General features: G+C 45.4%; 428 protein-coding genes, 9 tRNA genes, 6 rRNA genes, 4 pseudogenes and 6 riboswitches (2 of these 453 running past the window's edge). Of the genes and pseudogenes, 118 read left to right on the top strand and 329 right to left on the bottom strand.

The window, feature by feature from the left end; all coding sequences use genetic code 11:
* The 34 genes from AC2EXB_RS04960 to AC2EXB_RS04795 all read right to left on the bottom strand — a co-directional run.
* On the bottom strand, nt 1-878 hold the 5' portion of the coding sequence (locus AC2EXB_RS04960) for a DUF3048 domain-containing protein (RefSeq protein ID WP_483603979.1). Its footprint begins 175 nt before the window's first position; the window shows 878 of its 1,053 coding nt (coding positions 1-878); the start codon lies at nt 876-878; its stop codon lies off the left edge, out of view.
* 7 nt (nt 879-885) lie between these two features.
* Nucleotides 886-2,616, bottom strand: coding sequence for an adenine deaminase C-terminal domain-containing protein (locus tag AC2EXB_RS04955; protein ID WP_483603978.1), 1,731 nt, complete (start codon nt 2,614-2,616; stop codon nt 886-888).
* A gap of 140 nt (nt 2,617-2,756) precedes the next feature.
* Nucleotides 2,757-3,347 (bottom strand): N-acetyltransferase, encoded by a 591-nt coding sequence (locus tag AC2EXB_RS04950; RefSeq protein WP_235198572.1) that lies wholly within the window; start codon nt 3,345-3,347, stop codon nt 2,757-2,759.
* A gap of 204 nt (nt 3,348-3,551) precedes the next feature.
* Entirely contained in the window at nt 3,552-4,808 is a 1,257-nt protein-coding gene (gene purD / locus AC2EXB_RS04945; RefSeq protein ID WP_483603977.1) for a phosphoribosylamine--glycine ligase, read from the bottom strand.
* Between the two features lie 16 nt (nt 4,809-4,824).
* On the bottom strand, nt 4,825-6,360 hold the full coding sequence (purH, locus tag AC2EXB_RS04940; RefSeq protein WP_483603976.1) for a bifunctional phosphoribosylaminoimidazolecarboxamide formyltransferase/IMP cyclohydrolase: 1,536 nt from the start codon (nt 6,358-6,360) through the stop codon (nt 4,825-4,827).
* 33 nt (nt 6,361-6,393) lie between these two features.
* On the bottom strand, nt 6,394-6,966 hold the full coding sequence (purN, locus tag AC2EXB_RS04935; RefSeq protein WP_483603975.1) for a phosphoribosylglycinamide formyltransferase: 573 nt from the start codon (nt 6,964-6,966) through the stop codon (nt 6,394-6,396).
* Nucleotides 6,956-8,017: a phosphoribosylformylglycinamidine cyclo-ligase gene (gene purM, locus AC2EXB_RS04930; RefSeq protein WP_483603974.1), complete on the bottom strand. Its 1,062-nt coding sequence runs from the start codon at nt 8,015-8,017 to the stop codon at nt 6,956-6,958. Before purM ends, purN begins: the two co-directional genes overlap by 11 nt.
* Nucleotides 8,018-8,029: 12 nt before the next feature.
* Nucleotides 8,030-9,451, bottom strand: a complete 1,422-nt coding sequence (purF, locus tag AC2EXB_RS04925; protein WP_251480154.1) for an amidophosphoribosyltransferase — start codon at nt 9,449-9,451, stop codon at nt 8,030-8,032.
* On the bottom strand, nt 9,427-11,655 hold the full coding sequence (gene purL / locus AC2EXB_RS04920) for a phosphoribosylformylglycinamidine synthase subunit PurL (RefSeq protein WP_483603973.1): 2,229 nt from the start codon (nt 11,653-11,655) through the stop codon (nt 9,427-9,429). Before purL ends, purF begins: the two co-directional genes overlap by 25 nt.
* Complete coding sequence (gene purQ, locus AC2EXB_RS04915) at nt 11,639-12,322, bottom strand: phosphoribosylformylglycinamidine synthase subunit PurQ (RefSeq protein WP_483603972.1); 684 nt, start codon at nt 12,320-12,322, stop codon at nt 11,639-11,641. The genes purL and purQ overlap by 17 nt, the downstream gene beginning before the upstream one ends.
* Nucleotides 12,319-12,573 carry a phosphoribosylformylglycinamidine synthase subunit PurS gene (gene purS / locus AC2EXB_RS04910; RefSeq protein ID WP_235198566.1) on the bottom strand — a complete coding sequence of 85 codons (255 nt, stop codon included), beginning with the start codon at nt 12,571-12,573 and terminating at the stop codon, nt 12,319-12,321. The genes purQ and purS overlap by 4 nt, the downstream gene beginning before the upstream one ends.
* Nucleotides 12,570-13,286 (bottom strand): phosphoribosylaminoimidazolesuccinocarboxamide synthase, encoded by a 717-nt coding sequence (purC, locus tag AC2EXB_RS04905; protein ID WP_235198565.1) that lies wholly within the window; start codon nt 13,284-13,286, stop codon nt 12,570-12,572. Before purC ends, purS begins: the two co-directional genes overlap by 4 nt.
* Nucleotides 13,287-13,301: 15 nt before the next feature.
* Nucleotides 13,302-14,597 (bottom strand): adenylosuccinate lyase, encoded by a 1,296-nt coding sequence (gene purB / locus AC2EXB_RS04900; protein WP_483603971.1) that lies wholly within the window; start codon nt 14,595-14,597, stop codon nt 13,302-13,304.
* Between the two features lie 16 nt (nt 14,598-14,613).
* Complete coding sequence (purK, locus tag AC2EXB_RS04895) at nt 14,614-15,738, bottom strand: 5-(carboxyamino)imidazole ribonucleotide synthase (RefSeq protein WP_483603970.1); 1,125 nt, start codon at nt 15,736-15,738, stop codon at nt 14,614-14,616.
* The gene (gene purE / locus AC2EXB_RS04890; protein ID WP_483603969.1) at nt 15,735-16,223 is read right to left on the bottom strand and encodes a 5-(carboxyamino)imidazole ribonucleotide mutase; all 489 of its coding nucleotides are present in this window, start codon (nt 16,221-16,223) and stop codon (nt 15,735-15,737) included. The genes purK and purE overlap by 4 nt, the downstream gene beginning before the upstream one ends.
* A 137-nt stretch (nt 16,224-16,360) precedes the next feature.
* Nucleotides 16,361-16,460: riboswitch (purine riboswitch) on the bottom strand.
* A gap of 85 nt (nt 16,461-16,545) precedes the next feature.
* Entirely contained in the window at nt 16,546-16,734 is a 189-nt protein-coding gene (locus AC2EXB_RS04885; RefSeq protein WP_483603968.1) for an NETI motif-containing protein, read from the bottom strand.
* Nucleotides 16,731-17,306 carry a DUF2179 domain-containing protein gene (locus AC2EXB_RS04880; RefSeq protein WP_397443514.1) on the bottom strand — a complete coding sequence of 192 codons (576 nt, stop codon included), beginning with the start codon at nt 17,304-17,306 and terminating at the stop codon, nt 16,731-16,733. The genes AC2EXB_RS04885 and AC2EXB_RS04880 overlap by 4 nt, the downstream gene beginning before the upstream one ends.
* Before the next feature lie 298 nt (nt 17,307-17,604).
* Nucleotides 17,605-17,720 (bottom strand): 5S ribosomal RNA (gene rrf / locus AC2EXB_RS04875).
* Between the two features lie 81 nt (nt 17,721-17,801).
* Nucleotides 17,802-20,736 (bottom strand): 23S ribosomal RNA (locus tag AC2EXB_RS04870).
* Between the two features lie 206 nt (nt 20,737-20,942).
* Nucleotides 20,943-22,492: ribosomal RNA gene (locus AC2EXB_RS04865) — 16S ribosomal RNA — on the bottom strand.
* The 16S, 23S and 5S rRNA genes sit together here, the layout of an rRNA operon.
* Before the next feature lie 669 nt (nt 22,493-23,161).
* Nucleotides 23,162-24,496 carry an NCS2 family permease gene (locus AC2EXB_RS04860; protein ID WP_235198563.1) on the bottom strand — a complete coding sequence of 445 codons (1,335 nt, stop codon included), beginning with the start codon at nt 24,494-24,496 and terminating at the stop codon, nt 23,162-23,164.
* A gap of 110 nt (nt 24,497-24,606) precedes the next feature.
* Nucleotides 24,607-24,708: riboswitch (purine riboswitch) on the bottom strand.
* Nucleotides 24,709-24,823: 115 nt separating this feature from the next.
* The gene (guaA, locus tag AC2EXB_RS04855; protein WP_483604719.1) at nt 24,824-26,362 is read right to left on the bottom strand and encodes a glutamine-hydrolyzing GMP synthase; all 1,539 of its coding nucleotides are present in this window, start codon (nt 26,360-26,362) and stop codon (nt 24,824-24,826) included.
* Nucleotides 26,363-26,489: 127 nt separating this feature from the next.
* A riboswitch (purine riboswitch) is annotated at nt 26,490-26,591 on the bottom strand.
* Between the two features lie 32 nt (nt 26,592-26,623).
* A complete protein-coding gene (locus AC2EXB_RS04850) occupies nt 26,624-28,816 on the bottom strand; it encodes a DUF4129 domain-containing transglutaminase family protein (protein WP_483603967.1) in 2,193 nt (730 codons plus the stop codon).
* The gene (locus AC2EXB_RS04845) at nt 28,813-30,027 is read right to left on the bottom strand and encodes a DUF58 domain-containing protein (RefSeq protein ID WP_483603966.1); all 1,215 of its coding nucleotides are present in this window, start codon (nt 30,025-30,027) and stop codon (nt 28,813-28,815) included. The genes AC2EXB_RS04850 and AC2EXB_RS04845 overlap by 4 nt, the downstream gene beginning before the upstream one ends.
* Nucleotides 30,024-30,974, bottom strand: coding sequence for an AAA family ATPase (locus AC2EXB_RS04840; protein ID WP_483603965.1), 951 nt, complete (start codon nt 30,972-30,974; stop codon nt 30,024-30,026). The genes AC2EXB_RS04845 and AC2EXB_RS04840 overlap by 4 nt, the downstream gene beginning before the upstream one ends.
* Before the next feature lie 160 nt (nt 30,975-31,134).
* Nucleotides 31,135-31,962 (bottom strand): ammonia-dependent NAD(+) synthetase, encoded by an 828-nt coding sequence (nadE, locus tag AC2EXB_RS04835; protein WP_235198559.1) that lies wholly within the window; start codon nt 31,960-31,962, stop codon nt 31,135-31,137.
* A 12-nt stretch (nt 31,963-31,974) separates the two neighbouring features.
* Complete coding sequence (locus AC2EXB_RS04830; protein ID WP_483603964.1) at nt 31,975-33,444, bottom strand: nicotinate phosphoribosyltransferase; 1,470 nt, start codon at nt 33,442-33,444, stop codon at nt 31,975-31,977.
* Nucleotides 33,445-33,885: 441 nt separating this feature from the next.
* Nucleotides 33,886-35,613: a dihydroxy-acid dehydratase gene (gene ilvD, locus AC2EXB_RS04825; protein WP_483603963.1), complete on the bottom strand. Its 1,728-nt coding sequence runs from the start codon at nt 35,611-35,613 to the stop codon at nt 33,886-33,888.
* Between the two features lie 152 nt (nt 35,614-35,765).
* Nucleotides 35,766-38,912: an EAL domain-containing protein gene (locus tag AC2EXB_RS04820; RefSeq protein ID WP_483603962.1), complete on the bottom strand. Its 3,147-nt coding sequence runs from the start codon at nt 38,910-38,912 to the stop codon at nt 35,766-35,768.
* A gap of 165 nt (nt 38,913-39,077) precedes the next feature.
* Nucleotides 39,078-39,236 (bottom strand): hypothetical protein, encoded by a 159-nt coding sequence (locus tag AC2EXB_RS04815; RefSeq protein WP_483603961.1) that lies wholly within the window; start codon nt 39,234-39,236, stop codon nt 39,078-39,080.
* Nucleotides 39,236-40,471 (bottom strand): helix-turn-helix domain-containing protein, encoded by a 1,236-nt coding sequence (locus tag AC2EXB_RS04810; RefSeq protein WP_483603960.1) that lies wholly within the window; start codon nt 40,469-40,471, stop codon nt 39,236-39,238. Before AC2EXB_RS04810 ends, AC2EXB_RS04815 begins: the two co-directional genes overlap by 1 nt.
* Before the next feature lie 91 nt (nt 40,472-40,562).
* Nucleotides 40,563-41,825, bottom strand: a complete 1,263-nt coding sequence (locus tag AC2EXB_RS04805) for a S8 family peptidase (RefSeq protein ID WP_483603959.1) — start codon at nt 41,823-41,825, stop codon at nt 40,563-40,565.
* Between the two features lie 264 nt (nt 41,826-42,089).
* A complete protein-coding gene (locus AC2EXB_RS04800; protein WP_483603958.1) occupies nt 42,090-43,709 on the bottom strand; it encodes a glycoside hydrolase family 13 protein in 1,620 nt (539 codons plus the stop codon).
* Between the two features lie 28 nt (nt 43,710-43,737).
* Nucleotides 43,738-44,700 (bottom strand): aldo/keto reductase, encoded by a 963-nt coding sequence (locus tag AC2EXB_RS04795; RefSeq protein ID WP_483603957.1) that lies wholly within the window; start codon nt 44,698-44,700, stop codon nt 43,738-43,740.
* Between the two features lie 180 nt (nt 44,701-44,880).
* On the opposite strand from AC2EXB_RS04795, the gene AC2EXB_RS04790 reads away from it, so the two are divergent.
* Nucleotides 44,881-45,804 (top strand): PhzF family phenazine biosynthesis protein, encoded by a 924-nt coding sequence (locus AC2EXB_RS04790; RefSeq protein ID WP_483603956.1) that lies wholly within the window; start codon nt 44,881-44,883, stop codon nt 45,802-45,804.
* 50 nt (nt 45,805-45,854) lie between these two features.
* Here AC2EXB_RS04790 and AC2EXB_RS04785 read toward each other — a convergent pair whose 3' ends face one another.
* The 3 genes from AC2EXB_RS04785 to AC2EXB_RS04775 all read right to left on the bottom strand — a co-directional run bounded on the left by AC2EXB_RS04785 (nt 45,855) and on the right by AC2EXB_RS04775 (nt 47,995).
* Nucleotides 45,855-46,310, bottom strand: a complete 456-nt coding sequence (locus tag AC2EXB_RS04785) for a HEAT repeat domain-containing protein (protein ID WP_397443513.1) — start codon at nt 46,308-46,310, stop codon at nt 45,855-45,857.
* Nucleotides 46,311-46,421: 111 nt separating this feature from the next.
* Nucleotides 46,422-46,655: a hypothetical protein gene (locus AC2EXB_RS04780; protein ID WP_483603955.1), complete on the bottom strand. Its 234-nt coding sequence runs from the start codon at nt 46,653-46,655 to the stop codon at nt 46,422-46,424.
* A 107-nt stretch (nt 46,656-46,762) separates the two neighbouring features.
* Entirely contained in the window at nt 46,763-47,995 is a 1,233-nt protein-coding gene (locus tag AC2EXB_RS04775; protein WP_483603954.1) for a cysteine desulfurase-like protein, read from the bottom strand.
* A gap of 213 nt (nt 47,996-48,208) precedes the next feature.
* On the opposite strand from AC2EXB_RS04775, the gene AC2EXB_RS04770 reads away from it, so the two are divergent.
* Nucleotides 48,209-48,409 (top strand): spore coat protein, encoded by a 201-nt coding sequence (locus AC2EXB_RS04770; protein WP_483603953.1) that lies wholly within the window; start codon nt 48,209-48,211, stop codon nt 48,407-48,409.
* Nucleotides 48,410-48,599: 190 nt separating this feature from the next.
* Nucleotides 48,600-48,863: a spore coat protein gene (locus AC2EXB_RS04765; protein WP_483604718.1), complete on the top strand. Its 264-nt coding sequence runs from the start codon at nt 48,600-48,602 to the stop codon at nt 48,861-48,863.
* A gap of 51 nt (nt 48,864-48,914) precedes the next feature.
* Here the strand turns inward: AC2EXB_RS04765 and AC2EXB_RS04760 are convergent, their stop codons facing one another.
* The 15 genes from AC2EXB_RS04760 to AC2EXB_RS04690 form a co-directional block, all read right to left on the bottom strand.
* On the bottom strand, nt 48,915-49,847 hold the full coding sequence (locus AC2EXB_RS04760) for an aldo/keto reductase (RefSeq protein ID WP_483603952.1): 933 nt from the start codon (nt 49,845-49,847) through the stop codon (nt 48,915-48,917).
* Between the two features lie 26 nt (nt 49,848-49,873).
* The gene (locus tag AC2EXB_RS04755; protein ID WP_483603951.1) at nt 49,874-50,536 is read right to left on the bottom strand and encodes a ribonuclease H family protein; all 663 of its coding nucleotides are present in this window, start codon (nt 50,534-50,536) and stop codon (nt 49,874-49,876) included.
* A gap of 86 nt (nt 50,537-50,622) precedes the next feature.
* Nucleotides 50,623-51,555: an ROK family protein gene (locus AC2EXB_RS04750; protein ID WP_483603950.1), complete on the bottom strand. Its 933-nt coding sequence runs from the start codon at nt 51,553-51,555 to the stop codon at nt 50,623-50,625.
* 114 nt (nt 51,556-51,669) lie between these two features.
* Nucleotides 51,670-52,005, bottom strand: a complete 336-nt coding sequence (locus tag AC2EXB_RS04745; protein WP_483603949.1) for a hypothetical protein — start codon at nt 52,003-52,005, stop codon at nt 51,670-51,672.
* Nucleotides 52,006-52,101: 96 nt separating this feature from the next.
* On the bottom strand, nt 52,102-52,809 hold the full coding sequence (locus AC2EXB_RS04740; protein ID WP_483603948.1) for a helix-turn-helix domain-containing protein: 708 nt from the start codon (nt 52,807-52,809) through the stop codon (nt 52,102-52,104).
* Between the two features lie 392 nt (nt 52,810-53,201).
* Nucleotides 53,202-55,478, bottom strand: a complete 2,277-nt coding sequence (locus AC2EXB_RS04735; RefSeq protein ID WP_483603947.1) for a glycoside hydrolase family 65 protein — start codon at nt 55,476-55,478, stop codon at nt 53,202-53,204.
* Between the two features lie 59 nt (nt 55,479-55,537).
* Entirely contained in the window at nt 55,538-56,221 is a 684-nt protein-coding gene (gene pgmB / locus AC2EXB_RS04730; RefSeq protein WP_483603946.1) for a beta-phosphoglucomutase, read from the bottom strand.
* A 44-nt stretch (nt 56,222-56,265) separates the two neighbouring features.
* Nucleotides 56,266-57,324 carry a LacI family DNA-binding transcriptional regulator gene (locus tag AC2EXB_RS04725; protein ID WP_483603945.1) on the bottom strand — a complete coding sequence of 353 codons (1,059 nt, stop codon included), beginning with the start codon at nt 57,322-57,324 and terminating at the stop codon, nt 56,266-56,268.
* Between the two features lie 15 nt (nt 57,325-57,339).
* Nucleotides 57,340-58,065 (bottom strand): YesL family protein, encoded by a 726-nt coding sequence (locus AC2EXB_RS04720; RefSeq protein WP_483603944.1) that lies wholly within the window; start codon nt 58,063-58,065, stop codon nt 57,340-57,342.
* A 23-nt stretch (nt 58,066-58,088) separates the two neighbouring features.
* Nucleotides 58,089-58,925, bottom strand: a complete 837-nt coding sequence (locus AC2EXB_RS04715; RefSeq protein WP_483603943.1) for a carbohydrate ABC transporter permease — start codon at nt 58,923-58,925, stop codon at nt 58,089-58,091.
* A complete protein-coding gene (locus AC2EXB_RS04710) occupies nt 58,925-59,800 on the bottom strand; it encodes a carbohydrate ABC transporter permease (protein WP_235198537.1) in 876 nt (291 codons plus the stop codon). Before AC2EXB_RS04710 ends, AC2EXB_RS04715 begins: the two co-directional genes overlap by 1 nt.
* Before the next feature lie 93 nt (nt 59,801-59,893).
* Nucleotides 59,894-61,147, bottom strand: coding sequence for a sugar ABC transporter substrate-binding protein (locus tag AC2EXB_RS04705; RefSeq protein WP_483603942.1), 1,254 nt, complete (start codon nt 61,145-61,147; stop codon nt 59,894-59,896).
* A gap of 64 nt (nt 61,148-61,211) precedes the next feature.
* Nucleotides 61,212-63,590, bottom strand: coding sequence for a glycoside hydrolase family 65 protein (locus AC2EXB_RS04700; protein WP_483603941.1), 2,379 nt, complete (start codon nt 63,588-63,590; stop codon nt 61,212-61,214).
* 255 nt (nt 63,591-63,845) lie between these two features.
* A complete protein-coding gene (locus tag AC2EXB_RS04695) occupies nt 63,846-64,025 on the bottom strand; it encodes a glycine zipper domain-containing protein (RefSeq protein ID WP_235198534.1) in 180 nt (59 codons plus the stop codon).
* Nucleotides 64,026-64,221: 196 nt separating this feature from the next.
* Nucleotides 64,222-65,289, bottom strand: a complete 1,068-nt coding sequence (locus AC2EXB_RS04690) for an S-layer homology domain-containing protein (RefSeq protein WP_483603940.1) — start codon at nt 65,287-65,289, stop codon at nt 64,222-64,224.
* Nucleotides 65,290-65,613: 324 nt separating this feature from the next.
* Between AC2EXB_RS04690 and AC2EXB_RS04685 the strand changes: the two genes are divergently transcribed.
* The 3 genes from AC2EXB_RS04685 to AC2EXB_RS04675 all read left to right on the top strand — a co-directional run bounded on the left by AC2EXB_RS04685 (nt 65,614) and on the right by AC2EXB_RS04675 (nt 68,038).
* A complete protein-coding gene (locus tag AC2EXB_RS04685; protein WP_483603939.1) occupies nt 65,614-66,438 on the top strand; it encodes an STAS domain-containing protein in 825 nt (274 codons plus the stop codon).
* A gap of 284 nt (nt 66,439-66,722) precedes the next feature.
* Entirely contained in the window at nt 66,723-67,067 is a 345-nt protein-coding gene (locus AC2EXB_RS04680) for a hypothetical protein (RefSeq protein ID WP_483603938.1), read from the top strand.
* A gap of 98 nt (nt 67,068-67,165) precedes the next feature.
* Entirely contained in the window at nt 67,166-68,038 is an 873-nt protein-coding gene (locus AC2EXB_RS04675; protein WP_483603937.1) for a GNAT family N-acetyltransferase, read from the top strand.
* Here AC2EXB_RS04675 and AC2EXB_RS04670 read toward each other — a convergent pair.
* The 5 genes from AC2EXB_RS04670 to AC2EXB_RS04650 form a co-directional block, all read right to left on the bottom strand.
* Entirely contained in the window at nt 68,033-69,091 is a 1,059-nt protein-coding gene (locus tag AC2EXB_RS04670) for a Gfo/Idh/MocA family protein (protein ID WP_483603936.1), read from the bottom strand. The genes AC2EXB_RS04675 and AC2EXB_RS04670 overlap by 6 nt on opposite strands.
* Nucleotides 69,092-69,102: 11 nt before the next feature.
* The gene (locus AC2EXB_RS04665) at nt 69,103-70,077 is read right to left on the bottom strand and encodes an ABC transporter permease (protein ID WP_235198528.1); all 975 of its coding nucleotides are present in this window, start codon (nt 70,075-70,077) and stop codon (nt 69,103-69,105) included.
* Complete coding sequence (locus AC2EXB_RS04660; protein ID WP_483603935.1) at nt 70,070-71,584, bottom strand: sugar ABC transporter ATP-binding protein; 1,515 nt, start codon at nt 71,582-71,584, stop codon at nt 70,070-70,072. The genes AC2EXB_RS04665 and AC2EXB_RS04660 overlap by 8 nt, the downstream gene beginning before the upstream one ends.
* Before the next feature lie 79 nt (nt 71,585-71,663).
* Nucleotides 71,664-72,662, bottom strand: a complete 999-nt coding sequence (locus AC2EXB_RS04655) for a substrate-binding domain-containing protein (protein ID WP_483603934.1) — start codon at nt 72,660-72,662, stop codon at nt 71,664-71,666.
* Nucleotides 72,663-72,762: 100 nt separating this feature from the next.
* Entirely contained in the window at nt 72,763-73,752 is a 990-nt protein-coding gene (locus AC2EXB_RS04650; protein WP_235198525.1) for a LacI family DNA-binding transcriptional regulator, read from the bottom strand.
* A gap of 195 nt (nt 73,753-73,947) precedes the next feature.
* Between AC2EXB_RS04650 and AC2EXB_RS04645 the strand changes: the two genes are divergently transcribed.
* Nucleotides 73,948-74,916, top strand: a complete 969-nt coding sequence (locus tag AC2EXB_RS04645) for a sugar phosphate isomerase/epimerase family protein (protein ID WP_483603933.1) — start codon at nt 73,948-73,950, stop codon at nt 74,914-74,916.
* Nucleotides 74,917-74,993: 77 nt separating this feature from the next.
* Here the strand turns inward: AC2EXB_RS04645 and AC2EXB_RS04640 are convergent, their stop codons facing one another.
* Nucleotides 74,994-75,794 carry an SDR family NAD(P)-dependent oxidoreductase gene (locus AC2EXB_RS04640; RefSeq protein WP_483603932.1) on the bottom strand — a complete coding sequence of 267 codons (801 nt, stop codon included), beginning with the start codon at nt 75,792-75,794 and terminating at the stop codon, nt 74,994-74,996.
* A 293-nt stretch (nt 75,795-76,087) separates the two neighbouring features.
* Nucleotides 76,088-76,948: a PPK2 family polyphosphate kinase gene (locus AC2EXB_RS04635; protein ID WP_483603931.1), complete on the bottom strand. Its 861-nt coding sequence runs from the start codon at nt 76,946-76,948 to the stop codon at nt 76,088-76,090.
* A 181-nt stretch (nt 76,949-77,129) separates the two neighbouring features.
* Between AC2EXB_RS04635 and AC2EXB_RS04630 the strand changes: the two genes are divergently transcribed.
* Both AC2EXB_RS04630 and ald read left to right on the top strand, forming a co-directional pair.
* Nucleotides 77,130-78,380, top strand: a complete 1,251-nt coding sequence (locus tag AC2EXB_RS04630) for a PucR family transcriptional regulator (RefSeq protein ID WP_483603930.1) — start codon at nt 77,130-77,132, stop codon at nt 78,378-78,380.
* Nucleotides 78,381-78,491: 111 nt separating this feature from the next.
* Nucleotides 78,492-79,622 (top strand): alanine dehydrogenase, encoded by a 1,131-nt coding sequence (gene ald / locus AC2EXB_RS04625; protein WP_483603929.1) that lies wholly within the window; start codon nt 78,492-78,494, stop codon nt 79,620-79,622.
* A gap of 63 nt (nt 79,623-79,685) precedes the next feature.
* Here ald and xylF read toward each other — a convergent pair whose 3' ends face one another.
* The 8 genes from xylF to AC2EXB_RS04585 all read right to left on the bottom strand — a co-directional run bounded on the left by xylF (nt 79,686) and on the right by AC2EXB_RS04585 (nt 89,476).
* Complete coding sequence (gene xylF, locus AC2EXB_RS04620) at nt 79,686-80,774, bottom strand: D-xylose ABC transporter substrate-binding protein (RefSeq protein ID WP_483603928.1); 1,089 nt, start codon at nt 80,772-80,774, stop codon at nt 79,686-79,688.
* An 18-nt stretch (nt 80,775-80,792) separates the two neighbouring features.
* Nucleotides 80,793-82,352 carry a response regulator gene (locus AC2EXB_RS04615; RefSeq protein ID WP_483603927.1) on the bottom strand — a complete coding sequence of 520 codons (1,560 nt, stop codon included), beginning with the start codon at nt 82,350-82,352 and terminating at the stop codon, nt 80,793-80,795.
* Nucleotides 82,345-83,793 carry a sensor histidine kinase gene (locus AC2EXB_RS04610; RefSeq protein WP_235198518.1) on the bottom strand — a complete coding sequence of 483 codons (1,449 nt, stop codon included), beginning with the start codon at nt 83,791-83,793 and terminating at the stop codon, nt 82,345-82,347. Before AC2EXB_RS04610 ends, AC2EXB_RS04615 begins: the two co-directional genes overlap by 8 nt.
* Nucleotides 83,790-84,767, bottom strand: coding sequence for a sugar ABC transporter substrate-binding protein (locus tag AC2EXB_RS04605; protein WP_483603926.1), 978 nt, complete (start codon nt 84,765-84,767; stop codon nt 83,790-83,792). Before AC2EXB_RS04605 ends, AC2EXB_RS04610 begins: the two co-directional genes overlap by 4 nt.
* 137 nt (nt 84,768-84,904) lie before the next feature.
* Nucleotides 84,905-86,080, bottom strand: a complete 1,176-nt coding sequence (locus tag AC2EXB_RS04600; protein WP_235198516.1) for a sugar ABC transporter permease — start codon at nt 86,078-86,080, stop codon at nt 84,905-84,907.
* Nucleotides 86,081-86,092: 12 nt separating this feature from the next.
* The gene (locus AC2EXB_RS04595; RefSeq protein ID WP_235198515.1) at nt 86,093-87,613 is read right to left on the bottom strand and encodes a sugar ABC transporter ATP-binding protein; all 1,521 of its coding nucleotides are present in this window, start codon (nt 87,611-87,613) and stop codon (nt 86,093-86,095) included.
* 88 nt (nt 87,614-87,701) lie between these two features.
* The gene (locus AC2EXB_RS04590; protein ID WP_235198514.1) at nt 87,702-88,835 is read right to left on the bottom strand and encodes a sugar ABC transporter substrate-binding protein; all 1,134 of its coding nucleotides are present in this window, start codon (nt 88,833-88,835) and stop codon (nt 87,702-87,704) included.
* A 194-nt stretch (nt 88,836-89,029) separates the two neighbouring features.
* The gene (locus AC2EXB_RS04585; protein ID WP_235198513.1) at nt 89,030-89,476 is read right to left on the bottom strand and encodes a putative immunity protein; all 447 of its coding nucleotides are present in this window, start codon (nt 89,474-89,476) and stop codon (nt 89,030-89,032) included.
* A gap of 238 nt (nt 89,477-89,714) precedes the next feature.
* Here AC2EXB_RS04585 and AC2EXB_RS04580 point away from each other — a divergent pair, with 238 nt between their 5' ends.
* From AC2EXB_RS04580 to AC2EXB_RS04560, 5 genes are all read left to right on the top strand, one after another.
* Complete coding sequence (locus tag AC2EXB_RS04580) at nt 89,715-91,547, top strand: LTA synthase family protein (RefSeq protein WP_483603925.1); 1,833 nt, start codon at nt 89,715-89,717, stop codon at nt 91,545-91,547.
* A gap of 211 nt (nt 91,548-91,758) precedes the next feature.
* Nucleotides 91,759-92,679 (top strand): DMT family transporter, encoded by a 921-nt coding sequence (locus AC2EXB_RS04575; protein ID WP_483603924.1) that lies wholly within the window; start codon nt 91,759-91,761, stop codon nt 92,677-92,679.
* Nucleotides 92,680-92,930: 251 nt separating this feature from the next.
* The gene (locus tag AC2EXB_RS04570; protein WP_483603923.1) at nt 92,931-93,308 is read left to right on the top strand and encodes a group-specific protein; all 378 of its coding nucleotides are present in this window, start codon (nt 92,931-92,933) and stop codon (nt 93,306-93,308) included.
* Nucleotides 93,309-93,318: 10 nt separating this feature from the next.
* Complete coding sequence (locus tag AC2EXB_RS04565; protein ID WP_052654622.1) at nt 93,319-93,837, top strand: RNA polymerase sigma factor; 519 nt, start codon at nt 93,319-93,321, stop codon at nt 93,835-93,837.
* Nucleotides 93,815-94,060 carry a hypothetical protein gene (locus AC2EXB_RS04560; protein WP_246809916.1) on the top strand — a complete coding sequence of 82 codons (246 nt, stop codon included), beginning with the start codon at nt 93,815-93,817 and terminating at the stop codon, nt 94,058-94,060. Before AC2EXB_RS04565 ends, AC2EXB_RS04560 begins: the two co-directional genes overlap by 23 nt.
* A 78-nt stretch (nt 94,061-94,138) precedes the next feature.
* Here AC2EXB_RS04560 and AC2EXB_RS04555 read toward each other — a convergent pair whose 3' ends face one another.
* The gene (locus AC2EXB_RS04555) at nt 94,139-95,260 is read right to left on the bottom strand and encodes an NADH-dependent flavin oxidoreductase (RefSeq protein ID WP_483603922.1); all 1,122 of its coding nucleotides are present in this window, start codon (nt 95,258-95,260) and stop codon (nt 94,139-94,141) included.
* Nucleotides 95,261-95,640: 380 nt separating this feature from the next.
* On the opposite strand from AC2EXB_RS04555, the gene AC2EXB_RS04550 reads away from it, so the two are divergent.
* The gene (locus AC2EXB_RS04550; RefSeq protein ID WP_483603921.1) at nt 95,641-96,165 is read left to right on the top strand and encodes a TlpA family protein disulfide reductase; all 525 of its coding nucleotides are present in this window, start codon (nt 95,641-95,643) and stop codon (nt 96,163-96,165) included.
* A 17-nt stretch (nt 96,166-96,182) separates the two neighbouring features.
* Nucleotides 96,183-97,301 carry a peptide-methionine (R)-S-oxide reductase MsrB gene (gene msrB, locus AC2EXB_RS04545; protein WP_483603920.1) on the top strand — a complete coding sequence of 373 codons (1,119 nt, stop codon included), beginning with the start codon at nt 96,183-96,185 and terminating at the stop codon, nt 97,299-97,301.
* 51 nt (nt 97,302-97,352) lie between these two features.
* Here the strand turns inward: msrB and AC2EXB_RS04540 are convergent, their stop codons facing one another.
* From AC2EXB_RS04540 to AC2EXB_RS04505, 8 genes are all read right to left on the bottom strand, one after another.
* Nucleotides 97,353-99,329, bottom strand: a complete 1,977-nt coding sequence (locus AC2EXB_RS04540; protein ID WP_483603919.1) for an FtsX-like permease family protein — start codon at nt 99,327-99,329, stop codon at nt 97,353-97,355.
* The gene (locus AC2EXB_RS04535; protein WP_235198502.1) at nt 99,322-100,089 is read right to left on the bottom strand and encodes an ABC transporter ATP-binding protein; all 768 of its coding nucleotides are present in this window, start codon (nt 100,087-100,089) and stop codon (nt 99,322-99,324) included. The genes AC2EXB_RS04540 and AC2EXB_RS04535 overlap by 8 nt, the downstream gene beginning before the upstream one ends.
* 245 nt (nt 100,090-100,334) lie before the next feature.
* The gene (locus AC2EXB_RS04530; RefSeq protein WP_483603918.1) at nt 100,335-101,351 is read right to left on the bottom strand and encodes a sensor histidine kinase; all 1,017 of its coding nucleotides are present in this window, start codon (nt 101,349-101,351) and stop codon (nt 100,335-100,337) included.
* Nucleotides 101,344-102,033, bottom strand: a complete 690-nt coding sequence (locus AC2EXB_RS04525; protein WP_483603917.1) for a response regulator — start codon at nt 102,031-102,033, stop codon at nt 101,344-101,346. The genes AC2EXB_RS04530 and AC2EXB_RS04525 overlap by 8 nt, the downstream gene beginning before the upstream one ends.
* A 109-nt stretch (nt 102,034-102,142) precedes the next feature.
* Nucleotides 102,143-102,703: an MEDS domain-containing protein gene (locus AC2EXB_RS04520; protein ID WP_483603916.1), complete on the bottom strand. Its 561-nt coding sequence runs from the start codon at nt 102,701-102,703 to the stop codon at nt 102,143-102,145.
* 153 nt (nt 102,704-102,856) lie between these two features.
* Nucleotides 102,857-103,492 (bottom strand): CPBP family intramembrane glutamic endopeptidase, encoded by a 636-nt coding sequence (locus AC2EXB_RS04515; RefSeq protein ID WP_483603915.1) that lies wholly within the window; start codon nt 103,490-103,492, stop codon nt 102,857-102,859.
* On the bottom strand, nt 103,489-104,280 hold the full coding sequence (locus AC2EXB_RS04510; RefSeq protein ID WP_483603914.1) for an alpha/beta fold hydrolase: 792 nt from the start codon (nt 104,278-104,280) through the stop codon (nt 103,489-103,491). The genes AC2EXB_RS04515 and AC2EXB_RS04510 overlap by 4 nt, the downstream gene beginning before the upstream one ends.
* Nucleotides 104,281-104,427: 147 nt before the next feature.
* Nucleotides 104,428-105,327: a 3-hydroxyacyl-CoA dehydrogenase gene (locus AC2EXB_RS04505; RefSeq protein WP_483603913.1), complete on the bottom strand. Its 900-nt coding sequence runs from the start codon at nt 105,325-105,327 to the stop codon at nt 104,428-104,430.
* Between the two features lie 199 nt (nt 105,328-105,526).
* Between AC2EXB_RS04505 and AC2EXB_RS04500 the strand changes: the two genes are divergently transcribed.
* Nucleotides 105,527-106,432, top strand: coding sequence for an oxidoreductase (locus tag AC2EXB_RS04500; RefSeq protein ID WP_483603912.1), 906 nt, complete (start codon nt 105,527-105,529; stop codon nt 106,430-106,432).
* A gap of 144 nt (nt 106,433-106,576) precedes the next feature.
* Nucleotides 106,577-107,740 carry a hypothetical protein gene (locus AC2EXB_RS04495; protein ID WP_483603911.1) on the top strand — a complete coding sequence of 388 codons (1,164 nt, stop codon included), beginning with the start codon at nt 106,577-106,579 and terminating at the stop codon, nt 107,738-107,740.
* A 249-nt stretch (nt 107,741-107,989) separates the two neighbouring features.
* On the opposite strand, the gene AC2EXB_RS04490 is transcribed toward AC2EXB_RS04495, so the two are convergent.
* Both AC2EXB_RS04490 and xylE read right to left on the bottom strand, forming a co-directional pair.
* Nucleotides 107,990-108,493 (bottom strand): VOC family protein, encoded by a 504-nt coding sequence (locus AC2EXB_RS04490; protein ID WP_251479343.1) that lies wholly within the window; start codon nt 108,491-108,493, stop codon nt 107,990-107,992.
* 180 nt (nt 108,494-108,673) lie between these two features.
* Nucleotides 108,674-110,110 (bottom strand): D-xylose transporter XylE, encoded by a 1,437-nt coding sequence (gene xylE / locus AC2EXB_RS04485; RefSeq protein WP_483603910.1) that lies wholly within the window; start codon nt 110,108-110,110, stop codon nt 108,674-108,676.
* A 316-nt stretch (nt 110,111-110,426) separates the two neighbouring features.
* Between xylE and AC2EXB_RS04480 the strand changes: the two genes are divergently transcribed.
* Nucleotides 110,427-111,317, top strand: coding sequence for a fructose bisphosphate aldolase (locus AC2EXB_RS04480; protein WP_235198488.1), 891 nt, complete (start codon nt 110,427-110,429; stop codon nt 111,315-111,317).
* A 54-nt stretch (nt 111,318-111,371) separates the two neighbouring features.
* Here AC2EXB_RS04480 and AC2EXB_RS04475 read toward each other — a convergent pair whose 3' ends face one another.
* Nucleotides 111,372-112,559: an aminotransferase-like domain-containing protein gene (locus AC2EXB_RS04475; protein WP_483603909.1), complete on the bottom strand. Its 1,188-nt coding sequence runs from the start codon at nt 112,557-112,559 to the stop codon at nt 111,372-111,374.
* 143 nt (nt 112,560-112,702) lie between these two features.
* Between AC2EXB_RS04475 and AC2EXB_RS04470 the strand changes: the two genes are divergently transcribed.
* The gene (locus AC2EXB_RS04470; RefSeq protein WP_483603908.1) at nt 112,703-114,091 is read left to right on the top strand and encodes a bifunctional metallophosphatase/5'-nucleotidase; all 1,389 of its coding nucleotides are present in this window, start codon (nt 112,703-112,705) and stop codon (nt 114,089-114,091) included.
* 45 nt (nt 114,092-114,136) lie between these two features.
* On the opposite strand, the gene AC2EXB_RS04465 is transcribed toward AC2EXB_RS04470, so the two are convergent.
* Complete coding sequence (locus AC2EXB_RS04465; protein WP_483603907.1) at nt 114,137-114,868, bottom strand: ABC transporter permease; 732 nt, start codon at nt 114,866-114,868, stop codon at nt 114,137-114,139.
* Nucleotides 114,865-115,593, bottom strand: coding sequence for an ABC transporter ATP-binding protein (locus AC2EXB_RS04460; protein ID WP_483603906.1), 729 nt, complete (start codon nt 115,591-115,593; stop codon nt 114,865-114,867). Before AC2EXB_RS04460 ends, AC2EXB_RS04465 begins: the two co-directional genes overlap by 4 nt.
* Before the next feature lie 144 nt (nt 115,594-115,737).
* On the opposite strand from AC2EXB_RS04460, the gene AC2EXB_RS04455 reads away from it, so the two are divergent.
* Nucleotides 115,738-116,640: an oxidoreductase gene (locus AC2EXB_RS04455; protein WP_483603905.1), complete on the top strand. Its 903-nt coding sequence runs from the start codon at nt 115,738-115,740 to the stop codon at nt 116,638-116,640.
* Between the two features lie 41 nt (nt 116,641-116,681).
* Here the strand turns inward: AC2EXB_RS04455 and AC2EXB_RS04450 are convergent, their stop codons facing one another.
* Entirely contained in the window at nt 116,682-117,281 is a 600-nt protein-coding gene (locus AC2EXB_RS04450; protein ID WP_483603904.1) for a YdcF family protein, read from the bottom strand.
* A 423-nt stretch (nt 117,282-117,704) separates the two neighbouring features.
* Here AC2EXB_RS04450 and AC2EXB_RS04445 point away from each other — a divergent pair, with 423 nt between their 5' ends.
* On the top strand, nt 117,705-118,169 hold the full coding sequence (locus AC2EXB_RS04445) for a BsuPI-related putative proteinase inhibitor (protein WP_483603903.1): 465 nt from the start codon (nt 117,705-117,707) through the stop codon (nt 118,167-118,169).
* A 52-nt stretch (nt 118,170-118,221) separates the two neighbouring features.
* On the opposite strand, the gene AC2EXB_RS04440 is transcribed toward AC2EXB_RS04445, so the two are convergent.
* Nucleotides 118,222-119,097 carry an AraC family transcriptional regulator gene (locus AC2EXB_RS04440; RefSeq protein ID WP_483603902.1) on the bottom strand — a complete coding sequence of 292 codons (876 nt, stop codon included), beginning with the start codon at nt 119,095-119,097 and terminating at the stop codon, nt 118,222-118,224.
* A gap of 233 nt (nt 119,098-119,330) precedes the next feature.
* Between AC2EXB_RS04440 and AC2EXB_RS04435 the strand changes: the two genes are divergently transcribed.
* The gene (locus AC2EXB_RS04435) at nt 119,331-119,768 is read left to right on the top strand and encodes a VOC family protein (protein ID WP_483603901.1); all 438 of its coding nucleotides are present in this window, start codon (nt 119,331-119,333) and stop codon (nt 119,766-119,768) included.
* A 54-nt stretch (nt 119,769-119,822) separates the two neighbouring features.
* Here AC2EXB_RS04435 and AC2EXB_RS04430 read toward each other — a convergent pair whose 3' ends face one another.
* Both AC2EXB_RS04430 and AC2EXB_RS04425 read right to left on the bottom strand, forming a co-directional pair.
* Entirely contained in the window at nt 119,823-121,184 is a 1,362-nt protein-coding gene (locus AC2EXB_RS04430) for a VWA domain-containing protein (protein WP_483603900.1), read from the bottom strand.
* Nucleotides 121,185-121,381: 197 nt separating this feature from the next.
* Entirely contained in the window at nt 121,382-122,275 is an 894-nt protein-coding gene (locus tag AC2EXB_RS04425) for a macrolide 2'-phosphotransferase (protein WP_483603899.1), read from the bottom strand.
* A gap of 184 nt (nt 122,276-122,459) precedes the next feature.
* Here AC2EXB_RS04425 and AC2EXB_RS04420 point away from each other — a divergent pair, with 184 nt between their 5' ends.
* Nucleotides 122,460-123,155, top strand: a complete 696-nt coding sequence (locus AC2EXB_RS04420; RefSeq protein ID WP_483603898.1) for an SDR family NAD(P)-dependent oxidoreductase — start codon at nt 122,460-122,462, stop codon at nt 123,153-123,155.
* Between the two features lie 101 nt (nt 123,156-123,256).
* Here the strand turns inward: AC2EXB_RS04420 and AC2EXB_RS04415 are convergent, their stop codons facing one another.
* Nucleotides 123,257-123,817, bottom strand: a complete 561-nt coding sequence (locus tag AC2EXB_RS04415) for a DUF488 domain-containing protein (RefSeq protein ID WP_483603897.1) — start codon at nt 123,815-123,817, stop codon at nt 123,257-123,259.
* 160 nt (nt 123,818-123,977) lie between these two features.
* Here AC2EXB_RS04415 and mug point away from each other — a divergent pair, with 160 nt between their 5' ends.
* Nucleotides 123,978-124,484: a G/U mismatch-specific DNA glycosylase gene (mug, locus tag AC2EXB_RS04410; RefSeq protein WP_483603896.1), complete on the top strand. Its 507-nt coding sequence runs from the start codon at nt 123,978-123,980 to the stop codon at nt 124,482-124,484.
* Between the two features lie 175 nt (nt 124,485-124,659).
* Here the strand turns inward: mug and AC2EXB_RS04405 are convergent, their stop codons facing one another.
* The 3 genes from AC2EXB_RS04405 to AC2EXB_RS04395 all read right to left on the bottom strand — a co-directional run bounded on the left by AC2EXB_RS04405 (nt 124,660) and on the right by AC2EXB_RS04395 (nt 127,477).
* Nucleotides 124,660-125,208, bottom strand: coding sequence for a DUF1697 domain-containing protein (locus tag AC2EXB_RS04405; RefSeq protein ID WP_235198466.1), 549 nt, complete (start codon nt 125,206-125,208; stop codon nt 124,660-124,662).
* Nucleotides 125,209-125,228: 20 nt separating this feature from the next.
* A complete protein-coding gene (locus tag AC2EXB_RS04400) occupies nt 125,229-126,191 on the bottom strand; it encodes an Abi family protein (RefSeq protein ID WP_483603895.1) in 963 nt (320 codons plus the stop codon).
* 86 nt (nt 126,192-126,277) lie between these two features.
* Nucleotides 126,278-127,477, bottom strand: coding sequence for a Bcr/CflA family efflux MFS transporter (locus AC2EXB_RS04395; RefSeq protein WP_483603894.1), 1,200 nt, complete (start codon nt 127,475-127,477; stop codon nt 126,278-126,280).
* Between the two features lie 385 nt (nt 127,478-127,862).
* On the opposite strand from AC2EXB_RS04395, the gene AC2EXB_RS04390 reads away from it, so the two are divergent.
* Nucleotides 127,863-128,369, top strand: a complete 507-nt coding sequence (locus AC2EXB_RS04390; protein ID WP_483603893.1) for a DUF2798 domain-containing protein — start codon at nt 127,863-127,865, stop codon at nt 128,367-128,369.
* An 84-nt stretch (nt 128,370-128,453) separates the two neighbouring features.
* On the opposite strand, the gene AC2EXB_RS04385 is transcribed toward AC2EXB_RS04390, so the two are convergent.
* The 5 genes from AC2EXB_RS04385 to AC2EXB_RS04365 form a co-directional block, all read right to left on the bottom strand.
* Nucleotides 128,454-130,028 carry a glycosyltransferase family 2 protein gene (locus AC2EXB_RS04385; RefSeq protein ID WP_483603892.1) on the bottom strand — a complete coding sequence of 525 codons (1,575 nt, stop codon included), beginning with the start codon at nt 130,026-130,028 and terminating at the stop codon, nt 128,454-128,456.
* 24 nt (nt 130,029-130,052) lie between these two features.
* Entirely contained in the window at nt 130,053-130,790 is a 738-nt protein-coding gene (locus tag AC2EXB_RS04380) for a glycoside hydrolase family 16 protein (protein ID WP_483603891.1), read from the bottom strand.
* A gap of 386 nt (nt 130,791-131,176) precedes the next feature.
* Nucleotides 131,177-132,559 carry an NADP-specific glutamate dehydrogenase gene (gene gdhA, locus AC2EXB_RS04375; RefSeq protein ID WP_483603890.1) on the bottom strand — a complete coding sequence of 461 codons (1,383 nt, stop codon included), beginning with the start codon at nt 132,557-132,559 and terminating at the stop codon, nt 131,177-131,179.
* 219 nt (nt 132,560-132,778) lie between these two features.
* Nucleotides 132,779-132,997: a hypothetical protein gene (locus tag AC2EXB_RS04370; protein ID WP_483603889.1), complete on the bottom strand. Its 219-nt coding sequence runs from the start codon at nt 132,995-132,997 to the stop codon at nt 132,779-132,781.
* 214 nt (nt 132,998-133,211) lie between these two features.
* Nucleotides 133,212-133,709, bottom strand: coding sequence for a pyridoxamine 5'-phosphate oxidase family protein (locus tag AC2EXB_RS04365; RefSeq protein ID WP_483603888.1), 498 nt, complete (start codon nt 133,707-133,709; stop codon nt 133,212-133,214).
* Between the two features lie 180 nt (nt 133,710-133,889).
* Here AC2EXB_RS04365 and AC2EXB_RS04360 point away from each other — a divergent pair, with 180 nt between their 5' ends.
* Entirely contained in the window at nt 133,890-135,254 is a 1,365-nt protein-coding gene (locus AC2EXB_RS04360) for a YjiH family protein (RefSeq protein WP_483603887.1), read from the top strand.
* Nucleotides 135,255-135,612: 358 nt separating this feature from the next.
* On the opposite strand, the gene AC2EXB_RS04355 is transcribed toward AC2EXB_RS04360, so the two are convergent.
* The 11 genes from AC2EXB_RS04355 to AC2EXB_RS04305 form a co-directional block, all read right to left on the bottom strand.
* A complete protein-coding gene (locus tag AC2EXB_RS04355; protein WP_483603886.1) occupies nt 135,613-136,470 on the bottom strand; it encodes a YitT family protein in 858 nt (285 codons plus the stop codon).
* A gap of 179 nt (nt 136,471-136,649) precedes the next feature.
* On the bottom strand, nt 136,650-137,438 hold the full coding sequence (locus tag AC2EXB_RS04350; protein WP_483603885.1) for a class I SAM-dependent methyltransferase: 789 nt from the start codon (nt 137,436-137,438) through the stop codon (nt 136,650-136,652).
* 75 nt (nt 137,439-137,513) lie between these two features.
* Entirely contained in the window at nt 137,514-138,473 is a 960-nt protein-coding gene (locus tag AC2EXB_RS04345) for an SPFH domain-containing protein (protein WP_483603884.1), read from the bottom strand.
* A 32-nt stretch (nt 138,474-138,505) separates the two neighbouring features.
* Nucleotides 138,506-139,291, bottom strand: a complete 786-nt coding sequence (locus AC2EXB_RS04340) for a TPM domain-containing protein (protein ID WP_483603883.1) — start codon at nt 139,289-139,291, stop codon at nt 138,506-138,508.
* Nucleotides 139,285-140,313 carry a TFIIB-type zinc ribbon-containing protein gene (locus AC2EXB_RS04335; protein ID WP_483604716.1) on the bottom strand — a complete coding sequence of 343 codons (1,029 nt, stop codon included), beginning with the start codon at nt 140,311-140,313 and terminating at the stop codon, nt 139,285-139,287. Before AC2EXB_RS04335 ends, AC2EXB_RS04340 begins: the two co-directional genes overlap by 7 nt.
* A 47-nt stretch (nt 140,314-140,360) precedes the next feature.
* Complete coding sequence (locus tag AC2EXB_RS04330; protein WP_483603882.1) at nt 140,361-141,077, bottom strand: PspA/IM30 family protein; 717 nt, start codon at nt 141,075-141,077, stop codon at nt 140,361-140,363.
* Nucleotides 141,078-141,276: 199 nt separating this feature from the next.
* Nucleotides 141,277-142,767, bottom strand: coding sequence for a glycine betaine uptake BCCT transporter (locus AC2EXB_RS04325; RefSeq protein WP_483603881.1), 1,491 nt, complete (start codon nt 142,765-142,767; stop codon nt 141,277-141,279).
* Nucleotides 142,768-142,947: 180 nt separating this feature from the next.
* Entirely contained in the window at nt 142,948-143,334 is a 387-nt protein-coding gene (locus tag AC2EXB_RS04320; protein ID WP_483603880.1) for a VOC family protein, read from the bottom strand.
* A 153-nt stretch (nt 143,335-143,487) separates the two neighbouring features.
* On the bottom strand, nt 143,488-143,706 hold the full coding sequence (locus AC2EXB_RS04315) for a hypothetical protein (protein ID WP_235198427.1): 219 nt from the start codon (nt 143,704-143,706) through the stop codon (nt 143,488-143,490).
* A gap of 80 nt (nt 143,707-143,786) precedes the next feature.
* On the bottom strand, nt 143,787-144,689 hold the full coding sequence (gene rbsK, locus AC2EXB_RS04310) for a ribokinase (RefSeq protein ID WP_483603879.1): 903 nt from the start codon (nt 144,687-144,689) through the stop codon (nt 143,787-143,789).
* A gap of 350 nt (nt 144,690-145,039) precedes the next feature.
* A complete protein-coding gene (locus AC2EXB_RS04305; protein ID WP_483603878.1) occupies nt 145,040-145,630 on the bottom strand; it encodes a hypothetical protein in 591 nt (196 codons plus the stop codon).
* A 219-nt stretch (nt 145,631-145,849) separates the two neighbouring features.
* Here AC2EXB_RS04305 and AC2EXB_RS04300 point away from each other — a divergent pair, with 219 nt between their 5' ends.
* Nucleotides 145,850-146,581, top strand: coding sequence for a ZIP family metal transporter (locus AC2EXB_RS04300; protein WP_483603877.1), 732 nt, complete (start codon nt 145,850-145,852; stop codon nt 146,579-146,581).
* A 119-nt stretch (nt 146,582-146,700) separates the two neighbouring features.
* Here the strand turns inward: AC2EXB_RS04300 and ltaS are convergent, their stop codons facing one another.
* From ltaS to AC2EXB_RS04285, 3 genes are all read right to left on the bottom strand, one after another.
* Nucleotides 146,701-148,653 (bottom strand): lipoteichoic acid synthase, encoded by a 1,953-nt coding sequence (gene ltaS, locus AC2EXB_RS04295; protein WP_483603876.1) that lies wholly within the window; start codon nt 148,651-148,653, stop codon nt 146,701-146,703.
* Between the two features lie 256 nt (nt 148,654-148,909).
* Nucleotides 148,910-149,992 carry a DUF4179 domain-containing protein gene (locus AC2EXB_RS04290; protein WP_483603875.1) on the bottom strand — a complete coding sequence of 361 codons (1,083 nt, stop codon included), beginning with the start codon at nt 149,990-149,992 and terminating at the stop codon, nt 148,910-148,912.
* Nucleotides 149,967-150,536, bottom strand: a complete 570-nt coding sequence (locus AC2EXB_RS04285; protein ID WP_483603874.1) for a sigma-70 family RNA polymerase sigma factor — start codon at nt 150,534-150,536, stop codon at nt 149,967-149,969. Before AC2EXB_RS04285 ends, AC2EXB_RS04290 begins: the two co-directional genes overlap by 26 nt.
* A 196-nt stretch (nt 150,537-150,732) precedes the next feature.
* Between AC2EXB_RS04285 and AC2EXB_RS04280 the strand changes: the two genes are divergently transcribed.
* Both AC2EXB_RS04280 and AC2EXB_RS04275 read left to right on the top strand, forming a co-directional pair.
* Nucleotides 150,733-151,221 carry a hypothetical protein gene (locus tag AC2EXB_RS04280; RefSeq protein WP_483603873.1) on the top strand — a complete coding sequence of 163 codons (489 nt, stop codon included), beginning with the start codon at nt 150,733-150,735 and terminating at the stop codon, nt 151,219-151,221.
* 68 nt (nt 151,222-151,289) lie between these two features.
* Nucleotides 151,290-151,424 carry a hypothetical protein gene (locus AC2EXB_RS04275; protein ID WP_483603872.1) on the top strand — a complete coding sequence of 45 codons (135 nt, stop codon included), beginning with the start codon at nt 151,290-151,292 and terminating at the stop codon, nt 151,422-151,424.
* A 47-nt stretch (nt 151,425-151,471) separates the two neighbouring features.
* On the opposite strand, the gene AC2EXB_RS04270 is transcribed toward AC2EXB_RS04275, so the two are convergent.
* Both AC2EXB_RS04270 and AC2EXB_RS04265 read right to left on the bottom strand, forming a co-directional pair.
* Nucleotides 151,472-151,966 carry a GNAT family N-acetyltransferase gene (locus AC2EXB_RS04270; protein WP_483603871.1) on the bottom strand — a complete coding sequence of 165 codons (495 nt, stop codon included), beginning with the start codon at nt 151,964-151,966 and terminating at the stop codon, nt 151,472-151,474.
* A 140-nt stretch (nt 151,967-152,106) separates the two neighbouring features.
* Nucleotides 152,107-152,727 carry a class F sortase gene (locus AC2EXB_RS04265; protein ID WP_483603870.1) on the bottom strand — a complete coding sequence of 207 codons (621 nt, stop codon included), beginning with the start codon at nt 152,725-152,727 and terminating at the stop codon, nt 152,107-152,109.
* 147 nt (nt 152,728-152,874) lie between these two features.
* Between AC2EXB_RS04265 and AC2EXB_RS04260 the strand changes: the two genes are divergently transcribed.
* Complete coding sequence (locus tag AC2EXB_RS04260) at nt 152,875-153,903, top strand: NADP-dependent oxidoreductase (protein WP_483603869.1); 1,029 nt, start codon at nt 152,875-152,877, stop codon at nt 153,901-153,903.
* Between the two features lie 241 nt (nt 153,904-154,144).
* On the opposite strand, the gene AC2EXB_RS04255 is transcribed toward AC2EXB_RS04260, so the two are convergent.
* From AC2EXB_RS04255 to AC2EXB_RS04235, 5 genes are all read right to left on the bottom strand, one after another.
* Nucleotides 154,145-154,897, bottom strand: a complete 753-nt coding sequence (locus AC2EXB_RS04255; RefSeq protein WP_483603868.1) for a hypothetical protein — start codon at nt 154,895-154,897, stop codon at nt 154,145-154,147.
* A gap of 4 nt (nt 154,898-154,901) precedes the next feature.
* A complete protein-coding gene (locus AC2EXB_RS04250) occupies nt 154,902-158,672 on the bottom strand; it encodes a DEAD/DEAH box helicase (protein WP_483603867.1) in 3,771 nt (1,256 codons plus the stop codon).
* Between the two features lie 307 nt (nt 158,673-158,979).
* A complete protein-coding gene (locus tag AC2EXB_RS04245) occupies nt 158,980-159,333 on the bottom strand; it encodes a helix-turn-helix domain-containing protein (protein WP_483603866.1) in 354 nt (117 codons plus the stop codon).
* A gap of 34 nt (nt 159,334-159,367) precedes the next feature.
* Complete coding sequence (locus AC2EXB_RS04240; RefSeq protein ID WP_483603865.1) at nt 159,368-160,366, bottom strand: hypothetical protein; 999 nt, start codon at nt 160,364-160,366, stop codon at nt 159,368-159,370.
* Nucleotides 160,367-160,587: 221 nt separating this feature from the next.
* Nucleotides 160,588-161,523: an NADP-dependent oxidoreductase gene (locus tag AC2EXB_RS04235; protein ID WP_483603864.1), complete on the bottom strand. Its 936-nt coding sequence runs from the start codon at nt 161,521-161,523 to the stop codon at nt 160,588-160,590.
* Between the two features lie 159 nt (nt 161,524-161,682).
* Here AC2EXB_RS04235 and AC2EXB_RS04230 point away from each other — a divergent pair, with 159 nt between their 5' ends.
* The 3 genes from AC2EXB_RS04230 to AC2EXB_RS04220 are packed head-to-tail and all read left to right on the top strand — an operon-like array spanning nt 161,683 to nt 163,650.
* Nucleotides 161,683-162,057, top strand: coding sequence for a GntR family transcriptional regulator (locus AC2EXB_RS04230; RefSeq protein WP_246809857.1), 375 nt, complete (start codon nt 161,683-161,685; stop codon nt 162,055-162,057).
* The gene (locus tag AC2EXB_RS04225) at nt 162,057-162,929 is read left to right on the top strand and encodes an ATP-binding cassette domain-containing protein (protein WP_483604715.1); all 873 of its coding nucleotides are present in this window, start codon (nt 162,057-162,059) and stop codon (nt 162,927-162,929) included. The genes AC2EXB_RS04230 and AC2EXB_RS04225 overlap by 1 nt, the downstream gene beginning before the upstream one ends.
* 1 nt (nt 162,930) lies before the next feature.
* Complete coding sequence (locus AC2EXB_RS04220; protein ID WP_483603863.1) at nt 162,931-163,650, top strand: hypothetical protein; 720 nt, start codon at nt 162,931-162,933, stop codon at nt 163,648-163,650.
* 61 nt (nt 163,651-163,711) lie between these two features.
* On the opposite strand, the gene AC2EXB_RS04215 is transcribed toward AC2EXB_RS04220, so the two are convergent.
* Entirely contained in the window at nt 163,712-164,731 is a 1,020-nt protein-coding gene (locus tag AC2EXB_RS04215; protein WP_483603862.1) for an NAD-dependent epimerase/dehydratase family protein, read from the bottom strand.
* A gap of 178 nt (nt 164,732-164,909) precedes the next feature.
* Here AC2EXB_RS04215 and AC2EXB_RS04210 point away from each other — a divergent pair, with 178 nt between their 5' ends.
* From AC2EXB_RS04210 to AC2EXB_RS04195, 4 genes are all read left to right on the top strand, one after another.
* Nucleotides 164,910-165,467 (top strand): DUF4256 domain-containing protein, encoded by a 558-nt coding sequence (locus AC2EXB_RS04210; RefSeq protein WP_483603861.1) that lies wholly within the window; start codon nt 164,910-164,912, stop codon nt 165,465-165,467.
* A gap of 99 nt (nt 165,468-165,566) precedes the next feature.
* Nucleotides 165,567-165,675: riboswitch (SAM riboswitch) on the top strand.
* Between the two features lie 130 nt (nt 165,676-165,805).
* Complete coding sequence (locus tag AC2EXB_RS04205) at nt 165,806-166,654, top strand: transporter substrate-binding domain-containing protein (protein WP_235198405.1); 849 nt, start codon at nt 165,806-165,808, stop codon at nt 166,652-166,654.
* 60 nt (nt 166,655-166,714) lie between these two features.
* Nucleotides 166,715-167,398: an amino acid ABC transporter permease gene (locus AC2EXB_RS04200; protein WP_235198404.1), complete on the top strand. Its 684-nt coding sequence runs from the start codon at nt 166,715-166,717 to the stop codon at nt 167,396-167,398.
* 15 nt (nt 167,399-167,413) lie between these two features.
* Nucleotides 167,414-168,163: an amino acid ABC transporter ATP-binding protein gene (locus AC2EXB_RS04195; RefSeq protein WP_235198403.1), complete on the top strand. Its 750-nt coding sequence runs from the start codon at nt 167,414-167,416 to the stop codon at nt 168,161-168,163.
* A 49-nt stretch (nt 168,164-168,212) separates the two neighbouring features.
* On the opposite strand, the gene AC2EXB_RS04190 is transcribed toward AC2EXB_RS04195, so the two are convergent.
* Nucleotides 168,213-168,644: a hypothetical protein gene (locus AC2EXB_RS04190; protein ID WP_483603860.1), complete on the bottom strand. Its 432-nt coding sequence runs from the start codon at nt 168,642-168,644 to the stop codon at nt 168,213-168,215.
* A 124-nt stretch (nt 168,645-168,768) separates the two neighbouring features.
* Nucleotides 168,769-169,990 (bottom strand): annotated as a pseudogene (nhaC, locus tag AC2EXB_RS04185) (Na+/H+ antiporter NhaC); the annotation flags it as partial.
* Between the two features lie 233 nt (nt 169,991-170,223).
* Between nhaC and AC2EXB_RS04180 the strand changes: the two are divergent.
* Together AC2EXB_RS04180 and AC2EXB_RS04175 are read left to right on the top strand one after the other, a co-directional pair.
* Entirely contained in the window at nt 170,224-170,997 is a 774-nt protein-coding gene (locus tag AC2EXB_RS04180; protein WP_483603859.1) for an ABC transporter ATP-binding protein, read from the top strand.
* Nucleotides 170,994-172,826 (top strand): FtsX-like permease family protein, encoded by a 1,833-nt coding sequence (locus AC2EXB_RS04175; RefSeq protein WP_483603858.1) that lies wholly within the window; start codon nt 170,994-170,996, stop codon nt 172,824-172,826. The genes AC2EXB_RS04180 and AC2EXB_RS04175 overlap by 4 nt, the downstream gene beginning before the upstream one ends.
* Before the next feature lie 49 nt (nt 172,827-172,875).
* Here AC2EXB_RS04175 and AC2EXB_RS04170 read toward each other — a convergent pair whose 3' ends face one another.
* Genes AC2EXB_RS04170 through AC2EXB_RS04160 form a run of 3 tightly spaced genes read right to left on the bottom strand, consistent with a single transcriptional unit; the run spans nt 172,876 to nt 174,522 of the window.
* Nucleotides 172,876-173,397, bottom strand: coding sequence for a YcxB family protein (locus tag AC2EXB_RS04170; RefSeq protein WP_483603857.1), 522 nt, complete (start codon nt 173,395-173,397; stop codon nt 172,876-172,878).
* Between the two features lie 21 nt (nt 173,398-173,418).
* On the bottom strand, nt 173,419-173,871 hold the full coding sequence (locus AC2EXB_RS04165; RefSeq protein ID WP_483603856.1) for a GNAT family N-acetyltransferase: 453 nt from the start codon (nt 173,869-173,871) through the stop codon (nt 173,419-173,421).
* Between the two features lie 54 nt (nt 173,872-173,925).
* On the bottom strand, nt 173,926-174,522 hold the full coding sequence (locus tag AC2EXB_RS04160; protein ID WP_483603855.1) for a TetR/AcrR family transcriptional regulator: 597 nt from the start codon (nt 174,520-174,522) through the stop codon (nt 173,926-173,928).
* Nucleotides 174,523-174,679: 157 nt separating this feature from the next.
* On the opposite strand from AC2EXB_RS04160, the gene AC2EXB_RS04155 reads away from it, so the two are divergent.
* Both AC2EXB_RS04155 and AC2EXB_RS04150 read left to right on the top strand, forming a co-directional pair.
* Nucleotides 174,680-175,462, top strand: coding sequence for a glucose 1-dehydrogenase (locus AC2EXB_RS04155; protein WP_483603854.1), 783 nt, complete (start codon nt 174,680-174,682; stop codon nt 175,460-175,462).
* Between the two features lie 466 nt (nt 175,463-175,928).
* Nucleotides 175,929-176,723, top strand: coding sequence for an SDR family NAD(P)-dependent oxidoreductase (locus AC2EXB_RS04150; RefSeq protein ID WP_483603853.1), 795 nt, complete (start codon nt 175,929-175,931; stop codon nt 176,721-176,723).
* Nucleotides 176,724-176,982: 259 nt separating this feature from the next.
* Here the strand turns inward: AC2EXB_RS04150 and AC2EXB_RS04145 are convergent, their stop codons facing one another.
* Complete coding sequence (locus AC2EXB_RS04145) at nt 176,983-177,900, bottom strand: hypothetical protein (protein ID WP_483603852.1); 918 nt, start codon at nt 177,898-177,900, stop codon at nt 176,983-176,985.
* A gap of 207 nt (nt 177,901-178,107) precedes the next feature.
* Here AC2EXB_RS04145 and AC2EXB_RS04140 point away from each other — a divergent pair, with 207 nt between their 5' ends.
* Complete coding sequence (locus AC2EXB_RS04140) at nt 178,108-179,004, top strand: sulfurtransferase (protein ID WP_483603851.1); 897 nt, start codon at nt 178,108-178,110, stop codon at nt 179,002-179,004.
* A gap of 50 nt (nt 179,005-179,054) precedes the next feature.
* Here AC2EXB_RS04140 and AC2EXB_RS04135 read toward each other — a convergent pair whose 3' ends face one another.
* The 4 genes from AC2EXB_RS04135 to AC2EXB_RS04120 all read right to left on the bottom strand — a co-directional run bounded on the left by AC2EXB_RS04135 (nt 179,055) and on the right by AC2EXB_RS04120 (nt 184,699).
* Nucleotides 179,055-180,548, bottom strand: coding sequence for a phytoene desaturase family protein (locus AC2EXB_RS04135; protein ID WP_483603850.1), 1,494 nt, complete (start codon nt 180,546-180,548; stop codon nt 179,055-179,057).
* 204 nt (nt 180,549-180,752) lie between these two features.
* Complete coding sequence (locus AC2EXB_RS04130) at nt 180,753-181,949, bottom strand: M14 family zinc carboxypeptidase (protein WP_483603849.1); 1,197 nt, start codon at nt 181,947-181,949, stop codon at nt 180,753-180,755.
* A 256-nt stretch (nt 181,950-182,205) separates the two neighbouring features.
* Nucleotides 182,206-183,555, bottom strand: coding sequence for a GntP family permease (locus AC2EXB_RS04125; protein ID WP_483603848.1), 1,350 nt, complete (start codon nt 183,553-183,555; stop codon nt 182,206-182,208).
* A 13-nt stretch (nt 183,556-183,568) separates the two neighbouring features.
* A complete protein-coding gene (locus AC2EXB_RS04120; protein WP_483603847.1) occupies nt 183,569-184,699 on the bottom strand; it encodes a glycerate kinase in 1,131 nt (376 codons plus the stop codon).
* A gap of 133 nt (nt 184,700-184,832) precedes the next feature.
* Here AC2EXB_RS04120 and AC2EXB_RS04115 point away from each other — a divergent pair, with 133 nt between their 5' ends.
* Nucleotides 184,833-185,912 carry a CdaR family transcriptional regulator gene (locus tag AC2EXB_RS04115; RefSeq protein WP_483603846.1) on the top strand — a complete coding sequence of 360 codons (1,080 nt, stop codon included), beginning with the start codon at nt 184,833-184,835 and terminating at the stop codon, nt 185,910-185,912.
* A 40-nt stretch (nt 185,913-185,952) separates the two neighbouring features.
* Here AC2EXB_RS04115 and AC2EXB_RS04110 read toward each other — a convergent pair whose 3' ends face one another.
* The gene (locus AC2EXB_RS04110; protein WP_483603845.1) at nt 185,953-186,924 is read right to left on the bottom strand and encodes an alpha/beta hydrolase; all 972 of its coding nucleotides are present in this window, start codon (nt 186,922-186,924) and stop codon (nt 185,953-185,955) included.
* Between the two features lie 198 nt (nt 186,925-187,122).
* Between AC2EXB_RS04110 and AC2EXB_RS04105 the strand changes: the two genes are divergently transcribed.
* Nucleotides 187,123-187,461 carry a PadR family transcriptional regulator gene (locus AC2EXB_RS04105; RefSeq protein ID WP_483603844.1) on the top strand — a complete coding sequence of 113 codons (339 nt, stop codon included), beginning with the start codon at nt 187,123-187,125 and terminating at the stop codon, nt 187,459-187,461.
* Nucleotides 187,439-187,954 carry a DUF2812 domain-containing protein gene (locus AC2EXB_RS04100; RefSeq protein ID WP_483603843.1) on the top strand — a complete coding sequence of 172 codons (516 nt, stop codon included), beginning with the start codon at nt 187,439-187,441 and terminating at the stop codon, nt 187,952-187,954. The genes AC2EXB_RS04105 and AC2EXB_RS04100 overlap by 23 nt, the downstream gene beginning before the upstream one ends.
* An 85-nt stretch (nt 187,955-188,039) precedes the next feature.
* On the opposite strand, the gene AC2EXB_RS04095 is transcribed toward AC2EXB_RS04100, so the two are convergent.
* The gene (locus AC2EXB_RS04095; protein ID WP_483603842.1) at nt 188,040-188,294 is read right to left on the bottom strand and encodes a hypothetical protein; all 255 of its coding nucleotides are present in this window, start codon (nt 188,292-188,294) and stop codon (nt 188,040-188,042) included.
* 122 nt (nt 188,295-188,416) lie between these two features.
* On the bottom strand, nt 188,417-189,196 hold the full coding sequence (gene nadX, locus AC2EXB_RS04090; RefSeq protein WP_483603841.1) for an aspartate dehydrogenase: 780 nt from the start codon (nt 189,194-189,196) through the stop codon (nt 188,417-188,419).
* Nucleotides 189,197-189,417: 221 nt separating this feature from the next.
* On the opposite strand from nadX, the gene aldA reads away from it, so the two are divergent.
* The 4 genes from aldA (at nt 189,418) to AC2EXB_RS04070 (ending at nt 195,003) form a co-directional block, all read left to right on the top strand.
* On the top strand, nt 189,418-190,869 hold the full coding sequence (aldA, locus tag AC2EXB_RS04085; protein WP_483603840.1) for an aldehyde dehydrogenase: 1,452 nt from the start codon (nt 189,418-189,420) through the stop codon (nt 190,867-190,869).
* Between the two features lie 186 nt (nt 190,870-191,055).
* A complete protein-coding gene (locus AC2EXB_RS04080; protein WP_483603839.1) occupies nt 191,056-192,291 on the top strand; it encodes a dicarboxylate/amino acid:cation symporter in 1,236 nt (411 codons plus the stop codon).
* 134 nt (nt 192,292-192,425) lie between these two features.
* Complete coding sequence (gene ade / locus AC2EXB_RS04075) at nt 192,426-194,153, top strand: adenine deaminase (protein WP_483603838.1); 1,728 nt, start codon at nt 192,426-192,428, stop codon at nt 194,151-194,153.
* Nucleotides 194,154-194,286: 133 nt separating this feature from the next.
* The gene (locus AC2EXB_RS04070; RefSeq protein WP_483603837.1) at nt 194,287-195,003 is read left to right on the top strand and encodes a 3-ketoacyl-ACP reductase; all 717 of its coding nucleotides are present in this window, start codon (nt 194,287-194,289) and stop codon (nt 195,001-195,003) included.
* Between the two features lie 60 nt (nt 195,004-195,063).
* Here the strand turns inward: AC2EXB_RS04070 and AC2EXB_RS04065 are convergent, their stop codons facing one another.
* Nucleotides 195,064-195,489 (bottom strand): OsmC family protein, encoded by a 426-nt coding sequence (locus AC2EXB_RS04065; protein WP_483603836.1) that lies wholly within the window; start codon nt 195,487-195,489, stop codon nt 195,064-195,066.
* A 185-nt stretch (nt 195,490-195,674) separates the two neighbouring features.
* Here AC2EXB_RS04065 and AC2EXB_RS04060 point away from each other — a divergent pair, with 185 nt between their 5' ends.
* Nucleotides 195,675-196,421, top strand: a complete 747-nt coding sequence (locus tag AC2EXB_RS04060; RefSeq protein WP_483603835.1) for a GDSL-type esterase/lipase family protein — start codon at nt 195,675-195,677, stop codon at nt 196,419-196,421.
* 111 nt (nt 196,422-196,532) lie between these two features.
* On the opposite strand, the gene AC2EXB_RS04055 is transcribed toward AC2EXB_RS04060, so the two are convergent.
* Nucleotides 196,533-197,609 (bottom strand): alpha/beta fold hydrolase, encoded by a 1,077-nt coding sequence (locus AC2EXB_RS04055; protein WP_483603834.1) that lies wholly within the window; start codon nt 197,607-197,609, stop codon nt 196,533-196,535.
* 256 nt (nt 197,610-197,865) lie between these two features.
* On the opposite strand from AC2EXB_RS04055, the gene AC2EXB_RS04050 reads away from it, so the two are divergent.
* Nucleotides 197,866-198,741: a YitT family protein gene (locus tag AC2EXB_RS04050; protein WP_483603833.1), complete on the top strand. Its 876-nt coding sequence runs from the start codon at nt 197,866-197,868 to the stop codon at nt 198,739-198,741.
* 51 nt (nt 198,742-198,792) lie between these two features.
* Here the strand turns inward: AC2EXB_RS04050 and AC2EXB_RS04045 are convergent, their stop codons facing one another.
* A complete protein-coding gene (locus AC2EXB_RS04045) occupies nt 198,793-199,200 on the bottom strand; it encodes an Ltp family lipoprotein (RefSeq protein WP_483603832.1) in 408 nt (135 codons plus the stop codon).
* 202 nt (nt 199,201-199,402) lie between these two features.
* A riboswitch (SAM riboswitch) is annotated at nt 199,403-199,503 on the top strand.
* Nucleotides 199,504-199,619: 116 nt separating this feature from the next.
* On the opposite strand from AC2EXB_RS04045, the gene AC2EXB_RS04040 reads away from it, so the two are divergent.
* Nucleotides 199,620-200,747 carry a 5-methyltetrahydropteroyltriglutamate--homocysteine S-methyltransferase gene (locus AC2EXB_RS04040; protein WP_483603831.1) on the top strand — a complete coding sequence of 376 codons (1,128 nt, stop codon included), beginning with the start codon at nt 199,620-199,622 and terminating at the stop codon, nt 200,745-200,747.
* A gap of 59 nt (nt 200,748-200,806) precedes the next feature.
* On the opposite strand, the gene AC2EXB_RS04035 is transcribed toward AC2EXB_RS04040, so the two are convergent.
* The 10 genes from AC2EXB_RS04035 to AC2EXB_RS03990 all read right to left on the bottom strand — a co-directional run bounded on the left by AC2EXB_RS04035 (nt 200,807) and on the right by AC2EXB_RS03990 (nt 210,036).
* Nucleotides 200,807-201,943, bottom strand: coding sequence for an NADH-dependent flavin oxidoreductase (locus AC2EXB_RS04035; protein ID WP_483603830.1), 1,137 nt, complete (start codon nt 201,941-201,943; stop codon nt 200,807-200,809).
* Between the two features lie 165 nt (nt 201,944-202,108).
* The gene (locus AC2EXB_RS04030) at nt 202,109-203,092 is read right to left on the bottom strand and encodes an aldo/keto reductase (protein WP_483603829.1); all 984 of its coding nucleotides are present in this window, start codon (nt 203,090-203,092) and stop codon (nt 202,109-202,111) included.
* Nucleotides 203,093-203,386: 294 nt separating this feature from the next.
* Nucleotides 203,387-203,590, bottom strand: coding sequence for a hypothetical protein (locus AC2EXB_RS04025; protein ID WP_483603828.1), 204 nt, complete (start codon nt 203,588-203,590; stop codon nt 203,387-203,389).
* A gap of 47 nt (nt 203,591-203,637) precedes the next feature.
* Complete coding sequence (locus tag AC2EXB_RS04020; RefSeq protein WP_483603827.1) at nt 203,638-203,919, bottom strand: hypothetical protein; 282 nt, start codon at nt 203,917-203,919, stop codon at nt 203,638-203,640.
* 86 nt (nt 203,920-204,005) lie between these two features.
* On the bottom strand, nt 204,006-204,992 hold the full coding sequence (locus AC2EXB_RS04015) for a YhdH/YhfP family quinone oxidoreductase (protein WP_483603826.1): 987 nt from the start codon (nt 204,990-204,992) through the stop codon (nt 204,006-204,008).
* Nucleotides 204,993-205,100: 108 nt separating this feature from the next.
* Nucleotides 205,101-205,610, bottom strand: a complete 510-nt coding sequence (locus AC2EXB_RS04010) for a YfiT family bacillithiol transferase (protein WP_483603825.1) — start codon at nt 205,608-205,610, stop codon at nt 205,101-205,103.
* Nucleotides 205,611-205,700: 90 nt separating this feature from the next.
* Nucleotides 205,701-206,369 carry a vWA domain-containing protein gene (locus AC2EXB_RS04005; RefSeq protein ID WP_483604713.1) on the bottom strand — a complete coding sequence of 223 codons (669 nt, stop codon included), beginning with the start codon at nt 206,367-206,369 and terminating at the stop codon, nt 205,701-205,703.
* Between the two features lie 182 nt (nt 206,370-206,551).
* A complete protein-coding gene (locus tag AC2EXB_RS04000; protein ID WP_483603824.1) occupies nt 206,552-207,676 on the bottom strand; it encodes a M20 family metallopeptidase in 1,125 nt (374 codons plus the stop codon).
* Between the two features lie 25 nt (nt 207,677-207,701).
* Entirely contained in the window at nt 207,702-209,093 is a 1,392-nt protein-coding gene (locus AC2EXB_RS03995; protein WP_052652767.1) for a YfcC family protein, read from the bottom strand.
* A gap of 277 nt (nt 209,094-209,370) precedes the next feature.
* Nucleotides 209,371-210,036 (bottom strand): GNAT family N-acetyltransferase, encoded by a 666-nt coding sequence (locus AC2EXB_RS03990; protein WP_483603823.1) that lies wholly within the window; start codon nt 210,034-210,036, stop codon nt 209,371-209,373.
* Between the two features lie 135 nt (nt 210,037-210,171).
* On the opposite strand from AC2EXB_RS03990, the gene AC2EXB_RS03985 reads away from it, so the two are divergent.
* Both AC2EXB_RS03985 and AC2EXB_RS03980 read left to right on the top strand, forming a co-directional pair.
* Nucleotides 210,172-210,816: a peptidoglycan-binding domain-containing protein gene (locus tag AC2EXB_RS03985; RefSeq protein ID WP_483603821.1), complete on the top strand. Its 645-nt coding sequence runs from the start codon at nt 210,172-210,174 to the stop codon at nt 210,814-210,816.
* A gap of 173 nt (nt 210,817-210,989) precedes the next feature.
* A pseudogene (locus AC2EXB_RS03980) lies at nt 210,990-211,955 on the top strand (ISL3 family transposase); the annotation flags it as partial.
* A 54-nt stretch (nt 211,956-212,009) separates the two neighbouring features.
* Here AC2EXB_RS03980 and AC2EXB_RS03975 read toward each other — a convergent pair.
* A pseudogene (locus AC2EXB_RS03975) lies at nt 212,010-212,255 on the bottom strand (ISL3 family transposase); the annotation flags it as partial.
* Nucleotides 212,256-212,835: 580 nt separating this feature from the next.
* On the opposite strand from AC2EXB_RS03975, the gene AC2EXB_RS03970 reads away from it, so the two are divergent.
* Nucleotides 212,836-214,368 carry a tetratricopeptide repeat protein gene (locus AC2EXB_RS03970; protein ID WP_483603819.1) on the top strand — a complete coding sequence of 511 codons (1,533 nt, stop codon included), beginning with the start codon at nt 212,836-212,838 and terminating at the stop codon, nt 214,366-214,368.
* Between the two features lie 244 nt (nt 214,369-214,612).
* Here the strand turns inward: AC2EXB_RS03970 and AC2EXB_RS03965 are convergent, their stop codons facing one another.
* The 4 genes from AC2EXB_RS03965 to AC2EXB_RS03950 form a co-directional block, all read right to left on the bottom strand.
* Entirely contained in the window at nt 214,613-215,110 is a 498-nt protein-coding gene (locus tag AC2EXB_RS03965) for a DUF4188 domain-containing protein (protein ID WP_483603817.1), read from the bottom strand.
* Nucleotides 215,111-215,113: 3 nt separating this feature from the next.
* Nucleotides 215,114-215,665 (bottom strand): PadR family transcriptional regulator, encoded by a 552-nt coding sequence (locus AC2EXB_RS03960; RefSeq protein WP_483603815.1) that lies wholly within the window; start codon nt 215,663-215,665, stop codon nt 215,114-215,116.
* Between the two features lie 130 nt (nt 215,666-215,795).
* The gene (locus tag AC2EXB_RS03955) at nt 215,796-217,463 is read right to left on the bottom strand and encodes a hypothetical protein (RefSeq protein ID WP_483603813.1); all 1,668 of its coding nucleotides are present in this window, start codon (nt 217,461-217,463) and stop codon (nt 215,796-215,798) included.
* Nucleotides 217,456-218,256 (bottom strand): ABC transporter ATP-binding protein, encoded by an 801-nt coding sequence (locus tag AC2EXB_RS03950; RefSeq protein ID WP_483603811.1) that lies wholly within the window; start codon nt 218,254-218,256, stop codon nt 217,456-217,458. Before AC2EXB_RS03950 ends, AC2EXB_RS03955 begins: the two co-directional genes overlap by 8 nt.
* Before the next feature lie 181 nt (nt 218,257-218,437).
* Here AC2EXB_RS03950 and AC2EXB_RS03945 point away from each other — a divergent pair, with 181 nt between their 5' ends.
* The 3 genes from AC2EXB_RS03945 (at nt 218,438) to AC2EXB_RS03935 (ending at nt 221,959) form a co-directional block, all read left to right on the top strand.
* Nucleotides 218,438-219,481 carry an aromatic acid exporter family protein gene (locus tag AC2EXB_RS03945; RefSeq protein ID WP_483603809.1) on the top strand — a complete coding sequence of 348 codons (1,044 nt, stop codon included), beginning with the start codon at nt 218,438-218,440 and terminating at the stop codon, nt 219,479-219,481.
* 130 nt (nt 219,482-219,611) lie between these two features.
* Nucleotides 219,612-220,823: an EAL domain-containing protein gene (locus AC2EXB_RS03940; protein WP_483603807.1), complete on the top strand. Its 1,212-nt coding sequence runs from the start codon at nt 219,612-219,614 to the stop codon at nt 220,821-220,823.
* Nucleotides 220,824-220,966: 143 nt separating this feature from the next.
* On the top strand, nt 220,967-221,959 hold the full coding sequence (locus AC2EXB_RS03935) for an MsnO8 family LLM class oxidoreductase (protein ID WP_483603805.1): 993 nt from the start codon (nt 220,967-220,969) through the stop codon (nt 221,957-221,959).
* 44 nt (nt 221,960-222,003) lie between these two features.
* Here AC2EXB_RS03935 and AC2EXB_RS03930 read toward each other — a convergent pair whose 3' ends face one another.
* Nucleotides 222,004-222,354 (bottom strand): hypothetical protein, encoded by a 351-nt coding sequence (locus AC2EXB_RS03930; RefSeq protein ID WP_483603804.1) that lies wholly within the window; start codon nt 222,352-222,354, stop codon nt 222,004-222,006.
* Between the two features lie 260 nt (nt 222,355-222,614).
* Here AC2EXB_RS03930 and AC2EXB_RS03925 point away from each other — a divergent pair, with 260 nt between their 5' ends.
* A complete protein-coding gene (locus AC2EXB_RS03925; protein ID WP_483603802.1) occupies nt 222,615-222,797 on the top strand; it encodes a hypothetical protein in 183 nt (60 codons plus the stop codon).
* A 1-nt stretch (nt 222,798) separates the two neighbouring features.
* Complete coding sequence (locus tag AC2EXB_RS03920; protein WP_483603800.1) at nt 222,799-223,479, top strand: lysostaphin resistance A-like protein; 681 nt, start codon at nt 222,799-222,801, stop codon at nt 223,477-223,479.
* On the opposite strand, the gene AC2EXB_RS03915 is transcribed toward AC2EXB_RS03920, so the two are convergent.
* From AC2EXB_RS03915 to AC2EXB_RS03905, 3 genes are all read right to left on the bottom strand, one after another.
* On the bottom strand, nt 223,471-224,142 hold the full coding sequence (locus AC2EXB_RS03915) for a Type 1 glutamine amidotransferase-like domain-containing protein (protein ID WP_483603798.1): 672 nt from the start codon (nt 224,140-224,142) through the stop codon (nt 223,471-223,473). The two genes, AC2EXB_RS03920 and AC2EXB_RS03915, sit on opposite strands and share 9 nt — an antisense overlap.
* A gap of 36 nt (nt 224,143-224,178) precedes the next feature.
* Complete coding sequence (locus AC2EXB_RS03910) at nt 224,179-224,850, bottom strand: 5'-methylthioadenosine/S-adenosylhomocysteine nucleosidase family protein (RefSeq protein WP_483603796.1); 672 nt, start codon at nt 224,848-224,850, stop codon at nt 224,179-224,181.
* A gap of 67 nt (nt 224,851-224,917) precedes the next feature.
* Complete coding sequence (locus AC2EXB_RS03905; RefSeq protein WP_483603794.1) at nt 224,918-226,576, bottom strand: SWIM zinc finger family protein; 1,659 nt, start codon at nt 226,574-226,576, stop codon at nt 224,918-224,920.
* A 179-nt stretch (nt 226,577-226,755) separates the two neighbouring features.
* On the opposite strand from AC2EXB_RS03905, the gene AC2EXB_RS03900 reads away from it, so the two are divergent.
* The 4 genes from AC2EXB_RS03900 to AC2EXB_RS03885 all read left to right on the top strand — a co-directional run bounded on the left by AC2EXB_RS03900 (nt 226,756) and on the right by AC2EXB_RS03885 (nt 229,481).
* Nucleotides 226,756-227,769: an STAS domain-containing protein gene (locus tag AC2EXB_RS03900; protein ID WP_483603792.1), complete on the top strand. Its 1,014-nt coding sequence runs from the start codon at nt 226,756-226,758 to the stop codon at nt 227,767-227,769.
* 156 nt (nt 227,770-227,925) lie between these two features.
* On the top strand, nt 227,926-228,111 hold the full coding sequence (locus tag AC2EXB_RS03895; protein ID WP_483603790.1) for an antitoxin VbhA family protein: 186 nt from the start codon (nt 227,926-227,928) through the stop codon (nt 228,109-228,111).
* Between the two features lie 4 nt (nt 228,112-228,115).
* The gene (locus tag AC2EXB_RS03890; protein WP_483603788.1) at nt 228,116-228,844 is read left to right on the top strand and encodes a Fic/DOC family protein; all 729 of its coding nucleotides are present in this window, start codon (nt 228,116-228,118) and stop codon (nt 228,842-228,844) included.
* A gap of 181 nt (nt 228,845-229,025) precedes the next feature.
* A complete protein-coding gene (locus tag AC2EXB_RS03885) occupies nt 229,026-229,481 on the top strand; it encodes a hypothetical protein (protein ID WP_483603786.1) in 456 nt (151 codons plus the stop codon).
* Nucleotides 229,482-229,586: 105 nt separating this feature from the next.
* Here the strand turns inward: AC2EXB_RS03885 and AC2EXB_RS03880 are convergent, their stop codons facing one another.
* From AC2EXB_RS03880 to AC2EXB_RS03860, 5 genes are all read right to left on the bottom strand, one after another.
* Complete coding sequence (locus tag AC2EXB_RS03880) at nt 229,587-231,857, bottom strand: ATP-binding cassette domain-containing protein (protein WP_483603784.1); 2,271 nt, start codon at nt 231,855-231,857, stop codon at nt 229,587-229,589.
* Nucleotides 231,858-232,155: 298 nt separating this feature from the next.
* Entirely contained in the window at nt 232,156-232,749 is a 594-nt protein-coding gene (locus AC2EXB_RS03875) for a DUF4230 domain-containing protein (protein ID WP_483603782.1), read from the bottom strand.
* A 187-nt stretch (nt 232,750-232,936) separates the two neighbouring features.
* On the bottom strand, nt 232,937-233,560 hold the full coding sequence (locus AC2EXB_RS03870) for an EcsC family protein (protein ID WP_235198326.1): 624 nt from the start codon (nt 233,558-233,560) through the stop codon (nt 232,937-232,939).
* Between the two features lie 345 nt (nt 233,561-233,905).
* Nucleotides 233,906-234,748 carry an aldo/keto reductase gene (locus AC2EXB_RS03865; protein ID WP_483603780.1) on the bottom strand — a complete coding sequence of 281 codons (843 nt, stop codon included), beginning with the start codon at nt 234,746-234,748 and terminating at the stop codon, nt 233,906-233,908.
* Between the two features lie 220 nt (nt 234,749-234,968).
* Nucleotides 234,969-235,865, bottom strand: coding sequence for a LysR family transcriptional regulator (locus tag AC2EXB_RS03860; protein ID WP_483603778.1), 897 nt, complete (start codon nt 235,863-235,865; stop codon nt 234,969-234,971).
* A gap of 129 nt (nt 235,866-235,994) precedes the next feature.
* On the opposite strand from AC2EXB_RS03860, the gene AC2EXB_RS03855 reads away from it, so the two are divergent.
* The gene (locus AC2EXB_RS03855) at nt 235,995-237,260 is read left to right on the top strand and encodes a dicarboxylate/amino acid:cation symporter (protein ID WP_052652815.1); all 1,266 of its coding nucleotides are present in this window, start codon (nt 235,995-235,997) and stop codon (nt 237,258-237,260) included.
* Nucleotides 237,261-237,287: 27 nt separating this feature from the next.
* Complete coding sequence (locus tag AC2EXB_RS03850; RefSeq protein WP_483603776.1) at nt 237,288-238,577, top strand: aminotransferase class V-fold PLP-dependent enzyme; 1,290 nt, start codon at nt 237,288-237,290, stop codon at nt 238,575-238,577.
* Between the two features lie 110 nt (nt 238,578-238,687).
* Here the strand turns inward: AC2EXB_RS03850 and AC2EXB_RS03845 are convergent, their stop codons facing one another.
* Nucleotides 238,688-240,166 (bottom strand): phytoene desaturase family protein, encoded by a 1,479-nt coding sequence (locus AC2EXB_RS03845; protein WP_483603774.1) that lies wholly within the window; start codon nt 240,164-240,166, stop codon nt 238,688-238,690.
* 228 nt (nt 240,167-240,394) lie between these two features.
* Complete coding sequence (locus tag AC2EXB_RS03840; protein ID WP_483603772.1) at nt 240,395-241,093, bottom strand: DUF4085 family protein; 699 nt, start codon at nt 241,091-241,093, stop codon at nt 240,395-240,397.
* Nucleotides 241,094-241,272: 179 nt separating this feature from the next.
* Here AC2EXB_RS03840 and AC2EXB_RS03835 point away from each other — a divergent pair, with 179 nt between their 5' ends.
* The gene (locus AC2EXB_RS03835) at nt 241,273-241,962 is read left to right on the top strand and encodes a GIY-YIG nuclease family protein (RefSeq protein ID WP_483603770.1); all 690 of its coding nucleotides are present in this window, start codon (nt 241,273-241,275) and stop codon (nt 241,960-241,962) included.
* Nucleotides 241,963-242,626: 664 nt separating this feature from the next.
* Here AC2EXB_RS03835 and AC2EXB_RS03830 read toward each other — a convergent pair.
* From AC2EXB_RS03830 to AC2EXB_RS03810, 5 genes are all read right to left on the bottom strand, one after another.
* The gene (locus AC2EXB_RS03830; protein WP_483603768.1) at nt 242,627-243,970 is read right to left on the bottom strand and encodes a PQQ-dependent sugar dehydrogenase; all 1,344 of its coding nucleotides are present in this window, start codon (nt 243,968-243,970) and stop codon (nt 242,627-242,629) included.
* A gap of 468 nt (nt 243,971-244,438) precedes the next feature.
* On the bottom strand, nt 244,439-246,565 hold the full coding sequence (locus AC2EXB_RS03825) for a KAP family P-loop NTPase fold protein (protein WP_483603766.1): 2,127 nt from the start codon (nt 246,563-246,565) through the stop codon (nt 244,439-244,441).
* Nucleotides 246,566-248,099: 1,534 nt separating this feature from the next.
* Nucleotides 248,100-248,531, bottom strand: a complete 432-nt coding sequence (locus tag AC2EXB_RS03820) for a hypothetical protein (RefSeq protein WP_483603764.1) — start codon at nt 248,529-248,531, stop codon at nt 248,100-248,102.
* A gap of 83 nt (nt 248,532-248,614) precedes the next feature.
* Nucleotides 248,615-249,796, bottom strand: a complete 1,182-nt coding sequence (locus tag AC2EXB_RS03815; protein ID WP_483603762.1) for a DUF3800 domain-containing protein — start codon at nt 249,794-249,796, stop codon at nt 248,615-248,617.
* A gap of 111 nt (nt 249,797-249,907) precedes the next feature.
* Nucleotides 249,908-251,524, bottom strand: coding sequence for a DUF2075 domain-containing protein (locus AC2EXB_RS03810; RefSeq protein WP_483603760.1), 1,617 nt, complete (start codon nt 251,522-251,524; stop codon nt 249,908-249,910).
* A gap of 275 nt (nt 251,525-251,799) precedes the next feature.
* On the opposite strand from AC2EXB_RS03810, the gene AC2EXB_RS03805 reads away from it, so the two are divergent.
* The gene (locus AC2EXB_RS03805) at nt 251,800-252,165 is read left to right on the top strand and encodes a PH domain-containing protein (protein WP_483603758.1); all 366 of its coding nucleotides are present in this window, start codon (nt 251,800-251,802) and stop codon (nt 252,163-252,165) included.
* 183 nt (nt 252,166-252,348) lie between these two features.
* Here the strand turns inward: AC2EXB_RS03805 and AC2EXB_RS03800 are convergent, their stop codons facing one another.
* The 3 genes from AC2EXB_RS03800 to AC2EXB_RS03790 form a co-directional block, all read right to left on the bottom strand.
* Nucleotides 252,349-252,603, bottom strand: a complete 255-nt coding sequence (locus AC2EXB_RS03800; protein ID WP_483603756.1) for a Txe/YoeB family addiction module toxin — start codon at nt 252,601-252,603, stop codon at nt 252,349-252,351.
* Nucleotides 252,596-252,871, bottom strand: a complete 276-nt coding sequence (locus AC2EXB_RS03795) for a type II toxin-antitoxin system Phd/YefM family antitoxin (protein WP_052652850.1) — start codon at nt 252,869-252,871, stop codon at nt 252,596-252,598. Before AC2EXB_RS03795 ends, AC2EXB_RS03800 begins: the two co-directional genes overlap by 8 nt.
* A gap of 179 nt (nt 252,872-253,050) precedes the next feature.
* Nucleotides 253,051-253,947, bottom strand: coding sequence for a LysR family transcriptional regulator (locus AC2EXB_RS03790; protein WP_483603753.1), 897 nt, complete (start codon nt 253,945-253,947; stop codon nt 253,051-253,053).
* A gap of 132 nt (nt 253,948-254,079) precedes the next feature.
* On the opposite strand from AC2EXB_RS03790, the gene hutG (AC2EXB_RS03785) reads away from it, so the two are divergent.
* Together hutG (AC2EXB_RS03785) and gltS are read left to right on the top strand one after the other, a co-directional pair.
* Nucleotides 254,080-255,066 (top strand): formimidoylglutamase, encoded by a 987-nt coding sequence (gene hutG / locus AC2EXB_RS03785; protein WP_483603751.1) that lies wholly within the window; start codon nt 254,080-254,082, stop codon nt 255,064-255,066.
* Complete coding sequence (gltS, locus tag AC2EXB_RS03780) at nt 255,050-256,255, top strand: sodium/glutamate symporter (RefSeq protein WP_483603749.1); 1,206 nt, start codon at nt 255,050-255,052, stop codon at nt 256,253-256,255. The genes hutG (AC2EXB_RS03785) and gltS overlap by 17 nt, the downstream gene beginning before the upstream one ends.
* A 49-nt stretch (nt 256,256-256,304) precedes the next feature.
* On the opposite strand, the gene AC2EXB_RS03775 is transcribed toward gltS, so the two are convergent.
* The 5 genes from AC2EXB_RS03775 to AC2EXB_RS03755 all read right to left on the bottom strand — a co-directional run bounded on the left by AC2EXB_RS03775 (nt 256,305) and on the right by AC2EXB_RS03755 (nt 260,398).
* Complete coding sequence (locus AC2EXB_RS03775) at nt 256,305-256,784, bottom strand: DinB family protein (RefSeq protein WP_483603747.1); 480 nt, start codon at nt 256,782-256,784, stop codon at nt 256,305-256,307.
* A gap of 39 nt (nt 256,785-256,823) precedes the next feature.
* Nucleotides 256,824-257,678: an RCC1 domain-containing protein gene (locus AC2EXB_RS03770; RefSeq protein WP_483604712.1), complete on the bottom strand. Its 855-nt coding sequence runs from the start codon at nt 257,676-257,678 to the stop codon at nt 256,824-256,826.
* 2 nt (nt 257,679-257,680) lie between these two features.
* A complete protein-coding gene (locus AC2EXB_RS03765) occupies nt 257,681-258,232 on the bottom strand; it encodes a hypothetical protein (protein WP_483603745.1) in 552 nt (183 codons plus the stop codon).
* 76 nt (nt 258,233-258,308) lie between these two features.
* Complete coding sequence (locus tag AC2EXB_RS03760; RefSeq protein ID WP_483603743.1) at nt 258,309-259,199, bottom strand: PucR family transcriptional regulator; 891 nt, start codon at nt 259,197-259,199, stop codon at nt 258,309-258,311.
* A gap of 44 nt (nt 259,200-259,243) precedes the next feature.
* A complete protein-coding gene (locus tag AC2EXB_RS03755) occupies nt 259,244-260,398 on the bottom strand; it encodes an ROK family protein (RefSeq protein WP_483603741.1) in 1,155 nt (384 codons plus the stop codon).
* A 126-nt stretch (nt 260,399-260,524) separates the two neighbouring features.
* On the opposite strand from AC2EXB_RS03755, the gene AC2EXB_RS03750 reads away from it, so the two are divergent.
* From AC2EXB_RS03750 to AC2EXB_RS03735, 4 genes are all read left to right on the top strand, one after another.
* A complete protein-coding gene (locus AC2EXB_RS03750) occupies nt 260,525-261,703 on the top strand; it encodes a galactokinase (protein WP_483603739.1) in 1,179 nt (392 codons plus the stop codon).
* Nucleotides 261,704-261,705: 2 nt separating this feature from the next.
* A complete protein-coding gene (galE, locus tag AC2EXB_RS03745; protein WP_483603737.1) occupies nt 261,706-262,701 on the top strand; it encodes a UDP-glucose 4-epimerase GalE in 996 nt (331 codons plus the stop codon).
* A 2-nt stretch (nt 262,702-262,703) separates the two neighbouring features.
* Complete coding sequence (locus AC2EXB_RS03740) at nt 262,704-264,182, top strand: UDP-glucose--hexose-1-phosphate uridylyltransferase (protein WP_483603735.1); 1,479 nt, start codon at nt 262,704-262,706, stop codon at nt 264,180-264,182.
* Nucleotides 264,183-264,327: 145 nt separating this feature from the next.
* Nucleotides 264,328-265,425: an ABC transporter ATP-binding protein gene (locus AC2EXB_RS03735; RefSeq protein WP_235198307.1), complete on the top strand. Its 1,098-nt coding sequence runs from the start codon at nt 264,328-264,330 to the stop codon at nt 265,423-265,425.
* Between the two features lie 742 nt (nt 265,426-266,167).
* On the opposite strand, the gene AC2EXB_RS03730 is transcribed toward AC2EXB_RS03735, so the two are convergent.
* The 8 genes from AC2EXB_RS03730 to AC2EXB_RS03695 form a co-directional block, all read right to left on the bottom strand.
* Nucleotides 266,168-268,198 carry a beta-galactosidase gene (locus AC2EXB_RS03730; RefSeq protein ID WP_483603733.1) on the bottom strand — a complete coding sequence of 677 codons (2,031 nt, stop codon included), beginning with the start codon at nt 268,196-268,198 and terminating at the stop codon, nt 266,168-266,170.
* A 30-nt stretch (nt 268,199-268,228) separates the two neighbouring features.
* A complete protein-coding gene (locus AC2EXB_RS03725; protein ID WP_483603731.1) occupies nt 268,229-269,953 on the bottom strand; it encodes a glycoside hydrolase family 35 protein in 1,725 nt (574 codons plus the stop codon).
* Nucleotides 269,954-269,979: 26 nt separating this feature from the next.
* On the bottom strand, nt 269,980-272,190 hold the full coding sequence (locus AC2EXB_RS03720) for an alpha-galactosidase (protein ID WP_483603729.1): 2,211 nt from the start codon (nt 272,188-272,190) through the stop codon (nt 269,980-269,982).
* A 138-nt stretch (nt 272,191-272,328) separates the two neighbouring features.
* The gene (locus AC2EXB_RS03715; protein WP_483603727.1) at nt 272,329-273,156 is read right to left on the bottom strand and encodes a carbohydrate ABC transporter permease; all 828 of its coding nucleotides are present in this window, start codon (nt 273,154-273,156) and stop codon (nt 272,329-272,331) included.
* Nucleotides 273,153-274,100: a carbohydrate ABC transporter permease gene (locus AC2EXB_RS03710; RefSeq protein WP_483603725.1), complete on the bottom strand. Its 948-nt coding sequence runs from the start codon at nt 274,098-274,100 to the stop codon at nt 273,153-273,155. Before AC2EXB_RS03710 ends, AC2EXB_RS03715 begins: the two co-directional genes overlap by 4 nt.
* A gap of 112 nt (nt 274,101-274,212) precedes the next feature.
* Entirely contained in the window at nt 274,213-275,505 is a 1,293-nt protein-coding gene (locus tag AC2EXB_RS03705; protein ID WP_483603723.1) for an ABC transporter substrate-binding protein, read from the bottom strand.
* A 148-nt stretch (nt 275,506-275,653) separates the two neighbouring features.
* Nucleotides 275,654-277,462: a sensor histidine kinase gene (locus tag AC2EXB_RS03700; RefSeq protein ID WP_483603721.1), complete on the bottom strand. Its 1,809-nt coding sequence runs from the start codon at nt 277,460-277,462 to the stop codon at nt 275,654-275,656.
* Nucleotides 277,422-278,984: a response regulator transcription factor gene (locus AC2EXB_RS03695; protein ID WP_483603719.1), complete on the bottom strand. Its 1,563-nt coding sequence runs from the start codon at nt 278,982-278,984 to the stop codon at nt 277,422-277,424. Before AC2EXB_RS03695 ends, AC2EXB_RS03700 begins: the two co-directional genes overlap by 41 nt.
* A gap of 290 nt (nt 278,985-279,274) precedes the next feature.
* Here AC2EXB_RS03695 and AC2EXB_RS03690 point away from each other — a divergent pair, with 290 nt between their 5' ends.
* Nucleotides 279,275-279,616, top strand: coding sequence for a hypothetical protein (locus AC2EXB_RS03690; protein ID WP_483603717.1), 342 nt, complete (start codon nt 279,275-279,277; stop codon nt 279,614-279,616).
* Nucleotides 279,617-279,681: 65 nt separating this feature from the next.
* Complete coding sequence (locus AC2EXB_RS03685; protein ID WP_235198297.1) at nt 279,682-279,942, top strand: hypothetical protein; 261 nt, start codon at nt 279,682-279,684, stop codon at nt 279,940-279,942.
* Nucleotides 279,943-280,007: 65 nt separating this feature from the next.
* Here AC2EXB_RS03685 and AC2EXB_RS03680 read toward each other — a convergent pair whose 3' ends face one another.
* The 3 genes from AC2EXB_RS03680 to AC2EXB_RS03670 form a co-directional block, all read right to left on the bottom strand.
* Nucleotides 280,008-280,958, bottom strand: coding sequence for a cation diffusion facilitator family transporter (locus AC2EXB_RS03680; protein WP_483603715.1), 951 nt, complete (start codon nt 280,956-280,958; stop codon nt 280,008-280,010).
* Nucleotides 280,959-280,993: 35 nt separating this feature from the next.
* Nucleotides 280,994-281,323, bottom strand: coding sequence for an ArsR/SmtB family transcription factor (locus AC2EXB_RS03675; RefSeq protein ID WP_483603713.1), 330 nt, complete (start codon nt 281,321-281,323; stop codon nt 280,994-280,996).
* A gap of 637 nt (nt 281,324-281,960) precedes the next feature.
* A complete protein-coding gene (locus tag AC2EXB_RS03670; protein ID WP_483603711.1) occupies nt 281,961-282,563 on the bottom strand; it encodes a type 1 glutamine amidotransferase family protein in 603 nt (200 codons plus the stop codon).
* A gap of 259 nt (nt 282,564-282,822) precedes the next feature.
* Here AC2EXB_RS03670 and AC2EXB_RS03665 point away from each other — a divergent pair, with 259 nt between their 5' ends.
* The 5 genes from AC2EXB_RS03665 (at nt 282,823) to hutG (AC2EXB_RS03645) (ending at nt 288,472) form a co-directional block, all read left to right on the top strand.
* Nucleotides 282,823-284,871: an MMPL family transporter gene (locus AC2EXB_RS03665; RefSeq protein ID WP_483603709.1), complete on the top strand. Its 2,049-nt coding sequence runs from the start codon at nt 282,823-282,825 to the stop codon at nt 284,869-284,871.
* Between the two features lie 66 nt (nt 284,872-284,937).
* Nucleotides 284,938-285,609, top strand: a complete 672-nt coding sequence (locus AC2EXB_RS03660) for a response regulator transcription factor (protein WP_235198294.1) — start codon at nt 284,938-284,940, stop codon at nt 285,607-285,609.
* Nucleotides 285,606-286,991: a sensor histidine kinase gene (locus tag AC2EXB_RS03655; protein ID WP_483603706.1), complete on the top strand. Its 1,386-nt coding sequence runs from the start codon at nt 285,606-285,608 to the stop codon at nt 286,989-286,991. The genes AC2EXB_RS03660 and AC2EXB_RS03655 overlap by 4 nt, the downstream gene beginning before the upstream one ends.
* A 15-nt stretch (nt 286,992-287,006) precedes the next feature.
* On the top strand, nt 287,007-287,396 hold the full coding sequence (locus AC2EXB_RS03650) for a hypothetical protein (protein WP_235198291.1): 390 nt from the start codon (nt 287,007-287,009) through the stop codon (nt 287,394-287,396).
* A 137-nt stretch (nt 287,397-287,533) separates the two neighbouring features.
* Entirely contained in the window at nt 287,534-288,472 is a 939-nt protein-coding gene (gene hutG, locus AC2EXB_RS03645; RefSeq protein WP_483603704.1) for a formimidoylglutamase, read from the top strand.
* A 488-nt stretch (nt 288,473-288,960) separates the two neighbouring features.
* Here hutG (AC2EXB_RS03645) and AC2EXB_RS03640 read toward each other — a convergent pair whose 3' ends face one another.
* The 12 genes from AC2EXB_RS03640 to AC2EXB_RS03585 form a co-directional block, all read right to left on the bottom strand.
* Complete coding sequence (locus tag AC2EXB_RS03640; protein WP_483603702.1) at nt 288,961-290,820, bottom strand: ABC transporter ATP-binding protein; 1,860 nt, start codon at nt 290,818-290,820, stop codon at nt 288,961-288,963.
* Entirely contained in the window at nt 290,817-292,541 is a 1,725-nt protein-coding gene (locus tag AC2EXB_RS03635) for an ABC transporter ATP-binding protein (protein WP_483603700.1), read from the bottom strand. Before AC2EXB_RS03635 ends, AC2EXB_RS03640 begins: the two co-directional genes overlap by 4 nt.
* Complete coding sequence (locus AC2EXB_RS03630; RefSeq protein ID WP_235198287.1) at nt 292,535-293,014, bottom strand: MarR family winged helix-turn-helix transcriptional regulator; 480 nt, start codon at nt 293,012-293,014, stop codon at nt 292,535-292,537. Before AC2EXB_RS03630 ends, AC2EXB_RS03635 begins: the two co-directional genes overlap by 7 nt.
* A 457-nt stretch (nt 293,015-293,471) precedes the next feature.
* Nucleotides 293,472-294,695 carry an ISL3 family transposase gene (locus tag AC2EXB_RS03625; RefSeq protein ID WP_483601356.1) on the bottom strand — a complete coding sequence of 408 codons (1,224 nt, stop codon included), beginning with the start codon at nt 294,693-294,695 and terminating at the stop codon, nt 293,472-293,474.
* Between the two features lie 157 nt (nt 294,696-294,852).
* Nucleotides 294,853-296,880: a penicillin-binding transpeptidase domain-containing protein gene (locus AC2EXB_RS03620; RefSeq protein ID WP_483603697.1), complete on the bottom strand. Its 2,028-nt coding sequence runs from the start codon at nt 296,878-296,880 to the stop codon at nt 294,853-294,855.
* Between the two features lie 98 nt (nt 296,881-296,978).
* Nucleotides 296,979-298,598, bottom strand: a complete 1,620-nt coding sequence (locus AC2EXB_RS03615) for a glycoside hydrolase family 13 protein (RefSeq protein WP_483603695.1) — start codon at nt 298,596-298,598, stop codon at nt 296,979-296,981.
* Nucleotides 298,599-298,611: 13 nt separating this feature from the next.
* The gene (locus tag AC2EXB_RS03610) at nt 298,612-299,631 is read right to left on the bottom strand and encodes a LacI family DNA-binding transcriptional regulator (RefSeq protein ID WP_483603693.1); all 1,020 of its coding nucleotides are present in this window, start codon (nt 299,629-299,631) and stop codon (nt 298,612-298,614) included.
* A 12-nt stretch (nt 299,632-299,643) separates the two neighbouring features.
* Nucleotides 299,644-300,459, bottom strand: coding sequence for a carbohydrate ABC transporter permease (locus tag AC2EXB_RS03605; protein WP_251479050.1), 816 nt, complete (start codon nt 300,457-300,459; stop codon nt 299,644-299,646).
* Entirely contained in the window at nt 300,459-301,319 is an 861-nt protein-coding gene (locus AC2EXB_RS03600; RefSeq protein ID WP_483603691.1) for a carbohydrate ABC transporter permease, read from the bottom strand. The genes AC2EXB_RS03605 and AC2EXB_RS03600 overlap by 1 nt, the downstream gene beginning before the upstream one ends.
* A gap of 105 nt (nt 301,320-301,424) precedes the next feature.
* A complete protein-coding gene (locus AC2EXB_RS03595; RefSeq protein WP_483603689.1) occupies nt 301,425-302,723 on the bottom strand; it encodes an ABC transporter substrate-binding protein in 1,299 nt (432 codons plus the stop codon).
* A gap of 172 nt (nt 302,724-302,895) precedes the next feature.
* The gene (locus AC2EXB_RS03590; protein WP_483603687.1) at nt 302,896-303,771 is read right to left on the bottom strand and encodes an ROK family protein; all 876 of its coding nucleotides are present in this window, start codon (nt 303,769-303,771) and stop codon (nt 302,896-302,898) included.
* A gap of 34 nt (nt 303,772-303,805) precedes the next feature.
* On the bottom strand, nt 303,806-305,425 hold the full coding sequence (locus AC2EXB_RS03585; RefSeq protein WP_483603685.1) for a glycoside hydrolase family 13 protein: 1,620 nt from the start codon (nt 305,423-305,425) through the stop codon (nt 303,806-303,808).
* Between the two features lie 230 nt (nt 305,426-305,655).
* Here AC2EXB_RS03585 and AC2EXB_RS03580 point away from each other — a divergent pair, with 230 nt between their 5' ends.
* Complete coding sequence (locus tag AC2EXB_RS03580) at nt 305,656-306,240, top strand: biotin transporter BioY (RefSeq protein WP_483603683.1); 585 nt, start codon at nt 305,656-305,658, stop codon at nt 306,238-306,240.
* Nucleotides 306,241-306,411: 171 nt separating this feature from the next.
* Here AC2EXB_RS03580 and AC2EXB_RS03575 read toward each other — a convergent pair whose 3' ends face one another.
* Both AC2EXB_RS03575 and AC2EXB_RS03570 read right to left on the bottom strand, forming a co-directional pair.
* Complete coding sequence (locus AC2EXB_RS03575) at nt 306,412-307,887, bottom strand: protein adenylyltransferase SelO (RefSeq protein ID WP_483603681.1); 1,476 nt, start codon at nt 307,885-307,887, stop codon at nt 306,412-306,414.
* Nucleotides 307,888-307,980: 93 nt separating this feature from the next.
* Nucleotides 307,981-308,757, bottom strand: a complete 777-nt coding sequence (locus tag AC2EXB_RS03570) for an alpha/beta fold hydrolase (protein WP_483603679.1) — start codon at nt 308,755-308,757, stop codon at nt 307,981-307,983.
* Nucleotides 308,758-308,869: 112 nt separating this feature from the next.
* On the opposite strand from AC2EXB_RS03570, the gene AC2EXB_RS03565 reads away from it, so the two are divergent.
* Together AC2EXB_RS03565 and AC2EXB_RS03560 are read left to right on the top strand one after the other, a co-directional pair.
* Nucleotides 308,870-309,673 (top strand): DUF817 domain-containing protein, encoded by an 804-nt coding sequence (locus AC2EXB_RS03565; protein ID WP_483603677.1) that lies wholly within the window; start codon nt 308,870-308,872, stop codon nt 309,671-309,673.
* A 72-nt stretch (nt 309,674-309,745) separates the two neighbouring features.
* Nucleotides 309,746-310,201 (top strand): N-acetyltransferase family protein, encoded by a 456-nt coding sequence (locus AC2EXB_RS03560; protein ID WP_483603675.1) that lies wholly within the window; start codon nt 309,746-309,748, stop codon nt 310,199-310,201.
* Between the two features lie 103 nt (nt 310,202-310,304).
* Here the strand turns inward: AC2EXB_RS03560 and AC2EXB_RS03555 are convergent, their stop codons facing one another.
* The 5 genes from AC2EXB_RS03555 to AC2EXB_RS03535 form a co-directional block, all read right to left on the bottom strand.
* Nucleotides 310,305-311,222, bottom strand: a complete 918-nt coding sequence (locus AC2EXB_RS03555) for a TIGR01777 family oxidoreductase (RefSeq protein WP_483603673.1) — start codon at nt 311,220-311,222, stop codon at nt 310,305-310,307.
* A gap of 77 nt (nt 311,223-311,299) precedes the next feature.
* Nucleotides 311,300-311,746, bottom strand: a complete 447-nt coding sequence (locus AC2EXB_RS03550; protein ID WP_483603671.1) for a DUF4385 domain-containing protein — start codon at nt 311,744-311,746, stop codon at nt 311,300-311,302.
* A gap of 157 nt (nt 311,747-311,903) precedes the next feature.
* Entirely contained in the window at nt 311,904-314,675 is a 2,772-nt protein-coding gene (locus AC2EXB_RS03545) for a sensor domain-containing phosphodiesterase (RefSeq protein ID WP_483603670.1), read from the bottom strand.
* Between the two features lie 213 nt (nt 314,676-314,888).
* Nucleotides 314,889-315,374, bottom strand: a complete 486-nt coding sequence (locus AC2EXB_RS03540; protein WP_483603668.1) for a hypothetical protein — start codon at nt 315,372-315,374, stop codon at nt 314,889-314,891.
* Complete coding sequence (locus AC2EXB_RS03535; protein ID WP_483603666.1) at nt 315,343-315,666, bottom strand: class I SAM-dependent methyltransferase; 324 nt, start codon at nt 315,664-315,666, stop codon at nt 315,343-315,345. The genes AC2EXB_RS03540 and AC2EXB_RS03535 overlap by 32 nt, the downstream gene beginning before the upstream one ends.
* Before the next feature lie 96 nt (nt 315,667-315,762).
* On the opposite strand from AC2EXB_RS03535, the gene AC2EXB_RS03530 reads away from it, so the two are divergent.
* The 4 genes from AC2EXB_RS03530 (at nt 315,763) to AC2EXB_RS03515 (ending at nt 319,562) form a co-directional block, all read left to right on the top strand.
* Nucleotides 315,763-316,335, top strand: coding sequence for a helix-turn-helix domain-containing protein (locus AC2EXB_RS03530; RefSeq protein WP_279577110.1), 573 nt, complete (start codon nt 315,763-315,765; stop codon nt 316,333-316,335).
* 185 nt (nt 316,336-316,520) lie between these two features.
* Nucleotides 316,521-317,786, top strand: coding sequence for a hydroxymethylglutaryl-CoA reductase, degradative (locus AC2EXB_RS03525; RefSeq protein WP_246809714.1), 1,266 nt, complete (start codon nt 316,521-316,523; stop codon nt 317,784-317,786).
* Between the two features lies 1 nt (nt 317,787).
* Nucleotides 317,788-318,210: a hypothetical protein gene (locus AC2EXB_RS03520; protein WP_246809713.1), complete on the top strand. Its 423-nt coding sequence runs from the start codon at nt 317,788-317,790 to the stop codon at nt 318,208-318,210.
* Nucleotides 318,207-319,562: a tripartite tricarboxylate transporter permease gene (locus AC2EXB_RS03515; RefSeq protein ID WP_235198270.1), complete on the top strand. Its 1,356-nt coding sequence runs from the start codon at nt 318,207-318,209 to the stop codon at nt 319,560-319,562. Before AC2EXB_RS03520 ends, AC2EXB_RS03515 begins: the two co-directional genes overlap by 4 nt.
* Nucleotides 319,563-319,619: 57 nt before the next feature.
* Here AC2EXB_RS03515 and AC2EXB_RS03510 read toward each other — a convergent pair whose 3' ends face one another.
* The 3 genes from AC2EXB_RS03510 to AC2EXB_RS03500 form a co-directional block, all read right to left on the bottom strand.
* Entirely contained in the window at nt 319,620-320,648 is a 1,029-nt protein-coding gene (locus AC2EXB_RS03510; protein WP_483603663.1) for an ABC transporter permease, read from the bottom strand.
* Entirely contained in the window at nt 320,645-321,370 is a 726-nt protein-coding gene (locus tag AC2EXB_RS03505; RefSeq protein WP_483603661.1) for an ABC transporter ATP-binding protein, read from the bottom strand. The genes AC2EXB_RS03510 and AC2EXB_RS03505 overlap by 4 nt, the downstream gene beginning before the upstream one ends.
* A gap of 121 nt (nt 321,371-321,491) precedes the next feature.
* The gene (locus AC2EXB_RS03500; protein WP_483603659.1) at nt 321,492-322,037 is read right to left on the bottom strand and encodes a GNAT family N-acetyltransferase; all 546 of its coding nucleotides are present in this window, start codon (nt 322,035-322,037) and stop codon (nt 321,492-321,494) included.
* 271 nt (nt 322,038-322,308) lie between these two features.
* Between AC2EXB_RS03500 and AC2EXB_RS03495 the strand changes: the two genes are divergently transcribed.
* Nucleotides 322,309-322,635 (top strand): four-helix bundle copper-binding protein, encoded by a 327-nt coding sequence (locus AC2EXB_RS03495; protein ID WP_251479084.1) that lies wholly within the window; start codon nt 322,309-322,311, stop codon nt 322,633-322,635.
* 47 nt (nt 322,636-322,682) lie between these two features.
* On the opposite strand, the gene AC2EXB_RS03490 is transcribed toward AC2EXB_RS03495, so the two are convergent.
* The 12 genes from AC2EXB_RS03490 to nagE all read right to left on the bottom strand — a co-directional run bounded on the left by AC2EXB_RS03490 (nt 322,683) and on the right by nagE (nt 334,561).
* Nucleotides 322,683-323,417, bottom strand: coding sequence for an SIS domain-containing protein (locus tag AC2EXB_RS03490; protein WP_483603657.1), 735 nt, complete (start codon nt 323,415-323,417; stop codon nt 322,683-322,685).
* A 33-nt stretch (nt 323,418-323,450) separates the two neighbouring features.
* Nucleotides 323,451-324,185, bottom strand: a complete 735-nt coding sequence (locus tag AC2EXB_RS03485; RefSeq protein WP_483603656.1) for a creatininase family protein — start codon at nt 324,183-324,185, stop codon at nt 323,451-323,453.
* Between the two features lie 13 nt (nt 324,186-324,198).
* A complete protein-coding gene (locus AC2EXB_RS03480) occupies nt 324,199-325,191 on the bottom strand; it encodes a phosphotriesterase family protein (protein ID WP_483603654.1) in 993 nt (330 codons plus the stop codon).
* Nucleotides 325,192-325,225: 34 nt separating this feature from the next.
* The gene (locus AC2EXB_RS03475) at nt 325,226-326,521 is read right to left on the bottom strand and encodes a PTS ascorbate transporter subunit IIC (RefSeq protein WP_483603652.1); all 1,296 of its coding nucleotides are present in this window, start codon (nt 326,519-326,521) and stop codon (nt 325,226-325,228) included.
* A 46-nt stretch (nt 326,522-326,567) separates the two neighbouring features.
* Nucleotides 326,568-326,837 carry a PTS sugar transporter subunit IIB gene (locus AC2EXB_RS03470; protein WP_235198259.1) on the bottom strand — a complete coding sequence of 90 codons (270 nt, stop codon included), beginning with the start codon at nt 326,835-326,837 and terminating at the stop codon, nt 326,568-326,570.
* Nucleotide 326,838: 1 nt separating this feature from the next.
* Nucleotides 326,839-327,276, bottom strand: a complete 438-nt coding sequence (locus AC2EXB_RS03465; RefSeq protein ID WP_483603651.1) for a PTS sugar transporter subunit IIA — start codon at nt 327,274-327,276, stop codon at nt 326,839-326,841.
* Nucleotides 327,277-327,309: 33 nt separating this feature from the next.
* Entirely contained in the window at nt 327,310-329,424 is a 2,115-nt protein-coding gene (locus AC2EXB_RS03460; protein WP_483603649.1) for a BglG family transcription antiterminator, read from the bottom strand.
* A gap of 248 nt (nt 329,425-329,672) precedes the next feature.
* The gene (locus AC2EXB_RS03455) at nt 329,673-329,939 is read right to left on the bottom strand and encodes a phosphocarrier protein HPr (protein WP_483603647.1); all 267 of its coding nucleotides are present in this window, start codon (nt 329,937-329,939) and stop codon (nt 329,673-329,675) included.
* 15 nt (nt 329,940-329,954) lie between these two features.
* The gene (locus AC2EXB_RS03450) at nt 329,955-330,674 is read right to left on the bottom strand and encodes a GntR family transcriptional regulator (RefSeq protein WP_483604711.1); all 720 of its coding nucleotides are present in this window, start codon (nt 330,672-330,674) and stop codon (nt 329,955-329,957) included.
* 5 nt (nt 330,675-330,679) lie between these two features.
* Nucleotides 330,680-331,420, bottom strand: a complete 741-nt coding sequence (nagB, locus tag AC2EXB_RS03445; protein ID WP_483603645.1) for a glucosamine-6-phosphate deaminase — start codon at nt 331,418-331,420, stop codon at nt 330,680-330,682.
* Nucleotides 331,420-332,586 carry an N-acetylglucosamine-6-phosphate deacetylase gene (gene nagA / locus AC2EXB_RS03440; RefSeq protein WP_483603643.1) on the bottom strand — a complete coding sequence of 389 codons (1,167 nt, stop codon included), beginning with the start codon at nt 332,584-332,586 and terminating at the stop codon, nt 331,420-331,422. Before nagA ends, nagB begins: the two co-directional genes overlap by 1 nt.
* Nucleotides 332,587-332,653: 67 nt before the next feature.
* Entirely contained in the window at nt 332,654-334,561 is a 1,908-nt protein-coding gene (nagE, locus tag AC2EXB_RS03435) for an N-acetylglucosamine-specific PTS transporter subunit IIBC (protein WP_483603642.1), read from the bottom strand.
* Nucleotides 334,562-334,800: 239 nt separating this feature from the next.
* Here nagE and AC2EXB_RS03430 point away from each other — a divergent pair, with 239 nt between their 5' ends.
* Complete coding sequence (locus tag AC2EXB_RS03430) at nt 334,801-336,129, top strand: TrkH family potassium uptake protein (protein ID WP_483603641.1); 1,329 nt, start codon at nt 334,801-334,803, stop codon at nt 336,127-336,129.
* A gap of 69 nt (nt 336,130-336,198) precedes the next feature.
* On the opposite strand, the gene AC2EXB_RS03425 is transcribed toward AC2EXB_RS03430, so the two are convergent.
* The 5 genes from AC2EXB_RS03425 to AC2EXB_RS03405 are packed head-to-tail and all read right to left on the bottom strand — an operon-like array spanning nt 336,199 to nt 340,733.
* Nucleotides 336,199-337,203, bottom strand: coding sequence for a LacI family DNA-binding transcriptional regulator (locus tag AC2EXB_RS03425; RefSeq protein ID WP_483603639.1), 1,005 nt, complete (start codon nt 337,201-337,203; stop codon nt 336,199-336,201).
* Nucleotides 337,204-337,210: 7 nt separating this feature from the next.
* A complete protein-coding gene (locus AC2EXB_RS03420) occupies nt 337,211-338,047 on the bottom strand; it encodes an SDR family oxidoreductase (protein WP_235198252.1) in 837 nt (278 codons plus the stop codon).
* Nucleotides 338,044-339,120, bottom strand: a complete 1,077-nt coding sequence (gene uxuA / locus AC2EXB_RS03415; RefSeq protein ID WP_483603638.1) for a mannonate dehydratase — start codon at nt 339,118-339,120, stop codon at nt 338,044-338,046. Before uxuA ends, AC2EXB_RS03420 begins: the two co-directional genes overlap by 4 nt.
* A gap of 15 nt (nt 339,121-339,135) precedes the next feature.
* On the bottom strand, nt 339,136-339,756 hold the full coding sequence (locus tag AC2EXB_RS03410) for a bifunctional 2-keto-4-hydroxyglutarate aldolase/2-keto-3-deoxy-6-phosphogluconate aldolase (RefSeq protein WP_483603636.1): 621 nt from the start codon (nt 339,754-339,756) through the stop codon (nt 339,136-339,138).
* A gap of 20 nt (nt 339,757-339,776) precedes the next feature.
* Entirely contained in the window at nt 339,777-340,733 is a 957-nt protein-coding gene (locus tag AC2EXB_RS03405) for a sugar kinase (protein WP_483603635.1), read from the bottom strand.
* Nucleotides 340,734-340,990: 257 nt separating this feature from the next.
* Here AC2EXB_RS03405 and AC2EXB_RS03400 point away from each other — a divergent pair, with 257 nt between their 5' ends.
* From AC2EXB_RS03400 to AC2EXB_RS03390, 3 genes are all read left to right on the top strand, one after another.
* Nucleotides 340,991-341,473, top strand: a complete 483-nt coding sequence (locus tag AC2EXB_RS03400) for a universal stress protein (RefSeq protein WP_235198248.1) — start codon at nt 340,991-340,993, stop codon at nt 341,471-341,473.
* 95 nt (nt 341,474-341,568) lie between these two features.
* Nucleotides 341,569-342,027: a universal stress protein gene (locus AC2EXB_RS03395; protein WP_235198247.1), complete on the top strand. Its 459-nt coding sequence runs from the start codon at nt 341,569-341,571 to the stop codon at nt 342,025-342,027.
* 160 nt (nt 342,028-342,187) lie between these two features.
* Nucleotides 342,188-344,056 carry a heavy metal translocating P-type ATPase gene (locus tag AC2EXB_RS03390; RefSeq protein WP_483603634.1) on the top strand — a complete coding sequence of 623 codons (1,869 nt, stop codon included), beginning with the start codon at nt 342,188-342,190 and terminating at the stop codon, nt 344,054-344,056.
* Between the two features lie 105 nt (nt 344,057-344,161).
* Here AC2EXB_RS03390 and AC2EXB_RS03385 read toward each other — a convergent pair whose 3' ends face one another.
* The 9 genes from AC2EXB_RS03385 to xylA form a co-directional block, all read right to left on the bottom strand.
* Nucleotides 344,162-344,905, bottom strand: coding sequence for an SDR family NAD(P)-dependent oxidoreductase (locus AC2EXB_RS03385; RefSeq protein WP_483603632.1), 744 nt, complete (start codon nt 344,903-344,905; stop codon nt 344,162-344,164).
* Between the two features lie 117 nt (nt 344,906-345,022).
* A complete protein-coding gene (locus AC2EXB_RS03380; RefSeq protein ID WP_483604710.1) occupies nt 345,023-346,495 on the bottom strand; it encodes an aldehyde dehydrogenase family protein in 1,473 nt (490 codons plus the stop codon).
* A 223-nt stretch (nt 346,496-346,718) separates the two neighbouring features.
* The gene (locus tag AC2EXB_RS03375) at nt 346,719-346,844 is read right to left on the bottom strand and encodes a hypothetical protein (RefSeq protein WP_260107723.1); all 126 of its coding nucleotides are present in this window, start codon (nt 346,842-346,844) and stop codon (nt 346,719-346,721) included.
* Nucleotides 346,845-346,931: 87 nt separating this feature from the next.
* A complete protein-coding gene (locus AC2EXB_RS03370) occupies nt 346,932-347,918 on the bottom strand; it encodes an LLM class flavin-dependent oxidoreductase (RefSeq protein ID WP_483603631.1) in 987 nt (328 codons plus the stop codon).
* Between the two features lie 72 nt (nt 347,919-347,990).
* Nucleotides 347,991-348,965: a Gfo/Idh/MocA family protein gene (locus tag AC2EXB_RS03365; protein WP_483603629.1), complete on the bottom strand. Its 975-nt coding sequence runs from the start codon at nt 348,963-348,965 to the stop codon at nt 347,991-347,993.
* Between the two features lie 112 nt (nt 348,966-349,077).
* Nucleotides 349,078-350,175, bottom strand: a complete 1,098-nt coding sequence (locus tag AC2EXB_RS03360) for an ABC transporter ATP-binding protein (protein ID WP_483603628.1) — start codon at nt 350,173-350,175, stop codon at nt 349,078-349,080.
* 60 nt (nt 350,176-350,235) lie between these two features.
* Complete coding sequence (locus AC2EXB_RS03355; protein ID WP_483603626.1) at nt 350,236-351,219, bottom strand: aldo/keto reductase; 984 nt, start codon at nt 351,217-351,219, stop codon at nt 350,236-350,238.
* 80 nt (nt 351,220-351,299) lie between these two features.
* Entirely contained in the window at nt 351,300-352,799 is a 1,500-nt protein-coding gene (gene xylB, locus AC2EXB_RS03350; protein WP_483603624.1) for a xylulokinase, read from the bottom strand.
* 33 nt (nt 352,800-352,832) lie between these two features.
* On the bottom strand, nt 352,833-354,155 hold the full coding sequence (gene xylA, locus AC2EXB_RS03345; protein ID WP_483603622.1) for a xylose isomerase: 1,323 nt from the start codon (nt 354,153-354,155) through the stop codon (nt 352,833-352,835).
* A gap of 309 nt (nt 354,156-354,464) precedes the next feature.
* Here xylA and AC2EXB_RS03340 point away from each other — a divergent pair, with 309 nt between their 5' ends.
* A complete protein-coding gene (locus tag AC2EXB_RS03340) occupies nt 354,465-355,094 on the top strand; it encodes a YesL family protein (RefSeq protein WP_483603620.1) in 630 nt (209 codons plus the stop codon).
* Nucleotides 355,095-355,295: 201 nt separating this feature from the next.
* Here the strand turns inward: AC2EXB_RS03340 and AC2EXB_RS03335 are convergent, their stop codons facing one another.
* From AC2EXB_RS03335 to AC2EXB_RS03325, 3 genes are all read right to left on the bottom strand, one after another.
* Nucleotides 355,296-356,117, bottom strand: coding sequence for a carbohydrate ABC transporter permease (locus AC2EXB_RS03335; protein ID WP_483603619.1), 822 nt, complete (start codon nt 356,115-356,117; stop codon nt 355,296-355,298).
* 15 nt (nt 356,118-356,132) lie between these two features.
* Complete coding sequence (locus tag AC2EXB_RS03330; protein WP_483603617.1) at nt 356,133-357,011, bottom strand: carbohydrate ABC transporter permease; 879 nt, start codon at nt 357,009-357,011, stop codon at nt 356,133-356,135.
* 102 nt (nt 357,012-357,113) lie between these two features.
* Nucleotides 357,114-358,412: an extracellular solute-binding protein gene (locus tag AC2EXB_RS03325; protein WP_235198241.1), complete on the bottom strand. Its 1,299-nt coding sequence runs from the start codon at nt 358,410-358,412 to the stop codon at nt 357,114-357,116.
* Nucleotides 358,413-358,591: 179 nt separating this feature from the next.
* Between AC2EXB_RS03325 and AC2EXB_RS03320 the strand changes: the two genes are divergently transcribed.
* Entirely contained in the window at nt 358,592-359,800 is a 1,209-nt protein-coding gene (locus AC2EXB_RS03320) for an ROK family protein (RefSeq protein ID WP_483603616.1), read from the top strand.
* 204 nt (nt 359,801-360,004) lie between these two features.
* Nucleotides 360,005-361,624 (top strand): glycoside hydrolase family 43 protein, encoded by a 1,620-nt coding sequence (locus AC2EXB_RS03315; RefSeq protein WP_483603615.1) that lies wholly within the window; start codon nt 360,005-360,007, stop codon nt 361,622-361,624.
* A gap of 139 nt (nt 361,625-361,763) precedes the next feature.
* Here the strand turns inward: AC2EXB_RS03315 and AC2EXB_RS03310 are convergent.
* A pseudogene (locus AC2EXB_RS03310) lies at nt 361,764-361,937 on the bottom strand (vitamin B12 dependent-methionine synthase activation domain-containing protein); the annotation flags it as partial.
* Nucleotides 361,938-362,124: 187 nt separating this feature from the next.
* Nucleotides 362,125-362,229, bottom strand: a riboswitch (SAM riboswitch).
* Between the two features lie 188 nt (nt 362,230-362,417).
* On the opposite strand from AC2EXB_RS03310, the gene AC2EXB_RS03305 reads away from it, so the two are divergent.
* On the top strand, nt 362,418-362,843 hold the full coding sequence (locus AC2EXB_RS03305; RefSeq protein ID WP_483603614.1) for a hypothetical protein: 426 nt from the start codon (nt 362,418-362,420) through the stop codon (nt 362,841-362,843).
* A gap of 179 nt (nt 362,844-363,022) precedes the next feature.
* Here AC2EXB_RS03305 and AC2EXB_RS03300 read toward each other — a convergent pair whose 3' ends face one another.
* The 12 genes from AC2EXB_RS03300 to AC2EXB_RS03245 form a co-directional block, all read right to left on the bottom strand.
* Nucleotides 363,023-363,541 (bottom strand): YehS family protein, encoded by a 519-nt coding sequence (locus AC2EXB_RS03300; protein WP_483603612.1) that lies wholly within the window; start codon nt 363,539-363,541, stop codon nt 363,023-363,025.
* Between the two features lie 331 nt (nt 363,542-363,872).
* Nucleotides 363,873-364,649: a sulfite exporter TauE/SafE family protein gene (locus AC2EXB_RS03295; protein ID WP_235198235.1), complete on the bottom strand. Its 777-nt coding sequence runs from the start codon at nt 364,647-364,649 to the stop codon at nt 363,873-363,875.
* Between the two features lie 55 nt (nt 364,650-364,704).
* The gene (locus AC2EXB_RS03290; protein WP_483603611.1) at nt 364,705-364,932 is read right to left on the bottom strand and encodes a sulfurtransferase TusA family protein; all 228 of its coding nucleotides are present in this window, start codon (nt 364,930-364,932) and stop codon (nt 364,705-364,707) included.
* Nucleotides 364,933-364,980: 48 nt separating this feature from the next.
* The gene (locus AC2EXB_RS03285; RefSeq protein WP_483603610.1) at nt 364,981-366,108 is read right to left on the bottom strand and encodes an MBL fold metallo-hydrolase; all 1,128 of its coding nucleotides are present in this window, start codon (nt 366,106-366,108) and stop codon (nt 364,981-364,983) included.
* Between the two features lie 69 nt (nt 366,109-366,177).
* Nucleotides 366,178-366,747, bottom strand: coding sequence for a rhodanese-like domain-containing protein (locus AC2EXB_RS03280; RefSeq protein WP_483603609.1), 570 nt, complete (start codon nt 366,745-366,747; stop codon nt 366,178-366,180).
* A 48-nt stretch (nt 366,748-366,795) separates the two neighbouring features.
* Entirely contained in the window at nt 366,796-367,092 is a 297-nt protein-coding gene (locus tag AC2EXB_RS03275; protein ID WP_235198232.1) for a rhodanese-like domain-containing protein, read from the bottom strand.
* A 12-nt stretch (nt 367,093-367,104) separates the two neighbouring features.
* A complete protein-coding gene (locus AC2EXB_RS03270; protein ID WP_483603608.1) occupies nt 367,105-367,476 on the bottom strand; it encodes a rhodanese-like domain-containing protein in 372 nt (123 codons plus the stop codon).
* A 16-nt stretch (nt 367,477-367,492) separates the two neighbouring features.
* Nucleotides 367,493-367,972 (bottom strand): DsrE/DsrF/DrsH-like family protein, encoded by a 480-nt coding sequence (locus AC2EXB_RS03265; RefSeq protein WP_483603607.1) that lies wholly within the window; start codon nt 367,970-367,972, stop codon nt 367,493-367,495.
* Between the two features lie 143 nt (nt 367,973-368,115).
* The gene (locus tag AC2EXB_RS03260; protein ID WP_235198229.1) at nt 368,116-368,376 is read right to left on the bottom strand and encodes a metal-sensitive transcriptional regulator; all 261 of its coding nucleotides are present in this window, start codon (nt 368,374-368,376) and stop codon (nt 368,116-368,118) included.
* 82 nt (nt 368,377-368,458) lie between these two features.
* Complete coding sequence (locus AC2EXB_RS03255; RefSeq protein ID WP_246809674.1) at nt 368,459-368,842, bottom strand: DUF302 domain-containing protein; 384 nt, start codon at nt 368,840-368,842, stop codon at nt 368,459-368,461.
* A 174-nt stretch (nt 368,843-369,016) separates the two neighbouring features.
* Entirely contained in the window at nt 369,017-369,232 is a 216-nt protein-coding gene (locus tag AC2EXB_RS03250; protein WP_235198227.1) for a hypothetical protein, read from the bottom strand.
* Between the two features lie 139 nt (nt 369,233-369,371).
* Nucleotides 369,372-369,707, bottom strand: a complete 336-nt coding sequence (locus AC2EXB_RS03245; protein WP_483603606.1) for a hypothetical protein — start codon at nt 369,705-369,707, stop codon at nt 369,372-369,374.
* Nucleotides 369,708-369,908: 201 nt separating this feature from the next.
* Here AC2EXB_RS03245 and AC2EXB_RS03240 point away from each other — a divergent pair, with 201 nt between their 5' ends.
* Complete coding sequence (locus AC2EXB_RS03240; protein WP_483603604.1) at nt 369,909-370,496, top strand: TetR/AcrR family transcriptional regulator; 588 nt, start codon at nt 369,909-369,911, stop codon at nt 370,494-370,496.
* A 46-nt stretch (nt 370,497-370,542) separates the two neighbouring features.
* Here the strand turns inward: AC2EXB_RS03240 and AC2EXB_RS03235 are convergent, their stop codons facing one another.
* The 6 genes from AC2EXB_RS03235 to groES form a co-directional block, all read right to left on the bottom strand.
* Nucleotides 370,543-371,310, bottom strand: coding sequence for an aquaporin (locus tag AC2EXB_RS03235; RefSeq protein ID WP_483603603.1), 768 nt, complete (start codon nt 371,308-371,310; stop codon nt 370,543-370,545).
* Between the two features lie 203 nt (nt 371,311-371,513).
* Entirely contained in the window at nt 371,514-372,359 is an 846-nt protein-coding gene (locus AC2EXB_RS03230; RefSeq protein ID WP_483603601.1) for a DegV family protein, read from the bottom strand.
* Nucleotides 372,360-372,579: 220 nt separating this feature from the next.
* On the bottom strand, nt 372,580-373,554 hold the full coding sequence (locus AC2EXB_RS03225; protein WP_483603600.1) for a tRNA dihydrouridine synthase: 975 nt from the start codon (nt 373,552-373,554) through the stop codon (nt 372,580-372,582).
* 212 nt (nt 373,555-373,766) lie between these two features.
* The gene (locus AC2EXB_RS03220; RefSeq protein WP_483603599.1) at nt 373,767-374,705 is read right to left on the bottom strand and encodes a GAF domain-containing protein; all 939 of its coding nucleotides are present in this window, start codon (nt 374,703-374,705) and stop codon (nt 373,767-373,769) included.
* A gap of 171 nt (nt 374,706-374,876) precedes the next feature.
* The gene (gene groL, locus AC2EXB_RS03215; protein WP_235198202.1) at nt 374,877-376,508 is read right to left on the bottom strand and encodes a chaperonin GroEL; all 1,632 of its coding nucleotides are present in this window, start codon (nt 376,506-376,508) and stop codon (nt 374,877-374,879) included.
* A gap of 35 nt (nt 376,509-376,543) precedes the next feature.
* Nucleotides 376,544-376,828, bottom strand: a complete 285-nt coding sequence (gene groES, locus AC2EXB_RS03210) for a co-chaperone GroES (protein WP_052653086.1) — start codon at nt 376,826-376,828, stop codon at nt 376,544-376,546.
* Nucleotides 376,829-377,022: 194 nt separating this feature from the next.
* Between groES and AC2EXB_RS03205 the strand changes: the two genes are divergently transcribed.
* Nucleotides 377,023-377,820 (top strand): lysostaphin resistance A-like protein, encoded by a 798-nt coding sequence (locus AC2EXB_RS03205; protein WP_483603598.1) that lies wholly within the window; start codon nt 377,023-377,025, stop codon nt 377,818-377,820.
* 100 nt (nt 377,821-377,920) lie between these two features.
* On the opposite strand, the gene tatC is transcribed toward AC2EXB_RS03205, so the two are convergent.
* The 3 genes from tatC to AC2EXB_RS03190 form a co-directional block, all read right to left on the bottom strand.
* Nucleotides 377,921-378,688, bottom strand: a complete 768-nt coding sequence (gene tatC / locus AC2EXB_RS03200; protein ID WP_235198200.1) for a twin-arginine translocase subunit TatC — start codon at nt 378,686-378,688, stop codon at nt 377,921-377,923.
* A gap of 12 nt (nt 378,689-378,700) precedes the next feature.
* Complete coding sequence (tatA, locus tag AC2EXB_RS03195) at nt 378,701-378,895, bottom strand: twin-arginine translocase TatA/TatE family subunit (protein WP_052653090.1); 195 nt, start codon at nt 378,893-378,895, stop codon at nt 378,701-378,703.
* Between the two features lie 91 nt (nt 378,896-378,986).
* Complete coding sequence (locus tag AC2EXB_RS03190; protein ID WP_235198198.1) at nt 378,987-379,619, bottom strand: redox-sensing transcriptional repressor Rex; 633 nt, start codon at nt 379,617-379,619, stop codon at nt 378,987-378,989.
* A 128-nt stretch (nt 379,620-379,747) separates the two neighbouring features.
* Here AC2EXB_RS03190 and AC2EXB_RS03185 point away from each other — a divergent pair, with 128 nt between their 5' ends.
* Nucleotides 379,748-381,688: an ABC-F family ATP-binding cassette domain-containing protein gene (locus AC2EXB_RS03185; protein WP_483603596.1), complete on the top strand. Its 1,941-nt coding sequence runs from the start codon at nt 379,748-379,750 to the stop codon at nt 381,686-381,688.
* A 357-nt stretch (nt 381,689-382,045) separates the two neighbouring features.
* On the opposite strand, the gene tsaD is transcribed toward AC2EXB_RS03185, so the two are convergent.
* From tsaD to acpS, 30 genes are all read right to left on the bottom strand, one after another.
* A complete protein-coding gene (gene tsaD, locus AC2EXB_RS03180) occupies nt 382,046-383,065 on the bottom strand; it encodes a tRNA (adenosine(37)-N6)-threonylcarbamoyltransferase complex transferase subunit TsaD (protein ID WP_235198197.1) in 1,020 nt (339 codons plus the stop codon).
* The gene (gene rimI, locus AC2EXB_RS03175; RefSeq protein ID WP_235198196.1) at nt 383,058-383,513 is read right to left on the bottom strand and encodes a ribosomal protein S18-alanine N-acetyltransferase; all 456 of its coding nucleotides are present in this window, start codon (nt 383,511-383,513) and stop codon (nt 383,058-383,060) included. The genes tsaD and rimI overlap by 8 nt, the downstream gene beginning before the upstream one ends.
* The gene (gene tsaB / locus AC2EXB_RS03170; RefSeq protein ID WP_483603593.1) at nt 383,510-384,205 is read right to left on the bottom strand and encodes a tRNA (adenosine(37)-N6)-threonylcarbamoyltransferase complex dimerization subunit type 1 TsaB; all 696 of its coding nucleotides are present in this window, start codon (nt 384,203-384,205) and stop codon (nt 383,510-383,512) included. The genes rimI and tsaB overlap by 4 nt, the downstream gene beginning before the upstream one ends.
* Nucleotides 384,202-384,654 (bottom strand): tRNA (adenosine(37)-N6)-threonylcarbamoyltransferase complex ATPase subunit type 1 TsaE, encoded by a 453-nt coding sequence (tsaE, locus tag AC2EXB_RS03165; protein WP_235198194.1) that lies wholly within the window; start codon nt 384,652-384,654, stop codon nt 384,202-384,204. The genes tsaB and tsaE overlap by 4 nt, the downstream gene beginning before the upstream one ends.
* Nucleotides 384,655-384,791: 137 nt before the next feature.
* Nucleotides 384,792-384,864, bottom strand: a tRNA-Asp gene (locus AC2EXB_RS03160).
* A 12-nt stretch (nt 384,865-384,876) separates the two neighbouring features.
* Nucleotides 384,877-384,992 (bottom strand): 5S ribosomal RNA (gene rrf / locus AC2EXB_RS03155).
* A gap of 81 nt (nt 384,993-385,073) precedes the next feature.
* Nucleotides 385,074-388,008: ribosomal RNA gene (locus AC2EXB_RS03150) — 23S ribosomal RNA — on the bottom strand.
* A gap of 206 nt (nt 388,009-388,214) precedes the next feature.
* Nucleotides 388,215-389,764, bottom strand: a 16S ribosomal RNA gene (locus AC2EXB_RS03145).
* A gap of 241 nt (nt 389,765-390,005) precedes the next feature.
* A tRNA-Gly gene (locus AC2EXB_RS03140) sits at nt 390,006-390,079 on the bottom strand.
* Between the two features lie 31 nt (nt 390,080-390,110).
* Nucleotides 390,111-390,187, bottom strand: a tRNA-Arg gene (locus AC2EXB_RS03135).
* A 9-nt stretch (nt 390,188-390,196) separates the two neighbouring features.
* Nucleotides 390,197-390,282: transfer RNA gene (locus tag AC2EXB_RS03130), tRNA-Leu, on the bottom strand.
* A 120-nt stretch (nt 390,283-390,402) separates the two neighbouring features.
* Nucleotides 390,403-390,477: transfer RNA gene (locus AC2EXB_RS03125), tRNA-Gln, on the bottom strand.
* 6 nt (nt 390,478-390,483) lie between these two features.
* A tRNA-Asp gene (locus AC2EXB_RS03120) sits at nt 390,484-390,559 on the bottom strand.
* A gap of 3 nt (nt 390,560-390,562) precedes the next feature.
* Nucleotides 390,563-390,639 (bottom strand) — tRNA-Met (locus tag AC2EXB_RS03115).
* Nucleotides 390,640-390,738: 99 nt separating this feature from the next.
* A tRNA-Glu gene (locus AC2EXB_RS03110) sits at nt 390,739-390,813 on the bottom strand.
* A gap of 4 nt (nt 390,814-390,817) precedes the next feature.
* A tRNA-Asn gene (locus AC2EXB_RS03105) sits at nt 390,818-390,892 on the bottom strand.
* Between the two features lie 92 nt (nt 390,893-390,984).
* The gene (locus tag AC2EXB_RS03100) at nt 390,985-391,437 is read right to left on the bottom strand and encodes a SprT family protein (RefSeq protein WP_483603592.1); all 453 of its coding nucleotides are present in this window, start codon (nt 391,435-391,437) and stop codon (nt 390,985-390,987) included.
* A gap of 88 nt (nt 391,438-391,525) precedes the next feature.
* Nucleotides 391,526-393,691 (bottom strand): Tex family protein, encoded by a 2,166-nt coding sequence (locus tag AC2EXB_RS03095; protein WP_483603590.1) that lies wholly within the window; start codon nt 393,689-393,691, stop codon nt 391,526-391,528.
* Nucleotides 393,692-393,801: 110 nt separating this feature from the next.
* Nucleotides 393,802-394,401 carry a PP2C family serine/threonine-protein phosphatase gene (locus AC2EXB_RS03090; RefSeq protein ID WP_235198192.1) on the bottom strand — a complete coding sequence of 200 codons (600 nt, stop codon included), beginning with the start codon at nt 394,399-394,401 and terminating at the stop codon, nt 393,802-393,804.
* Nucleotides 394,401-395,183 (bottom strand): RNA polymerase sigma factor SigB, encoded by a 783-nt coding sequence (gene sigB / locus AC2EXB_RS03085; protein ID WP_052653111.1) that lies wholly within the window; start codon nt 395,181-395,183, stop codon nt 394,401-394,403. Before sigB ends, AC2EXB_RS03090 begins: the two co-directional genes overlap by 1 nt.
* On the bottom strand, nt 395,161-395,631 hold the full coding sequence (rsbW, locus tag AC2EXB_RS03080; RefSeq protein WP_235198191.1) for an anti-sigma B factor RsbW: 471 nt from the start codon (nt 395,629-395,631) through the stop codon (nt 395,161-395,163). Before rsbW ends, sigB begins: the two co-directional genes overlap by 23 nt.
* A gap of 1 nt (nt 395,632) precedes the next feature.
* Nucleotides 395,633-395,962 (bottom strand): anti-sigma factor antagonist, encoded by a 330-nt coding sequence (locus tag AC2EXB_RS03075; protein ID WP_235198190.1) that lies wholly within the window; start codon nt 395,960-395,962, stop codon nt 395,633-395,635.
* A 93-nt stretch (nt 395,963-396,055) separates the two neighbouring features.
* Nucleotides 396,056-397,057 carry a SpoIIE family protein phosphatase gene (locus AC2EXB_RS03070; protein WP_483603587.1) on the bottom strand — a complete coding sequence of 334 codons (1,002 nt, stop codon included), beginning with the start codon at nt 397,055-397,057 and terminating at the stop codon, nt 396,056-396,058.
* Between the two features lie 12 nt (nt 397,058-397,069).
* Nucleotides 397,070-397,471 (bottom strand): anti-sigma regulatory factor, encoded by a 402-nt coding sequence (locus tag AC2EXB_RS03065; protein ID WP_235198189.1) that lies wholly within the window; start codon nt 397,469-397,471, stop codon nt 397,070-397,072.
* Nucleotides 397,472-397,473: 2 nt separating this feature from the next.
* A complete protein-coding gene (locus AC2EXB_RS03060; protein WP_036807366.1) occupies nt 397,474-397,836 on the bottom strand; it encodes an STAS domain-containing protein in 363 nt (120 codons plus the stop codon).
* Nucleotides 397,833-398,663, bottom strand: coding sequence for an RsbT co-antagonist protein RsbRA (locus AC2EXB_RS03055; protein WP_235198188.1), 831 nt, complete (start codon nt 398,661-398,663; stop codon nt 397,833-397,835). Before AC2EXB_RS03055 ends, AC2EXB_RS03060 begins: the two co-directional genes overlap by 4 nt.
* Before the next feature lie 193 nt (nt 398,664-398,856).
* On the bottom strand, nt 398,857-399,207 hold the full coding sequence (locus tag AC2EXB_RS03050; RefSeq protein ID WP_052653123.1) for a type II toxin-antitoxin system PemK/MazF family toxin: 351 nt from the start codon (nt 399,205-399,207) through the stop codon (nt 398,857-398,859).
* A 4-nt stretch (nt 399,208-399,211) separates the two neighbouring features.
* A complete protein-coding gene (locus AC2EXB_RS03045) occupies nt 399,212-399,496 on the bottom strand; it encodes a transcriptional regulator (RefSeq protein WP_110925660.1) in 285 nt (94 codons plus the stop codon).
* A gap of 96 nt (nt 399,497-399,592) precedes the next feature.
* Nucleotides 399,593-400,693 (bottom strand): alanine racemase, encoded by a 1,101-nt coding sequence (gene alr / locus AC2EXB_RS03040; RefSeq protein WP_483603584.1) that lies wholly within the window; start codon nt 400,691-400,693, stop codon nt 399,593-399,595.
* An 18-nt stretch (nt 400,694-400,711) separates the two neighbouring features.
* The gene (acpS, locus tag AC2EXB_RS03035) at nt 400,712-401,062 is read right to left on the bottom strand and encodes a holo-ACP synthase (protein WP_483603583.1); all 351 of its coding nucleotides are present in this window, start codon (nt 401,060-401,062) and stop codon (nt 400,712-400,714) included.
* Between the two features lie 66 nt (nt 401,063-401,128).
* Here acpS and AC2EXB_RS03030 point away from each other — a divergent pair, with 66 nt between their 5' ends.
* Nucleotides 401,129-401,737 carry a rhomboid family intramembrane serine protease gene (locus AC2EXB_RS03030; RefSeq protein ID WP_483603581.1) on the top strand — a complete coding sequence of 203 codons (609 nt, stop codon included), beginning with the start codon at nt 401,129-401,131 and terminating at the stop codon, nt 401,735-401,737.
* A 2-nt stretch (nt 401,738-401,739) separates the two neighbouring features.
* On the opposite strand, the gene AC2EXB_RS03025 is transcribed toward AC2EXB_RS03030, so the two are convergent.
* The 9 genes from AC2EXB_RS03025 to AC2EXB_RS02985 all read right to left on the bottom strand — a co-directional run bounded on the left by AC2EXB_RS03025 (nt 401,740) and on the right by AC2EXB_RS02985 (nt 410,608).
* Entirely contained in the window at nt 401,740-403,299 is a 1,560-nt protein-coding gene (locus AC2EXB_RS03025) for a PH domain-containing protein (protein WP_483603579.1), read from the bottom strand.
* Nucleotides 403,292-403,771: a PH domain-containing protein gene (locus AC2EXB_RS03020; protein ID WP_235198185.1), complete on the bottom strand. Its 480-nt coding sequence runs from the start codon at nt 403,769-403,771 to the stop codon at nt 403,292-403,294. Before AC2EXB_RS03020 ends, AC2EXB_RS03025 begins: the two co-directional genes overlap by 8 nt.
* Before the next feature lie 148 nt (nt 403,772-403,919).
* A complete protein-coding gene (gene cshA, locus AC2EXB_RS03015; RefSeq protein ID WP_251477254.1) occupies nt 403,920-405,428 on the bottom strand; it encodes a degradosome RNA helicase CshA in 1,509 nt (502 codons plus the stop codon).
* Between the two features lie 334 nt (nt 405,429-405,762).
* Nucleotides 405,763-406,461, bottom strand: coding sequence for an alpha/beta hydrolase (locus AC2EXB_RS03010; RefSeq protein ID WP_235198184.1), 699 nt, complete (start codon nt 406,459-406,461; stop codon nt 405,763-405,765).
* 74 nt (nt 406,462-406,535) lie between these two features.
* On the bottom strand, nt 406,536-407,894 hold the full coding sequence (locus AC2EXB_RS03005) for a UDP-N-acetylmuramoyl-tripeptide--D-alanyl-D-alanine ligase (protein WP_483603576.1): 1,359 nt from the start codon (nt 407,892-407,894) through the stop codon (nt 406,536-406,538).
* A 13-nt stretch (nt 407,895-407,907) separates the two neighbouring features.
* Nucleotides 407,908-408,978: a D-alanine--D-alanine ligase gene (locus AC2EXB_RS03000; protein ID WP_483603574.1), complete on the bottom strand. Its 1,071-nt coding sequence runs from the start codon at nt 408,976-408,978 to the stop codon at nt 407,908-407,910.
* Between the two features lie 116 nt (nt 408,979-409,094).
* On the bottom strand, nt 409,095-409,412 hold the full coding sequence (locus AC2EXB_RS02995; RefSeq protein ID WP_483603573.1) for a DMT family transporter: 318 nt from the start codon (nt 409,410-409,412) through the stop codon (nt 409,095-409,097).
* Entirely contained in the window at nt 409,412-409,759 is a 348-nt protein-coding gene (locus AC2EXB_RS02990) for a DMT family transporter (RefSeq protein WP_235199250.1), read from the bottom strand. The genes AC2EXB_RS02995 and AC2EXB_RS02990 overlap by 1 nt, the downstream gene beginning before the upstream one ends.
* A gap of 78 nt (nt 409,760-409,837) precedes the next feature.
* Nucleotides 409,838-410,608, bottom strand: coding sequence for a hypothetical protein (locus tag AC2EXB_RS02985; protein WP_483603571.1), 771 nt, complete (start codon nt 410,606-410,608; stop codon nt 409,838-409,840).
* Between the two features lie 161 nt (nt 410,609-410,769).
* On the opposite strand from AC2EXB_RS02985, the gene AC2EXB_RS02980 reads away from it, so the two are divergent.
* On the top strand, nt 410,770-411,957 hold the full coding sequence (locus tag AC2EXB_RS02980; RefSeq protein ID WP_483603570.1) for an FtsW/RodA/SpoVE family cell cycle protein: 1,188 nt from the start codon (nt 410,770-410,772) through the stop codon (nt 411,955-411,957).
* 54 nt (nt 411,958-412,011) lie between these two features.
* Here AC2EXB_RS02980 and AC2EXB_RS02975 read toward each other — a convergent pair whose 3' ends face one another.
* Nucleotides 412,012-412,143, bottom strand: a complete 132-nt coding sequence (locus AC2EXB_RS02975) for an Lmo0850 family protein (protein WP_251477275.1) — start codon at nt 412,141-412,143, stop codon at nt 412,012-412,014.
* 312 nt (nt 412,144-412,455) lie between these two features.
* Here AC2EXB_RS02975 and AC2EXB_RS02970 point away from each other — a divergent pair, with 312 nt between their 5' ends.
* The gene (locus AC2EXB_RS02970; protein WP_483603568.1) at nt 412,456-413,616 is read left to right on the top strand and encodes an MFS transporter; all 1,161 of its coding nucleotides are present in this window, start codon (nt 412,456-412,458) and stop codon (nt 413,614-413,616) included.
* Nucleotides 413,617-413,750: 134 nt separating this feature from the next.
* Here AC2EXB_RS02970 and AC2EXB_RS02965 read toward each other — a convergent pair whose 3' ends face one another.
* Complete coding sequence (locus tag AC2EXB_RS02965; protein ID WP_251477280.1) at nt 413,751-414,608, bottom strand: SDR family oxidoreductase; 858 nt, start codon at nt 414,606-414,608, stop codon at nt 413,751-413,753.
* Nucleotides 414,609-414,734: 126 nt separating this feature from the next.
* Nucleotides 414,735-416,024, bottom strand: a complete 1,290-nt coding sequence (locus tag AC2EXB_RS02960) for an MFS transporter (RefSeq protein WP_483603567.1) — start codon at nt 416,022-416,024, stop codon at nt 414,735-414,737.
* 119 nt (nt 416,025-416,143) lie between these two features.
* On the opposite strand from AC2EXB_RS02960, the gene AC2EXB_RS02955 reads away from it, so the two are divergent.
* Nucleotides 416,144-417,361 carry a helix-turn-helix domain-containing protein gene (locus AC2EXB_RS02955; RefSeq protein ID WP_483603566.1) on the top strand — a complete coding sequence of 406 codons (1,218 nt, stop codon included), beginning with the start codon at nt 416,144-416,146 and terminating at the stop codon, nt 417,359-417,361.
* Nucleotides 417,362-417,401: 40 nt separating this feature from the next.
* On the opposite strand, the gene AC2EXB_RS02950 is transcribed toward AC2EXB_RS02955, so the two are convergent.
* Nucleotides 417,402-418,937 (bottom strand): GNAT family N-acetyltransferase, encoded by a 1,536-nt coding sequence (locus tag AC2EXB_RS02950; RefSeq protein WP_483603565.1) that lies wholly within the window; start codon nt 418,935-418,937, stop codon nt 417,402-417,404.
* Nucleotides 418,938-418,951: 14 nt separating this feature from the next.
* Complete coding sequence (locus AC2EXB_RS02945) at nt 418,952-420,070, bottom strand: NAD(P)/FAD-dependent oxidoreductase (RefSeq protein WP_483603563.1); 1,119 nt, start codon at nt 420,068-420,070, stop codon at nt 418,952-418,954.
* Between the two features lie 151 nt (nt 420,071-420,221).
* Here AC2EXB_RS02945 and AC2EXB_RS02940 point away from each other — a divergent pair, with 151 nt between their 5' ends.
* From AC2EXB_RS02940 to cls, 5 genes are all read left to right on the top strand, one after another.
* Entirely contained in the window at nt 420,222-421,073 is an 852-nt protein-coding gene (locus AC2EXB_RS02940) for an MBL fold metallo-hydrolase (RefSeq protein ID WP_483603562.1), read from the top strand.
* A 176-nt stretch (nt 421,074-421,249) separates the two neighbouring features.
* Nucleotides 421,250-422,512 carry a glycosyltransferase gene (locus AC2EXB_RS02935; protein WP_235198174.1) on the top strand — a complete coding sequence of 421 codons (1,263 nt, stop codon included), beginning with the start codon at nt 421,250-421,252 and terminating at the stop codon, nt 422,510-422,512.
* Nucleotides 422,457-423,176, top strand: coding sequence for an HAD-IIB family hydrolase (locus tag AC2EXB_RS02930; protein ID WP_483603560.1), 720 nt, complete (start codon nt 422,457-422,459; stop codon nt 423,174-423,176). The genes AC2EXB_RS02935 and AC2EXB_RS02930 overlap by 56 nt, the downstream gene beginning before the upstream one ends.
* A gap of 187 nt (nt 423,177-423,363) precedes the next feature.
* A complete protein-coding gene (locus tag AC2EXB_RS02925; RefSeq protein WP_235198172.1) occupies nt 423,364-424,194 on the top strand; it encodes a squalene/phytoene synthase family protein in 831 nt (276 codons plus the stop codon).
* Between the two features lie 153 nt (nt 424,195-424,347).
* Nucleotides 424,348-425,802, top strand: a complete 1,455-nt coding sequence (gene cls, locus AC2EXB_RS02920; protein ID WP_483603558.1) for a cardiolipin synthase — start codon at nt 424,348-424,350, stop codon at nt 425,800-425,802.
* Between the two features lie 62 nt (nt 425,803-425,864).
* Here the strand turns inward: cls and AC2EXB_RS02915 are convergent, their stop codons facing one another.
* Both AC2EXB_RS02915 and AC2EXB_RS02910 read right to left on the bottom strand, forming a co-directional pair.
* Nucleotides 425,865-427,088 carry an ISL3 family transposase gene (locus AC2EXB_RS02915; RefSeq protein WP_483602296.1) on the bottom strand — a complete coding sequence of 408 codons (1,224 nt, stop codon included), beginning with the start codon at nt 427,086-427,088 and terminating at the stop codon, nt 425,865-425,867.
* A gap of 167 nt (nt 427,089-427,255) precedes the next feature.
* Complete coding sequence (locus AC2EXB_RS02910) at nt 427,256-428,206, bottom strand: M15 family metallopeptidase (protein WP_483603556.1); 951 nt, start codon at nt 428,204-428,206, stop codon at nt 427,256-427,258.
* Nucleotides 428,207-428,329: 123 nt separating this feature from the next.
* On the opposite strand from AC2EXB_RS02910, the gene AC2EXB_RS02905 reads away from it, so the two are divergent.
* The gene (locus AC2EXB_RS02905) at nt 428,330-429,481 is read left to right on the top strand and encodes a 3-phenylpropionate MFS transporter (RefSeq protein ID WP_483603554.1); all 1,152 of its coding nucleotides are present in this window, start codon (nt 428,330-428,332) and stop codon (nt 429,479-429,481) included.
* A 224-nt stretch (nt 429,482-429,705) separates the two neighbouring features.
* Here the strand turns inward: AC2EXB_RS02905 and AC2EXB_RS02900 are convergent, their stop codons facing one another.
* From AC2EXB_RS02900 to AC2EXB_RS02885, 4 genes are all read right to left on the bottom strand, one after another.
* Complete coding sequence (locus tag AC2EXB_RS02900) at nt 429,706-429,951, bottom strand: hypothetical protein (RefSeq protein WP_235198169.1); 246 nt, start codon at nt 429,949-429,951, stop codon at nt 429,706-429,708.
* Between the two features lie 52 nt (nt 429,952-430,003).
* Entirely contained in the window at nt 430,004-430,786 is a 783-nt protein-coding gene (gene yidC / locus AC2EXB_RS02895) for a membrane protein insertase YidC (protein WP_235198168.1), read from the bottom strand.
* 160 nt (nt 430,787-430,946) lie between these two features.
* On the bottom strand, nt 430,947-431,732 hold the full coding sequence (locus AC2EXB_RS02890; protein WP_052653177.1) for a helix-turn-helix domain-containing protein: 786 nt from the start codon (nt 431,730-431,732) through the stop codon (nt 430,947-430,949).
* 294 nt (nt 431,733-432,026) lie between these two features.
* Entirely contained in the window at nt 432,027-432,920 is an 894-nt protein-coding gene (locus tag AC2EXB_RS02885) for a diacylglycerol/lipid kinase family protein (RefSeq protein ID WP_483603553.1), read from the bottom strand.
* A 101-nt stretch (nt 432,921-433,021) separates the two neighbouring features.
* On the opposite strand from AC2EXB_RS02885, the gene AC2EXB_RS02880 reads away from it, so the two are divergent.
* Nucleotides 433,022-434,170: an MFS transporter gene (locus AC2EXB_RS02880; RefSeq protein WP_483603551.1), complete on the top strand. Its 1,149-nt coding sequence runs from the start codon at nt 433,022-433,024 to the stop codon at nt 434,168-434,170.
* Between the two features lie 25 nt (nt 434,171-434,195).
* Here the strand turns inward: AC2EXB_RS02880 and AC2EXB_RS02875 are convergent, their stop codons facing one another.
* Together AC2EXB_RS02875 and AC2EXB_RS02870 are read right to left on the bottom strand one after the other, a co-directional pair.
* The gene (locus AC2EXB_RS02875) at nt 434,196-434,561 is read right to left on the bottom strand and encodes a hypothetical protein (protein WP_235198165.1); all 366 of its coding nucleotides are present in this window, start codon (nt 434,559-434,561) and stop codon (nt 434,196-434,198) included.
* A gap of 78 nt (nt 434,562-434,639) precedes the next feature.
* Entirely contained in the window at nt 434,640-435,092 is a 453-nt protein-coding gene (locus AC2EXB_RS02870) for a GNAT family N-acetyltransferase (RefSeq protein WP_483603549.1), read from the bottom strand.
* A gap of 96 nt (nt 435,093-435,188) precedes the next feature.
* Here AC2EXB_RS02870 and AC2EXB_RS02865 point away from each other — a divergent pair, with 96 nt between their 5' ends.
* The gene (locus AC2EXB_RS02865) at nt 435,189-435,680 is read left to right on the top strand and encodes a GNAT family N-acetyltransferase (protein ID WP_235198163.1); all 492 of its coding nucleotides are present in this window, start codon (nt 435,189-435,191) and stop codon (nt 435,678-435,680) included.
* Nucleotides 435,681-435,699: 19 nt separating this feature from the next.
* On the opposite strand, the gene AC2EXB_RS02860 is transcribed toward AC2EXB_RS02865, so the two are convergent.
* The 6 genes from AC2EXB_RS02860 to mntR form a co-directional block, all read right to left on the bottom strand.
* Nucleotides 435,700-436,329: a DUF4064 domain-containing protein gene (locus tag AC2EXB_RS02860; protein WP_483603547.1), complete on the bottom strand. Its 630-nt coding sequence runs from the start codon at nt 436,327-436,329 to the stop codon at nt 435,700-435,702.
* 331 nt (nt 436,330-436,660) lie between these two features.
* Nucleotides 436,661-436,942, bottom strand: a complete 282-nt coding sequence (locus AC2EXB_RS02855) for a GNAT family N-acetyltransferase (RefSeq protein ID WP_251477340.1) — start codon at nt 436,940-436,942, stop codon at nt 436,661-436,663.
* A 16-nt stretch (nt 436,943-436,958) separates the two neighbouring features.
* Nucleotides 436,959-437,927, bottom strand: a complete 969-nt coding sequence (locus AC2EXB_RS02850; protein WP_483603544.1) for a ring-cleaving dioxygenase — start codon at nt 437,925-437,927, stop codon at nt 436,959-436,961.
* A gap of 132 nt (nt 437,928-438,059) precedes the next feature.
* Complete coding sequence (locus AC2EXB_RS02845; protein ID WP_483603543.1) at nt 438,060-438,947, bottom strand: DUF1002 domain-containing protein; 888 nt, start codon at nt 438,945-438,947, stop codon at nt 438,060-438,062.
* Nucleotides 438,948-439,000: 53 nt separating this feature from the next.
* Nucleotides 439,001-439,861 carry a CvfB family protein gene (locus tag AC2EXB_RS02840; protein ID WP_235198158.1) on the bottom strand — a complete coding sequence of 287 codons (861 nt, stop codon included), beginning with the start codon at nt 439,859-439,861 and terminating at the stop codon, nt 439,001-439,003.
* A gap of 23 nt (nt 439,862-439,884) precedes the next feature.
* Nucleotides 439,885-440,307 carry a transcriptional regulator MntR gene (gene mntR / locus AC2EXB_RS02835; protein ID WP_235198157.1) on the bottom strand — a complete coding sequence of 141 codons (423 nt, stop codon included), beginning with the start codon at nt 440,305-440,307 and terminating at the stop codon, nt 439,885-439,887.
* Between the two features lie 162 nt (nt 440,308-440,469).
* Here mntR and AC2EXB_RS02830 point away from each other — a divergent pair, with 162 nt between their 5' ends.
* The gene (locus AC2EXB_RS02830) at nt 440,470-440,625 is read left to right on the top strand and encodes a lmo0937 family membrane protein (protein WP_235198156.1); all 156 of its coding nucleotides are present in this window, start codon (nt 440,470-440,472) and stop codon (nt 440,623-440,625) included.
* Between the two features lie 45 nt (nt 440,626-440,670).
* On the opposite strand, the gene AC2EXB_RS02825 is transcribed toward AC2EXB_RS02830, so the two are convergent.
* From AC2EXB_RS02825 to AC2EXB_RS02815, 3 genes are read right to left on the bottom strand one after another with little or no spacing between them, the layout of a single operon-like run.
* Nucleotides 440,671-441,792, bottom strand: coding sequence for a GNAT family N-acetyltransferase (locus AC2EXB_RS02825; RefSeq protein ID WP_235198155.1), 1,122 nt, complete (start codon nt 441,790-441,792; stop codon nt 440,671-440,673).
* A 21-nt stretch (nt 441,793-441,813) separates the two neighbouring features.
* A complete protein-coding gene (locus AC2EXB_RS02820; protein WP_483603540.1) occupies nt 441,814-443,883 on the bottom strand; it encodes a heavy metal translocating P-type ATPase in 2,070 nt (689 codons plus the stop codon).
* A complete protein-coding gene (locus AC2EXB_RS02815; RefSeq protein ID WP_235198154.1) occupies nt 443,861-444,232 on the bottom strand; it encodes an ArsR/SmtB family transcription factor in 372 nt (123 codons plus the stop codon). Before AC2EXB_RS02815 ends, AC2EXB_RS02820 begins: the two co-directional genes overlap by 23 nt.
* A gap of 172 nt (nt 444,233-444,404) precedes the next feature.
* Here AC2EXB_RS02815 and AC2EXB_RS02810 point away from each other — a divergent pair, with 172 nt between their 5' ends.
* Complete coding sequence (locus AC2EXB_RS02810) at nt 444,405-445,868, top strand: SulP family inorganic anion transporter (protein WP_483604709.1); 1,464 nt, start codon at nt 444,405-444,407, stop codon at nt 445,866-445,868.
* A gap of 13 nt (nt 445,869-445,881) precedes the next feature.
* Nucleotides 445,882-446,301 (top strand): universal stress protein, encoded by a 420-nt coding sequence (locus tag AC2EXB_RS02805; RefSeq protein ID WP_483603539.1) that lies wholly within the window; start codon nt 445,882-445,884, stop codon nt 446,299-446,301.
* A 41-nt stretch (nt 446,302-446,342) separates the two neighbouring features.
* On the opposite strand, the gene AC2EXB_RS02800 is transcribed toward AC2EXB_RS02805, so the two are convergent.
* The 4 genes from AC2EXB_RS02800 to murB all read right to left on the bottom strand — a co-directional run bounded on the left by AC2EXB_RS02800 (nt 446,343) and on the right by murB (nt 450,499).
* A complete protein-coding gene (locus tag AC2EXB_RS02800) occupies nt 446,343-446,672 on the bottom strand; it encodes a fluoride efflux transporter FluC (protein ID WP_483603537.1) in 330 nt (109 codons plus the stop codon).
* Nucleotides 446,669-447,022, bottom strand: coding sequence for a fluoride efflux transporter FluC (locus tag AC2EXB_RS02795; RefSeq protein ID WP_483603535.1), 354 nt, complete (start codon nt 447,020-447,022; stop codon nt 446,669-446,671). The genes AC2EXB_RS02800 and AC2EXB_RS02795 overlap by 4 nt, the downstream gene beginning before the upstream one ends.
* Before the next feature lie 35 nt (nt 447,023-447,057).
* A complete protein-coding gene (locus AC2EXB_RS02790) occupies nt 447,058-449,415 on the bottom strand; it encodes a penicillin acylase family protein (protein ID WP_483603533.1) in 2,358 nt (785 codons plus the stop codon).
* 166 nt (nt 449,416-449,581) lie between these two features.
* On the bottom strand, nt 449,582-450,499 hold the full coding sequence (gene murB, locus AC2EXB_RS02785) for a UDP-N-acetylmuramate dehydrogenase (protein ID WP_483603531.1): 918 nt from the start codon (nt 450,497-450,499) through the stop codon (nt 449,582-449,584).
* A 251-nt stretch (nt 450,500-450,750) separates the two neighbouring features.
* Between murB and AC2EXB_RS02780 the strand changes: the two genes are divergently transcribed.
* Entirely contained in the window at nt 450,751-451,272 is a 522-nt protein-coding gene (locus tag AC2EXB_RS02780) for a YceI family protein (protein ID WP_235198149.1), read from the top strand.
* Between the two features lie 231 nt (nt 451,273-451,503).
* On the opposite strand, the gene AC2EXB_RS02775 is transcribed toward AC2EXB_RS02780, so the two are convergent.
* From AC2EXB_RS02775 to AC2EXB_RS02765, 3 genes are all read right to left on the bottom strand, one after another.
* Nucleotides 451,504-453,051, bottom strand: coding sequence for an FAD-dependent oxidoreductase (locus AC2EXB_RS02775; RefSeq protein ID WP_483603529.1), 1,548 nt, complete (start codon nt 453,049-453,051; stop codon nt 451,504-451,506).
* A 115-nt stretch (nt 453,052-453,166) separates the two neighbouring features.
* Nucleotides 453,167-453,880 carry a DsbA family oxidoreductase gene (locus AC2EXB_RS02770; RefSeq protein WP_483603527.1) on the bottom strand — a complete coding sequence of 238 codons (714 nt, stop codon included), beginning with the start codon at nt 453,878-453,880 and terminating at the stop codon, nt 453,167-453,169.
* A 125-nt stretch (nt 453,881-454,005) separates the two neighbouring features.
* Entirely contained in the window at nt 454,006-454,932 is a 927-nt protein-coding gene (locus AC2EXB_RS02765; RefSeq protein WP_483603525.1) for a manganese-dependent inorganic pyrophosphatase, read from the bottom strand.
* A 329-nt stretch (nt 454,933-455,261) separates the two neighbouring features.
* Here AC2EXB_RS02765 and AC2EXB_RS02760 point away from each other — a divergent pair, with 329 nt between their 5' ends.
* Nucleotides 455,262-456,065: a GNAT family N-acetyltransferase gene (locus AC2EXB_RS02760; RefSeq protein WP_235198145.1), complete on the top strand. Its 804-nt coding sequence runs from the start codon at nt 455,262-455,264 to the stop codon at nt 456,063-456,065.
* 31 nt (nt 456,066-456,096) lie between these two features.
* Here AC2EXB_RS02760 and AC2EXB_RS02755 read toward each other — a convergent pair whose 3' ends face one another.
* From AC2EXB_RS02755 to trpB, 6 genes are all read right to left on the bottom strand, one after another.
* Nucleotides 456,097-457,392 (bottom strand): arsenic transporter, encoded by a 1,296-nt coding sequence (locus tag AC2EXB_RS02755; protein ID WP_483603523.1) that lies wholly within the window; start codon nt 457,390-457,392, stop codon nt 456,097-456,099.
* A 15-nt stretch (nt 457,393-457,407) separates the two neighbouring features.
* Entirely contained in the window at nt 457,408-457,737 is a 330-nt protein-coding gene (locus AC2EXB_RS02750) for an ArsR/SmtB family transcription factor (protein WP_235198144.1), read from the bottom strand.
* 150 nt (nt 457,738-457,887) lie between these two features.
* The gene (locus tag AC2EXB_RS02745) at nt 457,888-458,409 is read right to left on the bottom strand and encodes a type 1 glutamine amidotransferase domain-containing protein (protein ID WP_311195612.1); all 522 of its coding nucleotides are present in this window, start codon (nt 458,407-458,409) and stop codon (nt 457,888-457,890) included.
* Between the two features lie 71 nt (nt 458,410-458,480).
* A complete protein-coding gene (locus tag AC2EXB_RS02740) occupies nt 458,481-459,071 on the bottom strand; it encodes a DNA-3-methyladenine glycosylase (protein ID WP_251477394.1) in 591 nt (196 codons plus the stop codon).
* A 22-nt stretch (nt 459,072-459,093) separates the two neighbouring features.
* Nucleotides 459,094-459,864 (bottom strand): tryptophan synthase subunit alpha, encoded by a 771-nt coding sequence (gene trpA / locus AC2EXB_RS02735; protein ID WP_235198142.1) that lies wholly within the window; start codon nt 459,862-459,864, stop codon nt 459,094-459,096.
* Nucleotides 459,861-461,373, bottom strand: the 3' portion of a protein-coding gene (gene trpB, locus AC2EXB_RS02730; protein WP_483603522.1) for a tryptophan synthase subunit beta. Its footprint extends 284 nt past the window's final position; 1,513 of the gene's 1,797 nt are visible here — the last part of the coding sequence; the start codon falls outside the window, past its right edge; it ends in the stop codon at nt 459,861-459,863. Before trpB ends, trpA begins: the two co-directional genes overlap by 4 nt.

Raw genomic sequence — 461,373 nt, 5'->3', positions numbered from 1 at the left:
CCACCGCTTTCCAGATCAATCGCCAACCGTCCCTTTTCGTCAATCACGTCATGAGCAGTTTCAAAAAATACAACATTGGCGATCTCCATGATTTCAAGCGACTCTTTATCGCCTGTTAAAACCCCGCCAGAAGATCGGCTGTATTTGTGGGTCGTTTCATCATATGTATAGACATTTTGAAACATGGGATCTGAACCGTACGCGACTTCTATTAAAGAAGCCTGTTCCATCAGTTTAGCACTTTCAGAGTTTTCATAGAAATGATATGCTGACTCCCCGCCAAAAGAAGGTTCGGCATCCACCATCTCCATTCCTGTTTTTATATTATCAAAACTGATATAGGAATTATGCGGCGCTATCCGGTCAGTTGAACGCTGAAACAAGCTGCCATCATAAGCCATGCCATTGATGTGATCGACAACTCCTCTGTCCAACAGCATTTTCGCATCCGGGCTGTAGCCATGCGCTACGAAAAAAGCATCGTAATTTGCTGCTAACTGAACAAAATAATCTCGCGCACTGCGAATCGGCCCGATTTGGTTCGGGATGTCACTTTGATAGAGCGCGAGAAATCTCGTAACATTTCCTTCCGCCAACAATTCAAAAACCATATCCGCTTGTGTCAGCCCTGTTTGTGGCCGTGCATGCGGATGGTTGTTAATAACTGCCATGACAGGCCGCTGGTTCAATTCCTGTTCCCTTTCCATCCCTGTAAACGGAGCGGTAGTCTCTCCTGGTTCTTCGTCAGGCATTTCTGGTTCTAGTATTGCTTCCGGCTCAGCCGGCTCTTCTTTTTTCTCGCTCATTATCCAAAAGACAGCAGCTGCCGCTGCCGCCCAAAGCAAGATGATCCATATAAGCCATGACTTTTTTTTCATTGTCTGTTTACCTCATAAACGCTGGAAATAAGATTTTTTTATTCATCACATCGTAAATCCCTCTTTGGGTGATGCGGACGTAAGGCAAATGGGTCGCCTGTAGGAATAGTAGCGTGTAGACGGCATCTCCTTTTGTATAGCCGCGGTCTTTCAGCGCTTTCTTCAACGCCATTTCTTGGGGAATCAATTCTTCCATCGGCAGCTCTGACATCACCCCGCCGATCGGTAGCGGAAGCAAGCAAACGGTTTCTCCTTCTTCAACAAGAACAATCCCGCCTTTCAAACGCTTCAGTTCATCGAAAGCGCGCCACATGTCTTTTCGGCTCTTGCCGATCAGAATGATATCTCCTGTATTGGAATAGGACGAAGCAAATCCACTGACGCCGGTTGCAAAACCTTTAATCAATGTGTTTACGCGCCATTTTCCATGTTTGTCGAGAAGCATCAGAAAGCTTTCTTCATGATCTTGCGAAAGCGTTCCATCATGCGTATCGACACTCACTGAATAAGGTTTTGTAATCACATCATTGATCATTTCAATCCCGAATGGCATCGAAAATTGGAAGTCATCTTCTGTTAAGTCAAAGTCGAGTTCCAAGTCCGGCATCACGGACCAATCGATTTTCGGCAAGTCAAAGACTTTCTTGCCGTCCCGTTTTAGCCAAACCCCTTTTGAAATCACACCGGATGGCACAGGGTCCTCCAGCGAATCCAAAATGTTCAAGTTGGCAAAACGCCCAGTCGCAATCAAACCGTGCAAACTTGTCACATTGTAATACCGGGCTACATTATAAGACGCCATCATGTACGCATCAATTGCCGGCACTCCCGCTTCTAAAGCGATTTTGATGCAAAGGTCCATCACGCCGTTCAAATGGAAGCCGGGAGTTGAACCATCCGTCGTCATCATTAATTTATCAAAGACATTCAGCTCTTTTTCTACAATGCCTTTCAACAATTCCGGCAAATCCGGCCGGATGGAGGAATGGCGAAGCGTGACGCCATAACCGTGGAGGAGGCGCATTTCCACTTCTTCCACAGTCATCGCTTCATGGTCTCCGTCTGCCCCTAGCAAACGCATGCGCGCAAGGGTTTTCTCGGAAGCACCTGGGAAATGCCCTTCAATTTTTTTCAAGCTCATTTTCGCTTTTTGAATCCAGTACAGCATTTGATCGTCGCCAGCCAAAAGCTTCGGCCATCCGGTCAATTCGCCGCCTAGCCAGACGTCGGTCCGCTCCAGCCACTCTCCGACTGATTTTGAAGTGAACAACCGGTCTTCTTCGCTCAGCTCCGTCTGCGAGTCAAATCTCGTCCACCAATAAAAGTTAAAAGGCAGCCCTGCCATTTCATCCAATAATGAAAACGCTTTCTCATTTTCCAATGATAAAAACAAAGTCAAGTTGTCGGATAGGAACGTGGTAGTTCCGCCTTGAGCTGCATAATCCGCAAATGTTTGGGGGTTATAGAGCTGATAAGGGTGGACATGGGGTTCAATATAACCCGGCACGATATACTTCCCTTCCATCTCAATCACTTCTGTGGACGCATCGACTTTCGCCATATCCGGTCCTGCATAAACGATGCGATCCCCTTTTATCCATATATTTCCGGTCATCCATTTTTTGAAAATGCCATGCAAATAAGTAGCATTGACCAATAAGAGATCCGGTGCTAATTCTTTATCGATAATCTTAAGTTGTTGTCTGATTTCAGTATTTCTCCATAATGGGTTTCCCATATCCGGCACCTTCCTCCTCTATCTCTATGCATAATATCGTAGCATAATAATGCATGAAAATACAGAGAGGACCGGATAATACTAGAACATTCTGACCATAATCAGACACAAAAAATCCACGCCGGGAGCGTGGATTTTACTTATTTTGCAGTTGTTGAATTGAAGGGATCCAAGACATTCTCTTTTTCATCTTTCTTGAATGACAGGACCTTTGAAGTCGGTTCGTACGATTCGCCGTAAAAATGCTCGTCTTTATACGTATGGATGTCCTCATACATTTTCTTCATCGCCTCGAAAATTTCTTCTTCCGATTCGTTGTTCGGCGCCCAGTAAAGGATTTCCATCGAATTCTCTTCACCAGTCGCTAGCGAACGGCGGCAATAGCCGATGGATGCAGCGTGTTGAAAACCTTCTCTAGCATAAAAGCGCAAGCGTTTTTCAGTATCCGTGTCTTCGTAGTTTACAGGTTCCACTTCAAGGATGATCGGCTTATTCTTGTCTTTCAGCATTTGCAAAGTTTTCTTCCCTAAGCCCATGCCGCGCGATTCTTTAGAAACGAATAAATAATCGACAAACGAGAAAGTCGGGAACTCTGCGTACATCAAGACATGGTATGGTCCTTCGTCTTTATAATAGACACTGCCTTTTTCTTTCAGCAACGTATCCATATGCTCTTTTGATTTCATTTCTTCTACTGGGAAATACTGATTTAGTTTTTCATACCAATTCATAGTTTGTGCTCCTTTCAAATTTGGGTGCCCTGCTGATTTTGTTTCTGGAGTCTTGCTAACTAGTTCGTTATGGAGTGTGATTAAGAGGTAAAAGTGGGCAGTTGAAAATCCTCAACTCAATTTTTAATACCCCAAGGGCGGGGAATTAAACAAAAAATGACACATCTCCGATACGAATTTGTGTCATTTGTAAGTTTAACATATTCAATTTTGCATTGCACGCCATCCGATGTCTGTCCGGTAGAAGTAGCCAAGCCATTCGAGCTTGTCCAATTCCTCATAGACTTTTTCCTGTGCAGCTAATAGCGACTCGCCTTTAGCTGAAACTAGCAGGACACGCCCGCCGTTGCCGACAAAACCTTTATGGGTTTCCCGCGTCCCGGCATGCACCACTTCAACACCTTGAAGCTCCTCAAAGCTTGGCAATAGAATGCCTTTTTCGATTTCACCAGGGTATCCGTCAGCAGCAATGACAACGCCAAGCATGGCCTGGCCGTCCCATTCCAGATCAAATTTCCGGCCGTCTAAAATTGCATCCATGAAGGCGCCGAAATCAGATTTCATCTTCGGAAGGACCACTTGCGTTTCAGGATCTCCAAAACGCGCATTGAATTCGATGACTTTCGGACCTTCTTCCGTCAAGATGACGCCGGCATATAAAATGCCGTTGAACGATGTTCCTTCTGCTGCCATTGCACCGATCACCGGATCGACAATGGTGCCAAATGTCTCTTCTATAACAGCTTCAGAAATTTGGGGTACCGGTGAGTAGGCACCCATTCCGCCCGTATTCGGACCTCTATCGCCGTCAAAAGCACGTTTATGGTCTTGGGAAATCGGCATCGGATAGATTTCGCCATCCTGGACAAACGACATGAACGAAAACTCTTCGCCAGCAAGAAACTCTTCGATTACGACGCGGGAACCCGATTCGCCGAACTTTTGGCCTTCGAGCATATCTTTCACGGCAGCGATGGCTTCTTCTTCAGAAGTGGCTACGACGACGCCTTTCCCTGCCGCAAGCCCGTCCGCTTTAATGACAATCGGAGCTCCTGTCGTTCGAATGAATTCAATTGCAGGCTGAACTTCCGTGAACGTTTCATATGCAGCTGTCGGAATGCCGTATTTTTTCATTAATTCCTTGGCAAACGCTTTGCTGCCTTCGATTTTCGCAGCTTCTTTTGACGGTCCGAAAATACGCAGCCCGCGGTCTTTGAAAAAGTCGACGATTCCAGCAGCTAACGGCTGTTCCGGTCCGACAAACGTAAAATCGATGTTCTTCGCTGCCGCAAAATCTGCCAATGCTGCGAAGTCCATTTCGTCCATTCCTACTAATTCTGCATCCGTGCGCATCCCATCATTTCCGGGTGCGGCATAAACTTGTTCGACAGATGCCGAACGAGAAAACTGGCGAACAATGGCGTGTTCTCTTCCGCCTCTTCCGATGACTAAAACGTTCATCTGATCACCCCCTGGCTTAGTGTTTGAAATGGCGAACGCCGGTAAAGATCATCGCAATGCCATATTCATTCGCTTTATCAATTGAATCCTGGTCTTTTTTCGAACCGCCTGGTTGAATAATTGCTTTAATGCCTGCTTTTGCAGCAGCTTCTACCGTATCGGCCATCGGGAAGAAGGCATCCGAAGCCATAACTGCCCCTTGCGCTTTTTCTCCTGCCTGTTCCAAAGCGATTTTCGCAGAGCCTACCCGGTTCATTTGGCCGGCTCCAATGCCTAAAGTCATAGCGGAGTTGCAGACGACAATCGCATTGGATTTTACATGTTTGACAACGCTCCAGCCAAGCTTCAGCGCTTCTAATTCTTCAGCAGTTGGTTCCCGGTCCGTCGCCACTGAAATTTCCGCCTCATCATAGCCGAAAGCATCCGGTTGCTGGACCAAAAGTCCACCCTCCACTGTCACAGTATTCCATTTGTCTTGTTTTGTACGGCTAAAAGGAATCGTCAACAAACGGATGTTTTTCTTCTGCGTCAATAATTCAATCGCCCCTTCCGAGAAAGATGGCGCTATGATGATTTCTAGGAAAATTCCGGCTAATTGTTGAGCCGTTTCCGCATCCACTTCCTGGTTCAACGCAACGATGCCGCCAAAAATGGAAGTTGAATCGGCTTCATAAGCTTTATTGAACGCCTCGGAAATCGTTTCACCTGTTCCAACACCGCAAGGGTTCATATGTTTGACTGCTACGGCAGCGGATTTCGTGAATTCCTTGATGATTTGAAGTGCCGCATTGGCATCTTGGATATTGTTGTAAGATAATTCCTTGCCATGCAATTGATCGGCATGGGCAATTGAAAAATCCGAGCCTAGCGGGCTGCGGTAAAATGCCGCTTTTTGATGCGGATTTTCTCCATAGCGGAGCGGCTGCTGCAATTCATATGTAAGCGTCAGCTGATCCGGATATTCCTCACCTGTCAATTCTGTTAAATAATTGGAGATATACGAATCATATGCAGCTGTGTGGCGGAAAACTTTAGCAGCTAAGCGCCGTCTCGTTTCTGAAGTTGTCTCATTTCCGTTTTGCAACTCGCTAGCCACAATCGCGTAGTCTTCAGAATCAACAATAACCGTCAAATAAGCATGGTTTTTCGCTGCAGAACGTAGCATTGTCGGGCCGCCGATATCGATATTTTCAATCGCATCATCAACCGCTACGCCTGGCTTTGAAATCGTTTCACGGAATGGGTATAAATTAACGCATACAATATCAATTGGGGATATGCCGTTTTCAGCCATTTCATGTTGATGCGTGGCATCGTCATGTTTAGCCAAAAGACCGCCGTGGATTAATGGATGCAAGGTTTTGACGCGTCCGCCCAGAATTTCGGGGAATTTAGTAATTTCATCAACTGCTGTAATCGCCACGCCATTTTCTTCTAAAAAGCGTTTTGTTCCGCCTGTCGATAGGATTTCATAATCCATTTTTTCCAGTTCCTGCGCAAACTCCAGGATCCCTGATTTATCCGATACACTTAGCAAAGCTCTTTTTTTCACGATACGTCCTCCTATAAATACTGCAGATGGGTGTTACTGATTGAATAATTGCTGCAATGTTGCAGGATATAACTGGTGTTCAATTTCATGGATTTCTTTTTCGATCGCTTCGCGTGTACGTCCGTCAACAGAAAACGATTGCTGGGCAATGATTTTGCCGGTGTCCATTCCCGCATCGACGTAGTGGACAGTCACACCAGCGAATTCAGCACCTGATGCAAGCGTTTGGCCGATGGCATCTTTCCCGGGAAAAGCGGGCAGCACTGAAGGATGGATATTAATGATGCGATTTTCATAAGCCGCAAGCAGAACCGGTCCAATCAATCTCATATATCCTGCCAATACAATCCATTCTACACTTAAACTCTGGAGCTTTTCCTTTAACATCTCTTCATATAACTGTTTTGAATCGTATTGAGACGGGATAAATGCAAAAGATGCCACTCCAAGCTTTTCGGCGCGTTCTACGACAAAAGCAGTCGGGCGGTCAGTCACAACCAATGCCAATTCCGCCTGCAGCTCGCCTTTTTGAATCGCATCGGCAATCGCTTGAAAATTAGAGCCGTTTCCAGAAGCGAAAACGGCAATCTTTGGTTTATTGTTCATCGAGGGTTCCATCCTGTTCCCCTATAAATTGCACGCCGGACTTGCCGGAAACTTGGCCAATGATGTATGCCTGTTCACCGCTTGCTAGGGCTGATGCCAGAACTTGCTCAGCATCTTTTGCTGCAACAGCCAGTACAAAACCGATGCCTGCATTGAAAACAGAGAACAAATCGCGGTCAGTCAGTGAACCTTTTTCCTGAAGCATGTCGAAAATGCGGAGAACCGGCCAACTGCCGAGTTCAATCTCAGCACCTAAGCTTTCAGGCATCATGCGCGGCAAGTTTTCAATAAACCCTCCGCCGGTTACGTGCGCCATCCCATGAATTTCAACATCGTTCGCGATGGCTGCAACCGTTTTCGCATAAATTTTTGTCGGTGTCAGCAATTCATTGCCAAGCGGCCCTAAATCTTCAAAACCCTCGATAATTTGATCCAGCTGATAATGATGCTGATCAAAGACGATATTGCGTACGAGCGAATAGCCGTTTGAATGGATCCCGCTCGAAGCTAACCCGATCAACACATCTCCCTGCTGGATTTTTTCGCCTGTAACGATCTTGGATTTCTCCGCTGCCCCTACTGCAAATCCGGCGATGTCGTATTCATCTGCTTCATAAAGTCCCGGCATCTCGGCTGTTTCGCCGCCAATCAATGCAGCGCCTGCCTGTACACAGCCATCCGCTACCCCTTTGACAATTTGCTCAATCTTTTCAGGAACCGCTTTTCCAACGGCAATATAGTCGAGGAAAAATAACGGTTCCGCCCCTTGTGCAACGATGTCATTGACACACATCGCCACACAGTCGATGCCGATCGTATCGTGGCGGTCTGCCATGAATGCCAGCTTCAATTTTGTTCCGACTCCATCCGTTCCAGACACAAGAACCGGTTCTTTCAAGTTCAGCTCAGACAAATCGAACATGCCGCCAAAACCGCCGAATGCACCGAGCATCCCTTTACGCGCTGTACGCTCCACATGGGATTTCATTCGATTGACTGCTTCATAGCCTGCCTCGATATTTACGCCTGCCTGTTCATATGCTTTTGACATGCCGGTTCCCCCTTATTTCACTTTCTCTTTTTCATGCGGAAGCACTGTATCCGGGAAAATGTTTGTCGGATACTCCCCTGTAAAGCACGCTAAGCAATGGCCGCATTTTGCTCCAGGGTCGGTACGTCCAATATTTTGCACCATTCCGTCCACTGACAAGAATGTGAGTGAGTCTGCGCCAATGATTTCCCGCATTTCTTCTATTGTATTGTTTGCTGCGATCAACTCACCCGAAGTGGAAATGTCGATGCCGTAAAAACAAGGGCTTTTGATCGGCGGTGAACTGATGACCACATGCACTTCCGTCGCTCCCGCATCTTTCAGCAAGTTCACAATTCTCCGCGAAGTCGTTCCACGCACGATCGAATCATCCACCATGATGACGCGTTTGCCTTTCACGACTTGGCGCACTGGCGACAGCTTCATTTTGACCCCTTGCTCGCGCAAGTCTTGAGAAGGCTGGATAAATGTCCGGCCGACATAGCGGTTCTTGATCAAACCAAGCTCATATGGAATGCCGCTTTCTTCCGAGAATCCGATGGCAGCGGAAATGCTCGAATCCGGAACACCGGTTACGACATCTGCATCAATCTGAACTTCTTTTGCCAACTGTTTGCCGAGGCGCTTTCTCGCTGCATGCACATTGATGCCATCGATATCTGAATCCGGTCGTGAGAAATAAACATATTCCATCGTACAAATAGACCGTTCCTGGGGATAAGCAAAACGTTCAGCCCGCAAGCCGTCATCTGTAATGACCAAAAATTCCCCCGGCTCCACCGAACGGACAAATTCCGCACCGATGATATCAAACGCACAAGTTTCAGAAGCCACTACCCAAGCGTTGCCCAGCTTCCCAAGAGAAAGCGGACGCAAACCGTTCGGATCAAGTGCGACATACATCGCCTCTTCCTTTAAAATCACACAGGCAAATGCTCCCTTTAATAGAGATAATGCATTTTTAGCTTGCTCTTCAAATGTCGCATAGCCGCTGCGTTTAATGAGATGCGCCAGCACTTCGGTATCAGAAGTGGTTTGGAAGATGCTGCCTTGGCGTTCCAAATGGCTTTTTAGTTCTGTCGCATTGACTAAGTTGCCATTATGGGAAATAGCTAAGCTGCCGGTAGTCGAGTTGAAGAGCAGCGGCTGGACGTTTTCAATCCCGCTGCCCCCAGCTGTTGCATAGCGGACATGGGCAATCGCCCCTGTCCCGGCAATGCCTTCAATCTTCTCTGGCGTAAACACTTCACTGACCATGCCTTCGCCTTTTAGCGCTTTTAAGTAGTTTTTATCTGTTGAGACAATCCCTGCGCCTTCTTGGCCGCGATGCTGCAAAGCATGCAGCCCGTAATACGATAGCTGCGCTGCATTCGGATGGCCCCATATTCCAAAGACGCCGCATTCTTCATTTAAGCTTCTGATTTCAGCAAGCATGGGATAGCTCCTTTCCAAGCTGTGCGAAGGGCTTCGACTGAATCTTGGATCCAAATGGTGCCGTCTTCGCTTTTGATCGTCAATGTCCCGGTATCTGTGACTGTTCCGATTCGCTTGGCATCTGCAACCACTTGTTCGAACGCTTGTGCCTTGTCCGGAGAAACGGTCAAAACAAAGCGCGATTGCGATTCGCTGAATAAAGCCGTAGTGGCTGAACCTGAAAGCGAAGCTTCAATTCCGAGTCCCTTGCTGAACGCTTTCTCCGCCAGTGCGACCGCAACGCCGCCTTCTGCTACGTCATGGGCAGATGCAACGAAGCCGCCTTTGATAGCTTCTAAAATCTGCTGTTGCCGCTGTGCTTCAACCTTCAAATCGATTGCCGGCGCTTTGCCGAAAATCCGGCCTTCTACCATTTTTTGAAGTTCACTCCCGCCGAATTCCGTCAAGCTTTCGCCGATCAAGTAAACGAAGTCTCCTGCACGCTTCGCATCTTGAGTCGTGACATGCGACAGGTCTTCCACTAAACCGACCAAACCGATGGTCGGCGTCGGATAAATTGCCGTGCCATTTGTTTCATTGTATAAAGAAACGTTCCCGCCAATAACCGGTGCATCAAGAATGGTGCAAGCTTCAGACATGCCATCTGCCGCTTTTTCCAGCTGCCAGAAGATTTCCGGCTTTTCAGGATTCCCGAAGTTCAGGCAGTCCGTGATAGCCAGCGGTTTTGCACCTGAAACGACTACGTTCCGTGCAGCTTCCGCGACCGCAATTTTGCCGCCGGTTTCCGGATCCAAATAGATATAGCGGGAGTTGCAATCCGTTGTCATCGCCAAGCCTTTATTCGTTCCGCGAACACGGATAACCGCTGCATCCGATCCTGGGCTGACGACTGTACTTGTCCGGACTTGATGGTCGTATTGATCGTAGACCCATTCTTTTGAAGCGATTGTCGGCTGCTGCAATAGCGCCTTCAATGTTTCGCTGTAGTTTTCCACTTTCGGTTCTGCGTTGTCCATTTGCTGATACTCTTTAAAGTAAGTAGGCACACTTGATGGTTTATGGTAAACAGGCGCATCTTCCGCCAAGGCATCAACCGGCACTTCTGCTACAACTTCCCCTTTATGCACTAAACGCAAAGTCGAATCGTCCGTTACGGTACCAACCGTAACTGCATCCAATCCGTATTTCTCAAACAATTCCACAATCTCAGGTTCACGGCCTTTTTTCACGACAATCAGCATGCGTTCCTGCGATTCCGACAGCATCATTTCATAAGCCGTCATTCCCGTTTCGCGCTGCGGCACATGGTCAAGATCCATTTCAATGCCGGATCCCGCTTTTGAAGCCATTTCAGCCGACGAAGAAGTAAGGCCAGCTGCGCCCATGTCTTGAATGCCGACAAGTGCATCGGATTTCACGAGTTCCAGGCATGCTTCAAGCAAGAGTTTTTCCATAAATGGATCCCCCACTTGCACAGCTGGGCGGTTATCGCCCGACGATTCCGTCAATTCTTCCGAAGCAAAAGTTGCACCGTGGATCCCGTCGCGCCCAGTTTTTGCTCCCACATACATCACCGGGTTGCCAATGCCTGACGCTACGCCTTTTTGGATGTCTTCATGATTGATCAAGCCTACACACATCGCGTTCACAAGCGGATTGCCGTCATAAGAATCATCGAACTGGACTTCTCCGCCGACAGTCGGAATGCCGATGCAATTGCCATATCCTGCGATTCCAGCGACTACTTCTTCAAACAAGTATTTAACGCGCGGCGTTGTCAATTCACCGAAACGAAGCGAATTCAACATTGCAATCGGGCGCGCTCCCATTGAAAAGACGTCACGGATGATGCCGCCCACTCCTGTTGCCGCTCCTTGATACGGTTCAATTGCTGAAGGGTGGTTATGGGATTCCATTTTAAAGACCACTGCCTGGCCGTCTCCGATATCCACAATCCCGGCGCCTTCGCCCGGCCCTTGAAGTACACGCGGCGCTTTTGTCGGAAATTTTGCCAAAACCGGTTTTGAATTTTTATACGAACAATGTTCTGACCACATGACCGAAAACAAACCGGTTTCTGTGTAATTCGGCGTTCTTCCTAAAATCTTCTCCACCATGGCAAATTCTGAATCGGATAATCCCATTTGCTGATAGATTTTCTGTTCTTTGATCTGCTCAGTATTTGGCTCAAGCATGACTGACATTTGCTTCCCTCCACTGTTTCACAATTGATTTAAATAGGGTCAAGCCGTCGCTGCCGCCGATCAAATCGGATACAGCACGTTCCGGATGCGGCATCATGCCAAGGACATTCCCGCGTTCATTGACAATCCCTGCGATGTTGTTCCGGCTGCCGTTAAAATCGTCTGCATAGGAAAAGACGATTTGATTGTTCTTTTTCAACTGCTCGTATGTTGCATCGTCGCAATAATAATTTCCTTCGCCGTGAGCGATCGGAATTTGGATTTCCTGGCCTTCTGCGTATTCGTTCGTGAACAGCGTGTTGGCATTCTCCACTTTCAAACCGACTGTCTTGCACATGAATTTCAAGTTTTTATTGCGGAGCAAAACGCCTGGAAGCAAGCCCGCCTCCGTCAAAATCTGGAATCCGTTGCAAATGCCGAGAACCGGCTTGCCGGCTTCAACCGCTTTTTTCACTTCATCCATCACTGCTGATGACTGCGCAATGGCACCGCAGCGCAAGTAATCGCCATACGAAAACCCGCCTGGCAATAAAATCCCGTCATAACCGCTTAAATCTGTTGAATCATGCCATACATACTCTGCTTCTTCACCCAGTTCATCCTTGACCGCATGGTACATGTCCAAATCACAATTGGACCCAGGAAATACGATTACTGCGAATTTCATTGCGAGACAGCCTCCTCAATTTCGAAACGGTAATCTTCAATTACCGTATTCGTCAATAACTTCTGGCACATTTCATTTACTAACGCATCAACATCCTGTGCGTCATCCGAGATCATCAATTCCAAGTATTTGCCGATCCGGACGTCTTCAACTTCCGCGTAGCCCATTTTATGAAGAGATCCCATTACTGCAGACCCTTGCGGATCCAATACGCTTTCGCGCAATGTGACGTAGATTTTTACCTTTTTCATGAATGTTGTCCTCCCAGTTTAGCTAAAATGAGTTCATACGCTTCCGTTAAATTGCCCAGATCCCGGCGAAATACATCTTTATCAAGTTTTTGTTTCGTTTTGGCATCCCACAAACGGCATGTATCCGGTGAAATTTCATCTGCCAACAAAATACGGCCGTCTTGGCCACGGCCAAATTCGATTTTAAAGTCCACTAAATCTACGCCGACTTCTTTAAAGAAGCCGATTAAGATTTCATTGACCGCTAGCGCTTTTTCCCGCAATTCCTGAACTTCATCAGTTGTTGCGAGTTCCAGCATTTCAATATGGTCTTCTGTCATAATCGGATCGCCAAGCTCATCATCTTTGTAATAAAATTCGACGATCGGCTTTTTCAAAACGGTTCCTTCTTCTAAACCGAAGCGCTTCGCCATGCTGCCGGCAACGATATTCCGTGTCACCACTTCGACCGGAATGATCGCCACTTGCCGCACGAGCTGCTCATGGTCAGACAATTGTTTAACAAAATGCGAAGCAATGCCCGCCTTCTGCAATCTTTCGAAAATCAATGATGTGATTTTATTGTTCAACATGCCTTTACCGGCAATCTCCGCTTTCTTTTCCCCATTAAAAGCTGTTGCTGAATCTTTGTATTCCACCCATAAAATAGCTTGTTCGTCCGTTGCATATAAGCGTTTTGCCTTGCCTTCATACAATAGCTGACCTTTTTCCATGTGAGAAGCCTCCGTTTAGTTTAATCCAAGCCGGTTGAAAATCATGTCCACTTGCTGTAAGTGATGGTTATAGTCAAAGCAATCGTCCAATTCTTCTTTAGACAATTGAGATGTAATCGTTTCATTCGCTTCCACGATTTTGCGGAAATGCGTCTGGTTTTCCCACGCTTCCATCGCACAAGGCTGAACCGTGTCATAAGCCGCTTCACGAGCCATGCCTTTATCGATCAACGCCAACAGCACCCGCTGCGAATAAATTAAGCCAAGCGTTGAATCCATATTGCGCTTCATATTGTCCGGGAATACCGTCAAATTCTTCACGATATTCGAGAAGCGGTTCAACATATAGTTCAGTGCAATCGTTGCATCCGGTAAAATCACACGCTCTGCTGACGAATGGGAAATATCGCGTTCATGCCAAAGTGAGACGTTTTCGTAAGAAGTGACCATATAGCCGCGGATTAAGCGCGCAAGGCCCGTCATGTTTTCTGAACCGATCGGATTGCGTTTATGCGGCATCGCTGAAGATCCTTTTTGCCCTTTCGCGAAAAATTCTTCCACTTCACGCGTTTCCGATTTTTGAAGGCCGCGAATTTCTGTCGCGAACTTCTCAATAGACGTTGCAATCAAAGCCAGTGTGCTCATATACTGCGCATGGCGGTCGCGCTGCAAAGTCTGTGTTGAAATCGGAGAAGCGGCTAAGCCCAATTGTTTGCAGACATACTCTTCAACAAACGGATCAATATTGGCATAAGTTCCGACTGCACCTGACATTTTACCTGTTTCGATCGTCTTCGCTGCTGCTTCAAAGCGTTCTAAATTGCGTTTCATTTCCTCATGCCACAATGCCAGTTTCAAACCGAAAGTTGTCGGTTCTGCATGCACACCGTGCGTACGGCCCATCATAACGGTCATTTTATGTTCTTTGGCTTTATTTGCTAAAACCTCAATGAAATTTGTCAAATCTTTACGGATGATCGTATTTGCCTGTTTGATCAAATAAGATAGGGCTGTATCAACTACATCTGTAGAAGTCAGTCCGTAATGCACCCATTTGCGTTCTTCGCCCAAAGTTTCAGACACGGCACGCGTAAATGCGACAACATCGTGGCGCGTCTCTTCTTCAATCTCCAAAATCCGATCTACTGAAAACGAAGCGTTCTGGCGGATTTTCACGACATCTTCTTTTGGAATATCCCCGATTTCAGCCCATGCTTCACAAGCTAAAATCTCCACTTCCAGCCAAGCGTTGTAGCGGTTTTCGTCTGTCCAAATTGCGCCCATTTCGGGTCTTGTGTAACGTGCGATCATAAACAATTTCCTCCAATTATTCCGGCCAAATACCGGATTCGTTGATTTCCTTTAAAGTCCCTTTCAGGTCTTCCGTTAATATTGTAACATGGCCCATTTTGCGCTTATGCTTCGCTTCATCTTTGCCGTATAGATGCACTGACCAGTTGGGATACTGCGAAATCTTAGAAGTCAAAGGTGCGACATGCTCGCCAAGAATATTCACCATAATGGTATCTGCCCATAATTTCGGTTCTCTGAGCGGCCAACCACAAATGGCCCGGATATGCTGATGGAACTGTGAGATATTCGTGCCTTCAATGGAGTAATGGCCAGAATTATGAGGGCGCGGCGCCAGCTCGTTCACAAGAATGTCTCCATTCTCCAAAACAAACATTTCAACCGCGAGAGTGCCAATCATCCCCAGATGGCTCGCGATTTTATTCGCAGCATCTTTGGCCTGTTCGATCGTTGCATCCGCGACAGGAGCTGGCACAATCGTTTGGTGAAGAATATGGTCTTTATGGATATTCTCCCCGATTGGCAAAATTTCCATTGCCCCATGGACATTCCGCTGAATAATCACGGAAATCTCTTTCGTAAAATCGATAAAGGATTCGGCCACACAATCCCCGTTCTGGAACAACGGCTCAGCCAATGGCAATTCCTCTTTTGAATGGATGGTTTGCTGCCCTTTGCCGTCATATCCACCCTTCGCCGTTTTTACCACAAACGGAAAAGTAAGGCCAGCGCTTTTCTCTTCTAATTCGCTGTATGTGGAGGCAGTGATATAATCAGCAATCGGAACACCCGCCTCAGAAATCGCTTGTTTTTCAAATATGCGATTTTGCGTTATCCGGATCAATTCCGATCCTTGGGGAACATAAGCGATTTCACTCAACTTTTCCAAGCCCGCCACATCTATGTTTTCGAACTCGTAGGTGATCACGTCACTTGCTTCGGCTAATTCTTCAAGCGCGTGCAAATCATTATAAGGGGCTACGATTTGAATATCCGCAATTTGCCCAGTCGGAGAATCCATGGCCGGATCTAAGACCGCAATTTTAAACCCTGCTTCTTTGGCAGCCATGGCCATCATACGTCCAAGCTGTCCACCGCCGATGATGCCGATTGTTTGCCCTGGAAGAATAATTTTAGTCATTTTAAATCACCTGTGCTTTTCAAGACTTCTTCATGGGTCCGTTTTCTTCTATCTTCTAACGCTTCTGCCGCTGCTGTATCAGTAGTTCCAAGGATTTGTGCAGCTAGTAAGCCTGCATTTACAGCTCCTGCTTTTCCGATCGCTACTGTTGCTACCGGAACGCCCCCTGGCATTTGTACAATGGATAGAAGAGAATCCAAACCATTTAAAGCTTTCGATTGAACAGGAACGCCAATAACCGGTAAAGTCGTTTTTGCTGCAACCATTCCCGGCAAGTGAGCCGCTCCGCCAGCTCCAGCGATAATTACATGCAGCCCTCTTTCTCTTGCCTGTTCTGCATAGCTAAACATTAAATCAGGAGTACGGTGAGCCGAAATCACTTGTTTTTCATAGCTTATGTTGAGTTCATCCAAAATATCACATGTATGTTTCATTGTTTCCCAATCGCTTGAACTTCCCATAATGACGCCAATCCGTGGATTCATCACAATACCTCTCCTTTAAAACAAATAAAAGCCCTTAAATAAACTGCTCACATAACGTGAAAAGCAGTTTACTTAAGGACTTTCTTATTAGACGATTTATAAATGATGCCATAAATAAGCACATTTTCGCCAAGTATCCATAAGTTGCTTTCCCGCATAGTCCAGACATTCCGGTGTCTTGGTAGAAACGCAGAAGCCAATCCTTCTGCATATATGGGGTATCCACAATCATCATAACAAGAGACAACTGAGGAGTCAACGATAAAGTCGAACAATTAAACACCTTACTTCTTAATCGTTCGTCTTTATAACAAATATTTACTTATTCATTTAATTTCATGCCTTTAAACTTCACTATTTGGCGTATAGGAACAGGCTTACCATCAATTTCTTCAAACAACGGCTCATCTTTTCGACCAACGGCCGCATAGCCTTCTTGCTTCATTCGTTCTAAGCAGGCATCCATTGTTTCGTTTTCGCCCACTTCAAACCAGATTGTTTTCTTACTCATTTAAATAATTTTCCTCTCTTTACTTGTTTCACCCAGAATCCGCCATGGATCGTTTTAGGCTCATACGCAATGATAAATGCTTTTGGATCCAATTCTTTAATAGTAGCGTATAACTGGAGTTCCATTTTCCGTGGTGTCAGGATTTGCATAGAGTGGCGTCCACCTTCCATGCCATTCGCTACCCAATCCGTTACTCCATAGCCTTTCTCCCGCAATTTCTTAGGAAGAAGTGGATCTTCATCACTTGTAATAACATTTACAGTAATATAACCCAATGCCATTTTCTCTTCAATTTTGGATCCGACAATGACACCCGAACCATAACCAATCGCATAGGCTATCAAATTTTGAATTTGATCTAAATTATCCAATACTAATCCTAAACCTACTATATAAATAACCGTCTCCACCATGCTTACAGCTGCCGCTAAATACCGGTACCCCTTTAGCGTCATAATCATTCGGATGGTAAAGAACGAAACATAGACGATATTGATGGAAAAAATAATCAAGACCATTAACCACGGATTAATATCCACTTTTTGCACCCTTTCTTTCCTATAAAGATTCATGTTTCATACTAGTAGAGTTAGTAAGCAATTGCAAGGAACATTAGATAAATTTACTATGATGAACAAGAAATTCTCATAAAAACCAACATCTAAAAATAGCATGGTCCCGTTAGTAGAAAACCTGTAAATACTTAATGTTTAATAGCTAAGTTAAATCATATTAAAATCGGATAAATTTAATGACGGGCTCTTAAAGTTACGATCACGCTTTAACTCTATTCAGAGAATAGAAGATAAGAAATAAATAGGAAAAACTATAAAAAAAGCCGTTACCGGCTACGGTAACGACTTTCCACATGCCCAGCGACGTCCTACTCTCACAGGGGGAGACCCCCAACTACCATCGGCGCAAAAGAGCTTAACTTCCGTGTTCGGGATGGGAACGGGTGTGGCCTCTTTGCCATCATCACTGGACTATTTTTTTCAGAGTGACTTGTTCACTCAAAACTGGATATTCGACATTGAATACAGGAAACGCGCGCTTCAGAAAGCAATTTGGTTAAGTCCTCGATCGATTAGTATTCGTCAGCTGCACGTGTCGCCACGCTTCCACCTCGAACCTATCTACCTCATCGTCTTTGAGGGATCTTACTTGCTTGCGCAATGGGAAATCTCATCTTGAGGGGGGCTTCGTGCTTAGATGCTTTCAGCACTTATCCCGGCCACACATAGCTACCCAGCGATGCCCTTGGCAGAACAACTGGTACACCAGCGGTGTGTCCATCCCGGTCCTCTCGTACTAAGGACAGCTCCTCTCAAATTTCCTGCGCCCGCGACGGATAGGGACCGAACTGTCTCACGACGTTCTGAACCCAGCTCGCGTACCGCTTTAATGGGCGAACAGCCCAACCCTTGGGACCGACTACAGCCCCAGGATGCGATGAGCCGACATCGAGGTGCCAAACCTCCCCGTCGATGTGGACTCTTGGGGGAGATAAGCCTGTTATCCCCGGGGTAGCTTTTATCCGTTGAGCGATGGCCCTTCCATGCGGAACCACCGGATCACTAAGCCCGTCTTTCGACCCTGCTCGACCTGTACGTCTCGCAGTCAAGCTCCCTTGTGCCTTTACACTCTGCGAATGATTTCCAACCATTCTGAGGGAACCTTTGGGCGCCTCCGTTACTCTTTAGGAGGCGACCGCCCCAGTCAAACTGCCCGCCTGACACTGTCTCCCACCCCGATCAGGGGTGTGGGTTAGAATTTCAATACAACCAGGGTAGTATCCCACCGACGCCTCCTCCGAAGCTGGCGCTCCGGGCTCAAAGGCTCCTACCTATCCTGTACAAGTTGCACCAAAATTCAATATCAGGCTACAGTAAAGCTCCACGGGGTCTTTCCGTCCTGTCGCGGGTAACCTGCATCTTCACAGGTACTATAATTTCACCGAGTCTCTCGTTGAGACAGTGCCCAGATCGTTACGCCTTTCGTGCGGGTCGGAACTTACCCGACAAGGAATTTCGCTACCTTAGGACCGTTATAGTTACGGCCGCCGTTTACTGGGGCTTCAGTTCGCACCTTCGCTTGCGCTAAGCACTCCCCTTAACCTTCCAGCACCGGGCAGGCGTCAGCCCCTATACGTCACCTTACGGTTTTGCAGAGACCTGTGTTTTTGCTAAACAGTCGCCTGGGCCTATTCACTGCGGCTCTCTCGGGCTGTAACACCCTACCAGAGCACCCCTTCTCCCGAAGTTACGGGGTCATTTTGCCGAGTTCCTTAACGAGAGTTCACTCGCTCACCTTAGAATTCTCTTCTCGCCTACCTGTGTCGGTTTGCGGTACGGGCACCTCCCGCCTCGCTAGAGGCTTTTCTTGGCAGTGTGAAATCAGGGACTCGAGGATGAATCCTCTTGCCGTCACAGCTTAACGTATCAGGAATGGGATTTGCCTCATTCCACGCCTCACTGCTTGGACGCGCACAACCAACGGCGCGCTCACCTTATCCTTCTGCGTCCCCCCATTGCTCAAACGGCGGGGAGGTGGTACAGGAATATCAACCTGTTGTCCATCGTCTACGCCTATCGGCCTCGACTTAGGTCCCGACTGACCCTGAGCGGACGAGCCTTCCTCAGGAAACCTTAGGCATTCGGTGGACGGGATTCTCACCCGTCTTTCGTTACTCATACCGGCATTCTCACTTCTAAGCGCTCCACCAGTCCTTCCGGTCTGACTTCAACGCCCTTAGAACGCTCTCCTACCACGGACCTCAGATGAGGTCCATCCACAGCTTCGGTAATCCGTTTAGCCCCGGTACATTTTCGGCGCAGTGTCACTCGACCAGTGAGCTATTACGCACTCTTTAAATGATGGCTGCTTCTAAGCCAACATCCTGGTTGTCTAAGCAACGCCACATCCTTTTCCACTTAACGGATATTTGGGGACCTTAGCTGGTGGTCTGGGCTGTTTCCCTCTTGACTACGGATCTTATCACTCGCAGTCTGACTCCCAATCATAAATCACTGGCATTCGGAGTTTGTCTGAATTCGGTAACCCGGGATGGGCCCCTAGTCCAAACAGTGCTCTACCTCCAGGATTCTAAACGATTGAGGCTAGCCCTAAAGCTATTTCGGAGAGAACCAGCTATCTCCAGGTTCGATTGGAATTTCTCCGCTACCCACACCTCATCCCCGCACTTTTCAACGTGCGTGGGTTCGGGCCTCCAGTAAGTGTTACCTTACCTTCACCCTGGACATGGGTAGATCACCTGGTTTCGGGTCTACAACTGCATACTCATTCGCCCTATTCAGACTCGCTTTCGCTGCGGCTCCGCCTTCTCAGCTTAACCTTGCATGCAATCGTAACTCGCCGGTTCATTCTACAAAAGGCACGCCATCACCCATTAACGGGCTTTGACTACTTGTAGGCACACGGTTTCAGGATCTGTTTCACTCCCCTTCCGGGGTGCTTTTCACCTTTCCCTCACGGTACTGGTTCACTATCGGTCACTAGGGAGTATTTAGCCTTGGGAGATGGTCCTCCCGGATTCCGACGGAATTTCACGTGTTCCGCCGTACTCAGGATCCACTCGGGAGATCCGAACCTTTCAGCTACAGGGCTGTTACCTTGTCTCGCGGACCGTTCCAGGTCGCTTCGCTTAAATTCGAATTTTGTAACTCCACAATGAGTGTCCTACAACCCCAAGAGGCAAGCCTCTTGGTTTGGGCTGTTCCCGTTTCGCTCGCCGCTACTCAGGGAATCGCATTTGCTTTCTCTTCCTCCAGGTACTTAGATGTTTCAGTTCCCTGGGTCTGCCTTCTCATGTGCTATGTATTCACACATGGATACCGCCCCATTAAAGGCGGTGGGTTCCCCCATTCGGAAATCTCCGGATCATCGCTCACTTACAGCTCCCCGAAGCATATCGGTGTTAGTGCCGTCCTTCTTCGGCTCCTAGTGCCAAGGCATTCACCGTGCGCCCTTTCTAACTTAACCAAGCGGTTTGTTAAAAAGTGGATCCCAATTGGGATCGTGCTTGCATGAATTGCTTGTTTTCATTTGTTTCAATGTCGTTTTATCCAGTTTTCAAAGAACAAGTTTGAAGTCACAAAACAGGCTCACGCCTGAAGGGTGAACCTTCAAAACTGAACGCAAAACGTCAACACAAGATCCGGAGATCTTGTTTCCGAATAAATCCTTAGAAAGGAGGTGATCCAGCCGCACCTTCCGATACGGCTACCTTGTTACGACTTCACCCCAATCATCTGTCCCACCTTCGGCGGCTGGCTCCACTAGGGTTACCCCACCGACTTCGGGTGTTACAAACTCTCGTGGTGTGACGGGCGGTGTGTACAAGGCCCGGGAACGTATTCACCGTGGCATGCTGATCCACGATTACTAGCGATTCCGGCTTCATGCAGGCGAGTTGCAGCCTGCAATCCGAACTGAGAACGGTTTTCTGGGATTGGCTCCCCCTCGCGGGTTGGCTGCCCTTTGTACCGTCCATTGTAGCACGTGTGTAGCCCAGGTCATAAGGGGCATGATGATTTGACGTCATCCCCACCTTCCTCCGGTTTGTCACCGGCAGTCACCTTAGAGTGCCCAACTGAATGCTGGCAACTAAGATCAAGGGTTGCGCTCGTTGCGGGACTTAACCCAACATCTCACGACACGAGCTGACGACAACCATGCACCACCTGTCACCGCTGTCCCCGAAGGGAAAGCCTTGTCTCCAAGGCGGGCAGCGGGATGTCAAGACCTGGTAAGGTTCTTCGCGTTGCTTCGAATTAAACCACATGCTCCACCGCTTGTGCGGGCCCCCGTCAATTCCTTTGAGTTTCAGCCTTGCGGCCGTACTCCCCAGGCGGAGTGCTTAATGCGTTAGCTGCAGCACTAAGGGGCGGAAACCCCCTAACACTTAGCACTCATCGTTTACGGCGTGGACTACCAGGGTATCTAATCCTGTTTGCTCCCCACGCTTTCGCGCCTCAGCGTCAGTTACAGACCAGAAAGTCGCCTTCGCCACTGGTGTTCCTCCACATCTCTACGCATTTCACCGCTACACGTGGAATTCCACTTTCCTCTTCTGCACTCAAGTTCCCCAGTTTCCAATGACCCTCCACGGTTGAGCCGTGGGCTTTCACATCAGACTTAAGGAACCGCCTGCGCGCGCTTTACGCCCAATAATTCCGGACAACGCTTGCCACCTACGTATTACCGCGGCTGCTGGCACGTAGTTAGCCGTGGCTTTCTGGTGAGGTACCGTCAAGGTACCAATAGTTAGTTGGTACGTGTTCTTCCCTCACAACAGAGTTTTACGATCCGAAAACCTTCGTCACTCACGCGGCGTTGCTCCGTCAGACTTGCGTCCATTGCGGAAGATTCCCTACTGCTGCCTCCCGTAGGAGTCTGGGCCGTGTCTCAGTCCCAGTGTGGCCGGTCACCCTCTCAGGTCGGCTACGCATCGTGGCCTTGGTGGGCCGTTACCCCACCAACTAGCTAATGCGCCGCGGGCCCATCCTGCAGTGACAGCCGAAACCGTCTTTCCGTGAAGCCTCAGGTGAGGCTTCAAACTATTCGGTATTAGCACCGGTTTCCCGGAGTTATCCCGATCTGCAGGGCAGGTTGCCCACGTGTTACTCACCCGTCCGCCGCTAAACGCTTGGAGCAAGCTCCAAGTGTTCCGCTCGACTTGCATGTATTAGGCACGCCGCCAGCGTTCGTCCTGAGCCAGGATCAAACTCTCCATTATAGAGTAGTATTGATTGCTCAATGCTGGCGCATCGCCGTCTCCGAAAAGACGCGCGATTCGCTTTGATCTGGCAAAGCCTGATCAGTAAGTTGTGGCGCGGGACCCGGAGGTCCGTTGCCGATATTGTTGACGTTTTGCTGTTCAGTTTTCAAGGTTCATGTTGTCACTACTTTTTTCTCAGCAACTTTAATAGTATAGCTCAATTCAATTTCGAAGTCAACAGTTTTATAAAATGTATAATTCCATTTCAATCAAGTTGTTTTGAGGACGCTTATTAATATACCAAGGCTGATTGTTTTTGTCAACAAACTTTGGGTAACCGACAAAAAAATAATAAATCGATTACTTTTCTTATTATAACAGAAAATTCTATAAATAAAAATTACAAAAATGTTACAAAAATGAATGGGATATTCCCCTTTACATAGAATCTTTTAACGTATCCTTATGCTTATCTTCCTGCGCTTTATTCTCTTTATGTAACTTCACTTCCATTTCCGCCTTCATCTTATAAATCTTCAGTGCGAAGAGACGTTCAATTGTAGTTGACCCGGCTCCTATTGAAATGAATCTCTTCTATAGTAATAACTAATTCTGCTTTTCTACTTCTCTTGAACAACTTCCTTCTATAATAATAAAAACCCGCCGATTGAATTCGGCGGGTTGAGTTTAAGCCAGGAAAATGAAGTAAAGAATAAAGATAACGAACAACCCATACATAATCGGATGGATCTGTTTGGCTTTTCCTGCAAAAATCATTGTGATCGGGTAGAAGATAAATCCAATTGCAATTCCTGTGGCAATGCTATAGCCGAGAGGCATGGAAATCATCGTCAAAAATGCCGGCACCGCAATTTCAAATCTTGTCCAATCGATTTTACCTAAAGCTGAAACCATTAAAACCCCTACGATAATTAAAGCAGGAGCCGTTACAGCACTCGTAATAACTTCTAAGAGGGGATAGAATAAAATCGAAATTAAAAACAACACCCCTGTCACTACAGCAGAAAATCCTGAACGGCCTCCTGCAGCAACACCGGAAGTCGATTCGATATATGAAGTGGTCGTGGAAGTTCCAAAAATAGCGCCGCTTACTGTCGCTACCGCATCTGCCATTAAAGCTTTACCTGCACGAGGCAATTTATTATCTTTCATTAATCCTGCTTGGTTGGCAACTGCCACTAGCGTTCCGGCTGTATCGAAAAAGTCAACAAACAAGAAAGTAAGAACAATTACCAGGAATTGAACTGTCATCAATGAACCTGGATCATTGAAAATCGGTTCCAATGCGACTCCGAACGTCGGCGCCATACTTGGAATTTCTCCAATAATCGCACTTGGCAATTCCACGATGCTGAAAATCATCCCGATTACAGCTGCAATTAACATTCCGAAAAATATTCCGCCGTTAATGCCGCGTACCATGAAGATGACTGTGATTACTAGACCGAAGATGGCCAACAAAGTTGAAGGCTGTGTTAAATCGCCTAATCCGACCAAAGTATCCGGATTGCCGACAATAATTCCGGCATTTTGAAACCCGATAAATGTAATGTAAAGCCCGATTCCTGCGCCCACTGCATATTTCAATTCAGCAGGTATTGCATTGATAATCATTTCACGCAAACCAGAAAGGGATAGAACAATAAAGATGAGTCCAGAAAATAAAACACCGGTTAAAGCTGTTTGCCACGGAATTCCATAAGTCAGAATAACTGTATAGGCAAAAAATGCATTTAAGCCCATACCCGGTGCTAGAGCGATTGGGTAACGTGCTAAAATTCCCATCATAAAGCAGCCAACTGCTGCAGCAAGTGCCGTCGCCATAAATACAGACCCATAATCCATATACATTTCTTCAGGAAGATCAGGTACCGAACTTAATGTGAGCGTTAATGGGTTGACCACCAAAATATATGCCATTGCCAAGAAAGTGGTCAATCCGCCAATTATTTCTTTGCGGTAATTTGTCCCCAGTTCATCAAATTGAAAATAACTCTTCATCATTTTTCCTCCGCTTGTCGCCGCGATAATGCAAAAAAACACATACAGCAACTTGCCGTATGTGTTCGATTTATCTTTTTAAGCGTAAAACTTCCTTAAAAAGGTCCCTTACAGTTAAAGGACAAAATCGTAGTCGAGTCATTTACGGTAACTCGGTAGAAACTTTCGGGCCATATCCCCGACATTATACGACAACGTTATTTAATTACTTTTGTAATATATCATGATTGAACGTTCAAAACAATACCAAACACGAACATTTAATAAGAATAGATAAGTATAGTTCGTAAAAAACCGAAATGCCTACTGGCACTCCGGTTTTTGTTTTTATTCCCACTCAATAGTTGCTGGTGGCTTAGAGGTAATGTCATAGAGAACGCGGTTGATATGCGAAACTTCGTTGACTAGGCGGACACTGATTTTCTCAAGTACATCCCAAGGGATGCGTGCCCAGTCTGAAGTCATGCCGTCAATTGACGTTACCGCACGGATGCCGATTGCGTAATCATACGTACGGGCATCACCCATAACGCCTACGCTGCGGATATCCGGAAGCACCGTAAAGTATTGCCAAACGTCGCGGTCAAGGCCAGCCTTGCTGATTTCATCGCGTAAAATCCAATCAGATTCACGGACGATTTCCAGCTTTTCTTCAGTGACTGCTCCCATGATCCGAATTCCAAGACCAGGTCCTGGGAAAGGTTGGCGCCATACGATTTCGTCAGGCATGCCAAGTTCCGTCCCTAGAACACGGACTTCGTCTTTGAACAATGTGTTCAATGGTTCGATCAATTTAAACTGCATATCTTCTGGCAGCCCACCCACGTTGTGATGGGATTTGATCGTCTGGGCAGTTGTTGTGCCGCTTTCGATAATATCGGTATAGAGTGTGCCTTGAGCTAGGAAATCCATGCCTTCAAGTTTTGAAGCTTCGTCATCGAATACATAGATGAATTCATTGCCAATGATTTTGCGTTTTTTCTCAGGATCTGTAACGCCTTCGAGCTTTTTCATGAAACGGTCGCGCGCATCGATTTTGATGACGTTCATATTAAAGCCGTCAGCGAAAGTTTTCATGACACTTTCTGCCTCTCCTTTACGCAGCAAACCATGGTCAACAAACATACAAGTCAACTGATCGCCAATCGCTTTATGGATCAGAACTGCTACTACAGATGAATCGACGCCGCCGCTCAGTGCACAAAGAACTTTTTTGTCCCCTACTTCTTCGCGGATTTTTTCGATTTCCAATTCGATGTAGTTTTCCATCGACCAGTCAGCTGCCATCCCGCAAACACCGAAGACGAATTGACGCAGCAATTCATTGCCATATACAGAGTGGCGAACTTCCGGGTGGAATTGTACGCCGTAGAATTTACGTGATTCGTCTGCCATCGAAGCGATTGGGCAGCTTGCACTAGTACCGATAACTTCAAACCCTGGAGGCGCAGCAGTTACCAAGTCGCCATGGCTCATCCATACAATTTGCTCTTCCGGCAAACCTTCGAAGACTTTGCTTTCCTTGATCAATTTAAGTTCGGCTTTGCCATATTCACGGTTTTGCGCTTTTTCGACTTTTCCGTCCAATTTCAATGCCATTAATTGCATACCATAGCAAATTCCTAAAATCGGAAGACCCATTTCAAAAATCGCTTCATCAATTGAAAAAGCATTCTTATCGTAAACTGAATTCGGTCCACCTGAGAAAATGATGCCTGTAGCATTCATTTCTTTGATTTCTTCAGCTGTAATTGTATGCGGATGCAACTCGCTGTAAACGCCAATTTCACGAATACGCCGTGTAATCAATTGGTTGTACTGGCTTCCAAAATCCAAAACCACTATTTTCTTTTGCTCTTTCAACATCGGACTTGCTGGCACACTCTTCACCTCTTCTATTCTTTTCAGAGCCTCAAAATGACAAAAGAACGCGAAAATGGACTCCTCGCGTTCTTTTGCTCTACATCAAAAAGGCGAATGCACATGTCTGAAAGCATGCGTCATCCACCTTCATAGTCAAGTCATTTCCGGAGACTTGGTAGAGACATCCGATCCATATCACCGGACATATATGAGGGCACTTGTAAATTATAATTTTCTCAATTGTACAAGCTAGCGCCCCCAAAATCAACCGCTTGTGCGATTGATTAAATTTTCCCAACTTTCTTTTAGCTCGTTCCAGTCAACGGATTCTGGATTTCCGCCGTAAACAGCTTGCTCATAAGCACGCGTTAAACGCGTCATATCACTTGTACCGAAAAATGAATCGATATAGGAAGCATAGGATTTTAAGGTCTGGCCTTCCCTTCTCTTAATTCCATATAATTCCAATTGTTTCAACAAACGCAAATATGCTTTTTCAAACGTTGATGCGCTTTCACCGCGATTGCGGTAATAAGGGATCAACACTTTCGGGAGCCATTTTTGGCGAATCTTATAGAGGATACCCGCTAAAACTAGAAGTCCGCCAAGAGCCCATAAAATTTTCGCCTTATTTTCATCCCAGATATCAGAAGCGCGATCCCAAAAGTCCGGACCATTAGCTTCTTCTCCTGCTCCTGCAGTGCTGTCATCCTCTTCTTCAATCGGATTTGGACGTTCAGGCTGTTCGCGTTCAACTGGATCCGAAGCATCCACCTCAACATCGAATTCAACTTCAGAAGAACCTGTAAATCCGATAGTCGGTTCAAAGAGCATCCAGCCTACTCCCGGCATATAAGCTTCCACCCAGGAATGGGCATTGTTATTAGTGATTTGATAGATGTCTCGCGTCCCTTCCGTTTCCAGCAATTCACCTTCGTTAAATCCTTTTACCCATCTTGCAGGAATATCAAGAGAGCGTAAAAGCACTACCATGGAAGTTGAAAAGTTATCGCAATAACCCCTCTGTGTCTCAAATAGGAATTGGTCTACATAGTCCTGGCCATCTTCAGGGACCGGGATATCCTGTTGGCTGTATTCAAAGCTTCCATTGGAAAAATACCGCTCAACTGCTCTGGTTTTATCGTACACAGTCGTTGAAGTTGAAGTGATTTCAAGAGCCAAATCCCGGACTCGCTGCGGCAATTCATCCGGCAATTGCAAAAAGCGATCAAATGCAGCTGGCAATTCCGCCAGTTTCTCTGGTGCCGTGGCCCGGAGCGCCGTTAAACTGAAGGTGGGCTCGCTATAGCTGATTTCATAAACTTGAGGTTCAAAGACATTGCCTTGCTGGAATGTTTCGATCCGCTGATCTGCTGCATCGTATTGATAATTTGGGGCAGCGTCCATTAAAATCGATTCAGTTCCATATGGATATAAAACGAAAGGGAAGTCTTGATCCATCGAAATTAAAGCCGTATCCTCTTCTTCCGCTTCTCCTGGGATAAAATCCGTTTTAATGAATTCCCCATTTTCATAAACTGCGACCTCTCCAACATTTTCAGTCAATTCCCATCCTTTCGACGTATAAATGTCTTTGGATTCGACTTTCCAATATTGGCCGTCATCCACCTCTGCTGTAAATACAGGTGAGCTGTCGGCGATGAATGATCCACCTAACTGGGAATCGTCTACTCCATAGCCGATCCGGCCAACAGAATTACCGCCAGTCCCACTGCCGGCCTGATTTGAAAATGACGTAATATACGGAACGGGATCCGGCCAAACCGGACCGGATTTCGGCAAGTACAAGGCAACAGCTGTCGTTCCAGCAATCGCTAAAAATAACGGAATGACAGAAGCGGCAATCTTATCGCCGCTCAATTCAATATGATGCCGTTCGGTCCATCTCGCTAAATGCAGCAAACCGGCAAGCAGCAAGCCGATGACCATGATGCGGATAATGGCTGTATTTCCTGTATACGGGCTGAACGTATCCAATATCGCGATGAACAGGACCGTTAAAAAATAAAACAGGAAAATGCTTAAGCGGAAGCTGACCCAATAATGGATCAAGTAAACTGCCATCCACAGCAGCGCAAAGAACAGGACCGTCCGGAAGATATCGGTAGTCTGTGCCCAGTTCTGTGAAAATAAGGCTTCCATATTCACTTGCAGGTCCACCCAGACAAAAACCATTGCATCTTTCGAAAAGAAGAACGAATCCGTGTAGACATGGACAATAAACCAAAGAATATAAAGCAATTTAACAGGCCCGGATATTATCCACGGCACTTTAAACAATGCCATTAACAGACCTAATACAATAAACACCAGAAACAGCGTTTTATGTCCCGTCGATGTCAATGTCATTACTGGAGTCAGCCATTCTGCAAGAAGAAAAAAGACCAGCACATATAAACAAGCCATAAACCAAGTGTTTTTACGAATGGCGCTCATTTTTCGCTCCCTCCTGTAAATACGGAAGTAAAGTTTTCTGGACTTAACCGTTTGACGAGAAATCCTTTTGATCTCGCATATTGGTAAGTCATTTCATCTTCTGATGTGAACTTCTCGCCTTTTACAGCCACCACCAAAAACATGCAGGTATTCAGCTGTTTGACATTGCGCTGAATTGTTTTTACCATTTCCATCGTTAACTGGCTTGTTACGTACAGCAGACTGGATGCATGGATTTCCTGCAATTCCCGGTTCACCGCTTGCTCAACAGGAATTTCAAGATCCGGCTGAACTTTTGCCAAATGATACATCACCCGCTGCAGCTGCTCTTCGGTTTGGATAACCGGGAAATAGTTTTTCGTTTCTCCTATAGATAGGTAAGCCAAACTTGAATTGGCTCCAATAATTGATTTGATGATAGAAGCGATCAATTCTACTTGGATTTCAAATTTATCTGAAGGCGCACGGTCATCCATTAAAAACAGGTCCTGCGACTGGCGGTCTTCAAACTCTTTCGTCCGCATCGTCTGCGTCCGGGCAAAAGATTTCCAATGAATCCAGGAGACCCGGTCCCCCGGATGATAATCCCTGATCCCGGTCGCCATCGTCGTATCCTTCACTAGCGTAAAAGGAGCTGCCATGCTTCCGTGATCGTATTTAGCCTCCATTGGCCGGTAAGCGAGTTCCACAGTATTTGGATACACAAGCACTTTCTGCTGCAACGGCAGGAGCCGGGTTTTCCTGACCCAGCCAAAAAAATCGGCGATCTCGACTTGAATGCCTTCCAATACGTGTTCACCACGCGGCATATCTGAAATTTCATACGACCATGAATACGATTTCCTAAAACCAGGCACAAGCATTTTCTGATAGCTTCCATCTGCCCGATCTTTCAATAAAGGTGAATCGGTCTTCTCAGACATGACCATATAGAGTAAAGGAAAGCGGAATTTTCTTTGGACATGGATCGTCGCTGAGAAGTTTCCGCCTTTCCTGATTTGAGCCGTATGGATTTCTCTCGAAAGCTGGATATCCTGGATCGGATAAAAGCTCATCAATAAGGAATACAATAAGAACGGCAATGTCATATAAAAAATGAACCAGCTGACAAAACCGCCTTGGAACATCGCAAACGAAAAAGTGAAAATCAGGATCAGAATAATGAAAAGCAATCTTCCCCATAAATTCACGAAGCCCGGCAAGCGCTTCATTGGCCAACAAGCCTTTGCACAGGCACTCTGGTTTTCGCTAATATCCGGTCGGTAATTTCTTCGGCAGTAATGCCGTCGTACCGTGCTTCAGAGCGGAGCATGATGCGATGGCCAAAAACAGATTTCGCTAAATATTGCACATCGTCTGGAGTCACGTAATTTCTCCCCTTCAGCATGGCATAAGCTTGGGAAGCTTTCATCAACGCAATCGAACCTCGCGGGCTTACCCCTAAATAGACATAAGGATCAATACGGGTCTGGCGCGAAAGATCCACAATATAGCTTTTAATCGAATCTTCCACTTTGATTTTTTTCGCTTCTTCTTGAAGTTGCAATAATTCTTCCAATGAAATGACGGCTTCAAGTTCGTCTATCGGCACCGATAATTGCGAGCGGCTCAACACTTCCACTTCTTCTTTCGAACTTGGGTAGCCCATTTTCACTTTCAGCAAAAAGCGGTCAAGCTGAGCTTCCGGCAACGGATAGGTTCCTTCGTATTCAATCGGGTTTTGAGTCGCCATGACGAAAAAGGGTTTGGGAATTGTCATCGTAACACCATCAATTGTGACAGAAGCTTCTTCCATCGCTTCCAGCAAAGAGGATTGTGTCTTCGGAGAAGTTCGGTTAATCTCATCCGCAAGAACAATATTGCCCATAATCGGCCCTGGCCGGAAATGGAACTCCATATCTTTCGGATTATAAATGGAAACACCGATTACATCTGAAGGCAGAAGGTCCGGTGTAAATTGAATTCGTTTAAAATCGGCGCCGACTGATTTAGCAAGCGCTCTTACCAACATGGTTTTTCCGACTCCTGGGACATCTTCTAACAGGACATGTCCGTGTGAAAGTATAGCAACGATGCTGAGTTCGGCAATATTCCGTTTACCGATTATTACTTTTTCTATGTTATCAATGACTACATTTAATCGATCTTTAGCATCCATGCTCATTGCCCCCAATGTATAATAAACAAAATTTAAAATTATCTAAAACTTATCATAAGCATAACGAATTTATAGGAAATTCTCAACTCTGCTTCCTCTCACTCAGGTCTTTTTCCGCAAATAAAAACAGAGCCTTTTAACAGGCTCTGTTCATTTCGGTTTATTTCCAGAAATCGTCGAATACTGTAATCGGCAAATGGCGCTTATGTTGCGTGCGAAGGTAGTAGCCTTCCAGTTTTTCACGCGCATCTTCCGGAATCTTTTTGCCTTCCAAATAATCATCAATCATCTCATAAGTGAGGCCAAGAGCCACTTCATCCGGTATAGCCGGTTTGTCTTCTTCCAAATCCGCAGTCGGAATTTTCGTGTACAAATGCTCAGGAGCATCCAGCTCTTTTAATAACGCACGGCCTTGGCGCTTATTCAAACGGAATAATGGCGTCACGTCCGCCGCCCCGTCCCCGAACTTCGTATAGAACCCAGTTATCGCTTCTGCTGCATGATCGGTTCCAAGAACAACCGCATTTTGCATAGCTGCCACTGAAAATTGCACTTTCATTCGCTCGCGGGCTTTTTCATTGCCTTTAGCAAAATCCGTCAGGAGGATGCCGGCATCCTCCAATGCTTTTCTACTGGCATCTACTGCCGCTTTAATATTCACTGTGTATACTTTTGTCGGTTTGATAAAATCGATCGCATCTTTTGCATCGTGTTCATCAAATTGTTCGCCGTACGGAAGACGGACCGCATAAAAGCCATATTTTTCTTCTCCGCTTTCAGCGTTCAATTCATCTACAGCCATTTGGGCCAATTTGCCGGCTAACGTCGAGTCTTGCCCTCCAGAAATGCCGAGTACATATCCCTTCAAAAATGGATGCTTCACCAAGTATTCTTTCAGAAAAGCAATGGTCCGGCTAATTTCTTCTTTCGGATCAATGCTTGGCTGAACTTTAAGTTCTTCAATTATCGTTTGCTGTAATGTCGACATTTGAAATCCCCCTTATTTGCTGGTCATTTGTTGGATAGAGTCTTTTACTTCTTGGATATTGCGTATTTTATTGTCCCAACACTTCTGGCTGAGGTCGACCGGATATTCTTCCGGATTCAACGAACGCTTGTATTCATCCCATAATAAATCCATATTGCGTGTTGCATACGCCTGGATTTCTTCTAATGGAGGATTTTTGTAAATAAGTTCTCCGTCTTTGATGACTTGTTGATGGATATTGATGGCATCAAAATTGCTGATAAATTTGGATACATACGTATGGACAGGATGGAACATCTTCAAATGATCTTCAGCAGCCGGATTTTCATCCTGCATCGTGATGTAATCCCCTTCTGATTTACCATTTTCCCTATCAATAATGCGATAAACGTTTTTGAGGCCTGGAGTTGTCACTTTTTCGGCGTTGCCGGAAATTTTAATGGTGTCTTCCATCTCACCATGATCGTTTTCAATCGCGACCAATTTGTAGACAGCTCCAAGAGCCGGCTGGTCGTATGCCGTAATCAGCTTGGTCCCGATTCCCCATGCATCCACCCGCGCACCTTGCGCTTTTAAGTTAAGGATCGTATATTCATCCAGGTCATTAGACACGACAATTTGAGTATCCGTAAAACCTGCTTCGTCTAGCATCTTCCGGGCTTCTTTCGACAAGAAAGCAATATCTCCACTATCCAGTCGGATGCCTTGGAAATTAATCTTATCGCCCAATTCTTTTGCTACGCGGATAGCTGTCGGAAGGCCCGATTTCAATGTATCGTATGTGTCGACCAAGAAAACACAGTCTTTATGCCGTTTTGCGTAAGAGTGGAAGGCTTCGTATTCATCTTTATAAGCTTGAACAAGAGAGTGCGCATGTGTACCGGCTACAGGAATGCCGAACATTTTCCCTGCACGGACATTGCTCGTGGCTTCAAGGCCGCCGATATAGGCAGCCCGCGTTCCCCATACAGCCGCATCCATCTCTTGTGCACGTCTTGTTCCAAACTCCATGACCCGCTCATCTTTGACAATTTGCTTAATGCGGCTCGCTTTTGTCGCAATCAAAGTTTGATAGTTTACAATATTTAACAGAGCTGTTTCAATCAGTTGAGCTTCAACTAAAGGCGCTTCGATGCGAAGAAGCGGTTCGTTTTGGAAGACCAATTCCCCTTCTACTACGGAATAGATGTCTCCTGTAAACCGGACTGTCTTCAAATAAGCCAAGAAATCGTCTCCATAGCCGACCTCTTCTTTTAAATAGGCAAGGTCGCTGTCTGTAAAACGGAATTCTTTCAAATAATCAAGAATACGCTCTAACCCAGCAAAGATCGCGTAGCCATTGCCGAAAGGCAGCTTCCGGAAAAACAATTCAAATACCGCTTTCCGTTCATGCATGCCATCTGCCCAATAAGCTTCGGACATATTGATTTGGTATAAATCTGTATGTAGCGTTAAACTGTCATCTGAATATTTTCTTTCCATTTGAATCTCCTTCTTCCGCAAGTCATTAGTTTCAAGTTAATTTCTATAATTATACCCTAATAGACTCATTTCAAATAAGAAAAACACAAATAATCGATTTAATTGACATTAGCCATAGCCTATGAGACACTTAATCAGTTAACAGCGAGGTAACTGAAAAATTTTGATAATCTGGCATTCTACAGTAATGTTTTTGATAATACTTATTCACACTGGCGCGATTTAAGGATCGCAAGGACGTAAAAGAAGGTAGGGTTTACGTTGCTTAAGTTAGAAAGCCACCAGTGGAACAATGACCGCGGCACAGAAAGTTAATCCTTTCAATGGAAATGATTCCCCGTTTATCGGGTTGAAAAATTGAAATCAAATATTAGTTAATGTTACCTTAAAAAATCAAAGGGATGTCCTCTAACGAGGACATCCCTTTTCCAATGCTTGCATTTACTTGTTTTTGCCGGCTGACTCCAGTACATACGAATCTTCCTGGCGGTTTAAATAATCCGTCACTGCGCCTCGTGAAGAACACGAAACATTGTGCGCATATTTTCCAAGAACGCCTTTTTTATAGAGCGGCGGTGCTACCCATGCTTTGCGGCGCGCTTCCAGCTCTTCGTCTGACACAGCCATGGTAATCTCCTGCTTGATGGAGTCGACTGTCACGATATCCCCTTCTTTCAACAACGCAATCGGTCCACCCACTTGGGCTTCTGGCGCAATATGCCCAACGACCAATCCGTGCGTTCCTCCAGAAAAGCGTCCGTCCGTCAATAAAGCAACCGATTCATCCATGCCTTTTCCGACAAGAATAGCGGATATTGATAACATTTCCGGCATCCCCGGACCGCCTTTTGGCCCTACATAACGGATAACGAGTACATCTCCTTCATTGATTTCGTTTGCCATTACGGCAGCCGTCGCTTCTTTTTCTGTATCAAAAACGCGAGCAGGGCCGGTATGCACTTTCACTTTAACGCCAGACAGTTTAGCAACTGCGCCTCTTGGGGAAAGATTTCCTTTTAATACGACCAATGGACCGTCAGCACGCTTCGGCTTCTCAAACGGTACAATGACTTCCTGCCCCTCGATCAAGCCCGGAGCTTCAGCTAAGTTTTCTGCCAAGGTCTTTCCAGTCACTGTCATACAATCTCCGTGCAAATAACCTTTTTCCAGCAATAGTTTCATAACCGCTTGGACCCCGCCGACTTTATGCAGATCTTCCATGACAAATCGTCCGCTCGGCTTCAAATCTGCAATATGCGGCACTTGCTTCTGCAATCGGTTGAAGTCATCGATGGTCAGATCCACTTCAATCGCGTGGGCAATCGCCAATAAATGAAGAATGGCATTAGTCGATCCCCCAAGGGCCATAACAACGGTAATCGCATTTTCAAATGCTTCTTTTGTCATGATGTCTTTCGGATAAATGCCAAGTTCCAGCAAATTGTAGACGGCTTTTCCTGCCGCTTCACAGTCTGCTGCTTTCAAATCATTTTCAGCTGGATTCGAAGAGCTTCCTGGCAAGCTCATCCCCATTGCTTCCGCAGCCGATGCCATCGTGTTGGCCGTATACATGCCGCCGCATGAACCAGCGCCTGGACACGCCGCACATTCAATGCCGCGCAAAGTATCATCCGAAATGTCACCATTATTATGCTGGCCGACGCCTTCGAATACAGATACGATATCAATGTCTCCACCGTTATGTTTGCCCGGTGCAATGGTGCCTCCGTAAACAAATACGGCCGGCACTTCAGAGTTGGCAATGGCAATCAAGCAGCCGGGAATGTTTTTATCGCATCCTCCGATTGCCACTAGGCCATCCAAGTTTTCTGCTCCAACCACTGTTTCAATCGAATCCGCGATAACGTCGCGGCTTGGCAATGAATAGCGCATCCCGTCTGTTCCCATGGAAATGCCATCTGAAACTGTGATGGTATTGAAGATAAACGGAACACCGCCTGCTTCTCTCGCCCCTTTTTTCGCACTCACTGCTAAATCATGAATATGTATATTGCACGGAGTCACTTCACTCCACGTACTTGCAATCCCGATCATCGGTTTTTGGAAATCTTCATCGGTCACTCCGACAGAACGGAGCATGGCCCGGTTTGGCGCTTTCATAGCGCCCTCGCTGAATACTTTACTCTTGATGCGTAAATCTTTTTTCATTGAACATCTATCCTTTCTTTTTACTCATTATAGATCAATTTTTAAACAATTCAATGAATTAAAAATTTTTATTCAGTTAAATGAATATTTTGTCATAGAATATTCAAACTTTCGTCAGTAAAAAAAAGCCCCAGTAAATGCTGGAGCTTTTTCTAGTGGGCCACGTTTTCCCACAGATTTTCTAATGCGAGCGGCGGGCACGGACGGCTATAGTAGTAGCCTTGCCCGATTACATCAAAGTTCCTCAGTAACTCCACTTGATCTTCTTTTTCGATTCCTTCCACAACCACAAGCGTATCGAGCCCTTTTCCTACCTCAATAATAGCTTTAAGAATTGAAAGGTTTCTTGGATTGACAAGCATATCATCAATCAATGATTTATCGATCTTTAAAGTATCGATTTCAATATTTTTGATGACTGTCAAAGAAGAATAGCCGGCGCCAAAATCATCAATTGCGATTTTTATGCCCAATCCCCGCAGCCCTCTAATAACTTTGGATGATTCTTCGATATTCATCATGACACTTTCGGTGATTTCAATTTCCAAATACGCTGGATCGATTTGGTAGGCTGTTAAAATCGCTTCCACTTTCCGATTAAATTGAGAGTCCCGGAATTGGCGGGCAGAGACATTCACAGACACTTTCACTTTTGGTTTTCCGCTCTTTTCCCATTCGCAGATTTGACGGCAGGCCTCTTCTAAAACCCACTCCCCAATCGGCAGGATCAGCCCTGTTTCTTCCGCAATGGGGATGAACTCAGCAGGAGACACCGTACCAATGGATGGATTCCAGCGCAGCAAGGCCTCAAGCCCCACCATCTTCTCCGTCCGCAAATCGACTTGCGGCTGATAATAAAGCTGGAATTCATTTTTTTCAATGGCTTTTCGCAGCGCATTTTCCACCTCGAATTTCCGGCTGACCTTTTGGTTTAGATCTTCCGTGAAAAACTGATAATTGTTCTTGCCTTTTTCTTTTGCTGAATACAACGCAAAATCCGCTTCACGGATTAGGGTTTCTTCATTGTTCATGCATTTGTCCTGCATGCTGATGCCAACACTGATCGTCACGATCATTTCATGATCTAACAATTCTACCGGCTGTTCCATGACTTGAAAGATTTTCTTCGCCAAGCGGATCATGTAGGCTTCTGTCACATTTTCAAAAGCGATGATAAACTCATCCCCGCCGTGGCGCGATAAGCGGTCAGTCGGACGCAAGCAGGATTTAATCCGCTTAGACACTTTTTTCAGGAAAAGATCGCCCCCCTGGTGTCCCAAAAGGTCATTCACGCCTTTAAAGTCATCAAAGTCGATCAGCATAACCGCCAGAGAACGATCGTACTGTCTGGCTCTTGCAGCGATGGCCGACAGATTTTCATAAAACCAATGTCGATTCGGCAAACCGGTTAATTGATCGGTAAAAGCCAAGTCATTCATTCTCATTTCAAGCTGCTTTTTTTCGGAAACGTTTCGGGTAATTGAAAACATTCCGTCCACCTGTCCTTGTTTACGGATCGGCACAACATTTAAATCCACTTGCAGTTCATTTTTTTCTTTATCTATCAATTTTTGTTCAGCTTGAAGGGCTTTGCCTTGTTTGGCTAATTCAAAAACTTCTTTTACACGTGCAGTCTTTTCGACGATCAACTCGGTGAAAGGCATATCCCGTAATTCTTTCTGGGTAAAACCGGTCAGCTCTTCCCCTCGCTTGTTGACATTTTTAAACGAACCGTCGAGAGCGATTTCAAAAACTGCATCTAAATTATTTTCAAATAGAGAGCGGTATTTCTCTTCGTTCTCCTCCATCAATCGCAGCGCTTCTTTTTCTTTCGTGATATTTTTGGCAATGCCGTAGACGCCAATAATTTCGCCGTCAATTTTAATAGGTAAATTTGTAATGTGGAGATTTATCCATTTCCTATTTTTCCGGATGCATTGCAATTCATAATTCTGCGGTATCCCCAGCAAAGCTTGTTCAAAATGCATTTTGGTTTTCTCTAAATAAGGCGGAGCTACAATCGGATGAAAAGTAGTGCCGATAAATTCTTCTTTTGTATAACCGATAAGATCCATTATGGCGTTGTTGACATTCAACATCCTGCCATCGGGATCCATTGAAAAAACGCCGTCGGGATTATAAGCAAACAACGATTGGTAGCGCTGTTCACTTGCTTCAAGCTCCAGACGAATTTTCTTTTCCAACGTAATATCCCGGAGAATCAATTGGATGGCCGGCTTACCTTCGAATTTCATTTGGGCACCTGTCACTTCGACATCGATCAACGAGCCATCAGGCTTGATGAATTGCTGCTCGATGGGTGCAGCATTGCCTCCCTGCATCATATGATGGATCCGTTCTTTGACAATCGGCTGAAAAGAAGCCGGTACAAAATCTAAAATCGACTTCCCTAAAACAAGCTCTTTGTTTTCCACACCGACCATCTTCAAGCAAGCTTCATTCACAAAAATCAATTTCCCTTGGCTATGCACAACAATAGGTTCTGGAGACAATTCAACCAGTTTCCGGAACCGGTTTTCGCTTTCCTTATTTTCCTCGATCAAACGGTTCTCTACCACGATCTTCCGGTAATCGGCATACGCAAACAGCATCGCCAGTACAACCAGCGCAGCGGATAGAGCAAAAATCGAGTTCATTATCGCCATTTCTGAAATCCAGAAAGGCCCCGCTGCAGAAAAATGCACATCAACGATATTGGCATTCATCGCTGTGTAATGCATGAAGGAAATAGCCAAGCCAAGTAAAACCGCGCTCATCACTTTTCGGCTGAGCGATTTATTCAGCCGCTTGAAATTCATGAAAATTTTAATCGCCGCTGTTGAAAAAAGAAAGACGACGGCAACGGATAAGACGAAAAATCCCAAATTCAACCGGCTGGTTTCGTCACCTTGTACGGCAGCCATTGCGATGTAATGGCCTAAAATGATGCCAATCCCTAACATTAAGCCACTGAAAATCATATTAACTTTTGTAGTCTTGCCGTTATACAAAACTTGAAAAGCGATGAACGACGCCAAAATGGATATTGCTAATGACGCCAATAATAACAGCGCATGGTAAGAGATGCCCGCTTCTCCGTAGAAATGGAAAGCCGACATCCCGATTAAATGCATGGTGAAGATGCCGAGGCCCATAAATACACTGGCAGCGGAAACAAAAATTTGGCGCTTTTCTTTCGCAACATCGGCCAGTTTCCCAATTAAAACAAGCGAAATATAGGAAGAAAAAATTGCTATAAATACAGATAATATAATCAAAAACGGACTAAACGATGTCATTAATACTCTCCAGCTCCTACAAGTTACTTAACATTCTTGATAATTATACCTTAAAATTCTTATATATTATGGATGTACCCCTTAAAATAGGCCAATAGGCATTTCAAATAATCAAAATAAAATAAGGCTCCCGCCATATTTAGCGGAAGCCTTATTTTATTTTGATTAAAGCGGCGGCAAGATATGCGGCGCCGAAAGCGGATTAACTTGTACATCGGCTTGTGGAGCTGCCGGGAGAGCTTCTCCAAATGCAGGCGATACGGCTAAGGCACCGATAAATCCCGCAACTGCAATTGCCGTTATAAGTTTTTTTGTAAACTTCATTAAACTTCACCAGCCTTTCGTTCTTCATAGGAGCGGTAGAAATTGGCTTTTTCCCAATCTTTCTTTTGCTCGTAGAAAATCTTCAATCCAGTTGCTACTTTTTTACCTTCTTTTATATAACCATTTTTTCTGAAAAATGGGAACATTTTTTCTTCACAATAGGCCATAAGGTCTGGTTGGGAAAACATTCGCTTCTCGAAATAGTTTTCGTAAATAAGGAAGTATTCATCTGCTGTTTCACGCGTAAGCAACTTTAACTCCCTTAAAAGGCTTTCGTCTTTTTGATTCATCTCTACGGTCGCCTCAATCATGCTGATCAACACAGCTTTATAAATATAAGAATCATCCGGCAAACTCACTTTCAATTCTGCCAGCAATTCAAATGCTTGATCATAATCCTTTTTCTGCTTGAATAACTCGGCCAAATTATAGAGGGTTTGGTAATAAAGATCTTTTTGCCCCATTAAATGGGCATTGCGTTTTAGCACTTCATACAATCCGCTCGCCTGAACGAGCAAATTTCTGCGTGTGTAATTGATAGCCAGCAAGAGCTGTGCATGCAGTAGCCGAATATAGTTGTGGTGGAGCTGATAATACTGGACGGCCATTTCCGCATAATATGCCGACAGTTCAAACCGGTCGAACAAAATTAGAAGACGCGCTTTCTGGTAATAGTACTCGCCTTCAAATTTCTGCGGAATGCTCTGAATCCCCTGTTCCAGCTGTTCAAGAAACCCGAGCGCTTTCTCTGTTTTATTGAGCATGGTGTAATAGATAGAAAGGAAAAATTGATGCAGCCATTTTTCAGGCGCAGTAAAGGACCCTTTCATGCGGTCAATCAATTCTTTTTGCTGTTCAGCTTGTACATGGTCATTTTCATAAATATAAAAACGAAATTTATACAATTCGTATTGGTTCACGAGTTCAGAAGACTGAATGTAATCATTCTCCTTTTCAAGCTGTTTATACTGTTTCCGCATATGCTCCAGATCATAAAATAAGGAACAATCGATGAATTCCCCAATTTGGCGCTCCAAGCGCTTATGCCGGTGCATTTCTTTTTCCCATTGAACGCCCATCTTTGCCATCAGCGCTTCAATCGTCGATTCATGAGGGACGTATGTATTTGATTCTATTTTGCTTAAATGCGAAATTGAGCAAATGCCATCAGCCAATTGGGCTTGTGTTAATTGATATTTTGTCCGGTAATATTTGATGACAGATCCAATGTTCATAATTCCACCCTTTTTTGTCAGAATAATAAAATAGTAACACAAAAAAGGGGCTCCAGCATAAACTGGAACCCCTTGTTATTCTTTTTAGCCTTTAGCGAACGCGTGCAAATCCGAAGCCGGATGCATAGTCGTCTCCGTAGCCAGCACCTGAACCAGAAAGGATGTCATAATTTCTTGCACGGTTCTGAAGATCTTTACGGATTGTAGCATTGCTTGCAGAAGGATTGCTTGCCCAAATTTTTGCTGCTAGTCCTGCTACATGCGGTGAAGCCATTGACGTTCCAGAAATTGTTGAGTAGCCGCCGTTATACCAAGTCGAATAAATCGAAGCTCCCGGAGCTGATACTTCAACATCGCCTTTTTGGATGACGTAGTCGCCATCAGTCGAGCTGTAGCCTCTAGAAGAAAAATCAGCTACACGGTACGTGCCGTTTTGGATGACATTTTCTAACGCTGCTACTGCTACTGCATTTGGCAATGCACCTGGGTAGCCGATTGACCCTTGGTACGGGCCTTCGTTGCCAGCTGCTGCGATAATCAATACACCTTTACTGTATGCGTAGTTGACTGCATTGGTAATTAGGCTGCTTTCTCCTGAAGAACCAAGAGACATGTTGATGACCACTTTCGTTTTCAATGAAGTTGCCTGGTCAGCTGCGTGTCGGATAGCTGCTGCGATATCATCCGCTGAGCCGGAACCGTTATCGCCTAATACTTTATACGCCCAAAGATCCGCATCCGGTGCAACGCCGTAAACACCTGAGCCATTACCGCCGTCAGCAAGCGCAGAGCCGGCTACGTGCGTGCCATGCCCTTGGCGGTCCGTACACGAACCATTTACAAAGCTTGTGCTTGTTGTAAAGTCTTTGCACTGTTCAATGTTATTTTTCAAATCCGGATGGCTGACATTGACTCCCGTATCCAAGACCGCTACATTAATGCCCGAACCGCCTGAAGTGCGGGTCAGAGAACTGTCATTATAAATCGCTTTGATGCCCCAAGGCGTTGATTGCGAAGCAGCCATTGCTTGATAAACCGCTTCTGGTTTAGAAGAGCTTTTCTCAATCGTAAATTCCGGCACCTTTTCAATTTCTATGTTTTTGTTCTTTTGAAGCGCTTCATATTGTTTTTGGTTCATGTCGACGGTGAATCCTTCACTTGCAAAATCCCACTTAACGCCGTATTTCGATTTTGCATTTTGAAGGTCCTTGTTGTTTTGCGAATCAATTAAGACACGGAATGTATCATTGCCTTTTTGCTCCACTGCATCTCCGTTCGCGCTTACGCCCATTGCGGGTACAAGCAATGTTGCTGATAACATGATACTCGTCAATAACTTACCTGATTTCTTCATCGTCCAATCCCCTTTACCATTCAATTTGTTGGGCATTTGAGCTTTTACGGCGTCCCGCTTAGGCTGCTTTCCTGCCACAACTTAAAGTTAACAGAACTCTTAAGAAAGCGTAATTGGGAAAAAAATCAGGCGTATCTGTATAAAATTAGGAATACACGCCATTAGTATTAGGTCTTTATATTCTTTGGAAATATTTCACTTTATATATTCTTCTTTTTCATGTAATTATTTGTTCAAAAAAAAACCATGCACAAAAGCATGGTTTCATTCGGCTAAGCGATAGACTCTCGCTTCAAATGGATGGACTTTTTCCTGGTCTTCAATGCTGTAATTCCCAAGAAGTAATTCTGCTCCTTCCGGCACTTTCCAGCGGCAAGACTGGCCTTTTAAGTTGGCCAGGATCAACATTTTTTCGTCTTCGTTTTCACGTGTGTAAGCATAGATACAAGGGTTGCCGGTTTCAAATAAATTATAGATTCCATAAATCAAAACGGCTGACTTTTTTCTCAGTGAAATCATCTTCTTATAAAAATGATACACAGACAGCGGATCTTTCTGTTGGGCTTCTGCATTCAGCCATCGATAATTCGGATTGACTTGAATCCATGGCTCATTTGTTGAAAACCCGCTATAGCGTCCACTAGTCCATTGCATCGGAGTACGGGCATGATCCCGGCTGCTCATTTTAATGGTTTTCATGATTTCTTCAGGCGGCATTCCTTCTGCCCGCTTGTAGCGATAAAAATTCAATGTTTTCACATCGTCATATAGATCGATTCCATCAAACGGCGCATTGGTCATACCGAGTTCTTGCCCTTGATAGATAAAAGGCGTGCCTTGCATCAGAAAATACATGCAGGCAATGGAAGTTGCGCTTTCACGCCAATAGTTCCGGTCGTCTCCCCATGTCGAAACGATGCGCGACCGATCATGATTTTCTACGTAGAGGGCATTCCATCCAATGCCTTCGGCTCCTTTCTGCCAATTCGTTAAAATTTGTTTGAGTGAGGTCAAATTCACACCGCAATCTTCATTCGGTTTCCTTAAATACCAAGTCTCAAACTGAAAGACCATATCCATTTTGCCGTTTTCTTCACTGATCCATTCATCGATTTCTTCAACAGTTACTCCATTGGCTTCACCGACTGTCATGATGTCGTAGTTGGAGAAGGTTTCCTTGTATAATTCAGCTAAGAAATCTTGGATTCCCTCGACGTCGGTCATTTTCTCCCAAGCCGGCACATACGGGGCATGATCAGGATTCGGCATATCGGAGTAGTCTTTTTTGATATGGCTAATAGCATCCAAGCGAAAACCGTCAATTCCTTTTTCTAGCCACCAGTTAACCATCCGGTACAGTTCTTTCCGGACTTCGGGGTTTTCCCATTCCAGATCCGGCTGTTTTTCTGCGTATAGATGAAGATAGTATTGGCGGGTTTTTTCATCAAATGTCCAAGCGGGACCGCTAAAAATACTTTCCCAGTTGGTCGGTTCATCTCGCCAAACATACCAATCCCTCTTAGGATTGTCTTTTGATGAGCGTGATTCAATAAACCATGGATGCTCATCGCTTGTATGGTTAAGGACCAGATCCAACACCATCTTCATGCCCCGTTCGTGTATGTTTTCAAGCAAGCGATCGAAATCCTCCATCGTGCCCATCTCTTCCATGATTTCATGATAATCGCTGATGTCGTATCCATTGTCGATGTTCGGAGATTTATACATTGGACAAATCCAGATCACATCAATTCCGAGTTCTTGCAAATAATCCAGCTTCTCAATCATGCCATTCAAATCACCGACGCCGTCTCCATTCGAGTCTTTGAAGCTTCTTGGATAAACTTGATAGACGACTGCTTCTTTCCACCATTTTTGCTTCATCAATTTAGCCTCCAATGCTGAGGAGTCATTACGGAACTAGCGACAGTTGGTCTTTTAACTCTTCCGGCCATTTCCAATCACTTACCCGGACAGCTTCTAACACATGTTCCGGTTTACTCGCACCCAATATGGCGGAAGTGACAGCAGGCTGATTCAATAGCCAAGCAAGCGAAAGCTGCGACAAACTCACTTCCTGTTCTTTTGCAATATCTTTATAGTGATCGATCCGCTTGAAATTCTCTTCTGTAAAATAGGGCTGGATCAATTCCTCTCCTTTAGCTGCCCGGCTGTCTTCCGGCACGCTTTCTTTCGATGCATATTTTCCGGATAACATCCCCCGGGCCATCGGACTGTACACCAACAATCCCATTTTTTCAGATTGGCAAAAAGGAATAACTTCATTTTCGAGTTCCCTGGATAAGAGATTGTATTGGGATTGTGAGCTGACAAAATGCTCTAAATTATAGAACGCACTGAGGCCATTTGCTTTCGCCATCTGCCATGCTGCAAAATTTGAACAGCCGATATAACGTACTTTCCCTTGCCTCACCAAATCCGTCAAAGCCGACAAGGTTTCTTCCAAAGGAGTGCGTTTATCGAAACGGTGGACTTGATACAAATCGATGTAATCCGTTTGAAGCCGTTCCAGAGACCCTTCCACTTCCCGCATGATATGGAATTTTGACAACCCTGCGTCATTGACATACTGCCCCATCGGAAGCCCGACTTTAGTCGCCAGCACCACTTTGTCCCGCTTGCCTTTTAAATGCTTGCCAATGATTTCTTCCGCCTCACCTGTTCCATACTTGAAGGATTCATCTTGTCCTTTACCATAAAAATTAGCGGTATCAATTAAATTGATGCCTGCATCAAAAGATTGGGCTAAAATTTCAGCAGAAGCCTTTTCATCTATCCATCTTCCAAAAGCCATAGTGCCAAGGCTTAAATTCGATACGCGCAAACCTGTTTTTCCGAGATTCCGATACTTCATATGCGCCTCCTCCAAAAATTTTTAAGCTTGATAAGATCTTCTCCCCAGCTTAATTCGCTCCGTTCCCTCTAAATTCCTTTATTTCCAGAAAACTCGAACAATTAATTAACAATCTGAAGATAAATTATATATACTGAATACATAAATCGAATGACAGAAGACAACTAATGGAGGGACGCTATGACCAACTTAAATTATTCCTTAGTCGACGTATTCACTTCTACTGCTTTCGGCGGCAACCAATTGGCTGTTTTTCATGACGAACGGCCTTTGCCATCGGAAACCATGCAAAAAATCGCACGTGAACTTAATTTGTCAGAAACGGTCTTCATCCAGCCCCCTGCGGATTCCAACAACCAAAAAAGCTTGCGTATTTTCACACCGAAAGTCGAGTTGCCGATGGCTGGACATCCCACAATTGGCGCTGCTTATGTTCTGGCAGCTGCAAAGAAAATCCCAGTGACAGCTGGCAAAAACGATTGGGTGTTCGAAGAGCATGTCGGTGAAATTCCAATCAGCGTATATGAAAAAGACGGACAAATCGAGAAAGTCGAAATGACCCAGCCGTTGCCTGCTTTCGGCAGCGTCTATAGTAAACCGGGCCTTGTTGCCGATTTGCTGTCCCTGTCAGTAAAGGATTTTGACCAGCGCTTGCCGCTTCAATCCGTTTCTTCCGGCGTCCCTTTTTTATACGTTCCCGTCCGTACCTTGGCGGCAATGAAGAAAATCAAATTCCGTTCGGATATTTGGGAAAAGCATTTCAGTACAAATCCGCATACCCAGCATATATTTGTCTTCACTTTTGAAACCGTCCAAAAATCATCCACTGTCCATAGCCGGATGTTCGCACCCGCCATGGGAATTCCGGAAGACCCAGCGACAGGTGCAGCTTCCGGGCCGCTCGGTGTTTACCTTGTGGAAAATGGAGTTATTGCTCCATCCAAAAACCAGTTCTACTATATCCGCAGTGAACAAGGTTTTGAAATGGAACGCCCCAGCTTTATCGATATCATTGTCGACAAATCCAAAGGGGCCATTTCTTCCATTAAAATCAGTGGAAATGTAGCAAATGTCGGAACCGGACAATTGCAATTGCCCACTTGAATGCAAAAAAAGCGATGCCCGCATTTCTATGCGGGCATCGCTTTTTTGTTCTATCTTCTTGTCGGCATGGATTTCCATTGGCTTTCCAACCACTGGTCAAACTCTTCGCCTTTTTCGCCTTTATACGTATCGTAGATGTCGACGCGCATTTTCTGCAACTTCACTTTGAAGTCTTCATAGCTATGGTCTTTCGGCAAACTTTTCTTGATGCGAACCAATACTTTGCTCGTGTCTTTGATCAAATCAGTTTGCTTTTGTTCAGGCATTTCTACATCTTCACCCAAATCCACAAGTTGATTGTACGCAGCCTGCTGCACTTTATAAACGGGATCATGGTTCATCCGGTGAGTTAAAATATCAATTGTCTGGTTGTTTTTCCATTTTCCCAGTTCTTCAACCGCAGCTAACCGTTCTTTCCAATTTGCTGTCCGGTTCGCAGCTTTCTTCAATTCGTCGTAATTTGGCGGCAAGTTATTCGTGTTTTTTTCTTGACTCAAAAAATTCATTCTCCTTTGATCATTTTCCTGTACGGAAAACGAAAGTATGCCTATGATAGGCTTGTTTCTGTATTGTACCATCATCCGGCCCAAAAAGAAAAAGCTCCCCGTTACGGGAGCTTACAGAACTGGATCGGCATTCAACATTTCTTCAATCGCTTTTGCTGCTGTTGGGATGTCTTGATAATGGACAATTTCTCCACTTTCCACAAAAGTCAGCTCAAATATATTTTTATCCTTGCCCGCTTTCACCGTGATATACGGTTCCCCGTCTCTTGCAAAAGTTTGAGTGATATTTACCGTGTTGTAAAAACTGACTGTTTTCAATAAATCTTGAATCGCATCGTACGTCATTAAGAATTCCCCATTTCCTGATGGAAATTGACTAAATAAAGTCTGATAGAATCCATAAATTGAATTGATGCTAATCATAACACATTTACCTTTTTTTAGCAAATTCCTTAGAGAGAAGCAACTGCCTCAACCAGCCTGTCTACTTCCTCTTCTGTATTATATGGAGCAAGACCTGCACGAATCCAACCGCCGCTTCCATTGACGTCCAAACGGTCGCCTAAGGTAGAGGCATAAAAATGTCCGGATGCGGTAAAGATGCTGTGCTGCTCAGCTAATAATTTACAGACTTCCAACGGTTCAATGCCCTCCACTTGGAAAGCGATTGTCGGGGTTTTCGGAACATCTTCCGACGCTTGCCATAAGCGGACTTTCTCTATTTTGGCCAGCCCTTGGCGCAATCGACCCGCAAGATGATTTTCATAATGCTCCAGTTTTTCCATTCCCGAAACGAGCCGCTCCCGTCTCGATTCGCCTTCACCAAACTGCTCAAAAAATTCGATGGCAGGCTTGATTCCGGCAATCCCTTCATGGTTTTGCGTACCGGTCTCCAATTTATCCGGATAATAGTTTGGAGATGTAGTCAATTTATACAACTCAAGGCTTTCAAAAACGGATTCTTTAATGGCAGCGATGCCGATATGCGGCCCAAAGAATTTATAAGCTGAGCACAAGAGGATATCGATGCCGTAGCGGTCACGGTCGATCACGATATGCGGAGCCGCATGAACCGCATCCGCTGCAAATAATGCCCCGACTTCTTTTGTCCGTTCTACGATCGGCGCAATATCGACAATGGTGCCAATCGCATTGGATGCCAGGCCGACAGCTACAAGTTTTGTCTTGTCGTTAATGATTTCTGTTAAATTGCTTAAATCGAGTTCCATCGTTTTCGTATTGACAGGAATCCATTTTACGTTCAGTCCATGGTCTTTAGCCATCATGATCCAAGGATCCACATTTGCCCGGTGGTCCATTTCGGTTACAACAATTTCATCACCCGCTTGGAATTGTTTGCCCAGTGCTGCCGCAATGGCAAACGTCAATGTGGTCATATTCGCGCCGAATGCTACTTCACTCGCTTTTACATTCAGAAAATCAGCAACTGCACCCCTCGCACCTGCAATCACCTCTTCTGTTTCCCAACTGCTAGGAAACGTTCCATGGAGGTTTGCTCCGCCTTTTTCCATGTATTCAGTAATGGCTTCGATTGCGGATTTCACCACTTGCGATCCACCCGGTCCGTCAAAGTATGCAACCGGCCGGTCTTTATATGTTCTTTTCAGCGCTGGAAATTGCCCGCGCACTTCAGTTATCGGAAAAGCCGTTTCAGTAATTTTCATGAGTGCAGCCCCTTTTCATCAATGTCTCTTTAAATAAAACACGTTTTTTCCTGAGAAGTCTAATACCAGCTACTGAAAATTTGAAAATTCTTTAATTTTCTTGAACCACTATTATATCCTTTTAAAAGAGAGAACCAGGATTTAAAAGCAGTACTCTGGGTAAACCTTAACTAGTGTTAAAAATGATTATTTATTTCATTGGAGGGATTCGTAATGGCAAAAGAATTGGCAATGCATGAAAAGCTGGAAGTCCATGAAGTATTAATTTTCAAGACTAGCTGTGTCGCTAAAAGCAAGGTATTCAGCGGTCTTGTCGAAGACGATGAATTGAGGCAATTATTAGAAGAAGACATTAAATTATCGACGAAAGCGATCAAAGATTTACGCAAAGTGTTAGCAGATTCAAGCAAATAATCCCTAAACCGACTAAAGGAGGAATTTGGCTATGGCAAAAAAAGATGAAAAAAACGCCACCAAAAAAGATGTGAAAAAAACGGCTAAGAAAGACGATAAAAAGAAAACCGCTAAAACTGAAGCAGCAGCAATAACCGAAACGCAGGAAAGCGGAGCTGTTAGTAAAAATGATTTGGCACTCCCTGCCTCCATGCTCGACGACTTGGCAATCGCTACCGATTTTCTTGTAACAGCTAAAGCCGCTGTCCGGAATCTGGCAGTCGCGATTACTGAGACGGCCACTCCGGAAGTGAAAAAGCTATTGCGCCGGGAGTTGGATATTGCCATTGATACCCATGATAAAATTGCTCAATACATGATTAAAAAAGAAATGTATCACGCATATGACATTGACGAACAAGTCGAACACGATCTGAAAAAAGCAGATATCGCCCTTGAATTAGCGAAGAAATAAATAAAACCGGTCCATTGCAGATAACGACGCAATGGACCGGTTTTTCTATTTTTATTGCGCTTTGAGAATCTGATCGATTTCATTCAAAACTTCCGCTTCCAGACGAATGTCCGAAGCTGCGATATTGGAAAGAACTTGTTCCGGCTTTTTGCCGCCTGGAATCACCGCATCTACTCCCGGCTGTTCAAGAAGCCACGCTAAAGCCAGATTTGATACATCTGTGCCTTTTTTATCCGCCACTCTTTTAAGCTGTTCTACAATCCGGATATTTTTTTCGAAGTTCCCTTCCTGGAAAAGCGGCACACTATTGCGCCAATCGCCCTCTTCCAGTACAAAGTCTTCTGTATACGTACCGCCTAGAATCCCGAAAGCTAGCGGACCATAAGCAATGACCGAAATCTTATTTTCCACGCAATAAGGCAAAATGTCTTGTTCAATTTCGCGGTTGAGCATATTATAAGCCAATTGGACAGCAGAGATTTCATCTGTTGAATTGGCTTCCTTCAACTGCTCCAAGGAAACATTCGAAACCCCGATCGCTTTGATCTTGCCTTCTTTTTTCAATCGGGACAGCTCAGCGACCGCTTCACTTATTGGCGTTTCACCGTCCGGCCAGTGGATATAGTAAAGATCCACGTAATCGAGCTGAAGCCGTTCTAAACTTTCTTCCAGTGCACGGCGCAAATAAGCAGGTGCATTGTTCTTTGTGCCGCTCCGCCAGTCGCTTCCGCCTTTCGTAGCGATGATAAAGCGGCTGCGGTCATATTCTTTCAATACTTCCCCCACCAATTCTTCAGAACGCCCTTTGCCGTAGACATCAGCAGTATCAATGAAGGTGATGCCATTATCCAATGCCGCACGGACAAAATCTTTACCTGTTTCTTCATTTAAATTCTTATAAAGATTGTGTCCTCCTACCGCATTTGTTCCTAATCCCAGTGCAGAAATCTGCATATCCGTTTTTTGCAATACTGAAAACTTCATCCAATCGCTCCTCTACGGTTCTGTTATTATGATTTTTCCAATTCCATCGTCCCACTGATTTCGATTCCTCTTAAAGCTTGCGCAGCTAAGTGGTCCGCTTCTGCATTCGATTTTCTAGGGATCAGTTCGTATTGTGCTTGGATACCTAATCTATTCAAGCTCTGTTCAATCCGGTCTGCCCAACGGGATAAATCATTTTCATACACCGGCCATTCTCCGCTCATCTGATTGGCCACTACATTGGAATCTCCCCGGAAAACAACGGGCAGGTGATGGACCTCTAACCGTTCAAGTTCCTGTACACTCATGTGGAGAGCTGCATATTCCGCTTCGTTATTGGAAGAAAGCTCTGCCACTTCCACGTTTTGCCGGAGACGATAGGCTTTGCCACTCTGTTCGTAGTATATTACACAGCCAAGCCCTGCTCGCCCGGTTTCTTTATCGAATCCGCCATCAAAATAAACATTGACATTATGGGGTTCTGTTTCGATTCCTTTTAAATAGGCTTTCAATTCTTTTAATGTCCAACTGGAGTCAAACCGATCCAGAAATTCCAAACTTTTTACCCGTCCAGTCTTTTGGATATCTTCCGCAATTAACAGCGCATGGGCAGCTGGGAGTTCTTCAGATCGAAAGAAAGCTTCTGTGCCTTTTGCCGTTTTATAGCTCCATTCAATGCGGATCTCCATATCGCAGGCCTCCTTTCCATTAACTCAAGCTTCTTTTTTTCTATTGCCTATTCTTTTTCTTCTAAAACAAAACTGGCAAATCCCGCTTACTTATTCGTTTCCAATACAAGAGAAGAAAAGCAGAGCGCTGCTGCTCCGATAACACCTGCATGTTCATTCAGCTCTGCAGGCACTACTTTTGTGCTTCTCCCAGCCGGATTCAGCGCATGAATTCTTAAATAAGCTTCCATCCGTTGAAACAAAGGCTCCCCGATTTGGGAAACGCCTCCTCCGACAATGATCTTTTCTGTATCGAGAATATTCACTAAGGAAACACTGCTGGCCCCTAATGCCCAAAAGACATGATCTATGTATTCATCCAATCCTTTATGTCCTTTGCCGTATAAATCGAATACCGCTTTTGTCGACAGCTCTTCTCCCATGATTTCCGAGCCGTTTTTTGCAATCGCACGGCCCGAGGCAATTAAATCCAAGCAGCCAATCTGACCGCAAGAACAGCGTCCGTAGCCGGGGTCGATCACCGTATGGCCGATTTCACCGGCATTGCCGCGGCTTCCGCTAAGTAATTGGCCGTTGGCAATGATGCCGGCCCCTATTCCAGTGCTTATCGTCAAATAAGTGAAATTCTCACTTCCTTTTCCAGCTCCGATCCATTTTTCAGCAAGAGCAGCTGCATTCGCATCGTTTTCGATCAAGACCGGAACAGCAAAAGCCGCCGCTAACTTCCCCTTAATCGGTACATCGATCCAAGACGGCAAATTCGGAGGGCGGTGGATAACACCTGTCCGCGCATCAAGAGGTCCAGGCGCACCTACACCAATCCCTAAAATATTTTGTTCCTTCCTAATTTGTCCTTCGACAACGTGCTTAATTGCTTGGATAATTTCGTCAATCACTTGATCAGGCGATTTCGCATGGTCCATTGGAAAAGCTGTTTTACTCGCAATTTCACCAGACTGGCCAACCACTGCAACCGCTATTTTCGTTCCTCCAATATCCACACCAATTGCGTATTCCATCATCACGCCTCCTTTTTACACCTTCTCTTTCTTATGGTAAGGGAAATTTCAACAGATAACCAAATTAAAAGCCCTGCTCGCCATCGACAGGCGAACAGGGCTTGGCCAAATGAATCAGCCGAGTCTTTTCATTTCACTTGCTTTATAAAAAGGAGTCAAAAAATAAAGCTCTTCATATCGCTCTTTCGAAATCTGGTACAACTCTTTAAAGATGGGCTCTTCTACTGTGTAAAAGTGCATGGCATCGGGCATTTCCTTTAACTTTTGAGATGCTTGATCCCATTTCACTTCATCAATTTCTACCCATACACTTTTTGACTTATAGGCATTTTTCATCGTTAACCGAGCAAATAAGGTAATGTATTTAATATTGTCTTCCTCATGCGTATCTTTAACACGCATGAATAGAAATCTTACGGTTTCTGCGCTTACGGATTGATGACAAGTCATTTATACACATCTCCTTTTTCACTATGAAATTGAGATTATCAGCCTTTCAGATAATGGCATATGTAATTTTCAAAGTTGTATAAGCCGATTGAATCTTTACGTTTTCATGCTGTTGCTTCTTATTTGAGCTAATTGATTTTCTGTTATGTCAAGAAAAGAGAAAGCTTCTTTGTCTCCCGCTTCAAGATCTTCGTTATAAATGCGTGTTGAAATATTGGACACGCCGCTCCTATTGGCCATGCGTTCCAGCTGATTTTTCATGAATTTCGAATTGCAAAGAACCGCAACCTTCTTGAGGTAAGGCAGCAGCCAGATTTGGAGGTCTTCCCAAACGTCGTAGGCTTCTGGCGTGAAAACAAATGATTGCCCTTCCTTTACCATAGACCGATTGTCGATTAGCATCCTAATCTCACCTTTAGTTAACAGCAAAGTTTGGCTTTTAATTTTTTGGGAGATAAGTTCCACGTCATTTTTACTTAGAGGTCCAGTAATTCGCAGCCAAATAAAATGATGTTCCAAACTTACGAGACAGGTAAATCTCGAATCCAGCGGCTTTTTAAGCTCTTTTTTCACTAACGCTAGACGTGTAGCAAAACGCTCATCCTCAAAAAGATAAAACAAATCAATCCCCAATGCATTTGCCAATTTTTCGATATTGACTAAGGAAACATTCTTCTCTCCTCTTTCAATAGCCCCAACATAGGAACGGTCCAATTCAGCTCGTGTGGCTAACGCTTCTTGTGTCATCCCGGCATTTATACGAAGCTCTTTTATACGTTTGCCAAAATTTTTCAATACATCCACAGCAGTTCTCCTGTTCTAGGTTACTCATAGCTTTATTATATATTTGATAACTTTTTAACGCTATATTTTAAAAGATATTTTTTTGACTTTTTGATAATTTATATTTCATTAAAGTCTTTTACTATGAAAAATAAATCAAAATGCAGGAAATAATGATTAAATAAATTAAGTTTTTCGACCCACCTTTCTTTTAAAACTCAAATTCTTATCATGATTATAGGAATGAAACTTCAAGTTGGCTACGGTCAATAGTACTCATTTTAAAATAAGTTAAAGTTATTGTAAATTATTTCATAAAAATTAAAAAACCGGAAATGATTATTTCCGGTTTTAAGCACTTTTATAAAATTTTCTATCTTAGTATCTGTCGATTTCTTTCTTTTATTTTTGCATTATGTTACTTGAAGTTGGCGATTTTGTTTTAATGTTATCGCTTCCCCGCGATGCCAAATGCTCAAATCCTCGCCTTCCAACAACTCGTAAGAAACGGCATCTTTTTCAATGTGGATGTTGATCAGGCGCCCCAAATAGTGGAAATGAAAATTAAACGACTGCCACTGGACAGGAAGCGACGGATTTAAATGGAGCCCTGTTTCTTTCACACGAAGTCCAGCAAATCCATAAACGATCGCTAGCCATGTTCCACCCATATTCGCCATGTGCAAACCATCTTTCGTATTGCCATGAGTATTGTCTAAATCCAATCTGGCGGTTTCCTGAAAATAATCATACGCTTTTCTCCGGTAGCCGAGTTTAGAAGCCATGATGCTGAAAACACTATAAGAAAGAGAAGAATCATGTGTCGTAATTTCTTCATAATAATCGTATGAATTCTTAAGTGTCTCTTCATCGACCTCGTCTTCCAATAAGAAATGGGCAAGGACCGTATCCGCTTGTTTACACACTTGATAGCGATAAAGCGTCAATGGATGATAATGGAGCAGGAGCGGGAATTTATCAGCCGGGGTATTCTCCAGATCCCATCTCGATTTCTGTAAAAAGCTATCATCCTGTGCATGGATTTTCAGTTCTTCGTGATAAGGAAGATACATTCTTTCTCCAGCTTCCCGCCATTGTTCTGCTTCCGCTTCCGTCACTTCAAGCTGCTCTGCCAACTCCTCAAATCGTGAAGGCGCTTTTTCTTTCAATAGCTGATAGACTTTTTCAGCCCATAAGAGATTATGCTGAGCCATCTTATTTGTATAATAGTTATTGTTGACGACACATGTATATTCGTCTGGCCCCGTCACACTATCGATTTTAAATTGATTGTTGTGGAAATGTCCGGTATCCACCCATAACCGGGCTGTTTCAAACAACATTTCAGCCATGTATTCCTGCAGGAAATCCTCGTCTTTTGTCACGAGGTAATATTGGATGTAACTATAGGCAATATCCGCACTTATATGATATTGAGCCGTTCCGGCTGGAAAGAAAGCTGAACTTTCCGGTCCGTTAATCGTCCGCCAAGGAAACAGCGCCCCTTTTTCATGGCCCATCACTTTCGCTCTCGCCCGTGCGCTGTCTAAAATCGAATAGCGGTGCAGCAATAAATTTTTCGCGATTTCCGGATTGGTCATCAAAAATACCGGGAACATGAAGATTTCCGTATCCCAGAAATAATGCCCTTCATAGCCCTCTCCAGAAAGCCCTTTTGCCGCAATATTGCTATATGGATCTTTCCCGACCGATTGAAGGAGCTGGTAGAGGTTAAAGCGAATGCCTTCTTGAAGTTTTTCGTCTCCTTCAATAATCACATCGGAATTCTTCCAAAAACGGGCCATGTATTCGTTTTGTTCCGCTATCAATTCGTCGAATTCCTGAAGCTTCACTTTTTCGTGCAAAGGAAGCGCCACCTCGATCAACTCATCTCCATGCCGCAGTAAGTCGGTATAAATATTGTATTTGGTAAATCGGACCGGTTCCTTCGAAGAAACACAAGTATACACTTCTTCAATTCTCGATTCTCCGACAGATTGAGTATAGTGGTAATCGCCAGCTTGAATACGGGAAGAACTGATGCAAGCCACTTCCAGTTCTGTAACGTAAGTCAGATTCCTGATGACACTGTACTCAGGTTCTCTTCGCACTTCGATAACATCAAGCCGCTTCGCATGTCCGGATGCAACTCTCGGATCATTGAGATCCACAAAGTTAGAGACTTCTCCTTCCACACTTGAAACGATTTTCACTTCCTGAATGCCCCGGATAGCTTCGATTGTCACTTCCTGCGCAAATAATTCACGGGTAATAAAAGAAACGATGCGTTTGAAATGGAGCTTCACTTCTTTTCCTTTCGGCGACTTCCAATGGATAATCCGTTCAGCAAATCCTTTATCCATATGCAAATTCCGTTCAAAATGAAGCAATTCACCTTCAAAAACAGAGAACCTTTCATCATCCAAGTAAATCTCAATGCCTTGCGAATCGATGACATTCAGGATTTTTTGCTGCATGACCGGATATCCATATAATTTTTCCCCATATGTGATTTCCGTTTCATCATGAAATGCATTGATGTAGGTCCCTCGAATCGAGCTGAATGCATCCGGATATCCTTCCTCAAAATTTCCTCTCACCCCCAAATAACCATTTCCTAGAGACAAGATGCTTTCATCAAGCAGAAGATTATGATTATCCACTTCAGTCTTTGTCAGTTTCCAAACCATCACGTTTCACTCCTCAATTGCTTCCCTCTGCAGCAACTCATTAAAAGACATCGAACAAATTAATGCAATGCCTTCTTTTGATTATATTGCTCAATGATTTTCTCGAACTTCAATTCATTTGTGGCTGCGACCAAATAGTCGGCATTCGGAAGATGCGCTTGATCCCCTACCGCCACCGAAAACATATTGGCTCCATTGATTGCTTCTAGTCCGGCTGCTGAATCTTCAATTCCGATGCATTCACCGTAAGGCACGTTTAAGGCATCTGCTGCAGCCGTGAACGTTTCAGGATCCGGTTTTCCTTTTTTCACTTTGGACGCATCCACAATATAGTCGAATTCAGCCGTTAAGCCGAGCAGATCCAGGACATGTTTTGCATTTTTGCTTGCTGAGCCAAGGGCAGTTAAAATTCCATGCTGCTTATTGGCTTGCAATAATTCTTTAATGCCAGGCAAAATGTCTTTTGGCCCCATCCTTTCAATCATCTCTAAATAATACTCATTTTTCTTTAGCGCCAGTTTCTCTTTTTCTTCAGCAGACAGATTGGAAGTGGAAGGGTCAAGCGAAAGAATTAAATAAAGCGATTCCATTCTGCCTATCCCTTTTAACCGTTCATTGAATTTCCGATCGATCTGAATGCCCATTTCTTCTGCAATTTTTTGCCAAGCAAGAAAATGATATTCTGCGGTATCTGTAATAACACCGTCTAGATCATAGATAAAAGCTTTTGGATAAAATGTCATGCCATCCTGTCCTTTCTATCCGTTATTCGCTAGAAGTTGGTAAGTCAGTTCAGCTTTCTTACGCTTTTCCGATCGGCTAATTGATGCGCTACATACAGATGCTGGCCTTTTTGCTTTCCTTCCTTCAACTCTTGCAGCAACTTTGCCGACTTGCTGCCAATTTCAACGAAATCTTGCTGAATGGTTGTCAATGCCGGCTGCGTGTAGCTGCTGAAAACCAAATCATCAAAGCCTGTCACTGAAATGTCCTCCGGTACCGAAAACCCGGCTTCCGCAATCGCTTTCATCACACCGAATGCCATGAGATCGCTGAAACAGAGAAAGGCAGTAGGCTTAGGCATCTTCGATTCCAGCCGTGTTTTCGCTGCATTGAAAGCTTCTTGTTCAGAAAAGTCCGCATAGACGACGTGGTTTTCTTCTAATGCTAAACCGAATTCCCGGTAAGCCTGCTGAACGCCTTTTAACCTTTCGCTATTGACGTAGGTTTCGCGTGTCCCCGCTACGACTACGATATCGCGGTGGCCATTCTTTAATAGATGGTCCGCTATATCCCGGCCCGCTAGTGCATTATCAATCGATACACTTCCGATTAATCCATTTTCAGTTTCGGTCATGATATCAAGCACAACACATGGGATATTGGTATTGATCAATTCTTTATAATAGGGATCATCCGTCCGGATCCCTTGCAGAATCGCCCCTCCAATATTCCGTTCCCGGCAATATTGGAGATAGCTCTGCTGTTTCTGGCTAAGTGAATCGATCAAGTAAATCGATAATTCATAAGGACTCTCAGAAACAGCTTTATACACGCCTTTAAAAATATCAAAGGCATTATTGTCTTTTTCGTTATTGTTCAAAACGCCTGAAGAAATCAGCCCGAACGTCAGCTGTTTTTTCGACGATAAATTCTTCGCGACAATATTAGGCGAATAATCCAGCTCTTTGGCTATCTCTAGTATGCGCTGACGAGTTTCTTCACTGACATCTGCATAATTATTAAAGGTTTTGGAAACCACACTGATCGAAACGCCCGCTTTTTTTGCCACATCTTTAATGGTCGTCAATGATTTTCTCACATCCCAATCGTTTCTAATAATCATCTTCTAAAACTGTTTTCAGCCACTCTTTTGCAAAAGATTCCCTGTTTTATCGAGCTGTGCTTTCGTTTGGACTTTAAGGCTAAACCGGTAAAAAGCAAGGAAAGAGAGATAAGCGCTTAAGCTGCAGATGAAAAATGGGAATAAAAACAGCAATTCAGTCATTCCTGTATAGAGGAGCGACAAGTTGCAAATCACGATGAATCCGCTCATTAAAGGATTGCCGACCGTTATGAAAAAAGCGTTTTTCATGATGTCACGGATACGCATCTGATAATGTGCAGCCAACGAAAAGAAATTGATGGTATAAACAAACAACCCTACTCCGATAACGATAAACACAATTTCCAGCAAACTGCTCTCTGCTTTGAAAAAATAAAAATCAATTATCCAAACGGACCAAAAGCTCTGCAGAATAACTCCAGCGATAAGGCTTTTCCGGTAGCCTTTTTTCAGATAAGAAAAATACGATTTCACAAGTGAACTCTGACCTGTCTGCATTATCCAATCGCGCACCATCGAAAAGACGGCAATCGTGCTTGGCACAGACAATAGCGGAATGAACAGCAGGAGCGGCAACAAATACCAGACGAATCCTGCCTCAAAACTATTTAAATAAATACTGGAAATGATCAATAACACTGGCAGATTGAACAGAAACCACAAAATATTCACCACTGAAAAGCGCATGATCCATTCGGCTGCTGCATATAAAATCCCAGTAAATCCATTGAAATCACGCATTTCTATCCCTCCTTTTCAGCGTATTATTTCACGGCCCCTTCGCCAATCCCTTTGATAATGTGCTTTTGCGCCAAAGCGTAGAAAATGATGACAGGAATGATAGTCAAAGTCAATCCAGCCATAGCTAAATTCCATTGAATCGTAAATTCACCAAAGAAGTAGAATGTCGATAATGGAATCGTCCGCAGGTCCTTATCGATCAAGGTCAAGGACGGCAAGAGGAAGTCATTCCAGATGCTGATGACATTCAAAATCATGACCGTTGCCGTAATCGGTTTCAGCATTGGAAAAATGATACGCCAAAACACACCGAATTTTGAGGCGCCATCAATCGTCGCAGCTTCCTCCAGCGTAATGGGGATTGATTTGATAAAGCCATGATAGAGAAATACCGATAATGCCGAATGGAATCCGATGTTCATGTAGATTAACCCTTCATGAGTGTTGTACATCGGGATATTCAAGTCCTGAGTGATGGTACTGATAAATTGCATCAGCGGCATCATTAAGGTCTGGAATGGAATGAGCATCGTAGCAATAAAGGCCATAAAGATAAATGTGCTTAATTTATTGTTTGTGCGCACGAGCATCCAGGCAGTCATGGAAGACAAAATAACAATGAAGATGACGGAAACGATCGTGACATAAAGCGAATTCACCAACGCATTTAAGAAGTTCATCTTTTCCATCGCTTCTATATAATATTGAAAACTGAAATTCTCAGGCAAAGACAAAGCATTTTCATACAGCTCCTGCCGGTCTTTAAACGAGTTGACGAAGATGATGTAAATCGGAGAAAGGAAAAACAGCGCCAACAAGATCAACAAAATAGATTTAACCCATCCGGAAGCTTGCTTCATTACATCTCCACCTCACGTTTCTTCGTCAAATAAACTTGTGTTAATGTAATCGCAGCTACAATAACAAAGAAAATAATGGCTTTTGCCTGGCCAAATCCATAATTGCCGCTGCCGAAGATTTCGTTGTAAATATTCATCGCGAACAATTCAGTAGCATTTGCCGGCCCCCCGCCTGTCAGCGAAAGGTTGACGTCATAGATTTTAAAAGCGGACGATAAAGTTAAAAACAAGCTGATGGTCAATGCAGGCATCAAAAGCGGCAACGTGATCCTCATAAACCGCTGCCAAGGAGTGGCCCCATCGATTTTAGCTGCTTCTACCACATCATTTGGAATCGCCTGGATTCCTGCAATATAGACAATCATGACATAGCCTGCCATCTGCCACGTAAAGACAAACACAAGCGCATATAAAGCAAATTCAGGATCAATCAGCCAGTTGAAGAAAACATCTGTCAGTCCGGTCAATTCCCCCAGAAACTCAAAAACGTCCAGGAACACGAACTGCCAAATATACCCGAGAATCAATCCGCCGATTAAATAAGGCATAAATAAAAGAGTTCTCGCTGCGTTCGCTGTCCGGATCTTTGACGTAACCAGCAACGCAAATGCGAGGCCTACCGCATTGATGGTGATGACCGACAAAACTGTAAAGAGCGTAGTCAGCCAAGCTGACCGTAAGAATTGATCATCGTCAAACAATTTCCCGAAGTTGTCCAATCCCACAAATTCCATCGGATTGGCTGCAATTCCATCCCACTCGAAGAAGGCATAATAGATGCCGATAATAAAAGGAATGATGACTACGGTCGTAAAAATAAATAGCAACGGCACGACGAACAAGACGAACCATTTTCTTTTGTTTTTATTTGCCACGTCTTTCCCTTCTTTCTAATCTCTGAAATATAAAGAGGAAAATAAGGAATAGTGGACACGCCGAATAGGCGTGCCCAGCTATTCAATGCCTATTTACTGTGCGCCTTGCCATGCCGCATCCATCGCTTCAATGAATTCTTCACCGGACATATCATCTGTAAAGAATTGTTGAGCGACTGGCGTCAAGTCGTTTGGTACGATGTTTGCAGGATATGCACCTTGCGACCATGGAATTGTTTCCCCGCTGTTACTAGCTTCCAATACCGCTTGAGATAATGGATCAAGATCTCCCGCTTCAATATTCGTCATCGCTGGGACAAAGCCAAATTCTTCAACAATATAGCGTTGGCCTGTCTCACTCGTAAACATCCAATTCAAGAAATCATTGGCAGCCTGGATTTCAGCTTCATCTTTTTCACCGTTGACAGCCCAGTTGCTGCCGACGCCGACTGCAAGCTTATCGTTGCCATCAAGCGGGAACGGCAGCATGCCGACTTCGAAATCCATATCGAATTCAGACAGCATTCCCCAGGCCCAGTTTCCTTGATGGATCATGGCTGATTTGCCTGAAGCAAAGTCCCCGATTTGCTGGTCATATGTTACGCTTAGAGGCGTTGGTGTATTTTCTTTGATCGTTTCCATAAACTTACCGAATTCCTGGAATTCCGGTGTTTCAGCCATTGTTACTTCTCCTGCATTCAACTGCTCAATGAATGCATATGGATCTTCCTGCACAGAAAATGGATAGTTGCTCATATGCCCAATCAAGAAATAAGCGTCTTGCGCTAAGCCAAGGCCTGCAATGTCCTCACCTTTGAATTTCTCAAGTGTGCTGGCAAATGACTCATAATCTTGTACATCTTCCGGCTTGACCAGATCTTTGTTGTAAATCAAACCGAATCCTTCTACACCATAAGGAACGCCCACAACTTTGTCGCCCACTTTCAATTCCATATCAGGTGCAATATCGGCTACGTATTCTTCTGAACTTAAATCATAAAGATAAGATTCCAACCGTTCCGCTTCTGTAATATTTTGGATACTGAAAATAGATGGCCCTTGGTTGCTGTTCATCCGGATTTGAAGCTGTTGGAAATAATCGTCTCCGGTTGTTCCTAAGACCTCTACTTCTACGCCTGTTTCATCCGTGTATTCCTGGGCCAATGCTTCCAACTGATCAGAAATTTCAACTTTACTTTGGAAAATTGTGATTTTTTCCCCTGACGAGTCTCCGCCTGAATCTTCTGAGCTTCCGCCGTCATCGTCCCCTCCTCCGCTGCACGCTGCTAAAATCAGCATGACCATCGCCAAAAAAAGTGTACGCAATACTTTTTTCTGGTTTGTCAATGTAAACTCCCCCTTCTAAAAGTTTGGATTACTATAGTAAATAAAATGATGGATCATTTTATAACTACCGATTTAAATTAGCTTGTACTGGAATCTGGATACTATTTTCACATTCGAACATCTGACCGAATGCTTCAAAAGCGACTTTCCCCGGTCCTTCTACGGTTACCGTAAACAAATCTTTTCCAATGGCCAAGTGAAGAATCTGCCCTTGCCACGATATATTGAATTCCATAAAACGCCAATTGCGAGGAATTTTAGGATTGATGCTCAATTGCCCTTGCCTGATGCGAACCCCTGCAAAGCCAAATACGGCTGTTTTCCAAAGGCCGCCGATCGCAGCAGCATGGATTCCATCGTTGGACGTGTCCATCCGCTCACCCAAATCGATTTCGATGCTTTTCTGGAATAAGGAATAAGCGAGATCGCTGTAGCCTATATCATTGGCTAAAATGGCATGGGTGGCGGTGCTAAGAGAAGAATCGTGCAAAGTTCTTGGCTCATAAAAATCAAAATTCGCTTTTTTGATTTCTTCAGGGAATTGCCGGATTCCACTAATGGAAAGCTGCTCCAACAAATACAGCAAAACGAGGACATCCGCTTGCTTGGTTACTTGAAGCTCATTGATTTGCTCCGAATTATAATCGCGGTAGATGGTCCTGACCTTCGCCTGGTTCCTATACTTCGATAAATCGATTTGCTCGAGCCCAAGATATGCATCGTCCTGTGGAATGACTAAATCTTCTTTTCGCGGCTCTGGCAAATATACCTTATCCGCTTTTTCTTGCCATTCACTATAGGCCACTTCCAAATCCAACTTCTCCAATAGCTTTTTGAATAATTCCGGATTGGATTCTTTAGACTCCACGTAATAGCGAATCGCCAATTTCAAGTTGAAATGCGCCATATGGTTGGTAAACGCATTATTATTGACATGTTCTTTATACTCATCCGGCCCGATTACATCGTTTATTTCGTAGCGCTCTTTTAGGCTGTTCCATTCCAAGCGGCTTGCCCAAAATGTTGCAGTATCGAAAACCATTTCGTAGCCGTAGGCATCCATAAATTCCTGGTCTCCGGTCGCCTGTTCATACTGGTAAACTGCAAAAGCGATGTCTGCAGAAATATGGTGTTCAATCAAACCGGACCATATTTTTGATTGTTTGCCTGTGACGACATCAATATCTCCCCATTCCGGGGTCACTTCCCCGTCTTCTGGCCAGGCCATTTCCCACGGGTACATTGCCCCTTTATAACCATGTACAGCCGCTTTTTTCCGGGCTCCTTCTAATCCGAGATACCGATAAACCAAAAGCGACTTGGCTATTTCGGGGTTGGAGAAGATGAAAAAAGGCAAAATAAAGATTTCGGTATCCCAAAAAGCATGGCCTTTGTATCCTTCGCCACTTAACGCTTTTGCCGCAATCCCCATTCGCTCATCGTGTGCAGGGGCCATAATCGTCAAGTGATAGATTGCAAAACGGATGGCTAATTCGTCAATGCCCTTTTCACTATCCACTTTAAAGCCATATAAATTCCAAACTTTTTCTTGCCAAGCTTGCTGATGCAATTCGAACAGCTTTTCATATCCTTTTAAAGCAAACTGTTTTAATTCTTCCATTGCGCCATTTTGCATTTTTGTTAATTCATAGCCGCCACGTAAGTTTTCTTTATCGCGGCTTGTATGTACTGTTGCCAATTTTTCAATCGTCAAGACGTCTTGTTCCTGCAAATCGAATGCATAGTTCAGCCAGACCCTCCGGCGTTCCATGTCCATCTCAGGTTCAATGTCGATTTCTTTGCCGTTCCAATTCACTCGATGAGTCGCTTGATGGATTACATCGATCCCGGATTCGTTGGTCGTTTGTGTTAACTGAAGAAAACGGTTATCGAAAACGCGCCGTTCCCCTTCAAGAAAATGCTGGGATCCCGAATTTGTCATTTGGGCATTGATGCCGGAATCAAAGGCGAACTGAACATCCCCTGATAAACTTTTCACTTCCATTTTAAAGGCAATTAGATGATGATGTTCCAATGAAACAAACCGCCTAAATTTGAAGGATAAAGTTTTGCCTTTCGGGGAAATCCAAACGAAGGATCGGCTTAATTCCGCCGCCTTTAAATTTAATTGCCTAACATAATCGCTTGTCTTTCCCACTTCTAAACTAAAACGTTCTCCATCCACCCGGATATCCAGTCGAACGATGTCCGCAAGATTCGGCAATTCTATTACTTCATTTTGCTCTGAGCGATTGAAAGTTCCATTTATAAAAAAATTTCTTTGCTCCTGCAAATACGGTTCTTCCGTTGATGAGCGAAGTCCCATATACCCATTGCCCAAAGACATGATTGCCTCGCACTTGCCTAATTCACTTTCAGAGAACCCGGTTTCAGAAATTATCCAATTCTCAAGTCCCCCTTCTCCCCTTGAATAATCCAGCATCGAGATGCCCCCTTTATGTAAGCGGTATCATTTTTTACGAAAACGTTTTTGTAAAATAAAAAAATATATACGTTTTATTCCGAGACCCTACAGGACTGTTCGATAAAACGTGATGTTCATTCCCCAGCTTATTGCTTTCTACCCGCATTATAAATCTTAAAATCGAAATAGTCAATCAATTCAAAGTCGGCAGAACGTAAATTTACCTATCTTCTAGACCACTAGTCTTATTCTTTTAAAGCCAAAAGGCGAGCGTTATTGAATACGTTTTTGTTCAACTGCAGCACCGATAGCTACCCCCACAGCAATACCCACACCGACGCCCACTGCCAAATTTCCAAATAATTGCCCAAGAGCTGCTCCAATTGCTACACCTAACGCAACGCCTGCCCCAATAAATGGCTTTTTTTCTTCACCATCGTTTCTACCAGCCATCTTCACCACTCCTTTTATCGCTATAAAGGATTTCCTTTGGCAACATCCGGATTTCTTTCTTCTCCCTCATCATAAAACATCGGCCGTTTAATTCCAAATAAATTGACGGAATAGTGACTCAAAAAAGGAATTGCCCCCCAAAATAATTTGGGACAATTCCTTTAGGCTGCAAAAGCGATCGCATTCGCTTCTACTTTTATTGTGTGATAAAGATTTGTGTATGGTACATACGATAAGCGCCACCTGTATAGGTACCGACACCTGTATGCGTATACACCGGATTCAGAAGATTTTTCTTATGGCCAGGGCTGTTCATCCAAGCATCCACAGCACTTTCTGCAGTCGTATAGCCTGCCACTAAGTTTTCTCCCGCAGCCCGGTAAGAGATTCCCGCTTTCTTCAGCAAATCGGAATACAACCCTAAAGTTGGAGACTCATGCGCAAAATAATTATTATCGACCATATCTTTCGATTTAATCAGTGCAATGTCTTCCACGCCTTCATGAACTTTTAAAGCTTTAGCACCGACTTTTGCTCTTTCTTTATTGATCAACACAACAATTTCATCCATGATCTTTCCGTTGGCTGCTGGAACAGCCGGAACCGCCGGCAATCCATTAGCTGGAGGAGCTTCGTTTAAATCCAGGATTTTTTTGATAAATACCGCCATTTGAACACGCGTCACGTTAGCGTATGTTCCAAAACGATCAATAGCTGTGCCTTCTGTAACCCCATTAGTTACCAATGCATTGATAAAAGGATAGAAGGAATTGTTAACGGACACATCTTTAAAGTTATTTGTTTTATTGCTGGTTCCTTTCAATTCAAAAGCAAGGGCCAGCATTTTAGCCATTTGGCCGCGAGTCGCCGGTTCATATGGATTGAACTTCTTCGCCTTGCTTAGTACACCCATCTCCACTAAAGCTGCAATTTCGGCATAACCGGAAGTTTTTAAAGAGACATCAGAAAATCCAGGGTTTGCATACTCTGTTGTTGGAATATCAAGTGCACGGACAATAAACATGGCACTTTGAGCTCGTGTAACCGCAGCATGCGGTTTAAATGAACCATCCGTATAGCCAAGGATGATTTGTTCATCTGTTAATTCCTTTATTGCCGGGTAAGCCCAATAATTTTCAGAGACGTCTTTAAACTTCGAAGCTGCTTGAACTTCACTTGAAAAAGCCGAAAAAACCAAAACAAAGGCCAGCACCAAAACGCTCAGTGGATAAACTACTTTATTTCTTTTAAAGAATGCAGCCATATTACCTCTCCTTTTTATAATTTTTTTTGATAAAATTGGTATAACAAGGATTAATTTGAAATCCAAATAATAGAAGAAGATAAATAATCGGAAATTTCATACATTTTTTATAAATTCTCTATAAATTAAATTAAAGCAAAAATACCTATTTATTTCGTGTGGGCGTGTGCTAATATAATTATTCAACAGAAATTTAGTTATACAAAATTCAATATTTTCTTGATTTCGAGCTCATTTTTCACTTTTTTTAACTTATTAGGTTTAAAGACACACACCTTGAGGTACAAGTAAATGTTGTACCTCAAAATTAAAGGAGAAATTTAAATGGCAGATGCGTTGCAAAATTCAGTTGAACTAAAAGAATTTTTCCAGGGTTATAAATCCGAATTTGAAAATAAACTTCTTTCAGAAGCAGTAAATGTAAAAGACAAAATTAATGAAATACTTACTATCGGAAATATAGATTTAATTACGAATGCTCACAAACTGGTCGGCTATATCGTCGATGGGCAAGATGAAGATCTGCGTCTATTCGCAAAACAAGAAGGCATCGCCTGGGCCACCCATTCTATCGACCTTGCCTTTAAACTCGAATGGATCCAGGCGATCCGCAGAACACTTTGGACGTTTATCGAGAAATTCGATGAAGAAACAGATAAAGAACTGGCGTCAGATTTCTTTCAGTTAGAAAAAGCCGTCAATACAGGGCTTGATTCATTTTTAAATACATTTTTCATCAATTACTCTACATATAAAGATTCCTTGATTCTTGCCCACCGGCAATTAGTTGAAAACCTTTCAGTTCCGATCATCCCGATCAACTCTTCAGTTTGCATCTTGCCGCTCATTGGAACCATTGACTTTTTCCGCACCAATATTTTAGAAGAAAAAGTCCTTACAGAAATCGGACGTTCCCGCATCCAGACCTTGATCATCGATATGTCGGGAATTGCAGACATGGAAGTCGAAGTCATCCACCATTTGATGAAGATTATTGACGGGACAGCTATGATGGGCTGCAGATCAGTAATAACTGGCCTGCGGGCTGAAGTCGTCCGAAAAATGATTAACCTCGATTTAAAATTCGATCAAAAAACGAAAACGCTCGGAACACTCCAACAAGCATTGAAAGAATATTTGGTTGCTTAAGGTTTTTTAATTTTTGAATGAAATAAATAGATCTCATTTCACATGCGCTTCCTCTTGAAGGAAGTGCATTTTTTTGCGCGGTGCTTTCTTTTGAATAATTGGTAGGCCTTTTAGTTATTTTTATTTTTAGAATTTTGTGAGTATTTACACTTGACTAATTATTTATGAACCATATAAACTATAAAAGAAAACATTTCATAGTATTTTGTACTTACTTATTTCTCTCTCATATATTGCCTTCCACGGGTCTTCATCGAATTCAAATAAAAAGGAGTTCATAGAATATGCCCCAAAAACAAATAATCGTCCAAGAAGCTGTCAACTACTACTTTTTAAAGTCCAAGGATTTCAATGACGAAGACGATTCTCCCACCATCACTCTCTTTTGCCGCCTTTCCCGTGAAACCACTTATTCTGATTTGCTGCATACATATAGCAAAACAGATACATTTTGGGTTGATATTGATGAATTAACATATGAAGATGCCCCGGAAAAATTGAAAGAACTGCCCGATCAAATATTCCGTTACGCGATTTCAGAAGCGGTTTTTAAAGATTTATATAAAATCTCAATGAGCAATCCTAAAGAACTGTATACGATAACACCTTATTCCATTAAGGAAGTATAGGGTTTTTTCACCTAGAATTTCCGGATGTTCTTTTCACAAGAAAGTCTGCCCCTTATTGTTTATAATAAAAGCATCAATTAAACAGGGAGTGGAACAGAATGGAACAGGTGATCCGGCCTTTGAAGCTAGAAGATTATCCTTACTTAAAAGCGATGGAAACCGGAATTGAAGATGATTATGTGGTGCGGATCTTCGAACGGCTTGTAGCAGGGCAGAACCATCTATATGGTTTGTTCATAGGAGAGCATTTGGCAAGCGTTTGCGGCTATACGCTTTTCGGCAAAAGCCATGCAATGATTGGGCGGATCCGCAGCGATGTGCGCTACCGCGGAAAAGACTTAGCGACACAATTAACAAAATACGTACTCAACGTAGCGAAAAATGATGAAACAATCCGATGGGTCGGAGCAAATACACAAGAAGAAAATCTCCCGGCTCGCCGCGTTTTGGAAAAGCTCGGTTTAACTGTTTATTCAGCGGATTACGGAGCTACAGCCCAAGATCTATCCATGCTTGAAAACAACAACGGAATTTGGACGGAAATAAAAGAACTTTCCCTTAAAAAATCCTGGGTGGAGCGCCTTTATATTGAGACCGGTGCTGTATTTCCGTATGAATGCTATTATCCTTTCCCGGCAACTCGTGACCTTTTTACAGACGAAGAGCTTGCGCAATGGGGGTTCTATGAAAATGAAGAAAGGACACGAATCCTTATTACGAAAAAAGACTTTAAAAAACATGATTTCCTGCAGGCCATTTACCCGTGGGACGATATTATGGAACAGCCCGGTTTATGGGAAACCATTTCAGCTGATTACCGGAAACTAGCAGAAGATGCAGAGGGAGAATGCTTTGTCTGGATGGATTTGACGAAGCAAGCGGCACATTCACTCCCTGACAATCATCCTTTCACGCTTTCTTCTCCCTGGATGTTATACGGAACACCTGCAAAAAAAGAGTCTCTCCTATAAAAATTGGAGAGACTCTTTTTCAATGGTTACCACTTTTTGTGTTTCTGCTGCTTCTGCGATTGCTAAAATCACTTTAAGGGCATTTAAAGCATCTTGGCCAGTGACAGGCGGCTTTTGGTCAAGGCGTATGCTTTCGATAAACGCGTCAATGACCCCGGAATTCGTCTGTTTCTCATTGGTTTGCATGTCTTCTAGCTGGTACCTTATTTTCGTATGGTCTTTTGCCAAAATTTCCAGTTGGTATTCATCGTCGCTATAAATTTTAATAATGCCTCCTTCACAATAGATAATGGTGCTATTGTCTTCTTCTCCGTAATGGGTCCACGAAAATGAAGCCGTCCCTAAACATCCTTTGGCTGTTTTTAGGCTGCAGACAATATTATCAGCGACTTCAATTATATTTCCTTGCTCATTGATTTTATGGAGCGATCCTTGGAAGGCGCTCACCTGTTCAATTTCATCATCCAAAAGAAAATGCAGCAAGTCGATTTTATGGATGCCCAGATCACCGCCTACTCCTAAACCCGAGCGCTCTTTCTTAAAAAACCAGGTCGAATTGGTTTTATTGATTCCCCAGGTTTCCGGCCCTGCATGGCCAAAAGTCGTCCGGAAGGTCATCACTTTCCCATACTCCCCGGAAGCGATAATTTCCCTGGCTTTTTTATGGGCTTGAGTAAATCGCTGGTTATGGTCAATCATCAATTTTTTTCCGGACTTCTGTTGGGCTGCAAGGATTTCTGAAGCATTTTCAACAGTCAATGAGATCGGCTTTTCACAAAGGACGTGTTTGCCGCTTAACAAAGCTTTTGTTGAAAAAAGATGATGGTGCTCATTCGATGAGCAATCACTGATGGCTTGGATTTCCGGATCTTCGAACAATTCTTCAACCGTCTTTGCAACCCGCCCTGAAAATTGAGCAGCCAAAATTTCTGCACGTTCAATATTGCGGTCGTAAAAAATGATTTCTTCCACAAACGGATTTGCTTGATATTCAGGTGCATGGCGCATCTTCGTAATCGAGCCGCAGCCGATAATCCCGACTTTCATTCCCATAAAACTGCCCCCTATTCCCTTTTTTGGAACACTACAGCGATAATGATGATCAGGCCTTTCACAAAACCTTGAAGATGCGGAGAGACGTTCATCAAATTCATCATATTATTCAAGATGCCGAGGATCAGAACACCAAATAAAGTACCGATGATTTTCCCCCGGCCGCCAGTCATCCGCGTGCCCCCGATAATAACCGCAGCGATGGCATCCAGTTCATATTGCACGCCTGAACTGGACGAAGAAATGGAATTGAGCCGGGAAGTTTCAATGATCGCTGCGACGCCGACCAGCAAACCCGTAAGTGTATAGACGCCGATCTTGATGCGGTCTACACGGATCGCTGACAGCAAGGCAGCTTTTTCATTGCTTCCTAATGCATAGACATAGCGGCCGAAGCGCATTTTATGCATCAATACATAAACCAATGCCGTCATAGCCAAGAAAATAATGACTGGATAATCGAAAATCCATAAATTATTGTTAGCAATTGCAGTAAATCCGGAAACTTCCCCTGAGACACTGCCGCCTTCAGCAATGTATAAAGCAATCGACCTTGCTGCAGCCATCATGCCGAGGGTTGCAATAAAAGAGGCAATTCTCCCTTTTGCTACCATCAATCCATTAAGAAATCCTACGAATGCTCCCACTAAAAGAGCCGTGAATACCGCAATCAGGATACTGCCGGAAGCATTTAAAGACAAAACCGAAATAACCCCAACCAATGCCAAGACAGAACCGACTGATAAGTCAATGCCGCCAGAGAGCATCACCACAGTCATTCCCATTGCAATAATGCCGATGATGGATACTTGCATCAAGATATTAAGCTGATTGTTCATATCCAAAAATCGTGGGTTCAGAATAGACGATGCGATGAAAATAAGGACAAAAGCGATGATGACGCTATACTCTGACCATAACCAGGCTAGTCGGCTCTTCATCGTCGAAGGTTGGGGTTCGTATTCTTTAATGTTAGCGTTAGTCAATTTTCACAGCCTCCCTTTTTGAACCAGTAGCATATTGCATGATTTCCTCTTCCTCCGCCTCTTCCCCTTTAAAACTGGCTGTAATTTCACCTTGGTACATAACGTGAATGGAGTGGCAGATCCTCATGACTTCCGGAGCTTCTGAAGAAAGAATGATAATCGCTTTCCCCTGTTTCGAAAGTGCAATAATTTCCTGGTAGATTTCTTGTTTTGCACCGATATCAATCCCTTGAGTCGGATTATCAAAAATAAGGATATCGGTTTGCGCTTCCAACCATTTAGCGATAATCACTTTCTGTTGATTGCCCCCACTCAATTTATCGATTGTCACGCGCGGATTATGGACTTTGATATTTAACATCTCTTTATAATGCTGAAATCTCTGCCTTTCAGTCTGCTCTTGAACAAAACCCACTCGTTCAAAATTCCCCATGGCTGACAAGCTCATATTGTGGATGACGCTCAAATCCTTGATAATGCCATTTTCCTTTCGGTCTTTCGGTACAAAACCTAGACCCGCTTTTAACGCCTTTCTTGGATGGTTAAGCTTAACAGAGCAGCCATGGATTTTAATATCTCCCCGATACTTTTTGCGGCATCCGAATAAGCTCTCAAATAATTCCGTTCTTCCATCTCCCGCAAGCCCAGTAAACCCTGCAATTTCTCCTTTGCGAACAGAGAAACTGACATTCCTGAAAAGCCCTTCACTGGATAGATTTTCTACTTGTAAAGCGGTTTCCCCAAAAGGATGAAGATGAAGAAAACGCTCCTGTGAAATTGATTTTCCGACCATCATTCGAGTAATCGTCTCTAAATCCTCTTCTTTCATGCTGCCCGTTCCGACAACTTGTCCGTCCCTCAATACCGTATAGCGGTCGCATACTTCTTTGATTTCCTTCAATTTATGGGAAATATAAATGATGGAAACGCCTTTCTTTTTTAAATTCCTCATCAATTCAAATAAACGATGGACTTCATGTTCAGCCAGTGACGTAGTCGGTTCATCCATAATAATCAGGTTCGAGTTATGCAGCAATGCTTTGGAGATTTCAATCAATTGTTTGTAAGAAGTGTCCAAATTTCGCACATACTCTTTGGGATTTATGTCTACATCCAATTGCGCCATAATATCATGCGTTTCTCTGAGCATTTTCTCTACATTCAAAAAACCTGCACGATTCCTGATTTCCGATCCTAAAAACATATTTTCATAGACCTTTAAATCGGATACCACGTTTAACTCCTGATGTATAAAACTGATTCCTTGTTCCTGGGAGACTCGCGGATTTGTCATTTTCACCATTTTTCCGTTTAACTGAATAATCCCTTGATCCGGTTGATGCACACCGCCAAGGATGTTCATTAAGGTAGATTTCCCGGCTCCGTTTTCGCCAAGCAGCGCATGAATTTCTCCTTTTTCAATATTCAACGAAACATTTTTCAACACGCGGACTCCATTAAATGATTTATCGATAGTTTGCATTGTTAAAAAAGGCTCAGCCGTCATTGCTCCAATTCCCCCTCTTCATCAGAAAAGAAGAAATGCGCCGGGTGCTGCACCGTCCAGCGCATTTCCTGGATTTCAATTAAAATTTCGATTCTGGATCGTAGAATTCATCGACATTTTCTTTTGTTACTTGGGTCGCTTCTTTCACAACCATCGCTTCTGCCGGATCATTTCCTTTTGCAATGTCAGCTGCAATGGAAACTGCATCTTCCACCATAGTTGGAGAGTAGAGGAAAGTCGCCTTCATCAAGCCGTCATTTTGAATATCTTCAAACACTTCCTTAGCACCGCCAGCCCCTGTAACAAATTGGATATCGGTCCGTCCAGCTTCTTTAATGGCTTGCAGAACGCCTAATGCCATTCCATCATCTTGGGTGAAGACAGCATCGATTTCCGGATTTGCCTGGAGAATATTCTGCATGACCTCCAATGATTTTTCTGTCGAGAAATCCCCGCTCTGTGATGCGATGATTTCCATTCCGTCAGCTGCTTCAACAGCTTCTTTGAATCCTGAACCGCGCTGTTCGGTCACCGAACTAGGAGGCCCGGATATTTCGACTACTTTTCCTTTTCCATTCAATTGTTCCACAAAGAATTTACCTGCATTAACCCCAATTCCTTCATTATCACCTTTTACAACAACAGTAGCGGCATCGTTTTCAAGTTCCCGGTCGACAATGACCAAAGGAATTCCAGCATCTTTGATTTTTTGTCCAACAGGTGTGAGTGCGGCTGATTCAATAGGCAGCATGACAATGACGTCTACATCTTGAGCAATGAGATCGTCTACATCGTTCGCTTGCTTATTCGGATCTGCAGCATTGGTCATCACGTATTCAATGCCATCGCTTTCCTGCAACGCTTTTGCTTGTTTTTCAGCACTGTCGATCAAAGCCCCCATCCATCCATGTGTTGCAGAAGGCAATGAAATCCCGATTTTCAAGGTTTCTTCTCCATCATTTTCTGCTCCCTCTCCACTTCCCGAAGCTGGTTCATCGCCACAGGCAGCTAATCCGAAAACAGTTACGAACATCAACAATAAAAGCAGGAATTTCTTCAACATCATCCACCCCTTCATTTTTTCTCATGCTCCCTTTCTTGTAAACGGTTACATTTCATAACCAAGGCCAGCGCTCTATCCCCAATCCAATGTACCGATAGAGCGCTAGTCTTGGCTTTCATCCTGATGTCGATTCTCTGATGATCAATTCATGGTCAAAAATGATACTGTCAATTGGCTTGCCTTGAATCTTATCAATCAACATTTGAGCGGCAGCGATCCCCATCTTGTACATGGGCTGTGCAATCGTCGTAAGTGTAGGATTGGTCATATTGGAAAAATCGATTTTATCGAATCCGATAACAGCAAGATCTCCTGGCACAGAGAGCCCCGATGCGTTTATCTCCTTTAAAGCACCGATCGCCAATAAATCGGAGACGGCGAAAACAGCGGTCGGCCGTTCCTCCAGCGTTAAAATTTTTTTCATCGCCTGTTGGCCGTATTCAAATCCAAGATGTTGTGTATAGTGGATATATTCTTTTCGGACCGGAATGCCGTATTCCGTTAAAGCTCGTTCATATCCCGCCCTCCTTTCTCTCGCATAAAGAAATTTCTCATCTGAATTCATCAAAGCAATTTTTTCATGCCCCATGTGGATAAGATGTCTGACTGCCTGGTAGGAAGCCATTTCATTGTTGATCGTTACATAGGGAATTCCTATCCCTCCTCCGTACTCGCTGCATTGAATAATGGCGTATTTTTCGGCCAATTGCTTTAAAGTTTCGACATTGACTGCCGGGTCCATCGAAATGATGCCATCTGCCATTCTCTTGCGGACAAGGTCAAAGTAAATATTTTCTTTGTCCGGATTTGAATCAGTCTCGCATAAAAGAATATTGTATTGATGATCCAGCGCTGTATTTTCGATTCCTTTAATAATTTCCAAATAAAAAGGATTCGAAATGGTTGGAATTAAGATTAAAATAATTCTGCTTTCTGAATTACGCAGATTTCTGCCAAGCATACTGGGCTCATATCTTAATAATGAAATGGCTTCTTCAACTTTAATGCGTGTTTTTTGCGATACACTATTCTGCCCGTTCAATACTCTTGAAACTGTAGCTGCCGAAACCCCTGCATGTTTAGCTACTTGCTGAATATTCGCCATAGGCATTCCCACTTCCCCTTCGATCACTATCAATGAAATCGATTACATTTTCATCTTAAATTATTCAGAATTATCTGTCAATAACTATTTTATTTCTCTAATTCCCTTGATTTCCTGTAGATTTATCGCTATATTTTGAATGTAACGGATTACATTTCTGCATTTTCTGACTTTAACTAAAAGGAGGGCTTTCTAGTGGATTTAGGAGTTTTTACTGTATTATTTGCGGATAAAAATTTTGATGAAATGCTCAGCTATGTCGCTTCAAAAGGAGTCAAAGCAATCGAACTCGGAACTGGCGGATATCCCGGGGATATACATTGCAAAATGGATGAACTGCTCGGAGATGAAAGCAAGCTGCAGTATTTCAAACGGGCAATCGCAGATCATGGGTTGATGATCAGTGCGTTAAGCTGCCATTCAAACCCGCTTCATCCTCAAAAACTGATTGCTGCCGAAGCAGATGAGACGCTCACAAAAACATTGAAGCTCGCTTCCGAATTGGGCGTTCCAGTAGTCAATACATTCTCTGGCTGCCCGGGAGACCATGAGCACGCACTTTATCCGAACTGGCCTGTAGCGGCTTGGCCACATGATTTCCAAGAAGTATTAAAATGGCAGTGGGAAGAAAAACTGATTCCATATTGGAAGGAAAAAAATGATCTGGCTGAATCGCTCGATGTGAAAATCGGCTTGGAACTCCATGGCGGATTTTCAGTCCATACCCCTGCCACATTGCTTCGCTTAAGGGAAGCTTGTGGACCAGCGATCGGCGCAAACTTAGATCCGAGCCATTTATGGTGGCAAGGAATTGATCCTGTTGAAGCAATCAAGATTTTAGGCAAAGAAAATGCCATCCATCACTTTCATGCGAAAGACACCATGATTGACCAGCCGAATACGAATCGCAACGGTGTGACAGATATGACCGATTACGCCAATATGCAAGACCGCTCCTGGTATTTCAGAACGGTGGGGTTTGGCCATGACCAAAAAACATGGGCAGACATCATCAGTGCTCTGCGCTTATACGGCTACGATTATGTCGTCAGCATCGAACACGAAGACGGCTTGATGTCCATCGATGAAGGTTTCACAAAAGCGGTTGAGAATTTAAAGCCTGTTTTGGTCAAAGAGTCTGTCGGACAAATGTGGTGGGCCTAAACTGCAGAAAACAAATAGGCATTAGAGAAAGAATGAATCTTTCTCTAATGCCTATTTAAAGTGAACCGATACTACTTTCACCTCATAACGCTGCCCCCGGAAATCTTGAGCGATTCGCCGACTATATTCGGCGCGGCGTCTGTTAAAAGGAAGACGATGACATTCGCGACTTCCTGCGGCGTCGAAAGCTGTCCGGAAGGGATGCTTTTTTTCGCTTCCTCCATTCCTTCTTCAAAAGAGATCCCTTTCTTATCTGCTTTTTTCCGGATGCTGTTCCAAGCCATTTCGGTATCGACATATCCGGGACATACTGCATTAACGCGAATATTATGTTCAATCGCTTCCACAGCCATGGATTGGGTCCATCCAACTACCGCAAATTTACTGGCAGCATATGCGGAATTGCCATGGGTCCCACGCAGGCCGGATAAAGAAGCAAGATTGACGATATCGCCTTCTTTCCGCTCGAGCATGCGCTTATATACCAATTGGGTCAGAAGCAAGGTCGATTTAAAGTTCAAATTCATCACCTGCTCTAAAGTTTCCCCATCGAGCGCTTCTACGACATTGCCTCCCCCTACTCCTGCAGAATTTACCAGCCCATTGATAAACCCGAGCTTTTCTTCTGCCGCTGCCACCAATTCTTCACGGCTTTTGGACTCTGCTAGATCTGCGGGCATGAAAAAAAGATTCTTTTCATCTGTCAGCTGCAACAGCTCTTCTTTCAATTTCTGCAGCTTTTCTTCGTTTCTTCCCGTTGCCGTAATTTTCGCTCCCATCGATGCAGCGATTTTTGCAGTTTCGTATCCAATTCCTCCTGTTGCTCCAGTTATGAGAATATGTTTATGCGCTAACGCTTCATTAGAAAAAATACTCATAGGCTGCCTCCTTCATTTTGCTTCTGCTCCTCTTTTTCCTTTTTCAACCTTGCTCAAACTTTGTCGTTGTGCCAGCGAGAAAGATCAGGTTTGAAAATCTTTCATATAGGTAAAGAATGACTAAGATTGATAAAGGTGGGATGAATATGAATATACGCATGTCTTGTATGGGGAGCCTTATCGTTTCGATTATCCTATCCATCATTTTGACGGTTTTGATCAACTTAATTTTCCTATAAACCGAAAAGCTTCTAAGGGATCCAGTCCCCTAGAAGCTTTTCTTCTGTTTTGTCTTATTCGTTTTCCAGCATTTTGACCGCTTCTTCTAATTCCTCTTTTTCTTCTCCTGAAATTTCAGGGAATTGAGGATTTATTTTTTCCAGAAGTTCGATCATGACTTCCGTAATAATGTATCTTGAAAATTCTTCATTATCCGCTGGCAGGATGTACCAAGGAGCAAATTCAGTCGATGTCTTATTTAATAAGTCTTCGAATATCTCCTGATAGCCATCCCAATGCTGCCGCTCTTTCACATCATTGAACGAGAATTCCCAGTTCTTTTCCGGATCTTTCATCCGCTTCAATAATCTTTTCTTTTGCTCGTCTTTGGAGACATTAAAGAAGAATTTAACGACCGGGAATCCATTCTCCACCAAATATTGTTCAAAGTTATTTATTTGGCGATAACGCAAATCCCAGATCTGTTCATCAATCAACTCATCCGGCAGTGGTGTTTCCCCTAATAAGTCATGGACGCGAGGCGCAATGACCTCTTCATAATAGGAACGGTTGAAAATGCCGATTTGCCCTCTTTCCGGGAGCCCTTTTTGAAACCTGCGCAAATAATCCATTTTCAGTTCGGCTTCACTCGGCTTTTTAAAGGATGTTGTCTTAAGCCCCTGAGCAGTCAAATTTGAAAAAAGATAAGTGATGGCTTCATCTTTCCCTGCAGCATCCATCGCTTGAAGCACCACGACAATCCCTTTTTCCTCTTCGGCAAGGAGTTTCGTGTGCAATTGTTTTAGCCGTTCTACGCGTTCAGGCATCTTTTCATTTATTGATTCATCGCCAATGGCTTTATGGTCCTCGGCTGTGCCGTAATTTTCAAGTTTTACACGTTCCTCTTTTTTTACTAAGTATTTACTTGTATCCATACTGGTCCTCCTTCTTTGTATCTGCAAAGTTTTGTGCGACCGTTCTTTCTACAGTACCCAGCAGCCATTTACAGCAAACGAGGCGGACTGCCTAATTTATGTCCATTGCTTGTCTAGCACAGCATACTCACTTTCGCTATACTTATCTTATAGAATCGCACGTGATGCAAGGAGCTGTATTATGAAAGAAACCCATCTGGACAACCCGTTTAAAAAACCATTCAGCACCCTTCAAGAGTTAGCCGACAGCGTGAAAGAGGTATTGGATTGTCCCGCCACAATTGAAGACGCCAATCATCGTTTACTGGCTTATAGCTCGCATGAAGACGCCACGGATTCTGCCAGAATCGGCACTATCATGAGCCAGCGTGTCCCGGAAAAAGTCATTAACCGTCTATGGAAAGAACGGATTATTCCTAAGTTGATGAATATGGATGCCGCTTTGCGGATTCCTGAAATTGCAGAAATCGGATTGCGTGATCGAGTCGCGATTGCAATTCGCAGAAATACAGAAGTGCTCGGCTATATTTGGGCACTCGAGAAAAATGACCGATTATCCGATGAAGAATTAGCGCTTTTAAAAGATGCAGCCGCTGCCGCTTTGCCGCTCCTATTGAAGCTCCACCGCCAGCGGAAAGAGAAAGAGGAAAACTACCAGGATTTCTTTTGGCAATTGTTGACGGGGCAATTCAAGTCAGGCGAAGATATCCAAAAGAAATTCGCTCAATTGCATTTGAAGATGCCGGCTCGATACGCGGTTCTTGTCTTTCAATTTGAAGAAGAAATCAGCCGCAAGATCGAGGAGAACATCTCGTATTTGATTACGACAAGCCAAAAGATTACGAACCATTTTATGGTGGTGATGCGAAATGAGGTCATTTTAATCGCCTCGCCCCACCCCACGCAGCCGGATGAAAAAGTATTCAACGATTTCATTTCTTTTTTCATCTCAGCGATGAATAACCGTTTTGCGGTCAATGGCATCAAGGGCAGCTCAGGAACCGTCTATAAAGACTTTGAGAAAGCAGAAACCAGTTACCAGGAAGCGTTAAAAGTCCTTCAGTTGAGGGCCTACTTCCCTGATGATCTGGCAGAAGCCACCCATTACCATCAACTCGGCATATTCAAATACTTCGATGCCATTATCGAAGAAAAAAGGTCCAGCCATTACGAACATCCCGCTATCGCGCTGCTCGAACAATACGACAAGCACAATAAAACAAATTTGCTCGCTTCCCTGGAGATTTTTATCCAGCAGGACAGCAATGTCCATGAAGCCGCGAAAAAGATGTTTATCCACACGAATACGATGAGCTACCGATTAAAAAGAATAGCTGAAATCAGCCAATTGAATCTTAAAAGTATACATGAAAAAATGGCGGTATTCTTGGATTTAAAAATTCGCCAATGGGAGAAGCAAAATCGTTTGTGATTTTTCACAAATCAGAGCTTTTGGTTTTTTCATTTAACACAAAGTAAAACTCCTTTTTACCCCCTATAATGGATTTTACACGCACAACATTATTTCAAGGGGGAACAAGAAATGATTATTGGCATTCCAAAAGAAATCAAAAATAACGAAAACCGAGTAGCGATCACGCCTGCAGGAGTGGACGCTTTTCTTAGAGATGGACATACGGTCCTAGTTGAAACACAAGCAGGAATGGGAAGCTCATTTACAGACCAGGATTACATCGATGCTGGAGCAAAAATCGTTGCCACTGCTAAAGAAGCTTGGGCGGCGGAAATGGTCATGAAAGTAAAAGAGCCGATTGCTTCTGAATTCGCATACTTCCGTGAAGGCTTGATCTTATTCACTTATCTTCATCTTGCTGCAGAACCGGAATTGGCGAAAGAATTGGCTGACAAGCACGTGATTGCAATCGCATATGAAACCGTTTCTGTAAACCGGACTCTTCCTCTATTGACTCCAATGAGTGAAGTGGCTGGACGCATGGCTGCACAAGTCGGCGCTCAATTCCTTGAGAAAATCTACGGCGGACAAGGCATCCTATTATCTGGAGTTCCAGGCGTACAACGCGGCAAAGTAACAATCGTCGGCGGCGGTGTGGCTGGTACGAATGCGGCGAAAATGGCTGTCGGCCTTGGTGCACAAGTAACAGTCCTTGACTTGAATCCGGAACGCCTTCGCCAATTGGATGACATCTTTGGAAACGATGTAACTACGTTAATCTCGAATCCGTTCAATATTGCAGAATCCGTACGCGAAGCTGATTTGGTCATCGGCGCTGTTTTAATTCCGGGTGCAAAAGCGCCTAAATTAGTGACAGAAGAAATGGTCAAATCGATGAAGCCTGGAGCTGTCGTGGTAGATATCGCTATTGACCAAGGCGGAATTTTTGAAACTTCCGACCGCATTACGACTCATGATGACCCGACTTACGTAAAACACGGAGTGGTGCATTATGCGGTAGCGAACATGCCGGGAGCTGTTCCAAGAACATCGACGATCGCTTTGACGAACGTCACAATGACATATGCTTTGCAGATCGCTAACAAAGGCGTTAAAAACGCCATCCTTTCAAACCCTGCTTTGAAACTTGGCCTTAACACAGCAAATGGCAGCATCACGTATGAAGCAGTTGCAAAAGATTTAGGCTACGAGTACACATCAGCAGAAGAAGCGCTTGAGAAAATCGCAGCGTTGAACTAAGCAAAAAACCCCCTCGCATTATCCATTATTTCTGGATAATGCGAGGGGGTTTTTAGTTTATTGTTACGGTCCGTAAATATCTTTTTCTGAATGGAAGCCGTCAGCGATAACGGTATCTTCCAAATTGGTTTCATCTACTCTTAAAGGGTATAAAAACACTGCCGGCACTTCTGCTTTCCCGTTATGGACTTTCCGATTGACCGCCACTTCCTCTCCTTTTGCGAGTGCTACGACCAATTCAGCCGTTTCTTTCGCCAATGTCTTGATCGGTTTGTAGACGGTCATTGTCTGGGTGCCTTGTACGAGCCGTTGAATCCCCGCAAGTTCTGCATCTTGCCCCGCAACCGGAATTTCTCCAGCCAGGCCATAGGCTTCCAGCGCTTCGATGGCGCCGCCTGCCGTTGCATCATTTGCCGCGATGACGGCATCGACCTTTCCACCGTTAGCGGATAAAGCCGCCGCCATATTTTCCTTTGCATTTTCCGGAGCCCAGTCCTGAGTCCATTGATCATAGACAATTTTTATATCGCCTTTATCTATCAATGGCTGCAATACATTATAAACCCCTTTTTTCATCAAATGGGCATTGTTATCTGTTTCTGCCCCGCCTAGATAGACGTAATTTCCTTTCGGCGCTTCTTCTAGCATGGCTTTCGCTTGGAGCTCTCCCACTTTTTCATTATCAAAAGAAATATACAGATCAATTTCAGCATTTTTTACGAGCCGGTCATAGGCAACGACTTTGATGCCCGCTTGGTGTGCTTTATTGACCACTGCTGCTGTGGCCTCCGCATTATGTGGAACAATAACCAGCAAGTCGACCCCTTCGCTGATCAGTTTTTCAGCCTGTAAGATCTGCAGGGCATCATTGCCGTTTGCTGCTAAGATTTCCACTTCTGCTCCGAGCTCTTCTACAGATTCCTTAAATAGATCCCGGTCCTTCAACCAACGCTCTTCTAGCAGCGTATCCATCGAAAATCCGATTTTAATCGGCTGTTCAACCGGCTTTATCTGATCAGATTCTTCCACCGGCATTTCCTTTTCTGCCAAGAGCTCTTCTTCCGGCGTCTCTTCCACACAAGCAGAAACGCACACCATACACAAAACCGACAAGAGAAAAAGGGACAGCACTTGATAAATGGACAGCTTCATCGATTTCTCTCCTTAAAATCAGCTCTTTGTTGCCGCTAACCCTTTTTTCCCGAATAACGATTTACGGTATTCTTTCGGTGAAACGGCTGTGTTTTTCTTAAACACCTTACTGAAATAATTCGGTTCGTGGTACCCCACTTCAAAAGTGATTTCCTTGATGCTTTTCTCGGGATCCGCCAAAAGTTTCTTCGCTTTATCAATCCGGCATTCCGTCAAAAAATCGATATAATTGATGCCTAATTTTTCTTTGAACATTTTACTGATGTAAATTGGGCTCAATCCTACTCTTTGGCCTAAGACGTCCAAAGAAATGTCTTCATTCGAATGCTCGCTGATGTAGACCTTGATCTGCTGAATGGCATCCGCTTCCAGCTTCCCATAATGTTTTGTATAGGATTCTTTCATGCGGTCCAGCAAATAGCTGGTTTCTGACCGCAGCTGCCGGCAATCTTGCGCCTGGAAAGAATACAGCGGCGTGTCTGTCTCAACTCCCACTTCGCTCATGACCCGTGAAATGACCCACATCAGTTCCAACACCCGCTGTTGAATTTGCAGAAGGTCCGCTCCCCCGTTCTCATAGACTTGAATGAGATCGAGTGCATAATAGCTGACATCTTCCCATTGCCCTAGACGGATATGGTCAAACAGCTTCTTCTCGCCGTGTTTCGCCAATTGAGGGCTAAACCCATCACTTAGAATCGGCACATCCGAATAAAACCGGTATTTGACCGGCAATGTAGAATCCATGGTCGCAATCAGCGACTCCTGATAGGATTGGCGTATTTGGTCCAGCGAACCGCAAACTTGTCCAATTCCGATAAACCACCCGGCTTCTGCTTCTGTTTTCCGCAAAGACAGGATTTCCTGAGCCAATGAAATCGCTTGAGAACGGTACGATTTCTCCGGTTCCCTAAATACGATAATCGGAAGCTGCCTGCCGTATAATGCCCCAACCCATCCGCTTTTCGTCATTCTCACTTTTTCTTTAATTGCTGAATATTGATCTCCCGATCCGGCAGGCAATAAAACACTCATGACAAATTTTTCATTGGTTGACCGTATATCGAGCATTTCAACAAGCATATCCAAATGCACTTCATGGACATGGTCAAATAATAATTGCGTAACCACATCCGTTTCAACCAGTGTCAAAGCTTGCTGCATGGCATTTTGTTGAAATTCGCTCGTGGCCATGACTTTTCGCTCTTCTTCTGTTTGGGCAAGCACTTTTCCGACCGTTGCTACAATTTCACTGGCTTTGCTCGGTTTTAAAAGATAGTCTTTGACGCCCAGTTTGATGGCTTGACGTGCATAATCGAAGGTATCAAAAGCTGTAACCATGACAAACTTCATGGAAGGATATTTTCCGCTGATGATTTCAATGGCTTCCAATCCACCCATTCCCGGCATTTTAATGTCCATTAAGATCAAATCCGGATGAAACTCTTCTGCCAACCGAACCGCTTCGCTGCCATTTTTCGCTTGTTCAATCGCCAATTCCGGATAAGCCCTCGACAAAATCGCTTCAAGTCCTTCTCGTTCAATCTGCTCATCGTCGACAATCAAAAGCTTAGCCATACTGTTTTTCCTCCCCCATTTTTGGCAAAGTCATGATTACTTTCGTCCCCTTGCCCTCTTCACTTTCGATGCCCAGAACGTTTTCAGCACGATAGAAAATCCGCAGACGCTGAACGACATTGGCAAAGCCAATTCCTGTAGAATGTCCTTCAGCCGGCACTTTTTGTCCACCTAACAGCTGATTGATCTTTTCATGCGACATGCCCTTTCCATCGTCTTCAATTTCAATAATGACTGCATTTCCTTTATCAATGACCCGGAACCATATATGTCCCCCGTCTTCTTCGGGTTCAATGGCATGGATGACAGCGTTTTCAATAATCGGCTGCAAAGTAAGCCCTGGAATCTTCACATTCAAACAAGATTCATCCACTTCCATATGGACATTTAAACGATCGGTGAAGCGGGCTTGCTGAATTTCGATGTATTGCTTTAACACAATCAGCTCTTCGTAAAGCGTTACTGGCCGGTCTAAGCGCTTTAAATTGTAGCGAAGCAGCCCTGCAACACTCACAAGCAAATCGCTGGTTTCCTCGGCTCCTTCCAAATACGCTTTTTTCGATAAGATATTCAAGGTATTAAATAGGAAATGAGGGTTGATCTGGCTTTGCAGCCCCAATAGCTGGCTTTCCTGCAATAAAAGCTTATTTTGCTGTAATTCCCGCTCCAATTGCGCTTTTTCTTGAATTTCGATGATGAGATTATTGATATTGATGCGCATACGGTCAAACGTTTGGGCCAAGAAAGATATCTCATCATTGGAATCCACTTTAATCTCCAGATCAAATCGGCCTTTCGATAATTCGTTTGCCGATTGAGTCAGCATTTGAACCGGCTTCGTGATGCTGATGGAAAACCAATAAGTCAAAAGCAGGAGCACGAACGTAATCAGCAAAAGCAGCCAAATGCCGAGCTGCTTCAACTCTTCGGATTGTTCAATAATGCTTCGATAAAAGCGTTCGTAAGTTTTTAGCTCCGTATCAATGATCGTCAAAGTCATCTCTGAGATATATGTGGAAATGCGGGTGGCTTCCGAAAATTCCTCATTTGATCCTTCTGCTTCTTGCTCGGACTGCAGCATCATGGAGCGGTCTGTCGTTTCAACTAAACTCTCTAAAAGATTTGTATAATTTGTCAGCGCAAATTCATTTTCTTCGTTGCGCAAATCAAAAATTTCATCTTTCGCTTCATGGATCTGTTTTTTGCTGGCATCCAGCTTTTCCAGATTGTCAGGTGTTGGCTTGATCAAATAATTATTTAAATCGGTCACCAGCTGTTGGCTGATAACCGTCACTTCATTCAAACTTAAATAGCGCTGAAGCACATCATTGTATTGGCTTTGCGTCTTTTGGTTGTAGTAAGTCAAAGTGATCCAGATAGCCGACATGATAAACAAAACGACGAGTGCGAGCATCCAAACTTTTTTCTGTATTTTATTCATCGCTGATCCTTCACTTTCAACATGCGGATATCGGTAAGGTAGCCGTCCATATCAAGCGGCATGGCTTCATCCTTTAGCCAGTTCATCATTAAACTGACACTGGTTCGCCCCATAGTATCCGGTGCTTGCTTAATGATGCCGTCCAATTTTTCTTGTTCGAATAACGCCAAAGACTCCGGTCCGTCATCAAACGAGTAAATATAATAAGGCTCCACTTGAGAACGCTTGCTTATTTCCTGGATCATCGGCGATGCAAAATCGGCGTTTAAAGCGATAAACCCATCTAAATCTGGGGACTCATTTAAAATTTGCTGTGTTTTTGCAAGTATATCTTTTCGCACTTCCGTTGTTTCAGAAAAGATCAAATCGATACCAACATAAGCATCGAGCACAGAACGAAGCCCTTCAAGCCGCTGGTCTTGATAGTATTCATGGCGCATATTGGCCATCACCACTACCTTGCCGGCATTGCCCATATCCGATACCAATTGCTCTGCAATCATTTTGCCGGCCAAGAACTGATCGGACCCCACATAGGTTTTCCGCAGGCTTTTTTCCTTCGGCACATCGTTTGCGACTGTAATAATGGGGATTCCATGGAAAGACGCTTTGACTTTCGTCAAATCATTGAATTCTTCGGAATCCGATCCTTGCACAATAATTCCATCCACTTTTGAATAAAGAGCGACTTCAATTTTCTCCAAAAAATCTTCCTGGTTATTGCCGTAGCTTCCCCATACCTCCAGGTCTGCCCCTTCTTTTTCCGCTTGTTCGAGAGCGCCTTTTGCAATTTGATCCCAGAATGGTGTATCCAAATTTTTAGTGATTAAAATGAGGCGCGGTTTGCCTTCCGCCGACCCAGCGGCGGCCGGCAATTGCCCGTTTGTACGAAAAACTTTTTCCGCTGACAACAAGGTGAAATAACATAAGACGATGCATAAGAGACCGATTACAGCCAAGCCGAATTTTCGCACGGGAAATATCCCCTTTTTTGAATAGTCAATAATTTTTATCATACCACATAAGAAATGATGCACAATACTCGGTTTTCTTCTAAATAGACGAGGCGATAGATGGCAAAAAGAGGGGCTTTTAAAGCCCCTCTTAAAAGTTAACCTCGTTTTCTGCGCGTCATGACATCGAAGATGACGGCAGCTGCTAAAACACCGCCGCGGATAATGTATTGATACGAAATACCGACACCGAGCAAGTTCATGCCGTTAGTCAGAGAAGCCATAACGATGGCACCGATGATCGCACCGGTGACTTTCCCGACACCCCCGGCTGAGGAAACACCGCCTACATAAGCTGCCGCGATGGCATCAAGTTCAAATAGCGTACCAGCTGTAGTTGTAGCCGATTGAAGCCTTGATGTAAACAGGATTCCGGACAAAGCAGCGAGCATCCCCATCGAACCGAAGACGATGTACGTAATTTTCTTTACATTGATCCCGCTTAAATGCGCTGCTTCAGGATTGCTTCCGACCGCATAAATATGGCGGCCAAGCACTGTCTTCGTCGTCATGAAATGGTAGATGATTACAACGACCAGCATGATCACGACCGTCCAGGAGAAGCCATTATATCCTGCTAAGATCCAGGTGATATAAGCGATGACCGCTGAAACTAAAATGAGTTTTAAAGCGAAGATGCCTTTTGACGGCACATCAAATTTATATTTCACTTTATTGCGCCGATTGGAGAATTCGCTGTATACATACAGCAAAACACCGATTAATCCGACGATCAGCGAAAGAAGATGCAGTCCATTCACTTCCATAAGTGAAGGGATAAATCCGTTCCCGAGGGCATTGAATTTATCATCGTTGACAATGATTGTTCCCGTCTGTTCTGTAACCCGCAGCAAAGCGCCTCGGAAAATGAGCATCGCAGCTAAAGTCGCAACAAAAGCCGGAATGCCGAGCTGGGCGATGAGAAATCCATTGAACAATCCAGCAACGATCCCGAAGATCAAAATGGCCGGTACCGTGATATAAACCGATACCCCCATCTGCGTCAGGAAAATGGCTGCGATTGCGCCGAGAAATCCGGCGGCAAAACCGACAGATAAATCGATATGCCGGATAACGATGACCAATGTCATCCCGACTGCCAGTACGGCAATGTATCCAGCAGAATCCAATAAGTTACTGATATTCCGCGACGACATGAAGAGACCATCCGTCATGATGGTAAAGGTCAGCAAAATGACCACAAGCGCGATATACATTCCATAATCACGGATATTATCTTTAATTAATGTTTTAACTTCTGTAATAAACCCCACTGGCTCTACCTCCTAATGCGTTGCAAGTTGCATTATTTTTTCTTGGCTCGCTTCTTCAATGGCCATTTCGCCTTTGATCCGCCCTTCGCCCATTACATAAACCCGGTCGCTCATGCCAAGCACTTCTCCAAGCTCTGAAGAAATCATGATGATGCTCAAGCCTTCATTGATCATCTGATTCATGATGGTGTATATTTCAAACTTCGCGCCGACATCGATTCCGCGCGTCGGTTCATCCAGGATCAATAATTTCGGGCCGACAAACAGCCATTTTCCAAGTGATACTTTCTGCTGGTTTCCGCCGCTTAAATTCCCGACATTTTGTTCGACAGAAGAAGCTTTGATATTGATGGATTTTTTGTATTCTGTCGCTACTTTGATTTCTTCGTTGCCGTTTAAAATACCGTTTGAAGAAATACCTTTTAAGTTTGCTGCTGATACATTGCTCTTAATATCTTGGAGCAGGAAAAGCCCGTTGCCTTTACGGTCTTCGGTGACGTAAGCAATGCCTGCCTTAATCGCATCTTTTGTGTGGGTAAACTTGCGCTTCTTCCCATTCAGCAAAAGGTCGCCTTGAACTTTATACGATTTCGGATTGCCGAAAATACTCAAGGCTAGTTCAGTTCGCCCCGCACCCATTAACCCGGCAATGCCGACAATTTCCCCTTTTTTAATATGGAAATCCACATCTTTTACCACTTCGCGGCCCAATTCCACATCAAAAGCGCTCCAATTGTGCAATTCCAAAATCTTATCGCCGATATTCTTATTCGGCCGTTTCGGATAAATGTCTTTAATCTCGCGTCCTACCATGTTTTGAATAATGATGCTTTCTGAAATCGGTCCGTCTGCAGCATCCAGCGTACAAATTGTTTGTCCATCTCGCAGGACGGTCGCTTTATCGGCAATAGAGATGACTTCTTTCAGCTTATGCGAAATCATGATGCACGTGATGCCTTCCTGTTTCAGGCCTTTTAATAATTCCAATAAATTCTCACTATCGTCTTCATTCAAAGCGGCAGTCGGTTCATCCAAGATCAGCAATTTAACCTCTTTGCTCAAGGCTTTTGCAATTTCAACCAATTGCTGTCTGCCGACGCTTAAATCCTTTACCAAAGTTTCTGGATTCACTTTTAAATTTACTTTTTTCAACATTTTTTGGGCTTCAACGACAGTTTGGTTCCAATCTACGAACGCCCCTCGCTTTACTTCGTTGCCAGCAAATATATTTTCATATACTGTCAAATCCGGGAATAAAGCCAGTTCCTGATGGATAATGGAAATGCCCGCTTTTACACTATCGCTGATATTGCTGAACTTCTGGACTTCTCCTTCGTAGATAATATCCCCATCATAATTCCCGTGAGGATAGACCCCGCTGAGTACTTTCATAAGCGTCGATTTGCCGGCTCCGTTCTCACCGATCAAGCAATGGATTTCTCCTTTTTTCACTTTGAAATTTACGTTGCTGAGTGCTTTAACTCCTGTAAACTCCTTGGAAATCCCTTTCATTTCCAAAATATATTCGCTCATTGATAATCCTCCTTTAAGCAAACAATTAGCAGAAAGGCGAAATAGTGATAGATGGCTCTATCACTATTTCGCTGTTGCCTTTTCAATTCTATTCAAGCCCCGTGAATTCGCTTGCTTCGTAGTACTCGGAATCGATCAGTTCTTGTTTCACATTTTCTTTATCGACAACGATAACATCTGTTTGCTTCGCTTTAATATCAGCTGTTCCGTTATTATAAGAACCCGTTGTTTCTGGAGTTCCATCGTCAAGAACTGTAACAGCCATGTCGATTGCATCTTTTACAAGTGTGCGGACGTCTTTGAAAACGGTCATCGATTGCTTTTCATCAATTACGTATTGAATAGACGCTTTTTCTGCATCCTGTCCCGTAATCGTGTAATTTGTGATGTCTCCATCAGAAGAGAAAACATCCGCAATCGAACGTGCTGTTCCATCGTTCGGCGCTAAGATGGATACATCGCCTTTCATATCAGCAGCTACACCCGTTAAATGAGTTTGTGCTTTGTTCTTCGCTTCATTTGGATCCCAGTTTGTCGTCACTTGTCCAAGAATTTTACTCAATTGGTCGCGCGATAATTCCGCTGTATCTTTTAATGCTTCCGCTTCGCTTGAGTTGGCAATCTTAAATGTGCCATCTGCAATTTTCGGCTGCAATACGCTCCAAGCGCCTTGGAAGAATAAGAAAGCATTGTTATCAGAAGAAGCTCCTGCATACAGGTACAAAGGAACACCTGAGCCTTCAGCGTTGTCGATCAAGTACTGCCCTTGTGCAGCACCTACTGCCAAGCTGTCGAATGTTACATAATAATCTACTGCATCTGTATCTGTGATCAATCGGTCATAAGCGATGACTGTCACATCGTCTTTTTTAGCCGATTCAACCGCTGCTGCAGCCGCTGCCCCGTCGTGCGGGCTGATGATCAATACCTTAATCCCTTTATTCAATAAAATATCAACATTCTCTTTTTCTTTTGCAGACGATCCTTGGCTGAAGAGAATTTCAGTTGAATAATCTGTTTCTGCCAATGCATCTTTGAAACGCTGCTCATCCTGAACCCATCTTGGTTCATCTTTTGTCGGCAAGACGATCCCAACGTCTACTTGTCCGTTGCTGCTTCCACCGCTGCCTGAATCTCCGCCTTCATCACTGCAAGCTGCAGTAATCAATGCAAATATCATTAAGACAAGAAATAATGTAAACTTTTTCCCCTTAGTTTTCATTGCCATTCCCCTTTCAATCTTTTGTTCGTCTTCTTTTTCAGTATAGCTAGGAAACAAAACGATGTAAGCGCTATCACTAGCACTCTTTTAATTTCATCTATACTTTTTCAATGTTCGAAAAACAAATGAAGAAATAGTCCAGAAAAAACAAAAAAAACCGAGAGTTTCCTCTCGGTTTTACGCTGAATCTGTTTTCACTCCATTTCCAGGAGCCGCTGGTATTGCCATTTCCGTTCTTCTGCCACTGCATCTTCGCTGAAATCTTTTGCAAAAGCGACTGATTTGACCGCATAGGTGGAAGCATGGATGGCGTGCTCGGCCATATGGGCAGTTGACACTGCTTGTCCGGCAGCTCTCGCTGCTGACGCGGCCGCCTCATCTTCCGTCTCTCTTGCTGCAGCATGGGCTTCGAATGCTGCTTTGCGTGCTTCCCTTACTTTCACTTCGCCTTTTGTCCATAAATGAGCTGCTTCTATGGCTTTATGCAGACGCTGATCTTTCGGAAATAAATTCTCATAATAGGAAAGCACATGCTCCGCACAATCAGCTGCCCAGCGCACCGCTGTAAAATGATCGATTTTCCCTAGCTGTTCTTCAATTTTTTCTTTGATGTCGGAATCTACAAAGTGTTGCGATGCCATTTTCACACCGGTCCTTTCTGGATTATGGTTTAAAGCTTATTTTCCAATGGAGAAAATTCAATGTGATATCGTTTTTTCCACGGCGACTCTGTTTCTTTAAGAGTTCTTCCCTTCTTTATACCTTATCCTTTAGGCTCTAAAACTAAATCTCTCTGTCGAAAAGGTTTTTGTCTCCTTTAAAAGAGGTAAGGAGGAAGACAACAGATGATTTGAAAGTTAATGCTGCGGAGGGATTCTGATGTTTTTTTTTGATTACATCATTTACGTTATACTGTCCATTTCCAAAATCTTTTTATTCAGCTCTTTAAGCGGAACTGAATTCGAATTTGGCTTTTTCCTCTTGAATCTCGCCACTGTCCTGATTCTCTCCTGCTGGACCTTGCTATTGAAAGCAAAAACAAGGCAATGGATCTTTCTGTTTCTGCTCTTTCTCCACAGCACCTTATTGATTTCCGACTTATGGTATTACCGCTATTTTGAAGATTTCCTCTCCATCTCATTGCTGTCTGATATCACTCAAATCAATGATGTCGGCGGTGGATTTTTAACGCTGATCCAAGCCACTGACTTTTTCTTTTTTGCAGACTTGCTCTTATTTGGCGCAGTCATTTGGTTTTCAAGGAAACGCCATGCTTCTATCCAAAATGTAAATCGGAAGAAATATGCCGGCATTGTGTTAGCTGCCGGAATTGGGTTATACGCTATGCCAATGCTGACGGATTATTTTGTAAAAGGCGCTTCCCCACTCGATCCCACTATCGCCGATATGCAGGATTATTATCAATTCGGGTTTTGGGGCTATCATGGACTTGATCTTGCCAAAGGCGGAATTGATCTCGTCAGCAAAGAAAATCGCGTAACAGCTGAGGAAGAATCACTCATTCGAAAAGCCAATAAAGGCGGAGAAAATGCAGAAGTTGCCGAAGAGCAGCCGAATGTTATTCTCGTTCAACTTGAGTCTTTCCAAAGCAGTGTCATTCACCATAAAGTGAACGGCCAGGAATTGACGCCAAATTTAAATAAGCTTACCGAAGAAATGCTTTACTTCCCGTCTTTTTACCACCAGACGCACGAAGGAAGAACATCTGATGCCGAATTTATTACGAATACTTCGCTTCAGCCCTTGCGTTCGGGCTCAGTCTATACGCAGTACGAAGAAAATGAATTCGATTCGCTGCCGGCAGCTTTAAAGGAAAACGGCTACACCACTGCCGCCATGCATGCGTATGAAAAAGATTTCTGGAACCGGGACAGCTTCTATCAAAAAATCGGTTTTGACCAGTTTTTCAGCAAAGAAGATTACCCGGAAGAAAAGAAAATCGGGATGGCAGTGAACGATACAGAATTCTTTACGACTTCGATCGAGCATATGGAAGAATTGGAAGAGCCGTTTTTTGCTTTCCTTGTCGCATTGACGAGCCATATCCCGTATGAAATTCCCGAAGAAGACCGCGCGCTTGATTTGGCGGGCTACGAAGATCCGCTTTTAAAAGGCTATTATCAGACCATCCATTACGTCGACGGATCTGTCGGAGTGATGGTCCAAGAATTGAAAGACAAAGGCATTTGGGACGATGCGCTCGTTGTCTTCTACGGCGACCATGACAGCGGCCTTCAAAAGGACGGCAGTGAGATGGCCAAGGAATTTGAGGTCGAGTCAGCGGTCGATCAGTTTGAACTCAGCCGGCGAGTGCCGCTATTTATCAAACCGCCAAACCTTGCTCAAGGTGAGACCATTGATAAAAGCGGCGGCCAAATTGATATCACGCCAACTATCTTAGCTATTCTTGGCATCGGCCACCCGTATGTGCTCGGCCAGTCTTTAATGGATGAGGAAGCGAATTTAACGGTGTTCCGCGACGGTTCGTTCCGCTTTGAAGATGTGTATTATCTGCCGGATTTTACAGAGTCGATTGGCTCAGGCACATGCTATTCCATTGAAACAGAAGAGGAAATTCCGTTTGACCGATGCGCACCTCACATCGGCAAAGCGGCGAAACAGCTGCAAGTTTCAGACACCATCATCCAGGAAAACGCCTTGGATGAATTGCGGCAGTCCAGCCGCCCTTGAAACTAAAAGCTTCCGGAAAGAAATTTTCCGGAAGCTTTTTTCGGTGTTTGTATCCCTATCGACTCTCCCCTTCTTTTGCTGCGAAAGCCCAGAAAGTAAAACCAAAGACATTTCAACGATTAGCGAATATAATAGAAGCTGTCTGTAAAAACGTTCCTCTTTTTTTATGAGAAGGAAAATAAAGTAACCGATCGGTACCGGAGGAGATTTTTTGAATTCGAAAGCTTTTTCTTTAGCCTTATTTTCTGTTTTGATCTGGGGCTCTTCATTTGCCGCCATCCGGGTCAGTTTGCAAGGCGGCTATGATGCTGGCCAAAATGTGTTGGTCCGCTTCATGGTCGCTTCCATTCTTTTTCTGATTTATGCTTTATGGCCAGGAACAAAATTCCGCCTGCCGCATAAAAGCGATATTTTAAGAATCTTGCTGCTTGGCTGGATCGGCATCAGCCTCTACCATATTTTCGTTACGTTCGGCATGGAAACCATTTCTGCCGGAACCGCCGGTATGCTCGTCGGATCCGGACCGATATTCACGGCACTCATCGCGGCTTTCTTTTTGAAAGAGCGATTGACTGGAATCGGCTGGGTCGGCCTCAGCATCGGATTTATCGGGATTCTGTTCATTGCATTCGGTTCAGCCGATGCTTCCTTGACGCTGACGAACGGCGCTGTTCTCGTCTTGATCGCAGCTTGCGCTTCCGCCGTGTTTTTTGTTTTCCAAAAACCGCTGCTGACGCGTTATTCAGCCATTGAGCTGACCGCTTATTTTACGTGGGCCGGCACGTTGCCTTTCCTAATTTTTTCACCCGGCATTTTCTCAGCTTTACAAAATGCCACCATCGAAGCTCATCTGTCTACGCTTTATGTCGGCATCTTCCCTGCCGCGATCGCTTACGTCACATGGGCAACCGCTTTATCGCTTGCGAATGCGAGCTCCGTTTCCAGCTTGATTTACCTGGAACCTGCGGTTGCGATAGTCGTCGCCTGGATGTGGCTGCATGAACTTCCATCTGCACTTTCGCTTATCGGCGGCGTTATCGCCATCAGCGGTGTACTCATTGTCAATTTCCTCGGAAAGCGGCAAGAAAAACAGCGGCGCCTTTCGGATCAAGCTGCTGAATCGTCGGCTTAATCTGGTAGAAAAAGTCATTTGCAATATGCAATTGGCTTTTTTTACGGAATAAATTTGCTGAACGCGCTTAATTTTCTCTGAACGCGCGTATCTTGTTGCAGGCGCGCGCATTTTCTTATGAGCGCGCACAAATCGATTTGAACGCGCGCATTCTCGGATGAACGCGCGTATCCATAAAAAAGCAATCTGCGTGAACCTTTTCCCGCTTTCATTTGTATAGTAAGTAATCACACAAAAAGGAAGTGGAAATAATGGGAACAGGATGGGTCGTTTCATTAATCGTGATCGCTTTTATGATGGCAATCATTTTAGGCATCGCCATTCCAATGGATAAGAAATATATTGTAAGGGAAAACCGAAAGATCAATTACAAAAAAACAACGATTTATTTGCGCTGGAATGTTTTTGACACCTTGACTTTAGCCTTGGCCATTTATACGATCGTTTGTATACAGATATTGAATTTGTTGGTTTCCACCGGGCAATCCGTTGAGAACCCTTACGTGCAATTTTTTACGAATCAATCCCAGGTCTGGTCACTCGTCACCATCATCTATTTGATCAGCCGCGTTTCCATTACATTGAAGACGATTAAAGAACGGTGGGGAGACGGAAGTGGAGAAATCTGAAGAACAGTTGATGACAGCTTACCAACAAGGCGATGCGAATGCTTTAGACAGCATTTATCGCTTGATGCAAAAACCGCTGTATTCGTTCATTTTCCGTTACACTCGAGAGGAGCAGCTGAGCATTGATATCGTGCAGGATACGTTCATGAAGCTGCAGGACCATAAGCAAACCTTCGATCCGCAGAAAGGCACGCTCAAAAGTTTTCTTTTTCAAATTGCGTATCGGTTGATGGTCAATAAATTAAACCGGCGCAAGAAACTGTCGTCTCTTCTGCCCTTTCTGGTGCCGCGCCAGAAAGAAGAATTGTCCCGGCCGGAACAGATGACCGTGAGGGATGCTGTTGCTAATCTTCCTGAAACGGAACGCGCCGTCATTCTCTTATTTTATTTCCATGATTTGTCCCAAGAAGAAATGGCGCAGATCCTCGGCATTCCAAAAGGCACCGTGAAGTCGCGGCTGCACCGGGCGACGAAATTACTGAAAAATGATTTGGAGGGATTTTACGATGAATCAAGAGCCATTCGATAAAGATCCGCTTTTGCAGGCAAAGCTGCAGGAAGACTTGGTGGAAGTCCCCGATTTTCCAATGAAAGCAAGCCGGTGGAACCGATTGCTTCATTATTTAGGTTCTCCTGCACAAGATCCGTTCGAGCCGATTGTTGCGACGAAATCAGGCGTCATTTCGCTGAAAGTGCTCCCCGTTGCCGGAGGCGCAGCCCTGGTCGCTGCACAGTTTTTATTTTTCCTTTAAATCTCCCTGATCGTAAATAAATATACTTTTTCCCCAAAATAAAGAGGCCTCCCCTAAAGGATGCCTCTTTCTAATTTCTCAATCTTCGATCTTGAACCAGCCCGGGATGTTGACGATGGTGTTCCAAAGGCCGTCTGGAATGTCCAATTCGTCTTTCTTGCTCAAATAGAGGGCTTGGTAGATTTCTTGTTCCTGGCTTTTCTTCACTTTTAGCAGCCAATCGGGATCCATGATCAGCGCGTGCCCAAGCGAAACGAATGGCGTGACGTCCAACGCTTCTTTAACCTGGTCGACCGTCTGCAAACCGCCTACTCCGATGACTGGAATCCGGTCGCCGACATGCTCCTGGAGCATGACGACACGAGAACGGCTGTCCTCTTCACGAATAGAGCCTCCGAAAAATTTGCCGACGGAAGCATGCAAATAATCGATTCCTTTATCGGCTAACGCTGCCGCGAATTTCAACGTATCTTCCATCGTGATGCCTGGCTCTTCACGTTCTTCCGGGCTCAGCCGGTAACCGACAACAAACGGCTTTTCAGCGTATTTCGCGACCGCTTCTTGGATCGATTCGACGACTGCCAGCGGAAATGCCATGCGCTCCATCACATTCCCGCCCCATTTATCCGTCCGGCGATTGGAATGCGGAGAGAAAAATTGCTGGATCAAATACGTATTGGCGCCATGGATTTCCACTCCGTCAAAGCCTGCTTTGATCGCACGCCGCGTCGCTTCTCCAAAAGCTCTAATGGATTCTTCGATTTCCGCTGCTGACATTTCACGCGGAGTTTCTGCATTTGGGCGGACGGATGGGATGTCGCTCGCTGATATCGGCTGCTCACCATTCAATAATTTTGAGTTTGACATGCGCCCTGCATGATAGATCTGCAAAATCGCTTTTGCACCGCCTTCATGAATGGCATCTGCCAGCCGCGCAAGGCTTTCTATCCGTTCGTCAGAATCCGCCCCGAACGCATTCGGGAAGCCAATCCCGAGCGGCTCCACATGTGCACATGCCGTAATGACAGCTCCTACACCGCTTTTGGCGCGGCGATGATAGTATTTCAATTCGTCGTCTGTCACGTCTCCATTCGCATCCGATGAAGAAGTCGTCATCGGTGCCATCATGACGCGATTTTCCACTTTTAATCCTGCTGTAAATGTATAAGGCTCAAATATACTGTCGATCTTTATGGCCATTCCAGTTCCTCCTCAAGTCGATGATTGCTTGTTGTATGGTAAATACCCTTCCCGGATATTCTAAAACGGTGATCTCCTTACTCATCTTAAAGGATAGAAAATTGAAATTGTAGATAAATGCTTCCTTCTCTGAATAATTCAGTCTTTTGGCCGAAAGATAGATTCTTAGCTGAATGCATTGTACTTTTTCCAATTCACATGTCAAAAGTCAGGGGCACGTTATACGATATAAACAAATTTGTTATTTTGTTGATTTATTTACTATTTTATTGTTTTCCGGCAAGTCCATTCGTTATCTTTTCTATTTAATCCGCTATATGATGGAAAGAGAAAGATTAATCCAAACCAATAAGGCCATTCCACAGCAAAGGATGATCCAAATGAAAGCGATTGCCCCGTTAGTTTTTCTGATGTCGCTCCTGCTTATCTTAAGTGCATGCTCCAATGGACAGCCGGCCGCAAATGCCGAGCAATCCAATCCGGGCAAACCGGCTCCTGTTTTCGAGCTCACCGATTTGGAAGGCAATGCCCACGATTTGTCCGAATACGCGGGCAAAAAAGTATACGTGAAATTCTGGGCTTCCTGGTGTTCGATTTGCCTGGCCGGCATGGAAGAGTTGAATACGCTTGCTGGAGAAGAAAATGATTTTGTCGTGTTGTCCATCGTTTCACCAAGCTCAAATGCAGAGAAAGACAGCGAGTCGTTTAAGAAATGGTTTAAAGGCGTCGAAAACACAGAAAACATCCAGGTTTTATTGGACGAAGGCGGCACGTTCTTCGATGAATACGGCGTCCTTGCTTATCCGACGTCCGCTTATATCGGCTCTGACGGAACGCTCGTAAAAAGTTCTCCCGGACATTTCAGCAACGCAGAAATTAAAGAAACATTCGAATCGATTCAATAAACGAAAGGCGGCTGACCATGATGACTAAAAAACGAGCCGGTATTCTGCTGCTTGGCCTGTTGCTGCTGCTCCTTGCCGCGGGATGTTCCCCATTGAATTTGAATGCGGCAGGCTCCAATTCAGCTGAGGCAGAATCCAAATTTCCGGACAACCCGAATGAAGGATTGCAATTTAATGAAGATCAACTGGAAGACATCTGGCTTGCGGGCGGCTGTTTCTGGGGAGTCGAGGCTTATATGGCACGCGTTTACGGTGTCTATGATGTGACTTCCGGCTACGCAAACGGCAATACGGAAAATCCGACTTATGAGGACGTGACAAAAGAAAATAGCGGGCACGCTGAAACCGTTCATGTTCGCTACGATCCGGAACGTGTCGACCTCGAAAAGCTGCTCGGCCATTATTTCATGATCATCGATCCTACACTGCTGAACCAGCAAGGCAACGACCGCGGAGAACAATACCGCACCGGCATCTATTATAAAAACGAAGCGGACCGCGCTGTGATTGAAAACGTGATGGCTGCAGAAGAATCCAAATACGATGATCCAATCGTGACCGAAGTGGAACCGCTCGAGCATTATTATTTGGCGGAAGAGTACCACCAAGATTACCTCGAGAAAAATCCGAACGGCTATTGCCATGTGGAATTCGATTCACTTGAAGATCAAGACGTTCCGTCGCTTATCGACGCTTCCCTTTACCCGAAGCCGAGCGACGAAAAATTGAAAGCGACATTGACCGAAGCCCAGTACAAAGTGACACAGGAAAACGATACGGAAACGGCTTATTCCAATGAATACTGGGACAATTACGAGCCCGGCATCTACGTGGATGTGGCGACCGGTGAACCGCTTTTCTCTTCTGCTGACAAATACGATTCCAAATGCGGCTGGCCGAGCTTCACCAAGCCGATTGAACCGGAAGTTGTAACGGAACATGAAGATACCAGCTACAATATGGTCCGCATCGAAGTACGGAGCCGGGCAGGCGACAGCCACCTAGGCCACGTCTTCAATGACGGTCCAAAAGACAAAGGCGGACTCCGCTATTGCATCAATAGCGCATCCATCCTCTTTATTCCACAGGAAGACATGGCTGAAAAAGGCTACGGCTACCTAGAAGGAAAACTTTAAAATAAAAATAGCCGCTCTACCGGGATTTCCATTCGGTAGAGCGGCTGTTTTTTATTTCACGATGCTGTAATAGACTTTAGACGTAACGCGGTAAATGATCCAATAGATGGCAGCAAAAGCGATAACGACGCCGATAAAGGATAGCAGCCACGTTTTTTCGTTCGTAATGCCAAAGAGCGTCAATAATTTGCTGACGATGGGATATGCGAAGATGACATGGATCGTAGCAACCACAATCGGCAATAGGAACATCCAAATAATCTGGGATTTGGTCGAATCCTGGATCATTTCTTTATCCAATCCGACTTTCTGCATGATTTGGAATTTCTCCCGGTCATCGAATCCTTCCGAAACTTGTTTGAAGTACGTGATCAATACCGTTCCGATGGTAAACAGCAATCCGAGGAAAATGCCAAGAAACAGGAATCCGCCATTGGTGCTGTACCAATCTTCACGCTGAAGGCCCCGCGATTCATAGTGTGCACTTTCGACCGAGTAAGATTGCATGCGGATATGATCGCCGTAGGCCATCTTTTCTTCTTCCGTACCTGTCGTATTCCAGCCGATGTCTGCAGAAAGACCGACAACCGGCGCATCCGGGAATTGCTCTTGATAAGCCGCCATCATCCCCTCAATATGAGATATATCAGGGACAACCAGAACGATGGTTTCCGTCAATCCCGTTTCAGAGCTGAAGTCATTTTCAATCGGCGCCAATTGGTAAAGACGGTCGCCGATGATCAGTTCTTCCTTTGTATACTTTCCAGTTGAATGGTAAAACAAGGCTTCATCTTCTGCCAGTTCAATGGTTTTTCCAGTCATTCCATTGTAATCTTCCAACGGGATGACTTGCCCAAACACATTGAGCTCCAAGCCATCAAAAGCCTCTGTAAAATTAAAGCGATTATTGTCAAGCGAGCCGTAGATGGACTGGAAACGCAGCGCCTCCATTTCTGTCACTTCAAGCCCCAACTTTTCCGTTTCCTGCAAGTAATGCGCCTGCAGCTCAGTGAACTGCTGCTGAATAAGTTCCGGCTGTTCCGGATCGCCGAATAAGCTCATATTGTTTTCAAATGGATAACGGTTTTCCAACGTTTCTTCGCTGCCGACGTAGATCGTCAAAGTCGTCGACAACGCAATGATGACCATGGAAGCCAATATGCAGATATTCGCCAAGCCGACTGCATTTTGTTTCATTCGGTACAGCATACCCGAAATGGAGATGAATGCACCCGGACGATAATAAATCCGCTTGTTTTTCTTCAGCGCTTTTAAAATGAAAATCGATCCCGAAATGAACAATAGATAAGTGCCGATGATCACAAGAAATACGGCCAGGAAGAATTTCGAAATGGCGCTGATCGGATCCGGAATCGTCAACGAAATCCCGTAGCCCCATCCAAGGAAAACAAGCGCCAAGATAAAGAGGATGATCGATCCTTTCGGTTCCTTTTCCCCTTCCGTCTTGCCTTTCAATAACTTAATCGGATTTGCAAAAGTGAATTGGCTCACGTTGTAAATATACGTAATCGCAAAGATTGCCAAAAACAGAAGGACGGTCCAAAGAATCGGATCGAGTGCTATCACGTAGCCAATATCCGTTGGCAATTTCAATAGATAATTCAGCAGCATGAAGAAAAGCCGGCCAAAAACAAGCCCTGCCGACAGCCCCGTCAAAATGCTCGCCACGCTTGTAAACATCGTTTCAAACAATAAGATTTTCGCGACATGCCTTTTCTCGAGACCCAAGATTCCGTAAAGCCCGATTTCTTTTTTTCTTTTCTTGATGACGAAGCTGTTCGTGTAAAGGATGAAAATGACCGAAAAAATAGCGATGACAATGACGCCTAGCGAAAACAGCGTCGGCAAAGCAGAAGAACGCTCCTGCACAAATTGATTGGCCATCAGCGATGCCATCAAATAAAACATCATGATGATGGCGATGGATGACAGCAAATACGGAATGTACAAGGTTTTATTCGACTTGATGTTCCGCAGCGCCAGCGCAGAAAAGAAACGGTTATTCATGCCCTTCACCCCGGCTCGATAACACCGTCAATGATTGCGAAATGCGATCCATGAATTCATCTGCCGTTTGGTCTCCCCGGTAAATTTCGTGGTAAACCGACCCGTCCCGGATAAACAGCACCCGTTTTGAAAAGCTCGCAGCACGCGTACTGTGAGTCACCATTAAAATCGTCTGCCCTTCCTCATTGATGCCTTTTAAGATTTCCATCAAGTTTTGAGAAGCTTTCGAATCGAGGGCTCCTGTTGGTTCATCCGCCAGAATTATTTTGGGCTGTGTAATCAAAGCGCGTGCCACCGCTACCCGCTGCTTTTGGCCGCCTGAAATTTCGTACGGATATTTATCGATATGCGCTTCGATTCCAAGATTCCGGACAATCGGCGTCAACCGGGCCTCCATTTCATCAATTGGCGTTTTCGATAACACTAAAGGCAATAAAATATTGTCCTTGATCGAGAAGTTATCGAGCAAATTAAAATCCTGGAACACAAATCCTAACGTGTTGCGGCGGAATGCTGAAACCTCTTTGTCTTTAATTTTGGATAAAGGATTGCCGTCAAGGTAAACTTCCCCTGATGTGGCATCGTCCAAAGTCGAGATGATATTCAATAAAGTGGTTTTCCCAGAACCCGATTCCCCCATAATGGAAACGAATTCCCCTTTTTCCACTGAAAAATTGACTGTCGATAACGCCTCTGTCTGCTGAGCAGAAAAACGGGCTGTATATATTTTTTTAAGATTTTTGATTTCCAATAAGGCCATTGCGAACCCCTCCTTGCTTTTAATCATAGGCCATTCGAAAACGGGGTGCCTGTACCTATTCTTACAAAGACAAAACGTATCTTACGATTTCGTAAGAATGATTGAGAAAAGCGGAAACAGCCGCTTAGGTTCGACAGGCATAAGACGGAACAGCGAAGCGGTGTTCTTTGCCGCACAGCTGGGCTGGCTTATGACCCGAGAACCTGGCTGTTGAAGTCTGGACAACGAGGAAAGCGAAAGCGCCGTCAGTCAAAATCCGTGTATTCTTCTCTCGCCATCTGGATCGCCACACGCGTTCCTTTGCCAAGCTCAGACTGGATGCTGAGCGTGTGGCCAAGACGCTCAGCAATTTTCTGGCCGAGAAATAGCCCGAGCCCTGTTGATTTTTCGTGAAGGCGGCCATTAAATCCCGAATAGCCTTTCTTGAAAACTTTCGGCAAATCTTCCGGCCGGATGCCGATGCCTGTATCTTCAATGAGCAGGGTTTGCGGATGGGACGGATCCACATAAATGGAGATGGAGCCGCTCGCCGTGTATTTTAAGCTGTTCGACAAGATTTGCTCGATTAAGTTCTGCAGCCATTTTCCATCGGACAGCACTTTCAACTGAAGCGGCTCGTAATTGAGTTTGATGCCATTGTAGATAAAGAGGATGGAATATTTCTTAACGGCTCTCTTAATCACTTCGTCTAAATCCACTAAAGCCAAATCCATCTCTGCACCGGTTTCTTCCAATTTCACATAATTCAGCGCCATATGGGTATAATCTTCAAGCCGCAGCAATTCCTGCGAAATTTGCTTGGCTTCTTTCGCCATTGAACTTTGCGTCAACAAACTGATCGCTGAAATCGGCGTTTTAATCTGGTGGAGCCAAAGGGTGAAATAATCGAGCTGATCGGCTTGCCGCACGAGATGGGTCTGTTCTTTCTCTTTCAGTTCTTCCAGCAAAAAAGCGATTTTCTGCAGATACAATCGATCCGTGGAATGCACCGCTTCTGAAAGCTCAACCACTCTTGAGAGGTCAGCTGTATGAAAAGCTTCAATCGTTTTGTATCGCTCAGCATACTGGATATAACGAATGATTAAATAAATGCCAAAAAGAAAAGCCGAGAGTTCCACGCTATAAAGAAAAAGGCCGATTGGCAATTTCCCTAAAACATAAACGAGCCCGAAAATGAATAGCATGCCAAAAAAGACCAGAAGTTGTCCGCGTATCGCCGAGAGAAAATTCCGTGCGATGGTCCGGTTAGAGGAACTACGCATGGGCGGTCTCTTTATTGAGCGCATAGCCCACTCCTTTTTTCGTGACAATTAAATCCGACAGTCCGACTTGCGTCAATTTTTTCCGCAGTCTGGCCACATTCACAGCCAAGGTATTGTCATCGATAAACGACTCATCTTCCCATAATTTAACCATGATTTCTTCTCTTGCGACGTAATCGCCTTTATGTAAAAACAGCAATTCCAAAATTCCGAGTTCAGTCCGGGTCAAATCCACTTCTTGTTCGGCATAATACAATTTCGATTCCGAAGGTTTTAACACCGCGCGATTGAAGTTCAGGAAATTATCACTTTCATTGAAATCATAAGTCCTTCTGAGAAGCGCTTGGGTTTTGGCAATCGCGACCGTCAGATCAAAAGGCTTACTGATAAAATCATCTGCCCCCATCTGGATCGCCATGACAATATCCATGTTTTCATTGCGCGAAGAAATGAAAATGATCGGGACTTGGGAAACTTTGCGGATTTCCTGGCACCAATAATAGCCATTGAAACTCGGCAATTGGATATCCATCAGCACAAGCTGAGGGTTCTTTTCTGCAAATTCCTCCATCACTTTGCCGAAATCCTCCACAATGAAAGCTTCATAATTCCATTTCTTCAATTCTTCATTCAAAACGCCTGCAATCGTTAAATCATCTTCAACAATCATGATTTTAAACATGCTCTCAGTCCAATCATTTAGTAGATTCCAAATGCTCCTTCTAGTTTAGCCGAAGTTCTTGCAGACAGCAAAAAGCGTTCCAGGAAATGAATTTCCTGAAACGCCTTTATTATTTCGCAGTCAAAGAAGTAATCGAGTCGTCTGTCATTAAATAGCCGTGGCAAGCAATCAGCCGCCGCCTTAAATCATCAGAGACATGGGAAGCATCGTAAGCACACACAGAAATCGCGTTTCGCTCTTCCACTTCGCTGGCTACATTTTTTTCATAAAGTTCAATTTCATTGAGAATGTCTTGCTCGTGTCCCCACTCAATATGCCCCCATGTCCGGAAGGCCAAGTCATTCTCAACAAAAACATCGGTCGCTTTTTTAAAATGGGCCAAAATAGTCGGAGGATGGAAATTCCCGTTGCGCCAATAGAAATCAAAGTTATTGATAAAATGGATGCCTTCCATCTCTTTTTCAGATAATGAATTTTGCAGCTCTTTAAAGACCATTGGAGAAATGCGTCTATTTTCGACAAACAGCACACGCTCTCCTTGTGCCAGCCCTTGGACAATAAACGATACCGTATTTTCAATATACGATTCCAATTGGTTGTAACTATAAAAAACATGGGCACCTTTAGTTTGGCCAATTTGCTTTGCCAATTCGACACTTGCTTCTCTCATGAACGGCCTACCCCCTATTCGCATTTTCCTGCGCGATGATTTCTCGTAAACTCTCTCTCTAATATACCCTTTAATTTCCAAAGAATAATATAGGCCGAACGATATACATCATAAAAAAACGGTTGAAATCCCCATTTTTTTGTACGGATCAGTTTATCCTCTAATGATAAACCAATAGACACACATAATCCCCAAATCTGCCAGGACATGGCCAATCATTGTTGCTGAAATAGAACCGGTCCTTTCACGGATAAAGCCCCAGAACAAACCGGCAATCAAGACAGGAATGACAGTGGCAAAGCTGTATCCTGCTGCAAATATAGGAATGATCGACAGGAGGTGATATAAGGTATAAAAAAGAGCGGTCAGCGCGATGGCTGAAAATGCTGTCCCTTTCTGCCGGAGCCGATTGAACATATAGCCCCGCCAATAAACTTCTTCTAAGATTGGGTTGGCGAGCAGCAGAACTAAAACAAGCCCGATTTCATCAGCTCCAGAAAATCCCCACTCCAATAATAGAACCCTCAAACTGTCAATATCCAGTAAATACACATGAAGCCATTTCAAGCCTCCATAAATGAAAAGGAAGAAAATCAGGCCGCTGACGATTCCTAACATAGCTGATTTCTTCGTTAACTTTAACTGCTCTTTTGGAAACGCTTTGTCAATCATCGGTACAAACAGGAGCCAGCTATAGAAAAGAATAAATGTGATAACGACGTTTTCAAAAAACCACAGCCCAATAAAGATCATGATCGTCGGTCCAATCAAGCGGATGGCATTTTTCATCGTGTGTCCCTCCTTCCATCAGTTAATGGTTTTAAAAATCCATTAACCGCTGCATTGAATTCCATGAAAAATTGAGGCGGTACTTGATGGGTTCCTTTTTCGACAAACACCACTTGCGTTTGGGGAGCTGCCTTTTCAAACGGGAGGCGGTAATGGTGCATCGGTTTTTCCAAATCCCCATAGACAAGCAGGATCGGCAGCTTTAAGCGATAAAGGGAATACGTCGATTTGTAGCGAAGGCCCGTCTTGCAGAATTCATAAGCCCGTTCCGCATCCGTATGCTTGGCATACTCATATATCTTTTGTTCATCTTCTGGAAAATATTTATTCAGTTTTGCCTGCAGTTTGGCAGCTAAAGGAATTTGGCGGAATTTCGCCATATACATGACGGATTTGATAAAAAATTTTGGTGTGAAATTATTCAATTCCGAATAGCCACCGGCTAAAATCAAAGCAGATGTCCTTTCAGGATACTGCAACGCGAATTCCTGGGCTATCAACCCTCCATGGGAATAGCCGCAGATTACTGCTTTCTCCACCTTTAGATGATCCAATAATTTTTTCAAATGATTCGCGAGGAGTTCGATAGTCAGAGAAGTATTGCCGCTTGTGCTTTGTCCATGGCCAGCCAAATCGTAGAAAATCAGCCGATAATTTTCAGCGAGGCTTTTTTGGTGCATGAAAACATTATGTCCCATAACAAAAGGATGGATAAAGACAATCGGAAGCCCTTGTCCTTGCGTGTAATAATAAAGCGATAAAGATTCATCGATTTTGGCATATGGCATCTATTTTTCACTCCTTCGAAGATGGTGTCCATTGAACATTCCAGGCATATTGCCAGTAGTACAGAATACCCTGATTCCCACTTGAACAAAACGCTAATAAAAAAGCCATCCGCAGCTGCTGCTGCGGATGGCTTTAAAGTATCACTCTTAATTATTCAAAAAATCAGGATTCAAATAATTCGGCTTCGGATATTTATAGAACCCTTCCCCTGTTGCTTTCCCTAATTTTCCTTGGTCGATATAGTCGGTTTTCAGCATAGCAGCGAGCTTCTTGTAGTCTTCACGGCCAGTTGCCTCAGCTTTCGCTGATACAATATTGTAAGCTGTATTGATGCCAACTATGTCTAATATCGCAAAAGGACCCATCGGTGCTTTAGTTGCAATCATCCACGTTTTATCGATTGTTTCAGCATCTGACACTTCATTCACTAAGAGCAATTCAGCCGCATCAAGCAGCGGCACCAACAAAGAATTCAAAATATAGCCTGGCTGTTCTTTATGCAATGGCAATGCCACCATGCCGATCGCTTTTGCAAATTCGACTACATCATCAAATACCTGCATATCGGTTTCCGCATGCTTCATGATTTCAGCCGTATTGTTCAACCAGATCGTGTTGGCGAAGTGAAGCGCCAAGAATTTTTCAGGGCGTCCAGTTGCATCCGCGAACTGGCTAGGCAATAAAGTTGATGAGTTTGTGGCAAAAATCGTTTTTTCCGGTGCCACTTTGCCTAAAATTGTATAGAATTCGGTTTTGATGGCAACCACTTCCGGAATTGCTTCGATGACAAGATCTGCATCCGCCACGGCTGTTGCCAAATCAGTATGGAAAGCCATGCGCTCAAAAGCAGCTTTCACTTCTTCGTCGCTTGCATTCAAATCTTTTTTATAATTTTCCTGAAGCTTAGCAATTCTTTCTTTCGAAGCTTCGATTGCGGCATCATTAATATCATAGACGGTTACGTTGAAGCCTTTAAAAGCTGTTTGATAAGCGATCTGGCTTCCAAGCACACCGCTTCCTGCTACTGTTACGTTTTTGTAATTCATATCCATTCTCCTCTATTCCTCGTATTAATAAATAACTTCCCTACATTTTTATAGTTTATGCCGATTTTTTATAGAATGCTATTTATCTGCTCACAAAGTCTTATGCCAATCTGAATAGTTGGTACTAAGGTTGAGTTATGTTATTTTGGGAATAGAAAATGAGGACAGAAAAGATATTTCTAAAAGGGAGTTGGAGAAAATGGCTCTAAAGCATTTAAAAGGAAAAACGGCCATCATCACCGGTGCCAATAGCGGCATTGGATTAGAAGCGATGAAAGTTTTTATAAATGAAGGTGCAGCAGTAATCATGGCTGTCCGAAACGAAGAAAAAGCCCAAGCAGACAAAAACACAATCTTAGCTCGGCATCCGGAAGCGAAAATCGATATTATGCATTTAGACTTGGCTGACTTATCAAGCGTCCGGACATTTGCTGAAGAAGTGAAAGCAAAGCTTCCAACAGTAGATCTTCTGATTAATAATGCCGGAGTGATGACGCCTCCTTATTCAAAAACGAAAGATGGATTTGAAATGCAATTTGGCGGCAATCATCTCGGCCATTTTGCGTTAACCGGACTTCTTTTGCCCCTACTAATTCAGACAGAAGGCTCCCGTGTGGTGAGTTTGAGCAGCTTGGCGCATAAAGGAGCAGCGATTGACTTCGATAATTTAGACGGCTCGAAAGGCTATAAAGCCATGAAGTTTTACGGCCAAAGCAAGCTCGCTAATCTTTTATTCGCACAAGAATTGGATAAGCGCCTGAAACAGCATGGCTTGCCCACTATCAGCCTTGCTTGCCACCCCGGGATATCTGCCACAAACCTTTTTAAATTCGGCAAATCGGATGCGCCGGGCTGGATGAAGACCTTGATGCACCGTTTCTTGCAGCCACCTGCAATGGGCGCACTTCCGACCGTCTATGCAGCGATTAATCCGGATCTAAAAGGCGGCGAATATATCGGTCCAGAAGGCAAAGGGCAGCGAAAAGGATACCCGGCGATTGATACACCACATGCTTCTGCGAACAATGAAGCCGTTTCAGCCAAACTTTGGGATGTCTCGGAAAAACTCACCGGCGTTACGTTTTCATTTTCAACTTCTGAATAATCTTTAACGCCTTCCTTATTGGGAGGCGTTTTCTTATGTGCCTGAAAAGCTAGAGAAAAAATTTGAAACAATTCCCAGTCCCTATCGTACAATAAAAGATGAGATCACTTTCTCTACATTATTTCACGCCGTCGAGGAGGCCATATGACCAGTAAATTAATCCATACATATACCGAACCGGAAACGAAAGGATTCTGGCGGATCGTATTTTGGTTCATCACAGGGTTCATGCTGCTGCTCGGCCTTTCAATAGTCGTTGTGCCGTTTCTTATTCTATTAGAGTACCAGACATGGTGGGTGCTATTTACAATTCCGTTTTTCATCGCAGGAATCTTCTTGAATGGGAGCCTATTGAGTTTATGGAAAACCACTCTATGGAAACAACGGCACCGTGCACGCTATGACCTCTACGAAAATCAAATTGAAACCTTGGAGTGGCCAGATCTTTTCAAATCGGTGCCAAAGCAGCGAACGATTCATTTTGAAAATATCGTTTCAGTGGTTGCCTCTTATTACATCGTAAGGGAAATTCTTCCCCAAGGACTGATAAACGACGGCAGCATTGAAAATGCCCCGATATTTTACATCATCTATACGACTGAAGAAGGCAAGCAAATACAAAATGTACTTTTTCCAAATCATGGCGATGAAGGAATCAATCTATGGTTCAAGCATTTCAAAGAAAACCAAATTCCCCTTCTATATAATGCGCGGCAGATGTTCAGGACCGACACACCTATCTTAAGCGATGAAAAGCGCCTAGAATATTTGCTGTCAACTGATGAAAATGTAGCGTTTCCATTTCAAACTTCTTGGCTGAAAGACGAACCTTCCGCATTAACGGCCTGGCGAAAAGTCGAAACACAAAACCTGGAAAGAGCAGAAGCAAAAGATCCTGCTTTAAAAGTAGCCCGCCAAAAACATTCGTTCCGGAAATGGATCATTTCCATCGTGCTCCCTCTGCAGCTAATGGGGATTTTAATGTTCATGGTTACGCAGCTTGGCCAATCCTATAATGTTCAATCAGCCAATGTATTGCCCGGAATTGCTATTTTTCTGTTAGGCGGATTTCTTTTCTTTTTTCTGTTAAAAAATCATCTCCGCTGGCATTACATGCTCACCTATTATGCAATGGTCCTGTTTCTTGGATTCATCAGCTTTATCGCAGCGGAGACAGAAGGTGCACTAGCCTTAGGAATTGGATCGGCTTCGCTGCTCTTCCCGGCGTTCATCTGGATTCCGTACTTAGCCATTCAAAAAATGCCGCAGCCTGCTCCAGGCAACAAGCCAAAAGACGCCGCATGGTAGCAAGAAAAGCGGAAGCAGCCATCTAGATTCGACAGGCATAAGACGGAACAGCGAAGTGGCGTTCTTTGCCACACAGCTGGGCTGGCTTATGTCCCGAGAATCTGGCTGCTGGAGTCTGGACAAAGAAAAGCGGAAGCGTCCGTTTAGAATCTATAGGCAGGCATTCCCAACTATAATTAAAGGCGCAATCAGTATCCGAGCGGATGTCTGATTGCGCCTTTTCTATTTTCCCATTAGCTTGCCCTTCTTTTATACTTCGTTAAAAGCTTTTCGGAACACTTCTAAATCCAACTTCTTCATTTTGAAGAGTTCCTGCATGACGCGTTCAACCTGGTCTTTGCTTCCCGTGGCCAGCATATCATCCAATTCCACAGGAGAGACTTGCCAGGAAACACCGAATTTATCTTTAAGCCATCCACAGATTTGCGCTTTTTCATCGCCGCCGTCCGTCAACTTGCCCCAGTAATAATCGATTTCTTCTTGGGATTCGCAATTGATGATAAATGAAATAGCTTCCGTAAATTTGAAATGGGGACCGCCATTCAATGCAAGAAATTGCTGGCCTTCCAATTGAAACTCAATAGTCATAACCTGCCCTTCTTCCATGCCATGCTCTTCTTTTCCAATTGAAGTGTAATGGGTTACGCGCCCGATCTTTGAATCATTGAAAATGGAAACATAGTAATTTACAGCCTCTTCCGCATTCTGGTCAAACCAAAAATTAGTGGTGATCTTTTGGATTTTCTTATTCATGGTCCTCTTCCTTTCCAAAAAGATTTGCCATGGCTTCAGAAACCTAAGGCAAGGGCATCTATGTATCCGACTTTCTATTACCACCATTATAGAACTTATGTTCTATTTATTCAACTATTCTTTCAATTAATTTCAAGCAAAAACAAGCCTGTGAGAATTGTTTCCCACAGGCTTGTTTTATTAAGCTTTGTTCATTGCAGAACGGTTTTTAAGGCTTTCTGCTTTTTTAGTTGCTTGTGATTTTTTCAAAATGATTTCAAGCTCTTCCAACGACTTTCCTTTTGTTTCAGGGATGAATTTCCAAACAAACAGTGCCGATAACAAACTCATGATGCCATAGAATGAGTAAGTCATCGCTCCGCTTACTTCCATCATCATTGGATAAGTCGAAGAAATGAAATAGTTGGCCGCCCATTGCGCTGCAACGGCAATTGCAAGTGCCTGCCCTCGAATTTTATTCGGGAAGATTTCAGAAAGCAGAACCCAAACGACTGGGCCCCAGGACATCATGAACGAAGCTGTATAAACGATGATGAACACTAAAGTCGCAACACCGATCTGTTCAAAATATGCAAGGCCAGCGACGCCGAACATTCCGACTGTCATCCCGATAGAACCGATGATCAACAACGGCTTCCGTCCAAATTTATCGACTGTGACAATTGCGATAATCGTGAAAATGACATTCACTAAGCCCATGATAATCGTTTGAAGGAATGAAGCATCACGTGCGGCGCCCATGCTTTCAAAAATACGCGGGGCATAGTAAAGCGCAACGTTGATGCCGACAAATTGTTGGAAGATCGAGAGCACGATTCCAACGATGACAATCGTTTTTCCGTAAGTGAATAACTTTTCCTTGCGATGATCGAATGATTGTTTGATTTCATACAATGTCGCTTTTGCCATTGTAGTGTCATAGGTTTTCTCTAAAATGGCCATCGCTTTCGCTTCCTGGTTTCTGGAAATGAGATAGCGCGGCGTTTCCGGCACAAAGAAAAGCAGGATTAAGAATAATACAGCTGGAATCAGTTCTGAAGCGAACATATATCTCCAGCCTACATCATTGATCCATTCCAGTGTTTCACCTTGCGCAATTCCCCAGTTGACGAAATAGACGACGAGCATCCCGAAAATGATGGCGAACTGGTTAAGCGATACAAGGCGCCCCCTCAAATGAGGAGGTGCAATTTCTCCAATATACATCGGTGCGACAGCCGAAGCTAGCCCTACTCCGATTCCGCCAATAATACGATAAATATTGAAAGTTATTAATAACGACATGGTTGGTTCACCAACCGTGAAAAAGAACATTTCAGGATACGCAGACCCTAATGCTGAAAAGATGAATAGGAAAGCTGCAGCAATCAATGAATATTTTCTGCCGATTCGGGAAGAAATGATCCCCGACAGCAAGCCCCCGATGATACAGCCAATCAAAGCGCTTGATACCGTTAAACCGTGAACGAATGAGCTCAAACCAAGACTATCTGTGAAATAAGTCTGCAAGGATCCTTCTGCACCGGAAATGACAGCGGTATCATAACCGAATAAAAGACCCCCAAGAGTGGCCACTAAAGTGATGGCCGTTATGTACAGGATTTTGTTATTTTTCATGTGAATATTAGAGCAGAATAACTTTCCTACTCTATCCTCCTTTCTTTTTGTAAACGTTATCATACATAATATCAGCATTTTCAAACTTTGTACATTCAATAAACAAACTTTTTTGTCATTTTATAGAATTGAACTATTATTTCAGAAGATTAATATAGTCCAAAAGAGGGAAAGCATAAGAAGAAAAGCTAATCCTATCCCATAATTCTTTTGTAGTTTAAATCTTTTATTGTTAAACTATTCTGTGTAAGGGTTACTTTTAGCTTAAATTTTTTATCGCATCATTTACAAAAAATTTATCTAAGGAGCTGGAGCAATGTCTAAACAACAACAATTCGAACTCGTGAAGAATGGAAAAGGATTTATCGCAGCGCTTGATCAAAGCGGCGGCAGTACGCCAAAAGCACTGGCTTTGTATGGTGTGCCAGAAGATTCATATTCAGGTGAAGACGAAATGTACGACCTGATCCATAAAATGCGGACACGTGTCATGACGGCTCCTGCATTCAATTCGGATTCGATTCTTGGTGCCATTCTGTTTGAGCAGACGATGGATCGGGAGGTTGAAGGCCAGTATACCCCTGACTATCTATGGGAACAAAAAGGCGTTGTGCCTTTCCTGAAAGTTGATAAAGGTTTAGCTGAACTGGAAGACGGCGTTCAGCTGATGAAACCGATGCCGGAGCTTGATGCTTTGCTGCAGCGTGCAACTGAACGGAATATCTTTGGCACAAAGATGCGTTCTGTCATCAAAGAAGCAAATCCAGAAGGCATCCGTAAAGTGGTCGAGCAGCAATTTGAAGTCGGCAAACAGATTATTGGTGCCGGCCTGATGCCGATTATCGAACCTGAAGTGGACATCCACAGCAGCGACAAAGAAGAAATTGAGCGTATTTTAAAAGATGAGATCTTAAAGCAATTGGAAAGCTTGCCGGAAAACGAACCGGTGATGTTGAAATTGACCATTCCAACTGTCAATAATTTTTATAAAGAATTGATCGACCATCCGAAAGTCTTGCGAGTTGTGGCTCTTTCTGGAGGATATACGCGGAGCGAAGCCAATGAAAAACTAGCAGCTAATAACGGGTTGATCGCAAGCTTCTCAAGAGGATTGTCTGAAGGCGTCAGCGCGAGCCAATCAGATGAAGAGTTCAACGAATCGATTGCAGATTCCATTAAAACAATTTACGAAGCATCCATTACATGAGCTAATTAAAAAGGAGTTCCCGTCAACCTTACCGGTTGACGGGAACTCCTTTTTTTAATTCTCTTCTAGCACTTTGCCAAGTAAACGGATGCCTTCGCCAATCTTTTCTTCGCTTGTATAGCTAAAGGACAGGCGAAGAAACTCGAGCCCTTCTTGCTGATCCAGGAAGAAAAAACGGCCAGGGACGTAGGCAAGCCCCGCTTCATGCGCTTTGGCCAAAAGTTCAGCTGTGTCGACTCCCGGAACTCGAAGCCAAAGGAAGTATCCTCCATTCGGCAAAAACCAGACAGCTGATTTTGGCATAAATTCTTCAAGCGCTTCCACCATCACCCGAGCTTTCGCTTGATAGACAGCCACCAGTTTTTTTAGATGGCTGTCAAAGTCGATTGTTTCCAAATAAGCGGACAAGGTCGCTTGTGCGAATGGATGGCCCAAATCTTTTTTAAACCAGCCAATTACTTCGATCAACTCGTTCGGTCCCGTCACCCAGCCAATTCTCATGCCGGGTGCCACCACTTTCGAAAATGATCCGATATAGATGACCCGTTCTCTTTGGTCCAATGCCTTTAATAATTGTGGGCTTTCTTCAAAGCCCAGTTCGCCGTATGCATCGTCTTCCACTATGAGAAAATCAAATTGTTCAGCGAGCTCTAAAAGATGCTTTCGCCGTTCAAGCGATAAAGTGGTCCCTGTCGGGTTTTGGAAAGTCGGAATGGTATAGAGGATACGCGGAAGCGCCTCTCCCTTTTCTTTCCGTTCAGATAAAATTTGTTCAAGTTCCGTTGTTCTCAAACCCTCATCATCTACTGGGATGCTTATGTATTTATCGGTATAGTTTTGGAAGATTTCCAACGCTTCCATATAAGTCGGCGATTCAATCGCTACAACTGCTTCCCTATCCAACAGAACGCGTGCGACCAAATCAATGGCTTGGCAAGCTCCAGAAGTGATCAATAGCTCTTCATTAGAAGTCGCAGCCCCTCTCTTTGACATGCGCTGACAGATGAATTCTTCGAGCTGCGGAATTCTTGGGCTGCCAATGTAATGGAGCGGCAAATCTTTTTCCCCATCCAGCAAACGCGCCGCCGCTTGTTTGATTTCCACTGAAGGCACTAAACTTGGGTCCGGATATCCTGAATTTAACCGGATAGCACCGGAAGGAAATGCCGCCATCCACTGTCCCGGCGGATCGTTTTTTAATGCGAGCTGAATTTCTTTGGAATAAGGGATTTTTGATTTCATTGTCTTCATCCTTTCTGCAATAAACCTGGCATTCTCGATTCTTTTATTTCATTCTACCGCATTGAAATTTATTAAGCATTCTGTAAATTTATTCGTTAAAATAAGAAGGGAAACAAACAAAGGAATCATTGGGGGAAATTGACATGCGATTAAAAATTATCCACACAAACGACGTTCATAGTCATTACGAAAATTTCGCGAAAGCGGCAACGGTCATGAAGCAACTGAAAGATGAAAACAACCTTATACTTGATGGCGGCGATTTTGCCGATTTCAAAAGCATCGAACTTCAAGGAACGCGTGGACTTGCAGCGATTGAGCTTCTGCAAAATGTCGGGTATGATGCGCTGACAATCGGAAACAATGAAATGTTCAACGGCATTGAAACACTTGAGTATATGGCTTCATCAAGCCCCATTCCGTTCATCAGCAATAATTTAATGAAAAAAGAAGAAACAAAAATTCAAGGCGTCCATAAAAGCGTGATTTTAGAAAAGAACGGATTGCGCATTCTCATTACCGGCTCTTCTCCTGACCTTGGAGAATTTAATGACGGACTGGGCGTAAAGATTTCATCCTACGAAGACAGTATCAAAGAAGAAATCGAGCGGAACAAGGGCCAGTATGACCTTTGTCTTCTCCTTAGCCATGTCGGTACGTTTGCCGATGAGCCGCTAGCTGCTAAAATACCGGAAATCGACCTGATTATTTCTGCGCACGACCACAAACTGTTTAAAGAAGCGAAAATCATTGAAGGCACGATTATCAATAGCGCCGGAAATTACGGCGAACATGTCGGTATTGTCGAAATAGAAGTGATCGATGGCTGTATCCGGTTGCTCCATTCCGAAACTTTGCCGACAGCTGATGTTGAACCGGATCCCGAAATCATGGATTTACTGAAAGCCAATAAAGCAAAAGCGGTTGCTGTGTTGAGTGAACCTCTTTATCAATTTGAGTACCCTTTATGGCACGATGTCATCGAGGAAAATCCGATCAGCAACCTGATTGCCGATGGCTTGCGCGATATGATGGGCTGCGAAATCGGATTGATCAATAGCGGCATTGTAAATGCAGGCGCTTTCGGCCACCTTTCCAGAAAAAAATTAATCGAGATTTGCCCTTCTCCATTAAATCCGACCTCATTTGATATTAAAGGCAGTGATTTACTGGCAGCAGTCGAACAATCGCTGGATGCACAAAGTTGCCTGGCCGACGGGAGAGGTCCAGGGTTCAGAGGGAAATTCGTAGGAAGCCTCCACCTTTCGGGCGCAGAAGTCCTTCATGATGGAAGCCGAATCGAAGAAATCCGAATTCAAGGCGAAGCATTGGAACTTGAACGGTGGTATTCGGTTGCAAGTTCCGATTATTTGCAGCGCGGCTCCGGCTACTCTTCTCTTGCCCACAACCGAAATGTGAAATACCGGGCGGAAGAAATCAAAGATGTGATTCGCCTATATGGCAATCAGCGCCAATTCACTGATCAGGCTCAAGAAAAACGCTGGAAAATCGGGTCGAAAACCATTATCTAAAATAATAGAAGCAGGCTATGGGTTTCAATCCATAGCCTGCTTCTATTATTTGCTGCCTTTCATTTTCTTTCTAAATCCGACAATCGCGAACCCAAAAATGACGATGGTATAGCCGATTACCCAAAGAAGCGGTTCCAGCAATTGCGTATAGTCGCCTGAAAACGCAGCTCTTGCTGCATCAACAGCATGAACAAAAGGCAAGAGACCCGCGACCTGATCAAAGCCGCCGCCAATCATGGAAGGCGAAAACCAGATGCCGCTAAGCCAAGTGGTGATGTTGACGAAAATAGCGAATATGCCGCCCACTTGCCGGTCTGTAAAATAGGTGCCGAGTGCCAGCCCAGAACCGATGTAAAGAAGTGAAACCACGAGCAGTATACCGAATCCCGATATGGCATGGCTATCGACTGGAAATCCTAATAATACACCGGCTGCGTAACAGACTACAATCTGAAAAAGGGCAACCGGCAGCAGCGGTATGGAATAGCCGATTAAGTATTCGCCTGCCTTCAACGGGGAAGCGAATATCCGCATAAGAAACGACGTGGTTTTATCCCGCCCAAGCAGCATTCCGGAAAATAAGGTGATAAATGAAAAGCTGAATACAATCATGCCAGGCGTTAATTTCTCAATTGTGAAAAGGTCAAGCGGCATAATCCCTTCCAAAGAGGAAAACAGCCACAGCATCGCAACGGGCATGACCACACCGAGGAGAAGAGTCAACGGATCCCGCAGAATCTCTTTACGGTTTCGTCCCGCAAATGCCAAAGCTTTCATGTGCGCTCCTCCTCTTCAGTCAATTTGATGAAAATATCCTGAAGTTTCTTGAAGCCGGTTCTCTCTTGCAGATCCTCGAGTGTCCCTAGTGCACGCAGCCGCCCGCCTTGCATAATGCCGATGCGGTCGGCGAGCGCTTCCACTTCCTCTAAATAATGCGTTGTTAAAATGATGGTGATGTCCCCTTTCAATTTCAGCAAAATCTCCCATAAATCGATACGTGCACGGACATCGAGGCCGACTGTCGGTTCATCCAAAAAGATGATCTCCGGCTCTGATATCATCGCCATGGCAATGCTGAGCCGGCGCTGCCAGCCTCCTGACAGGTTTTTTGCTTTTTTGCCTGCATAGTCTTCAAGGCCAAACTTTCTGATCAGTTCCTCTGTTTTCCGCTTCGTTTCTTGCTTGCTGCTGCCATAGATTTTCGCAATAAATTCCAAATTCTCTTTGACGGAAAGATTGCGTGCAATGGCTGTTTCCTGCGGCGACAGATTCATCTTCTTCTTCACTGCAAGTGAATTTTCAACAATGCTGTCGCCTAGCATCAATGCATCTCCGCTTGTTGGGGCTAGTAAACAGCTCAACATTTTAATCGTAGTCGTTTTCCCCGCCCCATTTTCTCCTAGCAGCGCGAAAAACTCGCCTTGTTCAATTGTCAGCGATAAACGGTCAACTACCAGCTCACCGTTAAATTTTTTCGTCAATTCCTTGATTTCAATCACCATTGGACATTCCCCTAATAACCGCAGCTCGGTTTCGTGCCGCAGCCGCTTTTATTACAGTCTTCCCGATTGGCAGGATGAGAAACGCCAAAAGCATTGAGAACCACTTTTACATCGAGCATAATAGAGACATTAGGAGCTGATGCCATGGAAACGCCAAACTTATCAGGAAAGACTGTTGTGATTACAGGTGCCAATAGCGGAATCGGATTAGAGACTGCTAAAATCCTTGCCAACTGCGGCGCATCCATTGTGCTGGCAGTGAGAAATTTAGAAAAAGGGAGCATCGCCAAAGAAGCGATTCTTCACGGGACCCCCGAGGCGGTAATCGATGTGATGCCGCTTGATTTGGCGGATTTAGCGAGTATCCATGCATTTTCTGCCGGTTTTCAGAAGCGCTTTAACCAATTGGATTTACTGATCAATAATGCGGGCATTATGATGCCGCCGTTGTCTTATACAAAAGACGGCTTCGAACTTCAATTCGGCAGCAATCATTTGGGGCATTTCGCTTTATCCGGCCTCTTATTGCCGCTTCTCATAAGCACGCCTGGATCGCGCATCATTACCGTGAGCAGCCGCGCCCATGACAGAGGCCAGATCCAGTTCGAAAACTTGGATGGTGCAAAAGGCTATAAAGCAAAGAAGTTTTACAATCAAAGCAAATTAGCCAACCTTTATTTTGCACTCGAACTTGATAAACGCTTGAAACAAAATGGATTGCCGGTTCGAAGCATCGCTTGCCATCCTGGAATTTCAGTGACCAATATCTTTAAATTCGGCAATCGAACTGCACCGCCAGCAGTCCGAAACTTAGCAAACCGCTTTCTTCAGCCTCCGGACCTCGGTGCCTTGCCGACAATCTATGCAGCTACTGAAGAATCGCTTAAGGGCGGCGAATATATTGGCCCCGATGGTCCTGGCCGGATACGCGGCTATCCCGCGCTTGATACGCCCCATGCGATTGCACAAGATGCAGCCGTTTCCCAAAGGTTATGGGCCGTTTCCGAAAGACTGACAGGCGTCGTTTTTGACTTCCAAAAAAATTAAAAAGGCATTTCCACCTAGGAGTGGAAATGCCTTTTGTATAATTAAAATTGAATCGCTTTAGACAGCACATAGCCGACATAACAGACCGTTTCTCTAGCGAAAAATGGCAATTTGCTTTTGATGTCATTAAATATCGAGGTTTCAGTAGGCGAGGCATGCGCTTCGATGCCTGCCAGTTTAGCCATCAGCAATGCGCGTTTCATATGTAAGGGATCACTGACCACCAAAAAATCATCCATTCCATATTCATCCGCTATTTCATGGGCATACAGGAAATTTTCTTCTGTTACCATCGATTCCGTCTCGATCAAGATCGCTTCTTCCGGCACATTTAGCTGCATCGCATAATCTCTCGAGACTTCCGATTCCGCAACATCCGAACCGTCCGTTTTGCCGCCCGTGAAAATTAGCTTTTCTACAAAACCTTCTTCATAAAGAGAAACCGCATGGCGGATCCGTTCCCTCAGAGCAGGCGAAGGTTCGCCGTCAATAACTTTTGTGCCTAATACGATTGCAGCATCAGCATGCGTCGTTTCATTTTCAGCAGCGTAAGTCCAGATGCTGAAGGCTGAAAAACCAGTAAATAAAACCAAAGACAAAAGCGCGGCAGCAATCAATTTACGGGAAATCTTTTTCGTCAATCTGTTCATCCTTTACAATTCTTCTATTCCCCTCATTATCTACCGATAGAAAACGATTGGAAAGACTTTATCCTAAAAAAACATTAAATAGTCACAAAAACAATATAGTTGAAATAAAAAGAGCCGCATCTTCAGCGATGCTGGCCTTGTGAATCCTTTATCCTTTTTTCGTATTTTTCCAAACGAGGAATACCAGTACAAGCGGAACGGATATCATGATGGCTAAAACAATTCCGACGACAATTAGCGAACTTCCCATTTTTCCACAACCTATCTCTTTGATTCTCTTGCTTCCACTGTATCACGTTCCACAATTTTTTGGCTGCCTTTGCCGATAAACTTTGTAACTTTTCGTGAACGTGAACGTTCTCATGTATAAGCACATTTCCATCTACTCGAAATGGCATAAAGGAGGAAATTCCGATGAAATTAAAAAAAAGTTTGCTTTTTCTGGCATTCATCGCGTTCTGCTTCATCTTGACTGCATGCGGCACTACTGATGCGGGGTCAGGCTCAGAAGGCAATAAGGAAAACGCAGAAAATGAGGAGGCTGGAGAAATGAAGCCCGCCGTAAAAGAAGAAGATGGAACTTTCCGCTATACACTCGACAATCAAACAAGCGAAGATGTAAAGTTCGATTTCACAAGTGGGCAGCGTTTTGACTTTGCCTTGTCAAATGAAACGGGTGATCAAGTATTCCTTTTTTCTTCTGTCAGCATGTTCACTCAAGCACTGGGTGAAGAAACTGTCGCAGCAGGCGATAAACTGAGCTACGATTTAGAAGTGCCTGAACTTGATTTAGAACCTGGCACGTATACGCTTGAAGCTTGGTTGACGCCTGAAGAAGGACCTGCATTTGAAGCGAAAACCGAATACAAAGTCCAATAAACGTCTATAGCAATAGGAAAGCCGCATTCGTTTTTTTCGAATGCGGCTTTTTTTAGTTTTTCATTCTCTTAACCGGAATCCAGATTTCACTTTCTACATTCTGCATATCTTCAAAGTTGCCGTTAAAGGAAATTTCCGGCCCTTCGACCAGCTCATAATTTGACGACGGCAGCCATTCCGAGAAAATCTTTCCCCATGCATCTTGCAGCGTATGCGGAAATGGTCCAGAGACCTTAAAGATTGCCCACTCACCAGCTGGCACTTCTACCACATCAAATTCACCGAAATCGCCATCGAGTGTTGTCATCGAGCCGATCAGATGGTCGAGCTCCCCTTTCTCTTCAAACCGACCTTCATCAAAATGGAAGGATGCGTTGACGACCGTTTTCACTTCCATATTTCGAAAAGCCCCAAGCATCTTCCGCTGCTGTGCAGTAAGCGATTGGACCATTTTCATAATCTCCGGATTCTGGCCTTCAAAGACGATCGGCACCCGTTTTTTCAAGCCGACCAATTTAAAACTTTCTTTTTCTTCAATGCGATATTCCATATCCATTCCTCCTTGAATCGTTAATTGGAAAGTCAGGCGCGGAAACACCTTGAAAGAGGAACTGTTTTTCACATCAGAAGGACTCATGCCTGACCAATCGCGAAAAGCCCGGCTAAAGCCATCCGCTGACTCATACCCGTATTTTACCGCCAAATCCATGATTCGCTCTTTTCCTTGCTGAAGTTCCATTGCCGCTTTTGACAAACGCCGATTTCGAATATAGACCCCTAAACTCATCCCGGAAAGATAGGAAAACATCCGCCGGAAATGAAATTCTGAAACGCCCGAAATTCTGGCGACTTGGCCATAATCGATTTGCCCATCCAATTGGCTCTCGATGTACGACAACGCTTCATTCATCCCTTTCAGCATATCCATGCCTTCAACCTCCCTTCTGTCTCCATTTTAGCGGACTGTTTTCCGGGCTGACCGATATTTTCTATACGGAAAATATCGCCTGCCAAAAAGATTAAATATTCAATAAACAAGATCATTTATTCCTTTAAAACTGTTATACTCTAATCATAACGAGTGTCGTGGCATCTTGGAAAGTTTTCAAATTCTCCAGCATCAAATGCCTTCGGGCAAAAAATATAGAAAGAAGGGTTAGGATGATCACGAAATTGTTTCCTTACTTGAATTTTGACGGCAATGGCCAAGAAGCAACCCATTTTTATGTCGACGTATTGGATGCCCAGTTGGCCGGAATAACGACGTACGGCGAAGCCAATGAAGGCAATACGGAAGGCCTCCCGGAAGAAGCAAGGGACTTAGTGATGAATGCGCAGCTCAATATGAAAAACGGGGATATGCTGATGATTTCTGATGTTCCACCTGGCATGGGCATGTCTTTTCAAAAAGGAAATAATGTTTCGTTGACTGTCACATTGGACGATATGGAAGAAGCACGGCGAATGTTTGGCAAGCTGGCTGACGGTGGAGTTGTCATGATGGATTTGCAGGAAACGTTCTGGAGTCCGCTGTACGGTGCCCTGACAGATAAGTTTGGCATAGAATGGCAGATCTCAGTGGATGCCAATACCGAATGACCCCATAGAAAGAGCGCAGTCTCCTCCAAGAGATTGCGCCTTTTTTAAACTCCTTTATTGTTTGTACGTCTCTTGCTTTTCTTCTTTCATTTCATCCACTTTCTTCTCGAGAGCTGCTTTCATTTCTTTTCGGATGCTGTCTTTCCGTTCTTTTTCCTGGTCGAAGTAATGATTGACCGTGTCGTGGCGGATATTAATCAGCTCGAGATATCGCTTGACCGCTTCTTCATCCTTGAACTTATCCAGTTCCTTTAAATCGTAGTGCAAGCTGTGCATTTCATTTTTGGCTGACAGGATTTTAAACGAAATGTCATTATTGAGCGCTAGCAGCTCGAAATAGATGTCATTGCTTTGGGCAAGGATCTCGAAAGAACGGTCATTTCCCCAAGCGAGCCATTCCCAGTAAAGCCGGCTGTATTCCTGCTTTAAATAATCATTCAGTTCACTTTCCGAATACACCGATTTGTATTGGCCATTGCCCGCTTTTGCCACAGCTTCTAATTGCTTCTGCCCTTCATTGTCCACGTCAAAACCGATGATGTTCACTTCAGCTTGGATATTGGATTCGGCCAATGACGATGCTGCTTGTACTGGATCGCCTCCGCACGTTTCAATGCCGTCGCTGACGACATAAATGACATTGCGCACATTTTCGCCGGTCTGCTGCTTCAGATCTTGCTCAGCCGCTTGGATAGCCCCTGCCAAAGGAGTCCAGCCGGCCGGATCGAACTTTTCCAATGCCGCAGTGAATTCCTGTTCTCCATATGGCGCTAATTCATACACTACTTCGTTGCTTTTGCACGACATTTCTTTTGCTTCTTCCGTTCCTGTCCCTTTATGGCCATAAACGCGAAGCATCACATTGGACCCCTCTGGCAGGTCAGATGCATATTGCTGTATCGCCTGCTTGGCCAGCTTCATCTTTTGCCCACCGGCTACTTCCCCTGCCATGCTGCCGCTTGCATCCAGTAAGATCGCGACATTGACCGTTTCTTGTTCCGGAATCTCAATTTCATCTTCAGGTGTCGAAGAATCGATTTGAATGGTCGGATCCAACTCCTCGAATTTCCGGGCTTCCTCTTCAATATTCGCTGCAAACAAAGAAACGGCGATTGAATAAGCTTCCTCTCCCGTTAAATTGTCCGGCAACATTTCAAGCTCTTGCAAAATTTCTTGTTGATTTTCTTCGGTTAGCTCTTGGGTATTATACTGTCCTTTTTCTTTTACGATTTTCTCGACATTATGTATAGCCGCTTCCGGTATGTCTAATTCTGTGTCTTTTTCTTTTTTCGGCTCGGCTGCTTCTTTTTCAGCCCCTGGCTTTTCTTCTGCACTGGTATTCTTTTCTTCAGAACAGCCAACAAGAAGAAATGCGAACACTAACCCGATTGCCAATAGCCATCTAGCATTTTTCATTTTGCTTCCTCCATTTTGCTTGTATGATGAATCATTTACGCCTTTCGCTGACGGAAGTTTCATTTCTCTCCCTTTTTGGTTCTTATAAACTACTTTATTCCCGTTCAATTAGTTATTTCGAAGTTTATTCAAAAGAGATATGCATCTTAACAGCCATCCAACTGATCAGCTGAATGGCTCAAGACATATATGGCGCCTTACGCTTCATTCAATGCCGCTCTCGCCATCTCCATGTATTCTTCGCTCTCTGACTTAATGGCAAATTCAGCAATATCAATTGGATAAGTGGCCGCAAGCTCCATAACATGCTCATTCATCTTTGGCCAAACGATGCCGCCTGCCTGCTCATACGCTTGAATCAGCCTGCTCAATTCACGCTCACCATGGGTGCGCAAATGACCGATAAAATCAGTAGAAACGTCTGCCACTTTCCCTTCAGTCCAGTCTATAAAACCGGTCACTTCTTCGTTAGCACCGATTAAAATATGGCCTGGATGCAAGTCTCCGTGGATAAATCCTGTATGCTTTGGCCACATAGATTCCTCATTCATCCACTTCTGCCAGCGTGCCCATAATTTTTCACTGACACCCATTTCACGATTTACTTTGTCCATTCGATTTTGCAGCGTTTCTTTGATTTGATCTATAGTTGGAGCGCTCAATCCATGGTCTCGAATTTTTTCAAAAGGAATGGAGTGAAGTGACACCATTCCTTTCGCCAGCGACTCGATATAAATCGCCGGCAAATTTTCCGGGTCAATCACCCAATCATAGCGCTGTTCTTCCTTATTGATCGTCCCAGCAGGCAACCCGTCCAATACCTGGTAAACAATTAGATCATTTGAAGCCACTTCCCATTTTGGTGCTTGTACGCTGAGATTCGGCTGCACCAGTCTCAGTATCTTCTGTTCTTTTTCAATTTCCTTTTGCACATCTGTTCTTCTCGGAATTCGCAGAACCCAAGAAATATGTGCTGCGTCTTTAAAAAGGACTACTAAGAAATCAAGGCCGGATTCGTTCACTCGCCATTCTCCCGCTTCCAGATCAAAGCCGTACTTATTTGCCAACGCTTTTATTTCTTCTTTTTTCATGACTCTCCGCCTTTCAAGAATTTTGTAATCTTTTCTTCATTGCATCGGAAATCCCTTTATTTTATTGATAATTCCGGATTTTCAAAGCGTGAGCACATCATTGTTTTTTAAATTTTTTAAGGGGTATAGTTCAAAAGGTATAGGACGAACAAATCTTTTTAACAAAAAACGGAGGATGATTTTCATGAGTGGAGCTGCAATTATTACCGGAGGCGGAAGTGGCTTAGGACAAGCTACTGCACTTCGTTTAGCAAAAGATGGCATCAACATCGCAATTGTTGACGTGAACGAAAAAGGCGGCAACGAAACGGTTGAGATGGTAAAAGAGCTTGGACCAGATGCTATTTTCATCAAAGCGGATGTTTCAAAATCGGAAGATGTCAAAAACTACGTGGATCAAACACTAGCGCATTTTGGTTCCATTGAGTACTTCTTCAACAATGCCGGCATTTCTGGCAGCGGAAAATACTTCATGGAAACAGAAATCAAAGAAATCGAACAAATCGTCGGCATTAACTTGATGGGCGCATTGTACGGTGTTCGCTATGTAGCGGAAGCTATGCTGAAAAATGGCGGAGGCTCTATCGTCAATACGGCATCTAGCGCTGGCGTCATTGGGCAGGATTCAGTTGTCACTTATTCTGCAACGAAGCACGGCATCGTCGGTTTGACGAAAAGCATGGTAGCGGAATATGCGAAAGATGGGTTGCGCGTCAATGCAATCGCTCCAGGTCCAACCGAAACGCCAATGGTTAAAGCTTTCTACGAAGCGAACCCGGAAATGAAAGCCAATGCAACAGCCGGCATTCCGCAAAAACGTTTAGGGACAGCGGAAGAAGTGGCTGAACTGGTCGCTTTCCTATTAACGTCTAAAGCATAATACATCAACGGCGAAGTCATCAGCATCGATGGCGGGTTCACGAACGTAAAATAAGAAATAGCGAAAAAGGCAAACCTCCTTCATTGAGAGGTTTGCCTTTTTTATGCAGGCGGCTCTTCTTTCGGATAAACGACCGAACCGTCTTCTTTGACTTCAGCTCGCGCTCCCCATATCCCGACCTCGTGCGGGACAAACTCTACTGTCTCGTCTTTCCCGTCAATAATATGCTGGACTTCGTGTCCGTTTGCCACGAGCCAGTTGCTGATCAACAAACGGTGGCAGCGAGATGGGTGGCGTTCTGAACAACAATAAGCCACGCGTTTTTGAGAAGCTTTTTCCAGCAATTCCTCAATGCCTTGCTGAAATTCTTCACTCAAAGTATAGTCCGCATAATTCTGGAAAGAACGGTTGCGCCAGCCCGCGTTCACTTCCTCGTCCACTTCTTTCGATTTTCTTCGCCTGCCGCCAAGTTTGCCGAAGTGTTCATAAGTGATGCCTTCCGCTGAAAGCCATTCCGGAAAAACTCCTTTCGAAAACTGCGGCCATTTTTTGCTGCCAGGGAATGCCCGGACATCGGCCAATAATTCGATCTCCTGTTCTTTCAGCATTTTATGGAAAAATTCTTTTGAATGGCTGGAATGCCCGATGGTGTAAATAATCATTGCAAGCTCTCCTCGTTTCATTATTCGCTTGCTTCTCCTATTCCTTGCTCTGCCTCAAATTAAACCATGCAGTACCCACAGTTTTTTCTGTACGTGAAAGGATGCTACAATACGGTAAAGTGAATTACTATGAATTATTCAATAAAGGAGGCATCCGTTTTTGCAACTCGAACCGATTTCCGATCACCTAAAAGAAAATTTGAAAATCCTTTTCATCGGCTTTAATCCGAGCATCCGCTCTTCAGAAACCGGCTACCACTATGCCAACCCAACGAACCGATTTTGGAAGATCTTGTATCAAGCTGGCCTAACCCCTTGGAAGTTTGCCCCAGAAGAAAACAGCAAGCTTCTCGATTTAGGATTCGGCTTAACGAATATTGTCGCCCGTCCCACAAAAGAAGCGGCCGAGATAACGAAAGCTGAATACAAGGAAGGCGCAGCATCGCTCCAAGAAAAAATCTTGAAATTCAAACCGACCGCTGTCTGCTTTGTCGGCAAAGGCGTCTACCAGGAATACAGCAAAAAGCGCCAAATCCCATGGGGCTTGCAGGAAGAGCCGGTACTTCCTGGAGTCATCGAATACGTCGCCCCTTCCTCATCCGGCCTTGTGCGCATGAAATTCGATGAAATCGTCCAAATCTACGAGGACTTAAAACGCTACGTCTAATTATCTGGAGGTTTTCTGGCCATGTTCATTTTAACTGGATTTATTCAGTTTTTGTGAAATACGCCCAGTTGAGTGAAAAATACGCCCCATTGATGCGGAAATACGCCCAGTAATCCTTAAAATACGCTTCACAATAAAAATGGCCATCCTTTCACCGAAAGGATGGCCATTTTTATTAGGTTAAATTCTCTATTAGACTCACGAGTTTACGGACTGTATTGACATTGCGTATGGTGACTTTGCGGTAAATATCCGTTCCGACAATTTTCACCATGCCGCTTTTAGTGACATTTTCTCTCGCAACCGACCACAGAATAGCGCCGGGGACATAAATGACTTGGTCAATTTCCGGTTTCAGATGAAGCAGTTCCCTTACGTTTTCATGATCCACTTCTTCCCAAAGGAATAAGACATCGCTTTTCATCTCTTTATCATTCAACCAATTTTCCGGAAGTGCTTTGGCGATGGAGATGAATTCTTCTGCCGCATAAATCAGGACTTTGATCTTCAAACCGAATTGCTCATAGATGGCTTTTTCCGTGATTGGCCCCAGTTCCTTTTTTGATGCATGATCACTTTTAAAAAGGATATTCCCCGAATTGATATAAGTCTTTACTGCTTCCAACCCTGCTTGTTCAAATGCTTGTTTTAAGGCTTTCATATCGATTTTATTATTGCCGCCAACGTTAATTCCTCTGAGCAGCGCTACGTAAGTATTGCCCATTACTCCACTCTCCCATTCCATTAAAGTGAATAAAACCCTGCGTCTTTCATAATGATGCCGAAAGCCCGGCTTTGGACATTTTCTTTCAATTCATCTATTAATCGAGCCAATTCAGCGGAAAAAACGTCGTACTCTTCCTTTGCCAGCACAAGCTTTAGTAAAGCGGCAACTGAGTACACAGTGCCTTGGCTTAAACTGCCGGATTCGTTTTGCAGACGGATTTCCAAATCCTTAAGGTCAACTGGATGCGGCAGCCGAAAACGGTAAATCACTTCTTCATGCGCAGATTTATTGCGGTAAGGAAATGCCACTTCTAAGATGGCATCAAGCTCGTGTGCGCTCAGCTGCAGGTTTGTGTATTCTTCACTGAATTCTTCCGCAAAGTTCTGGGCAATCCTTTCCCGCAGTTCCTCATCAATCACTTGATAAAAGTTAATGATCTGTCCGAGCGATAAAAAATTGACGAGCACCCAAAGCGGCACATTCCGATGCTTGTCGAAAAAATCTCGGATAGCTGGATACCTCACGCGGTCTCGCTTTTTATGGCTTTTGATCAAGTTCGCGAGCGTCGAAATGATGCGGTCGCGTTCGTGGTGATGTTCCCTGTTTTCGCTATAATTTCCAGGCTCTAAAAAGCTATCCTTGCCCTGGAATTTCTCAGAGAACCGATAAGCGATCTTTGATTTCATATTCTTTTCAAATTTCAGCAGTTCGTTCAGCAGCAAGATGCGCAATTCCCGGTCGAAACGGTAGAGTGCATAAATATGGCCGAACTCCGTTCCTTCCCGGTAACGCTCCTGGCTATAAGGATTTAAACGCTCATCGTGTTCCATGAACGGTTCTTTATAGCCGTCGATCAAAGCGTAATAATTCTCACGGGACAAAATCCGTTTCGCCTGAACCACATCTTTTACGATTAATCCCCGTTCGCGCAAAATCTGTATTTGTTCATCATGGTCTGCAAAAAACTTCACAATTCTCATCCTCTGTAAATACTTCTTTCTCTTACTTTAATCGAGCACGCCAAAGAAATAAACTATAAAAAAGAACCGCAATAAATGCGGCTCCACTACCCTTTAGGCTTTCCAGTCAAAGTGGCAAATGCAAGCAGTCCAAGAACAGATGATCCAAATAGAATCGCCCCCATCGGAACTGCCGATAATTCGTTAATGCCGACTAGCGGCGACACAATCGAACCGATAACGAGCGGCAGCATGCCAACGACTGCACTGGCACTTCCTGCCCGGTGCCCTTGGTCTCGCATAGCCAGCGTAAACGAACTCGTGAACGTCATACCGACTGCAATCATATAGATGAAAATTGAAATGACAAGTGCTGCGAGCGGACCTTCAATAATCGTCATAATGAATAATACCAATGTCGCAGCAGCAGCGACCCATGCTGCACCTTGCAATAAGTGGTGTTCAGAGACGATTCCGCCGAACTTTCCGATGATGGTGCTGCCTAGAATCATTGCGATTCCATTGATGCCGAAGAGCACGCTGAACACTTGCGGTGATACGCCGTATATTTCCTGATAAACAAAAGGCGTCCCTGCCACATAAGCAAAACTTCCTCCATGAATCAGGCCGACGACAAGCGCATAGCCGATAAAAGGACGCGCCTTGAACAAGCTCCCCATTGTCCGAATGGAAGTTCCAATCGAACTTGGCATCCTCTTCTCAGGCGGCAAGGTTTCGGGCAGCCGCACCATGACAATCACAACCATGATCAATCCAAGCAAACTTAAAAAGTAGAAAATACTTTCCCAGCCTCCGAAGGGCAATGCAAGAATGCCTCCTCCAGCAATCGGTGCCACCATAGGTGCAACGGCGTTGATGACCATCAGTAAAGCAAAGAACTTCGTCATTTCCCTTCCCGTAAAAACGTCACTGACTACAGCTCTTGATAAGACCACTCCTCCTGAAGCTGTAAAACCTTGCAGAAAACGAGCGGCAATCAATAACTCAATCGTCGGGGCTACAGCACAGAGAAGCGATGACAACGCAAAGAGAATGACCGAAATGATCAACGGTCTCCTTCTGCCGTGGGCGTCACTCAAAGGCCCGACCACAATCTGCCCCGCTGCCAGTCCAATCAAACAAGCAGTCAAACTAAGCTGGACTAATGATATATGAGCGTCCAAATCTTGCGCGATTAAAGGAAAACCAGGCAAATACATATCAATATTCAATGGAGCCAATACCCCGAGCATGCTGAGAAGCAAAGCGAGCCCCAATCTTTTTCTTCCTTTTGGATTATGCAGCATGTATAAAACACCTCTCACTAAATTATCTAATTAACTATACATGAATTACAGGAACAGTTTCAGCAATCTCTTCATTTTTCTTCAGGAACTTAAAAAGACACAAAATGGACACTTACCTCAAAACTAGCCATATTGGTATCGTAGTAAACAGACTGAACCAATTAACGTCTTTAAATTGAGTGTGCTCCTGATTGCCAGGTTCACAAAAGTGTATGTTGACAATGATGAAAATAGCGGATGAAAAGAAGCAATATTTCCCTTTCCATCCAATTCATTTTTATCTTTGATGCACTTCGAACTTTTTTCATTGCCGAAATGAATGCTTCATTTAGATAAGACTTACTGGTATATGCAGTCAAAATTGAGTTTTGAAAGGAAGTAAAACATGCAACAAGAAAAAAGACTGCCAAGAAATTCGAAAGAAGGCTTACTATACGGTACCTTGATTTCCACGATGACGGTGTTGTTCATGACCTCATTTAGCACGATCTATTTTGCCGGAACTTTCAATGGAGATATCGCCTTTTCAATTTTAAAAATGGTGCCCATCATGTGGATCATCGTAATGATTATCGAACCTGCTATTTTTGGACGCCTTGCTGAAGCGTTGACAGCTAAATTCACTAAGCCTACGGATAGCTTCAATTCAAAAATTCTTTTCCGCATCCTTTTTACAGTCCTTGGGATGTCGGCAGCTATGACGTTCATTGGCGATCTTGTCGGAAACGGATTCCATGCTGAAATCTTCCACAACTGGCTTCAGTATTGGCCACGCAATTTTCTGATTGTCCTTGCTGCTGAAAGCTTAGTCATTCAGCCGATTGCCCGTTTCGTAATGGTGAAAATGCATGACGCACAAGATAAAAAAGCGCTCGCTTCAATTGCAGGATAAGAAAAACTCCCAGACTTTAAAAGTCCGGGAGTTTTTATATTGAATAGAAGAAAAGAATATAATATAACTGAAATTTCAGATATTTTAGTGCAAATTCATACGATGTTCTTCTCCTTGGGCCGCACGGAAACTTTCTTGGCTTACCTCTGCCACTAAATCTTCGATTGGATCTAGCACAGTTTTCGCGACAAGTTCTTGAAGCAACTCTGGCACCGTTTCTGGCTCTTCTTGGAAATCAGGCGTCGGAGTAATAGCGGCCGCTATTTCCATCGCCACTTCTTTAATCGGCAAAGCCCCAACTAGCGGAAGCGGCGTAGAGATAGTAGGTTCAGTTGGATAGATGGAAACGATTCCTGTCCGCTCCAGCTTGTTCCACGTATGTTCCCGTTCAAGTGCGTATGCGATGGAACCATATAAGAAATAATAAGCATCTAAAAGACGGTAACTAACCAATTCCATAGCGGAAAATAAAGTGATTTTGAGGTAATCCAATTTTGGATAGGCATGTCCGTATCTGTTTGAAACCACATATGATCCGACGCGCTGCGTAATTTGAAGCACTGCGGTCATGGCCAATAACAACAGCGTCAAATCCGACACTGTTGCTGTTATGAAACCGTAGGCAAGAAATGCCGTGGTAAAAATGCCTGCCACTCCAGGCAGCAATGAATCGATAAAGATGAAAAAGACAAGTTTAAAACCGAGCTTTTCCACTTTCCCCTTATGGTACATCTTCAAAGCATCGATAAATCCTTTCTGCCACCTAACTCTCTGTTTTGATAAACTTTTAAAGTCGCCTGGCACTTCTGTATAGCACTCGGCTTTCGGCACAAAAACCAGCTTGCCTTTTGTATAGGTGTTTTTGATTAATTGCTGCATTCTGAGCGTAATTTCCATGTCTTCTCCAATTGTCTTTTTATATCCTCCCGCTTCATATAAAGCATACGCCTTAAATGCACCAAAAGCTCCGGATACGACAGAAACAACTCCGAATTTCGATTGCACAAATCGTTTAACGTAAAACGACAGCATATAATCAGACAATTGATAACGAGTCAGTCCGTTCCCTTTAAAAGATGGCTTCGATTTTATATACATTTGTCCGACATGCACCATGCCGCCCCCAGCGATTACATTCGGGTCTTGCAGCGCTTCATTTATATGGGTCAAGGCATTTTTTTGTAGAATACTGTCCGCATCCAAAGTAATGACGATATCGCCAGAAGCATAGTCTGCTCCTGCATTCAAGGCATCCGCTTTTCCTCCATTCACCTTATCAAGCACTTTCACATGGGGGTAAGCGGCAGAAACAAAGGTACGGATGACTGGATTATAAGCCAATTTGTCTTTTGCTAAGAGCAATTCTTCCTTCAAATCCAGCAAATCCACCAATAATTTCATTGTTTCATCATCTGACCCGTCATTAATTAAAATCAATTCAAAATTTTTATAATCCAAATTTTGAAATCCGGTAAAACAACTTGCTAAAACTTTTGCTTCGTTATATGCGGGAACAAGAATCGACATTTTCGACTCCTCTAAATCTTTTCTGATAGTCGTATCTTTTTTCGTCATTTTCAACGCTAACACCAAATACAATAATTGAATCGTGAAGAATACGGCCCATGGTACTAAACAAATAATCAAAAACACACTCATAATTCCATCCCCTTAATTCTATTTTTATTTTTGATAGTAACGAATCCAGTCGACAAGCAGCTGTGTTGGAAATTGTGTAGTTTCATCCGGTTCTCCGACCCAATCGCCACCCACCCCTGTGTTGATGAATAAGTACATTTCTTCATCAGGCACAAAAGTCGTGCTTGTATACATAGGCGTCCCATCAACGAAAAATGTAATCTTTTCGGGATACCATTCAATGCCGAACGTATGATAATCTGTCGTCAAATTCGGCAAATCCGAAAGGTTATAATCCTTTCCGTATATCCGGTTCACTTCATAATGGATCGTGCTCCAAACTTGTCCTGGCTGTTGGCCAAGTATTTCTACGATATCGATTTCCGGAAATGCTTTTCCTGCGTTGTTCCAAAGCCATATGGCAGGCAACAATCCCGTCCCCGCCGGAAATTTCGCTCTCACCTCGAGTTTCCCGTATTTGAATACGACTTTTCCTTTTGTGGTGACCGCTCCTGACGTATATGGAAATCCTTGAGACATCTCCTTTTTGGTATGGATTTTCAAATTGCCCTCACTCACCTCTACATTTTCGGGCTTGTAATGCTGGCTTCTGTTTCCGTATCCATAAGGATCGTCCAACACATTCCAACGAGCTGGATCGAGCGGTGCCTGATCAAACTCTTCGTTCCAAACGATTTTCCAAGGCATAGTATTGTGATCTTCCAACACACCCTCGTTATTCACTAATGGAGATTCTGATGATGGCGGCGGCAAATAATCCATATAAGTTCCTCCTCCTGCTAAACAAAATAGCGCCATTGATGCACAAATTGTGCCGCTCAAAACGTTCATTCCATCACCCTGCCTAAAAGTAATAAAAAACTTGTTTATTTTTGACAACTAATACTATATGACTATTTAAACCTTATTTTCTGAGTCATAGAGGTTACAATATAGTGCTAAGGTTAAAATTGAGTTAAATTTTCTTAATATTTAGAATGCTTTATACTAAAAATATATGAATTCCGCTTTTTTACAAACTTTCGTAAAAAATGGGTATTATCGAAGACAAAACAATTGGAGAAGTGAAGACAAAATTTGCAATAAAAAAAACGCCTAGACAGAAAACTGTCTAAGCGTTTTTTGTTTCCAGCAATATGAAGTTTAAATTAGTTTAATCCATGTTCGAGCATAGCATCCGCCACTTTTTTAAATCCGGCAATATTGGCGCCGGCAATCAAATTCCCGGGGGCACCATATTTCCCTGCAGTTTCGATGCAGTTTTTATAAATATTTTTCATCACTTGATGCAACTTTTCATCCACTTCTTCAGAAGTCCAAGAATAACGCATGCTGTTTTGGGACATTTCCATAGCGGATACGGCAACTCCACCTGCATTCGCAGCTTTTGCAGGAGCAAACAATACTTGGTTATTCGTCAGAACGCGAACAGCTTCTTCATTGCATGGCATATTGGCTCCTTCCCCAATGGCTTTCACCCCATTCTCGACCAACGCCTCTGCCCCTTCTCGGCCAATCTCATTTTGGGTTGCACACGGAAGTGCGATGTCACAAGGAATTTTCCAAATACCTGATTTATCCTTTCCAAAGCGCGCTTTCGGATGATGTTCTAAATAGTGGTAGATTCGTTTGCGTTCCACTTCTTTCAGCTGCTTGACTGTATCTACATCAATTCCTTCGGGATCATATATATATCCTTCCGAATCACTGCAGGCGACTACGGTTGCACCAAACTCGATCGCTTTTTCCATCGCATAAATAGAGACATTCCCAGACCCTGAAACAATGACTTTGCTGCCTTCAAAGGAAAGCCCTTCACCTTTCAGCATTTCTTCCACGAAATAGACTGTCCCATAGCCGGTGGCTTCTTTCCGGATCAGGCTTCCCCCATTGTCGGGGTTTTTCCCTGTGAAAACACCCGCTTCGAATGCATTGCGGATTCGCTTGTACTGGCCAAACAAATAACCGATTTCGCGTTTTCCAACACCGATATCCCCAGCCGGCACGTCAATATCCGGTCCGATATGGCGGCTCAGTTCTGTCATGAAACTTTGGCAAAAGCGCATAATCTCACGGTCTGACCGCCCTTTCGGATCAAAATCAGAGCCGCCTTTACCGCCTCCTATTGGCAGACCAGTCAAAGCATTTTTGAAAATCTGTTCAAATCCAAGAAATTTCACAACGCTTCCGGTAAGGGTAGGATGGAAACGAAGTCCGCCTTTAAATGGCCCAAGCGTACTGTTAAATTGCACACGGTAGCCGCGATTCACATGTACATTTCCATGATCATCTTCCCATGTCACACGAAATGCAATAAATCGTTCCGGTTCAGAAATACGTTCTAGAATCCCTTCTTCTACATATTCTGGATGCTGTTCAAACACTGGCTGCAGCGAAGAAAAAACTTCCCATGTCGCTTGCAGAAACTCTGTTTCGCCTGGATTACGGTCTTTTACTTTTTTATGGATAGCTTTTATGTATTCATGAGCGGATTGCTCTTTTGTCTGGATGCTTTCAGTTACTGCTTTCAATGTATTTTCCCCCTCGATTGCATACTAATTGATCTGACAGACATGAGTAATTATTCGGAAAAAACAATATTAAATCCCATTATACAAATTGCCAGAAGAGGAAGCAAATCAAATTCCGAATAAAAAAACGATAAAAGCTGCAGAAAACAGCCTCTTTCGCTATTCTCCAGCAGCTCATACTAATTTTTCCGATCGATATACTCATTCATTCTCTATGCATCATTTTCTCTTTTGGCTTCTATTGATTAAAAACAAAATTACGATTGTTGCCGTGTAAACAGCTATAATAGTCGGCACTGGAATTTTAATATCTCGGCTGATAAAGATTGTAGTTACGGTGGATATGAGCCCGATGAGAAAGAAAAACAAGAATAATGGGTAGGATGCAATGAACGGTTTTTCGTTTGGATCTTTTGACTTTGTTCGATAACCAGCCATATAATGCCCTCCAAAAGTTTGTATTCTTTTCCATGACATATCCGTCCTTTCTTATTTCCATGCCTCCTTTCCTTTCATGCATTAATTTGATTTAATTTTCAACAAATCAATTATATCATTTTTTTGATAATTAAATAATAATAATTTACCATTCTAGGAATTCACACAAAAACCGCATCTCCTTTTCTTCTAGGAGATGCGGTCATGTGCCTGTTTAATTATTGAATTTCACCGTTTCATTCATTTCTTCATCATCGCCCACTTTTTCATTGCTAGTAAGCTTCTTGGCGAATTTTTTCACCGCTTTTAATTTATTGCCGGATTCCCAATACTCTGCCGTATCAGCTGTGACTTTGATGAGCACAACATTCGGATCGTCATAAGTTGTCTCCAGCATTTTTTCAAATATCGGATTCCAGTATTCCTTTTTCCGTTCAAGGTCTTCTGAAAATTCGGCAGTTCCGCTGATCGAAACATAGGATTTTCCAGCATAAGCAAGGTTTACAGAAGGGTTAGCGATGATTTCCAAATACTTCGCTGTATCTTTTAAAGTTAAGAACCAGAGCTCTCCGTTAAATTCTGCCTCTTGGGTCTGCATCGGTCTCGATACAACTTTACCATCTGTAATCGTTGTCAGCATCGCGACTTCCACATCTTTGATTAAATCATTCACTGTTTTCACTGCTCCTTCATGTGTTGAAACGTTTTCCATTGATTAAATTCCTCCTTGAGATTTTCCAGATTTAAATGAATTTCCAATACACCTTATTTTCCCTTCTTACAACAACCTAAACTCTCCCAAGGTATTCTAAACAAATAAGCTATTGTATAATTACGCATTTAGTCGTATATTATATACATCTAATTTAACTGACATCTAGGAGGAAGACATATGGCTCTCATTCAAAACAATAAAAAAACGATTTCTCCTTCTGACACATGGAAATTTTTAATTCCTTCCCTTATAGGTGCCTTGCTGTTCTTATGCCCGATTTCCTATAACGGCGAAGTGACCATCGGCGTCGGCATTCTGGCATCTTTTCTCCAATCCACTTTCGGTAAAGTGATTCCGGCATTCATCGTATTCTTACTTGGGTTCTCAGCGATTGCGAGTTTGGCAGCAACTGCATTAAAACCTGAGTTTGTGAAAAACTCGCCTTTCCTCCGCTCTACTTTTATTAACGGGCCTTTTGGTTTGATCGTCCGCGTGCTTGCTTTTGCTTTTGGGCTGATGACTTTTTACGAAATCGGTCCGGAAGTGATTTCTTCCCGGGCAACGGGCGGCGTGGTGCTTTACGATCTAGCACCGGTCTTGCTTACCTGGTTCTTGTTCGCTGGAATCTTATTGCCTCTGCTGGTCGAATTCGGCTTGATGGAATTTGTGGGAGCTTTGCTCAATAAATTCATGCGCCCTGTTTTTACTCTGCCAGGACGCTCTTCTATCGATGCCATGGCTTCATGGATGGGCGCTGCCCCGGTTGGCGTACTGGTGACGATGAAGCAATACGATGAAGGCAATTATACGCAACGCGAAGCCGCGGTTATTGCTACCACGTTCTCAATCGCTTCTGTCGCTTTCAGTTTGGTTGTGGCGAATGTCGTCGGCATCGGCCATTTATTCCTGCCCTTTTACTTGGCTGTTTCTGTCGCTTGCTTAGTGGCTGCTGTCATCATGCCAAGAATTCCACCTTTGTCCCGCAAAAAAGATAGTTACTACGAGCCGGTGGGCAAACAAGTGGATGATACGATTCCGGAAGGTGTGTCACTCGTGAAATGGGGATTTGACGAAGCCCGCATAAAAGCGAGCCGTGCAGCAAGCCCTAAAAAACTGGTTCAAACCGGAGTTGAAACCGTTTTGGATATCTGGCTTGCTTTAATCCCGCTCGTCATGGCACTCGGGACGGCAGCTTTGATAGTAGCGGAATACACGCCACTCTTTAAAATTATCTCGTACCCACTGATTCCTGTGCTGACATTGTTCGGATTGCCTGAAGCGGCTGAAGCTGCCCCTACTTTACTTGTCGGGTTCGCTGATATGTTCTTGCCTGCAGTGCTTGGCAGCGGAATTGAAAGTGAATTGACGCGCTTTGTTCTTGCTGGCGTTTCTTTGACTCAAATCATCTACATGTCTGAAATCGGCATTTTAATCTTGCGTTCGAACATCCCGGTTAAGTTTTGGGAACTTGGCGTAATTTTCATCTTGCGCACGATCATCACTCTACCGATTCTTGTGTTGTTCGCTCATTTATTCGTCTAAATGAAACGATCCATTTTCTTTTTTAAGGAAATGGATCGTTTTTTATGTACAGAGTTCACTTAACAAAAGCTTCAAAATAGAAAAACCGCAGTTGCTCACTGCGGTTTTTCTGCTTCTTCATTTAGCCCAGTTGTGGAAGACGAAATAGGCCAAAATGAGAGCGACCACGATGATGGAAATGACAAGCATCGGCACAAGGCCGAAGGTGGCATCCATTTTCGTTCCCCTCCTTTTTCTTATATCATAACTCCTAATTGCTAAAATTCAAACCATTATATTTTAAATATTCTGTTTTTTAAGGAGAAAAATAATAGCTCCGAGCCATTTGGACCGGAGCTGCATTTAAAAGGAACACATTTTACATCGATTGAGGATGTCCTGGAACTTTCTTAAAGTTATCGTCTCTGCGGAAATTTCCCATGACTTCCATTGTCTCACTGATGCTTACAAATGCGTCGGGATCGACTTCTTTAATAAGCGGACGGACATATGCCAACTCATATCGTGTAATGACGCTGTGCAGGATTTTAACTTTATTGCCCGAATAGGCTCCTTCGCCTTCTGTGACAGTGATGCCTCGGTAAAGATTTTCGAGCAACTGTTTTTTGACTTCGTCCCCTTTGCTTGTCACCACTTGCATATTCAGTTTGATGTGGCGGGTGTGGATACGGTCAACGACTAGACCTGTGATGTAAATTGAAGCCATCGTATACATTGCCAGTTCCCATGTAAAGATAAAACCGGATACAAAAACCACTAAACTGTTCAAACAAAACACCATAAATCCAAGCGGAATGTCTCGTTTCATCGTCAACAAGAGGCCAACAACGTCGAAGCCGCCTGTCGATCCGTATGCACGGATGATGAATCCGACCCCGATGCCGACAAGTACGCCGCCGAATACTGATGAAAGCAATACGTCTTCTGTTACTTTCATGACTGGGATATACAGCATCGAGATTGAGGTCACTGCGACGGAAAAAATACTATTGATGATGAACATTTTGCCAAGTTTCATCCAGCCGAGTATCAAAATCGGGATGTTCAATACAAAAAGCCAGATTCCTGCGTTGATTGGCAGCATCAAACTGAAAATCATCGCAATTCCCGTAACTCCTCCAGACAAAATCTCATGCGGCAATAAAAACATATTAAAAGCGAACCCAAGTAAAATCGATCCTGCGAAAATTATGAGCCAATTGTAAAGCTTATCCATTAAAAAATCTCCATTCATACTATACTCAGCACCTATAAAAATGCAGCAAAAAAAGGCTGGACAATTCTTTCAGCCTTTTCGAAGCTCAGACACAATGTATCAAATTATAGGTAGTATACGGGTAAAATGCAAGTTTTATTCCTCGGCTCTAAATCTGCTTGATCCTTCTCAAACAAAAATCATTCAGCGAATATCACTAAACTGTCGAGACTGTCTGCACTTTCAATCTCCAACAAAGAATATAAACTGTTAACAAGTGTTTGGATGCGCGGCGGAGTTCGGGTAAATTCCTGCTGGATGGATTTTGCGTAAGCCGTTTCCCAACTTCCATCTTGCAAATAATGGGCATCTACAACTTCAGTCTTTTGAATTGTCCAGCCGGCTTTTTCCAATAAATTTTGGAACTGTGGAAGATCAAAGACATACTGGATGTTCCCTTCGTTTTCTACAAACTCGCTGTATAAAGCAAGAATCGCCGTTGCCGCAAAGTGGCTGCGCTGAGAAAGCCGGCTAAAGTCAAGATTCCATTCTGCCAGATAAAGGCGGTCAGTCATGCTCCGCAATTTCGTCAAATATGCGAGCAATTGATCCGGATTCCGGAAATACCAGGAACTGTGCGACAAAATAGCCACGTCGAACTTCGTTTCCGGCAGCTCCAGCAAATCGGTTTCCAGCAAGAATTCAACTTGTTTTCCAAGTTTAGATGCTGCAATGGCCGCTGTTGCCTCACCAAGCGTAATCGGGGCACCATAATCCGCAGACGCAATATCCACAGCAAGCACCCGTCCTGCTTCGCCTACTGCATCTGCCAAAACGACAGTCGTATCTCCCTGGCCGCAGCCAATTTCAATGACGGACATCCCTTTTTGAATCGAAAAAGTTTCTACTAAAGACATCCGATGTTTCAATTGGGTGCGTTGAATCGTATCATCCCCGATGATTTTCATGCTTTCGATTAAATGTTCCAACAGGCTTCCTCTTTCCCACTTTTAATCATTTGTTCTGATTTCATCTTATCTAAGCGTAATTTTTCTTAAAGAAATCTAAGCCAGCTTTTGTCCGCAGTTCGGACAGAACTTAGCCCCTTCGTTTTTCTGGCCGCAGTTCGGGCAAAAGTTTGGCCCTTGGCTGCCTGCTGCCTGCTGAGTGCCGGAATTCGAATCCTTCATCGTTTCCACCATGTCTTTAGCGATATTCATCCCGACCATCATGCCAGCCATGTCAGCTGCACTGCTCGAACCGGACGAACCGCCTTTCGCCATGGCATCTGCCACTGAAATTTGCTGGTATTTGCCTACGTCGCCGACCATGCCGATAGAAGCATTCTTATTAATCATATCCTGGATTTCTTTCGGATAGTTAAAGCTCATGACTTGGAAACCGGTGATTTTCATGCCATCATCCATAAGCTCCATATTAAGGTCATCTGAAATTCCTTTTCCGATTTCATGAGCATTGGCCTGCAGATTGAACATATCCTTGCCTTCTTTGGTGACCCATTTCATGAGCAGCTGATCGAGAATCGCTGTAATCCGGATTTTCATATCTTCAACCAGATAGCTTTCACGGACTCCAGCAATTTTATCGATCAATGTCGTGTAGTCATTTACGGTAAACTGGAACGTGCCATTCGCCCGGATTGGCATACCGCCCGGCATTTGCGGTGCCGGAATATTGATCGGGTTTTGTGTCCCCCATCGGACCGTGAATTCTTTCGTATTGACGAACAGGACTTCAACACGCATGCCGCTGTTAAAGCCGAAACGGAACCCTTTCAAGGTAGAAAGGAACGGGACAATCTGCGATTCGATGTCATACTCGCCGTCATCTTCAAAAATCCCTTCGATTTTCCCGTTGTTTAAAAAGATGGCATCTTGTCCTGGACGGATAATCAGCTTACTGCCTTTTTTGATTTCATCGTTGTTCCATTTCCAAAATATCATGTCGTCCCTGAATTCATTCCATTCGACAACATCTGAAAATTGATTTCCGAAAAAAGCCATATTGTTCATTCCTTCCTTTATTGCCTTTGGTTTTAGAAACTGCGTCCGCCTCCGCTAAAGGAGCGCCCGCCGCCAGTCATTCCACCACCGCCGCCGAAACCGCCGCCTCCGCCATTGCTTTTCGGTACACGGCGCCTGGAAACCGTCTTGTTTCGGAACCGGTCTTGCTGGCTTCTGACTCTCGTATTCGTGCCGTCAACATACGTACGTGCAGTGGTCGTGATCCGTCCGCCTGCATTCATGACCATCGAACCGACCACCGCAGCGGCAATCAACAGCGGAACGCCTAGCTGGAACCAAAGCTTATGGAAGATGCTTTCTGGATTGGCTCCCGGCCGGAATTCCATGTAGCGGCTGGCTGTTGTAACAGTTTCCCGGAAAGCACCACCATAATCGCCGGCGCCCATATAAGGCATGATGCGGTCCAGCACTTGCTGGACTCGGTTATTGTCGAGCTTCGTTTCAGCTGTACCGAAACCTGCCAGGTACACTTCCCGGCTGCCCATATCAATCGTCAGCAGCACGGCATTTTCCTGGTTGTTTTCATCTGCCCATTCATCAAAGAAATCACCCATATAGGTCATGACAGGCTGGCCGTTTGTAGTGGTTGTCGTCAGAAATAAAAAATCTGCTCCATGTTTTTCGCTATGCTCTTCAGCGAGCGCTTCCAGTTCTCCGATTTCGCTTTCCGTTAAGAGTCCTGCATTGTCATAGATATGCGAATCGGCAGCAAAAACAGCCGTGCCGCCTGCAAATACAGCCAGACACAGCACCAAAAACAGGAATGGCGCTTTCCTCCAATTTAACCGGTTCACCATAGCACACCTCCCATTGCATAAGAGATGCCTTTTAACACGACAAAGCCTGAAACGGCAATGCCAGCGAACCACGCTGCTACTTTTCCTGAACTGATTGGCGGTTTCCCGACCACTTTGCCGGTTTGCCCGTTCATCGCAAAAGTATGCTCTTTATTTTCAAAATCATAATAAACCATCCAAACAGGAAACAAAGTGTAGTAGACCTTGCTTTTATTCGCCTGGATCTGTTTGTTCGTGTAGCTGACAGTCGAATAACCTGCAATGGTCGATTGGATATACGAATCGATATAAGGAACGATTTTGGATTCCACCCGCGAGAAAAGGGCTTCATCGTCATAATCGTATTTTTCCGCTAGGTAACCTGCCAAATAAGGCATTTTGAAATCTTTCAACTCCGAATAGTCATAAGGCTCGAGCTTATCCATCAATTCATCATCCATCTTTTCCGAAGCATCGGCCGGCACTTTTAAATAGCTGAGGTCAATTCCACGGTAAACATCGTAGAAATCGGTTTCCGTATAAATCGTATCGCCTCTTGTGTAGCTTCGGACCCGAGTGCCGATGGCAGCCACTTCCGCCGTTCCTTCGATGTCATAAAGCCAAAATGGCACATACATGCCTGCCATCTTTTTGATCCGGTCGCCGCTCATGAACCCTCTAGGCGTCAGCCTTCCATTTCGCGTCCATTTCTTGAATGCAGCCACGGCTTCGTCTTTGCTGATGGTGAATGGAATCACTTTAGCCGGTGCAAATTCACCGCTTAAGCGTTCAGCCAATACCACCGGCGCACCGCAAAAGCTGCAATGCGTCGCGGTCGTATTCGCTTCTGTGAGAATTACGGCACCGCAATTTTCACAATGGTATTCCTTTGCCTCTTCTGTATCGAATTCCTGCAGGATATTTTCCTCGGGAAACGTTTCAATATCGTCTTGGCGGCCGCAGTTCGGGCAGGACAGCTTTCCTGACTCGGCATCAAATGCCATATCCGATCCGCAGTTTGGGCATTTATACTGAGTGACCACTCCGTGTCCCCCTTTCCCTTTAAAGGAAATGGCCTTCATCAATGCCATCACTCGCTTTTGTTTACCTCCTGCTTCAATGCGGCCAGTTCATCGTCTACATTAATGCCAGATTTCAGTGATTCAAGCTCACTTTCTACATCAGCTTTTGTCTCGTATTTTGCGGCAAGGTCTTTAATATCCGTACCTGAACCTTTATTGAGCTCCTGCATCGCCATTGCCTCATCCAGTTCCTGATTGATTTTTTGCTCCATTTGATCAAATGCAGACAAACGGTCTCCAGCACTGCCCATGGATGAATTAAACTCATTCATGCGTTTTTGCGTTTTCGCCACCGCCGCTTTCCCTTTCAATTCTTGGCGGCGGGATTCAAGTTCCGCGATATCGGAATCCAGCTTCTCGTGCATTTGGCGCATTTGCTGCGTGTTCGCTGCTGCCAGTTCAACAGATGTCTGCATCGTTTTTTCACGTTCTGAAAGCTCAGCTTTGCGCTGAAGGAATTTCCGCGCATCGTCGTCATTCCCAGCTTCTACTGCTTTTACAGCGTAACGCTGCATATCTTCAATCTCTTTTTGCAGTTCCGCAAGTTCACGGCGTTCACGCTTTTCAGCCGCCATGATGGCAGCGGTTTCCGATTTCACTTTTCCAAGATCACTGTTAAGGTCGCGCAAATATTGATCGATCATTTTTTCCGGATCTTCTGCTTCGTCCAATAGCGCATGAATATTGCTCGTCATAATATCTCTGAACCGTTTTAAAATTTCCATCATCATTCTCCTTTTAAAGTGATTTTTTCCTGCTTGGCAAACTGTCTTCTTATAAGCAAAGATTACCCTATAACGTACAGCGTTAATCCTTAAAAGAAAGGGAGCGCTGCCGACAACCTATAGGTGTTCAGCAGCGCTCTCTCCATGTATTTTCCCATAACTGGATGAAATGGGACAAGCTTATTTTTAAAATTTTCTTTTATTTTCTTCTTGGCCGCACTTCTTTTTGAATATCCTTCAGGAACGAAGCGCCCATCAGGATGATGACGATGGCAAACGGCAAGGCCGCAATGATGAGCATATTTTGCAGCCCTTGCGTCCCGCCGAAATAGACGACGACAGCAGCGACAGCTGATTGAATCAATCCCCACGTGATCTTAACGGAATTTGATGGATTCAATAGACCATTGGTGCTAAGCATACCAAGGACGAACGTAGCCGAATCCGCCGAAGTGATGAAGAAAATCGCAATGACGAAAATCGTGATGAACGACAACAAAGTCCCGAGCGGATATTCTGCCAGCACACCGAAAGTCGAGGTTTCAAGCGAAAAGCTGGAAATTGCAGAAATCCCTTTTTGCTCCAGATTCAAAGCAGATACTCCGAACACAGAGAAGAAAATGAAACAAACAAGCGCCGGCAGCAATAAGACGCTGAACATGAATTCCTTAATGGTCCGGCCTTTTGAAATGCGGGCGATAAAAATGCCGACAAATGGCGCCCATGAAACCCACCAAGCCCAATAGAAAATGGTCCAACCATTAATCCATGTTCTATTCTCTTCATTTAAGGGAGCTAATCGCAAACTCATTCTAAAGAAATCGGTGACGTAGCTTCCAAGCGTGTGCGTGAACATATTGACGATGTACATCGTGGGTCCGACAATGAATAGCAAAATAAGCAAAACAGCAGCTAACACCATATTGATATTGCTTAAGTATTTGATTCCTCGGCCGATTCCTGACCAAGCTGACCAAATGAACAGCACCGTTGCAATGATCAGCACAATCAATTGGACAGTGAAATTATTCGGCGTGCCAAAGAGGAAAGACAAACCTCCGGTAATTTGTGCGGAACCGAAGCCGAGCGTGGCTGCCACACCAACGATGGTCGCAAATACGGCCAAAATATCGATAGCTTTTCCTAAAGCCCCTTGCATCAGTTTTTCGCCGAATAACGGCGTTAATGTAGCACTGATCAATCCTGGCGTTCCCCGATGAAATTTAAAATAAGCGAGAACGAGCCCAACGATTCCATAAACGGCCCAAGCATGGATTCCCCAATGGAAGAACGAATACTTCAAGGCATCTTGAACAGCTTGATCAGAGCCTAACTCTGCAGAAGGGCTGCTGATGAACGCATGGGAAATCGGTTCTGCGGTGGTCCAAAAAACCAGCCCCATTCCCATCCCAGCGCTAAACAGCATGGCGAACCAAGAGGCCCGGCTGAATTCCGGGACATCGTCTTTCTTGCCGAGCTTGATATTGCCGAAACGCGAAAACATCATATAGACGCAGAATACCAAGATGGCAACTACTAAGAGCAAGTAAAACCAGCCAAACTTACTGGTTATTTCATTCGTCACCGAAGCAGTGACGGATTCAAGATTTCTTGGAGCAAATGCTCCCCATACAACGACAATAGCTGAAATGATTACTGAATAATAAAAGACTTGTGTGGCGTTTTTCATGCTTCACCTCTCATTAGAATTAATCGGATTTGTTAAACCGTATATTTTTACTATGGTAACATATCTAGCAAAACCGGGTTTTTGCATGCTGAAAAAACACCCGCAAAGCATGTATCTACTTTACCGGCGTTCCATACATCCTAATTACTTATTCACTTCTTCCCGTCACTTAAAACATAATTATTGGGTTTTCTTCTGTTCCATGACTGCAAAATAATTCGCTTCGTAATCTGCAAAGTTGAAAACGCGGCCACCCGGCATTTCAACAATTTCACCGACTGTGAGATGGTTCTCCGTTAATTTTTGGCGGAATTGTTCCAGGTCTTCTGTGAAAAACATCAAAGAGGGCGTGTCCAAGTTTAAGCCAGGAGACAACTGGGCGACTGCCTCACGATTGTGAAGGACAATGCTGGTTTCTGCTGCACCATCCGGCATGATTTCGATCCAGCGCATTTTGCCGTTGTCTTCATCAGCCTTAACCTTAAAACCTGCAATTTCTGTCCAAAACCGCACAGCTTCATCCTGGTTATTGACATAAAGCATAATCTGGCCTACCCGAGCTATCATATTTTCTCCTCCTTCAATTCTGTTCTTGTTTGAATCGTAAAATATTTTATCTGCAATTTCAATTTTAATTCCCGCTAAAAAAATACCGCATCCAGACCGTGTCTTACACTGGATGCGGCATTTGTTATTCATTCTTCAGTTAAATTTTATCGGCTATTCTTTATTGGACTCATGGGACGGATCGTTCGCTGCTTTTTTGGAATATTCTTTTGCCGCTTCTTTTTCATCCTGGCCTTTAAGGTCTTCGTAATTTACTGCATCATTTTCGCCGTCAAATACTTCTTTTGTTTTTTTGATGGCTTGGTCGATGGCAGAATCGGGAGCGCCGTTATGCTGCTGCGGTGTACGTCCAGCTGTGCCTTTTCTCGTCATGGAAATCCCTCCTGTTAAAATACGTTATTTTAACCTTTACCCCATTGTTTGAAAAATAATCCTTGAAGGGTTGTACGCATTTAATAGGCAGTGAATTCCTGGCGTGTTGGATAAGAGGTTTGAGTCCCGCGTTTTTGGACCGCCTGCGCTGCATATTGATTGGCTTTTTGGAGCGCTTCTTCGATTGGACTCCCCATAGTGACAAAATGCGCAAAGCAGCCGATGAAGGAATCTCCGGCGCCGGTTGTATCCACAGCTGCGACTTTTTCGCCTTCTATGAATAATTCTTTTTCTGCATTCATCCATAAGACGCCTTTATCGCCCATTGTAACGATTAAATTTCGTACGCCTTTTTCCACTAGGGAAGCTGCCGCTGATTTGATTTCATCTGCGGTTTCTACGGGCATGTCTGTTAAGATGCCAAGTTCCGACTCATTCGGAGCGAAATACGTGCATTTCTTTACATATTCGATATCCAGTGCCGGATTGGCTGGAGCTGGGTTTAAAAGCACAGGAATCCCGAGTTCCTCGCCCATTTCAATCGCATGATAGACCGTCTCCAGCGGGATTTCCAATTGAAGCACCATCAGTTTTACTTGGCCGATACGGTCGCGGTGCTTCTCAAGCGTTTCCGGAAGAAGTTCACTATTGGCACCTTGTATGATAATGATGCGATTTTTTGCTTTTGGATCTACAAAAATCGGGGCTGTGCCGCTCGTTTTCGTTCCGACTTCGACGGCTTCTACACGGACGCCGTTCTTTTTGAAATTTTCGATTGTGTTCTGCCCGAATAAGTCGCTTCCGACTTTCGTCACCATCAATACATCGGAACCTAACCGGCTTGCTGCCACCGCTTGATTGGCGCCTTTTCCGCCGCATCCCATCTCGAACTCCGGTGCTTCAATTGTTTCGCCTTCTTCCGGCATCCGGTCTAAATAAGTGATCAAGTCGACCATATTCGAACCAATTACTGCAATATCCATTGTCATTTCTCCAATCTGTTAACGACTTGCAACTTTACGTTGCCGAATTTATAAATAAGATACACTCTAGTTTACCTTAAAATCCAGTGAATAATCATGGAACACCCACATCCGCCTGTTTCGAAGTGCAGACAAATTGCTTTCAGTAATCGGCAACGCATACTACATCTGGCTTGAATGGTTGTCCCCCGGACGCTGCCAATATTCGTTTTTACTGAATCGAGCACCTTTTAATAAAAGCTTTCATATTCTCTCTACCTCTACCAATTCTCCAGAAAAACCAGCCGACTTTAAATTTCTTAAAATAAAATAAGCCGGGCCATCTCCGCTATTGGAGAGCCCGGCTTAAATCATTTAGCAGTTTTCACTCTGTATCTTGAGTATTTATAAGACAACCCGATTACTCCAAGGAGCAAAGCAAAAACGAGAACATCCGATAAAACGGTGAAGTTCAGAACCAGCAAAAACAAAGCTGCAATTCCAAAAACAGCGATAAAACAACGCTTCAACCATTGAAATTGACAACGGAAACCGATTAATGTCGACACGCCGCCGATTAGGAAGAGCGACCACATGATCGACTGATTTCCTGGTGCGGCATTGATTGCGATATAGCTCAAAGTAATGGCCAGAGATGTCAATACGACATCCTTGTTGCCCTTATAGAAACGGAGAAGCAATAAACCGATAAGGAAACTAAAAATCGCTTTCATGCTATATTGCACGAAGAAAACATACCCGATATTAAGCAGTGTAATTAGGGTAACTAAAATGAGGCCAGCCCCACCCGGTTTTAGCCGTTCCCATACTTGCAGAAATAGCGCAAACCATGCCACGATCAAAATACCGAAAATCCATTCGCCCCCGAACCAAAGCTGGGACAGTTCACTAAACGCATAGCCGCCTAAAATAGCCATTGCATACACCATAAATGCTTTCATGCCTGATCAACTCTTCCCTCTTAGTTAAATCTTTTTTTCTGTCGGTTTCATAATGCGTCCAACAATATTTACGGTGTCTTTCTTCACATTTAATTATACGCTGATTTTTCATCTTTCATATACAGTTCCGGGAAATAAATGATTTCAGATGAGAAGAGGCTTGAAAAACAGCAAAAAGGGTAGAAAGCTCTTATAGCAATAATAGGAAGGTGAATGGATATGGGAGAAGCATTATTATGGGGAGGCATTGCAGGGGCTGCCAATTTGCTGGGCGCGATTATTGTTTTGCTGGTTTCGCTTCCACAGCGCTTGATCGCATACATAATGGCGCTCGGAACGGGTGCTTTAATCGGGGCCGTCGCATATGAACTATTAGGAGAAGCAATGGTAATCAGCGGATTGACCCAAATCGCTTTAGGATTTTTAAGCGGAGCTGCAATTTTCACTATTTTTGATATCATTATCAACAATCGAGGCGCCCGTCATCGCAAGCGTTCGGGCCATGGGGAAGATTCCCCGGATGGACCCAACTCAGGCATCGCAATTTTTATCGGGACCATCATGGATGCTATTCCGGAAACAGCCATGATCGGCCTTGCACTAGCTAGCGGAAACGGCGTCAGCGTCGCTTTGATCGCAGCCATTTTCATCAGCAATTTGCCCGAAGGCATTTCAAGCACCTCCGGCTTAAAGAAAAGCGGATTCAGCACAGCCAAAGTAGTAGCGATGTGGACATTCGTCCTTGTCGCATCCGCGCTCAGCTCTTTGGCCGGCTATTCCTTGCTTGATCAAATGTCAGAAGACAGCCAAGCCATTCTCTCATCCTTTGCAGCTGGTGCCATCATCGCCATGATTTGCTCCACGATGATGCCGGAAGCATATGAGAAAGCAGGCCCGATTGTCGGATTCATCACCGCATGCGGCATTTTCATCACATTATTATTGCAATAAGAAAAGCGGAGGCAGCTGTTTAGCCCCGATAGGCTTAAGGCAGTATGCGAGGAGGCTGTTGCCGCCGCAAGTTTTTCAATCAAAAAAACGGACCCCTTAAGGGATCCGTTTTTTTTTTGTTATTCCGTTTCTTCATTTAAATCAGTTTGGTAATTGTATTCAGAAGGATCGATAGGCGTGAATCCTTCTGGGGCATAGAATCTCAACAAATCGCCATTGACGATTTCGTCAGACAATTGTAATTTGAGATTGCCCTGGTTTTGAAGTTCTTCTGCTTGGGCCTGCTTGCTTTCATCAATCGGCAAGCCGGTTTTCGGATCATAGAACACATCACCGATCGAGTAGATTTCTGGACTTGCATAGTCGCCATTTCGGAAGGTCACCAGTTCTTTATGCTCGTCCGATAATATGTCGGTGCCGAAATGCAGGTAGTCTTGGGTGTCGATTCCCAGCAAATGCATCAATGTCGGAAGCAAGTCGATCTGGCCGCTGAATGTGTGATCGATTCCGCCTTCCATTCCTGGAATGTGGATAAAGAGCGGCACACGCTGCAAGTTCGTATTTTCTACAGGTGTGATTTCTTTCCCTAGCACCTGTTCCATCGCTTTGTTGTGATTGTCTGAAATTCCGTAATGATCGCCGTACATGACGATCATCGTGTTATCAGCCAAACCTGATTCTTCAAGGTCTGTGAAGAATTGTTCAATCGCTTCATCTGCGTAGCGCGCTGTCTGGAAATAATTATCCACGCTTGCATCGCCTGTTGTGCCTTTGCCGATTGTCGTCAATTCCTGGTCGATATCATAAGGGAAATGATGCGCGACCGTGATGAATTTCGTATAGAACGGCTCTGGCAAGGTTTTTAGGATGTCCATGGATTGGTCAAAGAACGGCTTATCCATTACACCGTATTCTGCCATATCCCCTTCTTCAAGGTCTGTGTAAGATTCGATATCAAAGAAGTTGTCGAATCCGAAAGATTTGTAGACTTCGGAACGATTCCAGAATGTTGCATTATTGCCATGGAAAACGGCTGATTCATAGCCTTTGTCTTTCAAGATTGCCGGTGCTGCCTGGTAAGTGTTCTGGCCTTTTGTAATATAAGCCGAGCCCTTAGGCAAACCGAACAAAGAATTCTCTAACATGAATTCCGCGTCTGAAGTTTTCCCTTGCGCTGTTTGATGGAAGAAGTTATCGAAGTAAAGCGTGTTCTTCTCTTCAATCATCGAATTCAGGAAAGGCGTCACTTCTTCGCCGTTCAATTCATAATTCATCAGGAATGTCTGGAATGATTCCAGATGCAAGTAAACTACGTTCATTCCTTCAGCTGCCCCGAAATACTCTTCATTCGGCGAAGCATAATTGGATTTTGTATAGTTCAAGATTTCCGTTACATCGTCGCTGTCCGCCATAACGCGCTGCGAAGAGGATTTCAAGCTTTCTACCGTGTCATACAGAGCGTAGTTGTACATCCCCAAATATTTCACGATATAGCTTCTATCAAAACCGCGCGTCAATAATTGCGGACGGTCGCCTTCTGCCATCGCCAAGTTCAAGAATGAAATGGCTAATGCAGCGGTGATCATCGGAAGGACCACTTTGGTTCTGAAATTGGTTTTGTCTTTCTTGAAGCGTTTCGAAAAGACCAAAACAGCCAAGAAAACGACATCCACAAAGAACAAAACATCCCATGGTTGAATGAGTGTCATGACACTGCCGCCCAAATCACCGAAGTTCTGTGTTTGGAATAAAGTCGGAAGCGTGATGAAATCACTGAAGAATCGGTAATAAACCGCATTCGCGTACAGAAGAATCGTCATTAGCGTATAAATGACCAATAGCGAGAAATACTTCCGTGTCCCTTTGAAAAAGAACGATAAGCTCAAAAGCAATAAAGCGGAACCGAGTGGATTGATAAACAGCAGGAATTCCTGCAAAAATCCATCGACGTCCAATTTAAACTGCGTTTTTTGCGAAATATACGTTTTCATCCAAAGCATGACCACCGCGAGTATATAAAACGGGATAAACTTATTGAACGTTTCTCTATCAATTTTTTTGAATTTATTCATATTGCACCTTCTCGTTGTTGAGGATTATTGTAATGGCAATGAACCATCCCAGTTAAAAAATGTCTCTTGTAGTTTTACAAAGAATGACATATTCTATTCTACTAAACTTTGGGTAAGAATGACAGTTTAAAGATTCTTCTCACAATGGGTTCACTACTAAAAAGACGTAACCACACCATGGAAAGTTTCAAATCCGGCGAGATTTCTCAAGATGAAAAAATCCGCCCTGCAAATTGCCCGAGCGGATTCCTCTTCTCTATTCAAATGGCGGAGGTTCTGGAATGTCCGGATTTTGGATGAGCCGATGCGTCCCCTCTTTCAAATTAAATTCCAAGGCATTGAATTCCACGCGTTTCGGATCGATGGCCGGCCCACTAATATGGCCGAAAGGATAAAAAGTCAGTATCGATGCATTCGGGTCCAAGCCTCTAAGCGATGCAGTCCACTCAAAATCTTCCGCGGTCAGGGCATCTCCCGGCGTACTGCCGCCATTGAACGGCATTCGATAAACATTTCCTAAATCGTCTCCTGCGATCAATTCGGCTTCAACGAAATTGCCCGCTTCAACAATTGCCGGATCCACTAATTGCTGATAAGCGATATTGACAGCAATGTCCGTAATGGTCAATTCCTGCAGGTGGACAGTCACTCCGTCCGATGATACTTTTTCATCCAGGGTAATCGGTTTTTGAGCCAATTGCTTCACCGCAAATTCAAATTTCCAATCTCCGGCAATCGCTTTTTCTTCCGTGAAAAGAACTTGCGGCTCCCAAACGACATTTACAACTTCGGCATCTTCATCGAGATGGGTGATTTCTGCAATCCCCGCAATGACTCCGTCAATCACTTCCGACTGCATTCCGCCAGTCGGTCCTTCAGCTTCGAGCAGCTCCGGGAAACTGGACAGATAAGCCGAGCTGTCTAATGGCGCTTCAGAAGCGACTTGATACGTAAAAGTCAATTTGGTGCCATCATAAATCGCTTCATCAATGCTAATGGTGATGCCATTACTTGTCTGTATTAGTCCGACATCTTCACTAAATTGGTCAAATGCCGCAACGCCGTGTTTATTTTCTGCGAATATCGAGAAGACATTTCCGATGACAGGCAACTGAGCCATGTAATTGGCAAGTGCCGGAGCGGCTGACAATGTGGTTGCCGAAATACCGGCTATAAGAACGACGGTTGCCACCGCTGGCATCCAGCGATTCCGGCGTTTCACTTTAACCGGAGCGGCTGCTGTTTCCCAAAATGATTCTTCGATGATTGCATCCAGACGCGCTTCTGGAACTTCGATTTTCTCTAAAGCTTGTTTAATTGAATTCTCTTTGCCATTCATCTGCATACACTCCCTTCAAATCTCTTTTCAGCATCGCAAGTCCCCGGTGAATCAGGATTTTCACTGTACCTTCCGGGCATTCCATAAATTCAGCAATTTGCTTTACCGTGAAATCCTGATAGAAACGAAGCATTAAAACCGTTTTGTATTTTTCCGGCAATAACCCAAGCGCCTTTTCCATATCCAATTGCTGGGCAATATCCATGGAATCAGTGGGGGCTTTTCTCTCTTCCAATTCATCCAGGACAATCAGCTTTTTATTTTTCTTTAATAGCGCCAATGCTTTATTGATGCAAATGCGTGTCAGCCATGTTGAAAAGTAAGCCGCTTCTTTTACTTGATGCACCGATTCAATTGCCTGAAGAACGGTTTGTTGGAAAATGTCGATTGCATCTTCTTCATTTCGCACATATGTAAATGCCATGCGGTACAATTTTTCTTTTTCATCTTTCAATAAATGCTGGAGTGCCAGCCGGTCGCCTTTTATTGCCGCTGCAACCATTTCCTCATCGTGCTGCATCCGCCTCATCCTCTCTTTATTCATTAGAGTCCGCTGCTCTTTAAAACGTTTCACTCTTTTTTAATTTCCAGTAAAACATTACCATTCTTTAGAGAGTTTACCTATTTTTTGTTTAAAGTTCCTATTATTAAGGGCTTTCCTATTTAGGAATATAGAGGAAATTCTTTCCCGGCAGCGAAATTCTATATATAGAAGAAAAAAATCATTTGGGGGAGAGAAAATGACCAACACCAAAAATGTCGTGGCCTATATTCTGCAAGGCGTCGGCTTGCTTATTATCGTGATTAATCTATTCCGGGCGATAAATTCCGTTGAATGGCTTGGTGGACAAGCCGCTTTTGAAATTTTCCTGCAAGGGGCCATTTACGGATCGCTGCTTCTCGGTTTTGGAGAAGTCATCCGCTTAATGCAAGGATTGTTCAATCAGCGCGAACCCAAAATCGATGGTGAAATATCTGTCCCATCTGGCGGGCACCGGGTATTATGGCAAGCGGACGAAACAGTCGTCAGTGAATCCGCCAAACAAAAAATTACCGATTTCTATGCTAAGCAACAATTGGAATTCGACCGACTCGAAGCGACGCCTTACGAAGGCTATGTAATTGTCTATCGCGGCGAAGGTCGCGAAATTATCGATTTAAATGGCTTCAAACCGGAAATCTTATCCGATCAAGAAACAAAAAATCATCCCGATTTGAAAAACTTATAATGCCAAAAGTAAAGCAATGTTAAAAGCCTTCTCTGCAATGAAGGCTTTTTTGTTTTGGCGCTGATGCGGTGACAAAGCAATTGACCGAAGCTTTATCATCTTCGATTGCGAGCACGTTCCTCTGGGCGATTGTCCCAGCTGCACTTGCACTCGTCGCAGCCTTTATGATGAGCAAAGAAAAATTGGGCGACCAACTAAACTAAAGCATAGGAAAACCCTGCCAGACACTTGCTTGTGTCCGGCAGGGTTTTTAAATTGGCCGAGAATAGCGGAGAGACACTTGCAGTTCTCCCGTGTCCGTTTCTTCAGTTTTCTTTCCTTGGAATTTAAAACCTCTCGCTTCATAGAATGGAATGCCGAGTTGGTTGCCTTCCTGAACCGAAACCCATTGTTCGCTTGCCCCTTCTGCTGATTGATCTCGAGTTAGAGCTTCCAGAAGCAGCCGGCCGATCCCTTGGTAACGGAAACGTTCATCCATATAGAGAACGAAAACTTCCCCGGTACCGGGTGCTGTCATTCCGCCGCCGATGACACCCGCCACTTCCATTCCAACCAGTGCAATATGCGAATAAACGCCTGCACGAAGATCCTCTCTGACCCGTTCGGGGTTATACCAAAACGCAGTGTTTTGCATTTGATATTCTTCGCTTAATTTCCCTTCGACTGTTTGCCGCCACCCTGTGGAACAAATTTCCGAAATCTTTTCTGCATGCCTGGCTTCCGGCTTTTTTATTTCGATCTCCATTCTTTTTCCCCCTGCCTCTCTTTTCTTTTAAATTTAGCATATCAAAATTCTTTCTAGTTAGAGAAGGGCGAAAATAGAAAAGCAAAAAACGCACTCCATTTAGCAGAGTGCGTTTTTACTGTTCATCACTTATTCGATTCTTAAGGGTTGATCAGTTCGGCATAAACGACGAGCCGTTCTTCCCTCGTCCCCCGTTCAAAATCGAATTCGCCTGAACAAGTAATCAAGACCAATTCCGGAGTGGACCGGTAGCCGAATATATCCTCTACATCAGCTAAGTCCAACTCAACGGACTCCATTGCGTATACTTTGAACTTCAGCTCTTTCTCGCCACCAGCAACCATAATTTCATCGCCAGCTTTGAGATCGGCCAAGTCCCAGAAGACGGCTGGACAATCCACTGCATCTACGTGCCCCGCTATCACAGCCCGTCCATTTTCTCCAGGCAGGTATCCCGGTTCAAACCAGCTGATTTCATCTGGTGTTTTCGGGACTGCCATTCGGCCGTCTTTTTCTGTACCAAGAGGCAGCACCTCTGCATCAATGCCGATTGCCGGAATAGAAAGCGTTTCCGGTTGAATGCCTTGATTCAATGAAAGGGCATTGATCGGATTTTCTGCCGGCGCTGTCTGGTTCACTTCAAGCGTTTTGGCGGGCTGCGGCTGTTTTGTGGTAAATCCTACATCTTCCGTGCGTTCACTGACTTCATCTGCTTGCTCCTGGCAACCTGATAGGAAAACGAACGAAACCGCTAAGATCAATAGGGATTTATTTTGTGTTCTTTTTCTGTTGAACTATCATAGCCATTGTACAGGTGCAAGAATATAAACTTAGGAGACTAAAATTTTTGATTCACTGTCTAGGCAATGGTAAGCTCTTCTTCGAATAGAATTGAAGGAGGAATTTTCATGACAGTTAAAACGTACCGAGAAATCCATTTAATCAATCGTCCGGAAGGAACACCGACAGATCAGGATTTTGCCTTTGTCGAGAAAGACATTCCTTCCATAAAAGAAAACGAATTATTATTGAAGACTTTATATCTCTCCGTCGATCCTTATATGCGCGGCCGGATGCGCGATGTAAAATCGTACGTCGCACCTTATAAATTAAACGAGCCGATGAACGGCGGCGTATTGGCAGAGGTCCTGGATTCGAAATCAGATCGTTTCCAAAAAGGGGATATCGTGACTGGTACGCTGAATTGGGGAGAATACAATATCGTCCATGCGAATGCGGTCCAAAAAGTCGATCCAACCATCGCACCGATCACGACTCGCCTTGGGGTACTTGGCATGACTGGCCTCACTGCATACTTCGGCCTGCTTGATATCGGCAAGCCGCAAGCCGGCGAAACGGTCGTTGTTTCCGGAGCTGCCGGAGCAGTCGGTTCCATCGTTGGACAAATTGCAAAACTGAAAGGCGCGCGTGCTGTCGGGATTGCAGGGTCTGATGAGAAAGTGGATTACCTCGTCAACGAACTTGGTTTCGACGCTGCCGTCAATTATAAGAAAGACAGCTTTGAAGACGATTTGAAAAAAGCGGTTGCTGATGGCGTAGATGTCTATTTCGATAACGTCGGCGGCCCCGTTTCCGATGCCGTCATTCTGGAACTTAACCGGAATTCACGTGTTGTCTTATGCGGAACCATTTCTTCTTACAATAATCCTGCAGAAGACCTTGGACCGCGTATCCAGTGGAAATTCATCACTACCAGCTCGATGATGAAAGGCTTCACGCTCGGCGACTACGCTTCTGAACTTAAAACTGGCGCGGTCGAGATGGCCGAATGGTTCCAGGAAGGCAAGTTGAAATACGAAGAAACCGTCGTCGAAGGCTTCGATCAGACGCTCGATGCGTTCCGCGGTTTGTTTGAAGGAAGCAATCTCGGAAAACAATTGGTGAAAGTCGCCAGTCCGGAAATTGCGAAATTATAATCATAGCGTTTGAAGGCAAAGCCGATGTTTTACGCATCGGCTTTGCCTTTTTTTGTGTTCTGGAAAGTAAATCTTTGTCGAGAGCGAGTAAATGGAGACACTGGGATAGTATTTGAAGCGGGAAGGAAAGTATTTCACGGCGCAAGGGAAGTAAACCCGATTTCTGGATAGGCAGATTCTTTAAAAAGAAATATTTTCCAATAAATGAATTAAAAAAAGCCGCACATCCATTGTACGGCCGTCATTTTATCGATTCTTCCATCGCTTTTCGCCATCTCACGACTTCACGCTCTTCGATTTGCTTCGCAATCGTTTCATCCCATGTCCCGCTCCACGTATTCCAGATTCGGGCATAAAATAAGTCTTGCTTGGAATCATAAAGTTGAAATTCAATGCATGGAATAAAATCCGTCTCTTGTTCGATGCAGCTTGTGACATCGGTCGCGAGGACTTGGAAGCCTTCTTCCTCCGGAAAGACCATTTCACTCAACAGCAATTGCTGCACGCGTTCTTTATTCAAGGCAGCTTTTTTGAAATAGCGGTAAAGCGGCATCGCCTCACTCGCTTCCGGATGGCCGTTTTGTGAAGCAAGGGCATATTCATCATGGACGGAACTGAACGACATCACCGTGTCGTCCCCTTCCATTTCTTCATCGAAAATCCCTTTTTCAAGGTAATCAAAGCCTTTTGCCGTTAAACGGTACCCGCGCTTCTCCAGTTGGATCAGCCCGGTGCGCTGCATCTTCTCCATTAAATCGCGGATGAATAATTCTTCGACAAGCAACAATTCCGCAAGATTGGCAGCTCTGTGAATTTCCGTTTCCTGAAAAGCAAACAGCAGCATCTTCATCAAGACATCCATCTTCAGCCGTTTCACTCGGCTAAAACCAAGGTCGTATAAAACGATCGGCAATTTCCACGTCTGCTGTTTGATAACCGAAACATCGGAATTCGCTTCGAGATTTGTCCGAAGTTCTTTCATCAACCTCTCCACATTCTCACCCCCTGCTGCTTTCCAATACTTTCAAGCCATTTTTTCGCTTAACCGTTTCAAGTACATGCTTGTACATCTGTTTTGTTTCATTTTTCTTTGCCCGCTTCGTGAACATGTCGGAACTTCCCACCAACACAAGCAATTGCTTGGCGCGTGACAACGCGACGTTCAAGCGGCGGTAGTCTTTTGCAAAACCGATATCGCCATGCGAATTGTGGTTGTTCCGCACCATGCTAAGAAGGATAACTTCCATCTCGCTTCCCTGGAAGCGATCGACCGTTCCTGTGCGGATCGTCAAATGCGGAAGCCGCAATTCCTGGTCGATCATGCGCTGCAGGCGCTTGACTTGCTCGCCGTAGAAGCTGATGACGCCGACGCTTTTCTGATAGGCAGCATCCAGTCTTCCTGCTTGCTTCGCTTCTGCCACAGCTTGATCCATCTCCACTAATAACCCCGAGATCTCTTTAAGCTCAGCCGGGTTATACAAACTTTTCCCGCCGCTCATCCGTTCTTCGAAAAACGCAGATTCGTTCGGCAAATCCAGCCACATCAAGTGATTGCTGCGCGACACTGTTTTGGATTCCAGCAAGTGGTCGCGTTCGCGATCTGAATCTTGGAGCCCGCATTGCAATTGCTTGTTTTCCAAGCGGTAAAACGGTGCAATCGTCTCCATGATGTCTTCATGCATGCGGTACTGGATGGCAAGCATTGTTTTATTGGCTTCCGGCAAGTTTTTGTACAAACGCTCAAATAGCGATTCTTCCAGCAGCTTCTCGAGTTCGCGCTTTTCTTCGAAGCCGCTGTTTTCTTTGATCATTTCTTCCAGCGTTTCTTCCAAAGTATCGTTGCCGAGAAGCGGAGGCAATTGATGGTGATCGCCGACGAGGATGATTTTCTTGCCTTTTAGCATCGGCAGCAGTAATTCCGGCGGCGTCGCTTTCGACACTTCATCGATAATGACCACATCAAACACCGGATAATTGTCGATGAAATCTTTTCGTGCTGAAGCCACGCAAGTCGTGCCGATCACGTTGGCATGCTTGATGTACAATTTGCGGATCTCGTCCAAATCGTGCTCGTTCGCCCCTTCCAATAAATCCAGCCATTTTTTCTGGACTGATTGAAGCATCGGGAGATTCTTCATTTCCTGTTTGAGCGATTCTTTCTCAAATGACAAGCTGGCCAGTTTTTTCGCTGTTTCCTCGTATAGTTGTTCAGGATTGGCCGATAGAATTTCTGCCAGCTCACCAATTTCTTGCTCTTTCTCAGAAATAGCCTCTTTCAATCGGGCCATCTCATCCATAATTCCAACAATCCGGGCATCATTTTTTTCCAAAGCAGTTGTTTCATCTATGAGTTTTTGTTTAGCCTCTGCCAATTGTCCTTGCACTTTTTCAATACGCAATTTTTCATTTTTCAACTCGCCCAGTTCCGCTTTCCGCTCTTGGATCGTCCCTTCGATATCGGAAGGAAGATAAGCGGCATTCGGCATTTGTTTGAATTGCTGCTCCACAGGCGCCATCGCTTGCTGCAGTTTTTCCTGCTGTTCCTGCCATTTGCGGTCAACTGCTGTGTATTGCTCCTGCTGCTTCACCAATTCCGCAGCTAAAGCGGTTTTCAGCTGCTGGAAAGTCCGTTTCGATTCCTCGATATAAGCTTCAGCGGTCTTGAGCTTCGCCCCTCTTCGCCACAAATTATTTTGGCGTTTATAAAGTCCTGCAAGTGCTTTTGACAGAACCGCTGAATCGGTTCGCTGCGGACCCTTCAACAACTCCCGGAGCTTTTCCAAAAACGAATCGACTTCCGCTGATGTATACACTTCAACAGAGGCTAACGCATTTTCTTTCAGCTTCGCCAAATCCATCGAAGCAGACGCCAACAGCTTCTCCACATACGAAATCGCAGAAGCAATGCTTTCGTTGTATTTGCTGAGTTTCTGCCATTCACTAATTCTTTCACGCGCGACTTCCAGCTTATTGATCGCGTACGTAATGGCTGGCGTTTCCTCGATTTTCTGATTAATCATAAACCGGTTCAACTCATCGATTTTTTTGATGGTTTCCACTTCATCAATCAGTGCTTGCTTTTGCTTGATGACGGCCCCTACTTGATTTCGCTTATCGACAACCAGGCTGATCTCCTGTTTCTTTTGCGCCAATTCCTGTTCAAGTTCTTGATGCTTTCGCGCCCGCTCCAACTGGCTGATTTCATCCACAATGCGCTGCTGTTGTTCCTCAAACCAGTCTGGTTCTTTTTGTTCAATAAACGCCTGATTTTCCTTGATTGTTTCCTGAAGAGCTTGCATTTTCCGCTCGATTTCCTGTTTTTGCTGTTCGGCTCCTTCGCCGAGCCCTTCAAATGACCGCCATTTTGTTTGCGCCTCTTCAAGCTCTTTTTGAAGCTGTCGATTCTGTTCTTGCGCCTTTTTCTTTTCTTCAATTTGAATCGCCAGTTTTTCATAAATCGGCTGCGTTTCCAAATACGCCTGTTCATTCGCTGCCAATTCACTTTCCAGCACCGCTTCCCGGCTTTTCCGGATTTCATACTGCGCTGATACTTCTTTCAGCGTATTGTCTTTCCAATACTGTCCGACGTTTTCCTCGATAAACTTCTTGCCTTCTTCTTCGATGCTTTCCGTCCGGCCCACACGCAAAATTCGGATGTCTTTATTCACAAGCAGCCGGCCGAGTGCATTATCGACCGCTAAATTCGACTGCGAAGCGACGAGCGTTTTCAAGCCTTTTTTTGCATTCTGCAAACAGATTTCCGCAATAACCGTCGTCTTCCCGGTTCCCGGCGGCCCTTGAATTACATACAAATCGTCCGCCGCAACAGCACCGGAGACTGCCCGCTGCTGGAACTCATTCAGCCGGTTATGAAATTGCAGCTTGTCGATTTGCTGGAGCGGATTCACGGGCGGCTTTTCTTCAAATAAAAGACGGTCGAGATTCGGATTGACTGCCAAGCCTTTTTCCAGATTCGTAAATCCTTGGCGCAGCCTTCTGATCTGGCTGAGTGCGGCAAAATTGCTGAACACCACTTCTTTTTTATTCAATGTATGGGCTTTTTCACGCATTTGTTTGACTGCGTAGTTTTGAAGTTCAATTTCTACGGTGCGGTTCGCTGCTTTTATGACCGTACCGACATCCCCATCGATTCCCGTCAGCCTGACACTTAAATTCCGCAGCGACTTCCATTCCGTATCTTTCATCTGGCAGCCTGTCAGCGTTATGCGGCTGAAATCATGGCTGAATGTGAGCTTTGTATAAGACGTTTTGATATCCGGAATATCCATGCCGCGTTCCTGGATCTTCAAATAACCTTCCCAGCTCGAAATCCGTTTTTTCACATATTCCGAGCTTTCTTTCGCCGGCGTCATACGATTGATCATGTTGATCAAAGCGACCGGCGCCGGTTCGCGTGAATCAAGGAACGTGATATACGCTTCCCGTTGCCAGTTCGTCCCGAGCGTTTGGTACGCTTTTCGCAGCGTCACATTCGTCACCAGCAAACGATGATTCGCAAAAATGCAGTGAAACACCACCAATTGCCCCAATTCTTTTGAAGACAGCCGTTCGTTTTCCGCCTGATCAAAAATCAACGCAACCGAAAGAGAGCCGTCCGCCGCTGCCGGATAGCGTTCCAGAAATACCTTGAAAGGACGGTCCACAACAAAAAACGAGCGTTCGCTGATGCCGAACCCTCTCATTTTTTCCGAAGCCGTATTCGTCATTCGTATAGAAGTTTTATATGCATTTGCTTTTGCCTGACTCATTTAATCACCTGTTCTTAAAACTAAAAAATCCACCATTCGCCAATCTTGCGGCTCATCAAAATTTCAGCCTGCACGAGTTGGTCATCTTCTAATCATATCATTTATTGATAGATTTCTGCTTGTTTATGTTGTGAATTATTTTAGAAAGCAATAGATGAGTTTGAATAAATGCAGTTTGCATAAGCTTAGTACGGGCTTTAAGGGAACTCGAAGCTAGTTGCGGGCAACTCGGCAGGCTTTAAGGGAAACTTCCATGGATTTGAGGGAAACTCAGCGTCCTTTGCGAGCAGCCCATACAATAAATTCTTCAGTTTAAATTAAACTTTTGTTTTACCCGCTTTACAATATCCGCTTCCTTGTTTTGAATAAATTCATTCGCAATTTGTTTTACCATGCTATTAATTTCTTTCGTCATTTCTTTTTTCAACAATATTTGATCGATTACTTTGCCGTTTGGCGTAAACTGCCTGCCTACCAGTTCATCTAAAGAAACGTTATATAAATTTGCTAGTTTTACTAATAGCTTTAATCCCGGTTCAGCATTGGTCGTTTCAAATTTGCTATATGTCGCTTTTGTTATTTTCAAATGATCTGCAACAATTTGATGAGACAATTTATTTTTCTCTCTCAATAATTTCAGATTCGCTGCTAATTTAGACATGTCTATTCCCCTTTGTTTTAAAATCTCTTCTTATTTAATTCAAGAAATACCTCACAACATTTGTTGAACTTAGTCCACTTGGAGTTTGATGAATGACTTCTATTCGATAATTCGGAATGCTGATCATAGCTTGGCATACTGTTGGGAGACGACTTTTTAAGCCCATAGCATTATGGATATCCCCGGATTTCAAATCCACAAATTTTGCTCCCGCTGCTTTCTCAGCAGCCAGCTTTTCGAGAATAAAATTTCTGACAGATTGAATACCCATTCCGCTTTGGTTCCGTCGAATTTTAGTTGACGCTGATTGATTGTCCGGCTCTAGTTCTATTTCTGCTTTGTCTAAATCTTCCTGTACACTTTCCTGAGAGCCTTTGTCTTTTTCCAATCCATAATTAAAAAAGTACATATCAATCAACTTCATTGGAGGATAATAAACTTCTTCAGAAATGCTTTCTTGGACTCGACTAAATTCTTCTCTATGTTTTTCGTAAAACTCCAAGATTTGCTCTAAAGATTTTCTTCCTAATGAAGCCGAAATCCCATGTTCTTTCGCTGCTGCTTTGAAATAACGATCAAAAGCCGGCACATTTCCATAGACACCTAAAAGTATTTTTGTCACCAGCGTGTCCGTAATGACCACGGTCTTTTTCTTACCGTTGATTTCTATAACTGCATTTCGATAAACTTCCATTGTTTCGAGAATTAACTCTTCAATTAGAGCAAAATATATTTCCTTCTCCATTTCTTCTTCACTGTAGAAAATCCAAAATTTCGGATCTGCTGCAATTGATTCAATAAAATAACGATGGATTTTATAATCCTTCTGCAAAAGAAAAGAACCTCCTCGAAGCATTCCCCAACTGGCTAAATAAAATGCAAGATGCAAACTAGCTTGGTCTTTAACTTCTTCATTATGTAAATTTCGATGATTCTTTTTAAAAAATAAATAAATGTGCTCCCATGATTTATAACGATGATGTTCATCTTTTTTCAAAAGCTCGTAATATCCTAAAGTATTTTCTCTAACCATGATTAATCCCCCTTCAACTATAGTAAACGGTTATAAATACTTAAATACAGTAACATATTACCAATAATATAGTCATAATGAAATAAATCATCGTATGTGTTTATAATTTCTTTAAGGTGAATTTTAATCACTTGTTTGAGCTAAAGAGAACCACAATATATGAGACGAACAATTCACCCATACAAAAAAGCAGGCCCATTTGGATTGGACCTGCTTCCCACTTATTTCACTTTAATGACAATCTTCCCTTTCGCATGATGCGTTTCGCTCGCAGCATGCGCATCCTGCAAATCTTTTGCAGAAAATCCGTAAGTCTCTCCAATGACCGGCTTTAACTTGCCTTCTTCGTAAAGCTTCGCCAACTTCCGCAGCTTCTCGCCTTCCGGCTGAAGGAACACATAGCCGGTTTTGACACCGTGTTTCTTGGCCGTTTCTTCATCCGGCGGCTGCGCAATCGACACAAGCATTCCGCCTTTTTTCAAGACATCGAAACTTTTTTCTTGAACGTCCTCTCCCAAGGTATCAAGGACGATATCAAAATCTTTGATGACTTCTTCGAATGCTTCTTCTTTATAATCGACGACTTGGTCCGCACCCAATGATTCCAGCAGCTCTTTATTTTTGCTGCTGGCGGTCGCTGCGACATAAGCACCGAAGCTTTTGGCGATTTGGATCGCATTCGTTCCGACACCGCCTGCACCTGCATGCACCAATACTTTATCACCTTCTTTTACGCCGGCCACTTCAACCAGGCATTCCCATGCGGTCAACCCTACTAACGGAATCGCCGCACCTTCTTCGAATGTCATCGCATCGGGCATTTTCGCAAGCAGATGCTCTTCCACCGCAATAAATTCAGCATAAGTCCCTTCTCTTGTGAGTTCAGGCCGCACGAATACGCGGTCGCCCACTTTGAAATCCTTCACGTCTTTTCCAATTTCAACAATGACTCCCGCTGCATCCCACCCAAGGATGATTGGAAACTCAAAAGGCTGCATCTCTTTCAGATACCCCTCCCGCAGTTTCCAGTCGATCGGGTTAATCGAAGTCGCATGGACTTCAAGCAGCACTTGATTGTCTGCCATTTTTGGCATGGGCATATCTTTTTCTTTCAGTTGTTCTTTTCCACCGTACGCTTCAATTACGATTGCTTTCATCTGGATCTCCCCTTTCCTCCTTTCTCTTTTCCCCTTATTTCATTTTCAAACACTGCCTTTATTTTTTATCAGAATGATTGACAAAACGAATATAAGGATATATGGTTATACACATAAGTATATAACCATATATCCTATACAAAAAAGGAGGTGCATCCATTGAGCAGTCCATTCGATTCGAACAAACCCATTTTTCTTCAAGTCCGTGAATTGATCGAAGACCAAATTGTAAATGACCAATTAAAAGAAGGCGATCAGGCGCCATCGACCAACCAACTTGTGAGTTTCTACAAAATTAACCATGCGACCGTTTCTAAAGGCATCAATCAATTAGTGGATGAAGGTATCCTATTCAAAAAGCGAGGGATTGGCATGTTTGTAGCAGAAGGAGCAAAAAAAACATTGGTAAATCAACGCAAAAAAGCTTTTGTCGACAATTACGTTGTTGGCTTAGTACAGGAAGCGAAGAAACTCGGCATTTCCCAAGAAGAAATCATTGAACTGATTAAAAATGCGAAAGGAAGTGACACATGATGGAAGCTCATATCAAAATAGATAACGTGACATTGAAATTCGGTAAATTTGAAGCGTTGAAAGATTTGTCATTATCACTCGAATCGAATCGGATCCACGGCTTGATCGGACGAAACGGCGCAGGCAAAACTTCCCTTCTGTCTTTAATCGCCGCTTTTCGTGAGACAACGGAAGGGCAAGTTTTCATTGACGGTGAACCGGTATTTGAAAACGCCGATAAAATGCTGCAAGTATCTTTTATTTACAACAAAGACTACAAAGAAGAATACGAGAAAATTCCGCAGTATCTTGAATTTCCGGAATATTACCGGCCAAATTACGATAAAGAATATGCCGACTATCTGCTGAAACGATTTAAACTCCCATTGGATAAACCGATCAGCAAATTGTCGAAAGGGATGCAGTCCGCGTTGAATGCTGTCATCGGACTGGCGAGCCGTTCCCCGATTACGATTTTTGATGAAGCTTATGTAGGCATGGACGCACCCGCGCGTGAAATCTTTTACCAGGAAATTCTGGCTGATCAGGCGAAGCATCCTCGTACGTTCATTCTTTCCACTCATTTAGTATCGGAAATGGATTATCTGTTTGATCAAGTCGTCATCATCGACCAAGGCCGCCTCGTGTTGAACGAAGATTACGAAACAATCGCTTCCCGCGGCGCTTCTATTACAGGTGCAGCGGATCAAGTCGATGCATTTGTCGCCGGATTAAAAGTTTTGAACGAACAAAAGCTTGGCGGCACAAAATCCGTAATGGTCTACGGCGCTTTAAGTGAAGAAGACCAACAAAAAGCGCAGCAGCTCGGCTTAGAAATCGGCCCGGTTTCCCTGCAAGATTTATTCATCCACTTAACAGAGGAGGCACACTGATATGAAATCGGTCAAACTCTATCCGAAAATCGCAAGGGATTCTTTCTTGGAACAATTCAAATGGAGCATCTGGTTTTTCTCATTCCTGACACTGGCCCATGTCATCGGCATGTTTATCGCCAATCGCAACGACGCAAATGTGGAAGGATTCTTCGTCTTCTCCAGCTACTCAGCCGCCATTTTCATGCTCGTCTGTGGAATCATCACTGCTTTCGGCTTCATGGCGTATTTTGTCCAGCACGGAATCAGCCGAAAAGATATGTTCTTTGGAGTAGTCATCGGCGCTGTCGGGCTCGCAATTGCCGTCACTGTGGTGCCTCTTGCTATCCATGGCATCGAAAACCTTATCTCCAACTTTGTTTCCATGCCCGTAAAATCAGATAGCCTGACCATTTTCGAACGGACAAGCGGCTGGTTTTCTGCCATCGGGGTCTTCTTCCTGAACGTGTTCACTTATTATTTGGTCGGCTGGCTGATCGGCATCGGCTATTACCGCTTTAATTGGCTGATTGGACTCGGGTTTGTCGGGCTCGCGATTGTGGCCCTCAGCTTGAATGGATTCTTCTGGGGAGAAGCAGGCTTAAGCACCATCATTCCTTGGATTCCGTACATTCCAACTGAAGCAAGCTTGCTGATGTCCGTGATCGGTTCGCTCCTTTTGATTGCCGTATTGATCATAGCTACCCGCATGCTGACAAAACGCATACCGATTAAACTGTAATAAATTAAAAACGAGTTTCCACTGGATAAATTTCATCCCGTGGAAACTCGTTTTTTTCCTATTACAGCGCACGCTGCTGCCAGTCCTGCAGCACGGCTTGCTCTTTTTCCGGATCCATCCCCGCTTTTCGTTCAGCCGTTTCCCTTGTCATTTCCCATTCGCGGATGGCGCGAATGGTCTCAGTGAGCGGGCGGAACCTTAATCCGGCCTGTAAAGCTTTTTGGATATCCACTCCAAGAAAGCCATTCATGTACATACTGTCTGGAATCCACAGCGGCAATTCGGACCACCCTTCCACTTTGTGGCCCAACAGGAATTGCTCATCCACCCAAACAAAATCCGCATCACTCTTAAGGGTGGTCTTACATTCCTCCAAGAATTTCTCCATCGTCAGTGTGGAGTCGGGGCCGGTCGCATTAAATGTGCCTGTCCGTTGTTCTTCGACCAGCCGGAGGATCCATTCTGCCAAATCCCGGACGTCGATAAACTGGATTTCCTTGTCTCGCCGCCCCGGCGCCAACACCTCACCGCCTTTTGCTACGCGGTTAACCCAGTACGTAAAACGGTCCGTAAAATCATGAGGCCCGACGATAAGTCCCGGCCGGATATTCAGGGCACCTTCCGGAAACGCACGTTCCACTTCTTGCTCACACAAAAATTTCAACTCACCGTAATGTTCATTGATGGCAGCTTCCGCCTCTTTTGTTTTCAATTCTCCCAGCTTTTCCGCTGAAAGCCGGCCGACTGCGTGTTCTTCATTTATCCCCGGAGATTCTAAATCGATGTAAACCGATGCGCTTGAAATGAATGTGTAATGTCCTACGGATTTTGCCAGCAGTTCCGCAGATTCCTGAACGGACCATGGAAGATAGCCGGATGTGTCAATAACGGCGTCCCATCTCCGCCCTCTCAACGCTTGTAAATCCCCGTACCGGTCGCCGGTCAACTTTTCCACTTCTGGAAACAAATCCGGATTCGCTTTTCCTCTATTTAATAAGGTCACTTCATGGCCGCTGCTGAGAGCCGCCTCGGTCAGAAATCTCCCCAAAAAACGGGTCCCTCCAAGGATCAAGATATTCACATACACTCCTCCTTCAATTTACTGAATGAAAAACGATCTGCTTTCCTGCTTCTTTTATTCTGCAAAAGCTCCAGACAATCCTCTACTGAAAATAAAATAGATGCACCTCTCCAAAACCCTGCTGCTTTCTTATATACTAAAACCAACAATAGCAAGATCCATTAAAGGAGGAATTAGCATGAGCAAGCAATTATCACCCGAACAACGCGAAGCATTTCTCAACACGTTAAAAGAGCGGTTCGAGAAAAACATCACCCGCCACGAAAATTTCGAATGGGCCAAAATCCAGGACAAACTGGAAGCGAATGAAGACAAATTATGGTCGCTCCATGAAATGGAACGGACTGGCGGCGAACCGGATGTTGTGGATTATGATGCTGCAGCGGATGAATTCATTTTCTTCGATTGCTCCGCAGAAAGCCCGACTGGCCGAAGAAGCATTTGCTATGACCCGGAAGCATTGGAATCGCGCAAGAAAAACAAGCCTGAAAACAACGCGGTCGGCATGGCGGCGGACATGGGCATTGAATTGCTGACAGAAGAACAATACCGAAAGCTGCAGTCGTTAGGGAAATTCGATATGAAGACATCGAGCTGGGTGCAGACTCCTGCTGAAATCAGAAATCGCGGCGGCGCCCTTTTCTGTGATTTCCGCTACGGGCAAGTGTTTCTGTATCATAACGGAGCGGATTCGTATTATGCCGCTAGGGGATTCAGGGGATCGTTGAACGTTTAACAACTTCTAATAAAAAATAAGATGAGATTTATCAGAATTTTGTGTTGACGGTAAAATATAATGATGATACAGTTGTCAACATAGTTTAATAGCAATTTGTTCTTATCATGAGAGGTGGAGGGATTGGCCCTACGAAACCTCGGCAGCGGGCTCACTTTAGAGCACTGTGCCAAATCCAACAAGCTTTGATTAGCTTGAGAGATAAGAAGAGCAGAATATCAATGTGATTTCGCATGCCTGCCTCTTCTTATAGAAGAGGCTTTTTGTTTGCCCTCATATCTGGACAATTCTATTAACTTAAAACCAAGTAAACCAATAGAAAAGGAAGGTGCAAAGACATGAAAAAGACCAAACAGCTTTTATGGCTCGTCGCAATTACAGTAATCGGTTTATTTCTAACCGCATGCAGCAGCAATGAATCTTCAAATGAAGTGAATGCTTCAACAGAAAACAAGGAACAGAACACTTGGGATCGAATTGAAGAAGCAGGCAAAATCGTTGTCGGCACAGAAGGGCTTTACTACCCGATTACATATCACGATGAAGAAACAAAAGAATTAACAGGATATGATGTAGAACTTGCTCGTGCCTTAGGAGAAAAGCTTGGATTGGAAGTTGAATTCAAAGAAATGGAATTTGACGGATTGCTGCCAGCTCTTCGCAATGGCCAAATTGATATTGCCGCGAATGATTTTTCGATTACCGACGAACGCAAAGAGATATTTGATTTCACGATTCCAGTCAAGCATTCATATGGTTCAGCCATTGTCCGTGAAAGTGACAACTCCGGCATTGAATCAGTAGAAGATTTGAAAGGCAAAAAAGTCGGGGGGTCCGCGACAAGCAATTACTCAAAATTTGCTCAAGAACAAGGGGCTGAAGTGATTGTCTACACAGGCTCTGACACGGTGCTTCCAGAAATCGTCAGCGGCCGCGTCGATGCTACGCTAAATGACTATCTTGTCTTGTTGCGCTCACTTGAACAATTTGATAAACCGGGATTGAAACTGGCTGAAGATGTTAGATTCTCATTCAGCAGCAGTGCTATCGTAATGCCGAAAGATAGCCCGGAGCTGAAAGAAAAACTTGACGGTGCTATTGAGGAGCTTCTTGCTGATGGCACATTGAAAGAAATTTCAACTAAATTTCTTGGTGCTGATGTAACACAGCCGCTTGAAGAAGAATAAAAATTTTTTGAGGAATCCTCGGATTCCTCTTTTCTAGATACTAAGTAAAGGAGTCTTCCAATGGCCGACTTTAAATGGGAATATCTTTTTAATGTAGAAATCGCAATTGATTCTCTTCCTTTTATTCTGGAAGGAGCTTGGCAAACCATTTTGATTGCACTGGTCAGCCTAGTATTTGCTTTGATCCTCGGTTTATTTGTAGCTCTTGCCCGAATGAACCGCTTTATCGGACTGTCTCTCCCAGCCCGGCTTTTCATCTCCTTTATGCGGGGCACTCCGCTTTTGGTGATGCTGTTTATCCTGTATTTCGGCTTTCCCATGATCGGCATTGAAATGCAGCCGCTTACTGCTGCCATTATCGGCATCAGTATTCATTTTTCTGCCTATACGGCCGAAATTATCCGTTCTGCCATTTCTTCTGTATCGAAAGGACAATGGGAAGCTGCTGAGACGCTTCGGATGAGCTATTGGCAAACCATGACGCGCATCATTCTGCCGCAGGCGACTCGTATTGCTTTGCCTCCGCTATCGAGCACTTTCATGGATATCATCAAAGGAACTTCGCTAGCGATGGTCATCACTGTTTCTGAAATGTTCTACCGCGCCAAAGTGGTGGTCGGGCAAACTTATGAAAGCCTAACCTTATATATTCTCGTGGCACTCATTTACTGGTCCATTTGCATCCTTGTCACCTTGCTTCAAGATTATTTAGAGAAAAAAGCAAACCGCTATGTCACTGCCTGATAGGAGGTTCCCAAATTGATCAAAGTTGAAAATTTAAGCAAGCAATTCAAACAGGTAGAAGTCCTGAAATCCATTTCATTGGAAATAAAAAAAGGCGAAGTTGTCAGCATCATTGGCCCATCCGGTTCTGGCAAAACAACCTTACTGAGATGCCTGAATCTCTTAGAAACGCCTTCAGGCGGTTCACTTCAAATCAATGATGTCCATGTTTCATTCACTGGGAAAACACCAAGTAAAAAGCAAAAAGTTGATGTTCGCCAATTTTCTGGTATGGTCTTTCAGCATTTTCATTTATTTCCGCATAAAACCGTGATTGACAACATTATTGAAGCACCGCTTGTCGTGCAAAAACGGAACAAGCAGGAATTGGTGCGTGAAGCAGAAGGATTGCTGGAAAAAGTTGGACTATTGGAACATAAAAACCAGTATCCGGAACAATTGTCGGGCGGCCAAAAGCAACGGGCGGCGATTGCCCGGATTCTCGCACTGAAACCGGATCTCCTATTATTTGATGAACCGACTTCTGCACTAGATCCTGAACTTGTTGGCGAAGTGTTGACGGTCATCCAGGAGCTCGCCTTAGAAGGACAAACCATGGTTATCGTAACGCATGAGATGGATTTTGCACGAGAAGTTTCGGATCGCGTCGTATTTATCGCAGAGGGGCACATTGTCGAACAAGGAAAGCCCGAAGATATTTTCACAGCCCCTACAGAAGAACGGACAAAGAAATTTCTGCAAAAGGTCTTGCTGAAAAGAGCTTAATTCATAAAAACAGCCGAACTCGTCCATTAAAGCGGAGAGCTCGGCTGTTTTAATTGGAATAAGAACAGAGCATTTTTGTACTGGGTTCATCACAAGACACCACATCAACCTGATGTTCCATACAGGCAAATGAATAATGCCGGTAGATTTTCCCTCTATTCCTCTCTTGCACCTCTAAGTTTGCATCCGTTCTTAACCGATCCATCAAATCCGACTTCTCATAGATCCGAAACGCATATCCTTGATACACTTCATGTTCCTTGACTACAGTAAAATCTTCAAACGTTGCCGAATAGAATGCAAAGGAAGAAAAACTGATTTGCCAGCGTTCCAAAGTCTGCGGATTCCCGATGAGCAACTCTGTTTCGTGAGGACTTCCACCGAAACAAACAGTTAATAATTTGCTTGCTCCCTTTGTCTGTTCAAACCCTTGAAAAGTAAGATGATATGCCTCTTTTTCAACCAATTCTTGATAATTCATAAGCCAATGCACCCTCCTGCCAAATCGAATAGTGGGCAAAATTAATAGTTGCTTGCTGCTACGTTTCTTTCCTTAATGCCAATTACGAGAGTCAATATAAGCCGCACAAACAATGGTGAAGTTCTGTATCTCCGTCTTCAAGGGCACGCGACAAATTCTTCGGATGCAGCCCTTTATCCTGATAGGCTTTTGCATACATTCTGCCGGGTAAAAGAATAGATATGTACTGCTCAGATGCAGTCGCGTTCGTGAAAAACGCGGAAACAATGGTTGCCGCAATCAAGCTGCCTGCCGACTTCGCGACTTTCAATATCTGTTTTACAATTGCTTTGCAGCATTCCCGTATGTTCCAATATGCCGCCAAATACCATGGCGAAAATAACCAATGAGACGGTGAACATCATCGATTCGATGCCGCCGCGGTTAAACAGTTCATCCACCATTTCATTGCCGGATGACATCACATAACCATCATGAAGCGCATTGATTGCATTTCCGACATTTCCGCCTTGAACGAAAATCTCACAAAGAAAACCTAAAACTACCCCAACTATCAACGCAGGAAGTGCTGGCACTTTCATGATAACAAGTACAGCAATCGCAACCGGCACCAACATTAGCCATGGTGAAATAATGAAATTGCTGTTGAGCGCGGTTAAGATGCCTTGAATATTTTCTTCATCCACATCCGCTCCGCCGAACTGCCGGCCAAGCACAAAGTAGACGATCAAAGCCAGAACAAGTCCTGGAATCGTCGTATACGTCATATGTTTAATATGTTCAAACAGATTCGTCCCTGTCACACCTGCCGCCATATTGGTCGTATCCGACAACGGCGACATTTTATCGCCAAAATAAGCACCCGAAATAACCGCCCCCGCTACCATGGCAGGCGCGATTCCCATACTCATGCCAATTCCCATGCCGGCAACTCCGATCGTGCCCATTGTTGACCATGAGCTCCCGATGGCAAAAGCGACGACACCGCAAATAAGGCAGATTGTCACTAAAAAGAGGGATGGAGTAATGATTCGAAGTCCATAGTAAATCATCGTAGCAATCACACCGCCGCCAATCCATGAAGCAATGATCATTCCCACCACGATGATGATCAATACTGCCGGAAGCGCCAAACGAATGCCTTTATAAGCGCCTTGTTCAATCGTCTTCCATTTATAGCCGAGCCGCCAAGCGATAAATGCGGCAACGACACTGCCCGCAGCCAGCGGAATATGCGGACTGCCTTAAAATAAAATAATCGTGACCGCCATAATGGCTATCATCGTAACGAGTGGAATAAGAGCTAGTAGAAACGGTATCTCAATATCTTGTTGTTTTTTCTTCATTCTATGTACTCCTTGCTTTTTAGAGTCTGAACTTCGATCAACTAACGACTGAATAATTTTATGGTGCTTATGGCACTTAAATTTTATATTCCCCAAACAAGGGCAATTGTAACGACAAACAATGAATTTTTTAAAATCATAGCTGTTTCTTAAGAAATCCTTCATTTTTCCCTACGGAATTTCTTCACTTTTCCTCGTTATAGTAAGTGTTAACAATGAATGGAGGAATTCATATGACGGCCATTTTAACCGCGAAAAACATTTCAAAAGTATATGGAAAAAAAGGGGCAAATGCCTATACTGCCATCCGCAACCTATCTTTCATCATGGAAAAAGGAGAATTCATCGGCATCATGGGCCCTTCCGGTTCCGGCAAAACGACCTTGCTGAATACGATCGCGACTTTGGATCCCGTCACTGAAGGCGAAATCACAATCGGTGGAACTTCCCTTTCCGCAATGAATGAAGAAGAACTGTCCGATTTCCGGTCCCAACAGCTCGGCTTCATCTTCCAAGATTTCAATTTGCTCGAAAATATGAGCGTCTTTGAAAATATTGCCTTGCCGCTTTCTTTCCGGAATACAGCGGTCCCTAAAATAACAGCCACGGTCCAACAAGTTTCGTCTCTCCTTGGAATCAACGACATTCTGGAGAAATTCCCTGCAGAAATTTCAGGCGGGCAAAAACAGCGGACAGCTATCGCGCGTGCACTTGTCCATAACCCAGCCTTGCTTCTCGCTGATGAACCGACCGGCGCCTTGGATTCGAGAAATGCAGCTATTTTGATGGAAACCTTAAGCGATTTGAACAAAAAACAAAAAGTCTCTGTCTTAATGGTGACGCACGATCCGCTCAGCGCAAGCTATTGCAGTCGCCTCCTATTCATCAAGGATGGAAAAATCGATAAGGAAATCCATGCCGCAAGCAACCGCGAACAGTTCTATAAAGAAATCTTGGCAGTGCTTGCTGGCACGGACGAGCGTGCTGCCGCAGGTGGTGCAAGATGATCTTAAAATTATCGCTTGAAGGCCTAAAGCGGAAACAGCGCGATTATTTCATCCTATTTACCGGACTCATTGTCTCCATCGCGGTTTTTTATATGTTCCTGACTTTAGGTTTAAACAAAGAATTCATCACCGGCAATTCGGTCATCAACCACATTCAGTTGGTGTTCATCGTCGGCATTGTTCTCTTATCCGTGATCACTTTTTTCTATCTCTTTTACACAAATGCATTCCTTCTTTCATTAAGGAAAAAAGAATTCGGCATGTATGAACTGATCGGCGCCAAGAAAAAGCAAATTAAGCAAGTTTTCCTGCTTGAAACAATGATGATTGCAGCAGTAACCCTCGGAATTGGCATTCTCTTCGGCTCGCTTCTTTCCTGGCTTGTATCCAGTCTTTTAGCAGCCCAATTGAATGTTGAATTCACTGCTTTCAAAGTTTTCTACTGGCCGGCTGCCTTTTGGACAATCGTCTACTTTTTAACTGTCGCTTATGCAGTTTCTTTCATTAACAACCGGAAGCTTGCGAAAGCATCGATCAATGATTTGCTGAAAGCGGATGTAAAAAACGACCTATTGCCGTCAAAGCCTAAACATTCGGCTTTGATGATCTTTGCTGGAATTGTCTTTTTAGGTGTCGGCTATATCGCTCTTTTCTTTATGGAAATCCTCCGGTTTATCGGGCTCTTCCTTGCTCCGACAGCGACAACGATCGGCACGTATCTGCTGTTCATATCACTAGTGCCAATCATCGTCCGAAAATGGAAGCGCAATAAAGCCTTGAATTTCAAAGGGCTCAACGCGTTCACATTCGCCCAGCTCAGTTTCCGTCTGAATGAATTGAAATGGGTGCTTGCAACGATAGCTATGCTGATCGCTTTGTCGGCTGGCGCCATTGCGGGCGGTTTCGCTTTTAAAAATAATGCCTTGTTATCCGCTGATGAAGAGCGGCTATACGATGCAGCCCTTTACAATCCTGGGGATGCAGAAGAAGAGGTGTTGAAGACGATTCCGTTAGAAGAACGGCTTTCTTATCGTTTTAAAATGGACGAAGAATTTGTTTATTACGTCCAGGACGAGCTTGAGGCCAATCCGCCTTGGATCGTCGATTGGATCAGCTATAAAACAAAGCGTCCTGATCCGCTTCCTGAAAATCTTGAAATCGATGAAGGAGGCTACCAGAATCTTGGAGATGATTGGACAACCGCCCTTGAGACGATCAATCCCGCCTTCTCCACTTTAGGGATGCACCGGCTTGTTTCAGCGGAAGCATTCGAACAAATTGATGCAGAAGAAATAACGATTGTCCTTGCAAAAAGCGAAAAGTTTTCTCGCTATATTGAAGAATGGCAAACACTGGACCGGCTGCAGTTGCAGGAAGAATCGAGGCTGTATATCCCGTTGGACCTTGAGTACGAATCGCTTTCCAGCAAGTATTCGAATTTCGAAAGCCAATATGCATTTGCAAGCGGCACGTTTTTCATGGGCTTCTTCCTCGGCCTTGCCTTCTTGACCATGATGGCGAGCATCTTGATGTTCAAAATCCTCTCAGGGGCAAACAGCGACATCCGCCGCTATGACAGCCTCCGAAAACTCGGGGTCCGAAAGAAAGCCTTGGAAGCATCCATCTCAAAAGAAATCTTCATCGTCTTTTTATTTCCTGCCTTGCTTGGCCTGCTCCACGTATTCGTCGGCATGCGGATGTTCACGTTCGTCATCATCGATCCGTATTACCGGTTGTGGATTTCCTTGCTCATTTTCCTGGCAATCTACGGCAGTTATTATTTCTTCACCGTCCATCTTTACCGAAAGCTCGTATTGCCGAAAGGATAAAACGAACAAACCCGCACCAGCAATAGGCTGGTGCGGGTTTGTTTATGTATCAAGCTGTTTTTTTCACTTTCTCATGGATCAGCTTTCTTAAAGCCTCTGCGTCCTGCAGATCTTTTTTCGGCAATATATATGCGGACAAACTGCTATTGTACAGATAGAAGTTCGAATCATCTTCTCCGAAATCCACAATCCCGGACCATGAAACCGAAGCTTCACCAGTCTTACAGATTTCTTTGAGGCCTTCTTCTGTAAATACCATCGAATGCTCTCCCAGCATGCTTCCATTATCCCCTTCACGAATCATCTTACGGGCTGTCCTTTTAATCATCCGATAATACAGCGATGGTGAAAAAATCACCCATACAATTGAAAGGATCAAAAAGGGGATCAATAAAAACAGCAGCGGCATATCCAAAATAAGAGAGAAAATCACCGCCAGCATCAAATACAGCACGGGAATCAGAAAACGCTGCAATGCCATCGACTTTCTATAGGTTTTCGAGTTTTTCGAATGGTATAAATTAAAATCAATAAATGCTTCTTCCGTCAAGTCGTAATTTATTTCCATCATTTAAGTCTACTCCCTTTTCAATTAGGATAAATTCATCCGAACTTCCCGGCTGAGATACACGAGCCGTTCAATTTCCTCAAATCCATTTTTCTTATAAAATGCTTCTGCGGGGATGCCCCGGTCGGTCAAAAGAGAAACAGTGGCTACGTTATCTGCCTCCAGTTTTTCAAGCACAATTTTCAGCAGCGCTTTCCCGACTCCTTGATTTTGCACGGCTGCTTTAACGCACATCTCATAAATGAAAAACTCGTCCCCGCTCCACCAAGCGCGCTTTGCACCAAAAAGGAAACCGATAACTTCTTCGCCTTCCGTTGCGACAATCCCCATGAATCCCGGGGTGCGGACAAAATCCATCAGGTAGCGTTCTGCTCCTCCCTCTTCCCACTGGTCGTTCCATGGCTCACCGTTGAAAACTTCCATGAAAGTGATGGTGCATTTTTGAAAATCTTTTTCTGCAAATAAAGTTATTTCCATAAGAAACCCCTTTGTCCTAAGTAGTCATTTTACGTGTGATTGATGCAATGAAATTTACCCAACTTTAAAACCTGAAGCAATCGCCTGCAAAATTCCGATCAGATCCTTTGATACCTCGTGCGGTGATTTCTGATAGCCATTTCTTGCCCAGTCAAGAATCAGACCCGCTGTTCCATGCGCCATATACAATTTAAAAGAAGAGGAATTGATATCATGGTTGCCTATAGGTGTAAACGTGAATTGTTCCTCGAACAACTCGAAGATAGCGCGCGGTAAGTCCTGATACAGGCCAGGAATTGTATCTTCCATCAAATAGAGATTGAAAAACGAACGGTTGTCATAGATGAATGCGACGAGCTCAAAAGAATTGGCGTCCATCGATTCTGTGGAAATTTCCTTGCCCGGTTCATAGCGTTCCATGCTCGTACGCTTGATCTGTTGGAACATTTCTTTTCGTAGCTCTTCCGTTATATCCGGCTTATCCAAGTAATAAAGATAAAAAGTTGCCCGGTTATATTGCGCGCGCTGGACGATGTCCGTCACCGATACATGGCTATATCCTTTTTCATTGATCACCTCGGTGAACGCCTGCTTAAACTGATGCTTTGTCCGCTCTGCTTGCGGAGAAAGCTTTTCTTTCTTCACATCCATGATCTTTACCTCCAAAATCGACACTTTCAACGAAACTGTCGCATTACTCAACGCATTCGCTATTTTTACTGATTGAAGCTCTTTGTGCAAAGGCTTACACTAGCGATAGATCCAATAAATTCAGTTTAGCATACCCATTAAAAAGGAGAGATATCAGATGATTAATTACACAGATAAAGTGGTTATTATCACAGGCGGCGGCTCCGGTCTTGGACGTGCAGCGGCACTTTCCATCGCCCAACAAGGCGGCAAACTCGTCCTTGTCGATATGAATAAAAACAGCTTGGAAGACACGAAAAAAGAAATCCTTGCAGCGGCTCCAGAAGCTCAAATTGAAATCGTCGAAGCGAATGTGACGAACGAAGAAGAAGTAAAGAACTATGTTCAATTCACCATCGACAAATTCGGCAAGATCGACGGATTCTTTAACAATGCGGGCATCGAAGGCAAACAGAATCTGACAGAAGAATTCGGCTCTGATGAATTCGACAAAGTCGTGAGCGTTAACTTGAACGGCGTTTTCTACGGCATGAAGCATGTCTTGAAAGTGATGAAAGAACAAGGCTACGGCTCAATCGTCAACACGGCTTCCGTCGGCGGGATCCGCGGCGTCGGCAACCAGTCCGGCTACGCAGCGAGCAAACACGGCGTTGTCGGTTTGACGCGCAACTCCGGAATCGAATACGGCCAATTCGGCGTCAGCATCAATGCCATCGCACCAGGCGCCATCATGACGCCAATGGTCGAAGGCTCTTTGAAACAAATGGCAGGCGATGATTGGGAAGCAGCAGGCAAAGAATTTGTCAGCGTCAACCCGATGAAACGCTTCGGCAAACCGGAAGAAGTCGGCAACCTCGTCGCTTTCCTTCTCTCCGACGCAGCGAAATTCATCAATGCCACTGTCATTCCGATCGACGGCGGCCAATCTTACAAATATTAAGCATGAAAAAGCGCACTCCTGAAAATGGAGTGCGCCTTTTTGGGGTTTATTCGCTGGTCGGCAAGTATTTTTGCCCTGACGGACAGTATTTGTCACCTGTTGTACAGTATTTCGAAGCACTTGGACAGTATTGGTGAACAGACGGATAATAAATCCGATTACTTGAAATAAATAAAAAAATCAAGAAAATTTTTCCTGGAAATCGTCTCAAAAAGGCGCACTTGTCCATCACCGAGTGCGCCTTTTGCAGATTCCTTATTTATTTCGACAAAGCATCTTTCATTCTTGGCATATTCGCAATCGTATGAAGAAAATATATTGTAATAGCCTCTTACTAAGTTTAAATCTCTTATTTACAAATAGATCTAAGTGCCCTCTCTAACGTAGGTCTTTATAATTGATTTTATTAAAAATACTTTGTTATGCTCTAATAGCATTAATTTTCAAAAAACAAGGGGGACTTAGTATGAATATGGAGAATAAAGTGGCGTGGATTACAGGAGGCATTTCTGGAATCGGGGGAGCAACTTCAATCGCTTTCCATGAACAAGGAGCAAAACTATTATTGACAGATATCAATGAAGAAGCAGGCATTGAATATGCGAAACAATTCGGGGATGATGCTCTTTTTGTGAAAGCAGACGTAACGAATCGGGAAGAATTAAAAAATGCAGCAAAACAGGCTGTTGATAAATGGGGACATTTGGATATTATGATTAACTGTGCAGGACGCGGCTTTGGCGGTGTCTTCCTTTCTGATGACGAAGATGTGATTGAGCAAAGTTTTAAAAACTGGGATGCGGGCATCAAAGTTAACTTGTACGGATCTTATAACACAGCGCAAATTGCAGCGAACTATATGAAGAATAACGAGCCAGACGAAAACGGAGAGAAAGGGAATATCATCTTCTTAGCATCAATGGCTGCCGACAAGGTTTGGAACTGGTTCGATGAACGAGTAGCAAGCACCGCATTTGCTTATGACTACGGAGCTTCTAAAGCGGCTATTCTTGGTTTGAACCGGGATTTGGCCGTTACTTTAAGCCATCATGGCATCCGAGTGAACAGTATCAAACCAGGATATATTAAAACCCCATTAACGGCTGCAACGGGTGTAGCTGATGAAATTTGGGCTCCAATGCAATTGTTCCCGAAACAAGGCGGTAAACCTGAAAATATCGCTTCAGTAGCAGTCGAAATAGTAAAAAATCCATTTATAAACCGAGCTGAAATGCAAGTCGATGCAGGGATTGTCGGTTGATTCAAAACACCTCAAAAAAGGCGCACTCATTCAAATTGAGTGTGCCTTTTTGGGGTTTATTCGCTGGCCGGCAAGTATTTATGGCCTGAAGGACAGTATTTGTCTCCGGTTGGACAGTATTTCGGAGCACTTGGACAGTATCTGTGAACAGACGGATAGTAAAGCCGATTACTTGAAATAACTAAAAGATATCAAGAAAATATTTCCTAGTAAGTTCCACAAAAAAGCCAGAATTACAATATACCACCTATCCCGAATCTTACTTGTACTCCCCCATAATCGTCCCTACAATAATGCCAAGCACTTGCCCCTTGAATGCATCCGGGACCGATTCGCCTGTCGGATTTATATAGTACAGCAGTTCCGTTTCCTCATTATACGTAAATCCAAGACTTATCAATTTCGTTTTCAAGGACTCTGGCAACTTGTTGCTTCCGCTCACTTGTTCGAAGTATGGAGTCGCATAGACGGAAACATCGACATCGTCCAGGCTCGATTCGAGGATAAAGAGATCCGTATCACTTTTCAAAATCCACTGCCCTTTTGAGGAAATGGCCAGCTGCGAATATTCCAACGTCGAAATGCCGTCCAAGTTCACGCCGAAAATTTGGTTGATCAGGATACGGCTTTCTGCGCCCGTCAACTGTTCATCGTGCTCTTTGATGTAACGGTCCATCACTTCACTTTTCTTCAGCTTCATGATGCGGGCATCTTGCTTTGTCGAGTCAGCCTTTTCATTGAATGAAAGACGCAAACTGTTCATGATCTGTTCTGGATAAATGCTCACTTGCGATCCGTAATTGTTTTTTGAAATAATATCGAGGTCGACAAAGAACACTTCTTCAACGGCTTTTCGAACTTCTTTGCCTTTAATTTTTTTACCGAATGAAGCGAGATAAAGATCCATCACTTTTACTTTCGGCATGGATTCGATTTCACTATCATGCACGGTAGATTTCTTATCGAAACCCAATTCCTCCCGCAACTCGCGCATGACTTGTTTTGAATACTTGGCTTCCTGTTTCACTTGCATTAATTCATAGGAAGTTTGACCTCCTTCTGCAAAAACACTTCCAACACCACCTGCAAAGATTAAACTTGCAGCAAGTCCGATTAATATAAAACGTTTAGATTCATTTTTCATTTTCATCGTCATTTGAGCTCCTTTTCGTTTCATCTACTTCCTTTCTATTATACTTCCTGAGTGAAACAAAATACCTAATTAGTTCAATAAAAATAATTCTAAAGGTTTATTTGATGCGAATAGCTTTTAAAAGGCTCTCAATTGGTTTGGAGGTTCCACCCATAAAGTGAATGCATAATTTTTGACGCCTTTCTTTCCTACAGCGTAGAGTGGAAACTATGAGGCAAAGGAGGAACTTAAATGAATGATATTCCATTGATTGTAACAACCGAATGGCTTGCTGAACATCTCGACGATCCAAAATTGCGGATCGTTGATGCAACAGTCTTCATGAAATTTCCGGAAGCCGGCGGGCCGCCTGAAGTCGAGTCCGGCAGAGCTTCTTACGAGAATGGCCATATCTCAGGAGCAGTTTATGCGGACATTGTCGGTGAATTATCGGACACGGATTCCGCTCTTCCGTTCACCGTGCCTTCCCGTGAAACCTTCATTGAAAAAATGACGGAGCTTGGAATTGGAGACGGCCTCTATACCGTAATTTATGACCAAAACGCATTAGTCGGTGAATCCATCGCCTCTTCCTACTGGGCATCACGGCTTTCTTGGCAGATGCGCTATGAGGGATTCGGCCAAGTGGCGATTTTAGAAGGCGGTTTGCAGAAATGGCTTGCAGAGGAACGGCCCTTATCAACGGAGACGCCTGATTACCCGAAAGCGAACTTTTCCGGAAAGCGTGATGATGGCATGCTCGCTACTAAAGAAGAGGTCCAAAAAGCGATGGACGATGAACAAACCATTTTGATCAACAGCTTGTCACCGGAAGAATATGCCGGCACTCAAACAGATGACCCAAGAAGCGGCCATATCCCCGGAAGTGAGAACGTCTTTTTCGGCCTTCATGCGGATGAGCAAACAAAAGCGCTTTATGACGACGACAAACTCCGGGCTTTGTTTGAACATACCGGCGCCCTGGATCCAGGCAAAAAAGTCATCACTTATTGCGGCGGCGGCATTGCAGCCACTTGGAATGCTTTGATTTTGAATAAGCTTGGCCAGCCGAACGTGGCGGTCTACGATGGATCGATGAACGAATGGGCGAGCGACCCTTCTTGCCCGATCGTTAAAAGTACGAAGTAAACAAATTAAAAGGCACACTCTTTAAAACTGAGTGTGCCTTTTTATATTCTTTATTGATCGCGCTTTACAATCTTATCGCTTACTTGCATGCCGCTGAGCGTCACCATTGGCATGCCGCCGCCCGGGTTGACGGTGCCGCCGACGAAATACAGATTGTCGTAAAGGTCGCTTTGTTTTTTATGCTTGAAGCCTCCGTTTTTGTTTTTATCGGAAACTGTGCCGTAAATTGCGCCGCGGTCTGAGCCATAAACCCGCTCAATGTCATGCGGCGTCCAGACGTCGCGCGTTACGATATGATTGCGCAAGCCATGAAGGCCCATCCGTTCCAATTTAATGAGCACACGCTCTTCAAATTCCCGGTATTGTTCCGGCGTGAACGGCTTGTCTTGAATGTACGGAATATGCGGCAGAATCTTGATGTTCTCATGCCCTGGCGGTGCCTGGGTTGGATCAGTTTTATTGACATTGACAAGGTAAATTGTCGGATCGTCCGGCAGCTCGTGCTTTTCGAACACTTTGTCCATCTGTTCTTTTAAATTCTCGGAAAAGAAGAAATTATGGTGGTTCAGCTGTGGATATAGCCGGTTTATGCCCAGATGAAGCACGTAACCGGAGCTTGCCGGTTCGTATTTCTTCTCCAGCTTCTCGACAAACTTCTCATCCGTTTTGACCATTTTTTTATAGAACGGAATGACTTCCATATTGGAAACATAATAGTCAGCTGTTTTAAATGAGCCGTCTTCCAGTTCAACGCCTGCAATTTCTTTGTTCTGGTTGGTATGTGCGCGAACAACGCCCATACCCGTATGGATTTGTACGCCTTCTTCCCGCGCCAATCTTTCTAAGCCTTCTGCCAGTTTATGCGTACCGCCTTTTACATACCAGCAGCCTTGTGCATGCTGCATATAAATCATCATATTAAGGACGGCCGGTGCGCTATAAGGCGACGAGCCGACGTATTTGACATAATAAGAAAGCATATCGCGCAAATGCGGATTGCTGATGCGTTTAGAGATTGCGCTGTACATTGTCGAAGTCAAATCGAAGCCGGTCAAAGTCGCAAGGATGCCGTTTTGGGCAACCGCTTCTTTTGGCGATTCAAAGCCTTCTTTTAAATAACTGTGCTCGGTGGTTTTATAGATGCGGCGAGCGTACTTCAGCAGCGCATAGTATTCTTTCATGTCCTTTTTGGACAGCGACGGGTTTTCCCGTTCCATCAACCGAAGATCGTGGAAAAGGTCAAGCACTGTGCCGTCCGGGAAAAATGAACGCCATTCCCGCTCAAGCCGTTGGATCGGTACGTAATCTTCCAAGCGCTTGCCGCTGCCTTGGAACAATCGGTCGAAAATATGCGGCATCGTTAAAATGGATGGGCCAAGATCAAAGCCAAAACCGTCTTGTTCCAACCGGTTCACTTTCCCGCCAATGTGTTCATTTTTTTCATATAAAGAAACCTTATAGCCTTTTTGTGCAAGAGAAATCGCAGCAGATAGACCGCCAAGGCCTCCTCCAATCACAATTACGGATTTTTTCTGATTCACCATATATGTACCGCCCTTCTTTCCCCCCGACATTCTTCTATAGTCGCCTCTTTAACCTTAACGTAAAGATTCTTCAGCTATAGCCATAATCCTCTTTATTCCCTTCCTAGAGCTTTTAAAAACCTGGTAAATATAATGATTGTATAAGTTTTCTAAAACAGAAAAAAACCTGCAGCTCCGTAAAAAGAATTGCAGGTTTTACAAGTTTTAAAAAGCCGGGCTGTAGGAAGTAAGCGGAATATCTTCATAGTCTTCCGGATTCAATTGGTTAACTGAATCATCGGCTACTCCTTCGATAATAGCGGAAAGTCCGCGCTCAACCGATTTGACCAGCTGCCCTTTTTCCTTCTGCCCTAAGCTCTGCGTCTGTCCCCGCACTTCAAAAAGCACAGTTCCGCTGCCATTGAGTGCATACGAGCCGAGCGCCGTCCCTGGCAGATCCAGGTCTTGCGAATACAGGGAGATATTCGTGAATTTCGAGTTGCCGTAAGATTGAAGTTCGTTGTAGGCCAATAAATTCAATTGTCTCGAGAAATCGAAATTGTAGTTATCCGCATAGGCTGCGTATTTCGAGCCAGCAGGTGTTGTCGGATCCGGCACAAATTCGGCAGACAAGGAAAGCGTTACAGGATCAGCCGTTCCGTCGACATAATAAAGCCCTTGGTGATGCAAGTCGACGAACACATCAACGTTGCCAAACTCTTCCTGCAAGGATTTGTAGACATCACGGGAAGTTTGCGATTCAGGTGTGATAAACCAGCCCGGCTGATCGGATGCACCCGGAAAATCTTGGGCTTCTGGCACATAATTGAGATCCGGGTTAAAGTCGCGGTTTACATCAAATCCAGGATTCGCACCGTAGTCATAATTCTGGCTAATGCCGCGGTCGAGATAATTCCATGATTTTGCTGCACCTTCTAATTGCGGGAAGCTCTCAAGCATTTCGGTCCATGTCAGGCTATTGCGGCGCTTGTCGGCTTCAGAAGCGTCTGGATTCATCATCGGCATGAATACAAGCGTGACTTCTTCGCGAATTTCACGTGCCTGCTTCGAATTGCCGGACAAAGTTTTCAGCAAGTTCAAAATCGCTACCGTTCCAGTCTTTTCATTGCCGTGAATTTCACTTTGAATCAACAAGACTTTGTCTCCAGTACCCACTCTTGCCGTATAAATGTCCAAGCCTTCATGCGATTGCCCAGCTACATCTACTTGAACAACACCTTTACTTGTCGATTCAATTTGCCGCAAACTTTTTTGCAGTTTCTGATAATCGATAAATCCAGAAATACTGTTGTCGTGATGATGCGTGGCCGGCTTTACATCATTGCCTACCGCATATACCGGCATCGCCAGTGCCGTACATAAACCCAATACCCCAAGCGTACTCGCAAACTTCCTCTTCAAAAACATCCACTCCCTTAGTTTTTAAATTCTCCTAACCTTAGACTCCTTTTTCTTCAAATTATTTACTTTACCGAAATCAGCATAACAAGCCTAAAACGAATAGTAAATGTATTTTGAATATTCAATTCTTTAGTCTGTATTTCCAGCCAATCTCCTGTAAATTCATGCATCAAAAGTTTAATGCGACTAAATACTTCGACTCACTAAATACTAATAAAAAATAAAACCATCTTCCCGAAGGAAAATGGCTTTATCTTTAGACGAGTATCGTCCATAGGATCATCGTAAAGACAATCGTCGTTACCCCTTGCAGCAAAGTGGCCATTGTCTGCGCTTTGTACGCATCGGTCACTTTCATGCCGCTGAACTGGGTGATGACCCAGAAGAAACTATCGTTTACATGGCTCACTGTCATAGCGCCGGCACCAATTGCCATAACGACTAACGCTAGCGGTACAGCTCCTTCAACGCCGAGCGACGGCAGAAGCGGTGCGACCAATGTTGAAGTGATGACAAGTGCCGCTGTTGAAGAACCTTGCGCTGTTTTCAAAGCTGCCGCAATCAGGAACGGAATCAACAGGAACAGTGAACCACCCGCAAGTGCCGACAAATCCATTTCCGCTATCAAATCTGCGACACCGGAATTAGTGATGACGCGGCCGAAAGCTCCGCCGGCGCCAGTGATCAATAGGATAGGTGCAGCACTGACAAGCCCTTCCCCAATTAAACCGGTCAAACTTTCTTCATTCCATTTTGGCAACAAGAAGAATGCTGCAAAAACGCCGATTAAAAGGGCAACAGTCGGCGAACCGAGGAATTTCAAGACATTCATAAATCCATCATCTCCACCGAGCACACTTGCTACAGAACCCGCACCGATCAAGATAACCGGAAGAACAATCGGCAAGAAAGCTTTAAAAGTAGATGGCATTTCACCAAACGACTTGATCACTTCTTCATAGCTCAAATCCCCGCTTTTAACGGTATCTTCAGGGACTTCAATTTTCGAAGCGACTTTGACTGCCCAGAAATAGCCGACCACTGCAGCAGGAATCGCGACGATCAAACCGATTAAAATGATTGTGCCGAGGTAATTTTCAGCGCCGATATTGCCGGCAGCTGCAATCGGGCCCGGCGTCGGCGGCACTAAAGTATGCGTTGCATACAAACCGGTTGCAAGCGCAACAGACATCGAGGCAATCGAGACTTTTGCACGTTTCGCCAAAGCTTTTTTCAAGCTTGATAAAATAATGAATCCAGAATCACAAAAAACGGGAATCGAAACGATAAAGCCGATGATCGACATCGCAAGCTGCGGCCGCTTTTCACCGATCAGGCGCAATACTACTTCCGCCATCCGATAAGCAGCGCCGGATTTTTCTAAAATGACACCGATAATGGTTCCGGCAACGATGACTATCCCGATGCTGGTCATCAGTCCGCCGAAGCCTTCATTGACGCTTAAGACCACATCTGCAAGCGGCATGCCGGAAGCGATTCCCATGAAGAACGCGCCAATCAATAGCGATAAGAACGGATGGAGCTTGAATACGGCCGTCAACAACACAACCAGGACAACACTTAAAGCAATAATCACGAATAACATCTCAACACCCCTTTTAGTTTTTTAAATAAGCTGTCATGACTTTCTTTGTCTTCAATTTCAACTGGCGATAGGGTTCAGCAATTGACTGTTTAGCTGTTACATCTTCCCCGACCACCGCATGGATTTCTGTAAAGTAAGGCTTGAGAAGTGGCAGGCTTGCTGCGTCCACCATACCGGAAACTAAAATAACGGGCTTGCCTGCTTTTTGTGCCGCTTCAGCGATGCCGAGCGGCGTCTTGCCGGATAAAGTCTGGCTATCGGTTTTTCCTTCTCCCGTCAAAATGAGATCGACTGTCCCGAGATGCTGGTGGAAAAGAATGGCATCCAGTACGACATCGATGCCGCGCTGCATCTGTCCTTTGAAAAATGCCTGCATAGCACCACCGGCACCACCTGCAGCTCCCGCTCCTTTTCGGTCGTGAAGGGCAATGCCCGTCTGCCGCTCGACAACGTCTGCATAGTTTCGAAGATTGGCGTCAAGCTTCTCGACCGCTTCTTTGGAAGCTCCTTTTTGCGGACCGAATACAGCGGAGGCGCCGTTTGATCCGACAAGCGGGTTTTCCACATCACTCGCGATGACAAAACGGCTTTCTGAAATCCTCTTGTCAAAACCGGAATCATCAATCATCACAAGGTCGCCTAACGAGCCGCCGCCGCGTGGAAGCACTTCCCCTTTTTCATCTAGAAACTTCATGCCGAGTGCTTCAAGCATTCCGGCGCCTCCATCATTTGTGGCACTTCCACCGAGCCCGATGATAAAATTCCGGAACCCTGCATCAAGTGCATGGCGGATCAATTCTCCTGTGCCGTATGACGAAGCCGTATAAGGATTCCGTTCATGTTGACCGAGAAGCATAAGTCCCGACGCTTCCGCAATTTCGATGACACAGGTGCTGCCGTCACCCAACACGCCATAAGCGGCTGCTACTTGGCGGCCAAGCGGATCTTCGACGGAATGGCTGACCAAGCTGCCTTCAGTCGCTTCCACCATGGTTGCCATAGTGCCTTCCCCGCCGTCTGCCGCCGGCAGCAATACGATTTCTGGATTTTGATCCAACTCCGCTATCGCTTCTTTCATTGCTTGAGCTGCTTCCATTGCAGACAAGCTGCCTTTAAATGAATCCGGTGCTACTAAAATCTTCACTGCCCAAACCTCCTTGCCTTGTGAATAAAGCGCTTACATGAAATTATAGTGAAAAGGCAAAGAGGATACATTATACTTGATGTACAACTTTATTAACAAAATAATGAGAATATATATACATTAAGGAGTAATCATGATTACAAAACAGCTAGCGGAAGAAATTGTCGAACAAACGATGATCCGGCTAAACCGCAATTTAAATGTCATGGACACAAAAGGCATGATTTTGGCTTCAGGGGAGGCAGAGCGGATTGAAAAAATTCATGAAGGCGCAGCACGGGTTGCAAAAACCGGCGAAACTGTTGCGATTTCAGAAACAGACCTCACGGAATGGCAAGGCGTCAAACCCGGCATCAATATGCCGATCCATTTTCAAGGGAACCTCGTCGGTGTGATAGGCATCACGGGAAACCCCGAAGAGCTGAAAGAAATTTCGACACTCGTTCAACTGACGACCGAGATGATGGTCCACCAGTCGCTCATTACTTCCCATATTGAATGGAACCGGAAGCGCAACGAATTGATTTTCGAAGAACTGACGAGCGGCAAACCCTTATCCGCTGCCGTTCATGAACGGATCTTCCAAATGGGCATTGAAGGGAAGATGTCTTTTACCACCCTCTTGATTGAGTTGAAAAAACCGCCTACTTCTTCGCAGCGGATTATCGAACAGCTCGAATCGCATTTTGATAGCCAAACCGTCATCGCCGGCCATTCACAGCTGAACGAAATCTTCCTGCTCATTGCAGGTGCCGGACCGTCGAAACTCGAAGAGGAACTGTACAGCTTGCTTCATTTCCTGCAGAAAACCGCTCCTGGCAGAATCGGAGTCGGCATCTTAGTCGACAGCATTTTCGATATCCGCACTTCCTACTTGGCTGCACGAAACGCTTTGAGATTCGGCAAGCCTGGCCAGCAATTGATCTATTTTGAAGACGTGGAGCTGATGGCCCTCCTGAAGCGTAATCCAAAAGATGAACTTGAGAAATTCACAGACCGGATCCTGAGTGGACTCAGCGATACCTTATGCCAGACCTTGACCGAATTCCTGTCGTGCAATAAAAACCATGCGGACACTTCTGCACGGTTGAACATCCACCGCCACACATTGACTTACCGCTTGAAAAAAATTCGTGAGCTGACAGGATTAGATCCAACTGAATTCAAAGATGCAGTTGTCATCTACCTCGCACTTGCACTTCGAAACTCCTAAAAAAAAGAGCTCGGCAGATCAACTCATCTGCCGAGCTCTTTTAAGTTTGCGGTGCGAAGTAATTTTCTGCAGCGTATTTGAAAGAGTCCATTAGGAAATCTCTCGCTGCGCGGCTGATTTCCGCTTTTGAATGAATGATATCAAAACCGTGGTAAGCACCTTTGTAGATGTTAAAATCTACCGGCACACCTGCGCTCCGCAAGTTTTCGACGTATTGCACAGTTTCGTCCCGAAACGGCTCAATGTCGCCGACAAAGGTCGCAGTCGGCGGCAACTCTCGATAATCCGCTGCCCGTGCTGCCGCCGCATAGGCAGGTACGTCTTGACCTTCCAACTTCCCTAGGTACAATTTCCATGCCCAGCGATTCGTGTCCGAATTCCAGACCGGCGCATTATTTTCACGTGCGGATTCTGTTTCCATGCGGTCATCCATCATCGGATAAAGCGGCATCTGAAAAGCGAGATTCACTTCTCCCCGGTCCCGTGCATATAGGGAGAGAGCAGCCGTCAATCCGCCTCCAGCGCTTTCCCCGCCAACCATCAATTGATCGGCTCGGATGCCCAGTTCGTTTGCATGGTTTTTCATCCACATTAAAACTTCATAGCAATCTTCAAGCGCCGCCGGATACGGTGCCTCAACCGATAGCCGGTAATCCGGTGCGATGATCACACAATCTTTCGTTTCGATCAAACGCTGATACATCTTGCCGCTCATTTCAGGCACCCCTTGCGCGTAGCCGCCTCCATGCATCCATAGCACCCCCGGAACATCTTTCACCGGATAAAGCGGTTTATAGATGCGCACACGAATCAAGGAATCATCTTTTCGGCTGATCAGCACTTCGTTGCAATCCAGGCCCTTTACATCTTTCCCTTTGCTTTTATCCATCTGTTTCTTGGAGTTATGCATGGACGCGATAAACTTTTCTTCCGTCGATTTAGTTACCAAGCGGTCCAAGAGTTTTCCCCGCAGCTTTAATTCTTTATCGATCATGTCCGGCGTGATATTCAATCGCTTCTCCCCCTTTGCGCGGTGCTTTTTTCATCTTAATTTGTATGCTATCTTACCAAGAACTTTGCGGCAAGAAACAAATCTCTCCTCTTTGTCTTTAGAATTAAATCTCTAATACCTTGACACTCGATATATCAGCGAACATACTATGAGTAACGATATATCGAGTGTCAAGGTATCAATGAAAGAGGTGACGGCATGCAAGCTTTATCGGAATCCACGTATCTGGTCTTACTCGCGTTATCGAAAAAACCATTGCACGGCTACGGCATTATTAAGAAAATCGAGAAATACAGCGACGGGGACATTGTCCTCGCCCCGGGCACTCTATACGGCGTTTTGACCAATCTGCAGAAACAGAATCTCATCGAACTGGTCACAGCTGAAAAAGAAAGCCGCCAAAAAAAGACATACCGGCTGACAGATGAAGGGCAAACGGTTTTCGAACTGGAGTACCAGCGCTTTAAAAAGATGCTGGCCATCAGCGATGAAATCTTGAAGGGAGCTGAAACAGATGAAAACGATGAAGAAATTTAAACTCACGCTCGCCTACGATATCGAAAAAGAAGCCATTTGGCTGACGGAAATGTCCGCGAAAGGCTTCCATTTCTATAAATACCGTTGGGGATTTTATTATTTCGAAGAAGACCCATCGAAATCGTATATTTACCAAACAGATTTTCAGGAAGCGAGCGAAGAATATTTCGAGCTTTATAAAGAAGCCGGCTGGGAGCATATGCAAACTGAGCTTGGCCAATACCATTATTTCCGTGCCGACAGAAATACAATCGGAGACGAACGGATTTATTCCGATCCCGCTTCCATTAAAAGCATGTATAAGCGAATGCTGCTTTTCTATGTCGCTATTTTCATCGGCATGCTCGTCAGCCAAATCGGCATCGTGCTGACATGGAATGGCAACTTGCTGTCAAAATTTGCACTGGTCTTAGTAAGTGCTGTCGTCATTCTGTATATCTTCCTCTTCATCAAATTGCTGCGGCAAATGAGAAGAGCGGAAAAACTGATTTAACTTCATCGTTCTTTTAAAAAACCCCTGAATCCAGAGCCTTTTAATAACGGCCTGGGATTCAGGGGTTTCACTGTTTCTATTCAGTTTAATAGCTGCTTGAATAAACTAAGGCGTTATCTACGAACACTTTGCATTCAATTGTAAAGAAACCGCCAATCGCTACTTTTACATTTTGCATGCCATTCATGCCTTTCAACTGCCCTGTGAGATTCCCCCGAAAACTGAATCCCAGGTTTTCATCCTGCAGCTCTCCATCGATGAACAGCTTTTCGCCATCCAGCCAGCGATTTTCCACTACGATGCTGCGTCCTTCGTAAGTTGTTTCAAATGTCTTTTTCATTTTAGCCCTCCTTGCAGAGTGTTGGAATGAAGAGCCTTCATTGCGACCATATGACTCTTTCATTTGTTTTGCTAGTGCAAGTGTAACATACAACAGAAAAAGTAATGTCTATTATTCCCAAATCAATTCCCGATCCGCAGCGCATTCCCTCGATTTTGCAGCACTGAAAGAATGCTCAAAGCCGCAAGCAAGCTTGTTTTCGGATTGCTTGGCATTGGATTGTTTTCCACTCGGAGTTCCATCCTGCCGAATGTCCCTTCCGCTTCAATCGTATGGGTATTCCGCTCGATATCCGGATCGACAATAATGCGGACGCGTGTCTTATCAACGCCGATGCCGGCAATCGCAAGCACTAGAGCCACATTAATATTTTTCGGGAATCTTTCAACCGCTTCAAACGCAGAGCCTTCGAAAATCACTCTTTCTTCTTCTGCTTCTACGCCGAGTGATACCGGAGATTTCCGCGTGGTGATCTGGACACGTTCCAAGCCGCCAGCCGCTTTCGCCGATTGCAGCACATCCAATCCACCAATTGCACCAGAAGGCAAATAAATATTCGTCCCTTTCGCTTCCACCAAACTTTTCAGTTCTTCCAGAAAAGGCATGTCTTTGAAAACACCGATGCTGCCGACGACGAGGTCTTTTTGATGTTCAACAACATCTTTCACATAAATGCCCGCCGCTTCAACCGTTGCTGCTTCGACTACAATATCAAGTGGCAAATTCAAGAATCCTTGCAGGTCCGTGTAGAAATCAGCTTCAAACCGTTCGCTCAATTGCTGCCCCATTTCTTCGTTGCGCCCGAAAATGGCAATGACCCGCCCATCTGCCTTTTGGTACTGATTGATTTGTTCCAATAGATACGAAGCAATATTACCCGTTCCAATAATCCCAATATTCATGGTCCGCCTCCTTTTGGAAATTGATTGATTCCCGATTTGCTAATGCCACTTGCTTTTCCCCCATTATACATGAATTCCATTAGTTTCTTCCTTCACCCATTTTCCAAAGGAAAGAATTTCTTGTACAACGAATTTATCCTATTTTTAGTGTATTGTCCTCAGTTTAGTAAATTGGTTTAAGGGAAAAATACACTAAACTCAAAATATTAGGAGGAATTGATTTGCAAAACCACCAACTGTACGTGAACGGCAAATACGTAGAATCCACTGGCACTGAATGGATTGATATCCTTAATCCTTCCACTGAAGAAGTCATCTCAAGAATCCCTAAAGGCACGGCAGAAGATGTAGATAAAGCCGTTGAAGCTGCTTTTCAAGCTCAGCAAGCCTGGGAATTGACCCCAAATATCGAACGCGGGAAGATTGTCCGGAAACTAGGCGACGAAATCGCGAAAAGACGCGATACGTTCATTGATTTATTGCAGGAAGAACAAGGAAAAGACTATGAATTAGCGAGCGGAGAAGTGGATTTAGCCATTGATTATTTCCATTATATGTCCGAATGGGCCAGAAGAATTGAAGGCGAAATCGTGCCAAGCGACCGCCCGAATGAAAATATCCTCGTTTACAAAAAGCCGATCGGTGTTGTAGCGGGAATCATTCCATGGAACTTCCCGGTCTTCATTTTAGCGCGCAAAGTTGCGACGGCTTTAGTGACAGGCTGTACGATTGTTATCAAACCGAGCCAGCAGACGCCAAATACCACCATGGAATTCACCAAGATCGTAGATACAATGGAAGAAATTCCGGCTGGTGTTTACAACGTGGTGATGGGTACCGGTTCTGAAATCGGCAACGCACTTGCTTCCCACAAAAAAGTGCAATTGATCACCATGACAGGTAGTGTCCAGGCTGGAACGAAAGTGATGGAAGCGGCAGCGCAGAACATCACGAAAGTAAACTTGGAACTTGGCGGCAAAGCACCAGCAATCGTGACACAGAACGCCGATTTGGATCTTGCAGCTGAAGCGATCACCACTTCGCGTCTTGCAAATGGCGGCCAGGCCTGCACAAATGCAGAACGTGTTTATGTCCATGAAAGCGTAGCGGAAGCATTGACCGAGAAATTGATCAAAGCATTTGAAGCGAAAAAACTCGGAAATCCGAGACAGGACAAAGACGTCGAAGTAGGTCCGCTAATCAGTGAAGACCGTCTTGAAACGGTTGAAGAAATGGTTCAAGAAGCTGTAGCTGCAGGTGCTGTAGTCGCGACTGGCGGAGAGCGACCTGATTTTGACAACGGCTTTTTCTACAAGCCAACCATTTTGACGAATGTAGAACATGATTCAGCGATCATCCGGGAAGAGATTTTCGGGCCCGTCCTTCCAATCACTACGTTTAAAACCTTGGACGAAGCAATTGAAAAAGCGAATGACACCGTCTACGGTTTATCGTCTTCCGTTTACACAGATGATCTAAACGAAGCGATGCGCGTCGTCAATGAAATGAAATTCGGTGAAACTTACGTAAACCGGGAGAATTTCGAAGCCATTCAAGGCTATCATGCCGGCATGCGCCAATCTGGACTTGGCGGCGCTGACGGCAAACATGGGATGGAAGATTTCCTGGCTACTCAAGTCGTCTATATGCAATACAAAAATGATAAACAATAAGGAATTGAAAAGATGCAAAGCGGTAACCGTTTTGCATCTTTTTCTTTTGCTTCTTTCTGATAATCTTGTAATTTGAGCATTGGTTTTGACAAGATTCCTTTTGTGCTATAACTTAAAATATAATTCCTAGTAAATCTATCAGTATTAACTAGATAATTAATTATCCCTTCAGGAGGACCTTAGTCTATGAAAGCCATTTGGAAAAAATATTTAGATGCCTCGTTAATTTTAAAAATTACCGTTGCACTTATTCTCGGCATCGTGGTCGGCATCATTTTCAAAGAAGATGCTGTTGCACTTGCACCCTTCGGCGATTTGCTTTTGAATTTGCTGACGTTCTTAATCATTCCACTCATCTTATTCACTCTTATTGTCGGCGTCAATCAGACCCATATCGGGGATCTCGGACGAATGGGCGGAAAAGTATTCCTTTACTACACGTTCAGTTCCGCATTTGCCATCATAGTCGGGTTGGCAGTGGCGAGCATTTTCCAGCCGGGAACCGGCATGCAGCTGGACGGCAGCGAAACGTTTGATGTTCCGGATAATCCAGGCATCGTCAGCGTTCTGTTGAATATTGTACCGTCTAATATTTTCACTGCGTTCAGCGAACTCAATTTGCTTGGCATCATTTTCACAGCATTTGCATTCGGCATCGCCATTTCTTATATGCGCAGTTCCTCAGAACTCGGAGAACTCGGCGGCCATCTTTATAAATCAATCGAAGCGTTGAATGAAGCGACGCTGCTGATTTTGAAAATCGTCCTTCAATACGTGCCGATCGGCGTCTTTGCCATCATGGCGAAAACGGTCGGCAGCCAAGGCTTGGATACGCTCTTCTCTTTAGGGGAAATGATTCTTGTCTTATATGCGGCACTTGCTGTTCAAATCGTTCTCTACACCCTTATTTTGATCCTGTTCAAAGTCAAACCTGGCCGATTCTTTAAACAGGCGCGTACACCGATGCTTACGGCATTCGTTACGCAAAGCAGTTCCGGAACGCTGCCGCTGACTTTAACGGCAGCGAAAAATCTTGGCGTACCGAAAAGCCTCTACGGCTTCAGCATTCCGCTAGGTGCGACGATTAATATGGACGGCGCCGCGATCCGAATCGCTGTGTCGGCTGTGTTTGCCGCTAATCTAATCGGCGATCCACTGAGCCTTACAGATATGTTATTGGTCGTGCTAGTCGGAACGCTTGCTTCCATCGGAACAGCCGGGATTCCAGGAGCCGGCATCGTCATGATTGCAACCGTTTTTGTCCAACTCGGCTTGCCTATGGAAGCTGTGGCGTTGCTGACAGCTATTGATGCACTTGTCGGAATGGGCTGTACTGCCTTGAACGTGACTGGCGACTTGGTCGGAACTGCTGTAATCGATCAAAACGAAAAGAAACGAAATACAGCGAAAGCATCTATTTAACGAATTGAAAGGCGGCTGCAGGCAGATGCAGCCGCTTTTTTATTTTCTTATTTGTTGCTGTCCCTTCATTCGTTTTCAGGTAAAATGAAGCATAGTTTATTTTATCCGAAACCACTCAAAGGAGCCTGAGCACTGTGAATAAAGCCCAATTGAAAAAAAGAATCGACGCCGCCAACAAGCAACAAAAAGCGGACCTCGTCATTCGAAACGCGTCCATCGTCAACGTCTTTACAAAAAGCTTAACGACTGGAGATGTGGCCATTGCTGATGGCATGATCGTTGGCATTGGCAATTACGAAGGCGCAGTTGAAATCGACGCTGCCGGAAAATTTATCGCACCTGGATTGATCGATGCCCATGTCCATATCGAATCGTCGATGGTGACGCCACGTCAATTTTCACAAGTCGTCTTGCCGCACGGAGTTACGACCGTGATAACGGATCCGCATGAAATCGCCAACGTCAGCGGGACTGATGGAATTGAATTCATGCTAAAAGACGCAGAATCCACTTTGCTCGACATCAAAGTGATGCTTCCTTCGTGTGTCCCTTCCACTCCTTTTGAAAACGCTGGAGCTAAGCTATCCGCCGAAGACTTGGCCCCTTTTCTTCAGCGCGGCCAAGTTCTCGGATTGGCGGAAGTAATGGATTTCCCTGCTGTCTTGCGCGGAGACGATGCCATGCTGGATAAGCTTTTGCTCAGCCTGCAAATCGATGGCCATGCGGCGGGACTTTCCGAAAACGACATCAATGTATACGGGACTGCCGGTATTTTAACCGACCACGAATGCGTCTCTAAAGAAGAAATGCTGTCACGCCTTGAGCGCGGCTTATATGTGATGCTGCGCGAAGGGTCCGTCGCGAAAAACCTTCATGCACTTCTTGAAGGCGTCACAGAACAAAATGCGCATCGCTGTTTGTTCTGTACAGACGATAAGCATCTGGATGATTTAGTGGAAGAAGGCAGCGTCGATTACAATGTCCGCGTTGCCATCCAACAAGGCATCCAGCCGATCACAGCCATTTCTATGGGCAGCTTTTATGCGGCGCAATGCTTTGGATTAACCCGAAAAGGCGCCATTGCCCCAGGCTATGAAGCTGATTTCCTCCTGCTCGACAGCTTGGAGGATTTCACGATTGCGGAAGTTTACAAAGGCGGCGTGCTGGCCGCAAAAGATGGCCAGTACATCGGTCCAATGGAAGACATGAGCGACGCTTCTTCCATTCAAAATACCGTTCAAATGGCGGAGTTGTCGATTCAAGACTTGCAGATTCCTTTAGGCGAAAACAAGCAGGCCCACATTATCGGCATCAATCCGAACAATCTCGTCACGGAGCATTTAATCGAAACCGCATCTGAATCAAACGGTTTCTTCAATTCAGATGCCGAAGCGGATTTATTGAAGATGGCCGTAATTGAACGCCACCGCGCGACCGGCAATATCGGGCTTGGCATCGTTAAAGGCATCGGCATCCAAAACGGGGCCATTGCGACAACCGTTGCGCATGATTCGCACAATATCATTGCGGTCGGGACGAATGATGAAGACATTAAGTGTGCAGCGGATGCGCTCCACCAATTGCAAGGCGGACTCGTGGTTGTTCAAGACGGTAAAATTTTGGCAAGCCTGTCACTTCCGATTGCCGGGCTCATGTCGAAAGAACCGTTCCCTGCCGTTTACCGCCAGCTCAAAATCCTGGATGAAAGTTTGCGGCAAATCGGTGCACTAACTCACTTCAATGCATTTCTTACCTTATCGTTCTTGTCATTGCCGGTCATCCCTCACTTGAAATTGACCGACCGCGGCTTGTTCGATGTCGCAACTTTCCAGCATATCGAAGTCGCTGCAGAAGCCGAATAAACCCGATCTGATCGCAGCAGGAACTTTTCCTGCAGTATTTCTTATTTCCTGAGCACTTCAGTTAGTTTTTTTGCCGCGCTTTGCTACACTAATGAATGGAACTTATTTCTTTATAAATAGAGGAGCGAGATAGATGCAAAACTTAACAGGAAAAACAGCTTTGATTACGGGAGCCGGCCGAGGAATCGGACGCGCAACAGCGATTGCTTTTGCAGCAGAAGGCATCAATGTAGGGCTTGTCGGACGTACGGCAGCCAATTTGGAAAAAACAGCTGCAGAACTTGAGCAATACGGGGTAAAAACCGTATTTGCTGTTGCAGACGTGGCAGATATGGACGCGGTCAATGCAGCAGTCGAGCACATCACGGCTGAACTTGGGCCGATCGATATTTTGATCAACAACGCTGGAATCGGCAAATTCGGTAAATTCCTTGAATTGTCGGCTGAAGAATTCAAAAACACGATCGATACGAATTTAATGGGTGTCTATTACGTAACCCGCGCAGTATTGCCGCAAATGATCGAACGCCAATCAGGCGATATCATCAACGTTGCATCAACAGCTGGGCAAAAAGGCGCGCCAGTAACAAGCGCATACAGCGCTTCGAAATTCGGCGTCATGGGATTGACGGAGTCCTTAATGCTGGAAGTCAGAAAACACAATATCCGTGTGACGGCTTTGACGCCAAGCACCGTCGCTACCGACCTTGCGATTGAAGGAAACTTGACAGACGGCAACCCGGAGAAAGTCATGCAGCCGGAAGATTTGGCTGAAATGATGGTGGCTCAATTGAAACTTCACCCACGCGTTCTCTTGAAATCAGCTGGCCTTTGGTCAACAAACCCGTAATAAGCGATATACAAAAACACCTCCGATTTTTGTCGGAGGTGTTTTTTTGAATTGCCTTCCTTAATCCACGGTTTTTACAGGCTCATCATTGATCGCATAATGGTAGCTGGTCGTGGCATTGAGTGAATGGATGACAGTGCAGTAAGTTTCGCTCGATAATTTGATCGCTCGAATGACTTTGTCTTCCGGAAGCTCTCCTTTTAAATAATACGTGATGGCAATTTCAGTGAAGCGCTTTGGATACTCTTCAGCACGAGTTCCTTCGATATCCATATAAAATTCATCCACTTTTAAGCGCATTTTATTGAGCACTAAGACAATGTCCATTCCGGTACAAACCGCCGCCGCATGCAATAATACTTCCGGCGGCCGAGGTCCGCTATTCGCGCCCCCACTTTCTTCCCCCGCATCGAGCAGCACCCGGTGGCCCGATTCCGTCAAGCCATCAAAAGCCATTCCACCGTTCCAGTTCAATCTTGCTTTCATTCCCCATCACCCTTTCCAGTTTTCTTCCCTATACCCTTTGTTAGATTGTTTCATCCGTTATTCTTCAAAAGGTACAGTATTAATAAACTGATGTTTTATTAAAAAAACAGTATTTTCTGACTACAGACATTCTTTTTGCAGAGGATTACACTTTGAGTAAAAAAACAGGAAAGGAGGTGCGCCTGATGAGCAAATTGTTTCGAATTTTCATCCTGTTGGTGATGGCTCTTTCTTTGCCTTTGACGACTGCTTTTGCCCATAACGACCGCCATCACGATTCCTTAGTTTCTTTAGGAGATTCCATCCCGTTCGGCTTTAGCCCCGAGCGCAATAACGAACAGCCTGCAAAATACGCCTATCCGTATTTGATCGGAGAGAAAGCCGATGTGCATGTGAAAAATTTGGCGGTTTCGGGTGCAGAGACCGAAGACCTGCTCGCTGCACTCAAGAAAAATAAACATTTCCGGCAGTCAGTGAAGAAAGCGGATTATGTGACTGTCCAAATTGGCGGCAACGATTTCCTTGCCAGTTTGAGAGCTGCTTATGCAGAAAGCCGCGGCGATACGAAATTGTTCCATCGTTTGCTTGAGAAAAAATTGGCTGGAAATGATGCGTTTAAAAATCTTCATGCCATCGTCAAAGAAATTCGCTCGTTGACGAAAGCGAAAGTTATGCTGTACAACTTATACAATCCGTTCCACTTAAACAGCCCATTCCACAATGTCGCCGACCTGTACTTACCGGAACTCAATGCCATGTACAAAGACGTCGCTAACTCGCATAAGAATGTGAAATTGGCCGATTCCTACCAGGCATTTGGCGATAACCAAGCGAAGTATTTGATCAAAGGAGACATTCACCCGACCAAAGCCGGCCATGAAAAGCTTGCGAAAATCGGCTTAAAAGCATTAAGCCACAAACACGTACACTAACACCGTTAACGAAATGAAAAAGCGGCCTTCATGTTGAAGGCCGCTTTTTTCCTTATATTTTTCTTTTATCGTTCCCCTCGATGAGTTGGTCGAAATGCGTTTATAGTCTGATCAATCATGGACACCTTGTTTAACCGGCACCGCAAGCAGCTCTTTCAAGTGGCGGTCGATTTGCCCGTGGTACGCTTCCCTTTCGCCGCCAAACAATCCAAAATGACCGGCAATGCTCTTAATCACCCGGAGCTCGCTGTTCGGAATCATTCTCTGTTCCCGCTCGCAATCGCTTGGCGGGAAAAACATATCGGTATCGATCGGCATGGCATACGTGACAGCTTTTATGCGCCCAAGCGCCGCTTCAAGGTTCCCGTCTGCTAACCGGCTAACGTCGCCTCTCTGCCATTTCCATGCCATGGCAAGCAATGCATTCGGGTCCATCGCTTGGAAAAACGGCTCCAAAAATCCGCCAACCAATTCATCCACTGAGGCTACGCCAAACAAATCCCATTTTTCCTGATTGAAAAACTCCGGGCAAAAGCCCATAACGGCCCAAATATCCGCATGGCGTTTCAAGCCGTCCGCCACTTCTGTATGGGACGTGTAGTTGCCGCCGTTCCAGCCCGGATCCGAAGTGATGGCATCCATCAATGTCTGCGTGAAAAGAAAATCATGGACCGTATTTTTAGCAGTGCCCGCAATCGGCGCCGCCCGTTTTACCATATCCGGGAAACGGACGGCCCATTCGTACGTTTGCTGCGCCCCCATCGAACCGCCGACCACTAAAGCCAACTCTTCAATTCCGAATTTTTCCGTGATCAATTGATGCTGCGCCCGTACATCGTCTCCGATGCGTACTTCCGGGAAGGCGTTCATGCTGATCGCGTCTGGGCTATTATGCGGTGAGCTCGACAAGCCATTTCCGATTTGGTTGGCCACCACGATAAAATATTCCGTCGGATCAAGCGCTCTGCCTTCTCCGATATAAGCTTCGTAATCTTTGCTCGTTCCTGAAAACCAAGTCGGTATCAGAATGGCATTCGTTTTCGCTTCATTCAATTGCCCATGCGTCGCATACGCCAATTGGCAATTAGGAATCAGGCCACCTTCTTCCAACTCAAAATCCCCCAGCTCATAAATCTCAAATGGCCCGTGATTTTCTTGTGAATAAAACAGATTCTCAATCATCAACATTCCGCCCTTCCCCTGGATTTTCCTCATTTTAGGAAGCAAGGTGTTCAGATATGGAGAAAGTCTAACTACTTCCCAGGTCAATTATACATGCCTAACGCCTTAAATAAAACAGAATTTTCTGATTATATTAGTACAAATAAGATTTTTCATGTGCTGATTTTTTCCATTTATCCTGTTAAAAAAGGATAAAAAAGTTTATATTTAATAGTTAGAGTAAAAAAATATTCAAGAAACTGTTGGAAAGAAGGAATAGTATATGAGTGCAATACCCGAAAAACGTAAAATAAGCATCGGGAAAATAATCAAAAAAGCATTGCCGATCATCATCGGTGCCTTTATTACAGCCTATGGACTTGAAGCTGTATTAATTCCAAATAACGTCTCAGATGGCGGCGTCACAGGCCTCAGCATCGTTGGATCGCAATTATTCGGTTTGCCGCTTGGCTTGCTGATCGCTGTCCTCAACATTCCATTTGTCTATCTCGGCTATAAACAGATCGGGAAAAGCTTTGCCATCTACTCCATCACCGGCATCGCTTCCTTAGCTTATGCGACAACTGTCATGCACCACATTCCAACGATCATCGAAGGCGATACGCTGCTTGTCACAGTTATCGGAGGAATCATCATCGGTTTCGGGATGGGCCTTGCTTTGCGCAACGGCGGCGCTTTAGATGGAATTGACATGCTCGCTGTGCTGCTTTCGCGTAAATTGCCGTTCGGTACGAGTGACATGATCTTATTCTTAAATTTATTTGTCTTTATCGTCGTGTCGTTCGTTTTCGGATTGCAAGGAGCTTTTCTTTCCGGAATCGCTTATTTCATTGCTTCTAAAGTCATTCATTTGGTTGAAGAAGGATTTAGCGGCTCGAAAACGTATAAAATCATTTCGCAAGAACCCGATCTTCTTGTGCAGACGATTTACGACCGCCTTGGCCGAAATGCCACTTACAGCTTGGTAAAAGGTGCTTATACAAACGATCAATATAAAGAAATCACTTGCATCATCAACCGCCTTGAAGACAGCAAAATGAAAGAAATCATCTACGAAATCGACAAAAACGCATTCGTTGCAGTTTATGACGTTGCTGAAGTCCGAGGCGGAAACTTTAAAAAACGGGATATCCATTAATCCTCTCCTCATAAAAGACGCTAAACTCCCTAAAAACCGGGAGCTCAGCGTCTATTTTTTAGGTTCTATGGAATCTACTGCATATGCGGCATCTTCCTCGCTATAGCCCCCAACCATTAGTTGGTCAATCAACCCGCTCTCTGAAAAAGGCGAGTATTTTAAGAAGTTCTTTGCGCGGGCGACTGCCTGCTGCTGCGAAGGTGGTTCCATTTTTTTCAGTTGCGCTTTCAATTCATTGATTTTTTCATCAGACTCGCTGTTCGCTGCTTCCAACGCTTCCACTTTTAATGCTAATTCTTTAGTGGACGCTTCGAGCTTTTCCTGCTTTTTTTGATTATCGGTTGTAGAACTATATGTCGGGGATTGTAAAAACCCAATGCCTCCACTGACTGCAAACGCAATGACGAAGACCAATAGATACTTCCATTTTATTTTAAAGAATGCCGTTTGTTTCTCCATCTTCGATTCCCTCTTTTTCTTCTTTCTCTCCACTTATTGTAGTATAACCGGGTGGTTACAGGCAGCATTTTTTAGACGCCTCATGCTCTGCTGATGTTCGCTTCATCCATTTAGAAAAATAATTTTTCCAAATATCCTTGCATTTCCTTCCGAACTGGCCTATAGTTATAAACATCAAATCACAACAAACTGAATAATCGATTTCTTATCAAGAGAGACGGAGGGATTTGGCCCTACGATGTCTCAGCAACCGCCCACGGGCAAGGTGCTAATTCCAATAGGCGAGAGCCTAGAAGATGAGAAGAACAGATTTCCTGGCGGGAGCTTTCTTCTTTATTGAAGAGGGCTCTTTTTCATTTGCATGATAGCCCTGTAAAACAAGCTTGACCCAAACTAAAAACAGAAAGCAGGAATTCCACATGACAAACCCAATTACCGAAACACCGAAAACTTTAGTTAATGCTCCGTTCAAAGCAGATCACGTCGGCAGCCTCCTCCGTCCGGACAGCATCCATCAAGCACGAAAAGAATTTAAAGAAGGCATTATCACAGCGGAACAGCTGCGGGAAGTGGAAACGACTGAAATCAAACGCATCGTCGACAAACAAATTGAAGTCGGTTTAAAGGCCGTGACTGATGGCGAATTCCGCCGAACATTCTGGCACACTGATTTCATGGCCCATATCAACGGTTTTGAAGGCTATACGCCGGAAACGGGCTACCGATTCAAAAATGTCGAAACGGAAGCGTATGACGTGCGGAATATCGGCAAAATTTCCTTTAACGACAATCATCCTTTTATCAAAGACTTTACCGAGTTCAAAGAAATTGTCGGTGGCCGTGCAGTTCCGAAACTGACGATTCCAAGTCCGAACCAATTCTTCAATGAAGGCATCCGCGACGAAGCAATTTATCCGGATCTTGAAGACTACGCGACAGACGTAATCCAAGCTTACCGCGATGCTTTTAAAACGTTCTATGATTTAGGCGCCCGTTATATTCAAATTGACGATGTCTATATTGCCGGCTTATCATCTCCGGATATCCCGTTCAACGACGGCCAGTATAGCCGCGAATACTTAATCGACCTTGCACTTCGCGTCGCAAACGGCGTCCTTGAAGGCAAACCGGAAGACCTTACCGTAACGACCCATCTATGCCGAGGCAACTACCAATCCGACTGGGCATTCGAAGGAAGCTATGCGCTGATCGCACCGACCCTATTCGCCAAAGAACAAGTGGACGGCTTCTTTCTGGAATACGATGACGACCGCTCCGGCAGTTTCCAACCGCTTGAACATATTCCTGCTGGCGGGCCAAAAGTGGTGCTTGGTGTCTTTACTTCGAAAAACGGCGAACTCGAAAACAAAGAAATCATTAAAGCACGTGTAGCAGAAGCGGCCAAATATGTTCCGCTTGAGCAGCTATGCATCAGTCCGCAATGTGGATTTGCCTCAACCCACCACGGCAATATCCTCACTGAACAGCAGCAATGGGACAAGCTTCGCTATATCGTCGAAATATCTGAAGAGATTTTCGGAAAATAAATAAAAGAGGCAAGCGCTGAAAAATGGCGCTTGCCTCTTGTTTTGAAAGATATCGAAAATTAAACGTTCACTTCTTCTTCGATTTCGACCATTTTGTACATCGACATCAACTGCCAAAGCGGTCCCGGGATATCGAGCTTGCCTTTGCGCTCTTTTGGAACACTGTGGAAAATCTCGTCTTCTTTTCCTTGTTTCACTTTTTCCGTCCATTCCGGATCAACCAATGCTTGGCGGCCCATCACGACAATATCCGCGCCTTCTTTAAGTGCTGCAACGGCGTCTTCCGGTTTTCTTACGTTTCCGACAACGACAAACGCTGCGCGACCTGCGATTTGCTTAGACAGAATCTCCACGATTGTCCCTTCAATCGCTTCATTATGCGGACGTTTTTTATAATCCATCAATGATACGTGCAAGTAGTGGATGCCGCCTTCGATCAACTTCTCAGTCAGAACTTTTGTTTCTTCGATCGTGTAGCCAACGCCCAAATCGCTGTATTCTTCTGGAGACAACCGGTAGCCGACGATAAATTCTTCATTTGCGAATTCTGCCGCTACGCGCTTCACTTCTGCTAGAACAGCGAGCGGGAATTTCAAACGGTTCTCAAAGCTTCCGCCCCATTCGTCTTCGCGGCGATTGGTCGCTTCCGAGACAAATTGCTGAAGCAAATACGTATTCGCTCCGTGGATTTCCACGCCGTCAAAACCAGCTTCGATTGCACGGCGCGTCGTTTCGCCGAAGTCACCGATAATGTTCGTAATTTCTTCAGCTGTCAATTCACGGGGTGCTGCTTTTTCAGGCGTTCCCCCAACTGAACTTGGTGCTACCGTTTCATTTGCTTCAATCAGTTCCGGCTGCCCTTGGCGTCCACCGTGCTGCATTTGCAGAATGGCTTTATTGCCGTTAGTTTTCATTTCAGCGGCCAATTGCTTCAAACGCGGCATGATCAGGTCTTCCTTGAACGCGATGAATTGCCCCGGGAATGCGATGCCATTCTCTGAAACAGCGATGCAGGCAGTGATGAACAAGCTGCCGATATTCGAGCGGCGGCGGTAGTAAAGCAATTCTTCGTCCGATACCGTACCATCCGGATTTCCTGAGTATGTTGTCATTGGTGCAACGCCTAAACGATCGTTTAACACGACCCCATTCGGCAATTTGATTTCTTCGAATAAAGCATTGAATTCTGGTTTCATCTATTATATTCCCCTTTTCTTTTGGCTCATTTATCCAAATTAGCATAGGCTCATGTGGACTACAAGAATTCTAGCTCGCGGAATAGGAGATTCTGCATGAACAAAAGAAATCCAAAATGGGCGGGCGCCATTTTGGATTTCTTCTACTATTTTCGTGGCTGGTGCTTATTTCGGCAATACGGCTTTTGCAGAAATCAGCTTCGCTTCAAGCAGCTCTTGCCAGAAGGCTGATGGAATAACCGCTTTCAATGCCTTCATGTCTTCTTTGATGCGATCCGGTCTTGTCGAACCTGTCACTACCGCTTTAACAGCAGGATGCGCTGTTGAAAATTGGATCGCGGCATCTTTTAAGTTAACGCCGTGATTTTTAGTGATTTCCGTAAAGCGCTCGACTTTCTTTTTTTGTTCGGGCGTGATTTCTTTGTAATCGAAATAATCTCCGCCAAACAGCGCACCTGAATTGAAGGAGCCGCCGATGATAAGTCCGCCGTCTTTTTCAAGCGCCAGCGGCATCATGCGTTCAAGAGCCCGTTCATGCTGCAGAATGGTGTATTGAGTCGCTGATAAACTCAAATCAGGATGAGCTTCTTCCAGTTCAAGCGCCACTTCAATTGGAGTCGTTGTATTGACGCCAAGCCCCCACGCTTTAATGACCCCTTCATCACGAAGACGGTCCAGTACTTTAAAAGCGCCATGGCGCGCTTCGTCGAATTTCGTAATCCATTCATCCCCTAAAAAGTCCGGGGACAGATCGTGGACGAAAATCATATCAAGGCGGTCCGTTTTCAAGCGCTTCAAGCTGTCTTCAATCGATTTCAACGTGCCGTCTTCCGTATAATCTGTATCGATTTTATTTTTCCGGCCATCTTCAAACAGCCCTTCTTTTTCTTCTTTTTCATCGAGAATAATCCGGCCGACTTTCGAACTTAAGAGAAATTCATCTCGGTTATAGGAAGATAAAACTTCACCTAGCCGCAACTCAGCGAGCCCCGCTCCGTAGAACGGCGCTGTATCAAAATACCGGATTCCTTCATCCCAGGCTGAGCGGATGGTCTCCATCGCTTCATCTTCCGGAACTTCTCTGAACATATTGCCAAGCGGCGCAGTCCCGAGCCCAAGTTTATTCTTTATCGTCACTTCGTTTTTCATGGATAGACACCTCTTTTTGTTAGTGGTTTTAAATGAAATACATTCCTTTATTTACCCGCTGCAAATTCAGCTAAACGAACTCTTTTTTTCTCGGAAGGCGGACAATAAAAAAACAGGCATAAGAAAAATCTTAAGCCTGTTTTATGTGCTTACTGCCTTTAACGCGCATGTCTTAAGAACAGCGCATTTCCATTTTTGATAAATCTCCATATCGCTGCGATCAAGAAAATCACGATGCCCGCAATCAGAAGCCCCTGAATAGCCGTCGAGAGTTCCGGATCGACGCGCCCGCTTCTATACGAACCGTAGATTCCGAAGAACGCCCAGGCCAATGGCAGCGAGTAGGCCGCGTTTTTTGTACCGGGAGATGTAAATCAGGACAAACGCAATCGCAACCATTAAGATGTTCAATGTCCAAACCGAATAGGAAATGCCGAAACCGTTCCATTCCAGCTGTACCAATAGCAAGGAAGTGTTGACGACGGTCGCAATCGTCACCCATGCACAGTAGCATGAAACTAAGCCTCGCAAGCGTAGACGGAGCGTTAAATCGACGCGTGTAGATTTCCCTGATAATGACGAGCAATGAAAAACAGCATGCCGATGATCAACAGCGTCGAGATGCCGAGGCGTTCATAAGAAAACGCCACAATCCAGGCCGTATTAAACGCCGAGCCCAAGATAAACCAAGGGGAAATCATCAGGATCAGTCCACTGAAATTTCTCTGTTTTCGCTTGATGAAGAAATAGGCTAACGTAATAAACAACAAACTATACATGACGCCCCAGTTCGAAAACGTAAAAGGCTCCAGAGAAATGAGCGTCAAATAATACACCAGATTCAATATCGCGAATAGCTGCGTTTTTTCAGCATTTAATCAGTCATAATATCCTTGCCCTATCTAATTTCCTCTTAACATTTCACAATCGTCCGGCCTAAATGCTCTCCATTTTTCAAGGCATCAATGGTTTTGGGCACTTCTTCAAGCGACACTTTATCCACCAAAGTTGTGCCGGCAATATTCCAATCCGTTGCGATTTTTTCCCAAATCGGAGCGCGCTTTTCAATCGGCACGTTTACGGAATCGATGCCGAGCAGATTGATTCCTCTTAAGATAAACGGCAGGACCGTTGTCTTCAGTTCGACGCCGGCAGCCATTCCGCAAGTGCTGATGCTGCCGCCGTAGGAAATTTGCGGAATCAAGACAGACGTCACATCGCCTCCGACTGTATCCAATACAAAATCGAATTTTTGTTTATTCAATGGCTTTTTCAGCTCGCCCAACTCATCCGGGAAAATGACAGTATGGGCACCGAGTGATTTGGCCACCTCTGCCTGATGGTCTTTCCGGACCAATGCCGTAATGTTCCCGTAGCCGATTTTCGCGAGCATCTGTACGGCAATGCTTCCGACGCCGCCAGTTGAACCGGTCACGAGAACTTTCGGATTGTTCGCCGGGTCCATCCCCGCTTTCTCCAGCGCCAATATCGACAGGGCCGCTGTGAATCCAGCCGTCCCGAAAACCATCGCATCCCGTAAGCTTAACTGCTCCGGCAACGGCACCACCCAATCGGCTGGAATCCGCGCATACTCAGCGAATCCACCGGTATGGCTCATCCCCATTTCAAAACCGGTAACGATCACTTCCTGCCCTTCTGTAAAACGGGAATCTTCCGAACGCACCACCGTGCCGCTCAAATCGATTCCCGGAATCATCGGATAGTTCCGGATCACGCCGCCGTTTTTCTGCACCGCCAGCATGTCTTTATAATTGATCGAAGAATACGCCACTTTGATGAAAACTTCGCCTTTCGACAATTGGCCTTCCCTAATTTGCTCCACTCCGTAAGCCAGTTCGCCTTCCTTTTCGTTCACCACAATCGCTTTAAAAGAATCCATTCGTAATCCCTCCTTCCTTCTCTCTTCCCTAATAGGCTTGGCGGCAAAACACGATTGAGAAGATAAAAAGCACACCTGCTTTTTTACAGGTGTGCTTCTCCGTCCCATTCAGTTTTCCAACGCTATTTTAATATGTGCCAAATGATGCTCTTCATGCCAGCACAGCTTTGCAAGTTTGGTCGCGACACTGATCTCACCATTAGTTTCATGAGTGAAAACGCGCTTCAATTGATCTTCTGTCACGTGCTTCCCAAGTGCCACGATCCGTTCGTTCAGCCCCTCGAGCATTCGAATTGAACTTTCCACCGGCAATTCATTGTCGGGAAGCTCCGCCCATTTTTCCTGGTCAAAAGCCGGAACGGCCGGATTGTCGTCCGTCAATGCGAGTCGCAGGCGCTGATACATATTCAGCTGGGAATCCGCAATATGGTGCACGAGTTGGCGGATTGTCCAACTGCCTTCTCTGTACCTTTTGCCCAGCTGCTCATCAGTTAACGAATCTACCGTTTCGCGAAGGCGCGTGGTATAGCTTTCGATTTTTTCGAACCATCCATTCAGATCTTCCGCTTTCACATGTTCAGGAACTTCTAATTTTCCAATCGGAAATTTCACATCCATTTGTCCAACCTCTTTCCCTTATGCGTATTTGAAAATCGTTCGGTTCACGCTCAATATATCAACGGGGCGGGCTTTTGTAAACCGAATGCTTTACTTTAAAATCCCTTTGTCTTTCGCTTCTTTCAGCCACATCGGAAATTCGTTCAGCAGCTGATTGTATAATTCCTCGTCCGACACTTGGCTGATATCGTCCACATGGAAGAAGTTCGCATTGTCGACGACCCGGCCGACCATCGTGTCCAGCCGCCGCAAAACATCGAAATTCGAATCGCCAATGCCGACAAACTGCCAGAAAATCGGCTTGTCCGAGGACTCCACGATGAATTTCTTGATGCCGGATTTGCATCCGCCGTCATTGATGAACACCAGAAACACCGGCTCATCGCTCGGATCCTGCTTCGTATACTTGCGGATCACATCTTCCATCACTTTCGGCTCATCGTTGCGGCCAAATTTATGGACGCCGCTATTCGACAGGATGTTCTTTTCCACGTAGCCCATGAAAGTGGCTTCAGTCGCTGCCGGCAACCGGGAAAATTCGTTGTCGTACACCCAGACATCCAACTCACCGTCGTCATCGAACTGGCTCGCGACTGCGAGCACCCGCTCGACCACTTCCTGCACAACGCTTTCTTTGTACAATCTTCTCATGGACCCGGAAATGTCGAGAACCACACCGACTCTTGCTTTGACTCCGGTCAGCTTTTTCTTTTCAAGCACAATCGTTGCCGATTTTTTCTTTAGATCGATTCCGCTGATTTTCTCTTCTTTCTCCGGCTTTTTGAAAAGGCCTAATTTATCAAATAAACCCAACGCATCCGCCTCCTGTACTGTTCTTGGTTCAAGTATACCGAGTTCCCAAACGAAAGGACAGCTTCTCCTAAAAATGTAAAAAGAAAAAGCACAGCGGAAAATAGTTCCACTGTGCCTGGCAAATCTTTCTACATTTTCACTAACAATTTTGCGATAAGGGCCGCCCGCTTCGGCAGTTCCGAAATGACGATTTGTTCGTTGCGTGCATGGATTCCGACACCTAGCGCACCTAAACCGTCAATTGTCGGAATGCCCATAGCCGCGGTGATATTGCCGTCACTCGCCCCGCCGACCGATGCCTCATCAAGCTCCAAGCCAAGTTCAGCTCCGGCTGCCTTCGCCATTTCAACAAGCCGGGCAGTTTGTTCGGTACGTTCCATCGGCGGGCGTGAAATGTCCCCTTCTACCGCAAGTTCCGTACCTTCTAAAAACGGCTTCAACCCGCGGATCAGCTTCTCAATTCGCTCCTGTTCGCTGGTCGAAGTGGCCCGAACGTCCACACCGATTTCTGCGCTGTCCGGCACGACATTCAGTTTGCCGCCGCCTTTGACCAATCCGATATTGATGGTCGTGCCTTTTTCGTAATCCGTCTGCGACTCCAAATACTCGACCGCACGTGCCGCAGCACGCAGTGCATTGGCGCCTTCGTGATGGTTGTTTCCTGCATGGGCGGATTTTCCGGTAAAGCGGATTGTGTAGCGGGCAGATCCTTTGCGCGCAGTTTTCAGCGCACCGGTTCCGACGACAGGGGGCTCGGTTACAAGAGCTGCGCTGCATCCTTCAGCTGTACGGCGGATGACGTCTCTTGAAGACGGACTGCCGATTTCTTCTTCGCTCGTAAACAAGTAGACGATTTTCTTTTCCATCGGGAGCTCTAATTCTTTAATCGCTTTTAGCGCCCAGATTCCCTGGACAAGCCCGCCTTTCATGTCGAGAATCCCTGGCCCATATGCGATGCCCGCTTCCTCACGGTAGGTCAATTCACCTGGATCCCATACCGTATCAAAATGGGAGAGGATGAGTACTTTCTCTTCCCCTTCGCCGAATTCAAGTTTATAGTGGTCCCCGTATTCTTTTTCCGGAATCACTTCCGCTTGCTTGCCAATATGGCGCTCCAGCAATTCCTGGATGCGCATTCCGCAGCGGTCAGTTGTTTCCTTATCAAGTGAAGGCGAATCGCTTTCCACCAAATAACGGATGTCTTCCAATATTTCTTTTTGGTGTTCTTCCATATACTTCAACACTGAATCCATCGGTAGCCCTTCTTTCTTTTTCGATTTATTGATAGCCGGTAAGGACGGCAATGCCGACCATAGCGATGCCGACAACTGTCCACAGCAGCATAAGCGGCAAGACAAACTTAAACCATTTTGAATATGGAATTTTCCCGACAGCGAGAACCGCCATCAAAATTCCGGAAGTCGGCGCAATGATATTTGTCGTACCGTCACCAAGTTTAAAGGCAAGGACGGCTGTCTGCCGTGTAATATCCAGCATATCTGCAAGCGGCACCATGAACGGCATGACGATCGCAGCTTGGCCCGTGCCCGATGTGATGATCAGATTGAACAGCAAATTGAAGATGAACATGGCGATTGCTGCGAGAAACAGCGGAAGCTCCGCCATCGGGATAAAGGCTGCATTGACGATCGTATCAAGCACTTTGCCGTTCTCGAGGACAATTACGACCGCTCGTGCCAGTCCAATAACGAGCGCTCCGTAGACAATTCCTTGAGCCCCTTTGATGAAGACTTGTACGTATTCGTTCATTCTGAGGCGCCCGACAATCGCTGCCGCAATCGACATCATGATGAAAATTCCGGCCAATTCGTTCGTACTCCATTCAAACTGGAACACCCCGTAAATGAAAAATGCCATAAATAATAATGATGTGAGAAGCACCAATTTGTGGCGGCCGGTAAACGGCCCGAATTCTTCCACTTTTGGTTGATCTGTTCCATCCGTCTCCGAAAACTTGATGATGCTCTTAGACGGATCTTTGCTGATGCGTTTTACATAAAGCAATATGTACGTCATCGTAATAACCAACAAAATAAAGAAGGCTGTCAGCCGCAAGTGCCAGCCAGAAAACAGCGGCAATTCCGCAATCGATTGAGCAAGCCCCGTGATGACCGGATCGAACGTCCCCGTTGCAACGCCGACGTACTGCCCGAGATACACCATCGCGACACCGATGATCGGATCCAGTTTCAGTGCCCTGGCTAAAATAATCCCAATCGGAATAAAAGCAATAATGGCATTTCCGCTAATGCCGACAAAATCCATCACAGCGAAAATCATGATAAACGCAGCAACCAGCACGTATTTCTGGTTTTTCGCGCGGCCAATCAATGCGTTGACGCCCGAATTGATCGCTCCGGTGTGGTCAATCACGCCGACTGCTCCGCCAATGATCAACACCATAAAAATAATCGGCGCCGAATCGACCAAGCCTTGCTGAATCGAAGTGAAAATCGACAGCAGCGTCGTTGGATCGTTCTCGATGCGTTCATAAGTTCCTTCTATTACAATATTGCGGCCATCCACTTCTTCCCGCTGAAATTCTCCAGCAGGTACAATGTAAGTCAAAAGAACCGCCAGCAATAAAATTGCAAAGATGATGACAAATGCATCCGGCATTTCAAAACGCCTTTTCTTCACTTTTTCCATATCTCCTTCTCCTTTTGAAATCAATACTTTCGAGAAGAAAGATTGACTTTCCTCGCCTGTAATCCCATATACCGATTTCTTTTTATTTTCATTATTTTCCAATAATAATTTTAACAATCCATATTTACCATGTCAAACGTATTTACGGATTTTTCTAATAATTCAAGATAAGCATCTGCTCTGCTTTGGCAAGTGCAAAAAAAAAGATTGGACAGAAAACTGTCCAATCTTTTTGTCAGATGGAGTGACTCGAGGAAATGCATTTCTTCTACAATACTTATTCCCAAAAAGGATTCTTCCACTCCATCAACAATGCATACCCTCTAGATTCATCATCTTCCAAATAATTCGGGACGACTGTCACCGGCGTCCTTCCGCAGCGAAGCAAAAACGAAATGACCGGGTCTTTCAATTTCCCTTCGATTACGCTTTTTGCGTATTGTTCGGCCGTAAGTTTATCGGCGTAGCGGCGGTAGCCCGGCATCCTGCCGCCTCCAAGCACGCGCTCCAACCCGTCCTGCACAGTGCGTTCATATAAAGCTTGCATCAACAGATGGCCTAGCTTCAGCGAACGGAATTTTGGGCGAATGCAAATATCGACGACATAAAGCGTCTTGCCGTCCGGCTTATGGTTACGGATAAAACCGTTGTCCGTCGCTTCTTCCCACGTATGTTCAGGGTGCGCCGGATCAAAATCCGTCAGCAGCGCCGTAATCGATCCGGCAAGTTCCCCATCGATTTCCACGCAGATGGCCCCTTCCGGATACAATGCCACGTGATTCGCCAGTTGCTCCTCACTCCACCAGAGCTCCGACGGAAACGGCGGCGGAAAACTTTCCTGCTGGATTGCGATCAATTCGGGAAAATCAGTCCGGCTGTAATTGCGGACCACTGCTGCTACAGGCTTTTCACCTTCAAAAACGTATTGCTTTTTTTCGTACATGGCTCTCCCTCCAGAAACGTTTGTTTTCATTATGAAGGAAATAAAAAATAAGTAAATTAAAGCCATCACTCATCGTTTCGATTCTGAATGATCCGGGTATACAGATAACTAAATAAAATCCAGGAGGAATCAACCGTGAAGAAAAAATGGATTCCCGCGTTGCTGGCATTCGGATTATTGGCCGCATCTCCCATAGCTATTCAACCAGCGGAAGCAACCAGCCACACCACTGCTGTCCAGGAAAACAAGCTGCCAGCCAACTTGGCAAATCTCATGAAAATTGCCCCGGAGCATCAGTTTTCCCTGCGTAAAGGAAGCAAACGGATTGAAGTGAAACTCCTCCAATGGACTTTGAATCATTACGGATTAAAAACAGAGGTTGATGGCATTTTCGGCAAAAAAACTTTAGCGAATGTCCGGAAATACCAAGCGGAAAAAGGCTTGAAAGCCGATGGCATCGTCGGCATGTACACATGGGCCGCACTTTATGCGGAACATGAGAAACCTGCAGAGCCGGACGGTGAACTGCCGGCGAAACTCCGGAACTTGATGGACATTGCGCCGGAGCATCAGTTTATCCTGCGTGAAGGAAGCAAACGCATTGAAGTCCAACTGCTTCAATGGACTCTGAATGAATATGGACTGCCCACTACGGTCGATGGCATCTTCGGGCCAAAGACCAAACAAAACGTTTTAAAGTATCAAGCCGCTAAAGGTTTGAAAGTCGATGGCGTAGTCGGCACCTATACATGGGCAGCGCTATACGCAGAATATCGGTAACATTAAAACAAGCCCGTCCAGCAAAATCGGACGGGCTTGTTCCTGTTTTATTCAGGTTCTACACTAATTGTTGGGGTGTTGAAACAATTCGGCCCAAAAAAAGACACGCAATCTCCAAATTCTTTTATACTTGAAATGTCGAATAACAAGTAAAGAAGAGGAGATGCGTGCACTTGAATTTTACCATGAAATTTCCCGGATTAGAAGATGTGAAAATCATGAAGATGGAACAAGTGGAGGACCGGGTGGCCCTGCATGTGGAGTTGGAAGTGAAGGCACACCGTTGCCCGCGTTGCCAGGAGAAGACCCGGCGTGTCCACGATTACCGGATCCAAAAGATCAAACACCTGAAATGGTTTGAACGCCAGACTTACCTTTTCTATAAGAAGAGACGCTACGTATGCGGGGCGTGCGGCAAGAAATTCGCCGAACAGAATTCATTCATCGGCCGCTATCAACGGTTCTCAAAAGAGTGGAACCAAGCGGTTCATGTGCGCAGCGTCAAGGCGAAAACGTTCAAGGAAGTGGCCGGACAATACGGCGCTTCCGCTTCGACCATCGTTCGGCGTTTCGATCTGGTGGCGCTCCAGGAAGTTACTGAAACCGCAAAATTACCGCGTGTGATCGCCATCGACGAATACAAAGGCGACACCCGCGAAGGAAAGTACCAACTGATTATCGCCGATGGCGAAACGAGAGAACCGATCGATATCCTGCCCAACCGGAAAAAAGAGACGATCAAACAGTATCTCCAACAGCACGGAGCTGCGGTGGAAATCGTCGTCATGGACATGAGCCATTCCTTTAAAGCCGCGGTCAAAAAAGCACTCGGCAAACCGGTGATCATCGCCGATCGCTTCCACTTCTGCCGGTACATTTACTGGGCGCTGGACGCGGTCCGCAGACGCGTGCAGAAAAGTTGGAACGACTATGACCGCAAAAAAGGCAAACGGATGCGCTACGTCTTTTACAAAAACAGTGAGAAGTTAACCGAAAAGGACCGTTGGTACTTGAAGCGGTATCTTGAAATGGATGAGGAGCTCAAACGAGCATACGAACTGAAGGAAGCGTATTGCAGGTGGTTTCAGGCAAGCAAAAAAAGAGATCCCGAGGAAATCCTCAAGACCAAAGAAGCGTTGCTGGAATTTTAGGTTCTCCGTCAAATGTTGGGGTGAGGTGAAATCTTCCTCACTCTAACCAACGTGAACTCCCATATTCTTATACTTGTGTGTCAGTAGTATTTTGGCGCGGGCGCGTTCGAAATTCTGAAAGCCGAACGCGTTCCGCTTAATCACTTTTGTCAGGTTATTGATGCCTTCCAAGAAACCATTGGAATACTTGAACGAGAAGCTGTTCAAGATTTCCGTCTGCCAGTTTCGGAAGGTGCCCATGGCTTTCTGGAACTCGGGAATGCCCGCTTGTTCCACCAGCCGATAAAATTCGGCTGTCCCCATGAATACGGGGGAAAAGAGACTGAAAAGTACACCGCCAGTGCTTCCAAAAACCAGGCCGAGCGGAATCAAGCTGTTAAGCCAGGTTTGAGCTTCTGCTGTTTTTTTGTTGCCGAGTGTCCCCTTTTTTTGCTTCGCTTTGAGGCTTTGAATCATAAAGAGCGCAATGGCCCCGACGATGACAATAGGCAGCAGGATAAACGCAATGTCGATAGCATTTTCCATAAGAAAAACTCCTTTCATTTGCAGACCCATTCAAAATCCAATGTTTTCAATTTTCTGTAAAAATCTATTAATGCCCACTATAGCAATCCCTAAAACGTTTGTAAACAAATCGAAAGCAATTCTTCATTTTTATAGCGGTCTTTCGTGATAAATAAGGACTAAATGCTTATAAAAAAGTGATACATTCCATCACATATAAATGTCAATCTATAGAAAACTTAATAGAAGAATATTCATATTCATCCATGCTATGGTTAAAGTTAGATCGCTGTTCCGTGAGCATTCTGTTCCTATCATCCGGCATCTATTCAGTTTGAATTTCCTATAGAAAGTAGAGAACAACATGAAGTTTCTGGCAAAAGCATTCGTTTTACTGATTTTATTCACCGGCATCAGCATCGGCAGTTATTGGCTCATCTTTAGCCAAGGGTTGATCCTCGGACTGTTCCTTGCTTTGGTGCTGCTCATTTTTTGTTTAGCGGTAGTAGCCCTGAGCCTCTATGGCCTCCACACCGGCCAGCTCGCCAAGCTGCGTTTGGCTAACCGGATGGAAGTTGCCAGCCTGCTGATTTTGACGGTCTACTTCAGTTCAGCGGTTGGCCTGTTTGCACTCGCCAATACCTTGATCGAAGCGAAAGATCTGACGAAAGATTTTACAGCGGCAGAAAAAACACAAACTTTGGCTTTATCCTTTTTTAACAGCGCTTCTTCCCAAAACGTCGTCGGCACAATCGAGAAAAACGGCATTTCATATTCGTATACGACTGCTACAGAAGATGAAATCGATAAAGTCGATGCACTCCTCAGCCAGGAAAAAGAGCGGATTGATGCGTTTTTCGGCAATAAAAGCAAAGGCGAGCTGACGATTGTCTTCCATGATGATTTCGACACATTGTCTGAAGCCTCCGGCATTCAAGACGCGCTGGGCTATTATGATTACTACACGCAGGAAATTCATCTCGTTCCGGACGAGTATTCATGGGACGTGACGCTGCTTCACGAATACACCCATCATCAAAGCCATCTGTACTCCACGGAACAAGGCTTGTCGGAAACACGTCTGCCGGCTTGGTTTGAAGAAGGAACCGCTGAATACTTGGCAGGCGAAAGCAGCGACTGGTATGAAATAGAGGAAGTGGAAGCCATTGATTTTCATCTCATGGACCACAACTTCACGTTCCACGATACGTACACCCGCGATTTCGACCCTTACGTCCAAAGTCTACTCGCGGTCGAATCGCTTGCCCATGCGTATGGCGAAGACCAATTGCAATCGTTCCTCGCAGCGAAAATGCCAAGCGAATTTTATAAAATGCTGGAAGAAACAGCGGAGATGAAGCTCGCTGACTTCCAAAAAACGTTTCTGGATGACCTGATCGCAGAAAGCAAAGCGGAGTCTGAAGCATACGACGCAGCCTATAAAGCGCTGGAAAATAAAAACTATAAAGAAGCACAAAGGCTGATTGATGAGCTGTCTGCAGAAGCTTCTGACGAAGAGCTGGCTCGGCTCGCTTGGATGCAGACAGACCTTTACCTCATGCAGGACCAACTGGATGAAGCGATTGCCTTTATGGAAAAACGGTTGGAAACAAGCGGCCCGCAATACCGGACGGACGATTTGATGACACTTGCCGAATTTTATGTACTCATCGATCCTAAGAAATCGTTGGAATTGATTGAGCAAGCGGATGAAGAAGCCATTGACGCCTCATACGCTTACGAGCTGGAGGCATACTTAGAAGCTTACGGATTGATCAACTCCCCTTCCCTGCAGGAAGGCTATGAAATTCTTTTGGACGAAGAACTGATTTACAATGAGACCATTTTAGAGGAAGTAACGGAGAAAATGGAGAACGAGTTTCCAGCAGCTAGTTGATTTATAAACAAAAACTTCCGCATTTGTGTGTGCGGAAGCTTTTTTAAGTGTTCTGAAAAAAATAGAAATGTAAAAGGTTTTATTCAAGAAACATCCTCTCCGTATTTTGCTTTATATCTTGGGCAAGTCCATAGCGCTGCAGTGCGAATTTAAGAAGTCGATGCGCTCATCCAACTAGTTTCTCGACAACCTGGAAAAAGCTTGTCTCTTTGAAGGCAAGCTTTTTTATAGATTGGCTTTTCTATTAAACATCCGCCTGCTTCAATTTCCCACTGTCAAACCGCTTTCGCGCTGAACCGCGTGCTGCCGTGATCGGAATGTGGTTTAATGCTTTTCCTAATCCGTAGAGCGGCATATTCCCATAAAGGGATTCGTAATTTCCTGCCGGCACTTCATAAGTTTCGTGATAGATGCCGACCGCGTCGTTATTGCCGATTTTTTTGTTGAAGTTTTTCCATGCAGCCAAGTGTTTGTCGTTTTTAGCATACGCCATGAGGTCTTCAGTCGAGCGCCAGTATTGGATCATGACGGTACTTCTTAGGCCGAAATAATTTTCCATTGAGATGAACCCAAGCTCTTCCTTATGGGTATAGAGCTCTTTGATCATCCCGGGCATGGCGTTAAAAACCGGGAGCCATTTATTCACTGCGCGCCGTTTGTTGATCCGCATGCCAATTAGAAAGACGACGATGTTTTCATTGTTTTCGGTCGTGAAACGTCCGGGGAAAACTTCTTTGCCCATTTCTTATTCCTCCTTCGAAATCGCTTCAAGCGTCACGGTGCACCATTCGATTGCCGCTTTTGTCGTTCGCTTTCCGTAATCCAAGGTGAAAAGCCAATACTTCGTGTCCTCTCCTTCCCCATAATTATTTTGCAGCATCTCTTCAATTCCGGTATACGCCGTGTAGCGGGTTTCCAGCTTTGCCTTGTATTCCTCCAACTGATCAGTGGTTGTTTCTTTCGACTGGTGGCTGCCGAAAAACAGCTTCAGCAAAATTTCATTCCGCTCCACCGGAATTTGCTCAATCGGTTCTTCAAGCCAAGTTTTCAGCACTTCTTTTCCTTTAGGCGTCAGCTCGTATTCATTTTTGCCTTGCTTCGAATCTTCGGACGATGCACTGACGGTTACCAGGCCTTCCTCCACAATCAGCTTCAACGTCGGATAAATTTGGCCATAGCTGATTTTCCAAAAATGGTTCAGGCTTCGGTCAATCATTTGCTTGATGGCATAGCCCGACCTGCAATCCGTCGTTAATATCCCAAGAATCGCATACGTCGTATTATTATAATTCTTCAACTCATTCACCCTATCTAAAAGATATATATCTATTAGATATACGATAACTCTTAATTGACAGAATTGAAATACTTTTTTGATAAAAATAAAAAAGAACACACCTTTATCGATGTGTTCTTTCTCCACTTCTTTATTCTTGCTGATCCAATGAAAGCTCCGAGCTCTCATGGCTTCGTATTTTATTCTCTGGAAACACCTGCTTCCAAAGAAGCCAAAGCGCTGCCAATAAAATAACCAGGTATACATAAATTCCCCACGTAGTTGCCGTGGCGATAAAGTGGGCCAGTACAAAACCGAAAGTCATCAGTGTGAGAACGAGCATTTTTCCCGTCCCGGCTTCCTGGGCAAATTCAAACGATGCAGAAAACGGAAATTCGTCTTCCGTCACCACTTTATGCGTAATCAAAGTTTGCAAGAGGCCGCCAAGCATGACGGCTGCAAGATCCGAGAAAATTCGCGCCGAAAAAATCCAGACAAAAAGAATAGAAACTACCAGAAAAACCGGCAAATACAACTTCACAAAAAAGGCTTTTATTGCCCCGCTATAAGCACGAGAGGTTTTTACAATCGGTGCTGCTCTGAATAGCCAGCCCCCTTTATAGCCTTCCGAAAACCGAAGCATGTTGACAAGGCTCGGGATCATGAAGTTGCAGAAATAGACGAATAAGAACATACTTCCGCCTGAAATTTCTTCCAAACCGCCTTCTCTCGGATAGGTGAAGATGAAAAGAAACGGAAAGAACAGCGACATGCCAAGCGCCGGAAAAACTTTCAATTTAAACTCCCGTTCCTTCTTCATCATCGATGCAGCAAACCGGAAAAAGATCCGTTCTTCTTTCGAACGGCATAAGAGCTTGGCTCCGATTTCATCCACCCAATTCTTTTTCTTTTTCCGTTTTTTCGTATCGCTCAACAATTTCTCCAAATTGCGTTCAAACGAAGGCATCAACTTGGCATAGAGCCAGATGGCGACCACCGGCACTAGTAAGGCAAGTACCGTAAAAACAATCAAATAATTTGCGGAATTGCCATTTAAAAACACTTCAAAAGGGGCACCGTACCAAATGGGCGGAATGAGCAAATGCCACCAGCTAAACGAATACGCCAAATTCAAATCCACAAAATCAAATGCCCGGATCAATACTTGATAGCCGACCACTACGCCGACTGACAACAAAATCTGCACATAATTGATGATGTCTTTGAGCTTGTCTCCATCGAAGAACCGCAAAATTACCAAATACAATAACGAAGTAAGGACGACGACCAACAATACGGTCAATATTAATTCAACCAGGAAGATCACCGCGAAGAAAAAGCCATGATTAACCAATCCGACAACGAACGGAATGGCCGTAAAAGCTCCAGTCACAAATGCTATGTAGATCATGATATGGACGATCTTCGCCGCAGCAATCGTCCTTCTCGTAACCGGCTTTGTCTGGATGATGTTTTTATCCCGGACATCTAATAGCACAGCCGAAAAATCGGAAATCATCGATGTCATCAAAATGAAGAGAATCATGCCAAAAGCGAGGCTCATCTGAAAGATGTAATTTTCACCGATCAACAAAAATGGAATGAGGATCAATCCGTATAAGCCGTACACCCAAAGCGACTTCAGGAATTGATTGCCTTCTTTTTTCTTGCCGGTATCGTTGAAAATCGTCGGTACGCGCCGTTCGTCCATCGTCAATTTGATTTGCAGGATTTTCTCCATCACCGCGTAATCCACACCGAGCCGCGTGAAAATCCCCCTAAATACCGAAAGGACCTTCAAGGATTGGAATTCACGCATCGGTTTGGCCACCCTGCACAATCGATACAAAGTCGCGGGCTTTGCTGCGGTGCTCCGTAAAGCCCGTCAATTGATTGAAGATCCCGGAAAGCGAACCTTCCTCGCTCATTTCCTTCAGCTCTTCAAACGTCGCATCCGCCACCACTTCCCCTTTGACCAAAAGGACAATGCGGTTGCTGATCTTCTCCACCAAGTCCATAATATGCGAGGAATAAAAGATCGTTTTCCCTTGAGCTGCGAGCTGCGCCAAGATTTCCTGAATGACCATCATGCTGTTGGCATCCAGTCCGCTGAGCGGTTCATCCCAAAACAGCAAATCCGGGTCATGCAGGAGGCTCGCCGTAATCAGCACTTTTTGCTTCATGCCTTTTGAAAAAGAAGAAAGCCTCGAATGGCGGGCATCCTGCAATTCGAATTGCTCGAGCAGCCGCTCTGCCTTCATCTCTGCGACGTCCCGTTCCATGCCGTACAGCTCTCCAGTAAAGATCAAATACTCCATCGCTGTCAGGTTGTCGTAAGCTTCCGCATTTTCCGGCACGTAGCCGATCTTCCTTTTATACGACGGATCGCCGGTTGAAATATTGTGCCCGAAAATCACCACATCTCCCCCGTAATCATCAATCAGCCCAAGCATGATTTTGACGGTGGAACTCTTTCCAGCCCCGTTTGGTCCGATGTATCCAATGATCTCGCCTTTCTTCACTTCAAGATTGATGCCATTCAATACATTCTTGCTGCCATAGCTCATCGTTAAATTCTTGATCGATAATACATTGTCGTTTCCTGCCTCCATTTAAACACCCCATAAATTAATTGTGTGTTTATTCTAACATTTAATTGGGTTAAATTGGGAGTTAGTTTTAAATTCGAAGAAAATAGCCCGCAGATAAAATTCTCGTAGAGTTCGACTTGTAATGGATGATATACTATACTTCGGTAAAATTTCTTAGAAAAGGAGAGGTGGTCAAAATCTTATGCGCCCCTTTCATTTCAATGGCAGCCGGATTTTAAAAACCGGGATCGCCATTTTTTTAACGGCCATCATTTGCGAATGGTTCGGCTGGCCGCCTGTCTTTGCGGTCATTACAGCGATTGTGACAATCGAGCCGACCGTCAGCGATTCCATTAAAAAAGGACTTGTCCGATTCCCTGCTTCGGCGATCGGTTCCGCTTTTGCGGTTCTGTTCATCACCTTGTTCGGGAATTCTCCGATTACGTATGCGCTCGCTGCCGTTGCAACGATTTTGGTCTGTTCCAGACTGAAGCTGCATGACGGCTTGCTCGTAGCTACATTGACAGCCGTCGCGATGATTGAAGTCATCCATGACCATGTCTTGATCGCCTTCTTTATTCGCCTCGGTACCACGACGATCGGGCTGCTGGTTTCCACGGCTGTGAATATGCTCATTTTCCCGCCGAACTACCAGCGGGACATTCTAAAAAGCATCCAGCGCATCAGTGCACATGCCGGAAGAATGCTCGAACACACTTTCCATACGACTCTTTTTGAAGGCGATGCGAATCTTCCGGAAGACAAAGAGCTGGTGAAGCGGCTGACTACGGAAATCCAAAAGACCGAAAAGCTGATTCATTTTCAGCGGGACGATTTCAGTTTGTACGCAAAAGTCCGAAACCGGCAAACGGAACTTCAGATGGCGGAACGGCAATTGCTGTTTTTACATAACCTCGAATTCCATTTGGACGCGCTGCTTCGGATCCCGTCGGACCATTTAAAGTGGACGCCGGCGGAGCGGAACATCATTATGCATGCCGTGGCAGAACTTGCGGACGACTTGCAGAATTCCACGAGCTACAATCACGAAAAGCATCAGCAGCAGTTAAAAATCATTACCGATTTCTTCTGGGACGACAGCAAAAGCGCTTCGACAAGCGATACGCTCCACCCTACCCTGTTTCCGCCGGAGTTCAAGATCCTGTATGAGCTCATCATGATTTACGATCTGGTGGACAAGTTTTTCAATCCGGGTACGACGAAGGCAGCGGCAGAAGCGGAATGAAAAATAAGAATCGGCCGCACTGGTAATTTCCGGTACGGCCGTTTTCTATTATCCACATGTGTATTTGAACAATTCCTTCAATTCAGCTAAACTATTTAAATATTCGTGACGATACAAAGGAGGTCCCGCAATGGATCCGTTATTTATACTTGAAAATCTACATAAAGCGAAGCCTGCCTTCCAGCCGATTGTGAGTGCCGAGAAGCACAAGGTCATCGGCTACGAAGTGCTCGGCCGGTTTGAAGACGATGGCACTTGGATAAGCCTGGGCGATTTCTTTCATGATCCGGATGTTCCGGATGAATTTAAAATTGAAGTCGATCAAGATCTTCTGCAAAAAGCGGTAACGGAGATGCTTGGGACGGACAACTCCGGTCTCCTCTTCATCAACCGGAACGCCAAGCAGCTGCTGGTCAACGGCGGAGAAGATTTCTTGCATACGTTGCGGCAGCTCGAAGAAAGGGGATTTTCGATGGAACGGATTGTGCTGGAAATCACAGAGCACGATTTTGAAGAGGATTTCGATGTCTTGAACCACTTGCTTCTCTACTATAAAACGTACGGCATCAAAATCGCCGTCGATCACGTCGGGGCCAAAAGCTCCAACATCGACCGCATCCGCCAATTGAAGCCGCATATCTTCAAAATCGATACGGGGCTGATCCGCAACAACAATCCTGCCGTTTTTCAAGACATCATTTATTCGCTGACGGTTTTGGCGCGCCGGATCGGGTCGGTGTTCCTGTATGAAACTATCGAAGACAGCCACCAGCTGCAATTTGCCTGGAAAAACGGCGGACGCTTTTACCAAGGATTTTATTTAGCGAAACCGGATTTTGAGTTGGCCGATTCCTTGGCCATCGACACGCGGGCGCATATACAGGAATTCGTCAAACGTGAGAAATCGCTCATCGAAGCCCGGCTGACGTTTTCGTCCCTCTGCGAAGCCAAAGTGAAAAAGGCGATTCCGGAGTGGCATGGAGAACCTGAAGCCGACCGCTTTATCGAGAATATCACTGCGCCTTTCCATGAAGAAAGTTTCCGGATGTACATCTGTGACAGCGAAGGCCAGCAAGTGTCTTCCAATTTCCGAAAACACGAAGAGCGTTGGGAAGTCGAACCTCACCAGAAAGGCTCCCACTGGGCTTTCCGTCCGTATTTCTTAGAGAATACGATGCGCATGCGAACGTTGCACCACGGCATCCTATCCGATACGTATTCGGATATCGAAACCGGCGAAATGATCCGCACCTTCAGCTATCCGCTGCCGGACCAGTATTTCCTATTCGTCGATATCAGCCCTTCTTATATCAACGATAAAGACTATTTACTGTTTCAATAAATGACAAAAGCCATTCCGTCAGGTCATCAAGACCGCTTGTGGAATGGCTTTTTGATGTCCAAACAGATAAAGTGATTTCACCATGACAGACTGCTATACTCCTTATTATGCAAACTTGCCATATAAGGAAGGAAGTTAGATAGATGAAATTAAGTGTATTGGACCAAGCACCTGTCACAGCAGGAAATACAGCAGAAGCAGCGATGAAAAAAGCGGTGGAACTCGCGGTTCTCGCCGACGAGTTAGGCTACACGCGCATGTGGATGGCGGAACACCACGGCTCGGGTGCGTTTTCAAGCTCCGCCCCTGAAGTCACGGCCGCTTACTTAAGCGCGAAAACGGAACGGATCCGCATCGGCACAGGCGGCGTCATGATGATGCATTATTCGCCTTTAAAACTGGCGGAAGTCTTTAAAACATTGAGCGCACTCGCGCCAGGCCGCATCGATTTTGGGGTCGGACGCGCACCGGGCGGCGACCATAGTTCGATCTATGCCTTGTCCCAAGGACGCCGGGCCATGACCGATGATATGTACGGGAAATTCGACACGGCGCTGAAACTGATCAACGACGAAGTGCCGGAAAGCAGCATCTACAATAAAACCATCGCTTCCCCGACGCATATCCAGCTGCCGGAAGCGTGGCTGCTGGGTTCAAGCGGCAATAGCGCATACGAAGCAGGAAGAATGGGCGTCGGCTATTCGTTTGCCCAGTTCTTCACCGGCGGCATGACGAAAGACATTTTGGATTCGTACCGGGCGAATTTCGTCCCTTCCGCTTTCATGGAAAAACCGGAAATCTCCGTTTCGTATTTAGTGACAACCGCTGAAACCGCAGAAGAAGCGGAATACGAAGCCTTGCCGCAGGACATTTCGCGCTTGATGTTAATGAAAGGGCGCATCATGCCGCTCATGACACCGGAAGAAGCGCAGAATTCGGCACTCACGGAAATGGACCGCATGCAAATCCAGGCGAGCCGCAGCATCCATTTAGTCGGCTCCGCAAAAGACGTCGCGGACCAATTGCAGCAAGAACAGCAGCAATACGGCTTTGAAGAAGCGATGATCTGCAGCATCCCGCATTCGCAGGAAAAGCGCTTGGATGCTTACCGGTTGCTGGCGAAGCATTTACTTTAATAAAACAGACAAAAGCCGTATCCCTCAAAGGATACGGCTTTTTATTAAAATGATACCACATCCGCTTCAGCAGTAGCCAGTATCCCTTTTAGCCGGCGAAGATTGATGACCGGACCTAAAAAGCTCGCGCCAAGAAGTGCTGCCAAAGAGACGTTGATCCATGCCGTGCCCCAGCCCCAAGTAGAAAAGACAAGGTACAAAGCCGGCACGATGATCAACAGGGTGCTCATCGGAAACAAGACATCCGTTTTCACCGCAAGGCCCGACCACCGTTTCACATTTTCCGTGTCTTTCGATTGCAGCATGGAAAGCATCGACAAAGCCAAAATCGCAATCGCCATAAACATGATTACTGCACCCGTAATATGGAGAAACAACACAATATTGTAAAGCATCGTTTTTTCCTCTTCTCCAGTTAAGTCGTCTGTAAAAGGATTTCAAACTGCTGACAATAAACGCTGCGATTCTTCTCTTCCTGGTCTACTTCCCTCCTTTTTTCGTAATCCGCGCCAAGGTGCAATTATTTTCGTAACCAGTATACGCCTCGTCGTTTTGAAAATCTATAGTTATCTGAATATTTTGATATTATTTTGATTTAGATGATATGATGAAGTGGAAGTACAACAATAAAATCCTCCGGAAGGCGGCGATGCAAATGTTTGAAGAAATGTGCTCACGGTTTGTTATCGGCATTATGACGGTCGCTGCCATCGTTTCGACTTCTCTCTTGCTGCAAGCCACGGGCAACGCCTATCTTCAGTTTATTGTTTTTCTCCTGGCATTCTACCGTCCTGCCCCTTTGGATTTGCAGCTCCTATTTCCGAAAGTACGGCATTAAAGTGCGCCGAATCTTTTTCTTCACCGGCACTGCGCGCTGGCTTCTGCCTATAGCTGGACTCACCTTGCTCGTCCTGGCATTTTCCATCAGCGGCTACTGGCTAATGCTGCTTGGGCTCGTGTCCGTCTCACCAGCCACAGTGGAAATCACGCTCACACTGCAACCGCTCCCCGGCGGGTTCTGGTATCTGGCAGCGAACGGTTTCATCATCGCGGTCATCGCACCGATTGCAGAAGAATTCGTTTTCCGCGGCGTGCTCATGCACCGACTCGTTGCATCGCTCGGCTTATGGAAAGGCGTCGGCTTATCCAGCCTCATTTTCAGCGCGTTCCACATCAATATCTTCGGTGCCTTCCTATTTGCAGTAGCGGCTTCCCTCCTGTATTTAAAAACTGGCACACTGCTGGTGCCGATTCTGCTCCACCTGTTCAACAACGTCCTCTCTGTTTTCCAATACGTCGTCGACCCTTCTTTTCCAGAATGGCTGGTGGTGACGAGCGTAAACGACTTGAATACAAAAGCTGTGCCAAACCTTATTACGCTAATTATCAGCTCGGCGCTGCTGCTTCTCTTTATCCTTTGGCTCGCTCGGGATTTGAATAAAAGCAGGAAGCGTTTAATGGATAAAAAAACACCCGCAATCAGGAGATTGTGGGTGTTCCTATGTAAAATATTAAAATAGCTTTGATTCAGACGTTTCATCCAGTTTCCGAATCTCCGAACGCGAAATCAAATACACATCGCCGAAGATATCGATTCTGTCTCCTTCAACCCGAATGCCGCAGTCCTTATTCGACGCGTAAACGTTCATTTCTTCGGATAAACGGGAAAGCTCTTTTTGAACCATGTCCATATTATTTTCGAGATCAAAATGGGACAGGACTGAAAAATCGCCAAGACCCACGCCATCGTAAACGGAGCTCTCCTCTACTTCGAATCCAAAATTTCTTGAGCAAAGCCATTTCGCTGACATATTAATCGCACCAGCGCTCGCTCCGAGCACAACAGCCTCGCTTTTCCGGATCGCATCCGCTAGTTCATAGTCTGCCAAAAAGCGGTTTTGTTCAAGTGTATCGCCGCCCAACAAGAAAATGACGGAAGCATTCTGAAGCAAAGTATGAGCCTCATCCACCGGCACTTGAGAGTGGACCCGATGATATTCTTCAAATCGGATCCCTTCATGAACTAGCCACGAAAGTTCCGCAGCTCCGTCTTCCTCATCAAGCCAAGGATTTCCGCTGATCATCACAAGCGACTTCCTGTCCGTAATATCCTTCTGTATCCACTTCCCGAGTTGTTCTGGGAAGAATTGAGTGAACCATCCTAAATAATAATGTGTTTTCATATTGCCCCCCTTTCTTTCTATGAACTTCGAATTCATTTAAATAAAGCAATGTAAATAGCCATCAAATATTTTACGCATCACTTTAGGCGTGTTTTCTATGTAGATATTCATTTGTTCCGCATTTGATTCGAATTTCTCGTCATTGCTTTCTTCAGTTGGAAAATCAGAGATTCCTTTGATGATGATGCACTCGACATCATTCTTCTTGCAGATATAAGCAATTGCACCCGATTCGGTGTCCGCTATGGTGATGCCGTGTTCGATCAGTTCCAAATAATCTTTCCACATCACGACCGCTTTATCCGCGGTGCCGATTGTTCCGGTATAAAAATCATTTCCATACTCAGACAAATCAATATCGACGATAAAAGATGGTTTAATAAAAGGTTCTATTTCTTTTACTGTACAATCATACTGAACCGCTTGATTCGGCACAATAATATCCAAACTGTTAAACTGATCATCTATTCCAGCACAAGTTCCAGCAACGATGACTTTGGTTAAATTGAATTTAGAAATCATGTACTGCGTACCGCCAACACCATTCACCTTTCTTACACCCGTCCTGTAAAAAACTAGTTCAGCCCCGTTTACAGTCCTCTTGAAATACTCCCCGTATGGATAATTAAAACGTTCATTATCCTTTACATTAAAGTATTCCAATGTCGCTTCATATTCCCATTTCGTCGCTATGCTTATTCCGATCATTGACTTATTTACCTCGCTTCATAAAGAATGCCCGATTAATTCTTTCAATTTTTAAAGAGCGACAAAACTAGCTCTTCTGGATCTTCCCCAACTCATCCAGCAGCGCTGTACGTTTCGGATACATGAACTTCAGTTCTTCAATCAGCCCAGCCGCAGCTTCAGCTCCCAGCGCCTGTTGGTAATCTTTGATTTTTTGGCAGGCACTCCAATAAGCTTTACGGTTGGAAGCCCGTTCAATCGAGCGGTAAATATAAGCCGTATAGATTTCATTCACCTCATGCGGATAATCGGCGAGCAGGTGCGGATACAGATTTTCGATTGCAGAGACATTCGTCCGGCAATAATCCAGAAGCTCCTCCAGCCTCTTTTCCTCAATCAGAATTTCGAGATACAAAGGCAGACTCCGCGGACTTTTTTTCATCTCGGCAAGGAGCGCTTCCAACTTCTCCGGCCACTTCTCTGGATCCACCAAACTTTTCAATTTAATGTAATACGATTCTTCTCCTTGAAGTGCGAATTCAAAGCTGAGGTCGATCATGTCCGCCGTTCTGCCCAAACCTTCGTATGCTGCAAAGCGAATCTTTTTCCATTCGTGCAGAAGCCCGGCTAGGTTCGTGTCCAGTTGTTCTGATTCGCTGCACAACCGGATCACTTTCTCAAATTCATTGGCATACAGCGCCTGCAATGACTGTGCTTTTCGAACGGCTGGAAAGTGCCGGTACTTCGTGTAGAATGCTTCGACCAACTCCTGTTTGCCCTGTTGCTGCAAAATCGCCAGCTGGTACATAAGGAACCTCTCTTCCATGTAGCGGTACGTCTTGTTTTGCATCTCATTGCTGGCAATGATCTCAGAAATGAAATTGTATAGCTTCTCGGTGAAGTCGCCTCTTTCATTCCATTGCAGAACCGCTTCTACGAGATCGCTCGCCGCGTCCGTTATGTCCTGTTCGAGTGAAAACAGGACATGCGGATAAAGCAGTTCAAGCATCGTATCCACAGTTGCTCCATCCACTTCTTCCGGCCAGTGCTCCATTGTTTCATCAATATTCGCTAAGCTTTCATAAACCGCTGCACTGATGTCACCCGATGAATCATCTGCAAATTGCAGCATTTTCGTACATTCCTGGATGACGATCAAACTGAGGCGGATGATCCTTTCAGCATCATCCGGCAAGCCCAATCCGTCCACGTATTCAAGGACTTCCGAAGCGCCTTCGAGAGCCTGATCCGTCCGATCCCATTCGATAAATCCCCTGCGGCTTGCGCGATCAGCTGATTTCCGTATCAACCGGCGCGCCTTTTCTTCGTCCATGCCATCAGGGCTCGCAAACTTCTCTGTCAAATAAAGTCTGGCGGATGGCTGCTTCTCCATCAGTTCTTCCAGAATTTCAAGCAGCTCCGCTTTTTTCAGCCCTTTTAATTGCGTCCGTATATCCACTTCAGCTGGACCGCTTTCTTTTTTATGTGAACAGATTGCCAGGCAGACCGCCACTTCATGCTTGCACAGTGAATCGGATTCAAAGGGACACGTACAGTAAGAGCCCACAATCGTCCCGTCTTTCTTCAAATGAATCGATACTTCGTAATCCCGTGTCCCCGCCACAAGTGCATGCCAGCGATTCGGTGCATCTTCCGTCAATTGCTCGACGAAATCCTGTTTAAAATAATCTAGGCCACGCTGATAAAGCTTTGCGGGCACCATCGTTTTCAAATTATTTAAATTCATGAGAATCCCCCCTGGGTTGATTATAACCTGCGCAGTATTCAGGTTGAATAGCCCTTTATTCAAAACATTTTTTATTTTATGGTGCATAGTTTTCTGCAGCTTAGGGAATAACATACAGAACTTATAATCAGTGTTCTTTAACTAATGAGAATAGCCAGTGAATCGGAGGAATACTTAAGATGACGAAAAAACAAATTACAGTCGGCGATGTGGATTTGAAATGGGATTTGGAGACAGCGGAAGTATTATTCGATGGCGGAGATGTCGTGTTCTTTTGGATTTCAGCCATGGAAACCTTCTTTGACTCCATCCGGGAAATAGCAGGGACGGAAGCAACAAAACTCGTGTTGGAAACGACCGGTTTCCGCCAAGGCGTCGTCGTTGGCGAAGGGTTTTTGCACATGAAAAATATCAACACGTCCAATGTAGTCGAATGGTTGGCCAATACATATGCTTCCGCCGGATGGGGGAAAGCCAAAATTGTGAAGATAGACGAAGAAACGAAACATTTCACCCTTCATCTACAGGATGACTGGGAATTTAAAATGAACCAGCAAAAACAGAAAGGCCTCGATGGCATATTTGTTCCTGCCCACTATGCCGGCGTATTCACCGGCCTTTTCGGCACGAACTTCTGGTATAAAACCGTCCAATATCAGAATGAAGAAAATGCCTACAGCATCGTTGAATACTATCCTTCCGACATCACCGTGCAATCGAACATCCACGAAATGTCCAGAAGACAGGAAGCTTTAAAGATTCAAGAACTCGAGCGAATGGTCGATGAGAAAACGAAGATGCTGCAGAATTTGGTGAAAGAAATTTCGTCGCCGATCATCCCGGTATTGGAAAATATCGTGGTCGTGCCGATGATCGGCAACTACGATGAAGACCGTTCGGAAGATTTGATCCTTAACACTTTGAGTGAATTGCCGAAACACCGGGCGCATTATCTCTTGCTTGATCTGACCGGCCTGCACAAACACATTTCTGAACACACTGCCCGGCTGATCGATAAACTCGGCGCTTCTGCCCGCCTGCTCGGCATCGAAACGATATTGGTCGGCGTGTCGCCGGAACTTGCGATGGTGATTTCCCAATCCGGCAACGACTTAAAAAACTTCGAATGCCTGAAAAGCCTGCAGCACGGAATCTATTATGCGCTCGGCAAAAGCGGACGAACCATTTCATAAGATATGCCTTCATTCCAAAATAAAGGTGCTGTTCTGCAAAAGCGGGGGTAACATTTTCTTAAATCAAAGAATTCACATATGGTTGGAAATCTCTATTCCCGTAGACTTTCTAAATTCCATGATATAATTGAGAGAATAAGTAAAGGGGTGGTAACCATGAATTCAAACTCACGTTTAGAACGTCAAAAGAAAATTCGCTTTGCAGTTGGAATGGCTGCTATTGATGGTGGAGAACCCACTGTCTTTACGCAAAACTTATTAAAGCAATATGAAAACGGTGAAGTTTCAGAAAGCCAATTCAAAAAAGCCATAATCGACAAATATACCAAGGTCTCTCAATAATTTTATGGATCCTTACGTTTATCCACAATCCACTACATTAATAAATAAACTCGGTATTCAAAATGAGCAGGAATTGGTAACTATCGAAGCTCAATTATTGATCGCTGGAATTGTAGATATACAATCTATTACAGCTAAAATTAACTTCCGTGATTTCACAAGTATCCAAACAATTCATCACTATCTTTTTCAAGAACTTTATGTGTGGGCTGGAGAGTTTCGTACTATAGATATTTACAAAAGTGAACGCTTTTTAAATGGTTTATCAATCGCTTATAGTACCAAGAATATAATCCAAACTGAATTGGCTAATATTTTCCATTGGATAAATACTATCGAGTGGACGTCGACCAATACTCAATTAGCCAATCATTTCACAAAACTTATGACTGACCTTTGGCGAATCCATCCTTTTAGAGAAGGAAATACTCGTACGGTTTCAATCTTCATGAAATTATTTGCAGATGATAACAGCATTGAATTTAATGAACAATTACTTTCTCAAAATGCAGGATATTTAAGAAATGCGTTAGTGCTGGCTGCAGTTGAAGAAGCCTCAGAACCTGAACACTTAAAACGCATCATTACCGATGCTTTAGGGCTCTCTATAACTCATCAATCGATTTCTGATGACTTGAGTCAAGAAAAATATCAATCAATCCGCGATTATGATGTATCAAACTATGAAGAAAAACCTTTTACTACAAATCCAGATATGGACAAAATCGATTAATCATTCTTATCCAAATCGCCCCGCTTTCAGTAACTGAAAGCGGGACGATTTTTCATTTCAATCAAGCGGATCATTTCGGTCGAGAGCCGCTAATGATGCAAGTAGAAAATAGGATTCGTATTTACAGTAATGAGGTTTTGAACTATGATAGGACGAATAGTTTAATTGAAGGAGTGGCAACGTGAACAAATCCGTAACGAAACAAATGGGCGAAGTGCTTGAAGTATTTAACAGCCTACCGAATTGCACGATTGAACAGCAAGAGGACGGCCGATTTTTGATTGCCAGCAGCAAACCGGTGCCTTGGAATGATTCCCTTGAAAAGAAGGACCGGGATTCCCTGTATAAAATTGGGTACATCACGCCCCATAAAGCAGCCCTTGGCCTCTATATCGATTTCCCGCACGATTACTTGGACGCGGACCGGGTAGAAGATATCGTCAACCCTGAACGTACATTGATGTACTACGCGCCAGGCGTTAAAGCGCCGACCGTGAAAAGCTGGTGGCGATTCCGGTCAAATGAACAGTTCGACAGCATCCATTTGGTTCTGCGCAAAATCGAACTGGACCTGTACGACTTTAAGCGGGAAGACTGGATCGAGTTGATGAAAGAGATCACGGAAGTTCATCAGTGAATAGTGGTTTACTTTAGATAAGGAAATAAGCCAAGGAAAAAACCTCCCCAAGCTTGGGGAGGTTTTTCTATATGGTTGATCTAGAGAGAGTTAAATAAAAAGCTTTCACCCCTTCACACCCTTCTTCAACCACTTCGCCGTCAACGTACCAGCCTCTAACATCTCTTCCGGTGTTCCTTCAAACAAGACTTCGCCGCCCCTTTTCCCGCCGCCTGGGCCCATTTCGATGACCCAATCGCTCGCAGCGATAAAGTTCAGGTTGTGTTCAATGAGGATGACCGAATTTCCTTTGTCGACGAGTCCTTGGAAAACATCTAGTAGAAGCGCATTATCCTTTGTGTGCAGACCGAGTGACGGCTCATCCAGCAAATAGATCTGTCCTTCTTTTTTCAAGTGGCTGGCGAGTTTGAGGCGTTGCACTTCGCCCCCGCTGAGTGAACTGGTCGTCTGTCCGAGTGTCAGGTAGCCTAAGCCAACGTCTTTTAGCGTATCCACTTTCTTGATGATTTTCGGCATTTTCAAATACTGATTGGTTTCTTCGATCGACAACTCTAATATTTCCACGATATTTTTTCCTAAGTAACGATGCGACAAGGCTTCATCGGAATACCGCGTTCCTTTGCAGGCTTCACAGGTGACCGTCACGGGATCCGCAAATGCCACGTCTGGCGTAGTGACGCCTTTTCCTCCGCAGACCGGACAAGCACCGAGCGAATTAAAGCTGAACAAGCCCACCGGCTGTCCGGTTTCTTTTGCCAGAATCGACCGGATGTCATCCATGATGCCCATGTACGTTGCAAGTGTCGAACGGCTGGACGTGCCGATGCTGCCTTGATTCACCGCGATGGTTTCAGGGTAGTTGTCCGCAAATGCGCCGAACAGCAGCGAACTTTTGCCGGAACCGGAAACCCCGCATACCGAAACCAGCACGTTTTTCGGAATTTCCACGCTGACATCCTTCAAGTTATTGGCCGAGGTATTTTTGATGGAGAAGTGCCCGTCCGCCTTTCGCGGATTTTTGTTGATGATGACTTTATGATCCAAATCGGTGATGGCGGAAGCTTTTTTCAAGCCGTCCTGCGCCCCTTGATAAACCACTTCGCCGCCGCCCACGCCCGCTTTCGGACCAAGTTCGATGATTTCATCCGCCGTTTTAATGACCGCCAAATTATGTTCGATCACGACAACCGTATTGTAATTGTCCCGTAAATCTTCCAGCATATGCGTCAGCATATCAATCTCTTCCGAATGAAGCCCGGCACTCGGTTCATCGAAAATATACGTGATGTTGTTCAAGCTGCTACCGAGGTGGCGGGCAATTTTTACGCGCTGCGCTTCCCCGCCAGACAACGTCCCCATTTTCCGTGAAAGGCTCAAATAGCCCAAACCGAGATCCACCAGCTGTTTGACACCCGGATAGGCTTGTTCGGCAATCGATGTGCCGACCGGATCTTTTATGTTTTCTAGTTCCCCGAGCAGTTCCGTCAGTTCCAGCCGTGCATAATCCGCGATGTTGAGGTCATTGATTTTGGATTCCAGCACTTTCGGATTTAACCCTGAACCTTCACAAGTCGGGCATGGCGTATGGGAAGTCACTGCGAGCACATCATCCTGGGAAACGTTTTTCAGCTTCGTGAGATCCCGGTTGATGTACAAACGAATAAACCGGGGCAGAATGCCGTCCCATTCGATGTTTCGGCTCCCCACTTTGTAGTAGTATCTGCTAAATGCCTGTTCGCCTTCCTTTGGGCCATAGACGAGCAGATTGTATTGATCTTCCGGGTAATCTTTGATAGGAAGATTCGGGTCAAACAAGCCGCCGTCCACCATCCACCGGCCTTGCCAGCCGGGAGGGGCAAGCGGCTTGAATCTCACCGCGCGCTCCCGCAGCGATTTTGAGTGGTCAATAAGTTTATGGACATCCGGCGCCACGATTTCACCGAATCCGTTGCATTCCGGGCATTTCCCGAACGAACTGTCACTTGAAAACTCAGTCGCTGAGCCGATCGACGGGCTGCCAATCCGTGAGAACAGGAGCCGGACGAGCGGATCGATGTCTGTATACGTACCCACCGTCGAACGCGAATTGCCCCGGACCGGTTTCTGTTCCACCACGACCACCGGACTTAAATTCTGCATCAAATCCGCTTCTGGCCGCTCATACCGCGGCATTTGGTGCCGGACATAAAGCGGATAATTCAACGTCATCTGCCGTCTGCTTTCCGTCGCCAGCGTATCAAAGACGACCGAGCTTTTCCCTGAACCGGACAGCCCGGTAAACACATTTATCTTTTCTTTCGGGATATTTAAATCGATATTTTTTAAATTATTTTCACGGAGCCCCCGCAAAATGATTTCATCTCTTTTATCTGGCATTTGGACAGCCTCCTTTTAAATTCGACCAAGATATTTCCCTGCTAATTTAAAGGATTCCCTATTTTGGGGAGGGTTACACAAATAGGTATGAAAAAATCCGCTCTTCAGTTGAATGGGCGGTTAAGCGGGAAGATTGGATTAAATTGACAAGATAGGTCACGGAAGTTCATCAATGATTATTAATCACCTCAAAGATGAAAATAAGACCTGCCTCTCGAAAACAGATGGCAGGTCTTATTCATTTTTTAACTTAATGATAAAAATCTTTTAGAATTCAGCTTTTTCTAGAACAATATTTTCAATAAAACTCAATGACAATTTCCTCATCTTCATCGACTCTTAAGAAAGATTTCAAAACTTCCGCTGTTCTTTTATCTGCCTCCGTCAAAAATCCTTGGTCGATTTTCTCTTCTTCAAATTTCATTTTCTCTTCGTTAATATCTTCAATAATTTCCTGAGTAGGAGGGTCTGAGAAGATATTTCCTTTTACATCTTCTATCTTCATGTTCTCGGTCTGCACAACATTATCGAGAATTCTTGCTTTTGGAACTCTGACTGTCACTCGGTTTGCCTCTTCATCGTCTATTATTTCTACTTTCGATAGATCGGATCCGGCTTTCAAATATCCCTTATACTCTATAAGCTTTATCGTCTCTGCAAAGCGAATATCAGTTAGTGGAATTTTCTTGTCATCCCGGTTTACCATTGCTTTACTATACTCATACTCTAGCGTAGCTAATTCTGATATTTCTACAATTCTCTCTTGTAGCAAGGATGTATGAGAGCTTTGGCTAGCATTGCTTCCAATTGGCTTAAATTGAAGTAAAAAAATTAAACCAACTATTACGATGAGTAACATTGAAATAATAACTCCGACTAATCTTTTTTTCATCTGTATGTGCTCCTCACATATTATTACACTTGATAGGGCAGTAAATTAATCTGTATCTCTGCTTTTAATACGAATGAATGTATTAAATTAATTTATCTCGTAAAATTTCTTGACGTTTGGAAGTGCCAGTCTTTAAATATAAAGCTTAGGAAGTATGGTCCCTAGAAGATATTCTTAAACACTTTGCTCAAACAAACACTTTCTTAGCAGTCTTCCCAATTATCCCCGTTCCTATTCCGTCGACTGTCCCCCCGATAATTCCCCCAGCTATAGGTATTGCTTTACCTAAATTCACTACACCTTTTTGCCCGAACCTAGTTACCAGTCTAAAACCGACTTTTTTATTTATTGCTTTAATGACTTCACCAGGTATTCTCAGGACGGCTTGTTTAGCGAAGGCATTTCCTGCTTGGATGCCAGTCTTTTTTAATATATCCGAAGCTGATTTTCCTGTTAGACATACAAAAACGAAAGTTTTAACTTGATCGTCTTTTAAGTCATAACCTTTCATATGTGCAATAGCTGCAATCATTCGAACTTGTACATACATTACAGAAGCAATATTTGCGGGTAATGTAACAGGCAGAACAATTATCCCGCCTAACCCCGTAAGAAAGCCACTAGTGGCTGCTTTTGTATTTTGCCACCGAATTAAGCTGTCGATAGCTTGATCAGCAGTATCATGTTTCGATAAAAAATTCTCGGCCATTTCATAAGCTGAATCCGTTCCTGGAATACCATCTAATGATTTTTCATATGCCCAATCCAACATTTTTTCTATCTTACCTATGGAAACTTCATTTGCAGCCACACTATTCCTCCTAAATAAAACTAAGTTTATTGAATTTTAGTTTAACAGGTGTTCAAGAAAATAACCCCTTATTTTTTAATAAAAGGATAAAAAAGTAAGGAATGACAGAAAAAATTGAGCGGAGCATATTTGTTCCTAAATTAATTAATCTCATATCAAAGTTTCTACTCAAAGGTTAATTCGATTAGTCTTAAATTAATCATCTCATTCTCTAATTCGAAATTATGATTTACTTTGTTATTAGTTCTGTTCATAAAAAAAGAAGCGCCTAGTCTAACCGAGCACTTCCTTACAAATTATGATTTTGGTTCTGCATATTCTGTATACCAAACAAGTTGAAAATCCTTAAAACTCCTCATGCGTCGCCGGATCCATCCCAAACAATCTGCCATCCGGCCGCGTCATTCCGGCAATCGCCTTCATTTCCTCTTCGCTTAACTCAAAATCAAAAATATTGATGTTTTCCCGCTGCCGTTCTGGAGAAGTAGAGCGCGGAATCGAAACCGAGCCGATCTGGTATTGCCAGCGCAGTACCACTTGCGCAATCGTTTTATGGTGGGTTTCGGCAATCTTTTGAACCGTTTCCTCCGACATGATATCGGCTGCTCTTGCAATCGGGCTCCAGGACTGCGTTTGAATCCCGAGCTGTTCATGCACACGCCGCTGTTCTTCCTGATTAAAGAACGGATGCAGTTCCACCTGATTGATGCTCGGCGTAACGCCCGTCTCTTTGATAATGCGCTCCAAATGTTCCGGCAAGAAATTGCTGACGCCGATCGAGCGGACCAGTCCCCACTTCTGCGCATCAATCAATGCTTGCCACGCTTCTACATAAAGATCTTGCTTCGGAAGCGGCCAATGAATGACGTAAAGATCAAAGTAATCGAGATTCGAACGGTACAGCGATTCCTGAATCGCTACCATTGCTTTGTCGTAATTATGATAACGCCCCGGCAGCTTCGAAGTGATCCATAGCTCTTCGCGAGAAATGCCGCTGCGCTTGATGCCTTCCCCGACGGCTCCCTCGTTCTCATAATTATAAGCCGTATCGATCAGCCGATAACCGGCGTTGATTCCGCTGCTCACCGCATTCGCTCCGGCATTGCCCCAAAGTCCATATGTACCGAGCCCCGTCACCGGCAATTTCGTTCCATCATTCAATGTCACTTCTGGTATCGCTTTTTCCATTCACTTTCACTCCTCTCAAGTATAGTTCAAGAGTACTCTTAAGGAGGTGTGAACTCAAATTATTCAGACTTTATGATTTAATCTATAAGAATGAAGTTAAAAAATGATTTTAAAAGGAGAAAACAGAGCTACTTAAAATGTTAGAAAGTTCGTATAGAAAGAGATAAACTTTTTTCACATGGAGAAGATTAAAAATAGTACCTATCAGTGATGATTGCAATCACCTTCTCCACGGTCTAACTACCTCCTCAATTTCAGCCTTTAAACCAAGGATTAATTTACTGACCTCTTTCACTTGGCTATTGCCCCCTTCCTTCTCAACCTGAAAGCAGGATCGGCTCGGTGGCGGATCCGTTAAGAGAAATACATCCACCAAACCTTTCGCGTGAAAATCCCTGGCGATTGAAACGGGAACGATGGCCCACATCCCATCCTCTTCCAAAAAGTCTCCCAACATTTTGGCTGTATCTATTTGGATAAATGTATTGCTTGTCGGTCCCCAATGTTTTTCGTGCCAGATTTGGTAGTTCATCCCCCAATTGATAAACAGTTGTTGCTTTGGGTTCAACGAACTATTGTCCATTTCATATTGGGTTAGACTTGGATTCTTTTTCTGGATCAAGACCATCTGTTCCTCGAACAGCTTTTGAACTTTGACGTTTTTCAAAATCCGGTCCTGCAAGGAAAATCCGATATCGATGTTTCGCTGGTCGATCAAATAGTAAATTTCATTAGATTGATGTGTACGAATAGCCAACCGAATATCGGGCACCCGATGCACGATTGCTGAATAAATATCTTTTAATACGTAGTTGTGGACACTGTCTACTGCACCGATGCTAATGGTCGCTTCTGCGCTGCCGGCTTTTAAATTCCTCGTTTCTGAATACAAAGTTTCAAACCTCTCGGCAATCTGGTAAAAACGTTCCCCTTCGTTTGTCAAAGTCACGCTTTTGACGCCCTTCTCCCGGTTCAATAACGTCACATTGTATTCTTTCTCAATCGAATGAAGCCGTTGGCTGATGGTTGATTGCGATACATATAAATGCTCGGCCGCTTTCGATAAACTGCCCAACCTAATAATCGCGAGAAACGATTCAATTTGGCTGTAATTCATGCTTCCCACCTCATATATCTGTTTTCCTTATATTTAATACTAATAAATTTAATTTTACACTATTTATTTGAACTCCTATACTTAAAACAGAAAGTTATTTCTTAATTTTCTTACAAAGGGGGAGGCTTTATGAAATGGTGGTTGAATTTGCCGTTATATACGCAAATCGCAATCGGAGGAGTAATCGGTATCATCGTCGGGTTTTTATTAGGGGAAAACGCAAAGTACTTAGAACCCGTTGGAACGTTGTTTATCAACCTTTTGAAAATGTTGATCATCCCGCTTGTCGTAACTTCAGTTCTTGCGGGAATTTTGAAAATGAAAGATGCTAAATCAGTTGGAAAAATCGGGGGAGGATTTTTGCTGTATTTAGTTCTTACAAGTTTCATCGCTACATCATTCGGAGTCATCGTGGCACTTATTTTACAACCAGGAAAAGGGCTTCAATCTTTACTGGACCACGGGGAAACTGTAGAAGCGGCAGAATTCAGTTTTGTCGAGCATTTCATGACGTGGATTCCGACGAATATCTTCCAGTCCCTCGCGAATATGGACATGCTGCCAATTATCCTTTTCACCGTTTTCATTGGATTGGTCATGATTACTTTGGGAGAGAACAGCGTCCCTACCGTTACAAAGTTTGTAAATGAGAGCGCTAACATCATGCTCAAACTGACAAGTTACGTAATTTTGCTTGCTCCGTACGGCATATTCGCCTTGCTTGCGAGTTTGGTTGGAACGTTCGGATCGGAAATGCTTTCTGCTGTTATCAAATTTGTTATAGCGGATTACATCGCATTGATTTTGGTCCTTTTAATCGTTTATCCGATTATCCTTAAAGTCACAACAGGCTTGAACCCAGTTCAGTTTTATAAAAACATCTATCCATCCATGCTTTTTGCTTTTACTACCTCAACGAGTACCGCGACCATTCCGGTCTCGATGCAGGTATCTAAAAATAATTTAGGAATCAGCCAAAAAACGTCCGGCTTTACTATTCCTTTTGGAGCCACTGCCAATATGGACGGCTTTGCAGTAGCCATTGGAGTTATTTCCGTGTTTGCAGCCAATTTGTACAACATTCCGATCACAATTGGCATGATTCTGCAATTCGTTTTATTGGGTCTTGTCTTATCTATCGGAGCGGCTGGTGTACGAGGTGCAGGAATTGTTATGTCGATCGTTCTTCTTGAAGCGCTAGGCATGCCGTTATTGATCATCCCGATCCTGGCAGCGATTTGGCCGGTCATCGATATGGGGCATACCACTCTTAATATTGCAGGAGATTTGACTGGAACTACCGTTGTCGCTAAGAAAAATGCTGATTTAAATGAAGCTGTTTTTAATTCTACCAACAATCCAAAAATCGATACATCAAGTGAAGAAGTATTCTAAGAAAAGCATTGAAAGGTCGTGTGTCGTATGTCAGAACGCAATACAGAATTTTTCCCGCAGGAGCTCCAGGATCAGTTAAACGATCGCTTTTATTTTTTGAAGCAAGATGTATATGGCAATGACCGTATTTTTTTTGAAAACGCAGGCGGCTCCTTGCGTTTAAAGGCGGCAGTTGATGCTCAAGCCAAGTACTCAGCATTTCCAGATTGCCCAGAACGCAATCATGACGTGGCTTTAGATATTCGCAACGTCATTGCACAAGGAACGGAAGACATCCGCTTGTTCCTGAATGCTAAAGACGGGGCGATCGCTTCATCGCTTACTGCTTCGAAAATCATGTTTGAAATCATCACTGCAGTCGCTGCTTCAAAATCCGGCGGAAATATTGTCACGACAGCAATTGAACACCCATCATCCTTCGATGCCTGCCAATTTGCTTCAGAACAGTATAATCATGAACTGCGCGTCGCAGCAGCGGACCCGGCTTCCGGAAGCATACCGCTTTTGAATATCCTTGAGTTGATTGACGAAAAGACGGTGTTAGTATCGGTTATTCTAACGTCAAACATCACAGGAGCGATGCATGATATTAAAGAATACGCAAAAGCCATCAAAGAAAAAAATCCTAATACAGTCATTGTCGTAGATGCGGTTCAAGGGGCACCTCATGGAGTGATCGACGTCGATGATTGGAAAATTGATGCGTTGAACATAGCGCCATATAAAATGTTCGGCAACCGCGGAGTCGGCTATGCTTACCTTTCAGATCGCATCGCTTCCCTGCCCCATCATCGCTTGCTTGCAACAGATGTGGATAATTGGAATGTCGGCAGCCCGACCCCTGCTCATTTCGCAGGATTTACCGAAATCATTCATTACATTTGCCGCATCGGCAGCTACTTCAATGAATCAACGGATCGCCGCACTTTAATCGTCGAAGGGATGAAACGCATTCACCTGCAAGAACAAGCGATCCTTCATCGTTTTATTCACGGCTCTGCGAATGCAATGGGCATCAAAGATATGCCTGCAGTCACCATCCATTTCGAAGAAGCAAATGGGACCCATCAAGATTTAATCTTAGCGCTGACTTTCGAAAACATGTCGTGTGCCGAGGCCGTTCAGAAATACGGCGAGCACAATATCCTGGTCTATGCCCGAGAATCCAGCAGCCATTACTCCAAAAGGATTTTGGAAGCGGTCGAGCTTAAAGAAATTGTAAGAGTGTCACCGATCCATTGCCATTCGAAAGAAGATGTGGATGCGTTTTTAAAAACGACTCAAGAAATCGTACTTGCAGCTAACGTACATTCCTAATGCTAAAAGGCTTTCTCTTCAACATCTTGTGATGCTGTGGAGAAAGCTTTTTGCTTTTCTTTAAAATGATTTGAATTATATTGTACAAGCGGAGATCCGCAGGAACCGAATTAAATCAGCCGGCGTCCGGCAATCGACCGCGCGGCGTGGATGCCGCTCGTTGCAGCACCAATTGTGCCGCCGCCCGGAAACACATGATCACCGCAGAGGTAGAGATTCGGCAGCCCGGAGTGGTGGGAAACGGAATTGAAGAGGGAGGCATCCAATGTTTGTGGAAATCCGCCGACAAAGCCGTTCGGCCGTCCGGTGAAACGTTCCCAGCCTTTCGGCGCGCCGGTTTCCATGTGGATGATTGCATCTCGGAAACCGGGAACCACTGCTTCAATAGCTTCCAGCATCCGTTCTGTCAGCATGCTGCGGGTGGCATCGTATTTTTCTTTCGTATTCCAATGCTGCGCTTTGGAATGAGTGGAAATCGTTATCGTCTGCATGTCTTCCGGGGCGCGCAGCCGGTCATCCGGAAGTGATGCTGACATGAAAAAGTGGCCGCCTTCCGACATACTTTCGCCAGTGGAAATTTGGCGGAACGGCGGCAGCGGTTCGCCAAGCTTCGTGGAATCCACTGCAATATACAGCGTCAGCGTCGTCCACATCGGTTTTACGGTCGCTTTGCGAAGCGGTTTTTTCATTTGGTTTAAGTTATCCGGTGCTAGGATTTTCGGCAACTGATGGACCGGGACGTTGAGCACCACATCTTCCGCTTCATATACATTGCCGCGATGATCCCACGCTTGCCACACGCCGCCGTGCCGTTCGAGTTTCTGGACGGTGCGCGGCTTTTTTATGGTGCCGCCGTGCTCCTTGATGCTTTCGGCCATCTCTTCCGCCAGACGGTAAAGTCCGCCCGGCACGTAATAGGCGCCTTCATGGTAGATATCGAGAGCTACTGCTGCAAGCAGATACGAGACGTCTTCGCTGCCGGTTTGCATGCTGTCGATCAGCAAGCCGTCCAGCATGTGACGAAAAGCGGACAGGTGACCCAGTCCATGCTTATGCAGCCGCTGCTCCAAGGTTTGATTGGCAAAGGGCAGAAGCCGCGCATGGCGAGGACGGATAGAGGCGGACAGAAACGCCCATTCCTTAGGAGTTGCAGGCGGCAGAGCAGGAAGCGGTCCCATCAGCGTCCGAACAGTTGAAGCGGTTCGGTAGATTTCTTTATAGAACGCGCGAATATGGTGTTCGTATTTTGGGAATTCATGTACAATGCGATCGACGTGCTGTTTACGGTCTTTCAAAAATACAAATGTTGCATGGGGATGCACCATTTCCATCACTTGGTCGAGCGGTTCGAGCGGCATTGGCTTGTCCAGGAAACGGAATACCCGCTCATGGATGCCACCAGCCTCCAGCCCCATGCCAAGCGTGGCGCCGACCGGAAACAGCAGCTTTTTACGCTTGAACTTGCTCGCGCATCCGCCCAGTTCCGCCGATGCTTCGAGCAGCGTCACCTCCATGCCATGCTTCGCGAGCAGCGAACCCGCCGTCAATCCGCCGATTCCCGCTCCAACAATCAAAACCCGTTTGCCCATGATCCAGCCTCCCTTTTTCTTTCATCATGCCGATAATCAATAAAAATAGCTACTAAAAAACCCGACTGCAAGAGCCGGGCTGCAGAATAACTTTTAACTTCAGCAAATAAAAACTTAAAAATAAACGTGGTCAAGGTAATAAAAAAGCATATGCAATTCCTCATTTCTGGAAATTGCATACGCTTTTCTAGTATTTAATTCCCGTTGCTATTCTTGCCTTCGCAATCTCTAACCCCTTCTAAACCATTTCTTCAGCCTTCGCTTCAAAGGCAGTTTCAGCGGTTCAATTTTCACATCGCGTGCCCGAATCACCGTTTCCGTCATCGGGGAGTCGAACAATGTATGAAGCTCAAAGCCGTCTTCAGTTTTGTAAATTTCATCATACAGCCACCAGACACCTTTGAAATTAGCCGGAATATTTGAATAGCTGACCCCTTCAAAAGTGAAACGGACGTCGGTGAAATAATGGAATCCTCCACTGCAGTCGACCGTCAAGACAAGTTGATCTTCAACCGGTCTTTCAACTGATAGAACGACCGCATCGTGCAGACCATTCTCCATCAGCTCTACTGCTGTTGGTGGGAGTTCCGCTTTAATAGACTCGAAATGCAGCCTCTCCCGTTCACTCAGTTCTTTCATCCGCTGCTCGTAATCCCGCTCCCACCGATTGACGAGCATGCGCAGTTCCGTTGTCGGGTATTCAGTCACCAGTGTGCCGTCGTGAATATACGGATGAAAATCCTCCGGCAAGAAGCGCAGCAAACTTCCCCGCATATCTTCCAGGTTGCGCAATTGCATTTCCCGTAAATCATTTCCTTCTTTGCGATGGTATTCCAATTCCTCTTCCCAATCCTCTTCCGAATCGTGCAACGCAAGAAAGCCGGAAACCTGCATTTCATCGTACCAATCTTTTGTAAAGTATCTCATCAGTGGGCCTCCTTGGTGATTCATTTCGCTGGCAGCGATACAATTTCTAAATACCTTTCAAGAATAAAGTAATTATGTATATAGTACCCTATTTACATATTTTGAGATATATAAGAAAAAAGTCCTTGTATAAGCTATAATTGTATTTAACATTAAATCAATCTGGAGGGCGTCTACATATGGTTAAAAACATCTTCAAAAACCTTTTTTCCAACAAAACTGCTTCCGAACCACCAATTACTCATCCAGACATTCAGCAGCAAAAGATCTACCTTTTCGAATCAAATCAATATGAGCTCGAGCAAATTATTGAATCCCCTGATTTGCAGGGTAAAGCTCCAGGATATGTTTACTTTGTACAAGAATACATGAATGGCTCTTTCAAAATCGGCAAGACGAGAAACCTTGAAAAAAGAATGAATATATTCGGCGTGAAGTTACCTTTTGAAAACAAGCTTATTTTCCTCATAAAAACCGGCAACCATCATCAAACAGAAGTTGCTTTCCATAAACATTTCACTGATAAAAGGCTTGAAGGAGAATGGTTTGCATTAACCAAAGAGGACCTTGCCTGGATTAAAGCTGGAAAATACACTGAAGAAATTAACCAATCCATCCTCCCGATTAAAGAAAAGAAAAAAACAGCGCCCAAAACTGAAAATGAGAATAAAGAAGACAAATTGTTAACAGCCAAGCAAGTGGAATTCGCGAAAACTTTGCTTACAAAGCTAGAAAACGAATATGAACTTGCTACAGATCTAACTGCTTTGACTCAAAAAGACTTAAACCGTTTAAGCGGATATTTCAGATTTAAAAATAAAGGCGCTTTGACTAATTTGGTTGCTGCTGGTGTTTTGAGAGAGAAGTAAAACAATTTCATTTATATTTCCAAAAAAGAACCTTGAGAGTATCAAGGTTCTTTTAACATCTATATTAAGCATTTAATTTATATTGTTCTATATCCCCATACATGCCATTCTCGGCTGTTACGTCATTCAATTATGTTTTGCTTATATTAAAATGCGCATATGCACGCCGCGTCCGCACCCAGATGAATTCGAATTTCACGATGCCGCTTGATCGCTATATGGAAATCGCTACTTATTTTGATGTGCTGCAGATTTTTTTAAACGAACGAAATCCGCCAACTGTTGACGAAAGATAAGCTGTCTCACCACTATCAATCTCCCAAAGCTAATGTAAAGTCGTTTTATATAAACAATTCCAAAGAAAAAAGACACAGCAACTTAATTACAGTGTCTTTGGTGTATTTTGATTTTTGATTTTCCGCTTGCCAGAGCCGGGCTGCAGAATGTTTACAATGGATGTGTTTACGAAGGTAATCTCCAAAGCACAACAGAAAGATTACATTTCCAGCTGTTTTCAGATCGTCACTGTGTCGAAACATGCATGAACAATAAATTTTACTGAAAAAATAAGAAAGCCGTATCCATTGAGGTTATCGGATACGGCTAATTCTTCATATAATTCTAGTCAGTAGACTGAATCCCATTTGAGAAAGGGACGCGTTTTTTATTCACCTGCTGCAGAAATCTTATAAATCTTACCGCCATCAGTGGCTGCAATAAGCGCGCCATCCTCCGTTACAAGAATATCACGGAAACGTTCGCCTTCGTCAGTCAGTAGACGTTCTTCTCCAACGATGGTGTCCCCTTCAATAACGACTCGTGCAATATAGCTCGACACTAACCCACCGATGAACAGGTTGTTCTCCCATTCAGGAATTGCGTCGTTATCATAGAATGAACTGCCGCTTGGCGCACTTGTTGGATCCCAATAATATCTTGGTTCAATAAAACCTTGCGCCTCGTGTTCTGAAATACCATCATTGATCAATTCACCAGTATACTCGATGCCATAAGAAACAATCGGCCATCCATAGTTATTGCCTGGTTCAACAATATTCAGTTCATCCCCGGCTTGTGGACCGAATTCGACAATCCATAAGTCTCCTGTTTCAGGATGGAAGTCTATCCCTTGAATATTGCGGTGACCGTAGCTGTAAATGCCATCCAGTGCGTCTTCATCTTCGATAAATGGATTCGTATCCACTGGTTCCCCGTCTTGTGTAATGTGAATGACTTTCCCCAAGTAAGCATCCAAGTCTTGTGCGCGATCGCGGCTTTCAACATCTGAACGTTCACCCGTTGTTAAGAACAAGTTTCCTTCTTCATCAAAGATAATGCGTCCACCATAATGTAAATCACCATCATAAGCTGGTTCGGCTTGGAAGATCACTTCAAAATTTTCAAGTGAAGCTTCATCTTCTGATAAAACTCCTTTACCGACAGCCGTTAAAGTACCACCTTCAACATCTTGAGAAAACGTCAAAAATACCAATCTTGATTCGTCAAAATCAGGTGCAATGGCCACATCAAGCAAACCGCCCTGACCTCCGTTAGCTACTTTTGGAGTACCTTCGATTGGATCTGAAACAGATCCATCTTCAAGGTTTACAATAAGAAGTTCTGCTTCATCTCTTTGCGTAACAAGCAAGCGGTTTGGTTCAAACTCTTCCATCCCCCAAGACACGCCAAGACCGTCAACAATAACTTCCTCATTAAGTTCTGTTTCAGTCACTACTGCAGGTACTCTCGTTTGTTCTGGAAATGCCGGTTCAAACTCTGTAACTTTTGGTTCAGTTTCTGCAGGTTCTGCATCTGGGCTTTGTTCTGTTGTAGCATCCGAGTCATCCGTTGATTCTTCGGGCGAATCGCCAGTATTTTCTTCTGTCGCAACATTCGGATCTTCAGTGGGTTCTTCGTTTGAAGTATTGTCACTGTTACATGCTGCTAAAGACAATATAAAGATCAGCATTGAAAAGAATAAAAACCTTGACCACGAAATTTTTGTCATCGTTTTTCCTCCTCTTCTCAAAGTATTAAGCTGAATATCTATTAAAGGGCATCCTCTTGAAACCTAGCATCAAAATTGATTAAGACATCCTGTATACTCATTAAAAGTACGAAACCCATTTGAAAATAATGTTATCATAATTATCTGAAAATAAATAACGATATTGCTTTTTTCATGAATTACTAAATTCTTGTAAACGCTTCTTTAGGAGCGGAAAATCTACTGACAATTCCAATTTCCGAAAAAATAATAAAACTCTATCCCTCGAAACCATATATTCAAAGGATAGAGTATCTTTTGTATGCAATTGTAATTTATAGTTATAATGGTTTAGAATTGTTTCTTTCCCCTGGGGCACGCGATATATTTAATTACTGCATTCAATTGATTACTTATGCAGTTTTATTATATAACTTGTATTGTATACGACATAGTATAGCTTTATTAATTTTTCTCGAGATATAATTTTCAACTGTTTTCCCCATCAAAATTTTTATAGAACCATAAAAATTGCCTTGCTAACATTTCCTCTCGTGACGCTCCTATACATTCTGGGTAAGAATTATCTTCTTGAAGTTCGCTATATATCTTTTCAATTTCACTCGCTATTTTATCAACGTCTAATACCTTTCCGACTGATTCGTAATCTTCTTTTCTAAAAGAAGATTTTCCAGTCCCGTAATCACTTGTCACTTTGGCAGTGTAGGAGTTCAGTAACTCAAACAAGAACTTTGGATTCCTTTGAATATTTTTATCAATAGTTATCTTTATCTCTTCTGCCCCTTCATATTTTTTCCAGATTGACAAAATAGAAGGAAACCATTCAAGCTCTTCGATACCAATAGCTTCATTATTATTCAATTCCCTTTTAATTCGGTCACCAAATACCTTCTCTACTTCTGCGTACTCATAGTCATTAAAACCGTTTGGATTCGGGTGTTCTTCAGTATTTCTTCTGAACCATGTTAAGCTCTGTAAAGCGAAAGACAGTGAACTTGCCTGTCTAATAACTTCGGTTGCTAAATTGTTTCGTTCTTCTCTGTCTTCTAAGTTCTCAATACAGTCTCCTGTAAATGCAGCGGCCTGTCCGTAACTATTAAATCCCCTTAAAAGTTGTATGGGATTCGGAAGACTTCCACCTATACGCGCCATAGCAATTGCTAGTGTTTTTGATTGTTGAGGTGCGAAACCTCTACTCAACTCCCTTAATTTCGAAACAAACTTTGAAGCGTTCTTTTCAGTCATTATTATTTGTATATCATTAATAATCTCATCAACTGATTGATTTTCTGCTCTGGCTATCAAATCTCTTATTGCTATATCAGAAATATCGGTTGATGAAATCGCATATGTGAAATATCTTGTGAAATAATTTAGTGAGCAAATTCGTTTGTTTTCGCTCCACTTCACTTCTGATTCAACAGAAAATGAGATGTTTTTGTATAAGCAATTTAATTTAGGAAATAAGAAAAGCAGTAAATCTTTTAATTTCTCCTTTTTTTCTTCACCGATACTTTCCAGAGCATCTTCTATTAATTTTTTCCTGTTTTCTTTCTCGCTTTGTTTAAAAACCATTCCATATTTAGTGTCTTCTAAAAATAAAGAGGGGTTTTCATAAATTAAGCTATATAATTCCGGCAATAAAACTTTAATTCCTTCGAGCAGCATTAAATCTACTGTATTAACTTTATCCCAAAGTATTGGTAAAGCAAACATTAATGTGTTTGAATACATTTTCACTTGCCTCGGTGTTTTTAAATATCCTTCTAAGCCCCCTGTAAATTCAAGCATGAAATTTCTTAAATCCGTCTTTGAAAGTTCAATATTCGATAATGACAAAACTTTTGTTATTTCATTCATATAAAAAGTTCTTAAATCTTCTCCATCTATTATCGGCAAAGAAAGCGGGACTTGAATTATCTTTTCTATAAAAGACGATCCTACTTTCGTTGAGCTTCCTCCATACTTATCACTCAAGGCCGATGAAACCACATCTTTATCAAATGCTAATATATAAGCAGTGTAATCAAAGTCAGCGGTTAATTTAACTAATCGAAACAAAGTATGAATCTCATTCTTATCTAACCTATCGATATCATCGATTAAAATGACTATCCTCTTTTTTTCTTCGTGTAAAATCTCCTCAACACGTGCTCTTAAATCCTGAACATCCGCTTGAGAAAAAAGTAATTGTACTCCTTCAATTACCTCACTTTTCCCAGCTATCGCCGCTATCGGTTTTGCAAATTTCTCAATCACTCCTCCTAGCTTTTCTTTCTTAGAAATTATAGTACGTTCAATAGTTTTAGCTAATTCATGAAAAAAATATATTAGCATCTCATCTTCTGTACCAAAACGCCATGGATTAAATTTCATACAAACAACTTGATCTTCATTATCTAACTCGCCTTCGATAAAATTTAAGACTGAAGTCTTTCCATCCCCCCATGCTCCATAAAGACCGATGACTATGCTACTTGGGTCATCTCTTTTAGAAATAACCTCTGCTACCCTCTTAGAAAATTGATATCTATTAAACCTGTCAAATTCAGGATTTTTTATTGGTTTATCCGAAGAATAATTTTCACTTAGCATTAAAAGCCGCCTTTCTTGAAAGTTCTATAAATATTTTTATTTGCATAATCCGCGAGTAAATAGTCCTCAACAAATCTCTTTTTTGCATGAATCTCAAAACTTTAATTTTCCGACTAAATTCATACTTAAGGAGATTTCTGCCCTACTTGATATGGAACTAGGGCGTTTCTTTTTTAAAGTTCAAATTTATAACCTACATCGACTCTTAATCAAATAACTTTTTTCAGCTATTCAATCATTTCACAATGGCATTAACTCCAACATTCGTTTCGCTTTCCAGGGAGTGGCACAATTCTCACACAATTTATATCCTTAAATAAAACAGTAAAGCCGTGACTCAAAACCTTGAGTTTAATGCTCTTTAATTGTGTAGAAAATGAATTGTAGTACATAGTCAGAATGCTTTAAAATTGTTTCTTTCCCTGGGACGCTACCTTGTTCTTGCATGTACTACAAGTGCAGAGTTGACATTTTCACTAGTATAGTTTGTTTAAAAATCTCAGACACACTTTTTTTTCAATACAGATATATATCTCTGATATTCACTTTTTCTATCACCGTTGCACTATTATCTTTTAAGACTTTTAAAACATCCTGACTGAATTCCACCTCATATTTTACCCTGAACCATAATGACACTTGCTGCTAAAGTTTAGGGGATATCAGATTTCAAAATCATAGAATTTTTTTATTATTAGAAGAAAGCAAATTTACTGATTGTACTTTATACCTTCTTAAAATCTCCAATTTCTTGTGTATAATTTTTTAATATACGTTTGCATATAACAAAAAATATATGATATGTTATTTACAAGTATATTTTAAGGGGTCAGAGAATCCAGGCTTATGGGCAACTTTATTTGCTTTATCTTTAACACTTCAGTTACTTTTAATAGCTAAAAAAAGGGTGGTGGTCACTATGACAAGTAATTTCATGCTTGATTCTATGTTAGAAGTTGTGAATTGTATGACTGCTGTTTTTGGATCAGCTTTAGTAACCGTTGCCCTGACGCCTTAAGATATATTTTGTTGAAATTCTAACATCCTATAGTTTTATGAAATTGCAAACAAAATTTATTAGAATCATAAAATTTTTGTGAATATTTCGAATGATACTTATTACGCTTCCCTGGGAGCCTCAGAAGCACCAAATAATTTATGCGAATGAATAAGAAGAAAAAACCACAACCGATACATTGGTAGATGCAGTGTGGTCATGTATATAGCATGAATTGTGAACTGTAATGTATTGTCAAAGTTATTTAGAATTGTTTCTTCTCCAAAGACATAATTTCTTAATTTGCCCATGTTCTACCTGTTTCGCACTTATTATACATATTCAACTCTTCTCCTAAAACACAAAAGCCGTATCCGTTAACTTGCGAGGTTAGGAGATACAGCAATTTCTTTATGCACAGTAATTAATAAGTATTATTGAGTTTGGCACAGGAACGCGATTTGCCACTTCTTATATTTAAAAAACAATGATTTTTGGCGTAAAGTCTATCTTTATTAAATGTAGTAAAGGCATTATCTATTCAAATCTCTTTGCAATAAATTGTTTTGTAAGTTTTAGCAATCCTTTTGCTAAACCATCTGCATCATTTTGCATTTCTTTCAGCTCTACTTCTTTCCTATCAAGACGCTCATACCATTTATTGATTCTTTCTTGATTGAATTCTTCTCCATTCTCTTCTTTCCGAATATTTTCAATTAAATCTTTAATTTCCAAATACAATAGTTCATTTCTAGTGTCTCTAATTTTCTTTTTCCCTTCTCTTTCATCATCTAAGTGTTTATTAAATTGATTAAATAAAGCAATTGCCCCTTCTTTCCATACTTCACTTGGTACTTGTTGTACTACTCTAGTAACTAGTTCTATCCCAGATAATATATTATTGTTTTCATTTGAGATCGGAATACTCTTTACTACTTCAAAGTCCTTTGAATCAACTTTTCGGCTCATATTATTTCCTCCCTGTAACTTTTTTAATCAATAAAATAAGTTTTAATTTCCCTAAAGTTCTTCTTAGGGGGACATCAAATTACCTAATCAAAAATATATAATGTAGCTAAATCATTTTTTGACTGGTCTGCTATCTCTGCTATCTGCTCCGCGTTATAATTTAACACCTCAATATTAAGTAAATCGTATAGATAATCAGCGAATTCGTCTTTTGCGTTTAAATTGGCTTCCGGATTCTTTTGTTGATGATTTATCTTTCGATTAATTGCTGCTGTAAATAAGTCAGCTACTTGTATCAGTCGACTCATTTTAGAGTCCAATGAATGAAAAGCGTTTAATTTTACCTTTTCATCATAATGTATTTTAAAATTATCAATTAAAGATTGCTTTATTTGGTTTATTCGAAGAGCACTCTCACCATCCTCTTTATCCTTAAAATAAGCTACTTGTTTAGGCAATTGGATTCTTCCACTTTCAGTCTCATGTTCCATTCCAATTCTAATTAATTGATAAAATAATTCTGTATTTAAATCATCTATAGACACCTGAAGTTTAGTTTGATTTGCTGCTATAGCTTTATATCCGACCATGTGACCATTACTAATAGCGAAGTTTACAAAATCTTTGTAAACTTGCAGATTATTGCCGTTATTTTTTAATTTATTGAAATGAAATTCATCAGGAAACGATTCATCTTCTTGCTTTCTTTGCTGAGCCCATTCAATCAAATTACTATTAAGTTCTCCTTCATTTGCCAGAATCCAAATGCTACCTACAATTGCATACTCGTCATTCTTTCCACTTTCATCCGCATATATTGAAATATAATCAACAGCCGGTTTAGTTGCTATTTGAATTTCTTTCTGAATTTCCTCATTGTTCCTTCTAAATCTTCTAACTTTCTTATCACTCTGGAATAAACGATATTCATTTTGAATTTTAGCGCGTACTCTTGCTACAGAGGTTAATCGTTCGAGTTCAAACAATTTCTCTAAACTTACAGTTCCTCCTCGATGCTCTTGAAATATTTCCCAATACTTTATCATAAGAGCAACATCTGAATTTCTGGTTTCAGGATATTTATTTAAGATAGTCGCAATTTTAGTTATCAAATGATTTGTATTTCCTTGTTGTACAGCAATCCAAAGTTCTTCTCCTTTTTTTATACGCTCTGCCTCTTTCTCTTCATCCAATAAAATAATCTCTTCTTCATTCATTCCTTCGTTATTCATTTCTGCTAAAACTTCTTCTAATCCTTTATTCATAAAACCACTCCCACTTAAAATAAGATATTCTTATAAAGTAATGCCCTAGCATTTCATTTTTAAGTTTTCAGTAAACAAAGAACAAACAATCATATTTCTTACTATCACCTGTTAAATTCTCAATAGATGATTCCTCAACCCCTCATCACTCGCAAAAATATAAAGCCCCTTTATCCCTCTCTTCATCAACACATTAATCGAATTCAAGATAATCTGTTCTTTCGCTCTTTCAACATCCTCAATTCCATCTTTTCCTCTGAAGGCCTCGGTATCACTGTACTTTTTAGTCACAATCTTCAGGAAGTCATCTTGCTCATCATAAGTAACGGACGGCCCCAATATCACGCCTACATAATTGAGATCAAAACCTTGAATCGTATAGATGGATCCTGCCTCTTTAATTGTCTCCGGCTTTTCTGCCCAAGTGTTTTTGGAATCGGTTGAGTTCCAGGGGATTTCTAGTCTATCTTCTTTGATGTAGTACTGTTGTCCGTCTTTTTTGTGTTCGTAGTCGAAGGTGGAAACCACTCTGGAAAGTCCATATTCCTCGTTTTTCTCTACAATCGCTTCATGCATTTCCTTGGCCGAGTCGAATATTTGAAAATCATAGTTTTCGTCTTTTGGCAGCTCCAGAATTCGTTTCTTCACGAAGTTGTCAATCCAGTCGATCACATCTTCTCCCGCGTTCATGCGGAACTGGTCCCGTAAAACATAAGGCTCTTCTCGTTGATAGCCAGATACAATTTTCTTAAGCCGCTCTTCGTCCCAATAGCTTTTTAGTTTTAAGACTTGTTTGTCGTCGTAGACGACGATGACGACTTTGCTGTGCTTGATGATTTCTTCCAATTGATTGTTTTCGTTGAAACCATTAAAGGCATCTGCCCGGCTCAGCAATAAATGCGCTTCGTCGACCAGAACAATATCGGCTTTTTCTGCTGCATTCTTTTGTTTATTAATAAAGCTTGTCGGCTTATCGAAATTGTTCTTTTTGAGAAATTTCACATTGGCCGCGATGTTCTTATACGTTTTAAGCATTTCTGAATGATTGACGAGTAAATGGTTTTTCGTTTTATACAGATTGGAGCTTTTATTCGCTGCACGTTCTTGGATGCTGTTGAATACCGAACTGAGGACCACACTCTTCCCGACCCCTGCTTCGCCTTTAATCATAAAGACAAAAGTTTCATCGTTATCGATGTGATTCTCGCAAACCTCAAGGATTTTATTCTTCAGCTCGAGCTGTGTAATCGTTAATTCTTTAAAAGGAGAAAGTTTGAAAATGTCCCTGTTTTCAATCACATGCACAGGGTTGTTCACCATTCTCCGTCTCAATAATTCTTTCCATATCTCATTGAATATTTCTTTGTCATAGAACTCTTTGTTGTGGTAATTATGCGTCACGCTTTGCGCCGTTTGACTTTTGTTCTGCAGCTTGTAGCGATCGTCGCCTAAGAAATAATTGATCAATTTCGTTTCCAGGTTATAAGTAGCCGAACGATGAAACTCTTCATGAATGATGAGCGTCATTTTCTCTAAGTTCTTCCGTTCTTTATTGTTCAAATGGGATTTCATCCGATTTTTAAACGCAATCGTTTCTCCGATGTAAACCGTCGAATTGTTGTTAAGAAAATAGACCACTGGATAATCGAAGTAACGCTCGTTATTGATTTGATCCAAGGCATCTTTATTAAACTTCCATGTTTTTAGTTCTACTGACCCCATATTCATCATGCCTTTCCAGTAAGTGAATAATAAATCGATACTTATTAAAAGAAGATATAAATGAAACTTGCTTTGTTGTTTATTAACTTAATATTAGCATCATTTAACTATCTTTTTACTACTTTTGGAAAATTTATTGTAAATTTGTTTAAAACAGTCTTTCTTCCTTTTTTAAGTCCCATTATAATAGCCGATGCCGTTTTAAATGCCACTTTCCTACCTTCACGCAAATCTTCCGTTATGCCATACTTAAAATAGAAAGAAAAAGGAGGATCATATTTATGTCAGCTCTAAACGCAATGTTGGCGTGGACATTCACGCAGGAAATTGATGTGCCGGATTCGGTGAAGGATTTGCTGGTTCCAGGAGAAGTGGCGCAGATTGCTTATAAAACCGTACGCGATACAGCCGTTGTAACAAACAAGCGATTCATCATTTCCGATAAGCAAGGTCTAACAGGCAAGAAAGTGGAAGTCTACACGATTCCGTTCAAGTCGATCATCATGTATTCTTCAGAGAATGCCGGCACCTTCGATTTCAATACGGAGCTCGAGCTTTGGACGACGCTTGGCAAGTTCAAATTGAATTTGGCGAAGAAAGTGGATATCCGGAAGCTGGATAAAGTGATTGCAGAAGCAATTTTGTAAGTTTTATTGAACGTATCGTTATAGAATAAAAAAGGCCTTTCCAACATAAAATGTTGGAAAGGCCTTTTTTCTCTTCAGTTAAATTTCATATTATGATTGTAAGAGACTGCGCTCTTCATGCAGCCAATTCTATTGCATGAAAAAAGCGAATCCATGGGGATACGCTTCAAATTAGGATTGCGCTTAATAATGAAATCTTGCTTGCGCAATTAATATCGAATCGTTTTCAACTTTATAAACTAATCGATGTTCTTGTGTAATATGCCTGGACCAATAACCCTTCCATTCATGTTTCAAGGGTTCCGGTTTTCCCAGTCCTGTAAAAGGATGGCGTTCGATTTCCTTGATGAGTCGGTTGATTTTTTTTACGTTCTTTTTTTCATTATCTTGCCAGTAAAGATAATCCTCCCATGCTTGATCAGCCCATATTTTAAGCATCTGCATCGTCTTCGATTAAATCCCGGACAATCCCTTTGCCACTTTCTAACTGACTAATTCCGTCATTAAGTCTTTCTCTATTCGCTCTGGTGGACATCAAATAAGCTGTTTCCCGATAAGCATTCAATTCATCTTCAGATATTAATACCGCGTTTTTACCTGACTTCAGCGTAATGATTACTTCAGTGTTAGATTCTGTAACGTCTTCAAGAATATTAAATAAGTCTTTTCTCAGATTGGTAGGTGTAGTTGCAGTAATTGCTGACATTTTCACCATCTCCTTTTATGTACATTATAACGTACACGTTATACAAATTAAAGAAATAGACTAATATCTTCGTACTTATTATTTTGCATATCCAAAAGTACCCTGATTTCTGCCGGATTCAGACCGGTGACTTCTACCTTGTCAAGGTAGCGCTCTTTAACAAATCATTCGAATCTCTTTTATTCACTAAGCTCCCCTTCAAAAAATCCCCGAATCAATTCAATCGACCGGTTCACGAGCGGCGGCAAATACCTTCTCGTATCGTGTGCGAGGAAAACGGTGCGCGTGACGTTATGGTCGTTCAGTTCGCGCACTTCGTAGCGGTTGTTCTGAAACGACTTCATGTAATTCTCCGGCACGAGGGTGACGCCGAGCCCTTCTTCGACAAAACTGATGGCGGTCTCGAAGCGTTCGACTTCGAACTGGATGTTCGGCTTGCTGCCGGCTTGGCGGAATGCGTTCAGAATGTCTTGGCGGGTTTGGAAGCCTTCCTTGAAGATGATGAATGATTCGCTGATCAAATCGGTGACGTCGAGCTTCGCTTTTTTTATGAGCGGATGGCCGGTCGGGAGCAGTGCGACAAAGTTTTCCTTATAGATAGGAAGGACATTGACTTCTTGCTTCGAAACGAGCTGGTTCGTGATGGCGAAATGGATGTCGTAATTGTTCAAGGCTTTATGGACATCGTCGAGCCCGAGCACTTCGACGATTTCGATGCGGACACCGGGGTATTCGTCTTTGATGGCTTTCAGGATTTTCGGAATCCAGAACTTGGCGGATTCGATGATGCCGATCGCGAGTTCCATCGGGCCTTGGTCTTTCAGCCGCTTCATTTCACCTTCGACGTAATTCACGTGGTTCATCAGTTTCTTCGCTTCCTCGTAGAGGATTTCCCCTTCTTTCGTTAATGAGAGATCGCGTTTGCTGCGGTCGAGCAGCTTTAATTCCAGTTCGTTTTCGAGCTTTTTGATCGCCATGCTGAGGGACGGCTGCGCAATGAGCAGTTCGTTTGCCGCTTTTGTGAATGATGCTTGTTCAACAAGCGTAATATAGTATTTCAAATGAGTCATATTCATGTAAGCGCTCTCCTTTATAGTTTCAAACTATGGAATCATCAATTATTGGTATTAGTAATAATAGAATAACTCTTTTACAATAAAAATACATATAGTTCTGAAAAAACTAATAAAGGAAATTGAGGTACTCGCATGTATACACTCCCTAAAAAAGATTTGTGGACCGGCCGCGTCGACAGCGAAACGGATCCTGCGACCTTCCGTTTCCACCAAGTCGTCAAGCATTCAAGCGTCGATGAATTGGCCGATAAAGAAAACGGCTTTTCGCTGATCGGCTTTGAATCGGAAGAAGGCGTCCGCAGAAACAAAGGCCGTCTCGGTGCAAAAAAAGCGCCGGATGCCATTCGGAAAGCCTTGGCGCCGATTCCTTACAACATCCAATGTTCGGTTCCAACCGTCGATGTCGGAAACGTCGTCTGTGAAGGGGAAAACTTGGAACAAGCGCAAGCGGAACTCGGCAGCTACGTGAATGTTTTATTGACTAAATCCTTGACCCCGATCATTTTAGGGGGCGGCCACGAAACGCTGTATGGCCATTACCTCGGCGTGCGGGAGTTTATCGGACCGGATGCAAAGCTCGGCCTGATCAATATCGATGCGCATTTTGATATGCGGGAAGCGGAACAGCCGTCGTCCGGCACGATGTTCCGGCAGATTCTTGAAAGCGACGCCAATGCCGGCTATCTCGTACTCGGAATCCAGCCGTTCGGCAACACGAAAGCCTTGTTCAAGAAAGCCGATGAACTGAATTGCGCCTACATACTTGCGGAGATTTTGACACTCCACAATTTGCCTGAAATGACTGCGGTCATCGATGCTTTCAGCAGCCAATATGATTATTTATTGCTGACGCTGTGCACCGATTCGCTTGCGGCATCCGCTGCCCCTGGCGTCAGTGCCCCTTCGCCGTTCGGCTTAGATCCACTCGTCGTGCGCCAATTGCTGCGGCATATGGCCTCCAAACAAAAGCTCTTGAGCTTTGATATTTCGGAAGTGAATCCGGATCTCGATATCCAGGAAAAGACGGTGAAACTGGCCGCTTATTTCGTTGTAGAAGTCATGGACAGCTTCCATCACGAATCGGACATAAAGGAGTGGAACGATGATTCTCGAACTTGACCAAGTCACCACGATCTTTCTTGCTTTAGCCGTCTTCATGGTCGGCTCGTATTTAAACTCAAAAATCAAGATTCTTGATAAATACTGCATCCCGGCGCCGGTTGTCGGCGGTTTACTGCTCGCCATCATCTTGACGGTGCTGCGCGGTACGGGTCTCGTCGAAATTGTGCTTGATACATCGCTTCAAGGTTTGTTCATGCTGACGTTCTTCACGACAGTTGGCCTCGGTGCAAGCTTCGCCCTCATTAAACTTGGCGGTAAACTGCTCGTCATCTACTGGCTCGCTTGCGGATTCCTGGCACTCGTGCAAAGCGTCATCGGCATCTCGCTCGCTTCCCTCTTAAACTTGGATCCGTTGATCGGCGTCATGGTCGGTGCTGTTTCCATGGAAGGCGGCCACGGGGCTGCGACTGCCTTTGGTACGACAATCGAAGAGCTCGGTGTTGACGGTGCCTTGTCAATCGGTCTTGCCGCAGCGACAGTCGGCCTCGTTGCCGGCGGTTTGATCGGCGGCCCGGTCGTCAAATACTTGATCAATAAATACAATTTGAAGTCGACAGAAGATGCGGAACTGGAAGAGGCAGCTCCGCAGAAATCGGCAGTCTCTTCTGTGTTGGCTCCGATCACTTCAAGAACGTTCATGATTCAATTATTCATCATCGGCTTCTGTATGGCGGCCGGATCTTATGTCGGAACAGCTTTCACGAACCTCACCGACTTTGCTTTGCCAAACTATGTCAGTGCGATGTTCGTTGCAGTCATTGTTCGGAACATCCTGGACCGTGTGAACGGCGAATTGATCGAGATGCGTACCATCGGGATCATCGGCGACATCACTTTGAGCATTTTCCTGTCGATGGCGTTGATGAGCATCCAGTTATGGGACGTTGCCAACTTAGCGCTGCCGCTCTTCATCATCATTTTGGCGCAAGTGGTCTTCATCGTTTTGTTCGGCATTTTCGTCTTGTTCCGACTGCTCGGCAAAAATTACGACGCAGCGGTTATGGTCGGCGGTTTCACGGGACACGGACTCGGTGCGACACCGAATGCCATGGCCAATATGGACGCCATCGTCTCGAAATACGGCCATTCACAAAAAGCCTATCTCGTCGTGCCGATCGTTGGTGCGTTCCTGATTGACGTCTTTGCGATGCCAATCATTCTTACTTCGATTAATCTATTCAGTTAATAAGGAAAGCCCGTCCGGATCAACTCATCCGGACGGGCTTTCTCTCTTCTTATTTAGTTTCCGCAAGCCCACGCCCCACCAGATTCGCACTCACCGGTTCTTTCCCCATCTCCCGTGCCCAAATGGACAACTGCCCGATGTGGTGGATTTCGTGCGCGATGACATGCCGCATCACTTCTCCCCATTGATCGATATCGATTGTACCGTCCCGTGCTTCCGATTTGAGGATCCGATGTTCCATGCTGTCATCCCAGTTCGCGACAAAGGCTTCAACTTCCGGACGGAACTTTGCATCGAGTTCACGGACTTTCCGTAAGCTATTATAGCTTTCAAAGTCTTCCTGGAAATCGTCTTTCCCTTCGAGCAGACGAATCCAGCTCCATTCGACGTCCGCTATGTGGAAAAGGATTTTCAAGATGCTGCCTTGCCCGCCCGTCCGTCTTTGCAAGAGCTCTTCATCCGTCAGCCCTTCGCACCAGCGGTACCAATCTTCTCTGACCATCCAGTTGTAGTGGAAAAACATCTTCATTGAGTGCCCTCCTTTTTTATGGAGCCCATTTTCAGTTGCCTATTCATCTGCCAGAATGACCCAACCATTCACGTTGCATCGCCCTTCATCATTCCGGCCCGCAGCGATTACAGTCCCGTCCGCTTTCAATCCGAGCGTATGGGCATTGCCGGCAGCAATTTCCCGAATGCCTTGCCAATCGAGAATGTCACATTGGCCATCTCTGTTTCGGCCAGCGGCTACAACTGTTCCATCCGATTTCAAGCCAAGCGTGTGATGGCTCCCTGAAGAAACTGCGACGATATCGTTCCAATCACTCACATCGCACTGCCCGTCTCCATTCAATCCGGTTGCAAGCACCGTTCCGTCTGTCTTTAATCCGACAGTATGAAGGTAGCCGGCAGAGACCGCAACCAACCCGTGCCAGTCGGACACCTTGCTTTGCCCGTAGCGATCATTTCCGGCAGCGATGGCCGTTCCGTCTCTCCTAAGGCCAATGGTATGCCAGTCCCCTGCAGAAACGGCTGCAATTTCTCGCCAATCGCCGACTTCGCACTGTCCTTCGTTATTCCTTCCAATTGCAAGCACCGTGCCGTCTTTTCTTACGCCAATTGTCCGGCGCCACCCTGCCGCTATGGACGCAATTTCTCGCCATTCACCTGCTTCGCACTGGCCGTATTTATTCCATCCAACCGCTAGAACCGAGCCATCGGATGTTAAACCGACGGTATGCGAGCTTCCGGTATGGGCGCTTCCTGCTGCAACGGAAATAATATTGCGCCAAGCACCGACTTCGCATTGGCCATGTTTATTGTCTCCTGTCGCAAGCACCGTTCCGTCTGCTTTCAACGTAGCGCTATGGCGATAGCCGGCTGCAATGGCGCTGCGTCGTTTAAACCGCGATTCCGTTTCCATGCTCACGGCTGATCCTGCAATAGCTCAATTAACCGAATGACTTCTTCGTCATTTCCCGGGTCAATTGCGACAAGCTCTGTGTTCTCGATGATCTCCGTATAAAACGCTTCGCCTGCCGGGTACTCGCCGTCCCAGCGGAGCGGCACATTGTATAAATTGACCGTGCCGTCGCCGTTGCCGCTGTAGGTGACGGAACCATCCACAAGGCGGGATCCTGCCAGTTGGATGACGTCTTCCGGATAAGCGGCGCTCGTTTCATCGTCTGGATTTAACGGCGTGCCTTCCGGAATTTTATTCACATACAAGCCGTCGATTTCCTGGTTCGCACCGAACTGCAGCCAGACGCGTGCGTATTCGATTTGTTCCGTGGAGTATCCGGACAAAGCTGAAGGTTCTTGAGCCGGTTCAGAATCCATATCGGTTTCCTCCTCTTCCGTTTCAGTAGCTGGGATTTCGGTTGCTTGGTTGTTCGCGTTCATGAACGGTCCATCTTCTTCCTCCCTGCATCCCGACAGCAACAGTAAAGCAGCACTCAAATAGAAAACTTTCTTCACTTCTCCTGCCCTCCTTTTAACTTGACGCTAGCTGTTCAGTTAGCTTTTATTTCTACAAGTTAAACGGAATTTCCTGCTATTCGGAAGAGGTTGCGAGCATCGCCAGATAGACGGCCATGGCGTGGTGGAATTTCCGGATATCGATGCCCGTATTTTCCGCAAAACGGTCCAAGCGGTATTGCAGGCTGTTGCGGTGAAGATGCAAGGCTTTCGCGGTTTCCGAGACATTCAAATTGTATCTTGTGAACACGTCGATCATTTTCAAGGTCTCTTCGTCTTCTGCATAATCCTGCAAAATCATCTCGCGGATGTGCTGATGTCCGGCACTGTCCGCTTGGCCGATCAGCATATACGGCACGGCGTCGCTGATATTCGCTACCGCTTTATCGGAATGGGCAAAAATTGAGGCAGCCGCCGTTTTCATGAAGGCGTGGTAGCTGGCCGCTTTTTCCATCCCTTCTTTAAACGGGCCGACCAGGAAGTTGATTTTGATGTACAAATCGCTCATCAACACATCGATGATTTCTTCGTAGATGATGTTGTCGCTGCCGATTTCCGTATGTTCGATCAAAATGCCTTCGTGGCCGTTGTCCCATAAAATCGGAACGCTTCCCGGAAATAATTCATGGACCGCTTCTTTGAAAATTTCGGGACTGATCTGGTTTTCCTTAATGGAAAAATAAACAAAGCGGTACGGACTGCCGGTTTCTGCATCCTCTGCCGTCAACCCGGATTGAATAGCCTGATGCCATTTCAGTTCTTCCGCCGTCATTTCCGGAAATTCATTATGGTAAGGCTTCAAGAAAGCGGTGAGCACGGCCAGGTTTTTATCGTCCACTTCGCTTTCGTGAATGCCGATGATGTCATTGTCCGCTGTCATGAACCAGTGATAGGCGCCGTCCACTTCACGCCCTCTTTCTTCGTAGCGAATCAAGGAAGAGTAGATTTTCTTCAATTGGTCAGTCATGGAAACACCTCTTTCTTCGACGGAATTTTCGTTTCTGCCTGGTTTCATGCCAGTTCAAAAACATCCACAAGCAATAAGGTAATGGCTCCGATCAGCGTCGCATCGTCACCGAGTTTCGTCACTTCCACTCGGGTCCGGCTCGCAGACGCAGTGAGCGCAGATTTCTCAATCGTTTCACGGATTGCCGGCAGCAGAAATTTCTCAGCTTTTGAAACGCCGCCGCCTAAGACGATCTTTTCCGGGTTGATGATATGGATGAGGTTTGTCAGTCCGATGCCCATCGCTCGCCCGGATTCAGCCAAGATGCTCGCGTAGTCTTCATTTCCTCCGACCGCCAGTTCGTAGATCGTTTCCGCGGTCAGCGGATTTGCCTGCGCTTTTACTTTCCGCGCAATAGCGGGTCCCGTGACAAAGGTCTGTAGGCATCCTCGGTTTCCGCATTCGCAGATTTCCCCGTGCAAATCGATTGTCATATGGCCGATTTCTCCTGCAATATCGGAAGAGCCGTGATACAGTTTGCCGTCGATGATGAGGCCCGCTCCGACGCCTCTCCCTACATTCACCGCAAGCATGCTTTTCACGTCGCCGTGATGGCCGAACCAGAATTCACCGAGCGCCATCGCCCGTGCATCGTTTTCCACTTTCACTTCCAAGCCGAATGCTTTTTCCAGTTCTTCTTTGATCGGGATATCTGACAGGCCGAGGTTCGGGGCATACAAAGACATGCCTTTTTCCACATCGACGACGCCGTGCATCGCGATTCCGATGCCGATCACTTCGTTTTCCGATTTCGGAATCCCGTCCAGGCAAATGGAGATTCCTTTTTTCAACGCGTCGATAAATTGGCTGTTATTGACCGGCAATTCCAGCTTGATTTCGCTTCTTTTCAAAATCTTGCCTGCCAAATCCGAGACGATGCATTGGATGTTTTCCGGACCCGCATCCACACCGATGATGCAGAAAGCCTGGTCATTGATGACGAGCATCGTCGGTTTTCGGCCGCCTTGCGATTCGCCGACATCCCGTTCTTCAACGATTTTTTGTTCAAGCAATTCTTTGACATTGCTGCTGACGGTCGGCGGCGTCAAGTTCGTTTCCCGCGCAATCTGCGCTCGGGATATCGGTCCGTCTTTTCTGATTTTATTAAGGATGATCGATTTGTTCATCGACTTCATCCATTGAAAGCTGCCATGGCGCATAAGGGTTCCTCCGTATCGTTCGTTTCCTGTGGTTTTTAATTTTCAATCTTCTTATTGAATAGTTTACCAAATTCCTTTATACTCATGTTAATTAAATTAATTTATAAAGTATTGGAGTGGAAGAAGATGAATCAGCAGCAATTGTCCCAAGCGTTCAACGAAGTCTTCGAAACGGCAGAACCGCCACGTTTCTTTTTTGCCCCCGGGCGCATCAATTTGATCGGCGAACATACCGATTACAACGGCGGCCACGTATTTCCGGCAGCTATCTCCTTTGGTACCTATGCCGCTGCCCAAAAACGCAGCGATCAAAAACTGCGGTTCTACTCGCTGAACTTCCCGAAAGAAGGCATCATTGAATGCGAGCTTGACGATTTGTCCCACAATCCGGATCACAGCTGGGCGAATTTTCCGAAAGGCATGATTCATCTTTTCAGCGAAAATGGCTTCCCTCTCCCCTGCGGAATGGATGTCCTGTTTTCCGGAAACATTCCGAACGGCGCCGGCCTATCTTCTTCCGCTTCCATTGAAATGGCGACTGGCGTGGTGCTCGAGGGTTTATTCGACTTCGCGATCGACCGCTTGAAGATGATTCAACTGGGGCAAAAGGTTGAGAACGACTATATCGGCGTCAATAGCGGCATCATGGACCAGTTTGCGATCGGCAAAGGAAAAAAAGACTTTGCTATGCTGCTGGATTGCCAAACGCTCGATTTCCGCTATGCCCCGGTGGATTTGGGCGAACACGAAATTGTCATCATCAATTCCAACAAGCAGCGGACATTGGCCGGCTCGAAATACAACGAACGGCGGGCGGAATGTGAGCAGGCACTGGCAGATATCCGAACTGAAGTTCCGGTCACAAGCCTCGGCGAATTGACGTCGGAGCAATTTGAAAAAGTGAAGCATTTGATTCAGGACGAGACGAATATGAAACGCGCGAAGCATGCCGTCTATGAAAATGAACGGACCTTGCTTGCCTTAGAAGAGCTCGAACGCGGAAACCTTCAAAAGTTCGGCAAGCTGATGAACGAATCCCACATCTCGCTTCGGGACGACTACGAAGTGACGGGTGCAGAACTCGACGCCATCGCCGAGACGGCTTGGCATTTCCCTGGCGTGATCGGGGCACGCATGACTGGTGCCGGTTTTGGTGGATGTGCCATCGCGATCGTCCATCAAGCGCAAGTGGAGAACTTCAAAGAACAGCTCACACAAAAATATACCGAAGCATTCGGTTATGCCCCTTCATTTTATGAAGCGAAAATTTCCGACGGTGCAAAAGAACTGACAGAGGAGTTTTGATGATGAAGATATTAGTATTGGGCGGAGCCGGCTATATCGGTTCTCATGCCGTCTATCAATTGATTGATGAAGGAATGGAAGTTGTTGTCGTGGATAATTTGGAGACGGGCCACCGGAAAGCGGTCCATCCGAAAGCCGTCTTTTATGAAGGCGATATCCGGAATGCAGCATTTTTGAATTCAGTATTTGAAAAAGAAGCGATTGATGAAGTGCTGCATTTTGCGGCGAACTCGCTTGTCGGGGAATCGATGGAGAACCCGCTCAAGTATTTTGATAACAATGTATACGGCACGCAGATTTTATTGAAGGCGATGGTCGACCACGGTGTGAAGAAAATCGTCTTTTCTTCCACTGCTGCGACGTACGGCGAACCGGAAGCGGTACCGATCACTGAATCGATGCCGACGAACCCTGGCAATACGTACGGTGAAACGAAACTGACGATGGAGAAGATGATGAAATGGACTGCACTTGCCTACGGCTTGAAATTTGTTTCTTTGCGCTATTTCAATGTAGCAGGCGCACGCGAATCAGCGGAGATTGGTGAAGACCACCGTCCCGAATCGCATCTTGTGCCGCTTATTCTGCAGACGACGCTTGGCCAGCGGAGCGACATTACGGTATTTGGCGACGACTACGATACGCCGGACGGAACGTGCATCCGTGATTATGTGCACGTTGAGGATTTGATTCAAGCGCATTTACTGGCGCTTGCGTATTTGCGGAACAGCGGCGAAAGCGACGTGTTCAATCTCGGCAGCAGCCAAGGCTTTTCGGTAAAGGAAATGATCGATGCTGCACGGACCGTGACCGGGAAAGACATCCCGGTGAAAATCGGCGCACGCAGAGCTGGAGATCCGGGCACCTTAATTGCGAGTTCCGATAAAGCACGCAGTGTGCTCGGCTGGAATCCGGTCCATACTTCCGTCGAAAAAATTATTGGCGATGCGTGGATCTGGCATTCGACGCATCCCGCCGGCTACGAAAAGGACGTGTGAACATGGTTTATGAAACACTTGCAGGACTTATCCGGAAAACGACGGAAGGCGGGTTGATCGAACCGTCGGATCAGGATTACGCGCGCAATCAGGTGATGCATCTGCTCGGCCTCGAATCGTTTCCGGAAGAGACGATTGAAGCTGCAGAAGACACCATTCCGAACCTCCTTGAAGGGTTGGTCGCTTACGCAGTCGAACGAGGCGTGATTCTGGATATATTAGACGACAAGGAAATGCTGTCGGCCAATATCATGAATTGCTTTGTCGCGAGGCCTTCTGCCATCAATGCGGTGTTCAATGAAAAATACGCGGAGTCCCCTATTGCAGCGACCGATTACTTTTACGAATTAAGCCAGAACAGCAACTACATCCAGATGAATCGGATCCGGAAAAACATTTCGTATCAAACGGCTACGCCTTACGGCCAAATGGACATCACGATCAACTTGTCGAAGCCCGAAAAAGATCCGATGCAGATCAAACGGGAACGCGAGATGAAACAGACGCTCAGCTATCCGAAATGCCTATTGTGCAAGGAAAACGAAGGCTACGTCGGGCGGATCGGCTACCCGGCCCGCGCCAACCACCGGATCGTGAAAATTCCGCTTCGGGGTGAGAATTGGTATTTGCAATATTCGCCTTATGTCTACTACAACGAGCATAGCATCCTGCTTTCCGAGGAACACCGCGATATGAAAATCGACCGCTCCGGCTTTGAACGGCTGCTTGCTTTTACCGAACGCTTTCCGCATTATTTTGTCGGATCGAACGCCGATCTGCCGATTGTCGGCGGCTCGATTTTAAGCCACGACCATTATCAGGCAGGCCGCTATGAATTCGCCATGACCCGGGCGGAAGATGCTTTTAGATTTAACTTGGCTGCCTATCCTGAAATTACCGCTTCGGTGGTGAAATGGCCCTTGTCTGTGATCCGGTTGAAAGCGGCAGCGATCGATCCGCTTGTGAACGCAGCGGATGAGATTTTGCAGACATGGAGCGCCTATTCGGATGAACAAGCGGACGTCCTCGCTTTCACAGGAGACGTTCCGCATAATACGATCACGCCGATTGCGAGAAAACGCGGCGAGCTGTTTGAAATCGATTTGGTGCTGCGAAACAACCGGACGTCGGAAGCTCATCCATCCGGCATCTTCCACCCGCATGAGGATGTCCACCACATCAAGAAAGAGAATATCGGCTTGATTGAAGTGATGGGGCTTGCGGTTCTGCCGCCTCGCCTGAAAGAAGAATTCGCGGAAATCCAACAGTTTCTGCTTGGCAATACGCACGAGGTCGCGCCTTCCCATCTTGATTGGGCGGAACAGCTAAAAGTGCAGTACGGCACGCTTCAGCGTCCGGAAGAGGCGGATGCGGTTCTGCGGGAAGAACTCGGCAAGAAATTCGTCCGGGTTCTTGAAGACGCAGGTGTCTTAAGAGACGAAAGAGCTTTCAACCGCTTTATTGATGCCTTGGACAACTAAATCGGTGCCGCAGGTTTCGGGTCGCTGGCAAATGTGCACGAAGGTTTCACAGAATTTTGTGCATCCTTGCCATTCACCATTTTCCTCCCCTGCGGTATGCTTTATGTAATAAATGAAAGCACTTACACAAATTGGAGGGACTCAAATGGCAGGTTTGAATTTAGTGAATATCCGAAAAGAATATGAAAAAGGTGTGGTCTCTGTAAAGGACTTTAATCTGGAGATCCGCGATAAAGAGTTCCTCGTGCTCGTCGGCCCTTCCGGCTGCGGAAAATCCACAACGCTTCGCATGATCGCCGGCCTTGAAGACATCACAGACGGCGACTTGTACATCGGCGACAGACGCGTCAACGACGTATCGCCGAAAGACCGCGACATCGCGATGGTTTTCCAGAACTACGCGCTTTACCCGCATATGAGCGTCTACGACAATATGGCGTTCAGCTTGAAACTCCGCAAGATGAAAAAAGATGAAATCAAATCACGCGTAGCGAACGCTTCGAAAATCCTCGGTCTTGATGATTACTTGAACCGGAAACCGAAAGCCTTATCAGGCGGTCAGCGCCAGCGTGTTGCTCTTGGGCGTGCTATTGTGCGCGACGCTGAAGTGTTCTTGATGGATGAGCCGTTATCGAACTTGGATGCGAAACTGCGTGTGCAGATGCGTACGGAAATCCAAAAACTTCACCGCCGCTTGCAGACGACAACGATCTACGTAACGCATGACCAAACCGAAGCGATGACGATGGCGACGCGCCTTGTCGTCATGAAAGACGGCTTTATCCAGCAAGTCGGTACGCCGAAAGAAGTATACGATTTGCCGGACAATATGTTCGTCGGCGGCTTTATCGGTTCGCCATCCATGAACTTCCTGCGCGGAAAAATCGTCGGGGATTCATTTGAAATGGAAGGCATCAAAGTCTTGGTGCCGGAAGGCAAACTGTCCATGCTGCGTGACCAAGGCTACGTCGGCAAAGAAATCGTGCTCGGCATCCGTCCGGAAGACATTCACGATGAACCGTTGTTCCTTGAGCATTCCCCGCATACGAAAATCAAAGCTTATGTGGAAGTGGCGGAATTGATGGGATCGGAAATCGTCCTTTACTCGAAAGTGAACGAACAGGATTTTGTGGCACGTGTAGATGCCCGCTTTAACGTACAAGCCGGGCAAACAATCGACATGGCCTTCGATATGAACAAAGCGCATTTCTTCGACATCGAATCCGAGCTGCGCATCAAATAACCGCAACAAGAATAAGCAGCGATTCAATTTCATAGACACAGCACATAAAAACCGGACACCCCCCTCGTCCGGTTTTTTGTATGGAAAGATTTTGATAAGAGAAAGCCGACAAAAGAATCGAATGCGTCCCTTGCTTTCTCCGTTTAACAAGAAACTGAGCGAAGTCGCGTCCATGGGGTGGGCGAAGCAAGAAGACAGGCGCTCTTTCTGGCTTCTTGCGGGAGCCGTCCCCTAAGCGACCGGAGTGATTGAACGGCTTCAAGCCATTAAAAAAACTGCAGACAAATTCGATCGTAGACAGCAGACAAAAGAATCGAATGCGTCCCTTGCTTTCTCCGTTTAACAAGAAACTGAGCGAAGGCACGTCCATGGGGTGGGCGAAGCAAGAAGATAGGCGCTCTTCCTAGCTTCTTGCGGGAGCCGTCCCCTAAGCGACCGGAGCGGTTTAACGGCTTCAAGCCATTAAAAAAACTGCAGACAAATTCGATCGTAGACAGCAGACAAAAGAATCGAATACGTTCCTTGCTTTCTCTGTTTAACAAGAAACTAAGCGAAGGCGCGTCCATGGGGTGGGCGAAGCAAGAAGACAGGCGCTCTTCCTGGCTTCTTGCGGGAGCCGTCCCCTAAGGGATTGGAGCGGTTTAACGGCTTCAAGCCATTAAAAAAAACTGCAGACAAACTCGATTCAATCGAATTTGTCTGCAGTCTGTGTCGTCCCAAATTATTTTTGGGACGAATCTTTTTACACTTTCGCTAAAATGAGCACACCTTTTTCTTTCAGTACGAGGTTTCCGCTCACTTGTTCATCTGTCAGCACTTCTTTGTACTGGCTGTCTTTCAATTCGATCGTCGCTTCTTCGTTGTTGTGGTTCAACACGAACAAGTAGTTCTGCCCGTCTTTCACGCGTTCAGTCGTTTCTACGCCTTCCGGTACAGCAAGAAGCGGCTCGACGCCTGCTTCTTCGCAGACGGTCTGCAGGAAGTCGACCAGGAATTCTGCATCCGGGCTGGAAGCGACGTACCAGGCCTTCCCTTTTCCGAATTGGTTGACAGTCAGGACCGGCATGCCTTTATAGAAATCGGAGCCGTATTCCGCGACTGCTTCTGCGCCTTCCGTATGGATCAAATCAAACAGCAAGTTGCACGAATAGCTGCCGCTCATTTTGCCGCGGGCATCTTTCAAGACGATCTGGTTGGTGACGTCCGGATGCAGCGCATCGATTTCTTCTGCCCAAATGCCGAGTACGTTGCGAAGTTCCCCCGGATATCCGCCAAGCGTCACGATATCCGTTTCGTTGACGATGCCACTGAAGAAAGTCGTCAGGAACGTGCCGCCGTTTTGAACGAATTGCTCCACTTTCGCTGCGTAGCCTTCTTTCACCATGTAAAGGACCGGTGCAATGACGACATCGTACTGGCTCAAATCTTCTTCGACGCCGATCATGTCGACTTGGACATTGAGTTTATAAAGCGCGTCGTAGTATTTATGGACTTCGTTTACGTAGTCGAGCGAAACGGACGGGCCGCTTGAAAGTTCCGTCGCCCAGCGGTTTTCCCAGTCAAAGACGATTGCCACTTTGGCGTTGACGCGTGCGTCGAGCAGCGTATCGCCTAATTGGTTCAATTCCTGGCCTAATTGCGCGACTTCATTGAACACACGGGTATTTTCGTGGCCGACGTGCTCGATGACCGCTCCGTGGTATTTCTCGCAAGCACCGACAGAACGGCGCAATTGGAAGTAAAGAATGGTGTCCGCACCGCGGCCGATTGCCTGGTAGCTCCATAAGCGCATGACGCCTGGACGCTTCAGCGAATTGTACGGCTGCCAGTTTTGCTGGCTCGGCGTCTGCTCCATCAGCATGAAGGGCTGCCCGCTTTTCAGTCCGCGCATCAAATCATGCGTCATGGCTGTGTAGCTGAACGGTGTATCGATCGCCGGGTAGTTGTCCCACGACACGACGTCCATTTCTTTTGCCCATTTGAAATAATCGAGCATCGGATACGTGCCCATCAAATTGGTCGTAATCGGTGTCTCTGCAATGTGTTTGCGGATTGCGTTGTATTCCAGTTTATAGCAGTCCAATAAACTGTCAGACTGGAAGCGGCGGTAATCGAGCGAAATGCCTTGGAAATCGGATTCGTTGTTTTCGCGTTCTTCGCTCAAGATGTTCGGTGCGACGATTTCGTCCCACTCGTAGAACGTATGCCCCCAGAAACCTGTGTTCCAGGCTTTGTTCAACTTCTCCAGTGTTCCGTATTTATCGCTCAGCCAGCCGCGGAATGCGTCTTGGCAATTATCGCAATAGCAATAGCCGCCGTATTCGTTCGATACATGCCAAATGAGCACAGCCGGGTGGTCTTTATAGCGTTCAGCCAATTTCTCAGCGATTTTCTCTGAGTATTCGCGGTAAGTCGGGCTGTTCGGGCATGAATTGTGGCGGCTTCCGAATTTCCGTTTGCGTCCGTAGAAATCCACGCGCAGCACGTCCGGATATTTCTTCGCCATCCAGGCAGGATGCGCCGCTGTACTCGTCGCTAAACACGTATAGATGCCATTTTCGTACAAACGGTTGATTTTGTCATCGAGCCAGTCGAAATTGTACGTCTCTTCGTCGGGTTGATTGAGCGCCCATGAAAAGACGTTCAAGGTTGCGACATCGATTCCCGCCAGTTTGAACATGCGTACATCTTCATCCCAGATTTCTTTCCCATCCCATTGTTCGGGGTTGTAATCCCCGCCGTGCCAGATTTTCGGTAATTTCCTGTTAATCATTCGATTCCGTCCCTTCTATGATCAGCTCCATCAGCTAAGTTTCGGCTGAGCGAGCAATTGGATTATGTCGGTCGCCGTGTTTTCCAGTTCCAATACGACGATTTCGTTGTTTTCTTTTTTCAGCAGCGGTCCCGGCAAATACAGGCGTTGCTGCGGCCCTGCTTCGTTCCAGTAGCGTCCGAGATTAAAGCCGTTGATGAAGACATTGCCTTTAGTGAAGCCGGCCGTGTCGACATACGTATCCAGCCCTTCTTCCGCATCGAACGACCCGCGGAAGAATTTCGGATAGCAGTCGCTGCCGCTCAGCCCATAATCTGCCGGCAAGCGGTCCATTTCCACTTTGAACATTTCCCAATGGAAGAAATACTGTTCGCCGAGCCATAAATTTTTGATTAAGCCTTTCGGATCGGTTAAATGTTCACCGTAGTTGGCGCGTCCCATATTCTCAACGAAGATTTCGAGTGTATTCACTTTTTCCGGGAAATCCAATACCACTGTTTTATCTTCATCGTTGATATAGGTTGTCGTGACGAAGCGTCCGTTGACATAAATAGAACTCCGATCGCGGATATTGCCCGAGTTGATTTTCAACTCCCCTTGGCGGTTGACCGTTGTGCGGTACAGGGTATAGCCGTATGCTTGGCCGATGTCCTCCATCGGGAGCGGCACGATATGCTCCACTTTTTCGCTGATGGAATCGAGGACATCAAACAAACTGACGCTTTCGCTTACTGTTACCGTTCCATAATCTTTGGCAGAAACCGTTTCCTCGAAATCCGCCGGCACTTCAGTGAACTCACTCAAAACCTTTTTCACTGCCTTGTATTTCTCAGTAATTGCTCCGCCTTCTGTCAGCAAGCTGTCGTAGTCGTAGCTTGTGATCGTCGGGTAGTAGATATCGTAATGGTTCGCGCCGTTCATAAAGCCGAAGTTGGTGCCGCCGTGGAACATATAGAAATTGACGGAAATATTCTTTTCCATGATTTCCTTGAATACCGACGCCACATCGTCGCCGCTCCGCACCGTATGTTCACCGGTCCAGTAATCAAACCAGCCGATCCAGAACTCGGCCACCATTTTCGGCGAGCCCGGTTTGAAAGCTTCCAGCGCGTCGAACGATTCGTCCACGCGCGAACCGAAGTTCAGCGTCGTCGTAACGTCCGGAATCGAACCTTGCGTGATGAAATCCGGTCCGTCAGAAGTGAATAAAAATGTATCGAGTCCGTGTTTTTCATATTGCTCCCGGTAAAACGCCAAATACTCCAGATCGTTGCCGTAAGCGCCGTATTCGTTTTCGATCTGCATCGCGATGACCGGTCCGCCGTTTTGGAGCAGATGCTTTTTGAATTTTGGCAGCAGCTCAGCGAAATACTCATCCACATGCTTCAGAAAAGCGAAATGGCTGCTTCTCATGACGAGGCCCTTTTCTTTCATTAGCCAGGAAGGCAAGCCGCCCATTTCCCATTCGGCGCAAATATAAGGCGCCGGCCGCAAGATGACATACAAGCCGAGTTTGTGGGCAAGTTCGATAAAACGTTCGATATCCGCCATTCCCTCAAAATTGAATTTGCCTTTTTTCGGTTCATGGAAATTCCACGGAATATAAGTCTCGACCGTATTCAATCCGAGCGCTTTCAATTTCTGGAGCCGGTCTTCCCAATGCTCCGGCACGGTCCGGAAATAATGGACGCCGCCGGATAAAACCTGGAACGGCTGTTCATTCAAATAAAAAGAATCGTTTTTGACAGTCAGCAATTCGACGCCTCCTATGTACGTTTTCGTTAAACTCGCTTCAGCTTAAAAAGGGCGGAAGAAAAATCAGCCGGATGGGCTTGTTTCCGGTAGCGGTTCAGCTGCACACCGGCTTCCATCAATTCATCGCCGTAAAATGTATCGTCTACGCCTTCAATCGCATATTCAAATTCAGCGTTCAAGCCTTTAAAGAAAATCCGGTTATAGCCTGGATTCGGACGCGCCAATACTTGGTAATAGCCGAGCAGCGCTTGTTCTTGGTCGTCTGATACGACCATCCAGCTTGTTTCATTGCCGTCTTTTGCAAACGGGCTTTTGATCCGGTAAAACTGGCCTTGCTGGATCAGCTTCCGGTTTTCTTTATAGAAAAGGATTTGCTTCTTCACTTGTTCTTTTTCTTCATCCGTCATTTTCGTGACATCGAGTTCATAGCCGAACGCGCCGAAATATGCGGTATTTGCCCGCGTCTCCAGGCTCGTCACCCGGCCCACTTGATGGTTCGGCACTGCGGAAACGTGCGCGCCCATTGACGAAAGCGGATAGACCATAGACGTTCCGTATTGGATTTTCAAACGTTCCACCGCGTCGGTGTCATCGCTCGTCCATCCTTGCGGCGCATAGTAAAGCATGCCGGGGTCGAACCGGCTTCCGCCGCCTGCGCACGATTCGAACAGCACATGCGGAAATTCCGATGTTAGCCTTTCGTACAGCGAATAAACGCCGAGAATGTAGCGATGCGCCACTTCACGCTGGCGGCCTGCTGGCCATTCCAACGAGCCGACTTCCGTCATATAGCGGTTCATGTCCCATTTCACATAGGCAATCGGCGCATCGTGCAGCACCTTTGCCATCAAGCCGTAGAGATGGTCCACCACTTCAGGCCGCGAAAAATCAAGGACCAGCTGATTTCGTCCATGCGACATCCGGCGATTCGGAACATGCAGCACCCAATCGGGATGTGCTTGATACAAGTCGCTTGCTTTTGAAACCATTTCCGGTTCGAACCATAAGCCGAATTCCATTCCTAAATCCCTGATGTTTTGGGCGAGCTGCGTGATGCCGCTCGGCAATTTCCGCTCGTCTTCTGTCCAATCGCCGAGCGACGTGGTGTCGTCATCACGCTTGCCGAACCAGCCGTCGTCCAACACAAACAATTCCACACCCAATTTCTTCGACGACTTGGCCAGTTCGAAAATTTTCTTTTCATCAAACGCCCAATACGTCGCTTCCCAGTTGTTGATCAGCACTGGCCGTTCCCGGTCGCGCCATTTGCCGCGCGCAAGGCGTGTCCGGTAAAGCTGGTGGTACGTCTGGCTCATGCCGTTCAACCCTTCCGCCGAATAAACCAAAACCGCTTCCGGAGTCTGGAAGGTTTCGCCGCTTTCCAGCAGCCAGTTGAAATCGAATGGGTTGATGCCGATCATCAGGCGGCTCACGCCGTAATGGTCCACTTCCACCTGTGCCAGGAAATTTCCGCTATAGACGAGGCTTATGCCGTAAACTTCCCCGTGATGTTCGGTCGTTTCCGGCCGTTTCAATGCAAGGAAGGGATTTTGCTGGGCACTGCTCGTTCCTCTCGTGCTCGCGATGCTTTGGAGTCCAGGCACGAGTTTGCGCATTTTCACATGACGCTCTCTCACCCAAGCGCCCGATAGCTGCACCAGTTCAAAATTAGCATCCGGCAAATCCAGGCTGGCACTCAACGCTCTTGTCAGATTCACTTTCAGCATCCCGTGGTTCGTGAATTTCACGGATCTCGCAATCGCATCCAATTCTTCGAAAACTGTATACGATAGGCAAACTTCTACATCGATTCCCGCGTCGTATAAGGTGATTTCTAAAGTCGTCGCTTCCGCATCGTCTTCTGCATACGTTGCAGGCAAACCATCGAGTTTCTTTTTGCCTTTGAAGATCACGTGCTCCTTGTAGACAAAATCCGTGATGCGGCTGCCGTTTTCCTGCAGCACTTGATAAGCGGGTTCCCGGAAATCGGTCGTACCGAAAGCCGGATATTCCTGTTTGAGCAGATCCAGTGAAAATACCGGATCCCCTTCAGTGGTGCAGGCAGTATTCGGCATTTCTTCGATATGGAACAGGCGCTCAAACGACTCCCGGTGGCGCAGCTTTTTGCCGTAGTAAAGCTGGCCAAGCTGGCCATTTTGCAGGATCGACAGAATATAGCTGGTCTTTTCAGTTTGGAGATGAAACTCCCGCGTGGCATCGTTGTATAAAATCGGCACAATATACCTCCTGCTCGTTGATCATTCATTCGCCTATTAACCGCTTTGGACGCGTCCGCGCTAAGTAAACCAGTCAATAAAAGCGAATGTATTTCTGCTTACTGTAAAACTTAAAAATAGCGGTATTTACAACTCAGCTTAACCTTTCACCGATCCCATCATGCCGGCAACAAAATGCTTCTGCATGAGGAAGAATACGAGCGCTGTCGGCAAAGTCGCGATGACGATGGCGGACATGATGACGCCGTAGTCCGGTGAATAGCTTGATCCCAAATTGGAGATCAAAAGCGGGATGGTGCGTTTTTCCGGTGACTGCAAAATGACCAATGGCCATAAATAATTGTTCCAGCTGTTCATGAATGTAATGATGGCCGCTGCCGCATACGTTGTTTTCATCGTCGGCATGTAAATCCGGAAAAACACGCCGATTTCACTCAAGCCGTCGATTCTTCCTGCTTCCACCAAATCTTTCGGGAACATTTTGGTATTCTGGCGGAAGAAAAAGATGAAGAACGCGGTGGTCGCCGTCGGTAAAATAACTGCACCAAGCGAATCGATTCCGATCAGCGGCGCTGTGTCGCTGATGCTGCCGAACATACGGTAAAGCGGTACCATGATCGCTGCAAAAGGAATCATCATCGACAAGAGCAAAATATTGAAGACGATGTCTTTTCCTTTGCTGCGGTGGATTTCAAATCCGTAGCCGGCAAGCGATGTCAGCAATAGCGTCAATACCGTCGTGATGACGGCGATAATTGCGGAGTTTGCCAGAGCCGGTACAATATCCACCGTGGCGAATAAAGTCTTCATGTTTTCGATCAAATGAGTGCCAGGGATCAAACGCCCTTGCGTCACATCGACTGATTTATTGGTGATGCTGACGAGCATCCAAAGAAACGGAAAAATGGAAACGAGCGCTGCCAGGCTTAGGAATGTGTAGATAAAGATTCTTTTCAAATTTTTCATTTCTTCTCACCTGCCACTCTGAATTGAATAATGGAAAGAATCACGACGAGAATTACGATGACATACGATACGGTTGAAGCGTATCCGAAGTCCGGCATATATTCGAAGGAAAGGTTGTAGATGTACTGCGAAATGGAAATCGTCGCATTTCCGGGTCCGCCGTTTGTGATGTTGACGATTTCATCGAAAATCTGCAATGTCCCGATCGTCGAAGTGATCGACGTGAACAAAATGATCGGCTTCAGCATCGGAATGGTGATTTGGAAAAATTGCTGGAACGCATTTGCTCCATCAATTCTTGCTGCTTCGTAAATCGATTTGTCGACATTCTGCAAAGCCGCCAAATAGAAAATCATGTTATAGCCTGTCCATCTCCACGTAATCGCAAGGATGATGACCACTTTTGCCCAGAAAGGATCAGCCAGAAAGTTGATGGTTTCAGAGATAAAGCCGAAATTCAGCAAGAACTGGTTGATGATGCCATCTACACCGAAAAGGTATTTGAAGATGACCGAATAGGCCACGAGTGAAGTGACGCACGGCAAGAAAATCGCGATTCTAAAAAAGCCTCTGAATTTCAATTTAGGATCATTTAACAGAACCGAGAAAATTAACGCCAATACAATCATCAAGGGAACTTGGATCAATAGATAAATTGATGTATTGGTTAGCGCTGCGATAAATGTTGGATCACTGAATAATCGCTGCCAGTTGTCCAACCCCGTATATTCGAGATTGCCGCCCATTCCGGATTGGAATGATAAGAGAAAGGCTTGGACCATAGGGTAGAAGTTGAAGATGGTGATGGCGATGACGGAGACAATAACAAACAACCAACCGACTTTTTTCTTGAAGAACACACCTGTTTTCTCGCGTTTGGTCTCTTTGTAGCGCAAGCTTACCGGGAGATCCAGTTTGCTTTTATCTGATGATGGCTGGTTCATACTTCTCATTCCTCCTATAAAAAAAGCTTGAGCTGCGCATTGGCTGGCAAGTGGGAAAGCACTCCTACCAATCCGTTAGCGGCAACTCAAGGCTTTGTTTGTTTTCCTTCGCTTATTTCAGCTGCGCTTCTGCTTGAGATTGTACATTTTCAAGTACGGTTGCCAGCTCTGTGCCGTTCAAATAATCCTGCATTCCCGTTACTAAAATGTCTTCGATCGCGTATGTGTGAAGACCGTAGTTAACGCCTGGAATTTCATCAGTCCATGTCGATAGATCTGTCAGGAGCTGCTGACCGCCGAAGAATTCATCTTCTACTGCATAAGCATCGCCTTCAGCTGCTGCTGAGTAAGTTCCAAGAGCGCCGATGTCTTTTACTAATGTTTGGTAAAGGTCCACATTTGAACCGAATGTTTGAAGCATGAAATCTGCCGCTTCTTCTTTGCCGTCTACGTTCAAGACATACCATGAGCTGCCGCCTAAGTTAGATGCATTGACTGCACCTTCCATATCAAGGCGCGGCATCGGCACGACTGCCCATTTTCCTGATTGGTCTTCAGCTTGCTTGATGCTTGGCGTAATCCAGTTTCCTGTTGGAACACTGGCTACATCGCCGCTGTTGAATGCCCCGACAAACTGGCTCCAGTCAGAAACAATTTTGCCGATATCTGCATCCATCATCTTTTTATATGTTTCAAATGCTTTCGCAAGTGATTCGTTGCCTTCAAGGTTTGGTGTAGAACCGTCTTCATCTACGTACCATGAACCGTTTGTCTGGATCATCATGCGGATTTGGCCCAAATCGTTCGGATCCAATGTCAGCATGTTCTTGCCTGTTGCTTCTTTTACCTTTTTTCCGATTTCAATGTATTCATCCCACGTGATGTCCGTAAGATCTTCTGGTGTATAGCCTGCTTCTTCAAGATAATCTGTGCGGACGTACAATCCAGCTACGCCAGAATCGAATGGCAATCCGTATTGTTCGCCGTCAAAGCTTGTTGTGGCAATTTTATAGTCTGCAAAGTCATCCGAGTTGATCACGTCCGTCAACGGATGGAATGCATCCGGATACGCCTGCAAGAAACTTTGTGCACGGTAATCTTCAATCAGGACGATATTCGGCATCCCTTTTGTCGTACCTGAGCTAAGCCCTGTGTTGAGTTTTTGAATAATATCGTCTTGTGCATTTTCAATGATATTCACTTCAACGTCACCGTCGTAAGCTTCTTTCGCTTTTTCAAGAGCTGCAATATTGAATGCTGGATCCCAAGCCCAAGCAGTAATGCTGTCTGTACCTGAAGAATCTTCTGATCCGCTTCCGCTGTTTGCTTCTTCATCCCCTGAAGAACAAGCTGCCAAAACTGCCAATCCGACGAGCAATACGAGCATAAGATAAAACTTCTTCATTTAATATCCCCCTTTTTGTAAGCGCTTAACTTTGCACCTTTCATACAGTATAACGACATAAAAAAAAAGATTGTTAGCACAATCTTTAGGTGTTTATCCGAAAATTTTTAGATAGTTCAAACTTCACTGAATACTTCTTGGACTATTCTTAGATACTGGTAATTTCATTGGATTTCACGGAAGTATCCAGCTTCTGGACCGGCAATTCCACTTTCACTTTTGTGCCTTCGCCTTTTTCGCTCGATATTTCTACGCCATACTGTTCTCCATAAATCATCTGGATGCGTTCATGGACATTGCGGATGCCAATCCCGCTGAACAAATGGCGTTTCTCTTTAATATCTTCTTTTGTGTGGTCGCCTTTCATTTCCATGCCATCGCCGTTATCGACAATTTCACATAACAGGCTGCCCCGTTTTTGGGAAACCAAAATTTGGACAAAGCCCTCTTTTTTCTCATTGAACGCATGGAAGAACGCATTTTCGATGAAGGGCTGAAGAATCAGTTTTGGCACCTGGCAGTCCAGGCAATCCGGTGAAACGAAGAAATTCACTTTGATTCCGTCGCCGTACCTGGCCTGATTGATGAGCACGTAATTTTTCAGGTCCGCTATTTCCTGCTCGACCGTGATGGTCTGATCCACATTGCTCAAGGCATTTTGCAATAAAGAAATCAAGGCATGGATCATGTCTGTCGCTTTTTCCTTTTTGCCTTGCTGGACCATGAATTTCACCGATGCCAAGGTATTGTATAGAAAATGCGGATTGATCTGATGCTGAAGCGCCATGAGTTCTGCACTGCGCTGCTTTTGCTGTGCTTGCACTACCAAGTCGACATACTCCTGCAATTCGCTGAGCATGGAATTGAACGCATTGGCGATTTTCTTCGCCTCGTAGCCACCGGTTTCTGCGACTGGCCGATTGAAATCGTGTTTCGCCATGGATGAAATCTGCTTGACTAGGCGGCTGATCGAGTTTGTCATTCTCCTTGAAATGATGAACACGATGACGACGGCGAAGAGCACAATCCCGAGGCTGATGAGCAGAATTTCTTTCGTATTGATCAAATTTGCCAGGACGGCACTTTTATCGACCAAATTCACCAAATACAAATCGTAAGTCGGCAAGTACTGCGACATCAGCAAATAATTCGTTTCAAGAAACTCGACTTCTTTTAAATCCAATTCTTCCGTTTCGACTTCTTGAGCCAGCGTCAACAGTTCGGGTTCCAGATCGCCGATCATTTGATCTTTATTGCTCGAAACGATTTTCCCGTCTTGATTGACCAGCAGCACTTCGTTTTCGGTGCTCGTGTAGCCTTCATAGAGCCGCTTCCAATCTTCTTCGCGGATCGGAAAATAAAGCACGCCGTAAATTTCGCCGGTCGACCTTTCCATGAGCGCTTTCGTGGCGACAATCATCGGTTTGTCATTGAACGAAGTCGACGGCATGAATTGGTAAAGCAAGAGATTGGGCTGCTCGATCGACCGTTTGGTGATCGGATGGTTGCGCAGCACTTCCCAAGAAACCGGCCAATTCGAATAATTCATATTGTAGAGCCGCTCATTTTCGCCGAGCACAATCATATTGGTGTCATAGGATTCCACTGTCGGATAAATGCGTTCAATCTGACGGCTGATGGCATGATAGGATTTCGACGTTTCGATGGCGCTCTCGTTTTCTTGCGTCAGCACCCTTTTGATGGTGCCGTTGTTCTGGACTTCGTTTGTTGCACTGACGATGGCAAAGCTATAATCTTCAAAGCGCGTTTCGATCTGCTCCAGCGCTTTTGTATTGGAGATGCTGAAAGTATCCATGAACAAATCGGAAGACATGCGGATCGAACTGAATGTGATGAGGAGCGAAACTGCCACAATGCTGACGACCATGATTAGAAACATCTTGATGAACAGGCTGTTATTTCTTAAGATGCGCGAGGCCTTTTGCTTCATTTTCATGGTCGGCATGGTACTCCTTTCGGTAAGCTCCCGGAGACATCCCCGTAATGCGTTTGAACACTTTGCAATAATAGCTATGATCCGAATAGCCCACCATTCCGCTGATGTTCGAGATGGTCACCGGACTGTTTTCCAGCAATTCCATCGACTTCTTGATCCGGATGCGGTTTAAGTATTCGCTGAAGCCTTCTTTATGGTGCGTACTGAAATAAGAGGACAAATACGACGCATTAAAGTGGAAATGGGCAGCGATTTCCGACAGCCGGAGCGGCTCTGTGTAATGCTGTTCAATATACGAAAGGATCTTGTCCAAATTATTGGCCTGTTCTTCGGAGCCTGCGTGCAGCAGCATGATTTTCCGCACTTCCGCCATAAATCTGTGGAATTCGGCTACCGCCTCTTTTGCATATTCCGCTTCGTTGATGTTCGAGAAATAGCTGTATTTATTTCGTTCGAGCTCTTGGATGTCGTATTTCAAGCTATCCAACAAGACAATAATATTGAAGATGATATTGCCTAAAAACGACTTGAACTCAAAACTGTCGTTGCTGTATCGCCCCGCCAGATACTCAATATGGTTTTCCAAATAATCAAAAGCCGCATTGAACAGATGGTCTTTGAACAATTCGATAAAATGGTTCAAATCAAAATTGGCCTGTTTCGCTCCTTCTATCGGCAATTCGTCGTAAAAGAACAAAGTCTGGTCCGGCAGGTAGAAGAGATACTTTTCGATTTTCTTTAAACTTTCGTCATGGACTTTTTTCAACTCATCAATCGCCTGGAACGGCTCACAGACCAGCCATGACACCGCGCTGCGTTTGGCCGCTTCATCGGCAATGGACTTTTTGATGTCCCCGAACTGATGCGGACTGAAATTAAGCAAAATCTTTGTATCCGCTTCATTGGAAGCTGCTAAAAACACAGCCGTTCCTTCTGGAAGAAGCTGCTCGAGCAGGCCTTTCAATTTATGTTGATCCACATTCTTTGCATGGATTTCGATCAACGCAAACTGGCTATTGGTAAATACGGCAGACAAACTCGCTTTATCCACCGCCGAGTCGTATCCGAGGATGAGGTGCTCCAACATTTCTTCAACAGATCGACTCGGCTCTATCAAAGCGGCTCCATTCTGAAGGCCTGGAATCCGGTCCACGATTTTGTTCAAGCTCTTCAGCAACTCTTCTCCGTTCAACTTCGGCTTCAATATATAATCGGCAACTCCGTTCTGAAACGTGGAACGTACATAATCGAAGTTTTCAAAACTGCTCAAAACAATAAATTCGATATCCGGAAATGCGTTCTTGCCTTCCCGCACTAAATCGATGCCGTCCATGATCGGCATGACGATGTCCGTGATGACGATATGCGGAGAAAACTCTGCCATCATCTGCAGCGCTTCTTTGCCGTTAGATGCTTCCGCTACAATTTGAAATCCCTCTTGCTCCCAATCAATGTAATTGATGATTCCTTGCCTAATGAGCATTTCATCATCGACAATGAGAACTCTGCACACTTCCCCCATGAATTTGCCCCCTTTGCATGCGATTGATTTGAAACTTTTCTCTCGAAGCTGCCATCCCTTGCCCGCTTCGATAATCTACAGACATAGTATCATCTTTTCATGAAATCATGTCATTAAATCGGATTTTCCAGCTCCTTGCTTAAGCAGTAAAAATTGTTGCTCAAGCAGAAAATAGAGGATTGAATTGCTTTTATGGGCCTTCTTCTATTCTAAAGAACAAGGGTTCACCGTTTGCCTTTCGGGTATAGAATGACTACATTGCAGATTTTATGAACCGAGGAGGAACGCATATGCATTATCAATTGAACTTGCGGTTAGCGCAGGAAAAGAAAGATTATTTCTGGCTGTTTCGAAGTGAGGAAGACACAATTACGGTTTTCAATGAAGTGGTAGAAGCTTTCAAAGAATATGAGCCGCCGAACTCTGCTGCTTTCATCGAAGAGAAACGCCGGGAAATTGACGAAACGGGGCGCAGCAGTACCGTCCAGATCGAAGTCGTGAAAGCGGACAAAGAAGCGCTCATCCGTTCCGCTGCGTATAACAAGATGTGGTATGAAGGCAAGCATTTCGAGGATATTTACCGGACATTGACCGATAAGCTTGGCCAGCCGGAAGAAGAGACTTTCGTTTAAAGAGAAACCTTTTCCGAATCCAGCCGTATAATGGATAAAGCTGTTTCAGGAAGGGGTTTTCCATCATGGGACTGGTCCGATTTCTCTTTTTCGAAAAGAAATGTTTGGTTCACACTGCGTTCGGGCACGACATGTATTTCCGTGCCGCCGATCAGCTCCAGATGCACGGCGTATCATTTGATGCCGTACGAAAAATAAATGCAAGTTCCTTAGGGTCGACTGGCAGCGATATTCCTTTTGTCCGTGCTGCCGAAACCAATAATGCGCAATACGATTTCTACGTAAAAAAAGAAGACGAGCATTTGGCGCATCAAGCGCTCCGATGAACAACACAAAAACGCGTGGATCAGGTGATTTCCTGGTCCACGCGTTTTTTATTTTTCTGATGGAGTTAATGTGCATGATGGACAGAAGATTCGCCTTCACTTTTGCACAATAATTCGTTTTCATGCGGATGGCTTCGGTTTTCCATTTGGATGGTCACATGGCCAATTCCTTTATGCGCGAGTTCGTGTTCAATCGTCCGGAGAATTTTCTGGCTGTCCTGCACCGACAGCTCACCGTCGACGACCGCGTGGCAAGACAAAGCATTGTGTCCGCTCGTGATGCACCAGGCATGCAAGTCATGGATGCTTTCCACTCCCTGCACGGCTTCCATCGTCTGGATGATGTCATCGAGGTCGATGTTTTTCGGCGTGCCTTCCATCAAGATATGAACCGCATCTTTTGTCACGCGCCAGCCGCTGATCAACACAAGAACAGCGACGATCACGCTTGCAAGCGGATCCGCCCAGCCCCAACCGAAGAACATGATGAGAAGCGCCGCTGCTACCGCTCCGACTGAACCAAGCAAATCGCCAAGGACGTGGAGGAAAGCGGCACGCACATTCAGATTTTCTTCGGTATCGCCTCCGCGCATCAAGATCCAGGCCACAATGACATTGACGAGCAGCCCGACAAAAGCGATCGCGAGCATGCCGCCAGATGCCACTTCAGGCGGATTCGCAAAGCGGTGGTACGCTTCATAGAAAATATAAAGCGCAATCAGTACGAGTGTGACGCCGTTAAAAACCGCGGCCAGAATTTCAAAGCGTTTATAGCCGTAGGTTTTGCTGTAATCTGCCACTTTCTCGCCCAGCGTAAATGCAAGAATCGCGATGCCCATCGAAATCGAATCGCTCAGCATATGCCCCGCATCCGCAAGCAAGGCCAAACTGTTCGTCAAATACCCCCCAATGGCTTCAACTACCATATAGGTGGTGATGATGATAAAGCTGATGACCAATGCTTTTTTATTTGCTCCGTGCCTATGGTCATGCCCGTGGTCATGGTTATGCGCCAACTGAAAAACCTCCCCGCTGTCGTTTATTTTTCATCTCAATTATGGCTGGCGTGATCGATCGTCATCTTGAGCAGGCTCATGACGTGATCGTCATCCTGCGAGTAGTACAACGTCGTGCCTTCCCGCCGGTATTTCACGAGCCGCAAATTCTTCAGGAAGCGCAGCTGATGCGAGACCGTCGACTGGCGAAGCTGCAAAGTTTCAGCAATGTCATTGACCGCATATTCCCGCTGGGATAACAGATTCAAAATGCGGATCCGCGTCGGGTCGCCGAGTGCTTTAAAAGTCTGGGACGCGACGAATAAAGTCTCCTCGTCCAAATCGCTGTTGTTGTCGAGCGCTAGCGTGTCGTTGGTTTCTTTCATCTTTTCCGCCTCGCTTTCTGTCGGGTGATTCTTCTATATGTATATATTAGTATATACTCATATACGGATTATTTCAAACATCCTTAGTGAGAATAAGCTTTTACCGCGCTTATTTTTTTTATGGATCTTGAAGTTGATTTACTCCCAACTTCTTATGAAATACTCCCGACTTTCGCTTTAATACTCCCAACTTCTATTATGATTCTCTCAACTTTCACCTGAATACTCCCGACTCCCCCAGACAGACAAAAAAGCACCCTTCAAAAGGATGCTGTTGCAGGTTGTCAAGAAACTCGTTGAATTAGAGCTTTTGCTTCTATAAACCGCACTTCGGCGCTATGGACAAGGCTCCCACAATAAGCCGAGAAGACCACTCGTCTTATTGCTACGCCCAGTCCGGAACCGCACCGGTGCTAGAGATATGGAGCAAAACAGCGTAGACTCCTGCGGCTTAGCGAGTCGACCGATACACCGCAGAGAGCACAGCGAACGAGGAGGATTGGGCGTGAGCCCGCTGGAAAGCGTAGCTGTTTTGCGGAATATCAGATTCTTTAATGAAACTTAAGTTAGTTTCTGTCTTTTTCAACACACTGTAAAAGCACCCTTCAAAAGGATGCTTTTGCACGCGAATAAACCCTTATTTGCTTGCGTAAAATTCGTAATAGCCTTTTTTGAAGAAATCGTACCATTCGTCGATTTCTTCTTGCGGCGCCGATTCGAGTGCCGTTAAAACTTCTTTTCCGAACTCCAGATAGGCGGAGCCGTTCGCTGTGATGAGGTTGCCGTCTCGCACAGCCTGCTGTTCAAGGTAGCGGCCTTCGCCTGTGTAATTTTCACCAGCTGCTTCCTGCAGCTCCGGCAAATAATTGCTCGTGTGGCCGTTGCTATTTAAAATGCCGTTCATGCCGAGAAAGACCGTTCCGTCGCAAATCGCCCCAACGATTTTATCTGCATCCAACGCTTTTTGCACTAGCTCAATGACCGGTTTGCTTTCTTCTTTCCGCCACGAATTTCCGCCGATCAAAATCAATCCGGCAAAATCATCTTCCACTTCATCGAGTGCGTAGTCCGGCAATGTCCGGAAGCCGCCGATGGAAGTCACGGGCTCTTTCGTCAGTGATACGGTTTTCACTTCATACTTCTTTTCCCCTTGTTCCGGCTTTTCGTTCAATGCTGCCGCAACGGATGCCGCTTCCCAGTCCGCATATTCTTCAAGCACCACGAATAAAACTTTCTCCACTCTAACCGCTCCCTTTCAAAAATCGATTCCACAAAGCCGAACATACTTTCTAATTCATTCAAATTATACCACTTTCGAAGCGTAATTATACACAATATTCTTTCTTTTATTATTCAAATTCTTGCCACGAAAAATTGATATTCAATTTATATTGGTCAGCTATGCTATGGAAGGTATGATTCTGAAACTGGAAAAGGAGTGTCATAAGATGAACAAATTTTTGAACCCGATCACGGATTGAGTCTCGGCGAAAAAAGGGATGACGATCACCTTGATCTTCTGGGTGGTCTTGATGCTCGGACTCAGCATGGGCCCGCGCATCAACGACTACAAAGTGGCGAATTTCCAATCGCTGCCGGATGATGCGGAATCGATCATCGCCGACAACAAACTGGAGGAATACTTCCCGAATGACCAAGGAACGCCGGGAATTTTAGTCTTCCATAATAGCGAAGGCGAAGTGGATCTCGAAGCCACTACGGAAATCCTTGCGAGCATCACCGAGGCAAATCTTGAAGGAGTCGACTCGATTGTCGACATTAGCCAATTGCCCCCGCCTGTTCTTGAAGGATTCTTCTCTGAAGACAAATCGACGATGATCATCCCGATGACGCTTGAAGCCGGACTCGGCAGTGCGGACTTCGCGGAAATCAACGACGAAGCTTCTGCTATCGGCAGCGACATTGCTGCTGGCTATGACAATACGGAATTCTACATCACCGGACCGGCTGGAATTGCCGGCGATACGGTGAAACTATTTGAAGAAGCGGATTTTGTTTTATTGATCGCGACGGTGTTGATCATTTTGGTCCTGTTGATCGTGATTTACCGTTCGCCGTTACTCGCGTTCATTCCCCTGCTTGCGACCATCATTGTGTACCAGGTCGTGAACCAGACCTTGGCGTTTATGGGATCAGCCGGACTTGAATTGACGAGCCAAACGACGTCGATCATGAGCATTCTCTTGTTTGCGGCAGTCATCGACTATTCGCTATTTGTCTTCTCGCGCTTCCGCGAGGAACTGAATCATTATGAAAGTAAATACGAAGCGATGAAACACGCCATGCGCGCAACAGGTGAACCGGTGTTCTTCGCTGGCGGTACCGTTCTTGCAGCGATGTTGATCTTGTTCTTTGCAGACTTCCGCGATTACGCGAACTTTGCACCGATCTTCGGAACTGCTGTATTCATCATCATGATTGCGTCTATTACATTGATCCCGGCACTCTTCACGCTATTCGGCCGCAAAGCGTTCTGGCCGAAAGTGCCGAAATACGGCCAAGCAAAAGAAGTGAAGCACGGCATCTGGGGGCCGGTCGCAAAATTTGTGGTCAATAAACCCTTGCTTTCCGGCGGACTTGTCGCTGTCTTGATGATCATTTCAGCTTTGAATGTGCTGAACCTGGATTTTGAATTTGATACGGTGAAGTCATTCCCTGAAGACATGCCTTCCCGCGTCGGCTATGAAATTGTTGAACAGAATTTCGATAAAGGCGAAATCGCGCCGTCCACTTTGCTGGTGGAAAGCGATGAACCGATTTCAGAAGAAGCAGCTGCTGCTCTTTCTGAACAATTGACGGCTTACGAAGAAGTTGCGTCGGCCCGTTTGTCCGGCCAAACGGAAGACGGCACTGCTGTGAAATACAGCGTTGCCTTGTCACTCAACCCGTATTCGAGCGAAGCGCTTGATTTCGTTGAGCAATTGCGCGGCGACAGCGACGCCTTGCTTGAAGACGCGGCCATTGACGGCGATACGTATTTCGGCGGCATCACTCCGAAATACGTGGATGAACGTGAAGTAAATAACAGCGACATTTATAAGATTGTCATACTCGAGACTTTACTGATCCTCGTGCTGTTGTTCGCCTTGACCCGTTCGTGGAAAATGCCGATTTACATGATGGCAACGATTCTCTTGTCTTATGTATCGGCACTTGGGCTCGGGATTTTCCTTGTCGATGTGTTGTTCGGCTTTGAAGCGATTAGTACCCGCGTTCCGGTATATGCGTTCATCTTCCTGGTCGCGCTCGGCATCGATTACAACATCATTCTAGTCTCGCGCTTCATGGAAGAACGCAAAATGCACAAAGTCAAAGATGCCCTTGAAATCGCCATTCGGAATACCGGCGGCGTCATTTCTTCTGCCGGCATCATCTTGGCCGCTACATTCGCCGCTTTGACGACGATGCCAATCGCCGATTTGTTCGTTTTCGGCTTCATGGTTTCGATCGGTATTTTGATCGATACGTTCTTAGTGCACGGCATGCTGCTTCCAGCGTTGATATTGTTTTTTGAAAAAGAGGAGTAAACCCTTCATAATAAAAGAGTCCGGCCGGCGTATGCGCCGGACTTTTTACTGACAGGAGGATTCTCAATGAAAATACTGGTCGTTGACGACGACTTATATATCCAGCAATTGGTCGTGATCCACCTTGAAAAAGAAGGCTATATGGTGTTCCGTGCCAACGATGCGGCAGAAGCCTTATTGCTGTTGGAGGAAGTCCAGGTCGATTTGGCGATTGTCGACGTGATGATGCCCGGCATGGACGGCTTTGAATTGACCCGTATTCTGACACAGGACTTGGCAATACCGGTGATTTTATTGACTGCGAAAGGCCAATTGGAAGACAAAGAAAAAGGCTTTTTATCAGGTACCGAAGATTATATGGTGAAACCGTTCGAACCGAAGGAATTGCTGTTCCGGGTAGCGGTCGTGCTGCGGCGTTCTGAACGCGCGGTGCAGGAAAACTTGCAGGCCGGCAATGTGTCGATCAACCGCCGCAATTTCGAAGTGGCGATCGGCCATGAAACCTTGATCTTGCCGCTGAAGGAATTCGAATTGCTGTCGCTTCTCGTGTCGCGCGCCAATCAGGCGACGCCGCGTCCCCTTTTGATGGAATACGTCTGGGGCGAAGACCACGATGGCAACGAAATGACCTTGAATACGCATATCAACCGCATCCGCGACCGGCTGAAACGCTACGGGGCCGATGTTGAAATCCATACGCTTCGCGGCATCGGCTATAAGCTCGAGGCACCGAAATGAAAACTTTATACCGCCAGTTTATCGTTGCAACCTTGTTCATTTTGCTCGTTGCCGTTGTGATCGGCTTTACATTGGCGAACGCCTTCTATTTGACGGTCATGAAAGAACAGGCCACCGAGCAGAATCTTGATATTGCAGAAGAAATTGTCTCCAGCCTGAATATGGCGCCGCATTCCCAAGACAGTTTTAACAGCTACCTGGAGTCGGTGTCGAATCTCGGCTATCAAATAGCCATCGTGGACAGTACTGGGCAAAAGACCTTTTACGGAGACGCTTTTGACAATATCGAATTGCCGGAGGAAGCTGAGCGCGTCTTGACGGATGGCGAAATTTACACGGGCCTCGACAATTTGTCGAGCAGGATTTTCATGATTGCCCATTTCACCAATAAGCTTCATAATACCGTCGGGGTGCCTTTCACTTTTGAAGGTGAAGCGTATGGGCTCTTTATCCGTCCAGATACGAAATTGGTCGGCGCTGATATCCATTCGGTGTTGATCGCTTTCATCTTGGCCATTGCGATCGTCAGCATTGCCGGCATGATTTGGCTCGCCCGGCAATTGACCCGCCCGATTGTCCAATTGACCGAAGCGACCAAACACATCGCGCAGGAAAACTACAATTACCCGCTGGATATCCAGCGAAACGATGAAATCGGCCAATTGTCGGAGAGCTTTAACTTGATGCAGACCCAATTGAAGCATAACGATCTCGCGCGCAAATCCTTTATCAGCAATGTGTCGCACGATTTCCAGTCGCCGCTCATGAATATCCAGGGCTATGCGGATCTGCTGGCGTCGCCGAACCTGCCTGAAAGCGACCGGCTCGCCTACACGGCCATCATCGACCAGGAAGCAAAGCGACTATCGAGTTTGACGCGGCAATTGCTGCTGCTCACTTCCCTGGACCAAGGCGCGTATCCGATGAAACGAAAAGCGTTCCCGCTCGATGAACAATTGAAGCGCGTCATCCAGAAATACCGCTGGCGCCTGGAAGAAGAAGACATCGACATTTCCTATAAGCTCGCTCCCCTTTCGTTCTTTGGGGATGCGGAACTGCTCGAAAACGTCTGGGAGAATTTATTGACCAATGCCATTAAGTACAATAAACCCGGAGGCAGCATTGAAATTACCCTGCAATCATTCGAGCATGAAGTGGTTGTGGAGTTTAAAGACAGCGGCATCGGAATCAGCGAACCGGCAATCGGCCAGCTGTTCGACCGCTTTTACCGGGTCGATGCCGCCCGCAAAAAAGACGGCACGGGACTTGGCCTGTCCATTGTCCAACAGATTGTCGCTTTGCATCATGGAATGGTTGACGTTAGCAGTGAAGTCGGTGTCGGCAGCACGTTCACGATCCGCTTCGCGTTAGATGAAATTTGATAGGAGGAATTTAAGATGGAAAAAGTTTGGAGTTTACGATTAATTCAATTTGCAGCAGTCTTCGGGCTATTCGGTACGTTTTTAGGTTCGATGATGGCTGGGGAAATGGACTATTCCCTTCGTCCGATCCACGCCCATATTCTACTCGTCGGCTGGCTATCGGTTTTTGCGTGGGGCATTTTCTACCGCGTCTACACAGTGCGCTTTAAAAAGCTTGTCACCATCCACAGCATCTTCGCTATGGCCGGTGCATTCATGCTGACAAGCGGCATGTGGCTGTATAATTTAAACCCGTTCAACTGGAATGAAACCTTTGTCATGATTTACTTTATCGTCGGCGGCAGCTTGCTGCTGATCGCGTTCTTCCTATTCTTGGTCGTAACGTTCGTGACAGAAAAAGAATAAAATGCGTCGTCCCCTCAGATTTCTCTTTCTGAGGGGATTTTTTTGAGCAAAGAAATCAAAAATTCATTACAATAAAGAATAAGAAGTGAAAAAGCTTTTCTAAATGACAAAATTCCATTAACCCGGGGGTGTTGGATTTGTATAAATTACCGAAATCACATTTTTGGCATGGACGCATCGACAGCAAAACTGACCGCCACAGTTTTTATTTTCACCAGGCCGTCGAATTTCTTGGCACGGATGAAGTGCCGGCAGAAGGCTCGCCTTTTGCCATTCTCGGCTTTGAATGCGACGAAGGCGTTCGGCGCCTCGGCGGGAAACCCGGGGCTGCAGAAGCTTCGAACGAAATCCGCCGCCACCTTGCGGATCTTCCTTACCACCTCGGCGACCGCCAGACAATCGATGTCGGTGCCGTGATGTGCAAAGGCCATGCGATGGAAAAGGCGCAACGCGAACTCGGCGAACATGTTGAACGCCTGCTGCAATCAACGATTCCGATCATTTTAGGAGGCGGACACGAAACGGCATACGGCCATTACCAAGGCGTTCGCCGATTTGTTGGACCTGATGCCAAAATCGGCATCATCACCATCGATGCGCATTTCGATTTGCGCGAGGCGGAACCGCCGACTGCAAGCTCGATGTTCCGCCAAATTCTTGAAACTGATGAAAACAGCAGCTTGCTTGCACTCGGTATCCAGCCGCTCGCAAATACCCGCGCCATGTTCAATAAAGCAGAAGCGTTGGGCGCCCGCTTTGTCTTGGCTGAAGAGTTTGCGATGGGCAATATCCAGCAAGCCCAATCCGTTATTGATGCGTTCTGCCATGAACACGACGCAGTTTTCTTAAGCTTGTCAATGAATGCCTTGTCTTCCTTGTACGCACCTGGTGTCATGGCTCCGTCGCCTTTCGGGTTGGAGCCGGCAATCGTGCGGCAATTGCTTTGGCATATCGTCGCGAATGAAAAAATTATCAGTTTCGATTTATGCGAAGTCAATCCGGAACTCGATGAACACGGCAAGACTGCGAAACTCGCTGCTTACTTACTGGCTGAAATGCTGGCGGCGTTTCATTGATGTAACTTGCTTTGAGAAGCGATACATAAGACATGGAGAGGATCGATCCTCTTCATGCCTTTTTTTGTTTGAGGGCGTTTTGAGTGACGGCGGAGTGTGGCTTGTTTGCGGGATTTTAGACTTTGTTTGCGGAATAACTGCTTTTGTTTGCGTAATACGCATGGTTATTTGCGCAATATTGAAGTTTGTTTGCAGAATCCGCCAGTTTGTTTGCAAAAACCCGATCAAGAGCGTAAAAGCGGATATTTTTCGCCGCGCGAAAAATGTCCCATCCCTTAAGGAAGCCGTCACCTTGGTGACGGCTTTTTCAAATTAGTCTTTTGGGCGAGTTGCTCGCAAACTTTCTTGAGTTTCCCTCAAAAGTGGATGAGTTGCTCTATAACTACGATGAGTTCCCCCTAACTTTGCGAAGTCACCCCCCTACTCCTCGAAATCATCCCACTCACAAAAAACCCCTCACGCATCAATTGCGCAAGGGGTCTCTCCACTTATATGGCCACTTTCTCAGCAAACTGGCTATTGTACAAATCAGCATAGAAGCCGGCTTGTTCGAGCAATTCGGTATGTGTTCCTTGTTCGATCACATTCCCTTTGTCCATGACCAAGATCAGATCGGCGTCTTTGATGGTCGATAGGCGGTGGGCGATAACGAAACTCGTGCGCCCTTCCATCAAGCGGTTCATCGCTTTTTGGATAAAGATTTCGGTCCGCGTATCGACGCTTGATGTCGCTTCATCCAAAATCATGATCGGCGGATCGGCGAGAATCGCTCTCGCAATCGTCAATAATTGCTTTTGGCCTTGCGAAATATTCGATGCTTCTTCATTCAATACCGTATCGTAGCCATCCGGTAAGGTGCGGATGAAATGATCGGCGTGCGCAGCATCCGCTGCAGCGACGATTTCTTCTTCGGTTGCGCCGTTTTTGCCGTAAGCGATATTGTCGCGGATCGTGCCGTTGAAGAGCCACGTATCCTGCAGCACCATGCCGAAGTTTTGCCGCAGTTCATTGCGCGACATGTCCCGTGTATCGAGGCCGTCGATTTCAATCTTGCCGTCGTTCAATTCATAGAAACGCATCAGCAAATTGATCAAGGTCGTCTTGCCGGCACCCGTCGGACCAACGATGGCGACCGTCTGTCCGGGTGCAACATGGATGTTCAAGTTCTCGATCAGCAGCTCTTCGCCGTAGCCGAAGTCGACGTTTTCGAAAACGACTTCGCCTTTTGCACGGTCCAAGTGCAGCGCTGTACTTTCTTTCTGTTCTTCTTGTTCATCCAACAGTTCGAAGACGCGTTCTGCTGCGGCAACAGTCGATTGGATGATGTTCGCGATATTCGCCGTCTGCATGATCGGCTGTGTGAACTGTTTCGAGTACGTAATGAAAGCCTGGATATCCCCGATTGAAATCGCACGCTGCGTGACGAGAATCCCGCCGACTACACTGATGACGACGTAGCTGAAGTTCCCGATCAAAGTCATCAACGGCTGGATGATCCCGGAGATAAACTGGGCTTTGCGCCCCGCTTCATACAATTCTTCATTGACCTCATCAAATTGTTCCACCGCTTTTTTCTCATGGCCGAACGCTTTCACTACGGAATGACCGGTGTACATTTCTTCGATGTGGCCGTTCAATTCACCAAGCGATTTTTGCTGGTTCGCGAATTGCTTTTGCGACCGTTTCAAAATCGGCTGGATGACGAATAGCGATAATGGCAGCGAGACGAATGCGATCAAGGTCAGCCATGGACTGATCGTCAGCATCATGATGATGATCCCGACCAGCGTCACAACGGAAGTGATGAATTGCGTCAAACTTTGCTGCAAGGTGCTGCCGATCGTATCGATGTCATTCGTCATGCGGCTGAGGATTTCCCCGTTCGGCCGGCTGTCGAAATAATTGAGCGGCAGCTTTTCCAATTTTTTATTCACATCTTGCCGGAGGTCATACACCGTATCTTGCGCGACCGTCGACATGATGTATTGCTGGATGTAGTTGAACAAACTGCTGAATACATAGAGCCCAGCGAGCAGCAACAAAATCTGGCCGATGGTGCCGAAATCGATGCCGGTGCCGGATCCCGTCAGCTTATTGTATGCCCCTTCAAACAATTCCGTGATGGCCATCCCCATGATTTTCGGGCCGACGATCATGAAGACCGTCGATAGGATCGCCGCAATAAATACGGCGATGAGCCGTTTTTGGCGCGGTTTTAAATAGCGCAATAAACGCTTGAACGTCGCTTTGAAGTTCTTCGGTTTTTCTCCAGGCATCGACATGCCGGGAGGTCCGCCCGGATGTCCGCCGCCGGGGCGCCCGCCTTGAGGCCGTTTTCCATTACTCATGCGATTTCCTCCTCTGACAGCTGGGAATACGCGATTTCTCGGTAGACTTCGTTGTTCTTCATTAATTCTTCGTGAGTGCCCATGCCGACCATGCGTCCTTTTTCAAGAACGATGATGCGGTCAGCATCGACTACTGTACTGACGCGCTGTGCGACTAATAGCACCGTTGCGTCTTTCGTTTCGTCTTTCAAAGCCGCGCGCAGCTTCGCGTCTGTCTTGAAATCAAGCGCAGAGAAGCTGTCGTCGAAAATATAAATATCCGGTTTCCGGACAAGTGCGCGCGCGATGGCAAGCCGCTGTTTCTGGCCGCCCGATAAGTTCGAGCCGCCTTGCTCGAGTTCCGTAGCGTAGCCTTCTTTCAATCCGCTGATGAATTCGGTCGCTTGCGCAATTGAAGCCGCATGATCGAGTTCCGCCTGTGTCGCGTCTTTCTTGCCAAAGCGGATATTGTCAGCAATCGAGCCGGTGAACAGAACCGCTTTCTGCGGCACGAAGCCCAGTTTTGAACGCACTTCATCTTGCGTCGCTTGGCGAATGTCGACGCCATTGACGCGGATTGTTCCATCTGTAATATCGTAGAAACGGGGGATCAAGTTGATCAGCGTCGATTTCCCGGAACCGGTTCCGCCAATGATTGCGGTGATTTCACCCGGCTTCGCTTTAAAGCTAATATCGCTGAGTGCCGGCTCTTCTGCACCCGGGTAGCTGAATGTGACGTTATCGAATTCCAGCGTGCCGCGTTCGCGGTCTGCTTTTTCGTCGCCCAGATCCTGGAACGCCGGTTTCATGTCCAATACTTCGTTGATCCGCTTCGCTGAGACAGCTGCTCGCGGCACCATCATGAACATCATCGATGCCATGACGAGTGCGAACATGATCATCATGACGTACTGGATATACGCCATCAAATCACCGATCTGCATGCCGCCATTATCGATGCGGATGCCGCCGAACCAGATGACACCGACAACGGTCAAGTTCATGACGAGCATCATGATCGGCATCATGAATGCCATGATTTTATTGATCCGGATCGATACATCGGTCAATTCGCGGTTCGCTTTTTGAAGCCGTACTTTTTCTTCCGTTTCCCGGTTGAACGCGCGCACCACACGGATGCCCGTCAAGTTCTCGCGGAGCACCAGGTTCAAACGGTCCAAGCGTTTCTGGACTTCCTGGAAAAGCGGCACCCCTTTTTTCAAAATGAGCAGAATTGCGCCGACCAATACCGGCATTGCGGCGACGATGACCAGCGACAATTTCGCGTCTTTTGAAATCGCCATGATCAATCCGCCTGTCAGCATGATCGGTGCACTGATGACCATCCGCAAGAGCATGATGACCACTTGCTGGATTTGCGTGATGTCGTTCGTCGTCCGCGTAATAAGCGATGCCGTTCCGACTTCGTCAAATTCCTGCAAAGAGAATTTTTCTACATGATTGAATACTTTGCGGCGCAAATCGCGCCCCATGCCCATTGCTGCTTTGGATGAATAAAAACTGGCGGTTATCGCTGTTACAGCTCCAAGAGCCGAGATAAGCAGCATCCATGCGCCGATTTCCCAAATATAAGGAATATTTCCTTTGACTACCCCGTTGTCGATGATATCAGCCATCAAGGTCGGCAAGAACAAATCCGCCATCGACTGCCCGAATATCAACACCACAACGGCTGCGACAAGCCATTTATAAGGTGCTAAGTTCTTTAATATTTTCAGCATTTATGCCGCTCCTCTTGTTGTTTATTCGTTAATTTTTCATTGATGTGCTGGTGGGCTTCCAGCAATTTTTCGTATTGCTCCTCTGACAGCGACTCTGTGATTTCCTGAAACACTTGATGGACGCCGCCTTCATGCTGATGAATTTTCTCGATTAATTCGGCGCCAAGCGGACTTAGCGACAACAGCGTTTCCCGCCGGTTGCCTTCCACTTGTTCCCGGTTGATCAAGCCATCCCGTACCAATCCGTCAACCGCTTGGCTCAAGGTGCTTTTTGGAAGCATGGTCTTCTTCCCGATCTTTTTCTGGGTCATTTCGGTCGTTCGCGCGAGCGTCATCAATATTGTGTACTGCGGCATCGACAAGCCGTGGTCCGCTGCCGTCTTTTGGACAAAGCGAAGCATGTTCCGGTGAATGCCCGAAAATGAGCGCAATAGCTGCGCCGATTTTAAAAATTTCTCATCTTGCTGAATCATTTCGCCGCCTCTTTCTCTTCGAAATTAAACTGTTCATTTTGGAACTGTTCGTTTTGGTTCATTTAATATACTGCTAAATTTGTGGGTAGTCAATTGATTGAGCTTGAGGTGAGTTGCTCGCAAACTTGATTGAGTTGCTCGAAAAAGTTCTTGAGTTTCCCTTAAATTTGTTTAAGTTGCTCGCAATTGCTTTTGAGTTATCCTTAAATTTGCATGGGTTCCCCTCAAAGCTCTTTTTCTTTATCGCATTCCGCAGAGCGGGATGCTTGGCAGCCGTCTTTTGACTTTGATCTTCTGAACTGATGAATTCACCCAACTTGCTGACGAAATCACCCCGAAGCACTTCGAAATCACCTCCACCCCCTGCGAAATCAACCCATTCCCTTCCGAAATCAACTTCCACCCATAAAAAAAGGTTCTCCGTCAAATGTTGGGGTGAGGTGAAATCTTCCTCACTCTAACCAACGTGAACTCCCATATTCTTATACTTGTGTGTCAGTAGTATTTTGGCGCGGGCGCGTTCGAAATTCTGAAAGCCGAACGCGTTCCGCTTAATCACTTTTGTCAGGTTATTGATGCCTTCCAAGAAACCATTGGAATACTTGAACGAGAAGCTGTTCAAGATTTCCGTCTGCCAGTTTCGGAAGGTGCCCATGGCTTTCTGGAACTCGGGAATGCCCGCTTGTTCCACCAGCCGATAAAATTCCAGCAACGCTTCTTTGGTCTTGAGGATTTCCTCGGGATCTCTTTTTTTGCTTGCCTGAAACCACGTGCAATACGCTTCCTTCAGTTCGTATGCTCGTTTGAGCTCCTCATCCATTTCAAGATACCGCTTCAAGTACCAACGGTCCTTTTCGGTTAACTTCTCACTGTTTTTGTAAAAGACGTAGCGCATCCGTTTGCCTTTTTTGCGGTCATAGTCGTTCCAACTTTTCTGCACGCGTCTGCGGACCGCGTCCAGCGCCCAGTAAATGTACCGGCAGAAGTGGAAGCGATCGGCGATGATCACCGGTTTGCCGAGTGCTTTTTTGACCGCGGCTTTAAAGGAATGGCTCATGTCCATGACGACGATTTCCACCGCAGCTCCGTGCTGTTGGAGATACTGTTTGATCGTCTCTTTTTTCCGGTTGGGCAGGATATCGATCGGTTCTCTCGTTTCGCCATCGGCGATAATCAGTTGGTACTTTCCTTCACGGGTGTCGCCTTTGTATTCGTCGATGGCGATCACACGCGGTAATTTTGCGGTTTCAGTAACTTCCTGGAGCGCCACCAGATCGAAACGCCGAACGATGGTCGAAGCGGAAGCGCCGTATTGTCCGGCCACTTCCTTGAACGTTTTCGCCTTGACGCTGCGCACATGAACCGCTTGGTTCCACTCTTTTGAGAACCGTTGATAGCGGCCGATGAATGAATTCTGTTCGGCGAATTTCTTGCCGCACGCCCCGCATACGTAGCGTCTCTTCTTATAGAAAAGGTAAGTCTGGCGTTCAAACCATTTCAGGTGTTTGATCTTTTGGATCCGGTAATCGTGGACACGCCGGGTCTTCTCCTGGCAACGCGGGCAACGGTGTGCCTTCACTTCCAACTCCACATGCAGGGCCACCCGGTCCTCCACCTGTTCCATCTTCATGATTTTCACATCTTCTAATCCGGGAAATTTCATGGTAAAATTCAAGTGCACGCATCTCCTCTTCTTTACTTGTTATTCGACATTTCAAGTATAAAAGAGTTTGGAGATTGCGTGTCTTTTTTTGGGCCGAATTGTTTCAACACCCCAACAATTAGTGTAGAACCTAAAAAAAAGGAATCGCCGCGTGGCAGTTCCTTCATTTATTTGCTTAACGGCTCGTCGCCATCAATTTATAGACTTCTGCAGCCATTGCTGCGACGTAATCGCTGCCGCCGTTGTCTTCGACGTTTTCAACCATCATCGCTAAGATGAATTTCGGATCTTTCGTGTTGAAAGAAACGAAGAATCCATTTTCTTTGCCGCGTGCTTCGCCGGCCGCTTTCAATTCGGCGGTGCCGGTTTTGCCGGCAAGCGGGATGTTGTCGAGATTCGCTGACTGTGCATAGCCATCGACTACGACATTGCGCATCGCTGTGCGAAGCGTTGCCGCCGTCTCTGGACTCATCAAATCTTTTTTCCAAACTTGCGCATCTTCTTCATCGAAGAGGAGCGTCGGCTTCAACATGGTGCCGTCCGTCACGAACGGTTCATACATCATTGCGAGATGCAGAATGTTTGCGAGCATCTGGCCTTGCCCGAACGAAGTATCCGCTAGCTGGCCTTCTGAACCGATGCTGCCGTCATTGGAAATTTGCGAAGGCGTCAATTCCATCGCTTCCAATGGCACGGTTTCCCCGAAGCCGAATTTCTTCAAGCCTTCAGTAAACGTTTCACGCCCCATTTTAAGGGCTTGCTGCGCGTAGTAAATATTGTCCGAGTAAACCAAGGATTTATTCAAATCAATCGGGTTTGGCACTTCCGGGTGAAGGCGCGAAACCCGGTAAGAACCCCATGACTCTTCTTTTTGCCACGTTTGGCCGTTGATCGTCAAGCCTTCTTCCGGCTTCAACGTTCCCGCTTCCATGCCAATCGCCGCGGTGATCGGCTTCATCGTCGAACCCGGTGCATAGCTTTGGGCAAAGCGGTTGAAGAGCGGGTTTTTCACATCCTCTTCTAATGCTTTATAGCGGGCGCCGCTTATGCCGGTGACAAATTCGTTCGGGTCATAGGCGGGCGAACTGACAAGTGCCAGCACTTCTCCCGTTTTTGGATCGACTGAAGCGGCTGAGCCCGTTTCGCCCTTCATGGAATCGTAGGCCGCTTTTTGAAGCGAAGCGTTAATCGTCAGCTTCACCGTCTCGCCTTCTACCGGTTCCTGTTCCGCAATAATGACCGGCTCTGCGTTTTCCTGCGGTTTCTTGATGTAAATCTGCATGCCGTCCGTTCCGCGCAGGCGGTCTTCAAGCAAACTTTCCAAGCCGCGGCGGCCGATCTGATCAGTTTCGGTATAGCCTTTGTCTTTCAGCTCTTCTAACTGCTCCGCTGAAATGGCGCCGGTATAGCCGGTAAGATGCGCCATTGCCGGACCGTATGGATATTCGCGCATTTCAATCGTGCGCGCCCCTATTCCCGGAATCGCGACCAATTTATCGATCAAAGCGCCATTCGTTGCGGCGGTCTTGCCGATTGGCACGAATAATTCAGGTTTGACCCATGACTGGTTCAATTCCGCATCAATTGCTTCGACGGTTGTTCCGAGCAGTTTAGCGATTTCCGTTTTCTTCGACGGGTCCGTCAATTTCTCCGGCACGATGCCGATGCTGTAGCCAGTGCCGTTTTTCGCCAGCACTAAGCCGTCGCGGTCCACAATTTCACCGCGGTATGCCGGAATCCGGGTAAAGCCGATTTCATCATCGCGTTCGAGTTCCGGGAAAATGAACGACTGGTCCCATTCCACGAACCACCCCTCTTCGTCGCCCCGTGTTTCATTTAACAGCGTGATCGTTTTATCAAATTCTACCGGACCCGCCATCGTTTCCATTTTCACATGGATCGGGAATTCCGCTGGTTTTTCAGGATCCCACTCGGCATCTTCTGCCGGTTTTTCGTAGGTGACTTCCATCTTATCTATGCCAAGGTCCTCTTGGAGCTTTTCTTGCCGGCCGACAAATTCTTCCGCTGGAAAAGCTTCTTTCGTTCCGGCATTTAAATAGTCGTTATACATATCGGCGAATTCGCCTTTATTCCAATGGCTTATGTATTCGGCCAATCGCTCTTCCGGCGTCGTTTTTTCCTGGCAGCCCGCAAGCACGGCTATGAGGAATAAAACCAAGAAGCCGAACAAGATTTTCTTCATATTGAACCTCCTAACAAATTCTTTTCTTTATATTACCAATATTTCTATAAGAAGAAAACAAAACCCGACAGCCTTTGGAAAAGGATGTCGGGCAAGTATCATTTCGCTAATTTATAGACACGTGCTTCGTAAGGGAGCAATTGCTGCGGTTCAATATGAGAATAGTTCGCAAGCAGCAAGTTTGCGTCTTCCGGCTCATCCCATAGGCAAGCATGCTGGCCGAGGTTTGAAACGACAAGCACTTTATCGTTCTCATCTTCCCGAAGATACGCATAAACCGATTCATGGCCGAGCTCGACAAGCTCGTAGCTGCCGTATACCAGCACGTCCATATGCTTGCGCATCCAGATCATCTGTTTATAGAACGAAAGGATGGAGCGCGGATCTTGCTGCTGCGCTTCCACGTTCAGCCAATCGTAGTTCGGATTGACGCCGATCCACGGAAGAGCGGTCGAGAATCCGGCATGGCCGCTTGCATTCCATTGCATCGGTGTGCGTGAATGGTCACGGCTTGTCGCTTTGATCAAGGTCATGACGGAATCATGGTCCATGCCGTTTGCGCGGTTATAGAAATAAAGATTATGGGTCTTCACATCGTTATAATGTTCGATTTCATTGAACGGCGCATTGGTCATGCCGATTTCCTGGCCTTGGTAGATGAACGGCGTCCCTTGCATGAAGAAATACATGCACGCGAGAGCCGTCGCACTTTCGCGCCAGTAGTCCTTGTCATTGCCCCAAGTCGAGACGATGCGCGGGCGGTCGTGGTTTTCAATGAACAGCGCATTCCAGCCGATGCCTTCTACGCCTTTTTGCCAGCGTGTCAGCACTTCTTTCACGCCGCGCACATTGATGCCATTTTCAAGTTCGGTGTTCCAAAGGCCCATATCTTCAAACTGGAAGACCATATTGAATTTGCCGTCTTCCTCGCTGACCCATTCTTCGATATCCTTCGCTTGTACGCCATTCGCTTCCCCGACGGTCATGATGTCGTATTTTGCAAAAGTCTCATCGCGGAGTTCCGCAAGCAGCGGCTGGATGCCGTTGACATTCATCATCTTTTCCCAAGCCGGCACATATTCTTTGCCTTCTGCATTCGGCATATTGGTGAAGTCTTTTTTGATGTGGCTGATGGCATCTACACGATACCCGTCAACACCTTTATCGAGCCACCAATTGACCATATCGAATAATGCTCTTCGGACTTCCGGGTTTTCCCAGTTTAAATCCGGCTGCTTCTTCGAGAAAAGGTGCAAATAATATTGCCCTGTCCCTTCATCAAATTCCCAGGCCGGACCGCCGAAAATGCTTTCCCAGTTTGTCGGTTCGTCGCGCCAGATGTACCAGTCGCGTTTCGGATTGTCTTTCGACGACCGCGATTCGGTAAACCAAGGATGCTCATCGCTCGTATGGTTGATGACCAAATCGATGATCAGCTTCATGCCGCGCGCATGCACTTCTTCAAGCAAGCGGTCGAAATCTTCCATCGTCCCGAATTCTTCCAAAACGTCCTGGTAGTCGCTGATGTCGTAGCCGTTATCGTCGTTCGGCGATTTGTACATCGGACAAATCCAGATCACATCGATGCCCAAGTCTTTCAAATAATCCAATTTGCTTGTGATGCCATTCAAATCTCCGATGCCATCGCCGTTTGAGTCCATAAAACTCCGCGGATATACTTGGTATGCGACTGCTTCTTTCCACCATTTCTTATTCATAACTAAATCCCTTTCAAAGACTTTGACACGATCCGCGTTCAATCAACCGCGACGAGACGACGACTTGTTTCGCAGGTGCTGTCTTGTCCATTATTTTTTCTATGGCTAAATTCGCCGCTTCGAGCCCCAAGTCGTAAATGGAAATGTCGACGGAACTCAGCGGCGGCTTTAAATGTTCCGATAATGTATGATTATTGAACCCAATAATCGATATATCGCCAGGCACATTGATTTCAAGGTCCTCCAAATAGCCGATCACTTCGTATGCCACCAAATCATCGTGCGTGACGATTGCTGTCGGCGGCTCCGGAAGCTTCATTAACTGGAGAATCGCTTTTGGTCCGTGGCCTTGCATCATTTCCTGTGTGACGATGTACTGAGAGTCAAAATCCAATGAATGTGCGGCTAGTGCTTGTTGGTAGCCTTCCAAACGGTCGATGGAAACGACAAAATCGTTTTCGCCAGCGACAAAAGCGATCCGCTTATGCCCGAGCCCGATAAAATACTCGACCACATCGCGGGCATTTCTGACATTGTCGTTATCGACGTATGAAATCTGATGCGCATTTTTATAAGGGCGGCCGACCATCGAAAACGGCAAGCCGCTATCGTTCAAATACTCCATGACTTTGTCGCCGATGCGCGAGTAAAGCAAGATGATGCCATCCACTTTTTTCCCTTGCGCCATCGCTTTCACTTCTTCCAGAACTTCCTGTTCGGTTGCGCCTGTCGACAAATAAAGGCCGAATTGGCTATTGTGCGCGCTGACCGAAATTCCCCGGAGAACTTCCGGAAAAAAAGGATTCTGAAAAGCCAGTGTAGCAGAGTTCGCCATAATAACGCCAAGGGTTTGACTCCGTTGGGCCACTAAATTTCGGGCTTGGAAATTCGGAAAATATCCGAGCTCTTCCATCGCTTCCCTTACTTTCTTTTTCGTTTTTTCGCTGATGCGCGGATTGTCCGCAATGACCCGTGAAACCGTGGCCGGAGACACCACCGCGCGCTTTGCTACATCCTTAATCGTAATCGCCATGACCGCACCTCCTTATTTCACCGCTCCATCTGATACCCCTTTGATGATCGACCGCTGAGCGAAGAAATAGAAGATGATGACAGGCACGATTGCCAAGGTCAAACCAGCCATTGCCAAATGCCATTGCTTCGTATATTCGCCGAAGAAGAAGAACATCTTAAGCGGAATCGTCTCGCTGCCTGGCGTATTGATGACCAGAGACGGCAAGAGGTAATCGTTCCAAATCCAGATGATGTTGAGGATTGCGACCGTTACTGTGATTGGCTTTAAGATCGGGAAGATGATAAACCAGAACACCTGGAAGCGGTTCGCTCCGTCAATCGTCGCTGCTTCATCCAATGATTTCGGGATATTGTTCAATGCGCCATGATAAAGGAAGATCGAAAGACTTGCCCCAAAACCGATATACATGAAAATCAATCCGCCCTGGTTCAGCATTTCAAATCGTCCGAATACCGTCACAAGTGGAATCATCACCGATTGGAACGGAATCAGCATCGCTGCTACAAAGGTGAAGAAAAGAATGGTGCTGATTTTGCTTTTCACGCGGGACAGTGCATATGCCGCCATTGCTGAAAAGATGATGATCAAGACCACACTCGAAATCGTGATAAGCAAGGAGTTGAATAAAGTCCGAAGAAAATCGAGTTCCTGGAACGCCTCTATGTAATTGTCCAGATTCCACGATTCAGGCAAACTGATCGTATTGGTGAAAATTTCCCGTTTCGATTTGAACGAGTTGACGATCATCAAGTAAAATGGCGCCAGCCAAATCAAAGCGAGGAAAATCCCGAGGATCTCTAATTTGTAATTTCTTTTTTTGCGCATTACATTTCGACCTCCTTGCGTTTATTGAAATAAACTTGCAGGAGAGCGATAATCGCGACGATGATGAAGAACACGACCGCTTTCGCTTGCGCAAAAGCAAAATCATTTTGTGTAAACGCCGTTTTGAAGATTTCCATTGCGACCATTTCCGTCGAGTTGAACGGTCCGCCGCCAGTCAGCGACAAGTTTTGGTCGTATAGCTTGAACGCATTTGATAAGGTCAGGAACATACTGACTGTGAAACCCGGTGCAACAAGCGGGAACACGATATAGCGGAAACGCTGGACTGTCGAAGCCCCGTCGATTTCTGACGCCTCAAGCAATTCTTTCGGCATGCCTTCCAAGTAAGCGATGTAGATGACCATAATGTAGCCGGCCATTTGCCAGCTCATCAAAATGACCAGTCCCCAAAATCCGGTTTCGGTTGTTGAAAGCCAGCCTTGCAGGCTTTCCATGCCGATCATTTCACCGACGCTCGCAAATACTTTAATGAAGATAAACTGCCAGATGAATCCGAGGATCAAGCCGCCGATCAAGTTCGGCATGAAGAAAATCGTCCGCAGCAATTTGCTGGTCTTTAAGTAAGAAGTGACAAGCAACGCAAGCGACAAGCCGATGACGTTGATCAAAATGACGGAGACAATCGAGAATTTCGTAGTAAACCAGAGCGCGTCCATGAAACGCTCGTCTTTGAACAAATCGATGTAATTCTGAAGTCCGACAAAATCACCTGTGACAATGCCGTTCCAAGAAGTGAATGAATAATAGACGCCCAATAGCATCGGCACGACAACCACTAAGAATAGAGCAATCAACACCGGAGCCAGGAACAGCCAGTAGGAAATATCTTTTGTGCGCATTTTGGTCAGCACATCCTTTCATTGGAGAAAACCGGTAAAGAGAAAGCAAAGCAGCACGCAGGCTGCTTTGCTCGGTTGGCCAGTTGGGCAGAAGCGCCAACTGAGTTATTTGCTGCGTTCAGTTTCCCAAGCTTCTTTAGCAGAATCCACGACTTCTTCCCAGTCCGCTTCATCGCTCAAGTATTTCTGGATATTGGCGCCAAGAACATCTTCGCCCCATCCAGTTGGATAGCCCATGAATACCCAGCCGATCGTGTTGCCGGATTCAGCTGCTTCATAGATTGCCTTGGACATTGGATCTGTGATTTTTGTTGTATCGTAGCCTTCGTAAGCCGGGATGAATTTAAAGTCTTCGAGTACCGCTTTTTTCCCTGCATCTGAAGTATACAGCCAGTTCAAGAAATCTTTAGATGCCTCCACCACTTCGTCGTCCTGGTTCGAGTTGACGCCCCAATACATCGGAACGCCGACCGGAAGTCCGCCTTCGTCGTAGCCTTCAACCGGAATCGGCATCATGCCGACGCCGCTGTCTGCAAGTTCCTGGTCGATGCCGGCAATTGAACCGTAAACCCAGTTTCCTTGCTGAATGATCGCCACACGCTCAAGTGAGAACAATTCCTCCACTTGCTGCGAGTAATCCAAGCTCACTGTCGGCTGTGCCGAATAGTCGTTTTGAAGATCTAGAATCTTTTTGAATGCATCGCCGTATTCAAATTCCACTTTTGGTGCATCGAATGCATCGAGTACATTGTGGTCGAATTCAGGTGCGATGAATGTATTGGACAAGTGAAGCCCCGTTACCCAAGCTTCTTTCCCTGGCAATGCGAATACTGCATCAAGCCCAAGCTCGTCTTTTTTCGAGTCAAGCGTCTTCACAGCTTCCTCCAAGCTTGCAAAATCCGTGATCGAAGCTGGATCGATTTCCGCTTCTTCAAACAAACGCGTATTGTAGATGAAACCGTAGCCTTCCTGGTTATAAGGCAATCCAAGAACTTCAGACTCGACCGTCACACCATCAAGCGTTCCATCAAGCGCCGCGCCTGCTGCATCCGTATCTGTCAAATCCGCTAAATTGTCTTTCCAGTCCGCAACGTCCTGCGGTCCGCCGATATTAAAGATTGCCGGTTCGTTGCCTGAAGCGAAGCGCGAACGAAGTGCTGCGCCGTAATCTTCTCCGCCGCCGACGGTTGTGATATCGATGTTAACGTCGGGGTTTTCTTTTTCGTATAAAGCGACCACATCTTCAAACTGGTCTTTGAACTCAACTTTGAATTGGAAAATATCAACCGTGACTTTATCTTCGTCCGATGAGGAAGCCTCTTCCCCGTTTCCGCATGCTGCCAAAATCCCTGTCGTCAAAAGCAATGATGCGAGCAACCCTTTGCTGAACTTAAACTCCTTCATGTGTAAATCCCCCTTTGTTTTGGTTTGTGCAAACGATTGCACAAAGTAGCAAATAAAAAATGGAAACGAACTTTGTGAGCGCTTCCGTTATTGATTAAAAGAATCGTAACACAATGAAAACGTTTGCACAATACGCAAATTTAAAAATTTTTCATTGTGTTACGATTTTATTTCACGCTTGATCGAGCACTAATAATGCCGCTCCTAAAATGCCGGCTTCGTTTTCAAACTGGGCCACTTTCACTTCCAGCGGGTTCAAAAGAAGCGGTTCCATATGCTTCATCAACGAATCCCACCAAAGGCCGGCTGACTCTGAAACGCCGCCCCCAATGACGACCACTTCCATATCCAGCATCGCCTGCATCGTACTGAGGACGAGCGCCAAATCTTCCGTGAAGCCTTCAACGACTGCCTCTGCCTCCGGATTGGTCGCCGCCTCAACGAATAGATCTTGAGGCGCAATGTTGAGCCCCGCTTCTTTGATGCGCCGGCGAAGCCCCGTGCCGGACACGTATTGCTCGAAACAGCCGTGGCGTCCGCAAGCACATAACGCACCGTGCGGATGCAGGATCATGTGTCCGACTTCTGCTGCTCCCCCGTGCGGTCCGCCGCTCAATAGCTTGCCGTCCCAAATGACGCCGCCGCCAAGCCCCGTGCCGAGCGTCAAGCAAAGCACGCGGCTATAGCCTTTTGCAGCACCGAACTTCGCTTCAGCAAGCGCGGCACTATTCGCGTCATTTTCCACTTCGACCCGTCTGCCTGTCGCTTTTTCCATCTGCTCTTTTAAATTCGTGCCGGTCCAGCCAGGCAAAGTTTCAGCGGAGTATATGATGCGGCCTGCTTTCGGATCGACAAAGCCGTGCGTTCCGATGCCGATCGCATCGATTTCCGGATGCCGCGCCAGCATGCCGAGCACTTGCTGCTCCAAGTATTCGTACAGCGGGAATAGCGTCGGCACTTGCTCGTCCACTTCGACTTTCCCGGTTTCATCAATGACCCCCATGCGGATTTTCGTTCCGCCGATATCTACGCCCAATACTTTTCTCATAAATTCCTCCTGAATTCCGTCTGAATTAATTTCATCATACCTGATTTTCGGAAAGCGTCGATCCTTTTTTCAAAAACGCACAAGCTTCGTAAGGACGCAGAACCAGTTCGCCATTTTCTTCAAGCTGCTTGTAGTTGCCGATCAATCGCTCGCCTTCCGGCAGTTCCACGCGTCTCGTACTTTCCGAGAAGTTGCAGAATACGGTGAGCTTTTCTTCGCCCGCTTTCCGGTTGTAGGCGAACAGCTCCGGATCTTCCCGGTGCAGCAAAGTGAAATCGCCGTCCGTGATGATATCGAGCGTTTTGCGGAATGAAATCAGCGAACGGTAATAAGCATAAATGGACTCCTCATCGGTGATATGGCCCGCATTGATCTCCGGATAATTCGGATTTACTTGAAGCCACGGCGTCCCTGTCGTGAATCCTGCATTTGGTGCATCCGACCATTGCATCGGGGTACGGGCATTGTCGCGTCCTTTTACGAGGATGCTTTTCAAAATGTCTTCTTCCGGCACGCCTTGTTCGCGTTTTTCCTTATACATGTTCAGCGTTTCGATATCGCGGTAATCGCTGATCGACTCAAATTGCACATTGGTCATGCCGAGTTCTTCGCCTTGATAGATATAGGGGGTCCCTTGCATGAAATGCAGGCAAGTGGCGAGCATCTTCGCTGATTCGATGCGGCACTTTCCGTCATTGCCAAAGCGCGAGACGACGCGCGGCTGATCGTGGTTATTCCAGTACAGGCTGTTCCATCCTTCTTCTTGCAGGGCCAGCTGCCATTTTTCCAGATTCTTTTTCAGATCGGTCAATTCAAGTGGTTTGAAATCCCATTTCTCGCCGGAATGCTGATCCAAGTTCATGTGTTCAAACGTGAAAATCATATTCAATTCTTTATTTTCCGCGGCGGTATAGCGCTTGGCATCTTCCGTCGTGGCCCCTGGCGTCTCGCCGACCGTGACGATGTCATAATGCGACAGCACTTGTTCATTCATTTCCTTCAGATAGCTATGGACATTCGGTCCGTTGAGGAAATACGGCTCGCTGTTGCCGTCGATCGCATCCGGAAACCTTTGGTCCTTTGAAATCATATTGATGACGTCCATGCGGAAACCGTCGATGCCTTTGTCGAGCCACCAGCGCATCATGCGGTACACTTCTTCGCGGACCACCGGATTGTCCCAGTTCAAATCGGGCTGCTTTTTGGAGAATAAATGCAGGTAATATTGTTCACGGCGCTCATCGTATTCCCACGCCGGTCCGCTGAAAATCGACCGCCAATTATTCGGTTCGTCTCGCCATATGTAATATTCGGGATGGTCCGTAAACCATTCATGTTCATCGGACGTGTGGTTGACGACCAAGTCCATGACGAGCTTCATGCCGCGCTGATGGACGTTTGCAAGCAGCTCTTCGAAATCTTCCATCGTCCCGAACTCTTCCATGATTTTTTGGTAGTCGCGGATGTCGTAGCCGTTGTCGTCATTCGGCGAATCGTAGATCGGCGACAGCCATAAAATGTCGACACCCAGCCCTGCTAAATAATCCAGCTTCTGATTGATCCCCTGCAAATCTCCGATCCCGTCGCCGTTTGAATCCATAAAACTGCGCGGATAAATTTGATACACAACCGATTTCTTCCACCATTCTCCCATTCTATCCCTCTTCCCTTAAGTTTTCGTTATTCTAACATAATGCGCGAATAGTTTGGAATTGCGAATTTTGCAGGGGGATGAAATAAAAGCATAATGCGAAAAAAGATAGATGAAGCATTTTTATGTGTTAACCTAATTAAAAATTTAGTTGACTCAAATATTTTGCTTGATTATACTGAAAATAGATTTACCGGATTACACCAAGTACCAAAGGGAGATGGAAAGAAATTATGACGACAACGACAACATCGAGAACGGCTAATCATTCGAAAACTTTGCATTTAATCCATATCGCCATGTTCTCAGCATTGATGGCCATCGGGGCAAATATCTCAGCATTTCTAATTATCGGAGGGGTGCCGATCACGCTGCAGACATTCTTCGCCATTCTCGCCGGCATTCTGCTCGGCAGCCGCATGGGCGCCATTTCAATGATCGTCTACGCATTTATCGGGTTGGCAGGCGTCCCTGTATTTGCCGGATTTTCCGGCGGCATGGACACCTTGATTTCGCCGACATTCGGCTTTATCGTATCATTCGTATTTGTCGCCTATATTGCCGGCATGGTCGTGAAGAAATTCCCGTCGCGCACGGGCTTTATCGCTGCTGCCTTAGTCGGCACAGCGGTGAATTATTTAATCGGCACGAACTGGATGTACGCAGCCTATAAATTGTGGTTCGCCGCTCCAGAAGGCTTTACGTATCAGCTTGCTTGGGCATGGATGGCCGTGCCGCTGCCAAAAGACCTCATCTTGGCCGTGCTCGCCGGCATTTTCGGTTTCCGCTTGCGTCCGATTGTGCAGCGATTCAAGTGAGATCGTTTATTTGCGCTTAAACTGCATTTATTTGCGCTTAACTTATTTTATTTGCGTTTAACCTGAGTTTATTTGCGCTTAGCCCGCGTTTATTTGCGTTCAGCTATTTCTTCCAAATAAACCCACACAAAAAGACCATTCGCATCGCCGCGAATGGTCTTTCCATTTTCATCATGTTCCGCAGAAGGTCTGATAAGGTGCATCGTCTTCCGGCGGCAATTTCGTGTATTCCTCTTGCTCTTCGCTGTAAGCGTAAGGATCGGCGAGCACGTCCAGCAACTCTTCCAACACGCTGTAGTCGCCGTTTTGCACAGCGGCATCGAGCGCTTCTTCGACGCGGTGATTGCGCGGAATGATGGACGGATTGCTGCGGCGCATCAAGGCTTCTGATGCATCCGTCCCTTCTTCTTGGCGGGACAGCCGCGCTTGCCATTTCGCATGCCATGCTTGAAATTCAGGTGCTCCGAATAAACCCTCACCGCTTGTTTGGCCAAGCGTGAGCGAACGGAAAGTGTTCGTGTAATCGGCGCCGTTTTCATGCATCCAGGACAATAGCTCCCCGATCAACGCCTCATCTTCCGCTTCTTCTCCGAACAATCCAAGTTTTGCCCGCATGCCGTTCAACCAATGCGCATAATAGGATTCAATAAAATCTTTTAGTACGCCTTGCGCCAATTCGATCGCTTTCTCTTTGTCTTCATGCAGGAACGGCACGAGCGTTTCCGCAAACCGCGCCAAATTCCAGCCGGTGACTTGCGGCTGATTGCCGAACGCGTAGCGGGCTTGCTGGTCGATCGAGCTGAAGACCGTTGCCGGATCGTATTCGTTCATGAACGCACACGGCCCGTAATCAATTGTTTCGCCGCTGATCGTCATATTGTCGGTGTTCATGACGCCGTGGATAAATCCGACAAGCTGCCATTTTGAAACGAGCTTTGCATGGCGTTCAGCCACTTCTTTGAAAAATGCCAAATACCGATCTTGGTCCGCTTCGATATGCGGATAATGTCGCTCGACGGCGTAGTCGGCCAGCTCCTTGAATTCTTCCAGATTGCCGCGGCTCGCAGCATATTGGAACGTTCCAAAACGCAGATGGCTCGCTGCAATGCGCGTCAAAACCGCACCCGGCAAGCGTGTTTCGCGGCGAATTTCTTCTCCTGTCGAAACGACGGCGAGGCTCCGTGTTGTCGGGATGCCAAGCGCATTCATCGATTCGCTGATGATGTATTCACGGAGCATTGGACCGAGCGCGGCCCGGCCATCGCCGCCTCTTGAATACGGCGTACGCCCTGCGCCTTTCAATTGGATATCAAAACGGCGACCGTTCGGTGTAAGCTGTTCCCCGAGCAGCACCGCACGCCCGTCGCCGAGCATCGTCAAATTGCCGAATTGGTGCCCTGCGTAGGCTTGTGCAAGCGGCCCAGCGCCTTCCGGAATTTCATTGCCGGCGAAAATTGCGGTTCCTTCTTCTGTTTGCAGCGTCTCCCCATCTAATCCAAGCTCTTCTGCCAAGGGTGTATTGAACAAAACCAGTTCCGGCGCTGCGACCGGATCCGGCTTCAGTTTCGTGAAAAAAGCTTGAGGCAGACGAGCATAGCTATTGTCAAAATTCCAGCCAGTTCGAGCCCGTTCGGTTCGCTTCGTCATCAGATCTCCCTTTCTTTCTCAAGCCCAAAGGAGGCTTTTGTTGTTCTTCTACTATACCCTTTCTGCCCGCTGATGACGCTTTTCACGCTTACGTTAAGCCTCCAAAAACTCACGGATCACCTGCACAAATCGCTCCGGTTCCTCGACGTTTGGCGCATGGCCCGATTCCTCGAACTCCACAAAGCGCGAATTGGCAATAAACGAAGCGATTTCTTTCCCGCGCTCAGGCGGATTCAAACCATCATGGCGTCCGCTGATAATCAAGGTTTCCGCTGCAACAGTGGGAAGCGAAGCCCGGAAATCAAAGCCTTCGAGTGCTTTATTCGCGGCAGCTTGTTCGGTCAATGACAGCGGCTTTTCCAGTTTCGCAAGATCTGCTTGCCATCTGCCGACCGCTTTTAAATTGTGGAACATGTATTTCGATAAGTGAGCCATCGTTTCAAGTTCATCCATGCCGTCAATTTCGTCTTGGTATCGCTCGATCAATTCCTGGGTCGAAGAAGTTTTGCCGTTCGATTTGGAAACGACCAAGATGAGTTTTTGGACACGTTCCGGATGCGCAAGCACAAATCCTTGGGCGATGTAGCTGCCCATCGAGACGCCAAGAATATGCGCCTTATCGATTTTCAGCTCATCCAATAAGGCACGCAGATCTTCAATATGGTCATTCAAGGTATATTTTGCCGGCTTGCCCGATTGGCCATGCCCTCTCGCGTCGTAGGCAATGACGCGGAACGACGAGTTGAACTGTTCCATTTCCTCTTTGAACATGGCGTGGCTTGAGCCGAGGCCGTGGATCAAGACGAGCGGTTCACCTTGCCCCGTTTCTTCGTAAACCAAATCCAAGCCGTTGACTGCAATTTTTGGCATCTTGTTTCCTCCTCTTTTTCAATTTAACGTTCTATACCCGAAAAATGGGCAACTCGGCATGATTTTTTTCGTCTTTAACTCCAAAGCCATTCATAGGAAAAGAGGTGCCGTGATGAAGAATTTCCTGCGCTTCGGTTATTTGCAGGCGCTGTCCTGTGTGTTTCCTGTTATCATTTTCGGTGCACTGGCGCTGTCCAAATGGATCGATATCCCCTATGTGCCGCGCTATGATTTTATTCTGCTCATCTGCATTGGCGCTCAGATTTTCATGCTCGTTTCCAAACTGGAGACGATCGATGAATTCAAAGTCATTTGTGTGTTCCACGTGATCGGCCTTGCCCTGGAAATTTTCAAAGTCCATATGGGTTCCTGGGCTTATCCGGAAGAGGCCTACAGCAAGGTTTTCGGTGTCCCGCTTTATAGCGGATTCATGTACGCCAGCGTCGCAAGCTATATTTGCCAAGCGTGGCGGCGGATGGATCTCCATATCTACGGCTGGCCTACGCCTTTCTATACCGTCACCATCAGCGGGTTGATCTATCTGAATTTCTTCACCCACCATTTCACTTACGACATCCGCTGGGCATTGAAAGCTTTGCTGCTTTTCATATTCCTCCGGACATTTGTGACGTTCGAGGTGAATAAAACCGTCTACAAAATGCCGATGATCCTGTCGTTTCTGCTGATCGGCTTTTTCATTTGGATTGCTGAGAACATTACGACTTTCCTCGGCGCTTGGCAATATCCGGATCAACAAGCCGCTTGGTCGCTCGTCCATATCGGCAAAATCAGTTCGTGGTTCTTGCTGGTCATCATCTCCATCATCATTGTGGCGCAATTGAAGCGGGTAAAATCTTCTATGCAATTGCCGCGGGAAACTAAAGGCGTGCATTGGAGATATAAGAAAATCTTATAGACTTCCTTCTTATCTTCCGAATTCACTTATCTTATTGGTAGAGGTAGGATGATGGAAAAGGAGGCGATCGGAATGGAAATTGAGTTTCGGAATGCACGGTTAGAGGACGTCGAAAAGATTGTTGAGATGCTCGCAGATGACAAGCTTGGCAGCGAGCGTGAGCGCTTTGAATCCCCTTTGCCTAAGAGTTACTACGATGCATTTTCAGCGATTGACAGCGATCCGAATAATGAATTGATCCTTGCTTGTCTAGACGAAGAAATTGTCGGCGTCCAGCAAGTGACGTTCACCCCTTACCTCACGTATCAAGGCGGTTGGCGCGCCACAATCGAAGGCGTCCGAACGGCGTCATCTGTCCGGGGACAAGGCATCGGCAGCCAATTGATCGGCTACGCCATTGAACGCGCTAAAACGCGCGGCTGCCATCTTGTTCAGCTGACAACCGATAAAAAACGTCCGGAAGCACTGCATTTTTATGAACAGCTCGGTTTTTCCGCGACGCACGAAGGCATGAAGTTGAAGCTTTGACGAAGACTTGGCGCAAGCATTCTGCCGCTTGCGCTGAGTTTTTATTTTGTGCCCAACTCATCCCACGAAAAAAGCATCCCGGCACAGGATGCTCTCTTCTCACTTATTTCGTTTGCGGTTCAAGTTTTTTCTTTTTCTGGTTGATCTCCGCCAACGCTTTGTCGATTGTGCCGTACTCGAATTCGAAGCCCGCTTTTTGGAGTTTCTCCGGCAGCACCCAGCGGCTCTTCAAAATCAGTTCCGTCTCCGTACCGATCACCACAGCACCTGTGCTTAAGATAAACTTCGGCGCCGGCAGCCCGATTCGGCGGTTCATCGATTTCCGCATTTGCTCCATCAATTCACGGTTCGTTACAGGATACGGTGTCGCCGCGTTGACCGGCCCTTCGATTTCCGCGTGCTGTTGAAGGAAAACCAGCATCCGGTATAAATCTTCGATATGGATCCAACTGAACATTTGCTTGCCCGGCCCTTGCTTGCCGCCCAGTCCAAAACGCACCATGTTTTTATAAGGTCCCATCACGCCGCCGTCCGCTCCGAGGACAATTGAAATCCGGAGCGCCACTTGGCGGGTTTGGTTTAAACGAAAATCAAAAAAGGCCTGTTCCCATGCTTTCCCTACTTCTACCGAGAACCCTTCGCCGATTTCACCGTCGTCTTCTGTCATTGGACGATCTTCCGCATGGCGGTAAATCGTTGCTGTACTTGCATTGATCCAAAGCGGAGGCGGATTTTCACAAGCTGCAACCGCATTTCCGAGGAGCTTTGTCGTTTTAATGCGCGAATCCATGATCTCTTTTTTGTTTTTGGCATTGTAGCGGCAATTGACGGACTTGCCGGCTAAATTGACGACCAATTCCGCCCCTTCAAGCGCTGCAACGATTCCCCGGTGGTCGTTCCATAAAATCTGGTTCGATTGCCTCGAGATGATATGCACTTCGTAGCCCTGCTCTTTAAAGCGTTTTTCCAGGTATTGGCCAATAAATCCAGTGCCTCCAGCTAATACAACTTTCTTTCCCATGCCATGACCCCGTTTCCATTATCTTCTTACTTGAGTAGACGATAGTTGCAGTGTTTATGATTCCTATTATACCCTAATCACCCATATTTTTTCTGATGCTCTTTTTTGCGCTTCAAATAATCTTCATCTTCCCGGATTTCATCCCAGCGTTTTTTGAAAATCGCAGCCGATTCCGCTTTTTCCGGGTCGATCTGCCGTTCCTTAATGCTGCCGTCTTCGTTGTATTTTCGGCCGCCTTTGTAGTTGGTATAGCGGCGTGCACGCGTATAGCCCATCTGGATGAATTTCCGTGCCATGTCCATGCCGACAAAATCATCTTTTTTCCGGTACTCTTCAAACATCTCCGAAATCTTGTCGCATGATTCCTGGGCAATCGCCGGCGTCTTGAATCGCCAATGCGGCAAAATTTCGTTTTTATAAGGCTGGACGAGCAGCACTCCTTGTTCGCCTTTTCCGACGCGATAGAGTTCCGGGTGCTTGCGGAGGTCTAAATTTTCGTAATCCAAATCGTAATCGAACGCCATATGTTTCCCACTCCTTTATTTCCTTTTCCTCTTTACGGATTCCATACCCTCTCAAGCTGTGAAAAATGCAGAGAATCAAAAGAGTCCAAGAAGAAATAGATGCGAAAATAAAAAACTCACCGCCATCATTACTGAAGGCAGTGAGCGGAATGAATTCTTATTTTTTATTCTTCATCAAGTATTTTTCTTCAAGCGCTGCCGCTTCGATCGGCCGGCTGAAATAGAAACCTTGCATGATGTGGCAGTCTTTTGAAAGCAGGAAAGCTAATTGTTCAGCTGTTTCCACGCCTTCCGCAACGACGTTCAAGTTCAAGTTTTTTGCCAGCGTAATGATGGTATTGGTGATCGCCGCATCCGCTGCATTTTCCGTCACGTCCATGATAAACGAACGGTCGATTTTCAACGTGTCCAGCGGGAAATCCTTCAAATAGCCAAGGGACGAATAGCCTGTCCCAAAATCATCGATGGAAATTTTGACGCCGAGCTCTTTCAATTGCTTCATCTTCTCAATCGCCACTTTTGTATTCTTGACGATCTGGTTCTCGGTCAATTCGATGTGCAGGCAGCTTGGATCCAGCTTCAAATCCTCCAAAATCTCTTTGATCATCGGTACAAGATCCTCTTCTTCAAACTGGCGTCCCGACAAGTTAACGGACATCGTCAGTTGGCCGTAACCCTCATTCTTCCAGTGCTTCAGCTGTTTGCAGGCATTTTCCAATACCCATTTACCGATTGGAATGATCAAACCGGTCTCTTCTGCAAGCGGAATAAAATCGACCGGCGAAATCATGCCAAGTTTCGAATGATTCCATCTGAGAAGTGCTTCTGCTCCGGTGATGGTTTGAGTGCGCCCATCGATTTGCGGCTGATAGTAGATCGCCATTTCATCAAGGTCCAAAGCTTTATACAAAGAGTTCTCGATATAGATGCTCTCCAAGTTGCGATTGTTCATTTCGCTCTTGAAAAAGTGGAAATAAGATCCGGACATCTCTTTCGATTTATACATGGCAGAATCCGCATTCTTTATCAGCTCTTCTGCCGTCTCCCCATCTTCCGGGTACACGCTGATGCCGATGCTTGCCTTGATATAGATTTCGTTTTCCTTCAATGAGAAAGGCGCAGTAAACGACTCGATGACTTGCTTTAAAATCGGGTAGATGTCTTTTTTAGCAGCCATTTCCGGCAAGATGATCATGAATTCATCTCCGCCTTGCCGTGACACAAGTGCACAGTCTGGGATATTGGTTCTTAAGCGCGTTGCGGTTTCCTTGAGCAACATATCGCCGTAGCTATGGCCAAGACTGTCGTTGATCATTTTGAAACGGTCCAAATCCAAGTACATGAGTGCCAGTTTTTTGCCGCTTTCTTCCGCTTCCGACAGCCATTTCTTCAACTGATCGTTCAATAAAACACGGTTCGGCAAATCGGTTAAACTGTCGTAATAGGCTAGATGCTTGATCTCTTCTTCCAGTTTCTGGCGTTCTGTAATGTCTTTAAATGTGACGACTTCCCCGATCCGCTTATCGCCTTCGTTGATTGAGGAAATCACATATTCCACAGCTAAATTGGATTGGTCCTTTTTAATGAATTGTTCGTTTTGAGTGGAATAGGAAGCGTCAGAAAGCGTCTTTTCATAATGGCCGAAAATCGCTGTGACTCGTTTTCCGATTAATTCTCCGGGCATGTAGCCAAGCATCGATTCGCTTGCCGGGTTGCAGAATGTGATATGGCCGTGAAGATCCAAACCGAAAATCCCTTCTCCGGCAGAATTCAAAATCAATTCTTTTTCGCGGCTCAAATTCCCCAATTCTCCAACTACCCGCTCCAATTCCAAATTCTTCAACGTGAGTTCTGATGTTCTCGTTTCAATGAGCATTTCCTGCTTTTCCATATAAATCAAATTGGACAAGGTAGCAGCTGTTGCATCTGCAATTGACTGGGCAAGCTGGATATCCGCTTCCCGGAAATACAATCGCTCAGCTTCTAATTCTACGATCGCCAAAGCCCCGAGCACTTTCCCCATTGAAACCAGGGGAATCATGAACATGCCTTTAATGCCGAAGTTCTGGCAAATTTCGTGGTTCGGCCGGTCATCTTCATGGACATTCGGGATAAGCAAGGGCTTTTTGGTCCGGACTACTTCCAGGAAAACAGGGTCACTCGAAGCATCCATTTTCGCTTTTTCATGCGTTTCCAGCCACTCTTCTTCTGTCCAATCGCTGTTCTTGCTGAGATTTGCCGGCTTGATTTTCTCTTCGACGGACGGATCCAGCAAATGCACCCCGACATTTGAATTGTTCAGCACCGTGCCCACATAAGAAAAGCATTTATCCAACACTTCCGGCATCGTGGCGCACATCGACAATTCACGCGTAAAATCCAGCAGCAGCTGTTTTTCATTCAACAAGTCTTCCTTGCGATTCATGTTTTTGGCGTTGCGAATGGCCACTCCCGCCATATTGACATACGCTTCCACAGACTGGATTTCCTCTTGCGTCAAATTCATCGGGATGCCGTAGTCAAATAAAAACACGAGGCCGTATAATTCCTCTTCATACATAATCGGAAGGCCCAAAAGCGATTTGATCTGGAAGCCAGCAACCGCCCGCGGATCGGGCCGGCTGTCGACAGATGTATCCGGTATGTAAATCGATTTCTTCGTTTCCACCACTTCTTTTGCCAAGCGGTCATATTCCATATCCACCACGTGCATATCCAGCGTCATGCCGTTGATGTATTTCGGCTTCCCTACAAAGCCTCTAAAATCCCCGTTCTCTTCCGGCAAATAAATTCCTACAGAATCGCATTGGACGATTTCTTCTGAAATGGCCGTGACCACATGCTCCAGCAATTCACGGAGCTCTAATTTGGTGTTGATCATCTTCGTTATATGTGCAAGCCGCGAATAACGCGTCTGTTCTCTCTGCATTGATTCATGCTCCAATCTATTAAACTGATCTGTCGTTTCTCTGCTGTATTTTTTATCATTTCGTGTAAAAATCTTATAACATCCCGCTAATTTGTAACAGAGCAGATAAGCCTATACTACCATTAATAAGTGATTTTTTAGAAGTTAAAATCCCATATTTTCTACAAAATACGACAAAAAACAGGCTGGAACTTCTGTTCCTAGCCTGTTTTCTCATTTATTTGCTATCGCTTCAAAGCTTATTAGTTGATCGCCGTTTGTCGGTTTTTCACCATATTGATAATTTGCTGACACGGTGATGTCCGTGAATCCGATTTTTTCAAGAACTGCCTTGAATTCTTCCACCCCGTACCAGCGGATCGGCATCCGTTCCAATTCACTTTCCACAAGTTTCCCGTCTCTCCATCGTTCGTAGCGGTTATGCGCGACAGAATATTGATGGATCCAGTCGATTTTCACTTTTCGATGCTCGACTGTCAGCACGTCGCCGTTCGGGCTTTCCCAAAACCGTTCGGAAACTTTGCCAAGCTCCATATCCGTTTCAAAAATCAAATCGACGATCAGCCGGCCGCCATCTTGTAAATGATCGTAAAAATTTTGCAGCGCCTGGATAGACGATTCCCGCTCATGAAGCAAGAGGAAAGTGCCCGTTGGAATAATGATGGCCTCATAGCGCGTATCCGTTTTGAACGTTTCCATCCGTTTTGAACGTTTCCATCCGTTCAATCGAAAGTTTCGGCGCGAGCCCTCTCTCTGCGCAATTCCGTTTGCAATGCTCAAGCATTTCCGTTGAGATATCAAAACCTTCGACCTGAAATCCTTGTTCAAGCAATGGAATTAGAATCCTTCCCGTGCCCGTTGCCGGCTCTAGGATCTGCCCTTTGCATCCTTTTAACCGCTCTGTATAATATTCCACGTCTCCGAATGAGTGGCCAATCGGCTTATCCAAATCGTAGACTTCTGAAGATAAACTGCTGTAATATGCGAACATTGCTTTCCCCTCCTATTTCCTTAGTAAAGTAAGTTTAGCAGGAATTCAGGGAAAAAATTAGATATACTGAGACGTAACAGACTTATTTTTATCCATATGAAACTTCAACTACTGGAGGAGATTATCATTCATCTTGAGTTACTCGGTAAAAGGGTGAAAGAAGCCCGCTTAACAAAATCTTATACGCAGCAGGACTTAGCAGAATTATGCAATTTGACGAAAAGCCATATCTCCAAAATTGAAAATGGCCAAGCCTCTCCCGCGATTGCGACATTATCCAAAATCGCTCAAGTCCTGGAAGCCCCTCTTTCCTGGTTTTTAGAATCCAATTCAGAAAAGCAGTTGTCTATCGTAAAAAAATCCAGCCGTTCTTTAAAAATGGGAAATGCTGAAATCGGTTATATGTATGAAGCGTTAGCTAACCGGCCGCATTTCAGCAAAATCGAACCTGTAATCATTACCGTCCTGCCCGAAGCGGAACATGTCGAGCCTTTCACCCATATGGAAGATGAATTCATCTATGTACTATCTGGTTCTATTAAGCTTTCGTATAACGGCCAATTGCACGTTTTGGCTGAAGGCGACAGTGCTTATTTTGATGGAAGTGTTCCGCACATTTTCTTAAACGACGAAGAAGGGGAAGCCAAAGTACTAAGTGTCTTTGTCTAAATAACTTCTCTGCTTTACCAGCCTTATTTTCTGGGCTGGCTTTTTATTTTCTCTTTTAGTCCATCCATTTAGTTTTCCGAAAATAAAGTTTTTTAGTATTTACAAGCATTTGTTTTTAATGTAACCTTTGTATATTCATATTCAACTTAGTTGAATATGAATATACAAAGTAAGGGGTGGAACATATGTCTAGCAGAATTTCTGGCTTTTATAAGCTTTCTGTTGAAGAAAGACGGGATATTGTTACGAAAGAACGGGGATTAACGGAAAAGGAACTTTCCTACCTATCCGGGGAACAGGCGATGTCCATGGATTTAGCAGATGCCATGATTGAAAATGTCATCGGCCAAATTGCTATTCCAGTGGGAATTGCAGCAAACTTTAAAATAAATGGACAAGATAAATTCATTCCAATGGCTACAGAAGAGCCTTCTGTTGTAGCCGCAGCAAGCAATGCAGCCCGGGCAGCATACAGCGAAGGCGGTTTTTTCACATCGCTTAGCGGAACAATTATGCGTGGCCAGATTCAAGTGCTGAATATTGCCGATCCTTTTGCAGCCCGCGCGAAAATCTTTGAGCACAAACAAGAAATTCTTAATTTATGTAATGAAAAAGATCCAACATTGGTTTCATTTGGCGGCGGCGCCATCGATTTAGAAGTCCATATTATTCCTACAACTAATCACATGATGCTGATTATCCACCTGATTGTGGATACGAAAGATGCGATGGGCGCAAACGCAGTCAATACAATGGCGGAATTTGTCGCACCGACAATCGAAAGCATTACGGGCGGCAGAGTCGTCTGCAAAATCATTTCAAATTTGGCAGATCGCCGCTTGGCAAGAGCACGCGCTGTCTTCTCGGCTGAAGCTATGGGCGGGAAAGAAGTAGTGGAAAACATTGTAAGCGCTTTCGAGTTTGCGGATGCAGATCCATATCGTGCAGCTACTCATAACAAAGGTGTAATGAATGGCATTTCTGCCGTCGTACTTGCTTCCGGCAATGATACACGCGCCGTTGAAGCTGGTGCCCATGCATATGCTTCGGTCTCAGGACGCTACAAATCATTGACGAAATGGGAAATTGATAAAGACGGCAACCTTTCTGGATCAATCGAATTGCCAATGGCTGTCGGCATTATTGGTGGAGCGACTAAAACACATCCAGTTGCGCAAGCTGCATTGAAAATCATGGATATCTCTTCAGCCGAAGAATTAGCGGGCTGCATCGCAGCAGTCGGCCTTGCCGAAAATGCCGCAAGTCTTCGTGCCTTATCAGCTGAAGGAATTCAGCGCGGCCATATGTCGCTTCATGCAAGAAACTTAGCAGTCATGGCAGGAGCCGATACGGCTGACATCGACCGCATTGTCGCTCAAGCGGTCCAAGAAAAAGATTTACGATATGACCGTATCCTGGAGATTACGCAATCCATTCAAAGAGGTGAATAAGTTGGCACAGCCTGTAAAAGAAACTAAATCCTATTTAGAAATTTTGGGCGATACAATTAAGCCCAATCAGTTATTGTTTGCGATTATAATCAGCGTTGCCATTAGCCTCGGCGGATACAATCTTGGTCTCTGGCTATTGCCTTCGTTTGCCAGCGAAAGTATGGTGCCTTCCTATTCCCTATTAATTGGCATTGGCGGAAGTGTCATCTCGCTTCTGCTCTGTTCTGCACTGTTCAAGCCTCAGCGGATTTTAGTGGAGGAAGAAACTTCTTCTGAAAGCATGCGGGAAGTTTTTGAAGACCTGCAGCTAGATCCCGAAGAGGAATGGGCATTGATTGAAAATGACCCGATTACACGCAAGGAACTCGAAGAATTAGGCGTTCTGGAAAGCTTCCGCAGCATTGGAGGCGAATCGAAAAAATGAGCTTACTTCTAACAGCTATGCTATTTGCCTTACTTGGCGCAATTGTTTTTTCCCTAATCGGACTTATATCCGGTACAGACGAGACGGCCATCATGGTTCCACTTACTTTATTAGTCATCTTGCTCGGTGCTCCGCCGGCTGCCGTCTTTTCCTTTTTCATGGCAGCAGTTCTCGCTAAACATTTAACGCATGCTGTTCCAACAGCATTAATGGGAATTCCAGGGGATACGACAGCGGTTCCTTTGCTGGATCATGCCACGACGCTTCGAAGAATGGGAATGCCGCATATCGCCCTTCGCAAAATGATCTCTGGCGGGATTATCGGTGCTTTTATCGCATTGCCGACAGCAGTTCTGCTTGGCCAGTTTTTAGGCCAGTTTGCTGATTTCTTCAAGTCCTCAACCGGCATCATCTTTACATTAGCCGCTATTTTAATCGCTTATTTCTCTAAGGGGAAATGGGTCAGCGTATTGATGATCATTCCATTTGCGTTCTTTATCAAAAGTTTGGACTTATTAAGTTTTACCGTTTTAGATAAGCACTTATCAATCAGTTTCTTCCTGGGAATTGCAATCGGACCGATCTTTGCGGATCTTCTGTTCGCAACTTCTTCAAGCGCGAAAAAGTCGATCGAACGAGATCGGCCGAAAGAATACCATCTTGCGCCTGAAACAAAATCCTGGAAGGGCTATTTCCCGAATCCGTTTAAGATTTTGACAGGCAGACAGCAAATTTTCACTTCCATTACCACTTTCATTTCATCGCTGACTTTTGTGTTCAGTCCGGTCGGGATGACGGCGTTGATGGGTGAAATCGTCGGTTCACGGACGAAAGGCGCCTATAAAAAATCCACTACCAGCTTGACTGTTATGAACGGGGTGACGGAATCTACTTATATCGCTGAAGTCATCATTCCTTTGATTGCATTCGGTATTCCGCTAAGCCCTGTCGCATTGGGTCCAGGTTCGCCGTTATTCAATGCACCGCCGGTCTTTACGGTAGATCCGATCAATAACTTGCATACTTATTTGACTTCTTGGGACTTTTTCTTGTATGGAGCAATCGGATTGATCATCGCTTCGTTGATCGCTTATCCGTTCTCTATGAACTATGCACGAAAAGCTTCGGTCATCGTATTGAAGTTTGTCAGCCAAGAAGCAATCGTAGCCATGTTCATCGGTCTTGCTTGCCTTCTTGCCTTCCATGAAGCCCAGCTTGTCGGAATTGTTCTGACCTTCACTGTAGCTGCAGTCGGCGGTTTATTGAATCGCATACTCGGTATTGGTGCAGGGGTCCAGTTCATGGTGTTCTATGCCTCTTCTTGGATTATCTTGACTTTATTCGGAATTTAAAACAAAGGACTTGCAGCACCCGATTTCTTAGGCGGCGCAAGTCCTTTTCCTATTCGCTTATAATTTCCGGTGCTTTTTCAGCGCGAAAACATTTAACACGATGAACACAAGAGCAAAAATGCATAATGCCAGCAAGTCGCGGCTAATGTCAGCCAGACCAAGCCCTTTGTACATCACACCCTTTAACGCATCCGCTGCGTAATAGATCGGCATGATCCGTCCGATTCCCTGGAGCCATTCCGCCATGCCTTCTACCGGAAAAATGCCGGCGAAGAAAATTTGCGGAATGACGACAATCGGGATGAATTGAACCATTTGGAACTCTGATGAAGCGAAAGAAGACAATAAGGTTCCGAGCGATAAAGCGACGAGTGCCAATAGCAGGTTGGTCAATATAACATGCCAGATAGAGCCTACTAAAACAACATCCAGTACAACGACGGAAAAGCTTACGACAATAACCGTTTGAATGATGGCGAATAAGCCGAATCCCGCTAAATAAGCGGCTACCAATTCCCATCTGCGGATGGGTGTCGCCATGAGCCGTTCAAGGGTTCCGGATGTCCGTTCTTTCAAAAGGCCGATTCCGGAGATCAGAAACACGAAGAAAAAGACGAAAAATCCGATCAGCACCGGGCTCAGGACATCGAAAAATTCAGTGTCCCCGCTGCCATAAATATAGTCGGTTTCCAAGGTCGGCGCATCCCCGCCAACTGCAGCATTTTGCATGAGAAGCGCCTGATTCACTTGCACCAAGATCGATCTCGCAACGGACGGGTCGTCGTTCAATAAAATCAGTTTCAGCTCACCGTTTTCATCCGTCAATAACCCATCGAGCTCTGCCTCAATAACAGTTTGCGAATCTGCAGCTTCAACATATTCTATGTGAATGTCGCGCTCTTCCAGCAATGCGACCAGCCGCTCGTCGATATCGGCGATTCCAATTTCCGCTTCATTGCCATTCCCGTTAAAGAAGAAATACATCAGCGTCAGAACAATGAGAGGAGCAAAAAACAGGAGCGCCAAGGTTCTTTTATCGCGCAGCATCTGTTTGATGATGCGTTTTATAAGCGCTTGAACTCTCATGGCTGCTCCCTCCCCGCCTGCAAGAATACTTCTTCCAATTGGTTGGCGCCGTATGCCGCTTTTAAATCGGCAGGGGAACCGTTTTTGATGAGTGCGCCGTTCCGGACCATTGCGACAATATCGCATTTCTCCGCTTCGTCCATTACGTGGGTCGTGATCAAGATGGTTTTTTGGTGTTCATTTTTCAGATGCATCAATTCATTCCAGATGGATAGCCTTAGCTCTGGGTCGATGCCCACTGTCGGTTCGTCCAAAATCAAGATCTTCGGATCATGGACAAGAGCGATAGCGAGCGACAACCGGCGCTTCATCCCGCCGGAATAAGCCGATACTTTCTTTTTCAGCTCGTCTGTCAGTTTGACGAGTTCTGCGGCATAAGCGATCCGCTTTTTCATTTCTGTTTTCTTCATTGGATAAAGCGAGGCGAAAAAAGCAAGATTTTCATATCCCGTGAGTTCAAGATACAGCGCATCTGATTGAGCCATATAGCCGATGTCCTTGAGCAAATCCAGATTCGGCATCTTTTTGCCGAATACCTCTACACTTCCTTCATCTGCAGAATCAATGCCGACGATCAATTTGACGAGTGTCGTCTTTCCCGAACCTGATGGTCCTATCAACCCGTAAATCTGCCCTTGTTGAATTTGGAGATCAATGTCTTGCAGCACCTTTGCTTTTCCATAGCTTTTGCTGACTTCTTTCACATCAATTTCAATGGACACCAGAAGCACCCCATTTCTAAAGATGAATGGTTTATGTACTTCCATTCTACTCTTTTCAGATTTTTCCGGTATCTTTTTTCAACTAAAAAACAACGGCTGTTTGAAAGCCGCTGTTTCTGTTTTATTTCTTATTCCATTCTTCGGCCAGTATTCCGTAGACAACATGGTCGACGTAATGGTCATATAGCCATTCTGCCTGCCGGATAGTCCCTTCCTGCACATAGCCAAGGCGTTCCGGGATGCCGCGGCTTTTCGTATTTTCAACAGCAGCACGGATCTCCACTTTGTTAAGCTTCAATTCAGTAAATGCATAATCCGTCAATGCTTTTGCCGTCCGTGTCATGATGCCGTGCCCTTGGTAGTCTTTGCCGATCCAGTAGCCGATATAAGCGGTTTTATTCGCCGGGTTGATATTATTGAAACCCGCCACTCCGACAATTTCGCCTTTAAAGAGAATTGCGGTGTTTAAGCTCTTCCCTTCGATGAAATTGCTGCTGCCGGATTTAATGAAGTCTTGGGTATCCTTTAATTCCGTAGTGAAGTCCAGCCATGGCAGCCACGCTTTCAAATGTTCCCGTGAATTGTCGGTCAGCTCGAAAATTCGTTCCGCATCCCGCATTTCCACTACTTTCAACGATAAGTCTTCGTCAATCTTATGTATAAACATGGAAAATCTCTCCCCTTTTTGGATTATTCTATATCTTAGCATAATCCATAGCTTGAAGGGGGATATTTTTAATTTGCGCTTAACCTCCGTTTATTTGCGTTCAAAGTTTTTTATTTGCGTTCATCGCCAGTTTATTTGCGCCTAAATTTTTTTATTTGCGTTCATCGCCTGTATATTTGCGTTCAGCCTATTTCACCTGATTTTCGTTTAAAGCCGATTCAAAAGGGAAACCAATCATTGAATCTAAAAATACAAAATGGAGGTTTTCACTATGGCACACGAACAACATGCAGAATTGATCAAGGCGCTGCACGACTGCGCCGCTGCTTGCAACCATTGCTTCGATGCTTGCTTGCAAGAAGAAGACGTAAAAATGATGGTCCCTTGCATTCGGCTGGACCGGGAATGCGCAGATATCTGTGCATACTTAGAGCATGCGATTACCCGCAATTCGCCTTTCGTTGCTGAACTGGCGGCAGTATGCGCGACAATTTGCGAAGCATGCGGAACAGAATGCCAGAAACATGACCACGACCATTGCCAAAGATGTGCGGAAGCTTGCTTCAAATGCGCTGAAGCTTGCCGCAGTGTTGCGTAAGCGCCCATTCTAAAACCCCGAACCTGCAAAAGGTTCGGGGTTTTAGTTTATCTCAATAATTCAATCCGTTCCCGGTACTGATCAATCAACAGCTGGTTGTGCTTGTCAGCTCCGTCAACATTTCCGCTAAGGAAAATCGGCGGTTCAAAGCCGCTATCTGCCATCCGCTGGATTGCTTCAGCGAAGATGGCATTCAAGATGACTGCACCGACAACCGTAGAAGTCGGCCCGAATGGAACTTTGACTTTGTCGTAGTTCAATACGGCATCGCCCACAACTGAATAATTATCAATAACAAGATCCACCGAGTCGAATAAATAATTTCCGCTCACATGGCGAGAGGTTTGGCTTTGCGAATATTCCTTGGAAGTGATCCCAATGACAAAAGCCCCTTTTTTGCGAGCGGCTTCTGCTACATCCACCGGCACGGGATTGCGGCCTGATGTGGACAAGACAAAGACGACATCTTCCGGCCTGAAATCCTGGTCCTCAAGGAACGTATCGGCAAATCCGTTTTTCCGTTCCAATTGCGAAGACCGGACAGCTCCTTCATGCAGCATGAGCGGTTCTACAAAAATCGGCTTGATCGGCACAAGGCCGCCCGCCCGGTAGAAAACTTCTTCGGTCAGAATATGCGAATGCCCGCAGCCGAATAATTGGATGATGCCGCCTGCTTGAATGACATCCGCCACTTTCTGCGCAGCTTGCTTTAACCGTTCGCTTTCATTTTTTTCGACTAACTCGAGCCTTTCTTTGGCGCGTTCGAAATAAGCACTTAACATTTCACATCAGCTCCTCAACTTCTCCATTCAATCTTACACATTCGCATTCACTTGCGCCTCTTCTATCAACCGGACCATATTTGAAATCGCCACTTCAATAATCTGTTGCCCTTTTTCTTTTGTCGCGAGTTTCGCATCCCCGAGTACTGCTGTCTTCGTAAATTCTTCCCATGGAGTCGGCGTCACATCTGCCATCATCGGAATTGTGGGAATGTCCGAGATGGCTTTTGACATGTCCACATATTCATCCGCTAAATACAGCATGTACGAGGTTTCAATTTCGCACGCATGAAAATAGCTTGAATGCGAGGACGGTGTTTCGCGGACGCGTTCTGTCGCTTCTTTCACGCCCGGATAAAATAAATAAAGAACTTTCAAGCCCGGCACAGTTTCAGCCAGTTTCCTTGCCGCTTCTTTTAAAGCCACGGCATTTCCCAAATGTCCATTGATCATTGCGAACACTTGAAACCCTTGATGATGCAGGCTCGTGCCGATATCGACCAGCAGCCCAATCAAGGATTCGTTGCTGACATTGATGCTGCCGGGGAAATTCTTCAAGCTCCAAACTTGCCCGTAAGGCATCGTCGGCAAAACGAATGCACCCGTTCTTTCCGCCACCCGCGCTGCCAGGCGTTCAGCCAAATAATTATCCGTACCCAGCGGCAAATGGGGGCCGTGGGCTTCGACTGCGCCAATCGGCAATATCGCGACTTTACTGGCTGCAATTTTTTCTTTCACTTCAAACGAATTTTCCTGTTGGAAATTCAAAGCCTTCCGCCTCCTACCGGTTAAATGTAAAACAGCGTGCAGGATTTTCAATAAAGAATTTTTTCACAAGCGCTTCTCCGTCGTAGCCTTGTTTGTTTGCGTCATCCACAAATCGCGGCACCCATTTCGCGATAATATACTCCAGGCCAAGCCCGTAATCGTAATGTTTATAATAGCTTTTCCGTGCCGTATCCCCGCTCACTAAAACCTGATTTTCATAGCCTTTTTTCACAAGCTCCAATATACAGGCAATCCGCGTACTTTCGGGAGCATATTTGATTTTCGCGATACCGTCAAAGCTGAGGTATGCGCCCGTGCTGGCAATTTGCTCATGGTAATAAGGGTCAGGATTCCGGTCCATATGGCCAAAACTCATAAACGACAAGTCGACACCTTCTGACTTCAGCAATTCGATCTGTTCAAGACCCATTGTTCCCGCTTCTGTATGGGAATGCAAAGGCGCTTTTGTTTCCAGATGCGCCCTTGCAACAGCACGCAAGGTTTTTTCTTCAAGCGGCGTGATCCGATTATAGCCGGTGCCGAATTTCACTTGCCCCGCTTTATACGGCGTGCCTTCCAGTCCTTCCTCGACTTCCCTGATGACGAACTCCGTGAGTTCATTGATGCTTTTGGCTTCAATCCAGTCGTTATATGTCCGGTAATCGCCAAGGATCGGCTTTAAGCTGTCTTTGATAGACGCATCCCACAGGAAGCTTTTGTTGAATCCGGCAGTGCCCACAATATGGACATCCAGCTCATCCGATATTTCCTTTACCGCTTCAACGTCCCGGCCGTAATCGATTGCGGTTGCATCGACGATTGAATGTCCTCCGTGGTTCTTGAAATCCGCTACATCCAGCTTGGACTTTTCTTTGTCATCCAGCAGCAAATCATCGGCTTCCCGTTCTGCCCAGTAAGCCGGGCGGCAGACAATATGTTCATGAGAATAAGTAAAACCCAGTTCTTCCGGTGTGATATCGCCGCGAAGCGTACGGATAAAACTCATATTTCGCCCTCCATTCCCTCAATTTATGATTTTCCTATAATAGCAGTTGCGCCAGCAGTCGGATGATCGGCCCAAGGATGAACATATCCGAATCGGCTGCCCACATCGCTGTATCCGGAATCGTATCGGATAAAAGCATTTTCACGGTAATGTATTGCCCCCAAGCGACAACTGTTGCCGTGACGAAACCGCCCATGACCGCTCCTCTGACGCCGCCCGTTAAGTTTCCGAAAACACCTGCAGTGGCAGAGTGGAAGAAGAGCACGATCATCGTCGGCACAAAAATGTAGCCGACCGTATTTCCTAATACTACCAACCAAAGCAAAGCCCCTACGAACGATCCAAGGAATCCTAAAATGACCGCATTTGGTGCATATGGGAAAAGGATCGGGTTGTCCAGTGCCGGTCTTGCACCGGGTACGATTTTCGTCGCAATCCCTTTAAATGCCGGTACAATTTCACCGATAAACATCCGGACACCCGTCAATACGACCGCAATCCCGGCTGTGAACGTGAAAGACTGGATAATGGCATAGACGATGAAGCTTTGATTGCCGGAACTTGCTACCAGTTCTGCAGCTCCCGGTGTATCTTTGAACGAAATGATAATGGCACCCGCCAAGAACAATAAGCCCATGGTAAGTGCCGTGATGACGTTTGAATCTCTTAAGAATTCAAGGCCTTTCGGCAGTTTGATCTTTTCTGAATCATTTTCTTTATTGCCCCAAAGCTTTCCGCCGAAAGCTGCAAGCAAACCGACGGATGCCGAAGTATGGCCAAGGGCGATATTATCGTTGCCTACAATTTTCCGGACGAATGGTTGAACCAAAGCCGGCTGGACGGTCCAGTAAATCCCCATGATCACCGAAAGGAAAATGACCAGTTTAAAGAAAGAGACGTCCGGCGCAGCGTGAACTGCAATCCCTGCAAAAATCGTGGTTGTCCAGAACATCATATGCCCTGTCAAATAAATGTATTTCAGGCGAGTGAACCGGGCGAGCAAGACATTGATCAAGAAACCGAGGGTCATCGCCAGCGTGACCGCACTCCCGTATTCGGAGTTGAAAAGTTCTTGCCCCATGTACTCTCCCAAAGTTTCCCCGGATAAATTGAACACTTCTTTCCAAAGCGGCTCAAAGACGGTCAAAGCCCCGACGATAATATTCGCTCCGGCACTGATGATCAAAAAGCCGATGATGGCTTTAAAGGTCCCGCTCACTCGCTGGCTCGCCGTTTTCTTCTGCAGCAGCAACCCGATCAATACGATAATGCCAAGCAAAATGGCCGGTGTGCCAAACACGTTATTTGAAATCCAAAAAATAGCATCCATTCTCATTCATCCCCTTTATCTGATTAAAATAGAAGTGGCTCTCTTTTTATGCAGGTATGTTGTTTTCTATCGCTGCATTGATCTCGTCCATGTCAAAGTAATTATTGACGATAATCACTTTCGCTGGGTGGTCTTGCAGGCTTTCTGCCAGTTCGTTGCTGGTGATGATGTAATCTGCGCTCATGCTGGTCGCCGACGACAAATCAATGTGTTCCACGTCAGCCATGATGCCCTTTTCTCCCAAAGCTTGCTCGACGTTCATTCTTAAAATCAAACTCGTTCCTTGCCCCAATCCGCATACACATAAAATTTTCATTTTAATTCCTCCCTAACACGATTTTAAGTTCTTCGTAGCTGTTGATATTTTTTAGTCGCTCAACCTTTTCCGGATTGTTCAATAACATGACCAATTCCTTCATCACCAGTAAATGCTCATCACTCGTTGATGCCCCGAGAGCGAAGACCAAGGAAACCGGGTCGTTCGTTGCACTGCCAAAAACAACCGGGTCTTTTAGCCGGACAAAAGCGACTGATGCTTCTTTTACTCCGTCTTCCGGCCTTGCATGCGGCAAAGCGATTTGCGGTGCAAGGACAAAATACGGTCCGTTTTCCCGGTACGATTCGACCATCGCCTCCACATACCCCGATTCGACCAAATCACTTGCGACCAGCAAGTCGCCTGCAGCTTTAATGGCAGCTTCCGGCGTTTCTGCAGGAATATCCAGCGCCACTAGTTTTTCTTCAAGGAATTTCATATCCATAACCCTTTCTGTGTAAGATCCAATCCATCATTGCGCATGCATCTGGATCAATTCATAGATTTTTTCGGCTGATTCTGCAGCGATAAGCTGGTCCTTCAACTTTTTATCGTTTAATATTTTTGTCAGTTCTCCGAGAGCTTTCAAATGGCTGTCACCATCCACCGCTGCAAGCACAATAAGCAATTTCACAGGATGGGTTCCTTTCTCCGAGAAAGAGATGCTGTTTTTCAGCTGCAGGAGACTCATACCCAACTCATTGACCCCGTCTTGCGGTCTTGCATGCGGAATCGCAATCAGCGGAGAAACAACTACGTACGGTCCGGTTTTATCCAGAACGTCAATCATGGCTTCGACATAATCGGTTTCGATGAAATGATTTTCAACGAGAGGAGCGGCTGCGATTTGAATGGCTTTTCGCCAATCCGATACACTTTCCAGCGTTTGGATGTGCTGAATCTTCAGCAAGCTGCTCAAATTCGGCTTTTCTTCCTTGCGGGAAGATGTCGGATTCTGATACAAGTACTCGCGCAATTCCATTTGCAGGTTTTTCCGGTCTCGGATATCTGCATGGCTCTCAATGATCGATAACAAGGCTTCAACCGAATGCGCCTTCACCGGCTTTACGCCAATAAATGCATTTACTTTTTTAAGCAGCTTCTCTTTTTCAATCTCTGTCAGAATGGGGCTGACCACAAATACCGGCTTTCCTTTTTCTTCAAGCGGAATGGTCGAAATGACAAAATCCGCTTCATAGGAATTGTTTTCGAAATCCCGCAGCGAAACACAATCGACGACGTCCACTGTTGAAAATAACCCTTCCAGCTGATGCTGGAGCAATCGGGAAGTTCCAATTCCGTTATTGCATACGAGCAAAACCGATTTCCGGCTGACCGGCTTTTTCCCCATCTTTTCCAGCCAGCCGCCGAAATGGATTGCGATTAACGCAATTTCTTCATCATTGACCTTTTTGCCGGTAATGTTCTGAAGATGATCGATTATTTTTTTGGTGATCCGGAATGTATCCGGATACTTTTCCTGGATGGAATTCGCTAAGTGGCTATCGACTTCTAATCCATACAGTACGCGGTAATAAGCAGACTTTATGTGCAAGAAAAGGCCATTCTCGACTTCATCGCGATTTTCAAAGAAAATACAGGCGTACCGTTGAAAATCCGAAACCATATGGGAAACGGTCTCCGCTAGAACTTTCATCAGATGCCGGCTGTTGTTTTCAAAAAGGCTATCTGCGAATTGGATTCTCGAACTCAGCAAATGCTTCGTGATGTAGAAAACTTCATCTTCCGGAAAGGCGATTTCAAATAGCTTTGATAACTTTCCCGCTATCCCTTGCGCTGCCCGGTATTCATTTGTCTTGCGCAATACCTCTTTTTCGATTGGATCCACTACAATTTCCTTGCCGCTTGTCAGCCTTTTGCCGAACAACAATAGCCTAAGCGTAAGGCTATGCAAGAAATCATCCGTGTAGCGGATGTTCAATTCTTTTTCGCTTTCTATCGCAATTTCTTTGATCGCTTTCATTTTCTCGAAAATGAACGGATCCATTTCTTCATGCTGTTCATTGAATAAAATCGGAAGTTGAAGCAGCAAGGATTGCCAGCTTTGCTTTGGCAATAATTGCTGGAGGTAGAAGACAATCACTTTTCGTTTGTCTTCTTCTTTTCCTTTGATCTGATAGCCTCCTGCTCTTTCAAACTGCAATTCCAATTCAAAGTTCTGCAATTCTTTCTTCAGCTCTTTCAGATCTTCAATCACCGTGTTGCGGCTGACCCTGACCTTTTCCATTAAATTCTCGAGATACAATGCTTCGCTCCTTGCCGTCAAATACAATGCCAGCCACGCTTTCCTCTCTTTAGGCGAGTACTCATAATGCCATTTCGGCATGTGGTTCAACCGTTCGGGGATTTCCTCAGCCGTTTCTTTCTTGAGATGGAAGCCGGCTGAACGGATATGTTCAATGCGCGGCAGTTTATTTTCTTCAAGCCATCCGTTGATTTTTTCAATATCGTAGTAGGCAGTGCGCTTGGAGATTTTAAACTTCTCCATTAATTCTTGAGGAGTGACATAACTCGGCGTTTGAGACAAGTATGCTAATATCGCGGTGCTTCGCTGATCCAAGGCCATGATTTTACCTCCTTCCTTAAGGTTTAATAACGTTCCCGGGCTTTTTGTTCAGAATTATTAATTACTTCTATTTTACCTTCTTCACCCGTTTATGTAGAGACCAAATGTCGCCCTATCCGTTTGTGCAAAATTGGACTGTAAGGATTTCTCATCACTGGAAATCATCAGCGAATAAAAAAAGCAGCAGACCCCTAACCTTTTTCAAAGGTTGGATCTGCTGCTTGGTTCTGTTGATTTTCTAAGGAGATTTAAGCTCCTAAGCTTTCATTTTTCATTAGTTCATCGACAGTTTCGATGACGCGTTCCTCGTCTGCTCCATCTGCAATGACTTTGATTTCTTTCCCTTTTGAAATCCCTAAGGACATGACGCCCATAATCGACTTCATGTTCACTTGCTTGTCTTTGAACTCCAATTTAACATCTGATGCAAATGACGAAACGCTTGCCACTAATTTTGCTGCAGGACGCGCGTGTAATCCTTCATCGCTTGTAATCGTATAGTTTTTTTCAATCATTTTCTAATCTCCTCTTTATCGTTTAATGTCGGTGATGAATTTATATCGATCTGCCCGGTAGATGCTTTGAACCAGTTCGAATGGAATCCCATCCCCTAAATAGCTGAGGCGCTCAATGCATAGCACCGGGGAAGGCATGCCAATTTCCAAAAGTTCCGCATCTTCCTTTTTCACTAAAGCGGCTTCCATTCGCTGGGAAGCATGGCTGATCCTTAGCTGCTGCTCTTCTATTATAGAATAAAGTGAGCCTTTTAGCGCTTCTTCTGTCAATTGCGGGAAAAGTTTTACGGGCAAAAATGTCCGTTCGATGGCCATCGGCTTGTCATCGGCATAGCGGATCCGCTTGACTGAAAATACTTTTTCCCCACTCTGGAGCTCAAGTTCTCCGGCAATATCCGCTTCCGGTTCGATTTTCTTGAACTCGATAAGTTGGTTGCTCGGCGCCATGCCACGGGCTTTCATGTCTTCTGTGAAGCTCGTAAGCCCGTTCAGCGGCTGTTCCACTTTCGGGATGGCCACAAAGGTGCCGCGGCCCTTTTCACGGTAGAGCAGGCCGTCATTGACTAGATTCGTGACGGCTTGACGCAAAGTCATACGGCTGACGCCGAAGCTTTCCGTCAACTCGCGTTCTGACGGGATTGCGGTGCCGGCTTCGAATTCTCCGGCCTTAATACGCGCCCTCAATTGTTCTTCGATTTGAATGTAGATTGGAATGGGAGATTGCTTGTCGAGCAATTCGTTCACAGCCCTTCTGCCTCAACCAACTGATAGGCTTCGCGATCTGCAATTAACGTAACATCCGCATGCTTCCATAAAAATGAAGCGGGAAAATCTTCGCTGATGTTTTTGTCCAATAAGGTTTTCACCGCTTGGGCTTTTTTCTCACCGGAAGCGAGCAGCAGGATCTTCTTGCTTTTTAAAATCGAAGCGATGCCCATCGTGATTGCATGGGTCGGTACATCTTCGGGGGATTCGAAAAAGCGCGCATTGTTCTGGCGGGTCGATTCATCCAGTTCGATGATATGCGTCCGGCTTTCTTCAGCCGTTCCGGGTTCATTGAAACCGATGTGTCCGTTTGTCCCCATCCCAAGAACCTGCAAATCAATCGGCCCAATCCGGTCAATCAACGCTTCATAGCGCAAGCATTCTTCTTCAACGGAATGCGCCTGGCCGTTCGGGATATACGTATGGCTCATCGGGATGTCCAAATGCTTGAATAAGTTTTCAACCATGAAAATCCGGTAGCTGTTCGGATGGTTTTTGTTCAGCCCTCTGTATTCATCCAAGTTGAAGGTTTGGGCATGTTCATAGGAAATGCCCCTCTGCTGATGGCCTTCAATCATTCGCTCGTACAGCCCGAGCGGTGTCGAACCTGTCGCAAGCCCCAATACCGAATGCGGATTTTCAGCAATTTGCTGTTCCAAAATTTCTGCAGCGCGCCTGCTCATTTCTGCGTAATTTTCAACTACGATTGTGTTCATTACAATTCCTCCTTTGCAAAAGCGATAGTCCCCCTGCAAATTGTCATGTGCACGTTCAACTCATCATCTAAAATGACGAGATCCGCATCTCTTCCGGCTTCGATTTTCCCTTTTTGCGTTAGCCCCAACTCTTTTGCGGCATTTGCAGAAGTCATCGCCACCAGATCCGAAATGCTGCAATTCGTCACAGAACGCACATTGCGCACTGCGGTGTCCATCGTCAAGATGCTTCCGGCCAAAGCGCCGCTCTCAAGACGCGCCCCGGTTTCAGTTACGTGGACGTCTTGTCCAGCCAAGTCATAGACGCCATTCGGCAAGCCTTTTGCCCGCATCGCATCAGTGATCAATACGAGCCGGTCCGCCCCTTTCAGCCGATAAGCCATTTCAACCGATTTCGGATGGCTGTGAATAAAATCCGCGATCAGTTCCACCGTCAATTTTTCTTCTAGCAAAGCCGTTCCGACAACCCCCGGGTCGCGGTGGTGAAACGCACTCATTTGATTATACAAATGGGTGATGTGGCTCGCGCCTGCCCCAATCGCTTGCTGCATTTCCTCATAGCTCGCGTCGGAATGGCCCATCGAGGCAATGATGCCAGCTGATTTCAACTGTTTGACAAAAGCGAAGCCGCCTTCGATTTCCGGCGCCATTGTGATCATTTTGATGCGTTTTCCGCTGAGCACTTGCCACTTATTGAAAAGCGAAGCGGATGGCAGCGTGATGAATTCAGCAGGCTGCGCGCCTGGCTGCTTCGGTGAAATGAACGGTCCTTCCAAATGGACCCCAAGCATTTCCGCCTGCTTTTCTTCTGCTTCAAACTTGCTGATATTTTCCAATGCTTCTGAAATGGCTTCGTCCGATTGCGTCATCGTCGTCGCTAGAAAACTCGTCGTCCCTTCTTTTGGCAACGATGCCGCAAGCCCCTTGATCGCTTCCGGCGTCGCATCCATGACATCATGCCCGGCAGATCCGTGAATGTGTACGTCGATAAATCCGGGAGCCACTGTCCAATTCTTTCCACTGCCGTCGATTTCGATATCGGCCGGACGTGCTATCTCAGGCGCCATTTCCGCTATCTCTCTTCCTTCTATAAAAATGTCGCCCATAAAGCTTTCATTTATGGCATCGGCAATCCATACATGCGAGATTTTCATGGTCTTCTTCATTTTTATCCGCTCCTTATGAAAAACCAGGAAACTCGAGATCCGAGTTCCTGGTTAGACGGTTTCTTATTTATTCGACTTTTAGAATAGACGCAGTTCCCTGCTTCTGATTGCCGTCTTTTAGCATCTGTAATTTTTGTCCGGTTAAGTTCGTAAAAATGACCGGCGTGACAATAGACGGTGCATTGGCTTCAAGATAAGCAAGATCCAGTTTCAATAACGCATCTCCTGCTTGGACCAGCTGCCCTTGCTCGACTAAAGTTTCAAACCCTTCGCCTTTTAATTTTACCGTATCCAGCCCCACATGAATAAGAAGTTCGACTCCTGTATCCGTTTGGATGCCGATGGCGTGTTTTGTCGGGAAGACCGTGACGACTTTCCCGTCAATCGGTGAATGAAGCGTGTTTCCTGAAGGAACGATACCAAATCCTGGTCCCATCATTTCTTTTGCAAAGACATCATCCGGCACTTCAGATAATGGAATGATTTCCCCATCAATCGGCATAAAGAAATCTTTGTCGATGATGACTTTCGGAAGTTCCGCTTCCGCCGGCAATTTTTCAATCGGCGCATCCAGATTTTCCGGAGTTGGATTTCCTTTTGCCAAACGGCTCTTCATGGCATCCGCCAAGAACTCAACAGCTGTTCCGATGACTACCTGGACATTGGTTTTATTGACTTTCATCAAGCCCATTGCGCCATGGCGCTTCAATTCCTTTTCGTTCACTTTGTCTGCGTCTTTCACTGTCAGGCGCAAACGCGTCGTGCAATAATCGACGGTTTGGATGTTATCGCTGCCGCCAAGTGCGTTGATCGTGTGGTAAGCGCGGATGTCGATTCCGTTATTGCCTGTATCCGCATTGCCGTTTTCTTCGTCTTCATCTTCACGCCCTGGTGTTTTCAAGTCCAGTTTGATGATCAAGAAATAGAAAATGAAGAAGTAAATAACACCTACGACAAGGCCCATCACAAGTAAGACAAGCGGGTTCTGGGCAAGGCCGTAGTTCAGGACATAATCGATGGCGCCGGCCGAGAAGCCGAAGCCATGATGGACATCCAGTGCATAAGCGACCATCATTGATACGCCGGTCAATAAAGCATGGACTACATATAATAATGGAGATAAGAACATGAACGAGAATTCGATCGGCTCTGTGATCCCTGTTAGGAATGACGTGAATCCGATACTGAAGAGCATCCCGCCGATTAGGGCTTTGCGCTCTTTTTTAGCAGCTGCATACATTGCGAGACAAGCTGCTGGCAGGCCGAACATCATGATCGGGAAGAAACCGGAAAGGAATGGCCCCGCTGTCGGGTCCCCTTTTAGGAAACGGTTGATCTCACCGCGTACGACTTCGCCTGTTGCATCTGTAAATGTACCGAAGTCAAACCAGACAATCGTGTTGATGACATGGTGCAAACCTGTCGGCAATAGCAAACGGTTCAAGAAACCATAAGCCCCTACACCGAACATGCCAGCATTCAAGATCCAGTCGCCGGCGCCGTCAATCAAATCTTGTACCGGCGGCCATGCATAGCCTAAAATCCCAGCAAGTACGGTCATGGTTGCCGCGGTGACAATCGGAACGAAACGCCGGCCGCCGAAGAAGGCGAGCCAGGTCGGGAATTTCACGTTATAGAATTTATTGTATAAGAGACCGCCGACAATCCCCGAGAGGATCCCAGCAAAAACGCCCATATTGATGGACTCATTAATCGTGACAATGGCTGATGTTAAAACAAGATACGCAACGGCACCGGCAAGCGCGGCTCCCCCGTTGCTGTCATGGGCAAGCCCGAAAGCGATCCCGATCGCAAAAATGATGGCCAAGTTGTCGATAATCCCGGCTCCTGCAGCTGACAAGAACGGAACGCCGAAGAGGTCATCTTGTCCTAAACGCAGAAGCAGAGCGGCTGCTGGCAATGTTGCAATTGGGAACATTAACGACTTCCCGATTTTTTGCAGAAAACTAAACAAATTAATTCCACCCTTCTTATTGGTTTTTAGCTGTCTCTATGATGAGAAAATGTATAGATGTCTATACCAATTCTATTCTTATATGTATGCGTTTTCAATACTATTTTTTATTTAATGGAATAATTCTTTTTTCTGGTGAAGGTCCCTAAATTTTCGAGACAAAAAACTTCTGTTGACAGCTTCAAAAAACAGGCATACAGTTAGCTATTATTTCACTCTTATCTTTAGGAAGTGCCATTGTGAAGCCATCCAAAAAAAAGCAAGTTAAAGTCTCACCGCCGATTGGCATTGCCGGCAGCTTTTTGTTTTTAATCACCTTAGGGACCCTGCTGTTAAAACTGCCAATTGCCACAACTGCACCGATTTCCTGGACGGACGCATTGTTTACCGCCACATCGGCCACTACTGTCACTGGACTTAGCGTATTTGACCCTGGCACCACGTTGACGCTGTTCGGTGAGATTGTCTTGCTGTTGCTGATCCAGTGCGGCGGTATCGGGCTAATGACGTTTGCTGTAGCGATCCTGATTTTGCTGCGGCGAAAAATCGGCCTCCAAAACCGGATCTACTTGCAAGAATCCTTCTCTCAAAACTCCATTGGGGGAATTGTCAAACTGGTCAAGATGATCCTCACTTTCGTATTAAGCGTGGAAGCCATTGCCATTGTGCTGCTGACGGTTTATTGGGTGCCGGACTACGGCTTTCAAAAAGCAGTGAATTTAAGCGTCTTCCACGTTATTTCCGCTTTCAACAATGCCGGTTTTTCTTTGTTCCCGGACAACTTGATGAGCTTCGGCAATGACCCTTTTGTCCTGGTACTGTTGTCCAGCCTGTTTATCCTTGGGGGCTTAGGATTTACCGTCGTCGTCGATATTTATCAAAAAAAATCTTTGCGCTCCTGGTCGCTCCATACAAAATTGATGGTGTGGGGAACGCTCGCCTTGAATCTAGGCGCAACCTTGATCATTCTCGCCTTGGAGTTTGGCAATCCGGAATCACTTGGCGGAAAGTCGTGGGGAGAAAAAATCCTGTCTTCCTATTTTGCAGCCGTAACGCCGAGAACCGCAGGATTCAACGTTTTCGATTACGGAACATTGGAAGATCCGACCTTGTTATTCACGATGGCATTAATGTTCATCGGCGCCGGCAGTGCTTCGACGGCATCCGGGATTAAGCTGACCACTTTTATCGTCGTGCTGCTATCGACTTATGCTTTTTTGCGCACACAAAAAGAACCTGAGATATTCGGCCGTACGATCCGGATCGAAACCACCGTCCGCTCGCTTGCCATCACAACCATCAGCCTTCTGCTCGTGCTGCTGTTTTCATTCTTGCTGACCGTGACAGAGAAAATCCCTTTTCTGCCTTTAGTGTTCGAAGTTGTATCGGCATTCGGGACAGTGGGGCTTTCGATGGGCATCACGGCACAATTATCCGATCTCGGCGAAATTCTTTTAAGCCTCGTGATGTTCGTCGGCCGAATTGGTCCGCTCACTTTGTTTTTCATCTTAATGAAACCGAAGAAAGACCATTTCCGCTATCCGTACGACCAAGTATTTACGGGTTAAGAAAAATAGCCTGCCGGCAAAAGCCGGCAGGCTATTTTAATGCGACTGGATTCCAGCCTATCTCTTTCTTCAACAAGAATCCCGATCGATCAGGCTTGGTTGAAGCCGGTGCACAACCGGGCTCGCTTTTTCCGAAGTTCCGTTGATCTGCTTCAACAAAAGCTCAGCTGCCAAGTTCCCCATTTCAATCGTCGGCTGTGAAACGATCGTAAGCGGCGGTGAATAGAAGCTTGCAAACGGCACTTCGTCAATGCCGATGACTGCGACATCTTTTGGAATATGCAGCTGCTGCTCTTTCATGAATTTCAGCACTTCAATCAAGACAATATCATTGCCGGCCAGAATCGCATCCGGCGGCTCTGGCAAGGCGAATAAATCTTTCAGCACTTCCTGGATCTTTTCCGCATCAGCTGTTTGGATATAAGCCGGGTCGGCTGTCAGGTTAACTTCTTCAACCGCTTTTCGATACCCTTCAATCCGTTCGACCCGAGGGCTCGTATTTCGGATGATCGAAGTTGTCACGATGGAAACTTTTGAATAGCCGCTTTCGGCGAATTTGCGGACCGCCAGTTCAGCTGCCCGGTGATTGTCGAGCATGACCGTCTCAATTTCCAATCCTTCAATTTTCCGGTCCATGAAGACGACCGGAAAGTCTCTTTTCTTCATTTGTTCATAGAGATCCAAATTCCCGCCGGTCGGGAAGATAATCAACCCGTCGACTTGCTTCGCTAAGAGCATTTCGATGTAATTCCGCTCTTTTTCGGGTTCGTCATCCGCATTGCAAATAATTGTATGGAATCCTTGCCCATTGAAATTATTTTCAATCGTCCGGAGAATCTGCGTTGAAAAACTGTGAAGGATATTTGCAACGATCACACCGACTGTAAATGTCGACTTCTGCTTTAAGCTTCTCGCAATGACATTCGGATGATAGTTCAATTCTTCGATTGACGCTTCAATCCGTTTCCGTGTGTTTTCGCTCATGTATTCATAGCGTTTATTCAGATACTGCGAAACGGTGCTTTTGGATACTTTTGCATGTTCCGCCACTTCTGCGATGGTCACGGTTTTCATGGACGCATCAAACTCCTGAATAAGCCATGAAGCCGCCATCGACCGCTAAAGTCGTACCGGTAACAAAGGATGAATACGATTCATCCACTAAGAATAACAGCGCCCCCAATAAATCTTCCGGCTGGCCGAATTTCTTCATCGGCGTCGCTGTCAGGATTTTCTTTGAACGCGATGTCGGATTGCCTTCTGGATCGAGCAGCAAATCGCGGTTTTGCGTTGTCAAGAAGAATCCCGGTGCGATCGAGTTGACGCGCAAGCCCGTTTCCGCAAAATGAACCGCCATCCACATTGTGAAGTTGTTGATCGATGCTTTCGCTGCACTGTAAGCAGGCACTTTGGTCATCGGCGCATACGAACTCATCGAAGACAAGTTGACGATTGCCGGCGACTCGCTCTTCAACAATTCTTTGCCGAATACTTGGCTTGCAAGGAATGTTCCGGTGAAGTTAACCGAGAAAACATTTGAGAAGCCTTCTTCTTCTAAGTCGAAGAACGATTTTCCTTCTGCCGATTCATCGTAGGTTTCCGGTCCTGTGATCGCGTCCGGATGGTTTCCTCCTGCGCCATTGATCAAAATATCAATTTTGCCGAAAGCTTCCAAAATTTCGGTTTTTGCTTTTTCCAAAGAAGCACGGTCCAAGACATTCGCCGCTACAGCCAATGCTTCTCCGCCTGCAGCGTTAATTTCCGCTGCCACGTCTGCTCCTTTTTCAGCTGTCCGGTTTAAAATCGCCACTTTCACGCCGTGGCGAGCCAGTTCGCGTGCCATTTCTGAACAGAGTACACCGCTGCCACCTGTAATAACCGCTGTACGGCCTTTTAAATTTTCATGGATTGGAATCATTTTGCATCCTCCGTTCTTTTTGTTTCGTAAGCATCCCATAAACCAAGCAAGTACATGATGCCCAGTGCACGGTCATACAATCCGTATCCCGGTCGGCAAACTTCGCCCCAAATGTGGCGGCCGTGGTCTGGACGCACATAACCGTCATAATCCTGGTCATGCAATTCTTTTACGACGCCTTTAATATCAATCGATCCGTCTTGCGTATAATGCGAGGTTTCCGTAAAGTCTCCGTTGTCATAAACTTTGACGTTGCGGATGTGCGCAAATGGCGCACGCTTCGCATATTTTCTCGCCACTTCCACCATATTATTGGATAAGCTTGCGCCCATGGATCCGGTGCACATCGTAAACGCATTGGATGCTGAATCGGAAATCTCGATCAGTTTTTCATAGCTTTGTTCACCCGTGATGATGCGCGGCAATCCGAAAATCGAATACGGCGGATCATCCGGATGGATGGCCATTTTGATCCCTGCTTCTTCAGCCGTCGGCAAGATCGCTTTCAGGAAATAAGCCAAATTCTCCCACAGCTGAGCCTCATCAATCTCTTTATAAGCTTCGAACAATTCACTCAAATGGTCAAGTTTTTCCGGCTCCCAGCCTGGCAACGTCAAATCCGACGCTTCGCTCACGGTACGCACCAATTCCTGCGGGTCCAAGTTCTCCACTTTCGATTTCTCGAAGAATAAAGCCGTCGAACCGTCTTCTAAAGGATGGAACATTTCCGTACGCGTCCAATCAAAGATCGGCATGAAGTTATAGCAGATCACTTTCACGCCGACTTCTGCCAAATTGCGGATCGACTCTTTGTAGTTTTCAATATAGCGGTCGCGGTCTGCGTTCCCGAGCTTAATCGATTCATGGACATTGACGCTCTCCACCACTTCGGTATGGAAACCGTAAGATTCGATATAATCCACTTCTGTTTTGATCGCTTCTTTCGTCCAAACTTCTCCTGCCGGGACATCGTGCAATGCCCAGACGATCCCTTTCACGCCAGGAATTTGTTTGATGTTTTCAAGGGTAACCGTATCGTTATCTTTGCCGTACCAACGGAATGCCATGTTCATTCGGGGGTTCCTCCTCTATTGTGCGCTTTTTTCCATGTACTGTTTGCTTAACTCAACAGCTGCTTCAAATCCGCCAGCTGCGTAAGCTTTATTCAAATCACTGCCGATTCCTACTGCTACTGCTCCAGCGGAAATCCAGTCTTGGATGTTGTTTAAGTTGATGCCGCCTGTCGGCATGATCCGTACATGCGGAAGCGGGCCGTTGACTGATTTGATGAATGACGGCTCGAAGTTATTCGCTGGGAATAATTTGATGATGTCGCTGCCGGATTCAAGTGCTTTGACCATTTCACGGATGGTCATGCAGCCAGGCAAATACGGAACGCCGTAGCGGTTGCAGACCGGCGCAATATCTTCATTGAAATGCGGGCTGACGATGAACTTTGCTCCGGCGAGAATGGCGTGGCGCGCTGTTTCCGAATCCAAGACCGACCCTGCACCGAGCAGCACATCTTCTTCTTTCAATGCTTCAAAGACGTTCTGCACTTGCGGTGTCGTATACGTCAATTCGATTGCGGGAATGCCTCCTTGGATTGCCGCTTTTGACAACTCGATCGCTTCTTCTGCACTAGTCCCGCGAATCACTGCGACGACTTTCGTTTTGGTCAACTTTGCTAACACTTCATGTTTTAACATTTTTTCAGCTCCTCTTCTATTTAACGTTCCACAACTTTTTCTTTACGGATCAAAGCCGTCACTTCTTCTAAATAAGGCAGCCCTTCGTTGTCGCCGGACACCGTTGTAACCAATGCTCCGACGCCGTTTGCAAACTCCAGCGCTTCTTCCGGCGAATAGCCATGAAGCGTCGCGTATACATAGCCAGCGTCAAAGCCGTCCCCTGCGCCTACTGTATCAATCGGATTTACCGGGAACGCCTCTTTTTTATGCCAAGCGCCGTTTTGGTAAACTCGCGCCCCGTTGCCGCCATCTTTAATTACAAGTTGTTCGATGTTGAAGTCTTTCGCACATTGTTCAAGTGCTCGGTCTGCAGAATCTCCGATGATCATTTCGATTTCATCCAAGCCTGTCAGCAAAATATCAACTGACGGCAAAATTTCCATATATGCGGCTTTAGCCTGGTCCAAGGTCCAAAGCTTCAATCGAATATTCGGGTCAAATGAAATGCGGATATCCTTTTCAGCTGCGATTTCCAGCACCCGTTTCACGATGGCAAAGTTTTTCGGATCAATCGCCAGGAAAACGCCGGTCAGGTGAATCAAATCTACGCCTTCAAACATATCTTCAGTTATATCGCTCGGCTCCATTGTTAAGATCGGAGATTGATAGCGATAGTAAAAAGTCTTGCCGGAACCATCTTCCCGGATCTCTTTAAAATTCAGCGAAGTTGGATAATTTTCCACAAACTCGACTTCCGACAAATCGACGCCTTCACCGCGGGCAAAATTATAGATGACCCGCCCAAATTCGTCTCCGCCAAGCCGGCTTGCCCATTTGATATTCAAACCAAGGCGTGCGCAGCCGATCGCAAAATTCAATTCAGCCCCGCCCACTTTCCGGGTGAAAGAAGGCACATAACGCAGCGGCCCAGTTTCAGAAGGATTGAACGTGATCAATGCATCTCCTAAAGTAAAAACATTATATTGATTAGACAAGGTATTTCCCCTCTCTTGTATGCTATTTTTATTTTATAAATCGGTTTAGTAAATCGGTTTAGTTAAACTATAAATGAAAGTGCTTTCAGAATCAATCAATCGCGGGTAAATTCTGAAAAATAATCAAAAAGGCCTCTATACAAAAATAACGAAATTTCTTTCCCTGCAATTGCTTGAATGATTCTCTTCATATGCAGGAGATTGCCCCTTGTATAGAGAACTACTTGCTAAGCAAAATTATGACGGGAGGAATTGATATGTATTTTGCATACAAAAGCATACTGGTGGCCGTCGATGGATCCAGCGAAGCGGAGCGCGCTTTTGAAAAAGCAATCGGCATCGCGAAGAGAAATACCGCTGTACTGAATATTATTTACGTAGTGGATAGCCGTTCTTACACAGCTATCAAGCTTCATGAACCGCATATAGAAGATGAAGCATTCAAGCACGGAAGAGAACTTCTTGAGGGCTACAAAGCAAAAGCGCTGGATTCCGGAGTCCAAGAAGCCCATACATTCGTTGTTCCCGGCTCTCCTAAAAAAGTGATTGCCCGGGACTATGCAAAACAGCTTAGCGCCGACTTGATCGTCTGCGGAGCCCAAGGTTTAAATGCATTTGAACATTTTCTCCTCGGCAGCGTTTCCCAGCACATCGTTCGGAGCAGCCCTTGCGACGTCTTAGTCGTTCGCCAAACCGGTCCCAAGAATAAGAAACCGAAAGAAAGAATTGAGTATAAATAAGATTTAAGTTTTTTGAATATTCGTAATTTAAGGAGGGGTTTTATTTTTAATGGAGAATGAGAACAAGGAAGAGAAAAAAGCAGAGGAGGATACGTATGGCTTTAGAATACAATCATATTTTAGTCGCAGTTGACGGTTCGAAAGAAGCAGAGTGGGCATTCAGGAAATCCATTGAGATGGCGAAGAAACATAAGGCTTCACTGAATTTAATCCATGTAGTGGATACCCGCTCTTTTACTGCTATGACAAAGCGGGTACCTTCTGAAGATGATCCAATCTTCGAAGAAGGAAGAGCACTTGTCGAAAAGTATAAGAATGAAGCCATTGGTGCCGGATTGTCTGATGTAAATGCATTTGTAGCTTCAGGATCTCCAAAAAAAGCCATTTCACGCGATTTTGCCAAGCAGGTGGACGCAGACTTGATTATTTGCGGAGCCCAAGGATTGAATGCTTTTGAAAAATATTTGATGGGCAGCGTCTCTCAGCATATCGTCAGCAATAGTTCCTGTGACGTTCTTGTCGTTCGCAGGGAACTTCCGACCAATCAAAATTAAAATGACGGCAGCAACTGGTCTTCCCTCTTAACAGCGAAAAAGAAGTCTGGTCAACTTGAAAACAAGTGGACTGGACTTTTCTTTTTCGCTGGAATATTTCTTCCAGCTGTGAAATCTCTATTTTCTCAAGCCATATAGGTTCAAAGGAGCTGGATATCAAATGAAGAACTGGAAAACCCATATTGAATTGATCGCAGCTATTCTATCCGGAATATTAATTCTTCTAGCCTATCTCCTTGAAAAGAATGAGCTCGCAAGTTTTTCAGTGCCTGTTTACCTGCTGGCCTTTTTTATCGGCGGCTATGCCAAAGCGAAATACGGCATCCAAAAAACCATTGAAAACCGAAAACCCAATGTCGAGCTGTTAATGGTGCTCGCTGCCGTCGGTGCTTCGCTGATCGGCTACTGGACAGAGGGCGCGATTCTGATTTTCATTTTTTCGCTTAGCGGTGCATTAGAAACTTATACCATGAACAAAAGCCGGAAAGAAGTTTCCGCTTTAATGGAAATCCAGCCTGAAGAAGCCTGGCTTTTACAAGGCGAGACCACGTCTCGGGTCAGCATTTCTTCTCTCCAAGCGGGAGATACGCTTGTCGTGAAGCCTGGCGAACGAATCCCTGCAGACGGAAACCTTTTGACGGGGCATACGGTTGTCGATGAATCCTCGATCAGCGGAGAGTCCATTCCGGTCTCCAAAGATTCCGGAGACGAACTATTTGCCTCTACTGTCAATTTAAGCGGGGCGATTACGATGGAGATGACGAAACCGAATTCTGAAACGCTTGTACAGAAAATTATCGACCTCGTCCAGTCTGCCCAAAATGAAAAGCCCCCTTCCCAGCAATTTGTCGAGCGCTTTGAAGGAAACTATGTCAATATCGTCTTGATTGTCTTCTCTCTCATGCTTTTCCTGCCGCATTACTTATTTGATTGGGATTGGAATACTACGTTCTACCGGGCCATCCTCCTGCTCGTGGTGGCTTCGCCTTGTGCTCTCGTGGCGTCAATTATGCCCGCTACACTAGCGGCCATTTCCAACGGAGCCAAAAGCGGCATTATCTTCAAAGGCGGTGTCCATCTGGAAAACTTGAGCGCCGTCCAGGCAATCGCATTTGATAAGACGGGAACCTTAACCATGGGCCGGCCCCAAGTGACTGACTTCGTGTTGCGTGAAGGAATCTCACAGGACGCTCTGATGGAAAAGGTTGCCGGCATTGAAATGCAGTCTAACCACCCGCTTGCAAAAGCCATTACGGAATTTATTCAATCCAAAGGCATTGCCCCGCTCTCTGGACTGCAAATAACCGATGTGCCGGGCAATGGATTAAAAGCGGTAATTTCCGGCGAGGAAATAAAAGTCGGCAAGCCCGCATTTGTCGGTGAGTCGGAAGCCGAAATTTTTTACGGAAACTTGCTGGAACATTTGGCGAATGAAGGAAAAACCGTGACATTTGTACGCGATAGCCAAGGAATCGCTGCAGCCATTGCATTAAAGGATACCATCCGCCCGAATACGAAAAGCACCATTCAAGAACTGCAAAAAGAAGGGATTTTTTGCATCTTGCTGACAGGCGATAATGTAAAAACTGCCAAAGCGATTGCCGAAGAAAGCGGGGTGGATGATTACGTCGGCGGCTGCATGCCCGGGGATAAAGTAAAAGAATTGAAGAAACTGATGAATGACTACCCTTATATTGCGATGACCGGCGACGGCATCAATGACGCCCCTGCCCTCGCAACCGCCACAACTGGGATAGCAATGGGCGAAGGAACGGATGTCGCATTGGAAACCGCTGATGTGATCTTGATGAAAAATGATTTATCCCGTATTGTCTATTCGATTCGGCTCGCCCGAAAAATGGAGAAAATCGTAAAGCAGAATATGTATTTTTCCGTAGGGGTGATTGTCATTCTTGTTTTCTTGAATTTTATGCAATCCCTTTCCATTCCTTTTGGCGTCATCGGCCATGAAGGCAGCACTTTGCTTGTGATTTTAAACGGTTTGCGCATGCTGAATCATCGTCTTTGAAATCGGCTATATTGGTGATTTACGCAAAAGAGAGGCTTTCAGATGAAAGCCTCTCTTTTCATTTGTAATTCAACTCGGCAGGCAATGCATTTTACATTCCTGGCTTTATTGAGCCGTGTATCCCCCGTCAACCATTACAGTTGTACCTGTTACAAAATCATTTTCGCAAAGGAACACAATGGCATGGGCAACTTCATCCGCTTTTCCTAAGCGCCCTGCAGGATGTTTCGCCACCAACCCATTATAAAATTCTTCGCCCAGCGCTTCACGGTTCACCATGGCTGTTTCGATATAGCCGGGTGCCACAGCATTGACGCGGATATTTTTATCCCCGTATTGGAGAGCGGCTGATTTGGTCATCAAGTTTACCGCGCCTTTCGAAGCGTTGTAGGCGAAAGCTTGCGGCTCTCCGACGCTGCCGAGTATGGAAGACGTGTTGACAATTGCGCCTCCGCCTGTCTTCAGCATTTCCCGTACCGCATATTTAATGCCGTAAAAAACACCATCCTGATTGACGCCAATCACTTTTTGGTAATCTTCATCAGACAATTCATGCGTTTCGCTCAAGGCGCCGATTCCTGCATTATTGACCATGATGTCGATTTGGCCGAATTGACTGACCGTTTGCGCCACCAGATTTTCCACAGAATCTTCTTGAGAGGCATCCACCTTCACAAATACCGCTTCTGCCCCGTTGCCGCTCAATTCTTTCGCCGCAGCTTCTCCTCCTTCTTCATTGAAATCAGCAATGACCACCTTCACCCCTTTGCTGATAAAAGCTTTCGCTGTTGCTAAACCGATTCCCGATGCTCCGCCTGTTACTGCTGCCACTTTCCCTTGCAAATCCATTCCAATTCCTCCCTTTTCGAATCTCATACACTCCTAGTATATATTATTGTCAGACTATTTAGTCATATTATTTTGAAACTAAAAAAAGACCTCTGCCGAAGCAAAGGTCCCTGTCATTTATTCTTTTAATTGATTGATGAACGGACCATAGTCCCGGCGTTGATGCTGCAAGGAGATCCATTTTAAAGTCGTGAATTCTTCGAGGATCCATTCGCCATTGAAACGGCCAAGCCCGGAGTTCTTTTCTCCCCCGAACGGCACATGCGATTCGTCATTTACCGGCTGGTCATTGACATGGATCATGCCCGTATGGATTCTGTGGGCAAACGCTGCGCCGTGTTCTAAATTAGAAGAATGGACAGCTCCGCTCAATCCGTATGGCAGCGCATTGGCCATTTCCGCTGCATCGTCGTCGTCTTCGAACGGAATCAAGATTGCCACCGGCCCAAAGATTTCATTGACTGCGAGCGGCATTTCGTTCGTGACATTAGTGACAACCGTCGGCTCAAGGACGTTGCCGTCAGCCTTGCCGCCTAAGCGGATTTCTGCGCCTTGCTTGACGCTCTCTTCCAAGTCTTCCAAGATGCGGTCGACTTGCTTGCGGTTGATCAGCGGTCCGACATTCGTATCCTGTTCTGCCGGATTGCCGTATTTCAATTTTCCGGCACGTTTGATAAAGAGCTCAGCGAATTCATCGTATTTGTCTTTATGGACAAATATCCGGTTGATCGCCATACAGATCTGGCCTTGGTGATAGAATTTGCCGAATAGCGCCGAATCTACTGCTTGGTCGATATCTGCATCATCCAGTACGACAAAGACGTTATTGCCTCCCAGTTCTAAAGCGGTTTTCTTCAAATTGCCGCCTGCCAGTTTTCCGATGCCCATACCGACTTCCGTTGAGCCGGTAAAGGAAATCAGTCGCGGAATCGGGTGCTTAACAACGTCATCACCGATTTCTGAGCCGCGTCCGACAACGATATTCAATAGCCCTTTCGGCAATCCAGCTGCTTCAAAAATGCTGGCGAAAATCAAACCGCCGGTAATCGGTGTATCCGTTGCCGGTTTCACCACGACTCCATTTCCGGTTGCAAGAGCCGGTGCAATGGACCGCATCGCTAAATGGAACGGGAAATTCCACGGGCTGATGACCCCAATGACGCCGATCGGGTTGCGGTAAATGCGGTTTTCTTTTCCAGGTTGCTGGGAAGGCAAAATTTTCCCTTCCATCTGGAATGGATAAGCCATCGACTGCTTCACCACATCCAAAGCTGCGCCGAATTCGACTGTCGCTTTAATGACCGTGCTGCCCGCTTCTTTTACGAGCCAATCGATGATCAATTGTTTGTTTTCCTGCATGACTTCCACTGTTTTCTCCAGAATCGCCCGTTTGTTCTGCGGCAATTCCTTCGACCACTCGATTTGTGCTTCCGCTGCCGCCTTGTAAGCCGCATCCAAATCGTCTTTATTGGCTGCTTTCGTTGCGATCAAATCTTCGCCTGTGAAAGGATTTGTATTCGCCATCATCTGGTCGCTTGAACCGTCGCGCCATTCACCGTTTATATACACTTTCGAAAAATCCGTCTTCATTTTCTTCACTCCTCTTTTCAATTGGTAGAATGTATTGGATGGATCTTTGAAAATAGCTTCTAATACTTCAGCCATGAAAATGCTGGCTGCTTTCGTACATTTTTTCGCCACCCTTCTCTTTACCCTTCTATAGAATCCTAAAACTAGGATATTCCGATTTAATTCCTACTACATATTTATAAAACAAAAAAGCTCCTGCCAAATTGACGGCAGGAGCTTTCGTTTAAAGATCTTTTGCAATTTTTAAAACCGTGCGCGGAATAAAGAGCACAACATGGTAAAGCAATTCCGCTAAATCGATCAATTCCCATGCCCATGTTCGGTCTTTCTTTTCCCTTTTCTTTTTCATCCGCAATTCTCCTCGCTTTTTATCTATTATTAATTTATACGAAAAGAATTCAGAAAAGTTTCACAGCGATTCAAAGAACTTTAAAAACTATTCAATTGCCAATCCAAAAGCTTCTGCCAATAAACGAATGCCCTTCATGCGATTTTCCGCTCCTGCCACATTCGGGATAATGGTAATTTCATCCGCCTTGTAAAGTTCCGCAATCCTTTCGATTTCCGCCTTCACAAAGTCGGCATCTCCGATGATCATACGCTTGCGGTTTTCCAATACTTTTTGCTGTTCCCTCGCGCTGAAGCCCCGCAATTCCGCAGTTTCAATCGAAGGATAATAAGGCGGAGGCGTATTCGATTCGACGAATAGGAGCCAAAGGTCAAAGGCCTTCGCTATTTCTTCCGCTTGTTCTTTCGTTTCCGCAACGACTGCGAATACCGCAATCATCACTTTTGGCTGCACTAAAAACGGTGAAGCTTTAAATTCGCTGCGGTATTTCCCGATGATTTCCACTCCGTCGATAGAAGGCCGGGCAAAATGGGCATAGGAGTACGCCATGCCTTTTTCAGCCGCAAGGGCTGCGCTGCCTTCACCGGTCCCGAGCAGCCACAACTCGGGCGCTGTTTCAGTGATTGGCATCGCAGGCAACTCGCTCTTATCCGCCAAATAGTTTTTCAATTGGTCCAGCTGTTCTTCATAAGGCTCCGCTCTTTCACGCATGCTATTCAGCGCTTTATTGACAACCTGGTAACTGCGCGAACGCCCGATGCCAAGATCGATTCGATTCGGATGCAGTGCTTCAAGCATGCGAAAATTCTCGGCCACTTTATAAGCGCTGTAATGTGGGAGCATGACCCCTCCCGAACCGATCCGGATTTCCGACGTAGAAGTCGCTAAATGCATCATCAGCATTTCCGGCGTACTTCCGGCAACCGATGCCACTTTATGGTGCTCCGCTACCCAAAACCGGCTATAGCCGGAGCGCTCTGCAAGCTGTGCCAGTTCTGTTGTCTCCAGCAGCGCTTCCCGCGCCGTTTTTCCTTCATCGATTGGTGAGTAATCCAGAATATTCAATGCCAGCATGCCATTCCCGCCTTTTTCCGATTAATGACCCCAGTTTAGCATGCGGGAACTTTCAATCCAAAACACCTTGTTTCAGATATTCTGGATCGATTCGTAGCATTTATCCAACACGGCCATATTCTTTAGTGTGGATTCCGTCGTGATAACCGGTTCCCCGCCGTCTAGAATCGCCCGCGAGAATTGCTCGATTTCCATCCGGTAGATATCGCCGTAAATCTTTTCTTCACGGATCATGCCATTGTTCTGGATAATGACTTTTCCAATTCCCCCATTAACATCCGGCCGGAAAGCGAAAGGCACTTTGATCTTCCCTTCAGTACCGATGACTTCATACTCGTTGCGGTTGATCATATCAAAGCTGCAATCGAACATCGCCTTGATGCCATTGTCCATTTTCATATAGACCGTCGACGTCAAATCGATTCCGGTCGCCTCATCCAATTCGGCAATCGCTTGGACTTTCACAGGCTCTGAATCCGTCAAATGGCGAATAACTTGAACGCAATAAGAACCGACATCGTAAATGCTTCCGCCCCCCATCGTTTTATCCATCCGGATATCCCTTTCCCGGTTGTTCAAGTAAAACGAGTGGCTCGATTTAATAAGCTTCACCTCGCCGATTTCTCCGGACGCGATAATTTCTTTTACGCGGGCATGCTGCGGATGCAATTGATACATGAAGGCTTCCATGAATTTCACGCCATTCGCTTCACATGCCTCAATCATTTCTTTCGCTTCTTGGGCCGACAGCGCTGCCGGTTTTTCGCAAAGCACGTGCTTGCCTTTTTCAGCCGCTTTGATGACCCATTCTTTATGTAGATTGTTTGGCAGAGGGATATACACCGCGTCAATTTCCGGATCATCCAACAATGCTTCGTAACTCTCATACGCTTTTGGAATCCCTAACTCTCTTGCCGCAGCGTACACACGGTCTCCTCTACTCGAAATTGCGGACATTTCCGCATTTTCCGCCCGAAAAATTGCCGGTATGACCTGGGTTCTGCCAATATTCGCTGTGCTTAAAACGCCCCATCGTATTTTTTCCATTCCATCATCTCCTCTGGTTTTTAATCATTAAAAAAGCCGCTAAGGGGCGCATCGACTGTCCCGTAGCGGCTTTGGATTTCAAGACAGCTTTGCGCTTCTTGCCTATCGCTTATTATTTGATGCGTAGTTCTGTTGCAGGATCGAAGAAATGGGCTTTGTTCAAGTCCATCGCCATTTCGATCGTCTGGCCAGCTTCCACGTTGAAGCGTGCATCGACGCGTGCCACAAAGCTTTCGCCGTTCACTTGCGAATACAAGACGATTTCCGAGCCCATCAATTCCGCCACTTCGATTGGTGCTTTGATCTTCGTGTGCGGCGAATGGTCAAGGAATAATGGCTCATCGTGAATGTCTTCCGGACGTACGCCAAGGATCACTTCTTTGTCGCCAAAGCCATTTTCCTTCAATACGGCAAGCTTGCCTTCTGGCACCAATAAGCGCTGGTCGCCCATGACAAATTGGTTGCCTTCCAATTTCCCGTGGAAGAAGTTCATGGCCGGCGAACCGATAAACCCGCCGACAAACATATTATTCGGCAAATCGTACACTTCTTTCGGCGTACCGACTTGCTGGATAAAACCGTCTTTCATAACGACAAGGCGAGTCGCCATCGTCATCGCTTCTGTCTGGTCGTGTGTTACGTATACCGTTGTCGTCTGCAAGCGGCGGTGCAATTTCTGGATTTCCGCACGCATTTGCACACGCAGCTTCGCATCCAAGTTGGATAATGGCTCATCCATCAAGAACACTTCAGCGTCGCGCACGATTGCGCGGCCTAGTGCTACACGCTGGCGCTGACCACCTGATAAGGCTTTTGGTTTGCGGTATAAATATTCTTCCAAGTTCAAGATTTTCGCTGCGTTCTCAACGCGCTCTTTGATTTCCGCTTTTTTCAGTTTGCGCAATTTCAAGCTGAACGCCATGTTATCGTAAACGTTCATATGAGGGTACAACGCATAGTTCTGGAACACCATTGCGATATCGCGGTCTTTTGGCGAGACATCGTTGACGCGCTTGTCGCCAATGAACAAATCGCCTTCCGTGATGTCTTCAAGCCCGGCAATCATACGCAAAGTCGTGGACTTCCCGCAGCCGGACGGTCCGACGAGCACCAAGAATTCCTTGTCGCGGATCTCCAAATTGAAGTCTTGAACCGACACTACCCCTTTATCGTAGACTTTTTTCACATTCACTAAGTTTAACCCAGCCATTTTCATCCCTCCAAATTGTGTAAAGGCTCCCGTGCGAGCCGATAAAGCGCTTACTTTTGTTTAATATGCTCCTCTGATTTCAGAAGCCACCTGTTCTTTATAGAATCTTGCAAGTTTGTCCATTTCTTCTGCAGAATAAGGCGCAGCCTCGACTGCTTTCAAATTGTCTTGCACTTGTGCAACTGATTTAAAACCAGGAATCACCGAAGAAATAGCACCGTGCTCTAATATCCATTTTAACGCGGCTTGCGTCATATTTCCTCTATTTTCTGCAATCCATTTTAAATTTTCAGCCAATTCTACCCCTTTTTCAAATTCCAGTCCGGCAAAAGTCTCTCCCACATTAAAAGCATCGCCATTGCGGTTGAAATTGCGGTGATCGTCTTGTTCAAATTGGGCATCCACTTTGAATTTCCCGGTCAACAACCCACTCGCTAAAGGCACACGCGCTAAAATTCCAACACCTTGCTCTTTCGCTTTCGGGAATAATTCCTCAAGCGGCTTTTGGCGGAATAAATTAAAAATGACCTGCAAACTGCTGACATTCGGGTTTTGCAGGCAAATCAGCCCTTCTTCCACCGTTTCAACACTAACGCCGTAATAGCGGATTTTGCCTTGTTCTTTTAAGCGGTCCAGCACTTCGAATACATCGCCGTCGCGTAATATGTCGGTAGCGGGACAATGGATTTGGAACAAATCAATCTGTTCACGCCCGAGACGTTTCAAGCTGTCTTCGCAATACTTCGCAACGCTTTCCATTGTGTAATTCTTTGGATCCGTAAAATCATCGGCACGGCCGAATTTTGTTGCGATATGGATTTCATCATGTCTGCCTTTTGTCGCTTTCGCAAGAAGCTCTTCGCTATGGCCATCGCCGTAAACGTCAGCTGTATCAAAGAAATTGACGCCTTGCTCCATCGCATATTCCAAAGCTTTCAACGATTCCTGGTCATTCGTCTTTCCCCACGAACCCCCAATCGCCCATGTTCCAAAACTAAGTTCACTCACGTTTAAATCCGTCTTGCCGATTTGCCGATAATCCATCTACGCCACTCCCATTCTATTTTATAAATACTTACAAAGAAGAGCCCCAACCCAAAAGTTGAGACTCTTATTTATATTGCCTATTTACGGAACGCCAAAAGCTTTTCGTTCATCTCTTTTGTTTGTCCGTAAATATCTTGATAAATAGAAAAAAGTTTTTGATAGCTTTCTACATTCGCCGGATTCGGTTCATACTGCGAATCTTCTTTTAAGAAGACATCCGCACATTCTTTTAATGAAGAAAACCACCCGCTGCCAAAAGCAGCAAGCATGGCTGCACCCATTCCTGGACCTTGCTCGCTTGTCAGGCGTACGATTTTCGCATTGAAAATATCTGCCTGCATTTGAAGCCAGTCTTTGTTCTGCGCACCGCCGCCAATTGACACAATCGTATCAATTTCCTTTCCGCTTTCGCGGAAAATCTCGATGGATTCATTTAAAGAGAATGTAATGCCTTCCAGTACTGCCCGGGCAAAATCTTTTCGGCGATGGGAACTATCCATCCCGATGAAACTTGCACGGATTGCCGCATCTGCATGAGGTGTGCGTTCACCGACAAGATACGGCGTAAACAGCAAGCCGTTGGATCCAGCTGGAACAGAACCCACTTCAGCAAGCAAATCTTCAAATGATTCATCCGCCGCAAAGGTTTCCTTGAACCAAGTCAAACTGTAGCCGGCTGCAAGCGTTACACCCATCGTGTAATAGACGTCCGGCGCCGAATGGTTGAAGTAATGGACCTTGCCGCCAAAATCTTTGTCGCTGCTTGCTTCATAAGATAACACAACACCGGAAGTCCCGATACTGCAAAGCGTTTTGCCATCTTCCAGAATTCCGGAACCGATTGCACCGCACGCGTTATCCGCACCGCCAGCAAAAACGCGGGTGGTCGGTGCAAGCCCTGAAGCTTCTGCATATTCAGCCGTAACCGTACCCACTTCGTCATGCGAGTAGACAAGCGGCGGGCACAGGTTTGGATCAATATTCAAAAGCTCACAGATTTCTGTACTCCACTGTTTTTTGCTGATATCGAGCAATAAAGTGCCGGCAGCATCCGAGAATTCCATCTCCAAATTGCCGGTCATCTTGAAGCGCAAATAATCTTTTGGCAAAACGAACGATTTCGCTTTCGCAAAAATTTCCGGTTCGTGCTTTTGGACCCAAAGAATTTTCGGCAGCGTGAAGCCTTCAAGCGCCGGATTCTTTGTAATTTCAAGTAAACGCTCATTGCCTACGACATCGTATATTTGCTGGCATTCAGCCGTCGTTCTTGTATCGTTCCATAAAATAGCTGGGCGCAAGACTTCATTGTTTTCGTCAAGCAGCACAAGGCCATGCATCTGCCCCGAGAAGCTGATGCCTTCAATATCTTCTGCAGTTCCATCAAAACCGGAGAGGAGCTCAAGCAACCCGGAAGTTGTTTGAGTCACCCAGTCGTGCGGATTCTGCTCACTGTATCCTGTTTTTTCTTGAATCAATGCATACGATTTTGAAACGCTGTGCACCACTTCCCCTTGCTGGTTGACCAGCAGGATTTTCACGGCACTCGTTCCAAGATCGACTCCAATAACATATTTCATAGCGACAGCTCTCCTAGCGTTAGCAGACTATTATTATTTAGCGAAAGCTTGCAGCAAGTACTGGTTGATTGTAGATTTGATCTGCTCAAGACGGCCAGATGTTTGTTTGATTTCAGTTAAGCCAAGTGCATGCTCTTCTAGTTTGTGGAAATCTGTCTTGCCTTCGACGATGTCGCGGCCGATTCCTTCTGTGTATGTTTGGTAGCGGTCTTCCATGATGGAATCCAATACTTTGTCGTCGATCAATTGCTGAGCAACTTTCAAGCCAACAGCAAACGCATCCATTCCCGCGATATGTGCGTGGAACAAATCTTCAGGCTCGAATGAACCACGGCGTACTTTCGCATCAAAGTTCAAGCCGCCTTTGCCAAGTCCGCCATTTTTAAGGATTTCGTACATCGCAAGCGTTGTTGACCAAAGATCTGTTGGGAATTCATCTGTATCCCATCCAAGAAGCGGATCGCCTTGGTTCGCGTCAACGGATCCAAGCATGTTGTTGATGCGTGCATAATGCAATTCATGTTCGAATGTATGGCCTGCAAGCGTCGCGTGGTTTGCTTCAATATTGAATTTGAAGTGGTTTTCCAAACCGTAGCTTTGCAAAAATGCATGGCCAGTCGCTACATCGTAGTCGTACTGGTGAGTTGTCGGTTCTTTTGGTTTTGGCTCGATCAAGAATTGTGCGTCGAAGCCGATTTCTTTCGCGTAATCAACAGCCATATGGTAGAAGCGGCCCAAGTTATCAAGCTCAAGCTTCATGTTTGTGTTCAATAATGTTTCGTAGCCTTCGCGGCCGCCCCAGAACACGTAGTTCTCTGCGCCAAGTTCTTTACCGATTTCCAAGCCTTTTTTCACTTTCGCTGCTGAATAAGCGAAAACGTCTGCATGGTTGGATGTTGCAGCACCGTGGATAAAGCGTGGGTGCGTGAAGTTATTGGCAGTGTTCCAAAGCAATTTCGCTTTGCTGTCTTTCATGTAATCTTTGATCATCGCAACGATGACGTCCAAGTTTTGGTTTGATTCTCTTAAGTTGCTGCCTTCTGGTGCAATATCGATGTCATGGAAGCAGAAGAATGGCACGTCCATTTTTTCATAGAATTCGAAACTTGCATCTACACGTGCTTTAGCCAAATCCATTCCGCTGAATTTATCCCATGGACGGTTCATTGTACCGGCGCCGAATGGATCAGAGCCATCCATTGTGAATGTGTGCCAGTAAGAAACTGCGTAGCGAAGAATTTCTTCCATCGACTTGCCGCCGATCACTTCTTCCGGGTTGTAAAATTTAAACGCGAATGGATTTTTTGAAGATGCACCTTCAAATTTAATTTTGTCAATGTTCTCGAAATATGCCATAATTTTTTGCCTCCTAAGTATGATGTTCTGCTTATTTGAAAATTAAATGAGTCTATCCTTAATGAAAAGGCTTTCATTTGATATTATAACAAGTTACAATTAGTTTGTCTATTGGTTAAACAAAGTTTTATTTAGAATGATTTGACTATTTACTTTTATAAATTCACTTGATTTCATTTAAAAGCGTCAAGAACATTCTTATAGATACTTGCAGCACCATTTATTCGTCCAATTTTCTGACTTAGTGTATGCTTTTAAATAAGTTGGCTGATGGCGTTTTAGAAAATTGAAATGTAAGGAAGGTCATAGATGAATTCCACTAAAAATACCGTTTACCAGATTACCGAATGGATTACCCGCTTCGCTTATTTAAATTTACTGTGGGTTGTTTTCACATTAGCAGGCGCGGTCCTTTTAGGGCTGTTCCCTGCTACGACGGCTATGTTCTCCGTTTGCCGAAAATGGATGCGCGGCCAGACAGACGTGCCTGTTTTTCGTACGTTTTGGGATTATTACCGGAAAGACTTTGTGAAAAGCAATGTGATGGGCCTGTTAGTTTGGCTGCTTGGTGCGTTAATTGCCGCTGACGTCTTCTACTTGTTGGCTTTAGATGCTGCCCATTTAACATGGATATCGATTCCTTTGTTCGCTTTTATGCTTTTGGTTTTATTGTTCCTGTTTTATCTATTCCCGACATTTGTGCATTTTGATATCAAAGCCACTCAAGTGTTAAAAAACGCCTTTTTGATCATGCTGATCCATCCGCTTCACAGTTTGCTGATCCTGCTTTGCTTAGTTCCGCTCTTTCTGATCATGCAGGCATTCCCGGCACTCGCGTTCATCTTCGGCGCAAGTACCTACGCCTTCATCACGATGTGGATTTCTTTGAACGCTTTCAATAAAACAGCTGCGAAAAGCACGAGTGAACTGCCACAATAAAAAGCTTCACCTAAGCGGAAATCGACTTTCCTCTTGGGTGAAGCTTTTTTAAAATTCGTACTTAGAAGAATAAGCGTATGGTGGCGACTCCTGCGGGACCAGCACGAGCTGGAGCCACTGGACTGAGCGGAGCGAAGGAAGCGGCAGAAGCCGTGCCCGCGGAAAGCGTCCACCAGGAGCGATTTCTTCGGTTAATTACAGTTACCCCTTCACCGCACTTGATGAAATCCCTTCAACGACTTTATTGCTGAAGAAAATGAAGGCGATGATGATCGGCAAGACGCTGATGATCAACGTCGCGCCGATTGCACCCCAGTCGGTCATGTATTGCCCGATGAAGTTCTGGATCCCGACTGTCAGCGTTTTGTATTTCTCCGAGCTGATGAAGGTGTTGACGAAAACGAATTCGTTCCAGTTGTAAATCATATTGATGACGACCGTAGTCGCCATGATCGGCGTAGTCATCGGCAAAATGATGCGGAAGAACATCCGATGGATCGAACAGCCATCGATAATTGCCGCTTCTTCGACTTCGTGCGGCAAGGTGTAATAGAAACCGAGCAGGATCATTAAGGTGATCGGTAAGTTATACGCGGTGTACGTGATGACGATCGACCACGGGTTATCGATCATGTCGACGCTCAAGAACATGCTGTAAAGCGGGATCAACGCTGAGTGGATCGGAATCATCAAGCCAATCATGAAAAGCCCGAGCACAAGGCCGCTTAGTTTCCACTTCATGCGCGTCAATGCAAATGCGGCCATGCTTGCGAATAATACGGTGAAGATGATCGCAGCAATGGTAATCCACACACTATTAAGGAAATACGTGCCGATTCCCCCGTCCCAGACTTTCTGGTAATTTTCCCATCTGAACTCCGACGGCAAAGAAAACGGTGATCCTGCAAAGATTTCCTGGTTGCTCTTCAACGAGAACAGGAACAGCCAGATGAGTGGGAGGATTTGAAATAATGCCACTACTATCAAAGCCAGGTAAAGAAAGAAATATCCAACGCGTTTCATTAAACAAACCTCCTCTTAGTATTCAAGCTTCTCTTTTGTTTCGGTTACTTTGCGGATGATCAACGTAACGATCAATGTGATGATCAACAACAAGAAACCGATGGCACTACCGTAGCCGAAGTTATAGCTGGAGAAAGCCAATTTGTACATATAAGAAGCCATTACTTCACTGGCTCCGTTCGGTCCGCCGGCTGTCATTACATAAATCAAATCGAAGTATTTCAAGGAACCGACAATTGCCAAGACGATTGTCACACTCACGATTTCTTTGATCAATGGCAATTTGATGCGCATTGCAATCTGGAATGGCGTCGCGCCATCAATTCTTGCAGCTTCAATCAAAGATTCCGGAATATTTTTCAATGCCGCATAGTAAATCAGGATATAAAATCCTGCATATTGCCATAGGATCGGAACGAAGATGGCAAACAAAACCATGCTTGGATCTGCGAGCCAAGATGGTGGATTTTCAACTCCGATAGTTCTAAGGAATGAATTCAAAATCCCGTTTGACGGGTTGTAGACTTTTACCCACAACTGGGCAATGGCAACGGATGACAAGAGCATCGGAATCAAGTAGATTTTACGAAGCAAGTCCGCACCTTTGATTTTTGAAGCCAGGATGATCGATACAGCTAAATAGATGATTAAACTTAATGCTGAGAAAAGGGCCAATAAGAACGAATGCAGAGCACTGTTCCAAAATAGTTTATCTTGGATTCCTTCTATATAATTGTCCAGGCCAATAAAAGTTTTTTCTCCGATTCCATCCCAGTCCATCAAGCCGTAGTAGCCGGACAGGAGCAGCGGGATAAAGATCAAGACCATCAGCAATATAAAGGCGGGCGCAATATAGAACGCGATATAAAGCTTATTGGACATCACTTTGTTCATAACATTCAACCCCATATCTTATAAAGTAGAAGGGGACAATCCTGAATTCTGGATATGCCCCCTTCTTGTTTCTCTAACTTTGCAAACCGTTGTTATCGTTCTTTATTTCGAAAGAGCGTCCTCATGGGCTTTCGCAAATTCTTCAGGCGTCATTTCGTTGCCGAATAGCGCTTGAATTGCATCCAAGTGGACTGTTGCCACTTCTGGGCTCAATTGAACATCCGCAAACATCGTGATGTTGCTCGCTTGGTTCAGTTCTTCCAAGATATCAATATACATCTGCGGAAGATCCATTGACGCAGCATCCACTTTCGTCGCTGGGATTACGCCAGCTTCTTCAACCGCTTTTTCGCCCCACTCTTTCACAAAGTAGGCAGAAAAGTCTTTTGCTTCTTCTTTTACATCTGAATCTTCTGCTACGAACAAGCCAACTCCAGGGCCGCCGACAAAGCTGTTCATATCGCCTTGGCCGTCAACTGTTGGGAAGTTCATGTATTTTACAGAATCTCTGAATTCTTGTGGTACGTCTTCATTTGTCGTGAAGTTTGGAAGATCCCAAGTTGCGATCATGTACATCGGCGCTTGTTCGCTCATGAACATGCTCTTCGCTTCTTCATCTGCAAGGCCGTTGAATCCATCAACAAAAGCCCCGCTGTCTACCAAGTTTTGAACTTCTGCAGCCGCTTCGATCAAGGCAGGATCTTCGAAGCTGCCTGAACGGTCGATTGCTTTGTTCAATGTATCAGCGCCGCCGATGCGGTCAGCCAAGTACATATACCACATAGAACCTGTCCATGAATCTCTGTTTCCTAGAGCGATCGGCTGAATGCCCTCGTCACGGAATGCTTTTGATGCTTCTAACAATTCTTCGTATGTTTCTGGAACTTCAATGCCGTTATCCTTAAACATCTTCTCATTGTAATAAATGCTGACAATGTTCAATTCCAATGGCAATCCGTAAGTTGTGCCGTCAAGCGCATAGGCTTCAGCAGTTCCTGGCACGAATGCATCTGATAGTTCAGACTCGATGACATCATCCAACGGTGCGAACATATTTCCGCCAACATAAGGCTCAAGGAATCCAGCAGCCCATGTAAGGCCTACATCCGGCAATTCTTTTGATGTTGAAAGGACACGCAATTTATCTTTGTATTGCTCATTGCTTAAAACTTCTAAATCTATTTTGACGCCTTCGTTTTCCGCTTCGTAATCAGCAATAATATCGTTTACCACGTCATAATGCTTTTTGGAGCTACCTTCTGGCCATAAGTGCATAAATTTGATTTCAGTGTCTGCATTACTTGAACCCGATGACGCCTCATCAGAATCTGAACACCCTACCAGCAGTAACGATGAAATAGCAGCGGACAATAGCAGTGCAAGCGTTTTTTTCCTTTTCATTTTTTTCTTCCCCCCACTTTGTGTGCTATTACAACAATATTCAGATTGTTGTATGCGTTTTCATTATAGCAAGGGTTTCCATGTTCGTCTAGTGGCTAAACAAAGTTTTTTATTAAACTACTTTCGTTTCAAAGTATCTGTTAAAATAGTCTTAAAAATGATAGAAAGAGCTGAGCAGGATGAATGTAAAAGTGACCAAGACCTGGAACCATCAAGTCGTCAAAGAAGGCAACAAATCATTAGTGCTAGATAAGATCAAAAACAATTCACCGATTTCGCGGGCGGCTGTCGCAAGCCAGACCGGACTAAACAAAGGAACCGTTTCTTCCCTTGTCAGTGATTTGCTGGATGATCAATTGATCTATGAATCCGGCCCTGGCGAATCAAGCGGCGGCCGCCGACCGGTTATGCTCTTGTTCAACGATTTGGCCGGCTATGCAATTGGCATCGATATCGGCGTCAATTACCTGCTTGGCGTATTGACGGATCTCAGCGGCAATATCCAATTGAAGAAAGAATGCAGTTTTAAAAATCTTTCATATGAAGAAATCAAAGAAAAAATGTTTTCCACCATTGATTCATTGATTGCTTCTGCACCTGAAAGCCCTCACGGCGTAGTTGGCATCGGCGTCGGTGTACCGGGAGTCGTTGATAAAAGTGGAGAAATCTTGCTAGCGCCCAACTTGAAGTGGCGGAACCTGGACTTGAAATCGGTCTTGGAAGAAAAGTATGGGCTTCCCGTCATTATCGAAAACGAGGCGAATGCCGGTGCTTACGGCGAAAAGCGTTTCGGTGCGGGACAGGAATGCGAAAACATCATCTATGTCAGCGCAGGCATCGGGATTGGCGTCGGCCTGATCTTAAACGGTTCCCTCTATAAAGGGTCGAACGGATTTTCCGGTGAACTTGGCCACATGACCATTCAAGTAAACGGCCCGAAATGCCGCTGTGGTAATGAAGGATGTTGGGAACTGTATGCGTCGGAGCAAGCGCTGCTGGATACTGCGGTGCAGTCCGGGTTATTCGCTTCCACTGATGAAAAATTGGATTTGCCGCATTTGATTCAGCTCGCAGAATCCGGCAATGAAGAAGCCATTGCGCTATTCAAAAAAAGCGGCGATTATTTAGGCGTCGGCATCAACAATATCGTCAATACGTTCAATCCGCAGCAAGTCGTAATCGGCAACCGGATGGCTTCCGCCAAAAATTGGCTGAGCGAATCGTTGAATGAACGCGTGGCCAACCAAGCGCTTTGGTTCCAGCAAAACGATTTGATCATCGGCTTTTCTGAACTTGATACGCTGCCAACGGCACTTGGCGTCGCTGCTTTTACCATTGAGAATTTCTTGAGTGTCCGCATGCAGCCGCAGCAAGCCATTTTTTCTTAAGCTGTTATAAACTTTCATCACACTTAGTTTACCATTCGTACTAAGTAGTGTATGATCGTTTATAGCAGCTGAAGATTTTTAATTTTCGATTTAATTGGATTAAGAATCTTTGCCTTTGCTGTTTGGGCACGTGTTTTTGAAAGCACTTACATCTCCTCTGCCAAGCAGCAGATCCACAAAATCATACATAAAGGGTGACGAAAAATGGCGATTATCCAAAATCCAATTTTAACGGGATTCAATCCGGATCCAAGCATTTGCCGTGTAGGAGAAGATTATTACATCGCGGTGTCCACTTTTGAATGGTTCCCAGGTGTCGGCATCTACCATTCCAAGGACTTGAAAAACTGGCGGTTGATCTCTCGTCCGCTCAACCGGTTGAGCCAATTGAACATGATGGGCAATCCGAACTCCGGCGGCGTCTGGGCACCGGCCCTTTCCTACAGCGACGGAAAGTTCTGGCTGATTTTCACAGATGTGAAAGTGACAGAAGGGCAATGGAAAGACTGCCATAACTACCTCGTCACTTGCGAAACGATTGATGGCGAATGGTCGGAACCGATTTATTTGAACAGTTCGGGATTTGACCCTTCCCTGTTCCACGATGAATCCGGCAAGAAATACTTGGTGAATATGTATTGGGATCACCGACATGGCCATCATAATTTTTACGGCATCGTGCTTCAGGAATACAGCGTTGAAGAACAGAAATTAGTCGGCAAATCCGAAATCATCTTCAAAGGAACCGATGTGGCATTAGTTGAAGCGCCGCATCTTTACAAAATCGGCGAATATTATTATTTATTGACCGCTGAAGGCGGCACGAAGTATGACCACCAAGCTACGATTGCCCGTTCAAAAGATTTGCACGGACCTTATGAAGTCCATCCGGAAAATCCGTTGATCACATCTTTCTTCTCGCCAAGAAATCCGCTGCAGAAATCGGGACATGCTTCCATTGTCCAAACGCATACGGACGAATGGTTCCTGGTGCATTTGACGGGGCGCCCGCTTTCCCGAAAAGGCCAAGCTTTGCTTGACCCGCGCGGCTACTGCCCGCTTGGACGCGAAACAGCCATCCAGCGAGTGGAATGGAAAAACGATTGGCCATATGTCGTCGGCGGAAATGCACCCTCACTTCAAATCGAAGGGCCAGCCATCGAAGAAGTGGTGTGGGATCGCGATTATCCGGAAAAAGACGATTTCGATTCGGAGACATTGAACCCGCATTTCCAGACGCTGCGTATCCCTTTAGGCGAAGAAATCGTTTCTTTGAAGGAAAATCCAGGCCACTTGCGCATTCATGGATGCGAGTCGTTGACATCTAAATTCACCCAAGCATTCGTCGCGAGACGCTGGCAGCATTTCCACTTTACTGCGGAAACGAAAGTTGCCTTCCAGCCAGATACATTCCAGCAGGCAGCGGGTCTTGTAAACTATTACAACACGGAAAACTGGACGGCTCTTCAAATTACCTGGCACGAAGAAAAAGGCCGCATCCTTGATTTGACTGTCTGCGATAATTTCGCCTACGACCAGCCGCTGCAAGGCGAAGAAATCGTCGTGCCTGATGAAGTCGAGTACGTCCACATGCGCGTCAATGTCGATGCGGACATTTATCAGTATTCCTATTCGTTCGATGGGGAGGACTGGCATTTGATTCCGATCCGCTTCGGTTCGCATAAACTTTCCGATGACTACATCCAAGGCGGCGGATTCTTCACCGGCGCATTTGTCGGCATGCAATGCCAAGATACGTCCGGCCAAAAGTTGGCGGCGGATTTCGATTATTTTATTTACAAAGAACGCGAAGAAACCCAATAAAAAGGGCGGCTCAGGATGGTCTGAGCTGCTCTTTTTCCAGTTATTTGGATATACTGTCCATTAGCTGCGAAATACTATCCGTTTTTAGCTAAATACTGTCCAATCTTCCCTTTTTACTGTCCAAACCCCTTTCCAATACTCAATCTACTACAAAATACCGCGCATCCGGATGGGCAAAGACAATCGCCGACACCGAAGCTTCCGGATCCATCATATATTCTTCCGTCAATTGGACGCCGATGTCTTCCGGTTTGATCAAGCCGAATAATTTCGCTTGATCTTCCAAGTTCGGACATGCCGGATAGCCGAATGAGACATTGTTGACGGCAAGAATCGTCAAAATACGCGGGAATTTCGCTTTGATCAGCTGGGCTCCTATTGCCCCGTCTGCCGTTAGAATCCTCGTTTTAATTCCTCTAATAATCCCGTTCTCTCTGCTCCTATATATAGAAAAAAAGCCCTCCATGAAAATGAAGGCTTTATGAGTTCACACTCGTTCCTTTTCATCTCTTAGGCAATCGATTACCTGCTGGATTTAGCACCTGACCTTGCGACTGGTTGCTGAAGCGTCATAGGGCCAGTCCCTCGACTTCTCTCGATAAGAATTCACGTTATTCAATTTTGGCTTTTTGTAAGGGTAACTGGTTCAGGATGGAAAATCAAGGCGTTTTGACAGAAATAAACGAACTTTCTGTTAAGAAAGACATTTACCGTTCTGGTTTCTCTCCGTTTCCCTTTTCACACATTTCCGCTATCATGGGAATCAATCAACGCTTTTAGGAGGAATTTCTGAATGTCTGAAAAATACCTGCTTGACGTCAACGATCCGCGCAATTATTTCGTGTTGCTCGAGAACCGCCTCTTTCCTTCGATTGCTAAAGATCCAAACGCCTTAGCGGAAGGCGCAGAACAGCACCTGGCGAAAAGTGCTGGCCCGCTTGCCATCTATGAACGCGTCGGCGTGCTTACTGCCGACATCGACTACACCATTCCATCGAGCTTTCATTCCGCAAGCGAAACCCAATACCAAAATTTCCTGTTCCGCTATACGGAAGACTCAGTGACGTTCATCGAACCTGAAAAAACGCTCTCCTACCCGACAACAGAAGCGCTTTTTGCAGCCGGCAACGACTTGTTGACTGAGAAAAAAGCACAGTCGCCTGCGGAAGATTTCATGGTGCTCAGCGCCAAACTGCTCGCAACCTATCCGTGGCAATAAAAGAAAGCTGGACGGCATTTTTGCTATCCAGCTTTTTTGATTGCAGCCGGAAAACCATTTTCGTTTACTCCCGACTTTTTGTGAAATATGCTCGACTTTCGTTCGAATACTCCCAACTCTCCAATTCCCATCCTCTAAATCAAAAAATCCGCCTCCAATGAAAGAAGCGGATCCATGCATTATTTTCTATATTTGATTGCCAATCCTTTTAGGAAATTGCGGGCATAGCGGTCGCCGCAGATGCTGTAATTCTTATGGCCATGCTTTCGCAAGATGCCGCTCATTTCGCTTTTCGACACGGTCACGCCGGCAAGTGCGAGCAATTCAAGCATGTCTTCACTCGTCAATTGCAAAGCGATCTTCACTTTCTTCAACAGCAAATTGTTTGCCGGCTCGTTGCTCATCGGCGGTGTGGCCGGCTGCCCCGGTTTCGGCTCTTGGCGTCCCCGCTTGAAGACAATCAAGCCGTTCAAGAAAGATTCCAGCATCCGGTTGTCGACACGGATATGGTCAACATTTTCAGAAGCATCCAAAACGCTGTCCATGTCATCGCCTTCGCTTTCCGGCGTCTTCGTCAACACTTTCAACACATCTTCTTTCGACAGCTCGATGCCGCCTTCCTTGAAAATCTTTATCATGTCATTATTTTTAATATCAAGTGCGTAGCGCAGCCTGATCAGAATATCATTATTGTCCATCGGGAAACCTCCATTTATTATGCATGATAGCTGTTCCATCATCTTTTTCGCTTTCTTTATCATAGCATATTTAAAAGGCCCGATTTGATGAAAACCTTTGTATTTGTCAAAAAAGCTAATATTCTGCGGAATTAATAAATAATCGATACAACAGACAAGAACGCCTTCTTGTTTATTAACATAGACTCAATCATCTACTTCGCTCACAACATTTGCACAATTGACGATAGATGTGAAGAAATGATTTTCAACGGTATGAAAAACTGCTACAAACGGATAGCTTCTTTGCCGCAGGCCAGCAAATTTTGATGCGCACGACGCTATACACTAATTAGAGAATATCGCTCCAGATTTTGATCGCTGTCCCTAAAATCAGCAAGGCCAAAATCCACTGGAGGTATTTCGTGTTCATCTTCTGTCCAAGTTTCGCCCCCAGAGGTGCAGCGATCAGGCTTGCTACAATCATGACGGCTGCCGGCCCGTACAAAATCTGGTCGGTGACAATTTTTCCGACCGTCGAGCCAATCGACGAAATGAACGTAATCGCCAGTGAAGTCGCAATGGTCATGCGCGTCGGTATTTTCAACACCACAAGCATGATTGGCACCAGGATAAAAGCACCCGCTGCCCCGACGATGCCTGCAGCAATTCCAACGATCAAAGCAAGGCCGGCCGCCAGCCCTTTATGGAACACCACTTGGTCAAGTGGAATGTCGTCGACTCCTTTTTTGGGAAGGAACATCATGATGACGGCAATTGTCGCCAAAATGGCATAGACAATATTAATGGCTTGTTCAGACAATAACGTGGAGCCATAGCCGCCGATAAAACTCCCGACTAAAATGGCCCCGCCCATATAAGCGATCAGCGCCTTATTGATATAGCCGCTCCCCCGGTAAGCCCAAACTCCAGCGATCGTCGCAAAAAACACCTGGATGGCGCTGATCCCGGATACTTCATGGGCGCTGAAAGCCGTATAGCCAAGCATCACCGGTATGTAGAGCAGCATCGGGTATTTGATGATCGAGCCCCCGATTCCCACCATTCCGGAGATAAATGAACCAATAAAACCGATGAAAAAAATGACGATGATAAAATCTATACTCATACCAATTCCTCCTTGCCAAAAGGAAAAAGGGCATCAGATCGATACCCTTCAGCTTTTAGCCTTTCTTGATCCAGAATTTCAACAGGCCGCCGTCTTCTTGGACTTCGAGCAAGTCATGGCCGCCTGATTTTGCCCAAGCTGCCATATCCGCTTTTGCCCCTTTATCCGTTGCATGGATTTCTAAGACTTGGCCGGATGCCAGCTCTTTCATCTCTTTTCTTGTTTTCACAATCGGCATCGGGCATGCCAAGCCTTTTGCATCTAATACTTTATCTGAATTCATGTGAGTCGCTCCTTCAATTTCCAATTTTTTATTGCCTCGTTCAATGGTTTACCGCACAGCACAGCGGTTTGGTCCAATCTCCATTTCCCGCTGCTCTTCTTCAGCCGGCGAAATGATTCCCATATTGGTCTTGCGGATCTCCTGATATGCATTCGGCTGCGGCGGCAGATGACGGGTCACCATATCCCGGAAAGCTTGTTCATCTTCAATATTCAATCCGTGATTCTCTTTAAACAAAGCGCTCAATGTTTTATAGACGCTGCCGTCTTCATTCAACTCATCGATGATCATGAAATGGGCTGGAAGAACGATTAACCCGTCCGCCAGTCCCGGATAGCGCTTGTAGAGGGATTCTCTTAGATCCCCCACCCAATCTTCTGCAAGCCCTGCAAGGTCCGGGCGTCCAATGGAATCGATAAACAGAATGTCACCCGTCATTAAATACTGGCCGTCTACGATGAAAGAAGTCGAACCGATCGTATGTCCAGGCGAATAAAATGCGTGGATTTCGGTTTTTTCTTCTCCTAATTCCACTTTCAGTCCATTGACAAGTTTCACATAGTCAAACACCACTTCTTCTGCATCTGCCGGCGGCAAATAATAAGCTGCGCCTGTTGCTTCCGCGATTTGGCGTCCGCCAGAAATATGGTCTGCATGCAGATGGGTATCAAAGACGTGTTTGATCACGGCGCCTTTTTCCGCTGCGAAATCCAGAAAGACATCAGCCATGCGTGTTGCATCGATTACGGCAGCTTCTCCGTCCGAGATGGCCATATAAGACAAACAGCCTTTCCCGATCCGGACAAATTGGTATAACTCCCCGCCGCCTTTTAAATCCCCCACTTTCACCGGTTCCAAATGTTCGCTCCAAGCCTTCATCCCGCCTTCTAAGTAAGCGGCCTCGATCCCTTCTTCAGCAAGCATTTCTGCCACCATGACCGAAGATCCTTCCTTTGCACAAACCACCAGTATGTCTTTATCCGTTGGAAGCTTAGCCGCCGCTTCTTCGACCCCGTCCAATAAATCAAAATACGGGATGTTCAAATAATCAAAGCGGCTGCCTTCTATTTTCCAGTCCGCAAACGCATCTTCATTGCGGACATCAAAAATAAAGAGCGGTTCGTTGTTGATCACCTTTTTCGCAACTTCTTTTGCTGTTAACGATTCTACTGTCATCTTTTTACCCCCTGTCGTATAGTCTGTTCCAAAATTCCCGTTTCATTTGATGAGCTGGACTTCTGCAAGTTACGCGTTGTTCGACTCCGTAGCACCTGTCCATTCGGACATGCCCTGGGCTGCATTTTTAATGCGGGTAAATCCTTTTTCCTCCAGCTGCTTCGCTGCAAAATCACTGCGCTTGCCTGTCCGGCAAATAACGATCACTTCTTTATCCGAATCCAATTCACTCACTCGCTGCTCGAGTTCGCCAAGTGGAATCGATACAGCTCCCTCGATATGCCCGAATGCATATTCTGCCGGTTCCCGAACATCCAAAACAATCAAATCTTCGCGCCCAAGTTGTTGCTCTAATTCTGCATTAGTTAGCGTGTGCGGAAATTTCATTTCCTCTTTTTCTTCTGAGCGATCGGCTTTCCGCAAATAATGGATCAGCACATTCCCTTCTTCAGAAGTTCCGAGATAATGGTTGCCGCTGCTCTTGGCCCAAGCTTTCATATCCGCAAGTGAACCTCTGTCCGTTGCTTGCACTTCAATCACTTGTCCGGGCCCTAAATCATTCATCGCTTTTTTCGTCCGGACAATCGGCATCGGACAAGCTAGCCCTTTGGCATCCAAGGTTTTATCGGTCTTAATCATCTGTCTTCCTCCTTTTACCCACGGGGGTATATTTAATGTCAAAAAAATTTAAACTGTCGGACCGTTCCATTCCAGCATACCGCCGTCCATATTGACTACGTCAAACCCTTTATCTTCTAATAACCGCGCCGCCATTCCACTGCGATTACCTGAACGGCATACGAGAATATGTTCTTTCGATCGGTTGATATCCTGCAGACGGAATTCAAGCAGCCCTAATGGAATATTGACTGCTCCCGGTATCTTCCCTGCTTTTACTTCTTCTGTTTCGCGTACATCGATAATGGAAACATCCGGATGCCGGTTTACGTATTCATTCACTTCTTCTGTTGTCATTCGCTTCATTCTTTTTTCCTCCTATCGTTGCGGCCGGTATTGGTTCATCCCGCCGGTTACGTTAATCACTTGTGCAAAACCATTTCGCTGCAATAGCGCCGCTGCCCGGCTGCTTCGCATACCGCTTTGGCAAATAACGTAAACTTCTTTTCCTTTATCGAGTTCCTGCAAACGCTTCGGCAATTCAGCCAGTGGGATATTCTTAAATTCCTTGATGTGGTTTGCTTTGAATTCTGCGGGTGTCCGTACATCGATCAATTGCTGCTCTTTTTTCTTGATCACCGATTTCAAATCATCCGTTGAAATTGCCATTGCCCCTTTTGGAAGGGAAATGGCTCTGTATCCGATCCACAGGATGACCGCTCCAACTACTAACATCAGCCAAGTATCCATGATTCTCCCCTTTTCTTTAAATGAATAAATTCACATTGCCGTCTTCTGCATCAGCCAGATAAGCCGCTACTCCAGCAAAGGCCACGTCTTCCAGCAATTCTTCCTCTTTCAATCCAAGAAGATCCATTGTCATCGTACACGCCACCAGATTGATTTCTTGTTCTTTCGCCATATCAATCAATTGCGGAAGTGTCATCGCATTATGCTTGCCGATAACATGCTTAATCATCTTTGGTCCCATTCCGGCCATATTCATCGTAGAAAGCCCTAATTTATCTGCGCCTCTTGGCATCATTTTTGCGAACATCCCTTCAAGGAATCCTTTCTTCACGGCTTGCGGATTGTCTATTCTTAAAGCATTCAGTCCCCAAAATGTGTGGAAAATCGTTACCTCGTGGTCGTATGCCGCTGCTCCATTCGCAATGATATAGGCCGCCATCGCTTTATCGTAATCTCCGCTGAACAAAATGATGTTTGTTGTCTTTCTTTCTTCCATCTCTGATTCCACCTCCCTTATACCGCACGGGGTATATTTTCATTTAAATAAAAACGCGCTGCCTCAACAACACGTGAAATACCTATAGGGGTATATTAACATCCAAAAAGAAAATCCGTCAACCCGAAAGTTCTACGGATTTCTTATCTGCTTTTAACCAATAGGCTAACCGCATCTTTAACCAGCTGATCTGTGCTTTCACCTTTATCAATGCTGTCCCGTACACATTGCTCCAAGTTCTCACTGACAATAACGCCGATTGCCCGGTCTACTGCGCTTCGCACTGCAGACAATTGAGTCACGACATCGCGGCAATCTTCGTTGTCTTCCACCATACGCAAGACCCCTTTAAGCTGGCCTTCGATTCTTCTTAGACGGTTTTGGACTTGTTTATCGTATTCCATCGTATGATTGCCCCCTTCACTTTCCATTATTTCTATTCAATTTTATACCCCTTTGGGTATGAAATCAATCCTTCAAGCTTTCTTATACCGATTGGTCGATGCAGCCGATCAATCGTTTTTCGATCTCTACAGCGATTTTCTTAATAGAGTCGTTCTGAACCATGCCAGTTAAAGCAGTGGGACGCGGCATACCGATTTTCGTCGTTCCTTTTTCTTCATAGACGACGATTTTGCAAGGCAAGAAATACCCCACCATCAAATCTTCCGACAGCACTTTATTGGCTTCTTCCGGGTTGCAAACTTCCAGTACGGTAAACGGCGTATCAAAATCTGTGCCTTTTTCTTTCAGCTTCGCCGTAAGATCGAAATTCCACAAGACACCGAACTTTTCGCTCTTTAAATTCTCTTCAAGTGCTTGCACCGCTTCATCTCTGCTTTTTGGCGTTTCTACTGTGTAATTGAACATTTTTTCTCCTCCTCTTCTTCTATTCTAGGGCTCAAAATTAAACCCCTATGGGTATATCAACAACTACAGAATAACTCCTTTTTCTTGGAGGCACAACTAATCTGCTTTTCCGGATTTTCCCCTAAAGAAAAAGCACTTCTTTTCGAAAGCTGAAAAGAAGTGCCTGTCATTGTTTTATTCGCCGCGCGGCGCTTTCGGCGGTTGGCATGTATCGCATTTGCGCTGGTTGTTTTTGTTGAACTTCGTGAAAGTCTTCTCAAAATTATTGCCGCAAGAACATTTGAACAGCAGCTTTTGTGAAAATCCGTGGTATTCCGTTGACAGCAATTTGCTGTCGGAGTTTTTCTCTGTAAATTCTCTTATTTTATCGATCGTCCATCGTTTATTCATTCTCTTACACCTCTATCATTTATTTGCAGGCAGAAGCGCTTGGCTTCCGTTGAATTTTGGGTTCATCCGTATTCGTCCTAAGTCCCTTATTATAGCACGGCTTGACCGGCAATAAGAACAATAAATGATTTTCCTCTATTTACGATTTTAAAACGGCTTGGGTATTTTGCGTTTTTCTCTCCAGGAATTTCCCTTTGGCGTAGCCTGAAAAGAAGGTCATGAAGACCATTCCGACGACCAGTATGAAGATACTGCCGCCAAGATAAGCGGAGTCCATATTAAAAAGCACGGCATTTCGGAACCACGACTGGAACGGCAAACCAAATCCCAACAATACGGCAAAAAACACAACTTTCACTTTCCAGTTCTTGCCCTTCATCTTCTTGATCGAGTTATTTACAAAGATGCGCAAGTACGCAAGGGCCATCCCGATTCCCCAGAACATCAATAAATACATTTTAATATCTTCATCCATGGCAAATGCCTTCCCCAGCATCCGACTCCAATTAAAAACGCTGCAATCATCGCTATATGAGATTTCTTCATATTCCATCACCTATTCCGCAAATCCCACTCAACACCCTGTTGATTGGTATACCTTTATTTTAGGCCCCTGCTATAATGAAAGCAATAAACAGAATAGGCACACCTGTTCAGTGGTACGGAGGGGGAACTGATGGCTTCGATTTATGAAGAAATGGCCGAAAAGACGAAAGAGAAAATCCAGCAGCATTTCCTTCAGCTGTTAAAGGAAAAGAACTTCATGAAAATATCTGTCCGTGACATCACCGAAGCGGCGGAGATCAACAGAGGCACTTTTTATCTGCATTACTTGGGTAAATACGATTTGCTGGATCAAATGGAAACGGGATTATTGGAAAACTTGGATAAGCACCTTGAACAGCTGAAGCCGGATTTATTGCTGGAGGAAGCAGAAAAAGGCCGGATTTCGATGAACGCGGTGGAAGTGTTCCGCTATATTCAATTGAACGCCGAACGTTTTCAAATCTTCCTCGGCGAAAATAACCACATCGGCTTTCACAAGCGGCTGAAACGTTTTTTCGTCGATCACTTTGTCGAAAAAATGATGAAAAACGAAAGCTTCTTCAAGGGAGCATCGGTCCCGCAAGATTATTTGTCATCCTTTGCCACTTCCGCTTTTTTAGGGCTCATTGAACAATGGCTGGAAAACGAACTGGCTGAAACACCGGAAGAAATGGCCGAAATGTATATCCAGATCATTTTCTTTATCCGCAATTTATAACGTAAAAAAGGCTGTTTCCCCGGTCCACCAGGGAACAGCCTTTTTGTTATCTGCGGCTTCTGTTCGGAAGAGGACCGCTTTCCCCGTCAATCCGCGAATCTCCCGCCACTTCAAGACCGGTTTCTTCTTTTATATAAAAGAAACTTCTAAACACAAGGGCTGCAAGCGCTGCGCCAATCAATGGAGCGGCAATGAATAGCCATACTTGGGCAAGGGCATCGCCGCCGGCAAAAATAGCCGGCGCCAAGCTTCTTGCCGGGTTTACGGAAGTGCCAGTTAACGGAATGCCAATGATGTGCACAAGCGTCAAGGTCAACCCGATGACGATTCCACCCATATGGGAAGTCGCTTTACTCGAAGTCACACCGAGTATCGCCAGTACAAAGATGAACGTAAGGATGATTTCAACGCCAAACGCACCGAGCAAATTCAATCCGACGGCACTTAAATCACCATAGCCGTTTGCTCCGTATCCTTCAAGGGTAGTCGAATTCGCAGCCACGAATGCAAGAAATGCACTTCCTGCAAATGCTCCTACAATTTGAGCCACTACATACCCGCCAAACTCTTTAGCCGTCAAATTCCCGGACATCCAGACAGCTAGCGAAACTGCCGGATTTACATGGCATCCTGAAATATGCCCGATAGCGTAAGCTGCTGCCACGATCGACAATCCGAATGCAAAAGCGATGGCTAAAACGCCAAGGTATCCATTATCCGTCCCTCCCGAATACCCGCCTAAAACCACAGCCGCCCCTGTTCCAAGAAACACCAAGATAAACGTACCAATGAATTCTGCTAAATACTTCTTCATAGAAACCTCTCCTTTCCTTTAAAAGCCTCATCGCCATAATTAATCTGAACTTTCAAAATATTATAGCATAGCTTTCCCTCCTATAATTTTTATTTAACGATATTTGTCAAAATCATAAAAACCTTTTCCCGGGAATGAGAAAAGGTTTTAGTCAATGTATAGATTAAATTCAGCTTCGGAATTTGAGGACTTTTGCAGCTTCTTTAATAAGCCACCCAGCTCAAACCGGTTGTCCCTTCACCAGCGTGAACCCCTACACAAACACTGAGCTGGACAACTTGCACGTTGAGGTCTGGAAACTCTTCCAAAAGCTCGTTTTTCCAAATTTCTGCATCTGCTGCATTATTGCAATGGTTGACAGCCACTTCCGGTACAGCCCCTTTCGCCATATCTGAACGCAGCGATGAAACGACCCTGTTTTTTGCCCGCTTATTGGAACGGACTTTTTCTTTCAGGACCGTTACTCCATCTTCAAAAGTAATGACCAATTTTATGTTCAGGATATTGCTTAAAAAAGCCTGGGTTCCTGAAACACGGTCGCTTTTGTGCAATTGATTCAAGCTAGAAGGAATAAATGAAAGATGCGATTTAGCTGCCATGCCCTTTAACACAGTCACCACATCTTCTGCCTCTTTGCCCGCAGCAAGCAGCTCGGCTCCTGTTTCAATCATCTTGACCATCGGGAATGATCCAATTTTCGAATCAACGGGGAATACTTTTAAATCGGTCATTTCTGCTGCCGACTGTGCGGTTGCAAAGGTTCCCGAAAGGCCGCTGGACAAATGAAGCGCAATTGCGGAATCATAGCCGGCTGCCTGAATTCTTTCATATAGGGCAATCATTTCGCCAATAGCCGGCTGCGAAGTTTTTGGGGAGACATGCGCCAAGCGCAATTTCCCATAAAATTCTTCCTGTGTAAAATCGATGGACTCTCTATAAACCCCATCTGAAAAAACAACACTGAGCGGGAGTACATAAACTTGATATTTTCGAATAAAATGATCGTTTAATTGAGCGGCTGTATCGGTAATCCAAGCTATTTTTTTCATCTACTAGTTTCTCCTTTAAATGCGATTCCATATCGGAAGCAGCTTTCTGATACGGCTAACTTACCTGACGCACCTGAGGGCCGCTAGTGATAGGTGTCATATACGGATAAACTTTTGAAAGCGCCGACATAATTTGAACTTATTTTATTGTTTTTACCGCAAAAAGATCACCGATCTATGTGCTGCATAGGTCGGTGATCTTTTGATACAGGCAGCTGAATCAACCAACTGCAATTCTTTGTTTAAATGTTTGAAGCAATGCCCGCGCCTCATCCGTCGATTCACTCTTCAGCAATTGGCTTCTGAATTCATCTGCATCTGCAATATTGCTGACATAGATTTTAAAGAAGCGGCGAAGCGGTCTGAACGGCAACGGTTCTTCTTCCGTGGAGTAATAATCATGCAAATCCAACTGCAGCTCTAAAAGCTCAAGCATTTCTGCATCGCTATGCTCGCGCGGCTCTTTTTCAAAAGCGAACGGATTCCGGAAAATCCCACGCCCGATCATGACGCCATCAATGCCGTATTTCTCAGCTAATTCCATGCCTATCTTGCGGTCTGGAATATCTCCGTTAATGGTGATCAAGGTATCCGGAGCAATTTCATCCCGCAGTTTCTTGATTTCAGGGATCAGCTCCCAATGTGCCGGCAAGCGGCTCATTTCTTTCTTGGTCCGCAAATGGATCGACAAATTGGCGATATCCTGCTCGAGCACATGCGAAAGCCAAGCTCTCCATTCCTCTACACTCGTGTAGCCAAGGCGGGTTTTGACACTGACCGGCAATCCGCCAGCCTTCGCCGCTTGGATCACTTCCGCTGCGTTGTCCGGAAAACGGATCATGCCGCTTCCTTTCCCTTTTGTCGCTACGTTGGATACCGGGCAGCCCATATTAATATCGACGCCTTTAAAGCCCCGTTTCGCCATCCCGATGCTCATCTCGCGGAACTGCTCAGGCTTATTGCCCCAAATATGTGCCACCATCGGCTGCTCATCGGGGGTAAAGACCAATCGTCCTTCTTCACTGAAAACACCGTCCGGGTTGCAATAGCTTTCCGTATTCGTGAACTCCGTAAAAAACACATCGGGACGTGCAGCTTTCGCCACCACTTTCCGGAACACCACATTCGTGACTTCCTCCATCGGCGCGAGTATAAAGAATGGCCGCGGCAAATCACGCCAAAAATTCTCTTTCATATCCAACTTTCAATCCTTTCATCGCGGGGCAAAAAGCACACTCTTTACCCGAAATTCCTCATCTATTAAACGAAACCACATTTTAATTCATCATCGGGTATTTCTTAACCTTAACTAGTTTACACGAGTCAGGCGCCTGTGGAAAGAAACGAATATCGAACATAAAAAACTCTTCACTCGCCAGTTGGCTTGTGAAGAGAAAGGATGTCTTTTCAGAAAAACTTATAAGTATTCTTTCCTTCAGCTTTGGCAAGATACAAAGCTTCATCTGCTTGTTTGAGCAGCGGTTCCAACGCGCCCTTATAATTTGCAGGGTAACTCGCAATCCCTACGCTGGCAGAAAGGGCATAGCCTTGTTCCCATGCACTCAAAGCGAGAATGATCGCTTCTGCTTGTTCATTTATTTCTTCTTGGTCAGAAACACCGGAAAAGTGGATAACAAACTCATCTCCCCCTATTCTAACTACAAAAGCACCCAGCCCGTCCGCTACGAGCCGTTGCAGCCTTGAAGCGACTTCTTTCAAGACTTGATCCCCTTCATCATGTCCACAGAAATCATTTACCTGTTTAAAGCCGTCCAGGTCCAAGTAGTAGATCACGCCACCCGCTTCGGAATGGCTCTCAAAAAACTTAAAAAGATACCGTCGATTATACAAATCCGTTAAAGCATCCCGGAAAGCCAAACGTTCCAAATCAAGATAATAAGAAAACATCCGGACAATTTTTTGCAGCAGCTGAATATTTTTGGGATCGAAGTGGCTGACTTTATCATTGACTGCACACAAGGTCCCGAACTTTTCACCATTTATATGAGAAATCGGCAGCCCTAAATAAGACCGGATTTTCATTTGATCAAGCTTACTTTGAAGCCCTGTCAAACTGCTTTCTTTTTTCGTGTCTTCGTAAACTAAAGGTTCGTTTTCTTGAAAATTAATCCGGTTGCATAAAGTATCGTTAAGGTTTAATACCAATCCTTCCCCCACCACAATACTCGTATCTTCATTCGAAAACTTTAAGATGACTTGCTGCGTATCACTATGAGAAGTCAAATAGATTAAGTGGCCAGGCAAAATCTCTTTCGCCAAATCCAATAAATCATTGGCCAGTTCATTAAAATTCTTATACATTTGCAGTTCTTGAAACGTGGTCATCACATAACACCCCAATTACTAATTGCCAAACCCCCGTAAAGCGGCTGCATTTCATTAATTTTACCATAGATTATGGAATGGCATGGAGCAGCAAAGACAAATAAAAAAACCCTCAACCCTGTCAGATTGAGGGTTGAGGGTTGAGAGTTGAGAGTTTAGTTTGATAAATAATTACATCATGCCGCCCATGCCGCCCATATCAGGCATTCCGCCCATTGGTGCTGCCGGTTCCGGGATGTCTGCAACTACTGCTTCAGTCGTCAAGAACATTGCTGCAACAGAAGCTGCGTTTTGAAGTGCTGAACGCGTTACTTTTGTTGGGTCAACGATTCCTTGTTCAACCATGTTCACCCATTCGCCGTTTGCCGCATTATAGCCGACTCCGACTTCTTCTGTTTTCAGGCGGTGAACGATGATTGACCCTTCAAGGCCTGCATTTGTCGCGATTTGGCGAACCGGCTCTTCAAGTGCACGAAGCACGATGTTGACGCCTGTTGCTACGTCGCCTTCTTGTGTTTCAAGAAGCTCTGCTACGCGGTTGTAGACGTTCACTAACGCCGTACCCCCACCTGCAACGATTCCTTCTTCTACTGCTGCACGAGTTGAGTTCAATGCGTCTTCGATGCGAAGTTTGCGTTCTTTCAACTCTGTTTCAGTAGCCGCTCCGACTTTGATGACTGCAACACCGCCAGCAAGTTTCGCCAAACGTTCCTGCAATTTCTCTTTGTCGAATTCAGATGAAGTTTCTTCCAATTGGTTGCGGATCTGAGTTACGCGGGCAACGATTTTCTCTTGGTCGCCAGCGCCTTCCACGATTGTTGTGTTTTCTTTCGACACAACCACTTTTGAAGCGCGTCCAAGCTGTGTGATGTTCGTTGATTTCAGCTCAAGGCCTAGATCTTCTGTGATCACTTCAGCGCCCGTTAGTGCCGCGATATCTTCAAGCATCGCTTTACGGCGATCGCCGAATCCTGGAGCTTTAACAGCTACTGCGTTGAATGTTCCGCGCAATTTGTTGACGACTAATGTAGCTAGCGCTTCGCCTTCAACGTCTTCTGCTACGATCAACAATGGTTTGCTTTGTTGAACTACTTGCTCAAGGACAGGAAGGATTTCTTGGATATTGCCGATTTTCTTGTCTGTTACAAGAATGAACGGGTTATCAAGAACCGCTTCCATTTTATCTGAATCCGTCACCATGTATGGAGACTGGTAACCGCGGTCGAATTGCATCCCTTCCACAACATCAAGTTCCGTTGTGAAGCCGCGTGATTCTTCCAACGTGATAACGCCGTCGTTGCCAACGCGTTCCATTGCTTCAGCGATCAATTTGCCGACTTCTTCGTCGCCGGATGAAATCGCTGCAACTTGTGCAATCGATTCTTTGCCTTCGATCGGCTTCGAAATCGCTTTTAATTCATTGACTGCGTTTTCCACAGCCATTTCGATTCCGCGGCGGATGCCGACAGGGTTCGCACCAGCTGTAACGTTCTTCAAGCCTTCACGGATCATCGCTTGAGCCAGAACCGTTGCAGTTGTCGTACCATCGCCAGCGATATCATTTGTTTTAGAAGCCACTTCCGCAACAAGTCTCGCTCCCATGTTTTCAAAAGCATTTTCAAGTTCGATTTCTTTTGCGATGGTTACCCCATCATTGGTAATGAGCGGAGAACCGAATTTCTTGTCTAAAACGACGTTGCGCCCTTTTGGCCCCAATGTCACTTTAACTGCATCTGCTAATTTATCTACACCTTTCAGCATCAAGCTGCGTGCATCTTCGCTGAATTTAATATCTTTTGCCATGTTTAGTCTTCCTCCTCAATGTCTATTGAAATGTATTAGCCTAAAATTGCTAAAATATCGTTTTCGCGCAAGATCAAGTATTCGTTGCCTTCATATTTAAGTTCAGTACCTGCGTATTTAGAGAAGATGATCCGGTCGCCTTCTTTGACTTCCAGTTCAGTGCGCTGTCCATTGTCGCGGATGACTCCATTACCTACAGCGATCACTTTGCCTTCCTGCGGTTTTTCCTGCGCTGAACCCGGCAGTACAATCCCGCTTGAAGTTTTTTCTTCCGCTTCTAAAAGCTCAATAATTACGCGATCTCCTAATGGTCTTAACAAATGAAACACCCTCCTCGAATTATCTAAATGTTCTCGATTAGCACTCTCACTACTTGAGTGCTAACCCACTTCTCAGTTTAATAAAATCCAATGTGATTTGCAAGTCAAAACCTTCCGTGTTTTTTATTCTTTGCGGTAATGTTTTGAAACCACTACAATGAAAGAAGAATTCAAAGACGAAAGGAATTGCCTCTATGAAATCAACTTCCCTGCAAAAAAAGAATGGAGACACTTTTTCAAAGAAACCCGCGAAGAAAAAATACGGCCGCAAAATGCCGAAGACTCCTCTCTATATTTTATTGACTTTTATCGTGATCCAGTTAGCACCCGCTCTAGTCGTAGTGCCCACTTATAATTATTTCCTCGGCCAAGGCCTAGATCCCGATACTGCAGAAGCCACCACTTCCGGCTGGCTCATCGTGTCGAGCATGGCCATCGGCTTTATCATCATGATGATTTTCGTTTTGCGCGATAAAAACTTCTTCAATATTTGGAACGGCAAAAAAGCCGGACTCTGGGCATCGATCGGCTGGGGTGTCTTGGGCTTTTTCCTGGTCTATTTCGGACAGATCATCGCCTCGCTGATCGAAATGAAAGTTCTCGGCATCGAACCGGGCTCTGAGAATACGATGTCGCTCGTCAGTGTCGCCGAAGTCGTACCGCTAACGATCTTAGCAATTGTCTTTTTCGGACCTGTCATGGAAGAACTCGTTTTTCGCCGCGTCGTCTTCGGCTCGTTAAACCAAACGACCAATTTCTTTATCGCGACCGCGATCAGCGCGCTCGTGTTTGCGCTAGTCCATCTTGAATTCAGTCACCTGCTCGTTTACTTCTCGACAGGCCTTGTGCTCGCATTCATCTACCAGAAAACAAAGCGCATCATTACACCGATCATCGCGCATATCCTGCTTAATGCTTTCGTCATGCTCATTCAGTTGAACATGGACAAAATCGAAACCTTTACCAAATACTTGGAGGGCCTCCAGCCATAAAGAAAAGCAGAGGTGCCCGTTTAGCCTCGACAAGCTTAAGACCTCGAGAAGCTGGGCACCGGAGCTGGACATAATGAATAAACAAAAAAGCCTTCACGATTTATTCGTGAAGGCCTTGTTTTTGTTCTTCGATGATTAAATTCTGTTCCGCTTTCAAGAACTTGCGGTAGCCGATTTTGGCGATGATGATACTGAATTCATACAGCAGCAACAACGGAACCGTCACCATCATATGGGAAATGATATCCGGCGGCGTGATAAAAGCAGCCAGCGTAATCAACCCAAAATATGCGTATTTCCGGTATTTGCTCATCAACATCGGTGTGATGACTCCGAGACGGGTCAAGAACAGCATCAGCACCGGCAGCTGGAAGACGATGCCAAAAGGCAGCGTAATCTGGAACAGGAACTGGAAGTATTCATTGATCCCGATCGTATCTTGGATATCCAGGTTATCGGATATGTTGAGCATAAACCCGATGACATAAGGGAACAAGATGAAATAAGAAAAAGCAATTCCGCCCAAAAACAGCAGTACGGAAAATGGAATATAGCTTAATGTGACTTTCCGTTCCGTATCATGCAAGCCTGGACTGATAAAGGCCCAAAACTGGTACATGATGATCGGTGAAATGATGACAAGCGCCAATACCATCATGACTTGCATATAGATCTTAATGGGATCGGTTATCTTAAAAGCATTCAGCGTTAAATTTTTTGCTTCTTCGGTGAACTGCAGATACTGGATCAGCGGTTCGGTCAAGAAAAAACTGCCAACGAGCGCTAACACAAAGAAAACGGCGATAATCGTCAGCCGTTTTCTCAGTTCGCCTATATGCTCAACTAAAGTCATGTCTTTTTGGTTCATCAGACAAACATCCTATCGTATTTCCTTTTGCTCTTCTTTCTTCTTCACGTCTGCTGCATCGTCGTCATCTGTCAAACCTTTAGTTGCGTTTTTAAACTCACGCAATGAAGAACCGAAGGCTTTACCGAATTCCGGCAATTTTTTCGGGCCAAAAATGATTAATGCCACAATAGCGATTACTATCAAACTAACTGGACCTGGAGCCATATTAGACACCTCCTGTATTAATGGTTTCATTCTACATGATTCAACCTACTTTGGCTATTTCAAACGGCTGCCCAAATGTGAATTTTTTGAGTCATTGTTGTTTAATTTGATAGATGAGCGTCTGCAGTTCAACCGATAAATCGATAGTCTGAACACGAATATGAGAAGGCACTGCAATCCGGACCGGCGTGAAATTCAAGATGCCTTTGATCTTCGTTTTTGCGAGACGGTCCGTCACTTCCTGGGCAGAGCGGGAAGGGACGGTCAAAATCACCAACTCGATGCCGTATTCCTCAATCTTTTCTTCAATCCGGTCTGGGTGGTACGTATCGATGTCGCTGATCTTCTCCCCTTCTACCGGGCTATTCGAGTCGAATGCCAAGACGATTTTCGTATTATGGTTGCGTTGAAAGTTATATTTTAAAAATGCACTGCCAAGGTTGCCGACACCGACCAATGCAACGTTGGTCGCCTCATCCTGATCAAGCGTTTTGCGGAAAAAGATCAATAGATCCTGGACGTCATAGCCATATCCTTTTTTCCCGAATGCCCCGAGATGCGAAAAATCCCTGCGGATGGTGGCTGAATCGATTTTCATCGCTTCACTCAATTCCTGTGACGAAATGCGCTTCTGGCCAGCATTGGCAAAGTTTTGGAGAAACCGGTAATACAATGGCAGCCTTTTCGTTGTGGCTTGCGGAATTTTTGATGGTTCATGCAACATGCAAGGTTACCTCCTGAGGTCGTATCAAATCGATATTATCTTACATGAGGCGGGCTCATATGTAAAGCTGGCTTGATTGCGAAGCGCCCTTCTGTAGGCTACACTAAGAGAGAATAGAGGTGACCCACATGATAGTATTACAAGTTAATCAAGTCCATAAATCGTTCGGAGCAGACGAAATTCTTTCGGGCGTCAAATTGGAAGTTCAACACCGCGACCGTGTTGCATTAGTGGGCCGCAACGGCGCGGGCAAATCGACTTTATTGAAAATCATATCCGGTGAAATGTCATACGATAGCGGCGACATCATCATGCCGAAAGATCTGACTATCGGCTACCTGGAGCAGCAGACGGACCTTGAAACCGATGCGACCATTTGGGAAGAAATGATGACGATTTTCACACATTTCCGTGAACAAGAAGCCAAACTCCGCAAGCTTGAAGCCCAGATGGCGGATCCAGCCGTCTATGATGAACCGGCACGATACGAAAAAGTCATGCAAGAGTATGATACGCTGCAGCATGATTTTAAAGAAGCCGGCGGTTATCAGTATGAAGCTGACACACGGACCATCCTGCATGGCATGAAATTCTACTCGGAAGATTACCACAAGAAAATCGTTTCGCTGTCTGGCGGCCAGAAGACCCGATTGATGCTGGCAAAGCTTCTCTTAAGCAAACCTCAATTGCTGATCCTCGATGAGCCTACCAACCACTTGGACATCGAAACCCTCAGCTGGCTTGAGAATTACTTAAAGAATTATCCAGGCGCGTTATTGATTGTTTCCCATGACCGGTATTTTCTTGACCAAGTCGTGACGCTTGTCTATGAAGTGTCTCGCCATCGCATGAAGAAGTACACTGGAAACTACAGCCGCTACTTGGATGAAAAGGCGAAGCAATACGAACACGATTTAAAGCAATTTGAAAAACAGCAAAGCGAGAAAGCAAAGCTCGAAGATTACGTCCAGCGCAATCTCGTACGTGCTTCGACCACCAAAATGGCCCAAAGCCGAAGAAGGATTTTGGAAAAGACCGATTGGATGGACGCTCCGGATGGAGATGAAAAATCAGCGCGCTTCGGTTTCAGCATAGAAAAGCAAAGCGGCAATGATGTCTTGAATGTCCGTTCACTTGCAATCGGTTATGGAAATGAGCCAGTGTCCGAAAATATCTCGTGGAAACTCTATCGCCAGGAAAGCTTGGCTTTAGTCGGTCCGAACGGTGTCGGGAAATCCACACTATTGAAGACGATCATGAAAGAACTTGAGCCGCTTGCCGGTGAAATCCATTACGGCACGGGCATCCAATTTGGCTACTATGACCAGGAACAGGCCAATCTTAAAGGCAATAAGCTCCTTTTGAATGAGCTGTGGGACGATTATCCGCATGTGAATGAGAAAGACATCCGAGGCATTCTCGGCCGCTTCCTTTTTTCTGGTGATGACGTGCTTAAACCGATCTCGACACTTTCCGGTGGCGAAAAAGCCCGTGTCGCTTTGGCAAAATTGATGATGCAAAAAGCCAATGTCCTATTGTTGGATGAGCCCACCAACCATTTGGATCTCGACAGCAAGGAAGTCTTGGAAAATGCCCTTCTTGACTATCCAGGTACGATTTTATTCGTTTCCCATGACCGGTATTTCATGAACCGGATTTCGACCAAAGTCATCGAACTGACCCGCGATGGAACGACTGAGTACCTAGGAAACTACGATTACTACCTGGAGAAAAAGCTCGAACTTGAAGAACTAAAAGCGTTGGAAGAAGAGGAATCGAAGACAGCCACTCAAGCTTCTGCGGTCCCCACTACTTCGCAAATAAACAAAGAAGCAAAAAAATTGGAACGCCAATTGATGCGCCAGTCCGAAGAAACCGAATCGGAAATGGAACAATTGGACCTTCAAATCACAGAAATCGAGGAGCAGCTATGCCTTCCCGAAGTTTTCCAAGATCACGAACGGGTATTGCCGCTTCAAACCGAACTAGAAAAGCTTAAAGAAGCCCTTGAAGAGAAAATGGCTTTGTGGCTGGAACTACAAGAAAAGATTGAAAACGTCCACTCTTGACCGTATACTTTTGTATACGGTTTTTCTATTCACTAGATATAGGTCAATACCTTTTAGCGAAATATTTATTTCCACAAAGTTGTTCACAATCTAAAAGCGATAAAATCAACTATCAACAGGTTTATGCACATTATCCACAGAAGGAGAAAATGTTATACACATAGTTTTCCCCTTTCAAGTACACAATATCTGGGTAATCCCCTATTTTTCAGATAGTTATGAACATGTTATACACATTTTGTGCATAAGTACAAATGTTCTCTATTGACAAAATTTATTTCTGTATTCTAAATAAAGTCAGAATTTAAAGGAAAAAGCTCAGCTTTCCCTGATGGATTATCAGGAATGCTGAGCTTTTTAGTTCCAGGATGTCATGGCCATTCCTGGCCGGCCGTTCATCGCCATAGTTCCGCGATGCCCTTTTTCAAACATCACGGTCCCTGCAGCGGCGATCATAGCTGCATTATCTGTGCATAGTTTCAAAGTAGGAATATAGAAAGGGATGCCTTTTTCCTTAAAAGTACCAGTCAAAGACGTTCTTAATCCTTTATTGGCCGCAACGCCCCCGGCCGCTATCACTTGTTTTACTTTATATTGTGTCGCAGCACGGAGTGTCTTCGCCGTGACCACTTCCACTACGCTGTTTTGGAATCCAGCAGCTACGTGCTCCGGCGGTACTGTTTCACCGCGTTGGGCCGCATTATGCATATAATTCAGGACAGAGGACTTCAATCCGCTAAAACTGAAATCATATGAGCCTTCCTCCAGCCAAACCCGCGGAAATTCAACAGCTCCATCACTTTCATGAGCCAACCGGTCAATATGTGGACCTCCAGGATAAGGGAGATTCAAGGTTCTTGCTACCTTATCATAAGCTTCCCCTGCTGCGTCGTCCCGTGTTTCACCGATCACTTCAAAATCTCCATGCTCTTTCATGTAGACCAATTCCGTATGGCCGCCTGAAATCACTAATGCCAGCAATGGAAACTCCATTTCCTGTTCAAGGCGGTTAGCATAGATATGCCCTGCAATATGATGAACACCGACTATAGGCAATTGGTGGGCAAAAGCAAATGCTTTTGCTGCATTTACTCCGACCAATAAAGCTCCGACTAGTCCAGGCCCTTCTGTAACAGCGACAGCACTTAATTGTTTAGGCTCCATATTAGCTTGTGCCAGTGCTTCTTCAATAACAATCGTAATTTGTTCAACATGATGCCTAGAAGCGATTTCCGGCACTACGCCTCCAAAACGTTTATGGCTTTCTATTTGGGACGCCACTACATTGGAAATGATTTCTGTTCCGTTTTTCACAACGGAAGCGGCAGTTTCATCACAACTGGTTTCAATCCCCAATACATAAATATCTTCATTCATTAAAATTCACCCACATCACTATGGCATCTTCGAAATTATCGGTATAATACCGTTTTCGTATGCCACCATTTTTAAATCCTAACTTTCGGTACAAATTCAGAGCCGGTTCATTGCTGACACGTGCTTCTAATGTCATTAGGACTGCCCCTTGACCCTTAGCCGTATCCATTGCAGCTCTCATTAGACGCTCACCTAATTTCTTGCCTCTCTCATCTGGCAGAATGGCGATGTTGGTTACATGCGCTTCGTCTAAAACAAGCCACATTCCGCAATAGCCGACAACTCCTTGTTCGGTTTCAGCCACCACGTAATAAGCATTTTCATTAGTAGTCATTTCGTAGTAAAAAGAATCTTTCGTCCAAGGCAAAGTAAAAGATAATTTTTCAATTTCAAAGACCTGTTCTACATCTTCGATTGTCATTTTTCGAATAGTGACTTCTGAACTCATAGATTCTTACCTTCTTGGCTTTTAAGATAATTGGCTTCCGCTTCCGTAATTCGCTGATACTCTGGAACTGCATGATGGATATCTTGCGACTCCTCTTCTTTTGCTAAGAAGATCAAATTAGAAGCGCGCGGAAGACGGTCTTGTGGCCCACTGAAAAAGGCCGCTTCCCCCAAAGCCTCACGAATGGCTTCTTCATGAATAGCAACATCTATTCCCGTAAACAATACAGATTGTTTCTGTTCTTTTACTCTTACTAAAAATCCGTTTAAATCACTATGCTGATCTTCAATCACCGTTGATAAATCAGAGCCGTCATAAAGACCTGTAAAAACAGTCCCCCTCCGTGCATCCATGATGGGACAGACTAGCCCATCAAAGTATCGGCCATTTGCAGCCAATACTTTCAAACTGGATACTGTATGAAGCGGAATCTTCAACGACCATGCTAAAGTCTTAGCAATCGTCAACCCAATACGGACTCCAGTGTAAGAACCAGGTCCGCTAGCCGCAGCGATATGCGTCAAATCAGCAGGAGAAATTTTTGCTTTTTTCATCATTTCTTCAACGGCAGGCATTGCCGTTAAAGAATGATTAATTTTTAAATTAGTTGTTTCTTCTATTAAAACATTTTCGTCCTTCATTAAAGCAACAGTTAATGGAGAATTTGAAGTATCGATTCCTAGATAAATCATATGTTTAGCTCCTTGCACAGTAATTCATACCGTGTTCCAATTGGTTTCATTTCAATCTTGCGCCCTTCATCTGATAGACGGGTAAGTGTTATTTCCAGACGCTCCGCTGGAAGATACTCTTCGATGAACTGAGCCCATTCGATGACCGACACCGCTTCACTTTCAAACAATTCATCAAAACCGATGTCTTCGTCACTGTCTTCTAAGCGATAAACATCGAAGTGATTTAAATCCAAGCTGCCCTCATATTGTTTTAATATCGTGAAGGTAGGACTGTTGACCATCCGTTTGATGCCCAGTCCCCTAGCAATGCCTTTAGTAAAGGTAGTTTTCCCCGCACCTAAGTCGCCTTCAAGCGTCAAAACATCTTGAGGGTTTAAATGCAGAGCTAGTTTTTCAGCGAAAGCTTCCGTTTCGTTGGATGATCCCACTTCTAATGTATAAATCATTCTTTCTGTCACCTCGATTAAGTCTTACCATAGTTTAGCGAAGATGGTGCAGTAAATCAAAATATAATCTTCCTGCAAATGATTTCTGACATAAAAAAATAAGCACAGCGAGATCGCTGTGCTTACTTGAAAGATTACGGTCCCGACCGGGATCGAACCGGCGATCTCCTGCGTGACAGGCAGGCATGTTAACCGCTACACCACGGGACCAAAAAAAAATCAGCCCAGCGACGTCCTACTCTCACAGGGGGAGACCCCCAACTACCATCGGCGCAAAAGAGCTTAACTTCCGTGTTCGGGATGGGAACGGGTGTGGCCTCTTTGCCATCATCACTGGACTATTTTTTTCAGAGTGACTTGTTCACTCAAAACTGGATATTCGACATTGAATACAGGAAACGCGCGCTTCAGAAAGCAATTTGGTTAAGTCCTCGATCGATTAGTATTCGTCAGCTGCACGTGTCGCCACGCTTCCACCTCGAACCTATCTACCTCATCGTCTTTGAGGGATCTTACTTGCTTGCGCAATGGGAAATCTCATCTTGAGGGGGGCTTCGTGCTTAGATGCTTTCAGCACTTATCCCGGCCACACATAGCTACCCAGCGATGCCCTTGGCAGAACAACTGGTACACCAGCGGTGTGTCCATCCCGGTCCTCTCGTACTAAGGACAGCTCCTCTCAAATTTCCTGCGCCCGCGACGGATAGGGACCGAACTGTCTCACGACGTTCTGAACCCAGCTCGCGTACCGCTTTAATGGGCGAACAGCCCAACCCTTGGGACCGACTACAGCCCCAGGATGCGATGAGCCGACATCGAGGTGCCAAACCTCCCCGTCGATGTGGACTCTTGGGGGAGATAAGCCTGTTATCCCCGGGGTAGCTTTTATCCGTTGAGCGATGGCCCTTCCATGCGGAACCACCGGATCACTAAGCCCGTCTTTCGACCCTGCTCGACCTGTACGTCTCGCAGTCAAGCTCCCTTGTGCCTTTACACTCTGCGAATGATTTCCAACCATTCTGAGGGAACCTTTGGGCGCCTCCGTTACTCTTTAGGAGGCGACCGCCCCAGTCAAACTGCCCGCCTGACACTGTCTCCCACCCCGATCAGGGGTGTGGGTTAGAATTTCAATACAACCAGGGTAGTATCCCACCGACGCCTCCTCCGAAGCTGGCGCTCCGGGCTCAAAGGCTCCTACCTATCCTGTACAAGTTGCACCAAAATTCAATATCAGGCTACAGTAAAGCTCCACGGGGTCTTTCCGTCCTGTCGCGGGTAACCTGCATCTTCACAGGTACTATAATTTCACCGAGTCTCTCGTTGAGACAGTGCCCAGATCGTTACGCCTTTCGTGCGGGTCGGAACTTACCCGACAAGGAATTTCGCTACCTTAGGACCGTTATAGTTACGGCCGCCGTTTACTGGGGCTTCAGTTCGCACCTTCGCTTGCGCTAAGCACTCCCCTTAACCTTCCAGCACCGGGCAGGCGTCAGCCCCTATACGTCACCTTACGGTTTTGCAGAGACCTGTGTTTTTGCTAAACAGTCGCCTGGGCCTATTCACTGCGGCTCTCTCGGGCTGTAACACCCTACCAGAGCACCCCTTCTCCCGAAGTTACGGGGTCATTTTGCCGAGTTCCTTAACGAGAGTTCACTCGCTCACCTTAGAATTCTCTTCTCGCCTACCTGTGTCGGTTTGCGGTACGGGCACCTCCCGCCTCGCTAGAGGCTTTTCTTGGCAGTGTGAAATCAGGGACTCGAGGATGAATCCTCTTGCCGTCACAGCTTAACGTATCAGGAATGGGATTTGCCTCATTCCACGCCTCACTGCTTGGACGCGCACAACCAACGGCGCGCTCACCTTATCCTTCTGCGTCCCCCCATTGCTCAAACGGCGGGGAGGTGGTACAGGAATATCAACCTGTTGTCCATCGTCTACGCCTATCGGCCTCGACTTAGGTCCCGACTGACCCTGAGCGGACGAGCCTTCCTCAGGAAACCTTAGGCATTCGGTGGACGGGATTCTCACCCGTCTTTCGTTACTCATACCGGCATTCTCACTTCTAAGCGCTCCACCAGTCCTTCCGGTCTGACTTCAACGCCCTTAGAACGCTCTCCTACCACGGACCTCAGATGAGGTCCATCCACAGCTTCGGTAATCCGTTTAGCCCCGGTACATTTTCGGCGCAGTGTCACTCGACCAGTGAGCTATTACGCACTCTTTAAATGATGGCTGCTTCTAAGCCAACATCCTGGTTGTCTAAGCAACGCCACATCCTTTTCCACTTAACGGATATTTGGGGACCTTAGCTGGTGGTCTGGGCTGTTTCCCTCTTGACTACGGATCTTATCACTCGCAGTCTGACTCCCAATCATAAATCACTGGCATTCGGAGTTTGTCTGAATTCGGTAACCCGGGATGGGCCCCTAGTCCAAACAGTGCTCTACCTCCAGGATTCTAAACGATTGAGGCTAGCCCTAAAGCTATTTCGGAGAGAACCAGCTATCTCCAGGTTCGATTGGAATTTCTCCGCTACCCACACCTCATCCCCGCACTTTTCAACGTGCGTGGGTTCGGGCCTCCAGTAAGTGTTACCTTACCTTCACCCTGGACATGGGTAGATCACCTGGTTTCGGGTCTACAACTGCATACTCATTCGCCCTATTCAGACTCGCTTTCGCTGCGGCTCCGCCTTCTCAGCTTAACCTTGCATGCAATCGTAACTCGCCGGTTCATTCTACAAAAGGCACGCCATCACCCATTAACGGGCTTTGACTACTTGTAGGCACACGGTTTCAGGATCTGTTTCACTCCCCTTCCGGGGTGCTTTTCACCTTTCCCTCACGGTACTGGTTCACTATCGGTCACTAGGGAGTATTTAGCCTTGGGAGATGGTCCTCCCGGATTCCGACGGAATTTCACGTGTTCCGCCGTACTCAGGATCCACTCGGGAGATCCGAACCTTTCAGCTACAGGGCTGTTACCTTGTCTCGCGGACCGTTCCAGGTCGCTTCGCTTAAATTCGGATTTTGTAACTCCACAATGAGTGTCCTACAACCCCAAGAGGCAAGCCTCTTGGTTTGGGCTGTTCCCGTTTCGCTCGCCGCTACTCAGGGAATCGCATTTGCTTTCTCTTCCTCCAGGTACTTAGATGTTTCAGTTCCCTGGGTCTGCCTTCTCATGTGCTATGTATTCACACATGGATACCGCCCCATTAAAGGCGGTGGGTTCCCCCATTCGGAAATCTCCGGATCACAGCTCACTTACAGCTCCCCGAAGCATATCGGTGTTAGTGCCGTCCTTCTTCGGCTCCTAGTGCCAAGGCATTCACCGTGCGCCCTTTCTAACTTAACCAAGTGGTTTGTTAAAAAGTGGATCCCAATTGGGATCGTGCTTGCATGAATTGCTTGTTTTCATTTGTTTCAATGTCGTTTTATCCAGTTTTCAAAGAACAAGTTTGAAGTCACAAAACAGGCTCACGCCTGAAGGGTGAACCTTCAAAACTGAACGCAAAACGTCAACACAAGATCCGGAGATCTTGTTTCCGAATAAATCCTTAGAAAGGAGGTGATCCAGCCGCACCTTCCGATACGGCTACCTTGTTACGACTTCACCCCAATCATCTGTCCCACCTTCGGCGGCTGGCTCCACTAGGGTTACCCCACCGACTTCGGGTGTTACAAACTCTCGTGGTGTGACGGGCGGTGTGTACAAGGCCCGGGAACGTATTCACCGTGGCATGCTGATCCACGATTACTAGCGATTCCGGCTTCATGCAGGCGAGTTGCAGCCTGCAATCCGAACTGAGAACGGTTTTCTGGGATTGGCTCCCCCTCGCGGGTTGGCTGCCCTTTGTACCGTCCATTGTAGCACGTGTGTAGCCCAGGTCATAAGGGGCATGATGATTTGACGTCATCCCCACCTTCCTCCGGTTTGTCACCGGCAGTCACCTTAGAGTGCCCAACTGAATGCTGGCAACTAAGATCAAGGGTTGCGCTCGTTGCGGGACTTAACCCAACATCTCACGACACGAGCTGACGACAACCATGCACCACCTGTCACCGCTGTCCCCGAAGGGAAAGCCTTGTCTCCAAGGCGGGCAGCGGGATGTCAAGACCTGGTAAGGTTCTTCGCGTTGCTTCGAATTAAACCACATGCTCCACCGCTTGTGCGGGCCCCCGTCAATTCCTTTGAGTTTCAGCCTTGCGGCCGTACTCCCCAGGCGGAGTGCTTAATGCGTTAGCTGCAGCACTAAGGGGCGGAAACCCCCTAACACTTAGCACTCATCGTTTACGGCGTGGACTACCAGGGTATCTAATCCTGTTTGCTCCCCACGCTTTCGCGCCTCAGCGTCAGTTACAGACCAGAAAGTCGCCTTCGCCACTGGTGTTCCTCCACATCTCTACGCATTTCACCGCTACACGTGGAATTCCACTTTCCTCTTCTGCACTCAAGTTCCCCAGTTTCCAATGACCCTCCACGGTTGAGCCGTGGGCTTTCACATCAGACTTAAGGAACCGCCTGCGCGCGCTTTACGCCCAATAATTCCGGACAACGCTTGCCACCTACGTATTACCGCGGCTGCTGGCACGTAGTTAGCCGTGGCTTTCTGGTGAGGTACCGTCAAGGTACCAATAGTTAGTTGGTACGTGTTCTTCCCTCACAACAGAGTTTTACGATCCGAAAACCTTCGTCACTCACGCGGCGTTGCTCCGTCAGACTTGCGTCCATTGCGGAAGATTCCCTACTGCTGCCTCCCGTAGGAGTCTGGGCCGTGTCTCAGTCCCAGTGTGGCCGGTCACCCTCTCAGGTCGGCTACGCATCGTGGCCTTGGTGGGCCGTTACCCCACCAACTAGCTAATGCGCCGCGGGCCCATCCTGCAGTGACAGCCGAAACCGTCTTTCCGTGAAGCCTCAGGAGAGGCTTCAAACTATTCGGTATTAGCACCGGTTTCCCGGAGTTATCCCGATCTGCAGGGCAGGTTGCCCACGTGTTACTCACCCGTCCGCCGCTAAACGCTTGGAGCAAGCTCCAAGTGTTCCGCTCGACTTGCATGTATTAGGCACGCCGCCAGCGTTCGTCCTGAGCCAGGATCAAACTCTCCATTATAGAGTAGTATTGATTGCTCAATGCTGGCGCATCGCCGCCTTTTAAAAAAGACGCACGATTCGCTTTGATCTGGCAAAAGCCTGATCAGTAATGTAGGTCACGGGCACCCGGTGATGGAAGCAGCCTTGCTCCGATTGCCCAAAGGCAACCCTCGCAAAAGCCGTTCTCGCGCCAAGGCGCTCGTGACGTCTTTCGTTGACGTTTTGCTGTTCAGTTTTCAAGGTTCAAAGATTTAAAATTATGGAGCGGGTGAAGGGAATCGAACCCTCATCATCAGCTTGGAAGGCTGAGGTTTTACCACTAAACTACACCCGCATATCGTATTTATATTTTAATCAAGAAATTATGGCGCGCCCGAGAGGACTCGAACCTCTAACCGCTTGATTCGTAGTCAAGTACTCTATCCAATTGAGCTACGGGCGCAATGCGATATGGTGCGGCCGAGAAGAGTCGAACTTCCACGGGATTTCTCCCACTAGGCCCTCAACCTAGCGCGTCTGCCATTCCGCCACGACCGCCTAAAATTATTTTAGGGACAAATTCTATTATAATACATTACTAACTCGAAGTCAATAACTTCTTCTTAACTAATTCGCCGTAGATAATAATCTCATTTGGATTGATTCGGTTGATTAAAATGGCTGGGGTACCTGGATTCGAACCAGGGCATGACGGGATCAAAACCCGTTGCCTTACCGCTTGGCTATACCCCAATAAAATGGCGGTCCCGACCGGGATCGAACCGGCGATCTCCTGCGTGACAGGCAGGCATGTTAACCGCTACACCACGGGACCATTTGGTTGCGGGGGCAGGATTTGAACCTGCGACCTCCGGGTTATGAGCCCGACGAGCTACCGAACTGCTCTACCCCGCGACAATATTATTTCATTCTTTATTAAAGTGCATTCTTTCAAAACTTCTCATTAAGTATGTATTTCACAATAACATTCTATGTAAGATATTTCAAAATAAATGGTGACCCCTACGGGATTCGAACCCGTGTTACCGCCGTGAAAGGGCGGTGTCTTAACCGCTTGACCAAGGGGCCTTAATGGCTCCGAAGGTAGGACTCGAACCTACGACCATCGCATTAACAGTGCGGTGCTCTACCACTGAGCTACTTCGGAATAGTGTTGCAAGAACTGTTTAAGTACTTGTCGACTTTTCTTATTATAAAGAGGTCTTGAGGAATCGTCAACACTTTTTTTCATTTCTTTTATTATTTCAGAGAAAGCTTTCCGGAACATCTGCCGCAGCGGTACCTTTCCACATTCATCCGAATTTTCCGAACGTAATTCGTATTGCATGAAATGCATTCGTATACATAGCGTTTGCTTGAGCTAGTGGCTGGCTCGCGTTGGATGGTTGAACAAAAACGCGGCGAGCCGGTTTGCTGCAGCAACTCTCTAAAATCCGCATCACGATGCTTGTATCCTTTTCCTTCTATATGTAAATGATAATGGCAAAGTTCGTGTTTAATGATTCCTTCCAATTCTGCAAAGCCGAATGTTTCGTAAGATTTGGGATTGATCTCGATATTGTGAGACCGCAGCAAATAACGTCCGCCCGTTGTTTTTAATCTCGCATTAAAACTTCCTTCATGGACAAACGGCTTCCGGAAGACGGTATCTGAGATTTCTTTGATCAGTTCTGTCAGTTCTTTGTTGGTCATCGTAACTCCCCTATTTCGCTTATTCAAATAAAACAGCCGCTTCCATTTTAACAGGAAGCGGCTGTTTGTACATGAGCATTTCTTAACCTTACTCGGTTTGATCTGCCGGAGGAAGCATCGTTAAAGCAATACGCCCTTTGTCTTTTTCCACTTTGTCGACCCAGGCCGTAACAATATCTCCGACCGCGACTACATCAAGCGGATGCTTTACGAACCCTTTTTTCAATTTTGAAATATGGACAAGGCCATCTTGCTTTACGCCGATATCAACAAAAGCCCCGAAATCCACAACATTTCGGACGGTCCCTTGGACTTCCATGCCTGGCAGCAGATCTTCCATTTTCAAAATATCATTTTTCAATAAAGGCTGGGGGAATTCATCACGCGGATCGCGGTTCGGTTTTTTCAACGCGTCTAAAATATCTTTCAGCGTGATTTCGCCGACTCCCCATTCTTCACTGAGTTCATTCAATTGAAGCTTTTCCAACTTCTCGGATATTCGTGGATTGCCGACCGATTTCTTGTCTTCGCCGATCAATTCCAAAAGTTTTTCGGCAATGGCATAGCTTTCCGGGTGGATTCCAGTTGCATCCAAAGGATTCTTTCCTTCTGGGATCCGCAGGAAGCCGATTGCCTGTTCGTAGGTTTTGGCACCTAGACGCGGAATTTTCTTCAATTGCGCCCGTGATTGGAAGCGGCCATTTTCGTCACGCATTTTGATGACGTTCTCCGCCACGGTTTTGCTGAGCCCCGCTACGTACTGCAATAAAGACGAAGAAGCTGAGTTGACGTTTACTCCGACTTGGTTAACTGCGGTCTCGACCACAAAAGTCAATTGGTCCGCTAATTTCTTTTGCGAAACGTCATGCTGGTATTGCCCGACGCCTACTGCTTTCGGGTCAATCTTCACCAGTTCCGATAAAGGATCTTGCAGACGGCGCGCAATTGACGCAGCACTTCTTTCTTCTACTTGAAGATCTGGGAATTCAGCACGGGCAATATCTGAAGCCGAATAAACACTGGCCCCTGCCTCGTTAACAATCACATAAGAAATGTCCGCGCCGGTTTCTGCAATGAAATCCGCAACAAATTGTTCCGTTTCGCGTGAAGCTGTTCCGTTTCCAATCGCCATAATTTCAATCGGATACTTTGAAGCCAACCGTTGCATCGTTTTTTTAGCGCCCGCTTGATCATTCTTTGGCGCATGCGGATAAATTACGGCAACTTCGAGCAATTTTCCGGTTTCATCAATTACAGCCAACTTACAGCCTGTGCGATATGCCGGATCGACGCCGAGCACCATTTTGTTTTTCATCGGCGGCTGCAGCAATAAATTCCGTAAGTTTTCAGCGAAAATATGAATCGCTTGCGCTTCCCCTTTTTCACTTAGCTCCGTTCTGATTTCACGTTCTGCTGATGGTTGGATCAGGCGTTTATAGCTGTCTTCAATCGCCGCTTCTACAATTTCAGAAGATGGGCCCGACGCTTTGATCCATTTGTTTTTCATCAATGTAATGATCCGGTCCACAGGCGGATTGACCGCTACTCTCAACACATCTTCTTTTTCTCCACGGTTAATCGCCAAGATGCGATGCGGCACAATTTTTTGAATGGCTTCTTCATATTCATAATACATTTCAAAAACTTGCTTCTCGTCTGTGTGGTTCTTTTTAGCAGCTGTCGAAATCGTCCCATCTTTTCTCGTCATGTAGCGGACTTTTTCACGAATATCGGCATCATCTGCAAATAGCTCCGCTAATATATCCTGCGCTCCTTGAATCGCTTCTTCCGGAGTCGCCACTCCCGCTTCTTCGCTGACGAATTCTTTCCCTTTCTTCATCGCATCTTCTCGGGAAAAAGCCATTAGCCAATCCCCTAGCGGCTGCAGCCCTTTTTCTTTTGCAATGGTCGCTTTCGTGCGCCGTTTCTGTTTGAAAGGACGGTATAAATCCTCTACACGCTGAAGAACTGTCGCTTGCCGAATCGCTTTTTCCAATTCCTCGGTCATTTTCTCTTGCTCCGTAATCGAGCGGATGACTTCAACTTTTCGCTGCTCCAAGTTTTGGATGTATGTATAACGGTCATCGATCGCTTTAATCTGCACTTCATCGAGTGACCCTGTCGCTTCTTTTCGGTAACGTGCGATAAACGGCACTGTATTGCCGTCTTCGATCAAGTCAATAACTTGGCCGACCTGATTAGGGCGTACCCCTGTTTCTTTTGCAATCAATGCATGGATTTGCTGCATTTCCATTCCAGACACTTCCCTTCATTTCGTAAAAAGCCAGTCCATATTGTTGTTTTCATCGGTATATCGACCGCCGTTTGCTCTTCTCTATTTTAACATAGAAAAAAGAAGCCTCCTCATTTGAGTAGGCTTCCTGCTATAAATGTTGCGTCGTCTCCCGTTTCGATCGACCGCAAAATATCGTAATAAAGGCGCTCCGGAATTCCGGCTTGGCGCATCATCGCTTTCGGGTTTCTTAGCTCAACCCCATCAGAATGGATCAAGAATAAATCATCTTCTACATACGTATAAAGCTGCGTACGCAATTTTTGTGGGCGGCCGGATAAATAACCCATGACCGGCAACGGATAAATCATCTCGTTTGTGCCTTTTCGGTAAAGGTAAAAACGAATATTCCCTACACAACTGTACTCCAAAGTCTTTTTCTTGAAATCGACTTTAAAAATCGCTACGGCAGCCCCACGTTTTTGCACCATCAATTTATTGAAGCGCTGCATGAGCTCATCAATGGTTTCATGATGGTAATCTTTTAAAATCTGCGGAATGACTTGTGACGATTCGCGCGCCACAGGACCATTCCCCAATCCATCGGCTATGGAGCAAATGAAATATTCATCCGTTAAAACAGTATGGTAGCTGTCTCCGGACTCATAATTTCCTTTTTTTGCTTCATTGAAGATACAGGCCTCCACGAAACTATGCTGAATTTTCTCCACTATGAAACTCCACCAGCTGCTAAAATCGCTTCCTGCAACTTCTTAATGGCTTTTCGCTGCAATCTGGAAACGTGCATCTGCGAAATTCCTAATTTGTCTCCAGCTTCTTTTTGGCTCAGCTGCTCTATGTAGGTGTATTGGATGATTTGCTTTTCACGTTCCGAAAGCACATTCATCGCATTTGCTACAAGCATGCGCTGATCCACTTTTTCATAGCCATCATCCTCTTGTCCTACCACGTCAAATAACGTGACTGTGCTGCCGTCGGAATCGGCTTCCAGCGAATGGTCCATGGATAAGGCTTGATAGCTTTTCCCCATTTCCATCGCTTCTAGCACGTCATCTTCATCGACATCCAAGTATTCCGCAATTTCCCAGACTTGCGGGGAACGCTGGAGTTCCCGGGTCAACACTTCAACTGTCGATTTAATCCGTGGCCCTAGTTCCTTGATGCGGCGAGGCACATGGATCGCCCATGTCTTATCGCGCAGGAACCGTTTGATTTCACCGATGATAGTCGGTACGGCAAAAGCTTCAAAACTTCTGCCAAATGAAGGATCATAGCGCCGAATGGCTCCTAAAAGGCCAAGCATACCTACTTGCGCTATATCCTCATGGTAAGATTTACCATTTGAATATTTACGTGCAATTGATTCGACTAATCGTTTGTAATTCAATACAAGATTTGTTTGGGCTTCTTCATCTTCCGTCTTCTGATAAGCCTCGATCCATTCAAGCACCTGCTCTTTGGTCGGCTGATTAGGATGAGATCGTTTCGACATCCTCTTCCACCTGCTCTCCTCCAACATACTTTGTCATGAAGACTGTAACGCCTTCTTGATGATGGACTTTTACTTCATCCATTAAGGTTTCAATCAAGTACAGGCCAAGACCTCCTTCACGGAGAAACGCGCCTTCTTCTTGATCGTGATAAGGACCCACTTTCGCCTTTGTTTCTTCAAAATCGAAACTTTGCCCATGATCCGCAACCATGATTTCGATTTTATCGTTGTACAAAGCGCAGCCAATGACTACTTCGCCTTCTTCACCTTCTGTATAAGCATGTTGAACAGCATTTGTTACCGCTTCACTTGAAGCAATCTTCAAATCTTCAATATCGTCAAACGAAAAACCGATGCGGCTTGCCAAACCAGAGATTGTCAGACGTGCTACACCAACATATTGAGACTTGGCCGGCACTCTCATTTCAACATAATCGAAAGGACGCATATTAATTACCACCTTTTCCAGCTGATTCGATATCCATGATTTCGCCTAGCCCCGTAATATCGAATAGCCGTTTTAGCCGAGACGAGAGCCCTTTTAGCTTAACGTGTCCGCCTTTAGCGTTCACAGATTTATAAAATGCTACAAAAACTCCAAGCCCCGTACTATCCATATAATCAACGTCAGAAAGATCCAACACTGCTTTCAATCCATCTTGGTTTTGGAATGCTTCTAATTTCTCCCGTAATACTGGCGCTGTATGCGCATCGATTTCGCCGCGGATAAAGCCAGTCAGGTTATTATCTATTTCCTCTAAGTTAACTTGAATATTCATCTTTTTTTGACACCCCGTTTTTCTATAATTCACAGGCATTTAAAAAAGCCATCGTAAGTGTATTTACCACAATGACTCTTCATGTAAACCTGATTAGACTTTTTTGTAAATGACTAATGTGAAATCATCTCTCAGTTCCGCATTTTGCATGCGTTCGAGTTCATCGTAGACAAATTGCACGATCCGTTGGGCAGGTTCATCTTTCTTCTGGTCAATCAATGAAAAAATGACTTCCCGCTCGATAAACCCTTCATCCGTCCGGCCTTCTGTTACACCATCGGTCATCATGATTACAAGATCATTCTTTTCCAATTTGACGGTATGCTGTTCATATGAAGCTGCTGGGGAAACGCCCAGCAAGAGCCCTTTGGCATACAATTCTTCAAAGCTATTCGATTTTGCACGGTATAAGATAGCCGGCTCATGCCCAGCTGAACCATAGGTAAGCGTCGAGTCATTCGAATCGTATTTCCCGTAGAACATGGAAACGAACATAGAATCGTCAATGCTCTTTTCGACTACCCGGTTGATGACCCCGAGCACTTCTTTTGGATCTGCCGGAGAATTATTCAAGCTATCCATCCCAAATTTCACCATGGACATACAAAGTGCAGCCGGCAAACCTTTGCCGATAACATCTGCAACTGCAATCCCCGCATGGCCTTCTGAATCACTGATGAAGTATATGTAATCGCCGTTCATCTTGCGCGCTGGAATCGAAAGCAATCCGATATCAAGTCCCGCTAAAGCAGGCATCGGTGTTTTCAATAAAGTTTCCTGCACGTTAGCAGCTAAATCCATTTCCACTCCCAGTTCTTCTTGCCGCTGCAAAAGACTTTGCCTTTCTTGAAGCGCTAATCCATAGTTAATCATCATTTCAATCAGAAAATCAAAGGAATGCCATACAAACTCTGGCAACTCCCCGTATATTTCCTGCATGGCCGCTTTGTGCACACTGATTACTTCTTCTGGCGAAATGTTCTCAGAAATCAATTGACGGCTAAAATTCTGGCCAACGTAGAGATTTTGCTCCGACTGTCTTTGCATATATTGGTTTAAAATTTCTTTGTATTGATTTTCAATCTTTTGAACCATTATGCGCTCCTCCTATCGAAGCCATTTTGTCGCTCTTATATCTGTCCCTTCGCCTGGAATCGTTTCGATTCTGAACTCATCCATTAAACGTTTGACACCCGGCAGCCCGGCACCAAGCCCTCCCGACGTTGAGAAACCATCTTCCATCACTTTTCTGATATCCGGAATTCCTGGTCCTTGGTCGGCGGCGATAATTAAAATCCCTTTCAGGCCGTTCTCTGTTAATTGCTGGATTTCAATTCTTCCTTGTCCAGCATACAAGTAGATATTGCGGGCAAGTTCGCTGATGGCTGTCGTGATCCGCGCTTGATCGACAGTTCCGAAGCCAAGTTCTTTTGCCACATTGCGCCCAAGTTGTCTTGCAGCGACAATATCCCATTCCGTTAAAATTTCCACCGAAGACTGGTTGCTCATTCTTAAGCCTCCAATTCCAGTTGAAGTTTATCCAAACCATTTTCTAGATCCAGTGCTGTCATAACATCTTCTAGTCGAATTCCTAACTCGATTAAAGTGATAGCAACTGCTGGTTGGATACCGGTAATAACCACTCGCGCTCCCATTAGGCTTGACATGCTAATGACGTCCCCTAAGACTTTTGCGATAAATGAATCGATAAAATCGATGGATGTCAAATCGATGACTACTCCACGAGCGCTAGTTTCGTGCAATTTCGTCAATAAATCTTCTTGAAATTGAATGGCAGTCTGATCATCAAGCTCCCATTGGATCGAAACAATCAATGTATCTCTAAGCTTTAAAATTGGAATTCGAAAATTCATTGTTCATCAACCTCCACTATTTTACGATTTGTCCATGCCATCGCCTGCTCTACTCCGCGCTGCAAAGTGCTGGTAGTGGTGAATTCATTGAGATTAATCCCAAGCGTCACGATTGTCTGTGCGATTTCCGGACGGATTCCGACCAGCATGCACTTCGCTCCCACAAGACGGACTGCATCAGCTGCTTGAATAATATGGTGTGCGACCATCGTATCGACAACCGGCACTCCTGTAATATCCAGCAGCACAACTTCCGCCCGATGTTTGACTACACCTTCAAGCAAATTCTCCATAATCAGTTTTGCACGCTCCGTATCAATCGTTCCGACCAGAGGCATAACAGACACTTTATCAAAAACAGGTATCAATGAGGCTGATAACTCCTGCAAAGCAATTTTCTGCAGACTGACTGTCCGCTCCCACGTTTTCGAGTATGTATCGATCGTGCTATCCCGGATTGGATTGATCCAATTCGTAAATTCTTTCGAGAAAGCCCGGAAATTGTTTTCATTGATGATTCCCGCATTTTCCATGCCATCGAATACCACTTCTGAAAAATGAGTGATCGCTTTTGTTACAAATGTCATCGACCACCCTAGACGGACCACTTTCTCCGCAAAATCATTCAAGCGATTTTCATAGGCTTGATGACTTTCCAACAAATTTGAAACCATCAGATCAGCAAATTCTTTGCTGGTTTGGTTCATTAAATCCGTCGGCATCACTTGAAAAGAACGTTCGTTCTTCTCATTTTTCATAAGTTCCTGCCAACTTGAGATAATCTCGTTGAAATTATCCTGGATATATCCCGCCATTTGTCTATTCATTTTTTGAAAAACCCTCCCTATTGCTCTATATAACAGTTGTCTTTCTATTGTATTTAAAATAGCTTATCTTTTATTGTATCGGAAAATATGTTTTTTCACATCTATTTTGTCAGTCGCTTGCGGAAAAGCGGTAAAGTACATGAAAAAAAGCCCGGAGCATGGAAGCTTCGAGCTTTTTTTGGAGTATGTATGCTTAAAACTTCACAAGACCCACACTGATTTCCAAAGCTTCATCCACTTTTTCCATCAAGGTTTCATCCAGCTGTGTAATCTTATCTGTCAGCCGCGACTTATCAATCGTGCGCAATTGTTCAAGCAAGATAACAGAGTCACGTTCAAAGCCATATTTCTTAGCGTTGATTTCAACGTGAGTCGGTAATTTCGCTTTTTGAATCTGCGCAGTAATCGCCGCGATGATGACAGTGGGACTAAAGCGATTTCCTATATCATTTTGAATCACCAGCACCGGACGGGTCCCGCCTTGTTCGGACCCGACAACTGGTGATAGTTCTGCAAAAAAAACGTCACCACGTTTTACAATCAAATTGTCAACCCCCGCTTACGAGTCGCACGGTCGTGTGCTCCGCTTCGTATTCTGCATGAGAACATTCACAAGCGATTGAAAGATTGATTTGTGACATCTCCACGTAGCCTTTGATCATTGCTTCCCGAATATGATGTGAATCGTATATGTTCTTTGTTACCCGTTGGGTCGAAACATAAACATAATCACCACGTTCTTGAATTTGTTCATCTGAATGCGCAGTCAATTCTGAGATCATTTGCTTCGGCAGTTTCACAACCACTTCTTTTGTCTTTGACTTCCCGTACACAGCCGACACCTCCAAAATACCGTTCTCTCTATTCTCACCCCTTCATCTTAACATCGAAGCGCCCTATTGAAAAGGTGAAAAAAGGGCTAACATTATTTAACAATAAATTCGAGGGACTCTTTTCGTTAAAATACACGGGATTTCGTACGGGATGGTATCCAATTTCTCCGCCCATTCTTCCATGCGGATCTGCTCATTTCCCTGCTTGCCGATTAAAGTCACTTTTTCTCCGATCGGCAATTCTTCGGGCAGCTTGATCATGCATTGATCCATGCAAATCCGCCCTACAACCGGCATCCGCATCCCGCGCACAAGAACTTCCTGCCCTTGCAGCCCGCGCAGCATGCCGTCCGCATAGCCGATCGGCAAGGTGGCAATCCATTCGTCTTCTTCAGCACGGTAAGTCGCTCCATAGCTCAAAGCTTCGCCAGCTTTCACTTTTTTCACATGAACGATTTCGGTCTCCAAACTCATAGCCGGCGACAATGCGATGGACATTTCATTTTCCACATAGGCAGAAGGTGCGATGCCGTATAAAGAAATGCCGATGCGGACACCGTCATAAGCAAGATCCTGATGCATTATGGCTGCAGCGCTATTGGCTACATGGACCATCACTGCGGAATCCGCTACCGATTCAATAACTGTTTTCATTTCCTTCACTTGCTGTTGGAATAGCTCCCCACTTTCTTCGTCAGCTGTCGCAAAATGCGTGAATAAGCCGTCAAATGAAAAATGGTGCCGGCGGATAAAGTCGATTGCCTGCTTTGCATCTTCCGGAAACACTCCCACTCTTCTCATGCCGCTGTCGATTTTCAAATGAATCTTCAAAGGTGCAAGTTCAGGATGGGCAGCTTTCGACGCCATCTCAAGCCAAGCAAGCGAGATAGCCGCTAGCGTAATTTCTTCCTCCTGCGCCACCGGGATGAAAGCTTCCGGCGTAGCTCCAAGAACAAGCAATTGCGTTTTGACGCCTTGCTGCCGCAAAAATAACGCCTCATCCGGCGTAGCTACTGCAAGGAAGCGGATGCCCGAAGCGATTGCACGCCGGGAAACTTCTAAAACTCCATGTCCATAGGCATCTGCTTTCACTACAGCAATGACTTCCGCTTTTCCTGCTTGCTTCTTAAACACTTCCAGATTTTTTTCAATTGCCGTTAAATCGATTATCGCTTTTGTTGGACGGTAGTTTACCATTTGTCATCACCACTTACTTTAGGATTGCAAAAGAACTTGTGCTGCTGCATATTCTTTTGTATGTGTTATTGATACAAGCCCGATTTCTTGCTGCTGAAAGAAAACACTCGGCTTTCCTTTTTCATCTTTGCGGATTTCAATTTCCTGAAATGAACAGGCGCGGCCGATCCCAGTGCCATTCGCTTTTGCAAAGGCTTCTTTCGCAGCAAAACGCCCTGCCAGAAATTCCGTTTTCCGGGCTGCCGACAATTGTTCGTATTCGCTCATTTCCCGCTCTGTTAAGATGCGGCGGCGGAACTTGCTTGACCGTGCGTCTAACTTCCGGATGCGGTGAAGTTCCACGATATCCAGGCCGATTCCATTTATCATAGACGTTCTCCTTTCAATAGTAAACCTGAAAAAGGTATAATGGATTTATGAAATAGAGGTGACCAAATGTTTTTACGTACTGAAAGTTTTTCGCAATACTTACGTCTTTATCCTGTAGTTTCCACTTTAATTGCCTTGAACCTTATCGTCCACATCTTGACCTGGATTCCTGGCATCGGCGATCTTCTCTATTATTATGGAGTGGGTTCCAACTTCCTGATCGAAGCGGGAGAATGGTGGCGTTTCATCACACCTATGTTCTTGCACGGCGGATTGATGCACCTTCTCTTCAATATGTTCTCGCTATTCCTATTCGGGCCTGAGCTAGAGAGATTGACCGGAAAGGTCCGTTTCATCACCATTTACCTATTGGCTGGATTGGTTGGAACAGCAGCAACTTATTTCCTGCAGCCGTTGGATTATCTCCATGTAGGCGCAAGCGGTGCCATCTTCGGGATTTTCGGCGCATTTGGTGCGTTGCTTTACTACGGCCGGCGTTCGTTGCCGCAGCTGAGACAAATTATACTCCCGATTATCGTAATTAGCATTGTTATGACGTTTTTGACGCCTAACGTGAATGCTACTGCGCATATTGCAGGAATGATCACCGGCTTCTTAATCGGTATGAGCTACTTCCATCCTAAACGGATTGTCAGTTGGAAAACAAAAAAATAAGGTCAGCCGGATAATTCCGGCTGACTTTTTTCATTTTCTTCCGCCTTTTGGTTGGAAGGCTCATACCAAGCAAGGATACGGCTCGCATCTTGCCGCTCCATATGTTCCACTCGGGCAGTGGCTCCAAGCAAGCCCGACATGATTGTCGCTTGCGCTGAAGCCAAGCCTTTACGCCGTTGGAAATAGCTGCTCGAAATTTCCACTGCTTGAATTCTCTTTTTCATCATGAAGAATGTATGCTTGCTGATGCCTCTAAACTCCATCGTCAATTGCCGATCTGCCAAGGAATAGCCGACCGTCCGGTGCTGCCAGACACCTAGCGCAATAGTTAATGGCACAACGATAAGAGACAAAAGCCCATACGGATAAAAGAAATAGCTCAGCGATCCAATTACAGGAATCATCCAAATAAAGTCCAGACGATAAAAGAAATGGACGCTTCGCTTCGGGGCTTTGAGCATTTCCGGCCGCCATTCCATCTCGGGGAACAGCTCTTCTAAAATTGGAATGAGTGTCTCTTTTTTAGCTAAAGGAAATAGCCTTATTTTCTCATCCTTGTCCCCTAAAGACCCTCCCGCACTTTCAACCGTTACTGTCGCATAGCCGAACCATTCCCGCAAAGGGTTTTGGGAAATTTTAATGCCTTGTATCCGCTTAAATGGCACGGATACCTTCTTTTTCTCCAACAACCCGCGAGTCAAATAAATATGGTCATCATCTGTCTGGATCGTGAATTGATAGTTGGCCAAAATCGTCAAAATGACCGAAATGGCCCAGGCCGCCAGCAATCCCATAAAGATCGTCAACGCGACAATCAAATAACCGAAGCGAAGGAAAATCATGACTTCTTCATAGATTGCGTCGTAAGGGATCAACTCCGAAAACTGCGAAAAGAAAACAGCTACCGCTGAAAGAACAACACCAATCCCGCCGGAAGTGGTGGCCAAAACCAATAATTCTTTCATGTTCATCCGGTATTTGGTATGAAGAATCTTTTTTTCAGCCATTTCAGGTTCCGGTACAGCTATTTCACGCTCGGCACCATCTTCTAAATCTACCGTTTCTCTTTTATGGAACCCGCGTTTCGCTTCTTCCATCTTCTCTTCGATCCGATCAGCATCTTCACGTGAGATCGCCGTCAGTTCCGCTTCCGCTTCACCGGTTTTGCCGGTTCCTGCAGTTTCCACTTTCACTTTGACCAAACCGAGCGGACGGTGAAAAATGCCTTCCGTATAATTCAGGCTCTGGATTCGGTCAAATGGAATATAACGCTTTTTCTTAACGAACAATCCGTACTCGATGCGAAGTTCTCCATCTTCAAACCAATAGACGAACCGCTTCCATTTGACGATCCCGCCTACCAAGATGAATAGCAGGACCGCCCCACCAATTATCAGCGGAATCAATCCCTGCCAGCCATTTGAAAACATGCCGCTAATGCCGCCATCCCTGAATAGATTCACTCCGAAAATGACGAGAAAAGGAATCAGCAATTCTTTTAAGCCCTTCAGAAAATTGATAAGCGCTGAGATCGGATGCAATTTATAGTAGGTTTCAGACATCATCTTCCGCCACCCTTGCAAGTACAGAGATGCGGGCTCTCAAATCATCCGCTTCCTCTGTGACCAAAGCAGGAATGGTATGAGTGGTTGCCGCTGTGGAGATGGATATCTCTGCTAGATTATACTTCCTTAAAATAGGCCCTTGTTCTGTGTCGACATGCTGCACACGCACCATCGGCACTAAAGTGCGCTTGATGATAAAAAGCCCGTGCTGCAGTTCGATTTCCTGCTCCCGCACTTCGTAACGCCAGCGCTGCCAGCGGATTTTCGGAAACAAATAAATGAAGAGGAAGCCGAAAAGCACTGGAAACGCTATGTAAATCGCATAAAGCCAAGATGGCCATTCAAAAAAGTATGTAAGCACTCCCGCCCCAATCGCAAGCAAGGCAATGACTAAGGTTTCAATCATTCCGTATAAGCGCCAGACCTTTAACCCTTTTACAGAAATTTGATTTTTTGGTTGAGTATCCATTTGCTTCTCCCCGTTTCTATATAGTAACTCTTAATACGATTCAAAGTGGTAAATGTTTCATTCTATTGTAACGCAAATTGAATAAGCAAAAAAGGCGGATGCGGCAACAGTTTCCTGTTTCCGCATCCGCCTTCTATTTTAAGAAATCTTAAGATTCGTGACGACGTGTACGTCCTGGACGACCTGAACCGCTTCCGCCTTCGCGGCGACGGCTTGCGCCTGAAGATGGACGGCTTGATGATGATGGACGGCCTGAACCAGATGAACGGTTGCCTTTATAGCCACCGCCGCCTCCGCTGCGTCCGCCTTTGCCTTTGTATCCGCCGCCTCCACGTGAAGGAAGTGGGCGCTCTTCAGAAATTTGAACTGGAATATCTTCCGGCTCTTTCGTCATTGTTTTAAGTGCAGCAGCAATCAAATCAACAGCGTCGAACTTCTCAAGCATTTCCGTAGCAAATGCACGGTAATCGCCTAAGTTGTTTTTCTCTGTCATTTCGATCAATTGTTCCATTGCAACGCGTTTTTGGCCAAGTACAGCCTCGTCAGCAGTTGGAGGAACCAATGCTTCCATTTTCTTCTTCGTTGTACGTTCAACGATGCCCAAGTAGCCCATTTCACGCGGTGTTACAAACGTGACTGCGACTCCTTTTTTACCAGCACGGCCAGTACGGCCGATACGGTGGACATAGCTTTCAGGATCTTGTGGAATATCAAAGTTGTATACGTGTGATACGCCTGAGATATCAAGTCCGCGAGCTGCTACGTCAGTTGCAACTAAGATGTCGACTTTGCCTGCTTTGAATTGTTTCAATACAGACATACGTTTTGCTTGGCTAAGGTCACCATGAATTCCTTCAGCTACGTAGCCGCGGATATTCAAAGCTTTAGCCAATTCGTCAACCCGGCGTTTTGTACGGCCGAAGATGATTGCAAGTTCTGGCTGTTGAACATTCAAAAGACGTGAAAGGATGTCGAATTTCTCGCGTTCTACTGATTTCACATAGAACTGCTCGATGTTTTCAACAGTCATTTCTTTCGATTTAATCTTAACGATCTCTGGAGTCTTCATGAACTTCTCTGCAATGCGGCGGATTGCATCCGGCATAGTTGCTGAGAACAACAGGGTTTGGCGACTTTCAGGGACAGTGGCCATGATTGTTTGGATGTCTTCGATGAAGCCCATGTTCAACATTTCGTCTGCTTCGTCAAGGATCAATGTGTTTACATTGTCCAATTTAAGCGTACGGCGGTTAATGTGGTCTAATAGACGTCCTGGTGTACCAACGATAATTTGTGGGCGGTTTTTAAGTGCACGGATTTGACGGCCGATTTCTTGGCCTCCGTATACTGAAAGGATGCGCACGTTTTTGTCTTGGCCCAGTCTGTAAAGCTCTTCAGAGACCTGGATTGCCAATTCGCGGGTTGGCGCGATGATCAATCCTTGGACATTACCGTCTTTAGTGTCGATTTTTTCAATCAAAGGAATACCGAATGCAGTTGTTTTACCTGTACCCGTTTGTGCTTGTCCGATAATGTCTTTGCCTTCCATTCCAAGACGGATCGTACCTTCTTGGATTGGTGTTGCTTCTTCAAACCCCATGCGTCGTACGGACTTCAAAGTTGTTTCACTAAGATTTAATTCTGAAAATTTTACCAAATTTTTTCAATCTCCTTTTGTCTTCATCTGATTTACAAATGGTGTACATTTTAGATGAATTCGTGACAAGGTCGAGCCTTTATGAGGAACTTTCACGTCGAAAATCATACTCTGTAGTTTTAAGTCAGAGGGGATGTGTGAACAGGAAAAGCTCGGGCTTTGCCGAGCGGTCTGATCGGCGGGTGTTTGAAACCCTGTAAGTAGAACAAACCGTTTTGCTCAAAAAAATACTCTTCACAGGGAAGAGTGCTTCAAAAATGTATCCATTGCTTTCAACAGAATAACACGATTTCCTCCTACTTGCAATCAATACGCAAAGGTTCTAATAATCAGTTTACTCTTTTTGCTGCTTCATGAAATACAGCGCTTCGCTAAACCAGTCTTCGCAATCATCGCTGTAGCAAATCAAATGCTTCCCTGAATCCGAATGGATGATCTGTTTATCAAGAGAACCGATATTCTCGTAAATGAAATCTGCAGCCGCCGCCGGAACGATGCCATCTTCTTTGCCTTGGACGATGCAAACCGGGATTTTGATGGTTTTATAATACGGCTCTACCATTTTAACCACCCGCAGAAATTCAATAGCTGAACCGATGGGCGTATGCGTCAACTTGTATTCATAGAGATGAAACAATGGATTTTGGGCCAGCCGGCCGTTAATTGCATCCGCTGCCGCTTCTTTGACTTCTTTTAGCATTTGGGCAGCGCTGATGTATTTAACAGCAGCGCTCAACAGGACAAGGCGTTCTATTTTATAGCGCAGCGACAAATACATCGCAATCAAACCGCCCATGGAAAATCCGACAACGATGACGCGGTCGACTCTTTTTTTCAACTTGCGCATTGCAAGCTCAGCTTCCATCATCCAATGCTCCGCAGTCATTTTTTTCAGGTTGAGTTTTTCGCCATGCCCCGGCAATGTCGGCACTTCCACAATCCAGTCGGTATGTTCTTTTATATAATCGGCAAACGGCTGTACTTCAAAAGGACCGCCTGTAAAGCCATGGATGCATAAAACACCTGTCTTCAAACCGCTCACCACTTTCGCTTCAAGATAAACAGAAACTCTACTCAGTAGGAAAGCTTCCCGCCAAGCAGAGTCTATTATTGCCCGGTAAAAGGCTCGATGATATTTTCCAAGGCCATGCCGCGTGAGCCTTTGACCAAGATGATTGAATCCGGAGTGATTTTTTCTTTGAGCAATGACACGATAGGTGCATAATCGTCTTCGCTCCACAAGAGTTCCCCTTTAAAAGAAGGAAGCATTTTATCATAAAGCCATTTCATGCGCGGTCCGTATAAGCAAACGCCTGCAATATCTTCTGAAATGTTTTTCACTAAAGCTTCGTGATAGGATTGTTCGTTTTCACCAAGCTCCAGCATGTCGCCTAGGACTACCCACTTATCGTCTTTCATCGTGGTTTCACGGATGAAATTCAAAGCCGCATTCATCGAAGACGGCGCAGCGTTATAAGCGTCATTGATGAACGTAGCGCCTTGTTCGGTTTTAATGATTTGCATACGCATATCGGTCAGCGCTGCATCTTTCAGCGACTTACGGATATCTTCTTCCGAAAGGCCCGCTTCAAGTGCCACTAAAATCGCAGACAAGGTGTTCTTCACTTGATGCTCGCCCAGCACCGGAATGGTGAATGCTGCATCAATAATTCCACTGACGAGGAAGCTGCTGCCATTCTCGGTTGCTTTAATATCGGTTACGGTCAATTCATTATTATCGTCAAAACCGAAAGATACCGCTTGCGGGAAATTCTCCACGAATGGAAGCAACAACGGTTCATCGCCGTCATAGAAAAGCTTGCCATGGCTTTCCAGTCCTGCAGTGATCTCAAACTTCGCCTGTGCAATTCCTTCTCTTGATCCGAGATCCTGCATATGCGCTTCGCCGATATTGGTGATGATGGCATAATCCGGGCGCGCAAGTTCCGACAAGAACTCAATCTGTCCAAATCCGCTCATGCCCATTTCCAGGACAGCGAATTTCGTATCTTCGTCAAGCGACAGGATGGTAAGCGGCAAACCGATTTCATTATTGTAATTCCCCTGGGTTTTCTGGACTTTGAAATAGGGTTTCAAGACACTCGCCACTAGATCTTTTGTCGAAGTTTTCCCGTTTGAGCCAGTGATGCCGATGACCGTGACGGACAATTCGTCGCGATAAGCTCTGGCCATTTCCTGCAAGGCTACCTCACAATCGTCCACTAGCAATAGCGGAAGGTCTTCTGGCGGATTTGGTTCGTCGCGCTGCCACAAGGCTGCAGCGGCCCCCGCCTCAAATGCTTGCACCACATATTTATGTCCATTGACATTTTCACCGCGGAACGGGATAAACAGATCTCCCGGCTTAAGCGTTCTCGTATTGATCGAGGCACCTGTCACTTCGATTCCTTTAAAACTCGTCTTAACTCCAAGCCACTTGGCAATTTGTTCAATCTTTTTTTTCATTCGGCTTCTCCACTCAATCTATTTTAACTTGTAGTAATTGCTTTTCCTCATGGCGTTCGATCGCAAGTTTGACCAAGCGTTCAATCAGCTCCGGATAAGGCAATCCTGTGTTTTCCCATAGGAGCGGGAACATGCTGTAAGGCGTGAACCCTGGCAATGTGTTGACTTCATTGATCAATAGCTCATTTTCAGCGGTAACGAAGAAATCCGCACGGACAAGGCCGGAACAATCCAGAATTTTAAACGCTTTTTTAGCTGCAATCACTAATTCTTCATAGACTCCTGCATCCAGTTCAGCCGGGATGATCATAGCCGTATTGCCATCTTTGTATTTCGCCTGGTAATCATAGAAAGCTTTTAGCGGTTTGATTTCTCCAGCAACCGAACATTCAGGAACATCGTTGCCGAGTACGCCGATTTCGATTTCTCTGGCCACGACGCCTTGTTCCACGACGATTTTGCGGTCGAATTTCGACGCCTCTTCAACAGCTGCAATCAATTCCTCCGGGTTTTCTGCCCGGCTGATGCCTACGCTTGATCCGAGATTCGCCGGTTTGACAAATACCGGCCATTGCAATTCGCTTTCCACTTTGTTTGCCCAATAGCTCTGATCCGCCATCCAATCCCTGCGAATAAAATAAACATAAGGTGTTTGTTTCAACCCAGCGATTTCGAATAATTGCTTCATGACTACTTTATCCATACCCGCTGATGAAGCAAGTACTCCATTGCCGACATAAGGTAAATTCAAAACTTCAAGCAAGCCCTGTACAGTCCCGTCTTCACCGTTTGGCCCGTGAAGAAGCGGGATAATGACTTCTAGATTCTGCTCCTGTTCAGATGGAAGGAACCCTGAAATGTCATTTGGAGAAGAGGTCTCTTCACTCAATTGAAGCTGCTCGATGCTTTGGACTGGGCCTTCAAGCATCGCACCTTTTTTCCATTCGCCTTCATGTGTGATATAGATAGGAAAAACTTCGTATTTCTCAAAGTTCAATGCTTGAGTTACGGCTTGCGCAGTGGATAGCGAGACTTCATGTTCCGCTGACTTTCCTCCATATAATAAACCGATTCGTTTTTTCATTCTGAAAAACCTCCGCTAATATATAAGCCCGAACTCTCGGCTTTTTCATTTTGTTGAATTCTTTTTGCATAATGACTAGTTTATCACGAACAACGGGAGACTAAAATTTTTTTCTGTCAACCGCCGAAGATTTTCAATCCAGCTACCCCTGCAATTATACACGTCAAGAAAAACAATTTTGCTGGCTGTCTGCTTTCTTTAAAAAACAGCATGCCGACGACTACACTGCCAGCTGCACCGATTCCTGTCCAAACTGCATAGCCGGTGCCTACAGCAATTTCCGTCAAGGCCCGTGACAGCAAATAGAAACTGAGTGCTCCACTTAATATGGTTAGGACCGTATACTTCTTTACTTTAAAGCCTTCTGATAATTTCATGGTCGTCACGAAAGCCACTTCAAAACATCCGGCAATTATTAAGGTCAGCCATGCCATCAAGAATCGCCTCCTTCATTCGCCGCTTCTTTGCCGTCTACAACTTTTAATCCGATAATCCCAAAAATCAATAAGCCTAAAAACACGATTTTTTCAAAGCTGGCATTTTCGCCAAACAGTGAAATTCCGAGTATGGCAGTGCCGGCCGCTCCAATTCCTGTAAAAACGGCATAAGCGGTGCCGATTGGAATAACCGCCATTGCTTTTGCGAACAATAGAAAGCTGACCACGATAAACAACAAAGTGACAATCGATGGCCCGATATTCGTAAAGCCGTCCGCAAACTTCAAACCGATTGCCCAGACGATTTCCGTCAATCCGGCTATCGTTAAATAGATCCACGCCATGTTTTCCACACTTTCCTTCCTCATTTAACACTATTCAGCCTGAGCCTTTTCAAAAAAAATAACCCTCGTTTCCGAGCGTTATTTCCACTGCTTCGTTTTGCGGTCAAACACAATTTTCCGGCTGACGTCCTGTTTTGTGTAATGTTTGATATCCGACCAGAATTCATCCAGAAACGAAATTTCCTCAACAGACCGAATATGCAATTCAATCGTATTTTTCGTTTTCTCAGGATCCGCCAAGGAAATTAAAGCGCCTTCTCGGTACTCGCGTTTCAGCGACTCCAGAATTTCCCTCGGCAATTCCGGCACCAAGTCACGCGTCTTGCGGCGAAAGAAGTTCTGGCCCGATGTTTCTCTGCGGATCACTTGAGTAAAATAATTTCCAACTAATTCGTTCAGCCTTTCCAGATGGCGGAAGTAAATCTTCGTGGTCTGCTCTTCCTCACTGGATAGATAAACAAATTCGTTTTGCAGCGTCGAATAAAAAGGAGGACGCACGGTTTCCTTTTTATGTCCGATGTAGAGAAGCTCCGCCTGTTCTTGCGGGGTCAATGAATTTAACTGCTTCTCGCTCTTAAAATCGATCCAGCAAAACTCGCTTTTCTTATTGAGCCAGGCTTTCCGAAGCTGCGCATATTCTTCCTCTGCAACAAACTCCATATAAGTATGCATATTGAACGAAGCATCGTCATAAGCATGCTTTAATAATAAAAGATTCTTCGGCATTTTCATCGCATCGATAAAATGAGCAAAGGTGAGTCCGCTGAAAAGAGCGAATTGATCCGCGTCATTCAAATAAATATATAAGTGCTGTATATAATAATCCGCGTTTAACGGTTTTTTCACCATATTCCCCACTCCATTCTTCTCAACTATTATACGACCATTCCACTGAAATATGAAACATCCTAGCTCTATTTGCGTCATTACTTTTGGTATAGGCATATTCGAAGGGAATACGTTATAATGTAATCCGGCTTATAATAATAAAAAAGTACAGGTGAACGCTCATGCAAACAAATAAAGGCTTCGCCGATCGCGTAGATTGGCCGTTAGCTTTCATATTATTTCTCTTTTTCGTCGTCAGTTTATTGGCAATATCTTCCGCCCAAACCGCTGGGATATACCCAACAAACTTTGTCCCGCGCCAAGCAGTTTTCTACGTTGTTTCGATCGGCATGATTTCTGTTCTTATGTATTTTGACTCGGATCAATACAAAAAAATGTCTTATTACCTATATGGTTTCGGTATTTTCCTATTGTTTGTTTTGATGATTTCTCCTGGCGGCCCTGGCCAGATTGCAGAACCGGTCAATGGGGCGAAAGCCTGGTTCCATACACCTGTCGTCAATCTTCAGCCCGCTGAATTCATGAAAACCTTCTATATACTGGCCATGGCCAAGATGATTTCCGCGCACCATGAAAAAAATCCGTTAAAAACCTTAAAAACTGATTTTGTTCTTCTTGGAAAAATCGGCATCATGCTGTTTATCCCGCTGGCCTTTATCCTGACACAGCCAGATCTTGGGACCGCCCTTGTATTTATCGCGATTACACTCGCCTTGATTGTCGTTGCCGGCATCTCTTGGAAAATCATCGTGCCAAGCTTTGGAGGAGTCGCGGTCATTGGAGGAACCCTTTTATGGATGGCCGTCTACATGCAGGACTTCCTTTCCAATGTATTAGGGATCAAACCTTATGCGCTTGCCCGGATCTACACATGGCTCGATCCGTATGAATACGCAGATACGGATGGCTATAACTTGATTGCCGCTATGAACGCTATTGGTTCCGGTGAAGTGTTCGGCAAAGGGTTTCAAGGGCGCGAAGTGTACGTACCAGAAAACCACACGGATTTTATCTTCACGGTCATTTCGGAAGATTTCGGTTTCATCGGTGCAAGTGCCGTCATTATCTTATTCTTCATGCTGATTTATCATTTGACTAAAATTACGCTGGAGCTGAAAGACACATTCAGCACCTATGTATGTGCCGGAATCATAGCCATGATTACGTTCCACGTTTTCCAGAACATCGGCATGACCATCCAACTTTTGCCGATCACCGGAATTCCGCTGCCATTCATCAGCTACGGAGGAAGCTCGCTGATCGGGAATATGCTTGCACTCGGCATTGTGTTCAGTATGAAGTTCCACCACAAGACCTATATGTTCGGAAATGAGAAAGAATCCGAATAACGAACTAACGATTATATTCTCCACATAAAAACTCCGACGCCCTGCGCCGGAGTTTTATGTTTGCGATTGTGTTTGCGGCAATGCTAATGCTCTAAAGAGTTCTACGCGCGGCTTTGTGATTTTTGCTTGGATTCCCAGTTTCGATAAGTTTGAAACGATTTTGCGAACTTCTACTTTTTTCGCCATCCAGATCACCTCTTTATGTTTTAGTTATTTATTAAGACGTTGGCCAGTTTGCCTAGTTTCGTTTAAATTACATAATGTTTGACTTTTCTGTGTCTCTGTTATAATACCATCATTTCAAGATTTTAAACTTATCATTTTGATGACAAAGTAAATAATTTGTGAAGAAACGAGTTTACTTTATTTACGATCCTTCTCCATCTTTTAAAAAGTTCCCCGTCCACTCCACAACTCTTTACAAATTCGTTTGTCGCTGCATTAAAACAAGGGTAAAATGGCACCAAAGCCTTTATTTAGAAAGCAGGAGTTTTATTTATGAAGAAAACCATTTTATTACTGATGTCCGTGCAATTTTTTGTTTATCTGGGGTTTGGCATCATCATCCCCGTTTTGCCGGAAGTCGTAGTGCAGCAAGGTTATTCCGATATCCATGTCGGCGGACTCATTACTATTTATGCGCTTTCCTCTTTTTTCACAGCACCATTGTGGGGCCGTTTGTCTGACCAGACCGGCCGAAAAAAACTGATTTTAATCGGCCTGGCCGGTTTCAGCCTGAGCTTTTTCCTTTTTTCCCTGTTTCTTGATCATCTCGTTTTGCTTTATGCATCGCGGATTATCGGCGGGCTTTTCTCCGGGGCACTTTACACGGCCGTTACCGGCTATGTCGCGGACATTACAACAGACGATGAACGCAATAAATACATGGGACTGCTTGGCATGTCGATTGGGCTCGGCTTTATCTTCGGACCGGCGATCGGCGGATTGCTCGGTGCCGTTTCACTCTCGCTCCCTTTCACAGCTTCCGCTATTTTAGTGTTGCTGTTAATGTTCTATGCGAGCCTCGTTCTAAAAGAACCGACACGCCAAGGCGAAGCCGTGAAGCGGAAACTTTTGCCAAAAGGCGGCAGCATTCTTTGGCAATACCGCATCCGCTATTTATTCCTCTTTTCATTTGCTGTGACATTTTTATTGGCGGGACTTGAATCGACGTTCCAATTGTTCCAGATTGACCAAATCGAAATCACGCCGCTTCAGTTAGGCTACCTCTTCATGGCAAGCGGGCTCGTAGATGCAGCCATACAAGGAGGCGTAGTGCGCAGAGTTAAAGACGGTTCTGAAACCAAGTGGATTATCGGCGCTCAAATTGTAACGGCTATCGGCCTATTGATGCTGCCATTCACCAGCAGCCTCATCTTTGCAGGTGTTGCACTGAGCGTGTTCACTGCCGGCAATGCATTGGCCAGAACCGTGCTCGTCTCGCTGACTTCCAAAGAATCCGGCGGGAAGTACGGGACAGCAGCCGGCATGACTTACTCCATGGATAATATGGGACGCATCATCGGCCCTCTCTTTTTCACGTGGCTATTGACCATCCAATCCGGCTCTGTGTATTACCTGTCCGCAGCTTTAGCGCTGCTCAGTATTTTGCTTATCGTTATTTACCGCAGCTCCGCTAAAACATTGCGAAGCCATTGACCGAAGCTTGCGAGGTCAATGGCTTTGCGACGAGCTTGCGCAGGAGCATGGGTTTATTTCAATCAGTTACACGACAAATCGGAAAAGCAAGCACCTCTTCAGAAGGTGCTTGCTTTTTTGATATCTTATACGGTTTAAAGAGGCGTACCGCCGTTGATGTGAATGACTTGCCCGGTGACATAAGAAGAATCATCAGAAGCCAAGTAGACATAGCCCGGCGCTAATTCATCCGGCTGCCCGGCGCGGCCAAGCGGCGTATTTTTGCCGAATTCCGCTACTTGGTCTGCCGGGAAGGAAGCGGGAATAAGCGGTGTCCAGATCGGGCCTGGCGCTACTGCGTTTACGCGGATCCCTTCTTCAGCGAGAGATCCTGAAAGGGCGCGCGTAAATGAAAGAATGGCGCCTTTTGTCGATGAATAATCGATCAATGTCGGCATTCCTTGATAAGCGGTGATGGAAGTTGTATTGATAATCGAACTTCCTGGCTTCAAATGGTCAAGTGCCGCCTTTGTTAAATGGAACATTCCAAAGACATTGGTCCGGAACGTCCGCTCTAGTTGCTCAGCAGTAATATCTTTTAATGAATTTTGAAGATGCTGCTCGCCAGCATTATTGACCAATACGTCCAACTTTCCAAATTCAGAAATCACTTTTTGTATGGCTTCCTGGCAAAAAGCTTCATCCCCGATATCTCCTGAAATCAACAAGCAGCGCTTCCCTTCCTGCTCCACATGTTTTTTCGTTTCTTCGGCGTCTTCATGTTCATCCAAATACGCAATCGCAACGTCTGCTCCTTCTTTTGCAAAAGCAACGGCTATCGCCCGTCCAATTCCGCTGTCGCCGCCTGTTATTAATGCCGTTTTTCCTGGAAGCCGCTGCGCTTTGCCTGCAAGGTTTCCAGTAAAGTCCGGTTCAGGCGTCATTTCTGATTCAAATCCAGGCTGCCGTTCCTGTTCTTGTGCGGGTAAATTTTCTGGCTTGTCTTTTTCCATCTTTTCATCATCCTTTCAGATATTGGTTTCGTGTTCTAGACTTTTCCCGTTCTTTTCTTCCCTAAACATCCTCAATAAGTAAAATGCCGCACACCCGAATCCTACTCAAGTGTGCGGCTTTTCAATTTAAATGACAGGTTTAACCGGCGGGGTGCCTGCAAGTTCTGGATAAGCTTCTTTCAAAATACTTGCGCGCATCATGTAAGCTGTCAAAAGCACGAGGCAGATGCTGCACGCCCATATGACATACTGCGCCGGCACGAAATCGTATAATAAGCCGAATAATAAGTAGCCGAGCGGCATCATCGCCATGGCCATCGATTCCAAGATGCCGAATACGCGGCCCCGGTATTCTTCAGCCACATCTTTTTGCATCATGACACCGATCGGGGTATTAACGCAAACATTCGATGAGCCGAAAGAGAGCATTAAGACAATGAAGTACAAGACATTCATTGTATAAGACATGTCAAAAACCAATGGCAACGCAAGAGCTGCCAAAATAACGGACATGGCGAGAATCGCCCTTTTTGAAAACAATAATGGGAACTTGACTTCTTTTCGAATCGAGAAATAAATAGATGCTGCAAGCATGCCGACCGCAATCATTGATTCGATAATACCGAAATGCGTCGCTTCCACTTTTAATTGCTGCACTGCAATGAACGGCAAACCGATCATTAAAGCGGAGAAAAAGAAATTCAAGCCGATGGCCGTTGTGACAATCACCATAATAACCCGGTTCGTCCGAAGGTAAGCGACGCCTTCCTTCATTCCCTGCATGACCGATTGTTTCGGTTCATCTGCTGTTTTTACTGCGGCGTTCGTAAAGAGCCTGAAATTCATCGTCGTTTCAAGAACAAGAGCAATGGCATAAGCCACAATTTCAATTGCGAGGAAAACATTCATCGAAACGAAGCCGAACAGCATACCGCCAATGACAGGCCCTCCGATGGCAGCAATCGAAACCGCCGACTGATTGAACCCCATCGCTTTTTGAATGCGGTCCGGATCAATTAAATTCGCAATCGATGCGGAAAAAGTGACGCCGTTGAACATCGAGAATACCGATACTAAGGCAGTCGCTGTATAAATTGCAGGCAGCGATAAACTGATAGCCAAGCTGTACATCAACAATCCACTAACTGTAATAATACCGCCGAGCTGGGAGAAGATGATTAATTTCTTCTTCGAATAATTGTCTGCGGCGTACCCAGCAAACGGCGCCAAAATTGTACGCGGCAAAATACTGCAAATCAAATTGATAGCGAAACTGGCAGCCGACCCCGTGAGTGCCAATACGTATAAACTGATTCCAAATGCATAGACGCTACTGCCGAATGTAGAAATGAGCTTGCTGATCGTGAAGGTGTATAAATGGTAGCTGGCCCGTTTCATCTTTGCTGCTTGTGACATTTTTTCCATCCCCTTAGAAAAAAAGTTTAATTTAATTAAACAAAATATATCATGGCTAAATTGGCATTGCAAGAGAAAGTTTAATATAATTAAACTAATTTTAAAAAGAGGTGAATGAAGTGGAGACTTTAGGGGAACGCATCAAGAAATTGCGCAAAGAACAAGGCCTAACGCTGCAGACACTTGCTGGCAGCGGACTAACTAAAGGGATGCTGAGTTTGATCGAAAACAATAAAGCCAATCCATCCATGGAAAGCTTGTCTTATATAGCGGAGCAATTAGGCATTGATAAAGATGAATTATTAGCGGAAATTCCGACGAGCGAATTGCGGGAGCTGTTGCAAGACGTTGAGAAAATGTACCGAGCCGAGACAGAGAATTACAGCGATGGGTTTATCCAAATTGCTGAAAAGATTGAACCGTATGTTGCTTCCCTTCCATACCGTTATGAATCGGCCAGATTGCTTGAGATTTATAGCCGAAGCCTGTATTACGCCAAAAAAGAAGGCTGGCAATCTTCTCTTTCTCAAGCAGAAGAAATGTATGAAGGCCTGCATTTGATGAACAATAACGCTGAAATCCATATGTTCCGTGCAATGCTGAAATTCAACGAACACCTTTACAGCGATGCCCTTTCCATGCTTCAAGAATCTCGGAAATCCTTTGAAGCCCGGGATGCTGTGCTTGATTCGCTGAAAAAATTGGATTTTGATTTTGTAGAAGCAATCTTGTATTTTGCTATCGGCAATGATGAGGATGCCGTACGCATTATTAATGAAGCGGTCGAATATTCAAAAGAGCACCAAATTTTTTATAAGATGAACGATCTTTACCGTGTCATGAGTTTCCATGCCATTTTAAAAAACAATCAGGACATGAAAAATTATTACGTCCATAAGCTCCGGCTCTTTGCCGAGTTTTCAGATGATGAAAAAATTGACATCACGTTGGATTTGCTGGAAGCCCATTATTTAAATTCTTTTGCACATGAATACGAAAAAGCGGAAGCGATTGTCGATAAAAATCTGGAGAAATATAAAGAAGATGAGATTTCTCAATTTTTCATTGAGAAAGGAAAAGCTCTATACGGACAAGGCCGCCTCGAGGAAGCGCTCGACTGGTTAAAGCGCCATAAGATTTGGGAATTTCTTCACCACCCGTATGACCTCGCGATGAATTATGAAAAAGACGCTTATATCGCTTTGATATACGAGCAGCAAGGCCAACACGAGCTGGCGGTAAAGCATGCGGACATCGCCAAAAACAATATTTTACCGCTGTTGGATTTGCCTTATAAAAAATTCATCCTGGACGTGCATCAGCAAATCGTCCGATAAAAAGATAAAAGCCTGGCCGAATAAAAATTCGGCCAGGCTTTTATTTAGCTAGGTGCTTAAAATAGCCTTCATGGAATTTCATGAGCTGCTGCCAATCCGCCTCAAAATCCGGCTGGATGCAAGACACTTGGAACAGCTCTCTTTCGTGAAGGTAAGAGCTCATACTATGAAGCTCCAACCCGGACAAATGCGCATCCAGTGCGAAATGTTTGTAGTTGTGCTCGCCTTTAAAAGTAATTGCTGTCGGAAAACCTTCTGCAAGCTTCGGCCAATTTGCAGTATCCTGCTTCACTGAAGCCAACCGATCCGCCAGTTTTCCAAAACGCTCGGGATAAGCATCCAGCGCAATTTTGAAGCTTTTTAACAATGAAAAGGACAAAGTAAACGGCACCTTATTGCTGTAATGGCCTAAATCCAAATACGCAGGCAACTCGGCATCAGGCGTTACAGAATAGGAAGCAAAAACGATGGCGAGCCCACTGCTTGTCCCGATCGCTTTTCCGCTTACGGCCGTCGCAAGCCAAATATTTTCAAAGGAAAGCGGAACCGCCCCAAAACTGCTGACGGCATCGACGCAAAGTTTCACTTGCAGCTGATCGCAAATTGCTGTAAAACTTCCGATATCGTTCAGCATGCCAGTCGAAGTTTCACCGTGCACCATTAAAAGCCAGCCGAAACTTTGCTGCTGGAGTCGCTTTTGAATGGAAGCCAGCGAAAAAGCGCTGCCCCATTCCTGCTCCTCTACTTCAAAATCCAGTTTCCACTTGCTTGCCTGATCTTTTAGCCGTCTGCCAAATTCACCATTCACTAAGATTAAGCCGCGGCTTTCAAGCCGGCTTATTTGGGCAAGCATCGCTTCATTGGCGAGCGTTCCGCTGCCGAATAAAAAATGCGGACAAGATCCGGTCATCTCTTTTAGCTTTTCTTTCGTTTCTTCCAATACTGCCTGGAAAGTGGACGAGCGATGGGAAACCGGGTCTTCCGTAAAAGGTGCCGCAAGCGGCCCCGTTAACTTTACGGGTCCCGGCAAAAATAATTTCCGTCCGGTTTGGAGGCGTGCAGCTACAGACTCCGCATATTGGCCGCGCGTCGTAGCCATTGGCACGAACACCGCATCCCCTGTTCCTACAGGATCTGCGATGGCTTTAAAGCCCAATTGGCCATATAACTTCAATTGCCGTGTGGTCCCTGATATGACTGCCGCATCGAATCCTTCGGCGTAGCAATAATCCGAAAGTGCCCGGGCCATCAGGAAAAATACCCGGCCGTTCCGATGCTGTTTCCGGACAGCCATCAATCTGATTTCGCAGATTTTATGAGAATCCGGCAAATACCGCTCTACCTCACCGATTTTCAGATCCAATGAAAAAGGGCGTGCAGACCGCAGCGCAATCATGCCCACAAGCTCTGAATCCGCTAAAACAATCAGATACGTATTCTGTGCATGAAAAGGATCTACCCTTACCCCAGAACCGTCTGCTTCGTGCTGTGGAATCTCTTCGACAAAGGTCTCATAATTCAATTGGGCAATCGCTTGGAACTCTTCCTCGCTTCGGGCAATTTTGCACCAGTACACAGCTATTCCCCCTTCTATTCGCGTTCGAAAATCTCTTCTATTTCATAGAGACTCAAATCAATATCCATAGGTTCCCCTATTGCTAGCTTCGCTAATTGCATGCCTAAATACGGGCCTGCTGTCAGACCTGAGGACCCTAAGCCGTTCGCTGCAAAAAGATTAGCATGGCCTGGCACTGGCCCAATGACCGGCAATGCACTTTGAGTCGAAGGGCGAAAACCGGTCGCGGCTCCCGTCAACTCAGCTGCCGCAAGCCCTGGAGCTGCGTCAAGCGTTTTATCCAGGATGTGATGGATTCCGCCAGCTGTCAGTTTCGTGTCGTATCCTGCATCGTTTTCATGCGTGGCGCCAGCGACGATGCGCCCTTCTGAAAAAGGCACAATGTATAATCCGTAAGGCACCATCGCTACCGGCCACTCTTCGGTCGGCGCTTCTTCCGAATGCAGATGAAGAATTTGCGCTTTTTGCGGCACAACTTTAAATTGCAGTCCGAGCGGTTCGAATAGCTCAGCCGCCCAAGCACCCCCTGTGGATACGATGCTGTCTGCATAAAATTCCTGGCTGCCTGCTTTTACTCCTGCCACTTTCGTTCCTTCTAGGATCAGCTCTGCATTTCCATGCACTTTTTTCGCTCCCAGTTTCACTGCTGCTCCGATTAAAGCATCTCGGACAGAATGCCCTTCCACTCTTGCTGCGCCGCTGACATAAAGAGAACCATATGGCCCTGTTGCGAAAGGGAATCGTTCTTGCGTCTCTTCCGGGGAAAGCCTCTTAACTTCTCCCATTTCCGGCGCTTCTTCCCGGCGTTCACGTGCCTTTTCTTCCATTTTATCCAGTTTGCTGTCTTCATGTATGCTGACGATGCCAACTTGCTTATAGCCTGTTTCTTGCTGGCCAAGCGCTTCCAATGCCTGGATTAATTCAGGGTAGTAAGCAGCCCCGTTTTTCGCAAGTCCATACCAAGCCTTATTTCTTCGCTGTGAAATCCACGGACAAACGATTCCGGCCGCTGCACCAGTTGCTTGCCCTGCATCTCCTCGATCGATTAAGGTCACTTCTGCACCGCGCTTGGCAGCTTCGTATGCAGTAGAAGCCCCGAGAATTCCGGAGCCGATAATAATTACTGACTTCATTTAAACACCCAGTCTCTATAATTTCTTATCTTCATTTTACTGGAGTTGGCAGTCATACTCAAATGCCTCTGACTTTGAATGGATTTAAAAGCTCGGGATGAGGGTAGAGATTAAGAAAGAAAATTTATCTGGAAATCAAGGAGGCGTTTTTATGGAAAAAAGTTCTTCCACCGAGAAAGTATTGCCGGTGACCTCATTTAGAAGCGGATCCGGTTATGAAGTCGCACCTGATATATACTGCTATACCATTCAAGTGGCGAATGTGTATTTCATCGGAAATCCAGCCGCAAGCAATGAATGGGTACTTGTCGATGCAGGCATGCCGGCTTCTGGACAGCGTATTTTAAAAGAAGCAGAAAATCATTTTGGCCCCGACCATAAATTAAAGTCCATTATTTTAACACACGGCCATTTCGACCATGTTGGCGGATTGATTGAAATTTTGGAGACACATGATGTGCCGGTTTATGCCCACCCATTGGAATTCTCTTATTTAAAAGGAATCACCGACTATCCTGAACCGGATTTTGAAGCAGAAGGTGGATGGATCGTCAAAATGTCGAAAGAATTTCCAGTGAAAGCCATTGATATTTCAACTCGCCTTCATGCATTGCCGGAGGACGGAACAGTTCCGGATATGCCAGGATGGCGCTGGATCCATACTCCTGGCCATACGGAAGGCCACGTTTCCCTATTCCGGGAGCACGGACGCATCCTTATTGCAGGAGATGCTTTTGTCACAGTGAAACAAGATTCACTTTACCGGGTCCTGACGCAAAAGAAAGGCGTATACGGGCCGCCTGTCTATTTGACGCCGGACTGGCGGGCCGCTTGGGAATCCGTTGTAAAGCTTGCGGACCTCCGCCCTTCGGTGGCAGCTACAGGACACGGCAAGCCGATAAGAGGTTCCGCTTTAGCAAAAGGTCTCGTGGAATTGGCTGAGAACTTCCCAGATCTCGCAGTTCCAAAATACGGCAAATTTGTTGATACGCTGCATCCTTAAAACAGAAAGCCTCTTGGAAAAGATTTTCCAAGAGGCTTTCTATAGGCAGCGCAAATAAATACGATTTAGCCGAATAAATCAAAAATATGTTTTAATATTTCAGAAAACGGGTATAAAAATAGTCCAGTTCCGTTTTTTTATAGAAACTGAAATGACATCGAATGGAGATGAGCACAATGATTAAAAGAGCGCTTTTTGTTTCAGACCACGGCGATCCTTTGGCAAAATTAGGAGGCAAACAAGCCGGCGGTCAAAATAATTACGTTAAACAATTAGCCCTTGCCCTTGAGAAAAGAGGTTGGCAAATAGATGTTGTCACCCATTGGTGCGACGCTTCAGCACCAAGAATCGAGAAATTCGGAACTGCTTGCCGCGTCATACGGGTCGAAGCCGGCCATAAAGGATTTGTATCTAAAGATGAAATGTTTACGATGCTCCCGGCTTTCTATAAAGAGATGAAAAGTGCGCTGAACCTTTCTTCATATGATTTGGTCCACACACATTACTGGCTTTCCGGCTTAATCGGGAAAAAACTGAAAGAAGAATTCGGACTTCCGTTTATCCATACATCCCATTCTCTCGGATGGGCAAAAGCGAAAGCGACCGGCGTTACAGATGCACGGCGCATCAAAGCTGAAAAGTCTATTTTAAAAACAGCCGATCAAGTAATTGCTACTACCAATAATGAGAAACAATTGATTCAGGAAAACCTTGAGTCGCCTTCTCCTATCAAAGTGATCCCCATCGGGGTGGACCAGGCATTTACCGTGCAGGGAATCCGTTCACATCTCAGAAAAAAATCCGGCTTTGAAGCTCCTCTCTTCGTTTTTGCCGGAAGGTTAGAAGAAACTAAGGGAATCTTCACACTGCTGAATGCATTTCAGCTGTTGGTTAATAAGACCGAAGCCAAATTCAAGCCTCGACTTTTGATTGCTGGCGGAGAACAAGATGGGATCGATCACGCCACACGATTGCCGCTCGACCCTAAACTGCGCGATGCTGTCAAAGGCATTGAAAAATATGTTGAATTTCTTGGGCCGCAATCGCAGGAACAGCTGGCAAGGTTGTTTAATATTGCCACTGCTACTATTGTTCCGAGTTATTACGAATCGTTCGGCATGGTTGCTGCAGAAGCTCAAGCATGCGGAAGCCCTGTTATCGCATCGGATGTGGGCGGTTTGAAAAACGTCGTCCAGGATGGCATTACCGGTTTGCTGGTCGAAACTAAAAATGAGATCGATTTAGGAATTGCCATGGAAATCTTGTCGATCAATTCATTATTGGTTGAACGCTTGAGCCGTCAAGCTGTCAGAATTGCACAGAAAGATTTTGACTGGGATTCCATTTCCGAACGCATTGATTCTATGTATGAGGTGATTAGCAGTGCACGAAGCAAAGCATATATTAGCAACAGACCTGGACGGAACACTGGTTGGTGATTCCGAAGGTCTTCAGCAATTGCTGAAATTCTACGATGAACAAATTTATGATGTTTCTCTTATCTACATTACAGGCCGATATTTTGACTCAGCTTTATCTTTAATTGAAAGCGAGAATTTGCCAGTACCGGATATTTTAGTGACAGACGTCGGTACGACCATCCACATCGGTGAAAACTTCGAACAAGACAAGGACTGGGAAGCCCGGATGTTGGAAAGTTGGAACCCCGATGCGATTGACGCAATTGCCGCCACAGTTTCCGGTTTGACGAAACAGCCGCTTTTGCTTGAAAATCGCTGTTCCTATTATGTTGACGAAAAACAGCCTGTTGAAGAATTCCAAACTAAGCTGGAAGCCTCGGGCATTCCGTATAAATTGATATTCAGCGGTGGACGCGATGTTGACATCGTGCCATTGCTAAGTGGCAAGGGACAAGCTTTGCAATATTTATTGGACAAATACAATATTCGCGATGCAAAACTGTTAGTAGCTGGAGATTCCGGAAACGACTTGGAGATGCTGACACTTGGTTTTCCTTCTGTTATTGTCGGCAACGCCCTTCCGGAACTGTTGGAAAGTGAAGAACACCCCCTCATTTTCCGCGCCACTAAAGGGTATGCAGGCGGAATCCAGGAAGCTTGGAAACACTTCCACTCCAAATAGCCTTCGAGCCGCTTTTACGGCCTTGGAAGGCTATTTTTATACATAATTTATGCGTATTCAAGCAAACATTTGTTTTTTTAGCCAATTCGTTTATATTTAAAGAAAAGGCAGTTTCGTGATTTCCAAAGATTTTTGTGTATTTTTAGATGAAAAAAACAGATTTGCCTATGAACAGGAGGAAATTGAGATGAGTAAAGTCGCGAATTTGCAAAAAGAGTCCATGGTCATGTTGAAGGAAACGAGCCGGACTTTTTTCATCCCAATCAATTTTTTAGAATCTAATTTGAAAAAAACTGTAGCTTCTGCCTATTTATGCATGCGGGCAATTGATGAAATTGAAGACCATCCGGAATTGGAGGATGAAGCAAAAATTCACCTTTTATCCGCAACCAGCGAATTGTTGAAAGCGCCATTCGACCGGTTTGCTTACGAAGCTTTGATCAAACCATACGACAACTTTCTGCCGCCGGTTACAAAGCGCTTAGCCGATTGGATCAGCGTCTGTCCTCCGGAAATCGTGGAAAAAGTGAAGGAATCCACTTCTATCATGGCAGCCGGAATGGCGAAATGGGTAGAGAAAAAGTGGGTTATTGAAACGAAGGAAGATTTGGATGATTACACGTATTACGTAGCTGGACTTGTCGGCACGATGCTTTCCGACTTATGGAAATGGCATGACAATACAGAAACGGATCCAGAACTGGCCATCGCTTTTGGACGGGGCCTACAAGCTGTAAATATGCTCCGCAACTACGATGAGGACCTGGAACGCGGCGTCACTTTTGTACCAGATGGTTGGACGCGTGAAGACATGTTCAATTACGCAAACGGCAATTTGGAACAGGCTAACCAATACGTAAAATCGATTAAAAATAAACGGATTTTGATGTTCTGCAAAGTGCCATTGGCTTTAGCGCACAGTACCTTGAAAGCATTAAAATCCGGAAAAGAGAAAATTACACGGTCTGAAGTTGAAGGAATCGTGGAACAGCTCAAGCAAGAAGAACAGATCAATTAGGTGGTGGACGCATTTGATGACTTATCAAATGCGTCTTTTTTTGTATGGGCTGATATAGGAGAAGATACTTACTTTCGGCTTCACTTTCCTTCTTCCTTTCGACCAAATAGGCTATACTTAAAAAAGCGAAGCAACTATAAACGGGGGAGAAAAATGACGATTTCCATTATTAGTGTATTGACCGCAGCCACTTTCGTACTCAATATTTTTCTAGCTGCAGCGCTGGTTTTTCTGGAACGGCGCGATGCTTCTTCCACTTGGGCGTGGCTATTGGTTCTTTTCTTCATTCCGATAGTCGGATTCTTCGTCTATCTTCTTTTAGGCCGCCAGCTCCGAAAAAAAACGCTCTTTAAATGGGAAGGCCGGACAAAAGTCGGAATCGACAGTTTGATCAAGCATCAATTGCATGCATTAGACGAGGACGATTTCCATTTTCGTGATGACAATGTGCATGAATACAAAGAATTGGTTTATCTTCACTTGCGGAATAACGGGGCCGTATTGACCCAGGACAACGCTGTCCAAATCTTTAATGATGGCCGCCAGAAATTTGATGCATTGATAGCTGATATGGAAAAAGCAAAAGATCATATACATATGCAGTACTATATTTTCCGTTTAGACGGCCTCGGCACACGCCTTTTAAAGACGTTGACTGCAAAGGCGAAAGAAGGCGTCAAAGTCCGCCTCCTTTATGACGACATGGGATCGCGCCGCCTCAGCAAACGGCATTTCAAGGAATTTATCCAAGCGGGCGGAGAAGTGGAAACGTTCTTCCCTTCCGTCTTGCCAATCATCAATCCGCGCCTGAACTACCGAAATCACCGCAAAATCGTGGTTATTGACGGACGCGTTGGCTATATCGGCGGATTCAACGTTGGAGACGAGTATATCGGCTTAAGCCGGAAATTCGGCTACTGGCGAGACACCCATCTGCGTGTAGAAGGCAGTGCTGTCCATCCGCTGCAAACCCGTTTTATTTTAGACTGGAACCAGGCCTCTGCCCGCCACGATATCGAATACGATGAAATCTTCTTTCCTGCCATTCCTGAAAAAGGCGTGACCACGATGCAGATTGTCTCGAGCGGTCCGGACGAGGAATGGGAACAGATCAAAGACGGCTACCTGAAACTCATTAATATGGCGAAAGAATCAATTTATATCCAAACGCCTTATTTCATACCGGATGCCAGTTTCTATGACGCGATTCGAATTGCTGCCTTATCCGGCATCGATGTGCGCGTCATGATCCCCAACAAACCTGACCACCCCTTCGTTTACTGGGCGACATACTCTTATGCCGGACAGCTATTAAGGGCGGGTGCACGGGTCTATGTTTACGATAATGGATTTATCCATACAAAAATGATTGTGATCGACGGCAAGGCATCTACCGTTGGAACGGCTAATATCGACGTACGGAGCTTTAAATTGAACTTTGAAATTAATGCCTTCATCTATGACGAAAAAGTTTCCTCTGATCTTGCGGAATTATTCCACCAGGACGTGGAGCTCTCTACGGAACTGACGATGGATATCTATCTGTCCAGAACCAAATTGATCAAAACAAAAGAGTCGATTGCCCGGCTTTTATCGCCAATCTTATAAGACTGCTCTTTTAAAAAAAGGTTCTCCGTCAAATGTTGGGGTGAGGTGAAATCTTCCTCACTCTAACCAACGTGAACTCCCATATTCTTATACTTGTGTGTCAGTAGTATTTTGGCGCGGGCGCGTTCGAAATTCTGAAAGCCGAACGCGTTCCGCTTAATCACTTTTGTCAGGTTATTGATGCCTTCCAAGAAACCATTGGAATACTTGAACGAGAAGCTGTTCAAGATTTCCGTCTGCCAGTTTCGGAAGGTGCCCATGGCTTTCTGGAACTCGGGAATGCCCGCTTGTTCCACCAGCCGATAAAATTCCAGCAACGCTTCTTTGGTCTTGAGGATTTCCTCGGGATCTCTTTTTTTGCTTGCCTGAAACCACCTGCAATACGCTTCCTTCAGTTCGTAAGCTCGTTTGAGCTCCTCATCCATTTCAAGATACCGCTTCAAGTACCAACGGTCCTTTTCGGTTAACTTCTCACTGTTTTTGTAAAAGACGTAGCGCATCCGTTTGCCTTTTTTGCGGTCATAGTCGTTCCAACTTTTCTGCACGCGTCTGCGGACCGCGTCCAGCGCCCAGTAAATGTACCGGCAGAAGTGGAAGCGATCGGCGATGATCACCGGTTTGCCGAGTGCTTTTTTGACCGCGGCTTTAAAGGAATGGCTCATGTCCATGACGACGATTTCCACCGCAGCTCCGTGCTGTTGGAGATACTGTTTGATCGTCTCTTTTTTCCGGTTGGGCAGGATATCGATCGGTTCTCTCGTTTCGCCATCGGCGATAATCAGTTGGTACTTTCCTTCGCGGGTGTCGCCTTTGTATTCGTCGATGGCGATCACACGCGGTAATTTTGCGGTTTCAGTAACTTCCTGGAGCGCCACCAGATCGAAACGCCGAACGATGGTCGAAGCGGAAGCGCCGTATTGTCCGGCCACTTCCTTGAACGTTTTCGCCTTGACGCTGCGCACATGAACCGCTTGGTTCCACTCTTTTGAGAACCGTTGATAGCGGCCGATGAATGAATTCTGTTCGGCGAATTTCTTGCCGCACGCCCCGCATACGTAGCGTCTCTTCTTATAGAAAAGGTAAGTCTGGCGTTCAAACCATTTCAGGTGTTTGATCTTTTGGATCCGGTAATCGTGGACACGCCGGGTCTTCTCCTGGCAACGCGGGCAACGGTGTGCCTTCACTTCCAACTCCACATGCAGGGCCACCCGGTCCTCCACTTGTTCCATCTTCATGATTTTCACATCTTCTAATCCGGGAAATTTCATGGTAAAATTCAAGTGCACGCATCTCCTCTTCTTTACTTGTTATTCGACATTTCAAGTATAAAAGAATTTGGAGATTGCGTGTCTTTTTTTGGGCCGAATTGTTTCAACACCCCAACAATTAGTGTAGAACCTAAAAAAACAGCAGTAAAAAAAGCGTTCCCATCCAATTAAGGAGGGAACGCTTTTTAATATACGCCTAAATATTCTTCCAGTGTAACGCCTTTTGCATAGACATCCGCAGCCATCTCTTTGCCTACGTAGCGATAATGCCAAGATTCGTGCATGTAGCCTGTAATCTTTTCCGCACCTTCCGGATAGCGGAGAATGAAACCGTAGCGATGTGCGTTGTCCATCAGCCATTTGCCGCCTTTCGTGTCGCCGAACGTAGCGGAAGCCCAATGCTGTTCCTGCCCGGTTTCGCCGATGTCAAAGGCAAGACCTGTCTGATGTTCAGAATACCCAGGCCGTGCACTATAGCGGTCAGCCGCTTGCTGGCCATCTTTAGCAACATAGCCATCGTATAAAACTTTCTGGCGTGCAAAATCACGATACGTACTAAATGCCGTCAAATCGATTTTCGCTTTTAGCGCTTCTGTCCGCATGGCTTCAAAAGCGGCTCTCGCTTCTTTGCTTTCACCTGGTACGTAAGATTGCGGCAGCGGATGTTGTTTGTTGGCGATCAAGATATTGTTAATAATTGTCGGTTTAGCCGGCAATTTTAAATTGTCCTGATATTTTGTCGCATCTTTTACCGGTTGTTCTTTTGCAGGAGGCGTCTTTTCTTGCTCCGGCGCTTTCTCTTCTTCATCAGCGGGAGGAACTTTTGCTGGTGGAGTTTCCGTTTTTTCCGGTGCTTCCGGTTCAATCGGCTTTTCTGGTTCTACCGGAGTTTGAGGCTCTTCAGGCACAGGCGTTTCCCCTTTTTGCGATGAGACATCTTCATTTGGTTCAACTGTTTCGATTTCAGTTTCGGCTGGCGATAAAGCCTCTAAACTTTCTTCTATATCCCAATTGTGGAGAGACATCCAGTAAGCGGAAAACCCTCCAGCTAAAACAATGACAATTCCTAGGCTAATGAGGATCCATTTTATATAAGGCTTCTTATTTTTCTGATTCATCGAATACCGCGATTGCATGGTTCTCCTTCTTTCTCTAAAGTTCTTTATTATTCTACCATTACTCTCGCATAATTTCTCCCTAAACAAATGAACATTCGGTATACTTTAAATAGAATTTTTTACAAGATACGAGGGAAGAATATGAACAATCAAAAATGGCTTTCACTTAATTTTTTCGCTTTCTTTTTCACATGGGGCGTTTTTCTGCCTTATTGGACAGGATGGTTGACCAACGATAAAGGCATCAGCGTTTCAGCAGCGAGCCTCATCATGGGTGCGGGCATGTTCGCCCGTTCCCTTTCCACCCTGATATTTTTCCCACTTATGACGCGCATCTTTTCGTTAGGGAAGCTTATGCAGCTACTGGCAATTCTATCTTTCGCCCTTATGCTCCTGCATATGCCCGCTAACTCTTATGTGTGGCTATTCATCTTAACTTTCGCTTTCAGCTTTGTTTATCCGAACTTGCTGCCGGCGATGGAAAGCGGTGCAACCGTATTGATGAAAACAGATCGTATCCATTACGGCAAAAGCCGTTCTTATGGCTCTGTCGGCTACACCATCGCATTATTGATTGTCGGCGGTGCTACGGCAATATGGCAAGAAAGCGCCATTTACTGGGTAATGCTCGGCGGATTGCTATTCATGGCTTTCACCCAATCAGCTACTTCACCTATTCCCTTACAAGCTAAACCTGAATCCAAAAAAACGGATTCTGGAAGCGTCATGAAAGAATTGCTGCGTTCAAAACCGTTCATGCTCATGTTGCTGATCACCACTTTGCTGCAGGGAGCCCACGCCGCTTACTATAATTATGGGTTTATTTATTTGCAGGATGTTGGCGTCAACAGCTTTTACATTGGCCTCATCTTGAATGTAGCGATCCTTTTTGAAATTCTGATATTTGCAAAAGCTGATGCATGGTTCGCCAATTGGTCCGTTTCGTCGATGTTCTTAATCGCCGGTATTGGCTCCACGTTGCGATGGGTGCTGATTTTCCTTTTTCCATCCGTTTGGGTTTTCATCTTCAGCCAAGTTTTCCACGCCTTGTCTTTCGGGGTGGCGCATTTCGCATTTATCCGCTATATTTTCCAAAAGCTTGATCATTTGCACATTCCTGCTGCCCAAGGAATGTATGCAGCCATTGCTATGAGTTTAAGCGTTGCCGCTTTGACCATTCTTGGAGGTTTTCTTTACGAAATCTCTCCTGGCCTTTCGTTCCTTGGAATGGTTCTATTCTCCGGCCCTGCCATTTTGCTGGTTTTGCTCACTAGAAAAAGATTTTCTTATTAAAATAAAAATTCCTACAAACTACCCCCATAATCTCCGAGGTGACTGCGAATAAATGAGTATCAACTGTCACAGGGAGCTGGGTATATTGAAACGAATTTCACAAAAGGATATCGCAAGCTTAATGGAACGCTTAGATACCTTACTTGAAGAACGCCAAAAAGAAAAATACCAATACAAAAAAACAGCAGCAGCCAATTAGGCTGCTGCTGTTTTTAACTACTTGATTATACAAGAATTGTAACCAACACGATGACAAACAATGCGGCAAAAATAATGGCCATCCCACGCATCCATTTTGCTTCGCGGTCCATGCCTTGTGCTTTCATCTGGCGATAACGGAACGAATTAGTCAACACAAAAAGCAAAGTCATGAATAATACGGTGATTTCTAAATTTCCCATAACGAGAAAAGCGAGCGCTGCCAGACTTAATGCAGCCATCGCAATCCCTTGTATCCATTTCGAATTCATCTTTTTTCACTCCTAAAAAAGAAAGCCGGCAAAGTATGCCGGCTTTTTGTTTTTATTTTTTATCTTCTACAGCTTCCAAAGCTTTTTCGGGATGTTCAGAATAGAACTTGCGTCCGATAAACGTTTGGATGATCAGCAAAATCCCGCCAACTGCCCAGTATACTGGCAATGCAGCCATGGATGAAAATGATACGAACATGATCATCACTGGTGAGATATAAACGAAAAGTTTCATTTGCTTTTGCTGCTGTTCCGGCATTGTCCATAATGAGACTTTTGCTTGGAAGAAGTAAACTGCTCCAGCAATCAAAGTCATTAAAATATCCGGTGAGCCTAATGTGAACCATAGGAACTCATGGTCTTTTACATAATCCGGAGCGTAGAGAATCGCAAAGTAAAGACCCATAATGATTGGCATTTGGATGACAACTGGCAGACAGCCCATGTTCAACGGGTTAACGTCATGCTTTTTGTATAGACCCATCATTTCCTGCTGGATTTTCATTTGTTCCTCTTTGTCTTTTGTTTCTTTTAAGCGCTTTTGAATGTCTTCCATTTCCGGGCGCAATTTATCCATTTTGACTTTCATGCCCTGCTGGCGTTTATACGTACGCAGCATGAACGGCATCAAGATTAGACGAATTACTACAGTAATTGCGACAATCGCTAAACCATAGCTTCCACCGAACAAGTCACCCAAGTAAATTAACGAACTAGCAAATGGCTTTACAAAAATACTATAGAAAAACCCTTCTTGATTCTCGACAGCCGAACAGCCGCTTAATACGAGAACCGCCATTGCCAGAAAGGACAGCAATATCATTTTCTTTTTCAATTTAGTCACCTTCACCTTTTTCAACTATAAAGAAGTATACCTATATGATTGATAAATTTCAATCAGTGACTCTGAATTAGCAAACTTTATTGCATTGTGTGACAAAATAGCGAATGCCATAAAAGTTTTTAGGCAAGAAAAAAAGGAGAAAAAATTCTCCTTAATTCGAGTTTGGCAGATTGTAGCGGAAGTACGGAATGTGCTGGCTGTCGCGGAATTGTTTTGGTGTGACAGTTGTGTATTTTTTGAAGATGCGTGTGAAATAGCTTTGGTTGCAGAAATGGAATTGCTTCGAAATCTCTGAAATCCCTTTGTCCGAGTGGCGCAAATAATATTGCGATTCTTCTACACGGCGCACATTTAAATACTCAACCAATGTAATGCCGGCATGTTCTCTGAAAATACGGGACAAATGGCTCGTTGAGATATGGAAATGTTTTGCAATGTCCTCTACCGACAAGTCGCGTTCAACTTCATCATTGATGAACATGACTACTTTGTTTACGGTTTGATGGCCAAAAGATGGCTGTTTGCGTTCGGAAATAACCGACACAAAGAACTCGATCAACTCATCAGCCACGTAAAGAAACTCTGAATCGTTCATATGCTTTTCAACCAATTCGATGCAGGCCGTATTGAAGGCAAACGCTTTTTTAGGCGGCACGCGCATTTCATAAAGTTTACGGGCCATTACAGATGACAGCACTATGTAATAGTTGCGGACTTGGCGAATGGTATCTTTGCCTGCTTTAATACCGATTAAATCGATCAAAAGACGCAAAGTTTGTTTTGCCCGGTCTTTTTCAAGATGGTGGATTTCATAAATTAATTGTGTTTCGATTTCAAAAAACTTTTCAATTCCCTCATATTGATTCAGATTTTCACTTTCATTCATGAAAATCTTGGAAATTGTTTCTTGAATCGATGGCGCAGCTAGTATATTCATTTTTTCCCCGTCTTTCTAAGTTCTAAATTTTGAGCAGTTACTTCAACTATATACTGAATCGCACGAGATGAACATAGCACAAAGTAGAACTTATTAAATTTTTTATGTAATATGGTTTATTACCATTTTACCTTTAATACCTTATTAAAGGAAATATTTTCCCTAAAACTATACTACAAATGATGAATATCTGTCAAAAGGGTTTCTCTGGAAACTAATAAATTTCCAATATTTTAAAATTAAAGGTTAAAAGCCAGTCTTTCCCAAGAAAGGCTGGCTTTTGCTCCCTCGTTTCTATTCTTTATCAGGCGGGATCAAAGCCCGAATATGCCGTGGAAGAACTTCGATTGTAAAAGGAGTCGGGGAACCTTCATCGCCGTCGATATTACATGAAATCGGCTCACTTGTGTCAATGGAAACTCGGGTTGTATGAACCACTTCTACTGCCGGATCTTTTTCAAGCTTCCCTCTTAACATCGCACCTGCTATACGGATAAAAGCAGGCAAAGCTGCATTTTTCACAATATAGACGTGCAGTAGCCCATCGTCCGTTAAGGCTTCTGGCGCCAGCTTTTCAAATCCGCCAACCGAATTGGTCAACGCGACTAGCACCAGTTTCGCTTCGCCTTCCCACTCCCCATGGTCATGTGTGATTTTAAAATATTGTTCCGCATCCGAAGTAATCGCCTTAACTCCTTCTATGAAATAAGCCAGGGCCCCTAATCGCGTTTTCTGCTCTGGTGACACTTCATAAGTCGATTCGGCAATTTGCCCGAGCGCCAAAATATTCATGAAATAATGATCGCCCACTTTTGCGATATCCACTCTTTTTTCGTATCCTGTTTTCAGCGCTTCAATCGCTTCCGGCGGATCTAATGAAATCCCCAGTGCCCGGGCAAAGTCATTGACGGTTCCAAGCGGAATCAAGGAAAACAGCGGCTGGTGCGGCTGTTCCGCTAAACCGGAAACAGCTTCATTGATCGTTCCATCGCCGCCCATCGCTACGACGAAATCATATTTCAATTCACAGGCTTCACGGGCAAAATTTGTCGCGTCATGCTGCTTTTCCGTAGTTCTTGTGTCTACACTATAGCTCATATCTACTAATGTCTGTTCTACTTGGGCACGATATTGGGCCGCTTTCTCTTTTCCTGCAGATGGATTCAAGATAAACATCGCTTTTTTCATTTAGTTACCTCCGGTGGTATGATATAACCATATTTACCTTTACCCTCTCTTAGGGTCAAGTTAATCCCACTGTACTTTAATTACTGAAAGTGAGGGCGACAATGCACATTTTTATTTATTTGATTATTTTCTTCGCATTTTTTGACTTGTTTGCCCAGTTGCCAATCATGAGCCCATTTGCCGTCGGTCTAGGAGCCACACCTTTTATAGCCGGGCTTGCTGTAGGCATGTATTCACTGTCCAATGTGGCAGGAAATGTCATATCAGGAATATTCGCCGATCGCCGCGGTCCTTTTGCCATACTGATTTTCGGCCTGGTTTCAACAGGCGTAATTTTGTTTTCCTATCATTTAGCAGATGGCCCGTACAGTTTGTTGATCATCCGCTTTTTCCACGGATTGGCTGCCGGCTTCACGGTACCTGCCGCTTTCACTTTTCTGGCCAATAAAACCGAGCAGAACCGGCGAGGAAAAGGGGCTGCAGTTTCCGGAGCTTTTGTCGGATTAGCCGCTATTATTGGCCCGGCTTTCGGCGCCATTTACGCGAGCCGTACAAGTGTCCCGGAAATGATGGGAGTCACAGGCATCATTCTTCTAGTGCTTGGTGCTGTCTCTTACTTCTTGCTGAAGAAAGAACCTGCTGCCAAGCAAGAATCTGTCCAAACTGCCAGTATGATTTCCATCCGCAACCGCGGCTTGTTCCAAGCATTTATCGGCGCTTTTTTCTTAATGTTCTCTCAAGGTGTGCTTGCTTACATGCTGCCCCTTAAAATCGATGCGCTTCAATTGCCTTCTGAAATGAGCGGCTTGCTGCTGAGTACTTTCGGCATTGCTGCCATTTTGGTGTTTCTGCTGCCGGTCAATCGCTTATTCGACCATGTAAAACCTGTCTATACATTGATCGCCGGCTTTACGTGTATGGCGCTTTCCCTTTTTCTTCTAAGTGCGGTTTCTCTTGCAGCACTTATGTATATCGCCATGGCGAGCTACGGAATCGGCTTTGCCCTTCTTTTTCCTTCCATCAACTCGCTCTTGGTCGATTCGACGAATCCGCAATCGCGTGGAAGAGCTTATGGCTATTTCTATGCATTCTTTTCTTTTGGTGTGGTTGCCGGATCCAGCGTTACTGGAGCGCTGGAATTATCCGCAAATGAAGGATTTATCTTAAGTGGAAGTTTGCTGCTCATCATAGCAGCGCTGAATGGTATGGTGGCTAAAAGGCAAAACGCAGTAAAGAAGGATGGTTTTTAACCATCCTTCTTTTTCGGCCACTCATTTAGATATTATCGGTGCCAATGCGCGGCTCCGGCGATACGGTCTTCGTGTTCTCTGATTTTTCTTCGCTCGTATCGTTTGAAGATAGCTTCGCATTTTCATCTGCTTTTTTATCTTCATTATAATATTGGACGCCTGGCTCTCCGCCTTCATTGACCATTTCTTTTTCGCGGTCTTTTGTCGATTCTTGTCCATCAGTTGATGTTTTGTTTAGTTTATCCAAGTTTTGAGATTCCATAAATGAATTCACCTTCGTTTTCGCATTATTAAAAGCTACAGTGGCTTTTTCACGATTTTCTGGTTTTTTGAAGTATGCATATGCGCCGGCAGCTAAACCTGCCAATAATATCCCTCTTCTTTTTGCCATTTACTTCACTCCTATTCTCTATTAAAACTTGTTTACCCTATTTTACTAAACTTATGCAACATTCACATGTCAAAAGCATTACATTTTATTGTTGGTGAATTTCATATCCACATGCGGAATTCCATCTTCATCGTATGCCTCTGAAATCGGCAGAAAACCGAAGGACTCATAAAACTCTTGCAAGTATACTTGCCCTTGCAATTGAATTTCATTGGCTTGCCATTCATTCAAGATATAGTCCATTGCTTGGACCATTAATTGTTTAGCGAGCCCCCGATTTCTTGCTTCAGCACGGACGATGACCCGTCCGATAGAAGGAATTTCATACTTTACCCCTGCCGGAACGAGCCTGGCATAAGCCAATGTTTTGCCATTCTCGCTATAAGCGATGTGAATGGATTCTTGATCTAAGTCATCCAATTCCGGATAAGGGCAATTCTGTTCCACTACAAATACGTCCACCCGCAATTTCAAAAACTCATATAATTTACGGGCAGTCAGTTCATCAAAATGATAGGCATTCCACTCCAATTTCTTCGCCTCCCTCTCTCTTTTCATTATTTCACATTAGTGGCTATTTGGATGTATTTTTGATATGATAACGGAAAGAATTTTAGAGGTGAGCAAATGATTCGTGCAGGCACGATTGATGATATTGCATCTGTCCAGGAAATCGCACACGTTAGCTGGGTTGATACTTATGAAGGCATTATTCCTCCAACTGTCCAAAAACAATTTTTAGATAAATCGTACTCTACGCCCATGATGGAGATGAGACTCGAGAGAACCATCGTTTTGCTAGCTTTTCATGGCACCGAACCCGTCGGATTTGCCAATTTCACCCGTGTAGACGAAGACGGTGATGCTGAGCTGATTGCGCTTTACCTGAAACCTGAATTTCAGCGCAATGGCTACGGCAAACAATTGTTGTCGAGCGGACTATCCCATTTAAAAGATGGCTCGCAATTATTTGTTTATGTGGAAAGCAAAAATGAAAAAGGCCGGAAGTTCTATGAACGCAATGGCTTTGAATTAGTAGAAGAATTTGAAGAAGTCTTTGAAGGCTACCCTTTGCAGACTGCCAAATATATTTATTACTTAAAAACACCCGTTCTTTAAAAGAACGGGTGTTTTTCGTTTATAGGGGACGATACGTATCGTCATCTTTATGAAGCGGATTATTATTGGTGGTATCATTTTGTCTGCGCAGTTCTTCCTGGCGAAGGCGCTCTTCTTGGCGGGTCCGTTCTTCTTCACGAATTCGCTGTTCTTCCTTTAACTTCACATCGTCATTGCGTCCGTTGAAGTCATCGTGTCCTGACGAGTAATCGTCCCGTTTAGTCCCTTTTCGTACAAAGCACATGATTGCCGCAATGTAGAATAAGATCGACGTTAACGAGAGCAACCCTGCAAATAGCCCTGCGATGATGAAAAATACCCCGGCAGCTTTAGGATTGCGGTTATTTCGCAGATTAGCGATAGCTAGAATCGCTAAAATGGTACTGATTGCAAGCAACGCAACGATTATCCAGCCAATGATGCTAAAGCTGGAAATGAACGTATCCAAAAAGGCTTGGGCGTCTTGCGGGCTTGCAAATGTTGAATCATTCAAGATTTCTTGCTCAAAATCCTGGAATTCTGTCGTGTTTTGCACACTGTCGAAACTAAGGATACCGATTACCAATAGGGCGATGGTTAAAAGATTAAAGATAATGCCTATTACACCTAATGTTTTTTCTGCACCTCTGCTGACAACTCCATTATTCATTTCATGCACCTCTTTCTCACTTTTCTTCTGGCTTGATTGAAAGCCCTCCCTAAACAGTTTCCCTGATTAAAATTAATAAAACCTGTTTAAGCTTTCGGGATCGGGGTAGTTAATTATTAACAAATACTTTAAGGGAGATGAAATTAATGGAAAAGAAGTTGATTTTTAATCAAGCAGACTTTATGTATGGAATTGGCGGCGCTTCTGTTTTAACTGCTATCGTTTTCTTTATGACAAGCCTATAACACGGAGGATGAGGATGGAAAACTACATATTGGCAACATAGCAAAAGCAATCCACTCGAAATTGAAGAGGATTGCTTTTTGCATGCTTAAATTTTCACATCATCGTAGTCTTTATAGCGATCGAATGCAACAACTGCATACGAACAAACCGGCTCCATTTTGTAATTATGTTCACGGGCATAGTCGGCAGCGCGATCAAGCAATTTTTTCGCAATGCCTTGGTTGCGCATCGATTCATCTACAAAAGTGTGCTCGATCACCATGACATTCGCCAGTTCGGTCCATGTAATTTCCGCCTTAAGCATTCCTGCTTCTTCCTGGCGATAAGCGAATTCATCATTTCCTAATTCTACTAGCTGAAATTCCATATTTTTCTCCCCCTACTTATTGATTGATAGACAATGGACGCAGCGATGCTTCAATTTCAGCCCGTTTCGGCTCAAGAAACGGCGGCAAAGCAAGCGTTTCTCCTAAATTTTCCAATGGCTCATCTGTTGCAAAGCCCGGTTCATCCGTCGATAATTCAAAAAGAATGCCATTCGGCTCACGGAAATAGATGGCTTTGAAATAATAGCGATCTACTTCACCTGAAGTCATAAAGCCATTTGAACGCAAGTAAGCGTTCCACTTGCTGTACTCTTCATACGTTTTCACACGGAAAGCGACATGATGGACGCTTCCTCTTCCAGGACGTTCAGGCGGCAAATCTGTCCGTTCCTCTAAGTGTACTTCGCCAGCAGGCCCGCCTTTTCCTGTTGAAAACACTAAAATATCTTTCATTCCTTCTATTTTTGACGGATAAGAGCCAATCTGCTCAAATCCTAAAATGTCGCTTAGCACAGCTGCTGTCTTGGTATTTTTGCGCACAGTCAAACGAACATGCCCTAAACCGACAATTGCATGTTCTTCCGGAATTCCCGCTTTCGTCCAAGGAATTCCGTATTCAATTCCTTTTCCGTCATCTACTACCAGCATTAGACGGGATCCTTCAAAGTCCTGGAAAGTCAGTGATTGCCGACCAAAAACTTCTTCTATATCTCCACGCGGGACACCGTAATGATCGAAGCGTTCAATCCAATACGTGAGCGCCGCTTCACTCTTGATGCGAAAGGCCGTATTGCTGATGGCAGAAACACCCGGATAGGTGCGGCCGGCCATCGGAATATCAAAATAGGTCATGTCAGTTCCAGGAGTCCCTACTGCATCGGCATAAAACAAATGATAAGACGAAGTCGAATCCTGATTAACACTCTTCTTCACTAAACGCATTCCTAAAATTCGTGTAAAGAAGTCATGGTTCTTATCCGCATTTGCGGTAATCGCGGAAACGTGGTGAATGCCTTCTAGTTTCATTATTTCTTCCTCCTCCAATTATCTTGAATTCGAGATATTTAGTTTATTTTATCACCGCTTCTTTTGGACCGCAACTGAACCGGCTCAAAATAAAAACAGCCAGGCAATTTACTGCCTGGCTGTGCATTTGAATTAGTTAAACCATCCACGGACAGAATCCGCCAGTTTTTGAAAGAAGCTTTTTACGCTTTGCCAAAAACCTTCGTCATTGACGATTGTGCCAATTTTGTCTTCAATGGTTTTGCTCAAATCATCCAATTGACTCGACCATTTTGAAAAGTCGATGTCTAATTTACGGATGCGATCCATAAGATCTGTCAATAATTTGCGGTCTTCCGGGCTTAACTCGATTTGAAGCTTCGTCAATTGGTCTTCCACAATTTTTTCCACTTCTTCATGGGTAGCCGGATTTTGTTCAGCAATCTGTTTTTTGATCTCTGTCAGAAGTTCACTTACTTTTGCGTCTTCAACCCCGCTATCAGCAAGCTCGGTTGCTACTGTCAATTCATCATTAGCAACATCTGTCCGTTCAGGATCCAATTCTTCGCCGTTCACTTCGTAAGCTTTGTAAATGCCGACAAGCGCTGAATGACCCGTCACCGCTTTTGGAGCAGCAACTTCAACCGTTGCATCTTCAATGCCCGCAGTCAGCATGGCATTCGCGTACATTTCTGTTGTCACTTGTGTGATATTATCCGGCGTAACAATTTGGATAACCAAACCTTCTCCAGCATCTTTGCGGGTGATTTTCGCCGAAGAATACATATTCGCACGTGAATCCCCGTCTTTGATGTAAGTAATCAGGTCTTGGCCGGTCACTTCGATTTCTTCTACGTCTGCTTCACCGGCTACATCCAGGCTTTTCGCGACACTTTCTTTTTCAGCTTCAGAGAGATTGCCTCCATAGACGACGATTGGCAAACCGAATTTTTCGTTGATGCCGACATTCGCAGAACCGATGCTTGGCAGCATAAGTGACAGTGCTAATATAGATGATAGTACTGGAATTATTTTCTTCATAGTTTATTGCCCCCTTCCACAAATTAATACGCTTTTAATTTGAAAAGGTTGCGTTAACGTATTAATTTGGTCCATCCGTCTTCCTGGATGATTTTACGTTCTTTGTACAGTCTGCCGAGCGCGCGTTTGAATGCCGCTTTGCTCATGCCGAAAATTTCCTGGATTTCATCCGGAGTCGATTTATCTGTGAACGGCATTTGGCCGCCAGACTCATCGAGGAAATCCATGATTTTCTGTGCATCGTCTGATAAGCGCTCTTGTTTACGCGGAAGTAAAGAACCGTTCAATGTCGCATCGTCTTTTATGCCGATGATGCGTACGGTTTTTTCTTCGCCTAAACGCGGTTCTTCTTCTCTTTCCGATTCATGGACGAAAATCCGATACATTTCAGGCACTGAAAGCATGAATGTGCCGACCGGCAATAAACGATAAGCACGGGCTTGAATGTTTTCATTGAAAACAGAAGTTGGAGCCGGTACGTATAATTCGCCAATTTTCTCTTCTGTTGCTAACCGTCCGTATAAATCACCATAGCGGTCTGTACGCAAGGTCATGAAAATATGGTCTCCTTGCTGCGGCCATAATTCTTCAATTTGCGGAAGGTCTTCCGGAAGCACGTAGACTTCCCGGGAAGTTCCGATATCGACAACCAGCCCTTCACGTCTTGATACTTTCAATACTTTCGCCCAGCCGTAAATGCTCGGTAAAATATGGGGGATCATCGGAGTAGCGGAAACGCCGCCTTGCCGGTTGCGGAAAAGGAATACTTCAATTTCCTCACCGATTTCTTGCCCTTCTTCGATCTCTGATGCGTTCATCAATACCTCATCACCTGAACTATTCGTCAAGATCCACTGGGAGCTTGAACGGTCGATAATGCGTAATGTGGTTTTTTCTCCTGGATGCAATGCCATCATGCAGCCTCCTTAAATTCAGTTTAATTTTCTTTTTGGTCGTTTTTTAGTTTTTCAAGTTTTTGGAGCAATGCCGGATCTTCTTCCAGCACTTGAACCAAATCAGCGATTCGATTAATGGAATTCCAGCTTAAGTGATGCTCGATGCCTTCTACATCGCCGTAGATCCGTTCTTCCTCCACTCCGATCAAGCGAAGGAACTGTTCCAGTAGATCATGGCGCTTCACAAGGCGTTTTCCAAGTTTCTGGCCGCGCGGCGTTAACATAAGCCCCCGGTAACGCTCATAAATTAAGTACCCATCTTTATCAAGTTTTTGCACCATCTTCGTGACAGATGAGGGCAAAACTGACAAAGCTTCTGCAATATCTGACACCCGGGCATATCCTTTTTGTTCTATTAATGAATAAATGATTTCAATGTGGTCTTCCATACTTGGAGTAGGCAAAATTCGTTCCTCCCTAACATGACTCTCTTCAGTTTACTATACCCCAACCCGCTAAACAACTGAGCTTCCGGCAATCCAGTAGTAATTCAATTTTCTGCATGTTTGGGCTGTGGATTTCGGGGGTACTTAATACTATCGACATAGAAAGGTTAGGTGAGGAACATGGGACGTATTCTTTGGATTATTTTAGCAGTTATTATTGTAATTTGGTTAGTTGGATTTTTAATGGACGTCGCTGGTGGCTTGATCCACATTCTTCTTATCATCGCAGCTATCATTTTAGTTATTAACTTGATTTCTGGAAGAAAAGGCATATAGCCTAAGTGAATAAAAAAAGCTGAGGACCATTGTCCTCAGCTTTTTTTATTGTTTCCGGATTTTTGCATAAACGCATGTATCACGCAATTTGTTGCTCACTTTTGAAAGGGTGTCGTTGCGGAGGATGCCTTCAAGTTCGAAGTTCAACCGTTCCGCAACTGCGCGGCTTCGGACATTGTCAGGATCGCAGCGTATCTCGACGCGATTGGCTTCCAACTCTTCAAAAGCAAAACGGGTAATCCGCTCTACCGCTTCTGTTACATAGCCTTTGCCTTCGAAGCGATTATCGACCCAATAGCCGATTTCAAATTTGCGGACATCCCAATTGATGCGGTGAAGTCCCGACGAACCGACGAACTCGCCCGTTTCTTTCGAAAAGAAATGAAGGCGCAAATCTTTGCGGAGCATAAAGTCTGCTTCTGCTTCCACCAGGTTTGCCTCCATTTCCGAAAGCACCGGCTTTTTCTGGGCAAATGGCATCCATGGCCGCAGTGAAGCAAGCGAACGCATGACCGCTTCATAGCTGAGAGCCGCATCTTCTCTTTTCGGCTTACGGATGATTAAGCGTTCCGACTCGAATTGATCCGGGAATTGAAATAGAACCGGATTGAATTGAGATTTCTTTTCTTCTACGAGTGCATCATCCCAGTGGACTGGCGTCGTGATGCCCGCTTCCCAATCTTCTCTTGTCATGCCGTAAGTCACTGCATCGTAATAGCGGTTTTCCCGCGGCGAAAACCAAGTTTGGCGAATATGCGCCTCTTTTACAAAACCGGTCCGCTCAAATGCTTTTCTCATCGCAAAGTTATCATGGCGCGTGTTGCCTTCCAGGCGGATTTTCTTTTCAGGCAAAGAGAAGACGAAATCAGCAATCAATTTCAAGGCCTTTGGGCCATAGCCTTTTCCACGGTACGGATCGGCAATCCGCAAATCGAATAACGGAATGTCATCTTGCAAATCGAAAATCTTCACGACCCCCACTTGCTGTCCTTCATCATTTTCAATCCAGAACGTTCTGACTTGGTCCGATTTATATCCGCCTTCTTCAATCGTCTTCTCGATCAATTCCCGGACAGGATGTTCAATGCCGTGGAACGGCCATGAGTTAGTGGTCATAAATTCAATTAATTGTTCTTGTTCTTCCATCGTCCATTCTGTCAGCTTCAACACTTTGTCCCCCATGTTCGTTTACTTTTGAATCTTGACTAAACGCAGCGCATTGAGGATAACGAGAAGCGTCGCGCCCATGTCTGCAAAGATGGCAATCCATAATGTCAGCCATCCTGGAATGATTAAAAGCAAAGCAATAATTTTTAAACCTAATGCAAAAATAATATTTTCCTTTATTATACGCAAAGTCTTTCGGCTGAGTCGAATTGTATAGGGCAGTTTTTCTAAATCATCGGCCATTAAAGCAATATCAGCTGTTTCCAAAGCCGCATCTGTCCCGGCGCCGCCCATGGCAATGCCGATCGTCGAGGCCGCTAAGGCAGGTGCATCATTGACTCCATCTCCAACCATTGCAACCCGGCCATGAGTTAGCTGGAGTTCTTTGATGGCAGCCAATTTGTCTTCCGGCATCAATCCGGCACGGACATCCGTGACACCGATTTGAGCTGCGATCGCTTCGGCTGTTGCAGGATGGTCACCTGTCAGCATAATGGTTTTCTCAATGCCCATCGCTTTCAACTGGCGGATGATTTCCGGGCTTTCGTTTCGGATGGCATCCGCTACTGCTACCGCACCGATCAATTCTTTTTCTGAAAAGACCGCAACGACTGATTTGCCGGATTTCTGCAACTTGCGGTAACTCGAAGGAATGCTGTAGCCAAATTCTTCTGCCCAAGTAAAGCTTCCGACATGGACGCGCACACCCTTAACGACTGCATGAGCACCTTTCCCTGTTACCGATCCAAACCCTTCAGAAGGATAGGCTTCGCCCGCTTCATCAAGGATGGCCCGCGCTAAAGGATGCTGTGACATCGTTTCAACTGCTGCCGCGATTTTCAAGACTTCTTCTTTTGAATACGTTTCTTTTGCAAAGACATCCGTGACTTCCGGATAGCCTTTCGTCAATGTGCCCGTTTTATCAAATGCAATGGCTTTGATATGGCCTGTCTCTTCCAAATGGATGCCGCCTTTTACGAGAACACCTTGCCGTGCAGCATTCCCGATAGCCGTAACGATGGCTACTGGCGTCGAAACAACTAATGCACACGGGCATCCGACCACAAGGACTGCCAGCCCTTGGTAAACCCACAACTCCCAGTTGCCGGTCAGGAGGCTTGGAATGATCGCCACTAAAAAAGCGATGGCAATGATGGCCGGCGTGTAATATTTTGCAAAACGGTCGACGAATTTTTGGGAAGGTGCTTTTTCTGCCTGCGCTTCTTCCACTAAATGAATGATTTTGGCAATTGTGGTATCTTCGACCCGTTTGGTCACCGTAACTTCCAGTGCACCTTCTTCATTCAAGGTTCCTGCAAACACTTCGTCTCCCGGCTGCTTATCCGCCGGAATGGATTCTCCTGTAATCGCTGCCTGATTCACAGAACTGGTGCCTCGGAGCACGGTTCCATCCATGGCAATTTTCTGCCCCGGTTTAACGATCAGGATATCGCCGATGCGAATATCTTCCGTATCCAGTTCAAGGAGCTCGCCTTGGCGCTGGATCAACGCTCTTGCCGGCGCCAAATCCATCAATCCTCGAATCGACTGGCGGGCTTTATTCATGGAAAAGGCTTCTAATGCTTCACTGACTGCAAATAAGAAGACTACCACCGCCCCTTCTCGCCATTCGCCAATGATTACAGCACCAATGATCGCTATAGTCATTAATGTTTTCATATCAAATTGCAATTTCGTTAAATTTTGCAGTCCTGTCCAGAACATCTGGTAGCCTCCGACTAAAATAGAAGCACCGAACAACCCGATCGCTGCCGGATGTGTTTCAGAAGCCTGGAAAGAAATCACTGTTCCGATGACTAGCAGGATAAAGGAAATAGCGGCTTCGATTGTTTGGCGGCGTTTATAGAATGGCCTATGCACAGCTTTCTCTTTTTCCGGAAAAACACGGATATGGTCGAATGCACCCGCTTTTTCCAATGCTTCAATGGAAACATTGCCATCCACGGTCAGTTTAGAAGCGCCAAAGTTTAAACTGACATTTTTAATATCGGGAAGTTCCCGTACATTTTTTTCGAATTTGGCAGCGCAGCTTGTGCACGATAAGTTTTCAAGACGGTATGTCTTCTGCATGCTCTGCACCTTCTTTCGCATGTTCATGGGCAATGGTCACCAGTTGGTGAACGTGACGGTCCGACAAGGAATAATAGACTTGCTTGCCTTTGCGCAAAGATTTAGCCAACCCCCGTTCTCTCAAATATCTTAGATGGTGGGAAGCAGTCGCATTTGAAGAGCCTATGACTGCTGCAATATCGCAGACGCACATTTCTTCTTCGATCGTTAAGGCATAGGCGATATTCAAGCGTGTTTCATCGGCCAACGCTTTAAATAGATTAACGACTTCCGATAAATCCGGCATGTACTTTTGGACATTATTCACCACTTCCGGATGGACTTTTGTCACTTCACAAATTTCTTTCATCGAGATCCCACCTTCATTCAAATCTTGCTTTGATTGTTACTTGTAGTATAAATCTTCGGACAATAATAATCAAACGAATATTTGAATGACTCCTATTTACGGTTTTTCGAAAAAATGCTATTGTTTGCAGATGCTAAACGAATTTTATAAAGGAAGTGGAATTTTGAAAACCATGTCTTATAAAGAGCAGTGGTTCGGCAATATCCGCGCAGATATTCTTTCCGGCATTGTCGTTGCTCTTGCTTTAATACCTGAAGCCATCGCCTTCTCCATCATTGCTGGTGTTGATCCGATGGTCGGCCTCTATGCTTCGTTCTCGATTGCGGTCATTATCGCTTTTGTCGGCGGCAGGCCTGCCATGATTTCTGCAGCGACGGGTGCGATGGCCCTCGCCATGGTCACGCTCGTCCGTGACCACGGCCTCGACTATTTACTGGCTGCCACTATTTTGACCGGCGTGCTGCAAGTAATCTTCGGCTTTTTGAAGATCGCCCGCTTCATGAAGTTTATCCCGAGGGCCGTAATGATCGGTTTCGTGAATTCGCTCGCTATCCTCATCTTCATGGCACAAGTTCCGTTCATTTTCGGCATTAATATGACCACCTATATTTTTGTTGGAGTCACTTTGGCAATCGTTTATATCCTGCCTCGTTTCTTCACTGCCATTCCGGCACCGTTAATCGCCATATTGGTATTGTCCGGCATCGTTATGTATACCGGAATCGACATGCAGAATGTCGGCAGTTTAGGGACGATCACACAATCCCTGCCAACATTCTTTATCCCGAATGTCCCTTTTAATCTTGAAACTTTGCAGATCATTTTCCCGACGGCCCTGGCATTGTCGATTATCGGCCTGCTCGAATCGCTGTTGACGGCATCTATATTAGATGATGCAACGGAAACCGATTCCGATAAGAACCAGGAAGCCCGCGGGCAAGGCATTGCTAACTTCATCACCGGCTTTTTCGGGGGAATGGCGGGCTGTGCAATGATCGGCCAGTCTGGCATTAACGTCCAGTCTGGCGGACGTGGACGCCTTTCCACTTTTACTGCAGGCGTTGTCCTGATTTTCCTGATCATCGTCCTTGGCAATTGGGTCGTCCAAATTCCGATGCCCGTGCTTGCCGGCATCATGGTGATGGTATGCATCGGCACCTTTGATTGGGGTTCGTTTAAATACATGGTCACTGCTCCAAAATCAGACGCGATTGTCATGCTGCTGACTGTGGTTGTTGTTGTCTACACACATGATTTATCCAAAGGGGTACTCGCCGGCGTTCTGTTAAGCGCGATTTTATTCGCTGCTAAAATTTCAAAGGTCGAAGTCCGAAATAAAGGATTGAATGCCGAGGCGTCGAATGTTTATACCGTACACGGCCAATTATTCTTTGCTTCTACCCAGGATTTTGTTTCAGCCTTTGATGCCATCGAACCTGCTGAACGCATCATCATCGACTTCTCGGATGCTGCCATTTGGGACGATTCCGGAGTAGGCGCCATCGACCGGGTCATGGGCAGGCTTCAATCAAAAGCGGAATCGATTGAAATCACCGGCTTGAATCCATCCAGTGAAAAATTGGTCAAGACCTTAGCCACCTATACGAATTCAGAAGAAAATGCCAGCCAGCATTAAGGGGGAATCTTACATGTATGAGAAAATTCTCGTAGCCGCTGACGGCTCGGAGCATTCGAAACGCGCCGTGCAAGAAGCCGTAAAAATGGCAAAAACAAATCCGGGAGCAAAAGTGACGCTTCTCTATGTCGTCGACTACGGAAAAGCACGCAACGAAATCCTCCATACCCAGAGCCCGGATGAACTTCATCTTGAACGCCGCAAACATTTGCAGCCGTTAGAAGATATTTTCCATTCCACGGGTGTCCAGTTCGAAACGAAGACTTTGCATGGGACGCCAGGGCCGACCATTGTAAAGCATGCCAACGAAACCGGCTATGATGTCGTTTTTATCGGCAGCCGCGGCTTAAATGCCTTGCAGGAAATGGTGCTCGGCAGCGTCAGCCATAAAGTGGCCAAACGCGTGGAAGCCCCTGTCATCATCGTGAAATAAGAAAAAGGTCTTTCCGGTTTTCAGTCGGAAAGACCTTTTTTCTATAAAAATACATAGCCGAGGCTGAATAGCAAAATCCCACTGATCAACGTTGCGCTTAAATACGCGAGAGCTCTCAGACACTTCCCGTCTTCCATATCCTTAACGGCATCAAGTGCCATCGTTGAAAAGGTCGTGAAGGCCCCGAGAAAACCGGTGAGCCAAAAAGCGGACGAACTGCCGCTTCCGAGCAGCCACCCGATCAAAAAAGACCCAAGGCTGTTGACGGCCCATGTTGCCCATTTCGGATGTTGGGAACGGCTTTCTGCTGCGAGATAAAAAACATACCGGGCAATGGCTCCAAAAAAGCCGCCCGCTGCAATGGAAATCATTTCGCCACCGCCTGCCTTCCAGCAACCAGTCCGCCTGCTGCCATCAAGACAGAAGCGCACGTCATCACGAGGGCAAATCCAATTCCAAGCAAAAACTGTTTTTCCAGCAGGCTAAACCACTCAGCTGAAAAAGCTGAAAATGTGGTAAAAGAGCCAACGAAACCGGTTGAAAGGAACAGCCGGAATTCAGCAGATTTTTTTTGGAAACGAGCCGCTGCGTAACCTATGATAAAACTTCCCATTAAGTTGACTGCCCATAATCCAGCCATTGACGAAATGGCTTCGAAAATCCCGGCACGCGCCATCGCCCCGAGCATTCCGCCAGCGCCTACTGCAAAAAACCTTTTCACTCCAACCGCCTCGCATCGTTTTTCTTCAGTATAGCTTAATCTGCGGTCAAAATTAACTCTGTTCCTTTTGCTTTCTCTTCGATTTCCGTTCTATGATAATCGCCTTCTGCCCAGTCATCCACTTGGTTATGGTAGAAATCCGATTTCATATGTCCGCTGAGCCCTGGCCCAACGATATGGTAGGCTCCGGTCAAATCACTCAAATCGGCAACAAAACGCCAAGAAGCTCCGTGGTTCACTTTGCCGTCTTCTCCAAACGCAGCTGCTTGAACTGTAATATTAGACCCGCCAATTGCAACTGGGTCCGGATTTAAAAATTGGGCAAATATCGGAGAAGCGCTTGCAAGCGGATGCGGGAAAGTCAATTGGTGGTAATCGCCCCATTCCCAGTCTTCAAACTTATCTCCAAATTGCTCTTCGATTTCATCAACGCTTTCTGCTAAAGCATCGGTCAGCCATTTTTCAACGCCGCCGTATTCGGACACCCAGACGCCTTCGTTCCCGGTGAATGCTTGCCTCATCATTTCATCGGTGATGTGATTTTTCCCAGCAAACATTTCATAAACATCTTCTGGAAAGGCTTCTTTTAAAATGGTATCCGGCAATTGCTTCATCCATTTGTGGAAAACAAGCGGTGCCGCTTGGTCTGCGCTATCCACTTGATCCCATGCTTCCAGCATTTCAAGAAGTGAATCGTATTCCTTCGTTTCTTTTCGGACCGCTGCAATCATGTCGTCTAAAAATTCAGCTGCGTATAAATTCTTTTGGTCCATCTGCAGCTCCATCATATCTTCCGGCGTCAAATCATCCGACGCCTCTAAGACTTCCGCAATCCGTTCATAGCGATAAGGCTGCGCCCAGAAGTCAGTAATGTGATGCGGGTAGGAATCATCTACGACTTCATTGTTGGCTGTTGCGATAAATCCGCTTTCCGGATTGACCGAAATGGGCAATTCATCAAATGGCACATAGCCATCCCAGCCGTAGTCAGCTGAATCTCCTGGAACCGGCAATTGGCCATCCCCTGTTTTTCGAAGTGGAATGCGTCCGTTCGCTTTGTATGCAATCGTCCCGTCTGTTGAAGCAAAGACGAAGTTTTGAGCCGGAGCTTGGAAATCTTCCAATGCGGTTTCGAACTCCTCCCAATTAGAAGCTTTGTTGAAACCGAGTACTGCCTGAAGTTCCAAAGTCGGCTCAAGAGCAGTCCATTGCATGGAGAACACAGCCCCCGGATCTTCTTCTTTATAAAGAATAGGCGAGATAATCGGTCCATGGCGCGTCACTTTTACTTCGAACGCTTCATCTTCTCCGTCTTTCACGCTGATCGTTTCGTCTCGCACTTCCGCTTGTTCCCATTCTCCTTCATAAAGAAATTGCGTCGAGTCTTCCGGATTTGGGGTTTCAATGTAAAGGTCTTGCACATCCGGCCCAACATTTGTCACACCCCAGGCGATTTCTTCATTATGCCCGAGAATAATTCCAGGAATCCCGGCAAAGATCACTCCGCTGACATTTTGCTCCGGTGATTGAAGATGCATTTGATACCAAATGGACGGCGTACTCAATCCAAGATGCGGGTCGTCAGCGAGCAACGGCAACCCACTTTCAGTTTTGTCTCCCGATACCACCCAGTTGTTGCTGCCATTGAATTCAGGCGGAATGACCGATGCATCGAATTCTCCTGCCACTTTAACCGGCTGTTCTTTATTCGCTTCAAGAATTGAAGGTGCATTGTCCGGATAAGTAATGAACAATTCTTTCGCTTTGTCTTCTGAAAATTCATTTAGCGCCCAGTGGCGAACCGCAAGCGTATTCCAGTGCCCGCCTAAGTCATAGGCCATATACTTCCCAATTGTCAGAGAATCAAGCGGCGTCCATTCTTCCGGTTCATAGCCAAGCAAAGCGAACTCATAGCTCAATGTGCCTTCCGCTTTCGCTTCTTCCATATATGCATTGACGCCTTCTGCGAACCATTCCAAAACTTGTTTCGCTTCGTCGCCGTAGCCGTCCCATGATTTTTCAGCGGCATTTCTCAAACTGAACGTCCGGAAACGTTTATCTGTATCAACCGCAGCTGCCCCTACCACTTCCGCTAAGCGTCCGCTTGCTTGCCGGCGCGACAAATCCATTTGGAACATACGGTCCTGTGCTTGGACATACCCTTGCGCCCGGTATAAATCCGCGTCCGTTTCCGCTTCAATATGCGGGACGCCAATTTCGTCTCGGATAACTGTCACGTCTTCGTCCAATATCTTCACAGCCATCTTTCCTTCAACTACCGCTTCCGATTTCCCTATGTAAACGTTTACAAAAATCAACGCTGCAACGATGATCAAAGCGAGTACACCGACTGTCCCCAACACCCACTTTAGCCATCTTCTCTTTTTCCCCATGTGACTTCCCCCTTTTCTGTACCTTTGTCTATTCGACAGCCGAAATGAAAATCCTTTAATAAACTGACGGCGAGTGAAAAATTTCCAAATAGAAAAGGAGTCGACCCAAAATCAATTTAGGGTCAACTCCTTTTTAACGCAAAAGCAGACTAGCACTTTCTACGCGTTAGGCCATATCTTCACCAACAATTTTCACTTCCAACTCCAGGTCGATTCCGAATTTTTCACGGACAGCTGACTTGACCATCTCAATCGTCTTGATGTAATCATTGGCCGTTGCATTGTTTTTATTGACGATAAATCCGGCATGCTTAGTTGAAACTTCCGCTCCACCGAATCCTTTGCCCTGCAAACCGCTTTCTTGTATCAGTTTCCCGGCAAAGTTTCCAGGCGGCCGTTTGAAAACACTGCCTGCTGATGGGAATTCCAAAGGCTGCTTTGTTTCACGCTGCATCGTCAAATCACTCATTTTCGCATCAATGATAAGCTGATTGCCGAATTCCAAGTCAAACTCTGCCGACAAGACATAATAACCTTTTTTCGTAATGATGCTCTTGCGATAGCCAAGTTCCAAGTCTTCTTTCGATAACTCGAGCTTGTCGCCTTCTTTAGTCAATACGATCGCTTTGCGAATCACGTCTTTGATCTCTCCACCGTAAGCTCCCGCATTCATCGCCATAGCACCGCCGATGGAACCCGGAATGCCGCATGCAAATTCCAAGCCGGTCAATCGGTTGGAAGCTGCCGCTTTCGAGACTTCTTTAATATTCGCGCCACCTTGTGCGTAAACCGTGGTCCCTTCGATGCGGATCGTGTGCAAACTCTTCAAGTTCAAGACAATGCCTCGTACGCCGCCATCGCGGACCACCATATTCGATCCGTTGCCGAGCAGCAATAAAGGAATATTATTTTCATATGCATATTTCACGGTATAAGCCGTTTCATCTTCAGTCGTTGGTGCTACAAAAATATCAGCTGGCCCACCCATTCTTGTTAAGGTATGCAGGTGTAGCGGTTCGTCCATTTTCACGTGATCATCTGCCAAAAAACGGCGCAGATCCTTCAACCATGTTTCTTTCGTCATTCCACGCAAATCCCTTCTAAACTTTAACTTCTATAAGTATCCGATTTTATTGGGAATTTGACAAGCGAAACCCTGATGATAAGGTCTAAAGTACGATAAATAAAAAAAGTACTGATAATTCGAAAGAAAAAGTCATTCCTACGAAGAAAATATCTCGAATTCGAGAATAATAATTTAAAAACAATTGACACCGAGATAATAGTTGGATATAGTTACACATAGTTATTACATTCTTAGGAGGAATACTCACAATGAAAAAATGGACAATCGACCCAGCACACTCAGAAATCGGCTTTTCTGTAAAACACATGATGATCTCTAAAGTAAAAGGTTCGTTCGAATCTTTCGAAGCAGTAGTAGAAGCGAATGAAGAAGATTTGAACGGTGCCTTGATCGATTTCAAAATCAATGTAGCAAGCATTAACACAAATAACGAAGATCGCGATAACCACTTGCGTTCAGCTGATTTCTTCGATGCAGAAACCTACCCTGAAATCAAATTCAATGCAAACGACATCACTAAAAAAGGCACTGAATATGAATTGACAGGCGACCTTACCATTAAAGGCGTAACCCGCCCTGTAACTTTCGAAGTGGAATACGGCGGAAAAGGCACGAACCCTTGGGGCCAAGAAGTTGTAGCTTTCAGCGCTGAAGGCAAAGTAAACCGCAGAGATTTCGGCCTTACTTGGAACCAGGCACTTGAAACAGGCGGCGTATTGGTCGGCGAAGATATCAAGATTTCATTGGAACTCGAAGCGAACCCAGCGTAACCAGAAAAGCGGAAACAGCCGTTCAGGTTCGAAAGGCATAAGACGAATTGGCGAAGCGGCGGTTTCCAGCCGCACAGCCAAGTTGGCTTATGTTCCGAGAACCTGGCTGTTGGAGTCTGGACAATGAAAAGCGGAAACAGCCGTTCAGGTTCGACAAGCGTCGGGCGCTGAAGACTAGCCAATAAGAAAAGCGCAGACACCCAGATAATTCTGGAGCGTCTGCGCTTTTTTCTAATCTCCGAGTTTTTTCAGCGGTTTAACTGCCGGCCCTTCAAGAACCTCCCCTGTATACGAGAAGCGCGAACCATGGCACGGGCAATCCCACGAACGTTCGGCATCATTCCAGCCGACTTCACAGCCCATATGGGTACAAGTGGTATTGACTAAATGCACTTGCCCGTATTGGTCGCGGTAGCCGCCTGCTTTCTTGTTGCCGACTTTCACCAAACCGCCTTCATCGTTCTGCAAGTTCTCAACCGTTTTAGACGGCATCTTCAACTTGCCTTTCACCAATTCTTTTGCAACGGATGCATTGTCTTTAATAAAGCTTGCAGCATCCACCGCTTTCATCTTCGTGCGCGTCGGATTAAACAGTGCTGCATAAGGATTTTCTTTCCCTAAAACTTGGTCTGTCAGCATGACACCAGCAATGGCGCCGTTTGACATCCCCCATTTATGGAATCCGGTCGCTACCAGGATATTGTCATACCCAGCCGTAATCGTACCGATATATGGAATTTTGTCTAAGGTTGTTACATCCTGGGCCGACCAGCGATACGGAATTTCCTTGATGCCAAAATGCTCTTCGCCGAATTTCTCCAAGTTTTCGTAATGCTTCATTGTCGGCGGTTTGCTCTTGCCAGTGGCATGTCCATCTCCACCGATCAACAGCAATTTCTCGCCATTTTCGTCCGTGGCATATCGCAGCGAACGCGACGGCATATCGCAGCTCACATACATATCCTTCGGCACGTCCCCATTGATTTTTGCTGCTACTACATAAGAGCGGTTGATGGAGAGGCGTGAGAAATACATGCCGTCAAAGTCATTGAACGGATAATGGGTGGCTACGATGACTTTGTTGCAGGACAAGTGGGACATATTCTCCGTTTGGATGACAGGATCGTTTTTGCTCAGTATTTTCACAGCCCGCGTCTGCTCGTAAATCGTACCGCCGAGGCGCTCGATTTCACTGACCAGCTTCGCCAGGAATTTTACTGGGTGGAACTGCGCTTGATTGCGCATGACAACCGCTTCTTTAACCTCAAACGGCAGCTCCACTTCGTCTTTTGCCAAGCCTCCGTCAATTCCGAGCTGCTGGTAGGCTTCCGCCTCTTTTTCAACCAGCTTTGCGCCAATTGCGGTATTGGCATAGACAAAAGCGTTCTGATGAGAAAAGTCGCAATCGATGTCCAAGTCTGCGGCCGTTTTTTCGATAAAGTCCAAGCCATCCATATTCGCCTGATAATATAGTTTTGCTTGTTCTTCTCCGATAAGCTTGATTAATGGAAAATAAAACAATCCATGCTGCGCCGTGATTTTGGCAGTCGTATAGCCTGTTACCCCATCAATTAATTTCCCGGCATCAATTAAAGTCACTTTTTTCCCTGCTTTCGCCAATAAATAGGCGCTGATGATTCCTACAATTCCTCCGCCAACGACGCCGATATCTGTGGATTCATTTGCTTGAAGCGCAGGAAAACTAGGAACATCTTTGTACTGTCTCCAATATGATTTTGGCATTTCTGGAACGCGGCTTTGCTTATCTTCTTGTGTCATGCCCATCCTCCTATAACCGTAATTTTGCTTACTAGTTGTCTACCCCCTACCTCACGATCTTAATCAGCACAAAAAAAACCCGGAAGCATTATTCGCTTCCGGGTTCACCAACCACTTAGTCATTCATTTCACAAGAATCACCAGTGCAATAGCTTGTTTTGCTTTTGCCCATCGGTTTTAATGCCGGGCGTACGCCTTCTTCATCCGCAATTTGGCGGATAGAATCCACAAATGCTTCTAGCGGCTGAGCGCCTGAAATGGCATATTTGCGGTTAATTACAAAGAACGGCACCCCTTGGACACCAATTTGGCTGGCTTCCATAATATCGGCTTCCACTTCCTGAAGAAAGCGATCAGATGCAAGGACGGCCTTCGCTTCTGTCCGATCTAAGCCGACCTCTTCTATAATAGTTAGCAAAACTTCATAGTTGCTGATATTTTTGGCTTCGATGAAATAATGATGCAGCAAGCTTTCAGTGAGCTCAGGAGCTTTTCCTTTCGCTTCTGCCCATTTTACCAGCCGGTGGGCTGCCATTGTATTGGCTTCGACCATTTGATCGAAATTATATTCAAGACCTACAGCACGCGCATGCTGCGCTACGCCTTTCGTCATTTCCTTCGCTTGCTCTACTGTCTGCCCCATCTTTTTCGCCAGCGATTCATAAGTGGAAATAGTAGAATCAACAGGTGTATCGGGGTTTAACTGATATGCTTTAAATGAAATTTCAGCTTGCGGCTCAAATCCCGTTTGTTTCAATGCTTTCTCGAGTGTTCGTTTGCCTATGTAGCAAAATGGGCACACGTAATCTGACCATATTTCGATTTTCATTATATCCACCTCTTTAAATAACTATAACAACGAAAAACAAGACCCTCAATTTTTTTGCCTATGGCCACCCGAAAAGCGACGGCACCCGCTTAGCCCCCAATAAAAAAACTGACCCCGTAAAGGGATCAGCTTAATGCTTCTGTAATGACCGGAACGATCTGTTTTTTACGGGAAACGACACCTGGCAGCAGTACACGGTTGTCGACCACGCTTGATTTAAATGCCCCTTCAATGATTCCCGCTTTTTTGCCAAGAACGATGGCTACCGAATCATTGTTTAAAATATCTGTTACGACGAATGTAAACAGGTCCAACTCTTTTTTCGCTATGACCTGCTCCATCAATACTTCCAATTCCGCTTGGCGGCTGATGACTTCATTCACATCAATGGCATTGACTTGCGCCACTTCAAAACGGTGATCGCCCGCTTCAAATTCTTTCGAATCCAAAGACATCAAATCTTCCAAGGTTTTATTGCTCAGATCCGCTCCTGCTTTTAACATCGCTAAGCCGTACTCTGCAGCATCGACGCCGGCAATTTCAGCCAGTTCTTTTGCAGCGGCTACGTCTTGAGGCGTGCAAGTCGGTGATTTGAATAAAAGAGAATCCGAAATAATCGCGGACAACATAAGCCCTGCAATATCCGCCGGAACTTCAACGCCGTTTTCCTTGAACAATTTCAAGAGAATCGTCGCTGTGCATCCGACTGGTTCAGCGCGGAAGTAAAGTGGATCCACCGTTTCAAAATTCGCAATCCGGTGATGGTCGATCACTTCAATAATCTGTACTTCTCCGATATCTTCAGCGCTCTGTTGGCGCTCGTTATGGTCTACGAGTATGACTTGCGACACTTCTTCTGAAACACGTTTTACAAGACGCGGTTCAGTTGCCGAGAATTTCTCTAATGCAAATAAGGTTTCGTTGTTCAGATCGCCTAAGCGAATCGGTTCAGCGTTCATACCGATTTGTTTTTTTAAGTATGCATATGAAATAGCCGAACAAATAGAATCCGTATCTGGATTTTGATGGCCTAATACAAAAACGTTTGACATGATTTTGCCCCCTGATCAATGTTAGTTTCCGTGCTTATTTTACCACATTTAGAAGTCGAGCCAAAACACAATAAATAATCGATATTTTTCTGTATATTTCCTATTGGAAATATCAACGAATTTTTTAAAAAAGGAATAAAAATTTCTAAATTGTCTAATTAGTTAATCTAATTAGACTATTTTATTCCTACTATTATCCAATTTCTTACCTTTTTATAGGTATTTTAAAATTCATTTCATAAAATTTAAAAAATTATATACATTCCAATAGGACAAATGGTATAATTCTCATAACTTATAGCAATAAAAATAGAAAGGGGAAATTTTTTGTGACTATATTACTGGAAAAAAAATACATTCCTTTATCGGACTATTTTTCATCTGCTTCTAATCCCGTGATCACGTTGACGTTTACAGAAATCGAACAAATTATGGGGCAGCAATTGCCCAATGCCGCCTATCTGAATAAAAGCTGGTGGAAGAAGACAAAACCGCCTGCCAAGCATTTTCATGCCTGGATGGATGCCGGCTATTACGTCAGCCAAGTGGAGACCAACCGCTTTGTCCGATTTGAAAAAATCGACTCATCAGGAGACCGCCATTCAAAACACCATAACAGAAACGAAGACATCCTCTTGATCCGCTCTGCCGGCCATGGGGACGCCCGCTCTCTTATCACCTTGCAGAAAATTGTAGAAGCGGAATCTGAATATATGCTTTATGGGAAAGATGAGCGCCATCAGTCTACTCAAAGTGTCCGCAAACAAATTATCGACTGGAAGCAGCAGGGCCATTCCACCATCCTGATTGCAATCCTTAACGGCGAACCTGTCGGCTATTTGATGATTATGGGCAATGAAGCAAAACGCGCAGCCCACCGTGCATCTCTTGAATTAGGCATTCAAAAACACGCACATAAAAAAGGAATTGCCACTTCCCTGCTCGAGAAAGCCGAAGAATGGGCAGCAACAAAAGGGGTGACGCGCCTCGAGACCACCGTCGTCGAACGGAATACTCCCGGCCGCAAACTTTACGATAAAGCCGGCTATGTAAAAGAAGGCACGCGCAAAAATTCATTGATTATTAACGATCAAGCTTTGAACGAAGTGTATTTAGCTAAATTCCTAGATTAAAAGAGGCTCGCATCCGCGAGCCTCTTTCTATTTAATGCAATATTGTCAGCCAGAGATACAGGCCGGTCAAGGTGATGAGTAAAGTCGGAAGCGTCAAGATGATTCCAATTTTGAAATAATAGCCCCAACTGATTTCCACGCCTTTCACTTTAAGGACATGAAGCCATAGGAGTGTGGCGAGAGAGCCGATCGGCGTGATTTTAGGCCCGAGATCCGAACCGATGACATTCGCATAAATCAACGCTTCCCTTACTGCCCCCGTCGTGTTCGTTTCAGAAATCGCCAATGCATCGATCATGACGGTTGGCATATTGTTCATGACAGATGAAAGAAGTGCTGCGATAAAGCCCATGCCAATCGTCGCTGCATACAGACCGTGCCCCGCTGTCCATTCAATCACTGTCGCCAGTACCGACGTAAGTCCCGCATTCCGCAAACCGTAGACCACTACATACATTCCCACAGAGAAAAAGACAATCGCCCATGGTGCACCTTTTAATACCGCTTTTGTATGTACGGCTTCACTTCTTCGTGCAATCGCCAAGAAAATAACAGCGACGGCGCCAGCTATAAGCGATACGGGAATTTCAAGCGGCCCGCTGATGAAATAGCCGACAAGCAAGATAGCCAAAACCACCCAAGCGAGACGGAACATTTTCAAATCTTTTATTGCCGAAGCGGGTGTTTTCAATGCGCTGGCATCGAATTCCTTCGGAATGGATTTCCGGAAGTAAAGATATAGCACAAGCATACTCGCACCAATGCTAAAGAAGTTCGGGACGACCATTCGAATGGCGTATTCCGTAAAACTGATGCCGAAAAAGTCGGCAGAGACGATATTGACCAAGTTGCTGACGACAAACGGCAGCGATGCCGTATCGGCAATGAAGCCTGAAGCCATGATGAACGGCAGGATCATTGCGTCTTTGAATTTCAATGCCCGGACCATCGCAAGGACAATCGGCGTGATGATCAGCGCAGCCCCGTCATTCGCAAATAACGCCGAAACCACAGCTCCAAGAATAATGACGAGGAAAAACATGCGCAATCCGCTTCCTTTTGCGAATCTGGCTGTATGCAATGCTGCCCATTCAAAGAAGCCAACCTCGTCCAAAATCAAGGAAATGATAATAAGCGCAACGAATGTCAAAGTGGCATTCCAGACGATGCCGGTTACGTCCCAGACATCGCCTAGGTCAACCACTCCTACAAGCAAAGCTACTGCAGCACCGGCCATCGCAGACCAGCCAATTGATAAATTCCGCGGCTGGGCAATAACAAAAAACAAGGTAATGATAAAAATAATTACAGCTAACCAAACATCCACGTTCTTTACAACTCCCTACTCACAAACAACTTTTTTTCCTTCAGCTTTTAACGTTTCAATCGTCCGCTCCGGTTCAGGAAGCAAACTTAATAGATGAATCAAGATCGGATACTGGGCATGCCGGATATTCAACGACCAAATTGTCCAGCGCCCCCGCTTTTCTTCCAGCACCAACTCTGCTTGCTTTAACTTTTTCATGTGTTGGCTAATTGCAGGCTGCGTCATCTTCATCAGTTCTGTAAATTCACAAATGCATAATGAATCCTTCATCAAATACTTCAAGATCCGCATCCGGTTGCTGTCTCCGATTGCCTTCAAATAAGATTCCATTTGAAAATAATCCAATTCCCTTCACCTTCTTCGCTATAATCCATTTATTATATAAGTGTTTGCTTATTAATACAATAGGCACTTGAGAGAGCTACAATTAGAAATAACGCATTTTTTACATAGAAAAGCCCCATCAGCAAATGCTGACAGGGCCTTTTATACATTTTATGCTAATTTCTCAAGCAAACGAAGCGATTCCCGGTTAAATGCAGGGATATCGTCCGGTTGACGGCTAGTCACTAATTGGTCTTGGCAAACAGCCACTTCTTCGTCTACGAATTTTGCTCCTGCATATTCCATATCCACTTGGATGGATTTATAGCCTGTTGCTTTACGCCCTTCAAGCGCTTTAGCCGTAATCAATAACTGCGGGCCATGGCAAATGGCGAAAACCGGTTTCTTGGCATCCATGAACGCTTTCGTGAATGCGACGAAACGGTCATCTGCACGCAATTGGTCCGGCGAAAATCCGCCTGGCAAGAATAACGCATCGTAGTCTTCAGGATTTACATCATCAATCCCTTTGTCGATTGTGACGACGGCTTCGCCTTGCTTGCCTGTCACTTCTTTGCCCGCCTCCTCTTCAATCGTAAAGACCTCATGGCCTGCATCATTGAATGCTTTTTGCGGATCGGTATATTCCACATCTTCGAACATATCTGTAATTAAAGTTGCAATTTTAGCCACTATCTTCCACTCCTTCTGTTTTAAGTGTTCTCCCTTATTATTCCACGTAAGATCCACTTTAAACACGGAGTTTAACGAAATTTTGAAACAAACGGATTATCCTGCTCATAGAACCGGTAAGGATAATCGACCGCTTCAAGTGAATTTCCGATGCCGACACGCGGCCCCGCTGCTATAGCATGGACGGGATCGCCTTCCGCAATATACAAAGGGCGCTCCGTAAAATGATGTCCATAGTAATCCATGGTAATGCCCATCGCTTTTGTCAATTTCCCGGGACCGCTTGTCCATTGCTTTATCGGGAGATGCCGCCCTCTGAGTTCCGCCATCAAGTCGATGCCTTCAACCGGCTCGACCGCCCGTATTAAAATCGCCCTTGGTGTATCAACCGGACCGCTGACGACATTGATGAGCGTATGGGTGTGCATCTGGTACGTGTAAACAAGTCCTGCTTTCCCGAACATCACTTCGGTCCGTTTTGTCCGGCGGTTGCCAAAACTATGGGCCGCCCGGTCTTCCGCTCCCATATAAGCCTCGGTTTCAACAATTCTTCCGGCTACAATGCCTTCTGGCAGTTCATGGACAAGAATCTGTCCAAGCAAGCTGCGCGATAATTCAAGAGTCGGCGCTTCATAAAAGTCCGCTGTTAAAGGTGTAAACATCCATGCATCCCTCCTATTCGCATTATACCGAATGAGGGGCTGTTACTGCTTGGATAAGGGGTTCAATTTCTTCGATCGTTTGATTGTAGAAAGCTTCGACGATCGCACTCCCCACAATAAATCCGTCCACGTCTTCCCGCAGCATATCGACGTGCTGGACTTTCGAGATTCCGAAACCGGCATAAACCGGCACCGGGCTCTTCTCACGCACTTTCCTTGTAAATGCCCGGACATCTTCTGAAATCTGATCGCGCGCTCCAGTGATTCCCGTTACAGTAACTGCATAAACAAATCCTTCCGCCTCTTGAAGAATGGCTTCCAAGCGCTTATCTGTAGTGGTCAAGGTCACTAATTGAATCAACGCCACATCTTCTTTCTTTAAGAAAGTATGAGCTAATTGGCGATGCTCATAAGGTAAATCCGGAATAATGACCCCCGAGACCCGTGCTTTCTTGCATTCTTTCGCAAAACGCTCCACGCCGAAACTGATAACAGGATTTAAATAGGTCATGATGAGCAACGGCACTTCCACTTCAAATGTCCAACTCGCCATTTCTTTCAGCACTTTATCTAAGGTGACTCCTGCTTTTAACGCACGGTTGCCGGCTGCTTCGATCGTCGGCCCATCGGCCACTGGATCTGAAAACGGAATCCCGATTTCAATCGCAGTCACCCCCGCTTTCTGCAGATAAAGGACTTGTTCGCTAAGCTTTTCCAAGCCGCCGTCTCCAGCCATAATGTACGCAACGAATGCTTTGGCATCTTGCTCTTTCAATAATTTCAATCGATTCATGCCAAGCCCTCCAGTCTTTCTGCATACGTGGCCATATCTTTATCGCCGCGGCCAGATACACAAATGACCAAAATCTCATCTTCGCTCATCGTTTTAGCTGTTTTTTCAGCCTGCGCGATAGCATGGGCAGATTCAAGCGCCGGGATGATGCCTTCGAGACGCGAAAAAGAAACAACGGCTTCAAGCGCTTCTTTATCGGTAATCGATTCGTATTCCACTCGTCCAATATCCGCTAAATAAGCATGTTCCGGACCGATGCCCGGATAGTCCAGCCCAGCTGAAATCGAATGGGCTTCCAGCACCTGTCCTGAATCGGTCTGCAGCAATTTCATAAAGGCGCCGTGCAAGACTCCTTCGGTCCCTTTCGTCATCGTAGCCGCATGCTTTTCCGTATCGAGTCCTTCGCCGGATGCTTCTACGCCGATCAAGCGAACGGATTCATCTTTCAAAAATGGATAGAACATGCCGATCGCATTGCTTCCTCCACCTACACAAGCAAGGATCGTATCCGGTAGCCTGCCTTCGTGTTGGACGATTTGACGCTTCGTCTCTTCTCCGATCACGCTTTGGAAATCGCGCACCATCGTCGGGAACGGATGCGGTCCGAGAGCCGAACCGATTAAATAATGCGTATCTTCGACATTCGTGACCCAATAGCGAAGCGCTTCGTTGACGGCATCTTTTAAGGTCGAGCTGCCTTTTGTAACGCTTTCCACTTTCGCTCCCAATAGCTTCATCCGGAAAACATTCAGCTGCTGGCGTTTAATGTCTTCTTCCCCCATGAAAATGACGCATTCCAAGTCGAACAACGCACAGATGGTTGCAGTAGCTACGCCATGCTGACCAGCACCTGTCTCAGCTACGATTTTCCGTTTTCCCATCCGCATGGCAAGCAGCGCCTGCCCGATTGCATTATTAATCTTATGGGCACCTGTATGGTTTAAATCTTCCCGTTTCAAATACACTTTCGGTCCGCCCCAAGCATCTGTTAAGCGCTTTGCAAATGTTAAAGGCTGCTCACGGCCGACATACTCACTTAAATAATGATGATACTCTTGTTTAAAAGCGGGATCATCTTTCGCTTCCATATAAGCATCTTCTAATTCTTTTACCGCTTTCATCAAAGTCTCCGGAACGAATTGCCCGCCGTATTTCCCAAAGAATCCGGTTTTCTCTACTGTCTGCTGCATCGAATCACCCTTTGCTTGTCGAATAAATTCTTGGATTTTCACTTCGTCTTTTCTTCCATCCGTTTCTACACCGCTCGATACATCAACCATATAAGGCTCCGTTTGAATCACCGCCGCCTTTACGTTTTCCGTATTCAAACCGCCTGCCAAAATTAGCCGGGACGCCTCAATTTCAGAACTTTCGAGCAAAGACCAATCAAAAACATGCCCGCTGCCTCCCCGGTATTCCGTTCCGGGTGCATCTACCAATACAAAATCCGCTTCAGAACGCTCAAGCCGCTGGATGTCTTCTTTCTGCCGAATGGAAAATGCCTGGATG

The organism is Planococcus alkaliphilus (assembly GCF_057031095.1).
The sequence above is the reverse complement of the archived record's forward strand: the minus strand, read 5'-3'. Positions and strand labels throughout refer to the sequence as shown.

What these genes read in the sequence shown, in the direction of transcription:
- AC2EXB_RS03515 (WP_235198270.1), top strand. Translation starts at nt 318,207, where the DNA reads ATGAGCTTACTTCTAACAGCTATGCTATTTGCCTTACTTGGCGCAATT.
- AC2EXB_RS04755 (WP_483603951.1), bottom strand. Translation starts at nt 50,536, where the DNA reads ATGGAGATCCGCATTGAATGGAGCTATAAAACGGCAAAAGGCACAGAA.
- AC2EXB_RS03955 (WP_483603813.1), bottom strand. Translation starts at nt 217,463, where the DNA reads ATGCGTGAATTCCAATCCTTGAAGGTCCTTTCGGTATTTAGGGGGATT.
- cls (WP_483603558.1), top strand. Translation starts at nt 424,348, where the DNA reads ATGACGATTTCCATTATTAGTGTATTGACCGCAGCCACTTTCGTACTC.
- AC2EXB_RS04560 (WP_246809916.1), top strand. Translation starts at nt 93,815, where the DNA reads ATGAATCAAGAGCCATTCGATAAAGATCCGCTTTTGCAGGCAAAGCTG.
- AC2EXB_RS03945 (WP_483603809.1), top strand. Translation starts at nt 218,438, where the DNA reads ATGCGCCCCTTTCATTTCAATGGCAGCCGGATTTTAAAAACCGGGATC.
- AC2EXB_RS02875 (WP_235198165.1), bottom strand. Translation starts at nt 434,561, where the DNA reads ATGGCAAAAAGAAGAGGGATATTATTGGCAGGTTTAGCTGCCGGCGCA.
- AC2EXB_RS04140 (WP_483603851.1), top strand. Translation starts at nt 178,108, where the DNA reads ATGAATGATATTCCATTGATTGTAACAACCGAATGGCTTGCTGAACAT.
- AC2EXB_RS02940 (WP_483603562.1), top strand. Translation starts at nt 420,222, where the DNA reads ATGGAAAAAAGTTCTTCCACCGAGAAAGTATTGCCGGTGACCTCATTT.
- AC2EXB_RS04250 (WP_483603867.1), bottom strand. Translation starts at nt 158,672, where the DNA reads ATGAGTCAGGCAAAAGCAAATGCATATAAAACTTCTATACGAATGACG.
- AC2EXB_RS03590 (WP_483603687.1), bottom strand. Translation starts at nt 303,771, where the DNA reads ATGAGAAAAGTATTGGGCGTAGATATCGGCGGAACGAAAATCCGCATG.
- AC2EXB_RS04750 (WP_483603950.1), bottom strand. Translation starts at nt 51,555, where the DNA reads ATGGAATACGCAATTGGTGTGGATATTGGAGGAACGAAAATAGCGGTT.
- AC2EXB_RS04180 (WP_483603859.1), top strand. Translation starts at nt 170,224, where the DNA reads ATGACGGCCATTTTAACCGCGAAAAACATTTCAAAAGTATATGGAAAA.
- AC2EXB_RS03610 (WP_483603693.1), bottom strand. Translation starts at nt 299,631, where the DNA reads ATGGCGATTACGATTAAGGATGTAGCAAAGCGCGCGGTGGTGTCTCCG.
- AC2EXB_RS02965 (WP_251477280.1), bottom strand. Translation starts at nt 414,608, where the DNA reads ATGGAAAAAGACAAGCCAGAAAATTTACCCGCACAAGAACAGGAACGG.
- murB (WP_483603531.1), bottom strand. Translation starts at nt 450,499, where the DNA reads ATGACGAAAGAAACATGGTTGAAGGATCTGCGCCGTTTTTTGGCAGAT.
- AC2EXB_RS04840 (WP_483603965.1), bottom strand. Translation starts at nt 30,974, where the DNA reads ATGGATGCTAAAGATCGATTAAATGTAGTCATTGATAACATAGAAAAA.
- AC2EXB_RS04745 (WP_483603949.1), bottom strand. Translation starts at nt 52,005, where the DNA reads ATGACTTGTCATCAATCCGTAAGCGCAGAAACCGTAAGATTTCTATTC.
- AC2EXB_RS04240 (WP_483603865.1), bottom strand. Translation starts at nt 160,366, where the DNA reads ATGGTTAGAGAAAATACTTTAGGATATTACGAGCTTTTGAAAAAAGAT.
- AC2EXB_RS03910 (WP_483603796.1), bottom strand. Translation starts at nt 224,850, where the DNA reads ATGATCGGAATAAGCATAGCGACGAAATGGGAATATGAAGCGACATTG.
- AC2EXB_RS03895 (WP_483603790.1), top strand. Translation starts at nt 227,926, where the DNA reads ATGAATTCAAACTCACGTTTAGAACGTCAAAAGAAAATTCGCTTTGCA.
- AC2EXB_RS03360 (WP_483603628.1), bottom strand. Translation starts at nt 350,175, where the DNA reads ATGGCTGGGTTAAACTTAGTGAATGTGAAAAAAGTCTACGATAAAGGG.
- AC2EXB_RS04505 (WP_483603913.1), bottom strand. Translation starts at nt 105,327, where the DNA reads ATGAATTACAAAAACGTAACAGTAGCAGGAAGCGGTGTGCTTGGAAGC.
- AC2EXB_RS03185 (WP_483603596.1), top strand. Translation starts at nt 379,748, where the DNA reads ATGATAGTATTACAAGTTAATCAAGTCCATAAATCGTTCGGAGCAGAC.
- AC2EXB_RS04190 (WP_483603860.1), bottom strand. Translation starts at nt 168,644, where the DNA reads ATGAATTATCAAGAATTGGTTGAAAAAGAGGCATATCATCTTACTTTT.
- AC2EXB_RS03400 (WP_235198248.1), top strand. Translation starts at nt 340,991, where the DNA reads ATGTATTTTGCATACAAAAGCATACTGGTGGCCGTCGATGGATCCAGC.
- AC2EXB_RS04080 (WP_483603839.1), top strand. Translation starts at nt 191,056, where the DNA reads ATGAAAGCCATTTGGAAAAAATATTTAGATGCCTCGTTAATTTTAAAA.
- AC2EXB_RS04440 (WP_483603902.1), bottom strand. Translation starts at nt 119,097, where the DNA reads ATGGATATGCTGAAAGGGATGAATGAAGCGTTGTCGTACATCGAGAGC.
- gltS (WP_483603749.1), top strand. Translation starts at nt 255,050, where the DNA reads ATGATTCTCGAACTTGACCAAGTCACCACGATCTTTCTTGCTTTAGCC.
- AC2EXB_RS02840 (WP_235198158.1), bottom strand. Translation starts at nt 439,861, where the DNA reads ATGGCATTGCATCCAGGAGAAAAAACCACATTACGCATTATCGACCGT.
- AC2EXB_RS03930 (WP_483603804.1), bottom strand. Translation starts at nt 222,354, where the DNA reads ATGCTTTACAATATTGTGTTGTTTCTCCATATTACGGGTGCAGTAATC.
- tsaE (WP_235198194.1), bottom strand. Translation starts at nt 384,654, where the DNA reads ATGATTTATACATTAGAAGTGGGATCATCCAACGAAACGGAAGCTTTC.
- AC2EXB_RS02885 (WP_483603553.1), bottom strand. Translation starts at nt 432,920, where the DNA reads ATGAAAAAAGCGATGTTTATCTTGAATCCATCTGCAGGAAAAGAGAAA.
- AC2EXB_RS04160 (WP_483603855.1), bottom strand. Translation starts at nt 174,522, where the DNA reads ATGGATGTGAAGAAAGAAAAGCTTTCTCCGCAAGCAGAGCGGACAAAG.
- AC2EXB_RS03825 (WP_483603766.1), bottom strand. Translation starts at nt 246,565, where the DNA reads ATGCTAAGTGAAAATTATTCTTCGGATAAACCAATAAAAAATCCTGAA.
- AC2EXB_RS04570 (WP_483603923.1), top strand. Translation starts at nt 92,931, where the DNA reads ATGGGAACAGGATGGGTCGTTTCATTAATCGTGATCGCTTTTATGATG.
- AC2EXB_RS04770 (WP_483603953.1), top strand. Translation starts at nt 48,209, where the DNA reads ATGGCAAAAGAATTGGCAATGCATGAAAAGCTGGAAGTCCATGAAGTA.
- AC2EXB_RS04680 (WP_483603938.1), top strand. Translation starts at nt 66,723, where the DNA reads ATGCCCCAAAAACAAATAATCGTCCAAGAAGCTGTCAACTACTACTTT.
- AC2EXB_RS03235 (WP_483603603.1), bottom strand. Translation starts at nt 371,310, where the DNA reads ATGAAGAAGTATTTAGCAGAATTCATTGGTACGTTTATCTTGGTGTTT.
- AC2EXB_RS04315 (WP_235198427.1), bottom strand. Translation starts at nt 143,706, where the DNA reads ATGACGAGAAAAGGCACAGCTGGACGTACACCGCAGCAGCATAACGGC.
- AC2EXB_RS04015 (WP_483603826.1), bottom strand. Translation starts at nt 204,992, where the DNA reads ATGGATTCTTTTAAAGCGATTGTGGTGAACGAAAAGGAAGGCGAACTG.
- xylA (WP_483603622.1), bottom strand. Translation starts at nt 354,155, where the DNA reads ATGGCATATTTCGAGAACATTGACAAAATTAAATTTGAAGGTGCATCT.
- AC2EXB_RS04520 (WP_483603916.1), bottom strand. Translation starts at nt 102,703, where the DNA reads ATGAGAGAAGCAAGTGTCGAATTGGCAAAGCAAATTGGCCAAACTAAA.
- AC2EXB_RS04670 (WP_483603936.1), bottom strand. Translation starts at nt 69,091, where the DNA reads ATGGGAATGAAAGTCGGGATTATCGGCTGCGGCTCGATTACGAAGATG.
- ilvD (WP_483603963.1), bottom strand. Translation starts at nt 35,613, where the DNA reads ATGAAAAAAGATTTACGCATCAAGAGTAAAGTATTCAGCGAGGGCGCT.
- galE (WP_483603737.1), top strand. Translation starts at nt 261,706, where the DNA reads ATGAAGATATTAGTATTGGGCGGAGCCGGCTATATCGGTTCTCATGCC.
- AC2EXB_RS02970 (WP_483603568.1), top strand. Translation starts at nt 412,456, where the DNA reads ATGAAGAAAACCATTTTATTACTGATGTCCGTGCAATTTTTTGTTTAT.
- AC2EXB_RS03580 (WP_483603683.1), top strand. Translation starts at nt 305,656, where the DNA reads ATGACGACAACGACAACATCGAGAACGGCTAATCATTCGAAAACTTTG.
- AC2EXB_RS04780 (WP_483603955.1), bottom strand. Translation starts at nt 46,655, where the DNA reads ATGACGTACGATGCGATTCAAGATTTATTGAAAACAGTCAGTTTTTAC.
- AC2EXB_RS03575 (WP_483603681.1), bottom strand. Translation starts at nt 307,887, where the DNA reads ATGACGAAGCGAACCGAACGGGCTCGAACTGGCTGGAATTTTGACAAT.
- AC2EXB_RS03530 (WP_279577110.1), top strand. Translation starts at nt 315,763, where the DNA reads ATGAAACTTCAACTACTGGAGGAGATTATCATTCATCTTGAGTTACTC.
- AC2EXB_RS04805 (WP_483603959.1), bottom strand. Translation starts at nt 41,825, where the DNA reads ATGAAGAAATCAGGTAAGTTATTGACGAGTATCATGTTATCAGCAACA.
- purK (WP_483603970.1), bottom strand. Translation starts at nt 15,738, where the DNA reads ATGACTAAAATTATTCTTCCAGGGCAAACAATCGGCATCATCGGCGGT.
- AC2EXB_RS03620 (WP_483603697.1), bottom strand. Translation starts at nt 296,880, where the DNA reads ATGAAGAAAATCTTGTTCGGCTTCTTGGTTTTATTCCTCATAGCCGTG.
- AC2EXB_RS04360 (WP_483603887.1), top strand. Translation starts at nt 133,890, where the DNA reads ATGGCTCTCATTCAAAACAATAAAAAAACGATTTCTCCTTCTGACACA.
- AC2EXB_RS04395 (WP_483603894.1), bottom strand. Translation starts at nt 127,477, where the DNA reads ATGCTGCATAATCCAAAAGGAAGAAAAAGATTGGGGCTCGCTTTGCTT.
- AC2EXB_RS04790 (WP_483603956.1), top strand. Translation starts at nt 44,881, where the DNA reads ATGACCAACTTAAATTATTCCTTAGTCGACGTATTCACTTCTACTGCT.
- nagB (WP_483603645.1), bottom strand. Translation starts at nt 331,420, where the DNA reads ATGAACACAATCGTAGTTGAAAATTACGCAGAAATGAGCAGGCGCGCT.
- AC2EXB_RS03355 (WP_483603626.1), bottom strand. Translation starts at nt 351,219, where the DNA reads ATGGATTATCGGCAAATCGGCAAGACGGATTTAAACGTGAGTGAACTT.
- AC2EXB_RS03715 (WP_483603727.1), bottom strand. Translation starts at nt 273,156, where the DNA reads ATGAAAAATTTGAAAAGAATCTTTATCTACACATTCCTAAGCCTGGCA.
- AC2EXB_RS04175 (WP_483603858.1), top strand. Translation starts at nt 170,994, where the DNA reads ATGATCTTAAAATTATCGCTTGAAGGCCTAAAGCGGAAACAGCGCGAT.
- AC2EXB_RS02865 (WP_235198163.1), top strand. Translation starts at nt 435,189, where the DNA reads ATGATTCGTGCAGGCACGATTGATGATATTGCATCTGTCCAGGAAATC.
- AC2EXB_RS03770 (WP_483604712.1), bottom strand. Translation starts at nt 257,678, where the DNA reads ATGGAAACGGAATCGCGGTTTAAACGACGCAGCGCCATTGCAGCCGGC.
- guaA (WP_483604719.1), bottom strand. Translation starts at nt 26,362, where the DNA reads ATGTTGAAAGAGCAAAAGAAAATAGTGGTTTTGGATTTTGGAAGCCAG.
- AC2EXB_RS03940 (WP_483603807.1), top strand. Translation starts at nt 219,612, where the DNA reads ATGGATCCGTTATTTATACTTGAAAATCTACATAAAGCGAAGCCTGCC.
- AC2EXB_RS04355 (WP_483603886.1), bottom strand. Translation starts at nt 136,470, where the DNA reads ATGGATAAGCTTTACAATTGGCTCATAATTTTCGCAGGATCGATTTTA.
- AC2EXB_RS03970 (WP_483603819.1), top strand. Translation starts at nt 212,836, where the DNA reads ATGAAGTTTCTGGCAAAAGCATTCGTTTTACTGATTTTATTCACCGGC.
- purN (WP_483603975.1), bottom strand. Translation starts at nt 6,966, where the DNA reads ATGAACAATAAACCAAAGATTGCCGTTTTCGCTTCTGGAAACGGCTCT.
- AC2EXB_RS03005 (WP_483603576.1), bottom strand. Translation starts at nt 407,894, where the DNA reads ATGAAAAAAAAGATTGAACAAATTGCCAAGTGGCTTGGAGTTAAGACG.
- AC2EXB_RS03030 (WP_483603581.1), top strand. Translation starts at nt 401,129, where the DNA reads ATGTTTTTACGTACTGAAAGTTTTTCGCAATACTTACGTCTTTATCCT.
- AC2EXB_RS03260 (WP_235198229.1), bottom strand. Translation starts at nt 368,376, where the DNA reads ATGGAATACGATAAACAAGTCCAAAACCGTCTAAGAAGAATCGAAGGC.
- AC2EXB_RS04415 (WP_483603897.1), bottom strand. Translation starts at nt 123,817, where the DNA reads ATGATTATTTACACCATCGGGCATTCCAGCCATTCAAAAGAATTTTTC.
- AC2EXB_RS03250 (WP_235198227.1), bottom strand. Translation starts at nt 369,232, where the DNA reads ATGAATAAACGATGGACGATCGATAAAATAAGAGAATTTACAGAGAAA.
- AC2EXB_RS03220 (WP_483603599.1), bottom strand. Translation starts at nt 374,705, where the DNA reads ATGACCACGTTTCAAGAACTGCAAATGTATAAGAATTTTAATGAACTG.
- AC2EXB_RS03905 (WP_483603794.1), bottom strand. Translation starts at nt 226,576, where the DNA reads ATGAATTTAAATAATTTGAAAACGATGGTGCCCGCAAAGCTTTATCAG.
- AC2EXB_RS02845 (WP_483603543.1), bottom strand. Translation starts at nt 438,947, where the DNA reads ATGAAGAAAATAATTCCAGTACTATCATCTATATTAGCACTGTCACTT.
- AC2EXB_RS03655 (WP_483603706.1), top strand. Translation starts at nt 285,606, where the DNA reads ATGAAAACTTTATACCGCCAGTTTATCGTTGCAACCTTGTTCATTTTG.
- AC2EXB_RS04370 (WP_483603889.1), bottom strand. Translation starts at nt 132,997, where the DNA reads ATGGCTGGTTATCGAACAAAGTCAAAAGATCCAAACGAAAAACCGTTC.
- AC2EXB_RS03915 (WP_483603798.1), bottom strand. Translation starts at nt 224,142, where the DNA reads ATGAAAACACATTATTATTTAGGATGGTTCACTCAATTCTTCCCAGAA.
- AC2EXB_RS02855 (WP_251477340.1), bottom strand. Translation starts at nt 436,942, where the DNA reads ATGGAATTTCAGCTAGTAGAATTAGGAAATGATGAATTCGCTTATCGC.
- AC2EXB_RS04700 (WP_483603941.1), bottom strand. Translation starts at nt 63,590, where the DNA reads ATGCTGGATTATTCAAGGGGAGAAGGGGGACTTGAGAATTGGATAATT.
- sigB (WP_052653111.1), bottom strand. Translation starts at nt 395,183, where the DNA reads ATGTCGAAACGATCTCATCCTAATCAGCCGACCAAAGAGCAGGTGCTT.
- AC2EXB_RS03635 (WP_483603700.1), bottom strand. Translation starts at nt 292,541, where the DNA reads ATGCTGAAAATATTAAAGAACTTAGCACCTTATAAATGGCTTGTCGCA.
- AC2EXB_RS04810 (WP_483603960.1), bottom strand. Translation starts at nt 40,471, where the DNA reads ATGAACATTGGATCTGTCATCAAATATTACCGGACAAAATATCAATTA.
- AC2EXB_RS03550 (WP_483603671.1), bottom strand. Translation starts at nt 311,746, where the DNA reads ATGGCGTTCGATTACGATTTGGATTACGAAAATTTAGACCTCCGCAAG.
- nadE (WP_235198559.1), bottom strand. Translation starts at nt 31,962, where the DNA reads ATGTCGACATTACAGCAAACGATAATTGAAGAACTTAAAGTTCAGCCA.
- AC2EXB_RS04455 (WP_483603905.1), top strand. Translation starts at nt 115,738, where the DNA reads ATGGAAACGCCAAACTTATCAGGAAAGACTGTTGTGATTACAGGTGCC.
- nadX (WP_483603841.1), bottom strand. Translation starts at nt 189,196, where the DNA reads ATGAATATTGGGATTATTGGAACGGGTAATATTGCTTCGTATCTATTG.
- AC2EXB_RS03320 (WP_483603616.1), top strand. Translation starts at nt 358,592, where the DNA reads ATGAATGTAAAAGTGACCAAGACCTGGAACCATCAAGTCGTCAAAGAA.
- AC2EXB_RS03630 (WP_235198287.1), bottom strand. Translation starts at nt 293,014, where the DNA reads ATGATTCAGCAAGATGAGAAATTTTTAAAATCGGCGCAGCTATTGCGC.
- AC2EXB_RS04235 (WP_483603864.1), bottom strand. Translation starts at nt 161,523, where the DNA reads ATGAAAGCAATCGTAATTGAAGCGTACGGTGGAAAAGAACAACTGAAA.
- AC2EXB_RS03490 (WP_483603657.1), bottom strand. Translation starts at nt 323,417, where the DNA reads ATGTTAAGTGCTTATTTCGAACGCGCCAAAGAAAGGCTCGAGTTAGTC.
- AC2EXB_RS03385 (WP_483603632.1), bottom strand. Translation starts at nt 344,905, where the DNA reads ATGGATTTGCAAGGGAAAGTGGCAGCAGTAACAGGCGGAGCATCGGGA.
- acpS (WP_483603583.1), bottom strand. Translation starts at nt 401,062, where the DNA reads ATGATAAATGGAATCGGCCTGGATATCGTGGAACTTCACCGCATCCGG.
- AC2EXB_RS03850 (WP_483603776.1), top strand. Translation starts at nt 237,288, where the DNA reads ATGTCAGAACGCAATACAGAATTTTTCCCGCAGGAGCTCCAGGATCAG.
- AC2EXB_RS02935 (WP_235198174.1), top strand. Translation starts at nt 421,250, where the DNA reads ATGATTAAAAGAGCGCTTTTTGTTTCAGACCACGGCGATCCTTTGGCA.
- AC2EXB_RS02900 (WP_235198169.1), bottom strand. Translation starts at nt 429,951, where the DNA reads ATGAATTCGAAATGGATACAAGGGATTGCGATGGCTGCATTAAGTCTG.
- AC2EXB_RS04445 (WP_483603903.1), top strand. Translation starts at nt 117,705, where the DNA reads ATGAAATTAAAAAAAAGTTTGCTTTTTCTGGCATTCATCGCGTTCTGC.
- AC2EXB_RS03285 (WP_483603610.1), bottom strand. Translation starts at nt 366,108, where the DNA reads ATGACAGTAGAATCGTTAACAGCAAAAGAAGTTGCGAAAAAGGTGATC.
- AC2EXB_RS04690 (WP_483603940.1), bottom strand. Translation starts at nt 65,289, where the DNA reads ATGGCTGCATTCTTTAAAAGAAATAAAGTAGTTTATCCACTGAGCGTT.
- AC2EXB_RS03755 (WP_483603741.1), bottom strand. Translation starts at nt 260,398, where the DNA reads ATGCGCCATGGCAGCTTTCAATGGATGAAGTCGATGAACAAATCGATC.
- AC2EXB_RS03805 (WP_483603758.1), top strand. Translation starts at nt 251,800, where the DNA reads ATGTCAGCTCTAAACGCAATGTTGGCGTGGACATTCACGCAGGAAATT.
- AC2EXB_RS04100 (WP_483603843.1), top strand. Translation starts at nt 187,439, where the DNA reads ATGAAAACGATGAAGAAATTTAAACTCACGCTCGCCTACGATATCGAA.
- AC2EXB_RS03055 (WP_235198188.1), bottom strand. Translation starts at nt 398,663, where the DNA reads ATGAATAGACAAATGGCGGGATATATCCAGGATAATTTCAACGAGATT.
- AC2EXB_RS03510 (WP_483603663.1), bottom strand. Translation starts at nt 320,648, where the DNA reads ATGAGAGTTCAAGCGCTTATAAAACGCATCATCAAACAGATGCTGCGC.
- AC2EXB_RS03470 (WP_235198259.1), bottom strand. Translation starts at nt 326,837, where the DNA reads ATGAAAATTTTATGTGTATGCGGATTGGGGCAAGGAACGAGTTTGATT.
- AC2EXB_RS04170 (WP_483603857.1), bottom strand. Translation starts at nt 173,397, where the DNA reads ATGATGGAAATAAATTACGACTTGACGGAAGAAGCATTTATTGATTTT.
- AC2EXB_RS03540 (WP_483603668.1), bottom strand. Translation starts at nt 315,374, where the DNA reads ATGGAAACGTTCAAAACGGATACGCGCTATGAGGCCATCATTATTCCA.
- AC2EXB_RS04515 (WP_483603915.1), bottom strand. Translation starts at nt 103,492, where the DNA reads ATGAAAAATGCCATCCGCTTGATTGGACCGACGATCATGATCTTTATT.
- AC2EXB_RS03845 (WP_483603774.1), bottom strand. Translation starts at nt 240,166, where the DNA reads ATGGGCAAACGGGTTTTGATTGTTGGAGCGGGAATCGGCGGATTGACG.
- AC2EXB_RS04720 (WP_483603944.1), bottom strand. Translation starts at nt 58,065, where the DNA reads ATGCGTGATTTCAATGGATTTACTGGGATTTTATATGCAGCAGCCGAA.
- AC2EXB_RS04385 (WP_483603892.1), bottom strand. Translation starts at nt 130,028, where the DNA reads ATGAGTGTGTTTTTGATTATTTGTTTAGTACCATGGGCCGTATTCTTC.
- AC2EXB_RS03990 (WP_483603823.1), bottom strand. Translation starts at nt 210,036, where the DNA reads ATGTACGAAAAAAAGCAATACGTTTTTGAAGGTGAAAAGCCTGTAGCA.
- AC2EXB_RS04535 (WP_235198502.1), bottom strand. Translation starts at nt 100,089, where the DNA reads ATGGCCTTATTGGAAATCAAAAATCTTAAAAAAATATATACAGCCCGT.
- AC2EXB_RS04300 (WP_483603877.1), top strand. Translation starts at nt 145,850, where the DNA reads ATGGGAGAAGCATTATTATGGGGAGGCATTGCAGGGGCTGCCAATTTG.
- AC2EXB_RS03315 (WP_483603615.1), top strand. Translation starts at nt 360,005, where the DNA reads ATGGCGATTATCCAAAATCCAATTTTAACGGGATTCAATCCGGATCCA.
- AC2EXB_RS04305 (WP_483603878.1), bottom strand. Translation starts at nt 145,630, where the DNA reads ATGAAAGCATTTATGGTGTATGCAATGGCTATTTTAGGCGGCTATGCG.
- AC2EXB_RS02790 (WP_483603533.1), bottom strand. Translation starts at nt 449,415, where the DNA reads ATGGGGAAAAAGAGAAGATGGCTAAAGTGGGTGTTGGGGACAGTCGGT.
- AC2EXB_RS02925 (WP_235198172.1), top strand. Translation starts at nt 423,364, where the DNA reads ATGAGTAAAGTCGCGAATTTGCAAAAAGAGTCCATGGTCATGTTGAAG.
- AC2EXB_RS03340 (WP_483603620.1), top strand. Translation starts at nt 354,465, where the DNA reads ATGAATTCCACTAAAAATACCGTTTACCAGATTACCGAATGGATTACC.
- ald (WP_483603929.1), top strand. Translation starts at nt 78,492, where the DNA reads ATGATTATTGGCATTCCAAAAGAAATCAAAAATAACGAAAACCGAGTA.
- AC2EXB_RS04280 (WP_483603873.1), top strand. Translation starts at nt 150,733, where the DNA reads ATGACCAACACCAAAAATGTCGTGGCCTATATTCTGCAAGGCGTCGGC.
- xylB (WP_483603624.1), bottom strand. Translation starts at nt 352,799, where the DNA reads ATGAAATATGTTATTGGAGTCGATCTTGGAACGAGTGCCGTGAAAATC.
- AC2EXB_RS03730 (WP_483603733.1), bottom strand. Translation starts at nt 268,198, where the DNA reads ATGATTAACAGGAAATTACCGAAAATCTGGCACGGCGGGGATTACAAC.
- AC2EXB_RS04430 (WP_483603900.1), bottom strand. Translation starts at nt 121,184, where the DNA reads ATGAAAAATGCTAGATGGCTATTGGCAATCGGGTTAGTGTTCGCATTT.
- AC2EXB_RS03865 (WP_483603780.1), bottom strand. Translation starts at nt 234,748, where the DNA reads ATGGAAAAAGCGATACCAGAAGTGACATTGAATGATGGAACGAAATTG.
- AC2EXB_RS02820 (WP_483603540.1), bottom strand. Translation starts at nt 443,883, where the DNA reads ATGCAGAAGACATACCGTCTTGAAAACTTATCGTGCACAAGCTGCGCT.
- AC2EXB_RS03695 (WP_483603719.1), bottom strand. Translation starts at nt 278,984, where the DNA reads ATGGGGGAAGTGTGCAGAGTTCTCATTGTCGATGATGAAATGCTCATT.
- AC2EXB_RS04655 (WP_483603934.1), bottom strand. Translation starts at nt 72,662, where the DNA reads ATGAAGGGGTGGATGATGTTGAAGAAATTCCTGCTTTTATTGTTGATG.
- AC2EXB_RS03585 (WP_483603685.1), bottom strand. Translation starts at nt 305,425, where the DNA reads ATGGGAGAATGGTGGAAGAAATCGGTTGTGTATCAAATTTATCCGCGC.
- AC2EXB_RS02890 (WP_052653177.1), bottom strand. Translation starts at nt 431,732, where the DNA reads ATGAATATACTAGCTGCGCCATCGATTCAAGAAACAATTTCCAAGATT.
- AC2EXB_RS04165 (WP_483603856.1), bottom strand. Translation starts at nt 173,871, where the DNA reads ATGGAAATAACTTTATTTGCAGAAAAAGATTTTCAAAAATGCACCATC.
- AC2EXB_RS04270 (WP_483603871.1), bottom strand. Translation starts at nt 151,966, where the DNA reads ATGGAGATCGAAATAAAAAAGCCGGAAGCCAGGCATGCAGAAAAGATT.
- AC2EXB_RS04465 (WP_483603907.1), bottom strand. Translation starts at nt 114,868, where the DNA reads ATGAAAGCTTTGGCATTTGCGGGACGAAACCGTAAAGAGATTCTGCGG.
- AC2EXB_RS04400 (WP_483603895.1), bottom strand. Translation starts at nt 126,191, where the DNA reads ATGAGAATTGTGAAGTTTTTTGCAGACCATGATGAACAAATACAGATT.
- AC2EXB_RS04040 (WP_483603831.1), top strand. Translation starts at nt 199,620, where the DNA reads ATGACAAACCCAATTACCGAAACACCGAAAACTTTAGTTAATGCTCCG.
- AC2EXB_RS04495 (WP_483603911.1), top strand. Translation starts at nt 106,577, where the DNA reads ATGACCAGTAAATTAATCCATACATATACCGAACCGGAAACGAAAGGA.
- AC2EXB_RS04425 (WP_483603899.1), bottom strand. Translation starts at nt 122,275, where the DNA reads ATGAAAAAAGAAGAAATAAAAGCGTTGGCAAATAAGTACGGCTTTGAT.
- AC2EXB_RS03900 (WP_483603792.1), top strand. Translation starts at nt 226,756, where the DNA reads ATGACGAAAAAACAAATTACAGTCGGCGATGTGGATTTGAAATGGGAT.
- purE (WP_483603969.1), bottom strand. Translation starts at nt 16,223, where the DNA reads ATGAATCCACGGATTGGCGTCATTATGGGAAGTTCAAGCGATTGGGAA.
- AC2EXB_RS03615 (WP_483603695.1), bottom strand. Translation starts at nt 298,598, where the DNA reads ATGAATAAGAAATGGTGGAAAGAAGCAGTCGCATACCAAGTATATCCG.
- purS (WP_235198566.1), bottom strand. Translation starts at nt 12,573, where the DNA reads ATGAAAAAGGTAAAAATCTACGTCACATTGCGCGAAAGCGTATTGGAT.
- AC2EXB_RS04405 (WP_235198466.1), bottom strand. Translation starts at nt 125,208, where the DNA reads ATGGGCAATACTTACGTAGCGCTGCTCAGAGGAATTAACGTTGGCGGC.
- AC2EXB_RS03665 (WP_483603709.1), top strand. Translation starts at nt 282,823, where the DNA reads ATGACGATCACCTTGATCTTCTGGGTGGTCTTGATGCTCGGACTCAGC.
- AC2EXB_RS03835 (WP_483603770.1), top strand. Translation starts at nt 241,273, where the DNA reads ATGGTTAAAAACATCTTCAAAAACCTTTTTTCCAACAAAACTGCTTCC.
- AC2EXB_RS03650 (WP_235198291.1), top strand. Translation starts at nt 287,007, where the DNA reads ATGGAAAAAGTTTGGAGTTTACGATTAATTCAATTTGCAGCAGTCTTC.
- AC2EXB_RS04210 (WP_483603861.1), top strand. Translation starts at nt 164,910, where the DNA reads ATGAGCAAGCAATTATCACCCGAACAACGCGAAGCATTTCTCAACACG.
- AC2EXB_RS02830 (WP_235198156.1), top strand. Translation starts at nt 440,470, where the DNA reads ATGGGACGTATTCTTTGGATTATTTTAGCAGTTATTATTGTAATTTGG.
- AC2EXB_RS03420 (WP_235198252.1), bottom strand. Translation starts at nt 338,047, where the DNA reads ATGATTCCAATCCATGAAAATTTAAAAGGCCGTACAGCGGTTATTACA.
- AC2EXB_RS03295 (WP_235198235.1), bottom strand. Translation starts at nt 364,649, where the DNA reads ATGAGTATAGATTTTATCATCGTCATTTTTTTCATCGGTTTTATTGGT.
- AC2EXB_RS02990 (WP_235199250.1), bottom strand. Translation starts at nt 409,759, where the DNA reads ATGGCGTGGATCTATTTAACGATAGCCGGATTGACGGAAATCGTCTGG.
- AC2EXB_RS04640 (WP_483603932.1), bottom strand. Translation starts at nt 75,794, where the DNA reads ATGAGTATTTTTTCTAATGAAGCGTTAGCGCATAAACATATTCTCATA.
- AC2EXB_RS03410 (WP_483603636.1), bottom strand. Translation starts at nt 339,756, where the DNA reads ATGTTAAAACATGAAGTGTTAGCAAAGTTGACCAAAACGAAAGTCGTC.
- AC2EXB_RS03830 (WP_483603768.1), bottom strand. Translation starts at nt 243,970, where the DNA reads ATGACAAAAATTTCGTGGTCAAGGTTTTTATTCTTTTCAATGCTGATC.
- AC2EXB_RS04345 (WP_483603884.1), bottom strand. Translation starts at nt 138,473, where the DNA reads ATGGCTTTTTTCGGAAATCAATTTTCAGATGTTGTCGAATGGAATGAA.
- AC2EXB_RS04290 (WP_483603875.1), bottom strand. Translation starts at nt 149,992, where the DNA reads ATGAATGGCAAAGAGAATTCAATTAAACAAGCTTTAGAGAAAATCGAA.
- AC2EXB_RS04150 (WP_483603853.1), top strand. Translation starts at nt 175,929, where the DNA reads ATGAATATGGAGAATAAAGTGGCGTGGATTACAGGAGGCATTTCTGGA.
- AC2EXB_RS03390 (WP_483603634.1), top strand. Translation starts at nt 342,188, where the DNA reads ATGAAGAACTGGAAAACCCATATTGAATTGATCGCAGCTATTCTATCC.
- AC2EXB_RS04480 (WP_235198488.1), top strand. Translation starts at nt 110,427, where the DNA reads ATGTCTAAACAACAACAATTCGAACTCGTGAAGAATGGAAAAGGATTT.
- AC2EXB_RS03205 (WP_483603598.1), top strand. Translation starts at nt 377,023, where the DNA reads ATGAAATCAACTTCCCTGCAAAAAAAGAATGGAGACACTTTTTCAAAG.
- tatA (WP_052653090.1), bottom strand. Translation starts at nt 378,895, where the DNA reads ATGGCTCCAGGTCCAGTTAGTTTGATAGTAATCGCTATTGTGGCATTA.
- AC2EXB_RS03365 (WP_483603629.1), bottom strand. Translation starts at nt 348,965, where the DNA reads ATGGAAAAAATACGATGGGGCGTTTTAAGCACAGCGAATATTGGCAGA.
- AC2EXB_RS03595 (WP_483603689.1), bottom strand. Translation starts at nt 302,723, where the DNA reads ATGAAGGAGTTTAAGTTCAGCAAAGGGTTGCTCGCATCATTGCTTTTG.
- AC2EXB_RS04145 (WP_483603852.1), bottom strand. Translation starts at nt 177,900, where the DNA reads ATGAAACGAAAAGGAGCTCAAATGACGATGAAAATGAAAAATGAATCT.
- AC2EXB_RS03660 (WP_235198294.1), top strand. Translation starts at nt 284,938, where the DNA reads ATGAAAATACTGGTCGTTGACGACGACTTATATATCCAGCAATTGGTC.
- AC2EXB_RS03335 (WP_483603619.1), bottom strand. Translation starts at nt 356,117, where the DNA reads ATGAAACGCGTTGGATATTTCTTTCTTTACCTGGCTTTGATAGTAGTG.
- AC2EXB_RS04010 (WP_483603825.1), bottom strand. Translation starts at nt 205,610, where the DNA reads ATGGATGTGAAATTTCCGATTGGAAAATTAGAAGTTCCTGAACATGTG.
- AC2EXB_RS04475 (WP_483603909.1), bottom strand. Translation starts at nt 112,559, where the DNA reads ATGAAATCAAAAATCCCTTATTCCAAAGAAATTCAGCTCGCATTAAAA.
- AC2EXB_RS04060 (WP_483603835.1), top strand. Translation starts at nt 195,675, where the DNA reads ATGAGCAAATTGTTTCGAATTTTCATCCTGTTGGTGATGGCTCTTTCT.
- AC2EXB_RS04065 (WP_483603836.1), bottom strand. Translation starts at nt 195,489, where the DNA reads ATGAAAGCAAGATTGAACTGGAACGGTGGAATGGCTTTTGATGGCTTG.
- AC2EXB_RS04725 (WP_483603945.1), bottom strand. Translation starts at nt 57,324, where the DNA reads ATGATTATTAGAAACGATTGGGATGTGAGAAAATCATTGACGACCATT.
- AC2EXB_RS03275 (WP_235198232.1), bottom strand. Translation starts at nt 367,092, where the DNA reads ATGAAGCGAATGACAACAGAAGAAGTGAATGAATACGTAAACCGGCAT.
- alr (WP_483603584.1), bottom strand. Translation starts at nt 400,693, where the DNA reads ATGGTAAACTACCGTCCAACAAAAGCGATAATCGATTTAACGGCAATT.
- AC2EXB_RS04285 (WP_483603874.1), bottom strand. Translation starts at nt 150,536, where the DNA reads ATGAATAAAGAGAGGATGAGGCGGATGCAGCACGATGAGGAAATGGTT.
- AC2EXB_RS04550 (WP_483603921.1), top strand. Translation starts at nt 95,641, where the DNA reads ATGAAAGCGATTGCCCCGTTAGTTTTTCTGATGTCGCTCCTGCTTATC.
- AC2EXB_RS03245 (WP_483603606.1), bottom strand. Translation starts at nt 369,707, where the DNA reads ATGGATGAAGATATTAAAATGTATTTATTGATGTTCTGGGGAATCGGG.
- AC2EXB_RS02910 (WP_483603556.1), bottom strand. Translation starts at nt 428,206, where the DNA reads ATGCAATCGCGGTATTCGATGAATCAGAAAAATAAGAAGCCTTATATA.
- hutG (WP_483603751.1), top strand. Translation starts at nt 254,080, where the DNA reads ATGTATACACTCCCTAAAAAAGATTTGTGGACCGGCCGCGTCGACAGC.
- AC2EXB_RS04845 (WP_483603966.1), bottom strand. Translation starts at nt 30,027, where the DNA reads ATGAAGCGCTTGCCGGGCTTCGTGAATTTATGGGGAAGATTGCTTTTC.
- AC2EXB_RS03230 (WP_483603601.1), bottom strand. Translation starts at nt 372,359, where the DNA reads ATGAAAAAAATAGCTTGGATTACCGATACAGCCGCTCAATTAAACGAT.
- purB (WP_483603971.1), bottom strand. Translation starts at nt 14,597, where the DNA reads ATGATCGCACGTTACACAAGACCCGAAATGGGCGCAATTTGGACAGAC.
- AC2EXB_RS04630 (WP_483603930.1), top strand. Translation starts at nt 77,130, where the DNA reads ATGAAAGAAACCCATCTGGACAACCCGTTTAAAAAACCATTCAGCACC.
- AC2EXB_RS04820 (WP_483603962.1), bottom strand. Translation starts at nt 38,912, where the DNA reads ATGACATCGTTTAGTCCGTTTTTGATTATATTATCTGTATTTATAGCA.
- purC (WP_235198565.1), bottom strand. Translation starts at nt 13,286, where the DNA reads ATGGAAAAAGGTCAGCTATTGTATGAAGGCAAGGCAAAACGCTTATAT.
- AC2EXB_RS04460 (WP_483603906.1), bottom strand. Translation starts at nt 115,593, where the DNA reads ATGGTGATTGAAATCAAGGAATTGACGAAAAAATTTAACGGTGAGCTG.
- AC2EXB_RS04435 (WP_483603901.1), top strand. Translation starts at nt 119,331, where the DNA reads ATGATCACGAAATTGTTTCCTTACTTGAATTTTGACGGCAATGGCCAA.
- AC2EXB_RS03460 (WP_483603649.1), bottom strand. Translation starts at nt 329,424, where the DNA reads ATGGCCTTGGATCAGCGAAGCACCGCGATATTAGCATACTTGTCTCAA.
- purF (WP_251480154.1), bottom strand. Translation starts at nt 9,451, where the DNA reads ATGCTTGCTGAAATCAGAAGCTTAAATGAAGAATGCGGCGTCTTTGGA.
- AC2EXB_RS04585 (WP_235198513.1), bottom strand. Translation starts at nt 89,476, where the DNA reads ATGGCATCGCAACACTTTGTAGATTCCGACATCAAAGAAAAAATTGAA.
- xylE (WP_483603910.1), bottom strand. Translation starts at nt 110,110, where the DNA reads ATGAAAAATAACAAAATCCTGTACATAACGGCCATCACTTTAGTGGCC.
- AC2EXB_RS04045 (WP_483603832.1), bottom strand. Translation starts at nt 199,200, where the DNA reads ATGGAGAAACAAACGGCATTCTTTAAAATAAAATGGAAGTATCTATTG.
- AC2EXB_RS04775 (WP_483603954.1), bottom strand. Translation starts at nt 47,995, where the DNA reads ATGAAAATTACTGAAACGGCTTTTCCGATAACTGAAGTGCGCGGGCAA.
- AC2EXB_RS04500 (WP_483603912.1), top strand. Translation starts at nt 105,527, where the DNA reads ATGGCTCTAAAGCATTTAAAAGGAAAAACGGCCATCATCACCGGTGCC.
- AC2EXB_RS03965 (WP_483603817.1), bottom strand. Translation starts at nt 215,110, where the DNA reads ATGGGCAAAGAAGTTTTCCCCGGACGTTTCACGACCGAAAACAATGAA.
- AC2EXB_RS03795 (WP_052652850.1), bottom strand. Translation starts at nt 252,871, where the DNA reads ATGTCAGCAATTACTGCAACTACACCTACCAATCTGAGAAAAGACTTA.
- AC2EXB_RS04320 (WP_483603880.1), bottom strand. Translation starts at nt 143,334, where the DNA reads ATGATAGCTCGGGTAGGCCAGATTATGCTTTATGTCAATAACCAGGAT.
- AC2EXB_RS03760 (WP_483603743.1), bottom strand. Translation starts at nt 259,199, where the DNA reads ATGACTGACCAATTGAAGAAAATCTACTCTTCCTTGATTCGCTACGAA.
- AC2EXB_RS04525 (WP_483603917.1), bottom strand. Translation starts at nt 102,033, where the DNA reads ATGTTTAAAATCATGATTGTTGAAGATGATTTAACGATTGCAGGCGTT.
- AC2EXB_RS04205 (WP_235198405.1), top strand. Translation starts at nt 165,806, where the DNA reads ATGAAAAAGACCAAACAGCTTTTATGGCTCGTCGCAATTACAGTAATC.
- AC2EXB_RS04325 (WP_483603881.1), bottom strand. Translation starts at nt 142,767, where the DNA reads ATGAAAAACGCCACACAAGTCTTTTATTATTCAGTAATCATTTCAGCT.
- AC2EXB_RS02975 (WP_251477275.1), bottom strand. Translation starts at nt 412,143, where the DNA reads ATGGCGAAAAAAGTAGAAGTTCGCAAAATCGTTTCAAACTTATCGAAA.
- AC2EXB_RS02985 (WP_483603571.1), bottom strand. Translation starts at nt 410,608, where the DNA reads ATGGTGAAAAAACCGTTAAACGCGGATTATTATATACAGCACTTATAT.
- AC2EXB_RS04830 (WP_483603964.1), bottom strand. Translation starts at nt 33,444, where the DNA reads ATGGAAAGAAAATATTCAGATGACAGTTTAACGCTACATACAGATTTA.
- AC2EXB_RS04030 (WP_483603829.1), bottom strand. Translation starts at nt 203,092, where the DNA reads ATGAAAAACGAAGTGACGATAAAGAATAAACTTGGGCTCGGGACTGCG.
- rimI (WP_235198196.1), bottom strand. Translation starts at nt 383,513, where the DNA reads ATGAGTTCAGAAGTCACTATTCGAAAAATGACAATCGAAGATGTAGAA.
- xylF (WP_483603928.1), bottom strand. Translation starts at nt 80,774, where the DNA reads ATGAAGCTGTCCATTTATCAAGTGCTGTCCCTTTTTCTCTTGTCGGTT.
- AC2EXB_RS02860 (WP_483603547.1), bottom strand. Translation starts at nt 436,329, where the DNA reads ATGAATAATGGAGTTGTCAGCAGAGGTGCAGAAAAAACATTAGGTGTA.
- AC2EXB_RS03325 (WP_235198241.1), bottom strand. Translation starts at nt 358,412, where the DNA reads ATGAAAAGGAAAAAAACGCTTGCACTGCTATTGTCCGCTGCTATTTCA.
- AC2EXB_RS03860 (WP_483603778.1), bottom strand. Translation starts at nt 235,865, where the DNA reads ATGAATTACAGCCAAATTGAATCGTTTCTCGCGATTATTAGGTTGGGC.
- AC2EXB_RS03640 (WP_483603702.1), bottom strand. Translation starts at nt 290,820, where the DNA reads ATGAGTAATGGAAAACGGCCTCAAGGCGGGCGCCCCGGCGGCGGACAT.
- AC2EXB_RS04610 (WP_235198518.1), bottom strand. Translation starts at nt 83,793, where the DNA reads ATGAATAAAATACAGAAAAAAGTTTGGATGCTCGCACTCGTCGTTTTG.
- AC2EXB_RS03480 (WP_483603654.1), bottom strand. Translation starts at nt 325,191, where the DNA reads ATGAGTTTTATCCGTACGCTTCGCGGCGATATCACACCGGAAGAACTG.
- AC2EXB_RS03020 (WP_235198185.1), bottom strand. Translation starts at nt 403,771, where the DNA reads ATGGATACTCAACCAAAAAATCAAATTTCTGTAAAAGGGTTAAAGGTC.
- AC2EXB_RS04565 (WP_052654622.1), top strand. Translation starts at nt 93,319, where the DNA reads ATGACAGCTTACCAACAAGGCGATGCGAATGCTTTAGACAGCATTTAT.
- AC2EXB_RS03810 (WP_483603760.1), bottom strand. Translation starts at nt 251,524, where the DNA reads ATGAATATGGGGTCAGTAGAACTAAAAACATGGAAGTTTAATAAAGAT.
- AC2EXB_RS04955 (WP_483603978.1), bottom strand. Translation starts at nt 2,616, where the DNA reads ATGGGAAACCCATTATGGAGAAATACTGAAATCAGACAACAACTTAAG.
- AC2EXB_RS02770 (WP_483603527.1), bottom strand. Translation starts at nt 453,880, where the DNA reads ATGAAAATCGAAATATGGTCAGATTACGTGTGCCCATTTTGCTACATA.
- AC2EXB_RS03800 (WP_483603756.1), bottom strand. Translation starts at nt 252,603, where the DNA reads ATGCTTAAAATATGGGCTGATCAAGCATGGGAGGATTATCTTTACTGG.
- AC2EXB_RS04125 (WP_483603848.1), bottom strand. Translation starts at nt 183,555, where the DNA reads ATGTTATTCGTGATTATTGCTTTAAGTGTTGTCCTGGTTGTGTTGTTG.
- AC2EXB_RS04765 (WP_483604718.1), top strand. Translation starts at nt 48,600, where the DNA reads ATGCTCGACGACTTGGCAATCGCTACCGATTTTCTTGTAACAGCTAAA.
- purQ (WP_483603972.1), bottom strand. Translation starts at nt 12,322, where the DNA reads ATGAAATTCGCAGTAATCGTATTTCCTGGGTCCAATTGTGATTTGGAC.
- AC2EXB_RS04510 (WP_483603914.1), bottom strand. Translation starts at nt 104,280, where the DNA reads ATGCCATATGCCAAAATCGATGAATCTTTATCGCTTTATTATTACACG.
- AC2EXB_RS04650 (WP_235198525.1), bottom strand. Translation starts at nt 73,752, where the DNA reads ATGGCGAATATTCAGCAAGTAGCTAAACATGCAGGGGTTTCGGCAGCT.
- AC2EXB_RS02815 (WP_235198154.1), bottom strand. Translation starts at nt 444,232, where the DNA reads ATGAAAGAAATTTGTGAAGTGACAAAAGTCCATCCGGAAGTGGTGAAT.
- AC2EXB_RS03545 (WP_483603670.1), bottom strand. Translation starts at nt 314,675, where the DNA reads ATGCAGAGAGAACAGACGCGTTATTCGCGGCTTGCACATATAACGAAG.
- AC2EXB_RS04055 (WP_483603834.1), bottom strand. Translation starts at nt 197,609, where the DNA reads ATGTTGATGATTGAGAATCTGTTTTATTCACAAGAAAATCACGGGCCA.
- AC2EXB_RS02850 (WP_483603544.1), bottom strand. Translation starts at nt 437,927, where the DNA reads ATGAAACTAGAAGGCATTCACCACGTTTCCGCGATTACCGCAAATGCG.
- AC2EXB_RS03070 (WP_483603587.1), bottom strand. Translation starts at nt 397,057, where the DNA reads ATGGTTCAAAAGATTGAAAATCAATACAAAGAAATTTTAAACCAATAT.
- AC2EXB_RS03500 (WP_483603659.1), bottom strand. Translation starts at nt 322,037, where the DNA reads ATGTTTATACATAAGATTGACGAAGACTTATCGTTGAAAGTAGTGGAA.
- AC2EXB_RS04245 (WP_483603866.1), bottom strand. Translation starts at nt 159,333, where the DNA reads ATGTCTAAATTAGCAGCGAATCTGAAATTATTGAGAGAGAAAAATAAA.
- AC2EXB_RS04470 (WP_483603908.1), top strand. Translation starts at nt 112,703, where the DNA reads ATGCGATTAAAAATTATCCACACAAACGACGTTCATAGTCATTACGAA.
- purL (WP_483603973.1), bottom strand. Translation starts at nt 11,655, where the DNA reads ATGTCAGTCATGCTTGAGCCAAATACTGAGCAGATCAAAGAACAGAAA.
- AC2EXB_RS03935 (WP_483603805.1), top strand. Translation starts at nt 220,967, where the DNA reads ATGAAATTAAGTGTATTGGACCAAGCACCTGTCACAGCAGGAAATACA.
- AC2EXB_RS03535 (WP_483603666.1), bottom strand. Translation starts at nt 315,666, where the DNA reads ATGTTCGCATATTACAGCAGTTTATCTTCAGAAGTCTACGATTTGGAT.
- AC2EXB_RS03995 (WP_052652767.1), bottom strand. Translation starts at nt 209,093, where the DNA reads ATGGAAAAAGTGAAGAAAAGGCGTTTTGAAATGCCGGATGCATTTGTC.
- AC2EXB_RS03060 (WP_036807366.1), bottom strand. Translation starts at nt 397,836, where the DNA reads ATGAATTTTCGAATTCCAATTTTAAAGCTTAGAGATACATTGATTGTT.
- AC2EXB_RS04380 (WP_483603891.1), bottom strand. Translation starts at nt 130,790, where the DNA reads ATGGATTATTTGCCGCCGCCATCATCAGAATCTCCATTAGTGAATAAC.
- AC2EXB_RS03455 (WP_483603647.1), bottom strand. Translation starts at nt 329,939, where the DNA reads ATGATTGAAAAAAACTATACGATTACAAGCGATGAAGGATTACACGCG.
- AC2EXB_RS03375 (WP_260107723.1), bottom strand. Translation starts at nt 346,844, where the DNA reads ATGAAAAAGAAAAGGGAAAAGAAAGACCGAACATGGGCATGGGAATTG.
- AC2EXB_RS03775 (WP_483603747.1), bottom strand. Translation starts at nt 256,784, where the DNA reads ATGAAGATGTTTTTCCACTACAACTGGATGGTCAGAGAAGATTGGTAC.
- AC2EXB_RS03685 (WP_235198297.1), top strand. Translation starts at nt 279,682, where the DNA reads ATGGGACTGGTCCGATTTCTCTTTTTCGAAAAGAAATGTTTGGTTCAC.
- AC2EXB_RS02780 (WP_235198149.1), top strand. Translation starts at nt 450,751, where the DNA reads ATGAAAAAATGGACAATCGACCCAGCACACTCAGAAATCGGCTTTTCT.
- AC2EXB_RS02810 (WP_483604709.1), top strand. Translation starts at nt 444,405, where the DNA reads ATGTCTTATAAAGAGCAGTGGTTCGGCAATATCCGCGCAGATATTCTT.
- AC2EXB_RS02765 (WP_483603525.1), bottom strand. Translation starts at nt 454,932, where the DNA reads ATGTCAAACGTTTTTGTATTAGGCCATCAAAATCCAGATACGGATTCT.
- AC2EXB_RS04800 (WP_483603958.1), bottom strand. Translation starts at nt 43,709, where the DNA reads ATGAAGCAAAAATGGTGGAAAGAAGCAGTCGTCTATCAAGTTTATCCA.
- AC2EXB_RS04815 (WP_483603961.1), bottom strand. Translation starts at nt 39,236, where the DNA reads ATGAAGTTTACAAAAAAACTTATAACGGCAATTGCAGTTGCGGGATTT.
- AC2EXB_RS03465 (WP_483603651.1), bottom strand. Translation starts at nt 327,276, where the DNA reads ATGAAATTCCTTGAAGAAAAACTAGTGGCGCTGGATATTCCTGCAGAA.
- AC2EXB_RS04615 (WP_483603927.1), bottom strand. Translation starts at nt 82,352, where the DNA reads ATGGCTAAGCTTTTGATTGTCGACGATGAGCAGATTGAACGAGAAGGA.
- AC2EXB_RS02980 (WP_483603570.1), top strand. Translation starts at nt 410,770, where the DNA reads ATGCAAACAAATAAAGGCTTCGCCGATCGCGTAGATTGGCCGTTAGCT.
- AC2EXB_RS03560 (WP_483603675.1), top strand. Translation starts at nt 309,746, where the DNA reads ATGGAAATTGAGTTTCGGAATGCACGGTTAGAGGACGTCGAAAAGATT.
- AC2EXB_RS04420 (WP_483603898.1), top strand. Translation starts at nt 122,460, where the DNA reads ATGAGTGGAGCTGCAATTATTACCGGAGGCGGAAGTGGCTTAGGACAA.
- AC2EXB_RS04580 (WP_483603925.1), top strand. Translation starts at nt 89,715, where the DNA reads ATGTTTTTTTTTGATTACATCATTTACGTTATACTGTCCATTTCCAAA.
- AC2EXB_RS02740 (WP_251477394.1), bottom strand. Translation starts at nt 459,071, where the DNA reads ATGTTTACACCTTTAACAGCGGACTTTTATGAAGCGCCGACTCTTGAA.
- AC2EXB_RS02995 (WP_483603573.1), bottom strand. Translation starts at nt 409,412, where the DNA reads ATGGCATGGCTGACCTTAATAATTGCCGGATGTTTTGAAGTGGCTTTC.
- AC2EXB_RS02905 (WP_483603554.1), top strand. Translation starts at nt 428,330, where the DNA reads ATGAACAATCAAAAATGGCTTTCACTTAATTTTTTCGCTTTCTTTTTC.
- AC2EXB_RS03265 (WP_483603607.1), bottom strand. Translation starts at nt 367,972, where the DNA reads ATGGAAGAAAGAAAGACAACAAACATCATTTTGTTCAGCGGAGATTAC.
- AC2EXB_RS03240 (WP_483603604.1), top strand. Translation starts at nt 369,909, where the DNA reads ATGGCTTCGATTTATGAAGAAATGGCCGAAAAGACGAAAGAGAAAATC.
- rbsK (WP_483603879.1), bottom strand. Translation starts at nt 144,689, where the DNA reads ATGGATATTGCAGTAATTGGTTCGAATATGGTCGACTTGATCACTTAT.
- AC2EXB_RS03425 (WP_483603639.1), bottom strand. Translation starts at nt 337,203, where the DNA reads ATGAAAACCGTGACCATCGCAGAAGTGGCGGAACATGCAAAAGTATCC.
- AC2EXB_RS04590 (WP_235198514.1), bottom strand. Translation starts at nt 88,835, where the DNA reads ATGAAAACTAAGGGGAAAAAGTTTACATTATTTCTTGTCTTAATGATA.
- AC2EXB_RS04950 (WP_235198572.1), bottom strand. Translation starts at nt 3,347, where the DNA reads ATGAATTGGTATGAAAAACTAAATCAGTATTTCCCAGTAGAAGAAATG.
- uxuA (WP_483603638.1), bottom strand. Translation starts at nt 339,120, where the DNA reads ATGAACATGGCATTCCGTTGGTACGGCAAAGATAACGATACGGTTACC.
- AC2EXB_RS03605 (WP_251479050.1), bottom strand. Translation starts at nt 300,459, where the DNA reads ATGCGCAAAAAAAGAAATTACAAATTAGAGATCCTCGGGATTTTCCTC.
- groL (WP_235198202.1), bottom strand. Translation starts at nt 376,508, where the DNA reads ATGGCAAAAGATATTAAATTCAGCGAAGATGCACGCAGCTTGATGCTG.
- AC2EXB_RS04880 (WP_397443514.1), bottom strand. Translation starts at nt 17,306, where the DNA reads ATGAATCTTTATAGGAAAGAAAGGGTGCAAAAAGTGGATATTAATCCG.
- AC2EXB_RS03000 (WP_483603574.1), bottom strand. Translation starts at nt 408,978, where the DNA reads ATGAAAAAACGAATCGGTTTATTATATGGAGGAAAGTCAGCGGAACAT.
- AC2EXB_RS03475 (WP_483603652.1), bottom strand. Translation starts at nt 326,521, where the DNA reads ATGGATGCTATTTTTTGGATTTCAAATAACGTGTTTGGCACACCGGCC.
- AC2EXB_RS03820 (WP_483603764.1), bottom strand. Translation starts at nt 248,531, where the DNA reads ATGAGCCGAAAAGTTGATTCAAAGGACTTTGAAGTAGTAAAGAGTATT.
- AC2EXB_RS03100 (WP_483603592.1), bottom strand. Translation starts at nt 391,437, where the DNA reads ATGACCAACAAAGAACTGACAGAACTGATCAAAGAAATCTCAGATACC.
- AC2EXB_RS03380 (WP_483604710.1), bottom strand. Translation starts at nt 346,495, where the DNA reads ATGAAGACGGATTTTTCGAAAGTGTATATAAACGGTGAATGGCGCGAC.
- AC2EXB_RS04330 (WP_483603882.1), bottom strand. Translation starts at nt 141,077, where the DNA reads ATGGAAATTTTAAAACGGTTCAGAGATATTATGACGAGCAATATTCAT.
- AC2EXB_RS03525 (WP_246809714.1), top strand. Translation starts at nt 316,521, where the DNA reads ATGTCTAGCAGAATTTCTGGCTTTTATAAGCTTTCTGTTGAAGAAAGA.
- AC2EXB_RS02960 (WP_483603567.1), bottom strand. Translation starts at nt 416,024, where the DNA reads ATGTCACAAGCAGCAAAGATGAAACGGGCCAGCTACCATTTATACACC.
- tatC (WP_235198200.1), bottom strand. Translation starts at nt 378,688, where the DNA reads ATGAACCAAAAAGACATGACTTTAGTTGAGCATATAGGCGAACTGAGA.
- AC2EXB_RS03495 (WP_251479084.1), top strand. Translation starts at nt 322,309, where the DNA reads ATGGCACACGAACAACATGCAGAATTGATCAAGGCGCTGCACGACTGC.
- AC2EXB_RS03300 (WP_483603612.1), bottom strand. Translation starts at nt 363,541, where the DNA reads ATGGACAATAATGATATTCTGATCAGGCTGCGCTACGCACTTGATATT.
- purD (WP_483603977.1), bottom strand. Translation starts at nt 4,808, where the DNA reads ATGAACGTTTTAGTCATCGGAAGAGGCGGAAGAGAACACGCCATTGTT.
- purM (WP_483603974.1), bottom strand. Translation starts at nt 8,017, where the DNA reads ATGTCAAAAGCATATGAACAGGCAGGCGTAAATATCGAGGCAGGCTAT.
- AC2EXB_RS03705 (WP_483603723.1), bottom strand. Translation starts at nt 275,505, where the DNA reads ATGAAGAAGTTTTATCTTATGCTCGTATTGCTCGTCGGATTGGCAGTT.
- AC2EXB_RS04105 (WP_483603844.1), top strand. Translation starts at nt 187,123, where the DNA reads ATGCAAGCTTTATCGGAATCCACGTATCTGGTCTTACTCGCGTTATCG.
- AC2EXB_RS03095 (WP_483603590.1), bottom strand. Translation starts at nt 393,691, where the DNA reads ATGGAAATGCAGCAAATCCATGCATTGATTGCAAAAGAAACAGGGGTA.
- AC2EXB_RS03735 (WP_235198307.1), top strand. Translation starts at nt 264,328, where the DNA reads ATGGCAGGTTTGAATTTAGTGAATATCCGAAAAGAATATGAAAAAGGT.
- AC2EXB_RS04340 (WP_483603883.1), bottom strand. Translation starts at nt 139,291, where the DNA reads ATGGTGAACCGGTTAAATTGGAGGAAAGCGCCATTCCTGTTTTTGGTG.
- AC2EXB_RS03675 (WP_483603713.1), bottom strand. Translation starts at nt 281,323, where the DNA reads ATGAAAGAAACCAACGACACGCTAGCGCTCGACAACAACAGCGATTTG.
- AC2EXB_RS02800 (WP_483603537.1), bottom strand. Translation starts at nt 446,672, where the DNA reads ATGATTTCCATTGCAGCGGGCGGCTTTTTTGGAGCCATTGCCCGGTAT.
- AC2EXB_RS04225 (WP_483604715.1), top strand. Translation starts at nt 162,057, where the DNA reads ATGGAAGCTCATATCAAAATAGATAACGTGACATTGAAATTCGGTAAA.
- AC2EXB_RS04595 (WP_235198515.1), bottom strand. Translation starts at nt 87,613, where the DNA reads ATGAGCGAATATATTTTGGAAATGAAAGGGATTTCCAAGGAGTTTACA.
- AC2EXB_RS04365 (WP_483603888.1), bottom strand. Translation starts at nt 133,709, where the DNA reads ATGGAAAACGTTTCAACACATGAAGGAGCAGTGAAAACAGTGAATGAT.
- AC2EXB_RS03395 (WP_235198247.1), top strand. Translation starts at nt 341,569, where the DNA reads ATGGCTTTAGAATACAATCATATTTTAGTCGCAGTTGACGGTTCGAAA.
- AC2EXB_RS04050 (WP_483603833.1), top strand. Translation starts at nt 197,866, where the DNA reads ATGAGTGCAATACCCGAAAAACGTAAAATAAGCATCGGGAAAATAATC.
- AC2EXB_RS04715 (WP_483603943.1), bottom strand. Translation starts at nt 58,925, where the DNA reads ATGAAGCAAGCTTCCGGATGGGTTAAATCTATTTTGTTGATCTTGTTG.
- nagA (WP_483603643.1), bottom strand. Translation starts at nt 332,586, where the DNA reads ATGAAGAAGACCATGAAAATCTCGCATGTATGGATTGCCGATGCCATA.
- AC2EXB_RS03330 (WP_483603617.1), bottom strand. Translation starts at nt 357,011, where the DNA reads ATGAACAAAGTGATGTCCAATAAGCTTTATATCGCGTTCTATATTGCG.
- AC2EXB_RS04530 (WP_483603918.1), bottom strand. Translation starts at nt 101,351, where the DNA reads ATGCGTAGTTCCTCTAACCGGACCATCGCACGGAATTTTCTCTCGGCG.
- AC2EXB_RS03690 (WP_483603717.1), top strand. Translation starts at nt 279,275, where the DNA reads ATGCATTATCAATTGAACTTGCGGTTAGCGCAGGAAAAGAAAGATTAT.
- ltaS (WP_483603876.1), bottom strand. Translation starts at nt 148,653, where the DNA reads ATGAATAAATTCAAAAAAATTGATAGAGAAACGTTCAATAAGTTTATC.
- AC2EXB_RS03855 (WP_052652815.1), top strand. Translation starts at nt 235,995, where the DNA reads ATGAAATGGTGGTTGAATTTGCCGTTATATACGCAAATCGCAATCGGA.
- trpA (WP_235198142.1), bottom strand. Translation starts at nt 459,864, where the DNA reads ATGAATCGATTGAAATTATTGAAAGAGCAAGATGCCAAAGCATTCGTT.
- AC2EXB_RS04095 (WP_483603842.1), bottom strand. Translation starts at nt 188,294, where the DNA reads ATGAAAAAGACATTTGAAACAACTTACGAAGGACGCAGCATCGTAGTG.
- AC2EXB_RS04795 (WP_483603957.1), bottom strand. Translation starts at nt 44,700, where the DNA reads ATGAAGTATCGGAATCTCGGAAAAACAGGTTTGCGCGTATCGAATTTA.
- AC2EXB_RS03570 (WP_483603679.1), bottom strand. Translation starts at nt 308,757, where the DNA reads ATGCCAAAAATTGCAGTCAACGGCTTGGATTTGGTTTACGAAGAAACG.
- AC2EXB_RS04860 (WP_235198563.1), bottom strand. Translation starts at nt 24,496, where the DNA reads ATGAAGAGTTATTTTCAATTTGATGAACTGGGGACAAATTACCGCAAA.
- AC2EXB_RS03750 (WP_483603739.1), top strand. Translation starts at nt 260,525, where the DNA reads ATGAATCAGCAGCAATTGTCCCAAGCGTTCAACGAAGTCTTCGAAACG.
- AC2EXB_RS03225 (WP_483603600.1), bottom strand. Translation starts at nt 373,554, where the DNA reads ATGAAAGAGAATTTTTGGCGTGATTTGCCGCGGCCATTCTTTATACTC.
- AC2EXB_RS03280 (WP_483603609.1), bottom strand. Translation starts at nt 366,747, where the DNA reads ATGATTAAGACCGATAAAACCTTGGATGCCAAAGGGCTAGCTTGTCCG.
- AC2EXB_RS03255 (WP_246809674.1), bottom strand. Translation starts at nt 368,842, where the DNA reads ATGTTCAATTACACAGTAGAAACGCCAAAAAGCAGAGATGAAGCGGTG.
- AC2EXB_RS04685 (WP_483603939.1), top strand. Translation starts at nt 65,614, where the DNA reads ATGGCAGATGCGTTGCAAAATTCAGTTGAACTAAAAGAATTTTTCCAG.
- AC2EXB_RS03555 (WP_483603673.1), bottom strand. Translation starts at nt 311,222, where the DNA reads ATGGGAAAGAAAGTTGTATTAGCTGGAGGCACTGGATTTATTGGCCAA.
- AC2EXB_RS03305 (WP_483603614.1), top strand. Translation starts at nt 362,418, where the DNA reads ATGTCTGAAAAATACCTGCTTGACGTCAACGATCCGCGCAATTATTTC.
- AC2EXB_RS04885 (WP_483603968.1), bottom strand. Translation starts at nt 16,734, where the DNA reads ATGAGTAAGAAAACAATCTGGTTTGAAGTGGGCGAAAACGAAACAATG.
- AC2EXB_RS04695 (WP_235198534.1), bottom strand. Translation starts at nt 64,025, where the DNA reads ATGGCTGGTAGAAACGATGGTGAAGAAAAAAAGCCATTTATTGGGGCA.
- AC2EXB_RS04115 (WP_483603846.1), top strand. Translation starts at nt 184,833, where the DNA reads ATGATTACAAAACAGCTAGCGGAAGAAATTGTCGAACAAACGATGATC.
- AC2EXB_RS03600 (WP_483603691.1), bottom strand. Translation starts at nt 301,319, where the DNA reads ATGCGCACAAAAGATATTTCCTACTGGCTGTTCCTGGCTCCGGTGTTG.
- AC2EXB_RS03190 (WP_235198198.1), bottom strand. Translation starts at nt 379,619, where the DNA reads ATGTTGCATGAACCATCAAAAATTCCGCAAGCCACAACGAAAAGGCTG.
- rsbW (WP_235198191.1), bottom strand. Translation starts at nt 395,631, where the DNA reads ATGCGTCCTTTCGATTATGTTGAAATGAGAGTGCCGGCCAAGTCTCAA.
- AC2EXB_RS03025 (WP_483603579.1), bottom strand. Translation starts at nt 403,299, where the DNA reads ATGTCTGAAACCTACTATAAATTGCATCCGATCTCAGCGCTTATCAAT.
- AC2EXB_RS04070 (WP_483603837.1), top strand. Translation starts at nt 194,287, where the DNA reads ATGCAAAACTTAACAGGAAAAACAGCTTTGATTACGGGAGCCGGCCGA.
- AC2EXB_RS02880 (WP_483603551.1), top strand. Translation starts at nt 433,022, where the DNA reads ATGCACATTTTTATTTATTTGATTATTTTCTTCGCATTTTTTGACTTG.
- AC2EXB_RS04155 (WP_483603854.1), top strand. Translation starts at nt 174,680, where the DNA reads ATGATTAATTACACAGATAAAGTGGTTATTATCACAGGCGGCGGCTCC.
- AC2EXB_RS04490 (WP_251479343.1), bottom strand. Translation starts at nt 108,493, where the DNA reads ATGAATAAGAAAATCCAAAAGATCACCACTAATTTTTGGTTTGACCAG.
- AC2EXB_RS04675 (WP_483603937.1), top strand. Translation starts at nt 67,166, where the DNA reads ATGGAACAGGTGATCCGGCCTTTGAAGCTAGAAGATTATCCTTACTTA.
- AC2EXB_RS04785 (WP_397443513.1), bottom strand. Translation starts at nt 46,310, where the DNA reads ATGAATTTTTTGAGTCAAGAAAAAAACACGAATAACTTGCCGCCAAAT.
- AC2EXB_RS03925 (WP_483603802.1), top strand. Translation starts at nt 222,615, where the DNA reads ATGTTTGAAGAAATGTGCTCACGGTTTGTTATCGGCATTATGACGGTC.
- AC2EXB_RS03565 (WP_483603677.1), top strand. Translation starts at nt 308,870, where the DNA reads ATGAAGAATTTCCTGCGCTTCGGTTATTTGCAGGCGCTGTCCTGTGTG.
- AC2EXB_RS04850 (WP_483603967.1), bottom strand. Translation starts at nt 28,816, where the DNA reads ATGAGCGCCATTCGTAAAAACACTTGGTTTATGGCTTGTTTATATGTG.
- AC2EXB_RS04735 (WP_483603947.1), bottom strand. Translation starts at nt 55,478, where the DNA reads ATGGTTTGGAAACTGACAAAGACTGAAGTGGATAATCATAATCTTCTG.
- AC2EXB_RS04000 (WP_483603824.1), bottom strand. Translation starts at nt 207,676, where the DNA reads ATGGATTCAGTGTTGAAGTATATGGAAGAACACCAAAAAGAAATATTG.
- AC2EXB_RS04660 (WP_483603935.1), bottom strand. Translation starts at nt 71,584, where the DNA reads ATGACGGCTGAGCCTTTTTTAACAATGCAAACTATCGATAAATCATTT.
- tsaB (WP_483603593.1), bottom strand. Translation starts at nt 384,205, where the DNA reads ATGATTTATCTAGGAATCGATACTTCAAATTCTCCATTAACTGTTGCT.
- AC2EXB_RS04260 (WP_483603869.1), top strand. Translation starts at nt 152,875, where the DNA reads ATGACAGTTAAAACGTACCGAGAAATCCATTTAATCAATCGTCCGGAA.
- AC2EXB_RS03790 (WP_483603753.1), bottom strand. Translation starts at nt 253,947, where the DNA reads ATGAATATGACTCATTTGAAATACTATATTACGCTTGTTGAACAAGCA.
- AC2EXB_RS03890 (WP_483603788.1), top strand. Translation starts at nt 228,116, where the DNA reads ATGGATCCTTACGTTTATCCACAATCCACTACATTAATAAATAAACTC.
- AC2EXB_RS02945 (WP_483603563.1), bottom strand. Translation starts at nt 420,070, where the DNA reads ATGAAGTCAGTAATTATTATCGGCTCCGGAATTCTCGGGGCTTCTACT.
- AC2EXB_RS03880 (WP_483603784.1), bottom strand. Translation starts at nt 231,857, where the DNA reads ATGCCAGATAAAAGAGATGAAATCATTTTGCGGGGGCTCCGTGAAAAT.
- AC2EXB_RS03875 (WP_483603782.1), bottom strand. Translation starts at nt 232,749, where the DNA reads ATGAAAAAAAGATTAGTCGGAGTTATTATTTCAATGTTACTCATCGTA.
- AC2EXB_RS03840 (WP_483603772.1), bottom strand. Translation starts at nt 241,093, where the DNA reads ATGAGATACTTTACAAAAGATTGGTACGATGAAATGCAGGTTTCCGGC.
- AC2EXB_RS04135 (WP_483603850.1), bottom strand. Translation starts at nt 180,548, where the DNA reads ATGGTGAATCAGAAAAAATCCGTAATTGTGATTGGAGGAGGCCTTGGC.
- AC2EXB_RS03290 (WP_483603611.1), bottom strand. Translation starts at nt 364,932, where the DNA reads ATGAATTCAGATAAAGTATTAGATGCAAAAGGCTTGGCATGCCCGATG.
- AC2EXB_RS02775 (WP_483603529.1), bottom strand. Translation starts at nt 453,051, where the DNA reads ATGACACAAGAAGATAAGCAAAGCCGCGTTCCAGAAATGCCAAAATCA.
- AC2EXB_RS03370 (WP_483603631.1), bottom strand. Translation starts at nt 347,918, where the DNA reads ATGCTGGCATTGAATATTCTGGATTACTCACCAATCGATGAAGGAAAA.
- AC2EXB_RS04035 (WP_483603830.1), bottom strand. Translation starts at nt 201,943, where the DNA reads ATGAAACCAGAATTCAATGCTTTATTCGAAGAAATCAAATTGCCGAAT.
- pgmB (WP_483603946.1), bottom strand. Translation starts at nt 56,221, where the DNA reads ATGACATTTTATCCAAAAGCTTTTATCTATGATCTAGACGGTGTTATT.
- AC2EXB_RS04390 (WP_483603893.1), top strand. Translation starts at nt 127,863, where the DNA reads ATGCAACAAGAAAAAAGACTGCCAAGAAATTCGAAAGAAGGCTTACTA.
- AC2EXB_RS04760 (WP_483603952.1), bottom strand. Translation starts at nt 49,847, where the DNA reads ATGAAGTTTTCAGTATTGCAAAAAACGGATATGCAGATTTCTGCACTG.
- AC2EXB_RS03950 (WP_483603811.1), bottom strand. Translation starts at nt 218,256, where the DNA reads ATGGAGGCAGGAAACGACAATGTATTATCGATCAAGAATTTAACGATG.
- AC2EXB_RS03270 (WP_483603608.1), bottom strand. Translation starts at nt 367,476, where the DNA reads ATGGATACTTGGCTGATGTTAGTAGTTGGAGCGGTCATCCTGTGGATC.
- AC2EXB_RS04540 (WP_483603919.1), bottom strand. Translation starts at nt 99,329, where the DNA reads ATGAATAACCGTTTCTTTTCTGCGCTGGCGCTGCGGAACATCAAGTCG.
- AC2EXB_RS04200 (WP_235198404.1), top strand. Translation starts at nt 166,715, where the DNA reads ATGGCCGACTTTAAATGGGAATATCTTTTTAATGTAGAAATCGCAATT.
- AC2EXB_RS02805 (WP_483603539.1), top strand. Translation starts at nt 445,882, where the DNA reads ATGTATGAGAAAATTCTCGTAGCCGCTGACGGCTCGGAGCATTCGAAA.
- AC2EXB_RS03815 (WP_483603762.1), bottom strand. Translation starts at nt 249,796, where the DNA reads ATGAATAAAGGATTAGAAGAAGTTTTAGCAGAAATGAATAACGAAGGA.
- AC2EXB_RS03065 (WP_235198189.1), bottom strand. Translation starts at nt 397,471, where the DNA reads ATGAGCAACCAGTCTTCGGTGGAAATTTTAACGGAATGGGATATTGTC.
- AC2EXB_RS03740 (WP_483603735.1), top strand. Translation starts at nt 262,704, where the DNA reads ATGGTTTATGAAACACTTGCAGGACTTATCCGGAAAACGACGGAAGGC.
- AC2EXB_RS04220 (WP_483603863.1), top strand. Translation starts at nt 162,931, where the DNA reads ATGAAATCGGTCAAACTCTATCCGAAAATCGCAAGGGATTCTTTCTTG.
- AC2EXB_RS03710 (WP_483603725.1), bottom strand. Translation starts at nt 274,100, where the DNA reads ATGAACCAGCCATCATCAGATAAAAGCAAACTGGATCTCCCGGTAAGC.
- AC2EXB_RS03075 (WP_235198190.1), bottom strand. Translation starts at nt 395,962, where the DNA reads ATGAATATTCAAGTTAACTTAGAGGAAATAGATAATAACCTGACTGGC.
- msrB (WP_483603920.1), top strand. Translation starts at nt 96,183, where the DNA reads ATGATGACTAAAAAACGAGCCGGTATTCTGCTGCTTGGCCTGTTGCTG.
- tsaD (WP_235198197.1), bottom strand. Translation starts at nt 383,065, where the DNA reads ATGAATGAAGATATTTATGTATTGGGGATTGAAACCAGTTGTGATGAA.
- AC2EXB_RS04635 (WP_483603931.1), bottom strand. Translation starts at nt 76,948, where the DNA reads ATGGATACAAGTAAATACTTAGTAAAAAAAGAGGAACGTGTAAAACTT.
- AC2EXB_RS04555 (WP_483603922.1), bottom strand. Translation starts at nt 95,260, where the DNA reads ATGGCCATAAAGATCGACAGTATATTTGAGCCTTATACATTTACAGCA.
- AC2EXB_RS03700 (WP_483603721.1), bottom strand. Translation starts at nt 277,462, where the DNA reads ATGAAAATGAAGCAAAAGGCCTCGCGCATCTTAAGAAATAACAGCCTG.